Below are 454226 nucleotides of genomic sequence, written 5' to 3' on the forward strand. Positions count from 1 at the left end.
GAGCAGGAAGTCACGGTATTGCTCGCTGGGGTTGTGTGGCGCCACCCAGGGCGCGAACAGCGCGCAGAACACGATCAGGCTCATGAACATCAGGCCGGCGACCGCGCCTTTGTTGCGCGAAAAAGCCTGCCAGAACTCCTTGTAGGGCGAGGGGTAGAGCAGGCTCTGGTCGACAGCGGTGGCCGGGGTGGTGACAGATTTTGCAAGTGGGGTATTCATGACTTGGCCCTCAGCGCTGATGACGGATGCGTGGGTTGGCCAGGCCGTAGAGGATATCCACGACGAAGTTGACCAGAATCACCAGGCAGGCAATCAACAGGATGCCGTTCTGTACCACGGGGTAGTCACGGGCGCCGATGGCTTCGATCAGCCATTTGCCGATGCCCGGCCAGGAAAAGATGGTTTCGGTCAGTACCGCACCGGCGAGCAAAGTGCCGACCTGCAGGCCGAACACAGTGAGGACTGGAATCAGGGCATTGCGCAGGCCATGCACGAACACCACGCGGGCAGGCGACAGGCCTTTGGCCCGGGCGGTGCGGATGTAGTCTTCGCGCAGCACTTCGAGCATCGACGAGCGGGTCATCCGGGCGATCACCGCCAATGGAATGGTACCGAGGACGATAGCCGGCAGAATCAGGTGCATCAGGGCGTCCTTGAACGCGCCTTCTTCATCGCTGAGCAGGGTGTCGATGAGCATGAAGCCGGTTTTCGGCTCGATGTCGTAGAGCAGGTCGATGCGTCCGGAAACCGGGGTCCAGCCCAGGCTTACGGAGAAGAACATGATCAGGATCAGGCCCCACCAGAAGATTGGCATCGAGTAGCCTGCCAATGAAATGCCCATCACCCCGTGATCGAACAATGATCCGCGCTTGAGGGCGGCAATTACCCCGGCCAGCAGGCCGATCACCCCGGCGAAAAACAACGCCGCGATGGCCAGTTCCAGGGTCGCCGGGAACAGCGCGAGGAACTCGGTCCAGACGCTTTCGCGGGTACGCAGCGATTCGCCAAGGTCACCCTGGGCGAGCTTGCCGATATAGTCCAGGTACTGCGCTGGCAGTGGCTTGTTCAAGCCGAGGCGCTCCATGGCCTGGGCGTGCATCTCGGGATCCACCCGGCGCTCACCCATCATGACTTCCACCGGGTCACCGGGTATCAGCCGTATGAGTGCGAACGTCAGCAAGGTGATGCCGAAAAAGGTCGGGATCAGTAATCCCAGGCGCCGGGCAATAAAACTAAACATCTTCTGGTGTACCTCATCAGCCGGTCAGGCATGTCCGCCAGCACCCGGATAGGGCGCTGGCGGCCGTTCTTGTTCTACTTCACCTGGGTAGTGGCGAAGTTGTTATTGGTGAGGGGGTTGATGTGGTACCCCTCAACGTTGTTGCGCATGGCGGTGAACATCTTCGGATGCGCCATGCTGATCCACGGTTGGTCTTCATCGTACACCGCCAGCGCCTTTACATAGAGCGCTGCGCGCTCATCCGTGTCGGTTACTTTGCGGGCGTCGTCGATCAACGTCTGGAATTTCTGGTTGCACCAGCGGGCATAGTTCTCGCCACTTTTCACCGCATCGCAGCTGAGCAGCGGGGTGAGGAAGTTGTCCGGGTCGCCGTTGTCGCCTGCCCAGCCGGTAGACACCATGTCGGGCTCGCCCTTCTTGGCCCGGCGCAGCATTTCGGCCCATTCCATCACGCGGATGTCGACCTTCAGGCCGATCTTGGCCAGGTCGGCCTGAAGCATCTGGGCGCTCAACTGCGGGTTGGGGTTGGTCGGGCCGCCGCCATTGCGGGTGAACAGGGTCAGTACCGCACCCTCCGGTACCCCGGCTTCCTTGAGCAGGGCGCGGGCCTTGTCGAGGTCGCGGGGCGGGTTCTGGTTGGCGGTGTTGTAGCCCATCAGCGTTGGCGGATAAGGGTTGACGCCGACCAGCGCATTGCCTTTGCCAAACAGCTGGTCGACGTGGGTCTGGCGGTCGAAGGCCATGTTGATGGCTTTGCGTACACGTACGTCGCTCAGGTATTTGTGCTCGGTGTTGAGCGAGATGTAACCGGTGGTCAGGGCTTCCATCTCGGCGACTTTCAGCTTGGGGTCGTTCTTGATGCTGGGGATGTCGTCGGGCTTGGGATACAGCGCCACCTGGCATTCGTTGGCCTTGAGCTTCTGCAGGCGCACATTGTTGTCGCTGGCGATGGCGAAGATCAGCGCATCGGCCGGTGGCTTGCCGCGGAAGTAGTCGGGGTTGGGCTTGTAGCGGACCTGGGCGTCCTTGACGTAGCGCTGGAAAATGAACGGGCCGGTGCCGATCGGTTTGCTGTTGAGTTCGGCGGTCTTGTTGGCCTTGAGCAACTGGTCGCCGTACTCGGCGGAATAGATCGAGGTGAAGGCCATGGCCAGGTCAGGCAGGAACGGCGCTTCCGGGCGGGTGAGGGTGAAGACCACGGTGTGATCGTCGGTTTTCTCGATGCTCTTGAGCAGGTCCTTGAAACCCATGCTCTCGAAATACGGGAAGCCGATGCTGGTCTTGTTGTGCCACGGGTGGTTCGGGTCCAGCTGGCGTCGGAAACTCCACAGCACGTCGTCGGCATTCATCTCGCGGGTCGGCGTGAAGTAGTCGGTGGTGTGGAACTTCACCCCTTTGCGCAGATGGAAGGTGTAGGTCAGGCCGTCGTCGCTGATCTCCCAGCGTTCGGCCAGGGCCGGCTGGAGGGTAGTGGTGCCGGGCTTGAAGTCGACCAGGCGGTTGAACACGGTTTCGGCCGATGCGTCGGCGGTTACCGCAGTGGTGTACTGGACGATATCGAAGCCTTCCGGGCTGGCCTCGGTACACACCACCAGCGGCTTGGCCGCCAGGCCCGCCGCGGCGCTCAACAGGATGGCTGCGAGGGCAGCCTGAAGCGGTAGCAATTTCATGAAACCTCCCTGCTATCAATTAAGCCAGCGTAGTCGCCACGACCGGTTCGGCGAACCGGCCGCGACCACTGACGCTTAGAGAATGTTGAATGGAATGGTGGTCACGATACGCAGCTCGTCCAGGCTGCCGTCGCCCTGGTTCTTGCTGGCGCGGTGCGCGGTGTAGGTGGCGCGGATGGTGGTGTCCTTGAGTGAACCGCTTTGTACCGCGTAGGTGGTACCGATACCCCACTCATAGTGGTTCTCGTCGTCCAGCTTCTTCACGTCATAGCCGGTGCCGGTGTAGTGGGTGCCATCGATGCCCCAGCCTCGGGCGTTGTACAGGTTGAATTTGAGGCCGGGTACGCCGTACTGGGCCATGTTCAGTACATAGGCGATCTGCATCGATTTCTCGTTCGGGCCGTTGAAGTCCGAAAGCAGGGAGTTGGCCAGGTAGATCGCGTTGGTGTCGTGCAGGTAGTCGAAGTATTCGTTACCGTTGACCTGCTGGTAGGAGAAGCTCAGGTTGTGCGCCTGGTGCGTCAGGCCGAACGACAGACTGTAGGTGTCGTTGTCGATTTCGCCGAGTTGGCTTTTACCTTCATCTTTGGTCTTGTAGTAGTTCAGGCCGGTGGTAAGGCTCAGTACCGAACTGTCGCCCAGCTCGTGGTTGGCACCGAAGTAGTACTGGTTCCACAAGTCTTCGACGTTGGACACGTAGAAGCTGGTTTTCAGACTCTTCAGGGGCTGGTAGTTCACACCGGCGATATTGACGTGATCGGCCTCAAAGGCGCGATCACCGTACTCGGCGACAAATTTGCTGGTGCCTTGCTCGGTCCGCTGTGAAAGCCGGTCGAAGGTGCCGAAGTCGAAGGCCAGGTTGTCGAATTCTTCGCTGCGGATGGTCACGCCCTCGAAGCTCGACGGCAAGGCACGGTTGCCGATGTAGGCGATGACCGGGGTGTCGATGGACTGGCGACCGGCGGTCAAGGTGGTGTTGGAGACGCGGGCCTTGACGTTGGCCAGGCCCATCTTGCTCCATTGACCGATGACGTCACCGTCACTGTGGGTCAGGGTGCGGTTGTTCGGCCCGGCCACTGCTGCGCGGCCCTGCTCGAGGGCGATGGCGTTGTAGGCAGCGACTTCGGTGGCGAAACCGACGGCGCCCTCGGTGAAGCCCGAGCTGTAGTTGAGGATGGTGCCCTGCACCCAGTTGTCACGGCTGTGCGTGTCGTGGAGGCTGCCGTCACTTTTGCGGTACTTCCACAGCGGCGCGCGGGTGGCGCGTTCGCGGGCATACCAGTTGCGGGTCGAGCCGGACAGGCTCTGGCCTTCGATAAAGCCTTTGGCTTCACTCTGGGCGCTGGTGGATTTGACGCTGACCGGAACAAAGTCCTGGCTCACGGGTTCGGCCTGGGCCATGGCTGACAGGCCACTCAAGGACAATGCCAGTACTGCGGTTTTGGTTGGTCTCAAGGTAAAGCTCCCTTTCTTTTCTTTTTTTAGTTGCCGCCCGGCCTTGTGAGCTGGGCGTCTTTCTGGGTGGAACAAGGGTTGCAAACGTTTGCACGACGACAATCGGGCATATTCAGGCTGCAAGCGCCCGCGGGAGTGGGTTGCACTCCCTTGGGCGTTGCAGGGGTTAATCGAGGCTTACGCCAGAAAAGACGTTGCGCCCGAAGGGGCTTACCTTGAAGTCCTCGACCTTGGCACTGAGCGGCTGGTTGACCGTCGAGTGGGCGATCGGGGTAATCGGCACCTGCTGCTTGAGGCGCTGCTGGGCCTGTTGATAAAGCACGGTGCGCTGCTCACGGTCGGTGATGGTCTTGGCTTTCTTGACCAGCGCGTCGTATTGCGGGTCGCACCACATGGAGTAGTTGTTGCTGCCGATGGCGTCGCAGCTGTACAGCGTGCCCAGCCAGTTGTCCGGGTCGCCGTTGTCGCCGGTCCAGCCGATCAGCGAGATATCGTGTTCGCCGTCCTTGGTGCGCTTGAGGTATTCGCCCCATTCGTAGCTGACGATCTTCACCTTCAACCCGACCTTGCCCCAGTCGGCCTGAAGCATCTCGGCCATCAGCTTGGCGTTGGGGTTGTAGGGGCGTTGCACGGGCATGGCCCACAGGGTGATTTCAGTGCCTTCCTTGACCCCGGCAGCCTTGAGCAATTCGCGGGCCTTGTCCGGGTTGTAGCCGGCGTCCTTGATGCTTTCGTCATAGGACCACTGGGTCGGCGGCATACTGCCCACTGCCAGTTGTCCGGCCTGTTGGTACACCGCCTTGACGATGGCCGGTTTGTTCACCGCCATGTCCATCGCCTGGCGTACTTCAAGCTGGTCGAAGGGTTTGTGCCGGACGTTGTAAGCGATGTAGCCAAGGTTGAAACCGGGCTTTTCGATAACCTGCAACTGCGGGTCGTTCTTCAGTGCGTCAAGGTCAGCCGGGCGTGGATGCAGGGTGATCTGGCACTCGTTCTTGCGCAGCTTCTGGATACGCACCGAAGGATCGATGTTGATCGAGAAGATCAGTTGGTCGAGTTTGACCTGAGCCGGGTCCCAGTAGTCCTTGTTGCCGCGATAGCGGATCTGCGAGTCCTTCTGGTAACGCTGGAACACGAACGGGCCGGTACCGATCGGTTTCTGGTTGATGTCGCTGGGGCGTCCGGAGGTCATCAACTGGTGGGCGTACTCGGCTGAAAGGATGGCGGCGAAACTCATCGCCAGGTTCTGCACGAATGCGGCGTCAACGCTGTTGAGGGTGAACACCACGGTCATCGGCGCGCTCTTCTCGACCCGGGCAATGTTCTTGTCCAGGCTCATGCCGACGAAGTAGGGGAACTCGGTGGGGTAGGCTTTGCGAAACGGGTGCTCCCGGTCGAGCATTCGATTGAAGGTGAACAGCACGTCGTCGGCGTTCATCTCACGGCTGGGGGTGAACTCCTTGTTGCTGTGAAACTTGACCCCTTCGCGCAGGTGGAAGGTGTAGGTCAGGCCGTCATCGGACACCTCCCAGCTTTTTGCCAGGGCCGGTTTGACCGCAGTGGCGCCGCGTTCGAATTCGACCAGGCGGTTGTAGATCGGCTCGGCGGCGTCGTTGTCGGTGGCGCTGGTGTACTGAGCGGTGTCGAAACCACCGGGGCTGCCCTCGGAGCAGAACACCAGGTTCTTGGCCAGGCTGACGGGGGCCTGGGCGAGCAGGCCGAGGCCCAGCAATGCTGCAAAAATTGGCGTATGGCGCATGACTATCCTTGATTTCTTGTTGTTTTGAGCGGTCCATGGCGCACAGCGGTACGCATCGCGCCGACTACGACACTGCCTTGACGGTAGAGCCGTCACGGCGTTGTCGATAGGTGCGATTACGCAACGATGTGTAGGAGGTGTCCGAAAGGGCGTGCGACGTTTCCGTGTCGATGCACTAGCGGCTGACCTGCCAGGCCGTCAGGTTAAGGTCCCGGACGCCATGCGGCGTCCGGGGCCAGCGCTGGCGGCTGCTATTTGGTCACGCTTACCCCATAGAAGGAGTTCAAGCCGAACGGACTGATCTTGAAGTCCTGTACGGTGCTGCGCATGGGTTGATACACCGTCGAGTGGGCGATCGGTGTCATCGGCACCTGGTCTTTGAGGCGGTGCTGGGCCTGCTTGTACAGCTCGGTACGCTTGGCCTGGTCGGAGGTGGCCTTGGCCTGCTTGATCAGGTCGTCGTAGGGCTTGTCGCACCATTTGGAGAAGTTGTTGCCGGCGATAGCGTCGCAACCGAATAGGGTGCCGAGCCAGTTGTCCGGATCACCGTTGTCACCGCTCCAGCCAATCAGCATGGCGCCGTTCTCGCCACCTTTGGAGCGTTTGATGTACTCACCCCACTCGTAGCTGACGATCTTGGCGTTGATGCCGATCTTCTTCCAGTCGGACTGGAGCATCTCGGCCATCAGCTTGGCGTTGGGGTTGTACGGGCGTTGCACCGGCATGGCCCAGAGGGTGATCTCGGTACCTTCCTTGACCCCGGCTTCCTTGAGCAGTTGCTTGGCTTTTTCCGGGTCGAACGGGGCGTCCTTGATGGTGGTGTCGTAGGACCATTGGGTCGGCGGCATGGCGTTGACCGCCAGCTGACCGGCGCCCTGGTACACCGACTTGATGATTTCTTGCTTGTTCACCGCCATGTCCAGAGCCTGGCGGACCTTGAGCTGGGCCATCGGGTTGGCTTCGTTGCTGCCCTTGATCTTATCCATCACGTTGTAGGCGATGTAACCGAGGTTGAAGCCGGCCTGGTCGGGCATCTTCAGGTTCGGGTCCGCCTTGAGCGGCTCGATGTCGGCCGGTCGCGGGAAGAGGGTGACCTGGCACTCGTTTTTCTTCAGCTTCTGCATGCGCACCGAGGCGTCGGTGGTGATGGCGAAGATCAGGTTGTCGATCTTCACATCATCGGGCTGCCAGTAGTCCTTGTTGCCCTTGAAGCGGATCTGCGCGTCTTTCTGGTATTTGCTGAACACGAACGGCCCGGTGCCGATCGGCTTCTGGTTGATGTCGGCGGGCTTGCCTTGCTTGAGCAGATGGTCGGCGTATTCGGCCGACTGGATCGAAGCAAAGCTCATGGCCAGGTTCTGGATGAACGCGGCATCGACGCCGTTGAGGGTGAACTTGACGGTGTGGTCGTCGAGCTTCTCCACCTTGGCGATGTTCTTGTCCATGCCCATGTCGGTGAAGTACGGGAACTCGGTGGGGTAGGCCTTGCGGAACGGCATGTCCTTGTCGAGCATTCGATTGAAGGTGAACAGCACGTCGTCGGCGTTGAATTCGCGGGTCGGCTTGAAGAAGTCGGTGGTGTGGAACTTGACCCCTTCACGCAGGTGGAAGGTGTAGGTCAGGCCGTCATCGGAAATGTCCCAGCTGGTGGCCAGGCCCGGAATCACAGCAGTACCGCCGCGCTCGAACTGGCTCAGGCGGTTGAAGACAGTCTCGGCTGAGGCATCGAAGTCGGTTCCGGTGGTGTACTGGCCCGGGTCGAAGCCAGCGGGGCTGCCTTCGGAGCAGAACACCAGGTTAGTCGCCGCAAGGGCAGAAGGTGCGCCGGCAAGCAAGCCTGCGCCGACTAGAAACGGAATGACCGCGTGTTTGAGCATGGTGGCCTCATTGTTGTCATTTTTGATTTGAGGGGGGCCTTGTGAGCCGACCTGCGGATACTTATGCAGGGCCCATACCCAATGCAACACTCAAAGGGATGTGTGGCGGCAAACAGTGGGACGAACGTACAGGAATGTCGCATCCGTATAATTTTTTACGGAGTTGATCGTTTGCGAGGGGGTATTTCAGTATGTTTCGGGGACGTTGCGCTTCAATCTGGTCACGCCTGGCACCAAAATGGTGCGGCGAGTTGCTACGCGTAACAGGCGTCGTGGCAGCCGCAGCTGCCACGAATCTGCACACCAGTAACGTTACATCTGTACTTCGATGGTACCGTCGGCGCTGAGGCTGACCTGGCTGGTGCCGGCTTCGATATCCGGCGCAGGCGCAGCGTCTTCGGCCATGCCGGCTTTCATCATCATAGGTGCGCTTCGCGCGTAAGGGTGCGGGTAGCCGCTGCTGTTGAGATTGAGGTTGACCACTTTGTAGCTTTTGCCACCCAGGGCTTCAGTGGCCAGCTGGGCGCGGGTCTTGAAGGCATTGACAGCGTCCTTGAGCAGTTCGTCCTCGCTGGTTTTGCGTGTGGCCGGGGCAATGGAGAAGTCCATGCCGCCCATTTTCAGGTCCTGCAGCAAGCTCCCGGTGAGCTTCGACAAGGCCGGGAAGTCGGCACTTTCCAGGCGCAGTTCAGCGCGCTCGCGCCAACCGGTGATCTTCTGACCCTTGTTGTCGTAGATCGGGTAGCTGTTGCGGCTGCCCTGGCTGATTTTCACTTCCTTGACCTCGCGGGCCTGTTGCACCGCCTTGTTCATGGTCTCGGTGATTTCCTTGGCCAGTTTGCCCGGATCGGTGTTCTGCGCTTCGCTGTACAGGGTCACGGTCATCAGGTCGCGCGCGACTTCCTTGCTGACTTCGGCACGCAGCGAGATCTGGTTGTAGCGTGGTTCTTCTGCCAGCGCGGGCAGGCTGGCAAGCAGGCTGGTGGCCATGACGAGGGCGGCGCTGCGGCGGGTGTTAAGCATGTATGACTCCTTGAAAATGAGGCGTGGACGCTGTGAAATCCATTCCACGCAGGCCCATGTGACTCGCAGGAGTGTAGTGAGGTTCAAAAAGGCCATCATTGTTATGTAAAAAAGTGTGGCGCTTTGCCGCATGCCTGCAGAGCAGAGCACAGCTTCGGTATACTCGCCACGATTCGCCCTGGAGCACTCATCAGGAGAGCTCATGCTCGCCCCCGTACAACTGCTGTCCGCAACCCGTCAGAACCTCTGGCGCCTGACCTTCATCCGCATTCTGGTATTGGCCGCCCAGGCCGGCTCGGTGGGCGTTGCCTACTGGACCGAACTGCTGCCGCTGCCGTGGCTGTCACTGGTGATCACCCTGGGGCTGTCGAGCCTGCTGTGTGCCTTCACCGCCTTGCGCCTGCGCCTGTCGTTGCCGGTCACGGAGCTTGAATACGCGTTCCAGCTGGCCTGTGACCTGCTGATCCACAGTGCCTTGCTGTATTACTCCGGGGGCTCGACCAACCCTTTCGTTTCCTATTACCTGGTGCCGCTGGCGATTGCCGCGGTGACCTTGCCCTGGGTCTATTCACTGGTCCTCTCGGGCATCGCCCTGGCGGCTTACAGTTTGCTGCTGGTGCAGTTCTACCCGCTGGAGACCTTCCCCATGGCGCGGGAGAAGATGCAGGTCTACGGCATGTGGTTGAGTATTGCCCTGGCAGCGGCGGTGATCACCTTCTTTGCAGCGAAAATGGCCGAAGAACTGCGCCGTCAGGAGCAACTGCGTGCCGAACGGCGCGAAGAGGGGCTGCGTGACGAGCAGTTACTGGCGGTTGCGACCCAGGCCGCGGGTGCCGCCCATGAGCTGGGTACGCCGTTGGCAACCATGAGCGTGCTGATCAAGGAAATGCGCCAGGACCACCACGATCCGCTGCTGCAGGAAGACCTGGCGGTGCTGCAGGACCAGGTCAAGCTGTGCAAGGAAACCTTGCAGAATCTGGTGCGGGCTGCCGAGGCCAACCGGCGGATGGCGGTTGAAGATCAGGAAGTCACGGCCTGGCTGGATGAAGCCCTGAACCGCTGGCACCTGATGCGTCCTGAAGCCAGCTACCGTTTCCAGCGCCTGGGGCAGGGCAGCGTGCCGCGTCTGGCTCCACCCCCTGATCTGACCCAGGCCCTGCTGAACCTGTTGAACAATGCAGCCGATGCCTGTCCGGACGATCTGGAAGTGCGCCTGGACTGGGATGCACAAGATATGGTGATCAGCATCCGTGACCATGGTCCTGGTGTGCCGGCGGCCATTGCTGAATCGATTGGCAAACCCTTTTTTACCACCAAGGGCAAAGGTTTCGGCCTGGGCCTGTTCTTGAGCAAGGCCAGCGTGACCCGTGCTGGCGGCTCGGTAAAACTCTATAGTCATGAGGAAGGCGGTACGCTCACCGAGCTGCGCCTGCCGCGTGACGCGCGAGGAGATGTGTGATGAGTGATGAAATCCAGGTTGAAGGCGAAGAGCTCCCGCACCTGTTGCTGGTAGATGATGACGCCACCTTTACCCGCGTCATGGCCCGGGCCATGAGCCGCCGTGGTTTTCGCGTGAGCACGGCGGGGTCCGCTGAAGAGGGATTGTTGCTGGCTCAACAGGATGTGCCGGACTATGCCACCCTCGACCTGAAGATGGATGGTGACTCGGGCCTGGTGTTGTTGCCCAAGCTGCTCGAACTCGACCCGGAAATGCGCGTAGTGATCCTCACCGGTTACTCAAGCATCGCCACCGCCGTGGAAGCCATCAAGCGTGGTGCCTGCAACTACCTGTGCAAGCCGGCCGATGCCGATGACGTACTGGCCGCGTTGCTGTCCGAGCATGCTGACCTCGACAGCCTGGTACCGGAAAACCCGATGTCGGTCGACCGCCTGCAGTGGGAGCACATCCAGCGGGTGCTGACCGAGCACGAAGGCAATATCTCCGCTACAGCCCGTGCGCTGGGCATGCACCGGCGGACCTTGCAGCGCAAATTGCAGAAGCGCCCGGTTCGCCGCTGAGGGACTCGGTGGGAGCGGGCTTGACCCGCGTTGCGGTTTTTCAGTCACATCGCATCGCGGGGCAAGCCCGCTCCCACCGGGGATGGCAATTACAAGCAGCGGGATAGACCCATGATTGTCGTTGTCGGCGTATCATTAGCCCCCTAACGACAGCCAACGGGACCGCCCTGCATGCTCGCCCTTTTTCTTCAGACGCTGAACATCACGGCACCGGTGTTTGCCATGTTGTTCATGGGCGTGCTGCTCAAACGCATCAACGCGATCAACGACGGCTTCATCCATACCGCTTCGGCGCTGGTGTTCAACGTCTGCATGCCGGCGTTGTTGTTTCTGGGGATCTATCACGCCGATCTGACTGCGGCTGTAAAACCCGGGCTGCTGCTCTACTTTGCCATTGCCACCCTGATCGGCTTTGGCCTGGCCTGGGGCCTGGCGATCTGGCGCTGCCCCCGGCAAGACCGCGGGATCTATACCCAGGGCGCGTTTCGTGGCAACAACGGGGTGATCGGCCTGGCGCTGGCCGCCAGCATGTATGGCGATTACGGCATTTCGCTGGGTGCGGTCTTAGCCGGGCTGGTGATCCTGCTCTACAACTCGCTGTCGGTCATAGTGCTGGCGGTATACAGCCCCAGTGCCAAGTCCGACCCCTGGAGTATCTGCAAGAGCATTCTGCGCAACCCGCTGATCATCAGTGTGCTGGCGGCGGCGGTGCTGGCCTATGGGCAGGTGGCCTTGCCGAACTGGCTGCTGACTTCCGGCGACTATCTGGCGCAGATGACCCTGCCGCTGGCGCTGATCTGTATTGGTGGCACCCTGTCGCTGGCCTCGTTGCGCCAGAGTGGCGGCCTGGCCGTCAGTGTCAGCCTGCTGAAAATGGTCTGGCTGCCGTTGTTCGCCACCCTTGGCGCCTTTGTCTGTGGTTTTCGCGGGGCCGAGCTGGGTATCTTGTTCCTCTACTTCGGTAGCCCGACGGCGGCGGCCAGCTATGTCATGGCCAGGTCGAGCAATGGCAACCACGAGTTGGCGGCGGCAATCATCGTCATAACCACCCTGATGGCCGCCATTACCACCAATATCGGTATCTTTTTCTTGCAGTGGGGCGGCTGGATCTAGATTCTGTAAGAAAATAATTCCAACACTGCCTCTTACCTTCGAGGACACTTCATGCAAGACGAGATCACCCCAGAGCGGTTACACCGCGGGCTGAAAAATCGCCATATCCAGTTGATCGCGCTGGGTGGCGCGATTGGCACCGGTCTGTTCCTCGGTATTGCCCAGACCATCCAGCTGGCCGGCCCGTCCGTGCTGCTGGGTTACGCAATTGCCGGCCTGATTGCCTTCTTCATCATGCGCCAGTTGGGTGAGATGGTGGTCGAAGAGCCGGTGTCCGGCACTTTCAGTCATTTTGCCCACCGCTACTGGAGCGAATTCGCCGGGTTCATGTCCGGCTGGAACTACTGGGTGCTGTATGTACTGGTTGGCATGGCCGAACTGACGGCCGTGGGGATCTATATCCAGTACTGGTGGCCAGATTTTCCGACCTGGGCGACGGCGGCCATCTTCTTCGTCGTGATCAACCTGATCAACCTCAGTCAGGTGAAAGTCTACGGCGAGATGGAGTTCTGGTTTGCCCTGATCAAGGTAGTGGCCATCGTCAGCATGATCGCCTTTGGTGGCTACCTGCTGATCAGCGGTAACGGTGGGCCGGATGCCAGCGTGGCCAACCTGTGGCAATACGGCGGCTTCTTTCCCAATGGCATCAGCGGCCTGATGATGGCGCTGGCGGTGATCATGTTTTCCTTTGGCGGCCTGGAACTGGTGGGGATCACCGCCGCCGAAGCCGACAACCCCAAGTACAGCATTCCGCGCGCCACCAATCAGGTGATCTACCGCATCCTGATTTTCTACATCGGCGCCCTGGCAGTGTTGCTGTCGCTGTATCCGTGGCAGAAAGTAGTGCAGGGCGGTAGCCCGTTCGTGATGATCTTCCATGCCCTGGACAGCAATCTGGTCGCCACCATCCTCAACCTGGTGGTGCTGACGGCAGCGCTATCGGTCTACAACAGCTGCGTGTACTGCAACAGCCGCATGCTCTTCGGCCTGGCCGTACAGGGTGATGCGCCCAAGCGTCTGCTCAAGGTCAACGACCGCGGCGTGCCGTTGGCGGCGCTGGGGATCTCGGCGCTGGCGACCGGACTGTGCGTGCTGATCAACTATTTGATGCCGGCTGAAGCCTTTGGCTTGCTGATGGCGCTGGTGGTGTCGTCGCTGGTGATCAACTGGGGCATCATCAGCATCACCCACCTGAAATTCCGCCGTGCCAAGCAGGCTGCTGGCGAGACGACGTTCTACAAAAGCTGGGGCTATCCGCTGACCAACTATGTCTGCCTGGCCTTCCTCGCGCTGATCCTGGTGATCATGTACCTGACGCCGGGCATCCGCATTTCGGTGCTGTTGATTCCGGTGTGGCTGGCGGTGTTGGGCGTGGCCTTCTGGCTGAAGAAAAAAGGCCACAAGGCCGCCGTCGCTGCTGACTGACGGCCTTGTTTACGGGGTGGTCGATCAGTTCTGCTGGTAGCTGTCGATCACTTCCTGGGCCGCGCGGAATGCATCAATGGCCGCGGGGACCCCGGCGTACACTGCGCAATGCAGGAGCGCTTCGCGAATCTCTTCAACCGTACAGCCATTGTTCAAGGCGCCACGTACGTGGCCCTTGAGTTCCTGTGGGCACTTGAGCGCCGTCAGCGCAGCCAGGGTGATCAGGCTGCGGGTTTTCAGTGGCAAGCCTTCACGGCTCCAGACACTGCCCCAGGCATGTTCGTTGACGAAGTCCTGTAGCGGCTGAGTGAACTCAGTGGCATTGCCCAGTGCGCGATCGACAAACGCATCGCCCATGACCTGGCGGCGGACCTGTTCGCCGGTTTTGGTGGTGTCGCCCATATTGTTTTCCTTAGTGTTGGCGGCGCCAGGCGCGCAGGGTCGTATAAAGCAGTAACGCCCCGAGCACTGGCAGTGCATAGAACAGCATCAGTTTTTCCAGGCGGGTGGCCAGCGGCATGCCGGTGGTGAAGGCCACCACATGCAGACCATAAGCCAGGTACAAGCCAAGAAACACCAGACCTTCGGCGCGGGTTACCCGGTAGCCGGAGTAGAACACCGGCAGGCTCAAGGCGGCGACGCCAAGCATCACCGGCAGGTCAAAATCCAGGGCGTTGGGCGAGATCGACAGCGGCTCTGGCGCCACCAGCGCAGTCAGGCCGAGCACGGCCAGCAGGTTGAACAGATTGCTGCCGATGACGTTGCCCACGGCGATCTCGCGTTCGCCGCGCAGGGCGGCAATCAGCGAGGTGGCCAGTTCCGGCAACGAGGTACAGACCGCGACCACGGTCAGGCCGATGACCCGTTCAGACAGGCCCAGGTCAACCGCAACCTCGACTGCGGCCTCAAGTAACAGGTGTCCTGCCAGGCTCAACAAGCCCAGTCCGGACAGCATCAGCAGCAGGCTGGTGATCCAGAATCCGCTGCCTTGCTGCGGTCGTGGGCCGGGGGCCGGGAAGGTCCGGGCATAGTGACGGGACTGGTGCCAGAGGATTGCCAGGTAGGCGAGCAATCCAAGCAGCAGTAGTGCGCCTTCAAGGCGCCCGAGTAGCTCGTTGAATGCCAGCAGGTAAACCAGCAGGCTGGCGCCGATCATTACCGGGATGTCCAGGCGTACCAGCTGGCGTGAAACGCGCAAAGGAATGATCAGTGCAGCGAGGCCCAACGTGACCAGGATGTTGAAAATGTTGCTGCCTATCACGCTGCCGACCGCCACATCCGGAGCGCCGGTGTAGGCCGCTTGCAGGCTGACGGTCAGCTGCGGCGCACTGCTGCCGAAGGCCACCAGGCTCAAACCGATGATCAGCGGGCGGACCTGCAGGCTGGACGCTACGCGCAGGGCGGAGCGCACCAATAGCTCGGCGCCGCTGACGAGCAGCAGCAAGCCAAAAGCCAGTTGCAGCAGGCTGAAGGTGGGTAAGGCGGCCAGGTCGAAAATGGTCGTGCTCCGTTGCAGGGTCAGTCGCTGAGACTTTGTACCCGTACGCGCGCCGTTCCGCTACGGATCATGCCGAGTTTTTCTGCGGCGGCGCGGGACAGGTCAATCAACCGGCCGCGGGTGTGCGGGCCACGGTCGTTGATGCGCACCACCACGCTACGGTCATTGTTCAGGTTGGTGACTTTGACCCGGGTGCCGAAGGGCAGGCTGCGGTGGGCAGCGGTCATGGCATTTTGATTGAAGGGCTCGCCACTGGCAGTGCGTTTGCCGTGGTGACGGGAGCCGTAATAGGAGGCGGTGCCGGATTTGTCGTAGCCGCGAGGATCGATATCGTGACTGGCGCAGCCGGCCAGCAGGGTAAAGAGCGCGAGTGCGCTGAGGGGACGCCACATGGGGGTAGATGCTCCGTGGGGTGGCTATCGCTGGCAAGCCAGCTCCCACAGGGATAGCAAAAATCCTGTGGGAGCTGGCATTGCCAGCGATAAGCAGGCGACGCGAATTACCCTTCGAGCTTGCTCTTGAGCAATTGGTTCACTTGCTGCGGGTTGGCCTTGCCCTTGGAGGCTTTCATGGCCTGGCCGACGAAGAAGCCGAACATCTTGCCGCGCTTGGCTTCATCGGCGGCGCGGTACTGCTCGACCTGCTCGGCGTTGGCCGCGAGCATCTCATCCAGCACCTTCTCGATCGCACCGCTGTCAGTGACCTGTTTCAGGCCTTCGGCTTCGATGATCTGGTCGGCGTCGCCTTCGCCCGCTGCCATCTTCTCGAACACCACCTTGGCGATCTTGCCGCTGATGGTGTTGTCGAGGATGCGCTGCAGCATGCCGCCCAATTGCGCGGCGGTAACCGGCGCCTGGTCGATTTCCAGGCCGAGCTTGTTGAGCAGGCTGCCCAGCTCGACCATGACCCAGTTGGCGGCCAGTTTGGCATCGCCACACACCGCTACCACTTGTTCGAAGTAGTCGGCTTGTTCACGGCTCGAAGCCAGCACGTTGGCATCGTAGGCCGACAGGCCGAACTGGCTCTGGAAACGCTCGCGCTTCTGCGGCGGCAGCTCCGGCAGGGTGGCGCGGATGGTGTCGAGGTAAGCACCCTCGATCACCACCGGCAGCAGGTCCGGATCGGGGAAGTAACGGTAGTCGTTGGCTTCCTCTTTGCTGCGCATCGAGCGCGTCTCGTCCTTGTTCGGATCGTACAGGCGGGTTTCCTGAACAACCTTGCCGCCGTCTTCGATCAGCTCGATCTGACGCTGGATTTCGGTGTTGATCGCGCGCTCGATGAAGCGGAACGAGTTGACGTTCTTGATCTCGCAGCGGGTACCGAACTCGACCTGGCCTTTCGGCCGCACCGAGACGTTGCAGTCGCAACGCAGCGAGCCTTCGGCCATGTTGCCGTCGCAGATGCCCAGGTAACGCACCAGGGCGTGGATCGCCTTGACGTAGGCCACGGCTTCCTTGGCGTTGCGCATGTCCGGCTCGGAAACGATTTCCAGCAGCGGCGTGCCGGCACGGTTCAGGTCGATCCCGGTGGAACCGCTGAAGTCTTCGTGCAGGCTCTTGCCGGCATCTTCTTCCAGGTGCGCACGGGTGATGCCGACGCGTTTGACCGTGCCGTCCTCGAGGGCGATGTCCAGGTGGCCCTTGCCGACGATCGGCAGTTCCATCTGGCTGATCTGGTAGCCCTTGGGCAGGTCGGGGTAGAAGTAGTTCTTGCGCGCGAACACGTTGTGCTGGCCGATCTCGGCGTCAATCGCCAGACCGAACATGCAGGCCATGCGCACCGCTTCCTGGTTGAGCACCGGCAGCACGCCGGGCATGCCCAGGTCGATCAGGCTGGCCTGGGTGTTCGGCTCGGAACCGAACGTGGTGGCGCTGCCGGAGAAAATCTTCGACTGGGTGGCGAGCTGGGTGTGAATCTCCAGCCCGATGACAACTTCCCATTGCATGTGGTGATCCCTCAGAAGCCGGTAGGTGCGCGGGTGTGCCAATCAGTCACTTGCTGATAGCGGTGCGCGACGTTGAGCAGGCGGCCTTCCTGGAAATACGGGGCGAGCAGTTGCACGCCAACCGGCAGACCATCGACAAAACCGGCCGGCATCGACAGGCCTGGCAGGCCCGCGAGGTTGGCGGTGATGGTGTACACGTCTTCCAGGTATGCAGCGACCGGGTCGTTGTTCTTGGCGCCGATTTTCCAGGCCAGGTTTGGCGTGGTCGGGCCGAGAATCACGTCGACGTCGTTGAAGGCGGCCATGAAGTCGTTCTTGATCAGGCGGCGGATCTTCTGCGCCTGCAGGTAGTAGGCGTCGTAGTAACCGGCCGAGAGAGCGTAGGCACCGACCATGATCCGGCGCTGTACTTCGGCACCGAAACCTTCGCCACGGGAGCGCTTGTACAGGTCGGTGAGGTCAACCGGGTTCTCGCAGCGGTAGCCGAAACGCACACCGTCGAAACGCGACAGGTTCGACGAGGCTTCCGCCGGGGCGATCACGTAGTACGCCGGAATACCGTGCTGCATGTTCGGCAGGCTGATTTCCTTGACCACAGCGCCGAGCTTTTCCAGTTCCTTGACGCTGGCCTGGATCAGGTCGGCGATGCGCGGGTCGAGGCCGGCGCCGAAGTATTCCTTCGGCAAGCCGATGCGCAGGCCTTCGAGCGAGCCGTTCAGGCCGGCGCTGTAGTCCGGTACGGGTTCATCGATGCAGGTGGAGTCCTTGGCGTCGAAGCCGGCCATGCCTTGCAGCAGCAGCGCGCAGTCTTCGGCGGTACGTGCCAGTGGGCCACCCTGGTCCAGACTCGATGCGTAGGCAATCATGCCCCAGCGCGAAACACGACCGTACGTCGGTTTCAGGCCGGTGAGGTTGGTCAGCGCAGCCGGCTGTCGGATCGAGCCACCGGTGTCGGTACCGGTGCTCGCTGGCAGCAGGCGCGCAGCCACGGCCGCCGCCGAGCCACCGGACGAACCGCCCGGTACGTGCTCAAGATTCCACGGGTTCTTCACCGGGCCGTAGTGGCTGGATTCGTTGGCCGAACCCATGGCGAATTCGTCCATGTTGGTCTTGCCCAGGGTCACCGTGCCGGCTTCGGCCAGCTTGCTGACCACGGTCGCATCGTAAGGAGCCTTGAAGTTGTCGAGCATCTTCGAGCCGCAGCTGGTGCGGATGCCCTGGGTGCAGAACAGGTCCTTGTGGGCGATTGGCGCGCCGAGCAGGGGACCGTTCTCACCAGCGGCGCGACGGGCGTCGGCGGCGCGGGCCTGGCTGATGGCCAGCTCTTCGGTGACGCTGATGAAACTGTTGAGTTGCGGGTCGAGCTGGTTGATCCGCGCCAGCAGGGTGCGGGTCAGCTCTTCGGAAGAAAACTTTTTGTCGGCGAGTCCGCGGGCGATCTCGGCCAGGGTCAGTTGATGCATGGCAGGCTCTATTCCCTTACTCGATGACTTTCGGAACCAGGTACAGGCCGTTCTCCGTCGCCGGGGCGATGGCCTGGTAGCTGTCTCGATGGTTACTTTCTGTTACCACGTCGGCGCGCAGGCGCTGATTGGCTTCCAGCGGGTGCGCCAGTGGCTCGATGCCAGTGGTGTCGACGGCTTGCATCTGGTCGACCAGTCCCAGAATACTGTTCAGGGCATCGGTAGTGCGTGGCAGATCGGCTTCATTCAGGCCCAGTCGGGCCAGATGGGCGATCTTTTCCACGTCGCAGCGTTCAAGCGCCATGGGGATCTCCTGGGGAAACAAAAAACGGATTTGGTCCGCGATGAGGAACATGCTGGCAGATTTACGGTCATAAGGCCGCGATTGTGTGCTGGCTTGCTCGGAAAAACTGCCAATTTAACATATTGGCGCCTTGCCCAAAATCCCCGCCGTTGTTAGAGTTTGCCGCACTTTTTTACCCACGCGTTGCCTAGGGTCACTTTCCCATGTTCAAGAAACTGCGTGGCATGTTTTCCAGCGATCTTTCCATCGACCTGGGCACTGCCAACACCCTTATTTACGTGCGTGAGCGCGGTATCGTCCTGAATGAGCCCTCTGTTGTGGCCATTCGTACTCACGGCAACCAGAAAAGTGTCGTCGCGGTAGGTACCGAAGCCAAGCGCATGCTGGGCCGTACGCCCGGCAACATTGCTGCCATTCGTCCGATGAAGGACGGCGTGATCGCCGACTTCAGCGTTTGCGAAAAAATGCTGCAGTACTTCATCAACAAGGTTCACGAGAACAGCTTCCTGCAGCCAAGCCCGCGCGTGCTGATCTGTGTGCCGTGCAAATCGACCCAGGTCGAGCGTCGCGCCATCCGTGAGTCGGCCCTCGGCGCCGGTGCCCGCGAAGTGTTCCTGATCGAAGAGCCAATGGCTGCCGCTATCGGTGCCGGCCTGCCGGTCGAGGAAGCCCGTGGTTCGATGGTCGTCGATATCGGCGGCGGTACCACTGAAATTGCACTGATCTCCCTCAATGGTGTGGTCTATGCCGAATCCGTGCGTGTCGGTGGTGACCGCTTCGACGAAGCGATCGTGACCTACGTGCGCCGTAACTACGGCAGCCTGATCGGTGAATCCACCGCCGAGCGCATCAAGCAGGAAATCGGTACCGCCTACCCAGGTGGCGAAGTGCGTGAAGTCGATGTTCGCGGCCGTAACCTGGCCGAGGGCGTACCACGCGCCTTCACCCTCAATTCCAACGAAGTGCTCGAAGCCCTGCAGGAATCCCTGGCGACCATCGTTCAGGCGGTCAAGAGCGCCCTGGAGCAATCGCCTCCCGAGCTGGCTTCGGACATCGCCGAGCGTGGCCTGGTGCTGACCGGTGGTGGCGCCCTGCTGCGCGACCTCGACAAGCTGCTGGCGCAGGAAACCGGCCTGCCGGTGATCGTTGCCGAAGACCCGCTGACCTGTGTTGCCCGTGGCGGTGGCCGCGCCCTGGAAATGATGGACAAACACACCATGGACCTGCTCTCCAGCGAGTAAGCTGGCTGCAGCAATCATGCCGCCCGGTTTACAGGTAGTGCTCACAGTGCTACCTGTATGTGCTGGGCTGACGTCCGTGTGGGCGTCATTTTCCGTCAATCCACAAGCAGGCCGGTGCGTTGCCGTATGAATGACCTCTTGAATCGTCGTCCACGAGGAGCGGCTTATTAAACCGCTTTTCGCCAAGGGCCCTTCGCTGGGCGTGCGCCTGCTCGTGCTGGTTGTGCTGTCGATCACCCTGATGGTGGTCGATGCGCGCTTTACCCTGCTCAAACCGGTACGCAGCCAGATGGGGCTGGTGCTGATGGAGTCCTATCACATCACCGACTTGCCGCAGAGCCTGTGGCAGGGTGTCGCCAGCCAGTTCGGCAGTCGCACCGAGCTGATCGCCGAGAACGAAAAACTCAAGACCGAAGCTTTGCTGATGCAGGGGCGCGTACAGAAACTGGCGGCCCTGACTGAGCAGAACGTGCGCCTGCGCGAGCTGCTCAATTCGTCGGCATTGGTCAATGAGAAGGTCGAGGTCGCCGAGCTGATCGGCGTCGATCCCAACCCGTTCACCCACCGCATCCTGATCAACAAGGGCGAGCGCGATGGCGTGGTGCTTGGCCAGCCGGTGCTCGATGCCCGTGGCCTGATGGGCCAGGTGGTCGAGCTGATGCCTTATACCGCGCGGGTACTGTTGCTGACCGACACAACCCACAGCATTCCGGTGCAGGTCAACCGCAACGGCCTGCGGGCGATTGCCAGCGGTACCGGCAACCCGGAGCGCCTGGAACTGCGCCATGTCGCCGATACTGCGGACATCAAGGAAGGCGACCTGCTGGTCAGCTCGGGCCTGGGCCAGCGCTTCCCGGCCGGCTATCCGGTGGCCACGGTAAAAGAAGTGATTCACGACTCCGGTCAGCCGTTCGCCATTGTTCGCGCGGTTCCGACTGCGGCCCTCAATCGCAGCCGCTACCTGTTGCTGGTGTTTACCGACAGCCGTACCCCCGAACAGCGTGCCACCGATGCTGCCATGGCCCAGGAAGCTGCTGATCGTCAGGGCTTGCCTGGCAATGCTGAGGCCGCACAGCCTGGCGCGACTACTGTTACGCCAGCTCCAGCTCCAGCTCCAGCGCCCGGAACGGCTCCGGCAACGCCTGCCAACCCGGCTCCAGTCGCGTCGCCAGCAGCCGTACCCGCAGCCCCGGCGCCAGCTCCGGCTGCTGCCAGCGGCGCTGCCGCGACCCCTTCCCGGGAGAGACACTGATGGTGAGTACTCGCAGTCGAAACGGCTGGGTGGTCTGGCTGACGTTCGCGCTTGGCCTGCTGCTCAGCGTTTCACCGTTGCCGCAGTTCATGGAAGTCTTCCGACCCATGTGGCTGGCCTTGCTCCTGGCTTTCTGGACCCTGGCCCTGCCGCATAAGGTCGGCATGACCACGGCGTTTGTCCTGGGCCTTGCCGAGGATGTGTTGTACGGCACGCTATTGGGGCAGAACGCCCTGGTGCTGACCCTGATTACCTTCCTGGTGCTGACCTTGCAACAGCGCCTGCGGATGTTCCCGATGTGGCAGCAAAGCCTGGTGATCCTGGTGGTCTTTGGTCTGGCCCAGCTGGTGCAGCTATGGCTGAGTGCACTGACCGGCAACCGCCTGCCGACCCTGGCGCTGATCTGGTCGGCGGTCATCAGCGCCTTGCTCTGGCCGTGGATCAGCTTCGCCCTGCGTGGGCTGCGCTTGCGTCTGAGCATCAACTGAGCCCGCTTCCCGACGTTGACAGGGAGAAGTCACGATGACCCCGCTGTACCTGGCCTCTGGTTCACCCCGCCGCCGGGAATTGCTGACCCAGATCGGCATTCCCTTCACCACGCTCAGTGCTTCGGTCGACGAAAGCCCGCTGCCGAATGAGGCCGCGCCGGCTTACGTCGAGCGCCTGGCGCGGGCCAAGGCCAGCGCCGGACTGGCTGCGCTGCTGCCGTGTGAGGCGAATGCTGCCCTGGCGGTGCTTGGCGCCGACACCGCGGTGGTGCTCGATGGGCAGATCCTGGGCAAACCTGTTGATCGCGAAGATGCCCTGGCCATGCTCGCCGCGCTGTCGGGCCGCGAGCATCAGGTGCTGACGGCCGTTGCGGTCGCCGATCAGCAGCGTTGCCTGAGCGTATGTGTCACCAGCCAGGTCCGTTTTCGCCCGATTTCCAGCGAAGAAGCCCAAGCTTACTGGGCCAGCGGCGAGCCGCTGGACAAAGCCGGCGCCTATGCCATCCAGGGCCTGGGCGCGGTGTTCGTGCAACGCCTCGAAGGCAGCTATTCGGCAGTGGTGGGTTTGCCGCTGAGCGAGACTGCCGAGCTGCTCGGACAATTCGCCATTCCCTGTTGGCAACCGTTGTCGGCCCGTTGAGCGAGGACAGGACAAGACTGCTGCTAGCCAGTCGCCCACGAGCGATCCATCATTACTGAAGTCCTTTGACGAGAGCCTGCCATGAGTGAAGAGATTCTGATCAATATCACACCGATGGAATCACGCGTGGCGGTGGTGGAGAACGGTGTTCTTCAGGAAGTGCATGTTGAACGCACCCAGCGGCGTGGCATCGTCGGCAACATCTACAAGGGTAAAGTGGTTCGCGTGTTGCCGGGGATGCAGGCAGCCTTCGTCGACATCGGCCTGGATCGCGCCGCCTTTATCCACGCCTCGGAAATCTCCCTGCGCGAAGGCTCGTCGGTGGAAAGCATCAGCGCCCTGGTGCATGAAGGGCAGAGTCTGGTGGTGCAGGTCACCAAGGATCCGATCGGTTCCAAAGGCGCGCGGCTGACGACCCAGCTGTCGATCCCTTCGCGTTACCTGGTGTACATGCCGCGCACCAGTCATGTCGGCATTTCCCTGAAGATCGAAGACGAAGCCGAACGAGAGCGCCTGAAACAGGTGGTGACCGACTGCGTCGCCCAGGAAAACATCCAGGATGCCGGCGGCTTCATCCTGCGTACCGCCGCCGAAGGTGCCGGGGCTGATGAAATCCTCATGGACATCCGCTACCTGCGCAGGCTCTGGGATCAGATCGGTGCGCAGATCAAGACGGTCGGCGCGCCGACGGAAATCTATGAGGATCTGGGCCTGGCCTTGCGTACCCTGCGCGATCTGGTCAACCCGAAAATCGAGAAGATCCGCATCGACTCGCGGGAAACCTTCCAGAAAACCACGCAGTTCGTCGGCGAACTGATGCCGGAAATCGCCGACCGCCTCGAACACTACCCGGGCGAACGGCCGATCTTCGATTTGTATGGCGTCGAAGACGAGATCCAGCGGGCGCTGGACCGCAAGGTGCCGCTCAAATCCGGCGGCTACCTGGTGGTCGATCCGGCCGAAGCGATGACGACCATCGACGTCAACACCGGGGCATTCGTTGGTCACCGCAACCTGGAAGAGACGATCTTCAAGACCAACCTGGAGGCGGCCACCGCCATTGCCCGGCAACTGCGCCTGCGCAATATCGGCGGCATCATCATCATCGACTTCATCGACATGGAAGACGAGGAGCACCAGCGTCAGGTATTGCGCACCCTGGAAAAGCAGCTCGAACGCGACCACGCCAAGACCAACATCATCGGTATTACCGAACTCGGTCTGGTGCAGATGACGCGCAAGCGCACCCGCGAAAGCCTTGAGCAGGTGCTGTGCGAACCCTGCCTGTGCTGCCAGGGGCGCGGCAAGCTGAAAACCCCGGAGACAGTTTGTTACGAGATTTTCCGCGAAATTCTGCGCGAAGCCCGTGCCTACCAGGCCGAAGGCTATAGAGTGCTGGCCAATCAAAAGGTGGTCGACAGGCTGCTGGATGAAGAGTCGGGCAACGTCGCCGAGCTTGAGACGTTCATCGGCCGCACCATTCGTTTTCAGGTCGAGTCGATGTACTCCCAGGAGCAGTACGATGTGGTGCTGCTCTGAGGCTTGAACGCACCGGGCTGCTGCACGGGCTGGCAAAGCGCCCGGTTGCGGCCATAGTTAAGGCTCGAGTTGGAGGGCCATTGCCATGGAGCGTCTGATCCGCGTTCTGGGCGCGATGACCCGCTGGGGCCTGGGGATCTGTGCCTTGCTGGCTGTGCTGGTCGCGCTGTATGTCAGCCTGGGCCGGCAACTGGTGCCGCTGGTGGCCGAATACCGCGCCGAAGTCGAAGACAAAGCCGAGCAGGCTTTGGGCATACCTGTGCATATTGGCAGCCTGGAAGGGCACTGGAGCGGCCTGGCACCGGTGCTGGTGGTCAACGATATCCAGGTGGGCGAGGGTGTCACCGCGTTACGCCTGGACGGAGTCAAGGTGGTGCCGGATCTGTGGGCCAGCCTCAGCGAGCGTCAGTTGCGCCTGGCCAACCTGGAAGTGGGTGGCCTGCACCTGAGCCTGCATGAAGATGAACAGGGCGCCTGGACCCTCGACGGTCTGCCGAAAACCGACGACAAGCCGCTCGATCCACAGCAGTTGCTGGAGCAAATGCAAGCGGTGGCGAAGATCACTGTGCTCGACAGTCAGGTCACCCTCGAGCCGTTCCAGCGCGATCCGATGACTCTCACTTACGTCAACATTGGCTTGCAAACCGGCAGCGTTCGCCAGCGTCTGGATGCACGCCTGACCTTGCCTGATGGTCAGCCCGTGGCCATGAGCGTGCGCAGCCGCGTGCGTCCGGCGCACTGGCGTGATGGCCAGCTCGATGCCTACCTCAGCTTGCCCCAGAGTGACTGGGCGCGCTGGTTGCCGCCGCAGCTGCTCGGGCAATGGCAGGCCAAGGAGCTGAAAGCCGGGGGCGAGTTCTGGCTGAACTGGAGCAAGGGCCAGCTACAGAGCACTGTGGTTCGCCTGAATGCACCGCAGTTACGTGGCGCCTATGCCGGTCGTGAAGAGGCCAAGGTGGAAAACCTCGCGCTTAATGGCTGGTTCCAGCGCCGCGAACAAGGTTTTGATGTGCAACTCGATTCGCTGGCCATGAGCCTGGGCAAGACCCGTTGGGAATCGCACCTGCAACTGAATCAGAACGCTGCCAGTGAGAAGGGTGAAGAAACCTGGAAAATCCAGGCCGATCGCCTCGACCTGACCCCGCTCACGCCGCTGATCCAGTCGCTGGCACCGTTGCCGGACAAGGTCATGGCGGTGGTCGAGGGCCTGAAGGTCAAGGGCAGCCTGCGCAATGTCCTGTTGGATATCCGCCCGAAGGCAACCGGGGATCAGCGTCTGAGCTTTGCTGCCAATCTGGAGCGGGTGGGCTTCAGCGCCTATCACGGTGCTCCGGCGGCGGGCAACGTCAGCGGCAGCATCAGCGGCGACCTCGGTCATGGCGAATTGCACCTCGACACTGACGCTTTCATGCTTCATCTCTACCCGATCTTCGCCAAACCGTGGAATTACCAGAAGGCCAATGCGCGCCTGACCTGGCGCCTCGATGAGGAAGGTTTCACCCTCATCGCCCCCTACCTGAAGGTGTTGGGCGAAGAGGGCAAGATTGCCGGTGACTTCCTCATCCGTCTGCTATTCGATGAAACACGTGAAGACTACATGGACTTGCGTGTCGGCCTGGTCGATGGCGATGGTCGCTACACCGCCAAGTACCTTCCCGAAGTCCTCAGCCCAGCGCTGGATGAATGGCTGCGTACCGCCATTCTCAAGGGCGCGGTCGACGAAGGTTATTTCCAGTACCAGGGCTCGCTCAATCACGGTGCATCCGAACAGGCGCGCAGCATCAGCCTGTTTTTCAAGGTCCATGATGCCGCGCTCGACTTCCAGCCTGGCTGGCCGCAAGTGCAGCAGGTCGATGGTGATGTGTACATCGACGATGATGGTGTGCGCGTCAATGCCAAACGCGGACAATTGCTCGATACCAAGGTCAGCGATGTGCAGGTCAACATTCCCCACGTTGCCAGTGGTGAGCACACGCATATGTACCTGGATGGAGCATTCGATGGCGGCTTGGGCGATGGCCTGAAAATCCTCCAGGAAGCGCCGATCGGCACTGCTGCGCTGTTCGCAGGCTGGGAAGGTCAGGGTAGCCTCAAGGGCAAGCTCAAGCTGGATATCCCCTTGGCCAAGGGCCAGCAACCGCAGGTGGTGGTGGATTTCGACACCAGCGATGCAAGTCTGAAAATCGCCGCCCCGGTGATCGAGCTGAACCAGCTCAAGGGCGCGTTCCGCTTCGACTACGGCAAGGGCCTCAGCGGCCAGAACATCAGCGCACGGGTATTCGACAAGCCGATTACCGCGCAGATCTTTGCCGAGGGCAAACCCGGTGAGCTGCAAACGCGGGTCCAGGCCAAGGGCCAGGTGGCGCTCGGCGCCCTGACCCAATGGTTGCAGGTCAAGCAGGCCTTGCCATTATCCGGCGAGCTGCCCTATCAGTTGCAGCTCAATCTGGGTAGCCGAGACAATCAGCTCAAGGTTGACTCCAGTCTCAAGGGGCTGGCCATCAACCTGCCTGCACCCTTCGGCAAGACCGCCGAAGAAACCCGCGACAGTCAGTTCGGCATGACCCTGCAAGGGCCTGAACGGCGGTTCAGCGTCAGCTACGCCGATGTCGCCAACATGCTCTATGCCGCGCCCATGGACAGACTCGACCAGGGCCGTGGCGAACTGGTGCTTGGCGGTGGCAGCGCGCAATTGCCCAGCGCTCAAGGTGTGCAGGTACGCGGCAAGCTGGCGGAACTTGACCTCGCACCCTGGCAGCAACAAATGGACAGCCTGGCCGGCAATGACCCGGGCGGCAGTGCCCGCCAGCTATTGCGCGGTGTTGACTTGAGCATCGCCCGGCTCAAGGGGGGCGGCCTTGACCTGAACCAGGCAGTGGTGCGTCTGGATCGCAATCCGAACAACTGGGCGTTGCGCCTGGACAGCAAGGAAGTCATCGGCAACGCACGCCTGCCTGACGCCAAAGGCGCGCCGATGGTGGTGAACCTGCAGACCCTTCACCTGCCGCCGCAAGATCCGGCTGAGGTGATCGTGCCCAACGCGCCTGATCCGATGGCTAACATCGATCCGCGCAAGATTCCTTCCATCGATCTGAGTATCGACAAGTTGTACCGCGGCGATGATCTGCTCGGCAGCGCGGCGGTCAAGGTACGTTCGACCGCCAAGGGTATCGCCCTGAATGACCTGGACCTCAGCCTCAAAGGCCTGCAGATCGACGGCAATGGCGGTTGGGAAGGCGCTCCGGGCGCCAGCGGCAGTTGGTACAAGGGGCGCATCGAGGGCAAGAACCTGGCCGACGTGCTCAAAGCGTGGAATTTTGCCCCGACCGTCACCAGCCGCGATTTTCGCATGGATGTCGATGCGCGCTGGCCAGGATCACCGGCCTGGGTCAGCCTTGGCCGGCTCTCCGGCAGCCTCGATGCCGCCCTGCGTAAAGGCCAGTTTGTTGAAGTCGAGGGCGGCGCCCAGGCCCTGCGGGTGTTTGGCCTGCTCAACTTCAACTCGATTGGCCGGCGTTTGCGCCTGGACTTCTCCGACCTGTTCGACAAGGGCCTGAGTTACGACCGGGTCAAAGGTCTGCTGGTGGCCAGCGAAGGCGTTTATGTCACCCGCGAGCCGATCACCGTGACCGGTCCTTCGAGCAATTTCGAGCTTGATGGCACCCTGGACATGGTGCGTGACCGGGTTGATGCGAAACTGCAGGTGACCTTGCCGGTGACCAACAACCTGCCGCTGGCCGCCTTGATTGTCGGGGCGCCGGCGGTCGGTGGCGCGTTGTTCCTGGTTGATCGTCTGCTGGGTGATCGCGTGGCGCGTTATGCCAGTGTGCATTACCGCGTCGAAGGTCCGTGGAAAGAGCCTAAAATCAGCTTTATCAAACCGTTCGAGAAATAGTCTCGGGAGCGCCAATGAAGTCAGCAGTGATCCAGATGGTCAGCCAGAGCGATATTCCGGCCAACCTGGAGCAGGCTCGGCGTTTGCTTGAGCAGGCGGCTGCCGGCGGTGCGCGCCTGGCGGTGTTGCCGGAGAACTTCGCCGCCATGGGCCGCCGCGACAGCGCCGCCATCGGTCGCGCCGAGGCGCTGGGCGAGGGGCCGATACTGCCGTGGTTGAAACAGGCCGCCCGCGACCTCAAGTTATGGGTGGTGGCTGGCACCTTGCCTTTGCCGCCGGCCGGGCAGCCGGATGCCAAGTCCCATGCCTGTTCGTTGTTGATCGATGAGCATGGCGAAACCGTAGCGCGCTACGACAAGCTGCACCTGTTCGATGTCGATGTCGCCGACAACCGTGGCCGCTATCGGGAGTCTGATGACTATGCCCATGGCAGCCAGGTGGTGGTTGCCGATACCCCGGTCGGACGCCTGGGCTTGAGCGTATGCTATGACTTGCGCTTCCCTGAACTGTACAGCGCCTTGCGCGCTGCCGGGGCCGAACTGATCAGTGCTCCGGCAGCGTTCACCGCCGTAACCGGCGCGGCGCATTGGCAAGTGCTGATCCGCGCGCGGGCGATTGAAACCCAGTGTTATGTCCTGGCCGCCGCGCAGGGCGGTATCCACCCGGGGCCACGGGAAACTTACGGACATGCGGCGATCGTCGATCCCTGGGGGCGAATTATCGCCGAACAGGCCAGCGGCGAGGCCGTGCTGCTGGGCGAACGCGACAGCAGCGAACAGGCGTCCATCCGGGCGCGGATGCCGGTGGCCTTGCACCGGCGCTTTTTCTCGCAGGACGCTTTGCGGCCTGCGCACACCTCGGAGTGACTATGAGCGAGATGTTATCCACTGTCAGCGAGCATCTGCTGGCGCCGGGCGGGCTGACCCTCGACAGCCTGCAGTCAGTGCTGGGTGAGTTGGCCGGGCCGGGCATCGATGCCGCCGACCTGTATTTCCAGGGGCAGATTTCCGAATCCTGGGCGCTTGAAGACGGGATCGTCAAAGAAGGCAGTTTCAACCTCGACCAGGGCGTGGGCGTACGTGCCCAGTCTGGCGAGAAAACCGGTTTCGCCTACAGCAACGCCATCAACCTTGAAGCCCTGACTTCAGCTGCGCGTGCGGCCCGCTCGATTTCCCGCGCCGGGCAGAACGGCAGTGTCCAGGCGTTCAAAAGCCAGGATGTCGTTCAGCTGTATGGCACCGACAACCCGCTGGAAGTGCTCAGCCGTGCCGAGAAGGTCGAGCTGCTCAAACGTGTCGATGCCGCCACGCGCAAGCTAGACCCGCGAATTCAGCAGGTTACCGTGAGCATGGCCGGGGTCTGGGAGCGCATTCTGATCGCCGCAGCCGATGGCAGCCTGGCTGCGGATGTGCGTCCGCTGGTGCGTTTCAACGTCAGTGTGATCGTCGAGCAGAACGGCCGGCGTGAGCGCGGTGGCCATGGCGGTGGCGGGCGTACCGACTACCGCTATTTCACCGACGAGCGGGTCATGGGCTTTGCCCGAGAGGCCCTGCGTCAGGCTTTGGTCAACCTCGAAGCGATTCCGGCCCCGGCCGGCACCTTGCCGGTGGTCCTCGGTTCAGGTTGGTCCGGCGTGTTGCTGCATGAGGCAGTCGGCCATGGCCTGGAGGGTGACTTCAACCGCAAGGGCAGCTCGGCCTACAGCGGCCACATGGGCGAAAAGGTTGCCTCGAGCCTGTGCACCATCGTCGATGATGGCACCCTGGAAGGTCGCCGCGGTTCGTTGAGCGTGGATGACGAAGGCACGCCCACCGAGTGCACCACGCTGATCGAGAACGGCATTCTCAAGGGCTACATGCAGGACAAGCTCAACGCCCGGTTGATGGGCATGGCGGTCACCGGCAACGGGCGCCGCGAGTCTTACGCGCACCTGCCAATGCCACGCATGACCAACACCTACATGCGTGCCGGGGAAAGCGATCCGGAAGAAATCATCAAGTCGGTCAAGCGCGGCCTCTACTGCGCCAATCTGGGCGGCGGCCAGGTGGATATCACCAGCGGCAAGTTTGTCTTCTCCACCAGCGAAGCCTATCTGATCGAAGACGGCAAAATCACTGCACCGGTCAAAGGCGCGACGCTGATCGGCAACGGTCCGGAAGCCATGAGCCGGGTATCGATGGTCGGTAACGACCTGTCCCTGGACAGTGGTGTGGGCACCTGTGGCAAGGATGGTCAGTCGGTGCCGGTTGGCGTCGGCCAGCCGACCTTGAAGATCGATGCGATCACCGTGGGTGGCACGGGCGCATGAAGTTGAAACCGGGCGGGCAGGGCGCCTGCCCGGTCGCGGGGCTCAACGCAGACCGCGTTGAACCTCGTCGAGGGTGCGAATGTACTTGAAGATCTTGCGGCTGGCGCTAGGCGGCTTGTTGGTTTTCAGCTCGTGCTGGGCCTGGCGGATCAGCGAGCGCAGCTGCTGGCGGTCGGCCTCCGGGTATTCCTGGACGAATTTTTCCAGGACTTCGTCGGTGCCGTCGATCAGCCGGTCGCGCCAGCGTTCGAGGCCGTGGAAGCGCTCGTTGTACTGGCGCGACGAGGCGTCGAGCTGGTCAAGAAGGGCAGTGATCGCGTCGATGTCCTGGTCACGCATCAGCTTGCCGATGAACGACTTGTGACGCCTTTTGGCCTCGTTCGCCGTGTGGCGCTTGTGCTCTTCCAGAGCCGCGCGCAGTTCGTCGGTCAAGGGCAGTTTGGCCAGGATGTCGGGCTTGAGCAATGTGAGGCGCTCGCCCATATCGACCAGCGCCTGCATTTCGCGCTTGATCTGGGTTTTGCTTTTTTCGCCGTCGAAGGCGGTGTCGTAAGAATCAACCATGGGGGCAGTCCGCTGAGAATCGCCGCCATGATAACCAGTCGGGGGCCGCTTGTCCGGCCCGGTCGTAGATTGACCCGTGCCGAACGCAGAATTTGAGTGGAGAAAACCATGAATGCAGTCCAGAGCGTAGGTCCACAGGCCCTGCCGGCGTTGCAGGAGCAGGTTGAACAGATCATCGCCGAAGCCAAACGCCAAGGGGCCAGCGCCTGTGAAGTAGCGGTATCGCTGGAGCAGGGCTTGTCGACCTCGGTACGCCAGCGTGAAGTGGAAACCGTGGAGTTCAACCGCGACCAGGGTTTTGGTATCACCCTGTACGTTGGCCAGCGCAAAGGTTCGGCCAGCACCTCGGCCAGCGGCAGCGAGGCCATTCGCGAGACCGTCGCCGCGGCACTGGCGATTGCCAAGCACACTTCCGAGGATGATTGCGCAGGGCTTGCCGATCCGGCGTTGATGGCCCGTGATCTGCCTGACTTCGATCTGTATCACGCCTGGGACATCACCCCGGAACAGGCGATCGAAAAGGCGCTGGCTTGCGAAGCGGCGGCCTTTGACGCCGATGCGCGGATCAAGAACGCTGACGGCACCACGCTCAATACCCATCAGGGCTGCCGCGTGTATGGCAACAGCAACGGCTTTATCGGTGGCTACGCGTCGACCCGTCACAGCCTGAGCTGCGTGATGATCGCCGAAGCCGACGGGCAGATGCAGCGTGACTACTGGTACGACGTCAATCGCCAGGGCGAGTTGCTGGCCGATCCTCGCAGCATCGGCCAGCGCGCCGCGCAGCGGGCCGCCAGTCGCCTGGGCGCGCGACCGGTGCCGACCTGCGAGGTGCCGGTGCTGTTCTCGGCAGAGCTGGCCGGGGGGCTGTTCGGCAGTTTCCTGTCGGCGATCTCCGGCGGCAACCTGTACCGCAAGTCATCGTTCCTTGAGGGGACCATGGGGCAGCGCCTGTTCCCGAGCTGGTTGACCCTGGATGAGCGTCCACACCTGATGCGCGCGCTGGGCAGTGCGGCCTTCGATGGCGATGGTCTGGCCACCTATGCCAAACCGTTCGTCGAAAAAGGCGAGTTGGTCTCCTACGTACTGGGTACTTATTCCGGACGCAAACTTGGCCTGCCGAGCACCGCCAATGCCGGTGGCGTGCATAACCTGTACGTCACCCACGGGGTGGAGGATCAGGCCGCACTGATCCGGCGTATGGGACGTGGATTGTTGGTCACCGAGTTGATGGGGCATGGCCTGAACATGGTGACCGGCGACTATTCCCGTGGTGCCGCAGGCTATTGGGTCGAGAATGGCGAGATTCAGTTCGCTGTCCAGGAAGTGACCATCGCCGGCAATATGAAGGACATGTTCCAGCAGATTGTCGCGATCGGTAATGATCTTGAGACTCGTAGCAACATTCACACTGGCTCGGTACTGATCGAGCGGATGACTGTGGCGGGTAGCTGATTGTGGTAGGAGCGGGCTTGCCCCGCGATACAATGTGACTGACTAGACGCAATCGCGGGGCAAGCCCGCTCCTACCGAAAGAGTGCCCCCCTGAAGCCCGGCCATGTGTCGGGCTTTTTTGTTTTTCTACTTTCGCATCCTTGAATTGATTCTGATTATCACTTAATAATGAATATCATTATCTAGGCGATGATGTTCATGAAACCCGTCCTTCACGAATTGCCCTACCTCGAAAACTGGCGCTGGCTCAGCCGCCGTATCCGTTGTGCGATGGAGCCGGACGAACCGCGCTTGATCGACCACTACCTGGCCGAAGGCCGGTATCTGGTGTGCTGCACTGAAACCTCGGCCTGGACCGTCGCCCTGACCTCATTCCGCCTGCTCCTGGATACCGCTTGCGACCGCATGCTGCCCTGGCATTGGCGCTGCCTGTGCCTGGATCAGGCCTGGAAGCCGCTGTTGCAGCTGCGCAAGCTCGACGGTGGCGAGCACGGCCAGCGTTGGCAGCCTCTCGCCCTGCAACTGGCGAACTGCACGCTACTGCCTTCGATTTCTTTCGCTGAACTGATGCAAGGACTTGATGATGAGTAATACCCGTATCGAGCGTGACAGCATGGGTGAACTGCAGGTGCCGGCCGAGGCCCTGTATGGCGCTCAGACCCAGCGTGCGGTGAACAACTTCCCGATCAGCCAGCAGCGCATGCCGACCCAGTTCATTCGTGCACTGCTGCTGGCCAAGGCTGCCGCGGCCAAGGCCAACATCGAACTCAAGCAACTGGATGAGGGGCAGGGCACGGCCATTGTCAAAGCGGTCGAGCAACTGCTGGCTGGCGATTTCATTCAGCACTTTCCGGTGGATATCTTCCAGACCGGTTCCGGCACCAGCTCGAACATGAACGCCAACGAAGTGATTGCCACCCTGGCAAGCCGCATTCTCGGCGATACGGTCAATCCGAACGATCACGTCAACTGCGGGCAAAGCAGTAACGACATCATTCCTACCACTATTCATGTCAGTGCCGCGCTGGCCTTGCATGAGCAACTGCTGCCAGCACTCAAGCACCTGGTGCAGGTGATCGAGCGCAAGGCGCTCGAGGTACATCCCTTCATCAAGACTGGCCGAACCCACCTGATGGACGCCATGCCGGTGCGCATGAGCCAGGTGCTCGGCGGATGGGCGGCGCAGATCTCGGCTGCCATCGCACACATTGAGTCGACCTTGCCGGCGTTGCAGTCGCTGGCCCAGGGCGGTACAGCCGTAGGGACCGGAATCAATGCCCATCCCGAATTCGCCGGGCGATTCAGCCAGCAGCTGTCTGAACTCACCAAGGTGCCATTCACCCCTGGGCAGAATCTGTTCGCCCTGATCGGCTCACAGGACACTGCCGTTGCCTTGTCGGGTCAGCTCAAGACCACTGCCGTGGCCTTGATGAAGATCGCCAACGACCTGCGCTGGATGAACTCCGGTCCGCTGGCTGGCCTGGGTGAGATCGAACTGGAAGGCCTGCAGCCGGGCTCCTCGATCATGCCGGGCAAGGTCAACCCGGTGATTCCGGAAGCCACCGCCATGGTCGCCGCGCAGGTCATCGGCAACGACGCGACCATTGCCGTGGCCGGTCAGTCGGGCAATTTCGAACTCAACGTGATGTTGCCGATCATTGCTCAGAACCTGCTGAGCAGCATCGAGCTGATGGCCAATGTCAGCCGCTTGCTGGCCGACAAGGCGATCGCCAGCTTCAAGGTCAACGAAGCCAAGCTCAAGGAAGCACTGGCGCGTAACCCGATCCTGGTAACGGCGCTGAACCCGATCATCGGTTATCAGAAGGCCGCCGAGATTGCCAAGACCGCCTACAAGCAAGGGCGGCCGATCATTGAGGTAGCCCTGGAGCACACCGACTTGCCGCGCAGCCAGCTGGAAGTGCTGCTCGACCCGGAAAAGCTTACTGCCGGCGGTATCTGATAGCGCCCTGGAGGTTTGTCATGCAGCACTGGAAACGCACCACCGAAATCGCCAATCGCCTGTTCGACCAGGGCGAGCTGGTCGATGCCCGCGAGTTGTATCTGCAGGCCCTGGCCCTGGCCCAGGTGTTGTTCGAGCGCTGGCATGACGCCGATGAAGCGGTGGCCGTGTGCGTGATTGCTCACCACAACCTGGCCGACCTGCACCTGCGCTTGAATCAGCCTCAGGAGAGCGCGGAGTACCTCTGCGCCATCCATCAGCGGCTGTTGCAGGCCATGCAGGATCAACGCCTGACGCCAGCGCTGCGCGAAGCGGCGCTGCGTCACAGCGGCAAGACCTACACCGAGTTGCTCAATTTCATCAGTGAGTACGGCCAGTACCCACGAACCGAACGCCTGCTCCACAGCCATGGCCCGCAACCGGCGGTACTTGCCGGTCAGGAAAGCGCCGGGTCTTCTGCACATCAATACGGAATCCATTGAGAATGCCTTATACCTTGCCTGCATTGCCTTACGCCTACGATGCGCTGGAACCGCACATCGATACCCAGACCATGCAGATTCACCACAGCAAGCACCATCAGACCTACATCAACAACCTCAATGCTGCCGTCGAAGGCAGTGAATGGGCCGAATGGCCGGTCGAACAACTGGTGGCCGCGGTCAAGCAGTTGCCATCGAGCCTGCAGGCGGCAGTGATCAACCAGGGTGGCGGGCATGCCAACCACTCGCTGTTCTGGACGGTCATGTCGCCCCAGGGCGGTGGTCAGCCCCAGGGCACGGTTGGCAAGGCTATCGATGAGCAATTGGGCGGCTTCGACGCCTTCAAGGATGCCTTCACCAAGGCGGCGTTGACCCGTTTCGGCAGCGGTTGGGCCTGGCTCAGCGTGACGCCGGAGAAAAAGCTGGTGGTGGAAAGCAGTGGCAACCAGGACAGCCCGCTGATGCACGGCAACACGCCGATTCTGGGGCTGGATGTCTGGGAACATGCCTACTACCTGCTGTACCAGAACCGCCGTCCCGAATATATCAATGCCTTCTACAACGTGATCGATTGGTCCGAGGTAGAACGCCGTTATGTAGCCGCCCTGGTGTGAGTCGTCCCGGTATGCGTACGGATGTGATGTCCATCAGCAGCGTGCGTTTGTTTCGCCTGGCGCTGGGTACCCTGTTGCTGCTGGTCGGCTGCGCTTTGCTGGTAGCGCAGGGGTTGGCCTGGCTGGACCTTGAGCCGCGCATGATGCGTGCGCTCGAAGGGGGCGCCCTGTGTGCATTGGGGACCGCGCTGGGTGCAGTGCCGGTGCTGGTGATCCGCAGCATGCCGGTAGCCTTGGCCGATACGTTGCTGGGTTTTGGCGCCGGGGTGATGCTGGCGGCAACGGCGTTTTCCCTGATCATTCCCGGGCTTGATGCTGCCCAGGCTATTGGCCTGGGCAAATGGAGTGCCGGAGGGCTGGTCAGTTTCGGCTTGCTGTTCGGCGCTTTCTGCCTCTACCTGGTCGATCTCAAAGTGTCTGGCGCTTCGCCGGAGGCCTTGGTCGGCACTGCCCGGCAGCCGGTGATTGCCGCACGGATCTGGGTGTTTGTCATCGCCATCATCGCCCACAACATCCCGGAAGGCATGGCCATCGGTGTGTCGGCCGGTGGTGGAATGGCGGATGCCGACAGTCTGGCCATGGGCATCGCCTTGCAGGATGTGCCCGAAGGCCTGGTCATTGCGCTGGTGCTGGCCGGGGCCGGGATGGCGCGATTCAAGGCCTTTGCCATCGGTGCGGCGTCTGGTCTGGTCGAGCCGGTGGCGGCAGTGATTTGTGCCTGGCTGGTGACGGTGGCGGAGTTGTTGCTGCCACTGGGCCTGGCCTGTGCGGCCGGGGCGATGTTGCTGGTGGTCACCCAGGAGATCATTCCTGAATCACGCAGCAACGGTCATCATCGCTTGGCCAGCCTGGGTTTGTGCGTCGGCTTCTGCCTGATGATGGTGATGGATACGGCGTTGTCTTGAGCAGGAAGCAGAGGGCGGTTACTCGCCCTCGTCAAAGTAGTTGTTGATCAGCTCGATCAACGCTTCCAGGGCTTCGTCCTGTTGCTCGCCTTCAGTATGCAGGTGTACCTGAGTGCCTTTGCCCGCTGCCAGCATCATCACGGCCATGATGCTTTTGCCGTCGATCAGTTTGTCAGGCGCGCGACCTACGCGCACGGTGCAAGGGAAGCGTCCGGCCACGCCGACAAACTTTGCCGCAGCCCGGGCGTGTAGCCCCAGCTTGTTGATGATGGTGATTTCACGAGCGGGCATCGCGGCGGTAGTCCTGTGGGCTAGAGGTCGCGGTGGCGAACCTGGACATTCTTCAGGGATTGCTGCAGCAACTGGCCCAGGCGTTCGGTGAGGTAAACCGAACGGTGGTGTCCACCAGTACAGCCAATGGCAATGGTGACGTAAGCGCGGTTGCTGGCGGCAAAGCGCGGCAACCATTTGAGCAGGTAGCTGGAGATGTCCTGGAACATTTCTTCGACGTCAGGCTGGGTGGCCAGGTAATCGATGACCGGTTGTTCCAGGCCGGAGTGTTCACGTAGCTCCGGCTTCCAGTAAGGGTTGGGCAGGCAGCGCACGTCGAACACCAGGTCGGCATCCACCGGCATGCCTCGCTTGAAACCGAAGGATTCGACCAGGAACGCGGTACCGGGTTCCGGCTGGTTAAGCAGGCGCAGTTTGATCGAGTCCCGCAACTGGTAGAGGTTCAGTTTGGTGGTGTCGATCTTCAGGTCGGCGAGGTCGGCGATCGGCCCCAGCAGGTCGGTCTCGACCTTGATCGCTTCGGCCAGCGAACGATTGGCGTTGGTCAGCGGGTGACGCCTGCGGGTTTCCGAGAAACGCTTGAGCAGGGTCTCTTCGTCGGCGTCCAGGTACAGCACATCACACTGGATATGCTTGCTCCGGGCATCTTCGAGCAGCTCGGGGAAGCGGCTCAGATGGCTGGGCAGGTTGCGTGCATCGATTGATACCGCCACTTTGGGCTGCATCAGCTCGGTGTTGATCAGGGCATTTTCCGCCAGCTGCGGTAGCAGCCCGGCAGGCAGGTTATCGATGCAGTAGTAGCCGTTGTCCTCCAGGACTGCGAGGGCGGTGCTCTTGCCGGAGCCGGATCGGCCACTGACGATAATCAGGCGCATGTTCAGGACTCGTTCTGTACGTCCAGTACGACCTGGTACAAGGCTTCACTGCTACCGGCGGCACGCAACCTGTCACGCACTTCCTTACGGTCGAGCATGCTGGCAATTTGGCGCAACAGCTCAAGGTGCGCATCAGTGGCCGCTTCGGGAACCAGCAGGACAAACAGCAAATCGACCGGGGCGCCATCAATGGCGTCATAGTCAATCGGTGCATCCAGGTGTATCAGGGCGCTGATGGGGGATGAGCAGCCTTTCAGGCGGCAGTGTGGAATGGCAATGCCATTACCAAAACCGGTCGACCCGAGTTTCTCCCGGGCAAACAGGGCTTCAAAAACGTCTTGCATCTCCAGGTCCGGAACTTCCCGGTCGATCAGGGTGGCGATTTCCTGGAGTGCACGCTTTTTACTGCCTCCCGGCGCGTTCACCAGGGAACGGCCGGGGGTCAGGATGGTTTCAAGTCGGATCATGGATGAGGGGGATCAGCGGGCCGCTGCACCTTGCAGCAGGCTTTGCTGTTTTTCCTTGTGTTTTTTCAGTTGGCGGTCGAGCTTGTCGGTCAAGGCATCGATCGCTGCATACATGTCTGTGTGTTCGGCATTTGCAACCACTTCGCCGCCGGGAATAAACAGCGTCGCTTCAATTTTCTGCTGCAGCTTCTCGACCTTCATGATTACCGTCACATTGGTAATCTTGTCGAAGTGCCCTTCCAGCCGTTTCAGTTTCTGTTCGACGTACTCGCGCAGCGGCTGGGTGACTTCTACATGCTGTCCACTGATATTGACTTGCATACAGCTTCTCCTTTGTTGCCCGTGCATAAGAGGCAGGTATTGCGCCTGCCACTGAACTGCTATGGCTATCTCAGGGGCTACATCAGTCGCTTACGCTCACTCGACGGTGCAATGCCGAGGGACTCGCGGTACTTGGCGACGGTGCGACGGGCTACCTGGATACCTTGTGCCTCCAGTAAACCAGCGATCTTGCTGTCACTCAATGGCTTTTTCTGATTTTCCGCTGCAACCAGTTTTTTGATGATCGCGCGAATCGCTGTGGACGAGCATTCACCGCCTTCGGAGGTGCTGACGTGGCTGGAGAAAAAGTACTTCAGCTCGTAAATTCCACGCGGTGTATGCATGTATTTCTGGGTGGTGACCCGGGAAATGGTCGACTCGTGCATGCCCACCGCTTCGGCGATGTCGTGCAATACCAGCGGCTTCATTGCTTCGTCGCCGTGATCGAGGAAACCACGTTGGTGCTCGACGATCTGGGTGGCGACCTTCATCAGGGTTTCGTTACGGCTCTGCAGGCTCTTGATGAACCAGCGGGCTTCCTGCAACTGGTTGCGCATGAAGGTGTTGTCGGCGCTGGTGTCGGCACGGCGGACGAATCCGGCGTATTGCGGGTTGACCCGCAGACGCGGCACGGCTTCCTGGTTGAGCTCGACCAGCCAGCGTTCGTTGTCCTTGCGCACGATCACGTCAGGGACCACGTATTCGGCTTCGCTGGACTCGATCTGCGAGCCAGGGCGCGGGTTGAGGCTCTGGACCAGTTCGATGACCTGGCGCAGTTCGTCTTCTTTGAGCTTCATCCGCCGCATCAGCTGGCTGTAGTCACGGCTGCCGAGCAGGTCGATGTAATCGCGGACCAGGCGCTGGGCTTCGGCCATCCAGGGGGTGCTGGCGGGCAGTTGACGCAGCTGCAGCAGCAAGCACTCGCTGAGGTTGCGCGCGCCGATGCCGGCCGGTTCGAATTGCTGGATGCGGTGCAGCACGGCTTCGACTTCGTCGAGCTCGATATCCAGCTCCGGGTCGAAGGACTCGCAGACTTCTTCGAGGGTTTCGTCGAGGTAGCCCTGGTTGTTGATGCAGTCGATCAGGGTGACCGCGATCAGCCGGTCGGTGTCGGACATCGGCGCCAGGTTCAACTGCCAGAGCAGGTGGCTTTGCAGGCTTTCGCCAGCCGAGGTGCGGGTGGTGAAGTCCCACTCGTCATCGTCGTTGCTGGGCAGGCTGCTGGCGCTGGTCTGGTAGATGTCTTCCCAGGCCGTATCGACCGGTAGCTCGTTGGGGATGCGCTCGTTCCATTCGCCGTCTTCCAGGCTGTCCACGGTGGGCGTGGTTTCCTGGAAACTGGTGTCCTGGACTTCGGCGACCGGCTTGCTTTCGGCGTTGTCCGCCATCGGGTCGCTGTTGTCGAAGTCGTCGCCTTCTTCCTGGCGTTCGAGCATCGGGTTCGATTCCAGCGCTTCCTGGATTTCCTGCTGGAGGTCCAGGGTAGAAAGCTGGAGCAGACGGATGGCCTGTTGCAACTGCGGTGTCATCGTCAGTTGCTGGCCCATTCTTAGGACGAGCGATGGTTTCATGGCAGGGGCTTAACACCTTTTTCGCCGGCGCACATGCGCCATCCACTACAAGGGCACCGAAGCGCCAACTTTAAGCAAATTATATGCCTGAAATTGGAGCGTTTGCCTAGGGTGCTGTAACAATTAAGCCGGATTTCACCGGTACAGTTGCCCCTGGCAAGCGCTTTGTCGCCTCGAACTTACAAGCGGAACTCGTGGCCCAAGTACACCTCTTTGACCAGGTCGTTGGCCAGGATGGTCTCTGCATCGCCTTCGGCAATCAGTTGGCCATCGTTGACGATGTAAGCGGTTTCGCAGATATCCAGGGTCTCACGGACGTTGTGGTCGGTGATCAGTACACCGATGCCCTTGGCCTTGAGGTGATGGATGATCTGCTTGATGTCGCCGACCGAAATCGGGTCGACACCGGCAAAGGGTTCGTCGAGCAGGATGAATTTCGGTGCGGTGGCCAGGGCACGAGCGATCTCCACGCGGCGACGCTCGCCGCCGGACAGGCTCATGCCGAGGTTGTCGCGAATGTGGCTGATGTGAAATTCCTGCAGCAGGCTTTCCAGTTCCTTGCGACGTCCGGCGGTGTCGAGGTCCTTGCGGGTCTCGAGGATCGCCATGATGTTGTCGGCAACCGAAAGCTTGCGAAAGATCGAGGCTTCCTGGGGCAGGTAACCAATACCGGCACGGGCACGGCCGTGCATCGGCTGGTGGCTGACATCCAGATCGTCGATCAGGACACGGCCCTGATCGGCCTGGACCAGGCCGACGATCATGTAGAAGCAGGTGGTTTTGCCGGCGCCGTTAGGGCCGAGCAGGCCGACGATCTGGCCGCTGTCGATCGACAGGCTGACGTCGCGGACCACTTGTCGGCTCTTGTAGCTCTTGGCCAGGTGCTGGGCTTTGAGGGTCGCCATTTACTCGGCCTTCTTTTTAGGCTGGATCACCATGTCGATACGCTGGCGCGGTGAGGTCACATTGCCGCCACGACCGGCAGTCGCTACCTGGGACTTGGTGTTGTAGACGATCTTCTCGCCTTCGGTGGTATTGCCTTCGTTGACCACTTTGGCGCGGTCGGTCAGCACCACCAGGTCTTTTTGCGCCTGGTACTGGATGGTCACGGCGTAGCCCTGCATCTTGTCCGGCTTGGCAGCGCTCTGTTGCTGCTCGAAGTAGGCCAGGTTGCCCACCGAGGTCACCACATCGATGTCGCCGGAGTCGGCGCGGGTGATGGTCACGGTGTTGCCTTTGATCATCATCGAACCTTGGGTGATGATGACGTCGCCGGTGTAGGTGGCGACCCCTTTCTTGTCATCCAGGTGCGCGTTGTCGGCCTGAATGCGGATAGGCTGGTCACGGTCGTTCGGCAGGGCCCAGGCGCTCGCGCTTCCCAGTGCTGCGCTCAGGCTGAGCAAAAAGGGGAGGGTTTTAACGAGCCTCATACTGTCCTCTTACGTTGGACAGCAGGTCCATCCTGCCGTCTTTCAAATACGCTTTCATTCCATTGCCCGTAGTGACGCCACCGGCGCCGTCGATTTTAACGGCTTGTGCGGTTTGCGCATATTGCTTCTGCGGGAATACCGTCATGCGGCTGGTGGTAATGATCATGGTGCGGTTCTTTTCATCGGTGCGGGCAACCCGTACCGAGTCAATCAATTCCACTTCCGAGCCGTCCGGGTTGACCTCGCCCTTTTCGCTCTGCACATGCCAGGGGTAGGTGGTGCCGCGGTACAGCTGCAGGTCCGGCTTGGTCAGCAGGGTCACTTCACTGACCTTGAGGTGTTCGACCTTGTCGGCGGTCATCTCGTACTGCATCTTGCCGTCTGGCAGGAACTGTACGCTGTGGGCGTTGGTGGCGTAATAGTCGATAGCGTTGTTGTCGACGCTGACCACCGGCTTGTCGAGGAAGCTTTCGGGGCCGATGTTCCAGTAGCCGACTGCCGCCAGCAAGGCGGCAATCACACTGTACAGCGCAGCGGTGCGGAATTTTTTACTGAACATGTGGCGCTCTACAGGTAATGGGCATTGGCCGCGTCGAGATTGCCCTGGGCTTGCAGGATCAACTCGCAGAATTCGCGGGCTGCGCCTTCACCGCCACGGGCCTTGGTGATCCCGTGGGCGTGCTCGCGGACAAAGGCTGCGGCATTGGCCACGGCCATGCCCAGGCCGACGCGACGGATCACCGGCAGGTCAGGCAGGTCGTCGCCCAGATAGGCAACTTGTTCATAGCTTAGGTTGAGTTGGCTGAGTAGGCCGTCCAATACCACCAATTTATCTTCACGCCCCTGATACAGGTGCGGGATGCCGAGGTTCTTGGCCCGGCGCTCGACCACCGGGGTCTTGCGCCCGCTGATGATCGCCGTGGTCACGCCCGAGGCCATGAGCATCTTGATGCCCTGGCCGTCGAGGGTGTTGAAGGTCTTGAATTCGCTGCCATCTTCGAGGAAGTACAAGCGGCCGTCGGTCAGTACGCCGTCTACATCGAATACCGCAAGCTTGATCGCCTTGCCGCGCTGGAGCAGGTCCTGGCTCATTTACATCACTCCCGCACGCAACAGGTCGTGCATGTTCAGGGCGCCAACCGGGCGCTCGTCCTTGTCGATCACCACCAGGGCACTGATCTTGTGGTCTTCCATGATTTTCAGGGCTTCGGCGGCGAGCATTTCGGCGCGGGCGGTCTTGCCGTGAGCGGTCATGACCTCTTCGATCAGGGTGGTGTGTACATCGATGTTGCGATCCAGGCTGCGGCGCAAGTCACCGTCGGTGAAGATCCCGGCCAACCGCCCGTCGGCTTCAAGCACCACGGTCATGCCCAAACCTTTGCGAGACATTTCAAGGAGTGCGTCCTTGAGCAGGGTTCCGCGCTGCACCTGCGGCAGTTCTTCACCGGCGTGCATGACGTTCTCGACTTTCAGCAGCAGGCGGCGGCCGAGGGCGCCACCAGGGTGCGAGAAAGCGAAGTCTTCAGCGGTAAAACCGCGTGCTTCGAGCAAGGCAATGGCCAGGGCGTCGCCCAGGACCAGTGCGGCGGTAGTCGAGGAGGTCGGTGCCAGGTTCAGTGGGCAGGCTTCCTGGGCAACACGGGCATCGAGGTTGACTTCGGCGGCCTTGGCCAGCGGCGAGTCCGGGTTGCCGGTCAGGCTGATCAACTGGATGCCCAGGCGCTTGATCAACGGCAGCAGGGTAACGATCTCGGCGGTCGAACCGGAGTTGGACAGGGCGAGGATGACATCGTCGCGGGTGATCATGCCCATGTCGCCATGGCTGGCTTCGGCCGGATGAACGAAGAAGGCCGGCGTGCCGGTGCTGGCCAGGGTCGCGGCGATTTTGTTGCCGATATGCCCGGACTTGCCCATGCCGACCACCACCACGCGGCCCTTGCTGGCCAGGATCAGCTCGCACGCCTTGACGAAATCGGCGTCGATGTGGGCTAGCAAGCCCTCAACCGCCTCGAGTTCGAAACGGATGGTGCGTTGCGCGGATTGGATCAGGTCGCTGGATTGGCTCATGTCGAAAATCGGATTGCCTGATGAAAAGGCGGCGATTATAGCGGTAATGCGCAAAACCCTCACCTTGTGATTGTCATACAGTCGCTCGCCAACCTTAACCCTGGCTGAACAAGCACTGCTACGGCCTTGGGGCGCCGCTATCAGCGATGATATAGTTCGCCGCCTGTTCGGCCCGCTCAGGGCGTGCGTGCCTCCATGAAGGGGGCGCGCGTCTGAGTGAGATGGCTGCATCGCAAGGAGTCTAGATGAGCGTTGATAACGCCTACGCGGTCGAGTTGAAGGGTGTGTCCTTCAAGCGCGGTTCGCGCAGCATCTTCAATAATGTCGATATACGCATTCCCCGCGGCAAGGTCACCGGCATCATGGGGCCTTCCGGGTGCGGCAAGACCACACTGTTGCGTCTGATGGGCGCACAGCTGCGTCCGGCCAGCGGCGAGGTCTGGGTCGCCGGGCAGAACCTGCCGACGCTGTCGCGCAGCGATCTGTTCGATGCGCGCAAGCAGATGGGGGTGTTGTTCCAGAGTGGCGCACTGTTCACCGATCTCGACGTGTTCGAGAACGTGGCATTCCCGCTGCGGGTGCATACCCAGCTGTCCGACGAAATGATCCGTGACATTGTTCTGATGAAACTGCAGGCCGTCGGCCTGCGCGGTGCCATCGAACTGATGCCTGACGAGCTGTCCGGGGGCATGAAGCGTCGTGTGGCACTGGCACGGGCCATTGCCCTGGACCCACAGATCCTCATGTACGACGAGCCCTTCGTCGGTCAGGACCCGATCGCCATGGGCGTTCTGGTGCGGCTGATCCGCTTGCTCAACGATGCCCTGGGTATCACCAGCATCGTGGTCTCCCACGACCTGGCCGAAACCGCCAGTATTGCCGACTACATCTATGTCGTCGGCGACGGCCAGGTGCTTGGCCAGGGCACGCCGGACGAGCTGATGGGCTCCGACAATCCGCGCATTCGTCAATTCATGAAAGGCGACCCGGACGGACCGGTACCCTTTCACTTTCCTGCGCCGGATTACCGCGCCGATCTTCTGGGGAAGCGTTGATGCGCAGAAAATCCTTGCTCGAACGTATTCGTCGTTTTGGCCGTTCGGCCATCGACGTGCTGGCCGTGCTCGGCCGCTCGTTTCTGTTCCTGCTGCACTCGCTGGTCGGGCGCAGCGGCACTGGCGGCGGCTTTCAACTGCTGGTCAGGCAACTCTATTCGGTTGGCGTGCTGTCGCTGGCGATCATTGTCGTTTCCGGGGTCTTCATCGGTATGGTGCTGGCCCTGCAGGGTTTCAGCATCCTGACCAAGTACGGCTCGGAACAGGCAGTCGGGCAGATGGTTGCCTTGACCTTGCTGCGTGAGCTGGGGCCGGTGGTGACCGCATTGCTGTTCGCCGGGCGTGCAGGTTCGGCGCTGACCGCCGAAATCGGCAACATGAAGTCCACCGAGCAGCTTTCCAGCCTGGAAATGATCGGTGTCGATCCGCTCAAATACATCGTTGCCCCGCGTTTGTGGGCCGGTTTCATCTCGCTGCCGATGCTGGCGCTGATTTTCAGCGTGGTGGGCATCTGGGGTGGGTCCTGGGTGGCGGTGGACTGGCTGGGCGTCTATGAAGGCTCGTTCTGGGCCAACATGCAGAACAGTGTGTCGTTCACTGACGATGTGCTCAATGGCGTGATCAAGAGCCTGGTTTTTGCTTTTGTTGTTACCTGGATTGCCGTATTCCAAGGCTATGACTGCGAGCCCACTTCAGAGGGGATCAGCCGTGCCACCACCAAGACCGTGGTCTATGCCTCATTGGCAGTCCTGGGTCTGGACTTTATTCTGACCGCCTTGATGTTTGGAGATTTCTGATGCAAAACCGCACCCTGGAAATCGGTGTCGGCCTGTTCCTCCTGGCCGGGATCCTGGCGCTGATCCTGCTGGCCCTGCGCGTCAGCGGCCTGTCGGCGAGCCCGAGCAGCGATACCTATAAAATTTACGCATACTTCGACAATATCGCCGGTTTGACGGTCAGAGCTAAAGTGACCATGGCCGGTGTGACCATCGGCAAGGTCACGGCCATCGATCTGGACCGTGACACCTACACCGGTCGGGTGACGTTGCAGCTGGAAAAACGCGTAGACAACCTGCCTACCGACTCCACTGCATCTATCCTCACCGCTGGGTTGCTCGGCGAGAAGTACATCGGTATCAGCGTGGGCGGAGAAGAAGCGGTGCTCAAGGATGGTGCAACCATTCACGACACCCAGTCGGCGCTGGTGCTGGAAGATCTGATTGGCAAGTTCCTGCTCAATACCGTTGGCAAAGAAGCTAAATAAGGAGTTTCCATGATTTCTATCCTGCGACGCGGCTTGCTGGTACTGCTGGCTGCGCTGCCGTTGATGGCTGGCGCAGCTGCTCAGTCCCCCAAAGAGGTGATTCAGGGGACAACCACCCAGTTGCTGGCCGACCTGAAGGCCAACAAAGAGCAATACAAGGCCAACCCGAGTGCGTTCTACGATGCCTTGAACGCCAATCTGGGGCCGGTGGTCGATGCCGATGGCATCTCGAAAAGCATCATGACCGTCAAGTATTCGCGCAAGGCCACCCCGGAGCAGATGCAGCGCTTCCAGGAAAACTTCAAGCGCAGCCTGATGCAGTTCTACGGCAACGCCTTGCTCGAGTACAACAACCAGGGCATCACTGTCGGCGCCGAGAAAAAGGACGGTGATGACCGTGCCAGCGTCGACATGACCGTCAAGGGCAACAACGGCGCGATCTACCCGGTTCAGTACACCATGACCAAGCTGGGCGATGAATGGAAAGTACGTAACGTCATCGTCAACGGCATCAACATCGGCAAACTGTTCCGTGACCAGTTCGCTGACGCCATGAACCGTAATGGCAACGACCTGGACAAGACCATCGACGGCTGGGCCGGCGAAGTGGCCAAGGCCAAGGAAACTGCCGAGAAGCAAGAGCAATGAGTGATAGCGCCGTGACCATGAACGAGCCAGGTGTGTTGAGCCTGGCCGGGGTGCTGGACTACCGCAGCGGGCCCGCCTTGCGCAAGGAAGGTAAAGCCTTGATCACGGCGTGCAAGGCCGGCGCCCTGGTGCTCGATTGCTCGCAGGTGGAGAAATCCAGCAGCGTCGGCTTGTCCCTGTTGCTGGCATTCATGCGCGATGGCAAGGCGGCCGGCAAGGCTGTCGAGGTTCGCGCAATGCCTCAGGATATGCGTGAAATCGCCGAGGTTTATGACCTCGACGAGGTGCTGGCCGGTCAATGACCGCCAGCCAGCGACTGGCCCCTCTGTCAGAGTCTCCGTTTACGGGGTTCGCAGGCGAGGGGCTTTTTTGTATGATGGCCGACCCGCGCGCACAGGGCGCCGATTGAGGTTGAGCATGCAGGCCGTAGAAGTTAAGAACTTCCTTGAAGAAAAGTTGCCGGGAACCCGGGTCGAAGTTGAAGGCGAAGGCTGCAACTTCCAGTTGAACGTGATCAGTGACGAATTGGCGGCCCTGAGCCCGGTCAAGCGTCAACAGCAGATCTATGCTCACCTTAACCCGTGGATCACCGATGGCAGCATCCATGCGGTAACCATGAAATTTTTCAGCAGCGCAGCCTGGGCTGAGCGCAACTGAGCCTAAATTGGCGGCGAGACACAAATGGACAAACTGATTATTACTGGCGGCGTTCGTCTTGATGGCGAAATCCGCATTTCCGGTGCCAAGAACGCGGCCCTGCCGATTCTTGCCGCTACCCTGCTTTGCGATGGTCCGGTCACGGTCGGCAACCTGCCGCACCTGCACGACATCACCACCATGATCGAGCTGTTCGGCCGCATGGGCATTGAGCCGGTGATCGACGAGAAGCTCGCGGTAGAGATCGATCCGCGCACCATCAAGACCCTGGTCGCGCCGTACGAGCTGGTGAAAACCATGCGCGCCTCGATCCTGGTACTGGGCCCGATGGTTGCCCGCTTTGGCGAAGCCGAAGTGGCACTGCCTGGCGGTTGCGCCATTGGTTCGCGTCCGGTCGACCTGCACATCCGTGGTCTTGAAGCCATGGGCGCAAAGATCGAAGTCGAAGGTGGCTACATCAAAGCCAAGGCGCCTGAAGGCGGTCTGCGCGGTGCGCACTTCTTCTTCGACACCGTCAGTGTGACCGGTACCGAGAACATCATGATGGCCGCTGCCCTGGCCAAGGGCCGCAGCGTGCTGCAGAACGCCGCGCGTGAGCCGGAAGTGGTCGATCTGGCCAACTTCCTCAACGCCATGGGCGCCAAGGTTCAGGGCGCCGGCACCGACACCATCACCATCGATGGCGTCGAGCGTCTGGGTTCTGCGACCTACCGGGTCATGCCGGACCGTATCGAAACCGGTACCTACCTGGTTGCCGCTGCCGTCACCGGTGGCCGGGTCAAGGTCAAGGACACCGATCCGACCATCCTCGAAGCCGTCCTTGAAAAACTCAAGGAAGCGGGTGCCGAAGTCACCACCGGTGAAGACTGGATCGAGCTGGACATGCATGGCAAGCGGCCAAAAGCCGTGAACCTGCGTACCGCGCCGTATCCGGCATTCCCGACCGACATGCAGGCGCAGTTCATCTCGCTCAACGCCATTGCCGAAGGCACCGGTGCGGTGATCGAGACGATCTTCGAAAACCGTTTCATGCACGTTTACGAAATGCACCGCATGGGCGCGCATATCCAGGTGGAAGGCAACACCGCCATCGTCACCGGCACCAAAACCCTCAAGGGCGCGCCAGTCATGGCCACCGACCTGCGGGCTTCGGCGAGCCTGGTGCTGTCGGCCCTGGTGGCCGAAGGCGACACCCTGATCGACCGCATCTACCACATCGACCGTGGTTACGAGTGCATCGAAGAAAAACTGCAGATGCTGGGCGCGAAGATCCGTCGCGTACCGGGCTAGTCTGTGACCGGCGCAGGGACGCGCCAGCCAATTGCTGCACCGAATTGAATGCGGTCGGGCCACATCAGGCCCGGCCGGCTGTAGCCGCATAAGGACCGACGTTTCCCATGTTGACCATCGCGCTATCCAAAGGTCGGATTCTCGACGATACCCTGCCGCTGCTGGCGGAAGCCGGTATCGTGCCGACCGAGAACCCGGACAAGAGCCGCAAACTGATCATCCCGACGACTCAGGACGACGTACGTCTGCTGATCGTACGGGCTACCGACGTGCCGACCTATGTCGAGCATGGCGCCGCCGATCTGGGTGTGGCGGGCAAGGACGTGCTGATGGAGTACGGCGGCCAGGGCCTTTACGAGCCGCTGGACCTGCAGATTGCCCAGTGCAAGCTGATGACCGCCGGTGCCATTGGCGCCGCTGAGCCCAAGGGCCGTCTGCGCGTGGCGACCAAGTTCGTCAATGTCGCCAAGCGTTATTACGCCGAACAGGGCCGTCAGGTCGATATCATCAAGTTGTACGGTTCGATGGAGCTGGCGCCGCTGATCGGTCTGGCCGACAAGATCATCGACGTCGTCGACACCGGCAACACCCTGCGTGCCAATGGCCTGGAACCCCAGGAACTGATTGCCACCATCAGCTCCCGGCTGGTGGTCAACAAGGCTTCGATGAAGATGCAGCATGCGCGCATCCAGAGCCTGATCGACACCCTGCGCCAGGCTGTCGAATCGCGACACCGCGGCTGATTCCTGCGCGCGACCTTCGCTGTCGCGCCCATCTATCCGCGTCATAGCCAATTTTCTCGGGTGCCCGCGCGGATGGACTGGTAGCTTAGGGCGCCTGAGCATTCGCCATTTATTGAGGCCCTCGCTATGACCACGTCCACTGCAATTGCCCGACTCAATGCCGCTGACCCGGATTTCGCCCGACATCTGGATCATCTGTTGAGCTGGGAAAGTGTGTCTGACGATGCGGTCAACCAGCGTGTGCTCGACATCATCAAAGCCGTGCGCGAGCGCGGTGACGCGGCACTGGTGGAATTCACCCAGCGTTTCGATGGCGTTGCAGCCAAGTCGATCGACGACCTGATCCTCGGTCGTGAGCGCCTGGAACTGGCCCTGACCCGCATCACCGCAGCCCAGCGCGAAGCCCTGGAAAAGGCTGCCAGTCGCGTGCGCAGTTACCACGAGCGGCAGAAGCAGGACTCCTGGAGCTACACCGAGGCTGACGGTACGGTGCTGGGCCAGAAGGTCACCCCGCTGGATCGTGCCGGCCTGTATGTGCCGGGCGGCAAAGCGTCCTACCCTTCGTCGGTACTGATGAACGCGATTCCGGCCAAGGTTGCCGGCGTCGGTGAAGTGGTGATGGTGGTGCCAACCCCGCGTGGTGAGGTCAACGAACTGGTGCTCGCGGCCGCCTGCATTGCCGGTGTCGACCGGGTGTTCACCATCGGTGGCGCCCAGGCGGTAGCGGCGCTGGCCTATGGCACCGAGAGCGTGCCGCAGGTCGATAAGGTGGTCGGCCCCGGCAACATCTACGTCGCCACGGCCAAGCGCCACGTGTTCGGCCAGGTCGGTATCGACATGATTGCCGGTCCTTCGGAAATTCTCGTGGTCTGTGACGGCCAGACCGATCCGGACTGGATCGCCATGGACCTGTTCTCCCAGGCCGAGCACGACGAAGATGCCCAGGCGATCCTGGTCAGCCCGGATGCAGCGTTCCTCGACAAGGTGGCTGCCAGCATCGACAAGCTGCTGCCGACCATGGAGCGTGCCGAAATCATCAAGACTTCGATCAATGCTCGTGGTGCGCTGATCCAGGTGCGTGACATGCAGCAGGCCATGGAAGTCGCCAACCGTATCGCGCCTGAACACCTGGAGCTGTCGGTGGCTGATCCACAGGCCTGGCTGCCGCAGATTCGCCACGCCGGCGCGATCTTCATGGGACGCCACACCAGCGAAGCCCTGGGCGATTACTGCGCAGGTCCGAACCACGTGTTGCCAACCTCCGGTACCGCGCGCTTCTCCTCGCCGCTGGGGGTATATGACTTCCAGAAGCGTTCGTCGATCATCTTCTGCTCCGAGCAGGGCGCATCGGAACTGGGCCACACCGCCTCGATCCTCGCCCGTGGCGAATCGCTGACCGCCCACGCCCGTAGCGCCGAATACCGCATTGTTGCCGACAAGAAGGGGAACTGAGCATGAGTAAATTCTGGAGCCCCTTCGTCAAGGATCTGGTGCCTTACGTTCCGGGTGAGCAACCGAAGCTGGCCAGGCTGGTCAAGCTCAACACCAACGAGAACCCCTATGGCCCGTCGCCCAAGGCGCTGGAGGCCATGCGCGGCGAGTTGAACGACAATCTGCGTCTGTACCCGGACCCCAACAGTGACCTGCTCAAGCAGGCAGTGGCGGAGTATTACGGGGTCAACGGCAACCAGGTGTTCCTCGGCAATGGTTCGGACGAAGTGCTCGCGCACATTTTCCACGGCCTGTTCCAGCACGGCGCGCCGCTGTTGTTCCCGGATATCAGCTACAGCTTCTATCCGGTGTATTGCGGTCTGTATGGCATTCCTTGCGAAGCGGTAGCACTGGACGAGCAGTTCCAGATCCGCGTCGAGGACTACGCCAGGCCCAATGGCGGCATCATCTTCCCCAACCCCAATGCCCCGACCGGCTGCCTGTTGGCGCTGGAGGCTATCGAGCAACTGCTCAAGGCCAACCCGGAGACGGTGGTGGTGGTCGATGAAGCCTACATCGATTTCGGTGGGCAGACGGCAATCAGCCTGGTAGACCGCTACGACAACCTGCTGGTTACCCAGACCTTGTCCAAATCGCGCTCGCTGGCGGGCTTGCGGGTCGGTCTGGCGGTGGGTCACCCAGACCTGATCGAGGCGCTGGAGCGGATCAAGAACAGCTTCAACTCCTATCCGCTCGATCGCATGGCCATCGTCGGTGCGGCTGCAGCGTTTGCGGATCGGGCCTACTTCGACGAAACCTGCCGCAAGGTTATCGACAGTCGCGAGGAGCTGGTGGCCGAGCTTACTGCGCGTGGCTTCGAAGTACTGCCTTCGGCAGCCAACTTCATCTTTGCCCGTCATCCGCAGCAGGATGCCGGCGAACTGGCAGCCAGGTTGCGTGAGCAAGGGGTGATCGTGCGTCACTTCAAGCAACCACGCATTGCCCAGTTCCTGCGTATCACCATTGGTACTCCGGAGATGAATCAGGCATTGGTTGATGCTTTGAACTGATTCCGCGCTGCCCCTATCGCCGGCAAGGCCGGCTCCCACAAGGTTCGTATCAATCCTGTGGGAGCCGGCTTTGCCGGCGATTGCTTTTCCAGGAGGCAAAGCGTTAATCTTCCGTTTCTCTAATTCGTCCGATGATTGGATGTAAGCGCAAATGACCTTGCTAATCAAACGCTCGCTGGTCGAACAGGCTGTCGATCAACTGCGTCAGCGCATCGCCAATGGCGCCTGGGCGGTGGGCCAACGCCTGCCCACTGAGCCTGAGCTGGCGACAGAATTGGGCATCAGCCGAAATACCGTGCGTGAAGCCATGCGCGTGCTCGCCTTCAGTGGCCTGGTCGAAGTCCGCCAGGGTGACGGCAGCTATCTACGCACCGCGGTCGACCCGTTGCAGGCAGTCCAGGCATTGTCCCGCTGCAATCTTGAACAGGCACGGGAAACGCGGCACATCCTCGAAGCCGAGGCGATTGGCCTGGCAGCGCTACGTCGCACTGACGAGGACCTGCAAGGTCTGCGTGAAGCGCTGGCCCATAGCAGCGAGCATTTTCACGCTGACCTGGAGCGTTATGTCAGCTGCGACCTGATCTTCCACCAACGCCTGGTGGATGCCGCGCACAACCCGGCATTGAGCGAGTTGTACCGCTATTTCTCCGGGGTAGTGGCCGCTACCGTGCACCACAACCTGAGCCAAGCGCCGCGCTGCCAGATGGTTTTCGACCTGCATGGCCAGATTCTCGACGCTATCGAACAACGCGATTCGGACAAGGCCAAAGCCCTGAGCCGGACCCTGATCAACGAATCCTGACCTTGCGAGGCTGCCATGGCGCATGACACTGCTCGAAACACCCAGCCGGCCAACGGGCCGGAGCTGGAAGAACTGCTGATCGACGCCGAAGCCGACGACGAACAGGTGCAACAACAATCGGTGCTGCTCACGCGCCCTTGGTTGTTGCTGCTTGGCCTGGTGCTGGTGGCGCTGAACTTGCGCCCGGCGCTGTCGAGCATGGCGCCGTTGCTCAGCCAGGTCTCCGATAGCCTCGGCCTGACCGCCTCTCAGGCCGGCTTGCTGACGACACTGCCGGTACTTTGCCTGGGACTGTTTGCGCCCTTGGCACCAATCCTGGCACGGCGCTTTGGCAGCGAGCGGGTGATCCTCGGCATCCTCCTGACCCTGGCTGCCGGCATCGCCGTGCGTAGTGCTTTCGGCAGTACCGGGGTGTTTGTTGGCAGCATCATGGCTGGGGCCAGCATTGGCGTGATCGGGGTCTTGTTGCCGGGTATCGTAAAGCGCGACTTTCCCAAGCATGCGGGCACGTTGACCGGGGTTTACACCATGGCGCTGTGCCTGGGAGCTGCCATGGCCGCAGGTGCCACGGTACCGTTGAGCGAGCATTTTGGCGACAGCTGGTCGCTGGGCCTGGGCTTTTGGTTGATACCGGCGCTGCTGGCGGCGCTGATCTGGCTGCCGCAAGCGCGCCAGGGGCACGGAGCACATCATGTGGCTTATCGGGTACGCGGCCTGCTGCGCGATCCACTGGCCTGGCAGGTAACCCTGTACATGGGGCTGCAGTCGTCGCTGGCCTACATTGTCTTCGGTTGGTTGCCGTCGATTCTCATCGGTCGCGGCCTGTCCCCGACCCAGGCGGGTCTGGTGTTGTCGGGTTCGGTGATCGTGCAGTTGATCAGCTCGCTCAGCGCGCCATGGCTGGCAACGCGTGGCAAGGATCAGCGTCTGGCCATTGTCGTGGTCATGCTCCTGGCGCTGGCCGGTCTGTTCGGCTGCCTGTATGCGCCGCTCGATGGTCTGTGGGGCTGGGCAGTCGTGCTCGGGCTGGGGCAGGGCGGCACCTTTGCCCTGGCGCTGACCTTGATCGTGTTGCGCTCCAAAGATGCCCATGTGGCCGCCAACCTGTCGAGCATGGCCCAGGGCGTCGGCTACACCCTGGCATCCATGGGGCCGTTCGCCGTGGGTCTGGTGCACGACCTGACCGGAGGCTGGAATGCGGTCGGCTGGATTTTTGCGGTGCTGGGCGTCGGTGCCATCGGTTTTGGCTTGAAGGCCGGGCGCAATCTGCATGTGCAGGTGGTCAGCGAGCGAGTTTGAAGCCATCGGTATTCAGCAGGTAAATGCCCATAGCTTTTTGCCATATGAGCGGACTATCGTGCGGGTCTATTCCATCGGAAACGGACCCGCCTCATGAGCGATGCCCACAGTGCTTTGATCACCCGCTTCTACGAGGCTTTCCAGCGCCTGGACGCTGAAGCGATGGTTGCCTGCTACAGCGCAGATATCATCTTCAGCGACCCGGCCTTCGGCACCCTGCGCGGCAAGGACGCCGGCGACATGTGGCGAATGCTCAGCACCCGAGCCAAGGACTTTTCCCTGACCTTCGACAACGTGCACGCCGATGAGCGTAACGGCAGTGCGCACTGGGTTGCGACCTACCTGTTCAGCCAGACCGGGCGCACGGTGGTCAACGATATCCAGGCGCGCTTTGTTTTTCGCGACGGCAAGATCTGCGAGCATCACGACAGCTTCGATCTGTGGCGCTGGTCGCGGCAGGCGTTGGGCACGACAGGGCTGTTGCTGGGCTGGACACCGATGGTCCAGGGCAAGGTTCGCCAGCAGGCATTGAAAGGCCTGCGCGCGTTTCAGGCCGGTCGCTGAACGGGTAAGCTGTGGGCTTTGTCGTCGAATAGTCCGCACCGTGTCCGAAGCTGCCGTCGAAACTCCCGTGAAACCCTGGTATGTCTACCTGGTGCGTGCCGCCAACGGCTCGTTGTACTGCGGAATCAGTGATAACCCGCAACGGCGTTTCATCGCCCACCAGAAGGGCCAGGGCGCGCGCTATTTCAGTACCAGTCCGGCAGTGGCGCTGGTCTACGTCGAGGCCTGGCCGGACAAGGCCGAGGCGCTGCGCCAGGAGCGGCTGGTGAAGAAGCTGCGCAAAAGCGCCAAGGAGGCCCTGGTGGCCTCCTGGCAGGGACTCAGTCCTTGCGACGCTTGAGCTGATCGGTCAGTTGCGTCGGCAGGCCTTTGATGATCAGCGTGCCGGCTTCTTCGTCGTATTCGATCTTCGAGCCCAGCAGGTGCGCCTCGAAACTGATCGACAGTCCTTCAGCGCGGCCGGTGAAACGGCGGAACTGGTTCAGGGTGCGCTTGTCGGCAGGGATCTCCGGCGACAGGCCGTAGTCCTTGTTGCGGATGTGTTCGTAGAAGGCCCGTGGGCGGTCCTCGTCGATCAGCCCGGAAAGCTCCTCCAGGGTCACTGGCTCACCGGCCTTGGTCTGGCTGGTGGCGTAGTCGACCAGGGTCTGGGTTTTCTCGCGGGCGGCCTCTTCAGGCAGGTCCTCGCTTTCGACGAAATCGCTGAAGGCTTTGAGCAGGGTGCGGGTTTCGCCGGGGCCGTCGACGCCCTCCTGGCAGCCGATGAAGTCGCGGAAGTATTCCGAGACCTTCTTGCCGTTCTTGCCTTTGATGAACGAGATGTACTGTTTTGAGGTTTTGTTGTTCTGCCACTCGGAGAGGTTGATCCGCGCGGCCAGGTGCAGCTGGCCCAGGTCCAGGTGGCGGGACGGGGTAACGTCGAGTTCGGCGTTCACCGCCACGCCTTCACTGTGATGCAGCAGGGCGATGGCCAGGTAGTCGGTCATGCCTTGCTGGTAGTGGGCGAACAGGACGTGACCACCGACCGACAGGTTGGATTCTTCCATCAGTTTTTGCAGGTGCTCGACGGCGACCCGGCTGAAGGCGGTGAAGGTGCTGCCGTCTTCCAGGTACTCTTTCAGCCAGCCGCTGAACGGATGGGCACCGGATTCGGCGTGGAAGAACCCCCAGGCTTTGCCTTGTTTGGCGTTGTAGCTGTCGTTGAGGTCGGCCAGGAGGTTTTCGATGGCGCTGGACTCGGCCAGCTCGGAGTCGCGTGCGTGCAGCACAGCGGGGCTGCCATCGGGTTTCTTGTCGATCAGGTGGACGATGCAATGACGGATCGGCATGGGATTCTCGGTTGAAAATGGGCGGTGCTGGCCGCGTTGCAAAGTTGCCAAGTGTACCTCAGCCCAGAGGTGATTCAGCGGCCAGATGTTGGCAGAAATGTCGGTTGTTCGTTTTTTGTTCAGTTTTTTGCGTTTTTTCGCGCAAAGCCCCGAAAAACCTGCACATTTAGCCGGTCAGCTGCGGATATTTATCCATTCCTGTGGTAGTTTTGCCCGGTCTTGCGCCCCGTGTGTGGCGCATTGCTGGCAGACCGCTCGCGTCACGTCGAACCAAACGCCGTTTTACGTATCTACATACGCGAATGACGTGGCTGTAACACCGGACCGCCGGTTACCCCGCAGGTCTGGCTCGATGACTGACGTAGCACTCTGCATACTCACTGAATTTGATAGGGAAGGAACACCACCATGGCATTGACCAAAGACCAACTGATCGCCGACATCGCCGAAGCTATCGACGCGCCGAAAACCACCGCGCGTAACGCTCTGGAGCAACTGGGCCAGATCGTTGCTGATCAACTGGAAAATGGCAGCGAAATCACTCTGCCAGGCATTGGCAAACTGAAAATCACCGAGCGTCCTGCCCGTACCGGCCGCAACCCTTCGACTGGCGCTGCCATCGAAATCGCTGCCAAGAAAGTCGTCAAGTTCGTTCCAGCCAAAGTGCTGACCGACGCTGTAAACAAGTAATTGTAAGCAGTTTCGAAAAACCGCGTCCGGGTTGCCCGGACGCGGTTTTTTTATGCCTTGCTGCTGGCCCAGCGCTGTGCCCGCCAGGCCTGGCGGGCATTGGCGTCCTGGAAGGTCCAGGCGACCATGCGGCTTTGTTTCTGCCCTTGGCCCATCTCGACAATCCGTACGTCCTGCGCACCGGCTTTCTTCAGCGCCGCCTGGATGCCGGGCAGGTTGGAGGCTTTGGACACCAGTGAGGTGAACCACAGCACCTGCTGGCCGAGCGCGGCGCTTTCTGCCACCAGTTGGCTGACGAAGCGGATTTCGCCGCCTTCGCACCAGAGCTCGTTGTTCTGCCCGCCAAAGTTCAATACCGGCAATTTACGCTTGGGGTCGGCCTTGCCCAAGGCTCGCCACTTGCGCTGGCTGCCGCGGGTGGCTTCTTCCCGTGAGGCATGGAAGGGCGGGTTGCACAGGGTCAGGTCGTAACGCTCGTCGTCTTTGAGCAGGCCGAGCAGGATGTGCTTGCGGCTGCCTTGCTGGCGCAGGCTGATGGCTTTATCCAGGCCGTTGGCCTGAACAATGGCTTTGGCAGCGGCCAGGGCCGTGGTGTCGATGTCCGAGCCAAGAAAGCGCCAGCGGTAGTCGCTGTGGCCCAGCAGCGGATAGATGCAGTTGGCGCCGACGCCGATATCCAGGGCGCGCACCTGGGCACCGCGGGGAATCTCGCCGTTGTTGTCATCGGCGAGCAAGTCGGCCACGACGTGGATGTAGTCAGCGCGGCCGGGAATCGGCGGGCACAGGTAGTCGGCCGGGATGTCCCAGTGCTGGATGCCGTACTGGGCCTTGAGCAGCGCGCGGTTGAACACCCGGACGGCGTCGGGGTTGGCGAAGTCGATGCTCGGCTTGCCGTGGGGATTGGTGATCATGAACGTGCCCAGTTCGGGGCTGCTCTTGATCAGCTCGGGAAAGTTGTAGCGACCCTGGTGGCGGTTGCGCGGGTGCAGGGTCGGTTTGTTGGCTGTGGTCATTTTTGGGTCCGGTGAAAAGCATCGCGGGCAACGCCCGCTCCCACAATGTCATGTACCGACCTGTGGGAGCGGGCGTTGCCCGCGATAGCGTCACTGAGGTCAGCGATCGTTACAGTGCGGCAATCCGCGCATGCTGCTCGGTGAAGTTGGCCAGGGCCTGTTCGGCCTCGGCCAGCTTGGCGCGTTCCTTGTCGATCACCGCAGGCGGTGCCTTGTCGACGAAGGAGGCATTGGACAGCTTGCCGCCGACACGCTGGACTTCACCCTGCAGACGCTGGATTTCCTTGTTCAGGCGCGCCAGTTCCGCATCTTTATCGATCAGGCCGGCCATCGGTACCAGCACTTGCAAATCACCCACCAGCGCGGTGGCGCTCAGTGGTGCTTCGTCCTGCTCGCCCAGCACGGTGAAGGATTCGATCTTCGCCAGCTTCTTCAGCAGTGCTTCGTTTTCCTGCAGACGGCGCTGGTCTTCGGCGCTGGCGTTCTTGAGGAACAGTTGCAGCGGTTTGCCCGGGCCGATGTTCATCTCGCCGCGGATGTTGCGCACGCCGAGCATCAGCTCCTTGAGCCATTCGATATCGCCTTCGGCAGCGGCATCGATGCGGCTTTCGTTGGCCACCGGCCACGGCTGCAGCATGATGGTCTTGCCTTCGGCACCGGCCAGCGGCGCCAGGCGCTGCCAGATTTCTTCGGTGATGAACGGCATGAACGGATGAGCCAGGCGCAGCGCCACTTCCAGCACGCGTACCAGGGTGCGGCGGGTGCCACGGGCGCGTTCGACCGGAGCGTTTTCGTCCCACAGCACAGGCTTGGAGAGCTCCAGGTACCAGTCGCAGTACTGGTTCCAGATGAACTCGTAGAGCGCCTGGGCAGCCAGGTCGAAGCGGAACTGCTCGAGCTGGCGGGTCACTTCGGCTTCGGTGCGTTGCAGCTGCGAGATGATCCAGCGATCCGCCAGCGACAGCTCGTAGGCTTCGCCGTTCTGGCCGCAGTCTTCGCCCTTGTCCAGCACGTAGCGGGCGGCGTTCCAGATCTTGTTGCAGAAGTTGCGATAACCTTCGACGCGACCCATGTCGAACTTGATGTCGCGGCCGGTCGAAGCCAGCGAGCAGAAGGTAAAGCGCAGGGCGTCGGTACCGTAGCTGGCGATGCCTTCGGGGAACTCGGCCTTGGTCTGCTTGGCGATCTTCTCGGCCAGCTTTGGCTGCATCAGGCCGCTGGTGCGTTTCTCCAGCAGCTCGTCGAGAGTGATGCCGTCGACGATGTCCAGTGGGTCCAGAACGTTGCCTTTGGACTTGGACATCTTCTGGCCCTGGCCGTCGCGGACCAGACCGTGAACGTAGACGGTCTTGAACGGCACTTGCGGGGTGCCATCTTCGTTCTTCACCAGGTGCATGGTCAGCATGATCATCCGGGCAACCCAGAAGAAAATGATGTCGAAGCCGGTGACCAGCACGTCGGTGGAGTGGAATTTCTTCAGGAATTCGGTCTGCTGCGGCCAGCCCAGGGTCGAGAAGGTCCACAGGCCCGAGCTGAACCAGGTGTCGAGGACGTCGTTGTCCTGGTTCAGGACCACGTCGGCACCGAGGTTGTGCTTGGCGCGCACTTCTTCTTCGCTGCGGCCGACGTAGACCTTGCCGGACTCGTCGTACCAGGCCGGAATACGGTGGCCCCACCACAGCTGGCGGCTGATGCACCAGTCCTGGATGTCGCGCATCCAGGAGAAGTACATGTTCTCGTACTGCTTGGGTACGAACTGGATGCGGCCGTCTTCGACAGCGGCGATCGCCGGTTCAGCCAGCGGCTTGGTCGAAACGTACCACTGGTCGGTCAGCCACGGTTCGATGACGGTGCCGGAGCGGTCGCCTTTCGGCACTTTCAGGGCGTGGTCGTCGACGCTGACCAGCAGGCCGGCGGCGTCGAAGTCGGCAACGATCTGCTTGCGCGCGACGAAGCGGTCAAGACCGGCGTACTGGGCAGGCAGGGTGGCGTCGACACTTTCGTTGACGCTGCCGTCGAGGTTGAACACCTGGGCGGCCGGCAATACGAAGGCGTTCTTGTCGAAGATGTTCAGCAGCGGCAGGTTGTGACGCTTGCCGACTTCGTAGTCATTGAAGTCGTGGGCCGGGGTGATTTTCACACAGCCGGTGCCGAATTCAGGGTCGCAGTAGTCGTCACCGATGATCGGGATGCGGCGGCCAACCAGTGGCAGCTCGACGAACTTGCCGATCAGCGCCTTGTAGCGCTCGTCTTCGGGGTTCACGGCCACGGCGGCGTCGCCGAGCATGGTTTCCGGACGGGTGGTGGCAACGATCAGGTAGTCTTTGCCGTCGGCGGTCTTGGCGCCGTCAGCCAGCGGGTAGCGCAGGTTCCACAGGTGACCTTTCTCGTCGTGGTTTTCCACTTCAAGGTCGGAGATCGCCGTGTGCAGCTTGGTGTCCCAGTTGACCAGGCGCTTGCCGCGGTAGATCAGGCCGTCTTCATGCAGGCGCACGAAGGCTTCCTTGACCGCTTCGGACAGGCCGTCGTCCATGGTGAAGCGCTCGCGGCTCCAGTCGACCGAGGAGCCCAGGCGACGGATCTGGCGGCTGATGTTGCCACCGGACTGGTCTTTCCATTCCCAGACTTTTTCCAGGAATTTCTCGCGACCCAGGTCGTGGCGGCTCTGGCCTTTGGCCTCGAGCTGACGCTCGACCAGCATCTGCGTGGCGATACCAGCGTGGTCGGTTCCCGGCTGCCACAGGGTGTTGCGGCCCTGCATGCGGCGGAAACGGATCAGGGCATCCATGATCGCGTTATTGAAACCATGACCCATGTGCAGGCTGCCGGTGACGTTCGGCGGCGGAATCATGATGGTGTAGGAATCGCCCGCGCCTTGCGGAGCGAAGTAATTCTCGGACTCCCAGGTGTTGTACCAGGAAGTTTCAATAGCGTGCGGCTGGTAGGTCTTATCCATGCGCGGCGGGACCCTATGGCATTTATTCAGGAAAGCCGAGCAGTATAACGGGGATAAGTGCCGGGGCGTAGCATGAGGTGATGGCAGGAGGCAAAAACATCGCGGGGCAAGTCGAATCGTCCCGCGATGGGTTCAATTATGGGTTAAGCAGACGCTCAAGGCGGGCATCAAGACGGCGCTTGATCTCGTTCTCGATGTGCGGGGTAAAGTCGTTGATCACGTCCTGCATGATCAACTGAGCGGCAGCGCGCAGTTCGGCATCCAGATGCAGCAGGGTTTCCTGGCGTTTTGCCTGCGGGTCGAGCGGCGGTTCTGGCGTAGGCGCTGGAGCAACCACAGGTGCAGGCTCAGCCTCTTCGAGCAGCAGCGGAATCTGCTCTTCAACTGTGTCGGTCAGCAGCGGCGGTTCAAGGGATTCGTCGCCCAGCAGTTGGCGGATCGACTCGAGGTCGTCCAGCAGGTGTGCAGATTGGGGCAGGGGAGTGGGTTTATCCATCGTCTTCAGAGTCGCTGTAAGCGGTGATCCTGCAGAGCATAGCCCTGTTCGCGGTAGAAACGGAAACTCTCTCGGGCAGCCTGACGAATCGTTGGCTCCTCGACCACGATCTCGGCGATGCGGGCAAAGCGGGCGGCGAACGGCGCAACCTTGAGGTCGAGGTTGATCAGCAGGTCCTGGTGGCTACCGGGATCGTCTCCCAAACCCAGTACCACGCTGCCCTGAGGCTGTTCTTCGGCAGCATTGTGCGGCACGAAAGCTTCACCCTTGAAGGCCCACAGGCGGGCATCCAGCTCATCGCGCTGGGCGGCGTCGCTGCAGTGCAGGTAGACCTGATGACCCATGCGCCAAGCCTTTTCGCAGAGCTTGCAGGCGAAATCCAGGCGCGCCGAGGGCGCGTCGCTGGGCAGAATATAGAAGTCAACTTTGCTCATGGTCAGCTTGCCAGCCGTCTACATCCGGGAACGTAGACGGCCGGCACTCACTCAGGCGTTGGCGCGGTCGAGCAGGTACTGGGTCAGCAGCGGCACCGGGCGGCCAGTGGCGCCCTTGTCCTTGCCGCCACTGATCCAGGCGGTTCCGGCGATATCCAGATGGGCCCAGTTGTAGGCCTTGGCAAAGCGCGACAGGAAGCAACCGGCGGTGATGCTGCCGGCCTTCGGGCCGCCGATGTTGGCGATGTCGGCGAACGGGCTGTCCAACTGTTCCTGGTACTCGTCGAACAGCGGCAGTTGCCAGGCACGGTCGTCGGCACGCTTGCCGGCGTCGAGCAACTGGTTGACCAGCTCGTCGTTGTTACCCATCAGGCCCGAGGTGTGGCTGCCCAGGGCGACAATGCAGGCGCCGGTCAGGGTGGCGATGTCGACCACCGCCTGAGGCTTGAAGCGTTCGGCATAGGTCAGGGTATCGCACAGCACCAGGCGGCCTTCGGCGTCGGTGTTGAGGATTTCGACGGTCTGCCCGCTCATGGTGGTGACGATATCGCCCGGACGGGTGGCGCCGCCGCTTGGCATGTTTTCGGCACAGGCCAGCAGGCACACCAGGTTGATCGGCAGTTGCAGCTCAAGTACCGCGCGCAGGGTGCCGAAGACACTGGCTGCACCGCCCATGTCGAACTTCATTTCATCCATGCCGGCGCCAGGTTTGAGGCTGATGCCGCCGGTGTCGAAAGTGATGCCCTTGCCGACCAGCACGAACGGTTTCTCGCTCTTCTTGCCGCCCTGGTAGTTGAGCACGATCAGGCGTGGCGGCTGGTCGCTGCCCTGGCCAACGGCGTAGAACGCGCCCATGCCCAGATCCTTGATCTTTTTCTCGTCGAGCACTTCGACTTTCAGGCCCTTGAAGGCTTTGCCCATGCCCTTGGCCTGCTCGGCCAGGTAGCTTGGGTGGCAAACGTTGGGTGGCAGGTTGCCCAGGTCGCGGGCAAAGCTCATGCCGGCCGCAATCGCGCGGGCGTGCTTGACGGCGCGCTCGACGTCGGCGGCACCGGCCTTGTCGGCCAGCAGGGTGATTTTCTTCAGGGCGCGGGGTTCGGCCTTCTTGCTTTTGAACTGGTCGAAGACGTATTCACCGTCGAGCAGGGTTTCGGCCAGCAGGCGCGACTTGCCATAAAAGGCATCGCGGCCGCTGACGGCGACATCGTCCAGCGCCAGTACCGCGTCGCTGCCGTTGAGGCCCTTGAGCACTGCCAGCACGCTGGCAACCACTTTGCGCCAGCTGCGATCGCCCAGTTCGCTGTCTTTGCCGGTGCCGACCAGCAGCACGCGCTCGGCCTTGAGGTTGGGCAGGCTTTGCAGCAGCAGGGTCTGGCCCGGCTTGCCGGTCAGGTCGCCACGCTTGAGCACGGCACTGATGGCACCGCCGCAGGCTTCGTCGATGGCCTTGGCGCTGGCGCCGAGTTTGCGGCCTTCCGCGACTGCGAGCACCAGCGTGGCGGTTTTCAAGGATGCAGCGGCTACGCTTTTTACAACCAGTTCCATGTCAGGTTCCCCGAATGATCTGTCTTTGTGCGCTGTCTGTGCAGGCACTTTAAGCGAGCTGGCCGCGTGGTCGCGTGCCAGTGAGAAAGCCGCCAGTTTGAGCCTGCTCGGACCGACCTGACAACCCCGTTAATGAAGCATTGTGCATCGCCAGTGACAGGCACGGCCAATCACAGGATAATGCGCCAACTTTTGTGCGGGTTCGCTCTGGCGGGTCAGCAACTATCTTGGCTGTTATGGATTCTTTGTTTGGCTGTCCGAGCCTGACAACCCAGGAGTGTCTGGTTTGATCGTCTTCCGATATCTGTCCCGCGAGGTCCTGGTGACCTTGAGTGCCGTCAGCGCTGTGCTGCTGGTGATCATCATGAGCGGGCGCTTCATCAAATACCTGGCCCAGGCGGCCCAGGGCATACTCGACCCGGGTGTGCTGTTTCTGATCATGGGCTATCGCCTGCCGGGGTTCCTGCAGTTGATCCTGCCGCTGGGCTTGTTCCTGGGGATCCTGCTGGCCTACGGCCGGCTGTACCTGGAGAGCGAGATGACCGTGCTGTCGGCCACCGGCATGAGCCAGCAGCGTCTGCTGGGCATGACCATGGCACCGGCCGCCCTGGTGGCCTTGCTGGTCGCCTGGTTGAGCCTGGGCCTGGCGCCGCAGGGGGTCACCCAGGTAGCGCAGATCATCAACCAGCAGGACGCCCTGACCGAATTTGATACCCTGGTGCCAGGGCGATTCCAGACCCTGCGCGATGGCTCCCGGGTGACCTACACCGAGCAATTGTCCGAAGACCGCGGCAACCTGGCGGGTGTGTTCATTTCCGAGAAGCGTTTCTCCTCGGACAAGTCCAAGGAGCGTGCGCCTTCGGTGCTGGTCGCTGAAAAAGGTCGTCAGGAAGTCGGTGCCGACGGCAACCGCTACCTGATTCTGGAGAACGGTTACCGTTATGACGGTAATCCGGGGCAGGCCGATTACCGCGCGATCAAGTACGACACCTATGGCGTGCTGTTGCCCAAGCCTGAAGTCAGTGAGGAAGTCACTGATCGCGAGGCTATCCCGACCTCCGAACTGTTTGGCAGCGATGGCCGCCGTGAGCGTGCCGAGCTGCAATGGCGCCTGTCGTTGCCGTTGCTGGTATTCGTGGTAACCCTGCTGGCGGTGCCGCTGTCACGGGTCAATCCCCGTCAAGGCCGTTTCCTCAAGCTGCTGCCGGCCATTCTTCTGTATATGGCGTACTTGACCATGCTGATCGCTGTACGTGGCGCCCTGGAAAAAGGCAAGTTGCCGATCGGTCTGGGGATGTGGTGGGTGCACGGCCTGTTCCTGCTCATCGGCCTTGGGCTGATGTATTGGGAACCGCTACGCCTCAAGCGTGCCGCGCGTCGTGCGGAGGTGGCCCATGGTTAAGCTCGACCGTTACATCGGCAAGAGCGTACTGCTGGCCATTCTTGCCGTGCTCGGCATCATTCTGGGCCTGGCGTCGTTGTTTGCCTTCATCGACGAGATGGGCGATATCAGCGACAGCTATACCCTGATGGATGCGGGCAATTTCGTTTTGCTGACCGCGCCACGGCGTCTTTACGACATGCTGCCGATGGCCGCCCTGATCGGCTGCCTGATCGGTCTGGGCAGCCTTGCCAGCAGCAGTGAGCTGACCATCATGCGCGCTGCCGGGGTGTCGATCGGACGCATCGTCTGGGCGGTGATGAAGCCGATGCTGGTGCTGATGCTGGCCGGTATCCTGATTGGCGAATACCTGGCACCTGTGACCGAGAACAAGGCCCAAGCCGATCGTTCGCTGGCTCAGGGTAGCGGCGAGGCCCAGAGCTCCAAGCGCGGCATGTGGCATCGCCAGGGCGAAGAGTTCGTGCACATCAACTCGGTGCAGCCCAACGGCCTGTTGTATGGCGTGACCCGCTATCGTTTCGACAACGAGCGTCACCTGGTTACCTCCAGCTTTGCCCGTCGTGCCCAGTACCAGGAAGATCACTGGCAGCTGAGTGACGTGACCACCACGTATTTCCGTGGCGATCACACCGAAGTGGTCAAGGCGCCTGCAGAGCGCTGGGACGTCACCGTCACGCCGCAACTGCTCAATACCGTGGTGTTGGCACCTGATTCCCTGTCGATCAGCGGGCTGTGGCAGTACATCCACTACCTGTCTGACCAGGGTCTGAACAACGCCCGTTACTGGCTGGCATTCTGGACCAAGGTCCTGCAGCCGATGGTGACGGCGGCGTTGGTGCTGATGGCTATCTCGTTCATCTTTGGTCCGCTGCGTTCGGTGACCCTGGGGCAGCGGGTCTTTACCGGCGTACTGGTGGGCTTCGTGTTCCGTATCGCCCAGGATTTGCTCGGGCCATCGAGCCAGGTGTTCGGCTTCCCGCCATTGCTGGCGGTGGCGATACCGGCGGCGATCTGTGCCGGGGCTGGCTGGTGGATGTTGCGGCGCGCGGGTTAAACGTTGCGGGCATGAAAAAGCCGACCTTAGGGTCGGCTTTTTTTTTGGGGAGTTGAGGCTGCGAGCTTATCCAGTTTGTGTGGCGATGCTGCCGGCCCCTTCCGCCTTTACGGCGGCCTACTTTTTCTTGGAAAAAGTAGGCAAAACCGCTGGCTCCTGCATCCGGCCCTACGCTGCGCTTCGGGTCCCCTCGCTACGGTGTCTTCCAGGGGCATCGCGGCCTACGACTTGCTTCGCCAAGTCTACGGCTCGCGAACTTCGGCTAAGGCCGAAGGGTGCTGCGCACCAGCCCCCTCCAGACACCTCCACTCGGCCTCCTGAAGTCGCAAAGTTACGGGCGGCGCCTGCACTGGCGTATCTTCGAAATCAGACTCTGGCGCAGCCAGTCTGAGGCCATCGCGGGATAAGCCCGCGAGCAAAGTAAGTAACGATTCGCTCTCGCTCTCGTTCTTGATCTTCATTCGCGTAAGTTCAGGCGCTGCGGACTGCGACTTCAGGAGGCCGAGCGTAGGTACCTGTAGGGGCCGGTGCGCAGCACCTTCGGCGTAGCCGAAGAACGCGAGCCGTAGACTTGGCGAAGCAAGTCGTAGGCCGCGTGGCCCCGGAAGGTGCCGTAGCGAGGGGACCCGGAGCGCAGCGTAGGGCCGGATGCAGGAGCGAGCGGTTTTGCCTACTTTTTCCAAGAAAAAAGTAGGCCGCCGTAAGGGCGGAAGGGGCCGGCAGCGGCGCCACACAAAATGGATAAGCTCACAGCCACAACAACCTTCCAAGGATTCCGTGAAGAGTCTTTCTGTGTCGCTTATTTTTTCGCTTTGGGCAACTGCACCAACTGCGTATCGGAGTAGATGTCATGCCAGGCACGCTGGCGCTTGTCGAACAGCGACCAGATGAAACCCAGACCCAGGCACAGCCACGAGGCGATGGCGACGACAAAACGCAGCAGGGCCTGCCACAGACTGATAGCGCTGCCATCGGCATTCTGTACGCGAATGCGCCACACCTGCATGCCCAGGGTCTGTCCACCGTGGGTCCAGAACTTGGCGAAGAAGCCAAACAGAGCGAACAGCAGAATGGTCGATAACAGTGGGTCGCCGTCCAGGGCGCCGGCTTCGGTCAGCTGACGCATGCGCGCTTCACCGATGATCGCCATCTGGATCATCTTGTACACGCCAGCAGTAACGATCAGCAGCGCGGTGCACAACAGGAAATCGTAGAACATGGCGGCCAGGCGCCGACCGAAGCCGACAACCGGGAAATCGCCCTGGGGCTGCAACAACTGCTTGGGCATACACGGGCCCTCCTTGGGCAAAACGGCCATTCTACGGAATTACGCGCCCAAGTCGTTGCCCTGTGACACGGTTTGTCTTTCACGCCCTTATCGCGGGGCAAGCCCGCTCCCACAGGCACAAAAAAGCCCCTGCTGTTGCCAGCAGGGGCTTTTTATATCGGGAATCAGGCTTCCGCGATAACTTCGTCAGCCTGCATGCCTTTCTGGCCTTGCACGGCGATGAAGGTCACTTTCTGGCCTTCTTTCAGGCTCTTGAAGCCGTTGCCCTGAATAGCGCGGAAGTGTACGAACAGATCCGGACCGCTTTCTGGAGTGATGAAACCAAAACCTTTCTCGTCGTTAAACCACTTGACGGTACCGCTCTGACGTTGGGACATTGTCTTATTTCCTTTGAAACTTAGAATTAGTAACAGCTTCTTCCAAATGAAAGAGTACTGGGCTGGGTTGCAGGAAAGTAAGAGACGTCGAACGGGTTGTAGCAAATCTCAGCGCTACTGCCCAGGTCACGAACCATAGCGACCCATGCAAACACAGTGCAGTGACTCTACGCTAACTCTGTCGGCAAAAACAAGCCCTCAAAGCCGCTCCGGCTCTACCTTTTAGCAGCCGTTCGGTCGATTTTTTCCTGCTCATTCCAGCGCGTGCGGCGACGCTTTTCGAAAGTAATAAAACGCGTTCGAATTCGAAAATCCGAACGCGTTCATGACACAAAGTTTCAACTAACGATTCAGCCGCGGTAGTAGCGCTGTGCAACGAATGGCATCTTGCTGACTTTCATTGCAACACGCTTTCCGCGAACAATCGCCCAGACTGCTGTTTCCAGTGCAGTATGGGCTGCATCCAGGTAACCCATTGCCACCGGTGCATTCAGGCTCGGTCCGAAGCCACCGCTGCAAACAGTACCGATGACGGTGCCTGCTTCGTCGACGATCTCAGCGCCTTCACGTACCGGGGTACGCTCCTGCGGCAGCAGGCCTACGCGTTTACGCGCAACACCGGATTGCTGCTGGGCAAAGATCGCTGCGGCACCCGGGAAGCCACCGGCACGTTCGCCATCGGCACGACGCACTTTGGAGATGGCCCAGAGCAGGCTGGCTTCGATCGGTGTGGTCTGTGTGTTCATGTCGTGGCCGTACAGGCACAGGCCGGCTTCCAGGCGCAGCGAGTCGCGAGCGCCAAGGCCGATGGCGGCGACTTCCGGTTCGGCCAGCAGGCGGCGAGCGAGTTCTTCGGCTTTATCGGCTGGAACCGAGATCTCGAAGCCGTCTTCACCGGTGTAGCCCGAGCGGCTCACATAGCAGTCGGCACCCAGCAGTTGTACCGGTTGGAACTGCATGAAGGTCATCTGTGCAACGGCAGGTGCCAGACGCTCCAGCACCTTGACCGCTGCCGGGCCTTGCAGGGCCAGCAGGGCGCGCTCTTCGAACAGCGGTTGAATCTGGCACTGCTCGCCGATGTGCTTGCGCAGGTGGGCCAGGTCCTGGTCCTTGCAAGCGGCGTTGACCACCAGGAACAGTTCATCGTTACCCAGGTTGGCGACCATCAGGTCGTCGAGGATGCCGCCGTGTTCATTGGTGAACATCGCGTAGCGCTGCATGCCCACTGGCAAGTCGATGATGTCGACCGGCACCAGGGTTTCCAGGGCCTTGGCCGCATTGGCACCGCTCAGGCGGATCTGGCCCATGTGCGAGACGTCGAACAGGCCGGCCTGATCGCGGCTGTGCAGATGCTCTTTCATCACCCCCAGCGGGTACTGGACCGGCATGTCGTAGCCGGCGAACGGCACCATGCGCGCTCCCAGTTCCAGGTGCAGGGCGTGCAGCGGGGTCTTGAGCAGTGTTTCGGTGGACATTGATGACTCCTTGGGGCTTTAGAGGGTGTCAGCATTCGATGATGTTGACGGCCAGACCGCCGCGGGCGGTCTCCTTGTATTTGCTTTTCATGTCGGCGCCGGTCTGGCGCATGGTGCGAATCACCTTGTCGAGGGAGACGAAGTGCTGACCGTCGCCACGCAGGGCCATGCGCACCGCATTGATGGCCTTGACCGAGCCCATGGCGTTGCGCTCGATGCACGGCACCTGAACCAGCCCGCCGATCGGATCGCAGGTCAGGCCGAGGTTGTGTTCCATACCGATCTCGGCGGCGTTCTCGACCTGCTGCACGCTGCCGCCCATGACTTCACACAGGGCGCCGGCTGCCATCGAACACGCCACTCCCACCTCGCCCTGGCAGCCGACTTCGGCGCCGGAAATCGAGGCGTTTTCTTTATAGAGAATGCCGATTGCGGCCGCGGTCAGCAGAAAACGCACCACGCCGTCTTCGTTGGCGCCGGGGATGAAGCGCATGTAGTAGTGCAGCACAGCCGGGACGATGCCGGCGGCGCCATTGGTGGGGGCGGTGACCACCCGTCCGCCAAAGGCGTTTTCTTCATTCACGGCCAGGGCGTAGAGGTTGACCCAGTCCAGCACTGAAAGCGCGTCACGCAAACTCGCCTCCGGATTGCTGCACAGCTGGCGATAGAGTGCAGCGGCGCGGCGTCTGACCTTGAGCCCGCCCGGCAGGATGCCCTCATTGCGGCAACCGGCAGCGACGCAGTCCTGCATCACTTGCCAGATCCGCAGCAAGCCGCTGCGGGTTTCGCTTTCCGGGCGCCAGGCCGCTTCATTGGCCAGCATGATCTGGCTGATCGACTGGTTCTGCGCGGCGCAATGGCCGAGCAGTTCCTTGGCGGTCTTGAACGGGAAGGGCAGCACCGTACTGTCTTCGACGATACGGTCGGCACCGGCGGCATCTTCATCGACGACAAAACCACCGCCCACCGAGTAGTACTCACGGCTGCGGATCTGCAGACCGGCGTGGTCGAAGGCGCGGAAAATCATGCCGTTGGGGTGATAGGCCAAAGGCTTGCGAATCATCGTCAGGTGCTGTTTTTCGACGAAGCCGATGTCGTGCTCGCCCAGCAACTTTAGCCGTCCAGTGCTGCGGATGGTGTGCAGGCGGGCGGCAATGCTTTCGGTGTCGACGCTGTCGGGGTGCTCGCCCTCAAGGCCCAGAAGCACAGCCTTGTCGCTGCCATGCCCTTTGCCAGTGGCACCAAGCGAGCCATAAAGCTCGGCCTTGACGCTGACCGTGGCGGCCAGCAGACCGTCGCGACGCAGGCCTTCAGCAAAACGCGCAGCGGCGCGCATGGGGCCTACGGTATGGGAACTGGAGGGGCCGATGCCGATCTTGAACAGGTCGAAGACGCTTAGTGACATGGTCGTACCCTCATTGATGGTCAAGAGCATCGCCGGCTATGCCGGCTCCCACAGGGTCTGCAGTGTTCACAAAACCTGTGGGAGCTGGCCTTGCCAGCGATGAGGCCCTCAAGCCGGACTCAGACGTCCTGGTAGCTCTCGATCGACGGGCAGGCGCACACCAGGTTACGGTCGCCAAACACGTTGTCGACGCGACCGACCGGCGGCCAGTATTTGCCTTCCACCAGCGTCGCCAGCGGGTACACCGCCTGTTCGCGGCTGTAGGGATGGCTCCACTCACCGGCGATTTCAGCGGCCGTATGCGGCGCGTTTTTCAGCGGGTTGTCGTCCTTGTCCAGGCTGCCGTTTTCCACCGCGCGAATCTCTTCGCGGATGCGAATCATCGCCTCGCAGAAGCGATCCAGTTCTTCTTTGGACTCGCTTTCGGTCGGTTCGATCATCAACGTACCGGCCACCGGGAACGACATGGTCGGGGCGTGGAAACCGAAGTCGATCAGGCGTTTGGCCACGTCGTCGACGCTGATGCCGCTGCTGTCCTTGAGCGGGCGCAGGTCAAGGATGCACTCGTGTGCCACCAGGCCATTGCTGCCGGTGTACAACACAGGATAGTGCTCTTCCAGGCGGCGGGCGATGTAGTTGGCATTGAGGATCGCCATCTGCGAGGCACGCTTGAGACCGGCGCCACCCATCATACGAATGTACATCCAGGTGATCGGCAGGATGCTGGCGCTGCCGAACGGTGCGGCACAGACCGCGCCCTGTTTGTTTTCCATGTGCGCATGACCCGGCAGGAACGGCGCCAGGTGCGATTTGACACCGATCGGGCCGACGCCCGGGCCGCCACCGCCGTGCGGAATGCAGAAGGTCTTGTGCAGGTTCAGGTGCGAGACGTCGCCACCGAACTTGCCCGGGGCGCAGAGGCCGACCATGGCGTTCATGTTGGCGCCGTCGATGTACACCTGGCCGCCGTTGTCGTGGATGATCGCGCAGATTTCGCCGATGGCTTCTTCGAACACGCCATGGGTCGACGGGTAGGTAATCATCAGCGCCGCGAGGTGTTCGCGGTGCTCGATGGCCTTGGCGCGCAGGTCGTCGATATCGACGTTGCCACGGGCGTCGCAGGCGGTCACCACCACGCGCATACCGGCCATATGGGCGGTAGCCGGGTTGGTACCGTGGGCCGAGGACGGGATCAGGCAGATGTCGCGGCGGGCGTCGCCACGGCTCTGGTGGTAGGCGCGGATGGCCAGCAGACCTGCGTACTCGCCCTGGGAACCGGCGTTGGGCTGCAGCGACACGGCGTCATAGCCGGTGGCGGCGCAGAGCATGGCCTCCAGCTCGTCGGTCAGTTGCTGGTAGCCCTGGCTCTGTGCGGCAGGTGCGAACGGGTGCAGGTTGCCGAATTCGGCCCAGGTCACCGGAATCATTTCGCTGGCGGCGTTGAGCTTCATGGTGCACGAACCCAGCGGGATCATGGTGCGGTCCAGCGCCAGGTCCTTGTCGGCCAGACGGCGCAGGTAGCGCATCAGCTCGGTTTCGCTGTGGTAGCGGTTGAACACCGGGTGCTCGAGGATCGCCGACTGGCGCAGCAGGGCGGCAGGCAGCTGGACCTGAACGCTGGCAGCCAGGGTGCTGAATGCAGGCACGGCTTTACCGTCGGCAAACAGTTGCCACAGCGCTTCGACGTCAGCCTGGGTGCTGGTTTCATCCAGCGACAGACCCAGGCGCTGGGCGTCGATCTGGCGCAGGTTCAGGCGCTGGGACCGGGCCTTGTCGTGCAGGCTCGCGGTAGCGTCGCCGGTGGCCAGGGTCAGGGTGTCGAAGAACGCTGCGGTTTCGACGCTGACGCCGAGTTGCTTGAGGCCGGCAGCGAGGATCGCGGTCAGGGCGTGAGTGCGCTGGGCGATCTGCTTCAGGCCCTGCGGACCGTGGTAGACGGCGTACATGCTGGCGATGTTGGCCAGCAGTACTTGCGCGGTGCAGATGTTGCTGGTGGCTTTCTCGCGACGGATATGTTGCTCGCGGGTCTGCATGGCCAGGCGCAGGGCTGTCTTGCCGAAGCGGTCGATGGACACGCCGACCAGGCGGCCAGGCATGTCACGCTTGAACGCATCGCGGGTGGAGAAGTAGGCCGCGTGCGGGCCACCGAAGCCCAGCGGTACACCGAAGCGCTGGGCGCTACCGATGGCGACGTCGGCACCGAACTCGCCGGGCGGGGTCAGCAGGGTCAGGGCCAGCAGATCGGCGGCAACGGCGACCAGGGCGTTGGCAGCGTGCAAGCGCGCGACCAGTTCGCTGTAGTCGAACACTTCACCATTGCTGGCCGGGTATTGCAGCAGGGCGCCAAAGAAGGCGCTGACATCATCGAGTTCGCGCTCGTCACCGACCACCACTTCGATCCCCAGCGGCTCGGCACGGGTACGCAATACGTCGAGGGTTTGCGGGTGGCAATGCACGGAGGCGAAGAAGGCGTGGCTGCTCTTGTTCTTGCTCAGGCGTTTGCAGAAGGTCATGGCTTCGGCGGCGGCGGTGGCTTCGTCGAGCAGCGAGGCGTTGGCGATCGGCAGGCCGGTGAGGTCGCTGATCAGGGTCTGGAAGTTGAGCAGTGCTTCCAGGCGGCCCTGGGAAATCTCTGGCTGGTACGGGGTGTAGGCGGTGTACCAGGCCGGGTTTTCCAGCAGGTTGCGCAGGATCGGTGCCGGGGTATGGCAGTTGTAGTAACCCTGGCCGATGAAGCTCTTGAACAGCTGGTTGTTGCCGGCGATGGCCTTGAGCGACGCCAGGGCGTCGGCTTCGCTTTGCCCTTCGCCCAGTTCCAGCACGCTGGTGCCCTTGATGCTGTCAGGGATGACGGCGGCGCTCATGGCTTCCAGGGAGTCGAAACCCAGGGTGGCAAGCATTTGCTGCTCGTCAGCCTGGCGCGGGCCGATATGACGGGCGATGAATTCGTTGGCAGTGCCGAGGTTGATGGTCATGGCGAATCCTCAGGCGTCAGCGTTGGCTTTGATCAGGCGGTCGTAGGCATCCTGGTCGAGCAGTTGCGCAACGGCACCTGCATCGGCCGGGATGAAGCGGAAGAACCAGCCTTCGCCCAGCGGATCTTCGTTGACCAGTTCAGGGTTGCCTTCGAGTTTGTCGTTGACCGCGACCACTTCACCGGTCAGCGGCATGTAGACGCCGCTGGCAGCTTTTACCGATTCAACGGTCGACGCTTCGGCGCCCTTTTCGTAGCTCTGCAGCTCCGGCAGTTGCACATAAACCACGTCGCCCAGGGCGTTCTGAGCGAAGGCGGTAATCCCGACGGTGACGCTGCCGTCAGCTTCAGTACGCAGCCATTCGTGATCTTCGGTAAAACGCAACTCGCTCATGGAAACTCCTCAAGGGTAGGCGTGGCTCAGGTTCGGCACTGAGCACTGATAATGAGGAGTTCCTTAGCAATTTCGCGGCCATTTATAAAAAATTCATATAAATCAATAAGATAGATTTTGTGCGTGGCAATAAAAAATCATCGGTGTAGCGAAATCGATACACCTGAGGGCAAGAAAAAAACATCAAGGGGATCAAAACCTTGCAGCACAGCGCTCGCACTGGCCTGTACTGAAATCGTTACGCTGTATCGATTTCAGTACAGGTGTGGATCGCTTTCAGGACTTGGCCGGGATCCCGTATTTGCGCAGGCGGTGTGCGATGGCCGTGTGCGAAGTCTGCAGGCGGTTGGCCAATTGGCGGGTAGAGGGGTAGGTGATGTAAAGCTTTTCCAGCAGGGTACGTTCGAAATCTTCCACCGCCTGCTCCAGGCTATCCACATCGCCACTCTGTTCGCGGGCTACCGAGGTGCCGGCGATGTCCAGATCGCCGATGTCGACCAGGCTGCTTTCGCAAATGGCTGCCGCGCGGAAGATCACGTTCTGCAGCTGGCGCACATTGCCGGGCCAGCGGTTGCCGAGCAGCGCCGCATACGTGCCCGGGGCCAGGCGGCACAGCGGGCGCTGGATCTGGGTGCAGGCCTGCTGCATGAAGTAGCCGGCCAGCAGCAGGATGTCCTGGCCGCGTTCGCGTAGCGGCGGCACTTGCAGGTTGAGTACGTTCAGGCGGTAGAACAGATCTTCGCGAAAGCTGCCATCGGCGACCATTTTCTCCAGGTCGCGGTGCGTGGCGCTGAGGATCCGCACATTGACCTTTACTTCGCGATCGCCACCGACCCGGCGAAAGCTGCCGTCGTTGAGAAACCGCAGGAGCTTGGCCTGCAGGTACGGCGACATTTCACCGATCTCGTCGAGGAACACCGTGCCCTGGTTGGCCAGTTCCATCAGGCCTGGTTTACCGCCGCGCTGGGCGCCGGTGAAGGCGCCAGGGGCATAGCCGAACAGTTCGCTCTCGGCGAGGTTTTCCGGCAGCGCTGCGCAGTTCAGCGCCAGGAACGGCGCACTGTGACGGCTGCTGATGGCGTGGCAGGCGCGGGCTACCAGCTCTTTGCCGGTACCGGTTTCACCATGGATCAGCAACGGCGCATCGAGGGCCGCCACGCGCAGGGCGCGGGCCTTGAGGGTGCGGATCGGCGGCGAGTCGCCAAGCAGGGCATCGAAGCCTTCGGCGTGATCGTGGTGCAAGGCCGACAGCCGTTCACCGATGCGGTTGGGCTGGTACAGGGTCAACAGGGCACCGGCGTTGGTGATCGGGGTGGCATCGAGCAACAGGGTCTGGCCGTTGAGCACCACTTCGCGCATGGGCAGGCGGAAACCCTGTTCGATCAGCGCCTCGAGCAGACTGGGGTCGTCAAACAGATCGACCACCGAGCGATCCGAGGGCTCCTGACCGCACAGGGCCACCAGTGCCGGGTTGGCCAGCAGTACGTGACCGGCGCTGTCCAGGGCTAACACCGGGTCGCTCATGGCGGCGAGCAGGGCATCGAGCTGCAGGTGGCGGCGCTGGCCGGGAAGGATGTCGACGACCCGCACCGATTGCACCCCGTGCACGTTCAACAGGGCATCGTGCAGCTCTTCGAGGACGTGCGGGCTGAGGGTCGGGGCGTCGATGTAAACGTTGGGCGGCACCATCTCCACGGCGTCCAGGTTGAGGTTGCGGGCACCGAGCAGGGCCAGTACTTCCTGGGTGATACCGACGCGGTCGATGAAGCTGACGTGGATGCGCATGGGGAAACGGGTTCAAGGCTGCCGAAGACGGCAAGTATGCCTTAAATCGCGGGGCAAGCCCGCTCCCACTGTGGGAGCGGGTTTACCCCGCGATGAGGTCCGAGTGGTTACTCGAAATGTTCTGGCTTGATGGGGTCGCCGGATTTCATGTTCAGCTGTGTGCGGATGTCTTCGAACATCAGGTCGTAGTGCTTGTGCACAGAGCCGATGTTGCTCAGGTGTTTGGGAATACCGTACTTCTCAGCGATTTTTGTCACGTTGCTGGCGAAGTTATAGGCTTCCTCCTTGGGCAGGAAGAAGGGCTCCTTCAAGTCTTTGCCTTGAATCGAGCCATGCATCGTGAACTGAATGCCTTTGCCTTTGCTCGGATCCGTGGCGACTTCGTAATCGATATGGAGATTGTAACTGACGTCGTCCTTCGTCAGTGCATGGCGCTCAATGTGTAGATGACCGGGTTCGAACTGGGCCATGACGGGCTCCTCTAGGGGTTGAAAAGGGCGGACCTGACGTCCGCCCAACTGCATCAACGGTAGCTTATTCCAGGCTTGGCCGTAGTGACACGGGTGCCTTTGGTACCTTGGACGATTCCTTCGATATCAGCCAGTGAACCGATGACCGCGACCTTGCCGGTTTCCCGGGCAAATTCGCACGCGGCCTGAACCTTCGGTCCCATGGAGCCGGCGGCGAAACCGAGGCGTTCAAGTTCGTCAGGATGCGCTTCGGCGACGGCTTTCTGGGTAGGTTTGCCCCAGTCGATGTAAGCGCCGTCGACGTCAGTGGCAATGACCAGCAGATCTGCCTCCAGCTGCTGAGCGAGCAGGGACGAGCACAGGTCTTTGTCGATCACCGCCTCTACGCCACTGAGGACCTTGCCGCTCTGGTCGTAGATGGTCGGAATGCCACCGCCACCGGCGCAGATCACCACGGTGCCTTTTTCCAGCAGCCATTTGATCGGACGGATTTCGAAAATCCGCTTTGGTCGAGGGCTGGCTACCACGCGACGGAATTTGTCTCCGTCCGGGGCAATCGCCCAGCCTTTTTCTGCGGCCAGACGCTCGGCATCTTCTTTGGCGTAAACCGGCCCGATCGGCTTGCTCGGCTTCTGGAAAGCCGGGTCTTTGCCATCGACTTCAACCTGGGTCAGCAGGGTGGCGAACGGCACTTCGAAGGCCAGCAGGTTACCCAGCTCTTGCTCGATGATGTAGCCGATCATGCCTTCGGTTTCAGCCCCGAGGACGTCCAGCGGGTAGGCTTCATCCGGCTTGTAGGATTGCGCCTGCAGCGACAGCAGGCCGACTTGCGGGCCATTGCCGTGCGCGATGACCAGTTCGTTGCCCGGATGGATCTTGGCGATCTGCTCGGTGGCGATGCGGATATTGGCGCGCTGATTGTCCGCAGTCATGGGTTCGCCACGGCGCAGCAGGGCGTTACCGCCCAATGCAACAACGATACGCATGATGATGTCCTTTTAGCATTGGAAGCGAAGCTTGTGTGGGAGCTGGCCTTGCCAGCGATGCAGGCACCGCGCAGTAGTGGATACTGCGCCGATGCCATCGCCGGCAAGGCCGGCTCCCACAGAAGTGAGGGTGTGCTTCCTGAATGGATTACAGGTCGGCGAGGGTCGAAACCAGGATTGCCTTGATGGTGTGCATGCGGTTTTCCGCTTGCTCGAAGGCGATGCAGGCTGGTGATTCGAACACGTCGTCGGTGACTTCGATGCCGTTTTTCAGGTGTGGATACTGTTCAGCGATCTGTTTGCCGACCTTGGTGTCGGAGTTGTGGAACGCTGGCAGGCAGTGCATGAACTTGGTCCGTGGGTTGCCGGTGGCTTTCATCAGCTCGGCGTTGACCTGGTACGGCAGCAGTTGCTGGATACGTTCGGCCCAGGCTTCAACCGGTTCGCCCATCGACACCCAGACGTCGGTGTGGATGAAATCAACGCCCTTGACCGCTGCTTTAGGGTCTTCGGTCAGGGTGATGCGAGCGCCGCTTTCTTCGGCGTAGCCCTTGCAGCGGGCAACCAGGTCGTCGTGTGGCCACAGCGCTTTCGGCGCGCAGATACGCACGTCCATACCGAGTTTGGAGCCGACCAGCAGCAGCGAGTTGCCCATGTTGTTGCGCGCGTCGCCCAGGTAGGCGTAGCTGATCTCGTGGATCGGCTTGTCGGCGTGCTCACGCATGGTCAGTACGTCAGCGATCATCTGGGTCGGGTGGTATTCATCGGTCAGGCCGTTGAACACCGGGACGCCGGCGAACTTGGCCAGCTCTTCGACGATTTCCTGTTTGAAGCCACGGTACTCGATGGCGTCATACATACGGCCGAGGACCCGTGCGGTGTCCTTCATGCTTTCTTTGTGGCCGATCTGCGAGGAGTTAGGGTCGATGTAGGTGACGTTGGCGCCCTGGTCGTAGGCGGCTACTTCAAAAGCGCAACGGGTGCGGGTCGAGGTTTTCTCGAAAATCAGCGCAATGTTGTTGCCTTTGAGGTGCTGCTGCTCGGTGCCGGTGTACTTGGCACGTTTCAGGTCGCGGGACAGGTCCAGCAGGTAACGCAACTCGCGAGGGGTGTGGTGTTCCAGGCTCAGCAGGTTACGGTTGTGGATGTTGAACGCCATGATGATTCTCCTTGGATTCGGTGATCGGCCCGGCCGGCACCGGGTAGGTGCGGCCGGGTTGATGGTCGTTTTAGTAGTCGATAGGGTCGCGAACGATTGGGCAGGTCATGCAGTGACCGCCGCCGCGACCGCGGCCCAGTTCGCCGGCACTGATGGTGATGACTTCGACACCAGCCTTGCGCAGCAGGGTGTTGGTGTAGGTGTTGCGGTCATAACCGATGACCACACCAGGCTCCACGGCCACCACGTTGTTGCCGTCATCCCACTGCTCGCGTTCGGCAGCGAAGCTGTTGCCGCCGGTTTCGACGACGCGCAGTTTCTTCAGGTTGAGAGAGTCGGCGACCACTTCGATGAAGGTCTTGTTCTCGCGGCGCACGTCCATGCCATACGGCTTGCTGCTGTCTGGACGGATGACGAACGGCACGATTTCCTTGACCACTTCCGGGAAGACCGTGACCAGGTCGCGATCGCAGAAGCTGAACACGGTGTCCAGGTGCATCGCTGCACGGGATTTCGGCAGACCGGCGACTACGACTTTTTCCACCGCGCCTTTGGCGAACAGCGCTTGCGCCAGTTGGCCAATGGCCTGGCGCGAAGTGCGCTCACCCATACCGATCAGCACTACGCCGTTGCCGATTGGCATGACGTCGCCGCCTTCGAGGGTGGCTTTGCCGTGTTCTACATCCGGGTCGCCGTACCAGACTTCAAAGTCGGCGCCGGTGAACTCAGGGTGGAACTTGTAGATAGCGGTGGTCAGCAGGGTTTCCTGACGTCGCGCTGGCCAGTACATCGGGTTCAGCGTCACGCCGCCGTAGATCCAGCAGGTGGTGTCACGGGTGAACTGGGTGTTGGGCAGCGGGTCGAGCAGGAAGCTGGAGTGGCCCAGGTAGTCGCGGTACATCTTGATGACGCCGGAGCCTTCGCTTTCAGGCATGTCTTCACCGGCGACACCGCCGATCAGGAACTCGGCCAGATGGCGTGGCTCAAGCCCTTCGAGCCAGCTGCGCACTTCGTTTTGCAGGCCGATACCGACGGTATCCGGGGTGATCTTGCGGTCGAGGATCCATTTCAACGCTTCAGGGTTTGCGACGATATCGGTCAGCAGATTGTGCATTTCCAGCACTTCGATGCCGCGTTCACGCATTTTGGTGACGAAATCGAAGTGGTCGCGCTTGGCCTGATTGACCCAGATGACGTCGTCGAACAGCAGCTCGTCGCAGTTGCTCGGCGTCAGGCGCTGGTGCGCCAGGCCAGGGGAACAGACCATCACTTTGCGCAGTTTGCCGGCTTCGGAATGTACGCCGTACTTAACTTTTTCCGTGGACATGGTTATTTCCTCCAAGTTGCGAATACGGGGGTTACAGAGTCAGGAAGCCGTCGTAGAGGCCATAGGCAGCCACCAGGGCGCCAATAACCACGGCGGCGAAAAGCAGCTTCTCCACGTTGGTAAAAATCGGTTGGCCGACCTCGCGCTTGGCCTTGGCAAACAGGATCACGCCAGGGGCATAGAGCAGGGCCGAGAGCAGCAGGTATTTGACGCCACCGGCGTACAGCAGCCAGATCGCGTAGACCAGGGCGATACCGCCGATGATCAGGTCTTTCTTGCGTTCGGCCAGGGCTTGTTCATAAGTCTCGCTACGCCATGCCAGCAGGAAGGCATAGGCCGCCGACCACAGGTAAGGCACCAGGATCATCGAGGTGGCGAGGTAGATCAGTGACAGGTAGGTACTGGCCGAGAACAGGGTGATGACCAGGAAGATCTGCACCATGGCGTTGGTCAGCCACAAGGCATTGGCCGGCACATGGTTGGCGTTCTCGCGGCGCAGAAACTCCGGCATGGTGTGGTCTTTGGCGGCGGCGAACATGATCTCGGCGCACAGCAGTACCCAGGACAGCAGGGCACCGAGCAGCGAGATGATCAGGCCGACACTGATCAGCACCGCGCCCCAGTGACCGACTACGTGCTCAAGCACGGCGGCCATCGACGGGTTCTGCAGTTTGGCCAGCTCGGGTTGAGTCATGATGCCCAGCGACAGCACGTTGACCAGGACCAGGAACAGCAGCACGGTGATGAAGCCGATGACAGTGGCCTTACCCACGTCCGAACGCTTTTCCGCCCGGGCCGAGAAGATGCTCGCGCCCTCGATACCGATGAACACCCAGACGGTGACCAGCATCATGTTGCGCACCTGGTTCATCACGCTGCCCAGGTCCGGGTTCATGGTGCCCCAGATGTCAGCGGTGAAGATGTCCAGCTTGAACGCGAACACGGCGATCAGGATGAACAGCGCCAGTGGCACGACCTTGGCCACGGTGGTGACCAGGTTGATGAAGGCCGCTTCCTTGATCCCGCGCAGCACCAGAAAGTGCACGGCCCAGAGCAATACCGAGGCGCCGATGATGGCGGCCGGGGTGTTGCCCTCGCCAAAGATCGGGAAGAAGTAGCCCAGGGTACTGAACAGCAGGACGAAGTAACCGACGTTGCCCAGCCAGGCACTGATCCAGTACCCCCAGGCGGACGAGAAGCCCATGTAATCGCCGAATCCGGCCTTGGCGTAGGCATACACCCCGCCGTCCAGATCCGGCTTTCGGTTGGCCAGGGTCTGGAACACAAAGGCCAGGGTCAGCATACCGATGGCGGTGATTCCCCAACCGATCAGAACAGCGCCTACATCAGCACTGGCAGCCATGTTTTGTGGCAGCGAAAAGATCCCGCCGCCGATCATAGAGCCGACTACAAGTGCGACAAGGGCACCAAGTCGTAGTTTTCCGGGAGCGTCTGACATCGAATAACTCCGTATCAGGAGAAGAGATGACGCTAGAGTAAATCCAGCGACGTATTCATAAGCTGATTCAGGTCAGTTAATAGGGCAATCCGTTGCTGTCCTTGACTGAAAGAGCTCCCCCGGAGTATGCCGATGGCACTGCTGCAAGCCTCGTGCACAGGCACCTCCATGGTGTTTAGAGCATTCGCTCAGACAGCCTGCGAGATATGAAGCTAGCCCGTTTCACAGCTTTCGCAAATTTTTGACGAGATTTTCTCTTATTTACTTGTGGGGGCGGGAATAGTGCACAAAACTCACCATTTAGTATGTCTGGCATAGACGCCATAGTTATGATGGCTATAGTTTTAAAGACGGAATATCTATAAACGCCTAGACTGTGCATATATTTAACTCAGGGTGTGCCTCTGAGGTTACAAAGACAAGACAGAAAGGGGAATTTCATGTCCGAATCTGGACAAAAACTGCGCCTGGGGGCGTTGATCGCCCTGGTGGTCGGCTCGATGATCGGCGGCGGGATTTTCTCCTTGCCGCAGAACATGGCCGCCCGTGCCGACGTGGGTGCGGTGCTGATCGGCTGGGGAATCACGGCGGTGGGCATGCTGGCCCTGGCCTTCGTGTTCCAGACCCTGGCCAATCGCAAACCGGAGCTCGACTCGGGGGTGTATGCCTACGCCAAGGCCGGCTTCGGCGACTACATGGGTTTTTCGTCCGCCTGGGGCTACTGGATCAGTGCCTGGCTGGGCAACGTTGGCTACTTCGTGCTGTTGTTCAGCACCCTGGGCTTTTATTTTCCGGTGTTCGGCGAGGGCAACACGCCGATCGCCATTGCCTGCGCTTCGTTGCTGCTGTGGGCCGTGCACTTTCTGGTGCTGCGCGGAATCAAGGAGGCGGCGTTCATCAACCAGGTGACCACCGTGGCCAAGATCGTGCCGCTGGTGATGTTCATCGTCATTGCCGCGGTGGCGTTTCGCGCCGATATCTTCACCCGTGATATCTGGGGTTTGAGCAACCCGCAATTTGGCAGCGTGCTCGATCAGGTGCGCAACATGATGCTGGTGACCGTGTTCGTGTTCATCGGTATCGAAGGCGCCAGTGTCTACTCAGGCCGGGCGCAGCAGCGCTCGGACGTGGGTAAGGCCACGGTGATCGGCTTCATAGGTGTGCTGGCCTTGCTGGTGCTGGTCAATGTGCTGTCGCTGGGGGTCATGACCCAGCCGGAACTGGCGGCGCTGCAGAACCCGTCACTGGCCTCGGTGCTGGAACATATCGTCGGCCCCTGGGGCGCTTTGCTGATCAGCATCGGCCTGGCGATTTCGTTGCTCGGCGCCTTGTTGTCCTGGGCCTTGCTCTGCGCCGAGATCCTCTTTGCCACCGCCCGCGACCAGACCATGCCGCGTTTCCTGGCCAAGGAAAATGCCAACCACGTGCCAGCCAACGCGCTGTGGATGACCAACATCATGATTCAGCTGTTCTTGCTGATCACGTTGTTCTCGGCCGGCACTTATACCAGCCTGATCTATCTGGCTTCGTCGATGATCCTGGTGCCTTATTTGTGGTCGGCGGCGTATGCGGTGTTGCTGGCGGTGCGCGGCGAGACTTATGAAGGTCATGCCGGCCGGCGGCGCAAGGATTTTTTGATCGCCGGGGTTGCCCTGGTCTACGCGGTCTGGCTGCTGTATGCCGGCGGCTTGAAGTATCTGCTGCTTTCGGCCTTGTTGTATGCGCCGGGGGTGATCCTGTTTGCCCGGGCCAAGCATGAGCAGGGGCAGGCGCTGTTTACCCATTGGGAGAAGCTTATTTTTGTGGCCGTGCTGGTGGGCGCGGGAGTGGCGGCTTACGCCCTCTACAGCGGGCTGTTGAGCCTGTAGTAGCACATGTTTGGTCAATGGTTACCTAGCATTTTTGCCAGTTGTGAGAGTAGAAGCCGAACGCCTAACGTCGGGTCTCAGGCGGTCGCCATGTTGGGTGACCATTGCTAAACGACGATTTGCGAGAACGCTCATGACAATCGCTGAAAGGACACAAAAAAACGCCCCGGCCACCGGTAGTGTCACCGCGAAACTGACTCGGCCGGGCTTACCGGCCGGGGAATTCAACGCTACCTTTTTTGATGTTTACAAGTTGAACCATGAGCTTCACATTTGGGCGCAGCAAGGTGACGAAGAATCATTTGAAGCGATCTTCCTGAGAATCCCCTGTAATACCCCCGACGGCGAGCACCCCATTTTGCCTGGTGACCCTGGGTCGGAACGTATCCGAGTTCACTTCATCGACCAAAAGGCAGGTACTGCTAATGGAGGGCCTGCTGACAATGGGAAGCTGTCCGGTTTTAAGTGGGGTAATGACAAGCACTCTGTGACCTTTAACTTCGAGTTCAGCGGTATTTACAGAATAGAGGATAAGTACACGATCACGGGCGGGGGGTTGACGTTAGAGTTCGGCGAGCTGAGCGATCTGAAGGACATCAAGGCTGGAACAGGCACAGTGTCGGCCACCGTGGATCCACCAGTATTCCCGAACTACGGATTGTTTGAGGCCTCCAACATCTCCTTTGTGCCGGAAGGCGAGGGGGCCGGTTTTCACCAGCTGTTGGCCTGGCAAACCATTGAAGGCCCGGAACCCAGTGTACAAGGGGTTATGCTGCGTATTTCCAATACAACCCCTGAAAATTACATTGGGTTCTTCAAAAGAGGCCAAGAGCTTTTGTTGGCCAAACACGATGGCCTAAAGGCGGTCGAGTGGAACAAGGAGAGGCGAACATTCAAGGCTGAATTCAAGTTCACCTTCCTTGATGGCAAGCATACGGTGAAAGCCGGCAAGGTCGACCTGAGTTACTGATCGACCACCTTGAGCCAACCGCTCAAACCCTGAACTGATCCATCAGCGCCATCTGCTGCGACGACAGGGTATTGAGCTGGCTGCTCACCTGGGCCGATTCAGCGGCTTGCCCGGTCAACGTCTCGGTCACCCCACGGATCGCCGAGACGTTACGGTTGACCTCCTCGGCCACTGCGCTTTGCTGTTCGGCGGCGCTGGCGATCTGCAGGTTCATGTCGCTGATGACCGTGACCGCCTCGCTGATCCGGTCCAGGGCTTCGACCGCCTGGTGGATCTGTCCGGCGTTCTCCTGGGCCTTGCCGTGGCTTGAATGCATGGTCGCCACCACCTCGCGGGTGTTGCTCTGGATGCGCTCGATCACCTGACGGATTTCTTCGACCGAATCCTGGGTGCGCCGGGCCAGGTTGCGCACTTCGTCGGCAACCACGGCAAAGCCACGCCCGCTTTCACCGGCGCGGGCCGCTTCGATCGCCGCGTTGAGCGCCAGCAGGTTGGTCTGCTCGGCGATGCTGCGGATCACCTCCAGCACCGAGCCGATCTTTTCGCTGTTCTGCGCCAGCACTTCGACTTCGGTCACGGCTTTGCTCACCTCATCGGCCAGCAAGGTGATATCGCGGGTGCTGCGCTCGATGATTGCCATCCCGTCCTTGGCCGAGCGGTCGGCGCCGCGTGCGGCGTCGGCGGCACTGGCGGCGCTGTTGGCGACGTCGTGGGCAGTGGCGCTCATCTCGTTGGAAGCGGTGGCGACCTGATCGATTTCGCGGAACTGCACCTGCATACCCTCGCTGGTACGCTGGGCAATGGCCGAAGACTGGTCTGCAGTGCTGCGGGCCTGGGTGATGCTCTGCTTGATCTGGGCGATGGTCGGCTGCAGCTTGTCGAGGAAGCGGTTGAAGCCTGAGGTCAGGCGGCCCAGTTCGTCCTGGCGGGCGTAGCGCAGGCGCTGGGTGAGATCGCCGTCACCGCTGGCAATGTCTTCGAGCATGCTGGCCACGGTATTGAGCGGACGGGTCACGCCGGTTGCGGTCAGCCACATCAGCAGCAGGCCGCCAAGACCGGCCAGGGTGGCGAACAGCACCACTTTGAGGGTGCCACTGGTGCGGGCCTGCTCAAGGGTGTCTTGCAGGCTGATGGCATCCGCCAGCAGCACCTGCCTGGGCAAGTCGATGACGATGCCCCAGGCTTTGCTGTCGGCAGTCGGCTGCACAGGGGTAAGGGCGCGGATGGTTTCGCCCTGCTCAAGGATCAGCGGCTGGTTGGCGGCGAGTTTCTGCACGGCCTGCTGGCCTTCCAGACCGAGGGTCTGGCCGATGTTTTTGCCGACCTTGGCGGCATCGTCGCTATTGGCCGCCAGCAGTCCGCTAGGCGCGACGATCAGCAGATGTCCGGCGCCATTGAACAGTTCCTGCTGGGCCTTGGCGGCAGCGGCCTGGAGTGTATCGAGGGAGATGTCCACACCGGCAATGGCGATCACCTTGCCGTTTTGCAGCAGTGGCACGGTGATGCTGGTCATCAGCACCTGCTTGCCGCCGACGGTGTCGGAGTAGGGTTCGAGCAGGCAAGGGCGGGCACTGTTGCGTGAGCAGGTGTACCAGACGTTGTAGGGCGTGCCGCTGAGGTTGATGTCGGTCTTGTTCAGGTCGGTATCACTGATCACAGTGTTCAGCGACTCGCCTTGCGCCCGGCTCCAGTAGCTGGCGAACCGACCGCTTTCATTGCCCATGTGCTTGGCATCGTTGGCGAAGGCGCTGTCGTCACCTTCCAAGGCCTGGGGTTCGAACGCCAGCCAGATACCGAGCACCTTTGGGTTGCGTTTGAAACTGGTGGCCAGGTTCTGGTTGATCGCCTCGCGTAGATCGCCTGCGCTCAGGCCACGCTCGCGGGCCAGCTTTTGCAAGTCCTGGACCTGATCGGCGAGGGCGATGATGACGGTCTGGCTGTCGCTGAAGGTACGCCGCAGCAATTCGGCTTTTTCCCCGGCGCGGGCCTGCAGCAGCGCCTGGACGTTACGGGTAAGCATGGTGGTGCTGGCTTCGCCGACCAGCGCATCGCTCTGCTGTGATTGATAGAGGTTGATACCGACGACCAGTGCGACCACGCCGAGCAGGCAAAGGCCGGAGAGCAGGACGATTTTCAGGCGGATGGAGAGCGTGTCGAACATGGACGTACTCGCTAAAGACAGGCCAGAAGGGGACCGAACCGGGAGAAAGGTTCGATTCGCCACATCCATTTAGCGATATCAGGGCATCGGCTTTATAGCGTTAACCATGAGTGCTTGCCGATGAGCGGTCGGCGAGGCTCAAGGGCGCGGCTTCTGGTCGTGACCAGATCCACAGGTTGCCCAGCGCCATGCCGCCGATGGCAAGAAATACCGGCCAGCGGTGTTCAAGGAACACCAGCATCAGGCTGGCGCACAGCAGCATGCTGACGGTGGCGCTGAGTTTGGCGCGTCGCTGGATGACTTTGCCATTACGCCAGTTGTGCAGGATCGGGCCGAACAGTCGATGGTTTTCCAGCCAGGCGCTCAGGCGCGGTGAACTGCGGGTCGCGGCCCAGGCGGCGAGGAGAATGAACTCGGTGGTGGGCAAGCCGGGCACGACGATGGCGACCAGGCCGATGGCCAGGCTGACGTAGGCCAGAAGGCCAAACAACACGCGAGAGAGTTTCGAGGCAGAAGGGCGGGTCATGGCGTCGTCGGTAGCACGGGGAAGGCCCGGTTACCACGAGGGTAACCGGGTGCGGCGCATCAGGCCAGTTCGGCTTTAGGCGCAGTCGCGTAAGCGTGTTTGAGCAGTTCGGTGAAGCGCTCGAATGCAGCCACGGCGCCTTGCTCGGCCTTGGCCTCTTCTTCAGGGCTCAGCTCCAGGCTGTCGAGGATGCGGGTGAACTGCTTCCAGCCTTCGGCACGGCCACCGGCCGGTTCGCCCAGGTGGCGGGCGCCGAAGCTGTCGGACAGGCCCAGGCCCACCGCGCGCTTGATCAGGAACGCCGCGCCGAGCTTGGAACCTTCGGAAACGAAGATCCAGCCCATGGCCTCACCCAGGCTCGGGTTCTGCACGGCACCGGCGAAGTCGGCGGGGATCTCGGTGTTGAGGTCCGCCAGGTCGAGGCCGGCCTGTTCGGCGCGGCAGCGTTCGGCCAGGTCCGGAACGATGGCGATCAGCTCGGGGTTGGTGTACAGCGCCTTCAGTTCGTTCTGGAACAGGTACTGGGCAACGACGAAGCGAGCGAAGCTTTCGCGGGTTTCGAACGGTGCGTGGGATTTGACCAGGGCATCCAGCTCGGTATGCGGGGCATGGGTCAGCTGGTTCAGGCGTTGCGAACGCAGGCTGGCGCGTTCGGTGGTGGTTGCGGCGGTCATGGTGATTCCTTGCGAAATGGGCGTGTCTAGTGACTAGACGAACAAGGTGACGTGCGACAGTAAAAAATCCTCACCCCATCGCGGGGCAAGCCCGCTCCCACTGTAGGAGCGGGCTTGCCCCGCGATGCTTTTTAAATGTCCCAGATCAGGTTGATGGCGAAGTTTCGGCCAGGCATGGTCAGGCGGTCGAGGTTGGCGGGTGAGGTGACAGCCGCTTCACCGAGGCCGTCGTAGCCGCGTACGTCATCCCATTGCCAGTATTTCTTGTCGGTCAGGTTGTACAGGCCGGCGTTGACGGTGATGTCGTTGGTGACCTTGTAGTAACCGGTCAGATCAAGCACCCCGTAACCCGGCGTGCGGAATTGTTTGCTGGTGCCGTCGGGCGCGAAGAAGGTGGTGTCGTCGACCCGATCCTTGCGCTTGACCAGGGTCCAGCTCAGCAGACCGCCGTACTGTTCCTGCTCATAGCCCAGGCCCATCACTGCGGTCAGCGGGTTGACGCTGTTGAGCGGCTGGCCGGTGTCCTCGTTACGGCCGTAGGCATAGGCCAGCGAGCCCTGGGTGTACAGGCCATGTGGTGCGCCAAAGGCATCCAGGTTCAGGCGGCCCTTGAATTCGGCACCCTTGATGATGGCGTGCTTGATGTTGTTGGCCTCGAAGGTCTGGCCCAGGTTGCTGCCCTGTACGGCGTCTTCGTTGATGAAGTCGCGGTACTTGTTGTAGAACACCGCCACATCAAAGTTACCGGCATCGAAGTTGCCCCGCAGACCGGTTTCGTAGCTCTTGCTGGTTTCCGGCTCCAGGTTGGAGTTGCCACGGACGCTGTAGCCCAGGCCCGGGTTTTCGAAGCGGCCATAGAGTGCTTTGGCGGTCGGCGTACGGAAGCCTTCGGCGTATTGGCCATACCAGGTGTAGTTGTCGTTGAACGCATAGGTCAGGCCGAACTTGGGCGAAACCTGGTGCCACTTCTTCTCGCTATCGTCAACCGGGTCGGTGCTCGAGGCTTCGACCCCGCGCAGGTACTCGTCGGTCATGTGCGGCTTGAGCCGGGTGTAGTCGTAGCGAACACCCGGCAGGAAGGTCCACTGGTTCCAGCGGATCTCGTCCTGGGCGAACAGGCTGTAGGTGTTGACCGTCGGATCCGGGAAATCGCTGACCAGTACCTGGCCATCACGCGGGCTGTCGGCACCGATGGCTCTACAGGTGCCGCCGACGTTCAGGCAAGTACCGGTGCCGCTGCGCGAGCCGGTGACTTTCTGTTGCTTGAGGGTGGTGCCATAGGTCAGCAGGTGTTCGGTCTCACCGATGCTGAAGGCCTTGTCCAGCTGGGCATCGAAGACCCACTGGCGATCCTTGTAAGTGGTCTGGCGATCACGGAAGACCTGGCGGCCCCCGGCAACATAGAGCTCTTCGGTGCGCTGGTCAGTCTTGCCGATCTGATAGTTCAGGCTCCATTTCATGTTGTCGGCAAACAGGCTGCCCAAGGCGAACTCGTGGTTGATGCCGAAGCGCTCGCGGGTCACGGTGTCGTTGCCGGTACGATCGCGGTAGGAGTTCATGGCACCGAAGCCAGGGATGAAAGGCCCGCCCACCGAGCTCTTCTGATCCAGGTCGCGGTCGTCCTTGTAGTTCTCGTAGGTGAAGGCCAGGCGCGCGTCGTCGGCATAGTTCCAGCCGGCTTTGGCAAGGATGTTGGTGGTGCGCACGTCTTCAGGGTTCGCCTCGGTCCGCTCAAGGCCGGTGCCGCCGTGGCTGCCGTAGGACTCGGTCTCATGGCCATTGCGTTGGCTCAGGTGCAAAAGGCCGTCGAAATCACCCTGGCGCCCGGCAACGGTGGCCGAGTTCAGCCAGCTGTCATCTGCTGAGCTGTAACCGGTCTTCAGGCGCGCGCCGACGTCCTGGCCGGGCTTGATGATGTCGTCCGGGTCGAGGGTGAAGTAGCTGACCGCACCGCCGATGGCGTTGCTGCCGTACAGCACCGACGCCGGGCCGCGGAGGATTTCCACGCGCTTGACGATCTCTGGATCGACGTAGTTGCGTTGGGTCTGGGCATAGGGGCCGAAGAAGAAGCTGTCGGGAATCGACACGCCGTCGATCTGGGTCAGTACGCGCTCACCGTCGATACCGCGAATGTTGTAACCATTCAGGCCGCTGCGCTGGCCGGTGCCGCTCACCGATACGCCTGGCTCGTAACGCACCAGTTCCTTGATGTTGTTGACGTTCTGGCGGTCGAGCTGCTCACGGGTCTGTACCGAGACCGTGCTCGGCACCTGGCTGATGTCCTGGGCGCTGCGAGTGGCAGTAACAGTGATCTGCTGCAGGGCGATGGCGCTGGAGCTGCTGCGCTCGAGCACTACATTGCCAGCACTGAGCGTACGGTATTTCAGGCCGGTGCCAGCGAGCAGGCGCTGCAAGGCGGCCTCCGGTTTCAGCGAGCCCTGCACGCCTGGCGACGCGACGCCCTCTGCCAGCTCGGCCGACAGCCCGACCTGCCAGCCGGTCACCGCAGTAAAGGCGTTGAGCGCCGACACCAGCGGCTGCTGGCCAATTGCAAAGCGATAGTCACCCATGCGCGGGGCGCTGGCCTGGGCCGGCTCGGCGGCCAGTGCCGGCAGGCTGCAGGCGCCGCTGGCGAGCATGGCCAGGGTCAACAGGGAGAGCGTGCAGCGCTGCAGGCCAGGTGTACGTGGGGTGTCTGAAGACCGACGAGTGAAACCGGTTGGCATCGAAAGCGCTCCCTGTCGCGCGAATGTTATAGGTGCTGGTTGATTCAAAAATAAGAATCAGTTGCATTGGCTATAACGAGACGTATCGCCTCAGGGGATCGCGTAAAAAAACTTTCCAGTCAGTTAAGAATGACCACGGCGGGGAACTCGTGCAGCTGCGCCGAAGTAATGTGGGCAAGGGCTCGCAAGGTTTCCACGGGTTGGTCGAGGCGGTAGTTACCGGTGACCGCGACCTGCTCCAGGCGCTCGTTGCCGGAGATGATCAGGCCCGGGTAGTAGCGGCGCAGTTCGGCCAGCACCTGGTTCAGCGGGCAATTTTCAAAGATCAGGCGACCCTGGACCCAAGCCAGGTCTTTTTGCGGATCGACGCGTTCGCGATCACCGAAGCCATTGGGGCCGACCCGAATGCTGTCGCCACTGGACAGGCGAATGCGCTGATCGCTGCTGGCCTGCAGGTCGACATCCCCGCGTTGCACCCGCACCTGGGCTTCGCCATCGAGGTAACGCACGGCAAAATCGCTGTCGCGCACACTGGCGCGCAGCGGGCCTGCCTGCAATTCCAGCGGCTGGTTACGGCCGGCGGGCACCTCGAAGAACGCTTCGCCCTGGTAGAGACGGGCGACGCGCTGGCGGGTATCGATGTCGCTGGAGAATGCGCTGTTGGTGTTGAGCAGAACCCTGGAGCCGTCCTCAAGCTGCAGGCGCTGGCGCTCACCGACCACGGTCAGGTGATCAGCCTGCAGGCGCAGCGGCAGGTTACCGACGGTAAACACCCCGATCAGCAGCACCGCTGCCGCAGCCAGGGGCTTCCAGTGCGGGCGCAAGCGCGCCAGGCGCGAAGGGCGGTAAGTCTGGGCGATCTGGCTGGCGGCCTGGCGCACGGTGTCGCCTTGCCACAGCGCCTCGGCTTCGACATAGGCCTGGGCATTGGCTGGATCTGCTTCCAGCCAGGCTTCGAAGGCGCGGGTGTCTTCGGCGCTGGCGCATTGCAGACGGATCAACCAGTCCAGCGCCTGGTCCATGGCGCTGTCGCAGGCAGCCGGGTCTGGCGGCGAAGGGCGGTCAGGGGCGCTTTCGGTCACGGAAAATCCTGGGTGGTCTTGTAATGCTGCTAATGATCAAGCGTAACGGCGCAGGTGGCAAGCCAGGGTCAATCGCGGTTCAGACGATTGGCCACGCCAACACAGATCGCCATGATCAGTTTCAGTTCCTTCTGAACCGTGCTGGCCGAAACGTTGAGCTGTTCGGCAATTTCCAGGTAGCTGGCGCCGTGCAGGCGGCTGAGGATGAAGATCCGTTGTTGCCGCGAGGTCAACTGCCCGAGGCTGACGCTCAGGCGCTTGAGCAGTTGCTCGGCGTGGGTGGCGTCTTCGGCGCTGCTGCTGGGCGCGGCGACGTTGTGCAAAACCTGCTCGGGCACATCGTCAACCAGGTTGCGCGATTGCGCCCGGCGCGCGCGCAAGTGGTCGAGGGCCAGGTTGCGGGCGGTCTGGAAAACGAAAGGTTCAAGGTGCTCGACCGGCCGTTCGCCCAGTGCCCGGGAAACGCGCAGGTAGGTCTCCTGCAGCAGGTCTTCGGCGGTGCTGGGGTTGTCGACCATGCGCTGTAACGTGCGCAGCAGGCTGACCCGCTGAGCGAGGAATACAGTGTTGAACCGGGACTGACTCACAGCGATACCTGACCAATGCGAAGCGAATGATAATGCTTATCATAAGCGAATTGGTCAAGTATTGGTTCGCTCCTACTGCGCGTTACACAACGCCAGGCAGTTATCCAGCATGCGGTTGGAGAACCCCCACTCATTGTCATACCAGGCCAGCACTTTGAGCATTCGCCCGTTGGTGCGGGTATGGTTGGCATCGAAGATCGACGACAAGGGGTTGTGATTGAAGTCGCACGACACCAGCGGCAGGCTGTTGTAACCGAGGACCTTGGAGTGACGGCTGGCGTCCTTGAACAGGTTGTTGACCTCTTCGACGCTGGTGTCGCGCCTGAGGTTGACGGTCAGGTCGACCAGCGACACGTTGATCACCGGCACCCGCACCGCCATGCCGGTGAGTTTGCCCGCCAGCTCCGGCAGCACCAGGCCGACGGCTTCGGCCGCACCGGTCTTGCTCGGGATCATCGACTGGGTCGCCGAGCGGGCGCGGAACGGGTCGCTGTGGTGGATGTCGGTGAGGCTCTGGTCGTTGGTGTAGGCGTGGATGGTGGTCATCAAGCCCTGCTCGATGCCCAGCTCGCGATGCAGCACCTGGGCAATTGGCGCCAGGCAGTTGGTGGTGCACGAGGCGCTGGAGATGATCTGGTGCGAGGGGCGCAGAATGTCGTGGTTGACCCCATAGACAATCGTCGCGTCGGCGCCCTTGGCCGGTGCCGAGATGATGACTTTGCGCGCTCCGGCAGTAAGATGAGCAGTTGCCTTGGCGCGGTCGGTGAAGTGGCCGGTGCATTCGAACACTACATCGATGGCTTCGGCCTTCCACGGCAGCTCGGCCGGGTTGCGGATGGCACTGACGGCAATGCGGTCGCCATTGACGGTCAGGCTTTCGTGATCGAACTCGACATCGGCAGCAAAGATGCCATGAACACTGTCGTACTTGAGCAGGTGCGCATTGATCGCGCTGTCACCCAGATCGTTGATCGCGACGACCTGCAGGTCCTGACGGTAGCCTTGGGTATAGAGTGCGCGAAGGACGTTGCGGCCAATGCGGCCAAAGCCATTGATTGCGATACGAAGGGTCATAGAGCTACCTCTGGTAGACCGGGTGAAGCCCGTGGTACATGGGAAATCGCTTCACTGAATCTTATTTTGTTGTTGGAATTACAAGATTATTCGTAAAAAAATAGAAAACAAGCCTTTTTGCTGGCAGTATTTTATTCAATCTACAACGAGCGATCGGCCAAGCCGTTCCTCCCGCAACCGTTGCCCCTGCCTTTGAGCCTAGGTGGCGATTGTTGATAAGGGAAACTGCCGCAGAGGTCGCAACCACCGATAGCCTGGAGTCCAGTACATGCATCCGCGCATTCTTGAGGTCACCCAACGGCTGATCGACCGCAGCCGTGCCACCCGTGAACGCTACCTGCAGTTGATTCGCGGGGCGGCCAGTGACGGGCCGATGCGGGCCAAGCTGCAATGCGCCAACTTCGCCCACGGTGTGGCCGGCTGTGGCACCCAGGACAAGAACAGCCTGCGCATGATGAACGCGGCCAACGTCGCCATCGTGTCGGCCTACAACGATATGCTCTCGGCGCATCAGCCCTACGAGCATTACCCTGAACAGATCAAGCAGGCGCTGCGCGACATCGGCTCGGTGGGCCAGTTCGCTGGTGGCGTGCCGGCCATGTGCGATGGCGTCACCCAGGGCGAGCCGGGCATGGAGCTGGGGATTGCCAGCCGCGAAGTGATTGCCATGTCCACGGCCATCGCCCTGTCGCACAACATGTTCGACGCGGCGCTGATGCTCGGCATCTGTGACAAGATCGTTCCGGGGTTGTTGATGGGCGCGCTGCGCTTCGGTCACTTGCCGACCATTTTCGTCCCCGGCGGGCCGATGCCTTCAGGCATTTCCAACAAGGAAAAAGCCGACGTGCGTCAGCGCTATGCCGAGGGCAAGGCCAGCCGCGAAGAGCTGCTGGAGTCGGAAATGAAGTCCTACCACAGCCCCGGCACCTGCACCTTTTACGGCACCGCCAACACCAACCAGTTGCTGATGGAAGTGATGGGCCTGCACCTGCCGGGCGCGTCGTTCGTTAACCCCTACACGCCGCTGCGCGATGCCCTTACCGTCGAAGCCGCGCAACAGGTCACGCGCATGACCAAGGCCAGCGGCGACTTCATGCCCTTGGGCGAGATCGTCGACGAAAAATCCCTGGTCAACTCCATCGTTGCCCTGCACGCCACGGGCGGCTCGACCAACCATACCCTGCACATGCCGGCGATTGCCCAGGCGGCCGGCATCCAGCTGACCTGGCAGGACATGGCCGAGCTGTCCGAGGTGGTGCCGACCCTGTCGCACGTCTACCCGAACGGCAAAGCCGACATCAACCATTTCCAGGCGGCCGGTGGCATGGCCTTCCTGATCCGCGAGCTGCTCGATGCGGGGCTGCTGCACGAAGACGTCAACACCGTGGCCGGCCACGGCCTGCGTCGCTATACCCAGGAGCCGTTCCTGCAGGATGGCAAGCTGGTCTGGCGCGAAGGGCCGCAGACGAGCCTGGACGAAGCGATCCTGCGGCCGGTCGCGCGGCCGTTCTCCCCGGAAGGCGGGCTGCGGGTGATGGAAGGCAACCTAGGCCGCGGGGTCATGAAGGTCTCGGCTGTCGCGCCTGAGCATCAGGTGGTCGAAGCCCCGGCGCGGGTGTTCCATGACCAGCAGGCGCTGGCCGATGCTTTCCAGGCCGGCGAGCTGGAGCGCGATTTTGTTGCGGTGATGCGCTTCCAGGGCCCGCGTTGCAACGGCATGCCGGAGCTGCACAAGATGACGCCATTCCTGGGCGTGCTGCAGGACCGCGGCTTCAAGGTGGCATTGGTGACCGACGGGCGCATGTCCGGTGCGTCAGGGAAAATTCCGGCGGCCATTCATGTCTGTCCGGAAGCCTTTGATGGCGGCCCGCTGGCCCGCGTGCGCGATGGCGACATCGTGCGGGTCGACGGCGTTGCTGGCACCCTGACGGTCAAGCTCGATGCTGCTGAGATGGCCGACCGGGAAATCCCGCCGGCACCGACCGGCAACGATCTGGGCTGCGGGCGTGAACTGTTCGGCTTCCTGCGCATGGCCCTGAGCCCGGCAGAGCAGGGCGCCAGTGCCTTCACTTCAGCCCTGGAAACCCTCAAATGAAGCGTGCCCTGGTCGGTGATATCGGTGGCACCAACGCCCGCTTTGCCCTCTGGGAAAACAACCGGATGCACTCGGTCCAGGTGTTCGCCACCGCTGATTACACCAGCCCTGAGCAGGCCATCGGCGCCTACCTGCAGGCACAAGGGCTGAGCAAGGGCGACCTTGGCGCAGTCTGCCTGGCGGTGGCGGGACCGGTCAGCGGCGATGAGTTTCGCTTTACCAACAATCACTGGCGACTCAGTCGGCAGGCCTTCTGCAAGGCGCTGCAGATCGAGCGGCTGCTGCTGATCAATGACTTTACCGCGATGGCGCTGGGCATGACCCGGCTGCAGCCTGACGAGCGCCGCACGGTGTGTGCTGGCGAGCCTGAAACAGGGCGTCCGGCAGTGGTAATCGGCCCTGGAACCGGCTTGGGCGTGGGCACTTTGCTCGGTCTGGAGGATGGCCGCTGGATGGCATTGCCGGGTGAAGGTGGACATGTCGACCTGCCGGTGGGCAGCGCCCGCGAGGCGCAGATCCGTGAGCAGATCGCCAGCGAGACCGGTCATGTCAGTGCCGAAACCGTGCTCAGCGGCGGCGGCCTGTTGCGTTTGTACCAAGCCATTTGCGCGCTGGACGGGCAACCGGCAACCTTGCAAAGCCCTGCGGCGATTACCGATGCAGCACTGGCCGGTGAGCCGTTGGCGCTGGCGGTGATCGAGCAGTTTTGCCGCTTTCTTGGGCGGGTGGCCGGCAACAATGTGCTGACCTTGGGTGGGCGAGGTGGGGTATACATTGTCGGCGGCATCATTCCGCGCTTCGCCGAGCTGTTTTTGCGCAGTGGTTTTGCCGACAGTTTTGCCGAGAAAGGCTGCATGAGCGGCTACTTCAAGAATGTTCCGGTGTGGCTGGTGACTGCCGAATTCTCCGGTTTGCTCGGAGCTGGTGTGGCCTTGCAGCAAGCCGGTTGATTGCCCGCTTCCACCGAACAAGGAAGAGTACCGTGAGCAAGTCGATACTGCTGGTCGACGATGACCAGGACATCCGCGAACTGCTGCAAACCTACCTGAGCCGCGCGGGTTTCAGCGTGCAGGCGGTTGCCGACGGCCAGGGCTTTCGCCAGGCCCTGGACGACAGTGACTGCGACCTGGTGATCCTCGACGTGATGCTGCCCGATGAAGACGGTTTCAGCCTGTGCCGCTGGGTTCGTCAGCATCCACGCCTGGCCCAGGTGCCGATCATCATGCTCACGGCCAGCTCTGATGAAGCCGACCGGGTCATCGGCCTGGAGCTGGGCGCCGATGATTACCTGGGTAAACCCTTCAGTCCGCGTGAGTTGCAGGCACGAATCAAAGCCCTGCTGCGCCGCGCCGGTTTCGGCCAGGAGCGCAATGGCGGCGATGTACTGGCCTTCGATGACTGGCGCCTGGATACGGTCAGTCACCGCTTGTTTCACCGTGACGGTGAAGAGGTGATTCTTTCCGGTGCCGACTTCGCCTTGCTCAAGTTGTTCCTCGATCATCCGCAGCAAATCCTCGACCGCGACACCATCGGCAACGCCACCCGTGGACGTGAACCGATGCCCCTGGACCGCATTGTCGATATGGCGGTCAGCCGCCTGCGCCAACGCCTGCGCGACACGCACAAGCCGCCGCGGCTGATTCGTACCGTGCGTGGCAGCGGTTACCTGTTGGCGGCCAGTGTTGCGCCCGCGCACTGAGGGGCGCTGGCGTCTGCCGCTGCCGCGCTCGTTGCTCGGGCGCATGCTGCTGTTGACCCTGCTGGTGGTGTTGCTGGCCCAGGGCCTGTCGAGCCTGATCTGGCTGTCGCAACTGCGCGCCAGCCAGCTCGAAGGGCTGGTGGCCAGCGCCCGCAGCCTGGCCCATTCGATGAGCGCCAGCGTCAGTTACTTTCGCTCGCTGCCGGTGGCCTACCGGCCCATGGTCCTGGACCAGTTACGCAACATGGGCGGCACACGCTTCGTGGTCTCGCTCAACGACAAACCCCTGGACATGCAGGTGCTGCCGATTACCCCGCGCAAGCAGGCGGTGCTCAGCGCGGTGGGCGAAGTGCTGCGCCAGCGCCTCGGCGCACAGATGGATATTTCCCTCGAGTTCGTCAGCCCCCAGGACCTGCGGATCTTCAACAGCGGCCTGAAGCTCGATGAGCTGCCGCGCTCCTGGGCGCATTACGCGCTGACCCTGGAGCCGGTCAATCCACCGATATTGGTCACCCAGATCCGTCTTGGTGAAGGTGAATGGTTGTACATCGCCTCGTTGATGCCCGAACCCTACACCAGCCTTGAAGACGAAGGTCTGCCGCGTCAGCAGGTATGGTTTATCGGCCTGACCAGTTTCTTCTTGCTGCTGTTCATCGGTTTGCTGGTGCATTGGCAGAGCCGCCCGCTCAAGCGCCTGGCGCGGGCTGCACGGGAGATGTCGCTGGGGGCTGATGTCGAGCCGGTGGTGGAAGGGGGTGGCAGCGAGGTGGTCGAAGTCGGGCGGGCGTTCAATGCCATGCGTGAGCGCATCAGTCGCTACCTGACCGAACGCAGCCAGTTGTTCAGTGCCATCTCCCATGACCTGCGCACACCGATTACCCGTCTGCGCCTGCGTGTCGAGTTGCTTGAAGACGAACAGCAGCAGGCCAGGTTCAGCCGCGACCTGGACGAGCTGGAGATGTTGGTCAAAGGTGCGCTGCAGTGCGTGAAGGACACGGATATCCACGAGAACATCGAGCCGATCGACCTCAACCATGCTCTCGATTGCCTGGTCGAGCCTTATCTGGCCAGTGCCCGCGTTACCGTGCAGGGCAGGGCGCTAGCCCCGTACCCCGGCAAGCCGCTGGCGCTGCGCCGCTGCATGGGCAACCTGATCGACAATGCCCTGAAGTACGGCGAGCGTGCGCACCTGCGCGTGATCGACAGCGAGTCAGGGTTCGTCCTGCAGGTGGACGATGAAGGTCCGGGTGTGCCCGAGCAGCGTCTGGAGCAGGTTTTCGAACCGCATTTTCGCCTGGCCGGGCAGCAGCAGGGCTACGGCCTGGGCCTGGGAATCGCGCGCAACATTGCCCACAGCCACGGCGGCGAAGTGAGCTTGCGCAACCTGCAGGGCGGCGGTTTGCGGGTGACCTTGAGCCTGCCGCGCAGCAGCGACTGACGCCTTGGCCAGGCGAATGTCACCAGCTTGTGACATTCGCGCATCCCTTCGTTACCTCGGCCCCTCCAGCGCCTGGTTAGACTCCGATGCAAGCGCAAGCACCACGACTTGCACCTGCATAACAACAAGAAAAGGTTCCGCCCCATGAATGCGATCAATCGCCTCGCCGCTGTTGTTTCTCTTGCCTCCTTGTTGCCGCTGAGCGCCATGGCCGCCGATACCGGTACTGTCGAAGTCCTGCACTGGTGGACTTCCGGTGGCGAAGCCAAGGCTGTTGAAACCCTCAAGGCCCAGGTGCAGAAAGACGGATTCATCTGGAAAGACAATGCCGTGGCCGGTGGTGGCGGCGCCGCGGCCATGACCGTGCTCAAGACCCGCGCCATTTCCGGCAACCCGCCCGCCGCAGCGCAGATCAAGGGGCCGGACATTCAGGAGTGGGGTGCGCTGGGGTTGCTGACCGAGCTCGATGAGGTGTCCAAAGCCAACAACTGGGACAGCCTGCTGCCGCACAAAGTCGCCGAGATCATGAAGTACGACGGTCACTACGTGGCGGTGCCGGTTAACATCCACCGGGTCAACTGGCTATGGATCAACCCGCAAGTGTTCGACAAGGCCGGTGCCAAAGTACCGACCACCCTCGATGAACTCTTCGCCGCTGCCGACAAGCTCAAGGCCGCCGGCTTCATCCCCCTGGCCCATGGCGGCCAGCCGTGGCAGGACAGCACGGTGTTCGAGGACCTGGCCCTGAGCATCCTTGGCCCCAAGGGCTATCACGCCGCCTTCGTCGAGCTGGATGAACAGACCCTGACCGGCGCGCCAATGATCGAAGTGTTCAAAACCTTGCAACGTCTGGGCACCTACATGGACCCCAACCGTGCCGGGCGTGACTGGAACATCGCCGCTGCCGAAGTCATCAACGGCAAGGCCGGCATGCAGATCATGGGCGACTGGGCCAAGAGCGAATGGACGGCTGCCGGCAAGGTCGCCGGCAAGGATTACCAGTGCGTGGCGTTCCCCGGAACCCAGGGCAGCTTCGCCTACAACATCGACTCGCTGGCGATGTTCAAGCTCAAGAACGAAAACGATATCAAGGCCCAGAACGACCTGGCCAAGGTTGCCCTGGAGCCGCAGTTCCAGACGGTGTTCAACCAGAACAAAGGCTCGCTGCCGGTACGTCAGGACATGGACATGAGCCAGTTCGACGCCTGCACGCAGAAGTCGGCGGTGGACTTCAAAGACGCTGAGAAAGGCGATGGCCTGCAACCGAGCATGGCCCACAACATGGCGACGACCCTGGCGGTACAGGGGGCGATCTTCGATGTGGTGACCAACTTCCTCAATGACCCGAAAGCGGACCCCGCGACGGCGGTCAAACAGCTGAATTCGGCGATCAAGTCGGCCAAGTGATGGGCCAGGCACTGACTCCGTAGGGGCCGCATCGCCGGCAAGGCCGGCTCCCACAGGGTCGATGTGCACACGCCACTGTGGGAGCTGGCATTGCCAGCGATGCGGCGCATAGCGCCGCCCTCCAACCGAGATCAATCTGATGAGCACTGTTGCCACTCTCAACAAGGCCTCGCCCTTCGACGCCTTGCAACGCTGGCTACCGAAATTGGTACTGGCGCCGAGCATGCTGATTGTCCTGGTGGGCTTTTATGGCTACATCTTCTGGACCTTCATCCTCTCCTTTACCAACTCCAGCTTCATGCCCAGCTACAAGTGGGTGGGCCTGGCGCAATATGCACGGCTGATGGAAAACGACCGCTGGTGGGTAGCGAGCAAGAACCTGCTGGTGTTCGGTGGTCTGTTCATCGCCATCAGCCTGGTGATCGGCGTACTGCTGGCGGTCCTGCTCGACCAGCGCATTCGCCGCGAAGGCTTTATCCGCACGGTTTACCTGTACCCCATGGCACTGTCGATGATCGTCACCGGTACCGCCTGGAAGTGGCTGCTCAATCCCGGCCTGGGCCTGGACAAGATGCTTCGTGACTGGGGCTGGGAAGGCTTTCGCCTGGACTGGCTAGTGGACCCGGACCGGGTGGTCTACTGCCTGGTGATCGCGGCGGTGTGGCAGGCCTCGGGCTTTGTCATGGCGCTGTTCCTGGCGGGGCTGCGCAGTGTCGATCAGTCGATCATCCGCGCCGCGCAGGTCGATGGTGCCAGCCTGCCGAGTATCTACCTGCGCATCGTCCTGCCGAGCCTGCGCCCGGTGTTCTTCAGCGCACTGATGATCCTCGCCCACATCGCCATCAAGAGCTTCGACCTGGTCGCGGCGATGACCGCAGGCGGGCCGGGGTACGCCTCGGACTTGCCGGCAATGTTCATGTACTCCTTCACCTTCAGCCGCGGCCAGATGGGCATGGGCTCGGCCAGCGCGATCCTGATGCTCGGCGCGATCCTGTCGATCCTGGTGCCGTACCTGTATTCGGAACTAAGGAACAAGCGCCATGACTAGAACCCTGGCACCGCGTACTTTCAACTTCAGCCGGATCGCCATCTACGCCACCCTCTTGCTGGCCTGCGCGCTGTACCTGATTCCGCTGATCGTGATGCTGCTGACCAGCTTCAAATCGCCGGATGACATCCGCACCGGCAACCTGCTGAGCTGGCCTGAAGTGATTACCGGCATCGGCTGGATCAAGGCCTGGGACACGGTGGGTGGCTACTTCTGGAACTCGGTGAAAATCACTATTCCGGCGGTGCTGATCTCGACGTTGCTCGGGGCACTCAACGGCTATGTCCTGTCGATGTGGCGCTTTCGTGGCTCGCAGCTGTTCTTCGGGTTGTTGCTGTTCGGCTGCTTTCTGCCGTTCCAGACCGTGCTGCTCCCAGCCTCCTTCACCCTTGGCAAACTCGGCCTGGCCAGCACCACCACGGGCCTGGTGCTGGTGCATATCGTCTACGGCCTGGCGTTCACCACGCTGTTTTTCCGCAACTACTACTGCAGCGTGCCGGATGCCCTGGTGCGCGCGGCGCGGCTGGACGGGGCGGGGTTCTTCACCATCTTCGGGCGCATCCTGCTGCCGATGTCGGTGCCGATCATCATGGTCTGCCTGATCTGGCAGTTCACCCAGATCTGGAACGACTTTCTCTTCGGTGTGGTGTTCGCCAGTGGTGACGCGCAACCGATCACCGTGGCCCTGAACAACCTGGTCAACACCAGCACCGGGGTCAAGGAATACAACGTCGACATGGCGGCGGCGATGATCGCCGGGTTACCGACCCTGTTGGTCTATGTGCTGGCTGGCAAGTATTTCCTGCGCGGGCTTACGGCCGGCGCGGTCAAGGGGTGAAACAACATGGCAACGCTTGAACTGCGCAACGTCAACAAGACCTACGGCAGCGGTCTGCCGGATACCTTGAAGCATATCGACCTGTCGATCGACTCCGGGGAGTTCCTGATTCTTGTCGGCCCTTCCGGCTGCGGCAAGTCGACTTTGATGAACTGCATTGCCGGTCTCGAACAGATCAGCGGCGGGGCGATCCTGGTGGACGCTGCCGACATCAGCGGCATGAGCCCCAAGGACCGCGATATCGCCATGGTCTTTCAATCGTACGCGCTGTACCCGACCATGAACGTGCGCGACAACATCGCTTTCGGCCTGAAGATGCGCAAGATGCCTGCGGCGGCGATTGATGAGGAAGTGGCGCGGGTGGCCAAGCTGCTGCAGATCGAGCACCTGCTGACGCGCAAGCCCGGCCAGCTCTCCGGTGGCCAGCAGCAACGCGTGGCCATGGGCCGGGCGCTGGCGCGGCGGCCGAAGATCTACCTGTTCGACGAGCCGTTGTCCAACCTCGACGCCAAGTTGCGGGTGGAGATGCGCACCGAGATCAAGCTGATGCACCAGCGCCTGAAAACCACCACGGTGTACGTCACCCACGACCAGATCGAAGCCATGACCCTCGGTGACAAGGTGGCGGTGATGAAGGACGGCCTGATCCAGCAGTTCGGCACGCCGCAGCAGATCTACAACGATCCGGCCAATCTGTTTGTCGCCAGCTTCATCGGCTCGCCACCGATGAACTTCATTCCGCTGCGTCTGCAGCGCAAGGACGGGCGTTTGCACGCCTTGCTCGACAGTGGCCAGGCACGCTGCGAACTACCCTTGGGGATCAGTGATGCCGGCCTTGAGGAGCGTGAAGTGATCCTCGGCATTCGTCCTGAGCAGATCGCCCTGGCCCCGGCTCAGGCCAATGGCCTGCCGAGCATTCGCGCCGAAGTGCAGATCACCGAGCCGACCGGCCCCGACCTGCTGGTATTCGTCACCCTCAACCAGACCAAGGTCTGCTGCCGCCTGGCGCCGGATGTGGCGACCCAGGTCGGCGACACCCTCACCCTGCAATTCGATCCGGCGCGGGTGTTGCTGTTCGATGCTGCCAGCGGTGAACGCCTGGGGATCAACGTCACACCACGGCAAACCGGCACAGATAACGTGGCGCAATTTAAAGGCCGCTGAATGCATTGCCCGTCGTACAAGCCCATCAAGAACAATAAAATGAGGAAGCAAAGGATGGATCACTTCAAACGCATAAAGCCACTGGCGCCGCTGACCTTGCTGGCGGCGCTCGGGGTCAGCTGCGGGGCGCAGGCTGCCGATGCCTTTGCCCCGGAGTCGCAATGGATGACCGGCGACTGGGGCGGTACCCGTACCGAACTGCTGGAGAAGGGCGTCGACATCAAAATCGACTACGTGGGTGAAGTTGGCGCAAACCTCGATGGCGGCTTCAACGATGACAAGACTGCACGCTACAGCGACCAGTTCGGCCTGGGGGCCGCGCTGGATCTGCAAAAGCTGCTGGGTTGGGACAACACCCAGGCCAAGATTCAGCTGACCAACCGTAACGGCGAGAACATTTCCAATGACCGCATTGGCGACCCGCGTGCCGGCACCCTGAGCTCATCACAGGAAGTCTACGGCCGGGGGCATATGGTGCGTCTGACCCAGTTGTGGATTCAGCATCAGTTCTTCGACAACAAACTCGACATCAAGGCCGGTTACTTCGGCGAAGGCGAAGACTTCAACACCTTCCCGTGCGATTTCCAGAACCTGGCGTTCTGTGGCTCCCAGGTGGGTAACTGGGCCACTAACATCTGGTACAACTGGCCGGTCAGCCAGGCGGCGATCCGCTTCAAGTACAACATCAACGATGAGCTCTATGCGCAAGTCGGGGCGTACAACCAGAACCCCTCTCAGCTGGAGCACGGCAACGGCTTCAAGCTCAGCGGCAGTGGCACCGCCGGTACGGTTTTGCCGGTCGAGCTGGTCTGGTCACCGAAAATCAACAGCCTGCCGGGCGAATACCGTGTGGGGTACTACAAGAGTACGGCCGACGCCGATGATGTGCGTGAGGATGACAACGGCCAGGATGCGGCGACCACGGGTAACAGCTATCGCGTGCATGACAGCAAGCATGGCTACTGGTTTGTCGCGCAACAGCAACTCACCCGCCATAACGGCGATGCCAGCCGTGGCCTGAACATCGCGGCAAACGCCACCTTCCATGACAAGGACACCAACTTCATCGACAACTACCAGTCGTTGATGTTTGTCTACAAAGGCCCGTTCGATGCGCGTCCGAAGGATGACATCGGCATCGGTTTTGCCCGTATCCATGTCAACGACGACGTGAAGAAAAACGCCGAGTTGCTCAATGCCGCCAACGGTGTGGGCAATTACCAGGATCCGTTGTTCTCGCCGCTGCGCACCACCGAATACAACTACGAGCTCAACTACGGTTTCCACGTGACCAACTGGCTGACTGTTCGTCCGAACCTGCAATACATCACCCACCCGGGTGGGGTGGACGAAGTGGACAACGCGCTGGTCGCAGGTTTGAAGATTCAGTCGTCGTTCTGAGGCAATATGTTGTAAATTTACGCCATATTGCGACCGCGTTGCGGTCGACCGCCGGCAAGGCCGGCTCCCACAGGTTGCAAACACTGCCTTGTGGGAGCCGGCCTTGCCGGCGATGAAGTCCTCACTAACAACAAGAGTTTCCAACCATGCCCGAGCACCCGCTACAACGCTTCTTCACCTCGCAGAGGCCGCGACCGACCTTCGAGTGGGAGCGTTATCAGCAGCGCGATGTGCTGATCATCGATCATCCCCGGTGCCAGGCCGTATTCAGCCGCCAGGGTGCACAGTTGCTGCACTTCCAGCCCACGGGCGAACGCCCCTGGCTATGGTGCGCGGCGCAGTGGCCGCAGGTTGGCGCCATTCGTGGCGGTGTGCCGGTGTGCTGGCCCTGGTACGGTCGCCATCCCAGCGAAGACATGTGGCCAGCGCACGGCTGGGCGCGCTTGCTCGACTGGAAGCTGATCGACAGCAGTGAAGACGAAGAGGGCGTGACGCTCAAATGGCGTTTGCAACTGTGCGACTGGCAGGTCGACCTGTTGGCCAGGTTGGGCAAGCGCATGGAGCTGCAGCTCAGTACCGAACACCAGGACAGCCAGCCTTGTCAGTTGAGTCATGCTCTGCTGGCCTATTGGCGTATTAGTGACGTTTCTGAGATAGCGCTATCTGGGCTCGAAAACATTGAGGGTTACGACCGTTTGAACCGTCAGGCCTGCCGTCAGAAGGGCGCCTTGAAGGTGCATGGCGGCTGTCAGCGGGTGTTCCCCAATGCGGCGACCGTGCAACTGCACGATCCGGCCTGGCAGCGACAGCTGAGCATCGATACCGGTGACAGCGAGGACACCATTGTCTGGCACCCGGGCAGTCGCCCGTTGATGGGCGTCAGCAGCAGTGAAACCCTGGGCTTCGTCTGTGTCGAGGCGGCCAGTGGCAGCAGTGACAGCCTGAGCCTGGCGCCGGGTGAACAGGCACACCTGCGCTTGCAGGCACAGCTGCTTAGTTGAGTTCGTCGTCGATCGGGTAGCGGCTGGCGTTGAGGCTCTCCTTGATCTTGCGCAGGTGTGGCTGGAAGTCCACGCCGCGGCGCAAGGTCATGCCGGTGGCCAGCACGTCGAGCACCGTCAGCTGAATGATCCGTGAGGTCATCGGCATGTAAATATCGGTGTCTTCTGGCAGCGGTATGTTCAGGCTCAGGCTGCTGGCCTTGGCCAGGGGCGAATCGGCAGCGGTCAGGCCGAGTACCGAGGCACCGTTTTCCCGGGCCAGGCGCGCGACTTCGACCAGCTCGCGGGTACGCCCGGTGTAGGAGATGATGACGAACAGCTCGCCGGTGTGGGCGACCGAGGCCAGCATGCGCTGCATCAGCACATCGGCATGGGCCGAGACGGCCAGGTTGAAGCGGAAGAACTTGTGCTGGGCATCCAGCGCCACCGGTGCCGAGGCGCCGAGGCCGAAGAAGTGGATCTGCCGGGCCTGGATCAGCATGTCGACGGCGCGGCTGATCAGCTGTGGATCGAGTTGCTGGCAGGCACTGTCCAGCGAGGCGATGGCGCTGCCGAAGATCTTCTGGGTGTAGGAAGCCGGATCATCATCGGCTTCAACCGCCCGGCTGACGTACGCGGCGCCGCTGGCCAGGCTCTGCGCCAGCTGCAGTTTGAGCTCGGGGTAGCCACTGACGCCGAACGAACGGCAGAAGCGGTTCACCGTCGGTTCGCTGACCTTGGCCGCCTGGGCCAGGGCGGCAATGCTGAAGCGGGTGGCTTGCTGAGGATTGAGCAGGATGACTTCGGCGACTTTGCGCTCAGCCTTGTTCAGCTCTTCGAGGCGGCCCTGGATCTGCTCCAGGAGGTTTCGCACGCGGTCCATGGGTATGTGTCCTTGGGTCGATGAGGCAGCCCGCTGCCGATGGCAGAGGGCTTTTGACGCGGTGGCCTATCGTACTGATGGCATGGGAGGCACACCACTTGAATCTGTGTTTCGGATAAAATGTTGTGGTTTTTACTACATTATTCCTTGAAAACTGCGATTGAAAACGGTATTTCTACGTCAACTTGATAAAAGAACCAACATCATGGCATCGATCAGCGTTGAACCTTGCACCTTTGCCCTGTTTGGCGCCCTCGGCGACCTGGCCTTGCGCAAGCTGTTTCCGGCGCTTTACCAGCTCGATCGCGCCGACCTGCTGCACGCGGATACCCGTGTGCTGGCCCTGGCACGCGAGCCGGGCAGTGTCGAAGAGCACCTGGCATCGATCGAGGCGCATCTGCGCGAGTTTGTTCCGCAAGGGCAGATCGAGACCTTGGTGTTGCAGCGCTTTCTCGCGCGCTTGCGCTATCTGCATGTCGACTTCCTCAAGGTCGAGGACTACCAGGTGCTGGCCGAACAAGTCGGCGACGACAGCCAGTTGATCGCTTACTTCGCCACGCCTGCGGCAGTCTATGGCGGTATTTGCGAGAACCTCGACAAGGTCGGCCTCAGTGCGCGCACCCGGGTGGTGCTGGAAAAACCCATCGGCCATGACCTGGACTCTTCGCGGCGGGTCAATGACGCGGTGGCGCAGTATTTCCCGGAAAATCGCGTCTATCGTATCGACCACTACCTGGGCAAGGAAACCGTCCAGAACCTTATTGCCCTGCGCTTTGCCAACAGCCTGTTCGAAACCCAGTGGAACCAGAACTCGATCTCGCACGTGGAAATTACCGTAGCCGAAAAGGTCGGGATCGAGGGGCGCTGGGGCTACTTCGACAAGGCCGGGCAACTGCGCGACATGATCCAGAACCACTTGTTGCAGCTGCTTTGCCTGATCGCCATGGACCCGCCCAGCGACCTCTCTGCCGACAGCATTCGTAACGAGAAGGTCAAAGTGCTCAAGGCCCTGGCGCCGATCACTGGCGAAGGCCTGAGCACTCACGTGGTGCGCGGCCAGTACATTGCCGGCTACAGCGAAGGCAAACCGGTGCCGGGCTATCTGGAAGAAGACAACGCCAACGCCCAGAGCGACACCGAAACCTTTGTTGCCCTGCGCGCCGATATCCGCAACTGGCGCTGGGCCGGCGTGCCGTTCTACCTGCGTACCGGCAAGCGCATGCCGCAGAAACTGTCGCAGATCGTTATCCACTTCAAGGAAACCCCGCACTACATCTTCGCCCCGGAACAGCGTTTGCAGATCGGTAACAAACTGATCATCCGTCTGCAGCCGGACGAAGGCATTTCCTTGCGGGTGATGACCAAGGAGCAGGGCCTGGACAAGGGCATGCAACTGCGCAGCGGGCCATTGCAGCTGAATTTTTCCGACACCTGGCGCAGTGCACGGATTCCCGATGCCTATGAGCGCTTGTTGCTGGAAGTGATGCGCGGCAATCAGAACCTGTTTGTGCGCAAGGACGAAATCGAATACGCGTGGAAGTGGTGCGATCAGCTGATTGCCGGCTGGAAGAACAGCGGCGACGCGCCCAAGCCTTATGCCGCTGGCTCCTGGGGGCCAATGAGCTCGATTGCATTGATTACCCGTGATGGGAGGTCTTGGTATGGCGATATCTGAACTGCAACTGCCGGCTAACGTGACGGCCCATGATTTCAACGCTGCCGCGCAGCTGGCCGAAGGTTTGGCCAAGGATGTCGCCAGGCGCCTGAATGCCGCGATCGCGGCAAACGGCCAGGCTACCCTGGTGGTGTCGGGTGGGCGTAGCCCGGTGGCGTTTTTCCAGGCATTGGTCCAGCAGCCGCTGGACTGGTCGAAGGTCTTGGTGACCCTGGCCGATGAGCGCTGGGTGCCGGTCGAGCATGCCGACAGCAATGCTGGCTTGCTCAAGCGCCATTTGTTGACTGGCAAAGCGGCCAAGGCACGTTTCCTTGGCCTCTACCGCGCAGCGGCCAGCCTTGAAGCTGCTGCCCTGGAAGCCGATCAGGCCCTGGCCGAGCTGGCCGGCATCGACGTACTGGTCCTCGGCATGGGCGACGACGGGCATACCGCTTCGCTGTTCCCCGGCAGCCCGAACCTGAGCGAAGGCCTTGATCCGCAGGGCGCGCGTCGTTGCTTGCCGATGCTGGCGCCGAGTGTGCCGCATCAACGCCTGAGCATGACCCGCGCCTTGCTGGCCAGGGCCGCCTTCACCGCCTTGTCCGTGCAAGGTCCGGGCAAACTCGCTACCCTGCGCGCCGCGCTGGCTGGCGATGACTTGAGCGAAATGCCGATTCGCGCCTTCTTACAAGCCCCTCTGGATATTTACTGGTGCCCATGAGCCAAGGATCCGCCGTTATGACCACGCATGAACTGAAACAGCCGGGAGTTTCCATGGCCGACAAGATTGCCCGGATCGATCAGATCTGCACCCAGGCGCGCATTCTGCCGGTGATCACCATCGCCCGTGAAGAAGACATCCTGCCGTTGGCCGATGCGCTGGCTGCCGGTGGCATCAAGACCCTGGAAGTGACCCTGCGCTCGGCGCACGGCCTGAAAGCCATCCAGGTGCTGCGTGAACAGCGGCCGGAACTGTGCGTCGGCGCCGGCACCGTGCTGGATCGCAAGATGTTCGCTGCCGTGGAAGCGGCTGGTGCGCAGTTTGTGGTCACGCCAGGTGTTACCCAGGACATTCTTGAGGCAGGTGTGCAAAGCGACCTGCCGTTGCTGCCGGGGATCAGCACGCCATCGGAGTTGATGATGGGCTACGCCCTTGGCTATCGCCGCTTCAAGCTGTTTCCCGCGGAAATCAGCGGTGGTGTGGCGGCGATCAAGGCTTACGGCGGTCCGTTCGGTGAAGTGCGCTTTTGCCCGACCGGTGGGGTGAACCCAGGTAATGTGAAGAGCTACATGGCCTTGCCCAATGTCATGTGTGTGGGCGGAACCTGGATGCTCGACAGTGGCTGGATCAAGAACGGCGACTGGGGGCGGATTACCGATTGCAGCGCCGAGGCGTTGGCGTTGTTGGATTGAAAGGTTGTCGTCGCGTGTGGTTTGCAGGGCGCCTTGTCGGCGCCCTTTTTTGTGGGGCGGTGTTGCTCCCCGATAACGTGCAGGAAACGCGTCCTGATGCCTGCTGCAAGGAGAGCCCGTTAGGGTCTGTTGGGTAACAGCCAACCCCTAACGCAGTACTTTTTACGCAGGAGTGACAACATGAGCGACAAGACAAAACGGATTATTGCAGGCTTCGAGCATGTAGAGGGATCGTACGAAATCGAGAATTATCTGTTTGGCGATCAGATCGACAGCGTTACACCGGGCTGCTGGATCTACGGCGATACCGTTTATGGCGACATGCGGATCGGCTTCGAAAACTGGGGGACCTACAGTGTCCCGGTCATGGCCTACTTGGTGCACATGAACACTGTTCGCCTGCCGACCAAGGTCAAGCACCAGCAGGAGATCGCGGTAGTCAATGGCTATAGCAGCTCGGTCACCACTTCCATTGAAACTAACATCTCCTTGGGCACCGGATTTATTGCTGTTGCCGGCGGTGGTCTGAAGATCACCGATAGCTCCACAGAAGGTATCCACGGCTCCACCACGCGCAGCCAAAAGATAGAAATGGAAGGGCCGGGTACGTTCAATATCTATCAGGTGCACATCGCCTATGCCCACTGTGCTACCTCGGCCGGGCCGCTTGCGCATCTGTTCAAGTATGCCAAGACCTTCGCCAGGCCAAGCGCACGACAGCCTGACAGGGAAGACCTGTACTTCATGACCTCGATCGCGACCAGCACCATCGTTCCGGTGGCGTCGAAGAACTCCGCAGCCCCATTGAGCTGGGATGACATTCAGGAGGCGGCGCTGATGGAAGGTTACGACGCCGAGATCAACGGCGGTATGTGGTCGATAGACTACTCGGCGTTCGACACGCCAGGATCGCACTACTGATCGCCACGCATAAAAAACCGCATCCTGGATGCGGTTTTTTTTATGGCTTGGCTTTACGCCGCTTTCGCCTCTTGCTGGCACAGCGACCGATTCAGCGCACTGAACAATGCCTTGAAGCTGGCCGTGGTGATGTTTTCATCGATACCCACGCCGTGCACCGGACGCCCACCGGCCACACGCAGTTCGATATAGGCTGCGGCCTTGGCGTTGGTGCCGGCACCGATGGCGTGCTCGTTGTAGTCCATGATCTCCACGGCCACCGGCAAACCGGCCACCAGGGCTTCGAGGGCGCCATTGCCCTTGCCGCGCCAGTGCAGGGTGGTTTCGCCTTCGCCGGCGACTTCCACTTCCACCGCGCTGTGGCCGTTCTCTTCCTGCAGGCGATGGCTGACCAGCGCATACGGCGCGTTGGCTTGCAAGTATTCGCGGTGCAGCAGGTTGTAGATCTGCTGGGCAGTCATCTCCAGGCCCAGACGGTCGGTTTCACCCTGTACCACCTGGCTGAACTCGATCTGCATGCGGCGCGGCAAGCTGATGCCGTATTCCTGTTCGAGCAGGTAGGTGATGCCGCCTTTGCCCGACTGGCTGTTGACGCGGATCACCGCCTCGTAGCTGCGGCCGATGTCGGCCGGGTCGATCGGCAGGTACGGCACTTCCCACTTGGCGTCGTCTTTCTGTTGGGTGAAGCCTTTGCGGATCGCATCCTGGTGCGAACCGGAGAAGGCGGTATGAACCAGGTCACCGACATACGGATGACGTGGGTGCACCGGAATCTGGTTGCATTCCTCGACCACCTTGCGCACGCCGTCGATGTCGGAGAAGTCCAGTTGCGGGTCCAGGCCCTGGGTGTAGAGGTTCAACGCCAGAGTCACCAGGTCGACGTTACCGGTACGTTCACCGTTGCCGAACAGGCAGCCTTCGACGCGGTCGGCACCGGCCATCAGGCCCAGCTCGGTGGCGGCTACGCCAGTGCCACGGTCGTTGTGGGTGTGCAGGCTGATGATCACGCTGTCGCGACGGTTGACGTTGCGGCCGAACCATTCGATCTGGTCGGCATAAATGTTCGGCGTCGAGACTTCGACGGTGGCCGGCAGGTTGAGGATGATCTTGTTGTCCGGCGTCGGGTTCCACACCTCGATCACCGCGTCACAGACTTCCTTGGCAAACTCCAGCTCGGTGGCGCTGAAGGTCTCGGGCGAGTACTGGAAGGTCCACTGGGTTTCCGGCTGCTGCGCGGCGTATTTGACGAACAGCTTGGCCGCGTTCACCGCGATGTCTTTCACGCCTTGCTTGTCCTGGTTGAAGACGATGCGGCGGAACGACGGGCTGGTGGCGTTGTACAGGTGGACGATGGCCTTTTTCGCACCGCGCAGCGATTCGAAGGTACGGGCGATCAAGTCTTCACGGGCCTGGGTCAGCACCTGGATGGTGGTGTCGTCAGGAATGTGGCCGTCTTCGATCAAGGTGCGAACGAAGTCGAAATCGGTTTGCGAAGCCGAAGGGAAGGAGGCTTCGATCTCTTTCACACCGACGCTGACCAGGGTCTTCCAGAAACGCAGCTTCTTCACCGCATCCATAGGCTCGATCAACGACTGGTTGCCATCACGCAGGTCGGAGCTGCACCAGATCGGCGTCTGGGTGATGGTCTTCGATGGCCAGGTACGGTCAGGCAAGTTGACGGTAGGGAAGGCGCTGTATTTTTTCGAAGGGTCTTTGAGCATGGTCATGAAAAGCAATCCTTGAATGTGCGGCCTGGAAAGGTGGCCTGCCGAACGAAAACGAGATGAAAAGGCGAGGCGACGCGATTCAGCTTGGTAGTCGTGCACTGACCAGGCAGAGGCTGCGATGTTGACGAAGCAGGATGAGGGTCTGAAAGGTTTTCATGGCTTCAACCCTAACCAGTGGGGTTAAAGATGGCAAGCCTTGATAAAAAATTGAGAGGAATGCTTAAAAAGTTTAATTTATCGAGATTTTATAGCTGTTCGGAAACAAAAAGACCGCGCCAGTTGCGCGGTCTTTTTGAATGACGCAAGCGAGCGTCAGGGCTGGAACGCCCCGATGAAGATCGCCGGATCCACCCGCGCATCATTGAGGCTGACGTTCCAGTGCATATGCGGACCGGTAGCGCGACCCGTTGCGCCTACCCGGCCTACGACTGCGCCGCGACTGAGCTGCTGGCCTGGCTTCACATCGATTTTCGACATATGGCAGAACATGCTGATAAAGCCCTGGCCATGGTCGACGAACACGGTGTTGCCGTTGAAGAAGTAGTTACCCACCAGAATCACTTTGCCGTTGGCCGGGGTCTTGATCGGCGTTCCGGCAGGCACGGCGAAATCCAGGCCGGCATGTGGATTGCGCTCTTCGCCATTGAAGAAGCGACGCACGCCGAACTTGCTCGACAGCGGACCGTTGACCGGCTTGTCGAGGATCAGGTTGCTCGGCAGGTTGGGGCTGAAGCTGCGGTAGGCCTTGATCTGCTCGGCAAGTTCGGCATCGATGCGCTTGAGGTCGGCCGGGTCGGGGTTGACCTGACGCTTGTTCTTCAAGGTGATGCGTTGCTCCGGGTACTTCTTGCTGCCGACGTTGAAGGTCAGCGTGCGGGTGCCCTGGGTGAGCTGCGCCTGGCCAGGTTTCTGTGTCAGCGGCAGGCCGACGATGGCCAGCCAGTTGTCCTGTTCCTTGACCACCAGCACCGGTTTGCCGTCAAAGCGCGCGTTCGGTGCCTGGGCCGCGGGGCCGAGGTCAACGACCGCGACGCCACCGGGTACCGGTTTGTTCAATTGACGGGTGATGTAGCTGGCCTGGGCGCTGCTGGCGAACATCAGGCACAGCAGCAACAGCGGGGCAAACAGACGGGGCATGGTTCAGTCCAGTAGTGAAAGCGTGACCGGAGTCAGGTGGTTGTCTTCGACCCGCACTTGCAACTCGCCTTCGCCCAGGCGCGCGCTCAGGCGCTGGCCGTTGTGGGTCTGGGCGGCGCTGCGGATCGCCTGGCCGCGCTCATCGAGGAGAATGCTGTAGCCGCGCCCCAGGGTTGCCAGGGGGCTGACCACGTGAAGGGTCTGGACCTGCGCCTGCAAGCGCTGGCGGCGGTCTTTGAGGGTTTCGCGCATGGCGCGCGGCAAGCGTTCGGCGAGGCTGTCCAGGCGCTGTTTGAGCAGGGCCAGGGTGCGTCCCGGGTGTTGCGCGGCCAGGCGCGTGTCGAGCCGGGCGAGGCGTTCGCGACGCTGGTTCAGGCGCTGTTCGAAGGCGCGGCGCAGGCGCATGTCGAGGTCGTCCAGGCGCTGGGCCTGCTGGCGCAGACGCTCGCCAGGGTGGCGCAGGCGCCGGGTCAGGCTGTCCAGGCGCAGGCGGTCGTGCGTCAGGCGGCTCTGCATGCGCAGCAGCAGGCGTCGTTTCAGGCTGTCGATGCGTCGCTGCAGGTCGCTGCTGTCCGGGGCCAGCAACTCGGCGGCGGCCGAAGGCGTTGGCGCGCGAACGTCAGCGACAAAGTCACTGATCGAGACATCGGTTTCATGGCCGACGGCACTGACAATCGGCGTTACACAAGCAGCGATCGCCCGGGCTACCGCTTCTTCGTTGAAGCACCAGAGGTCTTCCAGCGAGCCACCGCCACGGGCCAGGATCAGCGCGTCGAAACCGCGGCTGTCGGCCAGTTGCAGGGCGCGCACGATCTGGTTGATTGCTTCGCGGCCTTGTACGGCGGTGGGGATCAGTGTCAATTCAACCTGCGGGGCACGACGGCGGAACACGCTGATGATGTCGCGGATCACCGCGCCGGTGGGCGAGCTGACAATGCCAATACGTTGCGGGTGGGCGGGCAGGGCAACCTTGTTTTCGGCGCTGAACAGGCCTTCGGCGCCGAGTTTTTCCTTGAGTGCTTCGAACGCCAGGCGCAGCGCGCCATCGCCGGCAGGTTCGACGGTGTCGAGGATCAGTTGATAGTCACCACGGCCCTCGAACAGCGAGACCTTGCCGCGCACCTTGACCGCCAGGCCGTCGCGCAGGGCCTGGCGAACCCGCAGGGCGTTCTGCCGGAACAGTGCGCAGCGCACCTGGGCACCGCTGTCCTTGAGGGTGAAATAGACATGACCGGAAGCCGGGCGGGCGAGGTTGGAAATCTCGCCTTCGACCCAGACATTGCGGAACACGTCTTCAAGCAGCACCCGGGCGCGGCCGTTGAGCTGGCTGACGGTCAGGACTTCGCGGTCCAGGCCGAGTCTTTCGAAGGGGTCTTTGATCATGGGCTGCATCATAAAGGATTGTGGCTATGGGGTGTCAGTGGCTCGGTGGTGCCTTCATCGCTGGCAAGGCCAGCTCCCACAGTGTTCAGTGAGATATCCCTGTGGGAGCCGGCCTTGCCGGCGATGGGCTGCGCAGCAGCCCCATATGCAAGACGAACTGTTGCACCAAAGGCCCGGCATCGTGACGGTATGCCAACGCCACCGTACTGCTGCACCCTTCATCCGTCAGGGCAATGAACCGCAGTGAAGGCGGGGCAATCTCCTGCATGCACTGCGGCAACAAAGCCACACCGAAACCTGCCTGGATCAACTGCAACTGAGTTGTCTTGCGCGATACGACCCGTGCAGCCTTCGGAAAGAATCCTGCCCCCATGCACAGCTCTGCAGACAGGTAGCTCAAGCCGCCGCGCTGGCGATGGGGGATGGAAATAAAGGCCTCGTCACGCAGCTGCGCCAGGCAAACGCTGGTTTCCCTGGCCAGCGGATGCTCTTCGGCAACCGCCAGCAACAAGGGCTCCTCAAACAGCGGTTGCACACAAAGCCCTTCATGCTGGCGTAGCACCGGCAAGCGCAGCAGGCCGATTTCCAGGCGATCTTCTGCCAGCTCTGCAAGCTGTGCCTCGGAAGACTGCTGGGCGATTTCCATGGCAACGCCCGGATACTCATGCAGATAGCCACTGAGCCGGGTCAACAGCTGACCGGTCAACGGCACCGTGCTCGAATGATTCAGGCGCAGACTGCCACGTACGCCCTGGCCGACATCCCGGGCCAGGCGTTGGGCTTTCTCCAGGTCCACCAGCAAGGTGCGGGCCCGCGGCAAGAAGGCCTGGCCGGCAGCCGTAAGGCGCGGCTGGCGAGCGGTACGTTCGAACAGCAAGGTCTCGAGCTGCGCCTCCAGTTCCTTGATCTGCCGGCTCAGGGCCGACTGGGCAATGAACAGGCGCTCGGCGGCGGCGCTGAAACTGCCGCTTTCGGCGATTTCGACGAAGTATCGCAACTGACGGGTGGAGATCATTGGTGATATGCCGTTTCAAGATGGCTAGTGGCGTAATTGCATATTAGTCGGCATGGCTTGGCGCTGGCTAAAGTTTCCACACATTCACTGTTGGCGACCGCCATGCTCTCGACTCTGTTTGCCCAAATACCGTTCACCTCTTTCGACTGGCTGCCGATCCTGCTCGGCGTCGGCGCCGCCTATATCGTCTTCGGCATCGCCGGCTTCGGCACAGCACTGGTCGCCGGGCCGGTGCTGATCAACTTCATGCCGTTGTCACGGATCATCCCGTTGCTGGTATTGCTGGATTTTGTCGCCGCTTTCGGCAACTGGCTGCCAGCGCGCAAGGCGGTGGCCCGCGCGGAATTGCTCCGCCTGCTGCCGTGTATGGCACTGGGCTGCACCCTCGGTGTGGTGTTTCTGCTCAACCTCAAGTCCGACCTGTTGTTGCTGCTGATGGGCCTGTTTATCAGCGCCTATGCCCTGTACAGCCTGGCGGTGAAGATCAGGCCGGCACAGCTCTCGGCCTCCTGGTCGGTACCGATGGGAACCGTGGGCGGTTTGTTCGGTGCCCTGTTCGGCAGCGGCGGCTTTCTCTATGCCATCTATCTCAACGCCCGGCTGCCCTCCAAGGAGCAGGCGCGGGCGACCCAAAGCGCGCTGATCAGCTGCAGTACCGTGGTGCGCCTGAGCCTGTTCCTGATTGCCGGGGTGTATGCCGACCTGCCGCTGTTGTTGCTGGCGCTGTGCTTGCTGCCGATGATGGCGATCGGGCTGTACCTGGGCCGGCGCCTGACCCTGAACATGTCTCGGGACGCTTTCGTGCGTCTGGTCACCTGGCTGGTGCTGGCCAGCGGCATTGCCCTGATCGGTCGCTACCTGAGTGCGGTAAACTGGCAGCTTTGAGCATGTTTGGCTGCCGTCATGATTACCCAGAGCATCATTGTCCCGAAAATCTCCACTGTTCCTGTGCATGAGCCGCGCGCGCGGGCAATCCTGCGCTGGCTGGTGCGCGAGAAGATCATCGAGGAACAACTGAGCACCTGCGGCAGCACCGGCAATCGTATGGCTTACGCCATCGCCGAAGGTGCGCGCAAAGTCGTCGAGCGGCCCGAGCTGTTGCCGTTCGGACAGGCGATCAATGGCCTGGAAGTGATTACCAAGCGTTGCATCTACACACCGCTCGACGATTTTCTCGAGGAGGCCGGCTGCGCCGAATGCCGCCGCGAGGTCGGCGTGGCGCTGTTTGAGAGCCTCGAGGAGTGGATGCCCGGGCAGACCGACAATTTCATTTGCCCACTGTGCGGCCATGAAGACGACATCAACGGCTTCCTGTTCCTGCAACCCTGCGCGTTTTCCAACCTGGGTTTCATCTTCAATAACTGGGGCGCGGCGGGATTCAAGCAGGCTTTTCTCGATGACTTTGCCGACTGGCTGGATCAGCCGGTGGCCGTGGTGCAGGTAAAGCGCAGCGGTAACTGACCGAAGGACCGATCTTTGCATTGAGTGAAGGGCTCTGGATGAGTATAATGGCGCGCTTCCATTTTTCCCGCCCGGGAGCCCCCGCGATGCTGCGTATCAGCCAAGAAGCCCTGACCTTCGACGACATTCTCCTAGTGCCTGGTTATTCAGAGGTGCTACCCAATGAAGTCAGTCTCAAGACCCGTTTGACCCGTGGCATCGAGCTGAATATTCCGTTGGTTTCCGCCGCCATGGATACCGTGACCGAAGCCCGTCTGGCCATTGCCATGGCCCAGGAAGGCGGCATCGGCATCATCCACAAGAACATGACCATCGAGCAGCAAGCTGCCGAAGTGCGCAAGGTCAAGAAGTTCGAGGCCGGCGTGGTCAAGGACCCGATCACCATCGAGGCCGATGCCACAGTACGTGATCTGCTCGACCTGACCCGCCTGAACAACATCTCCGGCGTTCCGGTGCTGCACAATGGCGACCTGGTCGGCATCGTCACCTCCCGCGACATCCGTTTTGAAAACCGTCTGGATGCCACTGTCCGTGAAGTGATGACGCCTAAAGAGCGCCTGGTCACGGTCATGGAAGGCGCCGACAAGAACGAAGCGCGCGAACTGCTGCATAAACACCGCATCGAGCGCGTGCTGATCGTCGACGACAAATTCGCCCTCAAAGGCATGATGACCGTCAACGACATCGAAAAAGCCAAGGCCTACCCGCTGGCCAGCAAGGACGATCAGGGTCGTCTGCGCGTTGGTGCTGCGGTCGGTACTGGCAAAGACACCGGTGATCGCGTTTCCGCACTGGTTGCTGCCGGCGTTGACGTGGTAGTGGTCGACACTGCTCACGGTCACTCCAAAGGCGTGATCGATCGCGTTCGCTGGGTCAAAGAGAACTTCCCGCAGGTTCAGGTCATCGGTGGCAACATTGCTACCGGCGCTGCTGCCAAGGCCCTGGCCGAAGCTGGCGCTGACGCGGTCAAGGTCGGTATCGGCCCTGGCTCGATCTGCACCACCCGTATCGTCGCCGGTGTCGGCGTGCCGCAGATCAGCGCCATCGCCAATGTCGCTGCGGCCCTTGAAGGCACCGGTATCCCGTTGATCGCCGACGGTGGCATCCGTTTCTCCGGTGACCTGTCCAAGGCCATCGTGGCCGGCGCTTCGGCGGTGATGATGGGCTCGATGTTCGCCGGTACCGAAGAGGCACCAGGCGAGATCGAACTGTTCCAGGGCCGTTCCTACAAGGCTTACCGCGGCATGGGCTCGCTGGGCGCCATGTCCCAGGCCCAGGGTTCCTCGGACCGCTACTTCCAGGACTCCTCGGCCGGTGCCGAGAAGCTGGTACCGGAAGGTATCGAAGGTCGCGTGCCGTACAAGGGCACCCTGACCGCGATCATCCACCAGCTGATGGGTGGCCTGCGCTCCTCGATGGGTTACACCGGCAGCGCCAACATCGAAGAGATGCGCACCAAGCCTGAGTTCGTGCGTATCACCGGTGCCGGCATGGCCGAGTCCCACGTGCATGACGTACAGATCACCAAAGAAGCGCCAAACTACCGCGTAGGTTGATGCTTCTGGCAACACTTGCAAGCGGGGCTGTTATCGACAGCCCCGCGTCGTTTCCGATTACCACTGACGAGATTGAGTCATGGCCCTCGACATTCACGCTCACCGCATCCTGATCCTCGACTTCGGTTCCCAGTACACCCAGCTGATCGCCCGCCGCGTTCGCGAAATCGGCGTGTACTGCGAACTGCACCCGTTCGACATGGACGACGAAGCGATTCGCGAATTCGCTCCGCGCGGTATCATCCTGGCCGGCGGCCCCGAGTCCGTGCATGAAGCCAACAGCCCGCGCGCGCCACAGGCCGTCTGGGACCTGGGTGTGCCGGTATTCGGCATCTGCTACGGCATGCAGACCATGGCCGAGCAACTGGGCGGCAAGGTTGAAGGTTCCGAGCTGCGCGAATTCGGTTATGCCCGCGTTGATGTAGTCGGCAAGAGCCGCCTGCTCGATGGCATCGAAGACCACGTCGATGCTGACGGCGTACTCGGCCTGGACGTATGGATGAGCCACGGTGACAAGGTCACCCGCATCCCGGAAGAATTCCACATCCTCGCCAGCACCCCGAGCTGCCCGATCGCCGGCATGGCCGACGACACCCGCGGCTACTACGGCGTGCAGTTCCACCCGGAAGTGACCCACACCAAGCAGGGCGGTCGCATCCTCTCGCGCTTCATCCTCGACGTTTGCGGCTGCGAAGCCCTGTGGACGCCGTCGAAAATCGCCGAAGACGCGATTGCCCAGGTGCGTGCCCAGGTCGGTACCGACAACGTCCTGCTCGGCCTGTCCGGCGGCGTCGACTCCTCGGTGGTTGCAGCCCTGCTGCACAAGGCCATCGGCGACCAGCTGACCTGCGTCTTCGTCGACAACGGCCTGCTGCGTCTGCACGAAGGTGAGCAAGTGATGGCCATGTTCGCCGAGAACATGGGCGTCAAGGTGATCCGTGCCAACGCTGAAGAACAGTTCCTGACCAACCTTGCCGGTGAGTCGGACCCTGAGAAGAAGCGCAAGATCATCGGCCGCACCTTCATCGACGTGTTCGATGCCGAGTCGAACAAGCTCGAGAACATCAAGTACCTGGCCCAGGGCACCATCTACCCTGACGTGATCGAGTCGGCTGGCGCCAAGAGCGGCAAGGCCCACGTGATCAAGTCGCACCACAACGTCGGTGGCCTGCCGGAAGAGATGAACCTCAAGCTGGTCGAGCCGCTGCGCGAACTGTTCAAGGACGAGGTCCGTCGCCTCGGTCTGGAGCTGGGCCTGCCGTACGACATGGTCTACCGTCACCCGTTCCCGGGCCCGGGCCTGGGTGTGCGCATCCTCGGTGAAGTGAAGAAGGAGTACGCCGACCTGCTGCGTCGTGCCGACCATATCTTCATCGAAGAACTGCGCAAGGCCGACTGGTACCACAAGGTCAGCCAGGCTTTCGTGGTGTTCCAGCCGGTGAAATCGGTGGGTGTGGTCGGTGACGGCCGTCGTTACGCCTGGGTCGTGGCCCTGCGTGCGGTAGAAACCATCGACTTCATGACCGCACGTTGGGCGCACCTGCCTTACGAGCTGCTGGAGACTGTCAGCGGCCGGATCATCAACGAGATCGAAGGCATTTCGCGCGTTACTTACGACGTGTCGAGCAAGCCGCCAGCAACGATCGAGTGGGAATGATCGGACGTCCGGCACTGACCGGCACTGAGTAGCAAGAAACACCTTGAAGCCCGCGTAATCGCGGGCTTCTTTTCATCTGCAGATTGACTCGATCCCATGCGCCGGGAACATTTCATCGCTACTGACGGTCATTGTCAGGCGTGTTTGTGCGCTCATTCACTTAAACAGGGTTATCCGATTGAACTCGAAATTTATTCCGTTCTCTCTGGCCATGCTGCTTGCCACATCCGTAATGCCTGCACAGGCGCAGCAAAAGGTTGCCCTCAATTCGCCTGAACCGGGCGTGCTGTGCGACCGTTACCTGTGTGTCGACGGCAAGGGTGGCGTTTCCCGCGAATTGACCGAGAAACACCTTGGCAAGAAAGCGGCGACCAAGCTGTTTTCACAAGGCGACTTCGACGCGACCCAGTTCACCTTTGCCAATGGCATTTTCTGCGACGTCAAAGAACGCTTGTGCCGAGAGGATCGCTATTACGGTGCGGATGGCAAGCGCAGCGGGAAAGTGTCTGAGAAATACACGAAGCTGTTATTTGTTCACTAGGCCGCAAGCAACACCTTGAAGCCCACGTGATGGTGGGCTTCAAGGTGCCAACCGAAATTACCAACCCAGCTGCTTGTTGAACGACAACGCATCATAGTAATCATGCTGCGACGCGATCTTGCCGTCCTTCAGCTTGATGAAGCTGACGCCCTTGAATGACAACGGCTTGTTGGTCGCTGGCGTCTCGGGCGCCCAGGCACCGGTGTTGTGCCCGTCGAACTGCCACTCGAAGGCGATGTTGTCGCCGTCGACAATCGGTTGGCCAACCATCTGCCATTTCAGGTCAGGCACGGCATCGATAAACAGCTTGATGACTTCAACCCTGGCGGCTTCCCGGCCGACTTTGGGCACCCCTACGGACGCGTCGAGAAACTCGCCGTTCTCGGCAAAGTACTGCGCCGCGGCATCGGGGTCGTGTTTGTTCCAGGCGCTCATGTAGGCGTTGATGACTTCCAGGGTCTTGTCTTTGTCCGCCGCCACCGAGAACTGGGCAAACAACAGAACGACCAGGATGCTGACAAGGCGAAGCGAGATTCGCTGCATGGTATTTCCTCTTCGATTATTGCTGTTGTTGGAAAGACGGAAATCGGTTTTGCCCAAGGATGCAACGGCTTATCGTGGCGTCGGCAGTTCCACCAGCGACCAGTCGATCGACAGCGGTTTGAGCTTGTGCACCTTGGCGGCGGCCGGGCGGCTGGCCATGTTGCCGACGAACCAGTTGGTGGAGTTGGCTGCGACGATACGGCCTTCACCGTTGATGATGAATGCCTCGTTCTGCATGCGCAGCAGGCAGCGGGTGAGCAGTTGATCGAATTCATGCATGGCTATATCCGCCGCGGCAACGCCGACAAATCGCCCGCCGGCGAGGATCGGCAACGAGAACGCCAGTATGTAGAGTTCGGTGCCGTAGAGGTCCACGAAGGGCCCTTCGACCGATGCTCGCAGCGTAAGCTTCGGCCGGGTGAACCAGGGCATGCCCTGGTAGTTGTAGAAGCTTTCGCTCTGGCGATTGAAGTTAAGCATCATCGGCGCGATTTTGCCGCTGGCGGGGCGGTAGAACCATTCGAGGAACAGCTCTTGATCGGCCAGTTCGCCTGGCTCCAGCACCACGCCAGTGCCGTGGATATAGGTGTCGTTGCTTGACAGCCGCTCTTCGATGGTCGCCTGCAGGAACGCCAGGTCTTTGGAGGTCGGTTTTCTGCCTTCGGCAGCCAGGGCGTCCCACACCGTCACCACCTGTTCGGCCAGCGTTTCGAGTTGCTCGAACACCTTGCTGAAAATCGCTTCCAGGCGCTGGGTGCACTGCTGAAGCTCGTCGTTTTGTTCTGTCGTGATCATGACAACCTGCTCTCTTGCTGCCCAAGCAACTGGAAACGCAAATCCATCAGGCGCTTGATGCCTTCTTTGATATGGGCTTCGGTCAGCGCGCTGGCCAGGTTGGATTCGCCGGCAATCACTGCCTGGAGTATGGCCCGGTGTTCGGCGATGGCGGTGTTTTTCTGTGCGTCGTCGGTGCAGATCCAGTGCAGCTCGCCAATTTCGGCTTGCAGGCGCATTTCTGCGTGGGTCAGGCGCACCGATTGGGCGGCGACGGCAACCTCGATGTGAAAGCGCGCATCGGCCCGGCGCAGCTCGCTGCGCGCCGTGGCGTCCTGCAGTGCGCTGACGAAATGCTCCAGTCGTTGGTGCTGAACGCTGGAGGCGCGGCTGGCCGCCAAGCCCGCGGCGGTAGCTGAAATCGCGATCTGTTCGTCGCAGAGGTCGCGAAGTGCCAGCGAGCTCATGGCGCTCAACCTGGCCTTGAGAAAGTCGTCGGAAACCTCCACCGGGGCGCAGACGAAGCTGCCGCCATTTCTGCCGCGCCTGGTTGCGACAACGCCGCGCTGACGCAGGATTGCCAGGGCATCGCGCAAGGTCACGGTGGCCACGCCGAAACGGCTCGCCAGCTCGCTTTCGCTGGGTAATTGCTCGCCCTCGCCAATCAGGCCCAGGTCAATGACCTCGATCAGCCGACGCGCCACCTCCTCGGGTTTGCCTTCCTGGCTCACCTGTAGCAAAGACAGGCGGTTCACTTTATTCGGTTCAGTCATCCGGGTCGCCGTAAAAATATGAAACTAGATTTCTTTTAGCCATCTGCCGCCTGGTGTGCAACAGAAAAGCCCATTTCAAGCGTGGAATATCTGAAAGCAGGTCGCTTTTAGATAAAAGCGACACGCGGATTGGCAGTTCTTCGAACATAAGATACGGTTTCATATGTTTAATAAAAAGCCTGGTTTCCGCAGCCACGGGAGCGTTGACAGGCACTGGCATCGACACAGAGGAATGGCACCGACATGACGAATCCAACGCTTAGCACTTGGGAAGCTCGCGCACAGGCCCTGAAAATTGAAGGGCGTGCGTTTATCGGTGGGGACTATACCCACGCCATCGACCGGGAAACCTTCGATTGTCTGAGCCCGATCGATGGCCGTCTGCTGGCCAAGGTCGCCAGTTGCTCGGCGGCAGACGCTGATCGCGCCGTAGAAGTGGCGCGCGCCACCTTCGATTCCGGCGTCTGGTCGCGCATGGCGCCGGCAGACAGAAAGCAGGTCATGATCCGTTTTGGCACCTTGCTCGAAGCCCATGCCGACGAACTGGCGCTGCTGGAAACCCTGGACATGGGCAAGCCGATCAGTGACTCGCTGGCTGTCGACGTGCCGGGTGCTGCGCAAGCGCTGAGCTGGAGCGGCGAGGCCATCGACAAGATCTATGACGAAGTGGCGGCGACCCCACATGATCAGCTGGGTCTGGTGACCCGCGAGCCGGTGGGTGTGGTTGCCGCCATCGTGCCGTGGAACTTCCCGCTGATGATGGCCTGCTGGAAACTCGGCCCGGCGCTGTCGACCGGTAACTCGGTGATCCTCAAGCCGTCAGAGAAATCGCCACTGACCGCCATCCGCATCGCCCAGCTGGCGATCGACGCCGGTATCCCGGCTGGCGTCCTCAACGTACTGCCAGGCTATGGCCACACGGTCGGCAAGGCTCTGGCCCTGCACATGGACGTCGATACCCTGGTGTTCACCGGCTCGACCAAAATCGCCAAACAGCTGCTGATCTACGCCGGTGAGTCGAACATGAAGCGCGTCTGGCTGGAAGCCGGTGGCAAGAGCCCGAACATTGTCTTCGCCGATGCTGCCGACCTGCAGGCTGCAGCCGAGTCGGCGGCTGGCGCCATTGCTTTCAACCAGGGTGAGGTTTGTACCGCCGGCTCGCGCCTGCTGGTGGAGCGTTCGATCAAGGACAAATTCCTGCCGCTGGTGGTCGAGGCGCTGAAGGCCTGGAAGCCCGGCAACCCGCTGGACCCGGAAACCAACGTCGGTGCCCTGGTCGATAGCCAGCAGATGAACACTGTGCTGTCCTACATCGAGTCCGGTCGCAATGACGGCGCCACGCTGCTGGTGGGCGGCAAGCGCACCCTGCAGGAAACCGGTGGCACTTATGTCGAGCCGACCATTTTCGATGGCGTCAGCAATGCCATGAAGATCGCCCAGGAAGAAATCTTTGGCCCCGTGCTGTCGGTGATCACCTTCGACAGCGTCGAAGAAGCCATCAATATCGCCAACGACACGCCTTATGGTCTTGCCGCTGCCGTATGGACCGCCGACATCTCCAAGGCGCACCTGACCGCCAAAGCGCTGCGGGCCGGTAGCGTGTGGATCAACCAGTACGATGGCGGCGACATGACCGCGCCGTTCGGTGGCTTCAAGCAATCGGGCAACGGCCGCGACAAGTCGCTGCATGCGTTCGACAAGTACACCGAACTGAAAGCGACCTGGATCAAGTTGTAAGTCTGCAAACAAAAACAATAACTGCCGACAGGACAATGTCCTCAGGATAACAGCATGAACAGTTCCGAACTCACTGCGGTGGACCGCGATGCCGCCCAGCTCAAGGCGCTTGGCTATACGTCGAACTTCGAAAGAAGCATGAGCCTGTGGGAAAACTTTGCGCTGGGCTTCACCTACCTTTCGCCGGTCGTCGGCGTTTATACGCTGTTCGGCCTGTGCCTGGCGGCAGGCGGGCCGCCGATGATCTGGTCGTACTTGCTGGTCGGTTTCGGGCAGATGCTGGTCTGCCTGATTTTCTGCGAAGTGGTTTCGCAGTTTCCGATTTCCGGCGGCGTCTATCCGTGGGCCCGCCGTCTGGTGGGCAAGCGCTGGGCGTGGATGGTCGGCTGGATCTACTCCGTATCGCTGTGCGTGACCATTGCTGCGGTTGCACTGGGCGCCGGTCCTTACATCGCGGCCATGCTCGGCTTCGAACCGAGCCCGGTGACTAATACATTCGTCGCGCTGGCCCTGACCGTGCTGGCAACCCTGTTGAACCTGAGCGGGACCAAGTTGCTGGCCAAGGTTGCGATGTTCGGTTTCATCTGTGAGCTGCTGGGGGCGATTGTGATCGGTGGCTACCTGCTGATCTTCGAGCGCCATCAGCCGTTTTCGGTGCTGTTCAATACCTTTGACATCAGTATCGACGGCAGTTACTGGCCGGCGTTCCTGACCGCTTCGCTGGCCGGCATGTTCCTCTATTACGGCTTCGAAGCATGCGGTGATGTGGCGGAAGAGACGCCAAACCCGAGCAAGCGCATTCCCAAAGCCATGCGCATGACCATCTACATCGGTGGTGGTGCCGCGATTTTCGCCGCATTGGCCTTGATCCTCGCGGTTCCGGACATTGCCAAGGTGCTGTCCGGCGAAGACAAAGACCCGATGTCGACCATCATGGCCAATGCCTTCGGGCCGACCGGCTGGAAGATTGTCACGGCGGTCATCACCGTGTCCTTCGTGTCCTGCGTGCTGAGCTTGCAGGCGGCGGCCAGCCGTTTGCTGTACTCCTTTGCCCGCGACGAAATGGTCATGGGCAGCAGCGTGCTCAAGCGTCTGTCGCCCAATACCCGGGTGCCCACGGCGGCATTGATCACCTGCGGCCTGATCCCGGCTGCGATCGTCTGTGCCGGGTTCTACCTGGAAAATGCCATTGCGATCATCGTCAGCTTCGCCGCCATCGGCATTTATCTGGCCTTCCAGATGATCGTCGGCGGGGCGCTGTTCGCCCGGCTGCGCGGCTGGAGGCCGGCAGGTCAGTTCACCCTGGGCGGCTGGGGCTGGATCGTGAACATCCTGGCGCTGGTCTATGGCTTGCTGGCAATCACCAACATGTCCTGGCCGCGTACGCCGGATGCCCCCTGGTACAGCAACTACGGCATCCTGCTGACCTCGGCGGTGGTGATTGGTATCGGCCTGGTCTACATGGTCCTGTTCAAGCCCTATGACAAAGGCACGGCGCCGTTTGCCGATGCGTGGAAGTTACACAACGACCAGAACGTGAGTGCGCCCAGCCGGGCGTGATGAAGAAGGGCGCTCAGGCGCCCTTTTTTTGTCGGCGTTTGCCTGCGGCAACACTTCACTTAATCTTTCGCAATTGCAGGTGTATCGTATTCGCCCTTCATCGCTGGTACCTGGCACGGTGCCGGCATGTTGTTCCTGGCATTACGAGGTACCTGCTGCATGTCCTTTACCCGGCGACAAATACTCGGTGGCCTGACCGGCCTGGTGGCAATCGGTCTGGGTGCCGGTGGCGCATCCCGTTACTGGCTGGGGCGCAGCGACCCGAACGCCGGGCATGACTACGAGTTGATTGCCGCGCCGCTGGATGTCGAGCTGGTTTCGGGTCACAAGACCGAAGCCTGGGCTTTCGGCCCCTCCGCGCCGGGTACCGAGCTGCGGGTGCGTCAGGGGGAGTGGCTGCGTGTGCGTTTCATCAACCACCTGCCGGTAGCCACCACCATTCACTGGCATGGCATCCGCCTGCCGCTGGAGATGGACGGTGTGCCTTACGTCTCGCAGTTGCCGGTGTTGCCGGGTGAGTATTTCGATTACAAGTTCCGCGTCCCGGATGCTGGCAGCTTCTGGTACCACCCGCATGTGAACAGCTCCGAAGAGCTCGGCAAAGGCCTGGTCGGGCCGCTGATCGTCGAGGAGCGCGAGCCCACCGGCTTCAAGCATGAGCGCACGCTGAGCCTGAAAAACTGGCATGTGGACGAGCAGGGCGCCTACCTGCCGTTCAGCATCCCGCGTGAGGCCGCCCGTGGGGGCACTGCCGGGCGTTTGATCACCATCAATGGCCAGGCCAACGCCGTCATCGACATGCCCGAAGGGCAGATCGTGCGGGTGCGCCTGCTCAATCTGGACAACACCCTGACCTACCGGATCAACCTCAAGGGTAACTTTGAGGCCAAGGTCTACGCCCTCGATGGCAACCCGATCACCCCGCGGCCGCTGGGCAAGGATTACTGGCTTGGCCCGGGCATGCGAATCTGCCTGGCAATCAAGATGCCGCCTGCCGGTGAAGAACTGTCGTTGCGCGATGGCTCGGTGCGCCTGGGCACCTTGCGTTCGGTGGCCAGCAGTGAGGCGCCCGGCGACTGGCCACCGGCGTTGCCGGCCAACCCGATTGCCGAGCCGGACCTGGCCAATGCCGAGAAGCTCAACTTCAATTTCGAGTGGGTGGGCTCGGTTTCGGTCAACACCGAGAACGGCAAGCCGCCAAGCCTGTGGCAGATCAATGGCCAGGCCTGGGACATCACCGACAAGACCTGTGCCGAGCGGCCGATCGCCACCTTGCAGAAGGGCAAGAGCTATATCTTCGAGCTCAAGAACATGACCCAGTACCAGCACCCGATCCATCTGCATGGCATGAGTTTCAAGGTGCTCAGCTCGAACCGCCACAAGTTCCCGGAGCAGTACTTCACCGACACTTACCTGCTGGGCAAGAACGAGAGTGCCCAGGTGGCGTTGGTCGCCGATAACCCGGGCACCTGGATGTTCCATTGCCATGTCATCGACCATATGGAAACCGGCCTGATGGCCGCGATCGAGGTCGCCTGATGCGTCAGCCGCAAATCATCGATCGCAGCCGCGACCAGGAATTCATGCGTCAGGCCCTGGAGCTGGCGGCGCAAGGGGCGGCCATGGGCGAGGTGCCGGTGGGCGCGGTGCTGGTGCAGCATGGTCAGGTCATTGGCCGGGGCTTCAACTGCCCGATCAGCGGCAGTGATCCCAGTGCCCATGCCGAAATGGTCGCCATCCGCGCTGCCGCCCAGGCCGCGAGCAACTACCGGCTGCCCGGCAGCACCCTGTATGTGACGCTGGAGCCCTGCAGCATGTGCGCCGGGCTGATCGTTCATTCGCGCATTGCGCGGGTGGTATACGGCGCGCTGGAGCCCAAGGCGGGCATCGTGCAGAGTCAGGGGCAGTTTTTCACCCAGGGCTTTCTCAATCATCGGGTGTTGTTCGAAGGTGGGGTGCTGGCGCAGGAGTGTGGGACGATTCTGTCCGAGTTCTTCAAAGCGCGTCGGGCCAAGGCCTGAAGTGGTGATTTGATCGCGGGGCAAGCCCGCTCCCACAGATACCTGGTGGGAGCGGGCTTGCCCCGCGATGCATTTCAGAGCGGCGGCGAGGGCTCAGGCGGTTTGGTCTTGTCGACACCCGGCACGTGCAGGCTGCCTTCGGCCACCTGGCTGCCCTCCAGCTGTGGCTGGGTCACCCAGGTGAGGATGTCGTAGTAACGGCGGATGTTGGCCACAAAATGCACTGGTTCGCCGCCGCGGGCATAACCGTAGCGGGTTTTGCTGTACCACTGTTTCTGCGACAGGCGCGGCAGCATTTTCTTCACGTCCAGCCATTTGTTCGGGTTCAACCCCTCGCGTTTGGCCAGTTTGCGCGCATCGTCCAGGTGACCGCCGCCGACGTTGTAGGCCGCCAGGGCGAACCAGGTGCGGTCCGGCTCCTTGATCGAGTCGTCCAGTTGTTCCTTCACGTGCATGAAGTACTTGGCCCCGCCACGAATGCTTTGCACCGGGTCCAGCCGGTTGGACACACCCATGGCCTGGGCGGTGCGCTGGGTCAGCATCATCAGGCCGCGCACGCCGGTCTTGGAGGTGACCTCAGCCTGCCACATGGACTCCTGGTAGCCGATGGCGGCCAGCAGGCGCCAGTCGACCTGCTCTTTCTTGGCCGATGCCTTGAAGTGTTTCTCATAGCGCGGCAAGCGTTGCTGCAAGTGCTGGGCGAAGGTGTAGGCGCCAACGTAGCCAAGCACATCGACATGCCCGTAATAACGGTCTTTCAGGCGTTGCAAGGTGCCGTTCTTCTGCACCTTGTCGAGAAATTCGTTGATCTCGTTGAGCAGGCTGTTGTCATCCCCGGCCGCCACCGCCCAGCGTTGGTCACGCGAATCACCGAGGTCGAACGCGACCCGCACGTTGGGAAAATAGACCTGGTTCATCGCCAGCTCATTGGAATCGACCAGGGTCAGATCGATCTGACCTTCATCAACCATGCGCAGCAGGTCAACCACCTCGACGGCGTCAGACTCTTCGTATTCGAGTGCCGGATACTGCTTTTTCAGTTCTGCCAGCTGTTCGGCATGGGTGCTGCCCTTGAGCACCATGATCTTCTTGCCGACCAGGTCTTTGGCATCGGTCGGCCGCGAGCGACCGTTGCGGTAGATAATCTGCGGGGTGACTTCCAGGTACGGATGGGAGAAGCGTACCTGTGACTTGCGCCGCTCGCTGCTGACCAGGCCGGCCGCCGCCACTACCGGCCCCGATGGTTTGCCGAGCTGGTCGTACAGCTCGTCGAGGTTGTCGGCGGTTTCGATTTTCAGCTCGACCCCGAGGTCATCGGCAAAACGCTTGACCAGCTCGTATTCGAAGCCGGTTTCACCGTTGCGGTCCTCGAAGTAGGTGGCCGGGCTGTTGCGGGTGATCACGCGCAGCACACCATCCTCCTTGACGCGCTCCAGAGTGCTGGGTTTTTCAACACAGGCACCGAGCATCAGGAAGAGTCCGGTTGCGATGAGCCATCTGGCGCAACGCTGGCGCAAAGCGGTTTGGGCAAACATAGGTTGCAGTATACGCAAAGGACTGGTCCCGCCATATCTCGACAACGGTTTGCTTGTCTGCTAGCGCGCTTTGCGCTAGGCCGGGGCGGGGGACGCGGGCAGGTCATTTTTTTGACCCCTGAGTCCGGTTTGTTTCGCCGACACGCGGCCGCGTCAGAATGCTGTGTTGCGGGTGCCGGAAGCGACGGATTTAGGCTAGAATGCACGGCCTCTAAGCACACCCCCTTCCTGAGGCTGTCCCGACGATGTTGATCCTGCGCGGCGCTCCTGCCCTTTCTGCCTTTCGCCACGGTAAATTACTCGAGCAATTGAGCCAGAAAGTCCCCGCTGTTAGTGGTTTGTACGCTGAATTCGCTCATTTCGCCGAGGTTGACGGCGATCTGACTGCCGACCAACAGCAAGTGCTCGCGCGCTTGCTCAAGTACGGCCCGAGCGTACCGGTACAGGAGCCGAGCGGTCGCCTGTTCCTGGTCCTGCCGCGCTTCGGCACCATCTCGCCCTGGTCGAGCAAGGCCAGCGACATCGCCCATAACTGCGGCCTGGAGAACGTCCAGCGCCTGGAACGCGGTATCGCCTACTACGTCGCCGGTGAGCTGAGCGAGGCCGACGCTGCGCTGGTCGCCCAGGTCCTGCACGACCGTATGACCCAGATTGTCCTGAGCAAGCTGGAAGAGGCCGCCGGCCTGTTCAGCCACGCCCAGCCCAAGCCGATGACCTCGGTGGACATCCTCGGCGGCGGCCGCGCGGCGCTGGTCCAGGCCAACATCGATCTGGGTCTGGCCTTGGCCGAAGACGAGATCGACTATCTGGTCACCAGCTTCCAGGGCCTGAAGCGCAACCCGAACGACATCGAACTGATGATGTTCGCCCAGGCCAACTCCGAGCACTGCCGTCACAAGATCTTCAACGCCAGTTGGGATATCGACGGCGAAAGCCAGGAAAAAAGCCTGTTCGGCATGATCAAGAACACCTACCAGATGCACAGCGAAGGCGTGCTGTCCGCTTACAAGGACAACGCCTCGGTGATCGTCGGTAACGTCGCCGGACGCTTCTTCCCGAACCCTGAGACCCGCCAGTACGGTGCGGTGCAGGAGCCGGTGCACATCCTGATGAAGGTCGAGACCCACAACCACCCGACCGCGATCTCGCCGTTCTCCGGCGCGTCCACCGGTTCCGGCGGCGAAATCCGCGATGAAGGCGCCACCGGTCGTGGTGCCAAGCCAAAAGCCGGCCTCACCGGTTTCACCGTTTCCAACCTGCAGATCCCGGGCTTTGAACAGCCATGGGAGAAAGCCTACGGCAAGCCTGAGCGCATCGTCACCGCGCTGGACATCATGATTGAAGGCCCGCTGGGTGGCGCGGCGTTCAACAACGAATTTGGCCGTCCGGCCCTGACCGGCTACTTCCGTACTTTCGAGCAGTCGATCAGCACCCCGCACGGCGAAGAAGTGCGCGGTTACCACAAGCCGATCATGCTCGCTGGCGGTATGGGCAACATCCGCGAAGATCACGTCCAGAAAGGCGAGATCACCGTCGGTGCCAAGCTGATCGTTCTCGGTGGCCCGGCCATGCTGATCGGCCTGGGCGGTGGTGCGGCTTCCTCGGTTGCCACCGGTGCCAGCTCTGCCGACCTGGACTTCGCCTCGGTACAGCGCGAGAACCCGGAAATGGAACGCCGCTGCCAGGAGGTCATCGACCGCTGCTGGCAGCTGGGCGACAACAACCCGATCGCCTTCATCCACGACGTCGGCGCGGGCGGCATTTCCAACGCCTTCCCGGAGCTGGTCAACGATGGCGGCCGCGGTGGCCGTTTCGAGCTGCGTAACGTGCCTAACGACGAGCCGGGCATGGCCCCGCACGAAATCTGGAGCAACGAATCCCAGGAACGTTATGTCCTGGCCGTCGATGCCGCCGATTTCGAGCGCTTCCAGGCCATCTGCGAGCGCGAGCGCTGCCCGTTCGCCGTGGTCGGCGAAGCCACCGCAGAGCCGCACCTGACTGTTACCGACAGCCACTTCGGCAACAGCCCGGTGGACATGCCGCTGGAAGTGCTGCTGGGCAAACCGCCGCGCATGCACCGTTCGGTTACCCGTGAAGCCGAGCAAGGCGATGATTTCGACCCGTCCAGCCTTGAGCTGAACGACTCGGTCGAGCGCGTGCTGCGTCACCCGGCCGTGGCCAGCAAGAGCTTCCTGATCACCATCGGCGACCGTACCATTACCGGTCTGGTTGCCCGCGACCAGATGGTCGGCCCGTGGCAGGTGCCAGTGGCTGACGTCGCCGTCACCGCCACCAGCTTCGACGTTTACACCGGTGAAGCCATGGCCATGGGCGAGCGCACACCGCTGGCCCTGCTCGATGCTCCGGCTTCGGGGCGCATGGCGATCGGCGAAACGCTGACCAACATGGCCGCCTCGCGCATTGAAAAACTCTCCGACATCAAACTGTCGGCCAACTGGATGTCCGCCGCCGGTCACCCGGGCGAAGACGCCCGTCTGTACGACACCGTCAAGGCTGTCGGCATGGAGCTGTGCCCTGAGCTGGGCCTGACCATTCCGGTCGGCAAGGACTCGATGTCGATGAAGACCAAGTGGAGCGAAGAAGGCGCGGAGAAATCCGTCACCTCGCCGCTGTCGCTGATCGTCACCGGTTTTGCACCGGTCACCGACATCCGCAAGACCCTGACCCCGCAACTGCGCATGGACAAGGGCGAAACCGACCTGATCCTGATCGACCTCGGTCGCGGCCAGAACCGTATGGGCGCCTCGATCCTTGCCCAGACCCACGGCAAGCTCGGCAGCCAGGCCCCGGACGTCGACGACGCCGAAGACCTCAAAGCCTTCTTCGCGGTGATCCAGGGCCTGAACGCCGATGGCCACCTGCTGGCTTACCACGACCGTTCCGACGGCGGCCTGATGACCACCGTGCTGGAAATGGCCTTCGCCGGCCATTGCGGCTTGAGCCTGGAACTGGACACCCTGACCAGCAAGCGGGAAAAAATTGCCGCCATCCTCTTCAACGAAGAGCTGGGTGCAGTGATTCAGGTGCATCAGGACGCCACTCCGGATGTGTTGGCCCAGTTCAGCGCTGCCGGCCTCGGTGAAGACTGCGTTGCAGTGATCGGTCAGCCGGTCAACAACAGCGAAGTGCTGATCCACCACATGGGCGAAGAGCTGTTCAAGGGCGACCGTCGTCTGCTGCAGCGCCAGTGGGCGGAAACCAGCTACCAGATCCAGCGTCTGCGTGACAACGCCGACTGTGCCGATCAGGAGTTTGACAGCCTGCTCGAAGAAGACAACCCGGGCCTGAGCGTCAAGCTCGGCTTCGACGTCAACCAGGACATCGCCGCACCGTACATCAAGAAGGGCATCCGTCCTCAGGTGGCAGTATTGCGTGAGCAGGGCGTCAACGGCCAGGTCGAGATGGCAGCTGCCTTCGACCGCGCCGGTTTCAACGCTATCGACGTGCACATGAGCGATATCCTCGCCGGTCGCATCGACCTGAACGAGTTCAAAGGTCTGGTCGCCTGTGGCGGCTTCTCCTACGGCGACGTTCTCGGTGCCGGTGAAGGCTGGGCCAAGTCGGCGCTGTTCAACAGCCGTGCCCGTGAGGCATTCCAGCAGTACTTCGAGCGTAGCGACAGCTTCACCCTGGGTGTGTGCAACGGTTGCCAGATGATGTCCAACCTGCACGAGCTGATTCCGGGTACCGAGTTCTGGCCGCACTTCGTGCGTAACCGCTCCGAACAGTTCGAAGCCCGTGTGGCCATGGTCCAGGTCCAGGAGTCGAACTCGATCTTCCTGCAGGGTATGGCCGGTTCGCGCATGCCGATCGCTATCGCTCACGGTGAAGGCCATGCCGAATTCGCCAGCGAAGAAGCCTTGCTCGAAGCCGATCTGTCCGGTTGCGTGGCCCTGCGCTTTGTCGACAACCACGGCAAGGTTACCGAAACCTACCCGGCCAACCCGAACGGTTCGCCGCGCGGGATCACCGGCCTGACCAGCCGCGACGGTCGCGTCACCATCATGATGCCGCACCCTGAGCGGGTCTTCCGTGCCGTACAGAACTCCTGGCGTCCGGATGACTGGAACGAAGACGCGGCGTGGATGCGCATGTTCCGTAACGCGCGGGCCTGGGTGAACTAAGGGTGTACAAACTCGCCTTCTTCGTCCCGCCCAGCCATGTGGACGTGGTCAAGACGGCTGTGTTCGCCGCTGGCGGCGGACGCATCGGCGACTATGACTGCTGTGCCTGGCAGGTGTTGGGCCAGGGCCAGTTCCGCCCGCTGGACGGCAGTCAGCCGTTCATCGGGCAGAGCGGTGTGGTCGAGCAGGTCGAAGAGTGGCGGGTAGAGCTGGTGGTAGCCGACGAGCTGATCAAGCCGGTGGTTGCTGCGCTCAAGCTCAGCCATCCTTACGAAACACCGGCTTATGAGGTCTGGCAACTCGCCGACTTCTGAGGGCTGTAAAAAAGCCGCGACCGATTTGCATCGGTCGCGGCTTTTTTGTGCCTGGTGGGAGCGCGCTCAGGGGCGAATTTCGATCATCGTGCCGTCGGGCACCAAGTCCCACACTTCGCGCATGTCGCGATTGGTCATGGCGATGCAGCCTTCGGTCCAGTCCAGGGTATGGAAGAATTCTTCAGGGTATTCTTCGTCCAGCGGCGTGCCGTGGATCATGATCATGCCGCCGGGCTCTACGCCTTCACGCCGGGCCCGCGCCGAATCGCTGATGTTCGGATAGGACACGTGCATGGCCAGGTTGTAGCGGTCACTCTCTTTGCGCCAGTCGAGCCAGTAGAGTCCCTCAGGGGTGCGCTTGTCGCCTTCACGCAACTTCGGCCCCTTGGGCTGCTTGCCCAGCGAGATGCGGTAGGTTTTCAGCGGCGAGCCGGCGCTGATCAGTTGCAGGCGCCGTTCCGACTTGAGTACCAGGACTTTGTCGATGAGCACCGAATGCTCGGGTTTGAGCTGGAGCGGCGAGGGCGCGACCTTTTCGATCGGCTTGGTCACGATCGTTTCGGTAAACGCTGCCTGGGACACCGATGTCACACTGAGGCAGAAAAGGGCAAACAACCAGCGCATGAAACGATATCCCTGAAAACTAGGTGTTGGGTGACGAGGCGAGCATTGGCGACAGGCATTCGCTGCCAATCGGGTAGGACTGCTCGATGCGGTCACGATAGTAGCATTTTAGGGTACGACTGACGGTGCGGAAAGCCAGCTCGTCCCATGGGATGTCACTTTCATCGAAAAGTCGCACTTCCAGGCTTTCGACGCCGACGGCAAAGTCCAGGTCGGCCAGTTCGGCGCGAAAGAACACGTGCACCTGGTTGATATGCGGCAAGTCGAACAGCTGGTACAGGCTCATCTGCCCGACACGGGCGCAGGCTTCCTCGACGGTTTCGCGGCGGGCGGCCTGCTCCAGGGTTTCACCGTTCTCCATGAAACCGGCGGGCAGGGTCCAGTAGCCGCGGCGTGGCTCGATGGCCCGGCGGCACAACAGCACCTGGCTGCCCCAGATCGGTAGCACGCCGGCGACGATATTGGGGTTCTGGTAATGGATGGTCTGGCAGTGATCGCAGACATAACGCAGGCGGGTATCGCCTTCGGGAATACGCTGAATCACCGGATTGCCGCACGCGCTGCAGAATTTCATGCTTTTATTCCTATAGGTTGTGCTTATCTTGGCGCGACTTTCACCGCGGCTGCAAGCCGGTTCACCTCGGGGCTTGGGCGGCTCGCGGCTTTGGTGCATCATGCAGGTCATGCTTTGGAATCGAGAGAGAGCAATGCTGGACGAGCTACTTCGCCGCGTGAGCAGTCATACGCCGGGCACCCTGGAAACCGATCGTCGTTTTCCCGAGGCCGCAGTGTTATTGCCGATTACCCGCAGCGAAGAGCCGGAACTGGTCTTGACCTTGCGCGCCAAGGGTTTGTCGACCCATGGGGGCGAAGTGGCTTTTCCCGGCGGGCGCCGCGACCCGGATGACCCCGATCTGGTGTTTACCGCCCTGCGCGAAGCCGAAGAAGAAATCGGTCTGCCGCCAGGCCTGGTGGAAATCATCGGCCCCTTGAGCCCGCTGATCTCGTTGCATGGCCTGAAGGTCACGCCTTTCGTCGGCCTGATCCCCGATTATGTCGAGTACCAGGCCAATGATGCTGAAATCGCCGCCGTGTTCACGGTGCCGCTGGAGTTCTTTCGCCAGGACCCGCGCGATCACACTCACCGTATCGATTACCAGGGGCGCAGTTGGTACGTGCCCAGTTACCGCTTTGGTGAGTACAAGATCTGGGGGTTGTCGGCGATCATGATCGTCGAACTGGTCAACTTGCTTTACGATGCCGACATCAATCTGCACAAGCCGCCTGAGCGCTTCATTCCAATTTGAGCGGGCTCACCCGCCACCACTGCCGCACCGTGAGGAACCACGCATGAAATACCGTCTGGGCGACCTGCGGGTCGAAACCCATCCACGCAGCTGGGCGGCGCCCACTGCCACGCTGATCGGTAAAGTACGCCTGCAGGCGGGGGCCAGTGTCTGGTTCGGCGCGGTACTGCGCGGCGACAACGAACTGATCGACATCGGCGAGAACAGCAATGTTCAGGACGGTACGGTGATGCACACCGACATGGGCTCGCCGCTGACCTTGGGTAAAGGCGTGACCATCGGTCACAACGCCATGTTGCATGGCTGCAGCGTCGGTGATTACAGCCTGGTCGGCATCAACGCGGTGATTCTCAACGGCGCGCGCATCGGCAAATACTGCATCATTGGCGCCAACGCGCTGATCCCAGAGGGCAAGGAAATTCCCGACGGCTCGCTGGTGATGGGCTCGCCAGGCAAGGTCGTGCGCGAACTGACCGAGGCGCAGAAGAAGATGCTTGAAGCCAGTGCCGCGCATTACGTGCATAACGCCGAGCGCTATGCCCGCGATCTGGCCGTGCAGGAGGATTGATGAGTAGCAGTGAACGTCCGGTCGCCTCACCCTGTGTGCAGATCTGCGCCCTGGATGAGGCCGATATCTGCACCGGCTGTCAGCGCAGCGCCGCAGAAATAACCCGCTGGGGGCGGATGGACAACAGCGAGCGCCGCCAGGTGCTGAAGCTGTGTCACGAGCGGGCAGTGGCGGCCGGGCTGATCTTCAGCGTCGGCAGTGCCAGGTGCTGATCCGGCACTTGGCCGCAGGCGGCCGCTCAAGTACCCTGTAGGGCTTGCCCAGCGGTCTATTCCATGCCTTTTCTGATTGCCTACATCAGCAGTGTCGTGCTGATCAACTACGCCTTCTCCAGTGCCCCGCACCTGGATGTCATCTGGTCCGCCTGGGGCGGGCTGGTGTTTATCCTCCGTGACATGGTGCAGACCCGCTACGGTCACGGTGCGCTGGTCGCCATGCTGGTCGCGCTGGTGCTGTCCTATGTCACCTCCGAGCCTGCCATTGCCCTGGCCAGTGCCAGCGCCTTCGCGGTCTCCGAACTGATCGACTGGCTGGTCTTCAGCATCACCAAACGGCCGCTGCACGACCGCCTGTGGCTGAGCTCGGCGCTGAGCATCCCGATCGACACCTTCATTTTCTTCGGCATGATCGGTGCCTTGACCCCGGCTGTGGCCGGCACCGCCCTGGCCTCGAAATTCGCCGGGGTCACCGCGGTGTGGCTGATCATGGCCTGGCGTCTGCGCAAGCCTGCCATCACTGGCTGAGGCCCTGCGCCGCGGTTGATGTAAAATGGCGCTCCTTTTCACCGGGCTGGCCTGATCATCGGGCAGCCCTGGAATCCTTCCCTCTGAGGACCTGAAATGACCCGTATCGGAACCCCATTGTCGCCGACCGCGACCCGCGTACTGCTCTGTGGCTGTGGCGAGCTGGGCAAGGAAGTGGTGATCGAGCTGCAACGCCTGGGCGTTGAAGTGATTGCCGTGGACCGTTACGCCAATGCCCCGGCCATGCAAGTGGCCCATCGCAGCCATGTCATCAACATGCTCGATGGCGCAGCACTGCGGGCGGTGATCGAGGCCGAGAAGCCGCACTACATCGTGCCGGAAATCGAAGCCATTGCCACCGCGACCCTGGTCGAGCTGGAAAACGAAGGCTTCAACGTGGTGCCGACCGCGCGTGCCACGCAGCTGACCATGAACCGCGAAGGCATTCGCCGTCTGGCGGCCGAAGAGCTGGATCTGCCAACCTCGCCTTACCACTTTGCCGATACCTTCGAGGACTACCGCAATGCGGTCGAAGACCTGGGTTTCCCGTGCGTGGTCAAACCGGTGATGAGTTCCTCGGGCAAGGGCCAGAGCCTGCTGCGCAGCGCTGATGATGTGCAGAAAGCCTGGGACTATGCCCAGGAAGGCGGGCGTGCCGGCAAGGGCCGGGTGATCATTGAAGGCTTCATCGACTTCGACTACGAAATTACCCTGCTGACCGTTCGTCACATCGGCGGTACTACGTTCTGCGCGCCGGTTGGTCATCGTCAGGAGAAGGGCGATTACCAGGAGTCCTGGCAGCCGCAAGCCATGAGCCCGGTGGCTCTGGCCGAGTCCGAGCGGGTGGCCAAGGCGGTCACTGAGGCGCTGGGCGGTCGTGGTCTGTTCGGTGTCGAGTTGTTCATCAAAGGTGATCAGGTGTGGTTCAGTGAAGTGTCGCCACGTCCGCACGATACCGGTCTGGTGACCCTGATTTCTCAAGACCTGTCGCAGTTCGCCCTGCATGCGCGGGCAATCCTTGGTCTGCCGATCCCGCTGATTCGTCAGTTCGGTCCGTCCGCCTCGGCGGTGATTCTGGTTGAGGGTCAATCGCAGCAGACGGCATTTGCCAACCTTGGCGCCGCGTTGAGCGAACCGGATACCGCCATTCGCCTGTTCGGCAAGCCTGAAGTCAACGGTCAACGTCGCATGGGCGTGTGCCTGGCGCGTGATGAGTCGATCGAGGCTGCGCGGGCCAAGGCGACCCGTGCTTCTCAGGCGGTCAAGGTAGAACTCTAAACCTTGAGGGCCTCATCGCCAGCAAAGCTGGCTCCCACAATAGTCCTGCTGAACCCTGTGGGAGCCGGCATTGCCGGCGATAGGGCTGCCTGCAGCCCTCGCTGTTAAAGCTCCGAATGCCGGGTCTCTTTCAGGCACAGCACGGCAATCAGGCTCAACACCGCCGCCGCCGACACATACCCGCCAACCCAGCTCAAGCCCCCCATCGCCACCAGCTTCTGGGCAAAGAACGGTGCCGCCGAAGCCCCGACGATACCGCCCAGGTTATATGCCGCCGAAGCGCCGGTATAACGCACATGGGTCGGAAACAGCTCAGGCAGCAGCGCGCCCATCGGCGCGAAGGTCACGCCCATCAAGAACAGCTCGATGGCCAGGAACAGCGCCACCCCCGCAGTGGAGCCCGAGGTCAGCAACGGCTGCATGGTAAAGCCCGAGAGAATCGCCAGCACTGCACCGACAATCAGTACCGGTTTACGCCCGTAGCGATCGCTGAGCCAGGCTGACAGCGGTGTGGCCAGGGCCATGAACAGCACGGCAAAGCACAACAGGCCGAGGAAGGTTTCGCGGCTGTAGCCCAGAGTCGATACGCCATAGCTGAGCGAGAATACCGTGGAGATGTAGAACAGCGCGTAGCACACCACCATGGCGGCAGCGCCTAGCAATACCGGCATCCAGTAGTGCGCGAAGAGTTCGATCACCGGCATTTTCACCCGCTCGTGACGCGCCACGGCCTTGGCGAAAATTGGCGTTTCTTCGAGTTTAAGGCGCACATACAGGCCAACGATCACCAGCGCCGCGCTGAGCAGGAAAGGAATCCGCCAGCCCCAGCTACGGAACTGCTCGTCCGTGAGGGTCATGGCCAGGGTCAGGAACAGACCATTGGCGGCCAGAAAACCGATCGAAGGGCCCAGCTGCGGGAACATGCCGAACCAGGCCCGTTTGCCTTTCGGTGCGTTCTCGGTGGCCAGCAGCGCCGCGCCGCCCCATTCGCCACCAAGACCCAGGCCCTGGCCGAAGCGCAGTACGCAGAGCAGGATCGGTGCCCAGGCACCAATGCTGTCGTAGCCCGGCAGCACGCCGATCAGCGTGGTACACACGCCCATCAGCAGCAGCGAGGCGACCAGGGTCGACTTGCGCCCGATACGGTCACCGAAATGGCCGAACAGGGCAGAGCCCAAGGGCCGGGCGAGGAAGGCGATGCCGAAGGTCAGGAACGCCGAGAGCATCTGCGCGGTGCCGGAGGTCTGCGGGAAGAACACCGGGCCGATCACCAGCGCTGCAGCGGTGGCGTAAACGTAGAAATCGTAGAACTCGATGGCGGTGCCGATAAAGCTGGCGGTGGCCACCCGTGCCGGCGAGTTGCCGGGGCTGGCCTGGGCCGTTTCGGAGTAGGTGCTGCTGGTCGTCATGCGATTATCCCTGACAGTCGAGTGCTCCATGGACGCCGTTGCCGGCCTGCATGGGCAGGCATCAGCACGCAAGCGCCGCAAGCGGGAGCCGAAGCGTATTGTTGTTGGTCGCGTGACTGAGCATACGCCCGTTGGGGATAGGGGCGGCGCAGGCAATGTTCGGGGTGTGAAGCAATGCCGGAAAAGCGCTATTCAGTTGTGCGGGCTGGCCGGGAGACGCTGGGAGCGGGTAGCAAGCGAGACGGCCAGGCTGGGTAAGCGTGACCGCAGTATAGCTAGCGAGTCACGGTCCAGACCAGTATGCGGCTGGCACAATTGTCTTCTGTTTCGAGGATTTCCAGGCGATAACGGCCGATCTTCAGGCATACCGCACTGGCCGGAATGCTTTCCAGCGCTTCGGTGACCAGGCCGTTGAGGGTCTTCGGCCCGTCGCTGGGCAGGTGCCAGCCGAGGCTGCGGTTAAGCTCGCGAATCGACACGGTGCCTTCGATGACAAAACGCCCGTCGCCCTGCGGGTGAATGTGCGGGTTGTCCTGGTGGTGCTCGTCTTCGAATTCGCCGACGATCTCCTCGAGAATGTCTTCGAGGGTGACGATGCCCAATACCTCGCCATATTCGTCGACCACCACGCCGAGGCGCCGCTGTTGCTTGTGGAAGTTGAGCAACTGCAATTGCAGGGGCGTGCTTTCCGGGACGAAGTAGGGGTCGTAGCAGGCCGCCTGCAGGGCCTCGCGGGTTAGTTCGGCCTTGGGCAGCAGGTGACTGATCAGCTTGGTGTTGAGGATGGCTTCGACCTGGTTGATGTCGCTGTGGTACACCGGCAGGCGGGTGTGGCGGCTGATGATCAGTTGCTCGATGATCGCCTCGATCGGGTCGTCGAGGTTGATACCGTCAACGTCGTTGCGTGGCACCAGGATGTCATTGACGGTGATCTTGTCCAGCGCCAGCAGGCTTTCGGGCAGATTCAGGCGATGGTCGGCGTGCAGGTGTTCTTCTGCGTCGGCATCGTCGTCCTGCTCGTGCAGGCTCACCGCATGCGGCTGGATGCGAAACGGGCGCAGCAGCAATCGCGCGCAGCCATCGAGCAGCCAGGCCAGGGGCTGGAGCAGCTTGAGCGGCGCTTTGAGCAGGCTGTTGCCCAGGGCAATGAAGGTGTGCGGATTGCGCCGGGCCAGTTGCCGTGGCAGGTATTCGGCCAGCACCAGCAGTACGACAGCGGCGCCCAGCCCGGCCAGCCAGAAACCGTGTTCACCGCTGTAGCGCTGACCCAGCAGACAGGCCAGGGCCAGCACCAGCAGTTTGCCCAGGGTCGAGCAGAGCACCAGGGCCTGTGGCGCGACTGCCAGTTCCGGGTGTTCGTCGGTCAGGCCGTTGCGCCGGGCGCTATTGAGTTGCTGCTGGGCGGCGTCCACCGCAGTGAACAGCGCCGACCAGAGCAGGGCCAGTACCAGTATGCCAAGCAAGGGTCCTAACGGCAGCGCGTCCATTAACTGTGCCCGTCAGATATGCAGGATGAATTCGCGTACCAGCTTGCTGCCGAAGTAGGCCAGCATCAGCAGGCAGAACCCGGCGAGGGTCCAGCGGATCGCCTTGTGACCGCGCCAGCCCAGGCGGGTGCGGCCCCACAGCAGCACACTGAAGACTATCCAGGCCACGCAGGCCAGCAAGGTCTTGTGTACCAAGTGCTGGGCAAACAGGTTGTCGAGGAACAGCCAGCCGGAAATCAGCGACAGCGACAGCAGCCCCCAGCCGGCCCAGAGAAAGCCGAACAGCAGGCTTTCCATGGTTTGCAGGGGCGGGAAGTTCTTGATCAGCCCCGAAGGGTGCTTGTGTTTGAGCTGGTGGTCCTGAAGCAGCAGCAACAGCGCCTGGAACACGGCGATGGTGAACATGCCGTAGGCCAGGATCGACAGCAGAATATGCGCCAGAATCCCCGGTTCTTCGTTGATCAGCGGCACCGTGCCCGGTGGCGCGAACTGTGACGTCAGCGCCGTCAGCATGCCCAGCGGGAACAACAGCAGCAGCAGGTTTTCCACCGGAATGCGCAGGCAGGCCAGCAAGGTCAGGGCAATCACCGCCGTGGCGATCAGACTGGCGGCACTGAAGAAGTCCAGGCTCAGGCCCAGGGGCGTGAGCAACTGCCAGAACAGTGCCGTGCCCTGGGCGACAACCGCCAGCGCGCCCAGCAGGCCGAGCAGGCGTTTGTCGGCCTTGGCGCCTTGCGCCAGGCGGGAGCCTTGATAGAGAGTCGCGGCGGCATACAGGCAGGCGGCGATCAGGTTGGGTAGCAAACTGGGTGACAAAGGGAGCATAAGTCCTGTTAGGCAAGCCCGAAAAGAATTGAGTTTGGCATAGAACGCGCCTGCCAAGGAAGACTGCCAGCCGACGGCGAGGTGTGCGCTTGCCCGAGTCTTCGTTATAATCGCCGATCTGCCCCTGCCCAAGGCCCGTCGAATACGCCAGAGGCAGCTGATAAACCTCGGTTCTACAGAGCCTGAAAGGATCACCATGTTTGAAAACCTGACCGACCGTCTGTCACAGACGCTGCGCCATGTCACTGGCAAGGCCAAGCTGACCGAAGACAACATCAAAGACACCCTGCGTGAAGTGCGTATGGCGTTGCTCGAGGCTGACGTCGCCCTGCCGGTGGTCAAGGATTTCGTCAACAAGATCAAGGAGCGCGCGGTCGGCACCGAGGTGTCGCGCAGCCTGACCCCGGGCCAGGCATTCGTGAAGATTGTCCAGGCCGAGCTCGAAGGCATGATGGGTGCGGCCAACGAAGAGCTGACGCTCAACGCCGCGCCGCCAGCGGTGGTCTTGATGGCCGGTTTGCAGGGTGCGGGTAAGACCACCACCGCCGGCAAGCTGGCGCGCTTCCTGAAAGAGCGCAAGAAGAAGTCGGTGATGGTGGTGTCGGCTGACGTCTACCGTCCGGCGGCGATCAAACAGCTGGAGACACTGGCGGGCGATATCGGCGTTACCTTCTTCCCGTCCGACATCAGCCAGAAGCCAGTGGCCATCGCTGAAGCGGCGATCCGTGAAGCCAAGCTGAAGTTCATCGACGTGGTCATCGTCGACACCGCCGGTCGTCTGCACATCGACGCCGAGATGATGACCGAGATCAAGGACCTGCACGCCGCGGTCAAGCCGATCGAGACCTTGTTCGTGGTCGACGCCATGACCGGTCAGGATGCTGCCAACACCGCCAAGGCGTTTGGTGATGCGCTGCCGCTGACCGGTGTGATCCTGACCAAGGTCGACGGTGACGCCCGTGGCGGTGCCGCGCTGTCGGTGCGGGCCATTACCGGCAAGCCGATCAAGTTCATCGGTATGGGCGAGAAGAGCGAAGCGCTCGAGCCGTTCCACCCCGACCGTATTGCTTCGCGCATCCTCGGCATGGGCGACGTACTCAGCCTGATCGAGCAGGCCGAACAGACCCTCGACAAGGAAAAGGCCGACAAACTGGCCAAGAAGCTGAAGAAGGGCAAGGGCTTCGATCTCGAAGACTTCCGTGACCAGCTGCAACAGATGAAGAACATGGGCGGCCTCGGCGGCCTCATGGACAAGCTGCCGAGCATCGGCGGGGTCAACCTGGCGCAGATGGGCAATGCCCAGGGCGCAGCCGAAAAGCAGTTCAAGCAGATGGAAGCGATCATCAACTCCATGACCCCGGCCGAGCGCCGCGACCCTGAGCTGATCAGCGGTTCGCGCAAGCGCCGGATCGCCATGGGCTCCGGCACCCAGGTGCAGGATATCGGTCGCCTGATCAAGCAGCACAAGCAGATGCAGAAGATGATGAAGAAGTTTTCTGCCAAAGGCGGCATGGCGAAAATGATGCGCGGCCTGGGCGGTATGATGCCCGGCGGCGGCATGCCCAAGCTGTAACCCTATTCAGGTCGTCGGCGCGAATGCGCGCCGATGATCGGAACCCCGCCCTCGGCGGGACACTGTTGCCTTATATAAGGCAGCGTTATTCGCAAATCAGCAGGCAGGCCTATTTGCCCCGGTAAAAAGGCATTTGCAAAAGTCCGGATATTCCTTGAGAATATGCGGCCTTTCGGGCACCCGTGTGCCCGCTGTGCATTATGATTTGCAGCACCGACTACAGGAACGATGTTCAATGCTAACCATCCGTCTTGCCCGTGGTGGCTCTAAAAAGCGCCCGTTTTACACCCTGACCGTGACCGACTCGCGTAACCCGGTTACCGGTTCGCACATCGAGCAGGTTGGTTTCTTCAACCCTATCGCTCGTGGTCAGGAAGTTCGTCTGTCCGTTAAAGAAGACCGCGTTGCTCACTGGCTGAGCGTTGGCGCACAGCCGTCCGAGCGCGTTGCTCAACTGCTGAAACAAGCTGCCAAGGCTGCTGCCTGAGCACGATGAGCGCGACGCCAGAAAAAGCTGATGACTTGATCGTTGTCGGCAAGATTTTTTCGGTTCACGGCGTTCGCGGCGAGGTGAAGGTCTTTTCCTTTACCGATCCGATTGAAAACCTGTTGGATTACCGTAACTGGACGCTTCGGCACGAAGGGAAGGTAAAACAGGTCGAGCTGGTCAGTGGCCGTTCCACTCAAAAGGACCTGGTCGCCAAGCTCAAAGGCCTCGACGATCGTGATGAAGCACGTCTTCTGAGCGGTTATGAGATTTGTATCTCGCGTAGCCTTTTGCCCAACCTGCCTAGCGACGAGTACTACTGGTACCAGTTGGTAGGTCTGAAAGTCATCAACCAGGACGAACAGCTGTTCGGCAAGGTTGATCACCTGTTGGAGACCGGCGCGAACGATGTAATGGTGGTCAAGCCCTGCGCGGGCAGCCTGGATGATCGTGAACGCCTGTTGCCCTATACAGAGCAATGCGTGTTGAAGATCGACCTGGTTGCAGGCGAGATGAGGGTGGAATGGGATGCGGACTTCTAAGCAATGGCCAGCCTGCGCGTAGATGTCATTACGTTGTTCCCCGAGATGTTCTCGGCCATCAGTGAGTACGGCATTACCAGCCGCGCGGTGAAACAGGGGTTGTTGCAACTGACCTGCTGGAATCCGCGGGACTACACCACAGATCGTCACCACACGGTGGATGATCGGCCGTTTGGCGGTGGTCCGGGCATGGTGATGAAGATCAAGCCTCTGGAAGACGCCCTGGTACATGCCAGGCAGGCAACCGGAGAGGCGGCGAAGGTGATTTACCTGAGTCCGCAAGGCCGCAAGCTGACTCAGTCGGCGGTCAAAGACCTGGCGAAGCACGAATCGTTGATTCTGATAGCCGGTCGTTACGAAGGCATTGACGAGCGTTTTATTGAAGCTCATGTCGATGAAGAGTGGTCGATTGGCGACTATGTCCTGTCTGGTGGCGAGCTACCGGCGATGGTCCTGATTGATGCGGTTACGCGACTGCTGCCCGGAGCTTTAGGGCATGCGGACTCGGCGGAGGAAGATTCCTTCACCGATGGTCTGCTTGATTGCCCGCACTACACCCGACCGGAGGTGTATGCGGATCAGCGTGTTCCCGACGTGTTGCTTAGTGGCAACCATGCACACATCCGGCGATGGCGTTTACAGCAGTCCCTTGGGCGGACCTATGAACGACGCGCCGATCTTCTGGAAAGTCGCTCACTTTCTGGAGAAGAGAAGAAGCTGCTCGAGGAGTATCTCCGAGAGCGGGACGATAGTTAACGTATCGATGGTAGATCCGACGATTTACCTTAGGAGCACAGCATGACCAACAAAATCATTCAGCAGATCGAAGCTGAGCAGATGTCCAAAGAGATCCCGACCTTTGCCCCGGGCGACACCATCGTCGTTCAGGTGAAAGTGAAGGAAGGCGATCGTTCGCGTCTGCAGGCTTTCGAAGGCGTTGTAATCGCCAAGCGTAACCGTGGTCTGAACAGCGCTTTCACTGTTCGCAAGATCTCCAACGGTGTTGGTGTAGAGCGTACTTTCCAGACCTACAGCCCGCAAATCGACAGCCTGGCCGTGAAACGTCGTGGTGACGTGCGTAAAGCCAAGCTGTACTACCTGCGCGACCTGTCCGGTAAAGCCGCTCGCATCAAGGAAAAACTGTCCTGATGACAGTTTGACCGGCGGCTGCGGCCGCCATGCGAAAAAAGCAGCCTTCGGGCTGCTTTTTTGTTGTCTGCAATTTGTCCCTGATGTGAAGTTTATGAGCCCCAGAGAGCAGGAAATCGAACGCCGCACCGAACTGTCGGTGACCCGTGTCACCAAAGCGGTGTTCCCGTCCACCACCAACCACCACAACACCCTGTTTGGCGGAACCGCCCTGGCCTGGATGGACGAAGTGTCGTTCATCGCCGCCACGCGTTTTTGCCGCTTGCCGTTGGTGACCGTGTCTACCGACCGGATCGACTTCAAGCACCCGATTGCCGCCGGCTCCATTGTCGAACTGGTTGGCCGGGTGGCCAGCGTCGGTAACACCAGCCTCAAGGTCGAGGTCGAGGTGTTTGTCGAAAGCATGAGCTGCGACAACCGCGAGAAGGCCATCCATGGCTTGTTCAGCTTTGTTGCCATCGATGACGACAAGCGGCCGGTACCGGTACTACCCGGCTTCTGAATCATTTGTCGCGGGTTGAATCAACGCCACCACCGTCCACCCGGCCCCCGGCTTGAGCACACTGTCCGGCCCGAACACATGCACCCAGCCACTGGCATCCCGGGCAAACAGCAAGGTCGCCCGCTCGCCATGCAGCACCTGATAATCCTCCCAGCCAAAGGTCTCGGTCAGGTGGGTGCTGTACAGCTCGGCGCCCTGATGTAGCTGGTTGGCCAGTTGCACGTATGTCAGGAGCTGGGTGCCGAGAACGTGACCACGATGTTCATCGCTGGCGCGATGCTTGTCACTGCGCCGTGCCTCCAGGCCGCTGGCCAGCACGAACAGGCGCGCGTGGCCAAAGTCATGACGAAAGCGTGCGCAGGCCAGGGTGTTCAGTTCTCCTGAAGGCGAAAGCCCGAGCAGGTGGCCCAGGCCAACCAGGTCCAGGTGGGCGTCGGCATGCTGTGACGCCGGATTGCCAAAGTAGGTCGGCAGCCCCTCCATGCGCGCGGCACGGATGTTTTCCCAGCTCGAATCGGTCAGCAGCACCCGGCAGTCGAGTTGTTGCAGCGCCTTGGCAATGACCCGGGCCGGTGGGTTGGCACCGACGATCAGAAAGCCGCTGGGGGCGGGCTCGGCCACTTTCAGCAGGCGCGCCAGCGGTCGCGCCGTGGCGCTTTGCAGCACCACGGTGCCGATGATCACCGCAAAGGTCAGCGGCACCAGCAGCAAGGCGCCCTGGTGGCCGGCCTCGTGCAGGCGAATGGCAAAGATCGCCGACACCGCTGCCGCGACAATCCCGCGCGGGGCGATCCAGCTCAGCAAGGCTCGCTCGCGCCAGTTCAGCTGCGAGCCCCAGGTCGACAGTGCGACGTTCAGTGGCCGGGCAATCAGCTGGATCACCAGCAACAGTGCCAGCACCGCTGGCCCTAGACCGATCAGGGCATGCAGGTCCAGGCGTGCGGCGAGGAGGATGAACAGCCCGGAAATCAGCAGCACGCTCAGGTTTTCCTTGAAGTGCAGGATCTGCCGGACATCCACGCCTTTCATGTTGGCCAGCCACATGCCCATGATGGTCACCGCCAGCAGGCCGGATTCGTGCATCATCTGATTGGCGGCAATGAAAATGCCCAGCACCGCAGCCAGCGACGCCAGGTTGTGCAGGTACTCGGGTAGCCACTGCTCGCGTATGACCTGGCCCAGTATCCAGCCGCCGGCGGCGCCGAAGGCACTGCCGCAGAGGATCACCCCGGCAAAGGTCATCAGGCTCTGGCTCAGGCCGTTGCCCGCCGCACTGGCAATGATGAAGCTGTACACCACTACCGCCAGCAGGGCGCCGATGGGGTCGATGACGATGCCTTCCCAGCGCAGGATGTTGGCAATCGCCGATTTCGGGCGAACCACGCGGAGCATGGGCACGATTACCGTAGGTCCGGTGACCAGGGTCAGGGTGCCGAACAAGGTCGCCAGCATCCAGTCGAAGTCGAGCAGCCAATGGGTGGCCAGGGTGATGATGAGCCAGGTTGACAGCGCGCCAAGGGTGACCATGCGCCGGACCACCGTACCGATCTCACGCCATTGCGACAGGTGCAGGGTCAGGCTGCCTTCGAACAGGATCAGCGCCACGGCCAGCGACACCAGGGGCATCAGTAGCGGGCCGAACATCGCTTGCGGGTCAAGCCAGCCGAGGATCGGTCCGGCGAGAATGCCGCTGAGCAGGAGAAAGAGGATGGCCGGCAGTTTCAGGCGCCAGGCCAGCCACTGGCAGGCAAGGGCAGCGCCTCCGATGCCACCGAAAGTCAGCAATATCTGTTGCTCGCTCATTCCAATTCCCTATGCCGTCCGTGTTGTGGAAGACTAGCGGCAATTTTTCGTTTCTGTCTTTTGCCTTCGAGTTGTCATGCCCGCACTAGAGCATCCCCTGATCGACCAGTTCCTCGATGCCCTGTGGCTGGAAAAAGGCCTGGCCGACAATACCCGCGAGTCGTACCGCAGTGATCTGGCGCTGTTCAATGGCTGGCTTCAGGAGCACGGCGTGGCATTGCCCGATGCCGGGCGCGAGCTGATTCTCGATCACCTGGCCTGGCGCCTGGATCAGGGCTACAAGCCGCGATCGACCGCACGCTTTCTCTCCGGTGTGCGTGGCTTCTATCGCTATTTGCTGCGGGAAAAACTGATTGGTGTCGATCCGACCTTGCAGGTCGACATGCCACAGTTGGGGCGGCCGCTGCCCAAATCCCTGTCGGAAGAGGACGTCGAGGCGTTGCTGCAGGCGCCAGACCTGGGCGAGCCGATCGGTCAGCGCGACCGGGCCATGCTCGAAGTCCTCTATGCCTGCGGCTTGCGGGTCACCGAGCTGGTGAGCCTGACCCTGGATCAGGTCAACCTGCGCCAGGGGGTGTTGCGGGTGATGGGCAAAGGCAGCAAGGAGCGCCTGGTGCCCATGGGCGAAGAAGCGGTGGTATGGATCGAGCGCTACCTGCGCGACGGGCGCAACGAGCTGCTCGGCGGGCGTCCGAGTGATGTGCTGTTTCCCAGCCTGCGCGGCGAGCAGATGACCCGGCAGACCTTCTGGCACCGGATCAAGCATCAGGCCCAGGTCGCTGGCATCAGTAAAAGCCTGTCGCCGCACACCTTGCGCCATGCGTTTGCAACGCACCTGCTCAATCACGGTGCCGACTTGCGGGTGGTACAGATGCTGCTGGGCCACAGTGATCTGTCGACCACGCAGATCTACACCCATGTTGCCCGGGCGCGTTTGCAGGAACTGCACGCCAGGCATCACCCGCGCGGCTGATCGCGCAGCGCTTGTATCGCCTGGGGGCGGTCTGGGCGGGCATGATGTGGTAGGCTTGGGCGGTTTGCATCAAGGGCCGTACGACCATCGTCCTTTCAGGACGTGCGTTGCTTGCCTGGCCCTTTGCCCGCCTTCAGGAGTTCCCATGCGCGTGACCCAGATTATCGCCACCGCCGCCCTGGCGCTGGTCAGCACTTTTGCCGCTGCCGCCGACAACGCCGAGCAGGCGATCCGCAAGACCCTGCAGTCCCTGGAAATCGGTGTACCGGTCGAGAGCGTTGCCTCAAGCCCGTTGAACGGTCTGTACGAAGTCAAGCTGGAAGGCGGCCGTGTACTGTACGCCAGCGCCGACGGCCAGTTCGTCGTGCAGGGCTACCTGTTCCAGATCCAGAACGGCAAGCCGGTCAACCTGACGGAAAAAACCGAGCGTCAGGCCATCGCCAAGAGCATCAATGCTATTCCAGCCGCGGAGATGGTGGTTTATCCTGCCAAGGGCGAAACCAAATCGCACATCACTGTGTTTACCGACACGACCTGCCCGTACTGCCACAAGCTGCACGCCGAAGTTCCTGAGTTAAACCGCCGCGGTATCGAAGTGCGCTACGTTGCCTTCCCGCGCCAGGGCCTCGGCTCCCCGGGCGACGAACAACTGCAAGCTGTCTGGTGCTCCAGCGACCGCAAGGCCGCGCTGGACAAGATGATCGACGGCAAAGAAATCAAGGCTGCCAAGTGTGCCAACCCGGTCGGCAAGCAATTCCAGCTGGGCCAGTCGATTGGTGTCAACGGGACCCCGGCCATCGTCCTTGAGGACGGTCAGGTGATCCCGGGTTATCAACCGGCGCCGCAGGTTGCCAAGCTGGCGTTGGCCGGCGGTAAATAATTCAACAAGCGAGCCGTCACCATGGGGAGGCGGCTGTTATCACGGACGGCTTCGCGTCGTTCGTTCAATGGGGAGTTCACAGTGAAACCGGTCAAAGTAGGCATCTGTGGGTTGGGGACCGTCGGTGGCGGTACCTTCAATGTACTTCAGCGTAACGCCGAGGAAATCGCCCGCCGCGCCGGGCGTGGTATCGAAGTGGCACAGATTGCCATGCGTTCGCCAAACCCGAATTGCCAGATTACCGGTACCCCCATTACCGCTGATGTATTCGAGGTCGCAACGAACCCGGAAATCGACATTGTCATCGAACTGATCGGCGGTTACACCGTGGCCCGCGACCTGGTGCTCAAGGCTATCGACAATGGCAAGCACGTGGTCACCGCCAACAAGGCGCTGATCGCCGTGCATGGCAACGAGATCTTTGCCAAGGCGCGCGAGAAGGGCGTGATCGTCGCCTTCGAAGCAGCTGTGGCAGGCGGTATTCCGGTGATCAAGGCGATCCGCGAAGGGCTGTCGGCCAACCGCATCAACTGGGTCGCCGGGATCATCAACGGTACCGGTAACTTCATCCTTACCGAAATGCGCGAAAAAGGCCGTGCGTTCCCTGACGTGCTGGCCGAAGCCCAGGCGCTGGGTTATGCCGAAGCCGATCCGACCTTCGACGTCGAAGGCATCGATGCTGCGCACAAACTGACCATCCTGGCCTCCATCGCCTTTGGTATTCCGCTGCAGTTCGACAAGGCTTACACCGAAGGCATCACCCAGCTGACCACCGCCGATGTGAACTACGCCGAAGCGCTGGGCTACCGTATCAAGCACCTAGGTGTGGCACGCAGCACCGCCAACGGCATCGAGCTGCGCGTGCACCCGACGCTGATCCCGGCCGACCGCCTGATCGCCAACGTCAACGGCGTGATGAACGCGGTCATGGTCAACGGTGATGCTGCAGGTTCGACCCTGTTCTACGGCGCTGGCGCCGGCATGGAGCCTACCGCGTCCTCGGTCGTCGCTGACCTGGTCGACGTGGTCCGCGCGATGACCTCCGATCCGGAGAACCGCGTACCGCACCTGGCCTTCCAGCCGGACTCGTTGTCGGCCCACCCGATTCTTCCGATCGAAGCCTGCGAATCGGCCTACTACCTGCGTATCCAGGCCAAGGATCACCCGGGCGTTCTGGCCCAGGTGGCAAGCATCCTTTCGGAGCGCGGTATCAACATCGAATCGATCATGCAGAAGGAAGTCGAGGAACAAGACGGCCTGGTGCCAATGATCCTGCTCACCCACAGTGTGCTCGAACAACGTATGAACGATGCCATTACCGCCCTGGAAGCCTTGCAGGATGTGGTCGGCAACGTCGTGCGTATCCGCGTCGAACAACTGAACTGAGCAGTCTTTGCGTTAGAGGATTAGGTCATGCGTTATATCAGTACCCGCGGCCAGGCACCGGCCCTGAATTTTGAAGACGTCCTGCTGGCCGGTCTGGCCAGCGATGGCGGCCTGTACGTGCCGGAAAACCTGCCGCGTTTCACCCAGGAAGAAATTGCTTCCTGGGCCGGCCTGCCATACCACGAGCTGGCCTTCCGGGTGATGCGCCCGTTCGTCACCGGCAGCATTGCCGATGCCGACTTCAAGAAGATTCTCGAAGAAACCTACGGCGAGTTCGCCCACGCCGCGGTCGCGCCGCTGCGTCAGCTGAACAGCAACGAATGGGTGCTGGAGCTGTTCCACGGCCCGACCCTGGCGTTCAAGGACTTCGCCCTGCAACTGCTGGGTCGTCTGCTTGACCATGTGCTGGCCAAGCGTGGCGAGCGCGTGGTGATCATCGGCGCCACCAGCGGAGACACCGGCTCAGCGGCGATCGAAGGCTGCCGTCGTTGCGACAACGTCGACATCTTCATCCTGCACCCGCACCAACGTGTCTCGGAAGTGCAACGCCGGCAGATGACGACCATCTTCGGCGAAAACATCCACAACATCGCCATCGAAGGCAACTTCGACGACTGCCAGGAAATGGTCAAGGCCAGCTTCGCTGACCAGGGCTTCCTCAAGGGCACGCGCCTGGTAGCGGTCAACTCGATCAACTGGGCGCGGATCATGGCCCAGATCGTCTACTACTTCCACGCTGCCCTGCAGCTGGGTGGTCCGGCGCGCTCGGTGGCGTTCTCGGTTCCGACCGGCAACTTCGGCGACATCTTCGCCGGTTACCTGGCACGCAACATGGGCCTGCCGATCAGCCAGCTGATCGTCGCCACCAACCGCAACGACATCCTGCACCGCTTCATGAGCGGTAACCAGTACGTCAAGGAAACCCTGCACGCGACCCTGTCGCCGTCGATGGACATCATGGTCTCGTCCAACTTCGAGCGCCTGCTGTTCGACCTGCACGGTCGCAACGGCGCGGCGATTGCCGGGCTGATGGACAACTTCAAGCAGGGCGGTGGTTTCAGCGTCGAACAGGATCGCTGGACCGAAGCGCGCAAGCTCTTCGATTCGCTGGCGGTAGATGATGCGCAAACCTGCGAGACCATCGCCGAAGTCTTCGCCCAGACTGGCGAAGTGCTTGATCCGCACACCGCAATTGGCGTCAAAGCCGCCCGCGAGTGCCGTCGCAGCCTGGACACGCCGATGGTGGTGCTGGGCACCGCGCATCCGGTCAAGTTCCCGGAAGCGGTGGAGAAGGCGGGTGTCGGCAAGGCGCTGGAGCTGCCGGCGCATCTGAGCGACCTGTTCGAACGCGAAGAACGATGCACGGTTCTGGCCAATGATCTGAAGGCGGTACAAGCCTTCGTCAGTCAGCATGGCAATCGCGGCAAGCCACTCTGAGCGATCACCAGGCTCACAAAAAAAGCCCGTCTTTGACGGGCTTTTCGTTTCTCAGCCGGCCAATGCCAGGCGCACCGATGGAGTACCGATGAGCAAACGACACCGCCGATCAGCGGGGTTCATGCTGGCTTGCCTGTTGTGGATTTTTGCCGGTAGCTGGGCGCAGGCCGCGCAGTTGCCCTTCACCCTGGTACCACCGTTCATCGACCTTGAGCCGATGCCGCTGAGTCAGGCGGAACAACAATGGCTCGGCCCTTCACGGGTGTTACGGGTGGGTATTTCCTTTGCCGATTATGAGCCGGTCGATATCACCATCGATCGCAACCGTTACCTGGGCATCAGCGCCGATTACCTGAGCCTGGTCACTCGCCGCCTGGGTGTCCGGACCCAGGTTCGGGCGTTCGCCAAACGCGAGGAAGCCATCGAGGCGCTGCATCAGGGCGAGATCGATGTGCTCACCAGCGCCAATGGATTCGAGCGCAGCGTGCCAGACCTGGTGTTTACCGAGGACTACATTCCAGACCGTTCCATGGTGGTGGTGCGCGGCGGCGCGTCGGTCCCGCACGAATCACTGGCCGGGAAGAAGATTGTATTGCTCGACGGCTATGCCGATATCAAGGTGATGCAGCGGGTCTACCCCGAGAGCCAGGTGATCCTGGCGCCCAATCTCAGTAGTGCTCTGGAAGCCCTCAACCAGGGCGAGGTCGATGCGTTCATCGGCAATGAGGTCATCGTCCGGGCCTACAATGCCTTGCGTCCTTATCTGGGATTGCAGGTTGTCGGTCCCAGCGCTTTGCCGCCAATAGGCTTCGCCTTTGCCATGCGCGACCAGGACCGGCCATTGCAGCAAATGTTCGACCGGGCCCTGGTCAGTCTTGATGATTCTGTACGTCGTGAAATTCTACGCCGCTGGACTTCCGGGCTCGGTTCGGATGTGGATCATCATCGGGTTACGTTGACCGTCCAGGAGCGTCAGTGGATTGCCCGTCATCCGACGGTGACCGTCGTCGGCAGCCAGTACCCGCCGTACCTGTTTCTCAATCGCCAAGGTGACTGGGTCGGCCTCAACAGCGATGTGCTGGCAACGATTGCCCAGTTGACTGGGCTGCAGTTCGTTTACACCCCCTCTACATCCATCGCCCAGAGTCTGGCGTTGCTCAAAAGTGCCCAGGCTGACATGAGCACTACCCTGAGCGACTCACCGGAGCGTCGGGAGTTCCTCTCCTTCACCCATTCCTTTGGTGGGCAGAGCTGGGTGTTCATTGTTCGCCAACCCCAGCTGGGCCTGGCCTCGCTGGATGAGCTGAAGGGACAGACGCTGGCATTACCTGCCCAGCATGTGCTGGAGGCCAGCATTCGCCAATCCCACCCTGACATCCACCTGTTGTTGGTGGACTCGCTGGAGCGCGCGCGCGAAATGGTGCGCAGCGGCGAGGCGGTGGCAACCATCGACAGTGAGGTCGGTGCCTACGGCGTGCTGAACAATGATCCAACCCTCAAGGTTGGACGGAGTGTCGAAGGCATGTGGGCGGCCGATCTGTTCTCCGTGCGACGTACTGCACCGGAGCTTGAAAGCATTCTGAACAAGGCCCTGGAAGCCTTCCCGGTCGCCGAGTTTCGTGCCCTGCGGATGAGATGGCTGGGCGCGCAATCACCGCCGGCACCCGCCTGGCAACGGATTGCCCCTTGGGTCTACTGGGCGGTGGCCGGCGCGGTGCTGTTCGGCCTGGTTTCACTGGTCTGGAGCAGTCGCCTGCGGGCACAGATCCGCCAGCGCGAGAAGGCCGAGGAAGCCCTCAACGATCAGCTGGCCTTCAAGCGCGCATTGCTCGACGGCATCCCCAATCCGATCTATGTCCGTGATCTGGAAGGGCGCCTGATTACCTGCAACAAAAGCTACGAGCAGGCGTTTGCGTTGCGCCTGGAGGATGTCAAAGGGCAGCGCCTGACCGATATCGCCATGATTCCGCCTGAGCTGGCAACGCAGCTGCATGCTGACTATGTGAGCCTCTTGCAAGACCCGAAGCCGTTGTTCGTCGACCGTCGTATCGAATTCGAAGGGCAGTGCACGGATGCCTACCAGTGGACCGTGCCGTTCTACCGCGCCGATGGGCAACTGCAAGGGCTGCTCGGTGGCTGGATCGACATCACCGAACGCAAACGCCTGGAAGCTGATCTGGTGGAAGCGCGCGAGCAGGCGGAGCAGGCCAACCAGGCCAAAAGCACGTTTCTGGCGACGATGAGCCACGAAATTCGCACGCCCATCGCGGTGATTATCGGCTTGTTGGAGCTGGAGCGCGAAACCGCGCTGGCGCAAGGCAAGGCGCCGTCGGCCGGGCTGGAGACAGCGCACCGCTCGGCCAGTGAGTTGATTGCCTTGATCGGTGACAGCCTGGACCTGGCCCGAATCGAGGCCGGTAGCCTGCAGCTGGCACCACAGGCCACCGCGCTGATGCCTTTTGTTGACGGTATTGTCAGCCAGTTCCGTAACCAGGCCCTGGCCCAAGGGCTGGACTTGCAATTGCAGGTAGCAGAAGACGCGCAAGGGGCCTATTGGTTTGATCCGTTACGACTGCGCCAGGTGCTGGTCAATTTGCTCGGCAACGCGCTCAAGTTCACTCATTTGGGGCAGGTCAGTGTTGAGGTCAGCCGAACCGGGCTGGAATCGCCATCGGGTGTCGGCTTGCTGCTGTGCGTGCGCGACACGGGTATTGGCATCAGCGAACAACAACAGGCGGAGCTGTTCACGCCGTTCACTCAGGCCAGTGCGCGGTCAGCTTCCGAATATGGCGGGTCTGGCCTGGGCCTGAGTATCTGTCGGCAACTGGTAGAGCTGATGGGCGGCACGATCAACCTGCAAAGTGTACCGGGTCACGGCACCGAGGTACGCGTGGCACTCACCCTGGAGCCGGTCACCCAGGCGCAAGATCAATCGGTGACCGTGGCCGCGCTTCGCCAGGTCAGCCCGGCACGACGTATTCTGGTGGTTGATGACCTGTCCGCCAGTCGCATGGTACTCAGCCAGCAATTGACGTTTCTCGGGCATCAGGTGGTGGCGGTGGGCAGTGCTCAGGCGGCAATCAACGCCTGGCAAGCCGAGCGCTTCGATTTGCTGCTGACCGATTGCAACATGCCAGTGATGAGCGGCTATGCCCTGGCCCGCAGCATCCGCCGTTTTGAACGCATGCATCTGCGGGCGGAAATTGCCATCGTTGGATGTACCGCCAATGCGATGAAAGAAGAACGTGAGCGTTGTCTGGCAGCGGGGATGGACGAGTTGCTGGTCAAACCGGTTTCCCTTGACCGTCTGGCTGCCGTGATCGAGGCACATGCACCACTGTTCAGCTTCAGGATGCAGGCGTTGCAGCAGATGACCCAGGCCAATCCCCAGGTAATGCGGCGCATGTTGGAGGAACTGCACAAGAACCTCGGCGAGGAGCAGGTGTTGCTCAGTGAGGCGGTATCGAGGCAGGCGCTGGAGGCTGTCCGCGCCTCTTTGCACCGGCTTGAAGGCGTTGCCTGTCTGATTGATGCCTTGCCGTTGGCACAGGCGTGTGCGGCATTGTCCCGGGTATGTCGCGATCCGTTACCCAATGCGCTGGAGGCTGCCTGGACTGCTCTGGAGCAGGTGATGTTGCACCTCAAGGTAGATATCGACAGGGAGTTGGTAAAGATTCCGCAGGAACTTTAGGACTTGTCCGATAGGTTGCAGGGATGCATTTGCCTAGAGTAGCGCCTGTGCTGTCGCACATGACTGCAACTGCGGGGTAATGCTCATGCACTCACTCAAGGTTCTGATTCTCGAGGACCATCCCTTTCAACTGATGGCGTTGCATCAAATGCTCAACGCCAATGGCGTGTTTGATGTACTGACCGCCGATTCTGTTGAGGCTGCCTGTCAGACCCTGTCGCGACGCGGCCGGGTCGATATCGCCATTTGCGACCTGCAGATGGACGGTGCGGACGGACTGGCATTGATTCGGCACCTGGCCGAGCATCAATTGGCGGCAGCGCTGGTGATCCTCAGCGGGGCCGAGTCCTGTGTGATCGACAGCGTGGGCGCGCTGGCCCGCAATTTGGGCCTGAACGTGCTGGGCTGTATCGAAAAGCCCGCCACCAGCCTGGTCCTGCATCAGCTGCTGCGCCGCTACCTGGAGCAAGACCATGCTGAGCTGCCGGCTGCCGGACCGCCGCAGTACCCGCAATTGCTCAGCCTGACAACGGCAGAGCTGGCCGCCAGCCAGGAGCAGTGGGTGGCGCACTATCAACCCAAGGTCTGTTTTGACGGCAAGCTGGTGGGTGTTGAAGCACTGGTACGCTGGCAGCATCCGAGCCTGGGTATTCTGTCGCCTGCGCAGTTTTTTCCGCTCATCGAGGGCGCCGAGCTGTTTGATGTTCTGAGTTGGCACGTCCTTGACCAGGCCCTGGCATTCAGCGCGCAGTTCCAGTCGCGCACAGGAAAAACCTTGCCGGTAGCGGTGAACATCGCCCCGCATCTACTCCAGCGCGATGACTTCCACTATCAGGTCAAGGCGGCACTGGAGCGCCATGCCGTAGCGGCCAGCGCCTTGACCCTGGAAATTGTCGAAACCGCCGGCAATACCCTCACCAACCAGCAACTCGAAGGCCTGCTGCACTTGCGCATTCTCGGTTGCCAGTTGTCCATCGACGATTTTGGAATGGGGGTTTCCAACGTGCAGCGCTTGCTGGAGCTACCGTTCAGCGAGTTGAAACTGCCCAGCGAGTTTGTCCGCGGCATGGCCCATGATGGCCGCAAGGCCGCGGTGGTGGCGGGGGCCCTGATGATGGCGCGACGCATGAGCCTGAACGTGGTGGTCGAAGGGGTGGAGACGGCTGACGATCTGTTGGCAATCAAGGATCTCGGGCATCCGGTCATGCAGGGCTATTTCATCGCCCGGCCAATGCCGGGGGGGGAGCTGATCGACTGGATCGACGCGCGCAACAGTGCTGGCTGCAAGCAACGGGCCTATGCCTGAGCATTCAATCAGCTCAGGCCGTGTTCCTGCAGGTAGAGAAAGAGCGCGGCATCATTGGCCACTCCCAGTTTGCGCATGGCACTGATTTTCTGGGTGCTGACCGTCTGTTTGCTGCGGTTGAGCAACGTTGCGATCTGGCTCACCGTGTGGCCGACGGCGAGCAGGCGGGTAACCTCAAGTTCCTTGGGTGAGAGGGGTTCCTGTACGCCAATCTGGTCTTCACGTACCGCGCCGTCTTGCAGCAGCAGGTGCTCAACCGAGGCTGCCAGGTAGGTTTTGCCTTGTGACAGGCAACTGATTGCCTGGGGCAGCTCATCAGCCAGGCTGCCTTTGCTCAGCAGGCCGCTTATACCCAGGGCGAGCATCGCCCGGAACAGCCCGGCGTTGTTGAGCATGGTCACGACCAGGATCGGCAGGTGCGGGAAGTGCCGGCGAATCTGCTCCAGCAGTTTCAGGCCATCGTTCTGCTGCCCGACCGGCATCATGAAATCAGTCACCAGCACATCACACTCCAGCCCTTGCAGATGGGCCAGCAGTTCATTCGGGCTACCGGCCTGGGCAACTACCGTCACTCCCGGTATCTGGTCGAGGACGGCCTGCAAGCCGATACGAAAGATCGGATGATCGTCAGCCAGGACGATACGCAATGGCGGCAAGGGGGAAGTACTCAAAACAGGCTCCGGTTATCCAGCGTCAGGGTTCTAATCGCCTGTTCAAGGTGGGTCAAGGAAAAACTGTCGACTGTCCTGTAGATAGAGTTCGCGCGATTGCGGATCCAGCCACTGCGCATACAGTTGTGGCAGGGTATCGCGGCGCAAGGATTTGAGCAGCTGGTCGATATGGCCGATGGCCTCGCGTCCCAGTGGCGTGTCGGCACAGCCGACGTGGATGAACTGGTAGCGCGCCACGCCCTGGATCGGATAGAACCTGTAGTCGTCTGTTGTCCATCCTTGCTGCTGGATCAGGTATCGGGCCTCCGGCCAGTAACCGAGCAGCAGCTGCAAACGCTGGCGTTTTTGCATCTGCAACAGGTTGCTGACCGCATCATTGCCATAGTGACGGCTGAGCGTTTCGTCCGACAGAGTCTTGAGCAAGGCGTCGACCGGCGGGCTGTAGCTGCGCTCGGCAACTACGCCCAGTTTGAGCGAGGTGCTGGTGAGCAATGTGCGCAGGTCGATTTCCTGGTTTTTCAGGTAAGGCGACAGTAACGCCTGGTCTTGTTGGCGTACCACCAGGCCGCTACTGAGAATGCCCAGGCTCGGTTGTGAAAAGTGCACATAGCGGGCGCGTTCGGGGGTCCAGAGCAGGGTGGGATCGCAAGTGAGGCGGCCTTCTTGCAGCATCTGATTGCCACGTGCGCGATTGACCCGCATGACGCTGTGGTCGTATTCGGGCATTTTCTCGATCAGCATGGGCAACAACTGATCCACGACACCCTGGCCTTTGCCGGTGCCTTCGAAGACGGTCAACGGCGGCAAGTCGCGCAGCACCCAGAGCAGTCGCTCCTTGGCCGCGGCAACCCCGGGCATGCTCGCACCCAGCAGGGTACACAACATCAAGGCCAGCAGCGTGCGGCAACGCGGACGCTTGCGATCGGTCATGTACGGGTCTCCGCTGTCGGGCCGGGAACAGGGTTAGAGGCGATGCTTTACACCGCGCCCTGCGCGCGCAGGCGGGCAATTTCCGGTGCGTCGTAGCCCAGCTCACCCAGCAATTGTTCGGTATGCGCGCCCAGTTCAGGGCCGACCCATTCGCTGGAGCCTGGCGTTTCCGACAACTTGGGCACGATCCCGGGCATCTTGAACGGCTTGCCGTCGGGGAGTTTGGCTTGCAGGAACATCTCGCGGGCCAGAAACTGCGGGTCGCTGAACATGTCTTCGGCACTGAAGATGCGGCTGGCCGGGACCTGGGCGTCGTTGAGCACCTGCATCAGCGTATCCAGCGGCTCGCTGCGGGCCCAGCGGTCGATGACCGCGTACAGTTCGTCGCGGCGCAGATCGCGGCCATCGTTACTGGCCAGCGCTGGATCATCGGCCAGGTCCTGGCGACCGATGGCCTGCATGAAGCGTTTGAAGATCGCATCGCCGTTGGCGCCGATCTGTACATGCTTGCCATCGGCGCTGGTGTGAATCGACGAAGGGGTGATGCCGGGCATGATGTTGCCGGTACGTTCACGAATGAAGCCGAACACGTCGAACTCGGGCACCATGCTTTCCATCATCGCGAAAATTGCCTCGTACAAGGCGACATCCACCACTTGGCCCGCACCGCCATTGACCTCGCGATGACGCAAAGCCATCAAGGCGCCGATCACACCCCAGAGCGCGGCAATGGAATCGCCGATGGAAATGCCGGTGCGTACCGGTGGGCGATCCTCGAAGCCGGTGATGTACCGCAGCCCGCCCATCGACTCACCGACTGCGCCAAAGCCCGGTTGATCCTTCATCGGCCCGGTCTGGCCAAAGCCGGACAGACGCACCATGACCAGCTTCGGGTTCAGGCTGTGCAAGGTGTCCCAGCCCAGGCCGAGTTTTTCCAGCACACCGGGACGGAAGTTCTCGATAAGAATGTCGGCATCGGCCAGCAGCTTTTTCAGGATCTCGATGCCTTCGGCATGCTTGAGGTTGAGGGTCAGCGACTGTTTGTTACGGGCCTGGACGAACCACCACAGCGACGTGCCCTCGTACAGCTTGCGCCATTTGCGCAGCGGGTCGCCGCCATCGGGCGACTCGACCTTGATCACCTGGGCACCGAATTCGGCGCAGATGCGCGAGGCAAACGGGCCGGCGATCAAGGTGCCGAGTTCGATGACTTTGAGGCCGGCGAGGGGTTTGCTGGGCGTAGGCATGAGGCATCCGTAGCAGCTGGGCAGAGCCCCCGTTTTTATCATAGCTGGGCGCGCCCAGATACTGCCGCGGCGCAAGGAACATGCGGATCGGTTAGACTGGGCGACTTTCCTTGCCGCAAGAAGCCCGTCCATGGCCCAGCCTTCCACCACCTACAAGTTTGAACTGAACCTCACCGATCTCGACCGCGGCGTGTACGAAAGCGTCAAGCAGACCATCGCCCGTCACCCGTCGGAAACCGAAGAGCGCATGGCCGTACGGCTGCTGGCCTACGCCCTGTGGTACAACGAGCAACTGAGCTTTGGTCGGGGTCTGTCGGATGTGGACGAAGCTGCCCTGTGGGAAAAAAGCCTGGACGACCGCATCCTGCACTGGATTGAAGTCGGTCAACCGGACGCCGAACGCCTGACCTGGTGCTCGCGCCGTACCGAGCGCACCAGCCTGCTTGCCTATGGCAGCCTGCGCGTATGGGAGAACAAGGTTGTCCCGGCGGTCAAGAACCTCAAGAACCTGAACATCGCTGCCGTACCGCAGGAAGTGCTCGAGACCCTGGCCACCGACATGCCGCGTGCGATCAAGTGGGACGTGATGATCAGTGAAGGCACGATCTTCGTCACTGATGACCGTGGTCAGCATGAAGTGCAGCTGCAGTGGCTGCTGGGCGAGCGCGGCTGACGTTATGCGCATCGAACCACGCCCCCTGCCGGACACCTTGCCGTTTCTTGGCGACCTGCCGCCGCTGCTGACCCGGCTGTACGCCGCCCGTGGCGTGCACAGTGCGGCGGAACTGGACAAAAGCCTGGCACGCCTGCTGCCTTACCAGCAGCTCAAAGGTATCGACGCAGCGGTAGACCTGCTGGTCGAGGCCCTGGCCCAGCGCCAGCGCATCCTGATCGTTGGCGACTTCGATGCCGATGGCGCGACCGCCAGCACTGTAGGGGTGTTGGGTCTGCGTCTGTTGGGGGCGGCGCATGTCGATTACCTGGTGCCCAATCGTTTCGAATACGGTTATGGCCTGACCCCGGAAATCGTTCAGGTTGCCCTGGAACGCCAGCCTCAGCTGTTGATTACCGTGGACAACGGTATTTCCAGCGTAGAGGGTGTGGCCGCAGCCAAGGCTGCCGGGCTGAAGGTGCTGGTCACCGATCACCACCTGCCAGGTCATGAACTGCCGGCAGCCGATGCCATCGTCAATCCCAACCAGCCCGGCTGCGAGTTCCCGAGCAAGGCGCTGGCCGGGGTCGGGGTGATTTTCTACGTGCTGATGGCCTTGCGCGCACGCTTGCGCAGCCTCGGGCATTACGACAACGCGCCACAACCGAATATCGGCGAACTGCTCGATCTGGTCGCCCTGGGCAGTGTTGCTGACGTCGTGCCCCTGGACGCCAACAACCGCATCCTCGTACATCAAGGCCTTGAGCGGATCAGGGCAGGGCGGGCCCGGCCCGGGCTCAAGGCCATCCTTGAGGTGGCGCGGCGTGATCATGCACGCATCACCTCCACTGACCTCGGCTTCATCCTCGGCCCGCGCCTGAACGCCGCCGGTCGTCTGGACGACATGAGCCTGGGTATCGAATGCCTGCTCAGTGACGACCCCAACCTGGCGCGGGAAATGGCCGGGCAACTGGATGAGCTGAACCAGGACCGCAAGTCGATCGAGCAGGGTATGCAGCGTGAAGCCCTGGCCCAGCTCAAGGATCTGCCACTGGAGTCGATGCCGTTCGGCCTATGCCTGTTCGAACCGGACTGGCACCAGGGGGTGATCGGTATCCTGGCCTCGCGCCTCAAGGAGCGTTACCACCGGCCGACCATCGCCTTTGCCGATGCCGGCGAAGGCATGCTCAAGGGCTCGGCCCGTTCGGTGCCGGGCTTTCACATCCGCGACGCCCTGGACGCCGTGGCGGCACAGCATCCGCAACTGATCAGCAAGTTCGGTGGCCATGCCATGGCTGCCGGCCTGTCCTTGCCTGCCGACAACTTCCCGGCGTTTGCCCAGGCTTTCGATGAAGAAGTGCGCAGGCAGTTGCGCGAAGATGACCTGACCGGTCGCCTGCTCTCCGATGGCAGTCTGGCCGTTGAAGAGTTTCACCTGGAACTGGCGCGTGCCCTGCGTCACGCCGGGCCGTGGGGCCAGCACTTCCCCGAGCCGCTGTTTCACGGGGTGTTCCAGCTGGTCGAACAACGGGTGGTGGGCGAGCGGCACCTGAAAGTGGTGCTCAAGAGCGAGTGCGGCTCGGTCAAACTCGATGGCATCGCCTTTGGCGTCGATCGTGAAGTCTGGCCCAACCCGACGGTGCGTTGGGTCGAACTGGCGTACAAGCTCGACGTCAACGAGTTCCGCGGTCAGGAAAGCGTGCAACTGATGATCGCGCATATCGAGCCGCGCTGAACTCAAGGGGCAAAGTGGTCTAGGCTCAGAATGATTGGTCGAAGAACCTGCGGGGAAGATTCTGTGGTCGGCCGGTCAACTATCTGGAGCCTTACCACTTGATTTGAGAGGTGCCCCATGAGTCTGCTGCTTGCACCCTATACCCTGCGCCACCTGACCCTGCCCAACCGTATTGCCGTTTCTCCCATGTGCCAATACTCCAGTGTCGATGGCCTGGCCAATGACTGGCACTTGGTCCACCTGGGCAGCCGCGCGGTGGGCGGTGCCGGGCTGATCTTCACCGAGGCCACAGCGGTTACCGCCGACGGGCGCATCACCGCCCAGGATCTCGGGCTGTGGGATGACGCGCAGATCCCGCCGCTGCAGCGTATTACCCGTTTCATTACTGCTCAGGGCGCGGTTCCCGGCATTCAACTGGCGCATGCCGGACGCAAGGCCAGTACCTATCGGCCGTGGCTGGGCAAGCAGGGGAGCGTCAAGCCCGCAGACGGCGGCTGGGTACCGGTCGGTCCGTCAAAAATTGCCTTCGATCCGCAGCACACCGCGCCTGTCGAGATGAGCAAAGCGCAGATCGATGAAGTGATTCAGGCCTTCGTCGACGCCGCGCAGCGTGCATTGACAGCAGGTTTCAAGGTGGTTGAAGTGCATGCGGCGCATGGCTATCTGCTGCATCAGTTTCTGTCGCCGTTGAGCAACCAGCGACGTGATGAATACGGCAGCAATTTCGAAAATCGCATTCGCCTGACCTTGCAGGTGACCGAGGCGGTGCGGGAAGTCTGGCCGGAGGAGTTGCCGGTGTTCGTGCGGCTATCGGCTACCGATTGGGTTGAAGATGGCTGGAACCCGGACGAGACCGTCGAGTTGGCCAAGCGCTTGCGCAAATTGGGTGTGGACCTGATCGATGTGTCCTCCGGCGGCACGTCGGTGAACGCCGAGATTCCTACCGGGCCTGGGTACCAGACACAGTTTGCCGCCAAAGTGCGCGAAGAGTCGGGGATTGCCACCGGAACGGTCGGGATGATTACTGACCCGATGCAGGCCGAAACCATTTTGCGCACGGCGCAGGCCGATATCATTTTCCTGGCGCGAGAGCTGTTGCGTGATCCGTATTGGCCGCTGCATGCCGACGATGACCTGGGCGGCAACAAGGCAACCTGGCCGGCTCAGTACCAGCGCGCGACCAGTCGTGAGCAACCGATTCATGAGTCGGATTTACGCGACTGACATCTGTGGGAGCCGGCTTTGCCGGCGATGCCCGGCGCCGCCGGGCCGGGGGTACTACGCAGCGAACGCGGACCGCCCCATCGCCGGCAAGGCCGGCTCCCACAATATGAGCTGGATCAGGTCAGTTCGCCGACAGCCCGCCATGCCTCATCGATCGCCGCATGCGCATACGCACTCCAGGCCGCATCGGAGTTGGCAATGCTGACCTTGCCCACAGGCTTGCGTGCCAGTTCCATCCACTGTTCGGTCTGATCAGGATCGTCGTACAGGGTGTTGGTAAAGCAGGCATAACCATGCGGCCAACGATTGACGGTGATCGCCAGGATGTCCTGGTTGTGGTCGAAACCGCCAGGCCCGAGCATGCGCTGCAGTTGTTCACGCAACTGGCTTTCCAGCGTTTCAAATGGCGTGCCATATAGTCGCCCGCGTCCGGCGCGCGCCTGGTCACGGCTGTTCATGCCGCTATCAGGGCTGGTCGGTACGTAGACCATGTGCAGGCCGATAGGCTGTGCCGGGTCGCGTGGATGTTCGTAGCCACCCATGCTTACCGGGTAGTCCAGTTTGATCCGGCTATAGGGTTGCGTGGCGGCGTAGATTTCATGCACGCCAAGCTTCTGGAAAGCCTGCCAGTTGCGCACGATGACCTTGGTGTACACCAGCGGAAACTTCACATTCTGGCTCAGGGCATACGCCTGCTCGGCCGACAGGTCGCGCAGCAGGTACGGGATCATCATGTTGTAGCAAGCCAGAACGCAGTGCTTGCCGCGTACCTGAGCCAGTTGACCGCCGCGGCTGTAGCTGACATTCACCGCGCCATCGGTATTGCGCACGCTGACTGCGGTGCTGTTCAAGCGCAGGCGCACCGGCTGCCCGCTGCGGTCGAGCTGGCTGTAGTCGAAGTCGGCCAGGACGATATCTTCCATGTCCTTGCCCCGTGCTACCGACGGAATCAGGCTGCGCACCAGCAAGCGTGCCAGCGAGGCGTTGCCATCGGGGAAGTGATAGATGTAGGGCTCTTCCATTTCCGCCTGGGCTTCTTCGCTGATCGGCTCCAGGTTCATCGCGCTAAAACCGGGAAAACCGACGTAGTAGGCATCTGCAGCGGCCACGGTATCGATGCTCAGGGCCATGAAGTCGTTGGTGCGGCCCTGAAAGTACTTCACCGCGGTGGGCGACAGGCCGACGTCCTTGAGCAGGAAGTCGCGGTAGCTGGTGCGTTCCAGGTAGGCGGTCTTGTCCTCCAGTGACTTGCCTGCCAGGTAATCCCTGGGCGCTTGGTGCAGGTCGATCAAGGCCTTGCGGTCGCTTTCGGGCAGGGGGAAATCGTTGATGAAATCGCGGATCGAACGGGCGTTGAGCTGCCCGGGGGCAATGTCGTCGGCGACCATGGGCGTCGGGTCGCCGGTCACCAGTTTGTCTTCGCCGAAGGTTTCTTTATCGAAGAACACGCCGCGCGACAGGCCCAGGCCTGGGTAGAAACTGCGATCGAAGGCCGTTTCAAAACGCTTGATATCCACCCCGAGTTTTTTCAGCAAGCCGTTGACCTCGGCGCTGTACAGGTGGTTGGGTGACTGGAAGGCCTCGCTACCGCCGTAGCCGATAATCATCCGCCCACCAGCACTGAACTCGTTGCGCTTGGCGTGACCGCCAAAGTCGTCGTGGTTTTCGAGGATGAGGATTTTCGCCTCCGGGTGCTTTTCCCGATAGAAAAACGCCGCCGCCAGCCCGCTGATGCCACCACCGACCACCACCAGGTCGTATTCCTCTTTGATCGGCAAGGTGTCGGTGGCGAAGCTTTTTTTCTCCCAGCCCATCTGGTGCGCGACTTCAAAGGCGCCGACATGGCTGCCACGCAGGCCGGTCAATGCCGGCGGGTAGTAGCGCCCGCTTTCGGCCGCTTGCAGCAGTTGCAGCGGGGTCAGGCCCGCTGCAATGCCGATAGCGACGCCATTGATGAAGTCGCGACGGGTTATTTCCATGGGTTTCCTTACCTTAGTGTTTGAACATCACATGCCGGATGCAGGTGTAGTCTTCCAGCCCGTACACGGACATATCCTTGCCATAGCCAGAGAGTTTCTGGCCGCCGTGGGGCATTTCGCTGACCAGCATAAAGTGCGTGTTGACCCAGGTACAGCCGTACTGCAGGCGCGCCGAGACGCGGTGGGCGCGGCCGACATCAGCGGTCCAGAGCGAGGAGGCCAGACCGTAGTCCGAGTCATTGGCCCAGGCCAGGGCCTGAGCCTCGTCGTCGAAACGGGTCACCGAAACCACCGGCCCGAACACTTCGCGGCGGACGATTTCGTCATCCTGTTGCGCATCGGCCAACACCGTGGGTTCAAAGAAGAAGCCATCACCGGCCACCGCCTTGCCGCCGGTGATCAGGCGAATATGCGGCTGGGCGATGGCCCGCTCGACCATGGCCGCCACCCGGTCGCGGTGCTGGGCAGTGATCAGCGGGCCCAGTTCGGTGTCCGGGTCGTTCTGCAGACCGTGCTTGATACTCGCTACAGCCTTGCCGAGTTTCTCCACGAACTGCTCGTAGATGCCGCTCTGGGCATAGATGCGGCAGGCGGCGGTGCAGTCCTGGCCTGCGTTGTAGAAGCCGAAGGTGCGGATGCCTTCGACGGCGGCATCGATATCGGCATCGTCGAAAATAATCACCGGAGCCTTGCCGCCCAACTCCATGTGCATGCGCTTCACGCTGTCGGCGGTGCTGGCGATGATGTTGGCACCGGTGGCGATGGAACCGGTCAGCGACACCATGCGCACTTTCGGGTGGGTAACCAGCGGCGTGCCGACACTCGGTCCCCGGCCAAAGAGGATATTCAGCACGCCGGCGGGAAACAGCTCGGCGGCCAGTTGCGCCAGGCGCAGGGCGGTGAGGGGTGTCTGTTCCGAAGGTTTGAGCACCACGGTGTTGCCAGCGGCCAGGGCCGGGGCGATCTTCCAGGCGACCATCATCAACGGGTAGTTCCACGGGGCGATGGAGGCGACTACACCAAGCGGGTCGCGGCGAATCATCGAGGTATGCCCCGGCAGGTATTCACCAGCGGCCGAGCCGCCCGGGCAACGGCTGGCACCGGCGAAGAAGCGAAACACATCGGCAATTGCCGGGATCTCGTCGTTGAGCGCCGCCGCATAGGGTTTGCCACAGTTGTCCGATTCCAGCCGGGCCAGTTCCTCGCCATGTGCTTCGATGCTGTCCGCCAGCTTCAGCAACAGCAGCGAACGTTCCTTGGGCGTGGTCTGCGACCAGCTTTCGAAGGCACGGTCGGCGGCACGCACGGCGGCATCGACCTGGGACTCGCTGGCTTCGTTGATCTCCACCAGCACGCTGCCCAGCGCCGGGTTGAGTACCGCCAGCGCGTTACCTTCGCCAGCAACCAGTTGGCCATTGATCAGCAGTCGGGTTTGCATGATTTACGTCCTCCTAATGTTATTTGCCGCTGCCGGCAACGCTTTCGCCGCCGCGGGTCAAGTAGTAGGCGCCGAGGATCGGCAGCATGGTCACCAGCATCACCAGCATGGCGACCACATTGGTCACCGGTACATCACGCGGCCGGCTGAGCTGGTTGAGCAACCAGATCGGCAGGGTGCGTTCGTGGCCGGCGGTAAAGGTGGTGACGATGATTTCATCGAACGACAGGGCGAAGGCCAGCATGCCGCCTGCCAACAGGGCCGAGCCGAGGTTGGGCAGGATGATGTAGCGGAAGGTCTGCCAGCCGTCGGCGCCGAGGTCCATCGAGGCCTCGATCAGGCTGTGGGAAGTGCGGCGCAGGCGGGCAATGACGTTGTTGTAGACGATTACCACGCAGAACGTCGCGTGACCAACGACGATGGTGAAAATCCCAGGCTCGATGCCCAGGGTCTTGAACGCCGACAGCAGGGCGATACCGGTGATGATCCCGGGCAGCGCAATCGGCAGGATCAGCATCAGCGAGATGCTTTCCTTGCCAAAGAAGCTGCGTCGGTACAGCGCTGCCGACGCCAGGGTGCCCAGCACCAGGGCGATCAGCGTGGCCAGGCAGGCGACCTGCGCCGACAGTTTGATCGCTTCAAGCACATCGGGCCGGGAAAACGCCACGCTGAACCACTTCAGGGTAAAGCCCTGGGGCGGGAAGCTGAACGCCGCATCCTGGGTGTTGAAGGCATACAGAAAGATGATCAGGATCGGGAAGTGCAGGAACACCAACCCACCCCAGGCCGCCAGGCGCAGGCCCCAGGACGCTTGTTCAGAGTGCATCGAAAGCCCCCAGGCGTTTGACCATGGACAGGTAGATGGCGATCAGCACGATCGGCACCAGGGTGAAGGCTGCGGCCATCGGTATGTTGCCGATCGCGCCTTGCTGGGCGTAGACCATGCTGCCAATGAAGTAGCCGGGAGGGCCGACCAGTTGCGGCACGATGAAGTCGCCCAGGGTCAGCGAGAAGGTGAAGATCGAGCCGGCGGCGATGCCTGGCACCGAGAGCGGCAGGATCACCTGCATGAAGGTTTGCCGGGGCTTGGCGCCGAGGTCAGCCGAGGCTTGCAGCAGCGATGGCGGCAAGCGCTCCAGCGCGGCCTGGATGGGCAGGATCATGAACGGCAGCCAGATGTAGACAAACACCAGAAAGCGCCCCAGGTGCGAGGTCGACAGGGTGCTGCCGCCGACCCCGGGAATGCCGAGAATGAACTGCAGCACAGGTTCCAGGTTGAGCTGCTGGACGAACCATTGAGCCACGCCGCCTTTGGCCAGCAGCAGGGTCCAGGCATAGGCTTTGACGATATAGCTGGCCCACATCGGCATCATCACCGCGATGTAGAAAAAGGCCTTGGTCTTGCCGCTGGTGTAGCGGGCCATGTAGTAGGCGATCGGAAACGCCAGGGTGGCGCTGGCGATCGATACGGCAATGGCCATGCCCAGCGTGCGCAGGATGATGTCGAAGTTCGACGGATTGAACAGGGCGGCGAAATTGGCCAGGGTCAATTCCGGGGTGACCGCCATGGTGAAATCGTCGAAGGTGTAGAAGCCCTGCCAGAGCAGGCTCAGCAACGAACCGAGGTAGATCGCCCCGAACCAGATCAGGGGTGGCACCAGCAGCAGCGCCAGATAAAGATTGGGGCGTCGGTAGAGCAGGTCGCAGAAGCGTCGCAGGGCCAGGTTCATCTTACTGGCCCCCGTTCAATACGGTTTCCTGCAGTGAGGTCATCGCTTCCCGTGCCCAGCGGGCCTGCAGGCGTTGGCCGGTCTGCCAGGGCGTGGCCTGCTGCTGCCATTGATTGTTGGCCTGGCTGACACACAGCAACTGGCCATTGTCGAGCTTCAGCTCGTAGCGGGTGGCGCTGCCCTGGTACTGGATATCGTGCAGCAGGCCGCTGACCTGGACTTCATCGCTGGCGGCAGGCTGCTCGCCCAGACGAATGTGTTCCGGACGAATCGAGAAGGGCAACTGGCTGCCGTTCAGCTGCGCCGCCAGTTCACCACGCAGCACGTTGGAGGTACCGACGAACTCGGCAACAAACGTGGTGGCCGGCTTCATGTAAAGATTGCGCGGCGTATCGACCTGCTCAATGCGGCCGCGATTGAACACTGCGACCCGATCGGACATCGACAGCGCTTCGGTCTGGTCATGGGTGACGAAAATGAAGGTGATGCCCAACTGGCGCTGCAGTTTTTTCAACTCGCTCTGCATCTGTTCGCGCAGCTTCAGATCCAGTGCGCCCAAGGGCTCGTCGAGCAGCAGCACACGCGGGCGGTTGACCAGAGCGCGGGCCAGGGCCACACGCTGGCGCTGACCGCCGGACAGTTGCGCCGGCTTGCGCTGCCCGTAACCGCCCAGGGCGACCATGCTCAGGGCTTCTTCGGCGCGGCTCAGGCGTTCCTGTTTGCCCACGCCTTTGACTTTCAGGCCATAAGCGACGTTATCGAGCACATTCATGTGCGGGAACAGGGCGTAGTCCTGGAATACCGTGTTGACGTCGCGCTGGTACGGCGGCAACCCGGCCGCCTCGGCACCGTGGATACGGATGGAGCCGGCGCTGGGCTGTTCGAAGCCGGCAATCAGGCGCAGGCAGGTGGTTTTGCCTGAACCCGAGGGGCCGAGCATGGAGAAAAATTCGCCGTCATGGATGTCGATGGACACCCGGTCTACGGCCTTGACCTCGGCAAAACTGCGGGAAACATCGGTGAACTGGACTGCAAGGGTCATGTGCGGTGCTCCGAGTCTCTAGACTGGATCGCGGGGCAAGCCCGCTCCTACAGTGTGGGAGCGGGCTTGCCCCGCGAAGAGGCCCTAACGGCCACCCATGATTGCGATGTAGTCCTGAGTCCAGCGGCTATAAGGCACGAACTTGCCACCCTCGGCCTGTGGGGTTTTCCAGAAGGCGATTTTGTCGAAGTTGTCGAAGCCATTGGTCTTGCAGCCTTCGGCGCCGAGCAATTCGCTGCCGGTACAGGCTGCCGGTACCGCCGGCAGCGAACCGAACCAGGCCGCCACGTCGCCTTGGACCTTGGGTTGCAGCGACCAGTCCATCCATTTATAGGCGCAGTTGGGGTGCTTGGCCTCGGCATGCAGCATGGTGGTATCGGCCCAGCCGGTGGCACCTTCCTTGGGAATGGTCGACGACACCGGCTGTTTGTCGGCCTTCAGGGTGTTGACCATATAGCCCCAGGAGCTGGAAGCGACCACGCCCTCGTTTTTCACATCGCTCATCTGCACAGTCGCGTCATGCCAGTAGCGATGGATCAGCGGCTGTTGCTGACGCAGCAGTTCGAGCACCGCCTTGTACTGGGTTTCGTTGAGTTCGTAGGGGTTCTGGATACCCAGCTCCGGCTTCGCCGATTTCAGGTACAGCGCCGCGTCGGCAATATAGATTGGCCCGTCGTAAGCCTGCACTCGTCCTTTGTTCGGCTTGCCGTCCGGCAGGTTCTGCGGTTCGAAGATCACCCCCCAACTGGTGGGCGCCTCCTTGAATACATTGGTGTTGTACAGCAATACGTTGGGGCCCCACTGGTAAGGGGTGCCGAACACCTGATTGTTCACCACATACCAGGCGCCATCCTTCAAACGCGGGTCAAGGTTCTTCCAGTTCGGGATCAGCGCGGTGTTGATCGGTTGAATGCGCTTGCCGGCAATCAGGCGCAGCGAGGCGTCGCCCGAGGCAGTGACCAGGTCGTAACCACCCTTGGTCATCAGACTGACCATTTCATCGGAGGTGGCGGCGGTCTTGACGCTGACCTTGCAACCGGTTTCCTTCTCGAAACCGCTGACCCAGTCGTAGGCCTTGTCACTTTCACCGCGCTCGATGTAGCCGGGCCAGGCAACGATATCCAGCTGGCCTTCGCCGTCACCCACCGCCTTGAGCGGCTCGGCGGCCTGCAAGCTGGCGCTGGCCAGCAAGGCGGTACTCAGAACGCTGAACAATGCGGTCTTGTGCGCTGACATGGTGTTCCCTCTTGTTTGAAATTATGGTCGGGGCAGTAACAAACAAAGGTACAAGCGTAGTGCGGTTATCGTCGGTTGGTTCCTGGTGATCGCCCTGGCGTGCAGGGGCATCATGAGGGGTGGCCTCACAATTGGTTTTATCGTTGGCTGTCAGTGTATATCCTTTTTTTCGATGAGGATGAGGCGCCCATATCGCGGGGCAAGCCCGCTCCCACAGCGATGCATTTTTAAGGTTTGCCTGATAGCCCGCCTTACTCCCCGTTCCCTAGACTCGTCCGCCAGATCAACCTCCTGGCAGGACATCACATGCAACTCAGGAACTTGCGGCTGGCCCAGCGTGCCACGCTGATTTTCGTCATCATCAACCTGCTGGTCGTAGCGCTTGGCGCGATTTCCCTCTGGCAGATGGGGCGGGTTCGTGCAGCGGCGGTGGAGATCGAGCGCAACTGGATGGAAAGTGTCCGGCAGGCCGGAACCATCGACGCGATGGTATTGCGCATGCGCCTGGAAAGTTTCCGGATGATCAACTCTGCCAGTCCCGAGGTGCGAAGGGCTTCGGCCGATACAGTGGCCGATATCCGGGTCAAACTGAAACAGATGGTGGAGGGCTACCAGAAGCAGGTCAGCAGCCCTGAAGAAGAGCAGATTTATCAGGCGGTCAAGCTGGGTATCGCTGTGTATGACAGCAAGCTTGATGCACTCCTGCAGATCGCCCTTTCGGGGGCAGCGCAGGACGCCATCGACTACATCGACAAGCACATCCGCCAACCCACCAACGAACTTCAGGCGACCATTGGCAAGCTTGTGGTGCTCAATCGTGAGGGCGGTCGGCAATCGGGCATCGAGTCGGAAGCGATTTATCAGCGCTCGATCATTACGGTGATCGGTATCGGTGCGTTGGTGATTGGCTTGAGTGTCATTCTCGGCATCCTCTTCGCTCGCAGCATCAGTGTGCCTCTGCTGTCGGTATTGAATGTCAACCGCAAGATCGCCGAAGGTGACCTGCGTACCGAGCTGGTAGTTACCGGCAAGGATGAACTGTCCGACCTGATGCGCTCGACCATCGCCATGCAGACGAGTCTGCGGGACACCATCCAGCACATGGGCAATTCGGCCACCCAGCTGGCCGCGGCGGCGGAAGAAATGCATTTGGTGACCGAGGATTCGAGCAACGGCCTGCAGCGCCAGAACGATGAGATCGAACAGGCGGCAACGGCTGTGAATGAAATGTCCGTTGCCGTCGAGGAGGTCGCCAGGAACGCGGCCTCGGCCTCGGAGTCTGCTCAGGCATCGGACGCTTCCAGCCAGATCGGCTCCGAGCGGGTGCTGGAAACCGTCGAGGCGATCCGCAGCCTTACCGGCATCGTCACCCGTACCAGTGGGGAAGTGGAAGGGCTGGCCAGCAAGGCCCAGAACATCACCAAGGTGCTGGACGTGATCCGTGCCATCGCCGAGCAGACCAATCTGCTGGCGCTCAATGCCGCGATCGAGGCGGCCCGGGCCGGCGACCAGGGGCGCGGCTTCGCCGTGGTGGCCGATGAGGTGAGGGCCTTGGCCCATCGCACTCAGGAGTCCACCAAGGAAATCGAAAGCATGATTGCCGATATCCAGACCGGGGCCGAGCAGGCCGTGCTGGCCATGGGACAGAGTTGTACCGACGCCCAGAGCACCCTGAGTATTGCCCAGGACGCTGGCGCTGCACTGGACGCGATTTCCCGTTCGATCACCGAGATCAACGAACGCAACTTCCTGATCGCCACCGCCTCGGAGGAGCAGGCGCAAGTGGCGCGCTCGGTGGATAGCAATCTGGTCAGCATCCGTGATCTGTCGATCCAGACTTCGGCGGGGGCCAACCAGACCGCTACGGCGAGCAACGAACTGGCGAAGCTGGCCATCGTCATGAGTGACCTGACCAAACGATTCCTGACCTGAGGAATAAAGCAATGCAACTGGCAGACCTGGATATTGGTGAGTTGATTGAGGTGATCGGCCTCGCCCTCATCCCGATCATTTTCGACGGTGTGGACAAGGACACGCCCGCCCACGCATTGCGTGCGCGGGCACGCCTGAACGCCGAGGTCATGGGGAGGGTGGCGGCGGTCTTGTATTGTGGTAACCGGGTTGGTCCGGACATCGGCGAACTGATCGAGCTGTTCACCCGGCACATGTGCAAGGAGCATCTGAATGCCTTCAATCGGGTGCTGGGCCCGGAGGGGCACCTGAGTCGGCTGGATTGAAATGCTATCGAGAATCACCCCCCGATTTTTAAGGATTTGCTGATGGTTTGCGTGTCGCTGGCACGCTTACTCTTCGGCGATGAAGCTTAAGCAGTTCCTCCAGCCCGCCGACGCCTTTTTTTCCACGCCCAAAGCGGCGCGCAGGTTGCTGCGTCTGTTCGCTCAGGTGATGGTGCTGGGCGCTGTGGTGGGGGCGATCATTGCGGTGGGGGCGGTCTTCAACAGAGAGATCTCCCGTCGCCAGGGTTATATGGGGGATGCCATTACCAATGCGCGGGTGTTCTTCACCCAGCGTGAGGCGTTTTTGCGTACCCTTGCTCTGTGCGCCGCCAACCTGCCCGGCGAATCGGCTGAACGCTCCCCAGGGCGCATACTGCTGTCAGAGCGGACACTCGATTTCCTGCGTCAGCACCGCGTCAATCTGCTGCAGATTACCGGGCAGGCTCAGATGCAGCTCGCTTACCTGAGCACGGGTATCCCGTTCAAACTGCCAGTGTCCGACGACATTCTCGCTCGCTTGCGTCTCTTCGATGTCGACTCGCCGGTCGTGGCCCAGGGCGTCTGGCTCACCGATAGCAGCAGCTCGCCCGCACGTCTGTATCTGTTCACCCTGGCTGATCGGCACCAGCCTGGCGCGGGCTGGATCGGCATGGAAATGGACGCCTCCGACGTTACCAACACGTTGCACGACGACAAGGCCGGGCAATTCATGATGGTCAACCCTGGCGGTGATGTGATGATGAGCAGCGCCGGCCATGCGCAGGATGTCCACCCGTTACTGGCCATGCCCGCCGGCAAGAGTTTCGGCTTTTCGGGGAGCGGGTGGCTGCCCGACCAGTTGGTGATGCGCAAGAAGCTCGGGTACTCGAACTGGACCATCTTCTATGTCCTGGACCTGTACTCGTTGCTCAAGGTGGTGTTCTGGCCCTTGGTGCTTTCCGTGCTGACAATCCTGGGCGTGGGGATGTCAGTCTGCCGCCTGGTATCGCGCATCGAACGTCGGCTGATCATCCCGGCGATCCGGCGCATCGACGCGCTGATCGAAAGCGAGACATTCAGCCGGGCAGTCATCCAGACTGCACCGGTTGCCCTTTGCGTGTTGCGCCGTGCCGACGGCCAGGTGGTGTTGGAGAACCGCCTGTCCGAGCAGTGGCTGGGTGAGTGTAACGAGCGCGAGCGCCTGCACCATCGCTGGATCGAGCAGGCTTTCGATGAAGCCCGGTCGATCCGCACCGACGAATTTCAGGCCGGCAATGGTCGCCACTTGTACCCGAGTTTCGTGAAAACCCGCTACAACGGTGAGGATGTGCTGTTCTGCGCCTTCAGCGATATCAGTTCGCGCAAGCAGATGGAGGCAGCGATGGCCGCCGCCAAGCGTAGCGCCGATGCCGCCAACGAAGCCAAGACGCTGTTCCTGGCGACCATGAGCCATGAGATCCGCACGCCACTCTATGGGGTACTCAGCACCCTCGAGCTGCTGGGCAAGACCGAGCTCAAGAGCCAGCAGAAGGCCTATCTCCAAGCCATCGAAAGTTCATCCAGTGCGTTGCTCAACCTGGTCTGCGATGTGCTCGACGTGGCCAAAATAGAAGCCGGGCAACTGGTGCTGGATGAGCGCGATTTCAAGCCACTGGAACTGGTCTACAGCGTGATCCAGAGCTATGCCTGCGCAGCGCGAGGCAAGGGGCTTCACCTCTACGCCTTTGTCGATCCGCAGATCCCGCAAGTACTTCACGGTGACGCGACACGTATCCGTCAGGTGCTGAACAACCTGCTCAGCAATGCCGTGAAATTCACCGACAGTGGCCAGGTGGTGCTGCGGGTATGTGCGGGAGCGGTTGAGGGTGAACAACTGAATGTGCACTGGCAGGTTTCTGACAGTGGCCGTGGCATCGACCCGCAGGACCAGGTCTTTCTCTTCGATCCGTTCTACCAGACGGGAGCCAGCGCCAACACCATCGCCGGCACCGGCCTGGGGCTGTCCATTTGCCAGCGTCTGGCAGGCTTGATGAAGGGGGCGATACGGGTGGTCAGCACGCCAGGTCTGGGCAGTAGTTTCACTTTGCTGGTCGGCTTGAGGTCCCTCCAGGCGCACATCAGGCTTGAACCCGGGCTCTGGCCGAAACGGGTCCATGTCTACTCTCCGGTACGGGAGATGGCCGAGTACATCTGCAGTTGGCTGGGTGCCTGGGGGGCGAAGGCGCAAATCGGTCTGCCCGAAACCGGGACACCAGCCAGCGAGGCTGTGCTCGTCGAAGTCTACCCGTACCGGCGAGGCGCACCGATCTGCGCATGGACCGGCGCCAGGATCGTGATCACTCCTGAGGACACGGAAGAAGAGCCTTGTGCCGGGCAGCACTGGCAGGTTCGGCTGAACGACCTCGACGGGTTGTTCGACACGCTCAGGCTGGCCCAAGGAAGCCTGGATCCGGATCTGGCGCAGGTTGCCGACGACCCTGAGGTGTCGAGAAAGCTCGACCTGAAACTGCTGGTCGTCGAGGACAACATGATCAATCAGCTGATTCTCAAGAACCAGTTGGAGGTGCTGGGCTGCCAGGTGGTGTTGGCCAGCGATGGTTCACAGGCACTGCTGCTGTGGGAGAAGGACTGTTATGACGTGGTGTTGACCGATATCAACATGCCAGGCATGAACGGCTACGAGCTGGCCAGGCAACTGCGCGACCAGGGTTGCCAGGCACCGATCATCGGCGCCACCGCCAATGCGATGCGCGATGAAAGTGACCGTTGCCTGGGCGCCGGGATGCAGGAACTGCTGGTAAAACCGTTTGGCCTGGGGGATTTGTACGACTGCTTGCAGCACTACGAAAAGGTGAGCGACTGTGGCGTATAGGGTTCTGCTGGTCGAGGATCATCCTGTTCAGCAACTCTATCTGCTGGACCTGTTCCGCGCGCTTGATGGCGTGACGGTGGACGCCGTACGAAACGGCGATCAAGCCCTGGGGTGGTTGAGTACGCATGCATTTGATCTGGTGCTCTGCGACCTGATGATGCCGGGCATGGATGGCATGCAACTGGTGCAGCGCCTGGCGGCACTCGGGCAAAGGCCCAGTCTGGCCTTCATGAGTGCATTGCCCGGGCGTATGCTCAGCAGTGCGAGTCTCGCAGCCAGTCATCTGGGATTCAATGTTCTCGGCCCGCTGGCCAAGCCGGTAAGCCTTGAGGCCCTGGCCAGGCTAATGCAGAAATTGGTGGTGCCGGACGCCGGGCAACGCGCGGCGTCAGCACCGGTGCGCATGCACAGTTTGGAAACCCTGAGCGAGGCTATCCGTTCGGGACAGATTCAGCCCTGGTTCCAGCCAAAATGGTCGCTGGCCAACGGGCACATTGTCGCCGCCGAAGCTCTGGTGAGATGGGTCGACGAAGGCAGTGACGTACTGTTGCCCAGGGACTTTCTGCCAGGGATCGTCAGCTTTCGCCTGGAGGAGGCGTTGCTGATACAGGTGGTGAGCCTGACCATCGCCGCACAGTCCCTATGGCACCGCAAGGGCTACCGGGTGCCCGTGTCGATCAATCTGCCGCCGCATTTGCTGGACGACGAGGACTTGCCGGATCGCTTGCATGCTCATGTCATCAGCAAGGGCGGGGTGCCGTCGGACATCGGCTTTGAAATCATGGAAAGCTCTGTGGCCAAAGACCCAGGACACTATTTCGCTGGCGTCTGCCGCCTGCGGCTCAAGGGCTTCGGCCTGGCCCAGGACGACTTCGGCAAAGGCTTCAGTTCGTACTTCAACCTGGTCTCCACGCCGTTCACGGAGCTAAAGATCGACCGCTCCCTGGTCAGTGGTTGCGTGGAAAATGCCAACCTTGCAGCGGCGCTTTCCAGCATCGTCGCGCTGGGCAAGCAGCTTGGGCTCAAGGTCGTCGCCGAAGGGGTGGAGACTACCCAGGAGCTGGCGTTGTTGAAGCAGGTCAATTGCGATCAGGTCCAGGGTTTCCTACTCTCCAAGGCAGTGAATCCAGGGAGTTTCCTCGACCTGCTGGCCAACGAGCGTCCGGCAGGCCGGTGATCGCACTGACATCGGATAAACGAGGCATGAAATGAACACAGACTCTCTCTTTGGCTCGCTGGTCAGCAGCGCGATGCGCCTGAGCAGTGGTCTGCTGGTGACCCTTGGCCTGGTGTTGATGTTGCTCATGACCAACATCTGGGCGATCGCGCTGCTGCTTGGCAGCCAGCAGGAAAAGGCTGTCTCGCACTTTGCCCGGGTGATGGAGAACATACGGGAGCAGGAAGTATTCCTGCAGGCAATCGCCGACCGCTTGGTGGCGCCAACGGACTCGTTGCAGGGCGCACCTCCTGTGCTCAAACAGGTACGCCGGTCCGGGGATGGCGTGAACGAACTCTATGAAGTCGCTGAAAGCGACTTCTCGATGCCGTTTACGGTCGCGCTGGCCCAGCAACACCAGAATGAGCGCAGCCTGAATGCGCTGTCTGCGCTGGGCTGGCATCTGACCAATTACTACAGCCGATTCTGGGCGCTGTCGCAGTTCCCCTCGCCCCAGCTGTTCGTGTTCAGCCCGCAAAACCCTTCAAGCATCGCAGTACCTGCTGTGGGCAGGTTTCGTAGCATAAACCTGCTGGAACAGCAGAACTATACATCGGTCGCCGCCGGGCTGATGGCCCGCACGCTGAGCGATCCTGACAAGTTGCTGGATTACCGGGTGCACTGGGCACCGATTGTGTCCGGGCTGCGGGATACTGGTGGCAGGCGTGAAATTGTCGCTTATGTGGCCGGCGAGCTGCCGATCAACCCGGTGCGGGTCGACAGTAGCATGGATCGGGTGGTGGTCACCGCGTTGCTCGAACTCGGGCACTCCGGCGATGCGGTCGGCGACCTGGAGTTGCCATTCCATGGCCAATTCACCCTGATCGACCCGCAAGGTAATGTACTGACCGGCCAGCGCGAGCCCGGCGGCGCAAGGGCAGGGTTCTCACTGACGACGAGCGGGTTGCTGATCAGCACGTTCGAAAGCGACTCCGCCCAGCCACGCTGGCAGGCCCAGTACTTCGTCGATTACCCCGGACTGTTTCGCTGGCTGGCGTTGCCGGTGTTACGCCTGCTGGCTGCCTCGCTGGTACTGATCCTGGGATTGCGCTGGCTGTACCGGCGCTATCAGGCTCGCGTCGTCGCTCCGGCGAAGGAGGCACAGGCACGCCTGCTGGAGAGCCAGGCCTTCAGCCATGCGGTGATCGAAGGGGCGCCCGCCGGCCTCGTGGTCATTGGCAAGGCCGATGGCCGGATGGTGATCGAAAACCTGCGGGCACAGCAGGGCAGGCCAGTGTCCCAGGCGGTGGTGGAGCTTTTGCGCACAACCGACGCGGTCCTCGACGGCGATGCCTGTATGGTGCTCGAGGGACGTTACTACCTGGTCAATTACTCATCGGCTCGCTACCAGGAGCAGGAGGTGCAACTGTGTGCGTTCTCGGATATCACCGAGCACCAGCAGCGCTCGCTTGCCCTGCACCAGGCCAAGCAGGAGGCCGAGCGGGCGAACGAGGCCAAAACCGTCTTCCTCACCACCATGAGCCACGAAATACGCACGCCGCTCTACGGTGTACTGGGCACCCTGGAGCTGCTGGGGCTGTCGAGACTGGACAAGCGCCAGCGCGACTATCTGCAAACGATTCAGTCGTCCTCGTCGACGGTCCTGCAAGTCATCAGTGATGTACTGGATGTTTCGAAGATAGAGTCCGGCCAGCTGGCGCTCGAGACCACCGCCTTCTCGCCACTGGAGGTGGTCGAGCAGGTCATCGCGGCGCATGTCGTCAGTGCCCGGGGCAAGGGCTTGCAGGTCTATGCCTGCACCGATCCATGGATACCGGACCAACTGCTCGGCGACATGGCCAAACTGCGCCAGGTGCTGCACAACCTGGTGGGCAATGCGATCAAGTTCACCAGCATTGGCCGTGTCGTACTGCGTTGCCAGGTGCTGGAAAGCACGGATGCACAGGTGTCGCTGCGGTTCCAGGTAGCCGATACCGGTATCGGGATCAACGAGCAACAGCAGTTGCATATCTTCGAACCGTTCTATCAAGCCAGCACCAGCAACCTGGTCAGTGGCACGGGGCTGGGCCTGTCGATCTGCCAGCGCTTCGTCGAACGCATGGGCGGGCACATCACTGTCGTAAGTGAGCAGGGGCTGGGTAGCAGCTTCACTGTGCAGCTGCCCTTCGAACGTACTGCCGCGACGGTGGAGTCGGCCCCGGCAATCGACCTCGGCGGACACCAGGTCCAGGTCCGCGCGCCTGCCTGTGAACTGGCCGAGCATCTCTGCGCCTGGCTGGTCCGTTGGGGCGCCCGGGCCACAGTGGTGTCGGCCAGTCCCCACGGCGCGTTGTCCGAGGCCTTGCTGGTGGATGTCCTGGCCGACCCCGAGCAGACATTCGCCTGGTCAGGCCGACGGCTGCTGTGCGAGCACGATGGGCCGCGGGTTCCCGAATACACGGGGGAGTGCTTCAGGGTCAGTGCGCACCACCTGCGGGCCATCGCCGAGGGCGTGCGTATGGCCACCGAAGAAGTGCCCGCAGGGGCCGATCCGCTGCCCGGCGCCACACCGGCGTCACTCGGTTTTCACGTATTGGTCGCCGAGGACAATCTGGTCAATCAGGCTATCTTGAAGGAGCAGCTTGAAGCGCTGGGCTGCCGGGTCAGCGTCGCCGGCGATGGCCGGCAGGCGCTGCAGGTGTGGCAGCAGGGTGGGATCGAGGTGGTGTTGAGCGACGTCAACATGCCGGTCATGAACGGTTATGAACTCGCCAGGGCGATCCGCGCTGATAGCCGGCAGGTTCCGATCATCGGCATTACGGCTAATGCATTGCGCGACGAAGGTGAGCGTTGCATCGCCGTGGGCATGAGTGCCTGGATGGTCAAGCCGCTGCTGCTGGAGGACCTGCTGGATGTGCTCGGCGGCCTGCCGAGCGGCGGTGTCGTCCAGGATCCGGGCGCTGGCGCCGGTGTGACCGCAGGCGTGCTCTCTGATTCCATGCGCAGTCTGTTCTGCCGTACCATGCGGGTAGATATCGACGCCCTTCATGCAGCCCTTGCCACAGGTGACCAGGCCGAGGTGGTACAGCTGGTGCACTCGGTCAGCGGTGCACTGGCCGTGGTGCGTGCCGACGAGCTGTCGCAAGTGTTCGGCGACCTGGAGCAGCGACTGCATGAGCAGGCCCTGGATGCCGCGTTGCAGGCCGATTTGAGCCGGGCGCTGGACAGGCTGTTCGGGTTGGTAATGTCGATATGAAGGCCGCCGCTTCTCACTTGGACCGTTCACACATGCACAAAACCACCGTTGTCATTGCCGATGACCATCCTATCGTGCTGCTTGGGGTGCGCCAGCTCATTGACGCGGATGAGCGCTTCGAGGTAGTCGCGGAGGCTTCGAACTCCACTGACCTGATTGCCAGATTGCACGCCTCCAGCCCTGACATCCTCATTACCGACTACAACATGCCGGGCGATGCGCAGTTCGGTGACGGCCTGAAGTTGATCGATTACATCGCGCGTAATTTCCCTGACCTGCAGGTCCTGGTGCTGACTATGGTCTCCAATGAACTGATTTTTTCCCGGCTGTACGATCTTGGGGTGGCCGGGGTGGTACAGAAGAACCAGCTGCATGCCGAGATCGAGCGGGCCCTGGAGGCGCTGGTGCACAAGCGCAAATACAAGGTCGCCGGTCTAGAGCGTGCCTGTGTGCGGGAAGTCGCGCGGTCGGTCGATGAACGCGTGGCCTCACTTTCCCCAAAGGAAATGGAAGTATTGCGGTTGTTCATCGCCGGTATGAGCCTGAACGACATCGCCAGGGCCCAGAACCGAAGCGCCAAAACCATCAGTACCCAGAAAGTGGCGGCCATGCACAAACTGGATGTCAGAACCGACCAGGAACTGATTACCTTCTGTATGGAGGAGCAGCTCTTTCAGTAAACCATCGCAGTCAGTCCCGCCGGTTTTCAGGATTGCCTGATAGAGCAGGGCAGGTACCCGGGGGTAAGGTTCACTCACGTGGATTTATGGCCTGCAGGGCTCGGCGGTGGCGCACATGTTTATCAGGAATGTAAAGCTGGTTCCCAGGACCGTAATGACGTTCGGCATTACCTGCGTCTTGCTGGTGTTGCTCGGCGGGCAGTCGCTGTGGCGCATGGAGAACGTCCAGTGGTCGATCACGGACCTGCAGGACAACTGCCTGCCGAGCGTTCGCCAGGCCAGCCTTATCGAAGCCGCCACTTACAGGTTGCGGGTGGCGAACCTGCTCTTCGCCATGGGTAATCCGCAAGCCGCCGATGCCGATGCCGCTGCCGAACAGATAAACCGCCGCAAGGATGCCCTGCTACAGGAAACCGCAGCCTATGTTCCGTTGATTTACGGCCCTGAGGAGCAGCACCTTTTCGATATCGTCAACGCCAACGTCAACACGTTCACCGGGCAGGTTGAGCAGTTACTGGCGCTGGGCCGCACTGCTAGCCAGGAAGAGCGGGTGAGGTTCATCAACAGTATTTCAGCACCTGCGGCCGAGGTGTTGTTGAAATCCACCGGGGAACTGCAGCGCCTGATGATGGAACGTGCCGAGCAGTCCGGTGCCAAGGCCCGTGAAGAAGCGCATGAGAGCACCCTGGCGACCATCGTGGTGGTCAGCATCGCGCTGCTGGTGACCTGCATCCTCACTCTGGTTTTCACCCGCAGCATTATCGTGCCCCTGCGCGAACTCCTTGGGGTCACGCAGAAGGTCGCCGGCGGCAACCTGGTGGGCGATATCGGTATTTCCGGCAAGGACGAGCTTACTGAGCTGCAGAATGCTACGGCGCAGATGCTGGGCAACCTGAAAGGCACTATTCATCACATCGCCGATTCTTCGTCGCAACTGGCGGCGGCAGCGGAAGAAATGAGCGCCGTTACCCACCAATCCAGCTCGGGCGTGCAGCGCCAGCGCATGGAAACGGAGCTTGCGGCGACCGCGGTGAACGAAATGACGGCGGCAGTGGATGAGGTAGCACGCAACGCGGTGGCGGCATCGGTCTCCACCCAACAGTCGGAGCAGTCGGCGCGCACCGGCATGCAACGGGTGACCGAGACCATCACCTCGATCGAGAACCTGAGCCTCGCGGTCCAGGGCACCAGTGTGGAGATCGAGCAACTGGCGGTGCGCACTGCCAGCATTGCCCAGGTCCTGGATGTGATCCGGGCCATCGCCGAACAGACCAACCTCCTGGCACTCAACGCAGCCATCGAAGCGGCCCGGGCCGGTGAGCAAGGGCGTGGTTTTGCAGTGGTAGCTGATGAGGTGCGCGCCCTGGCACACCGTACCCAGGCTTCCACGCAAGAGATAGAGGAGATGATCAAGAGCGTCCAGAGCGGTTCGCAGATGGCGGTGGCGTCGATGAAGCAGACCGACCAGGAGGCGATGGCGACGCTGAAGATCGCCCGCGAGGCGGGCACGGCGATTTCCGAGATCGCCCGGGCGGTTTCCGATATCAACGATCGCAATTGTCTGATCGCTACTGCTTCCGAAGAACAGGCACAGGTGGCCAAGTCCGTGGACATGAACCTGGTCAGTATCAACAACCTCTCGGTACAGAGCACCAGTGCTGCAGACCAGATTTTCCAGGCCAGTGGCGAACTTTCGGTGCTGGCGACGGACCTGAACAGGTTGGTCGCGCGTTTCATCATCTAGCGCTATGAGGAGTCGGACATGCTGCCGGAATTTACCAAACAGTATCCGCAAAGCTTGAACAGAATCTTCATTTCAGAGAGTGAAACCTGCGATATCCATGGTTTCGTCAGGCAATACATCGAAAGCCGCAACCTGCGTGGCAACTATCAGGCACAGCACGATGTGGTCACAGCGCTCCAGGATTATCCCGGCCTGGCCCCCGTCCGGCTGTACGAACTCAATGCATGGCTGGATAAAACCTTCAGGCGCAAGATATTTTGCCGTCCGGCAGCGCGGCTACTGAAGCGGATGAGCAACAACGACTACATCCCTCGGTGCGGATAAGTACAGGCAAGGCCTGGAAGAGCGTTAACGATGCGCGCGTATTTGAACAACAAGAACAGGGTAAAGCTTTATCCCGCTGTGTCCCTTGGCATCGCCAGCGCAGTCGCCGTCTTGCTCGGCGGGCTGATGATGATCAGCACGTTCGATAACTACATACACATGATGTACAACGGCAATTCGGCGCCTATCAGGCATCTTGCCAACATTCGTGCGTCACAGAGCGATATTCGTCAATTGCAATGGCAAGTGTTTGCTCATCGCCAGGCCAGTACGACCGCAGCCTATGCCAGGGCGGTCGCGTCCAGGCTCGATTCCATCGCCAGGGAATGGCAACTCTATTATCCCGAAGGCATCAGCAGCTCCCGGGAAAAGCAACTGGCAGAGCAGATCCGGATCGCACTGCCGCACGCCAGCACACTTGCGCACGAGTCTCTGGCGCGGCTTCAGTTCGAAGATTATGACGGCGTCATGCGCTGGTACGAACAAAACACCCCGTTTTTCGATCGGCTGGACCACCTGCTGGCCAGCGCCTTGCGGGTCAACGTCGAGCAGTCCGGGCAGTTGGCCAGCAACAGCAAGCAGCTCTTCGCCCGAATCTGCTGGGCGGCGCTGGGCCTGTCACTGGCACTGATTGCGCTGGGGGCGTTTGCTTTGCAATGGCGGCGGCAGCGGGACGATGCCCAGCGCAAATCCCTCGAGCACCTGTGGCTGGTGGACCAGGTATTCAACATCACCCTCAATGGTGTGATCATCACCGACCAGAGTGGCCGGATCACCAAGGTCAACCCTGCCTTCACCCGGATGACAGGGTATACGCAAGCAGAAGTACTGGGTCAGAAGCCGAGCCTGTGGAGTTCCGGCCGGCAATCCACGGCGTTCTATGCCGACATGTGGCAAAGCCTCATCGAACATGGGCAATGGCAGGGGCAACTGTGGAACCGCAAGAAGTGCGGCGACCTCTACCTGGAGTCGCTGTGCATCACGGCCATTCGCAGCCTTGATGAGTCGACCCTCAACTATGTGGCGGTGTGCAGTGATATCACCAGACAACAGGCAGAGCAGGAGTTGCAGGGTTACCTGGCCACCCATGACTCGCTGACCGATCTGCCGAACCGGGTGCTGTTTCGCGAGCGGCTGACCCAAGCCATTGCCCGTGGCCAACGTGCCGGCTTGAAGGTGGCGATTCTGTTCCTGGACCTTGACCACTTCAAGGAGATCAACGACCGCCTGGGGCACATGGTCGGTGACAGCACGCTGACCACCATTGCCAGCAGGCTCAAAGGCTGCCTGAGGGACGTCGATATCGTGGCGCGGTTGGGCGGCGATGAGTTCGCCATGGTGCTGGAAGATATCCATGACGTCAGTCAGATCGAGCCCATTGCCCGCAAACTGCTCGCTTCGGTGGGGCAGGCCATTATGGCGGACGGGCATGAAGTGTTTGTCACGCCCAGTATCGGGGTGAGTGTCTTCCCCGACGATGGCGAGGAGCCGGATACGCTGGTGAAGCTGGCGGACAAGTCCATGTATGAGGCCAAGGGTGCAGGCAAGAATGCGATCCGGTTCCACGCCAAAGAGCAGCCTCTGGAAATGTTGTGACAAGATTACGATGAGCCGGGAGTGTGGGGAGGGCTTATTCTTGGCCTTCATTTCCGCACTGTGGAGACGCGTGATGAATACCCGTGGTTTGCTTGACCAGTTGCTCAAGTCCGGCCAGGAGCTGTTGCAGAATCAGTCAGGCAAGACGTCCATTGGCAAGTCTGGGGGCGGTGGTGGTCTTGGCAGTCTGCTCTCCGGTGCCGGTGGCGGAGCCCTGGCTGCCGGGGCCATGGGCCTGCTGATGGGCAGTAAAAAAGCCCGCAAATACGGGGGTAAAGCCCTGACCTACGGCGGCCTGGCGGCGCTTGGAGTACTGGCGTACAAGGCCTATGGCAATTGGCAGGCCAAACAGGGCGCCACGGCGCCGGCTGAACTGCAGACCCTCGATCGTCTTCCACCTGCCCAGGTCGAACAGCACAGCCAGGCAATTCTCAAGGCTCTGGTGGCAGCGGCCAAGTCCGATGGCCACGTCGACGAGCGCGAACGGGCGTTGATCGAGGGCGAGTTCGTCAAGCTCTCCAACGATCAGGAACTGCAGCACTGGCTGCACGCCGAGCTCAACAAGCCGCTGGACCCGGCCGATGTGGCGCGCGCCGCCCGCACGCCGGAAATGGCTGCCGAGATGTACATCGCCAGCGTCATGCTGGTTGACGAGGAACATTTCATGGAACGGGCTTATCTGGACGAACTGGCCCGTCAGCTCAAGCTCGATCCGGCGTTGAAAGTCGAGCTGGAAAATCAGGTGAAACAAGCCATCGGTCAATGATTACGGGCCAGTGGCCAGGATGATGCCAATTTGCGTCGATCCAGCCTGAAAGTCAGCCGCAAAAGCCCATAGTGCCTGGGCTATACTCTGCCCATTTTTCTGCTCGCGTAGAACACTTGAGGGCTGACTGTGAAAAACTGGACCTTGCGCCAACGGATCCTGGCGAGCTTCGCCGTGATTATCGCCATCATGCTGTTGATGGTGGTGGCGGCCTATTCGCGCCTGGTGACCATCGAGTCCGATGAGGCAGCGGTGCGGACTGACAGCATCCCCGGGGTTTACTACAGTTCGATGATCCGCAGCGCCTGGGTCGACAGTTACGTGTTGACCCAGCAACTGGTGGGCTTGAGCGGGCAGCGTGAGCTCACTGCAACCGACAAGGCGCAGTACAAGGACTTCGACGATCGCCTCAAGCAGCACATGGCCAGTTATCAGGCGACTATCCAGGATCCCGACGACCAGGCCAACTTCGATGAGTTCGGCCGCCTCGAAGATGCCTACACCAAGGCTATCGATACGGTGCTTGAAGCCTATGTCCGCAAGGACTACGCCCAAGCCCAGCAATTGATTGGCGATGTGCTGACTCCGGCCTGGGTTACTGGCCGCAAACACCTGAACAGCGTGATCGAGCGCAACCGGCATTCGGCCGAAGAGGCGGCCGACTCGATCGTCGCAGCGGTGATCACGGCCAAGGTCAGCATGATCATTTCCCTGGTCCTGGCGATTATTGCCGCCGCTATTTGTGGCTTGCTGCTGATGCGTGCCATCACTGCGCCCATGCAACGTATCGTGCATGCCCTGGACAAACTCAGCAGCGGTGACCTCAGCGTGCGCATGAACCTCGATCGCAAGGACGAGTTTGGCGCGGTGGAAACCGGTTTCAACGACATGATGGGCGAGCTGACCAACCTGGTGTCCCAGGCCCAGCGCTCTTCGGTGCAGGTGACCACATCGGTGACCGAGATCGCCGCCACCTCCAAGCAACAGCAGGCGACTGCCACTGAAACCGCCGCCACCACCACGGAAATCGGCGCCACCTCGCGGGAAATCGCTGCTACCTCCCGTGATCTGGTACGGACCATGACCGAAGTTACCTCGGCCGCCGACCAGGCGTCGATCCTCGCCGGCTCCGGCCAGCAAGGTCTGGCGCGGATGGAAGAGACCATGCACCAGGTGATGGGCGCAGCCGACCTGGTCAACAACAAGCTGGCGATCCTCAACGAGAAGGCGGGCAACATCAATCAGGTGGTGGTGACGATCGTCAAGGTCGCCGACCAGACTAACCTGCTCTCGCTCAATGCCGCCATCGAGGCGGAAAAGGCCGGTGAATACGGCCGCGGCTTTGCCGTGGTGGCGACTGAAGTGCGGCGTCTGGCCGACCAGACAGCGGTGGCTACCTATGACATCGAACAGATGGTCCGCGAGATCCAGTCGGCAGTGTCGGCCGGGGTCATGGGTATGGACAAGTTCTCTGAAGAAGTGCGCCGTGGCATGTTCGAAGTGCAGCAGGTCGGTGAGCAACTGAGCCAGATCATCCATCAGGTCCAGGCCCTGGCGCCGCGGGTGCTGATGGTCAATGAGGGGATGCAGGCCCAGGCCACCGGTGCCGAGCAGATCAACCACGCCCTGGCGCAACTGGGCGATGCCAGCAGCCAGACCGTGGAATCGCTGCGCCAGGCCAGTTTTGCCATCGATGAGTTGAGTCAGGTGGCGAGCGGCCTGCGTGGCGGTGTATCGCGGTTCAAAGTCTGACCTGCCGATGAGCGACCTTCAGCCCCGCAGCAGCCAGGACGCAATCTCTCACGGGACCTTGCACCTGTTGTTCAGAATCGGTGAGCAGCGCTTTGCTCTCGACGCCCATGAGGTCGTCGAAGTGTTGCCGCGCCTGCCGCTCAAACCTATCGCGCAGACTCCGGACTGGGTGGCCGGAGTGCTGGCGCATCGCGGTGCGCTGGTGCCGGTGATCGACGTCGGCGCCTTGAGTTTCGGCCTGCCGGCACCGGTGCGCACCAGCACCCGTCTGGTGCTGGTGCACTACCGGGTTGAACCGCTACGGCCAGGACTGTTGCTGGGTTTGATCCTTGAACAGGCCACCGACACCTTGCGTTGCCTGCCCGATGAGTTTCAGCCCTACGGCCTGGACAATCAGCAGGCACCTTACCTTGGGCCAGTACGCGAGGATGCCCATGGGCTGGTGCAACGCATCAGTGTGCAGGACCTGCTCAGCGACACCGTACGGGCGCTGCTGTACCCCTTGCCTGAGCAACAGGCAAGTGAGCGTCAGGAGCCGCAATGAGCAACCAACAGCGTTTTTTCCGTTTCTTGCAGGAGCGCATCGGTCTGGACGTCGCCTCGGTCGGCGCGCCGATGGTCGAGCGTGCATTACGCCAGCGTTGCTCCGCACTGGGTGCCTACGACCTGGATGACTACTGGTTGCGCTTGCAGCAATCGACAGCGGAGCAACAGGCGCTTATCGAAGCGGTGATTGTTCCGGAGACCTGGTTCTTTCGATATCCAGAATCGTTCACGGCGCTGGCGGGCCTTGCCAGCAAACGCCTGGCCGAGCTGGCCGGGGCGCGGCCGCTGCGTATCCTCAGCCTGCCGTGCTCCACCGGTGAAGAGCCTTATTCCATCGCCATGACCTTGCTTGACGCCGGCATTGCCGGGAACTCGTTCCGGGTCGATGGCATGGACATCAGCCCCTTGTCGATCAACCGGGCCGAGCAGGGGCTGTATGGGCGCAATTCCTTTCGCGGCTCGCACCTCGAGTTTCGCCAGCGGCATTTTGACGAAGGTGACGACGGCCACCTCGTTCATGAGCGTGTGCGCCAGCAGGTCAAGTTGCAGGTGGGGAATGTGCTTGATCCGGCATTGAAGGCCCAGGCGGGCAGTTATGACTTTGTGTTCTGCCGCAATCTGCTGATCTATTTCGATCTGCCAACCCAGCAACGGGTGTTCGAAGTGCTCAAGCGCCTGATCCATGAGCAGGGTGTACTGTTCATCGGCCCGGCCGAGGGCAGTCTGCTGGCGCGGATGGGCATGCGCCCGTTGGGTATCGCTCAGTCCTTTGCCTATGTGCGCCAGGCTGAAAGCGAACCTGTGCTCAACAGCAAACCGCTGACAATGGCGCCACTCTCTGTCGCCCCCGGCACTTTATCGCGCCCATCGCCAGTGGCGGCGCCACCGCGCAAGTTCAATATCATTGCCGCGCCAACACCGGTCGGGCCCACGGTATCAGACAGCAATGCTGAATTGCTGGCGCAGATTGCCCGCTTGGCCAATGCCGGTAGCAGCGCTGAAGCCCAGGCGGCGTGTGCGCGTTATCTGCAGCATTATCCGCCGCATGCCCAGGTGTTCTACTGGCTGGGCTTGCTCAGTGATATCGCGGGCGACACCGGCGAAGCGCTCAGCCATTACCGCAAGGCGCTGTATCTCGATCCGCAGCATGCTGAAGCCTTGGCGCACCTGGCGGCCCTGCTGGCGTCCCAGGGTGATATCGCTGGCGCCCGTCGCCTGCAGGAGCGCGCGGCACGGCGGGCTGACCGGGAGTCTGAACAATGAGGGGAGAGCAACAGGTGCAAGTGGTTGCTGCGGATGCCGCCAGCATTGATGACTGCTGGAACCGGATCGGTGTGCGCGGTGATAAAAGCTGTCCGTTGCTGGTCGAACATATCCACTGTCGCAATTGCGCTGTCTATGCCAGCGCTGCAACTCGCCTGCTGGACCGTTACTCGCTGTCCCAGGATGCTCATGAGCAGGCGCAGGTGCAGGAAGAGGGCGGCGGTCGTTCGATGCTGCTGTTCCGTCTGGGGGAGGAGTGGCTGGCGCTGGCGACCCGTTGCCTGGTCGAGGTCGCGCCGTTGCAACCGGTACATTCGTTGCCTCATCAGCGCTCGCGGGCACTACAAGGCGTTGCCAACGTGCGTGGCGCACTGGTGCCCTGTCTGTCACTGGCCGACCTGCTGGATCTGGACGTACTCGGCACAGCCAGCACATCGGCGCGGGTCATGCCGCGCATGCTGATCATTGCTGCCACCGGTGGTTCGGTGGTGGTGCGGGTGGATGAAGTGGATGGTATTCACGGCCTGGACCCCGAGCGCCTGGTGCATGACCAGGGTGAAACGCGCTTTACCGCCGCAGTGCTGCAGTGGCGTGGGCGCAGTGTACGGGTGCTGGATGAAGAACAAGTGCTGTCTGCTGTGAACCGGAGCCTTTCATGACCCCAGAGCAAATGCGCGATGCTTCGTTGCTCGAACTGTTCAGCCTGGAGGCCGAGGCCCAGACCCAGGTGCTCAGTGCCGGCCTGCTGGCACTGGAGCGCAATCCGACCCAGGCCGATCAACTGGAAGCCTGCATGCGCGCGGCTCATTCGCTCAAGGGCGCAGCGCGGATTGTTGGCGTCGATGCCGGGGTCAGCGTTGCCCATGTCATGGAAGATTGCCTGGTCGGTGCCCAGGAAGGCCGGTTGCTGCTGCGGGCGGAGCATATCGATGCCTTGCTGCAAGGCACTGACCTGCTGATGCGTATCGCCACCCCAGGCGATGCGGCCATTGAACCTGCGGTGCAGGCTTTTCTCGTGCAGATGGCGGGACTGCTGGACCCGGCATCTACGCCGACGATTAATGCGCCCCCTGTGCCGATGCCAAGGGTTGAGCCTGAGCCGGTGATGGCTGAAGCGGTGATCGAGCCGGTACTGGCCGACGCCGAACCCGAGGCCCCTGTCCCGCGCAAGGGCAAGCGCGCCGCTGAAGGTGGCGAGCGGATCCTGCGGGTCACCGCCGAACGCTTGAACAGCCTGCTCGACCTGTCGAGCAAGGCGCTGGTCGAAACCCAGCGTTTCAAGCCGTATCTGGCCACCTTGCAGCGTCTCAAGCGCATGCACAGCCAAAGCGTTCGTGCCCTTGATGGCCTGAAAAACCAGCTGCAAGCCAGTGGCCAGAGCGCAGAAGTTCAGGAAGCGCTGGCTCAGGCCCAGCAACTGCTGGGACAAACCCAGCAGCTTCTGCTGCAACAGGCCGCCGACCTCGATGAGTTCGGCTGGCAGGCCAGTCAGCGCGCGCAATTGCTTTATGACACCGCCCTGGCCTGCCGCATGCGGCCCTTTGCCGATGTGCTCACCGGGCAAAGCCGGATGGTCCGCGATCTGGGGCGCTCGCTGGGCAAACAGGTACGCCTGGAGATCGAAGGCGAAAAGACCCAGGTAGATCGCGATGTCCTGGAAAAACTGGAAGCACCGCTGACCCACTTGCTGCGTAATGCTGTCGACCACGGCATCGAGCTGCCTGAGCGACGGTTGCTGGCCGGCAAGTCGCAGGAAGGGCATATCCGCTTGCGCGCATCGCATCAGGCTGGCCTGCTGGTGCTTGAGCTTAGCGATGACGGTGCTGGCGTGGATCTGCAGCGCTTGCGCCAGAGCATTATCGAGCGCCAGCTGTCGCCGGCCGAAACCGTGGCGCAGATGAGCGAAGCGGAGCTGCTGACCTTCCTGTTCCTGCCAGGCTTCAGCCTGCGCGACCAGGTCACCGAGGTTTCCGGGCGTGGCGTTGGTCTGGACGCTGTGCAGCATATGGTCCGTCAGCTGCGCGGCTCGATCGTGTTGAGCCAGACCAGTGGCCAGGGCAGCAGTTTTCACCTGGAAGTGCCGCTGACCCTGTCGGTGGTGCGCAGCCTGGTGGTGGAGGTCGCTGCCGAGGCTTATGCCTTCCCCCTGGCGCACATAGAACGGACCCTGGAGCTGCCGACCGAAGCCATCGTGCAGATTGAGGGACGCCAGCATTTCTGGCATGAAGGCCGGCACATCGGCCTGGTCGCAGCCAGTCAATTGCTCAATCGCCCGCCGAGCCAGACCGACGGACAATCAATCAAAGTGGTAGTCATCCGCGAGCGCGAGATGCTCTACGGCGTAGCGGTCGAGCGTCTGGTCGGTGAGCGGGTACTGGTGGTAATGCCGCTCGACGCGCGGCTGGGCAAGATTCAGGATATTTCGTCGGGTGCCCTGCTTGATGATGGCAGCGTTGTGCTGATCATCGACGTTGAAGACTTGTTGCGGTCGGTCGATAAGCTCTTGAGCACCGGTCGCCTTGAGCGAATCGAGCGTGGTCAGCGTACTACCCGCGAGGCGACGCGCAAGCGCATCCTGGTGGTCGATGACTCGCTGACCGTACGCGAGTTGCAGCGCAAGCTGCTGAGCAACCGTGGCTATGAGGTGGCGGTCGCAGTCGATGGCATGGACGGTTGGAACGCCTTGCGTAGCGAGGATTTCGACCTGCTGATCACCGACATCGACATGCCGCGAATGGATGGCATCGAGCTGGTCACCTTGTTGCGTCGTGACAGCCGTCTGCAGACGTTGCCGGTGATGGTGGTCTCCTACAAGGACCGGGAAGAAGATCGCCGCCGTGGACTGGACGCTGGAGCCGACTACTATTTGGCCAAGGCCAGTTTCCACGATGACGCCTTGCTTGATGCCGTGGTTGAGTTGATCGGGGGAGCCCAGGGATGAAGATCGCTATCGTCAACGATATGCCCATGGCCGTGGAGGCGTTGCGCCGGGCGTTGGCGTTCGAGCCTATGCACCAGGTGGTCTGGGTTGCCAGCAATGGCGCGGAGGCGGTGAAGCTGTGCGCCGAACAGACGCCGGACCTGATCCTGATGGATCTGATCATGCCGGTCATGGATGGCGTCGAGGCGACCCGGCGGATCATGGCCGAGACACCCTGCGCCATCGTGATTGTCACCGTGGACCGCCAGCAGAATGTCCACCGGGTGTTCGAAGCCATGGGCCATGGCGCGCTGGATGTGGTCGATACCCCGGCCCTGGGCGCAGGCGATCCCAAGGAAGCGGCTGCACCGCTGCTGCGCAAGATCCTCAATATCGGCTGGTTGATCGGCCAGCAGCGCAGCAACAGGCCGCAGCCAATGGCTGCGCCTCTGCGTGAGGTGGCGCAACGTCAGGGGCTGGTGGCCATCGGTTCGTCGGCGGGCGGCCCGGCAGCCCTGGAGGTCTTGCTCAAGGGCTTGCCGCAGGCGTTTCCCGCCGCCATCGTGCTGGTTCAGCACGTTGACCAGGTATTCGCTGCGGGTATGGCCGAATGGCTGAGCAGTGCTTCGGGTTTGCCGGTGCGCCTGGCCTGTGAAGGCGAGGCGCCGCAGCCCGGGCAGGTGTTGCTGGCAGGCACCAACCACCACATCCGCCTGCTCAAGAACGGCACCCTGGCCTACACCGCCGAGCCGGTAAACGAGATCTACCGGCCTTCGATCGACGTGTTTTTTGAAAGCGTGGCCCGCTTCTGGCGAGGTGACGCGGTTGGCGTGCTGCTGACCGGCATGGGGCGCGATGGCGCCCAGGGCCTGAAGCTGATGCGCCAGCAGAACTTCCTGACCATTGCTCAGGACCAACACAGCAGCGCCGTCTATGGCATGCCCAAGGCCGCAGTCGCGATCGACGCGGCGATGGAGATTCGCCCGCTGGAACGGATCGCTGCGCGATTAATGGAAATATTTCCAAAATGACGATATGTATTGTGCCACGCCGGCCAGTCGGCAGTGACCAGGTGACAGCGCATGAATGATTTACCGCTCGACGGTTTCCCGACCACCAATGAAAACTCGGCAATGGTCCTGTTGGTCGACGATCAAGCCATGATCGGTGAAGCGGTGCGCCGTGGCCTGGCTCATGAAGAGAACATCGACTTCCACTTCTGTGCCGACCCGCACCAGGCTGTGGCCCAGGCGGTGCGGATCAAGCCGACGGTGATCCTGCAAGACCTGATCATGCCCGGCCTCGATGGTTTGACGCTGGTGCGCGAATACCGTAACAACCCGGCAACCCGGGACATTCCGATCATCGTCCTGTCGACCAAGGAAGACCCGCTGGTCAAGAGCGCGGCCTTTGCAGCGGGCGCCAACGATTACCTGGTCAAGCTGCCGGACACCATCGAGCTGGTAGCACGTATTCGGTACCACTCGCGCTCCTACCTGACCCTGCTGCAACGCGATGAGGCCTACCGTGCCCTGCGCGTCAGTCAGCAGCAGCTGCTCGACACCAATCTGGTGTTGCAACGCCTGATGAACTCCGACGGCCTGACCGGGCTGTCGAACCGCCGTCATTTCGATGAGTATCTGGAACTGGAATGGCGTCGGGCGATGCGTGAGCAGGCCCAGCTATCGCTGCTGATGATCGATGTTGACTACTTTAAGGCATTCAACGATACCTTCGGACATCTGGCCGGCGACGAGGCGTTGCGCAAGGTCGCCGAAAGCATTCGTGGCTCCTGTGCCCGCCCCAGTGACCTGCCTGCCCGTTATGGCGGCGAAGAGTTCGCTCTGGTGCTCCCCAACACCTCGCCGGGCGGGGCGCGCCTGGTGGCGGAGAAGCTGCGCCAGAGCGTGGTTGCGATGAACATCGCCCACGATTTGCCGGTCGCCAACTCCTGGCTGACTGTGAGCATTGGCCTGGCCACTCTCACACCGGGCATCGGCAGTCATTGCCGGCAGCTGATCTCGGCAGCGGACAAAGGCCTGTACCTGGCCAAAAATAATGGCCGTAATCAGGTCGGCGTGGCGTGACTGGATTACGATCCAGCTGAAAGGCGGGAAATGATGGGCTTGGATCTCTGTGGGTCTGGGTTCTGTACGAAAAGAGACGTCGCAGACACCGCATAGCGCAAGCCAGCGAGACCATGGCAGCGTAATTTTTCGCAAGTTTATCGACGCGTGTCACGATTCGACAGTTCTCCTTCAGCCGGCCAAACATGCGCTTAATGATGTTGCACTGCCGGTATTTTGGTCGCTCGAACAGCCTGGGCAAATCGGGTTTGGGTTTGCGCTTCATTGAGCGCTACGGGATGACAGACCGCACGCGATATCGATCGCAGTAGCGGCGTAGTGCACCGGCGCTTCGGTCGGGTTTCACAGGATTTCGTACCGAGCCTAGGTGATCGTGAAAGTACAGGCAAAACGGCATTGGGGTGTGGCTATTTCCGCTATACCCTGTCGCCTTTTTGTTCGGGCGTACCTGATAATTCTGCTAGTAGCGGACTGGATCAGCGAGGTGTTCAATGCTCCGTACTGAGCCACCACACAGTAAGGAGCTGCACAATGTCGGACAAGGATCAGCTAAAAAGCGGAGTCGCCTCATCCAGCCCTCAGGGCGCCGAGTTGCCTGTGCCAAGCGTGACTTACGCGGAAGACGGTGTGCTCGACCCCGAGAAGGTGCCTGCGGCAGGCACCAAGCTGGTTGTGCAGTCGTATGCGCGTATCGCCGTGGACGACATCCTGCACTTCAGTTGGAGGGGCAAGGATGGCGCCTCGCTGGAAGACTCGATCACAATCACCAGTGCCAACCTTGGCCTGGATCGGTTCGAGCTGACCATCAGCAAGAAACTGGTGACCGATAACCGGGACGCCGTGGTCGTCGCTTCGTACCGGGTAGAACGGGCTGCGGGAGGGGTCAGCTATTCCGATCCGTTGATGTTGCGTATTGGCGAGGTCGAAGCGGAGGTGGCACCGGTCATTGAAGAGGTTACGGGCATTTCGGGCGTACCGATTCCTGACCAGGGCAGCACCTTAGACGACCGGATCATACTGTCGGGACAGGCCAGCCCGAACCAGCAGCTGCAACTCATCAAGAATGGCGCTGAATGGACGACCGTAGCCGTCGACGGAGACGGGCGCTGGTTCAAATCGCTGGAGGTGCCGGTCGGCCCGTATGCGATGAAAGCCAAAGCGTTGTATGGCGAACAGCCGGAGTCTGCGACCTGGAGGATTACCGTAGACGGGACGGTGCCTGTCATTCGAACGGTTAAGGATCTTTCGGGCAATTATCTTTATCTTTCAACCCTCGAAACCACTATCACCCTGGAGGGATTGGCCGCCCCGAACCAGCAGGTGCAGCTCCTCAAGGGTGGAGATGATTGCGGGACCGTAAAGGCCGACGGGGACGGACGCTGGAGCAAAACGCTGGAGGTGTCGGTCGGCATATACGCGATGAAGGCCAAAGCGTTGTATGGCAAACAGCTAATGTCTCGGACCGTGACTATTGAGGTTGTAGCGGAGGGTACGCCGACGATTTCTGAAATTCGGGATGCTTCGAACCAGCCGATTTATGACCAAAGAGCGACCTTCAGCACCGAGATCACACTGTATGGAAAGGCCCGTCCGAACCAGACGGTGCGGCTCCTTAGGAATGGAGGTGAGGCGACGAACGTAACTACCAACAGCGACGGGAGATGGAGCACTTCGCTAAAAGGGCTGCCGGTTGGTATGCACGTGATGAAAGCCAAAGCGTCGTATGGCGAGAAGTTGGAGTCTCTGACCTGGACTTTTGAGGTCTTGGCGGAGGGTAGGCCGATGATTCACCATATATCTGAAAACACGGGCGCTGATCTTCCTGACAAGGGCACCACTTACTACACCCAGGTAAGTCTTCAAGGGCGGGGCGCCCCGGACACGCAACTGCACATTTACAATTTTAGAGTAAAGGTGGCGAGCGTACAGACCGACCAACACGGAGTCTGGAACCTACACATGTCATCGCTGTCGGTTGGCATGCAAGAGATAGAGGTCAGAACGACGGGTAGCAACCCGCTGAAGTCTCCGATCTGGACTTTTGTGGTCTTAAGGACTTCCTGAAGAGGGCTTCCTGATTTTGGCAAAATGCCTGGTTTCATCCCGTTGAGGACATTGATGAAACAGATCACCTTTGTCGAGACCGAGTAATACATGCAAAACGGCATTGCGGGCCATGGCTTGCAATGCCGTTTTGCATTGGGGGTGGCTATTTCCAGCAAGGCCGATTCAAACGACGTCGGCCCAGCGGGACGACGGCGCACGATTAGGGGCAGGCCGATACTTACGGTCAGGTCAGCGCCCGTCCCTCTAGGCGCGCACCGAGGCGTAGCGATATGACAGGTGGGGCTGGGACCCGCGCCGCAGACTCGGTTATACTCCCCGGCTTTTCTACCGATTACGCACGAGAGCTGCCCGCCCATGGAAATCCAACCGATCCTGAACACCATCAAGGACCTGACCGAGCGCTCCGAGTCCATTCGGGGGTATCTTTGACTACGATCAAAAGCATGAGCGCCTGATCGAAGTCAACCGCGAACTCGAAGACCCGAACGTCTGGAACAAGCCCGAATACGCCCAGGAACTGGGCCGCGAGCGCTCGGCGCTGGCACAGATCGTCGAGACCCTGGACGAGATGTCCAGCGGTCTGACCGACTCGCGCGAGCTGCTCGACATGGCCGTTGAAGAGGGCGACGAAAGCGCCGTCAACGATGTCGTCGAGATGCTCGAAGGCCTGGAAGAATCCCTGGCCAAGCTCGAGTTCCGTCGCATGTTCAGCGGCGAGATGGACATGAACAACGCCTACCTGGACATCCAGGCCGGTTCCGGCGGCACCGAAGCCCAGGACTGGGCCAACATCCTCCTGCGCATGTACCTGCGCTGGGCCGCCAAGCGTGGCTTCGACGCCACCATCATGGAACTGTCCGAAGGTGAAGTCGCCGGCATCAAAGGCGCCACCGTGCACATCAAGGGCGAGTACGCCTTTGGCTGGCTGCGCACCGAGATCGGCGTGCACCGCCTGGTGCGCAAGAGCCCGTTTGACTCCGGCGCCCGTCGCCACACCTCGTTCTCGGCGGTGTTCGTGTCCCCTGAGATCGATGACAAAGTGGAAATCGAGATCAACCCGTCGGACCTGCGTATCGACACCTACCGCTCCTCGGGCGCCGGTGGTCAGCACGTAAACACCACCGACTCGGCCGTGCGTATCACCCACGTACCGACCAACACCGTGGTCAGTTGCCAGAACGAACGCTCCCAGCACGCCAACAAAGACACCGCGATGAAAATGCTGCGGGCCAAGTTGTACGAGCTGGAAATGCAGAAGCGCAACGCGGCGTCCCAGGCCCTGGAAGACAGCAAGTCGGACATCGGCTGGGGTCACCAGATCCGTTCGTACGTGCTCGACGCCTCGCGGATCAAGGACCTGCGCACCAACATCGAGCGCAGCGACTGCGACAAGGTGCTCGACGGCGATATCGACGAATACCTGGAAGCCAGCCTCAAGCAGGGGCTGTAAGTTTCCCGATCCGCTACAAGACCCTCGCCTGCGGGCGGGGGCAATGAACCCCTGATGGAAAATGTAACGACATGAGCGACCTCAAACTCGACCCGCAAGACCTGCAACAGGAAGAAAACACCCTGATCGCCCTGCGCAAGGAAAAGCTTGCCGCCGAGCGTGCCAAGGGTAATGCCTTCCCCAACGACTTCCGCCGTGACAGCTACTGCAACGACCTGCAGAAACAGTATGTCGACAAGACCAAGGAAGAGCTGGAAGCTGCAGCGATTCCGGTCAAGGTTGCCGGCCGCATCATGCTCAACCGTGGCTCGTTCATGGTGATCCAGGACATGACCGGACGCATCCAGGTCTATGTCAACCGCAAGACCCTGCCGGAAGAAACCCTGGCTGCGGTGAAAACCTGGGACCTGGGCGACATCATCGCCGCCGAAGGTACCCTGGCGCGTTCCGGCAAGGGCGACCTGTACGTCGAGATGACCAACGTGCGCCTGCTGACCAAGTCGCTGCGCCCGCTGCCCGACAAACACCACGGCCTGACCGACACCGAGCAGCGCTATCGCCAGCGTTACGTCGACCTGATGGTCAACGAAGAAGTGCGCGATACCTTCCGCGTGCGTTCGCAGGTCATCAACCATATCCGCAACTTCCTGATCAAGCGCGACTTCCTCGAAGTGGAAACGCCGATGCTGCAGACCATCCCCGGTGGTGCCGCAGCCAAGCCGTTCGAAACCCACCACAATGCCCTGGACATGGCCATGTTCCTGCGTATCGCGCCGGAGCTGTACCTCAAGCGTCTGGTGGTTGGTGGCTTTGAGAAAGTCTTCGAGATCAACCGCAACTTCCGTAACGAAGGCGTTTCGACCCGGCACAACCCCGAGTTCACCATGCTCGAGTTCTACCAGGCCTACGCTGACTACGAAGACAACATGGACCTCACCGAAGAGCTGTTCCGTGAACTGGCGCAGCTGGTCCTGGGCAGCACCGACGTGCCGTACGGCGACAAGGTGTTCCACTTCGGCGAGCCGTTCGTACGCCTGTCGGTGTTCGACTCGATCCTCAAGTACAACCCTGAGTTGACCGCCGACGACCTGAACGACATCGACAAGGCCCGCGCTATCGCCAGGAAAGCCGGCGCCAAGGTTCTTGGCTTCGAAGGCCTGGGCAAGCTGCAGGTGATGATTTTCGAAGAGCTGGTCGAGCACAAGCTGGAGCAGCCGCACTTCATTACCCAGTACCCGTTCGAAGTTTCGCCGCTGGCCCGTCGCAACGACGAGAACCCGAACGTCACCGACCGCTTCGAGCTGTTCATCGGTGGCCGCGAAATCGCCAACGCCTACTCCGAGCTCAATGACGCGGAAGACCAGGCCGAGCGTTTCATGGCCCAGGTGGCAGACAAGGACGCTGGCGACGACGAAGCCATGCACTACGACGCCGACTTCGTCCGCGCCCTGGAATACGGCATGCCGCCAACCGCCGGTGAAGGTATCGGTATCGACCGCCTGGTGATGCTGCTGACCAACTCGCCATCGATTCGCGATGTGATCCTGTTCCCGCACATGCGTCCACAGGCCTGAGTGTTCTGAACAAGCCGCCTTCCGGGGCGGCTTTTTCATGCCTGTAGAAAATTATTCTTTCGAATCCACTTCATGGGGGTAGGTCAGCAGTGACTCCTGCAATGGCTCAACAAGGTGCCGCTGGCGTTGCCACGACAGTCGCCGAAAGCGTTCAGTACCAGGGCCGCAAGGCCAGCCGCCAGGGCAGCGAGCAGCGCCGCCAGGACATTCTCGACGCGGCCATGCGCATTGTCGTTCGCGAGGGGGTGCGTGGCGTGCGTCACCGCGCGGTGGCGGCCGAGGCCGGGGTGCCGCTGTCGGCGACCACCTACTATTTCAAAGACATCGAAGACCTGCTCACCGATACCTTCGCCCAGTATGTGGAACGCAGTGCGGCCTACATGGCCAAATTGTGGGAGCACACCGAGGTGCTGCTGCGCCAGTTGCTCGCGCAGGGCGACCACAGCCCGCAGTGCCGGGCACGTCTGGCCGATGAAGTGGCGAAAATGATGGCCGACTATGTGCAGCGCCAGTTGCACAACCGTCGCGACTTCCTGATGGCCGAGCAGGCCTTTCGCCAGGAGGCGTTGCTGTGCCCGCGTCTGGCCGAACTGGTCAAGCTGCACGAGCAGATTCTGCTGCGCGGCGCCGGCCAGATGTTGCAGGTCGTGGGCTCGCGTCAGCCACAGCAGGATGCGCTGGTGTTGACGGCGATTATCGAGCAGATGGAATATCAGGGCCTGCTCGACGGCTCACGCGCCGATGCGCAAGCGCAGATGCTCGCTATCCTTACCCGGTACCTGCATCTGGTACTGGCCGCCGTGTGAGCCGCGACCCTATTCAAGGAGAACCCGATGAAAGCCAGAAGTCTGCTGTTGGCGCTGTCGTTTTTGCTGCTTGGCGGTTGTCTGGTGACCTTCAATGAACCGATGCCGGCCAATGCGGCGGCGCCCAAGGCCCTGCTGGGCAAATGGACCAGCAAGGACGCCTGGGGCGAACCACTGACCCTGCAGATCAGCCGCAGCGGTGGCGACGCCTACAAGGCGGTGGCCACCGGCAAGGACAAGAAGCGTGATGAGTATGTGTTCACGGTGTCCCGGCACGGCAACCGCTGGTACCTTTCGGCTGGTGTGCCCAAGCGTCTGGGTGGGAATTTCCTGATCGGTGGCTTCGAAATCATCGATCGCAAGGAACTGGTGGTCTACAACCTCGACGTCGAACAGGTCAGCCAGGCCGTAGACAAGAAAGAGCTCAGCGGGCGCACCTATGAAGTGTCGCAGGACCATGGCGAAGGCGTGCTGATCGACAGTCCGGCCGAGCGCGTCCTGGCTTACCTGGACGACCCGGCCAACTCCGACCTGTTCATCGAAGTGGCGCGGTTCCAGCGGGCTGGCAAGTAATAGAGTCAATTCAAGGAGTGTAGGGTGGACGAGTACCAGCAGACGATACGAGCCCTGTCTGATCGCATTGTCCTGGCGCAAACGCCCATTCGCGTGCTCGACGCGGTGAAGTGGGACGACAGCATCCGCCAGGGTTTTCTCAAGGCCAAAGGCAAAGAGCCGCCGGCAGTCGATCGCGCCTATTACCAGGGGCGGCCGTTGTCGTTCGACTCCGGTGCGGTGAAGCTCGAGTTCCAGAACATCGAGCGCGACATCACCCGCCAGCTGGGCCAGTTCAACCCGGTCGGGCAGATCATGCGGCGCATGTGCAAGGAGTACCGCATGGTGGTGCGCATGCTCGAAGCGCGCGGCACCGAAGATTTCGGTCTGATCTCCCAGGAACTGTATGGCGCGGCGTCCGATGCCTTCCATGCCGGTGATCCGACCCTGGCCGACCTCGGCCTGATGCTTTCCGACTACCTGAACAACATCGACGGCCGTGGCGACCTCAAGGACGAACCGAAGAACCTCACCGCCAAACAGGCCGTGGAGATGCTCCAGGGCCGTCTGAACAAAGTGTTCAATGAGGCCGAGGACACCATCCGGGTGTTCGAGTCCGATGGCATTGTCGCCGATGCCGCGGCCGGGGCCGACTACATCAAGATCCGCGCCGACGCCATGTTCAACAGCCGCGATGTGCGCGCGCTGGAGGTGCATGAGGGGCTGGTGCATGTGGGCACTACCCTCAACGGCCTGAACCAGCCGATCTGCACCTTTCTGGCCAAGGGCCCGCCCTCGTCGACGGTGACCCAGGAAGGCCTGGCGATCCTCATGGAGGTTATCGCATTCGCCTCTTACCCGAGTCGCCTGCGCAAGCTGACCAACCGCACCCGGGCCATTCACATGGTCGAGGAGGGCGCCGACTTCATGCAGGTCTATGAGTTCTTCCGCGCCCAGGGCTTCGGCATGCCCGAGAGTTATGGCAACGCCAGTCGGGTGTTCCGTGGTTCGGTACCCAATGGCTTGCCATTTACCAAGGACTTGTCCTACCTCAAGGGCTTCATCATGGTTTACAACTATATTCAGTTGGCCGTGCGCAAGGGCAAGCTCGAACAGATCCCCTTGCTGTTCTGCGGCAAGACCACCCTTGAGGACATGCGCACCTTGCGCCAACTGGTCGATGAAGGCCTGGTGGAACCACCCAAATACCTGCCGGAGCAGTTTCGCGACCTCAACGCGCTGTCGGCCTGGATGTGTTTCTCCAACTTCCTCAACCACCTGAGCCTGGACCGGATTGAAGCCGATTATTCGAACATTCTCTGAAGCAGGGCGCGGGTTTTTCGGCCTGCTGCTGGTGTTGCTGAGTCTGGGCGGTTGCAGTTCACTGCTGTTCTACCCCGAGCCTGGCCAGCCGTTCACCCCCGAGAAAGCCAAGCTTGAGTACCGCGACCTGACGCTCACCGCAGCGGACGGTACACGCCTGCACGGCTGGTGGTTACCGGCCAAGGCTGGCGTCGAGGTCAAGGGCACGGTGCTGCACCTGCATGGCAACGGCGGCAACCTGGCCTGGCATCTGGGTGGCAGCTGGTGGCTGCCGGAGCAGGGCTATCAGGTGCTGTTGCTGGACTACCGCGGCTATGGACTGTCCCAGGGCAAGCCGGCGTTGCCGGAGGTTTACCAGGACATTGCCGCGGCACTGGCGTGGCTGGATCAGGCGCCGGAGGTGCAGGGCAAGCCGCAAGTGCTGCTGGGGCAGAGCCTGGGTGGCGCCATGGCCATTCATTACCTGGCCCAGCACCCTGAGCAGGGCCAGCGCTTCAAGGCCCTGGTGTTCGATGGCGTACCGGCCAGTTACCGTCAGGTCGGGCGTTTTGCCCTGAGCAATTCATGGCTGACCTGGCCATTCCAGGTGCCGTTGTCGTGGCTGGTGCCCGATGGCGACAGCGCGATCCATTCGATTGCCCGGCTCAAGGCATCACCGAAGCTGTTTTTCCACAGCATCGACGACCCGATCGTGCCTTTGGTCAACGGCATCCAGCTGTACCAGGCGGCCCCGCCGCCACGCGTGCTGCAACTAACCCGCGGCGGTCATGTGCAGACCTTTGCCGACCACACCTGGCGCCAGGTGATGCTGCGCTTTCTCGATGACCCGGAACATTTCAATGGGCTGCGGCGTCTGGCCGAAGTCCCCAATTACCCTGACGAGACGTCACAATGAGTGAAGAACGCAACGCAATTCCCCTGATCATCACCGGTGTCTGCAGCATCATCGGTACGGTGGGCGCCCTCTGGTATTACGGCTATCTGCATTTCGCCAAACCTGAAGATGCGCTGCTGTTATCCGATTTCACCATGCTCAAGACGGTGCCGGGGGAGGATTACAAGATCTCGCTGAAGCCGGCCAACCAGGTGGCCCAGTGCGTTGATGGCGTGCTGGTGCTGTTCGATATGTCGCAGAAAGGGCTTACCGGGGTGCTGGTGGACAACAAGAAGCAGGCGGTGCGCTGCCTGGGCCAGGAAACGCCGCAGCAGGTTCAGGAGTAACAGCATCGCGGGGGCAAGCCCGCTCCCACCGGGTGATCACCTGTGGGAGCGGGCTTGCCCCGCGATGGCCGTCAATGGCTCGATTTGCTCATGTCCTGCAGATAGCGACGTGACAGGGCCAGGAAACGCGGAGTCGGGCCAATATCCTCATAGAGCGGATCGCCCTCTTCATCAGTGGCGATCACGTGCTGGCCCTGGATATAGGGAAAGCTCGCTTCCAGTTCTTCAAGGGCTGCCCCCAGCAGCTCGCCGAGCAGCTCTTCGGGGCGGCGCTTGGGGTACATTTCAGCCAGGGCGGCCAGACGCGCCGCCGACTCCACATCCAGATGCAGAACATGGCCGGTGGGGCTGAGGCGGCCTTTGGCGTTCTGTTCCCAGTGCCGGGCAAGTTCACGAATTTTCATGATCACCTCATCAATCCTCAGGGCTCTGATTTCAGCGTAGCTTCTGCGCCGCCTTTGGTCTGCCTTGAAAGCATGACCGGTAGTGGGGCACTCTGGGACCAGAGCGGTTTTCCAGGAATGCCGGAGACAAGGCTGATGACTGATATCGATGTGCGCTTGCGTGAAGATGTTCATTTGTTGGGCGAGTTGTTGGGGGACACCATTCGTGAGCAGCACGGCGAAGCGTTTCTGCAAACAATCGAAGACATCCGGCGCAGCGCCAAGGCTGATCGCAGTGGCGCTGCCGAACAGCTGAGCTCGACCCTCAACGACCTGGCTGAAGACGAACTGCTACCGGTGGCGCGGGCCTTTAACCAGTTCCTCAACCTGGCCAACATCGCCGAACAGTATCAGCTGATTCGCCGCCGCGACGCAGGCCAGCCCGACCCATTCGAAGCGCGGGTGCTGCCCGAACTCCTGGCCCGGCTCAAGGCGGCCGGGCACAGTGACGATGCGCTGGCGCGTCAGCTCGGCAAGCTGAGTATCGAGCTGGTGCTGACCGCCCACCCCACCGAAGTGGCACGCCGTACGTTGATCCAGAAGTACGATGCCATCGCCGCGCAATTGGCCGCTCAGGATCATCGCGACCTGATTCCCGCCGAACGCGAGCAGATCCGTGAACGTCTGCAGCGGCTGATCGCCGAAGCCTGGCACACCGAGGAGATCCGCCGCACCCGGCCAACGCCGGTGGATGAGGCCAAGTGGGGCTTTGCGGTGATCGAGCATTCGCTCTGGCACGCCATTCCCCATCATCTGCGCAAAGTCGACAAGGCCCTGCATGAGGCTACCGGCCTGCACCTGCCGCTGGAGGCCGCGCCCATCCGTTTTGCCTCGTGGATGGGCGGTGATCGCGATGGCAACCCCAATGTCACCGCCCCGGTCACCCGCGAAGTGCTGTTGCTGGCGCGCTGGATGGCCGCTGATCTGTTTCTGCGCGATATCGATGCCCTGGCCTCGGAATTGTCCATGCAGCAAGCCAGCGAGGCGCTGAGGGCCAAGGTGGGCGATTCTGCCGAACCTTACCGGGCAGTGCTCAAACAGCTGCGTGATCGCCTGCGCGAAACCCGTGCCTGGGCACACAGCGCCTTGCACGCGCCGCAAACACCTTCGCCTTTGGTGTTGCAGCATAACCATGACCTGTTCGAGCCCTTGCACCTGTGTTTCGAATCGCTGCACGCCTGTGGCATGGGGGTGATCGCCAATGGTCCGTTGCTTGACTGCCTGCGCCGGGCAGTGACGTTCGGCCTGTTTCTGGTGCGTCTGGACGTACGTCAGGATGCCGCCCGGCATACCGCAGCGCTGAGTGAGATCACCGAGTACCTGGGACTGGGACGTTACGCCGAGTGGGATGAGGACGCGCGCATCGCCTTCCTGCAGCAGGAACTCAACAGCCGGCGGCCGCTGCTGCCCGGCTACTTCAAACCACAGGCTGACACCGCCGAGGTGCTCGCCACCTGTCGCGAGATCGCTGCCGCGCCTGCCGCGTCCTTGGGCTCTTATGTGATTTCCATGGCCGGTGCCGCTTCCGATGTGCTCGCCGTGCAGCTGCTGCTCAAGGAAGCCGGTGTCCTGCGGCCAATGCGCGTGGTGCCGCTGTTCGAAACTCTCGCAGACCTTGATAACGCAGGCCCGGTGATGGAGCGCCTGCTGGGTTTGCCGGGCTACCGCAGCGCCTTGCACGGCCCGCAGGAAGTGATGATCGGCTACTCCGATTCGGCCAAGGACGCTGGCACCACGGCGGCCGCCTGGGCCCAGTACCGCGCGCAGGAGACCCTGGTGCGGATCTGTCGTGAACAGGAGGTCGAGTTGCTGCTGTTCCACGGTCGCGGCGGCACCGTCGGGCGTGGCGGCGGCCCGGCCCATGCGGCGATCCTGTCGCAACCACCGGGCTCGGTGGCGGGACGTTTCCGCACCACCGAACAGGGTGAGATGATCCGCTTCAAGTTCGGCCTGCCGGACATCGCCGAACAGAACCTCAACCTGTACCTGGCAGCGGTGCTGGAGGCGACCTTGCTGCCGCCACCGCCGCCGCAGCCGGCCTGGCGCGCGTTGATGGACGAGTTGGCCGCCGATGGGGTCAAGGCTTACCGTGGGGTGGTGCGCGACAACCCTGAATTTGTCGAATATTTCCGCCAGTCCACCCCGGAGCAGGAACTGGGGCGCTTGCCTCTGGGCAGCCGCCCGGCCAAACGCCGTGCCGGCGGTATTGAAAGCCTGCGGGCGATTCCGTGGATTTTCGGTTGGACCCAGACCCGGCTGATGCTCCCGGCCTGGCTCGGCTGGGAGGCGGCGTTGAACAACGCTTTGAGCCGCGGGCAGGGTGAATTGCTCGCCGAGATGCGCGAGCAGTGGCCATTCTTCCGTACCCGCATCGACATGCTGGAAATGGTGCTGGCCAAGGCCGATGCGGAAATCGCCCGCTCCTACGACGAACGTCTAGTGCAACCAGAACTGCGACCTTTGGGTGCACATTTGCGCGACCTATTGTCGCAGGCGTGCCAGGTGGTGCTGGGCCTGACCGGGCAGCCGGTGCTACTGGCGCACAGTCCGGAGACCCTGGAATTCATCCGTCTGCGCAACACCTACCTGGACCCGCTACATCTATTGCAGGCCGAGCTGCTGGCGCGTTCGCGCAAGCGCGAAGCCGCTCTGGACAGCCCGCTGGAGCAGGCTCTGCTGGTCACTGTCGCGGGCATTGCGGCCGGCTTGCGCAATACCGGTTGAGATAAATCGCCGCACCGCCGAGGGGCTGCAAAGAGAGGGGAGAATGCTTGCAAAGCAATAGGTTGCGCTCGGCGCAACCTGTGCTTTGCAACGCTGATGTGTGCGGTTTTTTCCGACTTTCGAGCGCTTGTGTGGCTTGAAGGCGCTGTGTATCTTGAGCAGCCTTCTGACCGATTTGTGGTCATGACCCAATTCCGGACTTGGCCCTCTGCGCCGACTCCATTGATTTGCTTACAAAAATGAGGAGCACAATATGCGCGTGATTCTGCTGGGAGCTCCCGGGGCCGGTAAAGGTACTCAGGCAAAGTTCATCACCGAAAAATTCGCCATTCCGCAGATCTCCACTGGCGACATGCTGCGCGCCGCTGTCAAGGCCGGCACCCCGCTGGGTCTGGAAGCCAAGGCGATCATGGACGCTGGCAAGCTGGTTTCCGACGAGCTGATCATCAACCTGGTCAAGGATCGCATCGCCCAGCCTGACTGCGCGAACGGCTTCCTGTTCGACGGTTTCCCGCGCACCATCCCTCAGGCTGAAGCCCTGGTGACTGCCGGTGTCGAGCTGGATGCCGTGGTTGAAATCGCCGTCGCCGACGAAGAAATCGTTCAGCGTATTGCCGGTCGCCGCGTTCACGAAGGTTCGGGCCGCGTCTACCACGTGGTCTACAATCCGCCGAAGGTTGAAGGCCAGGACGACGAAACCGGCGAGCCGCTGGTACAGCGTAAAGACGACACCGAAGAAACCGTGCGTCATCGCCTGTCGGTCTATCACGACCAGACCAAGCCACTGGTAGACTTCTACCAGAAGCTGTCGGCTGCCAATGGCGGCAAGCCGAAGTACGCGCATATCGAAGGCGTGGGCTCGGTTGACTCCATCACTACCAAGGTGCTGGCAGCTCTGAGCTGATTGCGACCCGATAGTGCAGACAACGGCCCGCTTGCGGGCCGTTGTTGTTTATAATGCCGCTCTTTTTTCTTTCGCCTGGATACACCGATGACCACCTTGCTGGCCCTGGATACCGCCACTGAAGCCTGCTCCGTTGCCTTGCTGCATGACGGCAAGGTTTCCAGCCATTACGAGGTGATCCCGCGCCTGCACGCCCAGAAGCTGCTGCCGATGATCCAGCAGCTGCTGGCCGACGCTGGCACCACCCTGGCGGCGGTTGATGCAATTGCCTTCGGACGTGGGCCGGGGGCCTTCACCGGCGTACGTATCGCCATCGGCGTGGTTCAGGGCCTGGCTTTTGCCCTGGAGCGCCCGGTGCTGCCGGTGTCCAACCTGGCGGTACTGGCCCAGCGTGCCTTGCGTGAGCAGGGCGTGAACCAGGTCGCGGCGGCCATCGATGCGCGCATGGATGAGGTGTACTGGGGCTGCTATCACAACGTCGACGGGGAAATGCGTCTGCTGGGCAGCGAAGCGGTGCTGCCACCCGAGCGCGCCGTTCTGCCTGAGGGCGCCAGCGGCGAATGGTATGGCGCCGGCACAGGTTGGGGCTACGCTGAGCGTATCCCGGTGGTGCTCAGCGGTCAGGATGCCAGCCTTCTGCCGCATGCCCAGGACCTGCTGAGCCTGGCTACTTTCGCCTGGCAACGCGGCGAGGCCATCGCTGCCGATCAGGCCCAGCCGGTGTACCTGCGCGACAATGTGGCGACCCCGAAAGCGCGCTGAGTGCTGTTCGTCGGTTATTCCCAGGTCAGATAAAACCTTTTGCCCGAACTGTGGTCCAGTTATCAATCGGGCATTAGCGCAGGCGCGCCGGTGCTGCTAAATTGCCATCATTGCTCCTGAGAAGATCGCCATGCGTATCGACGGTTTTTCCTCACAGTCCTATCCGATCAAACGGGCCCCGCGCAGAGCGCCGGTTCGCAGTGATGACGTGGACGAGGATCTGCCGGGCGAATTCGAAGTGCAGCCCCAGGCCAGCACTGGCCAGGCCCGTAGCGGCGGGTTGCCTGCGCGTCAGCAGGACATGATCTTTCCCCGGGCGCGCAACAAACGCACCGCCCAGGCCCTGACCAGCTACCTGACCACCGCAGGTTTTGTCGACTGGGAGATGGAAGTGCTGGGGTTGGACCTGTACATTTGATGGATGAGTCTGTCCACGCTTCCCTATTTTCTCGGTTGTCCCTCCTGGAGTGAAAACGCCTGGCGCGAATACCTGTACCCGGCGGATGCGAAAACCAGCGAGTTTCTCGGCCTCTACAGCCAGGTCTTCAATGCGGTAGAAGGCAACACCACCTTTTATGCCCGGCCGGCACCGGCGACTATCGAACGCTGGGCGCAGATCATGCCCGCGCACTTTCGATTCACCGCCAAGTTCCCCGGCGATATCAGCCACGGCGGTGACTTGCGTGAGCAACTGGCCGCGGCGCAGACCTTCGTTGACCTGCTCAAGCCGCTGGGGTCACGGGTGGCGCCCTATTGGCTGCAATTGCCGGCCACATTCGGCCCGGCGCGGATAGCAGAGCTGGTCGCCTTTCTGGACGAAATCGATGTGCCTGTCGCCGTCGAAGTGCGCAACCGTGCATTCTTCGCCAAGGGTGATGAAGAGCGCCTGCTCAATCGCTTGCTGCAGGGGCGTGGCGTCGAGCGCATCTGCCTGGATCCGCGCGCGCTGTTCAGCTGTACTGCGGATGATCCGGGCGTGCTCCATGCCCAGTCGAAAAAGCCGCGGGTACCGCCGCGCCCGACCGCCTTCAGTCAGCATCCGCAAGTGCGCTTTATCGGCCACCCGGAACTGGCGGCCAACGAACCCTTTCTGATGCCATGGATAGACAAAGTGGCGGCGTGGATCGAGGAAGGGCGCAGCCCCTACGTTTTCCTGCATACTGCCGATAATCGCCTGGCCGCTGCCCTGGCGCAGCGTTTCCATCGGGGACTGATGGAGCGCCTGCCGGGATTGCCGGCCTTGCCTGAACTGGACAGGACGCCGGAGGCCGAACAGCTCGGCCTGCTCTGAAGGCGTCCTGCCGCCTGCCCGGGAGTCGTGATCATGGATGTGCAAACCCTGCGTGCCGAAGCCTTCAAAGCCCTGCATGAGCGCGATCGTGCCTTTGTGATTCCCAACCCTTGGGATGCTGGCTCCGCCAAGCTGCTGGCCAGCCTCGGTTTCGAGGCGCTGGCCACCACCAGTGCCGGCCTGGCGTTCTCCCTGGGGCGGCCGGATGCCGAAGGCGCCATGACCCTGGCAGAAACCCTGGACAATGTCCGCGCCATTGTCGATGCCACGGCGCTGCCGGTGGCGGCCGATCTGGAGAACGGTTTCAGCGATGACCCCAAAGGTTGTGCCGAGGCGATTCTGTTGGGCGCGCAGGCAGGCCTGGTGGGCGGTTCCATCGAGGATGCCAGCGGCAATCCCGATGAGCCGATCTACAGCTTCCACCACGCCGTGGAGCGGGTCGAAGCGGCGGTGGCCGCTGCGCGCAGTCTGGACTTCCCCTTCATGCTCTGTGCCCGCGCGGAAAACCTGCTGCATGGGCGCATGGACCTGGATGACACCATCGCCCGCCTGCAGGCTTTTGCCGAAGCCGGGGCGGATGTCCTGTATGCCCCGGGATTGCGTACGGCAGATGAAATCCGCGCGGTGGTCCAGGCCGTGGCGCCGAAACCCGTGAACGTGCTGATGGGCATGAAAGGCGTGCAATTGGGTGTCAACCAGTTGCAGGACCTGGGCGTGCGGCGCATCAGTGTCGGCTCGTCGCTGATGCGTGCAGCCTATGGCGCGTTTTACCGGGGCGCCGAGGAAATCCTCGGCCAGGGCACGTTCACCTATGGTGAACAGGCAATGCCGTTCGATCAGTTGAACCAGCTGTTCAGGCGTTGAGCCGGTATGCGTAAGTGGTTAGTGCTGCTGTGCCTGGTATCGGTTGGTCTGTCGCTGTATGCCTGGCGTCAGGGCTGGCGCCTGCCGGATCCCTGGAATCCCTGGGCGGTGCTTGATGTGCGTGAACCGCCGAACCTGCTGACCGCTTATAAACTCGGGCGCTTGCAGGACAATCCGCAGCTCTGCGCGCAAGCCCTGGCGACTTCGGAGCTGCGCTACCGCCAACAGGCAGACAGCTCGCCTGAGGCACCCTGTCCGCTGGAAAATGTGTTGCGCATCGAAGGCTCGTCGGTGCGCCTGAGCAGCAGCTTCCTGGCCAGTTGCCCATTGGCGGTGGCCTACGCACTGTTCGAACGGCATGCCTTGCAGCCTGCGGCGCAGCGCGCATTTTCCCAGGCCGTGGTGCAAGTCGATCACCTAGGCAGCTATGCCTGTCGCAACATGTACAACCGCAAGGACGGCCGGCTCAGCCAGCATGCTTCGGCCAACGCCCTGGATATCGCCGGTTTTCGTCTGGCCGACGGTCAGCGCATCCAGTTGCTCAAGGACTGGCCGGGGGAGGGCGCCAAGGCCCGCTTTCTAAGGGATGTGCATGCCAGTGCCTGTGACAGTTTCAATACTGTGCTGGGACCGGACTACAACGCTGCCCATCGCAATCACTTCCATCTGGATATGGGCTTCTGGCAGATCTGCCGCTGAGGCTTCAGGCGGCGATGCGTACGTTGTTCAGCACCACTGGGCGGGCCCAGCGGGTGTCGAAGTCGAGTGCCGATTGCTGGGCGACCAGGGTCGGTTCGTCGAAGGGTTCAGGTGCCTTATCCAGCAGTTCTATCTCGAACTCGGCGATAGGCAGGTACAGTGCTTTTGGTGCAGGTCCTGGCCCGGGCTCCGGCAGCGGCTGGCCCTGGCTCATGACCACCGGGCGAACCCAGGTATTGCTGATATCCAGCTGGCGCTGTTGTTCGATCAGTTCGACGTCGCTGAAGGGTGGCGCGAGCTTTTCCAGCAGCTGCGGTTCGAACTCGGCGATCGGCAGGAACAAGGGTTCGGGTGGGGCGATCTCGGTGTCCTGGACGTTGCACAGGCGCTGTGTATGAATCTGCGCCAGGACCCGGCCAGCGCCCAGGGGCTCGCCAGTGGCCTTGTCGAATTGCTCGGCGACGACGCTGTCCGCTTGTGTTGCTTCAGCCTGTTGCTCGGCCAGGGCGCGGGCAAAAAAATCCTGCCACAGGTGGCTGACGCCGCCAAGTGCCTGGGTATTGTGCCGGCCATAATCGCCAACGGGCGATAAGTAACCTGAGCTGAGCTGAAGAATGTCGGTCATGGCAGTCGCGGGCCGTGAAGGTCTGGCAAAATAGCGAATACTTCGTATATCGGCCGTGGCCGGCGATCATTTAATTTTTTTGAGTACAGGATTTGAAGGTGGAGCAACTGGCGGACGGTGGTATCCGGGTCGAGGCACTGACAGCCGATTATCAGGCCAAGGCTCAAAAGTGGGCGCAGCGCCTGGACCTGCCTGTGGCGGACGATAATGCGGCTTTCGCCGTGCAGGTCGGTGAAAACGGCCTGCAGATCCAGCAGCTCGGACCACAGGCGCCCGGCCCGGTACGTGTCGACTTTGTCGAAGGCGCGGCAGCGCACCGACGGGTGTTCGGTGGCGGCAGCGGGCAGATGATTGCCAAGGCCGTGGGCATTGCCCAGGGTGTGCGCCCGCAGGTGCTCGATGCCACGGCGGGGTTGGGTAAGGATGCCTTCGTACTGGCCAGCCTGGGGTGCCAGATGACCCTGATCGAGCGCCAGCCGCTGGTTGCCGCGCTGCTGGAGGATGGTCTGGCACGGGCTGCGACTGACGCCGAGGTCGGCCCGATCGTCGCGCGCATGCAACTGCTCACCGGTAACGCCATCGAGCGCATGCGCAACTGGCAGGGCGAGCCGCCACAGGTGATCTACCTCGACCCGATGTTCCCGCATCGGGACAAGAGCGCCCTGGTGAAAAAGGAAATGCGCGTATTCCGCCCCCTGGTCGGCGATGACCTGGACGCGCCAGCGCTGCTTGAAGCAGCCTTGGCGCTGGCCAGCCACCGGGTGGTGGTCAAGCGCCCGCGCAAGGCGCCGATCATCGACGGGCCCAAGCCCAGCCACAGCCTGGAAGGCAAGTCGAGCCGCTACGACATCTACCCGAAGAAGGCCCTCAAGGCCTGATCAGGGCCGATAGGCGCGCATGAACATCGTCACCACTTCTTCGACATGGGCCTGGGCGGCTTCGGCGTCCAGGGCCGGGGCATAGCCGAGCAGCAGGCGATAGTTCGGCGCGCCCTTGAGCAGGCAGAAGAAGTGTTCTGCTGCCCTGTCGGGGTGCTCGATGCGCAACAGGCCGCGCTGGTCGACGCGCTGCAGCAACACCTCCATTTCGCGCAGCACCCGCAACGGGCCGGCTTCGAAGAAGATCTGGCTGAGCTTGGGGTCCTGGGTGCCGAGAGTCATGATCAGCCGGGTCAGTTGCACTGACTGGTCGCTGCTGATCAATGCCTGAAAACCACAACCGATATTGAGCAGCACCTGTTCCAGCGGCACGCCGTCGGGCAGCTCGAAGATCAGCTCCGGCAACTGCGCCGTACAGGTGGCCGAAATCGCCGCGGTGAACAGCGTTTCCTTGTCAGTGAAGTGGCTGTAGACCGTCAATTTTGAAACACCTGCCGCTGTCGCGACCGCATCCATGCTGGTGCTGGCATAGCCAAGGGTAAGAAACAGCTGCTTGGCCGCCTCGAGAATGGCCTGGCGCTTTGCCAGGTCCTTGGGCCGGCCGGGGCCGACGGGAGCGGTGAGATCGTTGGGCATGGGTAACTTGTACAGATTCCGGTAAGTGGACATGGTACATCGCCGACCCTTCCCGGGCTGGCAGATATCGTCATAACGAAAGCCTGTTAATGCGTTTTTTCTCTTGACCTGACGCTTCCCCGGGGGAGTACGCTGATTTAATATACTCGCCAGTATAAATATTCAAAGCGTCACTCGCGAAAGGTCATTCATCATGTTGCGCCATGCCTTGCCCCTCGCTCTGCCTGTCGGCCTCGCCTTGCTGCTCACTGCCTGCGGGCAGGAGAGCGCGCCACAGACTTCCCTGCGCCCCGCCATGGTGGTGCAGCCGCAACCGGCCAGCGCCGCTGCCGACAGCTATCCGGGCGAGGTGCGTGCGCGCTTCGAGCCGGAGCTGGCGTTCCGGATCGGCGGCAAGGTCAGCAAGCGTCTGGTGGAGGAGGGGCAGCGGGTCAAGGCCGAGCAACCGTTGGCCGAACTCGACCCGCAGGATGTGCGCCTGCAGCTGGAGGCCAGCCGCGCGCAACTGGCCGCCGCCGAAGCCAACCTGAACCTGGTCAAGGCCGAGCGTGACCGCTACAAGACCCTGCTCGACCGGCAGATGGTCAGCCGCTCCCAGTACGACAATAGCGAAAACCTCTACCGTGCCGGTCTTGCCCGCCTCAAACAGGTGCGGGCCGAATTCGACGTGGCCGGCAACCAGGCTGAATACGCCGTGCTGCGCGCCTCGCAGGACGGGGTGATCGCCAAGCGTCAGGTCGAAGTGGGCCAGGTGGTTGCCGCCGGTCAGACCGTGTTCACCCTGGCTGCCGATGGCGAGCGTGAGGTGTTGATCGGCCTGCCTGAGCAGCAATTCGGGCGCTTCAAGGTCGGTCAGCCGGTGGCGGTCGAGCTGTGGTCGCAACCGGATCAACGCTTCAACGGGCGCATTCGCGAACTGTCACCGTCGGCCGATCCGCGTTCACGGACCTACGCCGCGCGGATCGCCTTCAGTGCTGGCAAGGTACCGGCGGAGCTTGGCCAGAGCGCCCGGGTGTTCATCCAGCATGCCGAACAGGTGCCGCTGGCGGTACCGCTGTCGGCGCTGACCGCGGAGAACGGCCAGACCTACGTCTGGCGTGTGGATGCCAACAACACCCTCAAGCGTGTTCCAGTGCGCGTGGGGGCTTATGGCGAAAACAGTGTTCCAGTACTCGAAGGCCTCAATGCTTCGGACTGGATAGTGGCGGCCGGCGTACATGTGCTCCAGGAGGGGCAACAGGTGCGTCCGGTGGATCGTTCCAATCGTGTGGTGAATCTGGCGGCCAAGGAGTAAGTCCCGATGGGTTTCAACCTTTCCGCCTGGGCCTTGCGCAATCGGCAGATTGTGCTGTTCCTGATGATCCTGCTGGCTGTAGTCGGCGCCTTGTCCTACACCAAGCTGGGGCAGAGCGAAGACCCGCCCTTCACCTTCAAGGCCATGGTGATCCGCACCATCTGGCCGGGGGCCAGCGCCGAGGAGGTCTCGCGCCAGGTCACCGAACGCATCGAAAAGAAGCTGATGGAGACCGGAGAGTACGAGAAGATCGTTTCCTTCTCCCGCCCCGGCGAGTCGCAGGTCACCTTCATGGCCCGCGATTCGATGCACTCGGCCGATATCCCCGAATTGTGGTACCAGATCCGCAAGAAAGTCGCCGATATCCGGCATACCTTGCCGCCTGGCATCCAGGGGCCGTTTTTCAATGATGAATTCGGTACGACCTTCGGCAACATCTACGCATTGACCGGTGAAGGGTTCGACTATGCCGTGCTCAAGGACTACGCCGACCGCGTGCAGATCCAGCTGCAACGGGTCAAGGACGTGGGCAAGGTCGAGCTGCTCGGGCTGCAGGACGAGAAGATCTGGATCGAGCTGTCCAACCTCAAGCTGGCGACCCTGGGGTTGCCCCTGGCGGCCGTGCAGCAGGCGTTGGAAGAACAGAACGCCGTCAGCACCGCCGGTTTCTTCGAGACTCCCAGCGAGCGTTTGCAGCTACGGGTAAGCGGACGCTTCGACACGGTCGAGCAGATCGAGCAGTTCCCGATCCGGGTGGGTGACCGCACCTTCCGCATCGGTGATGTGGCTCAGGTGCGTCGCGGCTTCAATGATCCACCCGCACCGCGTATGCGTTTCATGGGCCAGGATGCGCTTGGCCTTGCGGTGTCGATGAAACCCGGCGGCGATATTCTGGTGCTGGGCAAGGCGCTGGAAGCCGAGTTTGCCCGTATTGCCCATAATCTCCCGGCCGGTATGGAGCTGCGTAAGGTCTCGGATCAGCCCGCTGCGGTAAAGACCGGGGTCGGCGAGTTCGTCCAGGTACTGGTTGAGGCCTTGGCGATTGTATTGCTGGTGAGCTTTTTCTCCCTCGGCATGCGTACCGGCCTGGTGGTGGCCCTGGCCATTCCACTGGTGCTGGCGATGACCTTCGCCACCATGTATTACCTGGGGATCGGTCTGCACAAGATTTCCCTTGGGGCGCTGGTACTGGCCCTGGGGCTGCTGGTGGACGATGCGATCATCGCCGTCGAGATGATGGCGATCAAGATGGAGCAGGGCTTCGACCGCATCAAGGCGGCGAGTTACGCCTGGACCAGCACGGCATTCCCGATGCTCACCGGCACCCTGATTACCGCCGCAGGCTTCCTGCCGATCGCCACGGCGCAGTCCAGTACCGGTGAATACACCCGTTCGATCTTCCAGGTGGTGACCATCGCCCTGATTGCCTCGTGGATTGCTGCGGTGGTGTTTGTGCCGTATCTGGGCCAGCGCCTGCTGCCGGATCTGGCCAAGCTGCACGCAGCCAAGCACGGTACTGCCGAGGGTGGTCCTGACCCCTACGGCACACCGTTCTACCAGCGTGTACGGCGCCTGGTGGGCTGGTGTGTGGAACGGCGCAAGACGGTGATCGTGGCGACCATCGCGCTGTTCATCGGCAGCATCCTGTTGTTCCGTTTCGTGCCCCAGCAGTTCTTCCCGGCGTCCGGACGCCTGGAGCTGATGGTTGACCTGAAACTGGCCGAAGGTGCGTCGCTGAGCAATACCGCCGAGCAGGTCAAACGCCTGGAAGCGATGCTCAAAGAACGTGCGGGTATCGATAACTACGTGGCCTATGTCGGTACCGGTTCGCCACGCTTCTATCTACCGCTGGATCAGCAATTGCCGGCGGCCAGCTTTGCCCAGTTCGTGGTGCTGGCCAAGACCATTGAAGAGCGTGAAGCCCTGCGCAGTTGGCTGATCGCCACGCTCGATGAGCAGTTCCCTGACCTGCGCTCGCGGGTTACCCGTCTGGAGAACGGCCCGCCTGTGGGTTATCCGGTGCAGTTCCGGGTCACCGGTGAGCACATCGAACAGGTGCGTGCGCTGGCGCGCAAGGTGGCGGCCAAGGTCCGCGAGAACCCGCATGTGGTCAACGTGCACCTGGACTGGGAAGAGCCGAGCAAGGTGGTCTACCTCAACATCGACCAGGACCGCGCCCGCGCCCTTGGGGTGAGCACGGCCAATCTTGCCAAGTTCCTGCAAAGCTCCCTGACCGGCTCCTCGGTCAGCCAGTTCCGCGAAGACAACGAACTGATCGAGATCCTCCTGCGCGGCACCCGCCAGGAGCGTACCGAACTTGCCAACCTGCCAAGCCTGGCGGTGCCGACCGACAACGGCCAAAGCGTGGCGCTGTCGCAGGTGGCAACGCTTGAGTACGGTTTCGAGGAGGGCATCATCTGGCACCGCAACCGCCTGCCTAACGTGACTGTCCGCGCTGATATCTACGGCAAGGAACAGCCGGTGACGCTGGTCAAGCAGATCCTGCCAACCCTGGATCCGGTACGTGCCGAACTGCCGGACGGTTACCTGCTGGAAGTCGGTGGCACGGTGGAAGACTCCACGCGCGGACAGAAGTCGGTGAACGCCGGCGTACCGCTGTTCATCGTGGTGGTGCTGACCTTGCTGATGCTGCAACTGCGCAGTTTCTCGCGCACGGTGATGGTGTTCCTCACCGCGCCATTGGGGTTGATCGGGGTGACCCTGTTCCTGCTGGTGTTCCGTCAGCCATTCGGCTTTGTGGCGATGCTCGGGACGATTGCGCTGTCGGGGATGATCATGCGTAACTCGGTGATCCTGGTCGATCAGATCGAGCAGGACATTGCTGCCGGACTGGACCGTTGGCAGGCGATTATCGAGGCGACGGTGCGGCGTTTCCGACCGATCGTGCTGACCGCGCTGGCGGCGGTACTGGCGATGATTCCACTGTCACGCAGCGTGTTCTTCGGACCGATGGCGGTGGCGATCATGGGCGGGCTGATTGTGGCAACGGCGTTGACGCTGTTGTTCCTGCCGGCGCTGTATGCGGCGTGGTTCAGGGTGAAGAAGGAGTGAATCGCGGGGCAAGCCCGCTCCCACCGAGGGTGTGATATCCCTGTGGGAGCGGGCTTGCCCCGCGATGCATTTCAGGTTTACAGCGCGCCAAACACCTTCTTGGCCAGCCCGGTCGCCGCCGCAGCCGGATTCTGGCGAATGCCTTCTTCCTGCTTGGCGATCATTTCGAACAAACCGTTGAGCGCCTGCTCGGTCACGTAGCCTTCGACATTGGCGTTCTTGGCATCCAGCACGCCCAAGGTCGCCGCTTGCCCGGCGAAGCTGTTGTACTGCTGGGCCAGCCCGACCTGGTCGGTGGCTTTCTTGACGATCGGCAGGAACTTGGCGCGTATCTGCTCGCGGCTGGTCTTGCTCAGGTACTGGGTGGCCGAGTCGTTGCCACCGGCGAGAATGCCCTTGGCATCGTCGACGGTCATTTTCTTCACGGCATCGACCAGCAGCGCCTGAGCCTGTGGCACGGCCGCCTCGGCGGCCTGGTTCATGCTGGCTTCCAGCTGATCGACCTGGGCCCCCATGCCGAACTGCTTCATTTTCTTCGCTACTTTGCCGAGGTTACCCGGCAGTTCGATGCGCACATCCGGGTTACTGCTGAAGCCGCCGGGGGTACCCAGTTGCTTCACGGCAACCTGGGCGCCTTGGGTCAGGGCATCTTTCAGCCCGCCAGTGGCGTCTTTCTGCGACAGGTCGCTGAGCGACAGCGCCAGTGCGCTGGCCGACAGCAGCAGGCCGGCGCACAGGCCGGTGAAGGTGAGAGCAGGGCGGAACATGGCAGCATCCTTATCAGTTGTCAGAACGGGCTATCAGCGAACAGCATCGACCTTGATGCGCAACGACTGCTGGTCGTTGCCATCAAGTGTTACGCCATGGTGTTCGGTATTGATGAACAGCAGCTTGCCGTCCAGCTCGATGCGCGCGCTGATTGCATAACGGTGGCCAGGCTTGACCTGGGCCGGGTCGTAGGTCAGGTGGAAGGGCAGCGGGACGTTGCCCTTGACCGGACCGTTCTGGCTGGCCAGGGTCACTGCCGGGGCATCCATGAGCGAAACGTCCTGCAGGCTGACGCTCAGGGTAGCGGCAGGTGGCAGGGCGATACGCTGCAGGTAGAAGACTTCGCCATCGAGGCTGGCCTTGGGCGCTGGCGGATTGCTGCTGCAGGCGGCGAGCAGGCTGCCAAGCAGGATCAGGGACAGTTTTTTCATCAGTAACTCCTTTAAACCGGGGATTCGGTGGTGTCTTCACTGCGGTGCAAGGCCACCTGGCGGATCGACAAACGTACCTCCGCCGACAGCACTCGCTTGGCCGCCCCTTCGGCCAGTTCGCTGAGTTTTTCATGGTAACCGAGCTTGCCATTGGCATCCGGGCGCAGTACGCCTTGCTCGATCTGGGTCTGGATAAAGTGGCGGAACAGGGTTTTGTCGAAGAACTCCGGGGCGTTGAGGCCATGCAGGATCGACAGGCGCTGGGCCATGATCACGCACAGGTCTTCCAGTTCTTCGGCGCTTAGCGTGTGCTGGCCGCTGTTGAGCAGCAACGCCGTGGCCATGTAGAAACGCTGCAGGGTCTGGGTGATGGCGCGGGCCAGCAGGGTCAGCAGCACGAACTGGCGCGAGCTCGGGGCCGGACGCAGGTACACGCCATTCTCGTAGCGCAGCAGGCCCTGCTCGACAAAGGCCTCCAGCCACTGGTCGATGACCGCGTCCAACTCTTCCAGCTCCCAGCGGATGAACAGCTCCGACTGCAGGTACGGGTACAGCGCCCGGGTGTACTGGAGGATCAAATCGCGGCTCATGCGCGAGCTGCTCTGGAAGAAGCTTGCCAGCAGCGCCGGCAGAGCGAAGATGTGCAGGACGTTGTTGCGGTAGTAGGTCATCAGCACCGCATTCTGTTCGTCCAGGTACAGAATACGGCCCAGCGCATCACTTTGTTCGGCCAGCAGGCCCATGCCTTTGACGTGGCTGATCAGCGCCAGGCCGTCACCTTCCGGCAAGGTGGTGTGCGGCGAGTAGGGCACCGTGCGCAGCAATGCCAGGTACAGGTCCAGGACCCGCGCCAGGGCGCGCTCGTCCAGGGCCAGGCGGCTGGTCGAGAGCAAGGCCAGGGCTACCAGATTGACCGGATTGATCGCTGCCGCTTCATTGAGATGGCGCGCGACCTTTTCACCCAGACGCGAAGTGGTCTCGTTGAGCCAGGCCGGACGGAACTGCGGGGCGTGGGTCTGTTCACGCCAGCCGGGCTGCTGCTGGTCGAGGAAGGCGCCGAGACGGATCGGTTCGCCGAAGTTCACCGCCACTTGGCCGAAGCGCTGTTTGAGCGCGCCGATGACTTTGAAGATGTCGAAGATCGACTCTTTCTTCTTGCTCGCGCCACGCAGCTCACCCAGGTAGGTGCGGCCTTCGAGCACGCGTTCGTAGCCGATGTACACCGGTACGAAGACGATCGGCGTGCGCGAAGAGCGCAAGTAGCTGCGCAGGGTGATGGCCAGCATCCCGGTTTTCGGTTGCAGCATGCGTCCGGTGCGCGAGCGGCCGCCCTCGACGAAGTACTCGACCGGGAAGCCCTTGGTGAACAGGGTGTGCAGGTATTCATTGAACACCGCGGTGTACAGCGGGTTGCCCTTGAAGGTGCGGCGCATGAAAAATGCCCCGCCGCGGCGCAACAGGCCGCCGATCACCGGCATGTTGAGGTTGATCCCGGCGGCGATGTGCGGCGGGGTCAGACCGTTGCGAAACAGCAGGTAGGAGAGCAACAGGTAGTCGATATGGCTGCGGTGGCAGGGCACGTAGATGACTTCGTGACCGGGGGCGATGCCCTGCACCTGCTCGATATGGTTGACCTTGATGCCGTCGTAGATCTTGTTCCAGAACCAGCTGAGCACCACTTCGAGAAAGCGGATGGCGGTATAGGTGTAGTCCGAGGCAATCTCGTTGCCATAGCGCAGGGCCTGGGCTTCAGCTTTGGCCAGGGGGATGTTCTCGCGCTCGGCCTCGTCGGCAATGGCCTGGCGCACCAGCGGGTCGTGGACCAGGCCCTTGACCAGGTTGCGCCGGTGCGAGATGTCCGGGCCGATGACCGCGGTCTTGAGGTTGCGAAAGTGCACGCGCAGCATGCGCTGGGCCATGCGTACGGTACGTTCGTGGCCCTTGTTGTGCTGGACCAGTTCACGCAGGTGAATCGGCGCCGAGAACTGCACACGGGTCTTGCGTCCCAGGATCAGCACGGTCAGCAGCCGGCGTAAACGCCCGGTGACCGCCCAGCTGTCGGCAAACAGCAGTTTCCACGGGCTGGACTCACTGGCCGGCGACTGGCCCCAGAACACGCTGACCGGAATGATCTGCGCGTCTTCCTCGGCATGCTGGCTGATCGCACTGACCAGCCGCGACAGGGTCGGCGGGGCACCGCGCTTGTCCTGGCGGCCAAGCCAGTCCGGCTCGGGGGTCAGGTAGAAGAATGCAGCTGGCTCTTGCAGGGTGCCCACCGCCACGGGTAGCACCGGACGTGGAAGCCCGGCTTTGCTGCATTCGCGGTCGAGTACCGCCAGATCGGTCAACGACGGCGACTGCAGGGCATAGAACACCGGTCGGCTGCGATCCAGGTTCAGGGTAAAGGACGACTGGTTGATGGTCTCGGAGCGAACCCACAGGTACAACAGGCGACGCAGGGCGCCAAAGATCAGGCGGCGCAGGGGGGAACGGGTCATACAGTGTGTGCTCTGGGTGAGTTTTTCGAGTAATTGCTCAGCCGGTTAGTGTGACGTATCTGCGCATGTTCAGCAAAATCTCGGGCAGTCATAAAAAATATTTCAAGCCTGACATATACTCGGTCCGCAGCTTGCAGGAGTAATCCTCAAGCTGCGTCGGCGGGGGAAGGTGATCCTCCGCTTGCAAGGCGATTCCAAAATAAAAACCCGGAGTAGTTCAGATGTCGTCTCGTGAGACTGGAAGTGTAAAGTGGTTCAATGACGCCAAAGGTTATGGCTTCATCCAGCGTGAAGGTGGTGCCGATGTGTTCGTTCACTACCGCGCCATTCGCGGTGAGGGGCATCGCACCCTGATCGAGGGGCAGCAGGTCGAATACAGTCTGACGCAAGGCCAGAAAGGCCTCCAGGCAGAAGATGTAATCGGCCTGTAAGCGCCGGGCCACGGGCCTTGAGCCTGGGTCCACAAGCGAAAAGGCCCGTCGCCGGACGACCGGGACGGGCCTTTTCGTAGAGCCGGCTTCAGCTGGTACGCCAGGTGATTTCCTCTTCACCGTCGGCGCTGATGCGGATCCAGCGATCGGCATCCTCTTCACCTTCTTCCTCGACCCAGCTGCCTGGTGCACAACGTACTTCGACGTTCAGTGCAGCGAAGGCGGCGCGCGCGCAGGCGATGTCGTCTGCCCACGGCGTCTGGTCGCTCTCCAGGTAGAGACTGTTCCATTTGCCTACAGCCTTCGGTAACCAGGTAACCGGAATGTTACCGGCCTTGCACTTGTAGGTCTGACCTTTCTGCTGCCAGTCGCTGCAAGGGCCGAGTGCCGCGCTGAGCCAGGCAGCGATCTGTTTGTGGTCGACGTCGGCGTCTTTGAGGTAAATCTCGATATCGGGTTGGCGCATGGGGGGGCTCCGGGTGTGCTCAGTCTTGGCGCACGAAGTAGTCGTAACGCATCGATACCGTCACCTCGAAAGGTTCGGCTTGTTCGATGACGCCAGCTCGTTTTTCCGCGCTGGCGCGCCAGCCATGAGGGGTCATGGCCAGCAAGTCGGCGCGGGACTTGCCATCGACAAGGCTCAGGCGGAATTTCAGGGTTTCGCTATGGGCGTGCTGCATGCCGGCCGGGACCAGCGCCAGGTGCTTGTCGTCGGCGTAGTCGCGCACTTCATCATAGAGCTTGTGACGCAGCTCGATCAGGTGCTCGTTGGTCGGGCCGACACGCATCAGGCCGCCACCCGGGGCGAGCAGGCGCAGGGCCTCCTGCCAGTCGAGGGGGCTGAACACGCTGGCCAGGAACTGACAGCTGGCATCGGCCAGCGGCACGCGCGCCATGCTCGCCACCAGCCAGGTCAGTGCCGGGTTGCGTTTGCAGGCGCGCTTGACCGCTTCACGGGAGATGTCCAGGGCATAACCGTCGGCCTCGGGCAGCGCCTCGGCGATCTGCGCGGTGTAGTAACCCTCGCCGCAACCGATATCCAGCCAGCGCACCGGGGCGCGCTCGGCGGCCAGTTCAGCCAGGCGACGGGCCACCGGGGCATAGTGCCCGGCATTGAGAAAGTCGCGGCGGGCTTCGACCATGGCCTGGTTGTCGCCCGGGTCGCGGCTGTTCTTGTGCTGCACCGGCAACAGGTTCAGGTAACCCTGGCGGGCTCGGTCGAAACGGTGCCCGGCCGGGCAGGCCACACCGTTGTCGAGGGTACTCAGCGCTGCGCTGCAGATAGGGCAGGTGAGCATCAGGCGAGCAACCGGGTCAGGGTCTGGTAGTAGATCTCGGTCAGCACGTCGAGGTCACTGGCGAGGATCCGCTCGTTGACCTGGTGAATGGTGGCGTTGACCGGCCCCAGTTCGACCACCTGGGTGCCGAGGGTGGCAATGAAGCGCCCGTCGGAGGTGCCGCCGCTGGTCGAGGCCTTGGTTTCGCGACCGGTGACCGCCTTGATGCTGGCCGACACCGCGTCGAGCAGGTCACCCGGCTCGGTCAGGAACGGCAGGCCGGACAGCGCCCAGTCGACGTGCCAATCCAGTTGGTGTTTGTCGAGGATCGCCGCGACACGGGCTTGCAGGCCTTCGACCGTCGACTCGGTGGAGAAACGGAAGTTGAACAGCGCCGTCAGTTCGCCCGGCACCACGTTGGTCGCGCCGGTGCCGGAGTTGAGGTTGGAGATCTGGAAGCTGGTCGGCGGGAAAAAGGCGTTGCCTTCGTCCCAGTGCTCGGCTGCCAGTTCTGCCAGCGCCGGGGCGGCCAGGTGGATCGGGTTCTTGGCCAGGTGCGGGTAGGCCACATGGCCCTGCACGCCGCGCACTGTCAGCTTGGCGCCGAGCGAGCCGCGACGGCCGTTCTTGACCACGTCGCCGACCAGGCTGGTGCTCGACGGTTCGCCGACGATGCACCAGTCCAGGCGCTCTTTGCGCGCGGCCAGGCGTTCGATGACCGCCTTGGTGCCGTGGTGGGCCGGGCCTTCTTCGTCACTGGTGATCAGGAAGGCGACCTTGCCGCGATGGTTCGGGTAATCGGCGACGAAGCGCTCGGTGGCCACAACCATGGCCGCCAGGCTGCCTTTCATGTCGGCGGCACCACGGCCACAGAGCATGCCGTCGGCATCGATCAGGGCATCGAACGGATCGTTCTGCCAGGCCTGCACGGGGCCGGTGGGCACTACGTCGGTGTGACCGGCAAAGCACAGCACCGGGCCGTCCTGGGTGCCATGGGTGGCCCAGAAGTTGTCGACATCTTCGATACGCATCGGCTCCAGCATGAAACCGGCATCGCCCAGGCGTTGCATCATCTGTTTCTGGCAGTCGGCATCGACCGGGGTCACCGAGGGGCGACGGATCAGGTCGCAGGCCAGTTCTAGGGTAGGCGAAAGGTCGGCTGGGGCCGTCATTGAAGGAACTCCGGGGGCAAGGCAGGGCACGAATTCGAGGGGCGTTATCTTATAGCAATTCGGCAGGAGTGAGGACCGTGGATCGATGCTGTCTGTCCGGGCCTCATCGCTGGCAAGGCCAGCTCCCACAGGTTGGGTACATGTCATTACATTAGGTTGGATGTATGACATTCCTGTAGGAGCCGGCCTTGCCGGCGAAAGGGCGGCAAGGCCGCCCCGAGATCAGGACGCCTGCGCTGGCTGGGCAGCATCCACAGGCTTGGGCAGCGACGACAGCATCGCCATGATCAGCGCCGCCAGGTACGGCAGCGACTGCACCAGCAGCATGGTCACCCAGAAGCGCATGTCATTGCTTGGCAACCCCTGAACCAGGTAGATACCGGCCGCAGCCCCCCACAGCAGCAACATGATGAACAGCTCTTCCCGGGCTTCGGAAAGCGCCACCAGCAAACCATGGCTGTCGGCGTTCTTCGGCGTGCGGAAGAACGGAATGCTGCTGGTGAAGAAACCGTACAGCACGGCTTTGGCGATGGTGTGCGACAGGGCAAGACCGGCCAGCGCTGCGGCAAAAGCGTCCTTCATGTTGACCCCGACCGCACGGCGGTAGAGGAAGACAATCTTGCCAACCTTGAACACGAACAGCGCCAATGGCGGAATGGCGAAGATCAGCAGCGGCGGATCGACCCGTTGCGGCACGATGATCATCGCCGCCGACCAGAGCAAGGCGCCAACGGTGAAGAAGATGTTCATGCCATCGGCAATCCACGGTAGCCAGCCCGCCAGGAAGTGATAACGCTGGCCGCGGGTGAGCTCCGAGTCTTTGCCGCGCAACAGGCTGGCGGCATGGCGCTTGATGATCTGGATGGCGCCATAGGCCCAGCGGAAGCGCTGCTTCTTGAAGTCGATGAAGGTATCGGGCATCAGACCCTTACCGTAGCTCTCGTGGGAGTACGCCGCCGAGTAGCCTCTCTCGAATACCCGCAGGCCGAGTTCGGCGTCTTCGCAGATACACCAGTCAGCCCAACCCAGCTCTTCGAGCACCGAACGCCGGGTCATGGTCATGGTGCCGTGCTGGATGATCGCGTCACGGTCGTTGCGGGTGACCATGCCGATATGGAAAAAGCCCTTGTACTCGCTGTAGCACAGCTTCTTGAAGGTGCTTTCGTTCTGGTCGCGATAGTCCTGCGGCGATTGCACCACGGCGATTTTCGGGTCGCTGAAGTGCGGGACCATGTGCTTGAGCCAGTTGCGGTCCACGCAGTAGTCCGAGTCGATCACCGCGATCACTTCGGCATCTTTGGCGGTGTGCGGGATCAGGTAGTTCAGCGCGCCACCCTTGAAACCGGCCAGCGGGGAGACGTGGAAGAACTTGAAGCGCTCGCCGAGCATCTCGCAATGCGCCTTGATCGGCTCCCAGACCGCCGGATCCTTGGTGTTGTTGTCGATGATCAACACTTCGTAGTCCGGATAATCCAGCGCAGCCAGGGCGTTGAGGGTCTGTTTGACCATCTCCGGTGGCTCGTTGTAGCACGGCACATGCACCGAGACTTTCGGCCGGTAGGCGCTGTCGGCCTGCACCGGCAGGAACTCGCGGCGGCGTTTGTGAATCCACACCGCCTCGGCCAGTTCATGGGCCTCGGTCAGCAGCACGATAAACACCCCGAGCGCGCCGAGGGCGAGCAAGAAGCCCACCGTCAGGCTGAACCAGGTGCTGTACTGCTGGCTATAGTCGTAGCCGATCCACACCAGCACCGAACCGCAGAGGAAGGCGATAAAGGTCAGGAAGGTGCGGCCGCGCTGACGCAGGGCCGAGCCATCGATCAGCAGCAAGGTCAGCGAGAGCATCGCCAATACCACCGAACCCACCGCCAGCACGCGCCACTGCGGAATGGCCACTACCGGCCCTTCGAAGTTGAACTTTTGCTGGCGGGCGGCGTTGAACACGCCCCAGTAGGCGCCGACCGAGCCTTCGTCGCTGGCCTTCCACGGTTGGTCATAGGCTTCGATGACGAAGTAGTTGTAGCCCTGGCGGTTGAGCTTGTTGACCAGGGTGCGCAGGTAAATGGCCTGGTCGGCCGGAGTGGCGTCGGCACCGCCACGCATGCGTCCGTTGCTTGGCCAGCCGACTTCGGAGAGCAGCAACGGTTTGCGCGGGAACAGCTGTTTCAGGTCGCGGGCACGGTCGAGGACGAACTGGCCGGCATCCTTCATCGGGATGAATTCCCAGTACGGCAGGATATGCGCCGCTACCAGGTCAACGTGTTTGGCCAGCTCCGGGTGTTCTTTCCAGATGTGCCACTGTTCACTGGTGGTTACCGGTACTTTCACCGCGGCGCGCACCCGGTCCAGGTACTGGATCAGCGCTTCGGGAGTGATTTCTTCACGGAACAGCGCTTCGTTGCCGACCATGACCCGCACGACACTGCGCGAGCTGTTGGCCAGTTCGATGGCTTTCTGAATTTCCCGCTCGTTACGCTCAAGGTCCGGGCTGATCCACACCCCGAGGGTCACCCGCAGGCCGAACTCTTCGGCCAGGCGCGGAATATCCGCCTGGGTGCCTTCGACGGTATAGATACGAATACTGTCGGTCAGCTTGCTCAGTTGTTCGAGGTCCTGGCGCAGTTCGTCCTCAGTCGGGTACTGGCCCTTTTGCGGGCTTTCTCCAAGGCGGAACGGCGAGTAGGAGAAGCCGGAAATCTGCTCCGGCCAGTCAGGGGCGGAAACCGGGCGGTTGATCAGCGCCCAGAACCCGGTGAATAGTGCGGCGATGGCCATGACTATCACCAGGTTGATACCAAATTTACGCGATGACATAGATAGTTCGGGTTCCGAAGGGTGGAACGGGCGAGCGCCACAGGGCGCGGATCCTGCTCTTTGACCGCCTATGCTGTGTAGGAACAGGCTGGCGGCAAGGGTTAGATTGTCTTCAGGTGTCGAAGTTCTGAGGCCCGTGCTGTTGTCGTCCAGGACTAGGTATTGCCTGGCACATTAAAGCAGGATTACAACCGACTTTACTAATTCGTACAGGGTGACTGGTCCGAAGCAGGATGGCAGCGGGCCTCAACAGGCCTATAATGCGCGCCGGTTTTTTCGGGGTATGGCCATGAGTACAGATGATCCACGCTTTGCCGGTGTTGCCCGGTTATACGGTGACAGCGGCCTGCAGCGCCTGCGCGAGGCCCATGTGGCGATCGTCGGCATTGGTGGTGTCGGCACGTGGGCGGCTGAAGCCATGGCGCGTAGTGGTGTCGGCGAAATCTCGCTGTTCGACCTCGATGACGTCTGCGTCAGCAACACCAACCGCCAGTTGCATGCCATGGAAGGGAATATCGGGCGTGCCAAGGCTGAGGTCATGGCCGAGCGTCTGCGGGCGATCAACCCGGCGTGCAAGGTGCATGCGGTGGTGGATTTCGTCACCAAGGAAACCCTGCCCGAATACATCGGCGAGCACATCGACTGTGTGATCGACTGTATCGACAGTGTCATGGCCAAAGCTGCGCTGATCGGCTGGTGCAAGCGGCACAAGGTCACCATCATCAGCACCGGGGGAGCCGGCGGACAGATCGACCCGACGCAGATCCGTGTGGCTGACCTGAACAAAACCTTCAACGACCCCCTGGCTTCGCGGGTGCGTTCGACCTTGCGCCGTGATTACGGCTTTTCCCGCACGGTCACCCGTAACTACAGCGTGCCTTGCGTGTTCTCTACCGAACAGTTGCGCTATCCCAAAGGCGACGGCAGTGTCTGCCTGCAGAAAAGCTTTGTCGGTGAGGGCGTCAAGCTCGACTGCTCGGGTGGCTTTGGCGCGGTGATGATGGTGACGGCGACCTTCGGTATGGTCGCCGCCAGCAAGGCGGTGGAAAAGCTGGTGGCTGGCGCCCGTCGGCCATCCGAGCGCAAAGCTCAGGTGCCAGCGGCCAGCTGAGCCATGCGCTGCAGCACGGCGTTCAAGCCGTTGCTGCGTGAGGGCGAAAGCTGGCGGCCGAGGCCCAGCTGGTTGAACCAGCCGGGCAGATCAAGCTGCTGGAGCTCGCTGCTGGACAAGCCCTCGACCCGAATCAGCAGCAGCGCCAGCAAGCCGCGAATGATCCGCGCATCGCTGGCGCCTTTGAAACGCCACTGACCGTCCTGCTGTTCTGCCACCAACCAGACCTGGCTTTCACAGCCATGCACACGGTTGGCTTCGGATTTTTCTGCCTCGCTCAGGGGCGCCAGGCGCTCCCCCCATTGCATCAACAGGCGTGCCCGTTGCTCCCAGCCCGCGGCCTGTTCGAAGCTGCTGAGCGCCTCCTGGGCGTTAACCGGCAGGTTCATCGCAGCAGCTCCAGGGCTTGATCCAGCGCCTCGAAGAAGCGTTGCAGGTCGTCGGAATCGTTGTACAGGGCCAGCGAAACCCGGATCGCCCCATCCAACCCGAAGCTTTTCAGCAGCGGCATGGCACAGTGGTGCCCGGCACGAACGGCGATCCCCTGTTCAGTCAGCATGTGGGCGAGGTCGGCATTGTGCACCCCTTCGACCACGAAGCTGGCCAGGGCCAGTTGCGGTTGGCCGAGCAGGCGAATGCCTTCGCGATCATTCAGGCCGCGCAACAGGCTGCGGTGCAGGCTGGCTTCATGTTCGGCGACAGCGGTCGGATCGAGCCCTGCAAGGTAGTTGAGGCTGGCGCCCAGGCCGATGACGCTGGCGATTGGCGGGGTGCCGGCTTCGAACCCCAACGGTGCCGGGCGGAAGCTGGCGTCGTGGTAGTCGGCCACCTGCACCATCTCGCCACCAAATTGCCAGTGGCGCAGGCGAGCGAGCGCTTCGCTGCGGCCGTAGAGCACGCCCACGCCGTCCGGACCGTACAGCTTGTGGCTGGAGAACACGTAGAAGTCGCAGCCCAGTTGCTGCATGTCCTGGCGGCCATGCACTACGCCCTGGGCGCCGTCGACCACGGTCAGGGCTCCTTGGGCATTTGCATGGGCCAGCAACGGCGCCAGCGGTTGCCAGGCCCCCAGCACGTTGGACAACTGGCTGACCGCCAGCAAGCGGGTGCGCGGGCCGATCAACTGCAGGGCAATCTCAAGGTCGATCAAGCCGCGGTTGTCCAGGGGCAGGATCACCAGCTTGAGCTGGCGGCGCTGGGCCAGTTGCTGCCAGGGCAGCAGGTTGGCATGGTGCTCCAGGGCGCTGATGGCGATTTCATCACCGGCTTCGAACATGCCTTCAAGGCCATAGGCCAGCAAGTTCAAGGCCGAGGTTGCGCCATGGGTGAAGATGATCTGTTGGGTGTCAGTGGCATTCAACCAACTGGCGACTTTTTCCCGGCTGCGTTCGAAGGCCTGGGTTGCCAGCGCGCCGGGAAGGTGTTGGGCACGGTGCACATTGGCGGCGCCGTGGCCGTAATAATGGCTCAAGGCATCGAGCAGAAGTTGCGGTTTTTGCGTGGTAGCAGCGTTGTCCAGGTAGGTCTGGTGCTGCCGTTGCAGAGCGGCGATGGCTGGAAAATCAGCGCGCCACGGAGAGGGCTGGAACATGATGATCGGACCTGAATATCGGGCCTGGCGTTAGGCCAGACCCGATGGTACCACTTAGTTGTGGGCGTGCAGCGCTTCGTTCAGCTCGATCGCCGACTTGTGGGTCTTGCACTCCACCGCGCCGTTCAGCGAGTTGCGACGGAACAGCAGATCGGTCTGACCGGCCAGGTCGCGGGCCTTGACGACTTTGACCAGCTGGTTGTTCTCGTCCAGCAGGTTCACCTTGGTGCCAGCGGTGATGTACAGGCCGGCTTCGACGGTGTTGCGGTCGCCCAGCGGAATGCCGATACCGGCGTTGGCGCCGATCAGGCAGCCTTCGCCGACCTTGATGACGATGTTGCCGCCACCGGACAGGGTGCCCATGGTCGAGCAACCGCCGCCCAGGTCCGAGCCCTTGCCGACGAACACGCCAGCCGAGACACGGCCTTCGATCATGCCAGGGCCTTCGGTGCCCGCGTTAAAGTTGACGAAGCCTTCGTGCATGATGGTGGTGCCTTCGCCGATGTAGGCACCCAGGCGCACGCGGGCGCTGTCGGCGATACGCACGCCGGCAGGTACGACGTAGTCGGTCATTTTCGGGAACTTGTCCACCGAGAACACTTCCAGCAGCTCGCCCTTCAGGCGCGCTTCCAGTTGCTGCTCGGCCAGTTCGGCCAGGTCGACTGCGCCCTGGCTGGTCCAGGCCACGTTTGGCAGCAGCGGGAAGATGCCGGCCAGGCTCAGGCCGTGCGGCTTGACCAGGCGATGCGAGAGCAGGTGCAGCTTCAGGTAGGCTTCCGGCGTGGAGCTCAGGGCGGCGTCTTCGGCCAGCAGGGTGGCGACCAGTGGCTTGTTGCTTTCGGCCAGGCGGGTCAGCAGGGCGGCCTGGGCGGCGTCGACCCCCTTGAGGGCGTCAGCCAGCTGCGCGGCTTGGGCATTGCTGAAAGCGATGGCCTGGTTGCCACCTTCATAACCCAGTACCGGGGTGATTGCCGCGACCAGTTCGGCGCTCGGGTTGATCAGCGGTTGTGCGTAGAAAACTTCCAGCCAGGCGCCTTGGCGGTTCTGGGTGCCGACACCGAAGGCCAGACTGAACAGGGTAGTGGACATGCAGTTACCTCTTGCGAATTTGAATGAAAGCGTGACGCCGCGTTATTGAAGGGCGGCTGCGTACAGGTCCGGCTTGAAGCCGACCAGGGTCCGCTCGCCGAGGTCGAGCACCGGGCGCTTGATCATCGACGGTTGGGCCAGCATCAGTTCGATGGCCTTGGCCTGGTCGAGATCGGCCTTCTGGGCGTCTTCGAGCTTGCGGAAAGTGGTGCCGGCACGATTGAGCACTGTTTCCCAGCCGTGCTCGTTGCACCAGCGGGTCAGGCTCGCACGGTCGATGCCTTGGGTCTTGTAGTCGTGAAAGTCGTAACCCAGGCCTTTGTCTTCCAGCCAGGTACGGGCTTTCTTCATGGTGTCACAAGCCTTGATTCCATAAAGGTGCAATGGCGTGTCGCGGTTGGTCATGTCTTGCCCCTCCTGGGAAAAAATGGTGAAGGATTATGCCACGGTCAACCGGTTAGGGTTGGCCTCGCCACGGCACTTTGTAGCATTGTGTTACAGGTTTCGGCAGCCTCTGCGACTTTTGTGCAGCGGTGCGTGAGCAGCCTGAACGGCTACTATGTCGTTTCAATGGCAATGTCCAGCATGGGCAGAAGGTGCGCCGTTGACTGTTTGAATTGATAGGAACACGCCGAATGCAATCAGCCTACACCGTTCTCATCCTGCTGATGCTGGTGAGTGTCTCCAAACTTGTCGGCCGGGTGGTCCCGTTGCCATTGCCGCTGGTGCAGATCGCCGCCGGGGCCTTGCTGGCCTGGCCGACACTGGGTCTGCATGTGGCGCTGGATCCGGAACTGTTTCTGTTTCTGTTCCTGCCGCCGCTGCTGTTTGCCGATGGCTGGCGCATGCCCAAACGCGACCTCTGGCGCTTGCGCGGTCCGATCCTGACCCTGGCGGTGGGGCTGGTGCTGTTTACCGTGGTCGGCGCTGGTTACTTCATTCACTGGATCCTGCCGAGCATCCCGTTGCCGGTGGCGTTTGCCCTGGCTGCGGTGCTGTCGCCAACTGACGCTGTGGCGGTGTCGGCGATTACCCAGGATCGTCTGCCAACGCCTCTGATGCATATGCTTCAGGGGGAAGCGTTGATGAACGACGCGACGGGTCTGGTGACCTTCAAGTTTGCCCTGGTCGCAGCCATTACCGGTGCGTTCTCGCTGGCTGAAGCGAGTGTCACCTTCGTTCTGGTGGCGCTTGGTGGCCTGGCCATCGGTGTGGCCCTGAGCTGGCTGGTGGGGCGCCTGCGGGCGTGGATGATCGCCCGCGGCTGGGACGATCCGGCCACCCATGTGGTGTTCATGTTGCTGCTGCCATTTGCCGCCTATGTAGTGGCCGAGCGCGTGGGGGCCTCAGGGATCCTCTCGGCAGTGGCTGCGGGCATGATGCAGAGCTGGCTCGACCTGCTGCCACGCCAGACCAGTACCCGCTTGCTCAACCGCAGTGTCTGGTCGTTGCTCGAGTTCAGCTTCAATGGCCTGATCTTCCTGCTGCTGGGCCTGCAACTGCCCGACATCATCAAGGCGGTCACCAGTCACGAAGCGTCGTTGTGGCCGACCCTGCTGTGGCGTTGCCTGGACGTAGTGGCGATTTTTGCGGTGCTGGTGATGTTGCGTTTTGTCTGGGTGCAGAGCATCTGGCGCTTGATCGGGGTGATCCGTCGCTGGCGCGGCAAGGAAGACCTGGTGCTGGTGCCCAACGCCCGTTCCTGCTGGCTGCTGACCATCGGCGGGGTGCGTGGTGCGGTAACCCTGGCCGGTGTCATGTCGGTGCCATTGTTGATTAGTGCGGGTACGGCCTTCCCGGAGCGTGATCTGCTGATTTTCATTGCCGCTGGAGTGATCCTGCTGTCATTGGTATCGGCCTGCATTGCCTTGCCGCTGTTGTTGCGCGGGGTGGCGAAAAGCCCCGACGACACCTTGCGCCAGGAGGCCAAGGAAGCCTGGCGGCGCACGGCGGAAGCGGCCATTCATGCCTTGGAAGCCGAAGACCTGGCTGAGCCGGGTATGCCCCAGGATGCAGCCCAGGCGGCGTTGGCGGCGGAGCTCAAGGCGCGGCTGATGGCCGAGTACCGGCATCAGCTGGACAGTTTCAACGACAGCGCAGAAGCCCAGGCCCTGGCCGAGCAGATGGACCAGCTGGAGCGACGCTTGCGTCTGCGTGCATTACGCGCCCAGCGCCTGGAACTGTACAAGCTGCACCGTCACCATCAGGTGGGCGATGATGTGGTGCGTCAGGTGCTGGGTGAGCTGGACATGAGCGAGGCGAACCTGGGGCAGGTCAGGTAGAACATTCAGTCATGCGGGTAGGCCAGGCGCATGAACGCCTTGTCCTTCTCGCTGATCTGGCTGTTGATACCCACTTCCCAGTCGCCCTGTGTCAGCGCCTGGAGTACGGGGTAGTGCATGATCGAGTGCCTGTCATAAGGTACTTTGCGCAGGCTGCTGTTTTCGATCCTGGCCAACACATTCTCGTCGACTGTGGCCTTGTCGATACCCTTGCTGGCGTAATGTTCGTAGACCTTGGGGATATCCCAGGGAATATTGGCATCAGGGTGCTGATGTTCGTGTTCTGCACCCAAAGCATGGCCAAATTCGTGGATGACCGTGCGTTCAAAACTCTCCATATCAGGCGTTACGCCCAGCACCATGGAGGCTCCGGCACTGGTAAGGGCGTCGGTTCCGTACACTGAATAATTCAGCTCAGGCGTGCCTCCGGTGTAGATCTTGATCTCGCTGTCGTCATCGTCGTCTGCGACCAGCTCGAAGCTCAGGTTGACGTAGGGCAGCCACTTGCATGCCGCAGCAAAGATGGCCTGCTTGAGGGACTCTTCGGCATCGTTGACGAAGGTAATGCGCAAGGTGCGGCCCGGCGACCAGAACTTGTCGAAGTAGCCGATGGAGCGTTTACGGCGATTGCCCTGCCCCTTGCTTGCAGCATTAGCGGGGTTTTCACGCACAGCCGCTGCGTGGGACAGGTGAGAATCGGGATGGTGTCGGCAATGGCAGATCATGAGCTCGGTCATGGGCAAACGCTCTTGAAGGATGGAAACCGGAGTATTCGCATCGGGAGGGTCTGCCGGGCACTAGATATTATGTAGTGTGCTGTACCGTTTGAACCAGCGGGCGACACCTTGATGATGTGGTGTCGCCGGTAATATGGTCATGACCAGATCAAGTAAACCGATTAGTCATGCGGATAGGCCAGGCGCATGAATTCCAAGTCTTTTTCACTGAGCTGCTGGGGCAGGGCAACTTCCCAGTCACCATGGGTAAATGCCTGGGGAACGGCGTAATGCATGATTGAAGTGCGATCGTAAGCTGTTTTTCTGAGTCCGACATCGTCAATTTTGCTCAGGATTTGTTGCCTGACGTCAGCCTCGGTCCAGCCGGCTGCCATGTGGCTCTGCAAAACCACCTGCTCGTTCCAGGGGATGTCTGCATCAGGGTGTCGATGTTCATGTTCGGCGCCGAGGGCATGACCGAACTCATGCAGTACGGTGTTTTCGAAAAAATCATGGCCTAGCGGAACGTTGATACACATTGTGTCCTCGCCATATGCCAAGGCATCGGTCCCGATGTCTGACAAGCTGTGCGGCAGATGCGGCCCGGTAAGGATTCTGATTGTGGCTTTCTTGTCATCGTCTTCAGCGAGGTCTATTTCCAGATTCGCACCGGAAAGATCGAGCCATTGAGAGGCTAATTCGAAGATGCTCATCTTCAATCGTCTGTCGGGGGCTCCGAGAAACGAAACCCACAGGGTTCGTCCTGGCTTCCAGAATTTGCTGGCGACACCTAGCGAACGTTTGCGTCGATTGCCTGAGCCGCCTGGGGCATTGAGCGGATTCTCGGCGACCGCCAATTCATAGGAGCGCAGCGGGTCGACGCGGTAACGGCAGCGGGGGATCATTGGGCTGATCATGGGAAACTCCTTTAGTGATGGAGTTCGGAGTCTCCCATTTGGCTAGGATTGTCTTGTGGTACTTAAATCTATGCGAGGCGACACCGTAGGATCGGTGTCGCCGTTCGCTTATCGCTCAAGAAACACTCGAATCCGCTGAGCCGCCTCGACGCACTCGGCCAACGGAGCCACCAGTGCCATGCGCACCCGCCCGGCGCCGGGGTTGACGCCATCCACTTCACGGGACAGGTAAGAGCCCGGCACGACGGTTACATGCTGTTTTTCGAACAGGCCGCGGCAGAACTCGGCGTCATCGCCGGGGACCTTGGCCCAGAGGTAGAAACCACCGTCCGGACGCTGTACATCAAGCACTGGCGCCAGAATCTCCAGCACGGCATCGAATTTCTCACGGTACAGGTCACGGTTGGCCAGCACGTGTTCTTCGTCGTTCCAGGCGGCAATGCTCGCCAGTTGGGTCTGCACCGGCATGGCGCAGCCGTGGTAGGTGCGATAGAGCAGGAACGGCTTGATGATTTCAGCATCACCAGCGACGAAGCCCGAACGCAGGCCCGGCAGGTTGGAGCGCTTGGACAGGCTATGGAACACCACACAACGCTTGAAGTCGCTGCGGCCCAGTTCTACGCAGGCGCTGAGCAGGCCCGGTGGCGGGCTTTGTTCGTCGAAATACAGCTCGCTGTAGCACTCGTCGGCGGCAATCACGAAATCGTATTGGTCAGCCAGGGCGATGAGCTTTTTCAAGGTTTCCATCGGCACCAGCGCGCCGGTGGGATTGCCCGGGGAGCAGATGAACAGGATCTGGCAACGCTGCCAGGTCTCGGCCGAGACGGCGTCGAAGTCCGGGTTGAAGCCGTTGCTGTCCAGGCACGGCAGGTAGTGCGGGGTGGCACCGGCCAGCAGGGCTGCGCCTTCATAGATCTGGTAGAACGGGTTGGGGCTGATGACCAGACCATCGGCGCTACGGTTGACCACGGCCTGGGTGAAGGCGAACAGTGCTTCACGGGTGCCATTGACCGGCAGTACGTGTTTGTCGGCATCCAGCCAGCCACCTGGCACGCCAAAACGACGCTCGCACCAGCGGGTGATGGCCTGACGCAGGGTTGGCAGGCCAACGGTGGTCGGATACACGGCCATCTGCTGGAGGTTGTCGGCCAGGGCCTTGGCGACGAACGCCGGCGATTCATGCTTGGGCTCACCGATCGACAGGGCAATGGCGCGTTTATCGGCGGCAGGCTGGACGCTGCCGAGCAAGGCGCGAAGTTTCTCGAACGGGTAGGGCTGAAGCTGAAGCAAATCGGTGTTCATCGGCGCTGGGTCTCGTCAAACGTTAAATGGTCAGGCGGGAAACGGTTGTCGCAGCGGCCTGGTCGACGCGCAATTGCTCGACGATGGCATCCTGCAGGCGGCTGCACAGCTGTGGGTCGGACAGCGGTTGGTTGTCGGCATCGGTGATGAAGAACACGTCTTCGACTCGCTCGCCGAGGGTGGCAATCTTGGCATTCTGCAGCGACAGGTCGAACTCCAGGAAGATCTTGCCGATCCGCGCCAGCAGGCCCGGGCGGTCGGGAGCGCTGAGTTCGAGGATGGTTACCGGTCGCTGGGCGTCGTTGTGGATGGTCACCTGCGGGGCAAAGGTGAAGTGCTTGAGCTGGCGCGGCACCCGGCGTTTGATGATGGTCGGGTAATCGTCCGGGTTGCGCAGGGCGTCAGTCAGACCGTCGCGGATCTCTTTGACCCGCTGCGGGTTGTCACCGATCGAGCCGCCGTCGTTATCGAGCACGATGTAGGTGTCGAGGGTGAACTGGCTGCTGGAGGTGATGATCCGGGCGTCATGGATGTTCAGGTTGAGCTGGTCCATGGCTGCCACGGTCACCGCGAAGAAGTCATGCTGGTCAGGCGCATAGATGAAGATCTGCGTGCCGCCTTCGAATTCGCGCTGGGTGGTTTCCTTGATCAGCACCAGCGGGCCGCCATCGGCCGGCTGCTGGAGGATCGCGTCGCTGTGCCAGGCCACGTCGGCGGCGGTATGGCGCAGGAAGTAGTCGTCACCCAGTTGCGCCCAGAGTTGCTCGACGTCGTCCGGGTCGGTGCCTTCGCGGATCAGGATGTCCAGTGCCGCGCCCTGGGTCTGGCGGATCTGCTCTTCGCGGTCCAGCGGGTTTTCCAGGCCACGGCGCAGGGCGCGCTTGGTTTCGGTGTAGAGCTGGCGTAACAGGCTGGCGCGCCAGGAGTTCCACAGGCTCGGGTTGGTGGCGTTGATGTCGGCTACGGTCAGTACGTAGAGGTAATCCAGACGGGTTTCGTCGCCCATCTGCTGGGCGAAGTCGTGGATCACCTGCGGGTCGGAAAGATCCTTGCGCTGGGCAGTGGTCGACATCACCAGATGATTCTGTACCAGCCAGACAACCAGGCGGCTGTCCCAGGTTGGCAACTGGTGACGCAGGCAAAAGGCCTGGGCATCCACGGCGCCGAGCTCCGAGTGGTCGCCCTGACGGCCTTTGCCGATGTCGTGGTAAAGGCCGGCCAGGTAGATCAGCTCGGGTTTGGGCAGGCGGCCCATGAGCTTGCTGGCCAGCGGGAATTTCTCTGAAACTGGCGTGTACTGCAGTTTGCGCAAGTGCTTGATCAGGTTCAGGGTGTGGGCATCGACGGTGTAGATATGGAACAGGTCGTGCTGCATTTGCCCGACGATCAGGCCGAATTCCGGCAGGTAGCGCCCCAGGATGCCGTAGCGGTTCATGCGCCGCAGGTTGCGATGGATACCGATTTCACACTTGAACAGCTCGATAAACAGGCTGGTGTTGCGGATATCGTTGCGAAAATCGTCGTCGATCAGGTGCCGGTGTTCACGCAGCAGGCGAATGGTGTCGGCGCGCACACCTTTGACTTCCGGGTGCTGGGCCATCAATACGAAGATTTCCAGCATGGCGAACGGGGTGCGTTTGAAGACGTTCGTGCGTACCGCTTCGATGTAGCCGTCATGCAGCTGGAAGCGTGCATTGAGTGGCTGGGTGCTGCCGCTGTCGTCGTCGAGAATGATTTCTTCGAAGTGCTGGATGATCAGGTCGCTGAGCTCGGCGATGCTCATCACAACCCGATAGTACTGCTGCATGAACTGTTCGATGGCCCGCTTGGGGTTGTCATCGCTGAAGCCGAGCAGGGCGGCAATACTGCGCTGATGATCGAACAGCAGGCGGTCTTCGGCGCGGCCGGCGAGCATGTGCAGGGCATAGCGGACCTTCCACAGGAATTCCTGGGAGGAGGCCAGCAGGGCGTTTTCGCTCTCCAGCAGGAAGCCTTCGCCCGCCAGGGCATGCAGGTTCAGGGTGCCGTACTGGCGACGGGCGATCCACAGTACCGTCTGGATGTCGCGCAGGCCGCCGGGTGAGCCTTTGACGTTGGGCTCGAGGTTGTATTCGGTGTCGTTGTACTTGTGGTGCCGGGCCTTTTGCTCGGCGCGTTTGGCCAGGAAGAATTCCTTGCTCGGCCACATGTGATCGGTGCTGGTGACCTCCAGCATGCGCTGGCGCAGGCGCTCGGGGCCGGCAATGGTGCGGCTTTCCATCAGGTTGGTGACTACCGTCAGGTCGGCACGCGCCTGTTCGGCGCACTCATCGATCGAGCGCACGCTCTGGCCCACTTCCAGGCCAATGTCCCAGAGCAGGGTCAGGAAGCGTTCGATGGAGTCGCGAAACACTTCGTGGTCGGCACTGTCGAGCAGGATCAGCAGGTCGATGTCGGAGTAGGGGTGCAGCTCGCCCCGGCCATAGCCGCCGGTCGCTACCAGCGCGATATCGGCTTCATCGCTCCAGTCGAACTGGTTCCAGGCCTGTTGCAGGATGTTGTCGACGAACCAGGCGCGGTCCTCGATCAGCCGGCGGATCTCGCGGCCGTCGCGAAAACGCTTGTCGAGCACTTCGCCAGCCTGGCGAATGGCCTTCTTGAAGGCCGCGATAGGGCTGGCCTTGAGGGCCCGTTCGGCCTGGAACTGGCCGCGATCGAACAGCTCGGGATCCACCTGGGGCATCGAGTCACTTTCCTGTGTGAATCAGGCTGACATACGGGGAATGGTGTCGTCTTTACGCAATGTGAAGATCTCGTAGCCGGTCGCGGTCACCACCAGGGTGTGTTCCCACTGCGCCGAGAGCTTGCGGTCCTTGGTGATGGCGGTCCAGCCGTCGCCCAGCACTTTGGTGTCGGCGCGGCCCTGGTTGATCATCGGCTCGATGGTGAAGGTCATGCCTTCCTTGAGCTCCATGCCGGTGCCAGCACGGCCGTAGTGCAGGATCTGCGGCTCTTCGTGGAACACTTTGCCGATGCCATGGCCGCAGAACTCACGGACCACCGAGAAACCATTTTTTTCTGCGTGTTTCTGGATCACTTCACCGATGTCGCCCAGGCGGCAGCCCGGCTTGACCAGCTCGATGGCCTTGTACATGCATTCCTGGGTGACCTGGGACAGGCGCTCGGCCCACACCGGTACATTGCCGACGTGGAACATGCGGCTGGTGTCGCCGTGGTAGCCGTCCTTGATGACGGTTACGTCGATGTTCAGGGTGTCGCCATCCTTGAGCGGCTTGTCGCCCGGGATGCCGTGGCAAACCACGTGGTTGACCGAGGTACAGATCGACTTGGGAAAACCCTTGTAGTTGAGCGGTGCCGGGATCGCCTTCTGGACGTTGACGATATAGTCGTGGCACAGGCGGTCGAGCTCTTCGGTGGTGACGCCGGGCTTGACGTGCTCTTCGATCATCTCCAGGACTTCGGCGGCCAGGCGGCCGGCGATGCGCATCTTTTCGATGTCTTCGGCGGTTTTGATGGTGACGGTCATTGCAGGCTCTCTACGGCGCATGGATGCGCAAATATTCTGAGGAAAGGCCGGATTCTACCAGAGCGGCGCCCGCTAAGGCGGCTATGGCTGTGATACAGCCTTTATATAGAGGCATTCTGGCGCGATTAGCGTTGCGGTGCAAAAGCCTGTGACGGACGATGCTATTTCGGGTTCCGTTTAGCGCGCTTGTGTGATATAAAATGCGCCGCTTTGCGGGGATAGCCCCGAGAGCTTAAACCCACACACGTGTCGACACGATGACCTGGGTGCCTTCGATCTACGGATCCTGGGTTGGTCATTGGGATACGTGGAGGCCCAACCCGACTTATCAAGGAACTATCATGTCCCAAGTCAACATGCGCGATATGCTGAAGGCCGGTGTGCACTTCGGTCACCAAACCCGTTACTGGAACCCGAAAATGGGTAAGTACATTTTCGGCGCGCGCAACAAGATTCACATCATCAACCTTGAAAAAACCCTGCCAATGTTCAACGACGCACTGACTTTCGTCGAGCGTCTGGCCCAGGGCAAAAACAAGATTCTGTTCGTCGGCACCAAGCGTTCCGCTGGCAAGATCGTTGCTGAAGAAGCAGCACGTTGCGGTTCGCCGTACGTCGATCACCGCTGGTTGGGCGGCATGCTGACCAACTACAAAACCATCCGTGCTTCGATCAAGCGTCTGCGCGACTTGGAAACCCAGGCCGAAGATGGCACCTTCGCCAAGCTGACCAAGAAAGAAGCCCTGATGCGCTCCCGTGATCTGGAAAAACTGGATCGCAGCCTGGGCGGCATCAAGGACATGGGCGGTCTGCCTGATGCCCTGTTCGTGATCGACGTTGACCACGAGCGCATCGCTATCACCGAAGCCAACAAGCTGGGCATCCCGGTCATCGGCGTTGTCGATACCAACAGCAGCCCAGAAGGCGTTGACTACATCATCCCAGGCAACGATGACGCCATCCGCGCTATCCAGCTGTACATGGGTTCGATGGCTGACGCGGTTATCCGTGGTCGCAACAACGTTGCTGGCGGCACCGAAGTTTACGCTGAAGAAGCAGCACCAGCTGCTGAGTAATTGACGCCTGGCGTCTACTCGGCACGCAAAAAGGGGGCTAGGCCCCCTTTTTGCCACCTTGAAATCCTCCTGTCAGCATCGCCGTTGCAAACTGCATGAGTGCTGGCACTGGATTTACAGATTTGAACGCCCGTCAAGTATCGGGTGGAATGGTTGAAAACCTATCCAAGAGGAATTTGAAATGGCAGAGATTACTGCAGCGCTGGTTAAAGAACTGCGCGAGCGTACCGGCGAAGGCATGATGGACTGCAAGAAAGCCTTGACCAAGGCTGGCGGCGACATCGAAAAAGCAATCGACGACATGCGTGCTTCGGGCGCCATCAAGGCCGCCAAGAAAGCTGGCAACGTTGCTGCTGAAGGCGCCATCGCCATCAAGGCTGACGACAAGTCCGCCGTCCTGCTGGAAGTGAACTCGCAGACCGACTTCCTGGCCCTGCAAGACGACTTCAAGAACTTCGTCGCTGAAAGCGTTGAACAGGCTTTCGCTGAAAAACTGACCGACGCCGCTCCGCTGATCGCTTCGCGCGAAGCAGCTCGTGAAGCGCTGGTTGCCAAGGTTGGTGAGAACGTCAACATCCGTCGCCTGGTGCGCGTTGAAGGTGACGTTGTCGGTACCTACCTGCACGGTAACAAGATCGGTGTTGCTGTTGTCCTGAAGGGCGGCGACGTCCAGCTGGCCAAAGAAATCGCCATGCACGTGGCTGCCAGCAACCCAGAGTTCCTGAATCCATCGGAAGTCTCGGCTGAAGCAATCGAGCGCGAGAAGGCTGTATTCATGCAGCTGAACGAAGAGAAGATGAAGGGCAAGCCTGAGAACATCGTCGCCAACATGATCGACGGTCGTATCAAGAAGTTCCTGGCCGAAGCCAGCCTGGTCGAGCAGGCGTTCGTCATGAACCCGGAAATCAAGGTCGGCGAACTGGCCAAGAAAGCCGGCGCTGAAATCGTTTCCTTCACCTACTTCAAAGTAGGCGAAGGCATCGAGAAGCCAGTTGACAACTTCGCTGAAGAAGTTGCCGCTCAGCTGGCTGCTGCCAAGCAATAAGACAGATTCACCTCTGTCGCCCCGAAGAGGCTGCCCGCTCACGCGCGCAGCCTCTTTGTCAAAGCGGGGGCGGTTTACGAGACCGTTGCTCGCTGGCGCAGTAGCTGCGCCACACTAGAGTTACGCGCAGACTGACAGCAGTCCGCCAGATTTTTTACAAACGCCGCAGGAGAGATTCGCAATGGCTCAGCAGGGCAGTGGTTATCAAGCTCGCTATAAACGCATTCTACTCAAGCTTAGCGGCGAGGCCCTGATGGGCTCGGAAGAGTTCGGGATCGACCCCAAGGTCCTGGATCGCATGGCACTGGAAGTTGGCCAACTGGTCGGGATCGGTGTTCAGGTAGGCTTGGTGATCGGTGGTGGCAACCTGTTCCGTGGTGCGGCGCTCAGTGCAGCCGGCATGGACCGCGTCACTGGCGACCACATGGGCATGCTGGCTACGGTGATGAACGGCCTGGCCATGCGCGATGCGCTGGAGCGGGCGAATATTACCGCTATCGTCATGTCGGCCATCTCCATGGTGGGTGTGACCGATCACTACGACCGTCGCAAAGCCATGCGCCACCTGAACTCGAAAGAAGTTGTAATCTTCGCTGCCGGTACCGGCAACCCGTTCTTCACCACCGACTCCGCTGCCTGCCTGCGCGCCATCGAAATCGATGCCGATGTGGTATTGAAGGCAACCAAGGTCGATGGTGTATACACTGCAGATCCATTCAAAGACCCGCATGCCGAGAAGTTCGATCATCTGACTTACGATGAAGTGCTGGATCGCAAGCTGGGCGTAATGGACCTGACGGCAATCTGCCTGTGCCGCGACCACAAGATGCCGTTGCGCGTCTTCAACATGAACAAGCCCGGCGCCCTGCTGAATATCGTACATGGTGGCGCTGAAGGAACTCTGATCGAGGAAGTTCAAAAATGATCAACGAAATCAAGAAAGACGCCCAAGCGCGCATGCAGAAATCCCTGGAGTCTCTGGCTTACGCGTTCGGCCAGATTCGTACCGGCAAGGCACACCCAAGCATCCTGGCAAGCGTGATGGTGCCTTACTACGGTACCGACACCCCGATCAGCGGCGTCGCCAACGTCACCGTGAAAGATTCGCGCACCCTGCAGGTCGTGGCTTTCGAGCGCAACATGCTCGCTGCCGTTGACAAGGCCATCCAGAGCGCCGGTTTGAATCTCAACCCGACCAACCTGGGTGAGTTGCTGCTGATCACCATGCCAGCCCTGACTGAAGAAACCCGCAAGGGCTTCACCAAGCAGGCACGCAGTGCGGCCGAAGACGCTCGCGTTGCTGTGCGCAACATTCGCCGCGATGCTCTGGGTGAACTGAAGAAGCTGGTCAAAGACAAGGAAATCAGTGAAGACGAAGAGCGTCGCGCCATCGCTGATATCGACAAGCTGACGAAAGATACCGAGGCCCAGATTACCAAGGCCACCGAAGAGAAAGAAAAGGACCTGATGGCCGTTTAAAGGTCGGGACTTTTTTAATGGAAAAGACCAAACAGGGTGGGTCCCCATCGGTGCCGCGCCATGTCGCGATCATCATGGATGGGAATAATCGCTGGGCGAAGAAGCGCCTGTTGCCCGGTGTCGCCGGGCACAAGGCAGGCGTCGATGCGGTGCGCGCGGTCATCGAGGTGTGCGCCGAGGCCAAGGTCGAGGTCTTGACCCTGTTCGCCTTCTCCAGCGAGAACTGGCAGCGACCGGCCGAAGAGGTCGGGGCGTTGATGGAGCTGTTCTTCTCGGCCTTGCGTCGGGAAGCCAGGCGCCTCAACGACAACAACATCAGTCTGCGCATCATCGGGGATCGCTCACGCTTTCACCCTGAGCTGCAGGCTGCCATGCGCGAAGCGGAAGCGCTGACTGCTGGCAGCAACCGCTTCATTCTGCAAATCGCCGCCAACTACGGCGGCCAGTGGGATATCGCCCAGGCCGCCCAGCGCCTGGCGCGCGAGGTTCAGGCCGGCCACCTGCGCCCGGACGACATCACGCCCGAGCTGCTGCAGACCTGCCTGGCAACAGGTGATCTGCCGCTGCCCGATCTGTGTATCCGTACCGGTGGCGAGCACCGCATCAGTAACTTCCTGTTGTGGCAGCTGGCGTACGCCGAACTGTACTTCTCCGACCTGTTCTGGCCGGACTTCAAACACGAGGCCATGCGCACAGCGTTGGCCGATTACGCTTCGCGCCAGCGCCGCTTCGGGAAAACCAGCGAGCAGGTCGAAGCTGGAGCCCGTGCTTAATGCTTAAACAACGCATCATCACTGCGCTGATCCTGTTGCCGATCGCTCTGGGTGGCTTCTTCTTGCTCGATGGTGGCGATTTCGCCCTGTTCATCGGTCTGGTGGTCACCCTGGGTGCCTGGGAGTGGGCGCGCCTGGCGGGCCTGGTGGCGCAAGCTGTACGTGTTGCCTTTGCCGCCGTGGTGGCCGGGCTGCTGATGCTGCTCTACCTCATGCCGGAGCTGGCGCCTTGGGTGCTGGGTGCGTCGGTCTTGTGGTGGGGTGTGGCGACCTGGTTGGTGCTGACGTATCCGCGTACCAACGAACTCTGGTCCAGCGTTGCCTGCCGGTTGCTGATCGGCCTGCTGATCCTGTTGCCGGCCTGGCAGGGCCTGGTGCTGCTCAAGCACTGGCCTTTGGGTAATTGGCTGATCATGGCGGTCATGGTGCTGGTCTGGGCTGCGGACATTGGGGCGTACTTCTCCGGGCGTGCCTTCGGCAAGCGCAAGCTGGCGCCGCAAGTGAGTCCGGGCAAAAGCTGGGAAGGTGTCTATGGCGGCCTGGCGTTGAGCCTGGTGATTACCCTGGTGGTCGGTCTTGAACGCGACTGGGGTATCGCCGAGTTGCTGCTGGGCCTGGTCGGCGCTGCCATTGTGGTGCTGGTGTCGGTGGTTGGTGACCTGACCGAAAGCATGTTCAAGCGCCGTTCTGGGATCAAGGACAGCAGTAATCTGCTGCCGGGCCACGGCGGCGTACTGGACCGCATCGACAGCCTGACCGCTGCCATTCCGCTGTTTGCCGTGCTGCTCTGGGCAGCCAACTGGGGCGTGATGTGAGTAGCGTGCAACGTATTACCGTGCTGGGGGCTACCGGCTCGATTGGCCTGAGCACCCTGGATGTCATCGCTCGTCATCCCGACCGCTACCAGGTGTTCGCCTTGAGTGGTTACTCTCGCTTGCCGGAGCTGCTCGCGCTGTGTCTGCGCCATGCCCCGGTGTTTGCCGTGGTGCCGTCGGCCGAGGCGGCGGGGCAGTTGCGTGCAGGGTTGGCGGCAGCCGGTTCGAGCACCGAAGTGCTGGAAGGCGAAGCTGGCTTGTGCCAGGTGGCGGCAGCCCCTGAGGTTGACGCGGTGATGGCGGCGATTGTCGGCGCGGCAGGATTGCGTCCTACCCTGGCGGCGGTCGAGGCGGGCAAGAAAGTCCTGCTGGCTAACAAGGAGGCGCTGGTGATGTCCGGCGCCTTGTTCATGCAGGCCGTGCAGCGCAGCGGTGCGGTGTTGCTGCCGATCGACAGCGAACACAACGCAATCTTCCAGTGCTTACCTGGTGACTATGCCCGTGGCCTGTCCCAGGTCGGTGTGCGGCGCATCCTGCTGACCGCCTCCGGTGGGCCGTTTCGCGAAACGCCGTTGGCCGAGCTGGCCGAGGTCAGCCCGGAGCAGGCCTGCGCCCATCCGAACTGGTCCATGGGGCGCAAGATCTCGGTCGACTCGGCCAGCATGATGAATAAAGGGCTCGAGCTGATCGAAGCGTGCTGGTTGTTCGATGCGCGGCCGAGTCAGGTCGAAGTGGTGGTGCATCCGCAGAGCGTGATTCACTCGCTGGTCGACTACGTCGATGGTTCGGTGCTGGCCCAACTGGGCAACCCGGACATGCGCACACCGATCGCCAATGCCCTGGCCTGGCCGCAGCGGATTGATTCCGGTGTCGCGCCGCTGGATCTGTTTGCGGTTGCGCGCCTGGATTTCCAGGCCCCCGACGAGCAGCGTTTCCCCTGTCTGCGCCTGGCGCGTGAGGCAGCCGAGGCGGGCAACAGTGCACCGGCGATGCTCAATGCAGCCAATGAAGTGGCGGTGGAGGCATTTCTCCAGCGGCGGATCCGCTTCCCGCAGATCGCGAGTATGATCGAACAAGTACTCGACCAGGAGCCGGTCGTCGCGGTGCCGACGCTTGAGGCGGTGTTCGCCGCCGATCAGCGCGCCCGCCAGCTGGCCGGTCAGTGGTTGAACCATCACGGGCGCTGAGGCCGGGCGCCTGGCTGGGCTGAACGTCATTCGGAGAAAGATATGAGTGCGCTCTACATGATTATCGGCACCCTGGTGGCATTGGGTGTGCTGGTCACCTTTCACGAATTCGGTCACTTCTGGGTGGCCCGGCGTTGTGGCGTCAAGGTTCTGCGTTTTTCCGTCGGTTTCGGTATGCCGCTGCTGCGCTGGCACGACCGCCATGGTACCGAGTTCGTGGTGGCAGCCATCCCGCTGGGTGGCTACGTCAAGATGCTCGATGAGCGCGAAGGTGAAGTGCCGGTTGATCAGCTCGATCAGTCCTTCAACCGCAAGTCGGTGCGCCAGCGTATTGCGATCGTTGCCGCCGGGCCTGTGGCCAACTTTCTGCTGGCCATCCTGTTTTTCTGGGTGCTGGCAATGCTTGGCACCCAGCAGGAACGTCCGGTCATTGGTGGGGTCGAAGCGGGCAGTGTTGCAGAGGCCGCAGGCCTGAAAGCTGGTCAGGAAATTGTTTCCATTGATGGCAAGGCGACCACTGGCTGGTCCGCCGTCAATTTGCAGTTGATTCGTCGCCTGGGCGAAAGCGGTCAGTTGCATATCAATGTGCGCGAAGAGGGCGCAACAGTCGACAGTGCTCATGTGCTGACCCTGGACAACTGGCTCAAAGGGGCTGACGAACCCGATCCTATTCGCTCGCTGGGATTGCGACTGTGGCGCCCGGCATTACCGCCAGTGCTGGCCGAACTTGACCCCAAGGGGCCGGCCAAGGCAGCTGGCCTGCAAACCGGTGATCGCCTGCTGAGCCTGGATGGCAAGGCGTTGAATGACTGGCAACAAGTCGTTGATATCGTGCGTTCGCGCGCGGGTAGCAAGATCGTGCTGCACGTCGAGCGCGATGATACAACCCTGGATATACCGGTTACCCTGGCCAGTCGCGGCGAGGGCAAGTCGGCCAGCGGTTATCTCGGAGCTGGCGTAAAGCCAGTGAAGTGGCCGGATGCCATGCTTCGGGAAGTCAGCTATGGACCCTTGGAGGCCGTAGGCGAGGGGCTTTCACGGACCTGGAACATGAGCGTCCTGACCCTCGAATCGTTGAAGAAAATGCTGTTCGGCGAGCTCTCGGTAAAAAACTTGAGTGGACCGATAACCATTGCTAAAGTGGCGGGCGCTTCAGCCCAGTCAGGCGTTGGGGATTTCCTGAATTTCCTCGCCTACCTGAGCATTAGCCTGGGGGTTCTTAATTTGCTGCCCATTCCAGTACTGGATGGGGGGCATTTGCTGTTCTACCTGATCGAATGGGCGCGTGGTCGTCCGCTTTCGGATCGGGTGCAAGGTTGGGGGATCCAGATCGGTATCAGTTTGGTAGTCGGGGTGATGTTGCTTGCCCTGATAAACGATTTGGGTCGACTGTAAAGCTTCGCTCAATTGCGAACCTGCCGCGTCCCGCGGCGGGTCGTTTATTGCCAGTTGGAATAAGAAAGGACTTCATGAAACGTCTGCTGCTAACTGCGGTTCTCGCCGTACTGATGATCGCTGAAGTTCACGCCGAGTCCTTCACCATCTCCGATATTCGTGTCAATGGTCTGCAGCGGGTTTCCGCGGGCAGCGTTTTCGGTGCTTTGCCATTGAACGTCGGCGATGAGGCCGATGACCGTCGCCTGGTGGACTCCACCCGTGCACTGTTCAAGACCGGTTTCTTTCAGGATATCCAACTGGGCCGTGACGGCAACGTCCTGATCATTACCGTGGTCGAGCGTCCTTCGGTGTCCAGCATCGAGATCGAAGGTAACAAGGCCATCAGCACTGAAGACCTGATGAAGGGTCTGAAACAGTCCGGCCTGTCCGAAGGCGAAATCTTCCAGCGCGCTACCCTTGAAGGTGTGCGTAACGAACTGCAGCGTCAGTACGTTGCCCAGGGCCGTTACTCGGCAGAGGTCGACACTGAAGTCGTGCCGCAGCCGCGCAACCGCGTCGGCCTGAAGATCAAGATCAACGAAGGCACCGTTGCTGCCATCCAGCATATCAACGTGGTCGGCAACACCGTCTTCCCTGAAGAAGACCTGGTTGGCCTGTTCGAGCTGAAGACCACCAACTGGCTGTCGTTCTTCAAGAACGATGACAAGTACGCCCGTGAAAAACTCTCCGGTGACCTGGAGCGTCTGCGTTCCTACTACCTGGACCGCGGCTACATCAACATGGACATCGCTTCCACCCAGGTGTCGATCACCCCGGACAAGAAGCACGTCTACATTACTGTCAACGTCAACGAAGGTGAGAAGTACACCGTTCGTGACGTGAAGCTCTCCGGCGACCTCAAGGTGCCGGAAGACCAGGTCAAGTCGCTGATGCTGGTGCAGCCGGGCCAGGTGTTCTCGCGTAAAGTGATGACCACCACCTCCGAGCTGATCACCCGTCGTCTGGGCAACGAAGGCTACACCTTCGCCAACGTCAACGGCGTGCCACAGCCAAACGACCAGGATCACACCGTCGACATCACCTTCGTGGTCGATCCGGGCAAGCGTGCCTACGTCAACCGTATCAACTTCCGTGGCAACACCAAGTCCGAAGACGAAGTGCTGCGCCGTGAAATGCGTCAGATGGAAGGTGGCTGGGCTTCGACTTACCTGATCGATCAGTCCAAGACCCGTCTTGAGCGCCTGGGCTTCTTCAAGGAAGTCAACGTCGAGACCCCGGCCGTTCCGGGCACCGATGACCAGGTCGACGTCAACTACAGCGTTGAAGAACAAGCGTCCGGTTCGATCACCGCCAGCGTCGGTTTCGCCCAGAGCGCCGGTCTGATCCTTGGTGGTTCGATCAGCCAGACCAACTTCCTGGGTACCGGTAACAAGGTCTCCATCGGTCTGACCCGCAGTGAATACCAGAGCCGCTACAACTTCGGCTTTGTTGACCCCTACTGGACTGCCGACGGCGTCAGCCTGGGCTATAACGCCTTCTATCGCACCACTGACTACGACGACCTCGACGTCGACGTTGCCAGCTACGCGGTTGATAGCCTGGGTGGGGGCGTCAGCGTCGGTTACCCGATCAGCGAAACTTCGCGCCTGACCTTCGGCCTGACCGTACAGCAGGACGAGATCAAGACCGGCCAGTACACCGTTGACGAGATCTTCGATTTCGTCAAAGAGGAAGGCGACAAGTACCTGAACTTCAAGGCTTCGGCCGGTTGGTCCGAGTCGACCCTGAACAAGGGCGTGCTCGCCACCCGTGGTCATTCCCAGAGTCTGGTGTTTGAAACCACTACGCCGGGCAGCGACCTGTCGTTCTTCAAACTCGATTACCGTGGTCAGCTGTTCAAGCCAATCACCAACGACTACACCCTGCGTCTGCACACCGAGCTGGGTTATGGTGATGGTTACGGCAGTACCTCGGGCCTGCCGTTCTATGAAAACTACTACGCTGGTGGTTTCAACTCGGTGCGCGGTTTCAAGGACAGCAGCCTGGGTCCACGCAGTACCCCGAGCCGTGGTTTCCCGGTGACGGGTAACGAAGGCACCATCGCCGACCCGGATCAGGACCCACTGCCGTTCGGTGGTAACGTCCTCATCCAGGGGGGTATGGAGCTGTTGTTCCCGCTGCCGTTTGTCAAGGACCAGCGTTCGCTGCGTACTTCGGTATTCTGGGATGTGGGTAACGTGTTCGATTCCAACTGCGGCTCTCAGCCGGATTGCGAGAAGCCTGGTCTGTCTGGACTGGCCAGCTCCGTTGGCCTGGGCGTGACCTGGATTACCGCGCTCGGTCCGTTGAGCTTCAGCCTGGCGATGCCGGTGAAGAAACCGGACGACGCCGATACCCAGGTGTTCCAATTCTCTCTGGGTCAGACCTTCTAAGGTCTGCCCCCTGCTAACGACAACGGATTCTGTAGGAGTGCATCGTGCGTAAGTTGACCCAACTGGCAGTACTGGCTGCGGCCCTGGTCGCAACCCCGGCTTTCGCCGAAATGAAAATTGCCGTTCTGAACTATCAGATGGCCCTGCTTGAGTCGGACGCGGCGAAGAAGTACGCCGTCGATGCCGAGAAGAAGTTCGGCCCGCAGCTGACCAAGCTGAAGAACCTGGAAAGCAGCGCCAAGGGCATTGCCGACCGGATTCGTGCCGGTGGCGACAAAATGGCCCAGCCAGAGCGCGAGCGTCTGGAGCTTGAATACAAGCAAAAAGCCCGCGACTTCCAGTTCCAGTCCAAGGAACTGAACGAGTCCAAGGCCGTGGCCGACCGTGAAATGCTCAAGCAACTGAAGCCCAAGCTCGATGGCGCGGTTGAAGAAGTGATCAAGAAGGGCGGTTTTGACCTGGTGCTCGAGCGTGGCGCGGTGATTGATGTCAAACCTCAGTACGACATCACTCGCCAAGTCATCGAGCGCATGAACCAGTCCCGTTGAACATGACTGTGACCATGAAACTCGGCCAGCTGGCCGAGTTCCTCGGCGCCACCCTAAGTGGCCCCGAGGAGCTGGAAATCTCTGGCCTGGCAACCCTTCAGGAAGCCGGGCCGGGGCAGTTGAGCTTTCTCGCCAATCCGCAGTACCGCAAGTACCTCGGTGACAGCCAGGCAGCTGCGATCCTGCTCAAGCCTGCTGATGCCGAAGGCTTTGCCGGCAATGCCCTGATCGTCCCCGATCCGTACCTCGCCTATGCGCGCATCTCCCACCTGTTCGATCCAAAGCCCAGGGCTGTAGCGGGAATTCATCCCAGCGCCGTGGTTGCCGCCGATGCTCAGGTCGATGCCAGCGCCAGTGTCGGCGCCTGTGCGGTGATCGAGAGCGGTGCGCAGATCGGCCCGGGAGTGACCATCGGTGCACAGTGCTTCATCGGCGCCCGTTGCGTGATCGGCGAGGGCGGCTGGCTGGCGCCGCGAGTGACCCTTTACCACGACGTGCGCATCGGTAAGCGTGTGGTGATTCAGTCTGGTGCAGTTATCGGGGGTGAGGGCTTCGGCTTTGCCAACGAGAAGGGTGTCTGGCAGAAGATCGCGCAGATCGGTGGTGTCAGTATTGGCGACGATGTCGAAATCGGAGTCAACACCGCGGTTGACCGTGGCGCCCTGGCAGACACGCGGATCGGCAATGGGGTCAAGCTCGACAACCAGATCCAGATCGCCCATAACGTACAGATTGGTGATCACACGGCAATGGCGGCTTGTGTCGGCATTTCCGGCAGTACCAAGATTGGCAAGCATTGCACCATCGCCGGCGGTGTCGGCATGGTGGGGCATATCGATGTCTGCGACGGCGTTTTCGTATCCGGCATGACCATGGTCACACGTTCGATCACCGAACCTGGGGCTTATTCTTCCGGTACGGCGATGCAGCCGCTGGGCGAGTGGCGTAAAAGTGCCGCACGGATTCGCCAGCTCGACGAGATGGCGAAACGCCTTCAACAGTTGGAAAAGCGTGTCGAGGTCGTGACCTCAGGCAGCCAGCCTTCATCAGAAGGCTGATACCATTTCCTGATCGAGAGTGAATAGCCACAGGCTGACTCTTTGATTTGCAAAAGGAGCGCCTGGCAAAAGCGGGCGCTCCCTATCTTTACTACAGGCTTCCCCCCGAAATGATGGACATCAACGAGATTCGCGAATACCTGCCTCACCGTTACCCGTTCCTGTTGGTGGACCGGGTGGTGGACCTGGACGTCGAGGCCCAGCGCATTCGTGCCTACAAGAATGTCAGCATCAACGAACCGTTCTTCAATGGTCACTTCCCGGCGCACCCGATCATGCCGGGCGTGCTGATCATCGAAGCCATGGCCCAGGCGGCCGGTATCCTTGGCTTCAAGATGCTCGACGTGAAACCTGCGGACGGTACGCTGTACTATTTCGTCGGTTCCGACAAACTGCGCTTCCGTCAGCCGGTGCTGCCGGGTGACCAGCTGATCCTCGAAGCCAAGTTCATCAGCTGCAAGCGTCAGATCTGGAAGTTCGAATGCCAGGCGTCGGTCGATGGCAAGCCAGTGTGCTCGGCCGAGATCATCTGCGCGGAACGTAAACTATGAGTTTGATTGACCCTCGGGCAATTATCGATCCCTCGGCGAAGATCGCCGACGGCGTCGAGGTTGGCCCTTGGTCTATCGTCGGTGCCGGGGTCGAGATCGGCGAGGGGACCGTTATCGGTCCGCACGTAATTCTCAAGGGTCCGACCCGTATCGGTCGACACAATCGCATCTACCAGTTTTCCTCGGTAGGTGAAGATACCCCTGACCTCAAGTACAAGGGTGAGCCTACACGCCTGGTAATCGGTGATCACAATGTCATCCGTGAAGGCGTGACCATCCACCGTGGCACCGTGCAGGACCGCTCGGAAACCACGCTGGGCGATCACAACCTGATCATGGCCTATGCCCACATCGGTCACGACAGCGTCATCGGCAACCACTGCATCCTGGTCAACAATACTGCGCTGGCCGGGCATGTCCATGTGGATGACTGGGCGATCCTCTCCGGATTCACCCTGGTGCATCAGTTCTGCCATATCGGCGCCCACAGCTTTTCCGGCATGGGCACCGCAATCGGCAAGGATGTACCGGCGTATGTGACGGTGTTCGGTAATCCGGCCGAGGCGCGCAGCATGAACTTCGAGGGCATGCGCCGTCGGGGCTTCAGTGAAGATGCCATTCACGCCCTGCGTCGTGCCTACAAGGTGGTTTATCGTCAGGGGCTGACGGTCGAGCAGGCTATCGCCGAACTGGCCGAACCTGCCGCGCAATTCCCTGAAGTCGACGTGTTCCTCAAGTCGATCCAGAACTCCACCCGCGGCATCACCCGCTGATCATGGCTGAGCTCTGTGTAGCGCTGGTGGCGGGTGAAGCCAGCGGCGACATCCTTGGCGCCGGCTTGATGCGGGCGCTCAAGGCGCGCCATCCGCAGGTACGTTTCATCGGGGTTGGCGGGCCGCTGATGCAGGCTGAGGGCCTGGTGTCCTACTTCCCCATGGAACGCCTGGCGGTCATGGGCCTGGTCGAGGTGCTGGGTCGCCTGCGCGAGCTACTCAAGCGGCGCAAGGCTCTGATCCAGACCTTGATCGAAGAACGCCCGGATGTGTTCATCGGTATCGATGCGCCTGACTTCACCCTCAATATCGAGCTGAACCTGCGCAAGGCCGGGATCAAGACCGTGCATTACGTCAGCCCCTCGGTCTGGGCCTGGCGGCAGAAGCGTGTGCTGAAGATTCGCGAAGGTTGTGACCTGATGCTGACGCTGTTTCCCTTCGAGGCCAGGTTCTACGAAGAGAAGGGTGTGCCGGTACGTTTCGTCGGTCACCCGCTGGCTGACAGTATTCCTCTCGAAGCTGATCGTCGTGCTGCCCGCGAGCAACTGGGGCTCGGCGAAGGGCCGCTGGTGGCCTTGATGCCCGGCAGCCGTGGCGGTGAAGTCGGACGCCTGGGGACGTTGTTTCTCGATACCGCTCAGCGTTTGCGCGAGCTGGTGCCGGGTGTGCGCTTCGTGTCGCCGTGTGCCAATGCCGAGCGCCGGGCCCAGCTGGAACAGATGCTGGAAGGTCGCGACCTGCCGCTGACCCTGCTCGACGGTCGTTCGCACCAAGCCCTGGCGGCCTGCGATGCGGTGCTGATCGCCTCGGGTACCGCCACCCTGGAAGCGCTGCTGTTCAAGCGGCCGATGGTGGTTGCCTACCGTTTGGCACCGCTGACTTACTGGATTCTCAAACGACTGGTCAAAAGCCCCTACGTTTCCCTGCCCAACCTGCTGGCCCAGCGCATGCTGGTGCCTGAGTTGCTGCAGGAAGCCGCCACCCCCGAAGCGCTGGCCCAGACCCTGGCGCCGCTGGTAGAGGGTGGTACACAGCAGACCGAAGGCTTTGACCAGATTCACCGTACCCTGCGCCGCGATGCCTCGAACCAGGCAGCCGAAGCGGTGCTGGCCCTGCTGGAAACCCGATAGATGCAAATGGGACTGGACTTCAACCTGGTCGAGGACCTGGTCGCCGGCGTCGACGAAGTTGGCCGCGGCCCGCTGTGCGGCGCGGTAGTGACGGCGGCGGTGATCCTCGATCCGCAGCGACCGATCCTTGGTCTGAACGATTCGAAGAAGCTCACCGAGGCACGTCGCGAAAAGCTGTTCGATGAAATCTGCGAAAAAGCCCTGAGCTTCTGCATTGCCCGCGCCGAAGTCGAAGAAATCGACGAACTGAACATCCTGCATGCCACCATGCTGGCCATGCAGCGCGCGGTCGAAGGGCTGAGCGTCACACCGAAACTGGCGCTGATCGATGGCAACCGCTGCCCCAAGCTGTCAGTGCCGTCGGCACCGGTGGTCAAGGGTGACAGCCAGGTGCCGGCGATCGCTGCCGCTTCGATTCTGGCCAAGGTTACCCGCGACCGGGAAATGGCCGCTTTCGAGCTGATGTATCCAGGTTACGGTATTGGCGGACACAAGGGCTATCCGACGCCGGTGCACCTTGAAGCCCTGGCGCGGCTCGGGCCGACGCCGATTCACCGGCGCTCTTTCGCACCGGTTCGTGCCGCTTACGAGGCGCGGGGCGCTTTGAGCAACGGTTTCGCCGAGGTCTGATGATTTCGGACAAGTGTCAGCAGTCAGGATCGACCTGCGCTGGCTGATGTTTTGATCAAGGCCCGGTACAATCCGGGCCTTGTTGTTTTGTGCTGCTATAGGATCATCATGTCGGCTTCTTTCGTTCATCTACGCCTGCACACCGAATTCTCCCTGGTCGATGGCCTGGTGCGGATCAAGCCGCTGGCCAAGGCATTGGCCTCGATGAACATGCCGGCCGTAGCGGTTACCGACCAGAGCAACATGTGCTCGCTGGTCAAGTTCTACAAGAACGCCATGGGCTCGGGGATCAAGCCGATCTGTGGCGCCGACCTGTGGCTGGCCAATCGCGACCCCGACGCACCGCTGTCGCGCATCTGCTTTCTGGCCATGGACGGCAAGGGTTATCGCAACCTCACCGAGTTGATCTCTCGCGGTTGGGTCGAAGGCCAGCGCAATGGCCTGGTGGTGATCGAGCGTGACTGGATCCCCGCGGCCAGCGAGGGGCTGATCGCCCTGTCGGCAGCCAAAGAAGGCGATATCGGCATGGCGTTGCTCAATGGCAACCCTGAAGAAGCCGAAGCCTTGCTGCAAGACTGGATGGCGATGTTCCCTGATCGCTTCTATGTCGAAGTGCAGCGCACCAACCGCGCTGGCGATGAAGAGTACCTGCATGCTGCGGTCGCCCTGGCCGACAAGCTCAATGCACCGCTGGTAGCGACCAACGATGTGCGTTTCATCAAGCAGTCGGACTACGACGCCCATGAAACCCGCGTATGCATTGGCGAAGGCCGCGCCCTCGACGACCCGCGGCGTTCACGCAACTACAGTGACCAGCAATATCTGAAAAGCCCGGAAGAAATGGCCGAGCTGTTCAGCGACCTGCCTGACGCAGTGGCCAACACCGTGGAGATTGCCAAGCGCTGCAACATCCAGGTGCAGCTGGGCAAACACTTCCTGCCTGATTTCCCGACGCCCAACGGCATGGGCATTGACGACTACCTGCGGCATGTCTCCCATGAAGGCCTGGAAGAGCGTCTGGCGGTGCTGTGGCCGAAAGAGACCACGCCCAACTACGAAGAAAAGCGTCAGGTCTACCTCGACCGCTTGAAATTCGAGCTGGATATCATCATCCAGATGGGCTTCCCCGGTTACTTCCTGATCGTTATGGACTTCATCAAGTGGGCCAAGAACAACGGCGTGCCAGTAGGCCCGGGCCGGGGTTCGGGCGCCGGCTCGCTGGTAGCCTACGTGCTGAAGATCACCGACCTCGATCCGCTGGCCTACGACTTGCTGTTCGAACGTTTCCTCAACCCGGAACGGGTTTCCATGCCCGACTTCGACGTCGACTTCTGCATGGATGGCCGCGACCGGGTGATCGAGTACGTGGCCGATGCCTATGGCCGCAACGCGGTGAGCCAGATCATCACCTTCGGTACCATGGCCGCCAAGGCGGTGGTGCGCGACGTGGCGCGGGTGCAGGGCAAGTCCTACGGCCTGGCCGATCGCCTGTCGAAGATGATCCCGTTCGAAGTGGGCATGACCCTGGAGAAAGCCTACGAGCAGGAAGAGATGCTCCGCGACTTCCTCAAGACCGATGAGGACGCCAAGGAAATCTGGGACATGGCCCTCAAGCTCGAGGGTGTCTGCCGCGGTACCGGTAAGCACGCCGGTGGTGTGGTCATCGCGCCGACCAAGCTCACCGACTTCTCGCCGATCGCCTGTGATGAAGAAGGCGGCGGCCTGGTTACCCAGTTCGACAAGGACGACGTCGAGGCGGCGGGTCTGGTGAAGTTCGACTTCCTCGGTCTGCGCACCCTGACCATCATCAAGTGGGCGATGGAAACCATCAACCGCGAGCAGGCCAAGAAAGGCCTGGATGACCTGAACATCGATTTCATCCCGCTGGATGACAAAAAAACCTACGAACTGCTGCAAAAGGCTGAGACCACTGCAGTGTTCCAGCTTGAATCGCGGGGCATGAAGGAGCTGATCAAGAAGCTCAAGCCCGACTGCCTGGAAGACCTGATCGCACTGGTGGCGTTGTTCCGTCCCGGCCCGCTGCAATCGGGCATGGTTGACGACTTCATCAACCGCAAGCACGGCCGCGCCGAACTGGCTTATCCGCACTCGGACTACCAGTACGAAGGCCTCAAGCCGGTGCTTGCGCCGACTTACGGCATCATCCTGTACCAGGAACAGGTGATGCAGATTGCCCAGGTGATGGCTGGCTACACCCTCGGTGGTGCAGACATGCTGCGTCGCGCCATGGGTAAGAAAAAGCCCGAGGAAATGGCCAAGCAGCGTGGCGGATTCATCGAAGGTTGCGCCACCAACAACATCGACCCGGACCTGGCAGGTAACATCTTCGACCTGGTAGAAAAGTTCGCAGGTTACGGCTTCAACAAATCCCACTCCGCCGCCTATGGCCTGGTGTCCTACCAGACCGCCTGGCTGAAAACCCACCACCCGGCGCCGTTCATGGCTGCGGTGCTGTCGGCGGATATGCACAACACCGACAAGGTCGTGACCCTGATCGAGGAAGTGCGCAGCATGAAGCTGCGCCTCGATGCGCCGGACGTGAACACCTCCGACTTCAAGTTCACGGTCAATGACGACGGTCGTATCGTCTACGGCCTGGGGGCGATCAAGGGCGTCGGCGAGGGGCCGGTAGAGGCCATCGTTGAAGCGCGCCGCGACGGTCCGTTCAAGGACCTGTTCGACTTCTGCGAGCGTGTCGACCTCAAGCGCATCAACAAGCGTACCCTCGACGCGCTGATTCGCAGCGGCGCCCTGGATCGACTGGGGCCGTACTTCCATGACGAGCTCAAGGCCTACCAGGCCAACATCGACCGCAACCGCGCGGTGTTGCTGTCGACCATGGAAGAGGCGATCAAGGCCGCCGAGCAGACCGCCCGTACCGCTGACAGCGGTCATGCCGACCTGTTCGGCGGGTTGTTCGTTGAAGAAGATGCCGATGTCTACGCCAACCACCGCAAGGCCCGCGAGCTGACCCTCAAGGAGCGTCTGCGTGGTGAAAAGGACACCCTGGGCCTGTATCTGACCGGTCACCCGATTGACGAATATGAAGGCGAGATTCGCCGCTTCGCGCGTCAACGCATCATTGACCTGAAGCCGGCCCGCGACACCCAGACGGTGGCCGGCATGATCATCGCCCTGCGGGTCATGAAGAACAAAAAAGGTGACAAAATGGGCTTTGTCACCCTCGACGACCGTTCCGGACGTATCGAGGCCTCGTTGTTCGCCGATGCCTTCATGGCCGCCCAGGCCCTGTTGCAGACCGACGCGATGGTGGTGGTCGAAGGTGAGGTCAGCAATGATGACTTCTCCGGCGGCCTGCGCCTGCGGGTCAAGCGGGTCATGAGCATGGAAGATGCGCGGACCAACCTGGCCGAGAGCCTGCGCCTGAAAGTCCACAGCGACGCCCTCAAGGGCGATCGCCTGACCTGGCTGGGCGAGCTGTTCAAGCGCCATCGCGGCGCTTGCCCGATCACCATGGAGTACACCGGCAGCGATGCCCGGGCGATGTTGCAGTTCGGCGAAAGCTGGCGAATCGACCCGGCCGATGGCCTGATTCAGGCACTGCGTGACCAGTTCGGGCGTGAGAACGTCTTTTTGCAATATCGATGAATTTTTAATCTCGACCTGAATGCGCCTGATCCCTTAAGGTAGGGCGCCAAACGGATCAACCGGCCGGCCGCCTGGCCGTAGACCCTAGACGGATGCCTATGAACCCGAATTTTCTGGATTTCGAACAGCCGATTGCTGACCTGCAAGCCAAGATCGAAGAGCTGCGCCTGGTCGGCAATGACAACTCGCTGAACATCGGCGATGAAATCGCCCGTCTGCAAGACAAGAGCAGCACCCTGACCGAAAGCATTTTCGGCAACCTGACCAGCTGGCAGATTGCCCGTCTGGCTCGTCATCCGCGTCGTCCGTATACCCTGGACTACATCGATCACCTGTTCACCGAGTTCGACGAGCTGCACGGCGACCGGCACTTTGCCGACGACGCGGCGATTGTCGGCGGTATCGCCCGTCTGGACGACAAGCCAGTGATGGTCATCGGTCACCAGAAAGGCCGCGAAGTGCGTGAGAAGGTGCGCCGCAACTTCGGTATGCCGCGTCCGGAAGGCTATCGCAAAGCCTGCCGCCTGATGGAAATGGCCGAACGCTTCAAGATGCCGATCCTGACCTTCATCGACACCCCGGGTGCCTACCCGGGCATCGACGCCGAAGAGCGCAACCAGAGTGAAGCGATTGCCTGGAACCTGCGGGTCATGGCGCGCCTGAAGACCCCGATCATCGCTACCGTTATCGGTGAAGGTGGTTCTGGTGGTGCACTGGCCATTGGCGTCTGCGATCAGCTGAACATGCTGCAGTACTCCACCTACTCGGTGATCTCGCCGGAAGGTTGTGCTTCGATTCTGTGGAAGACTGCCGAAAAGGCCTCGGACGCTGCCGAAGCCATGGGCATTACCGCCGAGCGTCTGAAGGGGCTGGGTATTGTTGACAAGGTCATCGCCGAACCACTGGGCGGCGCCCACCGTGACCCGGCGAAAATGTCGGCAACCATTCGTGGCGAGCTGATCGAACAACTGGACATGCTCAAGAAGTTCGACAACGATGCGCTGCTCAAGCGCCGTTATGACCGTCTGATGAGCTACGGGCTCTGATCTGAGGTCCATCGCCGGCAAGGCCGGCTCCCACAGGAATTGGGTTGACCACCGGACCTGTGGGAGCTGGCCTTGCCAGCGATCGAGCGCCAAGCGCTCGCAACCGGGCCAACGCCGATGATTGATCTTCAAAGCAAGCTCTCCCCCTGGCGACACGCCCCTTCCTGGTGCGTCGCTCTCTCCGGCGGCCTCGACTCCACCGTCCTTCTGCACCTGCTGGCAAGTCTGTCCCGTCAGCATCCGCTACCCCCCCTTCGTGCGATTCACATCCACCACGGCCTGCAAGCTGCGGCTGACGCCTGGCCCGCCCATTGCCAGCGCCTGTGTGACGATCTCGGCGTCGATTTGCAGATCATTCACGTCAAGGTCGCCCCTGGTGCCAGTCTTGAGCAGGGCGCCCGTGACGCGCGTTATGCAGCCCTCGCTGAGGCTCTGCGTCCCGGCGAAGTGCTGCTGACCGGGCAGCATCGTGAGGATCAGGCCGAGACCTTGCTGTTCAGGTTGTTACGCGGGGCTGGTGTTCGCGGTCTGGCGGCTATGCCCGCTCAGCGTGCGTTGGGGCAGGGGCTGTTGCTGCGGCCGTTGCTCGATGTATCGCGAGAGGCGCTGGAGCGCTACGCCCATGCGCAACAGCTGGTGTGGGTCGAGGACCCCTCCAATGGCGACACGCAGTATTCGCGTAATTACTTGCGTCACGCTGTGTTCCCGGTGTTGCGCCAGCGTTGGCCGCAAGCGGCGCAGAGTCTGGCACGCACCGCCGAGCACCTGAGCGAGGCCCAAGGGCTGCTGGATGAACTGGCGCTTGAGGATTTGCACCAGGCCTGCACGCCGTGCGGCTTTGACTGGCTGCCCCTGGCCTCGCTGGACCTGAGCGTGCTGCGTGGATTGTCCCCGGCGCGTCAGCGCAATGCCCTGCAATACTGGCTGGCGCAACGCACGCGCTTGCCAGACGCGCGCCACTGGGCCGGCTGGGAAGACTTGCGTGACGCATCAGGCGACGGACGGCCATGCTGGCGTCTGACCGACGGCGAGCTGCAGCGTGCCAACGAGCGTATCTGGTGGCTGGCCGACGACTGGCTCAAGGCCCCGGTGGGGCAGGACTGGGATGATCCGGCACAAGGTCTGACCTTGCCAGGTAATGGCACTCTGCACTTGAGCGGCATCATGCCGCAGGGGCCGTTGCGTGTCGCCTACCGCCAGGGCGGTGAAAGCCTGCAGGTTGCCGGGCGTGGCCGCCGTGACCTCAAGCGCCTGCTCAACGAGCTGCAGGTGCCGGCGTTCGTCCGTTGCCGCCTGCCGTTGCTCTATCGCGGCGAGCAGTTACTGGCCGTGGCCAACCTGCCGGAACTGAGTCAGGGGCCATGGCAATTACATTGGTGCATACCGACGAGCGCGCAAGGTTTGAGATGAAAGGCACATTCCGGTAGACTACGCTCCCTTCTTGATACAACTTCTGTGGCTTCCCTGAAATCACGGCAGTTGCCGATTACCAAGCAGTTTTTTGCTGGGCGATTCTAAAAATGTGTAGCGAGCTCCGTACCGGGTCGAAAACCCCCGGTCTGTCCAGACGCGGCAGTTTTTTAAGTAGCACTGTGATTGACGCAGGTGATCGGGGGCTTCGGCCTTCCTTCGCTTTCCCCGGCGGCGCAGACCGCTTTAACGCAGACTTCTAGGGTTTTTCATGACGCGCTACATATTCGTCACGGGCGGTGTTGTTTCTTCATTGGGGAAAGGCATTGCCTCGGCTTCATTGGCGGCCATCCTGGAGGCGCGGGGGCTCAAGGTCACCATGCTCAAGCTGGACCCGTACATCAACGTCGACCCGGGCACCATGAGCCCGTTCCAGCACGGTGAAGTGTTCGTCACCCACGACGGCGCCGAAACCGACCTGGACCTGGGCCACTACGAGCGGTTCATCCGCACGACCATGACCCAGAACAACAACTTCACCACCGGCCGTATCTACGAGCACGTGCTGCGCAAAGAGCGCCGTGGTGATTACCTGGGCGCGACCATCCAGGTCATTCCGCACATCACCGACGAGATCAAGCGCCGCATCATCAAGGGTGCTGGCGATGCCGACGTGGCCCTGGTGGAAATCGGCGGTACCGTGGGTGACATCGAGTCGCAACCGTTCCTTGAGGCTATCCGTCAGTTGCGCGTCGAAGTGGGCTCCAAGCGCGCCATGCTGATGCACCTGACCCTGGTACCGTACATCGCCACCGCTGGCGAGACCAAGACCAAGCCGACCCAGCACTCGGTCAAGGAGCTGCGCTCCATCGGCCTGCAGCCTGACGTGCTGATCTGCCGTTCCGACCATCCGGTTGATGTTTCCTCGCGTCGCAAGATCGCCCTGTTCACCAACGTTGAAGAGCGTGCGGTGATCTCCCTGGAAGACGTCGACACCATCTACAAGATCCCGGCCGTGCTGCACGCCCAGGGTCTGGATGACTTCGTCGTCGAGCGCTTTGGCCTGCAGTGCAATGGCGCCGACCTGTCCGAGTGGGAAAAGGTCGTCGATGCCAAGCTCAATCCAGAGCACGAAGTGACCATCGCCATGGTCGGCAAGTACATGGAGCTGCTGGACGCCTACAAGTCGCTGATCGAAGCGATGAGCCATGCCGGCATCCAGAACCGCACCAAGGTCAACCTGCGCTACATCGACTCCGAAGACATCGAGAACCAGGGCACCAGCCTGCTCGAAGGCGCGGATGCCATCCTGGTTCCGGGCGGCTTCGGTCTGCGCGGTGTCGAAGGCAAGATCACTGCCGTGCAGTACGCTCGCGAGAACAAGGTCCCGTACCTGGGTATCTGCCTGGGCATGCAGGTTGCGGTCATCGAATTCGCCCGTAACGTCATGGGCTGGAAAGATGCCAACTCCACCGAGTTCGATCGCAACAGCGCTCACCCGGTTGTCGGTCTGATCACCGAGTGGGAAGACGCCACCGGCGCGGTTGAAACCCGTACCGAAGCGTCCGACCTGGGCGGCACCATGCGTCTGGGTGCCCAGGAGTGCCAGCTGGAAAGCGGCTCCAAGGTCCATGACTGCTACGCCAAGGACGTGATCGTCGAGCGTCATCGTCATCGCTACGAAGTGAACAACAAGCTGCTGCCACAACTGGTAGACGCCGGCCTCAAGGTTTCCGGTCGTTCCGGTGACGGCGCGCTGGTCGAAGTGGTCGAGTCGCAGGATCATCCATGGTTCGTCGCTTGCCAGTTCCACCCTGAGTTCACCTCGACGCCGCGTGATGGCCATCCGCTGTTCAGCGGTTTCGTCAAGGCGGCATTGGCTCAAAAGAACAAGGCCTGATACATGACCCAGAAGATCATTCGCGTCGGTAACATCGAGATCGCCAACGACAAGCCGTTCGTCCTGTTCGGCGGCATGAACGTGCTGGAATCCCGTGACCTGGCCATGAAGGTCTGTGAAGAGTACGTACGGGTTACCGAGAAACTCGGTATCCCTTACGTGTTCAAGGCCAGCTTCGACAAAGCCAACCGTTCGTCGATCAACTCCTACCGTGGCCCAGGCCTGGAAGAGGGGATGAAGATCTTCGAAGAGATCAAGCGCACCTTCAATGTTCCGCTGATCACCGACGTTCACGAGCCGCATCAGGCGCAAGCCGTGGCAGAAGTCTGTGACATCATCCAGTTGCCGGCTTTCCTGTCGCGCCAGACCGACCTGGTGGTGGCCATGGCCAAGACCGGCGCGGTGATCAACATCAAGAAGGCCCAGTTCCTCGCGCCTCAGGAGATGAAACACATCCTGACCAAGTGCGAAGAAGCCGGTAACGATCAGTTGATCCTCTGCGAACGTGGTTCGAGCTTCGGTTACAACAACCTGGTGGTCGACATGCTCGGCTTCGGCATCATGAAGCAGTTCGAGTACCCGGTGTTCTTCGACGTGACTCACTCCCTGCAGATGCCGGGTGGTCGCGCCGATTCCGCCGGTGGCCGCCGTGCCCAGGTCACCGACCTGGCCAAGGCCGGTCTGAGCCAGGGCCTGGCCGGGCTGTTCCTTGAAGCCCACCCGGACCCGGACAACGCCAAATGCGACGGTCCATGCGCCCTGCGTCTGGACAAACTGGAGCCATTCCTGGCCCAGCTCAAGCAACTGGACGATCTGGTGAAGAGTTTTCCGACGGTAGAAACCGCGTAATCCTCAATTCTCCGGTAAAGTACCCCCCGTTCAACCCCTGACCCACGGGTCAGGGGCACGCCATCGTCAGGCCTGCCCGTTTCCAACAGCCAGGCGAACGGCAAAGATTTTTCTCAGCTGCGTTGTTTTCGTCAATTCTGGAGTGCTTACAACAATGGCAAAAATCGTCGACATCAAAGGTCGTGAAGTTCTCGATTCGCGTGGTAACCCCACCGTAGAAGCGGACGTACTGCTCGACAACGGCATCATCGGCAGCGCGTGCGCGCCGTCCGGTGCTTCCACTGGCTCGCGCGAAGCGCTGGAGCTGCGTGATGGCGACAAGAGCCGTTACATGGGCAAAGGCGTACTGAAAGCTGTTGCCAACATCAACGGCCCGATCCGCGATCTGCTGCTGGGCAAAGACCCGGTTGACCAGAAAGCCCTCGACCACGCCATGATCAAGCTGGACGGTACCGAGAACAAGGCCAATCTGGGCGCCAACGCTATCCTGGCTGTGTCCCTGGCCGCTGCCAAAGCCGCTGCCCAGGATCAGGACCTGCCGCTGTACGCGCACATCGCCAACCTCAACGGCACCCCGGGCCAGTACTCGATGCCGGTTCCGATGATGAACATCATCAACGGTGGCGAGCACGCCGATAACAACGTCGACATCCAGGAGTTCATGGTGCAGCCGGTTGGCGCCAAGACCTTCTCCGATGGCCTGCGCATGGGCACCGAAATTTTCCATCACCTCAAAGCTGTGCTCAAGGCCCGTGGCCTGAACACCGCTGTCGGTGACGAAGGCGGTTTCGCACCTAACCTGGCTTCCAACGAAGACGCCCTGGGCGCCATCGCTGAAGCTGTGGCCAACGCTGGCTACAAGCTGGGCACCGATGTGACCCTGGCCCTGGACTGCGCGGCCAGCGAATTCTACGAAGACGGCAAGTACAACCTGTCCGGCGAAGGCAAGTCGTTCGACGCTGAAGGTTTTGCCGAGTACCTGAAGGGCCTGACCGAGCGTTTCCCGATCATCTCGATCGAAGACGGTCTGGACGAGTCCGACTGGGCTGGCTGGAAGATCCTCACCGACAAGATCGGCGCCAAGGTACAACTGGTCGGTGACGACCTGTTCGTGACCAACACCAAGATCTTGAAAGAAGGCATCGACAAGCAGATCGGCAACTCGATCCTGATCAAGTTCAATCAGATCGGCTCGCTGACCGAAACCCTGGAAGCCATCCAGATGGCCAAGGCTGCCGGTTACACCGCAGTGATCTCGCACCGTTCGGGCGAAACCGAAGATTCGACCATTGCCGACCTGGCCGTGGGTACCGCTGCCGGCCAGATCAAGACCGGCTCGCTGTGCCGTTCCGACCGCGTTTCCAAGTACAACCAGCTGCTGCGTATCGAAGAGCAACTGGGCAGCAAGGCTGTGTACCGTGGTCGTGCCGAGTTTCGCGGCTAAGCAAGAGATGGTAAAAAGACAGCAGCCAAGGTTCGCTGAACAGCCATACTGACTGTTCAGCAACTTGTTGCAGCAGGTCTGAATACACAAAGCCTGGCTTCGGCCAGGCTTCGTGCCATCAGTGCCCTGCAGAGGTGGCGGTCTTTTTCCACTGGATACCCTGATGCGCAGTCCCTATTGGTTGTTCCTCGTTCTGCTCCTGCTGCTTGGTGGCCTGCAGTATCGCCTGTGGGTGGGCAATGGCAGCCTGGCCCATGTCACCGAGCTCAAGCAACAGATCGCCGACCAGCACGCCGAAAACGAGCGTCTGCTGGAACGTAACCGTGTGCTTGATGCTGAAGTACTGGAGTTGAAGAAAGGTATGGAAACCGTCGAAGAACGGGCTCGCCATGAACTGGGTATGGTCAAGGAGGGTGAAACCCTCTACCAGCTTGCCCAATGAACCAGACCTTGCCGGCTTTCTGGACCGTGATTCCCGCCGCGGGCGTTGGTGCCCGCATGGCTGCCGACCGCCCCAAGCAGTACCTGCAATTGGGCGGCAAGACCATTCTCGAGCATAGCCTCGACTGTTTCCTCGATCATCCCTGTGTCAAAGGGGTGGTGGTCAGCGTTGCCGTTGACGATCCTTACTGGCCCGGCTTGCGCTGCGCCAGTGACCCGCGTATCCAGCGCGCCGCGGGTGGCCAGGAGCGCGCCGACTCGGTGCTCAACGCCTTGTTGCTGTTGCACGCCCAGGGCGCGGCAGACACCGACTGGGTGCTGGTACACGATGCCGCCCGGCCGAACCTGGCACGCAGCGACCTCGACCGCCTGCTGTTCGAACTTGCCGACGATCCGGTAGGTGGCCTGTTGGCCGTGCCGGCCCGCGATACCCTCAAGCGCGCCGACGCCAAGGGGCGAGTCAGCGCCACCATCGACCGCAGTACCGTGTGGCAGGCTTATACCCCGCAGATGTTTCGTCTGGGCACCTTGCACCGGGCGCTGGCCGACAGCCTGGTGGCGGATGTGGCGATCACCGATGAGTCCTCGGCGATCGAGTGGGCCGGCCAGGCGCCGCGCTTGATTGAAGGGCGCAGTGACAACATCAAGGTGACCCGGCCGGAAGACCTGGAGTGGCTGCGTCAGCGCTGGGCCAAGCGCGGCTGATCGCGATACTCAGGCAACAACGCCAACCCCTCGCGCAAATAGTCCACCAGCTTGCGCACCTTCGGTGACAAATGCCGTTGCTGCGGGTACAGCGCCCACACCGCGGTGTTAGGCGGTTGCTGGGCCTCAAGCAACGAAACCAGCACCCCGGTCTTCAGGTGCTCAAGCACGTAGTAGTCTGGCAACTGACACAACCCCATCCCCTGCAACGCCGCATCCAGCACCGCCTGGCCACTGTTGCAGCGCCAGTTGCCTTGCACCCGGAGGCCTTGCTCACGACCATCCTGCTGCAGCGTCCAGATATCCGAGCTGCCGACCAGGCAATTGTGCCGAGCCAGTTCCGACACGCTGTGTGGCCGACCGTAACGTTCCAGATATGCCGGCGAGGCGCACAGGTACATGCGTCTTGGCGCCAGGCGCGTTGCAATCAGGCGTGAGTCCTGAAGACGGCCGAGGCGAATCGCCAGGTCCATGCCTTCGTGCAGCAGGTCGAGGGTGCGATTGCTCAGTTCGACATCGACCCGCAACTGTGGGTACAGCGCCATGAAACGCGTTACCAGCGGCACGATGAAGCGCTCGCCATAGGCCACCGCGCAGGTCATGCGCAGCAAGCCCTTGGGCTCGCTGGTGAGATCGCCCATGGCGCGCAAGGCTTCCTCGCGGCCATCCTGCAGGCGCTGGCAATGCTGCAGGAAGGTCTGCCCGGCTTCGCTCAAGGTCACCTTGCGCGTGCTGCGGTAGAGCAGGCGGGTTTGCAGGCGGTCTTCCAGCCGGGCGATCTGGCGGCTGATGTGCGAAGAGGAAACCCCCAGGCGTTCGGCCGCAGCGGTGAATTGGCCCGACTCGGCCACCGCGACGAACTCGTCGATGCCTTCCCAGCGGCTACTCATTGATTATCCCTGTGTGGCAATAATGTTTTGTCTTTGGCCTGATTATTAATCAAATGGTGATGAATTACACTTTGAGCCTGAACTGACCCCTTTGCTGGAGAAGATTGATGATCAAGTCCCGTGCCGCCGTTGCCTTCGAGGCCAAGAAACCGCTGGAGATCGTCGAAGTCGACGTGGCCATGCCTAAGGCAGGCGAAGTGCTGTTGCGCGTTGTCGCCAGCGGTGTCTGCCACACCGATGCCTACACCCTGTCCGGCGCGGACCCTGAAGGTATCTTTCCGTCGATCCTGGGGCACGAAGGCGGCGCCATCGTCGAGGCGGTGGGTGAAGGCGTCACTTCGGTTGCAGTGGGCGATCATGTGATCCCGCTGTATACCCCCGAGTGCGGCCAGTGCAAATTCTGCCGCTCCGGCAAGACCAACCTGTGCCAGGCCATTCGTGCCACTCAGGGCAAGGGTCTGATGCCTGATGGCACCACGCGTTTCTCCTACAAGGGTCAGCAACTGTTCCACTACATGGGGACTTCGACCTTTTCCGAGTACACCGTGCTGCCGGAAATCTCCGTGGCCAAGATCCAGAAAGAAGCGCCGCTGGAGAAGGTCTGCCTGCTGGGCTGTGGCGTCACCACCGGTATCGGTGCGGTGCTCAATACCGCCAAGGTCAAACCGGGCGATACCGTGGCCATCTTCGGTCTCGGTGGCATCGGCCTGTCGGCGATCATTGGTGCGGTCAAGGCCAAGGCTGCGCGGATCATCGCCGTGGACATCAACCCGGGCAAGTTCGAAATTGCCAAGCAACTGGGTGCCACCGATTGCGTCAATCCAAAGGACTACGACCGTCCGATCCAGGAAGTCATCGTTGATCTTACCGACGGCGGTGTGGATTTCTCCTTCGAATGCGTAGGCAACGTACAACTGATGCGCGCCGCGCTGGAATGCTGCCACAAGGGCTGGGGTGAGTCGGTGATCATTGGTGTCGCTGGTGCTGGCCAGGAAATTTCCACTCGTCCGTTCCAGCTGGTGACCGGCCGGGTCTGGCGCGGTTCGGCGTTCGGCGGGGTGCGTGGCCGCAGCGAGCTGCCGAGCTACGTGGAAATGTCGGAAAAAGGCGAGATCCCGCTGGATACCTTCATTACTCACACCATGGGCCTGGAAGACATCAACAAGGCTTTCGACCTGATGCACGAAGGCAAGAGCATTCGCAGCGTCATCCATTTCTGAGGTTTGCCATGAGCCTGGAAAACATTTCCTGCCAGAAGAGTTTCGGCGGCTGGCACAAGCGTTACCGCCACCGCTCCGAGGTGCTTGGTTGTGACATGGTGTTTGCCGTGTACCTGCCGCCGCAAGCGGAGCAGGGCGGCAAACTGCCGGTGCTGTACTGGCTCAGCGGCCTGACCTGCACCGACGAGAACTTCATGCAGAAGGCGGGAGCGCACAAGCTTGCCGCCGAGCTGGGGTTGATCATCGTCGCGCCTGACACCAGCCCGCGCGGGCCTCAGGTGCCAGGCGATCCCGATGGTGCCTGGGACTTTGGGCTGGGTGCTGGCTTCTACCTCAATGCCAGCGAGCAGCCTTGGGCCCAGCACTACCGCATGCATGACTATGTGGTGCAGGAGCTGCCGAAGCTGGTTGAAGCGCACTTCCCCGCGTCAGATCGTCGCGGCATCAGTGGGCACTCCATGGGGGGACATGGCGCGCTGGTCTGTGCGCTGCGCAATCCTGGGCGTTATCAGTCAGTGTCGGCGTTCGCCCCGATCAGCAACCCGATGGATTGCCCCTGGGGGCAGAAGGCGTTCTCCCGCTACCTCGGTGAAGACCGGGCGCGCTGGCGTGAATGGGATGCCAGTGTGCTGATCGCTGATGCTCAGGAGCGTTTGCCGTTACTGGTGGATCAAGGGGATCGCGACGACTTCCTCGAAAACCAGCTCAAGCCCCAGGTATTGGTCCAGGCGGCGAAGGCGGCGGGTCACCCCCTTGAGCTGCGCCTGCAGCCAGGTTATGACCACAGCTACTACTTCATCGCCAGCTTTATCGATGAACACCTGCGCCATCATGGTGTGGCCCTGGGTTTGTTGTAGGGGCAGTCCTACAAATGAGCCCAAGGCCCGGCAAAGCAGGTAGAATCACGCCCTGACTCAATCAGGGCGTTTTTTTATGCGTATTGGCCACGGCTACGATGTGCACCGCTTCGCGGAAGGCGATTTCATCACCTTGGGTGGGGTGCGCATTGCGCACAAGTTCGGGCTGCTGGCCCATTCCGATGGCGACGTATTGCTGCACGCCCTGAGCGATGCCCTGCTCGGCGCCGCGGCGCTGGGCGATATCGGCAAGCACTTCCCCGACACCGACCCGCAGTTCAAGGGCGCAGACAGTCGTGTGCTGTTGCGGCATGTGGTCAACATCGTCCAGGCCAAAGGCTGGAAGGTCGGCAATGTCGACGCCACCATCGTTGCCCAGGCGCCGAAGATGGCCCCGCATATCGATACCATGCGCCAGTTGATTGCCGAAGACCTGCAGGTCGAACTGGATCAGGTCAACGTCAAGGCCACCACCACCGAGAAGCTGGGCTTCACCGGTCGTGAAGAAGGCATTGCCGTCCACGCCGTTGCCTTGTTGCTGCCAGCATGACCGAACTGGAACTTCTCGGCCCGCGTGCATCGGGCCCGGCGCTGGGCAGCGCGATTCTCAAGGCCACCGCCGAAGACTTCCAGGTTGACGAAGTCCTCGACATTCCCTTGTCCGGCAATGGTGAGCACCTGTGGTTGTGGGTTGAAAAACGCGACCTTAATACCGAAGAAGCTGCGCGCCGTCTGGCCCGGGCTGCTGGTGTGCCGTTACGCAACATCAGCTATGCCGGTCTCAAGGACCGTCAGGCCCTGACCCGTCAGTGGTTCAGCCTGCACCTGCCGGGCAAGGCGGATCCGGACTTGAGCGCGGCGGAAAATGAAACCCTGAGCATCCTCAAGCAGACCCGGCACTCGCGCAAGCTGCAGCGTGGCGCCCATTCGGCCAACGGTTTCACCTTGCGCCTGACTGCTTTGAGTGCCGATCGCCCGGCACTGGATGCCCGCCTGGAGCAACTGCGCAGCCAGGGCGTTCCCAACTATTTTGGCACCCAGCGCTTTGGCCATGCCGGTGGCAATGTTCACGATGCCCGCGACTGGGCCGGGCGCCAGGCTCTGCCGGAACAGCGCAATGTACGTTCACGGCTGCTTTCCAGTGCACGCAGTTATCTGTTCAACCAGGTGCTGGCACAACGCGTAGCCGACGGCAGTTGGCAGCGCGCCCAGGTCGGCGACCTGTTGGCGTTTACCGACAGCCGCAGCTTTTTTCCGGCTGGCGAAGCGGAGTGTTCCGATCCGCGCCTGGCCATTCTTGACCTGCACCCCACCGGCCCGCTGTGGGGCGAGGGGCAGTCAGGCGCCAGCGGCGCCACTGGCGAACTCGAACAGCGCATCGGTGAGCAGCATGCGTCGTTGTGCCAGTGGTTGGCGCGGGCGGGCATGAGTCACGAACGCCGCATCCTGCGACTGCCCATTGGCGGTCTGACGTGGCATTATCCCGAGCCTGATATTCTGCAACTGGAATTCGTCCTTCCGGCCGGATGCTTTGCCACCGTGGTGGTGCGCGAGCTTGTTGATCTGGTGTCGGCAGGGCAGACGGACAGCCCATGCGTATTCTGATTTCGAACGACGACGGCGTTACCGCCCCCGGACTCGCCGCGCTGCATGCTGCGCTGGCGGATTATGCCGACTGTGTGGTGATTGCCCCGGATCAAGACAAGAGCGGCGCCAGCAGTTCGCTGACGCTCGACCGCCCCTTGTGCCCGCAGACCCTGGCCAATGGCTATATCAGCCTCAATGGCACGCCGACCGATTGCGTGCACCTGGGGCTCAACGGTCTGTTGGAACAGACACCGGACATGGTGGTGTCGGGGATCAACCTGGGGGCCAACCTGGGCGATGACGTGCTGTACTCCGGCACGGTGGCCGCCGCGCTGGAAGGACGCTTCCTCGGTGGTACTTCCTTCGCTTTCTCGTTGCTCTCGCGCCTGCCGGACAACCTGCCGACCGCCGCCTATATCGCACGCAAGCTGGTCGAGGCGCACAAGACGCTGGAATTACCGCCGCGAACAGTGCTCAATGTGAATATCCCCAACTTGCCGCTCGAGCATATCCGCGGCATCCAGTTGACACGCCTGGGGCATCGCGCCCGCGCTGCGGCGCCGACCAAGGTGGTCAACCCGAGGGGCAAGGAAGGCTACTGGATCGCGGTGGCCGGTGATGCCGAGGACGGCGGCCCGGGCACGGATTTTCATGCGGTGATGCAGGGTTATGTGTCGATCACCCCGTTGCAGCTCGACCGCACCTTCAACGACGCTTTCGAGCGTCTGGATGGTTGGCTGGAGGGGTTGCTCTGATGCGTGAACAGGAGGATCTGATGCGCCATGGTATCGGTTTTACCTCGCAACGAACCCGTGAGCGGCTCATTCAGCGGTTGATCGAAGAAGGCGTGTCCAACCCCAAAGTGATCGATGTGCTGCGGCGTACGCCGCGTCACCTGTTTGTCGACGAGGCGCTGGCACACCGCGCCTATGAAGACACGGCGCTGCCGATCGGCAACAACCAGACGATTTCCCAGCCCTTCATGGTCGCGCACATGAGTGAGCTGCTGCTGCAGGCGGGCCCTCTGGACAAGGTGCTGGAGATCGGCACCGGTTCGGGCTATCAGACCGCTATTCTCGCGCAACTGGTCGAGCGGGTGTTCTCCGTGGAGCGCATCAAGGTGCTGCAGGATCGCGCCAAGGAACGACTGACCGAGCTCAACCTGCGCAACGTGGTGTTTCGCTGGGGCGATGGCTGTGAAGGCTGGCCGGCGCTGGCGCCTTACAACGGCATCATCGTCACGGCGGTGGCTCAGGAAGTCCCGCAGGCCTTGCTTGACCAGCTCGCCCCGGGCGGGCGCATGGTCATTCCGGTGGGGCCAACAGGCGACACCCAGCATTTGATGCTGATCGTGCGTGAAGAGCATGGGTTTTCGCAGCAGGTGCTCGGCGCCGTGCGTTTCGTGCCGTTGCTGACCGGCCCGCTGGCCTGATCAGGACTTTTTTTCAGCACCAGCGAATTCCTCCGGTATTGCCCTGTCTATCTGGCGGGCTACCCTGATCTGTCAGGGTTCACATTTTGCGCAAGCCTGGCATCCGCAAGGCGCATGTGCTCGGTTATAATTGAAACAATATTGCATTTTCGCAACAGTCACCATGAGAGGGAGCGGCGGGTGGGGCACACAATCAATCAGCAGCGCAGGGGATTTTCGAGCTTCAAGCTTCTGGTGATTGCACTTGCCGCCGGTTCACTGCTTTCGGGTTGTTCCAGCACGTCGACCAACAGTGCGCGAGTGGTCGATCGCAACGCGCCGGTGGCCAAGCGTCCTGCTACCACCAGTGGCCAGTATGTGGTGCGCCCTGGTGACACCCTGTACTCCATCGCCTTTCGTTATGGCTGGGACTACAAGGCTCTGGCTGCCCGCAACGGCATCGCCGCGCCGTATACCATCCGCCCTGGCCAGGCGATCCGCTTCGATGGTCGCTCCAGTGGACCTGCCAGCGCGACCACCACCGTGGTCACCACTTCATCATCGCCTTCGAGTAAAACCACGATCACCACGCGCCCGGCCGGTACTCCTGCCAAGCCTGCGACAGCGCCTGTGACGACTCCCGTGACATCCACGCCAGCGCCTGTAGTAACCCCTACCGCGCCGGCTCAGGTGCCTGCTGCCGAGCGAGCCGTAGGCGGCTGGGCATGGCCGGCCACGGGTGTGCTGATTGGCAAATTTGCTTCAAACGGCAGTTTGAATAAAGGCATTGATATCGCCGGTGATTTGGGACAGCCTGTTTTTGCTGCGTCTGATGGTTCAGTTGTCTACGCCGGGAGTGGCTTGCGGGGCTACGGCGAGTTGGTCATCATCAAGCACAGCGACACCTACGTCAGTGCCTACGGTCACAACCGCAGGCTTTTGGTTCGGGAGGGACAGCAGGTCAAAGTTGGGCAGACAATTGCCGAAATGGGTTCCACGGGCACAGACCGGGTGAAGCTGCATTTTGAGATTCGCCGCCAGGGCAAACCTGTTGATCCGCTGCAATTCCTGCCACGTCGTTGATTGCTAGTACCCGGCCTGTTCCTCGCGTAGAGGGGACAGGCTCCAGCGTTGCCAGGGATATCGGCGCCGCTCGAGTCTGAGTTCGAACTCAGCAAAGGACTATAACAATGGCTCTCAGTAAAGAAGTGCCGGAGTTTGACATCGACGATGAAGTGCTCCTGATGGAGACGGGCATCGTTTTGGAAACGGATGTGGTGTCAGACGAACCTGCTGTATCTTCGGTTCGGACCAGGGCCAAACAAGGCTCTACGCTTAAGCAGCACAAGTACATCGATTATACCCGTGCGCTTGATGCAACCCAGTTATACCTCAATGAAATCGGCTTTTCGCCTTTGCTCTCGCCAGAGGAAGAGGTTCATTTTGCGCGCCTTTCGCAAAGTGGCGATCCTGCCGGGCGCAAGCGCATGATCGAGAGCAACCTGCGTCTGGTGGTGAAGATCGCCCGGCGTTATGTGAATCGTGGGCTTTCGCTGCTGGATCTGATCGAAGAGGGCAACCTGGGGTTGATTCGCGCGGTCGAGAAATTCGACCCTGAGCGTGGTTTCCGTTTCTCTACCTATGCCACCTGGTGGATCCGGCAAACCATCGAACGGGCGATCATGAACCAGACCCGCACGATTCGCCTGCCGATTCATGTGGTCAAGGAGCTCAACGTTTACCTGCGTGCGGCACGCGAACTGACCCAGAAGCTCGATCACGAACCGTCCCCGGAAGAGATCGCCAGCCTCCTGGAAAAACCCGTTGGAGAGGTCAAACGCATGCTCGGGCTCAACGAGCGTGTATCGTCGGTGGACGTGTCCCTGGGGCCGGACTCCGACAAGACCCTGCTCGATACCCTGACCGACGATCGCCCAACCGACCCTTGCGAGCTGCTCCAGGATGATGACCTGTCCCAGAGCATCGACCAATGGCTGAGCGAGCTGACGGACAAGCAGCGCGAAGTGGTGATTCGCCGTTTCGGCCTGCGCGGGCACGAAAGCAGCACCCTGGAAGATGTCGGGCTGGAGATCGGCCTGACCCGTGAACGGGTTCGCCAGATCCAGGTAGAGGGCCTCAAGCGCTTGCGTGAGATCCTCGAGAAGAATGGCCTGTCCAGTGAGTCGCTGTTCCAGTAAGCATTGCTTGCAGCAAAGAACGCCTCGATATGATCGAGGCGTTTTTGTTTGTGTACGAAACAGGCCACAGTGAGGCATTTCCTGTTGTTTCCAGGGAAACATCCGGGTTTAGTCGAAAGCCTCAATCGCTGTTGGCACTGTTGTTTTCCGTGTAAGCCTTCGCTTACCCGTTATGTAAGTCATCGCTATAGGTTTTAGTAAAACGTTGTCGTTTTCACTGTGGTTATTTTTGTAAGCTATTGATAAATAACAAATATATTGTTTTTTTCAGATACGTTTCTGCAGCATTTTGAGAGTTCTGACCTGTTGAAGGAAATGCTGCAAACGCTAGTATCTCAACTGTGTCTACGGACTGACACAGGCTATCAAGGATGATGGCAAAGGACATCGCAGGACGCGATTCATCAGGATGATGAAAGGGAACAAAGGGACTACGGAAAAAATGTGGGCGGGTTAAACCGCCCCTTTTTTTTGCCTGCAATAAACATAAAAAAAGGCCCTCCAAGGGCCTTTTTTAGTGAACCGGAGTGCTTAACGCTCCAGATCGGCGATCTTGCCTGGCTTGCCATCCCACTCTTCAGCGTCCGGCAGGGCATCCTTACGCTCGGTGATGTTTGGCCAGATCTCTGCCAGCTCGGCATTGAGCTCGATGAAGTTCTCCATGCCACTTGGCACTTCGTCTTCCGAGAAAATGGCTTGGGCAGGGCATTCAGGCTCGCACAGTGCACAGTCGATGCACTCATCCGGGTGAATGACCAGGAAGTTCGGGCCTTCGTAGAAGCAGTCCACCGGACAGACTTCTACGCAGTCGGTGTACTTGCACTTGATGCAGTTGTCGGTGACGACGAAGGTCATTTCTAATTCTCTCCTCAGGCGACGGCAGCGATACCCTTCCAGACAGGGTCGCTCGGTTTGGTCGTTCGGCTGCAAGCCAGGCTAGTAACCTGCAGCACCGCCAAACCGCGCGGGATTCTATCAGCTTGTGCGGGCTCGCGTTATAACAGAGTCTTCAGTGTATAGAGCATTTCGATAGCTTGACGCGGCGTCATGTTGTCCAGGTCGAGCTTCCCGAGCTTCTCGATGGCCGGGTGAGGCAGGCTGGCAAACAGGTCGCTCTGGTGCGGAACATCTGGCGCACCCTTGGGCACTGCAGGCATTTCATGCGGCAGGCTGGCGGTTTCCAGCCGGCCCAGGTGTTCGCGCGCACGCTGGATCACCGGCGTCGGTACGCCCGCCAGTTGCGCCACGGCCAGGCCGTAGCTCTGGCTGGCAGGGCCCGGCAGCACATGGTGCAGGAACACGATGCGCTCGTTGTGCTCGGTGGCGTTCAGGTGCACGTTGGCCACCAGAGGTTCGTTTTCCGGCAGCACCGTGAGTTCGAAGTAGTGAGTGGCAAACAGCGTGTAGGCGCGCAGTTGCGCCAGACGTTCGGCGGCGGCCCAGGCCAGGGACAGGCCGTCGAAGGTACTGGTACCACGGCCGACTTCGTCCATCAGCACCAGGCTGCGATCGGTGGCGTTGTGCAGGATGTTGGCGGTTTCGCTCATTTCGACCATGAAGGTCGAACGCCCGCCGGCCAGATCGTCGCTGGAGCCGATACGGGTGAAGATGCGGTCGACCAGCGACAGCTCGCAGCTGGCTGCCGGTACGAAGCTGCCAATATGCGCCATCAGCACAATCAGGGCCGTCTGGCGCATGTAGGTGGATTTACCGCCCATGTTCGGGCCGGTGATCACCAGCATGCGGGTGTTGTCGTCCAGTGCCAGGTCGTTGGCCACGAACGGCGTGGTCAGTACCTGCTCGACCACCGGGTGGCGACCCTGGCTGATGCGCATGCACGGCTCGTCGACGAAGGACGGGCAGTTCAGGTCCAGGTTCAGCGCACGCTCGGCGAGGTTGCTCAGCACATCCAGCTCGGCCAGGGCCGCGGAGGTGTCTTGCAGGGGCGCCAGATGACCAATCAGGGTTTCCAGCAGCGCGTCGTAGAGCATCTTCTCGCGGGCAAGGGCGCGACTCTTGGCCGACAGTGCCTTGTCTTCGAAGACTTTCAGTTCCGGGGTGATGAAGCGTTCGGCACCCTTGAGCGTCTGCCGCCGAATGTAGTCGGCAGGCGCCTGTTCGGCCTGCTTGCTTGGCAGCTCGATGAAGTAGCCATGCACACGGTTGTAGCCGACCTTGAGGTTGGCCAGGCCGGTGCGGGCTTTTTCCCGCGCTTCCAGATCGATAAGGAACTGGCCGGCGTTCTCGCTCATGGACAGCAATTCGTCCAGTTCGCTGTCGTAGCCGGTTTTCAGCACGCCTCCGTCACGGATGACTGCGGGCGGGTTGTCGATGATGGCTTTTTCCAGCAGGTCGGCCAGTTCCGGGTAGGTGCCGGTGATGGCCGCCAGGCGCGCCAGGTGCGGTGCTTCGAGCTCCGCCATAGCGTTCTGCAGTTCAGGCAGGGCGCCCAAGGCATCGCGTAGGCGCGCCAGGTCCCGCGGCCGGGCGTTGCGCAGGCCGATACGGGCAAGGATCCGTTCGAGGTCGCCGATTTCCTTGAGCTGCGGCTGCAGTTTTTCAAAGCGGTAGCTGTCGAGCAGGCAGCGAATCGAGCCCTGGCGTGCCTGCAGCACTTTCAGGTCGCGCAGCGGACGGTTCAGCCAGCGCGTCAGCAGACGGCTGCCCATGGCGGTCTGGCAACGGTCGATGACCGACTGCAAGGTATTGTCGCGGCCACCGGCCAGGTTTACGTCCAGTTCGAGGTTGCGGCGGCTGGCGCCGTCGAGCACCACGGTATCGTCCAGACGTTCATGCTTGAGGCTGCGCAAATGCGGCAGGGCAGTGCGCTGGGTTTCCTTGGCGTAGCCCAACAGGCAGCCGGCAGCGCCGATGGCAAGGGTCAGCTTCTCGCAGCCAAAGCCTTTGAGGTCCTGGGTTGCGAACTGCTGGCAGAGGCTCTTGCGTGCCGAGTCGCGGTCGAAGTCCCACGGCGCACGGCGGCGGGCGCCACGGCGTTTCTCGGCCGGCAGGCCTTGTGGCCAGTCATCCGGGATCAGCAACTCGACCGGATTGATGCGCTCAAGTTCGGCCAGCAGGTTTTCCCAGCCCTTGATCTCCAGCACGGTGAAGTTGCCGCTGGTGATATCCAGCACGGCCAGGCCGAACAGGCGCTCGTCACCCAGCACGGCCGCGATCAGGTTGTCGCGGCGCTCGTCGAGCAGCGCCTCGTCGCTGACCGTGCCCGGGGTGATGATGCGTACCACCTGGCGCTCGACCGGGCCCTTGCTGGTGGCCGGGTCGCCGATCTGTTCGCAGATCACCACCGATTCGCCCAGCTTCACCAGCTTGGCCAGGTAGCCCTCGGCCGCGTGGAAGGGGATACCGCACATGGGGATCGACTGGCCCGCCGATTGCCCGCGGGCAGTCAGGGTAATGTCCAGGAGTTTTGCGGCCTTCTTCGCATCTTCATAGAAGATTTCGTAGAAGTCGCCCATGCGGTAGAACATCAGTTGATCCGGATGCTGGTTTTTCAGCTTCCAGTACTGCTGCATCATCGGGGTGTGTGCGGAAAGATCGCTCATTACAGAAACTTGGCTCGCAGTGTCGTTTAGACCAAAGGCAAGCGGGCAATGGTACAGGGATTTTGCGCGCGATGCCGAGGCGAACAGCCGCGCGCGACCATTTGTCCATGCAGTTTCGTGCATATTGGCATTTGCATTTCGTATCAAGCGATTGCATTATGCAAATTATGCAAAAACGCAACGTAGCATCCGTCTTGAGAGCATTGCTCGACCGTCACGGTATCTCCCCCACGGAGCTGCACCGGCGTACCGGCGTGCCGCAATCCACCCTGTCGCGCATTCTTAGTGAGAAGATCGTCGATCCTTCCGATAAGCATGTGTCGAAGATCGCCGAGTATTTCGGGGTAAGTACCGATCAACTGCGTGGGCGCGTCGAGCTTGGAGAAAGCCGCGAGGCCGTGCCCGGGCGCAGTCATGCCGAGCTGCACGACATCAGCCTGTGGGATGACGACACGCCCGTCGAGGACGACGAGGTATCCATTCCGTTTCTTCGCGAGGTCGAGTTGGCAGCAGGATCAGGACGATTCGTCATCGAAGAAAGCGAGAAGGCCAGCCTGCGCTTCGGCAAGCGCAGCCTGCGTCACAACGGCGTGCAATTCGACCAGGCCAAATGCGTCACCGTGCGTGGCAACAGCATGTTGCCGGTGTTGCGCGATGGCGCCACGGTGGGCGTCAACGCCGGCAAGAGTGGCATCGGCGATATCGTCGATGGCGACCTGTACGCCATCAATCACAATGGTCAACTGCGGGTGAAACAGCTGTATCGCCTGCCTACCGGCATACGCCTGCGCAGCTTCAACCGCGATGAACACCCGGATGAAGACTACAGCTTCCAGCAGATGCAGGAAGAGCAGATCAGCATCCTCGGTCATGTGTTCTGGTGGGGCATGTACGCCCGCTGACTCACATCCCGACAATCAGAAAACCCGCTTCGGCGGGTTTTTTTTCGTCTGCTGAAAAGCACTCCAGGCCCCACGGCATAAGGCTTACATGCATATGTGCATTTTCCTATGCATAAATATTTCCACAAATGCATTGACTGCATATGCACCAATGCATAATCTTTGTCTCAAGCCGGTCGACACCGGCAGTGACAAAGGCAGCGATGAACAGGCCTGAACTGTTCAGAGGGTTGGCAACTGACCCGGGTGTGCAGCGTAAAGCACCACAAGCAGTTATCCGGCGGGCAGGCGGCCGCGGTCGGAAGAACAATTTGAAGCGGAGTTGCCCGGGCACCAGTCGTGGCGGGCGGTTCGACAACGCATTACTGAAAAGCCTGGGCGACCGGGCTTTTTGGAATGCCGAGTGATCGGTTCTACAACACACGCCGCAGGCAAGGTGCCGAGCGGAACTACTCAAGGAGACAGGACAGTGACAAACGAGCAACAGACGTTACTGGAAATGCCGATCTGGCTGGTGATCGTCCTGGCCTTGCTGGGCGGCATTTCCGGAGAAATGTGGCGCGCCGACAAGGCCGGCGCCCGAGGTTGGGCGCTGGTTCGGCGTCTGCTTTTGCGCTCAGGGGCCTGCATGGTCTGCGGGGTGTCCACGGTGATGCTGCTGTATGCCAGCGGCATGTCGATCTGGACTGCCAGTGCTTTTGGCTGTCTGACCGCGATGGCAGGAGCCGATGTGGCGATCGGTTTGTATGAGCGCTGGGCGGCGCGGCGGCTGGGGGTAGAGGCGCAGGACTTCAACAAACCGGCCAGCAAGGAGGAGCGATTGTGAACGAGCTGACGACTTTGCATGAGGCCATCACCGCCACCATCAAGCTCGCAATGCCTGTGCTCGAAACCGTTGAGGCCTATGTGCCGGCTAACCAAAGCACAACATTGCCAGCACTGCTGCATGCCATCACCGGCCTGAAACCAGGCATCGATCCTGGCGATGGCCGCTCCTGCATCGCGGCGACTTTCGAGGCGCGCATCCTGGTCGATAGCAACCTTCCACAGGCGTCATTGCAGGCCGTTACCCTGGCAACTCAGCTGGCTGTACTGCTGCGCAAGCAGTTCTGGGGGCTGGACTTCGTCGAAGAGACACAACAGGTGCAGGCCCTGCCTGTGCTCGCCGTCCCGGCTTCGCCCGTTGCGGTCGAGTGGCGGGTGCAATGGGAGCAGGTCTTGCGCCTGGGTATCGTGCAATGGCCGTGGCCTGATGAGCCGGGGCCGTTGGCTTTTGCCTTCAGCCCCGACACCGGCCTTGGTAATGAAGGCAGTTACCAATCACCGGAGGACCTGGCATGAGCTACGCCAGTGCAGCCCATGACCGCATGTTGGCGGCGTTGATCATTCCTTGCCGGGTGGTTGCGGTCGATCTTGCCGCAGCCAAGGTCCGGGTTTCCGACGGTGCCGGCTGGACCAGCACTTGGGTCCGTTGGCACAGCCTGTCCGCTGGCAAGACGCGGCATTGGCGCTCGCCCAGCCTTGATGAGCAAGGCGTGCTGGTCAGCCCGAGCGGTGAGCCCGCGCAAGGTACTTTCATACCCGGTCTGTACGGAAACGCCGGCGATCAACCGGACAACCGCGACCATGTCGAGGTCTGGCGCTTCGCCGACGGCGGCTCGCTGGTCTATGACTGGCAGGCCAGCAGCTACACCATCGAGCTGCCCGGCGGCACCCTGGCCTTAAAGGTCGGTGGCAGTTCGGCAGTGGTCACCGCCGACTCCATTGTTGCCCAAGCCACCAACATTTCCCTGACCGGTGAGGTGCAGGTCAACGGGATGCTACGGGTAACCGGCGACATCCTTGGCGGCGGCAAGATCATCGACACCGGCGGCAACACCGCCAACCACAAGCATTGAACCCAGCCCGCCGACGCGGGCTTTTTTACGCCTGGAGAAATCATGGCCACGCTAATAAAGGAGTAAGCCGATGATCGGAGTGAATCGCCGTACCGGTGCATCGCTGTCGGGCATCGAGCATGTGCGCCAATCCATTGAAGACATCCTGACCACACCGCTGGGCAGCCGGCGCATGCGTCCGGCCTATGGCAGCGCGCTACGACGCTTTGTCGATCTGCCGGTCAATGACGGCTGGAAAAGTGCGGTGCAGGCCGAAGTGGCGCGTTCCCTCGCACGCTGGGAGCCACGCCTGAAACTGGAGCGGGTCCGGGTGCTGGCGGTGACGGGCGGGCAGATCAGCCTGCAGCTCAGCGGACAGTACCTGGGCGATAGCCAGATGCTGGAGGTGACGGCATGAGCAGTCTGGATCTTTCGGCGCTGCCCGCGCCGCAGGTGCTGGAAGACCTCGATTTCGAGACCATTTTCCAGGAGGACCTGGCGACCTTCCGGTCGCACATGGGCGACAACTGGGACGCGTTGCTGGAGAGCGACCCGGTGACAAAACTGCTGGAAGTCGGTGCCTATCGCAAGCTGCTCAACCGGGCGCGGGTCAACGATGCCGCCAAGGCGCTGTTGCTGGCGTATGCGCAAGGCACAGACCTCGATCAACTCGCCGCCAATGTGCGTCTTGAGCGCCTGGTGGTGCAGGCCGGCAACCCGGACACGGTACCGCCGACGCCAGAGGTCCTCGAAGAGGACGATGCCCTGCGTGAGCGGGTCCAGTTGGTCTATGAAGGTTTGACCACTGCAGGGCCGCGCAACAGCTACATCCTGCATGCCCGCAATGCCTCCGGCCAGGTCGCCGATGCAACTGCGCAGAGCCCGTCGCCTGCGGTTGTGGTGGTCACGGTGCTGGCCCTGGAGGGCAATGGCATGGCGGCTGCCGACTTGCTGGAAACTGTCCGCGCCAGGCTCAACGACGACGATGTGCGCCCGGTGGCCGATCGCCTGACAGTGCAGAGCGCTGAAATTCTGCCGTACCGCATCGATGCCGTGGTGCACATGAGTGGTAGCGGTCCGGAGATCGAGGCAACCCTGGCCGAGTGCAAGCGCCGTCTGCAGGCCTGGGTCAATCCTCGTCGGCGACTGGGCGTTGAAGTGGCGCGCTCGGGGGTAGATGCCCAGTTGCATATCAATGGCGTCAGCCGGGTCGATCTGAACAACTGGACTGATATCCGTCCGAGCATGGCGCAAGCAGCCTGGTGCGAAGGCATCAGCGTGACACGGGGGAACTGAGATGAACAGCTTGCTCCCGCTCAACAGTACCGCGCTTGAACAGGCCATCGAGGCCGCTGGTGCTGAAGTTACCGAGATACCGCTACGCGCCCTGTACAACCCGGACACCTGCCCGGCGCACCTGCTGCACCAACTGGCCTGGGCCTGGTCGGTCGACCGCTGGGACGAAACCTGGCCGGAAGCAATCAAGCGCTCGGTGATTCGCTCGGCGTTCTACGTGCATGCGCACAAAGGCACCATCGGTGCGTTGCGCCGGGTGGTCGAGCCGCTGGGTTACCTGATCGAAGTTCGCGAGTGGTGGCAGAGCGTGCCCGAGGGCGTGCCAGGCAGTTTCGAGCTGCAGGTGGGCGTGCTGGAAACCGGTATCACCGAGGAAATGTATCAGGAGCTGACGCGGCTGATTGAAGACGCAAAGCCAGTCAGTCGCCATCTCATCGGTCTGGCCATTTCCTTGGCCAGCACTGGATACATGCGATTGGGCATGGGCCTGTATGAGGGCGAGGAAATCGATATTTACCCACCCATGTCATACGACATCGAGGTCAGTGGCAGTTTTGGCCATGTTGGCCGTGAACATCAAATTGAATATCTGGATGTGTACTCATGACTACTGCGAACAGTCAGTTCTTCGCCATCCTCACGGCGGTGGGGGAGGCCAAACAGGCCAACGCCAATGCCTTGGGCGTGCCCTGGACGTTTTCCCAACTGGGGGTTGGCGATGCCAACCTGACCGACCCGGTGCCTTCCCGCGAGCAGACCCGGCTCATCAATGAGCGGCGCCGGGCGCCGCTGAATCAGCTCAAGGTTGATCCGGCCAACCCGAACCTGATCGTCGCCGAGCAGGTAATTCCGCCTGACGTCGGTGGCTGGTGGATTCGCGAAATCGGCCTCTACGATGCAGATGGCGATCTGGTTGCGGTGGCCAACTGTGCGCCGAGCTTCAAACCGTTGCTCAACCAGGGCACCGGCAAGACCCAGGTTGTGCGCCTGAACATCATCGTCACCAGTACGGCCAATGTGCAACTGAAGATTGACCCGGCGGTGGTGCTGGCCACGCGATCTTATGTCGATGCGGCGATTCTGGAGGTGCTGCCGAAGAACAAAACGCCCGGTGAATATACGCGGATCAAGATCAATGATCGCGGGCTGGTGGTTTCAGGTGACAACCCGACGACGCTGGCAGGCAACGGCATCAGCGATGCCTACACGAAAGAGCAGGTCGACGCGATCATTGCCCAAGCGTCGGCGCTGCCGGTTGGTGCCATGGTCGCGTTCCCGGTAGACAAGGTCGCCCCAGGTTTTCTGGAGGTCGACGGCAGCGTCAAGAGTATTGCGGCCTATCCCGATCTGGCGGCTTTTCTGGGTACCACTTTCAACAAGGGTGACGAGGGACTAGGCAATTTCCGGCTGCCCGAATCACGAGCGGAGTTCTTCCGTGGCTGGGACCATGGGCGTGGAGTTGATGCAGGGCGCGGCATAGGCACCTGGCAGAAAGGGAGTTTGCAGTCCTTCGACCCATCCACCGCTGCGCCTGCTGTAACCGGCCTGTGGCACAGCGGTTCTGATATCAACATCGATGCGGCACATGGTCTCGATAAGCTGATATCCGCAGATTACCCGGTAAGCCAGGCCGTAGGAGTCGCAGCAGGCACCACAAATGCGGCTGGCATTGGTCTTGGCACAAGCCGACCACGTAACTTGGCGGTGATGTGGTGCATTAAGGCCTGGAACGCGCCGATCAATCAGGGGCAGATCGATATCGCCGCGCTGGCCGTTTTGGCCGGGCAGGCAACCGAGCAAAACCAAGGCACAGCCAAGATCGCAACTGATGCCCAGATGCTCGACAGTGCAAACAATCTTGTGATTGCCACTCCGAAAAAGCTCCGTAAAGGCTTTGCAACCAGCCTTTCTACGAATGGTTACATCGCTTTTCCTAGCTGGCTCGGCGGTCTCATTGTTCAGTGGGGGCACGTAGATGTCTCAAACACTGGGACAGTCGTCAATTGGCCGATGGCATTTCCTAGCGCAATAGTTTCGCTTCAGGCAATGCACTTCGGTGGCGTCCCTACTCAAGCTGGCGCGATTTCTGCCTCTCCACAGTCGGTAACTGGCGCAACTTTCGTCAATAGCGGGGCTGTGAGCCCAGTGCTTGCACGATACTTAGCCATCGGATTCTAAATAGAGACTGACCCATGAAGCGACTCTATAGCCCCAGCACACAGACGACGTATATCGATCGTATTCACTCATCAATTCCCGACGATGCGATACCAATTACGGAGGCGCTGTTTTTATCAGTCATTGCAAATCCAGAACCTGGGAAAGTTCGTGCACACGACAAGCAAGGTTTACCTTTTTTGATTGACGCCCCCTCTCCTGATGGTGTGTCGATTGAAAGAGCATGGCGTGATACCGAACTGTCAGCGTTGATCTGGTTGCGTGACCGTCACCGCGATCAACTGGAGATCGGCACCAAAACCACCCTGACGCCGGAGCAGTTCACCGAGCTTCTGACCCATATGCAAGCGCTGCGCGACTGGCCCCAGTCGGAGCAGTTCCCGGTGATCGAATACCGCCCAGTGGCGCTGCCCTGGATCACCGAGCAATCCCAATAAAGCCCCGCATCGACGGGGCTTTTTCTTATCCGCAACAAACCCTTGAAGGCCTCGCACTGCGGGGCCTTCGCCTTTCTGGAGACTTACCCATGAGTGGATTCTTCCACGGCGTCACCGTCACCAACGTCGACACCGGCGCGCGCACCATCGCGCTGCCTTCCTCCTCGATCATCGGCTTGGTCGACACCTTCACCGAAGGCCCGACCGCCACGGCCAAGGCCAACGACCTGGTGCTGATCACCAGCGAGCGTGAAGCCATTGCTGCCTTCGGCGCGAATGCGGCGATCACCAAGGCCTGTCAGGCCATTTACAGCCGCACCAAGGCGGTCATCGTCGCCTGTGGCGTGGCCAAGCTTGAGGATGCCGCCGAGCAGACTTCGGCAATCATCGGCGGTGTATTGGCCGACGGTAAACGCACCGGTCTGCAGGCGCTGCTCGACGGCAAAAGCCGCTTCAACGCCCAGCCGCGTCTGTTGGTGACCCCAAAACACAGCGCCACCCAGGCCGTCGGCACGGCGCTGGTGGCCCTGGCTGACAAGCTGCGTGGCCTAGCCATCCTCGATGGTCCGAACACCACCGACGAAGCCGCCATTGCCTATGCCGATAACTTCGGTGCCAAGCGCGCCTTCCTCGTCGATCCGGGCGTGCAGTACTGGGACACCACCGCAGACGCCACCGTCGATGCACCAGCCTCGGCCTGGGTCGCCGGTCTGTTCGCCTGGACCGATAGCGAGTACGGCTTCTGGGCCTCGCCGTCGAACAAGGAGTTCGTCGGTATTACCGGCACCGGTCGTCCGATCGAGTACCTCGATGGCGACGTAACCTGCCGCGCCAACCTGCTCAACAACGCCAACATCACCACGGTCATTCGCGATGACGGCTACCGCCTGTGGGGCAACCGCACCCTGAGCAGCGATCCGAAATGGGCTTTCGTCACCCGCGTGCGGACCATGGACATCGTCATGGACGCGATCCTCTATGGCCACAAGTGGGCGGTCGACCGCTCGATCACTGCCACCTACGTCAAGGACGTGACCGAAGGCCTGCAAGCCTTCATGCGCGATCTCAAGGCCCAGGGCGCAATCATCAATTTCGAAGTGTTCGCCGATCCCGAGCTGAACACCGCCAGCCAGCTGGAGCAGGGCAAGGTGTACTGGAACATCCGGTTCACCGACGTACCGCCAGCCGAGAACCCGAACTTCCGCGTCGAGGTCACCAACCAGTGGTTGACCGAAGTCCTCGACCAGGCCGCTTAATCAAGGAGCAATACACATGGCAATGATTCCCGAAACCCTGGCGAACCTGAACCTGTTCGTCGATGGCGTCAGCTTTCAAGGTGACGTCCCCAGCCTGACCCTGCCCAAGCTGACCCTGAAGATGGAGGAGCACCGTGCCGGTGGCATGGACATGCCGATCGAAATCGACCAGGGCATGGAGAAGCAGGAAGCCGGCTTCGTCACCACAGGCGTGCGCCGCGAGTCGCTGAAGTTCTTCGGCCTGACTGACGGTTCGGCATTCAACGGCACTTTCCGTGGTGCCTTCAAAGGCCTGAAAGGCCAAATCACACCGGTGATCGTTACCCTGCGTGGCGCGCTGAAAGAAGTCGACATGGGCGACTGGAAGCCGGGCGACAAGGCCGAGATCAAGCACAACGTGGCAGTGACCTACTACAAGCTGGAAGTGGACGGTCGTCTGGTCTACGAAATCGATCCGCTGGGGATGAAGCGCGTCATCGATGGCGTCGACCAGCTCGCCGCGCAACGTTCGGCCCTGGGCCTGTAAGGAGATCGCATGAATCAGGTAAACAAGACGCCGAGCTGGCTGACCGTGAGTGCCGAACGGGTGGTCGTGACCCTCACCAGGCCGTCCGAGGCCAATGGTGTGCAGGTTGACAGCCTGTCGCTACGCGCACCCTCTGTGCGCGACATCCGTAATGCGCAGTCCGCGACCGGCGGCGATGATGAGCAGCGCGAGCTGAATCTGTTCGCTTCCCTGGCTCAGGTCGGGGTCAAGGACCTCGAGGAGCTGTCACTGAAAGACTACGGTCGTTTGCAGGCTGGCTATTTTCGCCTGGTGCAAGACGACGAGCTTTGATCCCGAGCTGCAGAAGGCAGCGGCAAAGCGGCTTGCTAAAGAGCTGAACTTTGCCGCCACCGAGATCATGACCATGTCGTACGCCGACATGGTCTGGTGGCTCACGGACTGAGCCTAATGTGCATGCTAGGGGGATCAGATGGTGAGCAAGCTGGCGTTAGGGCTAGTGAACGGTGCCGCCGTCAACCCGACGATAGGTGCTGCTTTCAACGCGGTCGAAGACCGCATCAAAAGAATGGTGTTGCTAAGAGAATTCCCCCAACTGCTTAAGGGCAGTTTTGGTGGCGCGTTGTGGCTACAAAAGGAGTTGAGGAAGTCGTTTGAGCGCGATTCAACGTTAACTGACGGTGTTTCGCCAACAGCGCAAGCACTTGACGTTGTTAGGGTTGGCGCGCTCTTGCAAGGCATACGGGGCTTGAACCGTGGGTTGCATGCTGGCAAGCGCCAATCGGGGCTGAGCGATGAGGTTCCTGCCAAGGCGCAAACGAATCCGGAATCGGCAGGTGCACGGGGTAAGGGGGCGGGAGGTTCAGCGCCTGTACCCCCGGCGCAAGTTGACTCGGCCTCACGTCCATCCCGTCAATCAGATCCTCATGGATCTGGTGAACGATCAAGTGTTTTTGCTGACAAGTTGAGCTCGCGGCTCGAACTTTTTGAAGTTGGTGTCGATCTCGTTGGTATTTATCGCAGTGATCAGTCGGAGGAAGAAAAGGCCAACGGTTATGGTGAAGTGCTAGGCCGTTTCGTGGGTTCGCGTCTAGGTGCCGCCGTTGGAACCAGGTTCGGTGGGCCTGTTGGCAAAGTGCTAGGTGAAGTGTTTGGAGGTATGGCGGGTGAACACTTTGGTCCAGGGCTGGCCAAGCGCTTGTTGATTGATCAGAAGCCCGGAAAGCTTGAAGCCGGATTTAAATTTGAATGCACGTCAGTTGTCCAGGAACCAGGTGTGCTGGTGCTTGGCGGCGTGGCAGGCAAACCTCATGGCGAAAGCCTTAGCCGTTGGATGGCAAAAAACTGGTTTGCTCCCCAACAACCTTCCAAGCCTTCGACTGTTCTTGCTGACAAGTGTAAACCGTGCCCCTGTGTACTGGGGGAAACCGTGCGCTGTGTGGCTGACACCGCTTTCGCAGCACCTGCTGCCCAAGCGCAGTCTGCTCCCGGCACCGATAGCCTGTCTTTGCTTGGAGCTGCTGCAATCACCGCTACTTTGCCGAGGCTCACTGCTCAAGCAGGGCGGGGGGGGACCGGTAGTGCTTTTCAACGCCTTGGTTCGGGCGTGTTGGACAGAGTGAAGGGAGTATTCGGTTCGCGCTCGGCCAGAAAAGCTGGCCCGCGCGGAGCAACGCGTGTTCCGTTCCCGCTTGCCGATCCGCCAGCAGCGCTTCCTGGTCCAAGCGTTGCCAGCAGAATGTGGACTGGGGTCAAGTCGGTTGCTCGAATGTCAGTGCTTGAGGCAGGTATCAAAGCCCTCCTCACCGCGACGACGGCCGAGACAACGGAACAAAAGGCTGATGGTTATGGTGGTGCTGCTGGTGGACTCGTGGGTGCCCTCGCCGGGGCTGCAGCGGGATCGTTGGTTGTTCCCGTGATCGGCACAGCCGTCGGAGCATTGGTCGGCGGAATAATGGGGGACAAACTCGGTAGTAAACTTGCCAGGTATTGGTTTGTTCCTGATGCGGGTGTCAAACCTGCGGTCGAGTCTAACGAGCCAGCCAAACCCCTGGCTCCTCAACGGGTGGCCCCTGAGGGCTCCAAGGTTCTTGCTCCAGATGTACTCAAGTCAATACCGATGTTGGGCAGTGTTACCTGCACCCTGACACCTTCAGCCGCTCCACCCGAGTTGACGGCCACCCTGCCCAGGGCTGAGCTGGTGGTCGCTGCGTTGCCAGCGCAGATTAACCAACATTTCAATTTCTCGCCAAACATGCCTGTCACTGTTCAGGGCGGGTTCTGTGACCCCATGCTGCTCGCCCAGAACCTGCAAGCCATGGTCCGCCGCGAGTTCGAGGAGCTGATGCGTATGGCGACCGCGCGGCAACTATCCGACATCCCCCACGTTAACTAAGGAGCGCCCATGAACTACATACAACAGCTGCAGTCGTCGCTGCGCTACGTAGTGGCGGCAGGGCAGGTGGGGCAGCGCAGTGCCGATGAAATGCTGGCGCCCATGAATGGCGCGGTCAGTGACATCACCGGCGCTGTGGCCGAGCTTGAAGGCATTCCCTTTGTCGGCCCGCTGATCGGCGCCAAGCTGCAACGTACGATGCGCGCTATTAAAAGCGCGCAAGAGACGGTCAAACAGGTCTCGGACAAGTATGACCAGGCGCTGGCGGTGGTGGTCCAGGTTCAGGACCGGATTCAGGTCTTCGGCGAGCAGGTGGACAAGGCGGCGGCGAAGATCAACCAGATTGCCGGCAAGATCAGTCCGTCGCTGGGCAACATCCTGCCTACTGGCATTTTCTTGCCCGCGGTCACCCCGGCCGCGGAGGCGGTCAAACCGTTCCCTCATTTATTGATCCTGCAACCACTGGATGGCGTGTCACCGGGTTACTACTTCAACCTCGACACCGCCGCGTTCGAAGAGCTGCGGCGCCAGACCCGTTTTCGCTGGACCGGCCAGGAACGTTTGACGCGCAGTGTCGCGCAGCAGGCGGTGAGTCTGGGTGAGGAAAAAATCAATATCAGGGGGACGATCTTCCCGAGGCGCAAAGGCGACCTTGGCCATCTGCAGACGTTGCGCAGCATTGGCCGGTTGTTGCGCCCGCTGAGTCTGGTCAGCGGTTACGGCGAGGTGCTGGGCAACTGGTGCCTGACCGGCATCGACGAAGATCAGAGCAACCTGCTGGCTGGCGGTATCCCCCGTAAACAGGCCTTCACACTGGAGTTTGTGAGCTATGGCGACGACCTGCAGAACCTCTGAAGGGGACGTGCTCGACACCTTGTGTCAGCACTACTACGGGCACCTCAATGGCAGCGTGGAAGCTGTGCTCGATGCCAATCAGGGCCTGGCCGACGAACCCCAGCCGTTTCGTGCCGGAGTGCTTATCCAGTTGCCGGAACTGGCCGCAGCCAGCGATTCCACGGTCCAGCTATGGGATTGACGCTTCGGTCATTCGTGCAGCCACCAGACCCCGCCATGTGCGGGGTCTGCTTTTGCGGAGCATGAGTCATGCAACCTGTATTTCGCATTGTCGCTGATGGCAAGGACATCAGCGCCGTTATCAACGACCGCTTATTGCTGCTGCGCACCACGGACAAGCCAGGCATGGAGTCGGACGACTTCGAACTGCGTATTGACGACCGTGATGGCGCAGTGACGCTGCCTGCACGCGGTGCCGCCATCGAGATTCATCTGGGCTACGCCGGCCAGACGCTGACCCGTCTGGGGCGCTATACCGTGGATGAAGTCGAACTGTCCGGACCGCCCGACAGCGTGATCATTCGAGGCAAGGCGAGTGACATGCGCGGAAGTGGCAAAACCACGCGCAGCGGCAGCTGGGAGAACGTCGCGTTGCAACGGATCGTCGGTGATATCGCCGCGCGCAATGGCTGGCAGCCGGCGTGTCCGGTGCTGACCAAGGTGCTGCGGGTCGATCAGTTCAACGAGTCGGATTTCAACTTCATCACCCGTCTGGCCAAGCAGTACGACTGTACCGCCAAGATCGGCGACGGCACCTTGCTGGTGTTGCCGCGCCAGGGCGGGCAGAGCGCAAGCGGCAGGGCCCTGGGCGTTGTCAGCCTGCGCCGCGCCGATGTCACGCGCTGGCAGTTCCGCCTGGCTGACAAAGCGACCTATCAGGCAGTACAGACCCGGCATCAGGACCCGCGCAGCGGCCAGCTCAAGGTGGTCGACCTGGTGAACGAGGATGCGCCGCAGGGGATGGCGCCGGTTCACACCGACCGCCATCTCTACCCGGATCAGGCATCGGCACAGCAGGCGGCCAAGGCGCGGCTGGCGGCGCTCAACCGCAGCACGGCCAATGTCCGTCTGGACATGCCAGGACGCACGGATGTGTTCACCGAGCGCACGGTCGATCTGAAGGGGTTCAAGAGCGGACTCGATGGTGAGTACCTGGTGGAGTCGGTGGAACAGGTATTCAGCGCTTCCGGCTGGACAACCACGTTCGAGTGCAATGGCGGCAGGCAGGGCAAGGCCAGGGCCAAGGGCGCCAGGCCGCGCAAGCGTGACACTTCGCGTTGAATGGATTGGCGATACAAACGAGGTGCTTATGGAAATAACTGAAAAAACACTGTTGTCGATTTTCCCCAACGCCCGCCAGCAAGCGGGCGTTTTTGTGCCTGCCTTGAACGCCGCCATGCAGCGCTGGGAAATTGATTCCCCGCGACGCATGGCGGCTTTCCTGGCGCAGGTCGGGCACGAGTCCGGGCAGCTGCGTTATCTGAAAGAGCTGGGCGGTGAACGCTACCTGTCGCGTTATGACACCGGCAGCCTCGCCCTGCGTCTGGGCAATAGCCCGGAGGCCGATGGCGACGGCCAGCTGTATTGCGGCCGTGGCCTGATCCAGGTCACCGGCCGCAACAACTACCACGCCTGCAGCATGGCGCTGTTTGGCGACGAGCGCTTGCTGGACCTGCCGCAGCTTCTTGAGCAGCCGCGCTGGGCGAGCGAGTCGGCGGCCTGGTTCTGGCATTCGCGCGGGCTCAACCAACTGGCCGATCGCGGCGAGTTCAACCGTATTACCCGCCACATCAATGGCGGGCTCAATGGCCTTGAGGATCGCCTGAAGCTCTGGGCTCGGGCCCGCGAGGTACTGTGTTGAAGCGGTTGCGGGGTGTGCTGCCGATGGCGCTGTTACTGCTGGTTGCAGCGCTGACCTGGCAGGTGCAGGCATGGCGATATAGCGCGCAACTGGCGCAGCAGGCACGGGCCCACGCCCAGGAGCGCCAGCAACTGGCCGAAGCCCTGGCCAGCCAGGCGCTTGGCGAGCGTCAGCAGCGTCGGGCGCTGGAGCAGCAGATCCAGGCCAACGATCAATCCCATTATCAGGAGTTACTCGATGCGCAACAGACTCAAGCGCGCCTGCGTGACCGTCTTGCCACTGCTGATTTACGGCTGTCAGTCCTCCTTGGCGCCGACGCCGTCTCCGGTGTGCCTGCCGCCCCCGCCACCGGCGGCCTGGATCATGACCCCGTACGCGCCCGACTTGAGCCAGCGCATGCTCGACGAATTATCGCCATCACCGACCGCGGTGATCGGGGACTGATCGCCTTGCGTGCCTGTCAGGCCTATGTGCGCGCGCTACAGCGCTGAGGATTTGTGTCGGACGATAGCTGGTGTAGGGTAGGCGACAGTCTTTCAAGGAGCTTGCCATGGACCCGATCACTGCGCTTTCCGCCCGCCTGGGTGAACACCTGCGCCGCTTCAATGCCCAGGTGACCACTGCCGAGTCCTGCACCGGCGGCGGCATCGCCGAGGCCATTACGCGGATTCCGGGCAGTTCGGCCTGGTTCGAAGCCGGCTATGTGACTTACTCCAACCCCCAGAAGACCCGCCAGCTGGCGGTACCGCAAACCCTGTTCGCCGAGGTCGGGGCGGTCAGCCAGGAAGTGGTCGAGGCCATGGTCCGCGGCGCCCAGGCTGCCAGTGGTGCGCGATTCGCCGTGGCGGTCAGTGGTGTGGCCGGGCCGGACGGTGGCTCGCCGGCCAAACCGGTGGGTACCGTATGGCTGGCCTGGGCCGATGGCAGCCATGTCAGCAGCGAGCGCCGGCACTTCGACGGCGACCGCGACGAGGTACGCCGACAAACGGTAATCGCCGCGCTAGAGGGCTTGTTACAGCTTGGTGCAGAGTAAATCGCAATTCGGGGGTAGGCGGGAACAAAACCCTGTGGAATAATACTGGCTACTTATACAGGTGTTCTGGCCGTCAGGCCCTATCGATTACGTGAGGACTTCAATGGACGACAACAAGAAGCGCGCCTTGGCTGCGGCCCTGGGGCAAATCGAGCGTCAATTCGGTAAAGGCGCGGTCATGCGCATGGGCGACCACGAGCGTCAGGCGATTCCGGCCATTTCCACCGGCTCCCTGGGCCTGGACATTGCCCTGGGCATTGGCGGCCTGCCAAAAGGCCGTATCGTCGAGATCTACGGTCCTGAGTCGTCCGGTAAAACCACGCTGACCCTGTCGGTCATCGCCCAGGCCCAGAAAATGGGCGCTACCTGCGCATTCGTCGACGCCGAGCACGCCCTCGATCCCGAGTACGCCGGCAAGCTCGGCGTCAATGTCGACGACCTGCTGGTCTCGCAGCCTGACACTGGCGAACAGGCCCTGGAAATCACCGACATGCTGGTGCGCTCCAACGCCGTTGACGTGATCATCGTCGACTCCGTGGCGGCCCTGGTACCCAAGGCCGAGATCGAAGGCGAGATGGGCGACATGCACGTCGGCCTGCAAGCCCGCCTGATGTCCCAGGCGCTGCGTAAAATCACCGGTAACATCAAGAACGCCAACTGCCTGGTGATCTTCATCAACCAGATCCGCATGAAGATCGGCGTGATGTTCGGCAGCCCGGAAACCACCACTGGTGGTAACGCGCTGAAGTTCTACGCTTCGGTTCGTCTCGACATCCGCCGTACCGGCGCGGTGAAGGAAGGCGACGAAGTGGTCGGTAGCGAAACCCGCGTCAAGATCGTCAAGAACAAGGTGGCACCGCCATTCCGTCAGGCTGAATTCCAGATCCTCTACGGCAAGGGCATCTACCGCAACGGCGAGATCATTGACCTCGGCGTGCTGCACGGCTTCCTGGAAAAATCCGGTGCCTGGTACAGCTACCAGGGCAGCAAGATCGGTCAGGGCAAGGCCAACTCGGCCAAGTTCCTTCAGGACAACCCGGAAATCGCCGCCACCCTCGAGAAGCAGATCCGCGACAAACTGCTCAATGCCGGTGCTGTTGAGGCTGCTGGCAAGGCTGCCGCGGTTAACGCCGAGCCTGAAGACGAAACCGAAACTGAAGCTGGCTACTGATCGTCCCCATGTCCGTCGTACTCGACACTCCCGTCGCCGTAAGGCGGACAGCCATGGACCTGCTCGCACGCCGCGAGCATGGTCGAGTCGAGCTGACGCGCAAGTTGCGTCAGCGCGGCGCTCCCCCCGAATTGATTGACCAGGAGCTCGACCGCTTGACGGAAGAGGGCCTGCTCAGTGAAGCCCGTTACCTGGAAAGCTTTATCAGCTACCGCTCGCGTTCCGGCTACGGCCCGGCACGCATTCGCGAAGAGCTGAGCCAGCGCGGTCTGCAACGCGGCGATATCGACCAGGCCCTGCGCGAGAGCGGTGTGGATTGGGCGGGGCAGTTGCAGGATGTCTGGCAGCGCAAATTCTCCGGGCAGTTACCCATCGATTCGCGCAGCCGCGCACAGCAAACCCGTTTTCTGGTCTACCGTGGTTTTTCCATGGAAATGGTCGGCCGCCTGTTGAGCGGCCGAGGGCTGGACGACTAACTGAGGGTCAAGTGACTTTCAGTGCTTCGCGGGCCCGTTGCGTGGTGTGCATCGGCTCGGGCTTGGCCCAGTTTTCCGACAGGTTGATGAAGTCCACCAGTTCGCGCAGGCGCCCCTGGTCGCGGCCGTTGAAGGCGAAGGTTAGCCGTGTCAGGTGACTGAAGCGGGGCTCATCGTGGTGTTCGCCGGCATACGCGTGCTGGTGGTACTGACCACTCAGGCGCAAATCGGCAAACCCCTCCTGTAGATCAAGCAACGCGCCTTCGCTGAGCGGGTGGTGCATGCGAATCACGAACTGGTTTTTCAGCCAGCGGCTGGAGTGGTAGTTGCTGTAGAACTGGTTGATCTCCTCCACGGCGTCTTCGGCACTCTGCACCAGGCGTAGCAGCTTCAGGTCGCTGGGCAGGATGTAGCGGTTTTCTTCCAACTGCCGGGTAATGAAATTCAGTGCGTCCTGCCAGAAGGTGCCGCCCGGAGAATCCAGAAGCACCACCGGCACCAGCGGGCTCTTGCCGGTCTGGATCAGGGTGAGCACTTCCAGCGCTTCATCCAGTGTGCCGAAGCCACCTGGGCATAGCACCAGCGCATCCGCTTCCTTGACGAAGAACAGCTTGCGAATGAAGAAGAAGTGAAACGGTAGCAGCTTGTCGGTGCCGTCTACAGTGGGGTTGGCGTGCTGCTCGAAGGGCAGGGTGATGTTGAACCCCAGGCTGTGATCGACGCCTGCGCCTTCGTGTGCGGCGGCCATGATGCCACCGCCAGCGCCGGTGATGACCATCAGATTGGAACGAGCCAGGGTCGCGCCCAGTTCCCGGGCCAGTGCATACATGGGGTGTTCGACCGGGGTGCGGGCTGAACCGAACACGGTGACCTTGCGCCGGCCCTTGTACTGTTCAAGGGTACGGAAGGCATGGTCCAGCTCGCGCAAGGCTTGCAGGGTAATCTTGGCGTTCCAGCGGTTGCTGTCGTCATGGGCCATGCGCAGGACGGTCAGCATCATGTCACGGTACAGCGGCAGGTTGGGGCTGTCGGGGGCAACCAGTTTCAGTTGTTCATCCAGCTTGCTCAGATCGATTCCCTGGTTCTTGAAGTGACTCGATAGCAGTTCATTCGGTTGGTAAGGCATTCAACGTCTCCTTCTGCAGCAAAACCTCTGACCGGACCTGTAGGGTTTCCGGCCGCGACACTACGTGTGTCGCTGGCTGCCGTGGCTCGAGTGTGCGCCTCGAGCATTGCAGTAGACCTGCAAGGTCTTAGTGCAGTGATGATGGGCTCTTTGTTGTTGTCGCTCAGCAATGCTAATGCACGGCGTCGGCAGGCATCCCCCGGTGCGAGCCCTGAAACGGGCGGGCGCTTGCTATCAATCTAGACCCTGGCAGGTATTTGTGCCGGAAGGATCTTCGCTGGGGCAGCGTGATGGGGCAGGTTGGAAACAGACCGCTCGTCAGCCGGGAAGCGATCCTGGCATGGGTCTGGTTAACTGGAAGCCTGAGCGACTGTCGCGGTGCAGGGAGGCTGTCACATGCAACGGCTTAATCTGGAGCTCGATGCACAGCTGTTCGAGCTGCTCGAGCGCTCGGCCCAGGCCAACAACCTGAGCCTTGAAGAAGAGTGCCTGCGTCGCCTGGGGGCTGGGGTGCGGCACTCACGTTACGTCCAGGCCCTGGTGGCCGAACTGCGCGCCGATGAAAAGCAACGGCGCGACAGCGAGCAGGTGGCTTAACCTTACTTGCTTGGCTTCACACCACAACTCTTGGCATCGAACGCCTGTTCACTGACCGGGCGGTTGGTCTTGTACTCGGTGAAGCGGTAGGTCAGCACCGCACCTTTGGCCAGCAACTGACGGTAGCCGGTGTTCTTGCAGACGCTATCACCCAATTGGCTACGCACCCGGTTTGGGTCGGCCTTCATTTTTTCAGCATGGCTGGGAAGTACGCTGAGGTGGTTGATCAGTTGCTTGCCTTCGACGGTGTAACCCTGGTCGAGGATGTCTTCGTTGATCGCCCGCGGCGTGCCCACGCTGCTTTCAGTGGCAACTTTTTGCAGCATCTTGCTCAGCTCGTACTCCTGCTTGGAGGCCGCATTGGCAGCCAGGGGCAGGGCGAGCAGCAGGCTCAGGGACGGGGCGATGAAGCGCAACATGGGTTTCTCCTGGTTCGGTAACTGGCGATTGGACCGGCAACTGCGCACGGTGTTCCGTCACGCGCGAAGTCGTGGTGCCAGCGGGTAGCGACAGGTTGGAGATTATAGGGGAGTCGGCGCTATGGCTGCACGGCAAATACCGTCTGCCGGCAGACCGGGTCTGGTAAACTGCAGCGGTTTTCCTGTCTTGCCGAGTCCGCGCAGTGCCGTCCTTTCCTTGCCTATATAGTCTGCTGCCATGAGCCATGCCGTATCGCGCCTGCGCGCCGAGCGCCTGGCGCGCAGTGTCAAACCTTTCGTTGCGCGCGGATCACGGGCGCCACGCTGCCCGCAGTGCCGGGTGATTTTCAGCCATTGCCTGTGTGCCTGGCGTCCACAGGTGCCGTCCGATTCGGCAATGTGCCTGCTGATGCACGACACTGAGCCATTGAAACCGAGTAATACCGGCTGGCTGATTGCCGACCTGATTGCCGACACCTCGGCGTTCGGCTGGCAGCGTACTTCGGTCGATGAGGCTTTGCTGGCCTTGCTCGATCAGCCGCACTGGCAGCCTTACATCGTCTTTCCCGGCGAGTTCGTGGCGCCGCAAAGGGTGGTCAGTGAGGTGGTGCGTGAGCCCGGCAAACGCCCGTTGTTCATCCTCCTTGATGCGACCTGGACCGAGGCGCGCAAGATGTTTCGCAAAAGCCCCTATCTCGATCGCTTCCCGGTGCTCAGCCTGCAACCGGAGCAGCTGTCGCGCTACCGCTTGCGCCGCTCCAAGCGCGACGATCATTTCTGCACTGCCGAAGTGGCGGCCATGTGTCTGGAACTGGCGGGGGACCAGCGTGCTGCCGAAGCCCTGGATGCTTATCTGGATGTGTTCAGTACGCACTACCTGAGTGCCAAGCACCAGTGGTCAATTGATGAGCAGGATGCCGTCCACCAGCGTTTGCATACCTTCCTATAGTACAAGGGGCAGATATCGCACATTGGGTCATAATAGGCAGGCTGGCGACCATTGCGTGCCTGTCCGGACCGGGCAATCAACTTGACCACCCGGTTCTGGCTCGGCATCCTTGGCGCCGATTCGGGCATATACAAGGCTTGAAACACAGTTTTTCCTGGCCTTGAAGTGCCTTTTGGGTGTGCGGCACCGCCGTCAGCACCTTGAGTTGCCCGCCAGGCGCCTATTCTTCCTCCCTGCGCCTGCACAGAACAGGATCATTAGATCGATGGCCACGTACGAAATCCTGATTGCCGATGACCACCCGCTGTTTCGCAGTGCCCTGCGTCAGGCTGTAACCCTGGGCCTGGGGCCCGATGTCCGCCTGGTAGAAGTGGCGAGCATTGCCGAACTGGAAACCCGCCTCGCCGAGAAGTCCGATTGGGACCTGGTGCTGCTGGACCTCAACATGCCAGGTGCCTACGGTTTTTCCGGGCTGGTCCTGTTGCGCGGTCAGTACCCGCAGATTCCGGTGGTGATGGTCTCGGCTCAGGAAGAAGCCGCGGTGGTGGTGAAGTCGCGCGAATTCGGCGCCAGTGGCTTTATTCCCAAGTCCAGCTCCCTGGAAGTGATTCAGGAAGCGGTGAAAAAGGTCCTTGATGGTGACATCTGGTGGCCGCCACAAGCCTTTGAAAAAGTCGACGTATCGGCTGAAGCCAAGGCTGCCAGTGAAGGTCTGGCCAGTCTCACCCCCCAGCAGTTCCGGGTGTTGACCATGGTCTGCGAAGGCTTGTTGAACAAGCAGATCGCCTACGAGCTGAACGTTTCGGAAGCGACCATCAAGGCCCACGTCACGGCGATTTTCCGCAAGCTCGGCGTGCGTACCCGCACTCAGGCGGCACTGCTCCTGCAACAACTGGAATCGGTTTCGGCGAGCTGAGGCCGTGGCCTTCACGCTTTTTTGACCCGATCTGCACTAGGCTGCAGCGCATTTTTCAGTGGATGAAGTGACCTTCTATGTCATCGCCTTTCAAGGGCCAGACCGGCCTCAAACGTATTTTCAACGCTGCCGGCTATTCGTTTGACGGTCTGCGCGCAGCTTTCACCGGTGAAGCGGCTTTCCGCCAGCTGGTGCTGCTCAATGTGCTGCTGGTGCCGCTGGCGTTCTGGCTGGATGTCAGCCGTGCCGAACGGGCCATTCTGATCGCCGTGTGCCTGCTGGGCCTGATCGTTGAATTGCTCAATTCGGCGGTCGAAGCGGCGATCGACCGGATATCCCTTGACCGTCACCCGCTGTCGAAAAACGCCAAGGATATGGGCAGTGCCGCCCAACTCGTCGCCCTGACAATGGTGGCGGTGGTCTGGGCGGTGATCCTTATCTAGGCAATGTTGGGCAGGACGATTTCGTCGCTGCGTTGTACACCGGCGGTAAAGGTACGGCATAGCTCGAGAAACTCGCGCATGGCAGAGGTCTGGTACTTCTGCTTGTGCCAGATGAAGTAGAACTGTCGGGCCAGGTCCAGCTCCGGTGTTTCCACTGCGACCAGGCTGCCGCGACGAAATGCGTCGCGCAATGCCAGGCGTGAGATACATCCGATGCCCAGGCCCGATTCGACAGCGCGTTTGATCGCTTCGGTGTGTTCAAGCTCCAGGCGGATGTTCAGGTTGGAGCGGTGATGACGCATCGCCTGGTCGAAGGTCAGGCGGGTGCCGGAACCTTGCTCACGCAGAATCCACGCTTCGTGAGTCAGCTCTTCCAGGCTGGCCTGGCCGCGTTGGGCCAACGGGTGCTGCGGCGCGCAAAACACCACCAGTTCGTCTTCAACCCAAGGTTGCACTTCAAGATCAGGATGGTTGCAGTCGCCTTCGATTAGACCCAGATCAATTTCATAATGAGCAACCTGGTGCACGATATGCGCAGTGTTTTGCACATGGAGCTTGACCTGACTTTCCGGGTGGACCTGCATGAAACTGCCGATCAGCAGTGTGGCCAGGTAGTTGCCGATGGTCAGGGTGGCACCGACCGCCAGCGAGCCGAAACCGGACTTGCCGTTGAGCAGGTCTTCGATTTCCTTGGCCTGGTCGAGCAGCGCCACTGCCTGTGGCAGCAGTTGATGACCCAGGGCGTTGAGGCTCAGGCGTTTGCCGGCGCGATCGAACAGCTGGCAGCTGGACTGGCGTTCAAGTTCGGTGATCGAGGTACTGGCGGCCGACTGCGATAGCGCCAGTATTCCCGCGGCTCGCGAGACGCTTTGATGCTGGGCTACGGCGACGAAGACCTGAAGCTGACGAAGTGTAAATCGCATATCTATATAACCGATAAGACATATCTTGATAATTCATTTAACAGATATTGTCGCTCGCACTAAACTATCGCGCAATCGCGCTCTAGGTTAGCGCTGCGTTTTATTTCAGGAGCCCGTACATGAGCAACATGAACCACGAACGTGTCCTCAGTGTTCACCACTGGAATGACACCCTGTTCAGCTTCAAGTGCACCCGCGATCCGGGCCTGCGCTTCGAGAACGGTCAGTTCGTGATGATCGGCCTGCAACAGCCCAACGGCCGCCCGCTCATGCGTGCCTACTCGATCGCCAGCCCGAACTGGGAAGAGCATCTGGAGTTCTTCAGCATCAAGGTGCCGGACGGCCCGCTGACCTCGCAGCTGCAGCACCTGAAGGAAGGCGATGAGATCATCATCAGCAAGAAGCCTACTGGTACCCTGGTACTCGACGATCTGAACCCGGGCAAGCACCTGTACCTGCTGAGCACCGGTACTGGCCTGGCGCCGTTCATGAGCGTCATCCAGGATCCGGAAACCTACGAGCGCTTTGAAAAAGTGATCCTGGTGCACGGCGTCCGTTACGTCAACGAAGTCGCCTACCGCGAGTTCATCACCGAGCACCTGCCGCAGAACGAGTTCTTCGGCGAGGCGCTGCGTGACAAACTGATCTACTACCCGACCGTGACCCGCGAGCCGTTCGAGAACCAGGGCCGTCTGACCGACCTGATGCGCAGCGGCAAGCTGTTCAGCGACATCGGTCTGCCACCGATCAACCCGCAGGACGACCGTGCGATGATCTGCGGTAGCCCGAGCATGCTGGACGAAACCAGCGAAGTGCTCGACAGCTTCGGCCTGAAGATCTCGGCGCGTATGCGTGAGCCGGGCGACTACCTGATCGAGCGTGCATTCGTCGAGAAGTAAGCAGTACGCGGAACACAAAAAACGCAGGCCTTGGCCTGCGTTTTTTTTTCGAACGGGTAGTCGCTAGAGATCCATGACCACTTCCAGCACCCGGATCTGATCCGGCTGCGGATAGTGCCAGCGCACCTGCACATCCCAGAACTTCACGCCGTACACGCGCTCGGGCGGTGGGATCTGATAGGCCGGACGCGGGTCCTGGGCCAGGCATTGTTCGATCAGCTCTACCAGCGGCTCTGCAAGGCGCAAGGCGTGCTCGCGGGCCTGGGGCAGGGCCGTGTCACTCCAGGCAACCGAAATCGGCGCTGGCGGTGCGCTGGCCATCTGGTTGGTCGCGCTACTGACCGCATCGGCATAGGGCACATAGGGCTTGATGTCGAGTACCGGGGTGCCGTCGAGCAAGTCGATGCCCGACAGGAGCAGACGCCCGGCTTCCACCTTCTCCAGACGCACCACCGATTGGCCGATGCCGTTGGGCCGGTGCGTCGCCCGGGTGGCGAACACGCCCATCGAGGTGTTGCCGCCCAGCCGTGGCGGACGCACCTTGAGCCGTGGCTTGTCTTCCAGGGCCTGGTGGAACAGGAACAATAACCAGACATGGCTGACCTGTTCGAGCCCGGCCACCGCGTCGCCGTTGTCGAAGGGCGGCAGCAGTTCCAGCACACCGCGCGCAGCGGGCGCCAGCTGGGGCTGGCGCGGGATCGCGAACTTTTCCTTGAAGCAGGAGCGGACGAAACCGATCGGTGCGACGCTGTAGTTCATCGACGTCTCAGCCACGGACCCGCAGGGTCAGGCCCTTGAGGAAATTGCGCAGCAGCTGGTCGCCGCACGGACGGTAGTTGTTGTGCCCGACCTTGCGGAACAGGGCGCTGAGTTCTGGCTTGGATACCGGGAAATCAGCCGCCTTGAGGATCGCGTGCAGGTCGTCTTCCTTGAGCTCGAAGGCCACCCGCAGTTTTTTCATGATGATGTTGTTGGTCACCGGCAGCTCGACCGGCAGCGCAGGGCGGCTGTCGTCCTTGCCGCGCTTGAAGATCACCAGGCCATCGAGAAAGTGCGCGATGACTTCGTCAGGGCAGCGCACGAAGCCTTCTTCGTCTTCTTTCTTGAGGTAGGCGACGATGTCGTCGGTGGCTACGTCGAAGCCGCTGAGCTTGATGATGTCGGTCAGTTTGGCGTCGTTGACGTCCAGCAGGTAGCGCAGGCTGCGCAGTACATCGTTGTGAATCATGGTGACAATCCTGTTCGGGGCGTCGCCCGGGTGGCGGCGCCTTGTTGCTAGAATTTTTCGGTGTTCGCCAGATAGCGCCACTGGCCCAGGGGCAACTTGCTCATGGATACACCGCCCAGGCGAATCCGGCGCATGCTTACCGGGGTAACCCCAACGCTGCTGCACAGCAAGGCGATCAGGCCAGGCTGCGGGTTTTTCAGGACCATGCGCAGGCGCGTTTCGTTCTGCCAACTGGCCTTGATCTTCGGCAGCTCCTTGCCCTTCCAGGTGAAGCCGCGGTTCAGGCGTTCCAGGCCGTGAGCGATCATGTCGCCGCTGACTTCAACCACGTATTCCTGCTCGAGTTTGGCCAGGTCGGATTCGAGCTTGCGGGTGATCCGCCAGTCCTGGGTGAATACCTGCAGGCCGCTGGCGCCTTGTTGCAGAGGCGCCACGTTGTTGAGGCGGGCGAAGTGGCCTTTGAGCGGGCGGCGGCCCTGGCTGTGATCTGCGGACAGGCTGTCGACAGTGATGCTGTTGCAGGCGCTGTCGATGTCCAGGTCGGCCGGCTGGTGGAGCAGCAGGGTGACCGGCTCCAGGGCTTCGGCGCGAGCACCGGCGAGCAATTCGACCTTCTGCTCGGCTACCTTGAATTGCGGCTCGTCGACCACCGCACCGTCAACGGTGACCCAGCCGCCTTCGATGTACAGTTCGGCCTCCCGTCGGGAGCAACCGACCAGTTCAATGAGGCGTTTGGAAAGGCGAATGGGTTCAGACATGACGACAGCCGTAGGCATAGGGAAAGATGCCCATTGTAACCGTGCGGACGGGCCCAGGTCCGGCAACATTCGCCCGTCGGGCCATTTATCTGCGATTTCGCGGCATTTCAGAAAGGTATGACGTCTTCTGTCAGCCGGTTTGAGCGGCTTTTGTCTGAATCAGCCTCAGATGCAGTAAGGGGTAGGGTTGGCCCATGCCATCTGTTTCCGAACGGCCGACCACCTCGAATCCCTGGTGCAAGTAGAAGCCCAGAGCCTGCGGGTTTTGTTCGTTGACATCGAGTTGAACGGCGTTGAGTTCGTCGATGGCGTAGTGCAACAGGCGTTTGCCGAGCCCCTGGCCACGCACAGCCGGATCGATAAAGAGCATTTCCACGCGTCCGGCGGCAACCCCGGCAAAACCGGTAATCCGCTGCTTGGCGTCTTTGCAGCAGATCAGCATCACCGCGTCCAGATACTGGCTGACCAGCAGTTCGCGCAACAGACAGATATAGCTGTCAGGCAGGAAGTCATGGGTTGCCCGCACAGACGCCTCCCAGACACGCGCCAGCTCCGGGTAGTCGCTTAACCTGGGGGTGTGCACGCTGATATGCCGGTACATCGCTCTGTTCTCCTTGGGCAACAGAGACAACGATAGTTGCAAAAAAAAGCCCCGCCAGGGTCGGCAGGGCTATTTTCAGCAGGATGCGATCAGATCGGTTCAGCCCACATGTCGTACTCGTCGGCGTCGGTGACCCGGCAGCGTACGGTGTCACCCGGCTTGAAGCCGTGGTTGCCATCGATGAACACGTTGCCGTCGATCTCCGGGGCGTCGAAGTAGCTGCGGCCTACCGAGCCTTCTTCTTCCACTTCGTCGATCAGCACGTCGATTTCGCGGCCGATGCGCAGTTGCAGGCGGGCACTGCTGATTGCCTGCTGGTGGGCCATGAAGCGATCCCAGCGCTCTTGCTTGATCTCATCAGGGACGACTTCCAGGCCCAGGTCGTTGGCTGGCGCGCCTTCGACGGGCGAGTACTGGAAGCAGCCGACGCGGTCGAGCTGGGCTTCGGTCAGCCAGTCGAGCAGGTACTGGAAGTCTTCTTCGGTTTCGCCCGGGAAGCCGACGATGAAGGTGGAGCGGATGATCAGTTGCGGGCACTGTTCGCGCCACTTCTTGATGCGCGCCAGGGTCCGGTCTTCAAAGGCCGGACGCTTCATCGACTTGAGTACTTTCGGGCTGGCGTGCTGGAACGGAATGTCCAGGTACGGCAGGATCTTGCCGGCAGCCATCAGCGGGATGATGTCGTCGACGTTCGGGTACGGATAAACGTAGTGCAGGCGAACCCAGGCGCCCAGGCTGCTCAGTGCTTCGCACAGTTCGAGCATGCGGGTCTTGACCGGGCGACCGTTCCAGAAGTCGGTCTTGTATTTGACGTCGACGCCATAGGCGCTGGTGTCCTGGGAGATCACCAGGATCTCCTTGACCCCGGCCTTGACCAGGCGCTCGGCTTCGCTGAGGACTTCACCGACCGGACGGCTGACCAGCTTGCCGCGCATCGACGGGATGATGCAGAAGCTGCAGCTGTGGTTGCAGCCTTCGGAAATCTTCAGGTAAGCGTAGTGGCGTGGGGTGAGCTTGACGCCCTGTGGCGGCACCAGGTCGATCAGCGGGTTGTGATCCTGACGCGGCGGAACCACTTCGTGCACGGCGTTGACTACCTGCTCGTACTGCTGCGGGCCGGTCACGGCCAGTACGCTCGGGTGCACGTCACGGATGCTGCCTTCTTCGACACCCATGCAACCGGTGACGATGACCTTGCCGTTTTCCTTGATGGCTTCGCCGATCACTTCAAGGGACTCGGCCTTGGCGCTGTCGATGAAGCCACAGGTGTTGACCACCACCACATCGGCATCCTGATAGGTGGGCACGACTTCGTAGCCTTCCATGCGCAGCTGGGTCAGGATGCGCTCGGAATCGACCAGGGCTTTGGGGCAGCCTAGGGAGACGAAGCCGACCTTTGGCGTGGTTGGCGCAGGAGTGGTGGACATGACTAACCTCGGTGTAATGGGGACAGTCGTGCGCAAGCGCCGCTGTCCTGTTGGGCGCTAGCAGCGCCTCTGATCAAAAAGTGCGCAATTCTAGCGGTGCGCAACGGAGTTGACCAGCTTTAAACGGGGAAATACGACGAGTGCTTGGCGATGCCGGACTCTCGCAAAGCGGCTCGCTGTCGCCTTCTGGAGTGCATGGGGGTTACTGCGCCTTGAACGCCGCTTGCGCCTTCGGGCTGGTGAGGATCGCGTAACGTGTTGTGCGGGATACTTTTCCGGTGAGGAAACGCTCGAAAACAGGCATGAAGATACTGCGATCCAACGTTGGCTGTTCGACCTTCAGGTAGTTCTCGCAGCAAGTGCGGTAGTCGTCCATGGCAATGAAGCGCTTGATCCAGTAGTGGAAAAAATAACCCATCAAAAACCCCAGGCTGAAATCGTGATCAATCACCGAGTGTGCGCAACACTCGAAGTCGATCAAGCGCAGCTGGCCATCGGGGGCGATCAGGATGTTCTTCGGGTGAGGGTCCATGTGCACGAAGCCTTCATCGAGCATGCGCGCGAACAGATCAAAGACTTGTGGCAGCAAGGTTGAGGCCTGTTCAGGGTGAGCGATCAAGCGATCATCAACACTGCAATGATCGTCCAGAAAGCCGACCAGCAAGTACTCTTCCTTGAGAAATGGAAACCGCCCTTTATAGCCAAAAGCGGCAACACTGGGGGCGCAAGCAGATTTGGCGGACACCGCTGACAGGTTGATGAATTCGTTGGTCAGGTCATGCAGGCCGAAAGCTTTCTTCAGTCCCAGGTAGTTCTGCAGCTGCTTTTTCCAATGGATCAGGCGATTGTGCTTGAGCACCCATTTGCGCTCACCTTCGAGCAGGAAGACGCCGCGGGTCGCTTCTGGCGTGTCCAGCGGGGTGTGTTGTTCGGGTGTTGTGAAGAAGTGCCGAACTGCGGTGGAAAGTTCGTGCTGATGGTGCGGATCAAAATGAAAGGTAACGCCCTCAATGCGCTGTTTGTGCAGCGTTCGGGTAAGGCTCCTGAGGTGACGCATGTACCGCTCCCTGATCGAAAAATGCGCAATCCTAACGGCTGTAATGTCACTTGGCTAGCAACCATGCGCTGTACCCTGGGCTATGCTTCGCGGCTATATGCCTGTGTTTCTATCGGGTCCTGTTGGCGCCGGCGGTGCGGTCGCTAAAGTCTCAGCGTCTGGCGTGTATTTTTCCGGCCCCAAGGGTCTAGGCTGCGGGAGTAGCGGATGGTTCAGGCAAGCGATCAGGCTGATTCCGGGCATTCGGCAGCGAAGCCGCTGAGCCTGTTGGTGGCGGCGGTAGGGGTGGTGTACGGCGATATCGGCACCAGCCCCTTGTATACCCTCAAGGAGGTGTTTTCCGGCGACTATGGGGTGCCGGTCAACCATGACGGCGTGCTGGGTATCCTGGCGCTGATCCTCTGGTCGCTGATCTGGGTGGTCTCGATCAAGTACGTGCTGTTCATACTGCGCGCCGACAACCAGGGCGAGGGTGGCATCATGGCCCTGACCGCGCTGGCCCGCCGGGCCTCGGCGCCTTATCCCAAACTGCGTGCGCTGATGGTGGGCTGTGGCCTGATCGGTGCTGCGCTGTTTTATGGTGACAGCATGATCACCCCGGCCATTTCTGTGCTGTCGGCGGTGGAGGGCATGCAACTGGCCTTCGACGGTATCGATCACTGGGTGGTGCCAATAGCCCTGGTGGTGCTGGTGGCGCTGTTTCTGATCCAGAAGCATGGCACCGCGCGGATCGGCATTCTGTTCGGGCCGGTGATGGTTGCCTGGTTTGTAGTCCTGGCGGCGCTGGGCGTGCACGGCATTTCCCAGAGCCCTGAGGTGCTCAAGGCGTTCAATCCGGTCTGGGCGGTGCGCTTCTTCATTGTTCACCCGGGCATGGGCGTGGCCATTCTCGGCGCTGTGGTTCTGGCCCTGACCGGTGCCGAGGCGTTGTATGCCGACATGGGCCACTTCGGGCGCAAGCCGATTGCCCGGGCCTGGTTCGCCCTGGTACTGCCGGCGCTGGTACTGAACTACTTCGGCCAGGGTGCCATGCTGTTGCAGAACCCTGAGGCGGCGCGCAACCCCTTCTACCTGCTGGCTCCCGCCTGGGCGCTGATCCCCTTGGTCGGTCTGGCCACCCTGGCGACAGTGATTGCCTCCCAGGCGGTGATTTCCGGGGCCTTCTCCCTGACGCGCCAGGCGATCCAGCTGGGTTATGTACCGCGCATGCAGATCCAGCACACCTCAAGTCACGAACAGGGGCAGATCTACATCGGCGCGGTGAACTGGGCGCTGATGGTCGGGGTGATCCTGTTGGTGCTGGGTTTCGAGTCGTCCGATGCGCTGGCCTCGGCCTATGGCGTGGCGGTGACCGGGACCATGCTGATGACTACCCTGTTGGTGTCCACGGTCATGCTGCTGCTGTGGAAATGGCCGCCGGTGCTGGCGGTACCGGTATTGCTCGGTTTTCTGTTTGTCGACGGCCTGTTCTTTGCCGCCAACGTACCCAAGGTGGTGCAGGGCGGAGCGTTTCCGGTGCTGGCGGGTATTGCGCTGTTCGTGCTGATGACCACATGGAAGCGTGGCAAACAGATCCTCGTCGAGCGTCTGGATGAAGGCAGCCTGCCATTGCCACTGTTCATTGGCAGTATTCGCGTGCAGCCACCGCACCGGGTCGAAGGCACGGCGGTATTCCTGACGGCGCGAGCGGATGCCGTGCCTCATGCTTTGTTGCACAACATGTTGCATAACCAGGTGCTGCACAACCAGGTGGTGTTGTTGACGGTGGTCAGCGAGGACACGCCGCGGGTACCGGCACAGCAGCAGTTCGAGGTCGAAGCCTATGGTGAGGGCTTCTACCGGGTGTTACTGCATTTCGGTTTCATGGATGAACCCGATGTGCCGGCAGCGCTGAAGCTGTGCCATCTGGAAGGCCTGGACTTCAGTCCGATGCGCACCACCTATTTCCTGAGCCGGGAGACAGTGATTCCTTCGCGGTTGGTGGGGATGGCGCGTTGGCGGGCAATGTTGTTTGCGTTCCTGCTGAAGAATGCCAATGGCACTTTGCGTTTCTTCAACCTGCCGTTGAATCGGGTGATCGAACTGGGTACGCAGGTCGAAATCTGATGAGCCTGTGGGAGCTTGCTCCCACAGGCAAATAGTTGCTTGCACCAATCAGTGCTCGGCAACGCTGGTCTTGCCCTGGCGATTTTCGATATCACTGATCAAGCGCTTGGCCAGCGCCGGGTAGTTCTCGTCGAAATGATGCCCGCCCGGCAGCTTCAGGCGCTCGCCAACCGCGGTGTGATCGGTGCAGCCACTTTCATCGGCTTCTTCCTCGCCATAGATGCAGATCACTTTCGCTGCCGGTAGCTTGGCCATTTCCGGTCCGGTCGGCGCTTCCTTGCCGGCGTTGCCCAGCCAGCCCTCAACTTCGATCTCGAAACTGCCGCTGCGGGCGAAAGCCAGCAGGATGACGGCGTCAACACGTTGCTGGTCTTCAGCGGGAAGACGGTTGTAGATCGCAGGCAAGACGTCTGCGCCGAACGAGTAGCCGGTCAGTACGAAGCGCTTGGTGCCCCATTTCTGACGGTAGTGCTGCATCAGCTCCGACAGGTCAATGGCACTTTGTTCCGGTGTCTTGTGCTGCCAGTAGTAGCGCAGGGTGTCGATGCCGACCACTGGATAGCCAAGCTTGGCCATCTCTGCGGCCACGTCGCGGTCCAGGTCGCGCCAGCCGCCGTCGCCGGAGAGGAACAGGGTCACGGTGTCGGTGGCCTGGCCTGCCGGGACCTCGACCACCGGGATGCTCATGGCATTGCCTTCTTCACCCACCAGAGCCTGGGTCAGTTGTGCCTTGAGCACTTGCGGCAGGTGGATGTCGTAATCGCTGATGCTGGTTTCGGCGTTGGCTTGATCGCGTACGAAGGCGGCGCTGGCATCGTCCGGGTTGTCGTTCCAGGCGACGCTCCAGTGGCCGTGAGCCGCCGACTTGGGCAGCGGTGTGGCGCAGCCCGGGCGTTCGATGCTGAAATCTACCGAGATAGCCTGGGCTTTGTCATCGCTCTGGCCAGCCAGCCAGTCCCAGGCTTGCGCGGCACCGGGGCCGATGCCCGCTACCAGGGTTGCCGGGCCTTGCAATTGTTGCAGTGCCTGTTGCAAGGCGGCTCTTTGCAAGGTGCAGTCGGTTGGCGGCAGGATCACTTGAACCATCTGCGCCTCGCCGCTCTGGCTCAGGTTCAGCAGTTGCTTGTCGGTCAATGCCTGGTCCGGGAGTACGGCGATGGCCACGCGGGCTTTGGCGTGGGTGCCGGGGGTGACCCGGGTCAGGCTGCTGCCATCAGGCTGGGACAGGTGTTCCAGCTGTGGTTCAGGCGCTGGACGGGTCCACAGCCAGAAGCCCAGGGCTGCGGTCAGCAAGCCCAGAAGCAGTGTGGCCAGAAGGTGTAACCAATAGCGTCGAATCATCAGCGTTTCACCAATCCAGTCAGGCCGCCGGCGATCAGAGCGGCAGTGTCGGCCAGTGCCACCAGTGGATCGAGTCCGGCAGGCACGGCCATGTAACGGGGTTCCCAGTCAGGCTGGAACTTGTCCTTGAAGCGTCTCAGGCCCTGGAAGTTGTAGAGCTGCTCGCCACGCTGGAACACGATCGAGCCCAGGCGTTGGGTCAGCGGTGCGCCACGGCGCGGCTGCAGCCCGGAAAGAGGCACCATGCCCAGACTGAAGCGGGCGTAGGCCTGGTGCTTGTAGTGCTGGATCAGGCCGATCATCATGAACTCCATGGTCAACTTCGGCGCCTGTGGATGGGCGCGCATCAGGTCGAGGCTGGCCAGTTCGCGGCTGTGGGTTTCCAGCAAATTGGCAAAGGCCACCGGACGTCCCTCGAAGCGGATCAGGGCAATCCGGAAATGTTGCAGGTACTCGGGGCTGAATCGGCCCAGAGAAAAGCCTTTCTCGCGCACATTCTTGCCGCTCAGCCAGGCGTCGGAAATAACCTTCAGTTCCTCAAGCGGGGCTTGCCCCGGTTCATGCACTTCCAGGCTCAAGCCGTCGCGACCACCGCGGTTCCAGGTGTAGCGCAGGTCTTTCATCTCCTTGCCCTTGGCGTCCAGGTCAAAGCGCTTGAGATCGACCCGCGCCTCTTCGCCGAGCTTGATCGCAGTCAGGCCGATGTCCATGTAAAACGGCAGGTTCTCGGCACGCACCTGGTAGAACACCGGGCGAGCATGGTGCACATCACACAGATCGCGGAACTGCCAGATCATTTCGGCACGCTTGTGCGCCGGGCCGATCGGATCGTACAGGGCGACCAGGCTGCGGCCCCGGTGGGCGTACATAAGGAAGGCATCGTCATCGGGATGGAACAGCAGCGCCTTGTCGCCGGTCAGCGCCAGGCCGCCGTCGGGTTGATCCGAGGCCTGCAGAATGCGGTTGGCGCGCTGCAGCTCTTCGGTGTTTGGCAGGTGAATCACCGGGCGGGCGGTACGCAGCAACCAGGTCAGGGCGACCGCCACCAGCAGTACCGCGCTGCCCAGGGCCGAGCGCAGACCGCGCGGGGCGTCGGCGTCCAGGGTGAATTGCCACCACAGTTGGTGGCTATAGGGCACATCCTGATAGGCGAACAGCAGCAGCCAGATCGACGCGCCAATGACGCAGGCGCTGGCTGCCAGATAGACAGGTGAGAAGGGCAGTTCCAGCAAGCGGCTGGGGCGGTAGAAGGAGCGCCGGAACAGTGCCAGCAGGCAGGCGGTGAAAGTCAGGATACTGGCTTCTTCCCAGTCAAAGCCCTTGAGCAGCGAGAGCAGGGCACCGACCAGCAGCAGGATGGTAGTCAGCATCCAGGCGGCGGACAGGCGACGGCGCAGGCCCTGGGCCAGCAGCAGGCACAACACGCCAATCAGGCTGGCTCCGAAATGCGAGGCGTCGATCAGGCGATGGGGAATGAGGAAGCCCAGGTGTTCGAGACGTTCGTCGATTTCTGGAGTAGCGCCGGAAAACAGCAGCACCACTCCGGAGAGAAACACCAGCACTGCCAGCACCGGGGCAGCCAGTCCGGATGCTGCCTTGATGGCCTGGCGGGTAACCAGATACCGCCGTGCCTCGCTGGTCAGCAACAAGGCGCAGGCCAGCAGCAATGGCAGTACCACGTAGATCAGGCGATAGAGCAGCAGGGCGGCGGCCAGGGGCGCGGCGCCAAGTTGATCGGCGAAAGCGGCCAGCAGAATCGCCTCGAACACCCCGACGCCCCCGGGAACATGACTCAGCACTCCCGCAGCCAGGGCCAGCAGGTACACCAGCAGGAATGCGCCGAAGGGCGGTGCTTCGGGCAATAGCAGGTACAGCACCGTCGCCGCAGCGGCAACATCCAGGGCGGTGATCAGCAATTGCAGGAAGGTCAGGCGTGCGCCGGGCAGGCGCAGGGTGCGGCGGCCTATGCGCACCAGCAGGTTGTCTACCTGTGGCTGCTCCGGCAGACGCCGACGGTACAGTCCGTAGGCCAGCAGCGCAGCCAGGCCCAGTACAGCCAGCGCAATACCGGCCAGCAGTGCTGGTGGAAGATGCAAGGCAGCCGCCGCTGCCGGTAGATCGCTCAGGGTTGCCAGGGCTGCCAGCGGCGGTAGCGCACAACCGAGCGAGAGGCTGGCGAACAGGGTCATACGCGCGACCTCAGCGGCACCGATACCCTGGCGGGCATACAGTCGGTAACGCACTGATCCGCCGGAGAGCAGCGACAGGCCGATGGCGTTGCCTATGGCGAAGGCGCTGAAACCACCCATGACCAAGGTCCGCGGCGGCAATTGAACGCCGGCGTAGCGACTGGCAGACCACTCGTAACCCAACAGGATGATGAACCCTGCAACCGTTGCCAGGAATGCTCCGGCCAGGGCCGTGGGTGGCACGCTGAGCAGTGAATCATGCAGGGCATAGATGTCCAGCTCGCTGAGCAGATGACGGCACGCGATCAGGGCGATGGTGAACAACAGCAAGGTCACCACCAGGCCAATTGGCTGGCGATAACGGCTCAAGCGATCAAGCCAGCGTAAATGCTGGGCGGCATTGGGCAGCGCAGAGGTGACAGGTGCTTGTGTTTCGGGTGTCTGGCTGTGCATCAAGCACCTCGTGGAGGGTGCACGCCAGGAGGAACGTATCCAGCCAAGGTACCAATCCCTATGGAAAGTAGTGGCGACTATGATCGGGCCGCTGCCTGCCTGGAGGATAGTTAAAGAAATTTTATATTGCCGCAGGGGCTTGGGGGGAGGCTGAATCGCAGATGCAAAAAAGGCCACTTTTTTCAAAGTGGCCTTTTCTGTTGTTTGGTTGCGGGAGCCGGATTTGAACCGACGACCTTCGGGTTATGAGCCCGACGAGCTACCAGACTGCTCCATCCCGCGTCTGTGGGGCGGATTCTACAGCCTTTGACCAGGCTGTCAACGCTTAATTGTTGATTTACAATAAATTTATGCCTGAGCACTTTCTTCAGGCAAAGAAAAAGGCCACTCCGAAGAGTGGCCTTTCCTGAATCTGGTTGCGGGAGCCGGATTTGAACCGACGACCTTCGGGTTATGAGCCCGACGAGCTACCAGGCTGCTCCATCCCGCGCCTGTGAGATGAATTCTACAGTTATGCGCCGGGGTGTCAAGCGCTCATTTCAAGAAATCCTTTTTTGTTCAAATGCTTAGCGCTCTCTTTTAGTACTGCAAGGCAGCTGTGCTGGGGCTTGTAGGGTTTGAGTGTGTATGTTTATCCAGTACCTGTGGTGCGTACGGCGCAGTGGAGTGAGATACTGCCTACACGATTGTTCACCTTTAGCTACGGTTGCCGATGTCCCAGCGCAAGATCATCCATATTGATTGCGATTGCTTTTACGCCGCTATTGAAATGCGTGACGACCCGCGTCTGGCCGGGCGGCCGCTGGCTGTCGGTGGCTCGGCTGAGCGTCGCGGGGTAATTGCCACCTGTAACTACGAGGCGCGGGCCTATGGTGTGCGTTCGGCAATGTCGTCCCGGCATGCCCTCAATCTGTGCCCTGATCTGTTGATCGTAAAGCCGCGCATGGATGCCTATAAAGAAGCATCCAGGGAAATACACACGATCTTCCGCGACTACACCGATCTGATCGAGCCCTTGTCGCTGGACGAAGCCTACCTGGATGTCTCGGACAGCTCCTGGTTTGCCGGTAGCGCAACGCGGATTGCCGCGGATATTCGCCGCCGGGTTGCTCAGCAACTGCACATCACCGTGTCGGCCGGGGTGGCGCCGAACAAGTTCCTGGCCAAGATCGCCAGTGATTGGCGCAAGCCCAACGGCTTGTTTGTGATCACGCCCAACGAAGTCGAAGCGTTTGTTGCTGCGCTACCGGTCAGCAAATTGCATGGCGTGGGCAAGGTGACCGCAGACAAGCTCGGTCGCCTGGGTATCACTAATTGTCTGGAACTGCGCGACTGGAGTCGCCTGGCGCTGGCCCGTGAGTTCGGCAGTTTTGGCGAGCGTCTGTGGGGGCTGGCGCGAGGTATCGATGATCGTGCGGTGCATAACGACAGTCGTCGTCAGTCAGTCAGTGTCGAAAACACCTACGACACGGATCTACCCGATCTGGCCAGCTGCCTGGAGAAACTGCCGGAACTGATGGAGACCCTGGCCGGACGCATGGCGCGTATCGATGACAGTTACCGGCCGGGCAAACCCTTCGTCAAAGTGAAGTTCCACGATTTTACCCAGACCACCCTGGAGCAGGCCGGTGCCGGGCGTGATCTGGGCAGTTATCAGCAATTGCTCAGCCAGGCCTTCGCCCGTGGCGGCAAACCGGTGAGGCTGCTGGGTATCGGCGTGCGCTTGCAGGATTTGCGCGCGGGCCATGAGCAGCTGGAGCTGTTCAATCGCGACTGAATGAAAAAACGCCAGCAAGCTGGCGTTTTTTAGAGCAGGGCAGGGCTATCAATGCACGCCAGGGTCGGCGACCAGGCGGCCGGCATCCTTGGTCAGTGACTGGAGAAACTCCTGTTGCAGCTCCGGATCGTTGCGGGTGAGTTCGATCAGGCTCTGCTCCAGTTCGCTGGCTTCTTCTTCCAGGCCCAGTTCAGACAGGCGCTTGACCCGGTGCACCCACTGACTGACTTCATCGTCTTCAAGGTCGTCGAAGATCAGGTCGTGGGCTTCCGCCAGCTTGTTGCGCAAGGTGCTGCTGATCAGCAGGCTGGCATCGCCACGGACGTTGTTGTCTTCATCGGCGACCTGCAAGTGCAGGGTGCCGATGTGGGTCAGGTTCTGCTCGGAGAACGGGCTGTCGAGCAGATTCAGCAACAGCACCCCGTTACGATCGGTAGTCAGCGTATGGTTGACCTTGCCGGCCTTGACCTCAACCGGACGATCGTTCCACGGCAGGCTGGTGTACTCCTGGCGTTTGTCCTTCTGGACCTCGGTGATCCCGGCAAGGTTTTGCTGGGCGCGGCCATTGGACTGGGCGTTCATGAACGGGTTGAGGCCGTCGACACCGTAGCTGAACCAGTCGCGGGTAACACTATCGGGCAGGTTGCCCAGCGCGAAGAGATTGACCACATTGGCACCGACGCCGGCCACTACAGCCACCGCGCCCAGGGGAATCTCGTAGACTTCCCGCCAGGGTTGGTAGGGCGTGTAGCGATCATATCGACGGGTGACTTCGAACTCGGTGACTTCGAAGTTCTTCTGTTCGTGAATGCGCACACGCCGCTGGGGCAGTTCGAGTACCTTCGGGTCCCCGACATCGATCTGCAGGCTGTGTTCGAGCAGCTTGCGCTCGATGCGTTCCTCATGCTCGCTGCGCTGGGACATCTGGTTGGCGCAACCGCTGAGCAACAGGGCGCCGCTCAGTGCGGCGCCCCCCAGGGTAAAGGTACTTCGCTTGAACATGATTACTCTTGCGTTGGCTTAGCGGCGGATGCGGGCTTGCAGGAACGACAGCACCTCGGCCACTGGCAGCGGTTGCGCGTCACGTTCGGTGCGGTGCTTGTATTCCAGGTTGCCATCGGCCAGACCGCGGTCGCTGACGACAATGCGGTGCGGAATGCCGATCAGTTCCATGTCGGCAAACTTGATCCCCGGGCTGGTCTTCTTGTCGCGGTCGTCCAGCAGCACGTCGAAACCGGCGGCGGTCAGTTCGGCGTAGAGCTTGTCGGTGGCTTCGCGAACCTGTTCGGTTTCGTAGCGCAGCGGTACCAGGGCGATCTGGAACGGGGCCAGGGTGTCGCTCCAGATGATGCCGTTTTCGTCGTAGTTCTGCTCGATGGCCGCAGCCACCACGCGGGACACGCCGATACCGTAGCAACCCATGCTCAGGGTCACCGGCTTGCCGTTTTCGCCCAGTACCTGGCACTTGAGTGCCTCGCTGTACTTGGTGCCGAGCTGGAAGATGTGCCCGACTTCGATGCCGCGCTTGATCACCAGGGTGCCCTGGCCATCCGGGCTTGGGTCGCCTTCGACGACGTTACGCAGGTCGGCCACTTGTGGAACGGGCAGGTCACGCTCCCAGTTGACGCCGAAGTAGTGCTTGTCGTCGATGTTGGCACCCACGCCGAAGTCGCTCATCAACGCAACCGAACGGTCGATGATGCATGGCAGTGGCAGGTTCAGCGGGCCGAGCGAGCCAGCGCCAGCGCCGATGGCGTCACGCAGCTCTTCGTCGCTGGCCATGACCAGCGGGCTGGCGACTTCTGGCAGGTTGGCGGCCTTGATTTCGTTCAGTTCGTGATCGCCACGGACGATCAGGGCAATCAGCTTGCCTTCTTCGGCCGCGTGGACGATCAGGGTCTTGACGGTCTTTTCGATCGCCAGGCCGTAGTTTTCCACCAGTTGCGCGATGGTCTTGGCGTCCGGGGTGTCGACCAGGCGCAGCTCTTCGCTTGGCGCAAGGCGCACGGTTTCCCGTGGAATGGCCTCGGCCTTCTCGATGTTGGCGGCGTAGTCGGAGCTGTCGCTGAAGATCACATCGTCTTCACCGGACTCGGCCAGTACATGGAATTCGTGGGAGTAGCTACCGCCGATCGAGCCGGTGTCGGCTTGCACTGGACGGAAGTCCAGGCCCAGGCGGGTAAAGATGTTGCTGTAGGCCAGGTGCATGCGGTCGTAGGTTTCCTGCAGGGAAGCCTGGTCGGCATGGAAGGAGTAAGCGTCCTTCATGATGAATTCGCGGCCACGCATCAGGCCGAAGCGCGGACGGATTTCGTCACGGAACTTGGTCTGGATCTGGTACATGTTCAACGGCAGCTGTTTATAGCTGTTGAGCTCGTTGCGGGCCAGGTCGGTGATCACTTCTTCATGGGTCGGGCCCACGCAGAAATCGCGACCGTGACGGTCTTTCAGGCGCAGCAGCTCAGGGCCGTACTGTTCCCAGCGACCGGATTCCTGCCACAGCTCTGCAGGCTGGATGCTTGGCATCAGCACTTCGAGGGCGCCAGCGGCGTTCATTTCCTCGCGGACCACGGTCTCAACCTTGCGCATTACCCGAAGGCCCATCGGCAGCCAGGTATAAAGGCCGGATGCGAGCTTGCGGATCATGCCGGCACGCAGCATGAGCTGGTGGCTGATGACGACCGCGTCGGAAGGGGTTTCTTTCTGGGTAGCGAGCAAATATTGACTGGTGCGCATGGTAGGCCGTTGTCGGTTGCTTAAGACTTTAAATGACCCCGCATTGTACGGGGGCGATTCGGTGGCGTACAGGATGCCGGAGCACGAAGGCGTTGTCAGCCCGGATCGAGACAAGAAAAAGCCCGGCAATGCCGGGCTTTTTCGTACTGGGGATACTGAAAGCCCGGGGCTTACAGGATGCTCAGCGGGTACTCGACGATCAGACGCAGTTCGTCCAGCGAGGACGAACCGTAGTAAACGCCGTCGGCGGAACGGTAGGTGGCCTGACGCACGCGGAAGCTCAGGTCCTTGGCAGGGCCTTCTTGCAGGACGTACTTGGCTTCGATGTCGCGTTCCCACTCTTTACCGTTGGTGGTGCCTTCGACGTTGGCACCTTCACCGGTCACGTAACGGGTCATGAAGCTCAGGCCTGGTACGCCGTAGCTGGCCATGTTCAGGTCGTAGCGAGCCTGCCAGGAGCGCTCGTCTTCGGCGTTGAAGTCGGAACGGGCTACGGAGTTGGCCAGGAAGATCGTGCCGCCGCCGTCGATGCCATAGCCGTAGTCGCCTTCACCGGTGATACGCTGGTGAGCCAGGGTGAAGGTATGGGCGCCAATGTTGTAGGCCGCCGACAGGCTGAATGCCTGGTTGTCCAGCTTGTCGCCGTCATAGGCGGTATACAGGGCAGCGCCGTCGCTCTTGGTGTCATAGAAGTTGACATCGAACACCAGGCCTTGCTCATCATTGATTGGCAACGCCCAGTTGACGTTGGCGTAGTACTTGCGCCAGTAATCTTCAACTTTGGAGTAGTAGAGGCTGGTGCTCAGGTTGTCGGTGAAGGAGTAGCTACCACCGAGAACGTCGGCACTGGTCAGGCCAGGGCCCTTGATGCCTGTCTGGCGATCCTTGCCACCGATACTGTCGTGATACGACTGCGATTGAGCGTTGAGCGCGGTGAAGTGACCGGCGTTCAGCTCCAGACCGTTGATTTCCTTGCTGGTGAGCAGGAAGCCTTCAATGGTTTCTGGCAGCAGGCGGCTGTCGTCGGTGGCCAGAACCGGCAGGGCGGTGAACTGGGTGCCGTACTTGAGGACGGTGTCAGAGATGCGCATTTTGACTGCGCCGCCGCCTTCAGAGAACGAATCTTCGGAGCGACCGTCAGATCCGGTAGGGAACTGACCGGTACCGGCACGGCCCTTGCCGCTGTCCAGTTTGATCCCGAGCATGCCGATGGCGTCAACACCGAAGCCTACAGCGCCTTGGGTAAAGCCGGACTCGTAGGTGCCGAGAAAGCCCAGGCCGGTTTCTTCGGAGCGTCGTGGGCTACCATCTGTCGGAGCCGTGCTGTTGCGTGGGTCACGGCTGAAATACAGCATGCGGGTTTTGACGTTCAGCGAGCTGTCTTCAACAAAGCCCTTGGATTCACTTTGCGAAGAGGCGAATGCCATTTGCGAGGTGCCTGCTGCAACAGCCAGGGCGATTATGCTCCACTTCATCACGCGCATCGTGATTTGCTCCTTTGGTTTTTAGGAAGAGTACTGCCGTCGCCCATTGATTTTTTTATGTGGCGCGGCTCTTTCTTTTTGTGTCGGCGGAAATGTATATCACGCAGACTGTAGTTGGCGATATGGGGGCAAAGAACCTTTCGGTAACTTTACGGTCATGTCGCTAACGGTTAAGTCCCTGTCGCAAATCACGTCCCGATTTTACGGGGCGTACAACGCCAGCGCTGTTCCGGACGGCTTAAGGATAGGTAAAAACAATCTAGCCCCCCGGCCCCGGTACTCCCTGGTTTACCCATGCAACTGTTGTTATTTGTCGCGCTTCACCGCATCACTGCAGCTGTCGTGCCGACTGTGGCGGATGAGAATGCAACAAGCGTGCTCAAAAGCGCGAGTGGTTCACAAAAATTTCACATCCTCCCGTGAGAGGGCCGCCAAGTGCCGTAAATCCGGGGGGCTAAGATCGAAAGATTCGTTTGCGTGGGTTGTTCTGGAATAAGGGAAAAACTGTCCTTTAAGTCAAAGCGTTACCGTGGAAACGCTGTGCTGGGTAGTTTGCGGATACTTTGGGTGCCAGGCGCATGAGGTAAGCCTCATTTTGGTGCGAAAAGTAGCGTTTCCGGGGGCGGCGGGCTGTTACCGGTACGTTTGTCGAAAGCTGGAGGGAGAAAAGCGGCCAAACCGGTGCGTTTCCACTTTTACTGACTACCTGGCAATGCTCCGCTACGCGAACAGGGGTATCCTGCAGCATTCGGTCTGTGGCGCGGGGTTGGCTGTGCATGGGCCAGGTATTAAACAGTTGTAGGAGATACCCTGTGTTTGATCTGGATCCACGTCTTCAAGAAGACACCTATGTGCTTGGGGACTTTCCTCTTTGTCGGCTGTTGCTGAGCAAGGACGCCAACTATCCCTGGTTTATTCTGGTGCCGCGTCGCGCTGATATCAGTGAATTGTTTCAACTGGATGACAGCGATCAGGCGCAACTCTGGAAAGAAACCACGGCCTTGGCCGAAAATCTCAAGGACAGTTTTGCTGCCGATAAAATGAATGTCGCCACACTGGGCAATGTCGTCAGCCAACTTCATATGCATGTCATCGTGCGCCGATGTAACGACCCGGCCTGGCCTGCTCCGGTCTGGGGAAACAAACCGGCAACTAGTTATACAGCCGAGCAGCTTGCCGATGTTCGCAAGCGTCTGGCGACAGTGCTCGATGACAACTTCACATTCGCCGAGGTGTGAGAAATGACACTTGAAGCGCGGGTAACCGAGCTGGAAAGCCGTCTGGCCTTCCAGGACGATACAATCCAGGCCCTTAATGATGTACTGGTCGAGCAGCAGCGGGTGGTTGAGCGTCTGCAGTTGCAGATGGCGGCACTGCTCAAGCGTTACGAGGAAATGGTCGGCCAATACCAGAGCAGCGAAGAAGAGGCACCGCCACCGCATTATTGAACGGTGGCGTGCAGGCATAAAAAAACCGCGGTCGCCCAGGCGCCGCGGTTTTTTATTTGTCGCGGGATCAGCGCCGTGGGGCGGCGATCACGTCTTCGGCTTGCAGACCTTTGTCGCGGTTCATCACCGAGAACTCCACGCGCTGGCCTTCGACCAGGACACGGTGACCTTCGCCGCGAATAGCGCGGAAGTGGACAAAAATGTCATCACCCGAATCGCGGGAAATGAAGCCAAAGCCCTTGGACGTGTTGAACCACTTGACCGTGCCGGTATCGCGGTTGCTCATGTCGTACTGGGTGTGCTGGCTGCGCGCGCTGGCGGTTTTGAGGAAGCCGGCAACCAAGTGCAGTGCAACGGCCAGCAGGGTGACGCCCAGTGCTGGCAGGTTGCCCAGTTCCGGACGGGCCAGCAGGGTCAGGGTTTGCAGCACCACGGCCAGTACCAGCAAAACACTGGCCAGGCGCTGGATGTGCAGGCGTGCGCCCTTGTAGTGCTGGGGGACCACGGGGGCGAGGAGCAGGTTGAGCAGGCCGAACAGTGCCAGGTAAATGGCCTCCGGTTGCTGCAGCAGGGGCACTGCATCGGTTCTTAGACTGGGTATGAAGGACAGCAGCAAAGCTGCAGCGCCCGTCAACAGGTGGACGATCTTGAACATGTTGGTTGGCTCACATTGATAAGGCATATCACAGGAAGAGCTGGCATCACGGCGCGCATTGGCTTGAAAAGCGCAAAAACGTGAGAAAAGGCCAGCCTATGCGCCCCTGCACTGACAATCGTCAGGGGCGGCACGCCGCCTATTTAACAGCAAAGCCCAAGGCTTCTCAAATCATCGGCAAACCGTGTGTCGCTTGCTCCGGGCCAGAACCGTCGGCGCCTGCAGCGCTGTGTCGCAGGTGCAGCACTGCAGCCAGTGGCAAGTCTTGGTACAGTGGGGTGTACCTGCTTGATCATCAAACATCATGGAAAGGGGAATCGCATGGCTATTGATATCGGTATCAGCGAAGAAGACCGCAAGTCCATTGTTGATGGGTTGTCGCGGCTCTTGTCGGATACTTATGTACTCTATCTGAAGACCCATAACTTCCACTGGAACGTGACGGGCCCGGCCTTTCGCACATTGCACTTGATGTTTGAAGAGCAATATAACGAACTGGCCCTGGCCGTGGACTCCATTGCCGAACGTATTCGTGCCCTGGGTTTTCCGGCACCCGGTGCTTATTCGATCTATGCCCGTTTGTCTTCGATCAAGGAAGAAGAGGGTGTGCCGCCTGCCGAGGAAATGATCAAACAGCTGGTGGAGGGGCAGGAGGCCGTGACCCGCACGGCGCGCAGCATTTTCCCGCTGCTCGATAAGGTCAGCGACGAGCCGACTGCAGACCTGCTCACCCAGCGCATGCAAGTGCACGAAAAGACTGCCTGGATGTTGCGCTCGCTGCTGGAAGGTAAATAGTCCGGCAGGGCAGTAAACGCTTAGGCATAGATGCCCGGACCCCTCATGGGGCCGGGCATTGATCGTTAATAAGGAAGGCGTTCTATCGTGATGCGATCCTTGTTGTCTTGCCGAGCAATCCTACAGCGAGAGTAAGCAGGTCTGCTGGAAGCAAACCGCACCGCAGCGCTTTATTAGGGTATGTCTCTGGGTGATAACCATTGCTCAGGGTTATTTCCCTGTTAGTCAGATCGCGTGGTGCTTGTATGTCTTCATGGATGAATCGCGCAGGGCGTGGGGCGGGCGGGCCGGGCAAGGAAGGGGTCGATCCGTTCGAGGCGAACTTCAATATGGGCCTGGCCCAGCCGCTGTCCCGCTCGGTGCGCTTGAATGGATTTGCCACTTGTCTGCGACTGGAAGAGGTCTATTGGCGAATTCTTGAGCGGATCGCCGAGGTAAACCAGTGTTCGGTCAACGCCGTGCTGTCCTACGTGGACCGCGAGGTACACCTGCGTTATGGCGGGGTGAAAAATTTCAGTGGCCTGATCCGGGTGGTCTGTGTGGTCTTTCTGCTGGGCACGCAGGTGACACGCTAGTCGGTTGCCGGGCTGCACAGCACTCCTTAACCATATATAATCCCGCTCTTTACTGCCTGAACCAGCCTGCGCTGTGGTTAACGAGACACGCCTATGCCCCTGTACGACTATCAATGTGCTTCCTGTGATCACCAGATGGAAGTCCTCCAGAAGATCAGCGCCGAGCCGCTGACCGATTGCCCGGCGTGTCAGAAGCCCGAGCTGAAGAAGCTGATTTCTGCCCCGGGGTTCCGCCTGGGCGGTACAGGCTGGTATGAAACCGACTTCAAGACCGGTGCGAAAAAGAACCTTGCAGGCGGCGACAAGGCCGACTGAGTTGAATTGCACCGGCAGGGTCTTGCACTATTAGCCCTTTGTGGCGTCAAGACCTCCACTGAACACACGAATGACGAGAAGCGAAACCACCATCATGATGCGCAGCCATTATTGCGGCCAACTGAACGAGAGCCTGGAAGGTCAGGAAATTACCCTTTGCGGATGGGTCCATCGTCGCCGCGACCACGGCGGGGTGATTTTCCTCGATATCCGTGACCGCGAAGGCATGGCCCAGGTCGTGTTCGACCCGGATCGCGCAGACAGCTTCGCCGCCGCCGATCGCGTGCGCAGCGAATACGTGGTGCAGATCACCGGTAAGGTGCGTCCGCGTCCCGCTGGCGCTGTGAACGCCAACATGGCCTCTGGTGCCATCGAAGTGCTGGGTTACGAGCTGACCGTGCTCAACGAAGCCGAAACCCCGCCGTTCCCGCTGAACGAGTACTCCGACGTCGGCGAAGAAACCCGCCTGCGCTATCGCTTCATCGACCTGCGTCGTCCGGAAATGGCCGAGAAGCTGCGCCTGCGCTCGCGGATCACTTCCAGCATCCGTCGCTACCTCGACGAAAACGGCTTCCTCGACGTCGAAACGCCGATCCTCACCCGTGCCACCCCAGAGGGCGCGCGTGACTACCTGGTGCCGAGCCGCACCCACGCTGGCAGCTTCTTCGCCCTGCCGCAATCGCCGCAGCTGTTCAAGCAACTGCTGATGGTTGCCGGTTTCGACCGCTACTACCAGATCGCCAAGTGCTTCCGCGACGAAGACCTGCGTGCCGACCGTCAGCCGGAATTCACCCAGATCGACATTGAGACCAGCTTCCTCAATGAATCCGAGATCATGGGCCTGACCGAGAACATGATCCGCAAGCTGTTCAAGGAAGTCCTGGACCTGGAGTTCGGCGAATTCCCGCACATGACCTTCGAAGAGGCCATGCGCCGTTACGGTTCCGACAAGCCGGACCTGCGTATCCCGCTGGAACTGGTTGACGTTGCCGATCAGCTCAAGGACGTCGAGTTCAAGGTCTTCAGCGGCCCGGCAAACGATCCGAAATGCCGCGTCACCGCTCTGCGTCTGCCCGGCGGCGCCAGCATGCCACGCAGCAAGATCGACGAGTACACCAAGTTCGTCGGCATCTACGGTGCCAAGGGCCTGGCGTACATCAAGGTCAACGAGCGCGCCAAGGGCGTTGAAGGCCTGCAGTCGCCGATCGTCAAGAACATCCCGGAAGCCAACCTCAACGTGATCCTCGATCGCGTCGGTGCGGTCGACGGCGACATCGTGTTCTTCGGTGCCGACAAGGCCAAGATCGTCAGCGAGGCCCTGGGCGCGCTGCGTATCAAGCTGGGTGCCGATTTCAACCTGTACACCTGTGAGTGGGCACCTATGTGGGTTGTCGACTTCCCGATGTTCGAAGAGAACGACGACGGCAGCTTCACTGCGCTGCACCACCCGTTCACCGCGCCCAAGTGCAGTCCGCAAGAGCTGGAGGCCAACCCGGCCACCGCCCTGTCGCGTGCCTACGACATGGTCCTCAACGGTACCGAACTGGGTGGCGGTTCGATCCGTATCCACCGTAAGGAAATGCAACAGGCGGTGTTCCGTCTGCTGGGTATCGAGGCAGCCGAACAGGAAGAGAAATTCGGCTTCCTGCTCGACGCCCTGAAGTTTGGTGCACCGCCACACGGTGGTCTGGCCTTCGGTCTGGATCGTCTGGTCATGCTGATGACCGGCGCCCAGTCGATTCGTGAAGTCATTGCCTTCCCGAAAACCCAGAGCGCTGCGTGCGTCATGACCCAGGCGCCAGGCCTGGTCGATGCCAAGGCCCTGCGTGAGCTGCACATCCGTCTGCGCGAACAGCCCAAGGCTGAGTAAGCGGACCCCGGGCGCATCCAAATGGATGCGCCTTTGCGTTAAGCAGTACTGATTTTATGGTTCCTGCCCGGTTTGCGCCGGGCAGGTGCATGGCATTGTTACAAAGGATTCGGAGTCGTTATGGCTGGTCATTCCAAATGGGCAAACATCAAGCACCGTAAAGAGCGTCAAGACGCCAAGCGGGGCAAGATCTTCACCAAGTGGATTCGTGAACTGACCGTCGCCGCCAAGCAGGGCGGCGGCGATCCGGGCTCCAACCCGCGTCTGCGTCTGGCTCTGGACAAGGCCCTGGGTGCCAACATGAGTCGCGACATCATCGACCGGGCGATTGCCCGTGGCGCTGGCGCGACCGAAGCCGATAACGTTGAAGAGCTCAGCTACGAGGGCTACGGTCCGGGTGGCGTGGCGATCATGGTCGAGGCCATGACCGACAACCGCAACCGTACCGCTGCTGCCGTGCGTCACGCCTTCAGCAAGTGTGGCGGCAACCTCGGCACCGACGGGTCGGTGGCTTATCTGTTCGAGCGCAAGGGGCAGATCAGCTTTGCCGCGGGCGTCGATGAAGATGCGCTGATGGAAGCGGCGATGGAGGCCGATGCTGATGACGTGGTCAGCAATGAAGACGGCTCCTTTGACGTGTTCACCTCGTTTGCCAGCTTCTATGCCGTGCGTAACGCGCTGGAAGAAGCAGGCTTCAAGGCGGCGGATGCGGAAATCGTCATGCAGCCGACCACCAGTGCCGAACTGGACCTGGATGGCGCACAAAAGGTGCTCAAGCTGATCGATATGCTTGAGGATCTGGATGACGTGCAGAACGTCTATTCCAATGCCGAGATTCCCGACGAAGTCATGGAAAGTCTCGGCTGACCTACAGCCCTGGCTGGTTGGAAGCCGGATCCACCTGCAGTCGCATTGCGGCTGCAAGCGGGTCCGGCTTCTGTCTTTACAACGACGTGTAGATGCGTCATTGAATATGCAGGCGTTATGACTCTGATTCTTGGCATCGACCCTGGCTCGCGCATCACCGGCTACGGCGTGGTGCGCCAGGGGCCTCGGGGCTGCGAGTATGTGGCTTCCGGGTGTATTCGAACCGGTAGCGGTGAGTTGCCGGAACGCTTGCAGATCGTGTTTCGCGGTGTACGGGAGATCATCAGCCAGTACGGCCCGGTGACCATGGGCATCGAACGGGTGTTCATGGCGCGCAACGCCGATTCTGCACTGAAGCTGGGGCAGGCGCGTGGCGCGGCCATTGTCGCTGCCATTGAAGAAGGGCTGGAGATCGCCGAATACAGCGCCACCCAGGTCAAGCAGGCCGTCGCCGGTACAGGCGGGGCCAACAAGGAACAAGTGCAGATGATGGTCATGCATCTGCTCAAGCTGACCCAGAAGCCGCAGATCGATGCCTCCGATGCCCTGGCCATCGCCCTGTGCCATGCTCACACCCGCTCCAGCCTGTTGCCGCACGGCCTGGGTACCGCGCGCAGCCGCAGTGGACGCTTGCGGCTCTGATAGCATCATGCGTTGAAACAAATTTTGACCGGGCAATGCCATCGGCCATTGCATTTGCTGTTAGGGTTGACCGGTTGTTTGCCGGCGCCCATGAGGAAGGATTGCAACGTGATTGGACGTTTGCGCGGCACTCTGGCTGAAAAGCAGCCGCCGCACCTGATTGTTGATGTCAATGGCCTGGGTTACGAGCTCGAAGTGCCAATGACCACGCTGTATCGCCTGCCCAAGGTGGGCGAGGCGGTGACCTTGCACACCCACCTGGTGGTGCGTGAGGATGCTCATCTGCTCTACGGCTTCCATGAGAAGCGTGAGCGAGAGCTGTTTCGTGAGCTGATCCGGCTCAACGGCGTCGGCCCCAAGCTGGCCCTGGCGCTGATGTCGGGCCTGGATGTCGATGAGCTGGTGCGCTGCGTCCAGGCTCAGGATGCTTCGGCCCTGGTCAAAGTGCCTGGTGTCGGCAAGAAGACCGCCGAACGCCTGTTGGTTGAACTCAAGGACCGTTTCAAAGCCTGGGAAACCTCGCCGGCCATGTTCGCCCTGGTGCCCAATGGGCCGCTGCCGCTGGCCACCGTCTCCAGTGCCGAAGCTGATGCCGTCAGTGCCTTGATCTCCCTGGGTTACAAGCCCCAGGAAGCCAGCAAGGCAGTGGCTGCTGTCGATGCCAAGGGGCTGAGTAGTGAAGAATTGATCCGTCGCAGCCTGAAGGGAATGATCTAAGTGATAGAAGCCGATCGACTGATAGCCGCCACCGGGCGTGACCGTGAAGAGGTCCAGGACCGGGCGATCCGTCCGCTGCGCCTGGCCGAGTACATCGGTCAGCCAGTGGTGCGTGAGCAGATGGCCCTGTTCATCGAGGCGGCGCGCGGGCGCAGCGAGTCGCTGGATCACACCCTGATCTTCGGCCCGCCGGGGCTGGGTAAAACCACCTTGGCCAACATCATCGCTCAGGAGATGGGCGTGTCTATCAAGAGTACTTCAGGGCCCATTCTCGAGCGTCCGGGTGATTTGGCGGCGTTGTTGACCAACCTTGAGCCGCACGACGTGCTGTTCATCGACGAAATCCACCGTCTGTCGCCCATTGTCGAAGAAGTGCTGTACCCGGCCATGGAGGACTTTCAGCTCGACATCATGATCGGCGAGGGGCCGGCGGCGCGTTCGATCAAGCTCGACCTGCCGCCGTTCACCCTGGTCGGCGCCACCACCCGCGCCGGCATGCTGACCAATCCGTTGCGTGACCGCTTCGGTATCGTCCAGCGCCTGGAGTTCTACAACACCGAAGACCTGGCAACCATCGTCAGCCGTTCCGGTGGCATTCTCGGTCTGCCGATTGAGGATGAAGGTGCCTTCGAGATTGCCCGGCGGGCCCGCGGCACGCCGCGAATTGCCAACCGCCTGCTGCGCCGGGTGCGCGATTTTGCCGAGGTGCGGGGCAAGGGCCATATCACCAAGCCGATCGCCGACATGGCGTTGAACCTGCTGGATGTCGACGAGCGCGGTTTTGATCACCAGGACCGCCGCTTGCTGCTGACCATGATCGAGAAGTTCGACGGTGGTCCGGTCGGCGTCGACAGTCTGGCGGCGGCCATCAGTGAGGAGCGCCATACCATCGAAGATGTGCTCGAGCCCTACCTGATCCAGCAGGGCTATATCATGCGCACGCCGCGAGGGCGGGTGGTAACCCGGCATGCCTACCTGCACTTTGGTCTGAACATCCCCAATCGCCTCGGCGAGTCGGTCAATGGCGAAGGTTTTTCCGCTCCGACCGATGAATGACAGATTTATCTGCTGTTTTCGTGGTCCTATCGGCTGTCATGGAAGGACAACGCTGGCAATACGACATAATCGATGAAAAACAGTTGCCGGAGCGGATTGGCAAGCTGAGGAGTAAGCACTAGAGTATGCGCGCGCAAAATGGGCTTGAGCCGTTCGCACATCATTGTCGGGTCTATTACGAAGACACTGATGCGGGCGGCGTGGTGTATTACGTCAATTACCTGAAATTCATGGAGCGTGCCCGCACCGAGCGGTTACGCGCACTGGGCTTTGCCCAGTCGGCCTTGGCGCATGACAACCTGTTGTTCGTGGTCCATTCCAGCGAGGCGCGCTATCACGCGCCAGCGCGACTGGACGATGAATTGCGGGTTACCGCGCAAGTGCTTGAATTGAACCGCGCCAGCCTGCGCTTCGTGCAGCAGGTCTGGCGCGAAAAAGATGCGACGCTGCTCTGCGAAGGGCAGTTCCTGGTGGCCTGTGTGCGCGCCGATACTTTCAAACCCCGGGCCATTCCCCCAGCGCTGCGTACGGCCTTTGCCGAGGCTGGCGATCCGGGTACTCATTCAAATGCAGGAGATTAAGCGTGGAAGCTAACGTCGTCGACCATACCTCCATGTGGAGCCTGGTCAGCAATGCCAGCATCGTGGTACAGCTGGTCATGCTGGTTCTGGTTGCCGCATCGGTAACGTCATGGATCATGATTTTCCAGCGCAGCACCATGCTGCGCGCCGGTCGTCGAGCCCTGGACAGCTTCGAAGAACGCTTCTGGTCGGGGATCGACCTGTCCAAACTGTACCGTCAGGCGGGTAGCAACCCGGACCCGGATTCGGGCGTCGAGCAGGTTTTCCGTGCCGGCTTCAAGGAGTTCTCCCGCCTGCGCCAGCAGCCTGGCGTTGATCCTGATGCGGTCATGGAAGGTGTTGGCCGGGCCATGCGCGTAGCCATCTCCCGTGAGGAAGAGAAGCTCGAACAGAGCCTGCCGTTCCTGGCAACCGTCGGTTCCACCAGCCCGTACATCGGTCTGTTCGGTACCGTGTGGGGCATCATGAACTCCTTCCGCGGTCTGGCCAGCGCCCAGCAGGCAACCCTGGCTACTGTCGCCCCGGGTATCGCCGAGGCCCTGATCGCTACCGCGATCGGCCTGTTTGCCGCGATTCCAGCGGTTATTGCCTACAACCGTTTCGCTGCCCGCAGTGAAGTCTTGATCGGCCGTTACTACACGTTCGCCGACGAGTTCCAGGCCATCCTGCACCGTAAAGTGCACACCAGCGAAGAGTGATCAGGTAAAAGCCCATGGCCCGAGTTCGCCACAAACGCAAGCCGGTCGCCGAGATGAACGTGGTGCCATACATCGACGTGATGTTGGTACTGCTGGTCATTTTCATGGTGACCGCACCGATGCTCAACCAGGGCGTGAAGGTCGATCTGCCCAAGGTTTCCAGCGAAGCCTTGCCGCAGGACAACAACGTCCAGGTCCTGACCATTTCGATCAAGGCTGACAAGACCTACTTCTGGAACCTTGGCAGCGAAGTCGACACCGAAAAGCAGATGGACAAGGCTATGACCTTGCCGCAAATGACCGACGCGGTGACCAAAATCATCGCTGCCGGACGTGACCAGGGCAAACAGACCCAGGTCTTCATCCGTGGCGACAAGTCCGTCGACTACGGCGCGGTCATGGGTGCCATGGGCGGGTTGCAGAAGGCAGGTGTCGGTAACGTTGGCCTGATTACCGAGGCGCCCTGATGCAACAGCGAGAGCCATCCGCCTCGGAAAGCTATTTCTGGCCCAGCGTCTGGGCCATTGCGCTGCACGTTCTGGTGTTCGGCATGCTGTTCGTCAGTTTTGCCATGACCCCGGAGTTGCCGCCGTCCAAGCCTATTGTCCAGGCAACCCTGTACCAGCTGAAGTCGAAAAGTCAGGCCACCACCCAGACCAATCAGAAGATTGCGGGTGAAGCGAAGAAAACCGCTTCGCGCCAGACCGAAGAAGAACAGATGGAGCAGAAAAAGGTCGAGCAGCAAGCAGTGAAGGCTGCGGAACAAAAGAAGGAAGAAGCTGCTCAAAAGGCGGAAGAAGCGCGCGCCGAAGCCGAGGCCAAGAAGTCCGAGGAAGCCAAGAAGGCTGACGAAGCGAAGAAAACCGCCGAAGCCAAGAAAGCCGAAGAGGCCAAGAAGGCTGCCGAGAAGCAACAGGCTGATATCGCCAAGAAGAAGGCCGAAGAGGAAGCCAAGAAAAAGGCTGACGAAGAGGCCAAGAAAGTGGCGGCTGAAGAAGCCAAGAAAAAAGCAGCCGAGGACGCCAAGAAGAAGGCGGCCGAGGATGCCAAGAAGAAAGCCGTGGCCGAAGAAGCGAAGAAAAAGGCCGCTGAAGACGCCAAGAAGAAAGCTGCAGCTGATGCAGCCAAGAAGAAGGCCCAGGATGCAGCCCGCAAAGCGGCGGAAGACAAGAAAGCCCAGGCCCTGGCCGAGCTTCTGTCCGATACCACCGAGCGGCAACAGGCATTGGCAGACGAGCAGGGCGACCAGGTAGCCGGCGACTTCGACGACCTGATCCGTGCACGTGCGGCCGAGGGCTGGGCACGTCCACCTTCTGCGCGCAAGAACATGACGGTGGTTCTGCAGATCGGCATGCTGCCTGATGGCACCATTACCTCGGTGAGCGTAGCGCGCTCCAGTGGCGATGGTCCGTTTGACAGCTCGGCAGTTGCCGCGGTCAAGAACATTGGTCGTTTAACCGAGATGCAGGGCTTGAAACCGAGCGAATTCAATCCCTATCGTTCATTCAAGATGACATTCACACCTGAGGATCTAGCCTTGTGATTAAACTTCTTCGAGGACTGCTGGTCGTTCTCTGCTGCGCAGCAGGGATGGCCGTGGCAGAAGAAAAGAACATTCTGGTCACCAGCGGCAGTGACCGTGCCACGCCTATCGCAGTCGTGCCTTTCGGTCTGCAGGGCGGTAGCGTGCTGCCGGAAGACATGGCTGACATTATCGGTAATGACCTGCGCAACTCCGGTTATTACTCGCCGATCCCGCGGCAGAACATGATCAGCCAGCCGAGCCAGGCCAGCGAAGTGATCTTCCGTGACTGGAAAGCCCTGGGCGCCCAGTACGTCATGGTCGGTAGCATTGTGCCGGCCGGCGGTCGCCTGCAGGTGCAGTACGCATTGTTCAACGTCGCCACCGAACAGCAAGTGCTGACCGGCAGCGTCACCGGCGGTGTCGATCAGCTGCGCGACATGTCGCACTACATCGCCGACCAGTCGTTCGAGAAGCTCACCGGCATCAAGGGTGCGTTCTCTACCCGCATGCTCTACGTGACTGCCGAGCGTTTCTCCACCAACAACACGCGTTATACCCTGCAGCGTTCGGACTACGACGGCGCGCGCGCGGTGACCCTGCTGCAATCGCGTGAACCGATCCTGTCGCCGCGTTTTGCACCCGATGGCAAACGTATTGCCTATGTGTCGTTCGAGCAGAAGCGTCCGCGCATCTTCGTTCAGCACATCGATACCGGTCGTCGTGAGCAGATCACCAACTTCGAAGGTCTCAACGGTGCTCCGGCCTGGTCGCCGGACGGTTCGCGCCTGGCGTTCGTGCTGTCCAAGGACGGCAACCCGGACATCTACGTGATGAACATGGGTTCGCGTCAACTGTCGCGTGTAACTGCGGGCCCTGGTATCAACACCGAGCCGTTCTGGGGTAAAGATGGTTCGACCATCTATTTCACTTCCGACCGTGGCGGCAAACCACAGATCTATAAAACCAATGTTTCCGGTGGTGGTGCCGAGCGTGTAACTTTTGTAGGTAACTACAACGCCAACCCTAAACTTTCGGCGGATGAAAAGACCCTGGTGATGATTCATCGTCAACAAGGTTTCACCAACTTCAAGGTGGCTGCACAAGATTTGCAACGCGGTAGTGTAAAGATTCTCTCTGAAACAAGTCTTGATGAGTCTCCCACTGTTGCGCCCAACGGCACCATGCTAATCTACGCCACCCGCCAGCAGGGCCGGGGAGTCTTGATGCTCGTCTCTCTCAACGGACGCGTGAGGCTCCCGCTTCCTACCGCTCAAGGCGAAGTCAGAGAACCGTCCTGGTCCCCTTACCTGAACTGACGCGGCGCTTTACGCTTTACGCTTGACTTAACACATTGGGGTTGTTCATTAGGAGTTTCACGATGGAAATGCTGAAGTTTGGTAAGTTTGCTGCGCTGGCTCTGGCCATGGCCGTAGCTGTAGGTTGCTCTTCGAAAGGCGGCGACGACGCTGGTCAAGGCGCTGTTGACCCTAACGCTGGCTACGGTGCCAACACTGGCGCTGTTGACGGCAGCCTGAGCGAAGAAGCAGCTCTGCGCGCAATCACCACCTTCTACTTCGAATACGACAGCTCGGACCTGAAGCCAGAAGCCATGCGCGCTCTGGACGTTCATGCCAAGGACCTGAAAGGCAACGGCGCTCGCGTCGTGCTGGAAGGTAACACCGACGAGCGTGGTACTCGCGAATACAACATGGCTCTGGGCGAGCGTCGTGCGAAAGCCGTTCAACGCTACCTGGTTCTGCAAGGCGTCTCTCCTGCCCAGCTGGAACTGGTTTCCTACGGCGAAGAGCGTCCAGTTGCCACCGGCAACGACGAGCAGTCCTGGGCTCAGAACCGTCGCGTCGAACTGCGTAAGTAATTCGATATGCGAATGTGCCGTCGTGCTGTAACCGTCCTGGCGCTCAGCCTGCCACTCGTGGCTTGGGCTGAGGTTCCTGTTGTTGATGACAACGCTGGCTATAGCGGCGCAAGCAGCTACCCGCCATCGGGTTATGGTACGAACGGCGCCTACGCCGGGGGAGGGGTTACCGCCCCTGCCTCGGCGCAGGGTCAGTTGTTCCTGCAACTGCAGCAGATGCAGGATCAGCTGTCGCGTCAACAAGGCATCATCGAAGAGCTGCAAAACGATGTTGCGCGCATGAAACAGGAAAGCCTGGAACGTTACCAGGACCTGGATCGGCGTATTGGAACCGGCGCTCCTGCCGAAGCTCCCCAGAATTCTCCAGCGGGTGGCGAAGCCGCCGCTGGCGCCGCTGCAGGTGCTGCCGCCGCGCAAGCACCTGCGGCCAGTAGCGAACCTGGCGATCCGGCCAAAGAGAAGCTCTACTACGACGCTGCTTTTGACCTGATCAAAGCCAAGGATTTCGACAAGGCCAGCCAGGCGTTCAACGCCTTTCTGCGCAAATACCCCAACAGTCAGTACGCCGGCAACGCCCAGTACTGGCTGGGTGAAGTGAACCTGGCCAAAGGCGACCTGCAAGCTGCAGGGCAGGCTTTCGCCAAGGTCAGCCAGCTGTATCCCAAGCACAACAAGGTGCCGGATTCGCTGTACAAGCTGGCCGACGTAGAGCGCCGCCTGGGTCACACTGACCGGGTCAAAGGCATTCTGCAGCAAGTCATTACCCAGTACCCGGGTACTTCGGCTGCACAACTGGCCCAGCGCGACCTGCAGAAGCTCTGAGTCAGCCGTTTAGAAAGAAACCCGCGCTAGTCGCGGGTTTTTTCGTTAGAGGGATGGTGCACAAACTCCTTGCCGGATCACGGCGCAGGCCGCATTCTGCGGGCCTTTCAGCCCTGGATTGACCGGGGCACAACAGCCGTTTAGAGGGCCATTCCACCGAGGCGCATGCTCGGTGCACGTGACCCGGTGCCAGGAGTTGCGCCATGTCTGACCATCTCATGAAACGAGACGGAAGGTTCATCTACCGCCGCCGCTTTCCGGTCGAGGTTGCTAGCATTGTGGGTCGGGCCGAGTTCCGTAAAGCACTAGGAACTAGCGACCGCAAAGAGGCGTTACAACTGGCGCGTGTCGTGTCGGTGGACTTTGATCGGACCTGTGCCGAAGCAATGGGTCAGACCGTCCTGGCAGGCAGTGCAGGAGGGGGCTCGGCCGCTGGCGCGCCTTCTCCAAGGGTGACGGCAGACGCGATCCTAGAGCGCCTACAGGCTGTTGTAGAGCAGGCTACTCGCTCGGTCATTGAGGCCCTTGAGCCTAGCCAGCGGTTGACTCCTACCTGGGCCGCCGAACTGGAATGGCGAAAGGAAGCATGGTTGGCGGTTGCCAAGGGGCAACATCCAGGCGCAGCCGAGTACAGTCCTTTGGAAGCGATGGCCGTACATAGGGCGTTAGAAGCCCTTGAACGGGGGGAGATTCCCTCTTTTGGCAGCGCTGGTTCCTCAGTGGCAAGTGGCAGCGTAGGCATTGCCAAGACCCCTTCAGAGCCTGCCGAACCACCCCCTACTCCGGTGCAGCGGGCGCGCCAAGGCCAGACCACTGCCGCTGAGTTTCGGCGGACCTTGGACAAATACCTGGCCCATGCCACTCCACGACGTGGCCAGCAGGTGCAGACCCTATGCCGGGACGCCCTTCGTTGGCCAGCCACTCCAGCGGAGCAGGTGCAGAGCATCCTTGATTATGGTCAGCGCCGTCTTGTCGAGGGCATGAAGGCGTCGTCTCTCAATACCAGCACCAACGCCATTCTGGCCGTGCTTCGCTGCATGCCGGGTTGGGAGGGGATCAAACTGCCAAAGCTGGACGCCACTGCCAAGACCATTCGTTCCGGCGCTGGTGCCAGGAAGGAGGCCCGCCAGCCGATCCCTGTGGCGATGCTCCGGGCGTGCATCCAGAACATGCGCGATACCGCGCCGGAAGCGGACTACGCAGCGCTGCTCATCCTGGCTCGCTACGGTTTGCGCCCGTCCGAGTTGTTGCGCGAGGGGGCGGAGGCATTGGCGGTGCGAGAGGACATCATGGGTGGCAAGGAACTGGTGTTCCAGGCGGGGCTGTCCGGCAGGAAGACCGACGCTAGTCGACGTGACCTACCTGTGCATGAGGATGATGCTCGGCTATTCAGGCTGGTATTGGCCGAGAGGGGAGAGCCAGCCGACCTGGGCCGTAGGACGGAGCAGCGGGTGCGCCGATTGCATGATCTTCTCGGACGTCGTCTGCCTGCTGGTCACACCTTGTACGGTGTCCGGCACACCGTGGCTGACCTGATGCGTCATGCCGGGGCCACTGAGCAGCAGGCGGGGGCAATCCTTGGGCACGTTGGGAGGCAGAGCATGACCAGCATCTACGGTGGCAAGTCGGCTTTGACTGCTCAACGGGAACTGCTGGGCAAGGTGCGTCAGTTGCTTGAAAGTTCTCCGGCCTAAATTCGTTGCAATCGTGCGCGGCGGGAGTCTGACCCGATCAAGGCCAAACTCCCCCGTAGGGCATGTATAGCAAGGGTTTTGACAGCGCTATGGGCCATAAGCCCTCGCCGCTACTTGGCGCGGAGTCGTTTGAACTCCTCGTCTCCGACGACCGGGGCGGTAGGGCCTTGCCCCTTGAGCAAGCTGATGGAGTGCTCGCAGTCGGTTAGGTTGTGGTAGCTCTCAGAGCTAACGGCGATGGTCTTTGAGTTCTTTGCCACAAAGCGCCAGCGCCATTCTTTGGCTGTGTCCTTATAGATATAGAAATACGCAACCTCGGCCATCGGTGACTCTCCATTTGCGATTAGGAGTGTCGACGCTAGCAATTGGCCACGGCGGCTGTCTACTGCTTCCAGTCAACCAAAGAGCAGTTAACAAACTCTTGACGAACGACAACAGATTGTTATGCTCGACCCCAAGCCACCCAGCAAGGAGTCAGCAGCATGCAAGTCGTCGCCTATTACCGAGTATCGACCGAGAAGCAAGGGCGCTCTGGGCTGGGGCTGGAGGCTCAGCGGGAGTACATCCAGACCGCCGCGCAGCAGGCAGGGTGGGAAGTGGTAGCCGAGTATACCGAGGCAGGTGTCAGCGGCACCGTGCATCCCCTGGAGCGCCCGGAGGGGGCCAAGGCGTTTGGTCACGGTCTGCCGGTGGTGGTGGCCAAGCTGGACCGCCTGAGCCGCGACGTAGAGCATATCTCTGGGATGATGAAGCGGGCTGAGTTCCGTGTCGCCACCATGCCCAACGCAGATACCTTGCAACTCCATCTATACGCGGCCCTAGCCGAGCAAGAGCGCACGTTTATCAGTCAGCGTACCAAGGCCGCTCTGGCGTCCCTCAAGGCACGTGCCGAGGGCGGAGATACAGAGGCGCTGGCGAAAGTCGAACGACGCTCAAAGGGGCGCGCAGTAGGGCAGGTAGCGGGACAGGCCGCTGCTGTGGATGCAGTAAAGGCGAAGGCGGACCGTTGGGCCGATAGCATGGCCTCACATATCAAGGCCGGGATGTTCGATGGCTGCCGGACGCTGGCTGCTATGGCCTCGTGGCTCAACGATCAAGGGCATCGGACTGCGCGTGGCGCATCGTTCAACCCGATGCAGGTGAAGCGGCTGTTAGAGCGTCTGGGCATTGCCTTCCCCTGATCTAGCCTGGCTCTGCACTCCCGGCCTAATCTGTGCTGGCTCCGCGCTGAGAGCCGTTCCTGGCCTTGTCTGGGCTACCTGCCCGCTAGGCCTTGTAACCAAGGGGCTATTGGCCGGGATATGGAACCACTGTTTTTAATTGTCACATACAGTAGTAGAGCAAAGTAACCACCTGGCTGCGCTCTGCCGGTTCTGTTTGTTGCGTGTAACCCTACGTGTTCGCGGCGCCTGCCACCCTAAGTGGGCGCCGTGCTTTTTACCCTCCAGCACCGACCATCATCGCTACCCGAGCAGACCTGCAACAGCGTGGACTGCCTGCCCCGGTTTACCCGGCATCTGATACACCCCGTCCCACCTGATTACTTTCCGTACCCCTCGACACACTACCTGTCTGGAGACCTTGAATCTCTTGGCGGGAACGCTTTCGACTTCCCGCACACCGCTACTTGAAACTATTGGAGGCATCATGTCCAACAACACCCAGTTGCAAGGCCGTCCCGCGCTTTTGGCTGCCCGAATCGTCCGCTTTATGCGCCTTAACTTCACCCAATCTGCACCACAACCAATCACTACAACAGTCCTCCGCAAGGCCTTCCCCGATGTGCCGCGCAGCAGCCTGATGAACGCTATTGCCGCGCTCATCCGGCGTGCCGGATTACAAACCCGCTACCTGCCAGGAACGCACATCCGTGAATACTGCCCCGGCTCCCAAGCGTTCAACGTTTGGCGAATGCTGGACCGCGAACAGCAGGGGCGGCATGCCTGGACAGAGGCTCGGTTGCTCGACGCTTTGAACGAGCGCGGGGGTTACTAATGGCTCGACCACGCAAGATCAACCTTGATCGCCTTGGCCTGGAACTGCTTGCGGCAACTATCGACGGCACCCAACAGCGTTATAAGGACGCGAAGGAGCAGGGCTATCCCGTAGATGCCGCCACGATTTCGGCCAGCGTGTCGCTCCTCAAGTTGATTGAAGCCGCGAAGGCTGCCAGGCAGGAGGACAGCGCTGCCGAACTGGAGAAACTGCGCGAGCAATTCAAACGCCCGCCAACCACTCAATCCGCTGGCCCTGCATCACCGACCCAAAACGAACCCGCCAGCCGCGCAGCGCTTCTTGCTGAGTACGGCCTGGCCAATTCCGATTCCCCAACCTGATACAAGCCGATGTGACGGAGGGCTATTGCCTGAAACCTTCGGCTCCCGATATGCGAGGACCGATATGACCACCGCACAAATCCCGGCGCGCCTTGCTGCCGCCGTTGAAACGATCCATCTGCTGTATGCCGTGCACGATCTGCTGCCGCTCAAGAGCCAACGACAGGTTGCCGCCGAGCTGGGCATATCCCGTCGCCGAGTGGCTGCACTGGCGCAGTTAACCGCTCCGCTGGACATGAGCGCCACCGCCGATCAATCCGCTTTCTGGACTTCACACGAGGTAGCCCCCACCATGAAACGCACCGATGCAGTGGACGCACTCCTGGCTTTGGCTGCCCGCCCCGAGGGTGCCCGGTACCATGAATATGCAGATGTCCTGAAGGCACTGTTTGGCGTATCCGCTGACGGGTCGTTGAACATGCAGGAGCCCGAGCACCGCCGTCTGCGTGACGATGTGAAGCGCAAGGCCAAGGGCCAGGGGCGGGTAGCCCTATTTGTGCCAGCTTGGATTGCTGCGCACGACCCACGAGGTAGCCACCGCGCCATGCTGGACGCTGCTCAATCCGTCTTTGAAGCCATCGAACATGCTGCCCTTGAGTTCGCCCAGCGATTCCCAGGTGTACCCCATCAGACCGTCATGCACGAGCTGCGCTGCATAGCCATCCCCGGCTTCAGCAATGAGCCACTTGGTCAGCGCTTAGACCGCACCGCCGCTATCGTGGACCACCTGGCGAACCACCCTATTAACATAGTGCAGCAAATGGCCCGCCCAGTATCCGCGCGGGTTCCAGGGGTGGCAGTACCAGAAGTGGCTCACGATGATTCCGAGCTGGCCCGCCTCTGCATTTGATCGTTAGTTAACCGATCCCTACAGGCTCGCCCAGGTTCTTTTAGCGCGTCCTATCGCAACCTTACTAAATCCCATGCCCACGCCTTCCCAAAGCGCTAGACCTGCGCAGGCGAAGCCGTGGGCGGCATTCAAGGAGAACCCACATGACTACCCGTTATTCCCACATCGTCAGGGACGATCCGACCACCACACTAACCCTGGACCACAACGCCCTAGCGTTCGTCCTGCGCATGATGTCCCGCGACAAGGTGCGCGGCTTAACCCTGACCAAGCGCCTCAAGTGGGTTGCCCATGTACAGCGTGATGGCGTGCTCTATCAGCGCGAGTTTGCATATGGCGAGAAGGCCCAGGCCCTGGCGTGGCTGATCTGCACCCGTGCCCAGCTTCAAGCCACCGGCAAAGATGGTGACCGCCGAGGGAAGTGGAAGCGCTCGCCAGTCGAGGCGGCAGCATGATCCCGGCCAGCAATACGGGTGGCATCCACGAGCTGATTGGCATGATTCAGTCGGTGCAGGAAACGCCTGAGACTGAGGCCGCCAGGGCGGAGGCTATGGCCCGGCGACAACGTGGCCTGACTCATGCCGACCTTACCGAACTCTCTATGCAGGCGTATCAGTTTCGCCAAGCCCGAGAGGCGCAGCAGGCCGTCCAATCACAAGCAGCTATCAGCAGCGGCACAGTCGAGCAGTTCACCGCTGAGGTGATCGCAGGCGGCAATGCCGCAGGCACTCGCCGCCAGCGTCCAGGCTCCTCTCTCGGCATCAATACCTGACTGGCTGCATTCACGACCTCGATCCAAACCAATTACATGAGCACGCACCGGAGAACACAAATGTCTAAAATCAATAAGCAAGTTATCAACGCAATCGTATCGCCGCGCACCCAAGCCCTGTTAGGCGCCCTGCGCACCGCCATTACCTTGGGCCGCCTCGACGTGCCGGAACTCACCGCGCCCGCTGTCCCCCAGAACTACGCCGATGTGAAAGCCGGGCTGAGCCGTATGGCTGAGCGCTTCATTGACCCGGCCCGAGCCGAGGGCAAGCGCACTGGCGCTGATGATGTAGCGCGGGAGCTGGGCTCTGTACTTGCCCAGGCCGCACGATCCGGCATGCCACTGGCCGACCTTCCCTCGGCCATTCAGTACGACGATGAGGCGAGGCAGTACCGGGGGCAGCAGGCCGAGTACCTGCGCTCCAGCGATGCCCACGCTGCCCGCCAGGCTGAGGCAATCCAGACCTGGCTGGCCGACCTGCTGGCGGTTCTGCATGTGCGCGGCGTGTTGGGCGCTGACGTGGTGCGGGATGCCGCTGGCGCCGGTAACAAGACTATGGCCGCAACCGCGCTGGACCTCGTAGCCCGCGAGAAACTGAACACCGCCGGTGCCGCCGACCTGCCTGTCATGGCCGCTGGCCGTGGCCTGATGGTGCTTCTTGCCGCTGGCGTTGATCCCGCTGAACTGGTACTGACTGACCTTGAGGTGCTGGTGGCGCTGGCGGGTAGTGAGATCATTCCAGCCACTCTGCCTGGCGCTGGCCTATCGGCTGCTGACCTGTCATTCCGGGCTGGTGCGTCTCTGGTGAAGTTAAGTACCCGTGGCGCTGTCCTTTACCGTGAGGCCGATGCTCAAGGTGGCCGTGTAGTCCTGCCGCACAGTGTGCTGGTTGCCGTGAGCCAAGCCGCATTGGAGCAGTTACAGGCGGAAGTAGGCGAGCGCCTGGCCCGTACACCTCACCGATTCCAGGAGGCGGCGGTGGGCAATAGCTCTCTGGACCGGAGCCGCCGCGTCTTGCACGGCGGTGGTCTGGGCGGCTTCGCGGCGACTATTGGTTAATTGTTGGATGGCCCGCCTGCACGGCCTTGGCCTCTATGGTTGCTGGAATGGCCTTTCTAAGAACCGGCTCGAATCCTTGGCATCCAGGTATTGCCCGCGTGTCGAGAAGTGGCCCCCGGCGATGGCTTTAACTTCCCAGTCCTCCAGGTTACGACCTGCCAACTGCTCGGCATAGTAGACCCCGCACACGGCTTGCTGGCGTACGGCAATATCGCCATTGCGCGTGTATTGCCAGCGAGCCAAGAGGAAGCCGATACCGCCCCACAACAATACCTGCCACTGCTCCATGGGAATCTCCTCTTAATGGTGCTGGCAGTTTGATATGTGAATGCAGATTTCGCCAATCCGACTTGGCCTACATGTACCGTTCTAGTGGGGCACAAGCCCTGTGCACCGGACGTGACGCAACGAACCGACAAACGGCTCAAACCCAGTAAAATCAAGGCTTCTGGACTAATTGCCCGGTTCTTCGTTAGAATCTCTGCCCTTTTATTGAAATACGCTGCTGTGAACTACGCGATGACGGGTTTTCAGCGGTGCCTGACGGAGGCGGACAGCCTGTTTAGCTGTTACGCCCGTGGCGACTATGCAAGACACATTACGAATTACCGAAGTTTTTTACTCTTTGCAGGGTGAAACGCGTACCGCTGGCCTGCCCACGGTTTTTGTCCGTCTCACCGGCTGCCCGCTGCGCTGCCAGTATTGCGACAGCGAATACGCCTTCAGCGGCGGCACTGTCCGCACCCTTGATTCGATCCTCGAGCAGGTCGCAGGCTTCAAGCCGCGCTATGTCTGCGTCACCGGCGGCGAACCGCTGGCCCAGCCCAATGCCATTCCTTTGCTCACGCAGCTGTGTGACGCGGGCTATGAGGTTTCGCTGGAGACCAGCGGCGCCCTGGATATTTCCAGAGTGGACCCGCGTGTCAGCCGGGTCGTTGACCTGAAAACCCCAGGCTCCGAGGAAGCGCACCGTAACCGTTACGAGAACATCGAGCTGCTGACCGCCAATGATCAGGTCAAGTTCGTCATCTGTTCGCGTGAAGACTACGACTGGGCGGTGTCCAAACTCATTCAATACGGCCTGGAAAAACGTGCAGGTGAAGTGCTGTTCTCGCCAAGCCACCATCAGGTGAGCGCCACCGACCTCGCCGACTGGATTGTGGCCGATAATTTGCCGGTTCGTTTTCAGATGCAGTTGCACAAACTGCTCTGGAATGACGAACCGGGACGCTGACAGGAGCGCGATGCAATGACTGAGAAACGTGCGGTAATTCTGCTTTCCGGTGGCCTGGACTCGGCCACCGTGGTCGCCATGGCCAAGGCTGAGGGCTACAGCTGCTACACCATGAGCTTCGACTATGGCCAGCGCCATCGCGCGGAGCTGAACGCCGCCGCTCGGGTCGCCCGTGACCTGGGTGTGGTCGAGCACAAGGTCATTGGCCTGAACCTGGACGGCATCGGCGGCTCGGCCCTGACCGACAGCAGCATCGACGTGCCTGAGGCTCCGAGCGAGGGGATCCCGGTCACTTACGTCCCGGCGCGCAATACGGTGTTCCTGTCCCTGGCCCTGGGTTGGGCCGAGGTGCTTGAGGCGCGGGATATCTTTATCGGCGTCAACGCCGTGGACTATTCCGGTTATCCGGATTGCCGTCCGGAGTTTGTCGAGGCATTCGAGCGCATGGCCAACCTGGCCACCAAGGCTGGTGTCGAAGGCCAGGGATTCCGTATCCAGGCACCGCTGCAGAACCTGAGCAAGGCGCAGATCGTCCAGGCCGGTATGGCCCGCGGCGTGGACTATAGCCTGACGGTTTCCTGCTACCAGGCCGACGATGAAGGCCGTGCCTGCGGCAAATGCGACAGCTGCCGCCTGCGTGCTGACGGCTTCAAAGCAGCGGGTGTAGAAGACCCAACACGATATTTTTAAATTATTTTGCGATGGGGTGTTGATTTCCTGTTAGAAATCAGTATTATACGCGCCATCCAACGGGTCGTTAGCTCAGTTGGTAGAGCAGTTGGCTTTTAACCAATTGGTCGTAGGTTCGAATCCTACACGACCCACCATATGCTGTAAGTCAAAGCCCGCGTCCTGTAAAGGTCGCGGGCTTTTTCGTTTTGCCTGGCGAGCCCGGTGGCGGGGCTTGCCTTGGAACGCGGTGTGACTGACGCACCGCGATCGCAGGGCAAGCCGGCTCTTACCTTAGAACGCGTAGGTAGCCGAGAGGATCGCCGAGCGGGCATCGCCATACTCGATGGCCGACGAGCGTGCATCGGTACCGTTCTGCTGGCGCACACGTTCGACGTAGTCTTTGTCGAACAGGTTGTTGACGTTCAGCTGCAGGTCGAGGTTGTCGTTGACCCGATAGGCCACCATCGCATTGTGTAGCCAGTAGGCATCAAGCTTGGCACTGGTGCTGGAGGTTACGTTGCGCTCGCTGACGTAGCGTGCGCCATAGCCAAGGGTCCAGCCAGCGGGCAGCTCATAAGTGGTCCAGAGGTTGAACGAGCGCGGGGGCGTGTTGCCAAGCGCCTGGCCTTCCCGGGCGATGCCAGCGGCGGTGTCGGCGGCTTCCAGGGTTTCGCTGTCGAGGAAGGTGTAGTTGGCGAATACATCCCATTGTTCAGTGATGTGACCGGTCACGCCCACTTCCACGCCTTGCACGCGCTGTTTACCCGCCAGTTGGGTCGAACCGTCGGCCATGGTTTCGCGGGCGTTGCTCTTCTCTACACGGAACAACGCTGCATCCAGCTCCAGACGCTTATCCAGCAGCTCCCATTTGGTCCCCAGTTCCCAGGTCTCGTTTTTCTCTGGCGCCAGGTCTTCGGTCGCGGCAGTCAGGCCACCACCGGTGGAGGCCAGGCTTTCGGCGGAGGGGTTGAACGAGTTGCCCCAGGCGACGTAGATGCGTCCGTTCTCGGTCGGTTTGTAAACCAGGCCCGCGCGGCCGCTGAGCTTCTCGTCGGTGGACTCGAAGTCGGAGGTTTTGACATGAGCGGCGGAGTAGCCCTGAGCTTCACCTTTGAACTTGTCATAGCGCAGCCCCAGGTTCAGGTCCCATTGCTCATGCAGAGCGATGGTATCGAACACATAGAGCGCCTGGTTGGTCAGTTCAGTCTCGGTGTAGCCGCTGGTGGCCTTGTTGATCGGGCCAGACCAGTGACCGGGCGGATTGCTCAGGTCGTAACCGTCGCCTGGGTACAACGTAGTGCCAAGGCCATGGTTGTAGGTCTTCAGGTCCAGGGTTTCTCGTGAGATCTCCACGCCAGTGACTAGATCATGGCGCATGCCCAGCACATTGAAGTTGCTGATCAGGTTGGTCTGGTTGATCCACATTTCGGTGGTCGCATCGCGGCCATAGCCCTGTGGGCCTGCCGGACGGTAACGGCCCGGTGGGACGCCCTCGGTGTTTACGTGCGAGGCGGACACCGTGGTGTCACGGGCGATATGGCTGTAGCGGGTGAGGTTCTGCAGGCGCAGGTTATCGTTGAAGTCGTGCTCGAAGTTGGCTGTGAGGGAGCTTTGCTCGATCTCTTCTTTATCAAGGTTTTTCCAGCCGAAATAGTCTTCGCGATCGACACCACCCATTTTCTTGCCGTCGAGGGCCGGTACGCCATAGTCAGGCAGGTTGTCGTCCACCTGATGGAACGCACTCAGCGTCAGGCGCGTGGATTCGCTCAAACCCAGGCGCAGGGAGGGGGCGATCCCCCAGCGCTCACGGTCAATTTCTTCGCGACCGGCGACATCGTTCTGGTGGCCCATGAGGTTGATCCGCAAGGCGCTGTTATCACCCACGCCCTCCAGAGGCTGGTTGCTGTCCAGGGTCATGCGGTAGTAATTGTCGGTACCGACACTGCCACCCAGGCGGGTGAAGGCGCGATCCTGCGGCTGCTTGCTGATGATGTTGATGCTGCCGCCGGTTGTGCCGGCACCGCCGAACACCGAGTTCGGCCCTTTGATCACTTCGACTTGCTCGACATTGAAGGTGTCGGTGCGATTGGTCTGGGCGCTGTCGCGCAAACCGTCAATCTGGATGTTGCTGTTGGCCGAGAAGCCACGGATGTTGATGCTGTCGCCCGAGCCACCGCCGCCTTCGCCAGCGTTGAAGGTGATGCCAGAGACGTTGGACAGCACTTGGCGAAGGCTCAGGGCTTGCTGCTCCTGAATCACCTGGGCAGGCACTACAGTGATGGTCTGGGGCGTATCAAGCAGTGATGTGGCGATTTTGCTCGATGCCGAGTGCTCGGTTTTGTAGGGGCTGCCGGGCTTGGCATCTACGTTGATGTTGTCCAGTTGCAGGGGCTTTTGCTGCGATTGCTCGGCGAGCACGAGACTGCTTGAAGACGCAACGGCTAAGCCAAGGGCTGAAGCGATGAAGGAGCTGGAGGAACGAGTGGAGGAGAGCGAGCCTGCCATGTTGAGTGCGACCTAATGAGACAATAGATTATTTGTTATTGAGAATCATTGGCAATCGTATATGCACTCTGTCGCACTTGAGAAACATTTTCATATGTCTCGAATGTAAGTAAATGTTGCTATCTGCTGAGGGGCTGGAGGCGGGGGGGGGTTTGCATGGCTGAAGCTATCTGGCCATCAGATGGTCGTCAGGCCTTGCGGGCAATGTACTGGAAATGCTCAGACTGATTTATAGTGGCCGCCTCTCCAATGGTGCCTTCGGGATTAGGGAAGTCGTGTGTTTTTGAGGTTTGTTCTGATCGCCGTAATGCTGGCGATTTCGGCGTGTAGTTCCCACACCCCCAGTCCGCATGTCTCCGCCAACAAAGTCATGACCGGCAGCTACAAGGTCAAGCGCGGCGACACCTTGTATTCGATTGCCTCGCGCCATGGCTGGAGCTTCAAGGAGCTGGCGCGCTACAACGGCATCAGTGCGCCTTACGCGGTGAATGTGGGGCAGACCATTCGCTTTGGTGGCTCGAAAACCACGACGCGCACCACGACCACAACCGCCAGCAAGGGCAAGCCTGTTGCCCCGGCTACCAATGTCACCTTGCGCGGTTGGGCGTGGCCGCTGCAGGGCACGGTGATTGGTCGCTACTCGGCAGCCGATAAACTCAGCAAGGGCATTCGCATTGCCGCGACGCAGGGGCAGCCGGTGTTCGCCAGCCTTGGCGGCAAGGTGGCGTTCGCCACCAATATCCGCGGCTATGGCAACCTGATCATCCTCCAGCACGGCACGTCCCATGCCAGCGTTTACGGCCACAACAGCAAACTGCTGGTCAAAGAAGGGCAAACCGTCAGCAAGGGCCAGAAGATCGCCGAAGCGGGAGACCTGGATGCCGATCGCGTGCAGCTGTATTTCGAGATTCGCCAGAACGGCAAGCCGGTAAATCCGCTGAGCGTACTGCCAGCCGAAAGCTGAACTACTGGTACTTGATCACGATACCCTTGAGTTTGCGTCCTTCAACCGTGTGGATGTCACGGTCCCACAGCGGTCCGCTGACGTAGGCCGACTGCGGTTGGATGCGGTCGTAGACCACCACCACGGCGTCGCCGCCGATCTTGGCGGCTTCGTCACGCAGCTTCTGTTCGACATCACTGATCGGCGGTGCCGGCTCGACGCTGGCATCCACGAGGATCTCACCCAGTCGGGAATGCGGGCGCAGCGGTTCGCGGCGCAGCACCTCGACATTGGCGGCGTTGGTGGGGGCTGCATGGGCAACCCCGACATACTCGGTAGTGCGCGCATCAATGCTGCTGCAGCCGGCCAACACCAGCAGCAGCGCGCCTGACAAGCAGAGCTTGCTGACCGTTTTCATCGTTTCTCCCCTCCAGTGCCCGTTGCCATGCGCAACCGAACTTAACTGACAGTAGCTGCAATTGGGTCGCTGGCAAGGGCCTGGAGCAGGGCGCTATGCGCAAGGTTCAGCCCAGCACCTCACGCAGCCGGTACCACATCATGCCCAGCGCCAGCAGCGGCGAGCGCAGCGCCTTGCCGCCAGGGAAGGTCATGTGCGGCACGGCGCTGAACACATCCATGCCCTGGCTGTGGCCGGCATCGATTGCCTCGGCCAGCAGGCGCGCAGTCCAGTGGGTGACGTTCAGGCCATGCCCGGAATAGCCCATGGCGTAGTACACGTTGGGGTGCTGCGACAGGCGGCCAACCTGAGGGAAGCGGTTGGCAGTGATGCCGATCTTGCCGCCCCACTGGAACTCGATGCGGGTGTCGGCCAGTTGCGGGAACACTTTGAGCATCTTCGGCCGCATGTACCCGGCAATGTCCAGCGGGTCGCGCCCGGAGTAATGACAGGCGCCGCCGAACAGCAGGCGCCGGTCCGCAGTGAGCCGGTAGTAATCCAGGCCGACTTTCTGGTCGCACAACGCCAGGTTCTGCGGGATCAGTTCATTGGCCAGCGCTGGCGACAGAGGCTCGGTGGTGATGATGTAACTGCCAGCAGGCAGCACCTTGCCGCTCAGGCGCGGCTCGAGCTCTTCCAGGTGAGCGTTGCACGCCAGCACCAGGCTGCCGGCCCGCACGCTGCCGTGGGCACAGCGCACTTGTACAGTGGCACCGTGGTTGATCTCCAGCACCGGGCTGTGTTCGAAGATCCGTACGCCGAGGGCGGCCGCCACGCGCGCCTCGCCCAACACCAGGTTGAGCGGGTGCAGGTGGCCCGAGCCACGGTCGATCAAGCCGCCGGCATAAACCGAGGAGGCGACCACTTCGCGCATCCGCTCAGGGCCGACCAGTTGGGTTTCATGGCGGTAGTCCAGGGCTGCCAGGCTGTCCTGCTCGGCGCGGAAAGCGGCGAACTGGGCCGGGGTATTGGCCAGTTCGCAGAAACCCCAGCGCAGGTCGCAGTCGATGTTGTGCTCGTTGATGCGCTTGGCCACCACTTCGACCGATTCGATGCCGGCACGCTGCAGGTATTTCACCCCGTCCTGGCCGACGTAGCGGGCAAAGCCTTCGACCTCATGGCCGATGCCGCGAATCAGCTGGCCGCCGTTGCGGCCACTGGCACCCCAGCCGATGCGACGGGCTTCCAGGAGGATCACCGAGAGGCCGCGCTGGGCCAGTTCGATTGCGGTGTTGACGCCGGTAAAACCGCCGCCGATCACACACACGTCGGCACTGAGTTCAGCGCTCAGCACCGGGTGTTCAGGCATCGCAGCGACCGATGCCCGGTAGTAGGAGCTGGCATGTTGCGCAGCAGGATTCATAGAGGCTCCCTGGTTCATTTGTTCGACTTCACTTTGCTCCAGGAGCGGGTCATCACCCGCATGATCTGCGGGGTCGGGGTGTTGGAGACGTACAGTTTGTCCAGCACCGCCTGCGGCGGGTACACCTCGGGGTTCTTGACCAGATCGGCGTCCATGTACTGCTGGGACGGTGGCACGGCGTTGGCATAACCGACGGTGGCGCTGACCTTGGCGATCACTTGCGGGTCGAGCAGGTAGTTCACAAAGGCATAGGCTTCTTTCGGATTGCTGGCGTCGGCGGGAATGGCCAGCAGGTCGAACCACAGGTTGGCGCCTTCCTTGGGAATGGCGTAGGCAATGTTGACGCCATTGTTGGCTTCCTTGGCGCGGTTGGCCGCCTGGAACACATCGCCGGAGTAGCCGAAGGCCACGCAGATATCACCGTTGGCCAGGTCCGAGACGTACTTGGAGGAGTGGAAGTAGGTGATGTAGGGGCGCAGGCTCAGCAGCTTGGCCTCGGCCTTTTTGTAGTCCTCGACATTATTGCTGCGCGGGTCCATGCCCATGTAGTTGAGGACCGCCGGGAACAGTTCATCCGCGGAGTCCATGAAGGACACGCCGCATTTGCTGAGCTTCTTGAGGTTCTCCGGTTCGAACATCACCGCCCACGAGTCGATGTGATCGACCCCCAGCACCTGCTTGACCTTGTCGACGTTGTAGCCGATGCCATTGGTGCCCCACAGGTAGGGCACCGAATGCTGGTTGCCGCTGTCGTTCTCTTCCAGGGCCTTGAGCAGCACCGGGTCGAGGTTTTTCCAGTTCGGCAGTTGCTCGCGGTCGAGTTTCAGGAACGCGCCGGCTTTGACCTGGCGCGCGAGAAAGTGGTTGGAAGGCACGACCACGTCGTAACCGGTGCGACCGGCCAGCAACTTGCCTTCCAGGGTTTCGTTGGAGTCGAACACGTCATAGATGACCTTGATACCGGTGCTGCCCTGGAAATCCGCCAGGGTGGTTTCACCGATATAGTCGGTCCAGTTGTACACGCTGACACTGGGCTGGGCCTGGGCTGTGGCGCTGACCAGCAGCGCCAGGGTCGCACTTGCAACTGTTTTCAATGAACGCATATCGACACCTCTTGGAATTGTTTTATCGACGTTTGGTACCCGGCACGGCTCAGACGCTGAGCAGCAGGAACTCCCGCTCCCACGAACTGATCACGCGCTTGAAGTTTTCATGTTCGGCGCGCTTGACCGCGACATAGCCACGCACGAACTTGCTGCCCAGGTGCTGCTCGACGCTCGGGCAGTCTTCCATGTTGGCCAGGGCGTCTTCGATGGTGATCGGCAGGCGCAGGTTGCGCCGCTCATAGGCGCGGCCCTGCACCGGAGCGCTGGGGTTGATCTTCTCGACCATGCCCAGGTAGCCGCACAGCAGGCTCGCGGCGATCGCCAGGTAAGGGTTGGCGTCGGCGCCTGGCAGGCGGTTTTCCACACGCATGGCGTCGGGGCTCGAGGTCGGCACACGCAAGCCCACGGTGCGGTTCTCTTCACCCCACTCGACGTTCACCGGTGCCGAGGTATCGGGCAGGAAGCGGCGGAACGAGTTGACGTTGGGGGCGAACATCGGCAACACCTTGGGGATGTACTTCTGCAGGCCGCCGATGTGCTGCAGGAACAGCTCGCTCATCTGCCCGTCTTCGTTGACGAAGATCGGTTTGCCGGTGGCGATGTCGATCACGCTCTGGTGCAGGTGCATGGCGCTGCCGGGCTCGTCGCCCACTGGCTTGGCCATGAAGGTGGCGGTGACATTGTGCTTGAGCGCCGCCTCACGCATGGTGCGCTTGAACACGGTGATCTGGTCGGCCAGATCCAGAGCGTCGCCGTGACGGAAGTTGATCTCCATCTGTGCCGGGCCGTCTTCGTGGATCAGTGTGTCGAGGTCCAGGCCCTGGGCTTCGCACCAGTCGTAGACGTCTTCGAACAGCGGGTCGAATTCGTTGGCGGCGTCGATGGAGAACGACTGGCGACCGCTTTCGGCACGGCCCGAACGGCCCAGTGGCGCCTGCAGCGGCAAGTCAGGGTCTTCGCAGCGCTGGGTAAGATAGAACTCCATCTCGGGCGCGACGATTGGCTGCCAGCCCTTGTCGGCGTACAGCTTGAGTACTTTTTTCAGGACGTTGCGCGGCGACAGTTCGATCGGGTTGCCCTGCTTGTCGAAGGTGTCGTGGATGACGATGGCGGTCGGCTCGATAGCCCATGGCACCACGTATACCGCGGCTGAGTCCGGGCGGCAGACCATGTCGATGTCGGCCGGATCAAGCAGGTCGTAGTAGATGTCGTCGTCGACGAAATCCCCGGTTACCGTTTGCAACAACACACTTTCCGGCAGGCGCATGCCTCGCTCATGCAGGAACTTGTTGGTGGGTGCGATTTTGCCGCGGGCGATCCCGGTCAGGTCACTGACCACGCACTCGACTTCGGTAATCTTGTGTTCTTTCAGCCACGCAGACAGCTGATCGAAAGGGGCATTCATAAAGACCTCGTTATTGGTTTTATTCCGCGCCAGGACCAGCGATCAAGGCCGGTATGCCGTCTGGACGACTTCCCCTGCAGCGCGTTGAGGTCTATCTTGGGTGAGCCTTGAACATCCATCTATCCACTTTTCGCAGGATAAAATGCACCAACAGAGTGCATAAAGAGCCGCTCATGACAACGGAAAGTCCGTTTCAGGTACAAGCTTTCAGCACCGCCGACGTCGGCGAACAAGTGCGTGCCACACCCAGCTGGACCCAGCATTACCAGCAGATGTCGCCCGGGCATTTCGCCGGTCAAGTGCGTTGCCTGGACCTGCAGGGCGTGGAGATCTACGAAGAATTCATGAACACCCGGGTCGAGCAGAATTTCAGTGCACCGCCGGGTGCCCTGGCGTTCTGTTTCGATCGCACCGACAACACCCTGTACCTGCTCAACGGCGAGAGCCGCAACATCTGGATCACCCCGGAGAACTACCAGGAAGTGGCGGTGGTGTTCGGCCCCGAGTTCGTCCAGCGTCACAGCCTGGACATCGCCCGTCTCGAAGGGCTGTTCATGGCGCCGCTCAATTCGGGACAGAACGCGCTGTTCGGGCGCTGGTTGAGCAGCACCCTGACGCGTCTGGGCCAGGAGACCGACCTGCCGAACCGTGAAGCGCTGGCCGAGCAACTGCTTGAAGATTGCCTGTTCATTCTCGACAACGCCTGTGTCCGCCTGGATCGCGGCGCGCTGTGGCGGCGTACCGAGGAGCGCACGATCATGCGCCGGGTCGGCGAGTGGGCCGCCGATTGTCCGGAGGAGACCCTCAACCTGCTGGAGCTGGCGCAGGTCGCCGGGGTGTCGTTGCGTCAGCTGCAGCAGGCATTCAAGGCCTTTACCGGCATGACCCCGGCGCACTGGCTGCGCTTGCGCCGTCTGAACAGTGCGCGCCGCGAACTGCTGGGCGCGCGGGCGGGTGGCAGTACCGTGGCCGAAGTGGCGATGCATTGGTCGTTCTGGCACCTGGGACGGTTCTCCAGCAGCTACCAGCAATTGTTCAAGGAGTTGCCCAGCGAAACGCTGAAACGAGCACAGCAGCGCACTTGAGCTGCGAAACGCTACGTATCTGACTCTGTCGGCGAGAGGGCCTGCAGTGGTATGTTCTGTCGAATAAATGAAGTCGATAGATTGGAAAGACCATGCCAAGAGCCTCCCACCAAGACCTGCGTCGCGCGTTTCGTCAACTCCTTGCTTCCCCTGCCTGTTACCACACGGCTTCCGTGTTTGACCCGATGTCGGCGCGTATCGCCGCCGATCTGGGTTTCGAGGTAGGTATTCTGGGTGGTTCGGTCGCTTCCCTGCAGGTGCTGGCTGCACCTGATTTTGCCCTGATCACCCTCAGCGAGTTTGCCGAGCAGGCCACGCGTATTGGCCGGGTGGCGCAATTGCCGGTGATTGCCGACGCCGACCACGGCTATGGCAACGCCTTGAACGTCATGCGTACGGTCACCGAGCTGGAGCGTGCCGGTATCGCTGCGCTGACGATTGAAGACACCTTGCTGCCCGCCCAGTTCGGACGCAAGTCCACCGACCTGATCAGCATTGCCGAAGGCGTTGGCAAGATCCGTGCGGCCCTGGAGGCGCGCGTCGATCCGGAGCTGTCGATCATCGCCCGGACCAACGCCGCGTTGATCCCGGTCGAAGAAGTGATTGCCCGCACCGTGGCCTATCAGAATGCCGGCGCCGATGCGTTGTGCATGGTTGGCATCCGTGATTTCGACCACCTCGAACAGATCGCCAAGCACCTGAGCGTGCCGTTGATGCTGGTGACCTACGGCAACCCGCAACTGCATGACGATGCTCGCCTGGCGCAACTGGGTGTGCGCATTGCCGTAGACGGCCACGGCGCTTACTTTGCCGCGATCAAGGCGACCTACGACTGCCTGCGTGAGCAACGGCGGATCACCAGCAGCGCCTCGGACCTGAGCGCCACCGAACTGACCCATACCTACACCGTACCTGGCGACTACATCGTCTGGGCCCGTGAGTTCATGGACGTCAACGAATAGGCCACAGGCCTTGCTGCAACAACTCTCAACAAATGGACAAGCGGAACAATTCATGAAGAAGACAGTGGGTGTACTTTCAGGCCTGGTAGTTGCCGTGGCTGCAGCCTGCACGGCCGGCGCCTGGTACACCGGCAAGCAATTGCCTGAAGTGCTTGAGCAGGCCATGGCGCAAGCCAATGTGCAGCTCAAGCAATCGTCAGGGTTGAGCGGCAAAGTGACCCTGGAGCTGGCATCGCTGGAGTCACACCTGTTCTCCAGCACTGCGCGTTACCGGGTCAAGGTTACCGAGCTCAAGGGCGCTGACGGGGCGGAGAGTTTCGAGCTGGGCTTTGTCGATCATATCGAGCACGGCCCGTTGCCTTGGAGCCGGGTCAAGGCGTTGAAACTCATGCCAGTGATGGCGGCCAGTAACTATGCACTGGAGAAGGATGCGTTCACTGCCGAGTGGTTCACCGCCAGCGCTGAGGTGCCGCCGGTATACGGACAGAACAGCCTGGGCTACGACGGCTCGACAGACGGCACGCTGATCATGCCGCCGATGCAAGTGACCGAGGTAGGTGGGGCCACGACCAAGTTTTCCGGTCTGGCGATTCAGGCCAGCGGCACGCGTGATGGCGAGCAGATCAAATTCAGTGGTGCTGCGCCGAGCTTCAGCCTCAACAATGTTGACGAGCAAAGCGGGCGCTTGAAGCTGGAGCTGAAGAACCTGAGCCTTGTCGGTGACTTGAAAAAGACGCCCTATGGTTTCTATGTCGGCCGCACCGACATGATGCTTGATCAGCTCAGTGTGAGCGGGGGCGAAGAGCAGAAGGTTTTGTTGCTCAAGCAACTGGAGCAGAACAGCGAGTCCCGGGCGGATGGCGATCAGTTTGGCGGCAGCATCGTCTACAAGGTTGGCGACATCAACTTTGACGGCCAGCCGGTAGGTTCCAGTGCAATGGTCTGGAACCTGAAGAACATTGACATGCCATCCATGCAGACCCTGATTGCCTGGTACCAGAGCCGTCTGCCGGAGTTCGAGGCGGCCGCAGCACAAGGCCAGGTGTTGCCGACCTTGCCGATGACCGAGGCGGAAAAGGCCGAGGTCAGCGCCAGCGTCCAGCAACTACTGGCCGCGAAGCCGCAGATTGCCCTGGAGGACTTTTCGTTCAAGACTGCCAATGGCGAAAGCCACTTCAAGCTGAGTGTCGATCTGGGCAAGCCGTCTTCGCTGGAGCTGCCATCGGCTGAGCTGTACAAGCAGATGATCACCCAGGTGCAAAGTACGCTGCAGTTGTCCAAACCGATGATTGGCGACCTGGCTACCCTGCAGGCCCGTCTGCAGGGTCAGAGCGATGCGCAGGTGCTTGCCCAGCAAGCGGCGCAAACCGGGGAAATGCTCGGCATGATGGCGGTGCAGAGCCAGATGGCCACGGTGCAGGGCAACGACATCCTCGCCAATCTGCACTATGCCGACGGTATGGTCGACTTCAACGGCCAGAAAATGACTGTCGAGCAGTTTGCCAGCCTGATCATGGCCAACCTCGGTGCCATGCACCCGGCCGAGGGCTGATGTCTGGCCCCGGGGCGGCAAGTCAGTCGTTCCGGGGCTTGTTTCACTAAAAAAACCTTTTGAATTCATCCGATTATCTGTAGCCTTCGGCATCCCATAAAAACCCGAGGCCGCAGAAGGTCTTTGGTTCTGCCTGCTGCGCCGTTCAGCGCCTCGCATGCAGAGCCGGTAACCGATTTGCCAGGGCTCGGTGATACACTCGACTTACGCGCACAAGCGCCTGCAGGTCCAGCGATCATGACCCAGATTTCCGAACGCCTTTTGGTGCAAGCCCACCTCGATGCCAAGCAGCCCAAGCCGCTGACGCCCGAGCAAGAGGCCGACTACCGCGCCGCCATCGCCGCCGAACTCAAGGCGCAGAACGCGGTGCTGGTTGCCCATTACTACTGTGATCCGGTGATCCAGGCCCTGGCCGAGGAAACCGGCGGCTGCGTGTCCGACTCGCTTGAGATGGCCCGCTTCGGCAACAAGCACCCAGCCAGCACAGTGATCGTCGCCGGCGTACGCTTCATGGGCGAGACGGCAAAAATCCTCAACCCGGAAAAGCGCGTACTGATGCCGACCCTGGAAGCGACCTGTTCGCTTGACCTGGGTTGCCCGGTCGAAGAGTTTTCGGCGTTCTGCGACAAGCACCCGGAGCGCACCGTGGTGGTCTATGCCAATACCTCGGCGGCGGTCAAAGCCCGTGCCGACTGGGTGGTGACCTCCAGCTGCGCGCTGGAAATCGTCGAGAGCCTGATGGACAACGGCGAAACCATCATCTGGGGGCCGGACCAGCACCTGGGCCGCTATATCCAGAAACAGACCGGCGCTGACATGCTGCTCTGGGATGGCGCCTGCATCGTCCATGAAGAGTTCAAGTCGCGCCAGTTGGCCGATATGAAGGCCCTGTACCCTGATGCTGCGATCCTGGTGCACCCGGAGTCGCCGGAGGCGGTGATCGATTTGGCGGACGCTGTCGGTTCCACCAGCCAGCTGATTGCTGCGGCGCAAACGCTGCCGAACAAGACCTTCATCGTCGCTACCGACCGCGGCATCTTCTACAAGATGCAGCAGCTGTGCCCGGACAAGGTCTTCATCGAGGCCCCTACGGCCGGTAACGGCGCGGCCTGCCGTAGTTGCGCCCATTGCCCGTGGATGGCCATGAACACCCTGGAACGCACCCTGCAGTGCCTGCGTGAGGGCAGTAACGAGATATTCGTCGAACCTGCGCTGATTCCCCAGGCGATCAAGCCACTCAAGCGCATGCTCGATTTTACCCAGGCGGCGCGGATGAAGCTTTCAGGCAATGCCTGAGGTTCTCTTTCGTTAATGCCGGCCTCATCGCCGGCAAAGCCAGCTCCCACAGGGGCCGGGTGCGCCCGGTCATTGTGGGAGCCGGCCTTGCCGGCGATAGGGTGCCAAGCACCCTTTTTCAGCCTCAGCGCATCATGTCCTTGACCATCCGCTGCTGCTCCAGCAGCTCGCGCTGACGCGCATCGATCTTCGACGCCAGCACGAAGTTGTTGCCGGCCCGCTGCTTGGCATAGTCGAGCTGTTGCAGCGCCTGATCGAAGTCGCCGACCAGGGCAAAGTACTCGGCACGCGCCTGGTGCAAGCCAATGGTATTGCCGGACAAGCCGCGAACCTCAGCGACGTCATACCAGACATCCGGATCATCCGGGCGATTCTTGAGTAGCGCATCCAGGGCCTTTTCCGCTTCAGCCGGACGGTTTTGCTTAAGCAGCAGGTCAATCCGCGCCTGCTGTAACGGGTAATTCGCCGGGTACAACGTACGCATGCGCTCAACCCGCTGTTGGGCATCGGCCAGGCGATTGTTGGTAACGTCCAGGTCGATCTGCGCCAGGTTGTAGGTGACGTCGTTGGGCGCTTTGTCCAGCAGGGGCTTGAGGGTATCCCGCGCCTCGTTGAGGCGGCCACCTTTGATCAGCGCCAGGGCCAGGCCGTAGCGGGCCGAGTCGAGCTTCGGGTTCTCATCCAGCTGGGCGCGGAAGCGCTTGGCGGCAAGGCCAGGGGTCTCTTCGAATTGCAGTTGAACGCGGGCGCGGATCAGCTGATAACGCTGGCTGTCTTCTGTACCGCCCTTAGGCGCTTGTTCGGCGCGGTTGCGGGTGTCGGCGATACGCGATTCGGTAACCGGGTGAGTCAGGAGAAACTCCGGCGGCTTGGCGTCGTAGCGGTACTGACGCATCAGGCGTTCGAACATGCTCGGCATGTTGCGCGGGTCGTAGCCGGCTTTTTCCAGGTTCTGGATACCGATACGGTCGGCTTCCTGTTCATTTTGCCGGGAGAAGCGCCGCTGCTCCTGAATGGCTGCGGCCTGGGTGCCGGCAATCGCAGCGATACCGGCATCGCCGGCACCGGCGGCGGCCGCAACGATGCCGACCAGCAGCGCCCCCATCATCGGCAACTGCATGCGCTGCTGGGCCTCGACGCCACGGGCAAAGTGGCGTTGCGACAAGTGCGCAAGTTCGTGGGCCAGTACCGAGGCATATTCGCCTTCAGTCTTGGCATTGAGGAACAGACCGCCGTTGACCCCGACAATTCCGCCGGGGGCGGCAAAGGCGTTGAGTTGAGGGCTGTTGATGAGGATGAATTCCAGGCGCCGGTCCTGCAGCTGGCTGGTTTCGGCCAGGCGGTAGACGCTGGTTTCGACATAGTCCTTGAGCTGGGGATCGTTCAGTTGGCTGACATTGCCCCGCAGCAAACTGAGCCAGGCGCGGCCCAGCTGATGTTCCTGTTGCGGGGAAACAATGGCAGAACTGGCGTCGCCAAGTGACGGCAGGTCGTCGGCATGGCTGGGGAGCGCCATCAAACAGGCCAGCGTCAGCAGGGTAGGGCGCAGAAAATTCATGCACGAAGCTCTGGTCGACAAAGAGCCTTACTGTAGCTGGCTCACACGTTGGCGACCAGTGGCGGTATTCTACGAGGCTTGACTGATTCTGCCTGCCTGGAGCAACCGATGAGCGATACCCCGACGTTTGACGCTGAACTCGACGCCTGCGGCCTGAACTGCCCGCTGCCGCTGCTCAAGGCGAAGATGGAGCTGAATCGGCTGGCCAGTGGCGCGGTGCTCAAGGTGATCGCCACCGATGCCGGGTCGCAACGCGATTTTCGCACTTTTGCCAGATTGGCCGGTCATACGCTGCTGCTCGAAACAGCCGAGGCAGGTGTGTACACCTACTGGTTGCAGAAAGCCTGAGTTTTTCTCCCCTAAGGATCGTCAATGTTCAAAGTGCTTCGCGACTGGATGCAACGCTACTTCTCGGATGAAGAGGCGGTGGTATTGGCGGTCTTGCTGGTTCTGGCCTTCACTGCCGTCCTGACCCTGGGCGGTATGCTTGCGCCGGTGCTTGCCGGTATGGTCCTGGCGTTCCTCATGCAGGGGCTGGTCAACGCCCTGGAGCGTTTGCGGGTGCCGACCCGCTATGCCGTCGGCCTGGTCTTCACCCTGTTCATGGGCGCCCTGGCGGTGTTCTTGCTGGTCCTGGTGCCGTTGCTCTGGCATCAGCTGATCACCCTGTTCAACGAGCTGCCGGGCATGCTGGGCAAGTGGCAATCGCTGTTGCTGCTGTTGCCTGAGCGTTATCCGCACCTGGTCTCCGATGAGCAGGTGCTGCGCGCGATCGAAGCCATGCGCGGGGAGATCGGCAAGTTCGGGCAGTGGGCGTTGACCTTCTCGCTCTCCAGCCTGCCGCTGCTGGTCAACATCATGATCTACCTGGTGTTGGTGCCGATCCTGGTGTTCTTCTTCCTCAAGGACCGCGAGCTGATTGCCCGTTGGGTCAGCGGTTACCTGCCGCGTGAGCGGGCGTTGATGACCCGGGTGGCCGAGGAAATGAACCGGCAGATTGCCAACTACATTCGCGGCAAAGGCATCGAGATCCTGATCTGCGGCGTGGCGACCTACATCGCCTTCATCGCTCTGGGACTCAACTATGCGGCGCTGCTGGCGTTGCTGGTGGGTTTGTCGGTGGTGGTGCCGTATGTCGGCGCAGTGGTGGTGACGGTACCGGTCACCCTGATCGCGCTGTTCCAGTGGGGCTGGGGCGACCAGTTCATCTACCTGATGGCGGTGTACGCAATCATCCAGGCGCTGGATGGCAACGTGCTGGTGCCGTTGCTGTTCTCTGAGGCGGTGAGCCTGCACCCGGTGGCGATCATCTGCGCGGTATTGCTGTTTGGCGGGCTGTGGGGGTTCTGGGGGATCTTCTTTGCGATTCCGCTGGCGACCCTGTTCAAGGCGGTGCTTGATGCCTGGCCGCGGCAGGAGCCCGCAGTAGCGCCGCTGCTCTAATCCCTGGGGCGTGGCAACCGGCCCCTCGCTGGCAAGGCCAGCTCCCACAGATACTGCATGCACCTGCACCTGTGGGAGCCGGCCTTGCCGGCGATAGTGTCACCGCGATTTCAGGCCTTGTTCAGCGCCTGTGCTTCAGCCAGTACCGCTTCCACATGTCCTGGCACTTTCACGCCACGCCAGGCCTTGCGCAGCACACCGTTCTTGTCGATCAGGAAGGTGCTGCGATCAACGCCCATGTATTCCTTGCCATAAAGCTTCTTCAGCTTGATCACGTCGAACAGCTGGCACAGGGCTTCGTCCTTGTCGCTGATCAGCTCGAACGGGAACGCCTGCTTGGCCTTGAAGTTTTCGTGAGACTTGATGCCGTCCCGCGATACGCCGAAAACCACGGTGTTGGCCGCTTCGAAGGCGTCATGCAGGTCACGGAAACCCTGACCTTCAGTGGTGCAGCCCGGGGTGCTGTCCTTGGGATAGAAGTACAGCACCACTTGCTTGCCTTTCAGATCAGCCAGGCTGACGCTCTGGCCGCTGGTGGCCTGGGCCTGGAAATCGGCGACGGGTTGGTCGAGTTCAACGGCCATGGAAAGCTTCCTTACAGTGGGTTCTGTGGGCGCCAGGGTTCGATCAGCGCATCCAGGTTCAGGGCATCGGAGAAGTCCAGGAACTGGTCACGCAACCAGCTGATCTGGGTGCCGGCCGGCAGCGTCACGGTGAACGTGGCGTTGAGCATGGTGCCGCCGGTCTGAGGCGCCTGGTAGGTGTCGCAGGTGAGGTTTTCCAGCTCGACATGGTGGTCGATGAAAAACTGGCACAGCTCGTTGATGATGTCCGGGCGATAGGCGGCGCTGACATAGGCGACATACGGCAGGGCCAGCGGACGCACTTCAAGCTCGGCGCTACGCACCACATTCACGGTGAAGGTGTGCTTCTTGGCCAGGCCCGGCAGGGCTGCCTCGAAACGCGCCAGCGCGTCCCAGCTGCCGGCAACCTGCAGGACCAGTGCACTGCACTCGCCGTGGCGGGTCAGGCGCGAGGTCACGACCGAGCAGCGATTGTCGTTGCTGGCCCGGCACAGGATGTTGGTCAGTTCCATGGGATTGGCGCCCAGAGCACTGATGACAAGGAATTGTTCGCGAACGGTGGGGGTGGACATGCAGCATTCCTAAAGCGATGAGCGGTCGGTACCTGACGGGTCAGAATGGCGGGAGGGCGTGGTCCCGGGGCTCAGGATCGAGGCTTTGGGCACTGCCTGCGCAGGTTGTCGGCAGCCCGGCGGGCCACTGTGTACCGATCAAAGAGAGAAGGGTAGCGAAAATGGCCGCCGAGGGGAATGCTCCAGCCGCCTGCTTCGCTTGTGCAAGGCCGATGGCGCCAGTACCATTACCGCTCTCTTTTTCCGGCAGGAGCAGTTTCATGATTGCGGGCAGTATGGTGGCATTGGTCACACCCATGGATGCACAAGGGCGTCTTGATTGGGACAGCCTCGACAAACTTGTAGACTTCCACCTGGAAAACGGCACCCATGCGATCGTTGCAGTCGGCACCACCGGTGAGTCCGCGACCCTGGATGTCGAAGAGCACATTCTGGTTATCAAGCACGTGGTCGAGCGCGTCAAGCACAGCAAGCACCCTATTCCGGTGATCGCCGGCACCGGCGCGAACTCCACCGCTGAAGCCGTGCACCTGACCCGCAACGCCAAGAACGCTGGCGCCGACGCCTGCCTGCTGGTGGTGCCGTACTACAACAAGCCGACCCAGGAAGGCCTGTACCAGCACTTCAAGCACATTGCCGAATCCGTCGACATCCCGCAGATCCTCTACAACGTTCCTGGCCGCACCTCCTGCGACATGCAGGCCGAGACCGTGATCCGTCTGTCGAGCGTGCCGAACATCATCGGTATCAAGGAAGCCACCGGCGACCTGAAACGCGCCAAGGCCATCCTTGACGGCGTGAGCAAGGACTTCATCGTGCTGTCCGGCGATGATCCGACCGCGGTCGAGCTGATCCTGCTGGGCGGCAAAGGCAACATCTCCGTTACCGCCAACGTCGCCCCGCGCGAAATGGCTGATCTGTGCGAAGCCGCCCTTGCGGGCAATGCCGAGAAGGCTCGCGCGATCAACGAAAAACTCATGCCCCTGCACAAGGACCTGTTCATCGAAGCCAACCCGATTCCGGTGAAGTGGGCTTTGGTCGAAATGGGCCTGATGCACAAAGGCATCCGCCTGCCGCTGACCTGGCTGAGCGAATCCTGTCACGATACGGTACGCCAGGCCATGCGCCAGTGCGGCCTGCAGTTTTAATTGAGGACGTACACCGCATGAAGCGATTGGCTGGTCTTTCCGCCCTTGCCTTGATCATCTCCAGCACCAGTGGTTGTGGCTGGCTCTGGGGCGAAGAGGGTTACTTCCGTGACCGTGGCAGCGATTATCTGGAGGCCACGCAGAAGGCGCCGATGCAGATGCCACCGGACATCAGCAGCGCCAAGCGGCTTGATCCGCTGCTGCCGATCCCGCGCAACGTCGCCGACGACAACGTCAAGGGCGAGTTCGAAGTGCCGCGCCCACAACCATTGAGCGCGGCTGCCGATATCAGCGATTTCAGCCTGCAGAAGAGCGGCAGTTCCCGTTGGGTCCTGGCTCAGCGCGCCCCGGCCGAAGTCTGGCCGGTGGCTCGGCAGTTCTTTGAAGACAACGGCTTCCGTATCGCCGAAGAGCGCCCGCAGACCGGTGAGTTCAACACCACCTGGCAGCGTTTTGACGAGCTCTCCGGCGCCATGGCCAGCCGTCTGGCCAGTGCTTCGAGCAGCCGCGACAACGAAGTGCGTGCGCGTATCCGCATTGAGCCAGGCGTGCAGCGCAACACCAGTGAAGTGTACATCGTCAGCGTCGAGCGTCCAGCTGGCAGCACCGCCGAGCCTGGTTTCCCGGCCCGTTCGGAAAACACCGGGGTCGATGCCATGCTGGTCGACGAAATGCTCGCCAGCATGACCCGCAGCGCCGAGAAGGGCGGTTCGGTGTCGTTGCTCGCCGCACGTGATTTCGATGCGCCAAGCCGTGTCAGCCTCAGCGAAGACGGTAGCGGTAACCCGGTACTGAACCTGGGTGCCGACCTCGATCGCGCCTGGTCCAGCGTTGGCCGTGCCCTGGAACAGGGCGAATGGCGGGTTGAAGACATCAACCGCAGCCTGGGCCTGTACTACATCAACCTGGCGGAAAAGGCCGAGGCCAAGGACCAGGAGCCGGGCTTCTTCGGCAAGCTGTTCGGCAGCGCGCCGAGCAAGGAAGAGCGCGAAGCCCGTGCCGAGCGTTACCAGGTGCGCCTGAGCAAGGTTGGCGACAGCGTCCAGGTTACCGTCGAGAAGAACATCAACACCGTGGCCCCGGCTGATGTCGCCCGCCGCGTGCTGAGCGTGATTCAGGACAACCTGGGTTAAGTGCGCTTCGCCGTACTTGGAAGTGGAAGCCAGGGAAATGGCACGCTGATCGCCAGTGACAACACCCTTGTCCTGGTCGATTGCGGCTTCTCCCTGCGTGAAACCGAGCGGCGCCTGGCGCTGCTTGGCGTTTCTGCCCAGCAATTGAGTGCTGTGCTGGTCACCCACGAACATGCCGACCACGTGCATGGGGTCGGTTTGCTGGCGCGGCGCTACAATGTACCGGTCTACCTCAGCCGCGGCACCTTGCGCGGCATGCGCAAACCGGTCGAGGCGGCGGGATTCCTGGCGGCAAACGAGACCCTGCAGATCGGCGCCTTGAACATCCGCGCCGTGGGCGTGACCCACGACGCGCTGGAGCCGTTGCAGTATGTGTTTGACGACGGCAGCCGGCGTTTCGGCGTGCTGACCGACCTGGGCTCCTACGACGCCGCCCTGCTGGAAAGTTACCAGGGCCTGGATGCCTTGCTGATCGAGGCCAACCACTGTCGCGACCTGCTCGGACGCGGGCCTTACCCGATGTTTCTCAAACAGCGGGTGGGTGGCGACTACGGACATTTGAACAACCACCAGGCCGCGCGCCTGGTGTCGGAGCTGGACTGGCAGAACCTGCAGCATCTGGTGCTGGCCCATCTCAGTAGCAAGAACAACCAGCCACAGCTGGCCCGGCAATGTTTCGTCGACACCCTCGGGTGCGACCCGGACTGGCTGCAAGTGGCCAACCAGGATTGCGGGCTCGACTGGCGCGAAATCGCCTAGCCCATCTTATTTAGCAAGCGGAGCCCATCATGGAAAAACGTGAAGAACTCTACCGCGGCAAAGCCAAGTCGGTTTACAAAACCGACGACGCTGACCGCTTGATCCTGCTGTTTCGCAACGACACCTCGGCGTTCGACGGCAAGCGTATCGAACAGCTCGACCGCAAGGGCATGGTGAACAACAAGTTCAACGCCTTCATCATGCAGAAGCTTGAAGAAGCCGGCATCCCTACCCAGTTCGACAAACTGCTGGGCGACAACGAGTGCCTGGTCAAGAAGCTCGACATGATCCCGGTTGAATGCGTCGTGCGTAACTACGCCGCCGGCAGCCTGGTCAAACGCCTGGGCGTGGAAGAGGGCATCAAGCTTGAGCCTTCGACCTTCGAACTGTTCCTCAAGAACGACGAGAAGGGCGATCCGTTCATCAACGAATCCCACGTTGTCGCCTTCGGCTGGGGCACCGCCGAGCAACTGGTGAAGATGAAAGCCCTGTCGCTCAAGGTCAACGAAGTGCTGAACAAGCTGTTCGACGACGCCGGCCTCTTGCTGGTCGACTTCAAGCTGGAATTCGGCGTCTTCCACGGCGAGATCGTCCTGGGTGACGAGTTCAGCCCGGACGGCTGCCGCCTGTGGGACAAAGAAACCCGCAAGAAGATGGACAAGGACCGCTTCCGTCAGGGTCTGGGCGACGTTATCGAAGCCTACGAAGAAGTTGCCAAACGCCTGGGCGTGCCGCTGTAAGCGGCAAGTTCACGCAAGCGCCTGATACCACGCGAATTTTTTTCGCAAACAGGCTTTGCCTTTAGGCAAACTGCTGGTATCATGCGCGCCACTGGAGAGATGCCGGAGTGGCCGAACGGGACGGATTCGAAATCCGTTGTACTGGCGACAGTACCTAGGGTTCAAATCCCTATCTCTCCGCCATATATCGAAAAGCCCCTGAATCGCAAGATTCAGGGGCTTTTTGTTTTCCGCTCAGATTTACGTCCGGGTGAGCACCGCGGCATCGGGACGCTTGAATTTGATCCGCCGGCTCCAGGCAATAGCGGGGCGTTCGAACAGCACATAGGCAATGGCTGCGAATGCGATACAGATCGCAATGATCAGGACAGTCGCCAGCAGGTCTGAAGCAATGCCGCTCGGCATGAAGCGCCGGAACACCCGCATGAAAGAGCCCGTCACCGGTGAATGGAACAAATACAGGCTGTAGGAAATCAAGCCAATCTTCTGCACCGGGTAGCTGGACAAAAAGCCAAGCGAGGCGGACCGATTGACCAGCAAGCAAAAGCCCAGGCCTGTCAGCCCGGCAGCAATGGTAAATGAGCTGTTGCTGGCCACGCCGATCAACAGAACCAATGCGCTGTAGCCAATGGCGATATAGCGGCTTTGCTTGGTGCCGGAAAGGGTTTGAGCACACAGCACCCCAGCCATGAAGCTGAACCAGAACGCGATGAATCCACCTTGCCAGCCTATCGACTGAATCAGCCCGGTGGGCCACAGCAGCGCCAATACAGCACTGATCCAGATTGGAATGTTCCGGGCTTTGAACGCTTCGCCGCCGCTGAGGTGATCGGCCAGCCAGAGCAATACAGCGAACGCGATATAAAACTGCACCTCGATACACAGCGTCCAGAACACCGAAATGATGTTTTCGCTGCCAAGCACACCTTGCAGAAACGCCAGGTGGCCGAGAATGTCGGTGGCACTGGGAATGTTGACCCCGCTTTGCCCAAGCATGTGTTTTGTGGCGATCACCAGCAAGCCCAGGGCAACAGCGGCATAGTAGGGCGGGGCGAGGCGCACCAGACGGCGGGCGACAAAGTTTGCGGCGTTGACGGTGTTCATCGGTACGCGAGCGGTGGTCGTCGCCATGACGATGCCGCTCAAGACGAAAAATATCGGTACGCCCAAGTGACCGGCATCGAAGACTGCAGCTTTCACCCAGCCTGGTATGGCTGCAAGCAGGGTGGGAATGTGGTTGCCTTCGGATAAGTGAAAGAGCACCACCCAGAACGCTGCGAAACACCGTAGTGCGTCAATCAGGGCCAGGCGATGTTTGTCGTCGGTGGTGATTCCACTCATACCCGCTTCTCCTTTCGCCCGCACTGGGTGTCGCTCTTCGGCCACTGAGCGCAAGCTTAGCAGCTGGGGCAACCTGTCAAGGGCTGACGCGGGTTTGCACCTGTTGCAGTTTCAAGCGTTCGATGGGTTCGGCGACTCCCGGTAAGTCTGGCGAAATTCGCCCGGTGGCATCCCGCGCCGGCTTTTGAAGGTGCGGTGGAACGAGCGCGGTTCGGTGAAGCCCAGGTACTGGGCGATGTCCTGGATCGGCAAGGTGCTGTGCAGCAGGTAGTGCTCCGCCAGTTCCTGGCGCAGGTCATCGAGGATTTGCTGGTAGGAGGTGTTGGCCTGGTGCAACTGGCGTTGCAGGGTGCGCACCGAGACGGCGAACTGTTCGGCCACCTGTTCCTTGCGCGGCAGCCCTTCCTTGAGCAGCTGGCGCAGGATGTTCTTCACCCGTTGCTCAAGCGAGGCGTCTTCCAGCGTGGCCATCAAACCCAGGGCGTGCTCTTCCAGGGTGCGCAGCAACTGCGCATCGGCCTGGCGCAAAGGCAGTTGCAGGTACGGCAGCGGGACAACGAGTGCCGAGTAGGGCTGGTCGAACAGCACCGGGCAGTCGAAGAATTGTTCGTACTGCTCGCGTTCGGTGTCCGCTGGCAGGGGATGTTCGAGCCACACCGCGGCAGGCGACAGCTGGGCGTCGGCGATCCAGCGCGCATACTGCAGCCAGGAACCAAGGACGTTTTCCACCAGGTGGCGGCGGATGCGCGGGCGTTGGTGGCGGCAGGTCCAGATCAGGTGCACGTGCTCGCCCTGCGCTTCGGCGCGGCTGACGCCCATGTCACCCACCAGCTTCTCGAACGGCATGATGCGATTCATGGCATCGCCCAGGGTCGCGCAGTTCATGGTGATGTAGCCCAGCACGTTCCAGGAGTTGGGCAACACGAATCGCGCCGAGTTGAGGCCGAACAGCGGATCGCCGGAATGCTCGCAAAAGTGATCGAGCAAGCGTTCATGGGCTTCGCCTGGCACGCGCAGGCTGTTGTCGCTCAGCTGTTGGGCTTGCAACCCGGCTACCGCAAGCGCCGGTTCAATGGCCATGCCCAGTTGTTCGGCATGACGCACGTACTTGAGCAGCGGGGGAACCGAGCTGTAGCCGAGGGATTGCATGATCGGGTTCCTTTTGATCGAAGCAGACAGGCGCAGATGAAGACCCTGAAAGGTAATTTGAAACCACCGCTAAAGTAAATGGCGGCAGCCGCATGCGGGTTGGCTCAATCGGCTACTCGAGCTGGCCGGATGTGACCGTGACAGGCTCGGGTGGCTGGCTACTATAGGCGCCTGAACTGTTACCTGATAAGAACCATAAAAGGACACACGCATGCGACGCTGGAACGGCTGGGGGGATGCAACCACGGTGGTCGAACTGCCGGCCCAGGGCGCAGGGTTTCTCGCTGCCCGGGTAGGCGCCGGGGCCGCGTTGCCCGACGCCACGCTGGAGGCGGCACTGGCGCGGGTGCCGGCCTCGCGCCTGGCGGCGCATCCGCTGTACAGCCTGGAGGCCCATGATCGTCTGCTGCATGCGCGTGGCCAGAGCTTGCCGGACTGGCTGGCGTTACGTGAAGGCTCGCTGGGGACCTACCCCGATGGGGTGGCGTTCCCGCAGAGTGTCGAGCAGATCCGCCAGTTGCTGGCGCTTGCCCACGATAAAGACCTGTGTCTGATTCCTTATGGTGGCGGCACCTCGGTGGCCGGACACATCAACCCGCCATCTTCCCCGCGGCCGGTGCTGACCGTGTCGCTGGCGCACATGAACCGCCTGCTCGATCTCGACGAGCAGAGTCTGCTGGCCACCTTCGGCCCCGGTGCCACCGGGCCGCAAGTGGAAAGCCAGTTACGTGCCCGCGGTTATACCCTTGGGCATTTCCCGCAGTCGTGGGAGCTGTCGACCCTGGGCGGCTGGGTTGCCAGTCGTTCCAGTGGCCAGCAGTCGCTACGCTATGGGCGCATCGAGCAGCTGTTCGCTGGCGGTACGCTGGAAACTTTCGCCGGCCCGTTGGAAATCGCAACCTTCCCGGCCTCGGCCGCAGGCCCTGATCTGCGCGAAGTGGTGCTGGGCAGTGAAGGGCGCTTCGGGATCATTTCCGAGGTCAAGGTGCGGATCACTCCGCTGCCAGCGGACGAGCGTTTCTACGGGGTGTTTCTGCCCGACTGGAACCTGGCGCTGCAAGCCATCCGCCAGTTGGCCCAGGCGCGCGTGCCGCTGTCGATGCTGCGCCTGTCGAATGCCGTGGAAACCGAAACCCAGCTGGCCCTGGCCGGGCATCCGCAGCAGATCGCCTGGCTGGAAAAATACCTGGCCTTGCGCGGTGCGCGTGCCGGGAAATGTATGCTGACCTTCGGCGTGACCGGCAACCGGCAGCAGAACGCATTGTCGCTGAAGCAGGCCCGGCAACACCTGAAGGCGTTTGGCGGGGTGTTCACCGGCACGCTGCTGGGCAACAAGTGGGCGCAGAACCGCTTCCGTTTTCCCTACCTGCGCGAGAATCTGTGGAACGCCGGTTACGTGGTCGACACCCTGGAAACCGCCACCGACTGGAGCAATGTCGACAACCTGCTCAATCGCATCGAAAGCAGCCTGCGCGACGGCCTGGCAGCCGAGGGCGAGCGGGTGCATGTGTTTACCCACCTGTCCCACGTCTATGGCGAAGGGTCGAGCATCTACACCACCTATGTGTTCCGCCCGGCGGCGAGTTATCCGGCCACCCTGGCGCGCTGGCAGGCGCTCAAGCATGCGGCCAGCCAGACCATCGTCGACAACCACGGCACGGTCAGTCACCAGCATGGCGTCGGCAAGGATCATGCGCCTTACCTGTTGCGCGAGAAGGGTGCGCGGGCACTGGACACCTTGCAGGCACTGAGCCGGCATTTTGACCCGGCCGGGCGCCTCAACCCCGGCACCCTGTTGCAGGAGTGACGGCATGAGCCAGGACTGGAATGCCGCGTGGCGACAGCAGGTGCTGCCGACCCTGGCGGATGAAACCTGGGACCTGATCGTCATCGGTGGCGGCATCAGCGGTGCCGGGATCCTGCGCGAAGCGGCCCGCCGTGGCTGGCGCTGCCTGCTGCTGGAACAGCGCGATTTTGCCTGGGGCACCTCCAGCCGCTCTTCGAAGATGGTCCATGGCGGCTTGCGCTACATCGCCAAGGGCCAGTGGCGCCTGACCCGCGACTCGGTGCACGAACGCCAGCGTCTGCTCGACGAAGCGCCGGGGCTGGTGGAGTCTGCAAGTTTCATGATGCCGCACTACCGTGGCGATTTTCCCGGGCCGCGGGTGCTGGGTGGGCTGTTGACGGTGTACGACGCCCTGGCCGGGCGGCGCAGCCATCGCTTTTATGATGCGCAACAACTGCACTACCTGGCGCCGGGTTTGAAGGAGGACCAGCTGCTGGGGGGTACCTGCTTCGTCGATGCACTGACCGATGATGCACGCCTGGTGATGCGTGTGCTGGCTGAGGCGCGGGCGGATGGCGCGCTGGCGCTCAATGGTGCGCGAGTCCGGCAACTGTTGCGCGAAAATGGCCGGGTCTGCGGTGTGCAGGTTGAGAACACTGAGGATGGCGAGCTGTTGCAGCTGCGTTGCCGGGCGCTGGCGGTGGCGACCGGCGCCTGGGCCGAGCGTCTGCGCCCGAGCGACGCGCCCCGGCAATTGCGACCGTTGCGCGGCAGTCATCTGGTGTTGGCCGGCTGGCGTTTACCGGTCGCTCAAGCGATCACTTTTTTGCACGCCCGCGATCGCCGGCCGGTGTTTGTCTTCCCGTGGGAAGGCACCACGGTGGTGGGCACCACGGACCTTGACCATCAGGACGATCTGGACCACAGCGCGAGCATCAGCAGTGAGGAACTCGACTACCTGCTGGCTGCCTGTGCCCAGCAGTTTCCCCAGGCTAACGTGGTTGCTGACGATGTACTGTCGACCTGGTCGGGGGTGCGCCCGGTGGTGGGCAGTGCTCGCGGGGAGCAGCAGGGCAAGCCGTCCAATGAAACCCGTGAGCATGTGCTGTGGCTCGAACCCGGCTGTGTGACCCTGGCCGGCGGCAAGCTGACCACGTTCCGGCCTCAGGCGCTCGAAGTGCTCAAGGCCTGTGCGCCGATGCTCGGGTGCGAAGTCAGCGATGACGGCGCCCCGGTGTTTGCTGCGGTACCGGCGTTGCCGATTGCGGGGCTCAACAGCCGCCAGTGGCGTCGCCTGGCCGGACGTCACGGGCGCGACCTGCCACGCCTGGCGCTATTGCTGGAACAGCTGGGCTGCGCCAGCGTCGGTGCCAGCGACACCTTGTGGGCGGAGCTGGCGTTTGCCTGCGACGCGGAACTGGTCCTGCACCTCGACGACCTGCTGCTGCGCCGCACCCGTATCGGCCTGTTGCTGGAGCGCGGAGCGGAGGATCATCTACCGGCCATCCGCCAGTTATGCCAGCCACGGCTGGGCTGGGACGATCTGCGCTGGCAGACGGAAGAACAGCGTTACCGGGCGTTGTGGCAACGCCACCATGGTTTGCCGGACGCCACGCACTGAATGCCCATTGAAGAGAGCTCCATGGATAACGACAAGAACAAGCGCTACCTGCTGGCAATCGACAATGGCACCCAGAGTGTGCGCGCGTTGCTGTTCGACCTGCAGGGTAATCTGCTGGGCAAGGGCAAGATCGAGTTGCACGCCTACACCTCGGCCCAACCGGGCTGGGCCGAGCAGGATCCGGATTATTACTGGGCCAAACTGGGCGAGGCCTGCCAGCTGTTGTGGCAGCAGACCGGCATCGATCGTACGCAAATCGCTGGGGTATCACTGACCACCCAGCGCGGAACAGTGATCAACGTCGATGCCCAGGGCAAGGCCCTGCGTCCGGCGATTCTGTGGCTCGATCAACGCCAGGCCGAGGTCGAGGGCGGGATCAAGGGACCATGGGGTTGGCTGTTCAAACTGGTCGGCGCGCAGGCCACCGTGGATTATTTCCGTGCCCAGGCCGAGGCCAACTGGATTGCCCAACACCAACCCGAGGTGTGGGCGGCGACCGACAAGTTTCTGCTGCTTTCGGGTTTTCTCACCCATCGCCTGTGCGGGCGATTCGTCGACTCGGTGGGTTGCTGCGTGGGCTACCTGCCGTTCGACTTCAAACGCCTGCGCTGGGCTGCACCTGCCGACTGGAAATGGCAGGCGCTGGCGGTGCGCGCGGAACAATTGCCGACGCTGCTCAAACCCGGCGAAACCCTGGGCCATATCAGCGCCGAGGCGAGCCGGCATACCGGCATTCCCGAAGGCGTGCCGCTGATCGCTGCGGGTGCCGACAAGGCCTGTGAAGTGCTCGGCGCCGGCGTGGTCGATGCGTCCACGGTGTGCCTGTCCTATGGCACCACCGCAACCATCACCACGACGCGTTCGCGTTATCTCGAAGTTGTCCCGTTGATTCCGCCTTATCCGGCGGCGGTACCGGATCAATACAACTGCGAAGTGATGATTTACCGTGGCTACTGGATGGTCAGCTGGTTCAAGAACGAGTTCGGCCTGCGCGAAATGCAGCAGGCCAAGGAGCAGGGGCTGGAGCCAGAGCAACTGTTCGACGCCCTGGTCAATGCGGTGCCGCCCGGCTCCATGGGGCTGATGCTGCAACCTTACTGGTCGCCGGGGATTCGTGAGCCGGACATGGAAGCCAAGGGCGCGATGATCGGCTTTGGTGACGTGCATACCCGCGCACATATCTATCGGGCGATCCTCGAAGGGCTGGCCTACGCCTTGCGCCAGGGCAAAGAGAAGCTGGAAAAGCGCTCGAAACAGTCGATTGAGCGTCTGCGCGTTGCCGGTGGCGGGTCGCAGAGTGATGCCGCGATGCAGCTCACGGCGGATATTTTCGGTCTGCCGGCCGAACGCCCGCATGTCTATGAAGCGTCGGGCCTGGGGGCGGCGATTTGCTGCGCGGTGGGCCTTGGCCTGCATGCCGACTTTCCCTCGGCGATTGCAGCGATGACCCGGGTGGGTACGGTGTTCACGCCACAGCCGGAGGCGCAGCAGGTTTATGAGCGGTTGTACAAGGAGGTCTATCTGCGCATGTACCGCCAGCTCAAACCGCTGTACCAGAGTATCCGGCAGATCACTGGTTACCCAGCCTAGCAGTCCCTCTACCGGTGGGAGCGGGCTTGCCCCGCGATTGCGATTTGCCAGTCACACCGCATCGCGGGGCAAGCCCGCTCCCACTGAGAGTTCGTGGCGCAATTGGAGAATTTATTTGGCGACATCGGACAGTGTCAGGGGCGGGGTCGGTTGTTAGGCTCAGCCCTCAAGCACATCCAATAAGAACTAATAACAATGAAGCTGAAACTTCTGCTGATGCTGCTCTGTGGCATCGCTCCGGCGGCATGGGGCTGGTCCAACCATACGGTTGGCAGCTACCTGGCATTGCAGGATTTGCCGGCGCTGCACGAAGCACCTCTGGTTGAGGTCGAGCCGCTGGAACAGTTTCTCGCTCAGCAATATGGCGCCATCGCCGTGCTGCTGGACGAGCAGGAGCGCTTCGCCCGTCAGCACTTTGCCCAGTATCCGTCGCGTCCCGACAACCTGAAGCTGCCCGCGGTGCCAGGGGACAATTTGCGCCACGCCTTCCTCAGCGCCTTGCGCATCAATCCGCAGATTCACCTGGCCATGGTCATCCAGCCGTTACCGGGGCAAGACCAGCCGCAGCGTGAACACCTCAAGGCCGAGCAGGTGATGGTCGAGCAGACCCTTTCGCCCTGGAACCGCCAGCGTTTCATCCGCCTGACCGAAGGCGAAAAAGTCACGCCGCTGGCGGTGTTGGCCAGCGCCGCCGACGAGCCGGATTACGGTCACGACATCAACCTGTTCAGCGACAACGCTGGTGAAGTGGCGGCGCTCTACGGCTTTGGTCCGCAGCCGTTTGGCGATGAGCGCTTCCAGTACAGCTCGCAGGCACCCTTCCATATGGGCTTCTTCCATGAGAACCCGGTGGTGTATGCCGCGGCCGGGTTTCTTCAGCGCAGTTGGCCGCACTGGCGGGCTTATCAGTACCTAGGGCTGGCGCGGTTGGCCTTCGCCACCGGCCATCCCTACTGGGGCTACCGCTTTCTCGGCTGGGGCATGCACCACGTTCAAGACCTGACCCAGCCCTATCACGCCAAACCACTGCCCGGTGTCGGTCTGCTCAGCATGTTGCTGATGGAAGGCAAGGCCCTGGCCGGTTACGACAGCGACAAGCACGCCGCCATCGAGCGGGTCGCCACCCGGCACATGGAAGTGGAGAAATATCAGGCCGCCTGGCTCTCTCGCCTGCTGCGCAACGGGCAGCGGGTGCATCCGATGCTCCAGGCCTACGCCGACACCGCGCAAGACGCCAGCTATCCGCCGTATTCGGTGGACTACCTGCGCGACGTGGTCAGTGCCCAGTCCGCCGCCGCAGGTGCTGCGTTTGATGAGGCTATCGGCCAGTGGCTGGCCACGGCACCGGTCACCAGCAGTTTCAGCACCGGTAACCAGGTGCAGCGTGAACGTTACGACCACCCGCAGCTCAACCAGCAGTTGTTCCAGCTGCTGGGCAATTTTGGCGCGCACAGCCGCAGCTATGCCCGTGCGGGCCTGGCGCCATCAGAGCGAGTCAGTGTCGCGCCGTAACCGCTGTCAGGACACAAAAACAACAAGATCAGCAAAGGGAGAAGCACACCATGGGGAATCGATTACGCCAGTCTGGCGCAGTGATGTCCGGGGTAGGGTTGGCGGGGCTGTTGCAATTGTACGCGCTCGAGGGCGCGCAGGCCGTCGAGTTCAAGGTGCTGGACAACCAGGTCACCGGCTCGCTCGACACCACCTTGTCCTATGGCCGCTTGTGGCGGGTCCAGGGGCGGGACAAAAGCAACGATGACATCAACACCAACGACGGCAATCGCAACTTCGACACCGGGCTGGCTTCGGAGGTCTACAAGATCACCTCGGAGCTGGAAGCCAACTACCAGAACTACGGGGTGTTCATGCGCGGTACCGCGTTCTACGACACCCAGTTGATGGACAAGCGCAACGACTACTACGACAACAACAACCCGTCGCAACCGAGCCAGAACTTCCCCAACGACGACCGTTTCACCGACCAGACCCGCGACATCGCCGGTCACCACATCGAGATGCTCGACGCCTATGTCTATGGCAGCTGGGACGTGGCGCAGATGCCGCTGACCGCGCGCCTCGGGCGCCAGGTATTCAACTGGGGCGAGGGCATGTTCTATCGCGGCGGGATCAACACCACCAACCCGGTGGATGCGGCGAAGTTTCGTTTGCCGGGCGCTGAGGTGAAGGAAGTATTGATGCCGGTGGAAGCCGTCAGTTTCAACATCGGCCTGACCGACAACCTGACACTGGAGAGTTTCTACCAGACCAACTGGAAGGAAACCCGCATCGACCCGGTCGGCACTTTCTACTCCCAGACCGACCTGTTCGCCGACGGCGGCAACACCGCCTACAACAACTTCAGCGGCACCGCCCTGGACAGCCCGGTGCCCGGTTTTGGCAATGTCATCGGTCTGTACGAGGGGCTGGGCAATGACCCGCTGTTCAGACAGGTCCTGGGCAGCACCGGCCTGTACGCCAACGGCGTGACCCCGGCGTTCGGCAATACGCTGAAAGTGGCGACCATCGGCAAGGACTTCAACGCCCGTAACGACGGGCAGTTCGGTTTCGCTTTCCGTTACATCGCAGAAGAGCTCAACAGCACCGAGTTCGGCCTGTACATGGTCAACTATCACGCCAAGGAGCCGACCATCTCCGCCGACCTGGGTGGCTACCAGGGCATCGACATGAACGCCCTGACCAACCTGCTGTCGGGCCTTGCCGGCAGCCAGGCCGCGGCGCTGGCCGGTGGTCTGGCTACCGCCGACGTGATGGGCAATATCCAGGCGCATCGGCGTTATGCCGAAGACATCCGCATGTACGGCTTCAGCTTCAATACCACCCTGGGGCAGGCGTCGGTATTTGGCGAAGTGGCCTACAGACCCAACCTGCCCATCGGCATCGCCGCCACCAACGACCTGATCGGCGACCTGGCCAATGGCGCTGCGGCCGCCGCTGCCGGTCAGACTGTCAACATCGGCGGGCAAATGGTCCAGCTCGACAGCCAGATCAACAACGCTGAGCGGGTGGAGTCCTTCAATACCTCACTGGGCACTATCTACAACTTCGGCCCGGGGCTGTCGTTCGACTCGATGTTCGGGGTGTTCGAACTGGCCTCCGAGCACTTGCGCGGCAGCAGCCTGCACTACACCGCTTTTGACGGCAGCACTCGCTACTACGCCGGTAGCGGCAACACCTCCTATGTATCCGGCGGTGATCGTGGTGACCAGGTCAACCGCAATTCCTACAGCTACACGGCGATGCTCAACGCGACCTGGAACGACGTCTACGCCGGGATCAACGTTTCACCCTATGTCGTCTACAAGGACGACTTCGAGGGCAACAGCTACCAGGCAGGCAACACCATCGAGGGCCGCAAGGCCTACACCCTGGGGATCAAAGCCAACTACCAAAACAAGCTCGAAGCCGAGTTGCAGTACACCGAGTTCTACGGTGGTGGCCAGAACAACAGCATTCGCGACCGTGACAACGTCGGCTTCAACCTCAAGTACTTCCTGTGAGTGCTCAGACCCCAAGGCCTACGGCCCGGTTTTTAATTCGGAGAACGTCCATGCTTCACACACCACGACTGCTCAAGACCACCCTGGCGCTGGTCCTGAGCCTGGCGGCCGGCGGTACGCTGGCCGCCATTTCGCCTCAACAGGCCGAGCAACTGAAAACCACCCTGACGCCCATGGGCGCCGAGCGCGCGGGCAACGCTGCCGGGACCATCCCGGCCTGGGACGGCGGCATCACCCAGGCGCCGCAGGGCTACAAGCCGGGCCAGCATCACCTGGACCCGTACGCGGCAGACAAGCCGTTGTTCACCATTACCAAGGCCAATCTGGAGCAATACAAGGACCAGTTGAGTGCGGGCCAGATCGCGCTGTTCAACAGCTACCCCGAGACCTTCCAGATGCCGGTGTACCCCAGCCGCCGTTCCGGCTCGGCACCGCAGTGGCTGTACGACAACACCTTCAAGAACGCCACCTCGGCCAAGCTGCTCGAAGGCGGCAACGGTTTCAGCGACGCCTATGGCGGCGTGCCGTTTCCCGTTCCCAAGGATGGCGTCGAGGCAGTGTGGAACCACATCACCCGTTATCGTGGCATCTACGTGGTGCGGCGTGCTTCCGAAGCGCCGGTGCAACGCAACGGCAGCTACGCGCTGGTGACGGCGCAACAGGAAGGGATGTTCAACTACTACCGCCCCGGTGGGCAGTATGCCGATCTGAAAAATATCCTGTTCTATTACCTGGCCTTCGTGAAGAGCCCGGCCCGCCTGGCCGGTGGCGCGACACTCGTTCACGAAACCCTCGACCAGATCAAGGACCCGCGTCAGGCCTGGATCTACGACGCCGGCCAACGCCGTGTACGGCGCGCGCCGAGCCTGGCGTACGACACGCCAATCGCCTCGTCCGACGGTTTGCGCACGGCCGACGACACCGACCTGTTCAACGGCTCGCCGGACCGCTATGACTGGAAGCTGGTGGGCAAGAAAGAGGTCTACATTCCTTACAACAACTACAAGGTCTCAAGCCCCGAGGTGAAGTACGCCGACTTGCTCAAGCCCGGGCATCTCAACCCGCAGTACACCCGTTATGAGCTGCACCGGGTGTGGGTGGTGGAAGGCACGCTCAAGGCAGGCGCGCGGCATATCTATTCCAAGCGCGTGCTGTTTCTTGACGAAGACAGCTGGGGTGCGGCGCTGGTCGACCAGTACGACGGGCGCGGGCAGTTGTGGCGGGTGTCGATGGGCTACCTGAAGAACTTCTACGACCTGCCCACCACCTGGAGTTCGCTGGACGTGTTCCACGATCTGCAGGCGCGTCGTTACTACGTGCAGAACCTGGATAACGAAGAAGCGCAGACCGTGGACTTTGCCCAGCCGGTGCCCGAGGACGCCTACTTCATGCCGTCGGCATTGCGCCAGCGCGGTACGCGCTAAGCGTCCTTGTAGGAGCGGATAAATCCGCTCCTACAGGATGGGAGCGGGCAGTAGCAGGTTTGCACGACCTTGCTGGATAAACTTGCAATCTGTGACGCGCTTGGCGGTGCGCAAAATTTGCCATCAGACAGGTCTGAACATTCTCCTGAACATGCCGACACTCAAGGCAAAGACTTTTTCCTGAGGAGTGTCTGCATGAGTGGCAAGCTAAAGGTAGCCAGTGTGGCCGTGCTGTTCAGCCTTTGTGCCGTGTGCCAGGCTGCAACCCCGATGGCTCAGGGGACGATCAGGTTTACCGGCAGCATCGTTGAGTCATCCTGCCAGACATCATCCCAGCCGGGTGGTTGGCGAATGGACGGCTGCCCCGCACTGGCTCGGGATACTGCCATCGATGTGCGTCGGATAGACCCACAGGCTTCAGTCAGCGCCCTGGACAGCACTTCAGTACAGGTCAAGCTGGTGGCCGAGAATGTCCAGGACCGTTACTACGATCAACAATATGCGCTGGTCGATCACGCAGGTAAACCGGTTACCAGCGGAAACTACCTGATTACGCTTACCTCGCCGTAACCCATCTAAAGCTCGATGTTGCCACCCGTACCCGGGCTTAAAGTCCGGGTATCGGGCCCTTGGGGAAGGTAACAACAAGATCTGTTAATATGCCCGGCTTCAACATCAGATCAGCGCATTTGCTCCTGCATGCTGGTCAAGCCGGGCCCTCGCGCTCGACATCATCCATCACCCAAGCGGTGGTGCCGAAGTGATTACTGAAGCGGTGGGCGTTTCCCATTGTTCCAGGCCATTCATATTGAAAAGGCACGGGTCGTCCTCTGGCGCCGGTTGCTTTACAGACTGAGCAGGGCGCTTTACCGGCCCTGCGCTTTATTTGGGAACAGACAATGACAGCCGTGATCAACGCACTGAATACCTTTTTCTATGGGTATGTCCTGATCTATGGCCTGCTGGCTGCAGGTATCTACTTTACTGTCCGCTTGGGCTTTATCCAGTTTCGCCATTTGCCCGAGTTCTTCCGTTCGGTGCTGCGTGCCCCGGCGAATGATCCCGGTGGCATCACGCCGTTTCAGGCGTTGTGTACCAGCCTGGCCTCGCGGGTCGGTACCGGTAACCTTGCCGGTGTGGCGGTGGCCATTACCCTCGGCGGGCCGGGTGCGGTGTTCTGGATGTGGGTGGTGGCCTCGCTGGGCATGGCCACGGCCTACGCGGAAAGCACCCTGGCGCAGCTGTATAAAGTGCGTAACAGCAACGGTGAGTATCGCGGCGGTCCTGCGTTCTATATCGCCAGGGGTTTGAATGCGCCTTGGGCAGCAGCGATTTTTTCGGTCTGCCTGATTATCGCTTTCGGCCTGGTGTTCGGTGCGGTGCAGGCCAACTCCATTGCCGATGCAACCCTTGGCGCCTTTGGTGTGCCCAAGCTGACCACCGGTGTGGCGCTGGCCGTGCTGGCCGGATTGGTGATTTTCGGCGGCATCAAGAAAATCGCGCGCATTGCCGAATGGGTCGTGCCGTTCATGGCCGGTGCCTACCTGCTGGTGGCGGTCTATGTGATCGTGGTCAATCTGGATGAAGTACCGGGCGTGCTGATGCTGATCGTCAAGAGTGCCTTCGGCATCGAGTCGGCGGTCGGCGGCGTGGCCGGGGCCTTGCTCAATGGCGTCAAACGCGGCCTGTTCTCCAACGAAGCGGGCATGGGTTCGGCGCCGAACATTGCCGCGGTGGCGACCCCCAACCCTCATCATCCTTCCTCGCAAGGCTTTGTCCAGGCCCTGGGCGTGTTCATCGATACGTTGCTGATCTGTACCGCCACCGCCATCATGATCCTGCTGTCCGGCGTGGTGCCTGGCCCTGACATGACCGGCACACCGCTGACCCAGGCGGCGATGAACGAACACATCGGCTGGGCCGGGCAGTACTTCATTGCCATTGCGATCTTCTTCTTTGCCTTCACTTCGATCATCGGCAACTACACCTATGCCGAAAACGCCATGGTGTATCTGAAACTGAACACCCGTCTGGGCCTGACCGTGCTGCGCACAGCAGCGTTGTTGATGGTGGTCTGGGGCGCCTATGAAAGCGTTACCACGGTGTTCGATGCCGCCGATGCGGCGATGGGCCTGATGGCGACCATCAACCTGGTTGCGATCTGCTTGCTGTCCGGCGTGGTGGTCAAGCTGACCCGGGATTACTTCGCGCAGAAGGCAGTGGGCACGCCGGAGTTCAACGCCAAGGATTATCCGGAGCTGGCGGGTAAGATCGATGCAGAGATCTGGGGGAAGGCGGATAGCCCCGAGCAAGCGCCTGATGCGTTGAAGGAACGGTGACAGATCGCGGGGCAAGCCCGCTCCCACAGAGCTCAGCCGGTGGGAGCGGGCTTGCCCCGCGATGCATTCGCTGTTTCCCTGCCATAATGCCCCGACTGTCCAACCATCCGTCAGGGCCTTGTGATGATCGGCTTCACCTTGCGTCAGCTGGAATACTTTGTTGCCGCCGCCGAGCAGGGCAGTGTCAGCGCTGCCGCCCGGGCCAAGCATATCTCCCAGCCATCGGTGTCGTTGGCGTTGTCACAGCTGGAGGCGAGCCTGGGTGAAAAGCTCTTTCACCGTCAGGTCAGCCGCGGCCTGGAGCTGACGCCGGCGGGCCGCAAGCTACTGGAGCAGGCGCGGCAGATGCTCAACCTGGCGACGGTGATCAGTGGCAGAGGCGAAGAGCAGACCACGGTGCGCGGCGCCTTGAGCCTGATCTGTTTCCAGGACCTGGGCCCTTACTACGCACCGCGCTTGTTGAGCGGCTTTCGCCTGCGCCATCCCGAGGTCACCATCACCCTGTTCGAAGCCGACCTGGCCGAGGTCAATCGCCGCCTCAGTGATGGCAAGGCCGAACTGGCGCTGACCTATGATGTCGGGCTGGATTCGCCGATCGAGAAACGCGTGCTGGCGCAATTGGCGCCCTATGCCCTGTTGCCTGCCGATCATCCCTTGGCCCAGCAGGAAAAGGTCTCGCTGGTCGATCTGGCCGCCGAGTGCCTGATCCTCGAAGACATCGCCAGGACCCGGGAATACTTCCTGTCGTTGTTCTGGGCCCATGATCTGCAACCGGCGGCGACGCAATTGACCCAGACCTTCGAGATGCAGCGCGGGCTGGTTGCCCACGGTTACGGGGTGGCATTGTCCTGTACACGGCCGGTAGGCGACTGCAGCTATGATGGCAAACCACTGGCTTGTCGGCCGCTGCTCGAAAGCGTAAGCCCACAGCCAGTGGTGTTGGCCCAGTCCAGTGCCATGCGTCCGTCAGCGGCGGCGCAGGCGTTCCTGGACTGGGCAAGCCAGCAATTCCCCGCCTGACTCAGCTCGCCGGATCGGCCACTGCCACCAGCGGTTTAGCCTTGCGTGCCACGCACAGCCAGTAGCCCAGCGACAGCAGGACCAGCCAGCCGATGCCGACATACAAGGCCATGCGGGTGTCCGGGAACCAGGCAAGTACACCGAAGATGAACAGCATGAACACCGCTGCGCAGGCCGGGCCGACCGGCCAGAGAGGCACCGGGAAGTGCAGCTTGGCCACTTCTTCGGTGCTCATGCCGCGGCGCATGACCATCTGCGACAGCAGGATCATCAGCCATACCCAGACAATCGAGAAGGTCACCACGGCGGCGAGGATCAAGAACAGGTTTTCGGGTGCCAGGTAGTTGAGCAGCACCCCGAACAGCAGCGCCACCGCCATCACCACCACGGTCATCCACGGCACCCCGAAGCGCGACAGACGCGAGAAACTGGCCGGCGCCTGACCGTTCTGGGCCATGCCGTACATCATGCGCCCGGCGCTGAAAATATCGCTGTTGATCGCTGACACCGCCGCCGAGATCACCACAATGTTCAGCAAGGTTGCCGCCGAGCTGATGCCCAGGCCGCTGAATATCTGCACGAAGGGGCTGCCTTCGCTGCCGATCCGCGTCCATGGGTAGATCGACATCAGCACGAACAGGGTGAACACGTAGAACAGCAGGATGCGCAGTGGTACCGAGTTGATCGCCTTGGGGATGACCCGCTGCGGGTCGCGGGCCTCACCGGCGGTAATGCCGATCATCTCGACGCCGCCGAAGGCAAACATCACCACGGTGAACGAGGCGATCATGCCGCCCACGCCATTGGGGAAGAACCCCCCGTGGCTCCACAGGTTGCTGATGCTAGCCAGTTGCTCACCGGAACCACCCAGCTGGATGCCGAACATCAGTACCGCAGCGCCGGCCAGGATCATCGACACAATCGCGGTGACCTTCAGCAGTGACAACCAGAACTCCAGCTCGCCGAACACCTTGACGCTGCACAGGTTCAGGGCGCCGATAAAGAACACGATGCCCAACACCCAGATCCAGCGCGGCGTTTCCGGGAACCAGAAGCTCATGTACACGCCGAAGGCAGTCACGTCCGCCAGGCACACCACCAGCATCGAGAAGGCATAGCTCCAGCCGGTCAAAAAGCCCGGAAAGCGCCCCAGGTACTGGCTCGCATACTGGCCGAACGAACCCGACACCGGGTTGCGCACCGCCATTTCGCCCAGGGCGCGCATCATCATGTAAATGGCCGCGCCGCCAATCAGGTAGGCCAGCAGTACCGAGGGGCCGGCGAGTTTGATCGCCGAGGCGGAGCCATAGAACAGCCCGGTGCCAATGGCAGAACCGAGCGCCATGAAACGAATATGACGGGTGCTCAGACCCCGCCGCAGGACGGTGTTGTTATCGTTCATCCCAGGTAACTCCTCATTGTTCTTATTGTTCAATCGCAAGGCGTTGAAGGAGACAGGCAGGGCTATTAACCGGTCAATTGCCGGGGCTGACAATAAGCACGGTCATACAGAATGCTGATAGTGGTGAATAGGCAAAGTGTCGTTTACCGCTGGCAGTCGGCGGTCCAATACTTTTGCCCATTACAACAAGAGAGGACTGCCCCGATGAATGCCAATACCGAACAGTTCCAGCGTGACGGAGCCATCGTCTTGCGCGGCGTGTTTCGCGACTGGATCGAGCGCTTGCGTGAAGGTTTCGAGCAGAACCTGGCCGATCCCAGCGCCTTTGCCATCGAAAACGTTGGCAGTGGCGAAGGCGGGCGGTTCTTCGAGGACTACTGCAACTGGCAACGCATACCGGCATTCAAGGACTTCGTGCTGAACTCACCGGCTGCGGCGATTGCCGGTGATCTGATGCAATCGCGTGAAGTGCAGGTGTTCCATGAACATATCCTGGTCAAGGAGCCTGGCACTTCCAAGCCGACGCCCTGGCACCAGGACTTGCCTTACTACTGTGTCGACGGTCTGCAGACGGCCAGCTACTGGATTCCACTGGATCCGGTGACTCGCCATAACACGTTGAGCGTGGTCCTGGGGTCGCATCGCTGGCCCAAGCCGGTGCGCCCGAAAAGCTGGGCCAGCAACAAGGATTTCTACGGTGCAACCGATGCCGGCTCCGGTGAAAGTGTGTTCATGGATATGCCCGACGTGGAGAACGGTGAATATGAGATTCTCTCGCCCGAACTGGAGCCGGGTGATGCGGTGGTCTTTGATTTTCGTACCGTGCATGGCGCTGCCGGCAATACCGGCAGCAATCGTCGCCGGGCGTTTTCAACCCGCTTCATGGGCGATGATGTGCGTTATGTCCAGCGGCCGGGCCGTACCTCGCCGCCGTTTCCGGGGATCGACCTGAACACCGGTGACCGGATGCGCGAGGACTGGTTTCCGGTGGTCTGGGCCCGCCGTTGAGGCCAGAGGAAGGGTAATTGAAAGCCCCGCAGTGAACTGCGGGGCTTTTTGCTATTCCGCGGGGGCGTTACGGTTTCACGTGGGCGACGATTTCGTCCTTGATTTTCAGACGTTCCTTGCGCAGTCGGGTGACAGTGTCATCCGCGCTGCTGCTGCTCTCGGCCTCGACCACTTCGGCGTCTTTGCGGTTGTATTCCTCGTGCAACTGGCTCAGCCGCGGGTCGGTTTTTTTCTTCTCGATGAATTGCTCTTTGGTCAGACCGAGATCTGCGAGTAGATCGTGCTTTACCGGCATTTCTTCACCTCTCCGGGGGTTTGGGGTGGAAGTCATGAACTATGAGGATAGTCGGATTTGTCGGGTTCCGTGGTTGAGGTAGTCTGTTGCAACATTTCTGAGCTCAGGGCCCCTGCAATGCCTCATCTCCACGTTGAATACAGCGAAAGCCTGCGTGAACTGGACGTCGACCGTCTGCTGCTGCGTCTGAACCATGCGCTGGTTTGCAGCGGCCAGTTCGCCGATGAACTGGACATCAAGAGCCGTGCCGTGGCCCTGGCCAGTTTCCGCGTGGGCACTGCCCTGCAGGAGCGCGCTTTCGCCCATATCAAACTGGCGATTCTCAGCGGCCGTTCGCCAGAGGTGAAACGGCAATTGTCGGCAAGCCTGCTGGAGGTGCTCAAAGAAGAAATTCCGGGCACGCCAGGCGTGGACATCCAGCTGTGCGTCGAGGTGCTCGATATTGATCGCGACTCTTATTCCAAAACGCATTTGCCGGCTTAATGGTCTTGCATAATTAATGTGAAAAAATGAATGGGTTATTGTGAAAAAAATGTAATGTTAAAATTGACGCCATCGCACTAAACGTTGGCGTCTTTTTCACAAAAAATTGATCCTGTTGTAATTAACGTTCGCTTGGTCCCAAGGCCGTGCCGCAACGGCACGCTTACCGATCAATAGCCAAGCGAGCATCATGTTCAAGATCAAACCCCTGCGGGCCGAATGGGTCACCCTGATTGCCAGCCTGTACCTGCTGGTCGCCTTCAACTCGGTACTCTGGCAGCATTTGTCGAGTGTCGTAGAGCCTGGCGTTTCGGGTGTTTTCCTGCGACTGGCGTTTGCCGTGCTGATCTTCTGCGCGTTCAACCTGGTGCTGACCTTTGTTGCTTTTCGCGGGGTATTGAAACCGATACTGGTTGTACTGTTTGTGATGGGCGCCGGCGCGGCTTACTTCATGAATCAATATGGTGTATTGATTGATGTTGGCATGTTGCGTAATACCGCTGAAACCAATGCCACGGAAGTGCGTGACTTACTCTCTGTGAAACTTGGGCTTTATATCGTACTGCTGGGTATTGTGCCTTCGCTGCTGCTGTATAAAACCCCGATCAACTATCGGGTCTGGTATCGCGAACTGTTTGGCAAGTTGCTCGCCAGTGTTGCATGTGTGGCCTTGCTCGGCGTGGTGGCGTTGCTCAATTACCAGGGGCTGGCTTCGCTGTTTCGCAACCATCATGAGATTCGCCTGATGTTGGTGCCCAGTAATGTGGTGGGTGCCTCTTTCGGTTATGTCGGTGAACGGCTCGGTACGGCGGCCAAGCCTTTTGCCAAGATCGGTGAAGACGCCCAGCGCGATCCGGCCTGGCAATATCATGCCCGCAGGTCACTGACGGTGCTGGTGGTGGGGGAGAGCGCGCGGGCAGAGAATTTCGGGCTGTTGGGCTACGGTCGTGACACCACACCGCAACTGAGCAAGGAAGCTGGGCTTATCGCTTTCAGTGATGTGCATTCCTGTGGAACCGAGACGGCGGTATCGGTGCCTTGCATGTTCTCCGGCCTGACCCGCAAGGATTACCAGGCCAGCAAAGCAAAGAACCAGGAAGGCTTGCTGGATGTCCTTCAGCGCGCCGGTTTGAGTGTTCGCTGGCGCGACAATCAGTCCGGCTGCAAGGGCACCTGCGACCGGGTCCAGTTTGAAGATGTCAGCAATGCCAAGGATCCGGCGCTGTGCACCAACAGCGAATGCCATGACGAGATCCTGCTGCAAGGCCTGGCGTCGATGATCGACAACCTGCAGCAAGATACCGTGCTGGTCCTGCATCAGATGGGCAGCCATGGCCCGGAATACTTCAAGCGCTATCCTATGCAGTTCGAGCGTTTCACCCCGGTATGCCCCAGCAACGCGTTGAACCAGTGCAGCGAGCAAAGCATCATCAATGCCTATGACAACACCCTGGTTTATACCGATCATGTGCTGTCGTCGCTGATCGACATCCTGCGCAGCAAGCAGGACAAGGTCGACACGGCCATGCTCTACCTCTCCGACCATGGCGAATCGCTGGGCGAGTACAACCTGTTTCTGCACGGTACGCCTTACATGCTGGCGCCGGAGCAACAGAAACACGTGCCGATGCTGGCCTGGTTCTCCGACAGCTATCGCCAGGATTTCGCCGTCGATACCGACTGTCTGAACAAGCTACGCAACGAGCCGCTGAGTCAGGACAACCTGTTCCACTCCATGCTCGGCCTGTTGCAGGTGCGCACCAGCGTCTACGATCAACAACTGGACATGTTCGCCGGTTGCCAGCCGACTCTTGCACAACATTGAACCAACGCACAGGCCAGCCAGGGATAGCGGTCGAGCGGTTTCCCGGCAGTGGCCTGCGGCGTATATACTGCGCGCCATTGTTTGTGGGAGAGCCTTGTGGCCATCGAAATACACTGGATTTGCGACGACAGCAGTCTGGCTGAACACTGCCAGCAGTGGCGCCAGCTGCCCTTCGTGGCCGTCGACACCGAGTTCATGCGGGTTGATACCTTTTATCCGATTGCCGGGTTGATCCAGGTTGGCGACGGCGCGCGTGCTTATCTGATCGACCCGTTGCGGATCGGCAACTGGCAGCCGCTGGCCGAACTGCTGGAAGACACCCGGGTGATCAAGGTTCTGCACGCCTGCAGCGAAGACCTTGAAGTGCTGTCGCGTCTGACTGGCAGCCTGCCGACGCCGCTGTTCGACACCCAGTTGGCCGCCGGCTACCTGAACCTGGGTTTCTCCATGGGCTATTCGCGTCTGGTCCAGGAAGTCCTCGGCATCGAGCTGCCCAAGGGCGAGACCCGTTCCGACTGGCTGCAACGCCCGCTGTCGGAAACCCAGGTCAGTTACGCCGCCGAAGACGCGGTGCATCTGGCCGAGCTCTACGAGCGTCTGCGCCCGCAACTGTCCGACGAAAAAAATGCCTGGGTGCTGGAAGATGGTGCCGAGCTGGTCGCCCAGTTGCGCCGCGAAACCGACCCCAACGAGCTGTACCGCGACGCCAAGCTGGCCTGGAAACTGTCCCGTGCGCAATTGGCGGTGCTGCGTGAACTGTGCGCCTGGCGCGAGCGTGAAGCCCGCGCCCGCGACCTGCCGCGCAACCGTATCCTGCGCGAAAATGCCCTGTGGCCGATGGCCAAGACCCAGCCGGACTCGCTGTCGGCGCTGGCGAAGATCGAGGACATGCACCCGCGCACCATTCGTCAGGACGGTGAGTTCCTGCTCGACCTGATCAAGCGGGCGGCCAGCGTGCCGCCATCGGAGTGGCCACCGGCTGTCCCCGAGCCGCTGCCGATCGAAGCCTCGGCGTTGCTCAAGCAACTGCGCGCCATTGGCCAGGCCGAGGCCGAGCGCCTGAACATCGCCCCGGAGCTGATGTTGCGCAAGAAAATCCTCGAGTTGCTGCTCAAGAGCGGCTACCCCGCCGGACCTTATCAACTTCCCGATGCGTTGCGCGGCTGGCGCCGTGAGCGCATGGGGCAAGCGCTGCTCGATTGCCTGGCCAGCGCTGGAGAACCGCAATGAAACGCATCTGCTCGATCTACAAGAGCCCACGCAAGAACGAAATGTACCTGTACGTGCTCAAGGCCGATGGTCTGGAGCGCGTGCCAGAGGCCCTGCTGCCGTTTTTCGGCAAGCCGGTGCATGCCTTTGACCTGGTCCTGACCCCGGAGCGCCAGCTGGCCCGCGAAGATATCGCCAAGGTCCTGGAAAACCTCGAGCAGCAGGGTTACCACCTGCAGATGCCACCGGTCGAGGACGAGTACATCGAGCACTTGCCCGAAGAACTGTTGCGTCGTAACGACCCGGTCTGATCCCGGCCTGCCTGCTGTGATACCGCCAGGGCCCAAGGCCTGGCGGCTTCCGTTGTTTCTGCCAAGGTTGTAAAAAAACATGCGTGTTTTGATCGCTGAACAGGATCATGCCCTCTACGCCCGCCTGCTGCGCGAGGCCGCTCCGGACCTTGAAGTCCTGACCAGTGGCGATTCTGCCGAACTGGCCGATCAGGCTGCTCAATGCCCGGTGTGGCTGGGGCAACCGGACCTGCTGGCGACCCTGCTACGCCAGGGCCACCAGCCGCAATGGCTGCAGTCGACCTGGGCCGGGATCACCCCGCTGCTGGCCGACGGTTTGCAGCGCGACTATCGCCTGACCCGGGCGGTCGGCATCTTCGGCCAGGTCATGGCCGAGTACGTCCTGACCTACATGCTCGGTCACGAGCGGGAAGTGATGGCGCGTCTGGTCAGCCAGGTCGAACGCAAGTGGGACGACCGGCCCGGACGCAGCCTGGAAGGGCGCCGGGTGCTGATTGTCGGTACCGGTGACATTGGCCAGCGGGTTGCCGAGTTTCTCCTGCCCTTCGGCGTCAAACTCTACGGCATCGCCAGCCAGGCCCGTGAGCAGGCGCCTTTTATCGAAGTGGCGGCGATGAGCGAGCTGGGGCGTCTGGTAGGGGAGGTCGATTATGTCGTCAACCTGTTGCCGGACACCCCGGCAACCCATGACCTGTACGATGCCGCACTGTTTGCCCGCTTCAACCCCGAGGCGTTGTTCATCAACGCCGGGCGCGGCGTAGCGGTGGTTGACGGCGATCTGGTCGAGGCTTTGAAGCTGGGCCATCTGGCCGGGGCAGTGATTGATGTCTGCCGCCAGGAACCGCTGCCGGCCCGACACCCGTTCTGGACCGCCTGGGGCCTGTTGCTGACCGGGCACAGCTCGGCACCGACCTCGCCAACGGCGATGGTGCGCTTGTTTGTCGAGAATCTGCGGGCGTATCAGGTGGATGAGGAACTGCGCGGGGAAGTGGATTTCCAGCGCGGGTATTGATCGGGTCTGCAGTCATTGTGGGAGCCGGCTTTGCCGGCGATGGGATCGGCGCGGTTTCATTTACTGCGCAGCGCCGGCATCGCTGGCAAGGCCAGCTCCCACAAATACCGATCAATCTTACAAGGTGAAATCACCTTCAGCCGCCAGCTCGCTCAGCGGACGACGCGGGCTAGGAACTTCACGGGCTTGCAGGGCTTCAGCCAGGCTGGCCTTGTCGCCCAGTTTGCCGATCGCCACCGCGGCGTGCAGGGCATAGCCTTCAGGAATCTTCAGCTCCTTGCGGGTCAGTTCCTGGTCGAAACCGGCCATGCCATGGGTGTGCCAGCCGCTGAGGCTGGCCTGCAGGGCCAGATGACCCCAGGCGGAACCGGTGTCGAAGGTGTGCCACAAGGCCGGGGTTTCTTCGCTGGCGCCTGGCGCTGCGAAGGTGGTCTTGGACATCACGATCACCAGCGCCGAGGCGTGTTGTGCCCAGCTGCGGTTGAACTCATTGAGCAGGCCCAGGTAGCGCTCCCAGTTCGGCGTGTCGCGGCGCGCATAGAGGAACCGCCATGGTTGCGAGTTGTAGGCCGAAGGGGCCCAGCGGGCGGCTTCGAGGAAACTCAGCAGGGTGGCTTCGCTGATCGGTTCGGCGGTGAAGGCGCGTGGCGACCAGCGCTTGATGAACTGATCGTCGATGGCATGTTCGGCAACGCGAGGATTAGCACTCATGGCGAGTTCCTGAACGAATGGAAAAGGTGGGGAGCAACCGCCGCTCAAACTACTGTGTCGTACCAGCCCTGACAAGCGGTCTGGCAATGGCGCAAGACTCGCCCTAGACTGGCGCCGCCGCATTGCGGCGCCTCTTTTGAAACAGGACACCCGTTACATGATTGCCAGCGCCGATTCCTTCTGGAAGCGTAAAACCCTCGAACAGCTCGACCGCCAGGAATGGGAGTCGCTGTGTGACGGCTGTGGCCTGTGCTGCCTGCAAAAACTCGAAGACGAAGACGACAACAGCGTTTATTACACGCGTATCGCCTGCAAACTGCTGGATCTCAATAGCTGCCAGTGCAGCGACTACCCGAACCGCCTCAAGCTGGTGCCCGACTGCATCCAGCTGACGCCGGGCAAGGCCGACCAGTTCAAATGGCTGCCGACCACCTGCGGCTATCGTCTGATCAGCGAAGGCAAGGACCTGCCGAGCTGGCACCATCTGGTCTGTGGTGATCGTCAGCAGGTGCATGAACAGCGTATTTCCCAGTCCGGCCGTATGCTGAGCGAGAACAGCGTGGACGAGGATGACTGGGAAGATTATCTGATTTTCCGCTCTGGCTGAGCCGCTGAGGCTTGCCGGGTATCGCGTCAGGGGAACAAGGAGTTTCTGTATGCGTGTGCGTTGCCATTGGCTGTTGGCCCTGGGCCTGTTGGCCAGTTCGCCGGCCTGGGCGAAGAAGGTCAATCTGGATTATCACGTGCGTTTTATCCCGCAAAGTGAACAGGCCGAAGTGCGTGTGACCCTGGCCGAAGGTGCGGCCGTGCGTAGCCTGGACTTCGATCTGGGCAAGGCGGGCGCCTACAGCGACTTCAAAGCCGACGGCCAGTGGCAACTGCAAGGCGACGGCCTGCGCGGACGCTGGCAGCCAGCACCGGGCAAGAGTCAGCTGACCTACCGCGTGCGCCTGGCCCAGCGCCAGGGCAATGGCAGCTATGAAACCCGGGTGACACCTGACTGGGCGCTGTTTCGCGGTGATGATCTGGTGCCGCCGGCGCGCCTTGACCAGCAGGATGGCACCGAGCTGGTGGCACGCCTGAGTTTCGAGTTGCCCAGTGGCTGGAAGAGCGTTGAAACGCCCTGGCCACGTATCGGCAAACAGCGATTTCGCATCGACAATGTCTCGCGCCTGTTCGACCGCCCCACCGGCTGGATGATCGCCGGCACCATCGGCACCCGGCGTGCGCGTCTGGGCGAAACCGAAGTCAGCGTTGCCGCGCCTCAGGGCCAGGGTATGCGCCGGCTGGATAACCTGACCCTGTTGACCTTCGTCTGGCCACAGCTGCAGGCGGTGTTCCCGCGCAATCCGCCGAAACTGCTGCTGGTCGGCGCCCGCGATCAGCTGTGGCGCGGCACGCGGGCCGGGCACAATTCGATTTACCTGCACAGTAGCCGGCCGCTGGTCAGCGAAAATGGCTCAAGCCCTTTGCTGCGCGAGCTGGTGCATGCGTTTGCGCAGATCAATGACCGCCAGGCCAGCGACTGGATTGCCGAAAGCATCAATGAGTATTACGCCACCGAGCTGCTGCGCCGTGCGGGCGGGATCACCGAGGAGCGTTACCAGGCCCTGCAGGCCGGCCTTGAGCGTCGCGGCGCCAAGGTCAGCAGCCTGCGCGGCGAGCAGGCCGACAGCGCCATGACTGCGCGCGGTGTCCTGCTGTTGCAGGCGCTGGACCGGGAAATCCGCCTGCACACCCACAACCAGCGCTCGCTGGACGATGTCGCGCGCGCGCTGATGCGCCTGAACAGTGTCAGCACCCAGGAGTTCATCCAGCTCAGTGAAAGCGTGCTGGGCCGCGAGTCCGAAGTGCTGTCGAGCAAGCTGCTGCGCTAGTCCGGGTTATTTGAACTTCGGCCCGGAGCGGGTGTTGAGGCCTTTGGCCAGGCGGTCGTAAAGCACCACGTTGACGGTGGCGGCGAGGTTCATGCAGCCCTGGGTCGGGATGTAGATGGTTTCTTCGCACCAGGCCCGGACGCTCGGGTCAAGGGAGCCGTCTTCAGGGCCAAAGATGTAGATGGCGCGGTCCGGGTGGGTGTACTCGGGCAGCGGGCGAGCGCCGTCGACCAGTTCTACGGCCACGGGGGTACAGCCCAGGGGGATGATCTTCTGCAGATCGTCGATGCCGATCAGCGGGATGTCGTAGTGCACGCGCTTGGTGTCGGTGACGAAGTCGCGCGCGCGCTCGTACCGTTTGCCAGTGTAGAACACCGAGTTGACGCCGTAGCAACCCGCCGCGCGCATCACTGAACCGACGTTCTCCGCTGACTTGGGGTTGAACAGACCAATGCAGCTGTACCGTTTGTTCGCCACGTGCCGGGGCCCTTCGCAAAAAAGAACGCGATTATACGGGCTTGCCGGCTACCGTGGGTCAGGGGATTGCGATCAGTCTTTTTTCAGCAGGCCGGCAAGCCCGGCGAACGGGTTGTGGGTGGCCTTGGCGATGCTCGGGCTGCTGGTGGAGCCTTCGCTGAAGTACTGCTGGTCGGTGTAGCGCGAGTGCTCGTTGTCGTGGCAGTACAGGCACAGCAGCTCCCAGTTGGAGCCGTCCTGGGGGTTGTTGTCGTGGTTGTGGTCACGGTGGTGCACGGTCAGCTCGCTCAGGCGCTTGCCGGAGAACTCCCGGGCGCAACGGCCGCAGACGTGCGGGTACATTTTCAGGGCCTTGTCGCGATAGCCCATCTCCTTGTCGCGCTTGGCGTCGGCAAGGATGCGGTCGAGCCGTGCGGTGGCGGCGGCAGAGGATGAGGAACTCATGGGATTACCTTTTCTCGGGCTTGTTACGGTTATACCTGAAGTTTAGCGTGCTGGCGGTCCGTTCGGACAGGCAAACCGCTACGCTTGGGAGTAGGCTGTCAGAAGGTGTTTGAAGGAGCCTGCGCATGCGCTGCCTGACCATTGCCGCGTTGTTCTTCGCCAGCCTGCAAACGGTGCAGGCCGCCGACCTGCAGCCACGGCCCATTGCCCCGGTGCCGGGCGCACCGGGGACGGCGACCCCGACCCCTTATCCGCAGATCACCCCCAGCAGCATACCGCGCGCCGGTGATGCGCGACCGGGTTCGCCACTGCTGCCGTCGATCAAAGTGCCCGTGCCACCCAGGGATCAGCCCTTGCCCGGGCTGACGCCTGATGACAGCAAGGACAAGAAAGCCGACTAGACCTGTGACAGGCGCTGGCCGTCCTGCATGCGCAAGCGGCGCGAAAGTGCTACGGCCAGGGCGCGGATGATCTTGGCGGCAATTTTCGGCGCATCGTTGATCATCTTTTCCAGCGAGTCCTTGCCCAGGCTCAGCAGCTGGCAGTCACTGGCCGCCACGCAACTGGCCGAGCGCCGTTCGCCGTCGAGCACCGCCATTTCGCCAAAGGCCCGGCCCTTGCGCAGGGTGGCGATTTCCACCTGGCGCTGCTCGCTGTCGGTTTTGCGTACCGAGACCACGCCGTGATGGATGATGCACATGAACGTGCCGGCATCACCTTCGGCGAAGATTTCCTCACCGGTGCCGAGGGTGCTGATGCTGAAGTAACCGGCAGCGTGCTGGAAGTCGCCGGGTTGCAGCTGGTCGAACAGGCCGCAGTCCATGAGCATGTCGCGGATTTCATTATTCAGGTGGGTTGGTTCAGGCATTTGCAGTCGTTTCTTGTTGATTTGTGGTGTCTATCGCCGGCAACGCCGGCTCCCACAGGCTAAACCAATCCCTGTGGGAGCCGGCGTTGCCGGCGAATCGATGGATCAGACAACAAAAATTCCGATTTACACCAAACCCAGCACTTTAAAGACAAAAGCGTATTCCAGCGCCACATCCCGCAGCCCTTGATAGCGCCCGCTCATGCCGCCGTGTCCGGCATCCATCTCGGTCTTGAGCAGCAGCAGATTGTCGTCGGTCTTGGTCACCCGCAGCCTGGCCACCCACTTGGCCGCTTCCCAGTACTGCACGCGGCTGTCGTTGTAGCCGGCCACCACCAGCAGGGCCGGATAAGCCTGGGCTTTGACGTTCTCGTAAGGTGCATACGCCTTGATTCGCTCATACACCTCAGGCTCTTGCGGGTTGCCCCACTCGTCATATTCGGTGATGGTCAAAGGCAGGTCCGGGTCGAGCATGGTGTTGAGCACGTCGACGAACGGCACTTCGGCAATCGCCGCCTTGAACAGCTCGGGGCGCTGGTTGAGCACCGCGCCGATCAGCAGGCCGCCAGCACTGCCGCCGCTGATCGCCAGTTGCTCGGCAGAGGTCACACCCTGGGCGATCAGGTGCTCGGCACAGGCGATGAAATCGCTGAAGGTGTTGTGTTTGTGTTCCTGTTTGCCCGCCCGGTACCAGGCTTCGCCCAGTTCACCGCCGCCACGCACGTGGGCAATGGCGAAGGCTACGCCGCGATCGAGCAGGCTCAGGCGCGCATGCGAGAACCACGGGTCGAGGCTTTCGCCATAAGCGCCGTAGCCATACAGGTACAGCGGCACCGGCTTGCCCAGGTCGCTGCGGCGCTGGACCAGGCTGATCGGCACCTGGGTACCGTCACCGGCCGTGGCCCAGAGACGCTGGCTGACGTAGGCGTCGGGGTCGAAGGGGCCGAGCACCGGGGTTTCCTTGAGGACCTGCTGGGCGCCGTCGGCCAGTTCCAGCTGGCGCACCTGGGCCGGACGGTTCAGGGCCTGGTAGCGCAGACGGATGCGCGGGCTGGCAAATTCCAGGCTGTCCTGCACGTACAGGCTGTAGGCCGCATCCGGCAATTCGACCCGGTAAGGCGCAAGGCCTTGCGGGCGTACTTCGATGATCGGCAGGCCGCCTTCACGCAGGCTCAGGCTCAGGGCGCTGGCGTTCAGGCTCAGGCCTTCGAGCATCACCGTGTCACGGTGGGGCACCAGCAGTTGCCACTGCTCGCGGGCCGGTACCTGCTCACTGGCGGCCTGGTACAGGGCGAAGTTGATGCCATCCTGGTTGGTGCGGATGAACCAGCGCCACTGGCCGTCGAGCTGGCCGTGGTCGGGGAAGTATTCATGGCCTTCGACGCGTGGCGCCAGGCAGGTGAAGTCGCCGTCAGGCTGTTCGGCGTCGAGCACCCAGGCTTCACTGGTGGTCTTGCTGTTGAGCAGCAGGATCAGTTGGCGTTCGGAGCTGGAGCGGTAGCAATGCAGGAAGAAGCGCCCGTCGGTTTCTTCGAAAATCGCCTGGCAACCTTCGCGCCCGAGACGATGGCGCAGCAGCTTGTGCGGGCGGTGGGTGTCGTCCAGTTCGGCGAAGAACAGCGTCTGGTTATCGTTGGCCCAGGTCATGCTGCCGTCGCAATTGTCGAACGGCAGTTGTTCGATGGCGCCGCTGGTCAGGTCCTTGACGTACAGGGTATAGATTTCATCGCCGCTGGTATCGAGGCTGTAAGCCAGACGCTGGTGGTCGGGGCTGATGTTGAAGGCGCCGAGGGACAGGAAGCCGCCGTTGGCCAGCGGGTTGGGGTCCAGCAGCAGTTCTTCCCGGCTTTCGTCGACGGTATTGGAGTCGTCAGTCGGGCGCGGGCAGCGGTAATGGCGTGGATATTCCTCACCTGCCGAGGTGCGGCTGTAGTAGAGGTAAGGGCCCCAGGGCGAGGGTACCGACAGATCAGTCTCTTGAATCCGGCCCTTGATCTCTTCGAACAACTGTTCGCGCAATTGCGCCTGGTCGGCCAGTTGCGCCGCCTGGTAGGCATTCTCGTCGTTCAGGTACTCAATGACTTCAGGGCTGTCACGCTCCTGGAGCCAGGCATAGGGATCAGCGCCTTCGGCCTTGCGGGCAATCGGGGCGCGGGGAGCGGTGGCGTCTGCGGACATGCGGGGATCTCTTGGCTGGGGGGCGCCTGCGCGCTGAAATGTGTTTATCATAAGCGTCTATTTGCTTAGCTTGCCACGGACACCATGACCGAGAACGACTATCTGCTCGCCTGGGGCCTCTACGCCCTGGCCGCCCTGGGGTGCCTGGCGGTGGGCTTTCGCCTGACCCGCTGGATGTGGCGCTGGTTGCGCGAACCGCTGCGGGTGCTGATGGCAGTCTTGCTGCTGACCCCGACCATCATCGATCCGGTCAAGGACAAGTTCGCCCCAGCCATTGCCATTACCGCCCTCGACCTGCTGTTCAAGGTCGGCAACAACGCCTTGCGTGCCGCCGCCGACCTGGCCATGTACGGCATGATCGCCTTCGTGCTCTACGGGCTGTTCGTGGCGCTGCGCTGGCCGCTGGAAAAACGCGCCAAGGCCCGTCGCGAGCAGGCCGAAGCGGCCGCCAAGCGTGATGCCGAAGAAGCGTTGGTCGACGAGTCGTTTGCCGCCAACAGCAGTGATCGCTACCGCAACCCGCCTGAAGCACCACTGGGCGGCAATCGTTCGCGGGTCGAGCCGCGCTTGTAGGATTTGCCCGGGAGCAGTCAAGCATGTGTGAACTACTGGGCATGAGTGCCAATGTGCCGACCGACATCGTTTTCAGCTTCACCGGGCTGATGCAACGCGGTGGGCGCACGGGCCCGCACCGCGATGGCTGGGGTATCGGCTTCTACGAAGGCCGTGGCCTGCGCCTGTTCCAGGACCCGGCGGCGAGTTGCGAATCGGAAGTGGCCAACCTGGTGCAGCGTTATCCGATCAAGAGCGAGGTGGTGATCGGCCACATTCGCCAGGCCAATGTCGGTAAGGTCTGCCTGTCCAACACCCATCCGTTCGTCCGCGAGCTGTGGGGGCGCAACTGGTGTTTCGCCCATAACGGTCAGCTTGGCGAGTTTCAGGGCCAGGCCAGCTTCTATCGGCCGATTGGTGATACCGACAGCGAAGCGGCTTTCTGCGACCTGCTCAACCGCGTACGCGAGGCGTTCCCGGAGCCGGTACCGGTTGAAGTGCTGCTGCCGGTGCTGGTCGAGGCCTGCGCCGAGTACCGTAGCAAGGGCGTGTTCAACTGCCTGCTCAGCGATGGCGACTGGTTGTTCTGTTTCTGCTCGACCAAGCTTGTGCATATCACCCGCCGGGCACCGTTCGGGCCGGCGCGCCTCAAGGACGTCGACATGATCGTCGACTTCCAGGCCGAAACCACCCCCAATGACGTGGTCACGGTGATTGCCACCGAGGCGCTGACCGAGAACGAAACCTGGCAGCGCTACGAGCCCGGCCAGTGGGGCTTGTGGCGCCGTGGTGAATGTATCGCCCAGGGACAACGCTAAGGGATAGCCCATGTTCAGAAGTTATCTGCGGTTGCTGCTGTTCACCTTCGGGTTGCTGGTAGGGGTGCAGGTGCCTGGCCTGATCAATGACTACAGCCAGCGGGTCGAGGCGCACCTGCTGGAGTCTCGCGAAGGACTCAAGGGCTTCGAGGCCACCGCCAGGCGCTTCTTCAATGGCGATCTGCAGGCGCTGGTGCGTCACTATCGCAGCAGCGACGATCCGGTGTTCAACAGCGATGCCAACAGCATCGACAGTCTGCTGATCCGCAATCGCCAGTTCGAGCGCGAGTGGCAGATCCTCCAGGGCCCCTGGCTGGAGCGGACCTGGCATGTGCTGGTGCGCGCCGACAGCCAGCTGCGCGAAGAAACCCTCAACGGCTACAGCTACCAGATTCTCCTGGCCCCCGAGGCGCTGGCCTGGGGCCTGAGCTGTGCGTTGCTGCTGGCGCTGCTGGTGGAAAGCCTGTTGTTGTTGATCGGTTGGGTAGTGCTTGGCGGGCGGCGCAAACCGGTGGCGGAGAGCTGGCGCTAGACCAGCTTGATCCGCTCGGGTCCGGCATTGGCGGCGTAGCGTTCCAGCACATTGCGACACAGCGCCACCACCTCATCGACCAGCTCGACCCCGGTCTGCCAGGCCACTACCAGCTCCAGGCTCGGTGGCTGCTGCACCAGCGGCAGCAGGATCAGTTCACCCCTGGCCAGCTCTTCGCTGACCAGCGCAGGCGGCAGGGCGCCGATGCCGAAGCCGTCACGCAGCAAGCGGGTGATCGCCGCCACCGAGTTCACACAGTTCAGGCGCGGTGCGCTGACGCCTTCGGCCTGCAGCAGGCTGAGCACTTCCTGGTGCGGCCGGGAGTTTTTCGAAAAGGTCACGATGCGCTCACGGGCCAGCTCGGCGAGCGAGGCATAGTCGCGGTTGTAGATCGACTGGCTGGCGACAATCCAGCCCATCGGGTAGCGCGCCAGGTCCAGGCTGCGGATCGATTCCTGGCGTAGCAGGTCGGTTTGCAGGATCACATCGAGAAAGCCTTTTTGCAGCTGTTCGCGCAAATTGAGCGCAGTATCGGCGACCAGTTCGATTTCTACCTGCGGATAGCGCTCCATCAGTTCCGAGACCAGCGGGCTCATCCAGGTATGGATCACCGTGTCCATCACCCCCAGGCGTATCCGCCCAACCTTGGTCCGGTCGCTGTCCAGCGACTGCTTGAGCGCCTTGGCGGTGTCGAGCATCTGCTCGGCGTACTCGAGCACCTTGCTGCCCTCGGGCGTCAGACTGACCCCGCGTGAATCGCGCAGCAGCAGCTTGACCCCGAGGTCGGCCTCAAGCGCGGCGATGCGGCTGGAGATCGACGCCTGGGTGGTGAAAAGCTTTTCCGCGGTCAGGCGAAAGCTCTTGAGCCGGGCCACCCAGACAAAGGTTTCGAGGAACTTGAGGTTCATGCTGCGCTCACTGATCAAATTTTTCTTATGCCAGACCGCTGGTTTTTCTCGTTGGACGACAACCCAAGGCCATCGAAAAATGTCGGTCACGGTTGCGACAAAGATCGCCGCCTTTAAAACAATACCAACAAGCTGAGGCAACCATGAACCCATCGGGCGTGCAGCACCAGGCCAAATCCAGTTCAGTGGCCGGTCCCTTCGACTGGTACCGCAACATCAACAAACAGGAACGACGGACCTTCTGGAGCTGCAAGATCGGCTACGGCCTCGATGGCATGGACACCCAGATGCTCAGCTTCGTCATCCCCACCCTGATCATGCTGTGGGGCATCACCACCGCCGAAGCCGGGTTGATTCACACCAGCACCCTGATTGCCTCGGCGCTGGGTGGCTGGATCGCCGGCATCCTCTCCGATCGTATTGGCCGGGTCCGCACCCTGCAACTGACGGTGCTGTGGTTCGCCTTTTTCACCTTCCTCTGCGGCTTCGCCCAGAACTATGAGCAGCTGTTGATCGCCCGTACCCTGATGGGCTTCGGCTTCGGCGGGGAATGGACCGCCGGTGCAGTGCTGATCGGCGAAGTGATCCGTGCCAAGGATCGCGGCAAGGCGGTCGGCATGGTGCAGTCTGGCTGGGCCATTGGCTGGGGCCTGACGGCGATTCTCTACGCCGTGCTGTTCACCCTGCTGCCGCCTGAAGACGCCTGGCGCGCGCTGTTCCTGCTGGGTATCGTGCCTGCGGTATTCGTGATCTTCGTCCGCCGTCTGGTCAAGGACCCGGAAATCTACCGCCAGGCCAAGGCTGCGGAAAAAACCGAAGCACCGTCGCATTTCTATGAGATTTTTGCCCCCGGCATGCTCTTCACCACCATCCGTGCTTCGCTGCTGACCACTGGTGCACTCGGCGGTTACTACGCAATCACCTCCTGGCTGCCGACCTTCCTCAAGAACGAGCGCGGCCTGAGCGTGCTTGGCACCGGCGGCTACCTGGCGATGGTGATCTTCGGATCCTATGTCGGTTATGTGATCAGTGCTTATCTCACTGACCTTTTGGGGCGCAAAAAGAACTTCATCCTGTTCGCCGTGGGCTCGTTCATCATCGTCCTGCTGTATACCCAGATGCAGGTCAGCGATGGTGTGATGCTCTGGCTGGGCTTCCCGCTGGGCTTCTTCGCCTCGGGTATCTTCAGTGGCATGGGCGCTTTCCTCACCGAACTGTTTCCTACCCGCATCCGTGGCTCGGGGCAGGGCTTCTGCTACAACATCGGTCGTGCGCTGGCGGCGTTCTTCCCGCTGCTGATCGGTATGCTCAGCCAGAAGATCCCGCTGGGTCTGGGGATCGGCGCATTTGCAGCGGTGTCCTACGGGGTGGTAATCCTGGCGGCGCTGAGCCTGCCGGAAACCCGCGGCAAAGAACTTGCAGCCCAATAAGGTCGAGCCTGAAGGAGTGACAGACGTGAGCCGCCTGCTACTGAATTGCGATATGGGTGAGAGTTTCGGCAGCTGGACCATGGGCCTGGACGCCCAGGTCATGCCCTTTGTGGATTGCGCCAACATCGCCTGCGGTTTCCATGCCGGGGATCCGGGGATCATGCGCAAGACGGTGGCCCTGGCCATCGCCAGTAACGTGCGCATCGGTGCCCACCCGGCCTACCAGGACCTGGCCGGCTTCGGCCGCCGCTCCATGGCCTGCAGCGCCGAGGAAATCCGTGACCTGCTGCACTACCAGATCGGTGCGCTGGATGGCATCTGCCGTACCCAGGGCACGCGGGTTGCCTATGTAAAACCCCATGGAGCGCTGTACAACGACATGATGGCTGATCCGCTGAAACTGCGCGCTGTACTTGAGGCGGTGGCCAGCTATGACCGGCAGTTGCCGCTGATGCTCATGGCCACGGCCGACAACAGTGCGGCCCAAGCCCTGGGTGACGAGTACGGCGTTACCTTGTGGTTCGAAGCCTTTGCCGACCGCGCCTACGATGCCGCCGGTCATCTGGTCTCGCGGCGCTTGCCGGGCGCGGTGCATCACGATCCGGCGCGGATCGTCGACCAGGCCCTGCGCCTGGCCCGTGGCGAGCCATTGATTGCCGTGGACGGTAGCGAACTGCGCCTGCAGGCCCAGACCCTGTGCGTACATGGCGACAACGAAAGCTCGGTGGCGGCGGTGCAACAGATTCGCCAGGCCCTTGATGCCCTGGTGGCGTCATGAGCTACCGCATTGAAACGGTGGCCATCGACTGCCTGATGGTGCGTCTGTTCGACGCCATCGATGAAGCCAACATGCCCTGGATGCTGGCGGCCAGTCAGCGCTTGCGCGCGGTGTTCGCCGGGCAGCTGGTTGATCTGGTGCCGTCTTACACCACGCTGATGGTGCATTTCGACCTGCTGCAACTGTCGCCGGACCAGGCCCGCACCTTGATTCGAGAGGCGCTGGAAAACCTGCAGCCGGATAACGGCAGCGGCGGGCGCCAGCACGAGATTCCGGTGTGGTACGACCTGAGTGTCGGTCCGGAACTGAGCTTGCTGGCCGAGCGTTGTGCTACCTCGGTGGCTGACATCGTGCGTCGGCACAGTGAACGCGAATATCAGGTGTTCGCCCTTGGTTTCGCCCCCGGTTTTGCCTTCATGGGCCTGGTTGAAGAGGCGCTGGCCGCGCCGCGCCTGGCCACTCCGCGCAAGCGCGTGGCGGCAGGCAGTGTCGGTATCGCCGAGCGCCAGACCGCGGCCTACCCGGCGGTGTCGCCGGGTGGCTGGAACCTGATCGGCCGTACCCCGAGCAAACTCTTTGACCGTGCACGTGACGGCTACAGCCTGTTGCAACCGGGCGACCGGGTGCGCTTCGTCGCCGTAGACCGCGCTACCTTCATCAACCTGGGCGGCGACGATACCCCGCTGGAGGCCTTGGCATGAGCCGCTTGTCGATCGAGGCCAGCACACCGTTGTGCCTGTTGCAGGATGCCGGACGTTTTGGCGTGCGCCATCTGGGCGTGACCCAGGGCGGGGCGCTGGACTGGGTATCGATGCGCTGGGCCAACTGGCTGCTGGGCAACCCTGGCGAGGCTGCGGTGGTGGAAGTGACCCTGGGAGGCTTCAGTCTGGTCGCCGAGCAGGATTGCTGTCTGGCGCTGACCGGTGCCGATCTGGATGCGCGAATCGACGGTGAGCCGCTTAAACCCTGGTCCAGCTTTACCCTGAACCGAGGCCAGCGTCTGCGCCTTAACCAGCCATTGCAGGGCGCTCGCGCCTATCTGGCCGCGCCTGGAGGTTTTGTTGCGCCGCAGGTGCTGGGCAGTTGTGCCAGTGTTGTGCGTGAGGAACTGGGCGGGCTGGATGGACTGGGTTCAGCGCTGGCCAAGGGGCACCAGCTCGAATACCGCGGGACGGCGCCAGGGCTGAAAACAGTGCCTGAGGGATTGCGGCCAGACCTGACTGACAACAGCGCACTCGATCTGGTACTGGGTGCACAGATCGGCGATTTCAGCGGCATCAGCCTGTTTGAAGCGTTCAACCGTGACTGGACCCTGGACAGCCGCGCCGACCGCATGGGCATGCGTTTGCTGGGCCCTGCCTTGCAGTATCAAGGCGCGCCGATGATTTCCGAGGGGATTCCTCTGGGAGCGGTGCAGGTGCCACCGGATGGGCAGCCGATTGTGCTGCTCAATGATCGCCAGACCATTGGCGGTTATCCGCGGTTGGGGGCGTTGACGCCGTTGGCGCTGGCGCGGCTGGCGCAGTTGTTGCCGGGGAGTGTGGTCAGGTTCAAGCCAGTGGTTCAGGAGCTGGCCTGGCAGCAGCAGAGGGCATTTCTTCAGCGGTTTGTTGCCTGATCTGGCCCTATCGCCGGCAAGGCCGGCTCCCACAGTGTTTAATGCAACCTTGGACATTGTGGGAGCCGGCCTTGCCGGCGATGGGCAGCACAGCGGCCTCAAGGCCTACTTGGACAAAAACCGCATCCCTTCTTCCAACCCACGCAAGGTCAACGGATACATCCGGTCCTCGATCAACTCGCGCACGATGTTGGTCGAAGCGGTATATCCCCAGGTGTCCTTGGGGTAAGGGTTGATCCAGATAAGCTTCTTGTACTTCTCCATGAAGCGCTGCATCCACACGTAACCGGCTTCTTCGTTCCAGTGCTCGACGCTACCGCCCGGCTGGGTGATCTCGTAGGGCGCCATGGCCGCATCGCCAACGAACACCACTTTGTAGTCGGCGCCGTACTTGTGCAGCAGGTCCATGGTCGAAGTGCGCTCGGAGGTGCGGCGCATGTTGTTCTTCCACACCGACTCATAAACGAAGTTGTGGAAGTAGTAGTACTCCAGGTGCTTGAACTCGGTCTTGCAGGCCGAGAACAGCTCTTCGCAGATCTTCACGTGAGCGTCCATCGAACCGCCGATGTCGAACAGCAGCAACAACTTGACGCTGTTGCGCCGCTCCGGGCGCATCTGGATGTTGAGCAGGCCGGCATCGCGGGCGGTGTGGTCGATGGTGCCGTCGATATCCAGCTCCTCGGCCGCACCCTGGCGCGCGAACTTGCGCAAGCGGCGCAGGGCCAGCTTGATATTGCGCGTGCCCAGCTCGACCTGGTCATCGAGGTTCTTGTACTCGCGCTGGTCCCAGACCTTGACCGCCTTGCCCTGGCGCTTGCCGGCATCGCCGATGCGAATCCCTTCGGGGTTGTAGCCCCCCGAACCGAACGGGCTGGTACCGCCGGTGCCGATCCACTTGTTGCCACCGGCATGGCGTTCCTTCTGTTCTTCCAGGCGTTTCTTGAACTCTTCGATCAGCTTGTCCAGGCCACCCAGGGACTGGATCTGCGCGCGTTCCTCGTCGGTCAGCGAGCGCTCGAACTCCTTGCGCAACCAGTCTTCGGGAATCAGCGCTTCCAGGTGCCGGTCGAGGTTTTCCAGGCCCTTGAAGTAGGCGGAAAAGGCCCGGTCGAACTTGTCGAAATGGCGTTCGTCCTTGACCAGGATCGCCCGCGACAGGAAGTAGAACTCGTCCATGTCGGCAAAGGTCACCCGCTGCTTGAGGGCATTGAGCAGATCAAGCAGCTCACGCACCGATACGGGTACTTTGGCCGCGCGCATTTCATTGAACAGATTGAGCAGCATGGCAATTGCCCCCGGGCTCAGCGATTACCGCGACGGCTCATGAAGGCCAGGCGCTCGAGCAGTTGCACGTCCTGTTCGTTTTTCACCAGGGCACCGGCCAACGGCGGGATGGCCTTGGTCGGATCGCGCTCACGTAGCACGGCTTCGCCGATGTTGTCGGCCATCAGCAGCTTGAGCCAGTCGACCAGTTCCGAGGTCGACGGCTTTTTCTTCAGGCCCGGTACCTTGCGTACATCGAAGAACACGTCCAGCGCTTCGCTGACCAGGTCTTTCTTGATGTTCGGGTAGTGCACATCGACGATCTGCTGCAGGGTGTCACGGTCGGGGAAGGCGATGTAGTGGAAGAAGCAGCGGCGCAGGAAGGCGTCCGGCAGCTCTTTTTCGTTGTTCGAGGTAATGATGATGATCGGGCGCTGCTTGGCCTTGATCGTCTCGTCGATCTCGTAAACGTAGAACTCCATCCGGTCCAGTTCCTGCAACAGGTCGTTGGGGAACTCGATGTCGGCCTTGTCGATTTCGTCGATCAGCAGAATGACCCGCTCTTCGGATTCGAACGCTTCCCAGAGCTTGCCCTTCTTCAGGTAGTTGCGCACGTCGTGGACCTTGTCCACCCCCAGTTGCGAGTCACGCAGGCGGCTGACCGCATCGTACTCGTAGAGGCCCTGGTGAGCCTTGGTGGTCGACTTGATGTGCCAGGTAATCAGCTTGGCGCCAAAGGATTCGGCCAACTGTTCGGCGAGCATGGTCTTGCCGGTGCCGGGTTCGCCCTTGACCAGCAGTGGCCGTTCCAGGGTGATCGCCGCGTTGACTGCCAGTTTCAGGTCGTTGGTGGCGACGTAGGTGCTGGTGCCTTCGAACTTCATGAACCGATCCTCTAACGTAGTGCCGGGGTACATGGCCCCTGGCCGAAAAATTGTCATGCACGACTATAACGCGGGCTCTGGTCGACTGGGAACGCAGACGGCCCATTCAGTCTCTGAATGGCCCGTCACTCGGTGACTTAGTCAGACTTGGGCGGCGGCTGTTCATAACGTGCATTGAAGGCCTGAACGAAACCATTGCGCAGAATCTGCAAGAAGGCTTCGAAGGCGCTGATATCGCGCTGATGCACGCTGCCACGCAGTTCCACACGGGTGGCGAACTGGTTCTTGCGCTGATTTTTCAGCACGGTTTCCCCGCCGCCGACCAGTGCTTCCCAGATTGAGCGGAAAAAGCCTTTGTCTTCGTCTTTTACGTCCTGCTGCCAGTTGAACACATCGACGTCGCGCAATAGAGGCTTGATGTAACCGCTGAGCCGGCCTTTTTCGGCTTCGGCCTCGATCACCAGGTCACCATGGCCGGCATTGAAGTCGAACTTGCCGTAGGCACTGGCGAAGTCATTGAGCCGGCGCAGCTGGATGCCGGTGGCGCGCAGGCGGAACTGAAAGTTGTCGAAGTCGCTGAACGGATCGAAGGTGGCGCTGCTTTCCACCGCGGCATCGCCCAGCAGGCGAGCCTTGCCGGTGAAGCGGGCATCGCGGCGGCCCTTGAGGTCTTCGACGTTGGTCAGGTTGCGGATGCTGGCATCCAGTTGCGTGGCCTTGAGGTCGACCGGCGGCTTGGAGCTGAAGTTGCGAAAGGTCAGGGTGCCGTTGTCGATGCGCACTTCGTTGAGGGTGATGGGCAGCAGTTTTTCCAGCTGTTGGCGCCAGTCAGTACCTTGCCCCGTTTGGGTCGTCTGCTTGCTGGCGCCATCGACGAAGTTGAGCTCGGGGCGCACGAAGAGCACTTCGGCGACCACCGCGTGGTCATACCACAGCGCATGCCAGCTGACCGACAGGTCGATCAACGGCGCCTGGAGAAACGGCACGGGCACCTTGCCGTTGTTCTTGACGATGGTCAGGCCATTGATCTTGTACGCACCGCGCCACAACGCCAGATCGACATCTGCCAGCTGACCGCGGTAGTCGCCCATGTCGGCAAGCTTGTCGTTAAGGTAGTTGCGCACCAGCACTGGCAAGGCCAGGTGCAGGGCCAGCAGTAACAGACCAATGCTTAGCAGCCCCCACAAAGGCCAGCGGTAGCGACGTTTCATCGGTGGCAGTTCCCGGCAGGGTAGTAATCGGTTGACCCCCGTCAACGGCAGGGGTTCGCCGGATATGGACGCACTGGCGCTGCAGGCTTACCCTTGAAGTTTTCCTGCCGGTGTTTAAAAGGACGACCCCGCTATGAGCCGTATTTTTGCTGACAATGCGCATTCCATCGGCAATACGCCGCTGGTGCAGATCAACCGCATCGCCCCGCGCGGCGTGACTATCCTGGCCAAGACCGAAGGGCGTAACCCGGGTTATTCGGTCAAATGCCGGATCGGCGCGAACATGATCTGGGACGCGGAAAGCAGCGGCAGGCTCAAGCCGGGCATGACCATTGTCGAGCCGACCTCGGGCAATACCGGTATTGGCCTGGCCTTTGTTGCTGCTGCGCGTGGCTACAAACTGCTGCTGACCATGCCGGCATCGATGAGCATCGAGCGGCGCAAGGTACTCAAGGCGCTGGGCGCCGAACTGGTGTTGACCGATCCTGCCAAAGGGATGAAAGGGGCGATTGAGAAGGCCGGTGAAATCGTGGCCAGTGACACAGCCCAGTACTTCATGCCGGCCCAGTTCGATAACCCGGCCAACCCTGCGATTCACGAGAAAACCACCGGCCCGGAGATCTGGAACGATACCGACGGTGCGGTCGATGTGCTGGTTGCGGGTGTCGGCACCGGTGGCACCATCACCGGGGTGTCGCGCTACATCAAACAGACGCAGGGTAAGGCGATCCTTTCCGTGGCCGTCGAACCGCTGGCTTCGCCGGTGATCACCCAGACGATGACCGGCCAGGAGGTCAAGCCCAGCCCGCACAAGATCCAGGGCATTGGTGCCGGCTTCGTGCCAAACAACCTCGACCTGAAAATGGTCGATCAGGTCGAGCTGGTCAGTGACGAGGAGTCCAAGGTCATGGCCCTGCGCCTGATGCAGGAGGAGGGCATTCTCTGCGGGATTTCCTCCGGTGCGGCGATGGCAGCAGCGGTGCGCCTGGCGGAGAAGCCTGAAATGCAGGGCAAGACCATCGTCGTGATCCTGCCCGATTCCGGGGAGCGCTACCTCTCGAGCATGCTCTTCAGCGACCTGTTCACCGACCAGGAGAACCAGCAGTAAAGCGCTTTGGCGCTGATCAAGAGCAATAATCAGCGCCGGGCACTGTTGCACAATCCTTAATACTGAATGCTGGCAACGGTTATTTTTACCGTTGCCAGATCGGTTTATGATGTTTGATTAATCCGGCAGCAATGGCTTGATCGAAATTCCAAGGAGTGTTGCATGACTGTTTCTTTAGTCGCCAAGGCAGGTGTATTGCTGATGTTTTTCGGCAGCACGTTGTATGTGCACCTGCGCGGCAAGGCGCGCTTGCCGATGTTGCGCCAGTTCGTCAACCATTCGGCGCTGTTCGCCCCCTATAACGCCTTGATGTACCTGTTTTCCGGCGTGCCCTCCAAACCCTACCTGGACCGCAGCCGCTTTCCCGAGCTCGATGTACTCAAGGACAACTGGGAAGTTATCCGCGAAGAGGCCATGCACCTGTTCGACGAGGGTTACATCCGCGCCGCCGAGAAAGACAACGACGCCGGTTTCGGTTCGTTCTTCAAGAAGGGCTGGAAGCGTTTCTACCTGAAGTGGTACGACAAAGCGCTGCCATCGGCGCAAGCGCTGTGCCCGAAGACCGTCGAGCTGGTCAACAGCATCCCCAACGTCAAGGGCGCGATGTTTGCGTTGCTGCCGGGGGGGAGTCACCTCAACCCGCACCGTGACCCGTTCGCCGGCTCCCTGCGTTATCACCTCGGCCTGTCGACGCCAAACTCCGACAACTGCCGGATCTACGTCGATGGCCAGGCTTATGCGTGGCGCGACGGCGAAGACGTGATGTTCGATGAAACCTATGTGCACTGGGTGAAGAACGAAACCGAGACTACCCGGGTGATCCTCTTCTGTGATGTCGAGCGTCCGCTCAACAGTCCGCTGATGACCCGCATCAACCGCAAGGTCAGCGCCTTCCTTGGCCGCGCCACCGCGCCGCAGAACACTGATGACGAGCGCGTCGGCGGGATCAACCGGGCCTATGCCTGGAGCAAGCGCTTCAGCAATGTGATCAGCGGCCAGGTCAAACAGTTCAAGCGTGCCAATCCCAAGGCCTACCGGGTGTTGCGTCCGGTGCTGGCGGTGGTGGTGGCTTATCTGCTGTATCACTGGTTGTTTTGAACCTTGATCACCGGCAAGGCCAGCTCCCACAAGGACTGTAGGCACTGATCCATTGTGGGAGCCGGCCTTGCCGGCGATCAAGGCACCACTGACTTGCATGCCAGAATCACTCTGGCTATAGTCAGACCCACTTCACCTCACCGAAGACCTGCTCATGCCAGCTTCCCCACTCAGCACCGTATTCGCTACCGCGCCCGACGCGGTGGTAGTCGTGCGTGGGAATCAGCAGCCGGCCATGATCAGTCACTACCCACCACCTGTCAGTAGCGTGGTTGTGTGCGTTGTCGCACCACCAGGCGTGGTAGTGCTGGGCTAAGCGGCCAACCGCTGCGTCCCGACACACCTGCACCCTACTGAATACGGTTGGCTGCCCCCTGCGGGCAGCGCCGTTCGGCTTATCTGCCCGAATTACAGGTGGCATTCATGTTTGCTCTATCGAAAGAATCCGTGGCCTCGGCGGCCACCACCAGCCTGTTCGTCCTGCTCTGGAGTAGCGGGGCGATCGTCTCCAAACTGGGCCTGGCCCATGCCAGTCCCTTTGCTTTCCTGCTGATGCGTTCAGCCCTGGCCCTGTGCGGTCTGTTGCTGCTCGCACCGTTGCTCAAACTTCGCTGGCCGCGCGGGCGGGCGGCGGTGCTGCAAGCGCTGGCCACCGGTTGCGTGTTGCTCGGTGCCTACCAGATCTTCTACCTGCTGGCGCTGAACACCCAGGTCACCCCCGGCGTCATGGCCACGGTCATGGGCGTGCAGCCTATCCTCACGGTGGTGTTGATGGAGCGTCAGCGTTCCTGGAGCCGTTTGTTTGGTCTTGGCCTGGGCTTGAGCGGGCTGATCATGGTGGTCTATCAGGGGATCAATCTGGGAGGGATTTCCCTGATGGGGATGCTCTTTGCACTGCTGGCGCTGGCGAGCATGACCTTCGGCTCGATCATGCAGAAACGCATCACCAGCAACCCCATGGGCACCTTGCCGCTGCAGTACATCGCCGGGTTGCTGATGTGTGCGGTGTTTGCGCCGTTGCAGCCGCTGCATGTCGAGCTGACCGGCAGTTTCATCGGCGCTTTGCTGTGGATGGGGCTGGTGGTCTCGTTGCTGGCGACGCTGCTGCTGTACCGGCTGATTGCCAGGGGCAACCTGGTCAATGTCACCAGCCTGTTCTACCTGGTGCCCGCGGTGACGGCGGTCATGGACTACCTGATCTTCGGTAACCGTCTGGCGGCGTTGAGCCTGTTGGGTATGGGACTGATCGTGATCGGCCTGCTGTTTGTGTTCCGCAAGCCAGCGGCTGCAGCGGCGCAACTTCAGGCTGATTGAGATCCGCTACATCGCGGGGCAAGCCCGCTCCTACCGACCCGGTGGGAGCGGGCTTGCTCCGCGATCAGGCGCGAACCGAGGCGGGCTTGAGCACCAACCACAACGCCACAGCAATCAACACCCCGCCATACAGATGCGCCATCGACAGCGGCTCGTCCAGCAGCCAGGCACCCCAGAGCACCCCGAACGCCGGGATCATGAAGGTCACGGTGCTGGCCTTGACCGGGCCGATTTCGCTCAGCAGGCGAAAGTACAGAATGTAGGCAAACGCGGTACACACCAGGCCCAGGCCCAGCAGCGACAGCCACACCTCCCAGCCGCCCCAGCTCGCCAGTGGCTGGGTGACCACGCTGTAAGCAAACAACGGCAACAGCAGCAAGGTCGCCCCCATCATGCTGCCCAGGGCCGACAGCCGGCTGTCGAGGCCGCCCTGATGATCGAGCCAGCGGCGCGCAAGAAAGCCGGCAAAGCCGTAGCAGGTGGTCGCCGCCAGGCATGAAATGGCCCCTTGCAGCAGCTTGTGGTCAAACGCCACCGGGCCCGCACCGCTGAGAATGCCGACACCGAACAATCCAAGGAAAATGCCGCTGAGCTTGGCCAGGGTCATCGGTTCACGGAAGAACAACGCACCAATCAGCACGCCCATCAGTGGCGTGGTGGCATTGAAGATTGCCGAGTAACCGGCCGGCAGCACCTGGGCCGCCACCGAATACAGCGTGGCCGGAATCCCCGAGTTGATCATGCCCAGCACCAGGCAGGCCTTGAGCTTGCCGTTGAAATCCCAGCGCACCCGCAGTAGGGCGAGCATCACCAGCAGGCCAAGGCAGGCGATCGACACCCGGAAGAAGGCGGTGGGCAGGGTGCCGAGCACCGGCGCGATGATGCGCATGAACAGAAAGCTGGCCCCCCACACAGCGGCAAGAATCAACAGGCGGGTAATGGCGATGGGGCTCATGGGGCTCTCCGGGTCCTTTGGGGCGGGGCGCGAGTTTACGTTACAACGCAGGCTGCGCTCTCTCCCTTTCTTGCGTTGAAATTCGCCAGTCGGTGAGATTGGCCGATACAGCCGTGTCGCCAGGCTTTCCCTGCCATCGGCGACTGGCTAAGCTCAGGCTTCGACATTCCCGCAGAGGTCTGATGTATGCCCCAGCACTGGCCGGCCGCCGATATCGCCCGGATGATCCTCGATGGCTTCGACGATTACCGTGAGCATTTTCGCCAGATCACCATCGGTGCCCGCGCCCGCTTCGAGCAGGCTCAGTGGCAACAGACCCAGAGCGCCTCGGCGGCGCGGATCAACCTCTACGAGGAAAAGGTCAGCGAAGTCAGTGCCTGGTTGCATCAGGCATTCGACGCCGAGGTGTTGCTGGAGGTGGCGCAGTGGCCGCTGGTCAAAAGCGCGTACATCGGCCTGATCGACCCGCGTCTGGACGATGAGCTCTCCGAGACCTGGTACAACTCGATCTTCTGCAGCCTGTTCAGCCATGACCTGATCAGCGATGGCTGCATGTTCATCCATACCACCCGGCCTTCGTTGCGTAGCCACGAGCGCGCGGCCCAGACGCGGACCTACCGGCCACAGGGCGGCCTGGCCAGTGTGCTGGCGCAAGTCTTCGACGATTATTGCTTCGACGTGGCCTATGGCGACCTTGCCGGCGACCTGGCCCGGCTCGAAGGGCAACTGCGCGAAAACCTGCCGGACTGGGTGTGCAAGGATCCAGCGCTGGCGGTTGAGTTGTTTACGCCGGTGTTGTACCGCAACAAAGGTGCCTACCTGGTCGGGCGCCTGTACACCCAGGATGAGCAGTGGCCGTTGGTGATCCCCTTGCTGCACCGCGAAGGCCACGGCATCGAGATCGACGCGCTGATCACCGATGAGGCCGAGGTGTCGATCATCTTTTCCTTCACCCGTTCCTATTTCATGGTCGATGTGCCGGTGCCAGCCGACTTTGTCAGCTTTCTCAAGCGCATCCTGCCGGGCAAGCACATTGCCGAGCTGTACACTTCGATTGGCTTCTACAAACATGGCAAGTCGGAATTCTACCGGGCCCTGATCAATCACCTGGCCAGCACCGACGACCGCTTCATCATGGCGCCCGGCGTACGTGGCATGGTCATGAGCGTATTCACCCTGCCGGGCTTCAACACCGTGTTCAAGATCATCAAGGACCGTTTTTCGCCGTCCAAGAGCGTCGACCGTGCCACGGTGATCGAGAAGTACCGCCTGGTGAAAAGCGTTGACCGGGTCGGGCGCATGGCCGATACCCAGGAGTTTTCCGACTTTCGTTTCCCCTTGAGCAAATTCGAACCCGAGTGCCTGGCCGAGCTGCTGGAGGTGGCGCCTTCGACGGTGCAGGTGGAAGGCGACACCGTGCTGGTGCGCCACTGCTGGACCGAACGGAGGATGACCCCGCTCAACCTCTACCTGGATAACGCCAACGACGCTCAGGTGCGTGAAGCGCTGGAAGACTACGGTCTGGCCATCAAGCAGCTGGCGGCGGCGAATATCTTTCCTGGCGACATGTTGTTGAAGAACTTCGGCGTTACCCGGCATGGTCGTGTGGTGTTCTACGACTATGACGAAATCTGTTTTCTCACTGAGGTCAATTTTCGCTACATCCCGCCACCGCGTTATCCCGAGGACGAAATGTCCGGCGAGCCGTGGTATTCGATTGGTCCGCATGACGTGTTTCCCGAAGAGTTTCCGCCGTTCCTGTTTGCCGACAGCGGGCAGCGCCGGCTGTTCAGCCAGTTGCATGGTGAGTTGTACGATGCCGATTACTGGAAGAGCCTGCAGGAGGCGATTCGCGGCGGTAAGGTGATCGATGTGTTCCCTTACCGGCGCAAGGCTCGGGAGTGTTGAGCAGTATCGCGGGGCAAGCCCGCTCCCACTGGGCTAACCCTGCATGCACTTGAGCTGACTGAAGTCCTTGCGCACCTGGCTCAGCTTCTGTTCCAGGTGCTGGCGCTGCTGTTCACTGCTCTGGGCCATGATGTCGACCAGCAGACGCCGGGCTTCTCGTTCAGCGCGCTGGTTAACCTGACGATACTCCGGGGTCCACAGGCTTTCGCGGTTTTTCAGCAGTTGTTCAAGGCGTGGCTCGAAACTGGCGCTTTGGCGTTGTTCCATGGCCTCGCTGAAATGCGCCTGCCAGTTCGCCCGGTTGGCGATCGATTGACGGTTCTGTTCACCCAGACCTTGCGACCAGGTCATGATGCGCACCTGTTGCTGCGGGCTTAACTCGCCCAGCCAGGGGGTCAAACGCTTTTCCATGCGCTCGGCACGCGCCTGGATCTGCCGGGCCAGGGGTGTTTTGACGAACTTGGCCTGGCGCTCGCGAATGTCTTCAGTAAAGGCCTGGCGCATCTCGCGCACCTGCTCATCGTCCATGGCCCTGAGCAACTGCGCCGCGGAAGGGGTGATCTGATCCGCGACCTTGGCGATGGCCTGTTTGGCTTGCTGTGTGCGGACCTGCAGTTGCTGCTCGGTGACCTGGCCGCTGGCGACCATCTGTCGGACTTCATCGATCCAGGTCAGGTACCCCGGCAGTTGCGTACGGCAATGCCAGGCCAGGTGCTGTTTCAGGCGCTGGTTGAGCCAGGTCTTTTGCTGGCGGTTCATGTTCAGGTAGTCGTTCAGCGTCCAGGGCACCAGTACATCGAGGTTGCGGTAGGCCAGGTCGATGCGGCTGCAGGCCACGGCCAGCAGGGCAGGCACGAGCAGGAACAGGCAGGGGCGCAGGTACTTGCACAGGCAGGCGTACATGAGCGAATCCTTGCAGTGGCTTGCTTGTCTTTATAGATCAGCATGGCTCATTGCGGTTCCTTTTGCCGGTTGGGTGTAGAATGCCGACCTCGCAAAGAGGATTTCCGGAAATGGCTTTAGTTGGGCGTTACAACAGTTTGCAAATCGTGAAACACACGGACTTCGGCCTGTACCTGGACGGCGGCGCGGATGGCGAAATCCTCCTGCCTAACCGCTACATTCCCAAGGACACGCCCACTGAGGTCGAAGACTGGCTGAACGTCTTCGTCTACCTGGACAGCGAAGACAAGCTGATCGCAACCACCGAAAAGACCAAACTGCAGGTCGGTGAGTTCGCCAGCCTCAAGGTCAAGGAAATCAACAGCATCGGCATCTTCCTCGACTGGGGCCTGCCGAAGGACCTGTTGATGCCGTACTCCGAAGAAAAGCGCCAGATGAAAGCCGGCGAATACTGCGTGGTGCATGCTTACCTGGACAAGCGCACCCGCCGTATCACCGCGACCGCGCGCCTGGACCGTTACCTGGACAAGGTGCCGGCGACCTACAAGGTCGGCCAGGAAGTCGATCTGCTGGTGGCCGAAGAAACCCCGATGGGCTTCAAGGCGATCATCAACAACAAGCACTGGGGCTTGATCCACAAGAACGAGGTGTTCAAGTTCCTGCGTTCGGGCAAGCAGGAGAAGGGTTACATCAAGGAGCTGCGCAGCGACGGCAAGATTGCCCTGAGCCTGCAGCCGATTGGTCAGGACCTGGCCAACAGCCTCAATGACAAGATCCTGGCCAAGCTCAAGGACGCCAACGGTGTGCTGCCGGTCAGCGACAAGAGCGACCCGCAACTGATCAGCGATATGTTCGGGGTCAGCAAGGGCAACTTCAAGAAGGCCATCGGCGCCTTGTACAAGGATGGCCGCATCGTCATCCACGCTGACCGCATCGAACTGGTCTGATCAGGCCTGGCGAAAGCCTGCAAAGCTCAGGTTTTCGCCACCTGGGCGCAGGTCCTGGAGCAGTGAGTCGCGGTCGGCGCTCAGCGCCAGGCTGATGGTCGAGCGCCGCTTGCCGGGGTGGCGCACTTCCATCTTCTCCAGATGGGCCTTGAGGAAGTTCACCGGCACCTTCAAGTGCTGCAGCTCGTCGGTCTCGGGCGTGTGCAGCAGCAGGTTGACCCAGTCGGCTGCCCCTTTGCGCAGTACCAGCTTCACCGGCACATCGAACCACCACAGGCTGCGCTTGCTGTCGAGCACGGCGAACAGGGTGTTGTCGCTGGAGAGTACCGGTTTTCCCAGCTCCAGATTACGACGGGCGATGGCGGCGGGTTTGTCGAGTTTCATGCAGGTTCCTACGGGTGACGCTTGAAAGGTCGGCTATTGTGCTGGCAATGCGGCGAAACATAAAGCGGCGAGCGCTGGGGCTGGAACTTTCCTTTGGCTTTGATCTCAATTTGATGGCGCATTAAGGTGCCACCTTCGTTAACGATCAAACAGTGCCAGGGAAGAGGGTCCATGAAAATACTGATTGCCCTGCTGATGTTGCTCAGCAGCTATGCGTATGCCGGTTGCGGGAGTATCAGGGACGCTGATCAGCGCAACTATTGCTATGCCAGAGAAGGCGGTAGCGGCTGTGGTTCCATTCGCGATGCCGACCTTCGTAATGCCTGCTATGCAGAAACCCGCGGTAGCGGCTGTGGCTCCATTTCCGACAGTGATCAACGCAACTATTGCTATGCCAGGCAAGGCAGCAGTGGCTGTGGTTCCATCCGTGACTCCGACCTTCGCAATGCCTGCTATGCAGAAACCCGTGGGAGCGGCTGTGGCTCCATTTCTGACAGTGATCAACGCAATTATTGCTATGCCAAGCAAGGCACGGGCAGTTGCGGGAGTATCAGAGACAGTGACTTGCGCAACCAGTGCAATGCGTTGAAACCCTGACAGGCGGGTTTTCGACTGCTGTTACGATTTCGGGCAAATAATTGAAACTCTGCGCACAGGCCACCGGTCCACTGACTGTCGACGCCGACAGCCCGATTTTCCCTTTCAGGAGAACTCCCATGAGTGGCACCAAAGATAAAGTCAAAGGTATGGCCAACGAAGCGGTTGGCAACATCAAGCAAGGTGTTGGCAAAGCAACCGACAACGAGCGGCTGCGCGCCGAGGGTGAGTTGCAGGAGCGCAAAGGCGAAGCCCAGCAAGTGGTTGGAAAGGTCAAGGATGCATTGAAAAAGCCTTGATGGCTGTAGGTGTAGTTTCGCGACGGCCACCCTTGGTGGCCGTTGTGCTATCTGCCGCAAACAATAGCAACTTGGCGGCGATCGTCGTTTAGACTTCAGTGCAGACCTTAGTGAGGAGCCGAGCTCATGTCCCTCGAGCGGCGAAAGGAGACGCTATGATTTTCCCCGACCTGCGCGGCTTGCCGTTGCATCGCGTGCTGGTGCGCACCGTCAAGGAGTTTCTCGATGACGAGATGTCTACCTATGCCTCGGCATTGGCCTACCAGATGCTGTTCTCGCTGTTTCCCTTCCTGTTGTTCCTGATTGCGCTGATCGGCTTCCTGCACCTGCCGGACTTTTTCTCCTGGCTGCGCCTGCAGTCGGAACTGGTATTGCCGCCCCAGGCGCTGGAACAGGTCAATCCGGTGATCGACCAGTTGCAGCAGTCCAAGGGCGGCCTGCTTTCGGTCGGTATTGTTATCGCCTTGTGGACGGCGTCGGCGGGCGTGCGGCTGATGATGAGCGCGATGAACGCGGCCTACGATGTGGTCGAAGGCCGTCCGGTGTGGAAGCGCATTCCCTTGTCGGTGATCTATACCGTGGGCATCGCCGGCATGCTGCTGGCCACGGCCGCCTTGATGGTGCTCGGGCCGCAGGTCATGGAATGGATTGCCTCGCAGATCGGCATGCAGGAGTTCATTGTCACGGTGTGGACGATACTGCGCTGGCCGGCGATCATTATTCTGATGATGATGGCGGTGGCGTTGATCTATTACGTAATGCCGGATGTTAAACAGGAGTTTCGTTTTATTACCCCGGGCTCGGTGCTGGCGGTGGTGGTGTGGATCATCGCGTCGTTGGCGTTCGGTTATTACGTAAAGACCTTCGCCGACTATAATGCGATGTATGGCAGCATCGGTGCGATCATTGTCTTGCTACTGTATTTCTATATTTCTGCTGCCGTTTTGTTATTGGGAGCGGAAATGAATGCGGTGATTGAGCATATGTCTGCCGAGGGTAAGAATCCGGGTGAGAAACAAGCCGGTGACGCCCCCCACGAACATGATAAAAAGCATGTTTCCGGGTTGGGACGCGATCATTCGCTCGATCACCCGGCCACGCCGGAAGGTGAACCCTTGAGTCGTACATCCCATGATTCGTGACATTCTGAAAATGGGCGATGAGCGCTTGCTGCGCATCGCCCCGCCGGTACCGCAACAACTGATCGGCAGTGCCGAGCTTGAGCAGTTGATCGCCGACATGTTCGAGACCATGCATCACGTCGGCGGCGTTGGCCTGGCCGCGCCGCAGATTGGGGTCGACCTGCAACTGGTGATTTTCGGCTTCGAGCGTAGTGAGCGTTATCCGGATGCCGAGCCGGTGCCGCAGACCATACTGCTCAATCCGCTGATCACCCCCATAGGCACCGAAGTTGAAGATGGCTGGGAAGGGTGTCTGTCGGTACCGGGCCTGCGCGGTGTGGTCCCGCGTTTCCGGCGTATCCGCTATGAGGGGCTCGACCCGCAAGGGCAGGTGATCGACCGCTTGGCAGAGGGCTTTCATGCGCGTGTGGTGCAGCATGAATGCGATCACCTGATAGGGCGCTTGTACCCTTCGCGTATCCACGACTTCAACAAGTTCGGCTACACCGAGGTTTTGTTTCCCGGGCTGGATCCTGCCAGCGACGACTGAGGCCGGGCCATTGCCAGCAGTGGCTTGCTGCGCTGGTAACGCGCCAGGCGTTCGGCCAGCAGGGCGGGCAGGTCGGTGCAGGGGCTGAAGCCCAAGCGCTGGTAGAAGGAGCCGAGGTCGGGGTGGCAGAACAGCCAGGTCGTACCCTCGCTGCTGTGCATGGCTGTCTCGATCAAGTGCCGGGCAATCTCCCGGCCCCTCCAGTTTTGCGCCACCCATAACCCGGTCAGCCAGCTGCCACCGGGTACCGGGGTCAGGCACAGCGCTGCGACGATTTCCTCCGCTCGAGCGACCCAGAGCTGCCCCTGCGCGGCTGCGCGCATGGGCGAACCCTGGGTTTTGTAGAATTTATTCAGCAATGGCCGCTCGGGGCCGGTCAGCAGGCAGTAGCGTAAGGTGGTCACGGCGTTGGTCCGGCAAGGCTCTGGCCCGGGCTTTTACACTGACAGTTGCAAGCTGTCGAGGGTGAAAACCCTGTTCTATTGTTGCAGATCCGGTAACAGTGAATGTTCGGTTCAGGGATTTAACCCTGTCGGGCAACTTGTAAACTATGTTTGTCCCCACAAAAAAGTAACAGGGGGACCGGTACTTCGTGTTATGTCCTTAGTGTCTGATGTAACAACTTCTCCGCGCCGCTATTGGCCAATGAAGTCAATCGATTAGTTTGATTGCTTTGCAGGCTTATTATTATGAAAAGTTTACTTGTTCTTGCCCTTGTCGGTGTTTCTTCTTTTGCCCTGGCTGATGAAATTAACACTGCCAGTGCTCAGCCGGTCGTTCAACAGTATGATTATTCGACCAACCTGGATATTGCCAAGGTTATCAGTCTGTCGACTATTCCGAATGTCTGTGAAGTCGTGCCGGCGACCATGGTCTACGAAGATCATCAAGGTCAGCGTCATACCCTTGAGTACCGCGCCATGGGTAACGGTTGCACCAACGGTTGATCCCGCCTTATCGGCGCTCGCGCTCCAATAGCTGACGCTTGCGCTCAACGCCCCAACGGTAGCCCGAGAGGTTGCCGTCGCTGCGCACCACCCGGTGACAGGGGATGGCCACGGCCAGGGCGTTGGCTGCACAGGCCTGGGCCACGGCGCGCACCGCTTTGGGCGAGCCAATCCGTTGTGCGATCTCGGCATAGCTGGCCGTTGTTCCCGCCGGGATTGTCCGCAAGGCCTGCCAGACCCGCTCCTGAAAGGCCGTGCCGCGCAAGTCCAGCGGCAAGTCCAGGCCAATTCCCGGTACCTCGATCAATCCCACCACTCGGGCCACCAGGGTTTCGAAGGCGGCATCGCCACCGAGCAAGTCAGCCTTGGGAAACTTGTCCTGCAAGTCGTGCAGTAATGCCTGCGGATCATCGCCGAGGAGGATTGCGCAGATACCGCGTTCGCTTTGTGCCACCAGGATCGCGCCCAATGAACATTGACCGATGGCAAAGCGGATCGCCATGTTGGCGCCGCCATCCCGATAGGCTCCCGGGGTCATGCCCAGGCGGGCATTGCTGGACTCGTAAAAGCGGCTGTTGGAATTGAAACCGGCCTCATACAGGGCATCAGTGATGGTGCTGGCGTGCTGCAATTGATTGCGCACCTTACTTGCCCGATGGGCTGAGGCATACGCTTTGGGCGTTACCCCGGTAATGGTCTTGAACACCCGATGAAAGTGGAACGGGCTCATGTTCAATTGCTCGGCCAGTTGATTGAGGCTGGGCACTGACTCGGCGCTTTCAATCAATTGGCAGGCGCGGGTGACTTGCGCCCGATGCTGTTCGGCCATCAGCGTCTGGTCTGCCGCGCGCCGTTTGCTCGGGCGATAGCCGGCGGCTTCGGCTTGGGCCGGGGTATCAAAGAACTCGACGTTGTCGATACGCGGCAGACGCGAGGTGCTGCTGGGCCGGCAGTACACACCAGTGGTGCGTACGGCATAGACAAATTCCCGGTCGGCTGCCGGGTCGCGGGCCAGGATCGCTTGCCAGCGTGGGTCGTTTTCGCTGATGTGGGGCTTGTCTTGGCGCATGCCGGGAATCTCTTGTTGAGTAATGATGGGCTCAGGTTAAGGCGAGCATCAGCGAAGAAAACTCCGGGTCTTGCGTTCAAACTCGTGGATTCGGTACCCGCCACAGGTACCAGGCGGCAATGGTGCGGTAAGGGCTCCAGGCCTGACCGAGTTCAAGCATCTGGCGGCGGGTGGGCTGGGTGTCGAGGCCTTGCAGACGACGGTAGCCCTCACGCACGCCAAAGTCATCGACGGGCAGGATGTCCATACGCTCCAGGGTGTAGATCAGCAGCATTTCCACAGTCCAGCGACCAACGCCACGCAAACTCACCAGTCGCTCGATCAATTGCTCATCATCCAGTGCCAGCGCCTGTTCGTGGTCTGGCACCACACCGTCCTGACGCGCCTTGGCGATACCCAGGATGGTGGCCAGCTTGCTGGCGGAGAAACCGCAGGCGCGCAGTTGTTCGGGCGATGTGGCCAATACCTGCTCCGGGCTCGGAAAGGCACAGCCCGGATACAGCGCAAGGAAGCGCCCGAGGATCGCATCGCCGGCTTTCACATGCAGTTGCTGATAGGCAATGGCTCGCACCAGCGCCTGATACGGGTCGCGCTCGGGGCGCGGTTGATGCAGGCAGGGGCCGATGGCCTGAACATGTGCGGCCCATTGGGGATCAAGCGCGGCGAGAAATTGCTCGGCCTGGTTGAACAAACTACTCATGCTCTCTCCATGGCGTGGGCCACGCGCTCCAGCGCCTGCTTCAGTTGCGCACGGCTGCTGGCGGCGGACAGGCTGATACGAACAGCCGTCAGGTCGCCCTGTTTTACGGCAAATACTTCGGCCGGGACCACCTCTACCGCGTTGGCCCGACAACGTTGCACCAGCGTTTGTGCCGGTATTGCACAGCTTACCCAGATGTGCGGCGAGGGATGTAGGCCAAAGAGCCGCTCACTGCCGAGTATCTTGCGTGCCAGGCGCCAGCGCTGTTCGACCTCTGCGCGTTGCCAGGCCAGTCGCCGGCTGGCCGTACCCTCACTGATCCAGCGGCAGGCGATCTGCAGGTTCAGGGGCGATACCTGCCAATGGGTCGCCTGTGCGTGCGGGTCGATTTTAGCCAACAGCAGCGGGTCCGCGACGATCCAGCCCAGGCGTAAGCCTGCTGCAACGGTCTTCGACAGACTGCTGATCAGTATTCCCTGCTGGCCCAGCAACGGCCACAAGGGCGGCTGGTCGGTCAGCGCGCCGTAGACATCGTCTTCGATCAGCAGCAGGCCGTGGCGATGCACCACCTCGGCAACGGCCTGCTGGCGTTCGCGGCCCATGCAGGCCCCGGTGGGGTTTTGCAGGCTGGGCGTGAGCACCACCACCCGCGCGCCGGTTGCGCGGGCGACGCGGTCGAGGTCATCGGGAAGGATACCCTGGCGGTCCAGGGCAATGCCGTGCAGGGGCAGGCGTAGCTGGCGGCAGGCGGCCTTGATGCCGGGGGCCGTCAGGCTTTCGACCAGTACCGGATCGCCTGCCTGGCACAGCGACAGCAACAGACTGAACAGACCTTGCTGGGCACCGCCGCATAACAGGACCTGGCTGGCGCTCACCTGCAACCCCCGGTTGGCTAGCCAGGCAGCCCCTTGCACGCGGGCCAGGAGCAGTGCGTCGGCACTCAGGTAATGCTCCAGGCTGCGCACTTCGCCGTCCTGCAACAGGGTTTGCAGGGTGCGTTCGATGTCATGGTTGTCGGGCTCGATCACCGGCACGTTGGTCGACAAATCGATCAGGCTGGGCTGCGCGGTTTTTTGTTTCAGATGAAACAGCGTGGCTTCTTTGCTGCCAGCCAGTACATAGGTGCCACGTCCGACCTCGCCGCTGACCAGATGCCGGGCGGCAGCTTCACGGTAGGCCTGCTGGGTGGTGCTGGGGTTGAGCCCCAGCGCCCAGGCCAGACGCCGTTGCGGTGGCAGGCGCGCGCCGACCGGCAGCTCGCCACGCTCGATGGCTTCGGCAATGGCATCGACCAGCGCCAGGTAACGGGGTTGCCCGGTGTCAGGCAGGGTAGGGGTCCACATTTATTGTTGGCCATGCAATATAAACTTTTACCCATACAATGAACCGGCGCTAGGATCAGGTCAAACCCACTGCTGCCGAGGTGTTCCATGTTCGACCTGACTGCCCTGCGTGAAGCTGCCCGTCTGGTGCATGCCAGTGTGCCCGCCACTGCTCAATATGCCTGGCCACGGCTGGCCGAGCGGCTGGGTTGCGAGGTCTGGGTCAAGCATGAGAACCATGCACCGACCGGTGCGTTCAAGGTGCGCGGCGGTTTGCTTTACGTGCAATGGCTGCTGGGGCAAAAACCGCAGGTGCGTGGTCTGGTCACCGCCACCCGTGGCAACCACGGGCAGAGCATGGCCCTGGCGGCGCGTAGCGCCGGGCTGCCGATCATCATCGTGGTGCCGCAAGGTAACTCGCGGGAGAAGAACGCGGCGATGCGCGCCCAGGGTGCGGAGTTGATCGAATACGGCGCCGACTTCGACCAGGCCCGTGAAGAGGCCGCGCGTCAGGCGCAACGGCATGACTATGAGATGGTGCCGTCCTTCCACCCGCAACTGGTTCGCGGTGTGGCCACTTATGCCCTGGAGTTGTTCGAAGCGGTTGCGGACCTTGATTGCGTGTATGTGCCCATCGGTATGGGCTCGGGAATCTGCGGGCTGATCCAGGCCCGTAACCTGCTGGGCCTGCGCACCGAGATCGTTGGTGTGGTGTCGAGCGCCGCCGATGCCTTTGCCTTGAGCGTTGAACAAGGTCACATCGTCACCACCGCCACGGCCAATACCTTTGCCGATGGCATGGCCTGCCGCATGCCGGTGCCGGAAGCCTTCGAGATCGTCCGCCAGCATGCGGCACGGATCGTCAGGGTCAGTGACGAGGAGGTGGCCCAGGCGATTCGTATTTACCACGAAGACACCCACAACACCGCCGAAGGCGCCGGCGCGGCGGGGCTGGCGGCGCTGGTTCAGGAGCGCGAACGCCAGCGCGGGCGCAAGGTGGCCGTGGTGCTCAGTGGCGCCAATATCGATCGAGAGCGGTATGCGCTGGTGTTGGCAGGGTGATGGAAAAATCCTGAATTGATCGCTTGGAAAAAGTGCTATCTTATTTTGATAGCATTTTCCAATGAACAATCGATATCGCAGAACCCTCGAATGCATTTTTCGCACACCTACCAGTGCCAGTCTGGTGTTCACCGACATCGAAGCGCTGGTGGTGCATCTGGGTGGGCAGGTGCTGGAGCGTGAAGGGTCCAGGGTCAAACTGATTTTGGGGACGCAGCAATGGCGATGCCACAGGCCGCACCCAGGTAAAGAGGCCAAGCGTTATCAAGTTGAAGAAGCCCGCGAATTTCTCCTGCGGGCAGGAGTTCACCTATGAACACGATGACCTACAAGGGCTATAACGCTCGAATCGAATACGACCCGCGCGATGATATTTTTGTCGGTCGTGTATTGGGGGTGCGAGACATCATCAGTTTCCACGCCAGTTCTGTCAGCCAGTTGCATGAAGCATTTCACCTGGCATTGGACGATTACCTGGCCGATTGTGCCGAGCGAGGCGTGACGCCCGAGCGGCCTGCCTCCGGCAAGGTCATGTTGCGCATTCGCCCCGAAGTCCATGCCGCTGCGACCATCGCCGCACAGTCGGCGGGCAAGAGTCTGAACCAGTGGGCGGATGAAGTGTTCGAGCGCGCGGCTCAGGCATAACAGACTTGCCTCCGGGCCAGGGCAATTTCTTCCAATACAGCCGCGCTGATTCCCGCTTTAATAGCGCCTGCCTTCAACGCTGTCTATGGAATGCCCTATGCCTTTTTCCAACGGATTTCTTCTCAGTCTCTCCCTGTGCCTGGATATCGGCATCGCCAATATCGCCATGATCACCCTGGCCATGCAGCGCGGGTTTCTTCAAGGCTTCTGGCTGGGCCTGGGGACGTGTGTCGGTGATCTGTTGTATGCGGTGGCGGCCCTGGCCGGCATGACCGTGTTGCTGCAGTTCGAGACCGTGCGCTGGGTGTTGTGGCTGGGCGGTTCGGTGTTGCTGGTGTGGTTCGCAGTGAAAATGCTGCTGGCGGCGTGGCGCGGCGAAGGTCATGTGCAAGCTGGTGAAGTGGTGGTGGAGTCGTCCTGGCGCGAGTTTTTACGCGGGATCTTCCTGGCCATGTCTTCACCCAGTGCGATCCTCTGGTTCGCGGCGGTAGGCGGTGTGCTGATTTCGCGCTCCGGTGGTGGCAGCTTGATGGAGGCCGGGCTGTTCCTTTCTGGATTCTTTGCCGCAGGACTGCTCTGGTGCCTGTCGCTTTGCCTGATTGCCAGTCACGGTGGGCGGCTGCTCGGTGACCGGCTGCTGACCTGGTCTTATCTGCTTTCGGCAGGCATCTTCTGCTACTTCGCGGTCTATGTGATTGTCTCCGGATACCGCGAGTTCATCCTTGCCGTGCCAGCGGCCACAGCGGGTCTATAATCAGTCGGGGTACCCGTGTGCAGGTGCCATCAGGCCGGAGGATCTTCGAGATGAAAGGTCTTGATGCGAAAAAAATGGCCAAGAAAAAACCCCTGAAAACCGCTGATGAAAAACGCGCCGCCAAACGCGCCAAACGCTCGGCAGCCAGTGGTTTTCTCCCATGACAACGACCCGGAGCCCCGCAAGGGGCTCCTTGTTCATATAAGGCAAAGGATATGTCTACCCCGATTCAAGTTGCAGTCCAGCCCGTGCGCTTCGAGCAGGCCGATGGCTTCACCATCGCCGGTATCGGTGGTCGCTTCTCGCAGTCCAGCATCAGTCAGATTCCTCAACTGTGGCAACGCTTCGAACCGCACATCGGCAAGGTCCCGGGGCAAGTCGGCGAGCATACCTACGGCGTTTGCTGCAACGCCGACGCCAACGGCAATTTTGACTACATCGCTGGTGTGCAGGTGGAGGGGGTAGAGCTGCTGCCAGCCGGCTTCCAGGGCGTTGAACTCAAGCCCCAGCGTTATGCCGTGTTCGAGCACCACGGCAGCCTCGATAATCTCAAGGCTACGTTCCAGGCCATCTGGCACGACTGGTTACCGCAATCGGGCGAACAGGTTGCCCAGGCACCGGAGTTCGAACGCTATGGCAAGGATTTCGATCCTTTTGCCAGCCACAGTGTGATGGAAATCTGGCTGCCGCTGGACCGCAAAAAATAATCCACTGCGGCTGTCGAATCCCGGCGTCCTCATTCGACCATCTGTGAACGCGCCGATTAACTCGGCGCCTGACCGTTGTCGAATCGCAGAGGACACGACCATGAGCAGCGTCGCCGAAAACGAAGTCCGTCAACTTATCGAGCGCTGGATTCCAGCAGTCCGGGCTCGGGACATCCCCGCCATCACCGCCCCTTACGCCGACGATATCCTTGCCTTCGATGCCATCAAAGAACTGCAGTTCAAGGGCAAGGCCGCCTATCAGGCTCACTGGCAAGCCTGCATGGAGCTCTGCCCCGGTGAAATGATCTTCGAGATGGAGCAGTTGCAGATTCATGCCACGCCGGATCTGGCGCTGGCCCACTGGCTCAATCGCTGCGGTCCGCCCATCGAAGAGGGTGGTGAGGATAAAAGCTGTTACATGCGCGTCACTGCTGGCTACAAGCGCATCGATGGGCAATGGAAAGTAATTCATGAACATTGGTCGGCGCCATTCGACATGGAAACCGGTGCCGCCCTGTTCTCGCTCAAGCCTTGAGCTGAGAGCGTCGAGGATTATGCCGAATTGCACTTTGCATCCGCTGTGGAGATGACGATGAAATACCTTTGCCTGGTCTATTGTGAAGAGAGTCTGTTGCACAGCTTGCCCGACAGCCCTGCGGATGCCGAGTGCATGGCCTATGCCGAGTCGATCCAGGGCAGCGGCCGGATGCTCGCCGCCGAGGCACTCAAGCCGGTGCAGACCGCCACCACCGTGCGTGTTCGCGGTGGTCACATGAGCCTGACTGATGGACCTTTCGCCGAGACCAAGGAACAACTGGCCGGCTTCTATCTGGTTGATGCCCGCGACCTGAATGAAGCGCTGAACATTGCCAAGGGAATACCTGCCGCCAGGGTCGGCAGCATCGAGGTGAGGCCGATCCGCGAGCTCCAACCCTGAGACGCTGGAGACAATAAAATGAGCCTTCACCCCCCTGGTAATGCGCAGTACGAACTGTCCTTGACCCGTGTGATCGATGCACCGCGCAGCAAGGTGTTCCGGGCCTGGACCGAACCCGATCTGCTTGCGCAATGGTGGGGCCCCAACGGCATGACCACGCCCTTGTGCGAAATGCAGTTGTGGGTGGGAGGGTTGTTTCGCACGGTGATGCAGGCCCCGGATGGTACCGAATACCCGAACCAGGGGGTGTTCCTGGACATTGTCCCCCCTGAGCGGATTGTCTTCACCGATGCCTTCGGGCCGGGCTGGGTGCCGTCGAACAAGGCGTTCATGACCGTGGTGGTGACCTTCGAGGAGCATCAGGGCAAGACCAAGTACACCGCGCGCGCGTTGCACTGGAATGCCGCCGATTGTCTGGCACATGAAGAAATGGGCTTTCATCGCGGCTGGGGTGAAAGCCTGGATCGCCTGGTGGCGCTGGTGACCACCCAGATGCCGGGCTGATGGCGACGCTGGTTCAGGTGCGGGCCGAAGTCGAGTCGGTCTACAAGCGCGAGTCGCGCCGCATCCTGGCGACCCTGATTCGCTTGCTGGGGGATTTTGACCTGGCCGAAGAGGCCATGCACGAAGCGTTTTTCGTCGCGGTTGAGCGCTGGCAGCGCGATGGCATTCCTGCCAGTCCACGGGCCTGGCTGGTGTCCACCGGACGCTTCAAAGCCATTGACGGGTTGCGGCGAAGAGCCCGGTTCGACCGCTCGCAGACGCAGCTGATGATGGCGCTGGAGGCCCGGCAGGAGGATGAGGTGACAGACCAGGAGCTGGAAGATGATCGCCTGCGTCTGATCTTCACCTGCTGTCACCCGGCGCTGGCAGCCGATGCCCAGGTGCCGCTGACCCTGCGCGAAGTCTGTGACCTGACCACTGAGGAAATCGCCCGGGCTTTTTTGCAAAGCCCGGCGACCATTGCCCAGCGAATCGTGCGGGCCAAGGCCAAGATCCGCGATGCGCGGATTCCCTATCAGGTCCCGTCACTGGCGGAGCTGCCCGAGCGTCTGGACAGCGTGCTGCGGGTCATTTATCTGGTGTTCAACGAAGGCTATTCGGCGTCATCGGGTGACAACCTGATGCGCAATGACCTCAGTGATGAAGCGATCCGCCTGGGGCGACTGTTGCAGCAGTTGCTACCTGACCCGGAAGTGCTTGGCTTGCTGGCATTGATGCTGCTGCAGGCATCGCGACAGGCGGCTCGCAGTGATGAGAATGGCGATTTGATCCTGCTGGATCAGCAGGACCGCAGCTTGTGGAATCGCGCATTGATTGCTGAAGGTAGCCAGTTGGTGCAGCAGGCGCTGCGCAGTCAGCAGCTCGGGGTGTACAGCTTGCAGGCAGCGATTGCTGCGGTGCATGCCGAAGCGGCCAGTGCCGAGCAGACGGACTGGGAAGAAATCGTCGGTTTGTACGATGTGCTGCTGCGCGGTTGGCCTTCGCCGGTGGTCGAGCTCAATCGCGCCGCAGCCCTGGCGCGTCGCGACGGACCGCAGGCAGGGTTGCTCGCGGTGGAGGCGATTCTGGCGCGGGGACAGTTGCAGGATTATCACCTGGCCCACAGCGCCCGCGCCGAACTGTGTCGGCAACTGGGGCGCCTGGATCAGGCCCGTGATGCCTACCGCACCGCCCTGGGCCTGACCTCGCAAGGTGCCGAACGGCGCTTTATCGAGCGCCGCCTGAGCGAGTTGTGAGCTTCAGCCGATGGTGATCGGCGGCGGGCTGACCAGGTCGACAGTCTGCTGTTTGCGCGGGGCGAGGATTTCAGCCTCGCCATCGACCACCAGCTCATCGTTCTGGTTGAACACGCGGGTGGCGATGCGCACCTTGAATTTCGGCAGCTTCTCGAGGATTTCCAGGCGCACGGTCAGGGTGTCGCCGAACTTCACCGGCTTCTGGAAGCTCATGGTCTGACCCAGGTAGATGGTGCCCGGGCCAGGCAGCTCGCAGGCCACCGCGGCGCTGATCAGGGCACCGCTGAACATACCGTGGGCGATACGCTCCTTGAACATGCTCTTGGCGGCGAACTCGGCGTCCAGGTGCACGGGGTTGTGGTCACCGGACATGGCAGCGAACAGCTGGATGTCACGTTCTTCGACGGTCTTGCTGAAACTGGCGGTCTGGCCGACTTCAAGGGCTTCGTAAGGCGTGTTGGTGACCTGGGTCATCGATTCGGTTCCTGCTAGGGGCACGGGGGCGGCCGTCATTCGCTGCGGGCAGGGCGGCCAATGGCCAGGGCCTGTTCCAGCCAGTCGATGATCGCGGCCGTGACCTCGTCACGGTTGGTTTCATTGAGCAGTTCATGTCGCGCTTTGGGGTATAGCTGCAACTGCACATGCTGGTTGCCGGCCAGGCGCAAAGCACCAGCCAGATCCTTGAGACGCTTGCCGGCACTGACCGGATCACATTCACCGCCCATCACCAGGATCGGCAGGTTCGGATCGATCTGTTTGAGGTTGGCCGGCTGGCTGATCTGCTCAAGCCCCATCAGCAGGTCGATCCATAAGCGATTGGTGCAGCGGAAGCCGCACAACGGGTCGGCAACATAGCGGTCGACTTCGGCGTTGTCGCGGCTGAGCCAGTCGAAGGCCGTGCGCGTGGGTTTGAAGGCCTTGTTGAAGGAGCCAAAGGACAACCAGTCGATCAACGCACTGTGGCCCAGAGGGCCCTGGCGCCAGGCTTCGATACGGGCAATCACGCATGCCGTGCGGTACAGCGCCGGGGGCTGGAAGTTCGAGCCGCTGAGGATGGCGCCTTGCAGGCTGGCGCCATGGTGTATCAGGTACGCCTGGGCAATGTAGCTGCCCATGCTGTGGCCGAAGAGAAACACCGGGGTACCGGGAAACTGCTGGCCGATGTGCTGGCTGAGCACGCCCAGGTCGTTGACCACCGCGCTCCAGCCATCGTGGCGGGCGAACAGGCCCAGGGTGCCGAGCTCGGCGGTACGGCCATGACCGCGCTGGTCATGGGCAATCAGCGCATAGCCCGCTGCACTCAGGGCCTGGCCCAGGCGTTGATAGCGGCCGGCATGTTCGGCCATGCCATGGGCCAGCAGCACCACTGCCTTGATCGGTGTGCTGGGCAGCCATTGGTAGACATAAAGGCTGCAGTGATCGCTGGCCGCTAGCCAGAACGCATCGTGGTGCATGGCGAGTCCTTGTGCGCACAGGTGAGTAACTCAGCTCAGTGTATAACCCAAGCGTGCAATCGAAGGGCAGCGACAAACAAGATTCACAATGTAAATGACAGCGCTTGGCATATTTGCCACCTGCGACATACCTGCTAACGTCGGCACAGCACCTTCTTCGCCAAGCAGGCAAGGGGACCGGAACGGCTCAGGTATGAGGACAAGAATAAATGCAGGCTGATTTCTGGAATGACAAGCGCCCGGCAGGCGTTCCCTCGAACATTGACATGAATGCTTACAAGTCTGTGGTCGAAGTGTTCGAACGCTCGTGCAAGAAGTTTGCTGACCGCCCGGCGTTCAGCAATCTCGGGATGACGATGACCTACGCTGAGCTGGATCGTTACTCTGCGGCCTTTGCCGCCTATCTGCAGCAACACACCGATCTGGTGCCGGGCGACCGTATCGCGGTGCAGATGCCCAATGTGCTGCAGTACCCGATCGCAGTGTTTGGCGCCTTGCGCGCCGGGCTGATCGTGGTCAACACCAACCCGCTGTATACCGCTCGCGAGATGCGTCATCAGTTCAAGGATTCCGGAGCCCGGGCGCTGGTCTACCTGAACATGTTCGGCAAACTGGTGCAGGAGGTACTGCCCGATACCGGCATCGAGTTCCTGATTGAAGCGAAGATGGGCGACATGCTGCCGGCGGCCAAGGGCTGGCTGGTCAATACCATTGTCGCCAAGGTCAAGAAGATGGTCCCCGACTACCATCTGCCCCAGGCTGTGCCCTTCAAGAGCGCGTTGAGTCAGGGACGTGGCGCAGTACCCAAGCAGGTCCCGCTGAGCCTCGATGATATCGCTGTGCTGCAGTACACCGGCGGCACCACCGGTCTGGCCAAGGGCGCAATGCTCACTCACGGCAACCTGGTGGCCAACATGCTCCAGGTGCTGGCGTGCTTCTCCCAGCATGGCCCCGATGGCCAGCGGCTGATCAAAGAGGGCCAGGAGGTGATGATCGCACCGCTGCCGCTCTACCATATCTATGCCTTTACCGCGAATTGCATGTGCATGATGGTGACCGGCAACCACAACGTGCTGATCACCAATCCGCGAGACATTCCAGGCTTTATCAAAGAGCTGAAAAAGTGGAAGTTCTCCGGGCTTCTCGGCCTGAACACCTTGTTCGTGGCGCTGATGAATCACCCGGAGTTCAAGAACCTGGATTTCTCCGCGCTGAAAGTCACCAACTCCGGTGGCACCGCGCTGGTGACAGCTACCGCCGAGCGCTGGGAAAGCCTGACGGGCTGCCGCATTGTCGAAGGCTATGGCCTGACGGAAACCTCGCCGGTAGCCAGCACCAATCCGTACGGCAAGCTGGCGCGCCTGGGCACAGTGGGCATTCCAGTGCCGGGTACGGCATTCAAGGTCATCGACGATGCAGGCAACGAACAGCCGATGGGCGAGCGGGGCGAGTTGTGCATCAAGGGCCCGCAAGTGATGAAAGGCTACTGGCAGCACCCTGAGGCTACGGCCGAGGCGCTTGATAGCGAGGGCTGGTTCAAGACCGGTGATATCGCGGTGATCGATCCTGATGGTTTTACCCGGATTGTCGATCGCAAGAAGGACATGATCATCGTTTCCGGTTTCAACGTGTACCCGAACGAGATCGAAGAGGTGGTCATGAGCCACCCGCAAGTCGCCAACTGCGCGGTGATCGGCATTCCAGACGAACGCTCCGGCGAAGCCGTGAAGCTGTTTGTGGTGCCGCGTGAAGGCGGGGTGAGTCTTGAAGAGCTGAAGGCTTACTGCAAGGCCAACTTCACCGGCTACAAAGTGCCCAAGCACATCGTGCTGCGCGATTCGTTACCGATGACGGCGGTAGGCAAGATCCTGCGTCGGGAGCTGCGCGATATCGCCTGACGTCCAGAGTGGGCGCGGGCTTCTGTGGGAGCGGGCTTGTCCCGCGATGCGCTGTACCTGACACAGCGCATCGCGGGGCAAGCCCGCTCTCACTTTATATGCATAAACCGGTTGTTTAGGTTTTTTACTCTAAAAATGACCATTGCATAATCAAGAGTCATTTTTGTGACTGTTTGGGCTGCTTTAGCTCTAGGCGACCCTTTGCAAAGCTGCTACTCTCGGCCCGCTTCTGATGATCTGGTTTGCAATAAACCGTAATCTTATATCAATAATAATCGCATCGACTGCGGTGAAGAATTCGCTGGTGCTGGAGGAGTGGGCTTCCATGATCGAAAATTTTTGGAAGGATAAGTACCCAGCCGGGGTTGCGGCGCAAATCAACCCCGATGAGTACCCGAATATCCAGGCAGTATTGAAACAGTCCTGCCAACGCTTTGCTGACAAACCAGCCTTTAGCAACCTGGGCAAAACACTTACCTACGGCCAGCTGTACGAGTTGTCGGGGGCCTTCGCCGCCTACCTGCAGCAACATACTGACCTGCAGCCCGGCGATCGTATCGCCGTGCAACTGCCCAACGTGCTGCAGTATCCGGTTGCCGTATTCGGCGCTATGCGTGCCGGCCTGATCGTGGTGAACACCAACCCGCTGTATACCGCACGGGAGCTGGAGCACCAGTTCAATGACTCCGGCGCCAAAGCGCTGGTATGTCTGGCCAACATGGCGCACCTGGCAGAAAAGGTCGTGCCCAAGACCCAGATCAAGCACGTTATTGTCACCGAAGTGGCCGATATGCTGCCACCGGTAAAGCGCCTGTTGATCAACAGCGTGATCAAGTACGTGAAGAAAATGGTCCCGGCCTACCACTTGCCCAAGGCGCTGAAGTTCAATGATGTATTGAGCAAAGGTGCCGGCCAGCCGGTGAAAGAAGCGAGCCCCGACAGCAATGATGTGGCCGTGTTGCAGTACACCGGTGGCACCACCGGGGTGGCCAAGGGCGCGATGCTTACCCACCGTAACCTGGTGGCCAATATGCTGCAGTGCCGGGCGCTGATGGGCTCCAATCTCAATGAAGGTTGCGAGATCCTGATCACCCCGTTGCCGCTGTACCACATCTACGCCTTCACCTTTCATTGCATGGCAATGATGCTGATCGGCAACCACAACATCCTGATCAGCAACCCGCGCGACTTGCCGGCGATGGTCAAGGAGTTGTCGAAGTGGAAGTTCAGTGGCTTTGTCGGGCTGAACACTTTGTTCGTTGCCCTGTGCAACAACGAAACCTTCCGCAAGCTGGATTTTTCCGGATTGAAGATCACCCTGTCGGGCGGCATGGCCTTGCAGATGAGTGTCGCCGAACGCTGGAAAGCAGTGACCGGTTGCGCCATCTGCGAAGGTTACGGCATGACCGAAACCAGCCCGGTGGCGGCGGTCAACCCGGCCGAGCAGAACCAGATCGGTACCATCGGTATTCCGGTGCCTTCGACCCTGTGCAAGATCATCAATGATGAGGGTGTCGAACTGCCGCTGGGTGAGGTCGGTGAGTTGTGCGTCAAAGGCCCGCAAGTGATGAAGGGCTACTGGCAGCGCCAGGATGCGACCACCGAGATCCTCGACAGCGAAGGCTGGTTGAAGACCGGTGACATCGCCCTGATCCAGCCCGACGGCTACATGCGGATTGTCGATCGCAAGAAAGACATGATTCTGGTGTCCGGGTTCAACGTTTATCCCAACGAGCTTGAAGACGTGCTGGCTGCGCTGCCGGGCGTGTTGCAGTGTGCAGCCATCGGCGTGCCGGACGAGAAATCCGGTGAAGTGATCAAGCTGTTCATCGTTGCACGGCCTGGCGTGACCCTGACCAAAGAGCAGGTAATGGAGCACATGCGTGCCAATGTCACCGGCTACAAGGTGCCGCGTTTCATCGAGTTCCGTGATGCGCTGCCGACCACCAACGTCGGCAAGATCCTGCGTCGCGAGCTGCGTGATGAAGAGCTGAAAAAGTTGGGTCTGAAGAAGATCGCCTGACGGCAAACGACCGCTGAGCGGTCGATCGCCGGCAAGGCCGGCTCCCACAGTAGTAGAGGTCATCACTTGACTTGTGTGGGAGCCGGCCTTGCCGGCGATGGTCCGCTCAGCGCAACTTCTCAAGCATCTGGTAATACCACATCCCCGCCGCCAGCAACGGATTGCCCAGCACATCGCCCATCGGCACCTTGATGTGTTTGCAGCCTGCAAAGGTATCGAATTTCTCCAGCGTCCCGGTCAGCGCCTCGGCCATGATTTCGCCCATGATGTGGCTGGTGGCGATACCGTGCCCGGAGTAGCCCTGGCAGTACCAGACATTGTCGGAAAGCTTGCCCAGCTGCGGAATGCGGTTGACCACGATCCCCATGGCACAACTCCACTGGAATTCGATCGGCACACCCTTGAGTGCCGGGAAGGTGCGCTCGATGCACGGGCGCAACTCGCCAGCGATATCCCGCGAGTCCCGGCCTGAATAGTTGGCGCCACCGCCGAACAGCAGGCGACCGTCTGCCGTCAGGCGGTAGTAGTCGAGGACAAAGCGGCAGTCATACACCGCCAGGTCCTGAGGGTTGATCTGCGCGGCCAGTTCGCCCAGCGGCGCGGTAGTGACGATGCCGCCCATGGCCGGGAAAATCTTGCCCTTGAGCTGGCGCTTTTCCAGCTTGTGGTAGACGTCGCCCGCCAGCAGGATCTGCTTGGCTTCGACTCGCCCTTGCGCGGTGACCACTGCTGGCTGCTCGCCATGGACGATGTCCAGCACTTCGGAGTTCTCGAAGATCAGCGCGCCCAGGCTATGCGCTGCACGGGCTTCGCCCAGGCACAGGTTGAGCGGGTGCAGGTGCAGGTTGCGCAGGTTCTTCAGCGCGCCCAGGTACAACGGGCTTTGCAGGTGTTCGGCCATGGCGTTGCGATCGAGCAACTGCACCTGGTCGCCCATGCCGCGGCGCTGCGCTTCGGCTGCGAAAGCCTGCAGCTCATGCATGTGCGAGGCCTTCATCGCCGCATGCAGGTGACCGCGCTTGAGGTCGCAGTTGATGCCATAGCGTGCGACCCGCTGTTCGATGATCTGGTGCCCGCGCCAGCGCAGGTGCCAGATGAAGTCGTCGACGTCTTCGCCGAGCTTTTCGCGCATCTGCTTGCGCATCGCCTCGTCACCCGACAGGCTGCCAGTCACCTGGCCGCCGTTGCGACCGCTGGCGCCCCAACCAATGCGGTTGGTCTCGACAATGGCGACTTTCAGGCCGCGTTCGGCTAGCTCGACGGCGCTGGCCACGCCGGTAAAACCGCCACCGATGATTGCCACGTCGACCTTGACCGTGCCTTTGAGCGTCGGGTACTGGGTGCTGTCGTTGAGGCTGGCGGTGTAGTAGGAAGCACTGCGTTGAGCGGTGCCGGTATTCACGGCTGCGTTCATAAAAAATCCTTGGCGCAAAAATAAAGTGGATCAGGCCTGGGTCAGGTACCAGCGCCAGTCCTGTTCGCCGACTTCGGCCATGAACTGTCGGTACTCGGCACGTTTGACCGCCAGGTAGACACCGAGAAAGGCTTCACCAAATGCCTCGCGAGCCCAGTCCGAGGCCTCCAGGGCCTTGAGCGAAGTGAGCCAGTCGGTGGGCAGCAGTTCCTTGGCCTGGGCATAACCGTTGCCTTCGACCGGAGCACCCGGATCGAGCTGCTGACGGATGCCCTGGTGCAGGCTGGCGAGGATCGCGGCGGCGGCCAGGTAGGGGTTGGCGTCGGCGCCACAGATGCGATGTTCGATGTGCCGGCTGTTGGCCGGGCCGCCGGGTACGCGTAGGCTCACGGTGCGGTTGTCGACACCCCAGGTCGGCGCCAGCGGTGCATAGCTGTTGGCCTGGAAGCGGCGGTAGGAGTTGGCGTTGGGGCAGAACAGCAGCAACGAATCGAGCAGGTGCTTGAGCATGCCGGCCACTGATTGACGCAGCAGCGGTGTGCCGGCCTTGTCTTCACTGGCGAACAGGTTGTTGCCTTGGGCATCAGCCAGGCTTACATGCATGTGCATGCCGGTGCCGGCCAGGTGATCGAAAGGTTTGGCCATGAAGCAGGCCTGCATGCCGTGCTTGTGTGCCACGCCTTTGACCAGGCGCTTGTAGCGCACGGCCTGGTCCATGGCCAGCAGTGCATCGCCATGTTCCAGGGTGATTTCGACCTGGCCCGGGGCGTATTCGGAAATCGCCGTGCGTGCCGGGATGCCCTGGGCTTTGCAGGCACTATAAAGATCAGCGAGGAACGGCTCGATCTGTTCCAACTCGCGCAAGCCATAGACCTGGGTGCCACGCGGACGTCCGCCATCGCTGTCCAGTGCCGCTTGCGGGCGACCCTGGTGGTCGCGCTTCTGGTCGAGCAGGTAGAACTCCAGCTCGCAGGCCATGACCGGATGATAACCTTCGGCCTTCAGCGCATCGATGACCTTGACCAGCAGGTGGCGCGGATCGGCGATGGTGGCTGGCAGGCCTTCGCTGGGGTGCATGCTGACCTGCACTGCTGCGGTCGGAATCTGCCGCCAGGGCAAGCGCACCAGGCTGTTTTCCAGCGGATAGGCGCGGCAGTCGATATCACCGACGTCCCACACCAGCCCCGAGTTTTCCACATCATCGCCATTGAGGGTCAGGCCGAGAATGGTGCTGGGCAGGGGGCGACCGCTTTCATATACCGCCAGCAGTTCCTCGCGGTGCAACAGCTTGCCGCGGGGCACGCCGTTGGCATCGAGGATGAACAGCTCGATCATCTCGATATCAGGGTTGTCAGCCAGGAATGTTCGGGCCTGTTCGATGGGGGCAAATTGCATGCGGTTCTCGCTTGCGCCGTCAGGCGCACAGGACTGTCTTCGCCAGCAGGCGACAGTCATGGACGGGTAGGCCAAGGCTGGCCGATATATTCAGTCTAGGGCGAGAACAACATCTGGTGGGCGGGCATGGCGGCAATGCCACAACGCCCAGAAGGCGAGGATGATATGAACCAGCGGGTTTTCCCCGGAGCGAGCCCGCACCTTCGGGAACGAAGGGCGCAACAGCGGGTGGGGCAAGCTCAGGGGCGAAGTCATGCGCTGATACTCCCATGCCCTTGAAGGTTCATTAAATCAGCCTTTGTATACCTTCAGGTTGTCCATCACTAAACAATCATCCGGCTACCCGCAACCGTGCCGAGCGGGGGCAAATCTGCGACAATCGCAGCCCTTCCTATGCCGATCATGAAAAAGCAGGCTCACCTGCACGACTAAAAAGCCCCCATGACTGACCACGCTATCGATCAACTGCTGAAAAACCTCGACCACGCCATGATTGCCGAGCGCCATCGCTTGCGCCGGCAACTGCATGAATTGCGCAAGCGCCCGGACGAGGCGAAGCTGGCCCAGTGGGTCGACAAGGTCCAGGCGTCCTGTGCCCAGGTCATTGCGCGCAAGGCCAGCGTGCCGAGCATTCGTTACGACGACAGCCTGCCGATCGCCGCCAAGCGTGACGAAATCAAAAAAGTCCTCGCCGCGCATCAGGTGCTGATCATTGCCGGTGAAACCGGCTCGGGTAAAACCACCCAGTTGCCGAAAATCTGCCTGGAGCTGGGGCGTGGCCAGCATGGTCTGATTGCTCACACCCAGCCGCGGCGGATCGCGGCGCGCAGTGTTGCCACCCGGGTGGCCGAAGAACTGGGCACGCCACTGGGGGCGCTGGTCGGTTATCAAGTGCGTTTTGAAGACCAGAGCGATGCCAATACCCTGGTCAAGCTGATGACCGACGGTATTCTCCTGGCCGAAACCCAGCACGACCGTTTTCTCGAGCGCTACGACACCATCATCGTCGACGAAGCTCACGAGCGCAGCCTGAACATCGACTTCCTGCTCGGTTATCTGAAAACCCTGTTGCCGCGGCGCCCGGACCTCAAGGTCATCATTACCTCGGCGACGATTGATCTGGAGCGTTTCTCCAAGCACTTCAACGACGCGCCAATCATCGAAGTCTCTGGCCGCACCTATCCGGTGGAAACCTGGTACCGGCCATTGACCAGCGAACAGGACGAGGAGGGCAACCGCGTCGAGGACGACCTCACGGTTGACCAGGCGATTCTCGCCACCCTCGACGAGATTGCTGCCCATGAGCGCAGCCAGGGCAAAGGCCCGGGTGACGTGCTGGTGTTCCTGCCTGGCGAGCGCGAGATTCGTGACGCTGCGGAAATGCTGCGCAAGGCGCAGCTGCGGCACACCGAGATCCTGCCGTTGTATGCACGGCTGTCGCCAGCCGAGCAGCAGAAGATTTTCCAGTCCCACCCCGGTCGGCGTGTGGTGCTGGCGACCAACGTCGCCGAAACCTCGTTGACGGTGCCGGGTATCCGCTATGTGATCGACAGCGGTACCGCGCGGATCAGCCGTTACAGCTACCGCGCCAAGGTTCAGCGTTTGCCGATCGAAGCGGTATCACAGGCCAGTGCCAACCAGCGCAAGGGCCGCTGTGGCCGGGTCGAACCGGGTATCTGCGTGCGGCTGTACAGCGAAGAAGATTTCAATGCGCGGCCAGCGTTCACCGACCCGGAGATCCTGCGTACCAACCTCGCGGCGGTGATCCTGCAGATGCTGCACTTGCGCCTGGGTGAGATCGACGCCTTCCCGTTTATCGAACCGCCGGATGGCAAGGCGATCAGCGACGGCTTCAACCTGTTGCAGGAGCTCTCGGCGGTCAATCGCGAGAACCAGCTCACCCCGCTTGGGCGTCAGCTGGCGCGTCTGCCGGTCGACCCGCGGCTGGGGCGCATGCTGCTCGAAGGCGCCAAGCAGGGCAGTCTCAGTGAACTGCTGATCGTTGCCAGCGCCTTGTCGGTGCAAGACCCGCGCGAGCGTCCGCCGGAGCGTCAGCAAGCTGCTGACCAGGCGCATGCACAGTGGAAAGATGCCGACTCGGACTTTGCTGCGCTGGTCAGTCTGTGGCGTGGTTTCGAAGAACAGCGCCAGGCGCTGACCGCCAGCCCGCTGCGCAACTGGTGCCGGAAGAACTTCCTCAACTACCTGCGCCTGCGTGAATGGCGCGATGCCCATCGGCAGTTGAGCCTGATCTGCCGTGACCTGCAACTGAGCATCAACAAAGAGCCGGCCGACTACCCGAAACTGCACAAGGCAATTCTTTCCGGCCTGCTTAGCCAGATCGGCCAGAAGACCGAAGACGGCGACTACCTGGGCGCTCGTCAGCGGCGTTTCTGGGTGCATCCGTCGTCGGGACTGGGCAAGAAGCGTCCGCAGTGGGTCATGACCGCCGAGCTGGTCGAAACCACCAAGCTGTATGCGCGCATGGTGGCCAAGATCGAACCGGACTGGATCGAACCACTGGCCACTCACCTGATCAAGAAGAACCATTTCGAGCCGCACTGGGAGAAGAAGCGCGGCCAGGTGGTGGCTTACGAGCAGGTCACCCTGTATGGCCTGATTGTGGTCGGCCGCCGCCCGGTGCACTTCGGGCCGATTGATCCGCTGATGTCCCGCGAGCTGTTCATCCGCGAAGCGCTGGTAGGCGGCGAGATCCAGTCGAAGGCCAAGTGCCTGAGCGCCAACCGGCGTCTGCTTGAGCAGCTCGACGAGCTGGAGGCCAAGGCCCGGCGCCGGGATATTCTCGCCGATGACGAGACCCTGTACGGCTTCTATGAAGCACGTTTGCCGGCGGAGATCCATCAGACGGCGACCTTCGACAGCTGGTACCGGGTCAACAGCCAGAAAGACCCGCAACTGCTGATCATGCGCGAAGAAGATGTGTTGGCGCGCGAAGCCAGCGAAGTCACGGCGGCGCAGTATCCCGACACCTTGCGCCTGGGCGATTTGAGCCTGGCCTTGAGTTATCACTTCGAACCCAACCATCCGCGCGACGGCGTCACGGTGCGGGTGCCGGCGCCATTGCTGCCAAGCTTGCCGGGTGAGCGCCTGGAGTGGCTGGTACCAGGTCTGCTCGAAGCCAAGTGCATTGCCTTGGTGCGCAACCTGCCCAAGGCCTTGCGCAAGAACTTTGTGCCGGTGCCGGACTTCGTCAAAGCGGCGTTGCAGCGCATGACCTTCGCCGAAGGCTCGCTGCCGCAGGCCCTGGGGCGGGAATTGTTGCGCATGACCGGCGCACGGGTCAGCGATGAAGCCTGGGCCGAAGCGGCCGGGCAGGTGGACAACCATCTGAAGATGAACCTGGAAGTGGTCGATGGTCAGGGCAAGTTTCTTGGTGAAGGCCGCGACCTGACCGAGCTGACCGCACGCTTTGTCGCCGCCAGCCAGGCCGCACTGGCTGTGCCGCAAACCGAGAAAAGCCAGCAGCCAGTACAGGCCAAGGCCTTTGCCCAGGTTGCCGAGACCGCCCAGCAGAAGATCGCCGGGCTATCGATGACCGTGTACCCGGCCTTGGTGGAAGAAAACGGTACGGTCAAGGAAGGGCGTTTCTCGACCCAGGCCGAGGCCGAGTTCCAGCACCGCCGCGCCTTGCAGCGCCTGCTCCTGCAACAGCTGGCCGAGCCGGCCAAATTCTTGCGCGGCAAGCTCCCGGGGCTGACTGAACTGGGTTTGCTGTACCGCGAGCTGGGGCGTATCGAAGCCTTGGTCGAGGACATCCTCCTGGCCAGCCTCGATAGTTGCATTCTCGAAGGTGAAGAGCATCTGCCTCGCGATGGTGCCGGCCTGGCTTCCCTGGCCGAGCGCAAGCGCGGCAGCTGGACCGAACATGCCGAACGCCTGGCCCGCCTGACCCTGGAGATCCTCAAGCTCTGGCACGGCCTGCAAAAACGCTTCAAGGGCAAGATCGACCTGGCTCAGGCCGTGGCGCTCAATGACATCAAGCAGCAGCTCGGCAACCTCGTTTATCCGGGCTTTGTCCGTGAAACCCCGGGGCTGTGGCTCAAGGAGCTGCCACGCTACCTCAAGGCCGTCGAACTGCGCCTGGAGAAGCTCGGCTCCCAAGTGCAGAAGGACCGGGTCTGGAGCGGTGAGCTGGGCAATCTGTGGACCCAGTACAAGGCCCGCGCTGACAAACACGCCCAGGAGGGCAAACGTGACGAACAACTGACCCTGTACCGCTGGTGGCTGGAAGAATACCGGGTATCGCTGTTCGCTCAGCAGCTCGGCACCAAGGTGCCGGTTTCGGACAAACGACTGAGCAAGCAGTGGAGTCAGGTAGAAGCCTAAACGGCTGCAGTTGTGGCACACTTGACCGATATTCGCCGCTGCCGCGCCCATCCTGCCGGCAGCAGCGCTTACCGAATGAAGTGCCCGGCAGCGCTCCGCTGACGGGGTTATTGCGTGTAAAAGTTGGTACGTTCGTGCCAGCTGACCGAATCGAACAGGCCGTTGCCCGATCGGCATCGGCCCCTGAACAGAGGAACGACCGTGCATAACGTCGTCATCAGCGGCACCGGCCTGTACACCCCGGCCAACAGCATTTCCAACGAAGAGCTGGTGGAGTCCTTCAACGCCTATGTGCAGCAGTTCAACGCTGACAATGCCGAGGCCATCGAGCGTGGCGAAGTGCAGGCCCTGGCCGAATCCAGCGCCGCCTTCATCGAAAAGGCCTCGGGGATCAAGAGCCGCTTTGTCATGGACAAGGACGGTATCCTCGATCCGCAACGCATGAAGCCACGCTTGCCGGAGCGCGCCAACGACGAACCGTCGATTCTCTGCCAGATGGCCGTGGCGGCTGCCGAACAGGCCCTGCAACGCGCAGGCCGCACCGCTGCCGATGTCGATGCGGTGATCGTCGCCTGCTCCAACCTGCAGCGCCCGTACCCGGCGATTGCCATCGAAGTGCAACAGGCCCTGGGTATCAACGGCTTTGGCTTCGATATGAACGTCGCCTGTTCTTCGGCCACCTTCGGCATCCAGACGGCCTGCAACAGTGTGCAACTGGGTCAGGCCCGCGCGATTCTGGTGATCAGCCCGGAAATCTGCACCGGCCACCTGAACTTCCGTGACCGCGACAGCCACTTCATCTTCGGTGACGCCGCCACCGCAGTACTGGTCGAGCGTGCCGACCTGGCCACCTCGGCGCATCAGTTCGACATCGTCAGCACCAAGCTGCTGACCCAGTTCTCCAACAATATCCGCAACAACTTCGGTTTCCTCAACCGTGCGGCCGAAGAGGGCATCGGCGCCCCGGACAAGCTCTTCGTCCAGGAAGGCCGCAAGGTGTTCCGTGAGGTCTGCCCGATGGTGGCCGAGCTGATCGCTCAGCACCTGGCTGAAAACAACATCAGTGTCAGTGACGTCAAGCGCTTCTGGCTGCACCAGGCCAACCTGAGCATGAACCACCTGATCGTCAAGAAGCTGCTCGGTCGCGATGCCCTGGAAGAAGAGGCACCGGTGATTCTCGACAGCTACGCCAACACCAGCTCGGCGGGCTCGGTGATCGCCTTGCACAAACATCAGGACGATCTGGCAAAAGGCGCTCTGGGCGTACTGAGCTCCTTCGGTGCCGGCTATTCCATCGGTAGCGTGATTCTGCGCAAGCGCTGAAGCCTGCGACCCGTCTGACAACAGTAAGACGGGTCTGTCTTGAAACAAAAGGACGCGCCCCACAGCGGGCGTCCCTTTTGTTGCTGGCCGCATTTGTAACAAAACCGTCTAATCGAACTCTACCGACACAACGACGGATGGATGGCGATGATGGGCGAAGAACAAGGCCGCTTGCTCGAACGGCTGCTCGCAGGCGAGCAATCGGCTTTCAAGGAACTGGTAGACACCTATCAGGGCGCCATGCGCGCAGTGGCGTATGCCATTGTCGGCAGCCGCAATGCCGACGAGGTGGTGCAGGATGCCTGGCTGGCGGTGGTACGCAACCTGGCAGGGTTCCAGCAGCGCTCCAGTCTCAAGACCTGGCTGCTGACCATCACTGCCAACACGGCAAAAAACCGCTACAAACAGAACCGCCGGGAAGTACTGCTCGACGACTTGCCTGCGCCACATGGCAGCGTCGGCGATGAGCGATTCGCCGGCGATGGCCATTGGCTGTTAGCGCCTTCGGCCTGGCATGAAGACTCGCCCGAAGCCTTGCTCAGCCAGGATGAGTTGCGCGAGTGCCTTGAACATACTTTGCTCAGCCTATCCGAGCTGCAGAGCAGCGTCCTGGTGCTGCGCGAACGCCAGGGACTGGAGCTGGAACAAATCTGTAATCTTCTCGATATTTCGCTCTCCAATGTCCGCGTGCTGCTGCACCGGGCACGGCTGAAGGTCTTCGCGACCCTGGAACACTTCGAGGAAACCGGCCAATGCTGACCTGCAAGGAACTTGTCGCCCGCTCGAGCGATTACCTGGATGGAGAACTTCCCCTGGGTGAAAAACTGCTGGCTCGCCAGCACCTGTTGTTTTGCAAAAGCTGTCGACGGTTCATCAAGCAGATGCGTTTGACCCAGGCGACGATCAAGGCGCTGCCGGAGGCGCCGGTAGACGACATTGACGAAATCGTCCAGCGCATGACAGACGCCCAGCGAACTCAAGACAAACCCTGAAAATCGCGCCGGAAGGCCCTGCAACGGGGCTTTCCTGCTTATTCTTATTCGAAGTAAAAAGTTCCCCTGTAACAAAACATTTATATAAAAGCCACTGATCTGACATAACCCCCCGCCAAGATTCCTCCCCAGCACAAGTGGCTCAAGCCGCGTGTTTTTCCAACATTATCAAGACCATAAAGTAGGGGAGCTTCTTCGATGATCCGTAAGCACTTCGCAGGTTTCGCAGCCAGCGCCTTGGCCATGGCCGTTACCGCCCAGGCTTTTGCGGGTACCGTGACCACCGACGGCGCCGATATCGTAGTCAAGACCAAGGGTGGCCTCGAGGTCGCTACCACCGACAAGGAATTCAGCTTCAAGCTGGGCGGTCGTGTTCAGGCTGACTACAGCCGTTTTGACGGTTTCTACACCAAGAACGGCAACACTGCCGACGCCGGTTACTTCCGTCGTGCTTACCTGGAACTGGGCGGGGTGATGTACACCGACTGGGCCTACCAGATTGCTTACGACTTCTCGCACAACTCCGGCGGTGACAACCGTTCCGAAGATGGCTACTTCGACGAAGCCTCCCTGGCTTACAACGGCTTCAAGCCGGTGTCGATCAAGGTGGGCCGTTTCGACCCTGAGTTCGGTCTGGAGAAAGCCACCAGCTCCAAGTGGGTAACGGCTCAGGAACGTACCGCAGCTTACGATCTGGTCGACTGGACCAACTCGCACAACGGCGGCATGGGTCTGCAGGCATCCGGTAACGCCGGCGACTCGCTGTACGGTTCGGTGGGTGTATTTGCCAAAGACGCGACCAACCAGGACAAAGACGGCGACAGCACCAAGCAGTTCAACCTGCGCGGCGTCTTCGCACCTATGCACGAGGCGGGTAATGTCCTGCACTTTGGTATCAACTACGCCCAGCGCGACCTCTCCGACACGGCATTCGATGGCCGTATCCGCAGCCGTCTGGGCATGCGTGGCGTGAGCACCGACGGTGGCCAGGATGCCGGTGACAATGGCAACCGCCTGGTTCTCGGTGGCGCCAACAACACCCCGGCCGGTGCCTACGACACCGACAAGGCCTGGAACCTGGAAGCGGCCTGGGCCATGGGCCCGTTCTCGGTGCAGGGTGAGTACATCAAGCGTGACACCCAAGCTGACGATGATGCGTTCTCCGACATCAAGTCCGAAGGTTACTACGGTCAACTGGCCTACACCCTTACCGGTGAAGCGCGCGGCTACAAGCTGGGCAAATTCGACAGCATCAAACCGCAGAACAAGCAGATCGGTGCCTGGGAGCTCTTCTACCGTTACGACCACCTGAGCACTGACGATGACAATGGCGCATTTGCCGATATCGGTGACGTCGAGGCCAAAGTGCACAACGTCGGTGTGAACTGGTACGCCAACGAGTCGATCAAGCTCAGCGGTGTGTACGTCAAAACCAAGGTCGACAATGCCGAGAACGCTGCCGGCGACGACAGCGGCGACGGCTTCGTCATGCGCGCGCAGTACGTGTTCTAAGTAGCACCGCTCCTCATCCGTTAGATCTTCAGCCCCGCTTTGCGGGGCTTTTTTTCGTCTGCGCGACGAGGCAGACTGCGCCAATGCCTAACCTTATCCTGTCACACCTTGCCGAACTCACACCTGCTGCCTGGGATGCCCTGGTGCCGGGCGAGCAACCGTTTTTGCGTCACGCGTTTCTGAGCAGCCTGGAAGACAGCGGCAGTGTCAGTAAACGCACTGGCTGGACGCCTGCGCATCGCGCACTGACGGATGCTGACGGCCAGCTTCAGGCTGCCCTGCCGGCCTATGTGAAAACCCACTCCTTTGGTGAGTACGTCTTCGATCATGGTTGGGCCGACGCTTGCGAGCGTGCGGGAATTGCCTACTACCCGAAGCTGCTCTGCGCGGTGCCGTTTTCCCCGGTCTGTGGCCCACGGCTATTGGGTCAGCCCGAAGCTGCTGCGCAATTGATGGATTGGCTTACCGAGGACTTGGCGGAGCAGGGTTTGTCGGGGGCGCATGTCAATTTCACCGATGAGTTTGCTGACGCACAAATGCGCGCTCGCGAAGGCTGGATGGAACGCCTGGGGTGCCAGTTTCATTGGCGCAATCAGGGCTATCGGGACTTCCAGGACTTTCTCGACAACCTCAGCTCACGCAAGCGCAAGCAGATGCGCAAAGAACGTGAGCAGGTGGCGGGGCAGGGCATCGAATTTCGCTGGTACCGTGGTGATGAACTGAGCGAGGCGCAGTGGGATTTCGTTTTTGCCTGCTACGCCAACACCTATGCAGTACGTCGTCGGGCACCGTATCTGACCCGCTCGTTCTTCAGCCTGCTGGCCGAGCGCATGCCGACGGCGATCCGTGTGGTAATGGCGCGCCAGGCCGGGCGTGACGTGGCCATGGCCTTCAGCCTGGTAGGCGGTGACAGTCTGTATGGCCGCTACTGGGGATGCCTGGATGAGTTCGACCGGCTGCATTTCGAGACCTGTTTTTATCAGGGCATGGACTTTGCCATTACCGAGGGGCTGCAGCGTTTTGACGCCGGGGCGCAGGGCGAGCACAAATTGATTCGTGGCTTTGAACCGGTGATCACCCGGTCCTGGCATTACCTGCTGCATCCGGGACTGCGCCGGGCCGTGGTGGAGTTTTTGCAACAGGAGCGGGCGGGAGTGTTGGCCTATGCCGAGGAGGCGCGCACGGCATTGCCTTATCGGCAAGGCTGATGGCCTCATCGCCGGCAAGGCCGGCTCCCACAATAGAGCAGCCAGCAGAGAGCCCTGTGGGAGCCGGCCTTGCCGGCGATGAAGTCACCGCGAAATTCAGTCGATGCCGACAAACCCACCGGTCTGGTGATGCCACAAACGCGCATACAACCCCTGCTGCGCGAGCAGCTCGGCATGGCTGCCCATCTCGGCAATCCGGCCTTTTTCCAGCACCACCAGGCGGTCCATGCGCGCGATGGTCGACAGCCGGTGGGCGATGGCGATCACGGTCTTGCCCTGCATCAGGGTCTCGAGGCTTTCCTGAATTGCTGCTTCGACTTCCGAGTCCAGTGCTGAAGTGGCCTCGTCCATGATCAGAATCGGCGCGTTCTTGAGCAGCACCCGGGCAATGGCGATGCGCTGGCGCTGGCCACCGGAAAGCTTGACCCCGCGTTCACCGACATGGGCATCGAAACCGGTGCGCCCCTGGGCATCGGACAGCAGCGGGATGAACTCATCGGCGCGGGCCTGACGGACCGCTTCCCAGACCGCTTCGTCACTGGCGTCGGGACGCCCGTACAAGAGGTTTTCGCGAATCGAACGGTGTAGCAGCGAGGTGTCCTGGGTAATCATGCCGATCTGCGCGCGCAGGCTGGCCTGAGTGACCAGGGCAATGTCCTGGCCATCGATCAGGATGCGTCCGCTTTCCAGGTCATACAAACGTAGCAGCAGGTTGACCAGAGTTGATTTACCCGCGCCGGAGGGGCCGATCAGGCCGATTTTCTCGCCAGGACGAATGTCCAGGTTGAGGCCATCGATAATCCGGGCGCCTTTGCCGTAGTGAAAGCAGACATTCTCGAACTTCACCGCACCGCGATCGACTTTAAGCGCCGGGGCTTTCGGTGGGTCGGTGACGGTGACCGGCTGGGCGATGGTCTGCAGGCCGTCCTGAACCATGCCGATGTTCTCGAAGATGCCGTTGACCACCCACATGATCCAGCCGGACATGTTGACGATACGAATCACCAGGCCGGTCGCCAGGGCAATCGCTCCGACGCTGATCAGCGACTGGGTCCACAGCCACAGGGCCAGGCCCGTGGTGGTGACGATCAACAGGCCGTTGAGGCTGGTGATGACCACGTCCATGCTGGTGACCACGCGGGCGGCCAGTTGGGTTTTTTCAGTCTGTTCGCTGATCGCTTCGCGAGCGTACTGCTGCTCGAAGTCGGTGTGGGCGAAGAGTTTCAGGGTGGCGATGTTGGTGTAGCCATCGACGATGCGGCCCATGAGTTTGGAGCGGGCATCGGAAGAAATCACCGCACGGGCTTTGACCCGCGGCACGAAGTAGTAGAGCGCGCCGATGTAACAGAGGATCCAGCTGATCAGCGGCAGCATCAAGCGCCAGTCCGCCTCGGCAAACAGCACCAGTGAGCTGATCGCATAGATCAGCACGTGCCACAGGGCATCCACCGCCTGCACGGCCGAGTCGCGCAGCGAGTTGCCGGTTTGCATGATGCGCTGGGCAATGCGTCCGGCAAAATCGCTCTGGAAGAAATTCAGGCTCTGCTTGAGCACATAGGTGTGGTTTTGCCAGCGGATCATGCTGGTCATGCCGGGGCTGATGGTCTGGTGCACCAGCAGGTCGTGCAGGCCGACGAACACCGGGCGCAGCAACAGCGCTACCACCAGCATCCAGATCAGCTCACCGGCGTGTTCACTGAAAAAGTTGATGTTGGGGGTGCCCTGGGCCAGATCGATGATCCGGCTCAGGTAACTGAACAGTGCCACTTCGATCAGTGCGCCGATCAGGCCGACCACCAGCAGCGCAGCAAAGCTGGGCCAGACCTGGCGCAAGTAGTACAGATAAAACGGCAGTACCGTACTGGGCGGCGAGGCGCTGGGGGCTTCACGAAAGATATCGATCAGCTTTTCGAACCGGCGAAACAGCATGAAGAAGGTAACTCCTGTTCAGTCAGACCCTCAGGCCTCGGCTCACGTCCCTGTGAAGCCCGGGGTCAGTCGAGGCGCTTGGCCGACTTGATCAGTATCGGATCGACCGGCACGTCACGCATGCCGTTCTTGACGGTGGTTTGCGAGTTGACGATCTGATCGACAACGTCCATGCCCTTGACCACCTTGGCGAACACCGCGTAACCGGCATCACGACCCGGATCGAGGAAGGCGTTGTCGGCTACGTTGATGAAGAACTGGCTGGTGGCCGAGTTGGGGTTCGAGGTACGCGCCATCGACAGCGTGCCGCGGGTGTTGTGCAGGCCGTTGCTGGCTTCGTTGCGGATTGGATCCTTGGTCGGCTTCTGCTGCATTTGCGCAGTGAAGCCGCCACCTTGAACCATGAAACCAGGGATCACCCGGTGGAAAATGGTGTTGGTGTAGAAGCCGCTATCCACGTACTCCAGGAAATTCTTGCTACTGATCGGCGCCTTGACCGGGTCCAGTTCCACTTCGATCTGGCCGAAGCTGGTGTCGAGCAATACATGGGGCGCCTTCTCGGCAGCCATCAGGCTGGTGGCGAAGACAACCGAGCAAGTGGCGAGCAGGAGTTTTTTCAGCATGGGCTCAATGTTCCTTGAGAGGTGGTGGACGCCGCCAGAAACTGCAGCAGCGTCTGATTGAAAATGTGCGGTTGATCCAGGGGTGTAGCGTGCCGGGAATTTTCGATGACCGCCAGTCGCGCCTGGGGAATCAGGGCCACATAGCGTTCTTTCAGGGCTACCGGGGTGTAATCCTGATCGGCACTGATGACCAGCGTAGGACAGCGGATCTGCCCCAGGCGTTCGCTGACGCCCCAACCGACAATGGCATCGAAGCTGGCAAGATAAGCGCGCTTGTCGTTTTTCGCCCAGCGTTCGGCCATCTTGCGGCGCAGGTCGGCCTGTTGCGGCTCAGGGAACAGCCGTGCAGCCAGGCCCTTGCCGATGGCTTCCAGGCTCAGCGCGCGGGCCAGGGCCCAGCGCTTGGCCCACCAGATCCAGTCCTGGCGGGTGCGGCGCTTGACCTCCGGGGCGCTGTTGACGATGCACAGGCTGCGCAGCCACTGCGGGTGATCGACCGCGAACTGAAAGCCGACCATGCCGCCCATCGACAGGCCGACCAGGTGTACCGGGCCGGTCTGCAGCTGTTCGAGCAAGGCCAGCAGATCGGCGCTGAAACTCTGGATGCTGTAGCGCTCGCGCGGTTTGTCGGAGCGACCGTGGCCACGGATGTCCATCAGGATCACCCGGTAGTGACGGGCAAGTGCCGGCACTTGCATCTCCCAGTCCTGACAGCTGGAGCCCAGGCCATGGAGCAATACCAGCGGATCGCCCTGGCCGTATTCCTCGTAGTGCAGCGAACAACCTTCATGTTCGAAATAGGCCATGGGCATGATTCCTGTCAGGCTTGGGCGGGAGCGGCGAAGGGCACGTCCAGCGGCGCGGTATCGAAGTTGCGCAGCAATTCGATAAGAATTTGCGTGGCCGGGCCCAAGGGTTTGTCCTTGTTGGAGTAAAGGTAGAACAGTGGATGGCGACTGCCACCCTGATCCAGCGGCAAGGGCTTGAGCACGCCCTCGCGCAATTCCCGTTCGATCAGGTGACGTGGCAGCCAGGCAAAGCCCAGGCCGCTGCTGACGAAGGTCGACGCGGTGGCCAGGCTGCCCACGGTCCAGCGCTGTTCGGCGCCGAGCCAGCCGACATCGCGCGGTTGCGCACGGCCCGAGTCGCGGATCACCACTTGCAGCTGGCTTTCCAGATCCTGGAAGTTCAGCTCGCGACCCAGTCGGTGCAGGCTGTGATCGGGATGGGCCACGGCGACGAACTCCACCGAACTGAGCTCGGTACCCAGGTAGCCGGAAATGTTGAAGCCGCTGATCGCCAGGTCGGCGATGCCCTCATGCAGCACCTCTTCGACCCCGGAAAGCACTTCTTCACGCAGGCGCACGCGGCAACCGCGGCTTTGCGGCATGAAGGCGCTCAAGGCGCGGACCAGGCGGGCATTGGGGTAGGCGGCATCGACCACCAGGCGCACTTCGGCCTCCCAGCCCTGTTCCATATGGTGCGCCAGGTCTTCCAGCTGGCTGGCCTGCTTGACCAGTTGCCGGGAGCGGCGCAGCAGCACGTTGCCGGCTTCGGTCAGCACCGCCTTGCGTCCGTCGATGCGCAGCAGCGGCACCCCCAGTTGGTCCTGCATGCGCGCCACGGTGTAGCTCACCGAGGACTGCGAACGGTGCAGCGCTTCGGCCGCCTGGGCAAAACCACCGTGATCGACCACCGCTTGCAGGGTCCGCCACTGATCCAGGGTAACGCGCGGCGCTTTCATCTTCGGCTCCTGTTGTCCTAAGCTGGCGCTCTTTCATGGAGAGCGTCGTATGAAAAAATGTTGTGCTGTACTGCTGGCCCTGCTTCCGCTCACAGCTTTGGCTTATCCCATCGATGTGGAAAAAAACCTCGACGGCGTCAAGCTCGACTACACCACCTACGACACCGACCGTGACATCGGCTCGATCACCCTGAACAACTACGGCGAGGTGGCCGCCCAGTGCAAGGTGCTGTTCCGTAACGGCCCGGAAGCCCCCAGGGTGCGCCGGGTACAGGTGCCGGCCAGGCAGAGCAAGGATGTCACAGCCAAATTCAACCGCGAGATCATCAAGCTGCGCATCAGCCTGGACTGCAAGCCGCAATAACTGAGGCTAGCGCACCGGCACAATAAAACAAATAAACTGATAGATTGCACCCAAATTTTACGCTTTTTAATCGATCGGTCACTGTTTAGTCTTACCTCCATCGACTTACCACATTCGCCGATGGAGGCAACCCATGTCCCGTGTACTCGTAATCGAAAGCAGCGCCCGCCAGCAGGGTTCGATCTCCCGGCAGTTGACCAGTGACTTCGTCAGCCAGTGGCAAGCCGCCCATCCTGGCGACCAGGTCACCCTGCGCGACCTGGCCGTCAACCCGGTGCCGCACCTGGATGCCAACCTGCTCGGTGGCTGGATGAAGCCCGAAGAGCAGCGCAACAGCGACGAGCTGCAGGCGCTGGCCCGCTCCAACGAACTGACCGACGAAGTGCTGGCCGCCGATGTACTGGTGCTGGCTGCGCCGATGTACAACTTCACCATCCCAAGCACCTTGAAAGCCTGGCTGGACCACGTACTGCGTGCCGGCATCACCTTCAAGTACACCGAAACCGGTCCGCAGGGGCTGCTGACCGGCAAGAAGGCCTACATCCTCACGGCCCGCGGCGGCATCCATGCTGGCGCCTCGAGCGACCATCAGGAACCGTACCTGCGTCAGGTGATGGCCTTCATCGGTATCCACGATGTGACCTTCATTCACGCCGAAGGCCTGAACATGGGCGGTGACTTCCATGAGAAGGGCTTGAACCAGGCCAAGGCCCAGCTGGCCGCGGTGGCGTGATTGCACTGAATTTTCCCGCCTGACACCTGTTGCTCCTTTGGGTGTACCTGCCCGGTCATTGCCTTGTGCATGACCGGGCTTTTTTGTGCGCTTGCCCCGTGATCAGTGAAAAGCTAAGGTCGCCGCCTCTACAGCAAGGGGCAACCATGGGCTATTTATTGATCGTCGCACTGATCCAGGCGTTTTCCTTCAGCCTGATCGGCGAGTACCTGGCAGGTCATGTCGACAGCTATTTCGCCGTGCTGGCGCGGGTAGTGCTGGCCGGGCTGGTGTTCCTGCCGCTGACCCGCTGGCGTCAGGTCGAGCCGCGCTTCATGCGCTCGATGCTGCTGATCGGCGCCCTGCAATACGGCATTACCTATGTCTGTCTGTACCTGAGCTTCAGGGTGCTGACCGTGCCGGAAGTGCTGCTGTTCACCATCCTCACGCCCCTGCATGTGACCCTGATCGAAGATGCCCTGAACCGGCGCTTCAATCCCTGGGCGCTGGTGGCTGCCCTGGTGGCGGTGGCGGGCGCGGCAGTGATCCGCTTCGACAGCATCAGCCCGGACTTCTTCATCGGCTTCCTGCTGCTGCAACTGGCCAACTTCACCTATGCCGCCGGCCAGGTGCTGTACCGGCACCTGATCGCGCGCAACCCCAGCGACCTGCCGCATTACCGGCGCTTTGGCTATTTCTACCTGGGTGCCTTGCTGGTGGTGTTGCCGGCGTTCCTGGCGTTCGGCAACAGCCAGCACCTGCCCAGCACCGATGTGCAGTGGCTGGTGCTGCTGTTTCTCGGGCTGTGCCCGACGGCGTTGGGCTTGTACTGGTGGAACAAGGGCGCATGCCTGGTTTCCGGCGCGACCCTGGCGGTGATGAACAACCTGCACGTACCGGTGGGGCTGCTGCTCAACTTGCTGATCTGGAATCAGCACGAGCCCCTGGGCAGGTTGTTCATCGGCGGGGCGGTGATTCTGGCTTCGCTATGGCTCGGTCGTCTCGGCAGTCAGCGTCCGTTGCTGGTGGGGCAGGCCCGCCGGTAGCAGGCCTGCGCGCAGGTCATTGCCGCTGGGCTGCTGATACAGACTCAGGCCGAACTCGGGCATCACCGCCAGCAGGTAGTCGAAGATGTCGCCCTGGATACGCTCATAGTCGGCCCAGGCGGTGGTGCGGGTGAAGCAGTAGATCTCCAGCGGCACGCCCTGGGCGGTGGTCTGCATCTGGCGGACCATGCAGGTCATGTTCGGCTGGATCTCCGGGTGGCTCTTCAGGTAGGCCAGGGCATAGGCGCGGAAGGTGCCGATGTTGGTCATGCGCCGACGGTTGGCGGAAAGCTCGGCGACATTGCCCTGGGCTTCGTTCCAGGCCTTGAGCTCGCTGCGCTTGCGGGCGATGTAGTCGGTCAGCAGGCGCACTTCACCCAGGCGCTGTTCCTCATCGTTGCGCAGGAAGCGCACTCCGCCGGCATCGATGAACAGGCTGCGCTTGATCCGCCGCCCGCCCGACTGCTGCATGCCGCGCCAGTTTTTGAAGGACTCGGACATCAGCCTCCAGGTCGGAATGGAGACGATGGTCTTGTCGAAGTTCTGCACCTTGACCGTGTGCAGGGTGATATCCACCACATCGCCGTCGGCGCCGACCTGGGGCATCTCGATCCAGTCGCCAACCCGCAACATGTCGTTGCTGGTCAACTGCACGCTGGCCACGAATGACAGCAGGGTGTCCTTGTACACCAACAGGATCACCGCCGACATCGCACCCAGGCCCGACAGCAGCAACAGCGGCGAACGGTCGATCAGCGTGGCGACAATGATGATCGCGCCAAAGACGTAGAGCACCATCTTCGCCAGTTGCACATAACCCTTGATCGAGCGTGTGCGGGCGTGTTCGGTACGCGCGTAGATGTCCAGCAGGGCGTCGAGCAGGGCACTGATGGCCAGCATCAGGAACAGAATGGTGAAGGCCAGCGCGACGTTGCCGAGGAAATGCTGGCTGGGGGCATTGAGCTCCGGCACCAGTTTCAGGCCGAACTGCACCACCAGCGAGGGCGTCATCTGCGCCAGGCGGTGGAAAACCTTGTTTTGCAGCAGATCATTGACCCAGTGCAGTGCCGGCTGTCGGCCCAGCAGCTTGACGGCGTGAAGTATCAGAAAGCGTGCCACCCGGCCCAGCACCAGGGCGATGACCAGCAGCACACCCAGGCCGAGGCCCGCGTGTATCACGGGATGTTGATCAAGAGTGCCCCAAAGATCGAGGGCGTTTTGCCAGAACTGTTCAATAGCCATGCGGTAGTTGACGTGTCCGAAGTGAAAATGAGGGGTTATTAGAGCCCGGAACGGTGCATCAATGCCAAAAGAAATTCGGCGTAGGCGCTGGAAAACGTTACCCTATACGGCTGAATTTCTGCACATGCCCGAGGTACACCCGTGTTTTCCCAATTCGCCCTGCACGAACGCCTGCTCAAAGCCGTTGCTGCACTGAACTTCGAAGAGCCGACTCCGGTGCAGGCGGCCGCCATTCCCCTGGCTTTGCAGGGGCGTGACCTGCGGGTGACGGCGAAAACCGGTAGCGGCAAGACCGCAGCCTTCGTACTGCCGGTGCTCAACCGTCTGGTCGACCTCAAGCAAAAGCGTGTCGAGATCCGTGCCCTGGTACTGCTGCCAACCCGTGAGCTGGCCCAGCAGACCCTCAAGGAAATCGAGCGTTTCGCCCAGTTCACCTTCATCAAGGCCGGCATGATCACCGGTGGTGAAGACTTCAAGGAACAGGCCGCCATGCTGCGCAAGGTGCCGGATATCCTCGTCGGTACCCCGGGCCGTATGCTCGAGCAACTGAACGCCGGCAACCTCAAGCTTGAGCATGTGCAGGTCGTTGTTCTCGACGAAGCCGACCGCATGCTCGACATGGGCTTCTCCGAAGACGTCGAGCGCCTGTGCGGCGAGTGCCCGAACCGCGAACAGACCCTGCTGTTCTCCGCCACCACCGGCGGTGCCGGTCTGCGCGACATGATCGGCAAAGTGCTCAAAGACCCTGAGCACCTGATGCTCAACACCGTCAGCCAGCTCAACGACGGTACCCGTCAGCAGATCATCACCGCCGACCACAACCAGCATAAAGAGCAGATCGTTCAGTGGCTGCTGGCCAACGAGACGTATCAGAAGGCGATCATCTTCACCAACACCCGGGTCATGGCCGACCGCATCTATGGTCACTTGGTGGCCAAGGACGTCAAAGCCTTCGTCCTGCATGGCGACAAGGACCAGAAAGACCGCAAACTGGCCATCGAGCGCCTGAAGCAGGGCGGTGCCAAGGTGCTGGTGGCGACCGACGTCGCGGCCCGTGGCCTGGACGTTGACGGCCTGGACCTGGTGATCAACTTCGACATGCCGCGCAGCGGCGACGAGTACGTGCACCGTATCGGTCGTACCGGTCGTGCCGGTAACGAAGGCCTGGCGGTTTCGTTGATCTGCCATGGCGACTGGAACCTGATGTCGAGCATCGAGCGTTACCTGAAGCAGAGCTTCGAGCGCCGGGTCATCAAGGAAGTCAAAGGCACCTACAGCGGGCCGAAGAAGGTCAAGGCCTCGGGCAAGGCTGCTGGCGTGAAGAAGAAAAAGACTGACAAGAAGGGCGACAAGAAGGTAGTGGCCAAGCGCAAGCCGACCGCCAAGCCGAAGCCTAATGCACCGCTGGCCAGCGCCGACGGTCTGGCGCCGCTCAAGCGTCGCAAGCCGGCCCCGGCTGCCGAGTAAGTATCCGCTTTGAAGGCCAGCTCCCTGTGGGAGCCGGCCTTGCCGGCGATAGCTTCACCGCCTGATTCAGACCTTCTTCTCCGCCGTCTTCAACTCCTGCAACCGCTTGTCGATCAGCTGGCACTTGTCCGGCAGGTCCTTGCTGGCACTCTCAAGCTTCATACCTTTCAACTCGTCATTGATCTCCTTGGCCTTCTGCGGGTTCTGCTCCGTCAGTCGCGTTACCTCCTTGGCCAGCTCCTCACGTTTTTCCGTGGCTTCCTCAAGCGTGCACGCCCAACTCGGCAAGGCCAGTAGCAAGCTGGCGGCGGCAGCGATGTTCAACAGGCTTTTCATGGGCAGAGCTCCCTTGGCTTGGTCTTGCGGTTGAGCCGCAAGCGGTGTGCAAAGTTCAGTCGAAGCGCAACACAAGGCTGGCAATCAACGCCTGCAGCCGCTGATAATCGGCGCTGGATCCACAGCTGCCGAGACTCTGCCATGCCGTTCGCCGATAGCGGGTGCCCGCAATGAGCGCCACCCGTCGCAATACCGATGCCTTTGCCCTGCAAGTAATGCTGGTGCTGTGCCTGATCTGGGGCATCCAGCAGGTGATGATCAAGCTGGCCGCGCCAGACATTGCGCCAGTGATGCAACAGGCCCTGCGTTCGGGCATGGCGGCGGTGCTGGTCGGCCTGCTGATCTGTTTTCGCGGCGGCTGGGACCAGGTGGCGCACACCTGGCGCGGCGGGCTGCTGGCCGGTGCGCTGTTCGGGGTGGAGTTTTTGTTCATTGCCGAAGGCCTGAAGCTGACCTCGGCGGCGCACATGTCGGTGTTCCTCTACACCGCGCCGGTGTTCACTGCTCTTGGCCTGCACTGGCTGCTGCCGAGCGAGCGTCTGCGGCCCCTGCAGTGGTTGGGCATCGTCCTGGCCTTCGCCGGTATTGCCTATGCCTTTGCCGGTGGCGTGTCGCTGTCTGAGATGGACGGGCGCATGCTGTTGGGCGATGCCTTCGGCGTGCTGGCAGGTCTGGCCTGGGGCGCGACCACCGTGGTGGTGCGCGCTTCCCGGCTGTCGGAGGCACCGGCGACCCTGACCTTGTTCTATCAACTGGCGGTCGGTTTTGTCGGCTTGTTGCTGATCGCCGCCCTCAGCGGCCAGGTCACCCAGGTGCAATTCACGCCTCTGTCTATTGGCAGCCTGTTGTTCCAGGGGCTGATCGTGTCGTTCTTCAGCTACCTGACCTGGTTCTGGCTGCTGCGCCGCTACCTGGCGTCGAACCTGGCAGTGTTTTCCTTCATCACTCCGCTGTTCGGGGTGACCTTTGGTGTGCTGCTGCTGGGCGAACCCCTGAGTCTGAACTTCGTGCTCGGGGCCATCATGGTCCTGCTCGGCGTCACGCTGGTCAGTGCTGAGCAGTGGGTGCGCCGACGGTTGCGCAGCCTGCTCGGCTAGGCTGCGGCCGGCAGAGCAGTGCACCGCCCAGCAGTAGGCCGCAGCCGGCGATGACCAGTGCCGGTTGCAGGCTGGCGGCGAACTGATTGCTCAGTGCGGCCAGCAACGGCCCGCTGAGCTGGCCAAGGGCAAAGCAGGCGGTGAGCAAGCCTGCGTTGCGCTGGTAGGCATCGGGTGACAGTTCGCGCAGGCGCTGCATCATCAGTTGCATGCAGGCCAGGAACGGCGTGCCGCACAACAACACCCCCAGGGCCAGTCCCGGACCATTGCCCAGCAAGCAGGCGAACACCCCGGCAGCCTGCAACCAAAGCGTCGTCATCAACCAGCGCGAGGTGCTGCCCCAGTGTGGACGGCGATAGCTGGCCACTACCACACCCACTGCCGCTGCCAGGCCGAACCCCGGCCAGAACAGATCCGCCAGCCAGTGTCCGTGGAAGCGGGCGCTGGCCATCTGTGACATGAACGTGGCCGGGATGATGTAGCCGATGCCGTACAGGGCGTAGATCAAGCCCAAGCGTGCGATCCCTTGGGTTGGCCCTTGCATCGGTGAAGGGCCCCCGGCAGTGGCTGAGGCTTGTGGCCGGGGCAGAAAGGGCAGCACTGCCAGCAGCATCACCAGCGCGCCAGCGGCATAGATCAGCCACAGTGGAGCCGAGCCCAGGCCGTACAGGTTGGAGAACAACGCCAGCAGGCCGGTGAGCATGATACCGACGCCTGGCCCGGCGAACACCAGGGCCCCGAGCCGGGGCCGGTTGCTTGCTGCCGCCAGTTGCTGGCTGAGGCTGGTGAGCATCACCAGCACCCAGGCACTGGCCACGCCGGTACCGAAGCGCAGCAGCATGTGGCTCCAGAAGCCGTGGGCCCAGAACGAGGCCAGGGTCAGCCCTGCGCAGAGCCACAAGCCTGCGTGCAGACGCGCGCTGACCTGGCCCGGGCGACGGGCAAACATGGCGTCCAGCGCGCCGAGCAGGTAACCCAGATAGTTGGCGGCGGCGATCAGGCCGGCGGCGGTCAGGCTGACCTGGCCTTCAGCGATCAGGTGCGGCAGCTGCGGGGTGAGGGCAAAGCGGCCAATACCCATGGCCATCATCAGGGCCACGGCGCAGGCAAGCAGGCGAATGGACGGGGACATGCTCAAACTCCTGAAAGGGGATCGATGACCGTCAGGCTAAAGGCGATTGACTTTCAGTAAAATTGAATAATGATGAGAAAGTTATTCAGTTATGGAGAATATCTAATGGAGCTCAGTCAGCTGCGCATCTTTCAGGCGGTCGCCGAGGAAGGCTCGATCACTCGGGCCGCCGTGCGCTTGCACCGGGTACCGTCGAACCTGTCGACACGCCTGCGTCAGCTGGAAGAGCAGCTGGGCGTCGAGTTGTTTCGCCGCGAGCGTCAGCGTTTGCAGTTGTCGCCCGCAGGCAAGGTATTGCTCGATTACGCCGGGCGCATGCTGGCGCTTCGCGATGAAGCTTTCGCGGCGGTGCAGGGCGGGCAACCGGCGGGGGACTTTGCCCTTGGCACCATGTACAGCACTGCCGCCATTCACCTGCCGGCACTGCTGGCGCGCTATCACAAGGCTTATCCGGCGGTGAACCTGCAGGTGCAGGCGGCGCCCAGCGGTGAACTGCTCGAAGGCCTGCTCAGCGGTCGTCTGGACGCTGCCCTGGTGGATGGGCCACTGGCCCTGGCCGGGCTGGACGGTGTGCCGCTGTGCGATGAAACCCTGGTGTTGATCACCGAGCCCGATCATCCGCCGGTGCATAGCGCCCGGGACGTAGCCGGGCGGGCGGTGTTTACCTTCCGCCAGGGGTGTTCCTACCGCATGCGCCTGGAGGCCTGGTATGCCCATGACCATGCGGCCATGGGCCGGGTGATGGAAATCGAGTCGTACCCGAGCATGCTTGCCTGTGTGATTGCCGGGGCGGGGGTGGCGTTGATGGCGCAGTCGATGCTCGACAGCTTGCCTGGGCGTGAACGGGTAGCGGTGCATCGCTTGCAAGCACCCTTCGATCTGGCCACGACCTGGTTGATGTGGCGCAAAGGCATGCGCGGCGCGAATTTGAGTGCCTGGATCGATCTGCAACAAGGGGAAACAGTTGCTCAGACGGCCGAGGTGGCGGTCAGGGCTTGATTAAGATCAAACTTGACCCAACTTGTAGTCCTAGAGCATGCGCAATCCAAGACATAGGGCTATGATCTGTATGAAGCATCGCAGGATTGAAACGCCGTGCAGGCTGACCCGTGAGGGGGAGTTATGAGAAACAATCTGTTCAACTGGCTTCATGACCTGGCTGCGGCTCTGGGTTTGATTCCACCGCCGTTGCAGCCGGTGCCGATCCCTACCGACGAGGAGCAGCGCAAGCGCCAGCCGCGTCGCTAGACGCCTGACAGGGCCGCCGCATCAGGGTGATGCGACGGCCACCGTTGGCCTGGATCAGGCCAGGTTTACCGCACCCACCGGACGGCGGGACATCAAACTCACTACCACAAAGCTCACCAGCGCGATCGCCAGGCTGTAGTAGATCGGCGTGTTGGCATCCATCCCATCCTTGATCATGAACGCCAGGGCAGTGACAAAGCCCAGGGTCATGCTGGTGATTGCACCGGCAGTGGTTGCGCGTTTCCAGAAGATCGCACCGATCAGTGGCACCAGCATACCGCCGACCAACAGGTTGTAAGCCAGTGTCAGGGCACTGATCACGTCTTCGACTACCAGGGCGATACCCAGCACGGCAATGCCGGTGAGCAAGGTAAACAGGCGGTTGATGGCCAGGCTCGATTGCTTGCCACCGCGCAGCTTGGGCAGCAGGTCTTCGGTCAGTACGGTCGAGGCTGCCAGCAGGCCAGCACTGGCCGTGGACATCATCGCCGCCAGCGCTGCTGCAATCACCAGACCGCGGATGCCGTCAGGCAGGGCGGATTTGACGATGGCGGCAAAGGCGTTGTTGGCGTTGGCCAGGTCTGGCAGCAGCACATGGGCCGCCATGCCGATCACCGCACACACCAGGCCGTAGATCACGCAATAGACACCGGCAACGGTGCCGGCACGCTTGGCGACTTTCTCGTCACGGGCGGTGAACACCCGCTGCCAGATGTCCTGACCGATCAGGATGCCGAAGAAGTAGATCAGGAAGTAGGTGATGATGGTGTCCCAGCCGATGGTAGTCAGGCTGAAGCTGGCGCTAGGCAGCTTGGCGACCAGTTCGTCCCAACCGCCCACGCGGTACAGGCAGATCGGCAGCAGGACAAACATCAGACCAACGGTCTTGATCACGAACTGAACGATGTCGGTCAGGGTCAGCGACCACATGCCGCCGATGGTGGAATACACCACAACCACACCACCGCCGAGCAGAATCGCGGCCCAGAAATGCATATCGAACAGCACTTGCAGAACGGTGCCGATAGCCAGGGTTGAGGTCACGGCGATCATCAGCGCGTAGGCAAGCATGATCACGGCGCTGGCCTGACGGGCCATGGGGTTGTAGCGCTGTTCCAGCACCTGGGTCACGGTGAAGATCTTCAGGCGCAGCAGCGGTTTGGCCAGGAACAGGTTCAGGGCAATGATGCCCAGGCCCAGGGCCGCACACAGCCAGAAGCCCGAGATGCCGTGGACGTAACCGAGTTTCACGGTACCGACGGTCGAGGCGCCGCCCAGTACGGTGGCGGCCATGGTGCCCATGTACAGGCTAGGGCCGAGGTTACGTCCCGCCACCAGGTAATCTTCATGGGTTTTTGCTTTGCGCATGCCATACCAGCCAAGCCCGAGCATGCCGGCCGCATAGATCAAGACAACGAATAAGTCTAAGGCCATGGGTGTCTCCGATTATCTTTATTATGGTGAGATCGATCCTGGCGCCAGGCAAGCCCGGCACCGGTCATTCGTCTACTTCACCGGCCGCTGGTGCGATCCGGCGATCATGGCTCCTGCCTCGTTGTAGCTCCTGGTGCCTGTCGGTCAGCGGCGAGCAACGCCCGGCAAGACACAGAGCATTTCGTAGAGCAGGTTGGCGCCGAGCAACGAGGTGTTGCCGGTGGTGTCGTAAGGTGGCGAGACTTCCACCAGATCGCAGCCGATCAGGTCAAGGCCCTGGCAACCACGGATGATTTCCATGGCCTGGATGGTGGTCAGGCCACCGATTTCCGGGGTGCCGGTGCCTGGGGCCCAGGCCGGGTCGATGCCGTCGATGTCGAAGCTCAGGTACACCGGGCCGCCGCCGACTTTCTCGCGGACTTCAGCCATCAGTGGCGCCAGGGATTTGTGCCAGCACTCTTCGGCCTGGACCACGCGGAAGCCCTGTTTGCGGCTCCAGTTGAAGTCTTCGGCGGTATAGCCCTGGGCGCGCAGACCGATCTGCACCACGCGGTCGCAATCGAGCAGACCTTCTTCCACGGCGCGGCGGAAGGTGGTGCCGTGGGCGATCTTCTCGCCGAACATGTGATCGTTGACGTCAGCGTGGGCATCGATGTGCACCAGGCCTACCTTGCCGTGCTTCTTGTGGATCGCCCGCAGGATCGGCAGGGTGATGGTGTGGTCGCCACCCATGGTCATGGGGATGACATTGTGCTCAAGGATTTCGTCGTAGGCTTCTTCGATGATGCGCACAGCTTCAAGCAGGTTGAAGGTGTTGATCGCTACGTCACCGATATCGGCTACCGACATCGAATCGAAGGGAGCTGCGCCAGTGGCCATGTTGTAAGGACGGATCATCACCGACTCGGCGCGGATCTGCCGTGGGCCGAAACGGGTGCCGGAGCGCAGCGAAGTACCGATGTCCAGGGGAATGCCGATGAAGGCAGCATCAAGGCCTTCGGCGCTTTGCAGGTGAGGGAGACGGAGCATGGTGGCGATGCCGCCGAAGCGCGGCATTTCGTTGCCGCCCAGTGGTTGGTGCAGAATCTTGTCCACGGTCGGGCCTCATCGATTCGATTGTTTTAGTTGTTGGAACCTGTCTTGCGGGTCGGCTGGTAACCCTGAAGTGCTGGCAAGCAGGTGCATTGCGGCAGAGTCTGCAAAAGGTAGTGGGCAAAAAGAATCGCTACAGGCAAATACTTAGTTCAGGTTTTTCTAAACTATCGGCGGGAATCTGGTTAGACTTTTGCCAATCACCGCCTTTTCGGACCCCGTAAGCCATGGCT

The 454226-nt window shown here is 61.2% G+C and carries 433 protein-coding genes, 4 tRNA genes and 3 pseudogenes (2 of these 440 running past the window's edge); 282 read left to right on the forward strand and 158 right to left on the reverse strand.

The genetic code is table 11. From position 1 onward, the window contains the following. The 7 genes from AC07OF_RS03480 to AC07OF_RS03510 all read right to left on the reverse strand — a co-directional run. Positions 1–219, reverse strand: partial view of an ABC transporter permease subunit gene (locus AC07OF_RS03480; RefSeq protein ID WP_038614462.1) — the 5' portion only. 711 nt of this gene lie to the left of the window's left edge; the window shows 219 of its 930 coding nt (coding positions 1–219); it begins with the start codon at positions 217–219; its stop codon lies beyond the left edge, outside the window. A gap of 10 nt (positions 220–229) precedes the next feature. Further along, positions 230–1240: an ABC transporter permease subunit gene (locus AC07OF_RS03485; protein WP_038614460.1), complete on the reverse strand. Its 1011-nt coding sequence runs from the start codon at positions 1238–1240 to the stop codon at positions 230–232. A gap of 74 nt (positions 1241–1314) precedes the next feature. Further along, complete coding sequence (locus AC07OF_RS03490) at positions 1315–2910, reverse strand: ABC transporter substrate-binding protein (RefSeq protein WP_495072577.1); 1596 nt, start codon at positions 2908–2910, stop codon at positions 1315–1317. 75 nt (positions 2911–2985) lie between these two features. After that, positions 2986–4311 (reverse strand): OprD family porin, encoded by a 1326-nt coding sequence (locus AC07OF_RS03495; protein ID WP_157194803.1) that lies wholly within the window; start codon positions 4309–4311, stop codon positions 2986–2988. A gap of 220 nt (positions 4312–4531) precedes the next feature. Then, the gene (locus AC07OF_RS03500; RefSeq protein WP_157194015.1) at positions 4532–6124 is read right to left on the reverse strand and encodes an ABC transporter substrate-binding protein; all 1593 of its coding nucleotides are present in this window, start codon (positions 6122–6124) and stop codon (positions 4532–4534) included. Between the two features lie 251 nt (positions 6125–6375). Further along, complete coding sequence (locus tag AC07OF_RS03505) at positions 6376–8001, reverse strand: ABC transporter substrate-binding protein (protein ID WP_495072578.1); 1626 nt, start codon at positions 7999–8001, stop codon at positions 6376–6378. A 312-nt stretch (positions 8002–8313) separates the two neighbouring features. Continuing rightward, on the reverse strand, positions 8314–9024 hold the full coding sequence (locus AC07OF_RS03510) for an SIMPL domain-containing protein (protein ID WP_157194011.1): 711 nt from the start codon (positions 9022–9024) through the stop codon (positions 8314–8316). Positions 9025–9226: 202 nt separating this feature from the next. Here AC07OF_RS03510 and AC07OF_RS03515 point away from each other — a divergent pair, with 202 nt between their 5' ends. The 4 genes from AC07OF_RS03515 to AC07OF_RS03530 all read left to right on the forward strand — a co-directional run bounded on the left by AC07OF_RS03515 (position 9227) and on the right by AC07OF_RS03530 (position 13581). Next, complete coding sequence (locus AC07OF_RS03515; protein ID WP_157194009.1) at positions 9227–10483, forward strand: ATP-binding protein; 1257 nt, start codon at positions 9227–9229, stop codon at positions 10481–10483. After that, positions 10483–11043, forward strand: coding sequence for a response regulator transcription factor (locus AC07OF_RS03520; protein ID WP_038614443.1), 561 nt, complete (start codon positions 10483–10485; stop codon positions 11041–11043). The genes AC07OF_RS03515 and AC07OF_RS03520 overlap by 1 nt, the downstream gene beginning before the upstream one ends. A 171-nt stretch (positions 11044–11214) precedes the next feature. Then, positions 11215–12156 (forward strand): AEC family transporter, encoded by a 942-nt coding sequence (locus tag AC07OF_RS03525; protein WP_157194007.1) that lies wholly within the window; start codon positions 11215–11217, stop codon positions 12154–12156. A gap of 51 nt (positions 12157–12207) precedes the next feature. Further along, complete coding sequence (locus tag AC07OF_RS03530) at positions 12208–13581, forward strand: amino acid permease (protein ID WP_157194005.1); 1374 nt, start codon at positions 12208–12210, stop codon at positions 13579–13581. A gap of 24 nt (positions 13582–13605) precedes the next feature. Here AC07OF_RS03530 and AC07OF_RS03535 read toward each other — a convergent pair whose 3' ends face one another. The 6 genes from AC07OF_RS03535 to gatC all read right to left on the reverse strand — a co-directional run bounded on the left by AC07OF_RS03535 (position 13606) and on the right by gatC (position 18791). Continuing rightward, complete coding sequence (locus AC07OF_RS03535; RefSeq protein ID WP_157194003.1) at positions 13606–13983, reverse strand: carboxymuconolactone decarboxylase family protein; 378 nt, start codon at positions 13981–13983, stop codon at positions 13606–13608. A 10-nt stretch (positions 13984–13993) separates the two neighbouring features. Beyond that, positions 13994–15037, reverse strand: coding sequence for a calcium/sodium antiporter (locus AC07OF_RS03540; RefSeq protein ID WP_157194802.1), 1044 nt, complete (start codon positions 15035–15037; stop codon positions 13994–13996). A gap of 62 nt (positions 15038–15099) precedes the next feature. Next, the gene (locus AC07OF_RS03545; protein WP_038614435.1) at positions 15100–15471 is read right to left on the reverse strand and encodes a septal ring lytic transglycosylase RlpA family protein; all 372 of its coding nucleotides are present in this window, start codon (positions 15469–15471) and stop codon (positions 15100–15102) included. Between the two features lie 107 nt (positions 15472–15578). Further along, positions 15579–17024 (reverse strand): Asp-tRNA(Asn)/Glu-tRNA(Gln) amidotransferase subunit GatB, encoded by a 1446-nt coding sequence (gene gatB / locus AC07OF_RS03550; RefSeq protein ID WP_157194002.1) that lies wholly within the window; start codon positions 17022–17024, stop codon positions 15579–15581. An 11-nt stretch (positions 17025–17035) separates the two neighbouring features. Then, positions 17036–18487: an Asp-tRNA(Asn)/Glu-tRNA(Gln) amidotransferase subunit GatA gene (gatA, locus tag AC07OF_RS03555; protein WP_157194000.1), complete on the reverse strand. Its 1452-nt coding sequence runs from the start codon at positions 18485–18487 to the stop codon at positions 17036–17038. 16 nt (positions 18488–18503) lie between these two features. Then, entirely contained in the window at positions 18504–18791 is a 288-nt protein-coding gene (gene gatC / locus AC07OF_RS03560; protein WP_038614429.1) for an Asp-tRNA(Asn)/Glu-tRNA(Gln) amidotransferase subunit GatC, read from the reverse strand. A gap of 203 nt (positions 18792–18994) precedes the next feature. Between gatC and mreB the strand changes: the two genes are divergently transcribed. The 8 genes from mreB (at position 18995) to tldD (ending at position 30154) form a co-directional block, all read left to right on the forward strand. After that, positions 18995–20032, forward strand: coding sequence for a rod shape-determining protein MreB (gene mreB, locus AC07OF_RS03565; protein WP_008371426.1), 1038 nt, complete (start codon positions 18995–18997; stop codon positions 20030–20032). Between the two features lie 166 nt (positions 20033–20198). Next, a complete protein-coding gene (gene mreC / locus AC07OF_RS03570) occupies positions 20199–21284 on the forward strand; it encodes a rod shape-determining protein MreC (RefSeq protein WP_495072650.1) in 1086 nt (361 codons plus the stop codon). Further along, positions 21284–21772, forward strand: coding sequence for a rod shape-determining protein MreD (gene mreD / locus AC07OF_RS03575; RefSeq protein WP_038614423.1), 489 nt, complete (start codon positions 21284–21286; stop codon positions 21770–21772). The genes mreC and mreD overlap by 1 nt, the downstream gene beginning before the upstream one ends. A 34-nt stretch (positions 21773–21806) precedes the next feature. Continuing rightward, positions 21807–22412, forward strand: coding sequence for a Maf family protein (locus AC07OF_RS03580; RefSeq protein ID WP_476445967.1), 606 nt, complete (start codon positions 21807–21809; stop codon positions 22410–22412). Positions 22413–22493: 81 nt separating this feature from the next. Next, positions 22494–23951 (forward strand): ribonuclease G, encoded by a 1458-nt coding sequence (gene rng, locus AC07OF_RS03585; RefSeq protein WP_157193996.1) that lies wholly within the window; start codon positions 22494–22496, stop codon positions 23949–23951. Between the two features lie 85 nt (positions 23952–24036). Further along, positions 24037–27846, forward strand: coding sequence for a YhdP family protein (locus tag AC07OF_RS03590; protein WP_495072579.1), 3810 nt, complete (start codon positions 24037–24039; stop codon positions 27844–27846). Positions 27847–27860: 14 nt separating this feature from the next. Next, entirely contained in the window at positions 27861–28712 is an 852-nt protein-coding gene (locus AC07OF_RS03595) for a carbon-nitrogen hydrolase family protein (RefSeq protein WP_157193992.1), read from the forward strand. Positions 28713–28714: 2 nt separating this feature from the next. Beyond that, positions 28715–30154, forward strand: a complete 1440-nt coding sequence (gene tldD, locus AC07OF_RS03600; protein WP_157193991.1) for a metalloprotease TldD — start codon at positions 28715–28717, stop codon at positions 30152–30154. Positions 30155–30196: 42 nt separating this feature from the next. Here tldD and yjgA read toward each other — a convergent pair whose 3' ends face one another. Continuing rightward, complete coding sequence (gene yjgA, locus AC07OF_RS03605) at positions 30197–30718, reverse strand: ribosome biogenesis factor YjgA (RefSeq protein ID WP_157193989.1); 522 nt, start codon at positions 30716–30718, stop codon at positions 30197–30199. Between the two features lie 108 nt (positions 30719–30826). On the opposite strand from yjgA, the gene pmbA reads away from it, so the two are divergent. From pmbA to AC07OF_RS03635, 6 genes are all read left to right on the forward strand, one after another. After that, entirely contained in the window at positions 30827–32173 is a 1347-nt protein-coding gene (gene pmbA, locus AC07OF_RS03610; RefSeq protein WP_038614409.1) for a metalloprotease PmbA, read from the forward strand. A 189-nt stretch (positions 32174–32362) separates the two neighbouring features. Continuing rightward, complete coding sequence (locus AC07OF_RS03615; protein ID WP_038614407.1) at positions 32363–32764, forward strand: hypothetical protein; 402 nt, start codon at positions 32363–32365, stop codon at positions 32762–32764. Then, positions 32757–34133 carry a class II fumarate hydratase FumC gene (fumC, locus tag AC07OF_RS03620; protein ID WP_157193987.1) on the forward strand — a complete coding sequence of 459 codons (1377 nt, stop codon included), beginning with the start codon at positions 32757–32759 and terminating at the stop codon, positions 34131–34133. Before AC07OF_RS03615 ends, fumC begins: the two co-directional genes overlap by 8 nt. A gap of 20 nt (positions 34134–34153) precedes the next feature. After that, positions 34154–34615, forward strand: coding sequence for a DUF2753 family protein (locus AC07OF_RS03625; RefSeq protein ID WP_342623177.1), 462 nt, complete (start codon positions 34154–34156; stop codon positions 34613–34615). Between the two features lie 2 nt (positions 34616–34617). After that, positions 34618–35229 carry a superoxide dismutase gene (locus AC07OF_RS03630; RefSeq protein ID WP_495072580.1) on the forward strand — a complete coding sequence of 204 codons (612 nt, stop codon included), beginning with the start codon at positions 34618–34620 and terminating at the stop codon, positions 35227–35229. An 11-nt stretch (positions 35230–35240) separates the two neighbouring features. Next, the gene (locus AC07OF_RS03635; RefSeq protein ID WP_495072581.1) at positions 35241–36134 is read left to right on the forward strand and encodes a ZIP family metal transporter; all 894 of its coding nucleotides are present in this window, start codon (positions 35241–35243) and stop codon (positions 36132–36134) included. Between the two features lie 18 nt (positions 36135–36152). Here AC07OF_RS03635 and AC07OF_RS03640 read toward each other — a convergent pair whose 3' ends face one another. The 10 genes from AC07OF_RS03640 to AC07OF_RS03685 form a co-directional block, all read right to left on the reverse strand. Next, positions 36153–36425: an HPr family phosphocarrier protein gene (locus tag AC07OF_RS03640; protein WP_038614394.1), complete on the reverse strand. Its 273-nt coding sequence runs from the start codon at positions 36423–36425 to the stop codon at positions 36153–36155. A 20-nt stretch (positions 36426–36445) separates the two neighbouring features. Further along, positions 36446–37300 carry an RNase adapter RapZ gene (gene rapZ / locus AC07OF_RS03645; RefSeq protein ID WP_157193981.1) on the reverse strand — a complete coding sequence of 285 codons (855 nt, stop codon included), beginning with the start codon at positions 37298–37300 and terminating at the stop codon, positions 36446–36448. 2 nt (positions 37301–37302) lie between these two features. Beyond that, entirely contained in the window at positions 37303–37767 is a 465-nt protein-coding gene (gene ptsN / locus AC07OF_RS03650; RefSeq protein WP_157193978.1) for a PTS IIA-like nitrogen regulatory protein PtsN, read from the reverse strand. Positions 37768–37779: 12 nt separating this feature from the next. Continuing rightward, entirely contained in the window at positions 37780–38088 is a 309-nt protein-coding gene (gene hpf, locus AC07OF_RS03655; RefSeq protein WP_028942831.1) for a ribosome hibernation-promoting factor, HPF/YfiA family, read from the reverse strand. A 77-nt stretch (positions 38089–38165) separates the two neighbouring features. Beyond that, positions 38166–39659, reverse strand: coding sequence for an RNA polymerase factor sigma-54 (locus AC07OF_RS03660; RefSeq protein WP_157193977.1), 1494 nt, complete (start codon positions 39657–39659; stop codon positions 38166–38168). Between the two features lie 179 nt (positions 39660–39838). Further along, a complete protein-coding gene (gene lptB, locus AC07OF_RS03665) occupies positions 39839–40564 on the reverse strand; it encodes an LPS export ABC transporter ATP-binding protein (protein WP_038614382.1) in 726 nt (241 codons plus the stop codon). Further along, on the reverse strand, positions 40565–41089 hold the full coding sequence (gene lptA / locus AC07OF_RS03670) for a lipopolysaccharide transport periplasmic protein LptA (RefSeq protein WP_157193975.1): 525 nt from the start codon (positions 41087–41089) through the stop codon (positions 40565–40567). Continuing rightward, complete coding sequence (lptC, locus tag AC07OF_RS03675) at positions 41076–41648, reverse strand: LPS export ABC transporter periplasmic protein LptC (RefSeq protein WP_038614378.1); 573 nt, start codon at positions 41646–41648, stop codon at positions 41076–41078. The genes lptA and lptC overlap by 14 nt, the downstream gene beginning before the upstream one ends. Before the next feature lie 8 nt (positions 41649–41656). After that, positions 41657–42181 (reverse strand): KdsC family phosphatase, encoded by a 525-nt coding sequence (locus AC07OF_RS03680; protein ID WP_157193973.1) that lies wholly within the window; start codon positions 42179–42181, stop codon positions 41657–41659. Continuing rightward, positions 42182–43156 (reverse strand): KpsF/GutQ family sugar-phosphate isomerase, encoded by a 975-nt coding sequence (locus tag AC07OF_RS03685; RefSeq protein WP_038616920.1) that lies wholly within the window; start codon positions 43154–43156, stop codon positions 42182–42184. A 245-nt stretch (positions 43157–43401) separates the two neighbouring features. On the opposite strand from AC07OF_RS03685, the gene AC07OF_RS03690 reads away from it, so the two are divergent. From AC07OF_RS03690 to AC07OF_RS03755, 14 genes are all read left to right on the forward strand, one after another. Next, positions 43402–44211 carry an ATP-binding cassette domain-containing protein gene (locus tag AC07OF_RS03690; RefSeq protein WP_038614373.1) on the forward strand — a complete coding sequence of 270 codons (810 nt, stop codon included), beginning with the start codon at positions 43402–43404 and terminating at the stop codon, positions 44209–44211. Further along, complete coding sequence (gene mlaE, locus AC07OF_RS03695; RefSeq protein WP_038614371.1) at positions 44211–45008, forward strand: lipid asymmetry maintenance ABC transporter permease subunit MlaE; 798 nt, start codon at positions 44211–44213, stop codon at positions 45006–45008. The genes AC07OF_RS03690 and mlaE overlap by 1 nt, the downstream gene beginning before the upstream one ends. Then, positions 45008–45475: an outer membrane lipid asymmetry maintenance protein MlaD gene (gene mlaD, locus AC07OF_RS03700; RefSeq protein WP_157193971.1), complete on the forward strand. Its 468-nt coding sequence runs from the start codon at positions 45008–45010 to the stop codon at positions 45473–45475. Before mlaE ends, mlaD begins: the two co-directional genes overlap by 1 nt. A gap of 9 nt (positions 45476–45484) precedes the next feature. Continuing rightward, positions 45485–46123: an MlaC/ttg2D family ABC transporter substrate-binding protein gene (locus AC07OF_RS03705; protein ID WP_038614367.1), complete on the forward strand. Its 639-nt coding sequence runs from the start codon at positions 45485–45487 to the stop codon at positions 46121–46123. Further along, complete coding sequence (locus AC07OF_RS03710; protein WP_157193969.1) at positions 46120–46425, forward strand: STAS domain-containing protein; 306 nt, start codon at positions 46120–46122, stop codon at positions 46423–46425. The genes AC07OF_RS03705 and AC07OF_RS03710 overlap by 4 nt, the downstream gene beginning before the upstream one ends. A gap of 115 nt (positions 46426–46540) precedes the next feature. Next, positions 46541–46780, forward strand: coding sequence for a BolA family protein (locus AC07OF_RS03715; RefSeq protein WP_028942843.1), 240 nt, complete (start codon positions 46541–46543; stop codon positions 46778–46780). A 24-nt stretch (positions 46781–46804) separates the two neighbouring features. Next, on the forward strand, positions 46805–48070 hold the full coding sequence (murA, locus tag AC07OF_RS03720; RefSeq protein ID WP_157193967.1) for a UDP-N-acetylglucosamine 1-carboxyvinyltransferase: 1266 nt from the start codon (positions 46805–46807) through the stop codon (positions 48068–48070). 107 nt (positions 48071–48177) lie between these two features. Continuing rightward, positions 48178–48813 carry an ATP phosphoribosyltransferase gene (hisG, locus tag AC07OF_RS03725; RefSeq protein WP_028942845.1) on the forward strand — a complete coding sequence of 212 codons (636 nt, stop codon included), beginning with the start codon at positions 48178–48180 and terminating at the stop codon, positions 48811–48813. Between the two features lie 126 nt (positions 48814–48939). After that, complete coding sequence (gene hisD, locus AC07OF_RS03730; RefSeq protein ID WP_157193965.1) at positions 48940–50265, forward strand: histidinol dehydrogenase; 1326 nt, start codon at positions 48940–48942, stop codon at positions 50263–50265. Between the two features lie 2 nt (positions 50266–50267). Next, entirely contained in the window at positions 50268–51314 is a 1047-nt protein-coding gene (hisC, locus tag AC07OF_RS03735) for a histidinol-phosphate transaminase (protein WP_495072582.1), read from the forward strand. 151 nt (positions 51315–51465) lie between these two features. Beyond that, positions 51466–52116 (forward strand): FadR/GntR family transcriptional regulator, encoded by a 651-nt coding sequence (locus AC07OF_RS03740; RefSeq protein ID WP_038614356.1) that lies wholly within the window; start codon positions 51466–51468, stop codon positions 52114–52116. 15 nt (positions 52117–52131) lie between these two features. After that, a complete protein-coding gene (locus tag AC07OF_RS03745; protein ID WP_157193961.1) occupies positions 52132–53415 on the forward strand; it encodes a CynX/NimT family MFS transporter in 1284 nt (427 codons plus the stop codon). 93 nt (positions 53416–53508) lie between these two features. Continuing rightward, positions 53509–53979, forward strand: a complete 471-nt coding sequence (locus AC07OF_RS03750; protein ID WP_157193959.1) for a nuclear transport factor 2 family protein — start codon at positions 53509–53511, stop codon at positions 53977–53979. A gap of 67 nt (positions 53980–54046) precedes the next feature. Next, positions 54047–54319 carry a GIY-YIG nuclease family protein gene (locus AC07OF_RS03755; RefSeq protein WP_232478209.1) on the forward strand — a complete coding sequence of 91 codons (273 nt, stop codon included), beginning with the start codon at positions 54047–54049 and terminating at the stop codon, positions 54317–54319. Here AC07OF_RS03755 and yejK read toward each other — a convergent pair. After that, positions 54300–55307: a nucleoid-associated protein YejK gene (yejK, locus tag AC07OF_RS03760; RefSeq protein WP_038614347.1), complete on the reverse strand. Its 1008-nt coding sequence runs from the start codon at positions 55305–55307 to the stop codon at positions 54300–54302. The genes AC07OF_RS03755 and yejK overlap by 20 nt on opposite strands. 408 nt (positions 55308–55715) lie before the next feature. On the opposite strand from yejK, the gene AC07OF_RS03765 reads away from it, so the two are divergent. Further along, the gene (locus AC07OF_RS03765) at positions 55716–55997 is read left to right on the forward strand and encodes an HU family DNA-binding protein (RefSeq protein WP_009398256.1); all 282 of its coding nucleotides are present in this window, start codon (positions 55716–55718) and stop codon (positions 55995–55997) included. 50 nt (positions 55998–56047) lie between these two features. On the opposite strand, the gene rlmF is transcribed toward AC07OF_RS03765, so the two are convergent. The 5 genes from rlmF to AC07OF_RS03790 all read right to left on the reverse strand — a co-directional run bounded on the left by rlmF (position 56048) and on the right by AC07OF_RS03790 (position 62441). Beyond that, complete coding sequence (rlmF, locus tag AC07OF_RS03770) at positions 56048–57010, reverse strand: 23S rRNA (adenine(1618)-N(6))-methyltransferase RlmF (protein ID WP_157193955.1); 963 nt, start codon at positions 57008–57010, stop codon at positions 56048–56050. 109 nt (positions 57011–57119) lie between these two features. Beyond that, the gene (locus AC07OF_RS03775) at positions 57120–59966 is read right to left on the reverse strand and encodes a valine--tRNA ligase (protein ID WP_495072583.1); all 2847 of its coding nucleotides are present in this window, start codon (positions 59964–59966) and stop codon (positions 57120–57122) included. A gap of 136 nt (positions 59967–60102) precedes the next feature. Beyond that, on the reverse strand, positions 60103–60462 hold the full coding sequence (locus AC07OF_RS03780) for a DNA polymerase III subunit chi (protein ID WP_157193951.1): 360 nt from the start codon (positions 60460–60462) through the stop codon (positions 60103–60105). Positions 60463–60467: 5 nt separating this feature from the next. Further along, positions 60468–60896 carry a DNA polymerase III subunit chi gene (locus tag AC07OF_RS03785; RefSeq protein WP_038614340.1) on the reverse strand — a complete coding sequence of 143 codons (429 nt, stop codon included), beginning with the start codon at positions 60894–60896 and terminating at the stop codon, positions 60468–60470. Positions 60897–60947: 51 nt separating this feature from the next. Next, complete coding sequence (locus AC07OF_RS03790) at positions 60948–62441, reverse strand: leucyl aminopeptidase (RefSeq protein ID WP_157193950.1); 1494 nt, start codon at positions 62439–62441, stop codon at positions 60948–60950. A gap of 286 nt (positions 62442–62727) precedes the next feature. Between AC07OF_RS03790 and lptF the strand changes: the two genes are divergently transcribed. Both lptF and lptG read left to right on the forward strand, forming a co-directional pair. Then, on the forward strand, positions 62728–63843 hold the full coding sequence (lptF, locus tag AC07OF_RS03795) for an LPS export ABC transporter permease LptF (RefSeq protein ID WP_157193949.1): 1116 nt from the start codon (positions 62728–62730) through the stop codon (positions 63841–63843). Continuing rightward, a complete protein-coding gene (gene lptG / locus AC07OF_RS03800) occupies positions 63836–64897 on the forward strand; it encodes an LPS export ABC transporter permease LptG (protein ID WP_157193948.1) in 1062 nt (353 codons plus the stop codon). The genes lptF and lptG overlap by 8 nt, the downstream gene beginning before the upstream one ends. A 799-nt stretch (positions 64898–65696) precedes the next feature. On the opposite strand, the gene AC07OF_RS03805 is transcribed toward lptG, so the two are convergent. The 12 genes from AC07OF_RS03805 to arcD (AC07OF_RS03860) all read right to left on the reverse strand — a co-directional run bounded on the left by AC07OF_RS03805 (position 65697) and on the right by arcD (AC07OF_RS03860) (position 79996). After that, on the reverse strand, positions 65697–66185 hold the full coding sequence (locus tag AC07OF_RS03805; protein ID WP_157193947.1) for an RDD family protein: 489 nt from the start codon (positions 66183–66185) through the stop codon (positions 65697–65699). Positions 66186–66349: 164 nt separating this feature from the next. After that, positions 66350–66562: a cold-shock protein gene (locus AC07OF_RS03810; RefSeq protein WP_010220199.1), complete on the reverse strand. Its 213-nt coding sequence runs from the start codon at positions 66560–66562 to the stop codon at positions 66350–66352. A 350-nt stretch (positions 66563–66912) separates the two neighbouring features. Then, positions 66913–68037 (reverse strand): glycine cleavage system aminomethyltransferase GcvT, encoded by a 1125-nt coding sequence (gene gcvT, locus AC07OF_RS03815; RefSeq protein ID WP_157193946.1) that lies wholly within the window; start codon positions 68035–68037, stop codon positions 66913–66915. A 28-nt stretch (positions 68038–68065) separates the two neighbouring features. Beyond that, entirely contained in the window at positions 68066–69442 is a 1377-nt protein-coding gene (locus AC07OF_RS03820) for an L-serine ammonia-lyase (RefSeq protein ID WP_157193945.1), read from the reverse strand. Positions 69443–69561: 119 nt separating this feature from the next. Beyond that, complete coding sequence (gene gcvP / locus AC07OF_RS03825) at positions 69562–72417, reverse strand: aminomethyl-transferring glycine dehydrogenase (protein WP_495072584.1); 2856 nt, start codon at positions 72415–72417, stop codon at positions 69562–69564. Between the two features lie 9 nt (positions 72418–72426). Then, positions 72427–72810, reverse strand: coding sequence for a glycine cleavage system protein GcvH (gcvH, locus tag AC07OF_RS03830; protein ID WP_476445954.1), 384 nt, complete (start codon positions 72808–72810; stop codon positions 72427–72429). Between the two features lie 276 nt (positions 72811–73086). Continuing rightward, entirely contained in the window at positions 73087–74595 is a 1509-nt protein-coding gene (gcsR, locus tag AC07OF_RS03835; protein WP_157193940.1) for a transcriptional regulator GcsR, read from the reverse strand. Between the two features lie 107 nt (positions 74596–74702). Further along, positions 74703–75065 carry a DUF5064 family protein gene (locus AC07OF_RS03840; RefSeq protein ID WP_157193938.1) on the reverse strand — a complete coding sequence of 121 codons (363 nt, stop codon included), beginning with the start codon at positions 75063–75065 and terminating at the stop codon, positions 74703–74705. A 53-nt stretch (positions 75066–75118) separates the two neighbouring features. Next, a complete protein-coding gene (gene arcC / locus AC07OF_RS03845) occupies positions 75119–76051 on the reverse strand; it encodes a carbamate kinase (RefSeq protein WP_038614312.1) in 933 nt (310 codons plus the stop codon). A gap of 148 nt (positions 76052–76199) precedes the next feature. Further along, entirely contained in the window at positions 76200–77210 is a 1011-nt protein-coding gene (locus AC07OF_RS03850) for an ornithine carbamoyltransferase (RefSeq protein ID WP_038614310.1), read from the reverse strand. Between the two features lie 70 nt (positions 77211–77280). Continuing rightward, a complete protein-coding gene (gene arcA / locus AC07OF_RS03855) occupies positions 77281–78537 on the reverse strand; it encodes an arginine deiminase (protein WP_157193936.1) in 1257 nt (418 codons plus the stop codon). A gap of 31 nt (positions 78538–78568) precedes the next feature. Beyond that, a complete protein-coding gene (gene arcD / locus AC07OF_RS03860; protein WP_157193934.1) occupies positions 78569–79996 on the reverse strand; it encodes an arginine-ornithine antiporter in 1428 nt (475 codons plus the stop codon). A 440-nt stretch (positions 79997–80436) separates the two neighbouring features. Here arcD (AC07OF_RS03860) and arcD (AC07OF_RS03865) point away from each other — a divergent pair, with 440 nt between their 5' ends. After that, positions 80437–81864, forward strand: coding sequence for an arginine-ornithine antiporter (gene arcD, locus AC07OF_RS03865; RefSeq protein ID WP_495072585.1), 1428 nt, complete (start codon positions 80437–80439; stop codon positions 81862–81864). A 133-nt stretch (positions 81865–81997) separates the two neighbouring features. Beyond that, on the forward strand, positions 81998–82834 hold the full coding sequence (locus AC07OF_RS03870; RefSeq protein WP_476445952.1) for a hypothetical protein: 837 nt from the start codon (positions 81998–82000) through the stop codon (positions 82832–82834). 22 nt (positions 82835–82856) lie between these two features. Here the strand turns inward: AC07OF_RS03870 and AC07OF_RS03875 are convergent, their stop codons facing one another. The 8 genes and pseudogenes from AC07OF_RS03875 to gap all read right to left on the reverse strand — a co-directional run bounded on the left by AC07OF_RS03875 (position 82857) and on the right by gap (position 91664). Next, a complete protein-coding gene (locus AC07OF_RS03875; RefSeq protein WP_410457952.1) occupies positions 82857–83612 on the reverse strand; it encodes a methyl-accepting chemotaxis protein in 756 nt (251 codons plus the stop codon). 102 nt (positions 83613–83714) lie between these two features. Next, positions 83715–85064 (reverse strand): annotated as a pseudogene (locus AC07OF_RS03880) (methyl-accepting chemotaxis protein); the annotation flags it as partial. 31 nt (positions 85065–85095) lie between these two features. Continuing rightward, the gene (locus tag AC07OF_RS03885; protein WP_157193926.1) at positions 85096–85521 is read right to left on the reverse strand and encodes a YbaN family protein; all 426 of its coding nucleotides are present in this window, start codon (positions 85519–85521) and stop codon (positions 85096–85098) included. A gap of 59 nt (positions 85522–85580) precedes the next feature. Beyond that, positions 85581–86195 carry a biliverdin-producing heme oxygenase gene (locus AC07OF_RS03890; protein WP_038614293.1) on the reverse strand — a complete coding sequence of 205 codons (615 nt, stop codon included), beginning with the start codon at positions 86193–86195 and terminating at the stop codon, positions 85581–85583. Between the two features lie 131 nt (positions 86196–86326). Next, positions 86327–88921 (reverse strand): TonB-dependent receptor, encoded by a 2595-nt coding sequence (locus AC07OF_RS03895; RefSeq protein WP_476445950.1) that lies wholly within the window; start codon positions 88919–88921, stop codon positions 86327–86329. A gap of 119 nt (positions 88922–89040) precedes the next feature. Then, entirely contained in the window at positions 89041–90003 is a 963-nt protein-coding gene (locus AC07OF_RS03900; protein WP_422421373.1) for a FecR domain-containing protein, read from the reverse strand. 68 nt (positions 90004–90071) lie between these two features. Then, the gene (locus AC07OF_RS03905) at positions 90072–90590 is read right to left on the reverse strand and encodes an RNA polymerase sigma factor (RefSeq protein WP_157193920.1); all 519 of its coding nucleotides are present in this window, start codon (positions 90588–90590) and stop codon (positions 90072–90074) included. A gap of 72 nt (positions 90591–90662) precedes the next feature. Further along, positions 90663–91664, reverse strand: coding sequence for a type I glyceraldehyde-3-phosphate dehydrogenase (gap, locus tag AC07OF_RS03910; RefSeq protein WP_157193918.1), 1002 nt, complete (start codon positions 91662–91664; stop codon positions 90663–90665). 268 nt (positions 91665–91932) lie between these two features. Here gap and edd point away from each other — a divergent pair, with 268 nt between their 5' ends. The 11 genes from edd (at position 91933) to AC07OF_RS03965 (ending at position 103755) form a co-directional block, all read left to right on the forward strand. Beyond that, positions 91933–93759 carry a phosphogluconate dehydratase gene (edd, locus tag AC07OF_RS03915; RefSeq protein ID WP_476445949.1) on the forward strand — a complete coding sequence of 609 codons (1827 nt, stop codon included), beginning with the start codon at positions 91933–91935 and terminating at the stop codon, positions 93757–93759. Next, positions 93756–94709 (forward strand): glucokinase, encoded by a 954-nt coding sequence (locus AC07OF_RS03920; protein WP_157193914.1) that lies wholly within the window; start codon positions 93756–93758, stop codon positions 94707–94709. Before edd ends, AC07OF_RS03920 begins: the two co-directional genes overlap by 4 nt. Continuing rightward, on the forward strand, positions 94709–95458 hold the full coding sequence (locus AC07OF_RS03925) for a response regulator (RefSeq protein WP_157194799.1): 750 nt from the start codon (positions 94709–94711) through the stop codon (positions 95456–95458). The genes AC07OF_RS03920 and AC07OF_RS03925 overlap by 1 nt, the downstream gene beginning before the upstream one ends. A 43-nt stretch (positions 95459–95501) precedes the next feature. Next, on the forward strand, positions 95502–96896 hold the full coding sequence (locus AC07OF_RS03930; protein WP_191832263.1) for an ATP-binding protein: 1395 nt from the start codon (positions 95502–95504) through the stop codon (positions 96894–96896). Between the two features lie 144 nt (positions 96897–97040). Continuing rightward, on the forward strand, positions 97041–98303 hold the full coding sequence (locus tag AC07OF_RS03935) for an ABC transporter substrate-binding protein (protein WP_495072586.1): 1263 nt from the start codon (positions 97041–97043) through the stop codon (positions 98301–98303). Continuing rightward, the gene (locus AC07OF_RS03940; protein WP_495072651.1) at positions 98278–98415 is read left to right on the forward strand and encodes a hypothetical protein; all 138 of its coding nucleotides are present in this window, start codon (positions 98278–98280) and stop codon (positions 98413–98415) included. The genes AC07OF_RS03935 and AC07OF_RS03940 overlap by 26 nt, the downstream gene beginning before the upstream one ends. Before the next feature lie 27 nt (positions 98416–98442). Further along, positions 98443–99351 carry a carbohydrate ABC transporter permease gene (locus AC07OF_RS03945; protein WP_038614266.1) on the forward strand — a complete coding sequence of 303 codons (909 nt, stop codon included), beginning with the start codon at positions 98443–98445 and terminating at the stop codon, positions 99349–99351. Continuing rightward, the gene (locus AC07OF_RS03950) at positions 99344–100189 is read left to right on the forward strand and encodes a carbohydrate ABC transporter permease (protein WP_157193911.1); all 846 of its coding nucleotides are present in this window, start codon (positions 99344–99346) and stop codon (positions 100187–100189) included. The genes AC07OF_RS03945 and AC07OF_RS03950 overlap by 8 nt, the downstream gene beginning before the upstream one ends. 6 nt (positions 100190–100195) lie before the next feature. Beyond that, on the forward strand, positions 100196–101353 hold the full coding sequence (locus tag AC07OF_RS03955; RefSeq protein WP_495072587.1) for an ABC transporter ATP-binding protein: 1158 nt from the start codon (positions 100196–100198) through the stop codon (positions 101351–101353). 54 nt (positions 101354–101407) lie between these two features. Then, positions 101408–102754, forward strand: coding sequence for a carbohydrate porin (locus tag AC07OF_RS03960; protein ID WP_400173729.1), 1347 nt, complete (start codon positions 101408–101410; stop codon positions 102752–102754). A 146-nt stretch (positions 102755–102900) separates the two neighbouring features. Then, positions 102901–103755, forward strand: coding sequence for a D-hexose-6-phosphate mutarotase (locus AC07OF_RS03965; protein WP_157193905.1), 855 nt, complete (start codon positions 102901–102903; stop codon positions 103753–103755). Here AC07OF_RS03965 and hexR read toward each other — a convergent pair. Continuing rightward, complete coding sequence (hexR, locus tag AC07OF_RS03970) at positions 103748–104608, reverse strand: DNA-binding transcriptional regulator HexR (protein ID WP_174242320.1); 861 nt, start codon at positions 104606–104608, stop codon at positions 103748–103750. The genes AC07OF_RS03965 and hexR overlap by 8 nt on opposite strands. A gap of 214 nt (positions 104609–104822) precedes the next feature. Between hexR and zwf the strand changes: the two genes are divergently transcribed. The 4 genes from zwf (at position 104823) to AC07OF_RS03990 (ending at position 108605) form a co-directional block, all read left to right on the forward strand. After that, positions 104823–106292 carry a glucose-6-phosphate dehydrogenase gene (gene zwf / locus AC07OF_RS03975; RefSeq protein WP_157193903.1) on the forward strand — a complete coding sequence of 490 codons (1470 nt, stop codon included), beginning with the start codon at positions 104823–104825 and terminating at the stop codon, positions 106290–106292. After that, positions 106279–106992: a 6-phosphogluconolactonase gene (pgl, locus tag AC07OF_RS03980; protein ID WP_157193901.1), complete on the forward strand. Its 714-nt coding sequence runs from the start codon at positions 106279–106281 to the stop codon at positions 106990–106992. Before zwf ends, pgl begins: the two co-directional genes overlap by 14 nt. Before the next feature lie 17 nt (positions 106993–107009). Beyond that, positions 107010–107684 carry a bifunctional 4-hydroxy-2-oxoglutarate aldolase/2-dehydro-3-deoxy-phosphogluconate aldolase gene (locus AC07OF_RS03985; protein ID WP_157193899.1) on the forward strand — a complete coding sequence of 225 codons (675 nt, stop codon included), beginning with the start codon at positions 107010–107012 and terminating at the stop codon, positions 107682–107684. A 180-nt stretch (positions 107685–107864) separates the two neighbouring features. Next, complete coding sequence (locus tag AC07OF_RS03990; protein ID WP_157193897.1) at positions 107865–108605, forward strand: monalysin family beta-barrel pore-forming toxin; 741 nt, start codon at positions 107865–107867, stop codon at positions 108603–108605. Between the two features lie 53 nt (positions 108606–108658). Here AC07OF_RS03990 and leuA read toward each other — a convergent pair whose 3' ends face one another. The 4 genes from leuA to AC07OF_RS04010 all read right to left on the reverse strand — a co-directional run bounded on the left by leuA (position 108659) and on the right by AC07OF_RS04010 (position 113867). Then, positions 108659–110332: a 2-isopropylmalate synthase gene (gene leuA, locus AC07OF_RS03995; RefSeq protein WP_157193895.1), complete on the reverse strand. Its 1674-nt coding sequence runs from the start codon at positions 110330–110332 to the stop codon at positions 108659–108661. Positions 110333–110644: 312 nt separating this feature from the next. Beyond that, on the reverse strand, positions 110645–111469 hold the full coding sequence (locus tag AC07OF_RS04000; protein ID WP_157193893.1) for a peptidoglycan DD-metalloendopeptidase family protein: 825 nt from the start codon (positions 111467–111469) through the stop codon (positions 110645–110647). 3 nt (positions 111470–111472) lie between these two features. After that, positions 111473–112852, reverse strand: coding sequence for an exodeoxyribonuclease VII large subunit (xseA, locus tag AC07OF_RS04005; protein ID WP_157193890.1), 1380 nt, complete (start codon positions 112850–112852; stop codon positions 111473–111475). 85 nt (positions 112853–112937) lie between these two features. Continuing rightward, complete coding sequence (locus tag AC07OF_RS04010; protein ID WP_157193888.1) at positions 112938–113867, reverse strand: LysR family transcriptional regulator; 930 nt, start codon at positions 113865–113867, stop codon at positions 112938–112940. 102 nt (positions 113868–113969) lie between these two features. On the opposite strand from AC07OF_RS04010, the gene AC07OF_RS04015 reads away from it, so the two are divergent. The 5 genes from AC07OF_RS04015 to AC07OF_RS04035 all read left to right on the forward strand — a co-directional run bounded on the left by AC07OF_RS04015 (position 113970) and on the right by AC07OF_RS04035 (position 119082). Further along, positions 113970–114752 carry a sulfite exporter TauE/SafE family protein gene (locus AC07OF_RS04015; protein ID WP_157193887.1) on the forward strand — a complete coding sequence of 261 codons (783 nt, stop codon included), beginning with the start codon at positions 113970–113972 and terminating at the stop codon, positions 114750–114752. 18 nt (positions 114753–114770) lie between these two features. Next, positions 114771–115328 carry a sugar ABC transporter ATPase gene (locus AC07OF_RS04020; RefSeq protein ID WP_038614219.1) on the forward strand — a complete coding sequence of 186 codons (558 nt, stop codon included), beginning with the start codon at positions 114771–114773 and terminating at the stop codon, positions 115326–115328. A gap of 86 nt (positions 115329–115414) precedes the next feature. Continuing rightward, positions 115415–116884, forward strand: coding sequence for an IMP dehydrogenase (gene guaB, locus AC07OF_RS04025; protein ID WP_038614216.1), 1470 nt, complete (start codon positions 115415–115417; stop codon positions 116882–116884). 79 nt (positions 116885–116963) lie between these two features. Then, positions 116964–118541, forward strand: a complete 1578-nt coding sequence (gene guaA, locus AC07OF_RS04030) for a glutamine-hydrolyzing GMP synthase (protein WP_157193885.1) — start codon at positions 116964–116966, stop codon at positions 118539–118541. Positions 118542–118719: 178 nt separating this feature from the next. Further along, positions 118720–119082 (forward strand): YcgJ family protein, encoded by a 363-nt coding sequence (locus AC07OF_RS04035; RefSeq protein WP_232478208.1) that lies wholly within the window; start codon positions 118720–118722, stop codon positions 119080–119082. Between the two features lie 57 nt (positions 119083–119139). On the opposite strand, the gene AC07OF_RS04040 is transcribed toward AC07OF_RS04035, so the two are convergent. From AC07OF_RS04040 to AC07OF_RS04055, 4 genes are all read right to left on the reverse strand, one after another. After that, positions 119140–119625 carry an ester cyclase gene (locus AC07OF_RS04040; protein ID WP_038614209.1) on the reverse strand — a complete coding sequence of 162 codons (486 nt, stop codon included), beginning with the start codon at positions 119623–119625 and terminating at the stop codon, positions 119140–119142. A gap of 69 nt (positions 119626–119694) precedes the next feature. After that, on the reverse strand, positions 119695–120420 hold the full coding sequence (locus tag AC07OF_RS04045) for a cache domain-containing protein (protein ID WP_157193883.1): 726 nt from the start codon (positions 120418–120420) through the stop codon (positions 119695–119697). Continuing rightward, positions 120417–121172: a FadR/GntR family transcriptional regulator gene (locus tag AC07OF_RS04050; RefSeq protein WP_157193881.1), complete on the reverse strand. Its 756-nt coding sequence runs from the start codon at positions 121170–121172 to the stop codon at positions 120417–120419. Before AC07OF_RS04050 ends, AC07OF_RS04045 begins: the two co-directional genes overlap by 4 nt. Further along, positions 121165–121320, reverse strand: coding sequence for a hypothetical protein (locus tag AC07OF_RS04055; protein WP_495072588.1), 156 nt, complete (start codon positions 121318–121320; stop codon positions 121165–121167). The genes AC07OF_RS04050 and AC07OF_RS04055 overlap by 8 nt, the downstream gene beginning before the upstream one ends. A gap of 95 nt (positions 121321–121415) precedes the next feature. Here AC07OF_RS04055 and AC07OF_RS04060 point away from each other — a divergent pair, with 95 nt between their 5' ends. From AC07OF_RS04060 to tadA, 4 genes are all read left to right on the forward strand, one after another. Beyond that, positions 121416–122909 (forward strand): aldehyde dehydrogenase, encoded by a 1494-nt coding sequence (locus AC07OF_RS04060; RefSeq protein ID WP_157193879.1) that lies wholly within the window; start codon positions 121416–121418, stop codon positions 122907–122909. A gap of 54 nt (positions 122910–122963) precedes the next feature. Beyond that, complete coding sequence (locus AC07OF_RS04065; RefSeq protein ID WP_157193877.1) at positions 122964–124469, forward strand: APC family permease; 1506 nt, start codon at positions 122964–122966, stop codon at positions 124467–124469. Between the two features lie 159 nt (positions 124470–124628). Then, entirely contained in the window at positions 124629–126008 is a 1380-nt protein-coding gene (locus tag AC07OF_RS04070) for a multicopper oxidase family protein (protein WP_038614199.1), read from the forward strand. Beyond that, positions 126008–126490 carry a tRNA adenosine(34) deaminase TadA gene (tadA, locus tag AC07OF_RS04075; protein WP_157193875.1) on the forward strand — a complete coding sequence of 161 codons (483 nt, stop codon included), beginning with the start codon at positions 126008–126010 and terminating at the stop codon, positions 126488–126490. Before AC07OF_RS04070 ends, tadA begins: the two co-directional genes overlap by 1 nt. Before the next feature lie 74 nt (positions 126491–126564). On the opposite strand, the gene mltF is transcribed toward tadA, so the two are convergent. Further along, positions 126565–128025, reverse strand: a complete 1461-nt coding sequence (gene mltF, locus AC07OF_RS04080) for a membrane-bound lytic murein transglycosylase MltF (protein ID WP_038614195.1) — start codon at positions 128023–128025, stop codon at positions 126565–126567. A 245-nt stretch (positions 128026–128270) separates the two neighbouring features. Between mltF and purL the strand changes: the two genes are divergently transcribed. Both purL and AC07OF_RS04090 read left to right on the forward strand, forming a co-directional pair. Further along, the gene (gene purL / locus AC07OF_RS04085; RefSeq protein WP_495072589.1) at positions 128271–132170 is read left to right on the forward strand and encodes a phosphoribosylformylglycinamidine synthase; all 3900 of its coding nucleotides are present in this window, start codon (positions 128271–128273) and stop codon (positions 132168–132170) included. Positions 132171–132172: 2 nt separating this feature from the next. Continuing rightward, positions 132173–132484: a YqfO family protein gene (locus AC07OF_RS04090; RefSeq protein ID WP_157193871.1), complete on the forward strand. Its 312-nt coding sequence runs from the start codon at positions 132173–132175 to the stop codon at positions 132482–132484. 66 nt (positions 132485–132550) lie between these two features. On the opposite strand, the gene AC07OF_RS04095 is transcribed toward AC07OF_RS04090, so the two are convergent. Then, on the reverse strand, positions 132551–133108 hold the full coding sequence (locus AC07OF_RS04095) for a L,D-transpeptidase family protein (RefSeq protein ID WP_157193869.1): 558 nt from the start codon (positions 133106–133108) through the stop codon (positions 132551–132553). Between the two features lie 19 nt (positions 133109–133127). After that, the gene (locus tag AC07OF_RS04100) at positions 133128–133682 is read right to left on the reverse strand and encodes an NUDIX hydrolase (protein WP_157193867.1); all 555 of its coding nucleotides are present in this window, start codon (positions 133680–133682) and stop codon (positions 133128–133130) included. A gap of 133 nt (positions 133683–133815) precedes the next feature. Between AC07OF_RS04100 and AC07OF_RS04105 the strand changes: the two genes are divergently transcribed. From AC07OF_RS04105 to purT, 5 genes are all read left to right on the forward strand, one after another. Further along, the gene (locus AC07OF_RS04105) at positions 133816–134415 is read left to right on the forward strand and encodes a CoA pyrophosphatase (protein WP_157193865.1); all 600 of its coding nucleotides are present in this window, start codon (positions 133816–133818) and stop codon (positions 134413–134415) included. Positions 134416–134458: 43 nt separating this feature from the next. After that, positions 134459–134983: a gamma carbonic anhydrase family protein gene (locus AC07OF_RS04110; RefSeq protein ID WP_157193863.1), complete on the forward strand. Its 525-nt coding sequence runs from the start codon at positions 134459–134461 to the stop codon at positions 134981–134983. Continuing rightward, positions 134983–135195 carry a DUF1289 domain-containing protein gene (locus AC07OF_RS04115; protein ID WP_157193861.1) on the forward strand — a complete coding sequence of 71 codons (213 nt, stop codon included), beginning with the start codon at positions 134983–134985 and terminating at the stop codon, positions 135193–135195. The genes AC07OF_RS04110 and AC07OF_RS04115 overlap by 1 nt, the downstream gene beginning before the upstream one ends. 63 nt (positions 135196–135258) lie before the next feature. Then, entirely contained in the window at positions 135259–135726 is a 468-nt protein-coding gene (locus tag AC07OF_RS04120; RefSeq protein WP_191832198.1) for a VUT family protein, read from the forward strand. A gap of 96 nt (positions 135727–135822) precedes the next feature. Next, positions 135823–137004, forward strand: coding sequence for a formate-dependent phosphoribosylglycinamide formyltransferase (gene purT / locus AC07OF_RS04125; RefSeq protein WP_191832199.1), 1182 nt, complete (start codon positions 135823–135825; stop codon positions 137002–137004). A gap of 104 nt (positions 137005–137108) precedes the next feature. Here the strand turns inward: purT and AC07OF_RS04130 are convergent, their stop codons facing one another. From AC07OF_RS04130 to AC07OF_RS04140, 3 genes are all read right to left on the reverse strand, one after another. Beyond that, positions 137109–138413 (reverse strand): MFS transporter, encoded by a 1305-nt coding sequence (locus AC07OF_RS04130; RefSeq protein WP_157193856.1) that lies wholly within the window; start codon positions 138411–138413, stop codon positions 137109–137111. A gap of 275 nt (positions 138414–138688) precedes the next feature. Beyond that, positions 138689–139900: a transporter associated domain-containing protein gene (locus AC07OF_RS04135; RefSeq protein WP_476445936.1), complete on the reverse strand. Its 1212-nt coding sequence runs from the start codon at positions 139898–139900 to the stop codon at positions 138689–138691. 12 nt (positions 139901–139912) lie between these two features. Then, positions 139913–140725 carry a cytochrome C assembly family protein gene (locus tag AC07OF_RS04140; protein ID WP_157193852.1) on the reverse strand — a complete coding sequence of 271 codons (813 nt, stop codon included), beginning with the start codon at positions 140723–140725 and terminating at the stop codon, positions 139913–139915. Positions 140726–140921: 196 nt separating this feature from the next. Between AC07OF_RS04140 and ffh the strand changes: the two genes are divergently transcribed. The 6 genes from ffh to AC07OF_RS04170 all read left to right on the forward strand — a co-directional run bounded on the left by ffh (position 140922) and on the right by AC07OF_RS04170 (position 144978). Next, positions 140922–142298: a signal recognition particle protein gene (gene ffh / locus AC07OF_RS04145; RefSeq protein WP_038614165.1), complete on the forward strand. Its 1377-nt coding sequence runs from the start codon at positions 140922–140924 to the stop codon at positions 142296–142298. A gap of 235 nt (positions 142299–142533) precedes the next feature. Next, positions 142534–142785 carry a 30S ribosomal protein S16 gene (gene rpsP / locus AC07OF_RS04150; protein ID WP_038614163.1) on the forward strand — a complete coding sequence of 84 codons (252 nt, stop codon included), beginning with the start codon at positions 142534–142536 and terminating at the stop codon, positions 142783–142785. A gap of 5 nt (positions 142786–142790) precedes the next feature. Next, the gene (rimM, locus tag AC07OF_RS04155) at positions 142791–143327 is read left to right on the forward strand and encodes a ribosome maturation factor RimM (RefSeq protein WP_038614161.1); all 537 of its coding nucleotides are present in this window, start codon (positions 142791–142793) and stop codon (positions 143325–143327) included. A 3-nt stretch (positions 143328–143330) separates the two neighbouring features. Further along, entirely contained in the window at positions 143331–144083 is a 753-nt protein-coding gene (trmD, locus tag AC07OF_RS04160; RefSeq protein WP_038614159.1) for a tRNA (guanosine(37)-N1)-methyltransferase TrmD, read from the forward strand. Between the two features lie 42 nt (positions 144084–144125). After that, the gene (gene rplS / locus AC07OF_RS04165) at positions 144126–144476 is read left to right on the forward strand and encodes a 50S ribosomal protein L19 (protein WP_010220244.1); all 351 of its coding nucleotides are present in this window, start codon (positions 144126–144128) and stop codon (positions 144474–144476) included. A gap of 94 nt (positions 144477–144570) precedes the next feature. After that, on the forward strand, positions 144571–144978 hold the full coding sequence (locus AC07OF_RS04170) for an acyl-CoA thioesterase (RefSeq protein ID WP_495072590.1): 408 nt from the start codon (positions 144571–144573) through the stop codon (positions 144976–144978). On the opposite strand, the gene AC07OF_RS04175 is transcribed toward AC07OF_RS04170, so the two are convergent. After that, the gene (locus AC07OF_RS04175) at positions 144964–146781 is read right to left on the reverse strand and encodes a cation:proton antiporter (protein ID WP_495072591.1); all 1818 of its coding nucleotides are present in this window, start codon (positions 146779–146781) and stop codon (positions 144964–144966) included. The two genes, AC07OF_RS04170 and AC07OF_RS04175, sit on opposite strands and share 15 nt — an antisense overlap. A gap of 76 nt (positions 146782–146857) precedes the next feature. Here AC07OF_RS04175 and xerD point away from each other — a divergent pair, with 76 nt between their 5' ends. The 6 genes from xerD to AC07OF_RS04205 all read left to right on the forward strand — a co-directional run bounded on the left by xerD (position 146858) and on the right by AC07OF_RS04205 (position 156454). After that, entirely contained in the window at positions 146858–147754 is an 897-nt protein-coding gene (gene xerD, locus AC07OF_RS04180; protein WP_157193847.1) for a site-specific tyrosine recombinase XerD, read from the forward strand. 145 nt (positions 147755–147899) lie between these two features. Beyond that, on the forward strand, positions 147900–148634 hold the full coding sequence (gene dsbC, locus AC07OF_RS04185) for a bifunctional protein-disulfide isomerase/oxidoreductase DsbC (protein WP_495072592.1): 735 nt from the start codon (positions 147900–147902) through the stop codon (positions 148632–148634). Between the two features lie 81 nt (positions 148635–148715). Then, a complete protein-coding gene (locus AC07OF_RS04190; protein WP_157193843.1) occupies positions 148716–150020 on the forward strand; it encodes a homoserine dehydrogenase in 1305 nt (434 codons plus the stop codon). 27 nt (positions 150021–150047) lie between these two features. Further along, complete coding sequence (thrC, locus tag AC07OF_RS04195; protein ID WP_157193841.1) at positions 150048–151457, forward strand: threonine synthase; 1410 nt, start codon at positions 150048–150050, stop codon at positions 151455–151457. A gap of 88 nt (positions 151458–151545) precedes the next feature. Then, on the forward strand, positions 151546–155148 hold the full coding sequence (locus AC07OF_RS04200; RefSeq protein WP_476445933.1) for an ATP-binding protein: 3603 nt from the start codon (positions 151546–151548) through the stop codon (positions 155146–155148). An 85-nt stretch (positions 155149–155233) separates the two neighbouring features. Then, positions 155234–156454 carry an EAL domain-containing response regulator gene (locus AC07OF_RS04205; protein ID WP_495072593.1) on the forward strand — a complete coding sequence of 407 codons (1221 nt, stop codon included), beginning with the start codon at positions 155234–155236 and terminating at the stop codon, positions 156452–156454. 8 nt (positions 156455–156462) lie between these two features. On the opposite strand, the gene AC07OF_RS04210 is transcribed toward AC07OF_RS04205, so the two are convergent. Genes AC07OF_RS04210 through AC07OF_RS04220 form a run of 3 tightly spaced genes read right to left on the reverse strand, consistent with a single transcriptional unit; the run spans position 156463 to position 159302 of the window. Next, complete coding sequence (locus AC07OF_RS04210; protein ID WP_232478206.1) at positions 156463–157125, reverse strand: response regulator; 663 nt, start codon at positions 157123–157125, stop codon at positions 156463–156465. 42 nt (positions 157126–157167) lie between these two features. Continuing rightward, entirely contained in the window at positions 157168–158055 is an 888-nt protein-coding gene (locus AC07OF_RS04215) for a TIGR02285 family protein (RefSeq protein ID WP_157193837.1), read from the reverse strand. A gap of 47 nt (positions 158056–158102) precedes the next feature. Beyond that, a complete protein-coding gene (locus tag AC07OF_RS04220; protein WP_476445932.1) occupies positions 158103–159302 on the reverse strand; it encodes a CaiB/BaiF CoA transferase family protein in 1200 nt (399 codons plus the stop codon). A 130-nt stretch (positions 159303–159432) separates the two neighbouring features. Between AC07OF_RS04220 and AC07OF_RS04225 the strand changes: the two genes are divergently transcribed. From AC07OF_RS04225 to AC07OF_RS04235, 3 genes are all read left to right on the forward strand, one after another. Continuing rightward, positions 159433–159975, forward strand: coding sequence for a YaeQ family protein (locus AC07OF_RS04225; protein ID WP_038614134.1), 543 nt, complete (start codon positions 159433–159435; stop codon positions 159973–159975). Positions 159976–159979: 4 nt separating this feature from the next. Then, positions 159980–161689, forward strand: a complete 1710-nt coding sequence (gene recJ / locus AC07OF_RS04230) for a single-stranded-DNA-specific exonuclease RecJ (RefSeq protein ID WP_157193833.1) — start codon at positions 159980–159982, stop codon at positions 161687–161689. Positions 161690–161806: 117 nt separating this feature from the next. Further along, on the forward strand, positions 161807–162913 hold the full coding sequence (locus AC07OF_RS04235) for an NADH:flavin oxidoreductase/NADH oxidase (protein ID WP_495072594.1): 1107 nt from the start codon (positions 161807–161809) through the stop codon (positions 162911–162913). Positions 162914–163029: 116 nt separating this feature from the next. Here the strand turns inward: AC07OF_RS04235 and AC07OF_RS04240 are convergent, their stop codons facing one another. The 6 genes from AC07OF_RS04240 to ydcS all read right to left on the reverse strand — a co-directional run bounded on the left by AC07OF_RS04240 (position 163030) and on the right by ydcS (position 170338). Then, positions 163030–164892, reverse strand: a complete 1863-nt coding sequence (locus AC07OF_RS04240) for an NAD(P)-binding protein (RefSeq protein ID WP_157193829.1) — start codon at positions 164890–164892, stop codon at positions 163030–163032. 13 nt (positions 164893–164905) lie between these two features. Continuing rightward, entirely contained in the window at positions 164906–166330 is a 1425-nt protein-coding gene (locus AC07OF_RS04245) for a gamma-aminobutyraldehyde dehydrogenase (RefSeq protein WP_476445931.1), read from the reverse strand. Positions 166331–166349: 19 nt separating this feature from the next. Next, complete coding sequence (locus tag AC07OF_RS04250) at positions 166350–167156, reverse strand: ABC transporter permease (RefSeq protein ID WP_157193825.1); 807 nt, start codon at positions 167154–167156, stop codon at positions 166350–166352. Next, complete coding sequence (locus AC07OF_RS04255) at positions 167146–168060, reverse strand: ABC transporter permease (RefSeq protein WP_495072595.1); 915 nt, start codon at positions 168058–168060, stop codon at positions 167146–167148. Before AC07OF_RS04255 ends, AC07OF_RS04250 begins: the two co-directional genes overlap by 11 nt. A 1-nt stretch (position 168061) precedes the next feature. Then, entirely contained in the window at positions 168062–169102 is a 1041-nt protein-coding gene (locus AC07OF_RS04260; RefSeq protein WP_157193821.1) for an ABC transporter ATP-binding protein, read from the reverse strand. Between the two features lie 84 nt (positions 169103–169186). Beyond that, complete coding sequence (ydcS, locus tag AC07OF_RS04265) at positions 169187–170338, reverse strand: putative ABC transporter substrate-binding protein YdcS (protein ID WP_157193819.1); 1152 nt, start codon at positions 170336–170338, stop codon at positions 169187–169189. Between the two features lie 306 nt (positions 170339–170644). Between ydcS and AC07OF_RS04270 the strand changes: the two are divergent. The 18 genes and pseudogenes from AC07OF_RS04270 to AC07OF_RS04355 all read left to right on the forward strand — a co-directional run. Beyond that, positions 170645–171412, forward strand: a pseudogene (locus AC07OF_RS04270) (MCP four helix bundle domain-containing protein); the annotation flags it as partial. A 69-nt stretch (positions 171413–171481) separates the two neighbouring features. Then, a complete protein-coding gene (locus tag AC07OF_RS04275) occupies positions 171482–172270 on the forward strand; it encodes a methyl-accepting chemotaxis protein (RefSeq protein WP_495072652.1) in 789 nt (262 codons plus the stop codon). 11 nt (positions 172271–172281) lie between these two features. Continuing rightward, the gene (locus tag AC07OF_RS04280) at positions 172282–172575 is read left to right on the forward strand and encodes a hypothetical protein (RefSeq protein ID WP_157193815.1); all 294 of its coding nucleotides are present in this window, start codon (positions 172282–172284) and stop codon (positions 172573–172575) included. A 79-nt stretch (positions 172576–172654) separates the two neighbouring features. After that, a complete protein-coding gene (locus AC07OF_RS04285; RefSeq protein WP_157193813.1) occupies positions 172655–175426 on the forward strand; it encodes a response regulator in 2772 nt (923 codons plus the stop codon). After that, positions 175416–176603 (forward strand): response regulator cyclic di-GMP phosphodiesterase PvrR, encoded by a 1188-nt coding sequence (gene pvrR / locus AC07OF_RS04290; protein WP_476445928.1) that lies wholly within the window; start codon positions 175416–175418, stop codon positions 176601–176603. The genes AC07OF_RS04285 and pvrR overlap by 11 nt, the downstream gene beginning before the upstream one ends. A gap of 31 nt (positions 176604–176634) precedes the next feature. Next, positions 176635–179838, forward strand: coding sequence for a hybrid sensor histidine kinase/response regulator (locus AC07OF_RS04295; RefSeq protein ID WP_495072596.1), 3204 nt, complete (start codon positions 176635–176637; stop codon positions 179836–179838). Positions 179839–179870: 32 nt separating this feature from the next. Continuing rightward, positions 179871–180518, forward strand: coding sequence for a response regulator (locus AC07OF_RS04300; RefSeq protein ID WP_157193807.1), 648 nt, complete (start codon positions 179871–179873; stop codon positions 180516–180518). 115 nt (positions 180519–180633) lie between these two features. Further along, a complete protein-coding gene (locus AC07OF_RS04305) occupies positions 180634–182262 on the forward strand; it encodes a HAMP domain-containing methyl-accepting chemotaxis protein (RefSeq protein WP_157193805.1) in 1629 nt (542 codons plus the stop codon). 18 nt (positions 182263–182280) lie between these two features. After that, on the forward strand, positions 182281–182586 hold the full coding sequence (locus AC07OF_RS04310; protein WP_157193803.1) for a hypothetical protein: 306 nt from the start codon (positions 182281–182283) through the stop codon (positions 182584–182586). 30 nt (positions 182587–182616) lie between these two features. Then, a complete protein-coding gene (locus AC07OF_RS04315) occupies positions 182617–184182 on the forward strand; it encodes a diguanylate cyclase domain-containing protein (RefSeq protein ID WP_157193802.1) in 1566 nt (521 codons plus the stop codon). 73 nt (positions 184183–184255) lie between these two features. Further along, positions 184256–184948, forward strand: a complete 693-nt coding sequence (locus tag AC07OF_RS04320; protein WP_157193800.1) for a tellurite resistance TerB family protein — start codon at positions 184256–184258, stop codon at positions 184946–184948. Between the two features lie 129 nt (positions 184949–185077). Next, positions 185078–186700, forward strand: coding sequence for a methyl-accepting chemotaxis protein (locus tag AC07OF_RS04325; RefSeq protein ID WP_157193798.1), 1623 nt, complete (start codon positions 185078–185080; stop codon positions 186698–186700). Between the two features lie 7 nt (positions 186701–186707). Then, complete coding sequence (locus tag AC07OF_RS04330; RefSeq protein ID WP_157193796.1) at positions 186708–187244, forward strand: chemotaxis protein CheW; 537 nt, start codon at positions 186708–186710, stop codon at positions 187242–187244. Then, on the forward strand, positions 187241–188509 hold the full coding sequence (locus AC07OF_RS04335; protein WP_476445926.1) for a CheR family methyltransferase: 1269 nt from the start codon (positions 187241–187243) through the stop codon (positions 188507–188509). The genes AC07OF_RS04330 and AC07OF_RS04335 overlap by 4 nt, the downstream gene beginning before the upstream one ends. Beyond that, positions 188506–189168, forward strand: a complete 663-nt coding sequence (locus AC07OF_RS04340; protein WP_157193793.1) for a chemotaxis protein CheW — start codon at positions 188506–188508, stop codon at positions 189166–189168. The genes AC07OF_RS04335 and AC07OF_RS04340 overlap by 4 nt, the downstream gene beginning before the upstream one ends. Beyond that, positions 189165–191450 carry a hybrid sensor histidine kinase/response regulator gene (locus AC07OF_RS04345; RefSeq protein WP_157193791.1) on the forward strand — a complete coding sequence of 762 codons (2286 nt, stop codon included), beginning with the start codon at positions 189165–189167 and terminating at the stop codon, positions 191448–191450. The genes AC07OF_RS04340 and AC07OF_RS04345 overlap by 4 nt, the downstream gene beginning before the upstream one ends. Next, a complete protein-coding gene (locus tag AC07OF_RS04350; protein WP_476445924.1) occupies positions 191447–192460 on the forward strand; it encodes a chemotaxis response regulator protein-glutamate methylesterase in 1014 nt (337 codons plus the stop codon). The genes AC07OF_RS04345 and AC07OF_RS04350 overlap by 4 nt, the downstream gene beginning before the upstream one ends. A gap of 51 nt (positions 192461–192511) precedes the next feature. Next, positions 192512–193516, forward strand: a complete 1005-nt coding sequence (locus AC07OF_RS04355) for a diguanylate cyclase (RefSeq protein ID WP_495072597.1) — start codon at positions 192512–192514, stop codon at positions 193514–193516. 58 nt (positions 193517–193574) lie between these two features. On the opposite strand, the pseudogene AC07OF_RS04360 reads toward AC07OF_RS04355, so the two are convergent. Next, positions 193575–193844 (reverse strand): annotated as a pseudogene (locus AC07OF_RS04360) (IS5/IS1182 family transposase); the annotation flags it as partial. A 203-nt stretch (positions 193845–194047) separates the two neighbouring features. Here AC07OF_RS04360 and AC07OF_RS04365 point away from each other — a divergent pair. The 8 genes from AC07OF_RS04365 to AC07OF_RS04400 all read left to right on the forward strand — a co-directional run bounded on the left by AC07OF_RS04365 (position 194048) and on the right by AC07OF_RS04400 (position 202509). After that, positions 194048–195580, forward strand: coding sequence for a hypothetical protein (locus AC07OF_RS04365; RefSeq protein WP_157193785.1), 1533 nt, complete (start codon positions 194048–194050; stop codon positions 195578–195580). 357 nt (positions 195581–195937) lie between these two features. Beyond that, positions 195938–197033, forward strand: a protein-coding gene (gene prfB, locus AC07OF_RS04370) for a peptide chain release factor 2 (protein ID WP_157193783.1) whose coding sequence is annotated in 2 segments (ribosomal slippage) — positions 195938–196009 and positions 196011–197033 — 1095 coding nt in all. Because the reading frame shifts where the segments join, the coding sequence is not laid out codon by codon here. 71 nt (positions 197034–197104) lie between these two features. Beyond that, positions 197105–198607 carry a lysine--tRNA ligase gene (gene lysS / locus AC07OF_RS04375; protein ID WP_495072598.1) on the forward strand — a complete coding sequence of 501 codons (1503 nt, stop codon included), beginning with the start codon at positions 197105–197107 and terminating at the stop codon, positions 198605–198607. Between the two features lie 101 nt (positions 198608–198708). Beyond that, complete coding sequence (locus tag AC07OF_RS04380) at positions 198709–199413, forward strand: TetR/AcrR family transcriptional regulator (RefSeq protein ID WP_157193781.1); 705 nt, start codon at positions 198709–198711, stop codon at positions 199411–199413. A 27-nt stretch (positions 199414–199440) separates the two neighbouring features. Further along, positions 199441–199986 carry a hypothetical protein gene (locus AC07OF_RS04385; protein WP_157193779.1) on the forward strand — a complete coding sequence of 182 codons (546 nt, stop codon included), beginning with the start codon at positions 199441–199443 and terminating at the stop codon, positions 199984–199986. Between the two features lie 24 nt (positions 199987–200010). Next, entirely contained in the window at positions 200011–201288 is a 1278-nt protein-coding gene (locus tag AC07OF_RS04390; protein ID WP_038614088.1) for a flavohemoglobin expression-modulating QEGLA motif protein, read from the forward strand. Then, positions 201260–202183 (forward strand): alpha/beta hydrolase, encoded by a 924-nt coding sequence (locus tag AC07OF_RS04395; RefSeq protein WP_157193777.1) that lies wholly within the window; start codon positions 201260–201262, stop codon positions 202181–202183. Before AC07OF_RS04390 ends, AC07OF_RS04395 begins: the two co-directional genes overlap by 29 nt. Continuing rightward, on the forward strand, positions 202180–202509 hold the full coding sequence (locus tag AC07OF_RS04400) for a PA3694 family proteiin (protein WP_157193775.1): 330 nt from the start codon (positions 202180–202182) through the stop codon (positions 202507–202509). Before AC07OF_RS04395 ends, AC07OF_RS04400 begins: the two co-directional genes overlap by 4 nt. 71 nt (positions 202510–202580) lie before the next feature. Here AC07OF_RS04400 and AC07OF_RS04405 read toward each other — a convergent pair whose 3' ends face one another. After that, positions 202581–202913 (reverse strand): hypothetical protein, encoded by a 333-nt coding sequence (locus AC07OF_RS04405; protein WP_038614081.1) that lies wholly within the window; start codon positions 202911–202913, stop codon positions 202581–202583. A gap of 135 nt (positions 202914–203048) precedes the next feature. Here AC07OF_RS04405 and ppc point away from each other — a divergent pair, with 135 nt between their 5' ends. From ppc to AC07OF_RS04440, 7 genes are all read left to right on the forward strand, one after another. Continuing rightward, on the forward strand, positions 203049–205676 hold the full coding sequence (ppc, locus tag AC07OF_RS04410) for a phosphoenolpyruvate carboxylase (RefSeq protein ID WP_495072599.1): 2628 nt from the start codon (positions 203049–203051) through the stop codon (positions 205674–205676). Positions 205677–205929: 253 nt separating this feature from the next. Beyond that, positions 205930–206580, forward strand: a complete 651-nt coding sequence (gene adk, locus AC07OF_RS04415) for an adenylate kinase (protein WP_495072600.1) — start codon at positions 205930–205932, stop codon at positions 206578–206580. An 87-nt stretch (positions 206581–206667) separates the two neighbouring features. Next, positions 206668–207342, forward strand: a complete 675-nt coding sequence (gene tsaB, locus AC07OF_RS04420) for a tRNA (adenosine(37)-N6)-threonylcarbamoyltransferase complex dimerization subunit type 1 TsaB (protein WP_157193769.1) — start codon at positions 206668–206670, stop codon at positions 207340–207342. A gap of 130 nt (positions 207343–207472) precedes the next feature. After that, positions 207473–207760: a hypothetical protein gene (locus AC07OF_RS04425; RefSeq protein WP_038614070.1), complete on the forward strand. Its 288-nt coding sequence runs from the start codon at positions 207473–207475 to the stop codon at positions 207758–207760. 3 nt (positions 207761–207763) lie between these two features. Beyond that, positions 207764–208633 (forward strand): DUF72 domain-containing protein, encoded by an 870-nt coding sequence (locus AC07OF_RS04430; protein WP_495072601.1) that lies wholly within the window; start codon positions 207764–207766, stop codon positions 208631–208633. Positions 208634–208666: 33 nt separating this feature from the next. Beyond that, on the forward strand, positions 208667–209497 hold the full coding sequence (locus AC07OF_RS04435; RefSeq protein ID WP_342623080.1) for an isocitrate lyase/PEP mutase family protein: 831 nt from the start codon (positions 208667–208669) through the stop codon (positions 209495–209497). Between the two features lie 6 nt (positions 209498–209503). Further along, complete coding sequence (locus tag AC07OF_RS04440; protein WP_157193763.1) at positions 209504–210196, forward strand: extensin-like domain-containing protein; 693 nt, start codon at positions 209504–209506, stop codon at positions 210194–210196. A gap of 4 nt (positions 210197–210200) precedes the next feature. Here AC07OF_RS04440 and AC07OF_RS04445 read toward each other — a convergent pair whose 3' ends face one another. Next, positions 210201–210821, reverse strand: coding sequence for an energy transducer TonB (locus AC07OF_RS04445; protein ID WP_476445919.1), 621 nt, complete (start codon positions 210819–210821; stop codon positions 210201–210203). A gap of 98 nt (positions 210822–210919) precedes the next feature. Between AC07OF_RS04445 and AC07OF_RS04450 the strand changes: the two genes are divergently transcribed. Next, a complete protein-coding gene (locus tag AC07OF_RS04450) occupies positions 210920–211699 on the forward strand; it encodes a class I SAM-dependent methyltransferase (RefSeq protein WP_495072602.1) in 780 nt (259 codons plus the stop codon). Here AC07OF_RS04450 and AC07OF_RS04455 read toward each other — a convergent pair whose 3' ends face one another. Then, a complete protein-coding gene (locus tag AC07OF_RS04455; RefSeq protein ID WP_476447501.1) occupies positions 211700–212335 on the reverse strand; it encodes a TetR/AcrR family transcriptional regulator in 636 nt (211 codons plus the stop codon). 193 nt (positions 212336–212528) lie between these two features. On the opposite strand from AC07OF_RS04455, the gene AC07OF_RS04460 reads away from it, so the two are divergent. Beyond that, on the forward strand, positions 212529–213629 hold the full coding sequence (locus AC07OF_RS04460; protein ID WP_157193759.1) for an efflux RND transporter periplasmic adaptor subunit: 1101 nt from the start codon (positions 212529–212531) through the stop codon (positions 213627–213629). A 6-nt stretch (positions 213630–213635) separates the two neighbouring features. Continuing rightward, complete coding sequence (locus tag AC07OF_RS04465) at positions 213636–216701, forward strand: efflux RND transporter permease subunit (RefSeq protein WP_476445917.1); 3066 nt, start codon at positions 213636–213638, stop codon at positions 216699–216701. 77 nt (positions 216702–216778) lie between these two features. On the opposite strand, the gene AC07OF_RS04470 is transcribed toward AC07OF_RS04465, so the two are convergent. From AC07OF_RS04470 to plsB, 3 genes are read right to left on the reverse strand one after another with little or no spacing between them, the layout of a single operon-like run. Continuing rightward, the gene (locus tag AC07OF_RS04470; RefSeq protein WP_157193755.1) at positions 216779–217468 is read right to left on the reverse strand and encodes a DUF4197 domain-containing protein; all 690 of its coding nucleotides are present in this window, start codon (positions 217466–217468) and stop codon (positions 216779–216781) included. A gap of 33 nt (positions 217469–217501) precedes the next feature. Continuing rightward, the gene (locus AC07OF_RS04475) at positions 217502–217900 is read right to left on the reverse strand and encodes a YbaY family lipoprotein (RefSeq protein WP_157193753.1); all 399 of its coding nucleotides are present in this window, start codon (positions 217898–217900) and stop codon (positions 217502–217504) included. Between the two features lie 11 nt (positions 217901–217911). Then, a complete protein-coding gene (plsB, locus tag AC07OF_RS04480; RefSeq protein WP_157193751.1) occupies positions 217912–220398 on the reverse strand; it encodes a glycerol-3-phosphate 1-O-acyltransferase PlsB in 2487 nt (828 codons plus the stop codon). Positions 220399–220619: 221 nt separating this feature from the next. Here plsB and AC07OF_RS04485 point away from each other — a divergent pair, with 221 nt between their 5' ends. Then, positions 220620–220829, forward strand: coding sequence for a cold-shock protein (locus tag AC07OF_RS04485; RefSeq protein ID WP_028942973.1), 210 nt, complete (start codon positions 220620–220622; stop codon positions 220827–220829). Positions 220830–220917: 88 nt separating this feature from the next. Here the strand turns inward: AC07OF_RS04485 and AC07OF_RS04490 are convergent, their stop codons facing one another. The 4 genes from AC07OF_RS04490 to AC07OF_RS04505 all read right to left on the reverse strand — a co-directional run bounded on the left by AC07OF_RS04490 (position 220918) and on the right by AC07OF_RS04505 (position 226092). Then, positions 220918–221295, reverse strand: coding sequence for a hypothetical protein (locus AC07OF_RS04490; RefSeq protein ID WP_157193749.1), 378 nt, complete (start codon positions 221293–221295; stop codon positions 220918–220920). A gap of 19 nt (positions 221296–221314) precedes the next feature. Continuing rightward, positions 221315–222127 carry a putative RNA methyltransferase gene (locus tag AC07OF_RS04495; RefSeq protein ID WP_495072603.1) on the reverse strand — a complete coding sequence of 271 codons (813 nt, stop codon included), beginning with the start codon at positions 222125–222127 and terminating at the stop codon, positions 221315–221317. Next, positions 222127–223278, reverse strand: a complete 1152-nt coding sequence (gene dapE, locus AC07OF_RS04500; protein WP_038614037.1) for a succinyl-diaminopimelate desuccinylase — start codon at positions 223276–223278, stop codon at positions 222127–222129. Before dapE ends, AC07OF_RS04495 begins: the two co-directional genes overlap by 1 nt. Positions 223279–223500: 222 nt before the next feature. Beyond that, positions 223501–226092, reverse strand: a complete 2592-nt coding sequence (locus AC07OF_RS04505) for a glycosyltransferase (protein WP_476445915.1) — start codon at positions 226090–226092, stop codon at positions 223501–223503. A gap of 289 nt (positions 226093–226381) precedes the next feature. Between AC07OF_RS04505 and tcdA the strand changes: the two genes are divergently transcribed. Further along, a complete protein-coding gene (gene tcdA / locus AC07OF_RS04510) occupies positions 226382–227203 on the forward strand; it encodes a tRNA cyclic N6-threonylcarbamoyladenosine(37) synthase TcdA (protein ID WP_096335716.1) in 822 nt (273 codons plus the stop codon). On the opposite strand, the gene AC07OF_RS04515 is transcribed toward tcdA, so the two are convergent. The 4 genes from AC07OF_RS04515 to AC07OF_RS04530 are packed head-to-tail and all read right to left on the reverse strand — an operon-like array spanning position 227182 to position 230288. Further along, complete coding sequence (locus AC07OF_RS04515) at positions 227182–227592, reverse strand: SufE family protein (protein WP_157193743.1); 411 nt, start codon at positions 227590–227592, stop codon at positions 227182–227184. The genes tcdA and AC07OF_RS04515 overlap by 22 nt on opposite strands. Next, positions 227589–228794 carry an aminotransferase class V-fold PLP-dependent enzyme gene (locus tag AC07OF_RS04520; RefSeq protein ID WP_157193741.1) on the reverse strand — a complete coding sequence of 402 codons (1206 nt, stop codon included), beginning with the start codon at positions 228792–228794 and terminating at the stop codon, positions 227589–227591. Before AC07OF_RS04520 ends, AC07OF_RS04515 begins: the two co-directional genes overlap by 4 nt. Before the next feature lie 54 nt (positions 228795–228848). Further along, entirely contained in the window at positions 228849–229883 is a 1035-nt protein-coding gene (gene dapD, locus AC07OF_RS04525) for a 2,3,4,5-tetrahydropyridine-2,6-dicarboxylate N-succinyltransferase (RefSeq protein ID WP_476445914.1), read from the reverse strand. 42 nt (positions 229884–229925) lie between these two features. After that, a complete protein-coding gene (locus AC07OF_RS04530) occupies positions 229926–230288 on the reverse strand; it encodes an ArsC family reductase (RefSeq protein ID WP_038614024.1) in 363 nt (120 codons plus the stop codon). 230 nt (positions 230289–230518) lie between these two features. Between AC07OF_RS04530 and AC07OF_RS04535 the strand changes: the two genes are divergently transcribed. Next, a complete protein-coding gene (locus AC07OF_RS04535; protein ID WP_476445913.1) occupies positions 230519–232165 on the forward strand; it encodes a Na+/H+ antiporter in 1647 nt (548 codons plus the stop codon). Positions 232166–232170: 5 nt separating this feature from the next. Here the strand turns inward: AC07OF_RS04535 and AC07OF_RS04540 are convergent, their stop codons facing one another. From AC07OF_RS04540 to map, 5 genes are all read right to left on the reverse strand, one after another. Beyond that, on the reverse strand, positions 232171–232902 hold the full coding sequence (locus AC07OF_RS04540; protein ID WP_157193735.1) for a M12 family metallopeptidase: 732 nt from the start codon (positions 232900–232902) through the stop codon (positions 232171–232173). Positions 232903–233063: 161 nt separating this feature from the next. Continuing rightward, the gene (locus tag AC07OF_RS04545) at positions 233064–233798 is read right to left on the reverse strand and encodes a M12 family metallopeptidase (RefSeq protein ID WP_157193733.1); all 735 of its coding nucleotides are present in this window, start codon (positions 233796–233798) and stop codon (positions 233064–233066) included. A 108-nt stretch (positions 233799–233906) separates the two neighbouring features. After that, positions 233907–235100, reverse strand: a complete 1194-nt coding sequence (gene dapC / locus AC07OF_RS04550; protein WP_157193732.1) for a succinyldiaminopimelate transaminase — start codon at positions 235098–235100, stop codon at positions 233907–233909. A gap of 22 nt (positions 235101–235122) precedes the next feature. Further along, the gene (locus AC07OF_RS04555; protein WP_157193731.1) at positions 235123–237822 is read right to left on the reverse strand and encodes a [protein-PII] uridylyltransferase; all 2700 of its coding nucleotides are present in this window, start codon (positions 237820–237822) and stop codon (positions 235123–235125) included. Between the two features lie 21 nt (positions 237823–237843). Then, a complete protein-coding gene (gene map, locus AC07OF_RS04560) occupies positions 237844–238626 on the reverse strand; it encodes a type I methionyl aminopeptidase (protein ID WP_038614013.1) in 783 nt (260 codons plus the stop codon). Between the two features lie 341 nt (positions 238627–238967). Here map and rpsB point away from each other — a divergent pair, with 341 nt between their 5' ends. The 23 genes from rpsB (at position 238968) to ispD (ending at position 264946) form a co-directional block, all read left to right on the forward strand. Next, on the forward strand, positions 238968–239702 hold the full coding sequence (rpsB, locus tag AC07OF_RS04565; protein ID WP_038614011.1) for a 30S ribosomal protein S2: 735 nt from the start codon (positions 238968–238970) through the stop codon (positions 239700–239702). Between the two features lie 181 nt (positions 239703–239883). Next, a complete protein-coding gene (tsf, locus tag AC07OF_RS04570) occupies positions 239884–240747 on the forward strand; it encodes a translation elongation factor Ts (protein WP_038614008.1) in 864 nt (287 codons plus the stop codon). Between the two features lie 181 nt (positions 240748–240928). After that, positions 240929–241672, forward strand: a complete 744-nt coding sequence (pyrH, locus tag AC07OF_RS04575) for a UMP kinase (RefSeq protein ID WP_010224848.1) — start codon at positions 240929–240931, stop codon at positions 241670–241672. Then, a complete protein-coding gene (gene frr / locus AC07OF_RS04580; protein ID WP_045193626.1) occupies positions 241669–242226 on the forward strand; it encodes a ribosome recycling factor in 558 nt (185 codons plus the stop codon). Before pyrH ends, frr begins: the two co-directional genes overlap by 4 nt. Positions 242227–242243: 17 nt before the next feature. Continuing rightward, a complete protein-coding gene (uppS, locus tag AC07OF_RS04585; protein WP_157193730.1) occupies positions 242244–242999 on the forward strand; it encodes a polyprenyl diphosphate synthase in 756 nt (251 codons plus the stop codon). Then, a complete protein-coding gene (locus AC07OF_RS04590) occupies positions 242999–243814 on the forward strand; it encodes a phosphatidate cytidylyltransferase (protein ID WP_157193729.1) in 816 nt (271 codons plus the stop codon). The genes uppS and AC07OF_RS04590 overlap by 1 nt, the downstream gene beginning before the upstream one ends. After that, a complete protein-coding gene (gene ispC / locus AC07OF_RS04595) occupies positions 243811–245001 on the forward strand; it encodes a 1-deoxy-D-xylulose-5-phosphate reductoisomerase (protein ID WP_157193728.1) in 1191 nt (396 codons plus the stop codon). Before AC07OF_RS04590 ends, ispC begins: the two co-directional genes overlap by 4 nt. 42 nt (positions 245002–245043) lie before the next feature. Further along, positions 245044–246396 (forward strand): RIP metalloprotease RseP, encoded by a 1353-nt coding sequence (gene rseP, locus AC07OF_RS04600; RefSeq protein ID WP_476445912.1) that lies wholly within the window; start codon positions 245044–245046, stop codon positions 246394–246396. A 74-nt stretch (positions 246397–246470) separates the two neighbouring features. Then, on the forward strand, positions 246471–248831 hold the full coding sequence (gene bamA, locus AC07OF_RS04605; RefSeq protein ID WP_157193726.1) for an outer membrane protein assembly factor BamA: 2361 nt from the start codon (positions 246471–246473) through the stop codon (positions 248829–248831). Between the two features lie 44 nt (positions 248832–248875). Beyond that, a complete protein-coding gene (locus AC07OF_RS04610; protein WP_010224837.1) occupies positions 248876–249379 on the forward strand; it encodes an OmpH/Skp family outer membrane protein in 504 nt (167 codons plus the stop codon). Between the two features lie 2 nt (positions 249380–249381). Beyond that, positions 249382–250437: a UDP-3-O-(3-hydroxymyristoyl)glucosamine N-acyltransferase gene (lpxD, locus tag AC07OF_RS04615; RefSeq protein ID WP_157193725.1), complete on the forward strand. Its 1056-nt coding sequence runs from the start codon at positions 249382–249384 to the stop codon at positions 250435–250437. 110 nt (positions 250438–250547) lie between these two features. Continuing rightward, complete coding sequence (fabZ, locus tag AC07OF_RS04620; RefSeq protein WP_038613986.1) at positions 250548–250988, forward strand: 3-hydroxyacyl-ACP dehydratase FabZ; 441 nt, start codon at positions 250548–250550, stop codon at positions 250986–250988. Continuing rightward, complete coding sequence (gene lpxA, locus AC07OF_RS04625; RefSeq protein ID WP_038613984.1) at positions 250985–251761, forward strand: acyl-ACP--UDP-N-acetylglucosamine O-acyltransferase; 777 nt, start codon at positions 250985–250987, stop codon at positions 251759–251761. The genes fabZ and lpxA overlap by 4 nt, the downstream gene beginning before the upstream one ends. A 2-nt stretch (positions 251762–251763) precedes the next feature. Further along, a complete protein-coding gene (lpxB, locus tag AC07OF_RS04630; RefSeq protein ID WP_157193724.1) occupies positions 251764–252891 on the forward strand; it encodes a lipid-A-disaccharide synthase in 1128 nt (375 codons plus the stop codon). Next, the gene (rnhB, locus tag AC07OF_RS04635) at positions 252892–253521 is read left to right on the forward strand and encodes a ribonuclease HII (RefSeq protein WP_157193723.1); all 630 of its coding nucleotides are present in this window, start codon (positions 252892–252894) and stop codon (positions 253519–253521) included. It abuts the gene before it with no gap. 108 nt (positions 253522–253629) lie between these two features. Continuing rightward, complete coding sequence (dnaE, locus tag AC07OF_RS04640; protein ID WP_495072604.1) at positions 253630–257151, forward strand: DNA polymerase III subunit alpha; 3522 nt, start codon at positions 253630–253632, stop codon at positions 257149–257151. Positions 257152–257249: 98 nt separating this feature from the next. Continuing rightward, on the forward strand, positions 257250–258197 hold the full coding sequence (locus AC07OF_RS04645) for an acetyl-CoA carboxylase carboxyltransferase subunit alpha (protein ID WP_107026011.1): 948 nt from the start codon (positions 257250–257252) through the stop codon (positions 258195–258197). A 117-nt stretch (positions 258198–258314) separates the two neighbouring features. Then, positions 258315–259607 carry a tRNA lysidine(34) synthetase TilS gene (gene tilS, locus AC07OF_RS04650; protein WP_495072605.1) on the forward strand — a complete coding sequence of 431 codons (1293 nt, stop codon included), beginning with the start codon at positions 258315–258317 and terminating at the stop codon, positions 259605–259607. Positions 259608–259878: 271 nt separating this feature from the next. Further along, the gene (gene pyrG, locus AC07OF_RS04655) at positions 259879–261507 is read left to right on the forward strand and encodes a CTP synthase (protein WP_157193720.1); all 1629 of its coding nucleotides are present in this window, start codon (positions 259879–259881) and stop codon (positions 261505–261507) included. 3 nt (positions 261508–261510) lie between these two features. Further along, positions 261511–262356 (forward strand): 3-deoxy-8-phosphooctulonate synthase, encoded by an 846-nt coding sequence (gene kdsA / locus AC07OF_RS04660; protein ID WP_107026008.1) that lies wholly within the window; start codon positions 261511–261513, stop codon positions 262354–262356. A 154-nt stretch (positions 262357–262510) separates the two neighbouring features. Beyond that, on the forward strand, positions 262511–263800 hold the full coding sequence (gene eno, locus AC07OF_RS04665; RefSeq protein ID WP_157193719.1) for a phosphopyruvate hydratase: 1290 nt from the start codon (positions 262511–262513) through the stop codon (positions 263798–263800). A 163-nt stretch (positions 263801–263963) separates the two neighbouring features. After that, on the forward strand, positions 263964–264242 hold the full coding sequence (ftsB, locus tag AC07OF_RS04670; protein WP_038613966.1) for a cell division protein FtsB: 279 nt from the start codon (positions 263964–263966) through the stop codon (positions 264240–264242). Beyond that, positions 264239–264946 (forward strand): 2-C-methyl-D-erythritol 4-phosphate cytidylyltransferase, encoded by a 708-nt coding sequence (ispD, locus tag AC07OF_RS04675; protein WP_495072606.1) that lies wholly within the window; start codon positions 264239–264241, stop codon positions 264944–264946. Before ftsB ends, ispD begins: the two co-directional genes overlap by 4 nt. Here ispD and AC07OF_RS04680 read toward each other — a convergent pair. Continuing rightward, positions 264922–265836: a LysR substrate-binding domain-containing protein gene (locus AC07OF_RS04680; RefSeq protein ID WP_157193717.1), complete on the reverse strand. Its 915-nt coding sequence runs from the start codon at positions 265834–265836 to the stop codon at positions 264922–264924. The genes ispD and AC07OF_RS04680 overlap by 25 nt on opposite strands. A 107-nt stretch (positions 265837–265943) precedes the next feature. Here AC07OF_RS04680 and AC07OF_RS04685 point away from each other — a divergent pair, with 107 nt between their 5' ends. From AC07OF_RS04685 to rpoS, 8 genes are all read left to right on the forward strand, one after another. Continuing rightward, positions 265944–267056, forward strand: coding sequence for an S-(hydroxymethyl)glutathione dehydrogenase/class III alcohol dehydrogenase (locus AC07OF_RS04685; protein ID WP_157193716.1), 1113 nt, complete (start codon positions 265944–265946; stop codon positions 267054–267056). Positions 267057–267064: 8 nt separating this feature from the next. Next, positions 267065–267913 carry an S-formylglutathione hydrolase gene (gene fghA, locus AC07OF_RS04690; RefSeq protein WP_157193715.1) on the forward strand — a complete coding sequence of 283 codons (849 nt, stop codon included), beginning with the start codon at positions 267065–267067 and terminating at the stop codon, positions 267911–267913. A 76-nt stretch (positions 267914–267989) separates the two neighbouring features. After that, complete coding sequence (gene ispF, locus AC07OF_RS04695) at positions 267990–268463, forward strand: 2-C-methyl-D-erythritol 2,4-cyclodiphosphate synthase (RefSeq protein ID WP_157193714.1); 474 nt, start codon at positions 267990–267992, stop codon at positions 268461–268463. Next, positions 268460–269518, forward strand: a complete 1059-nt coding sequence (gene truD / locus AC07OF_RS04700) for a tRNA pseudouridine(13) synthase TruD (protein WP_157193713.1) — start codon at positions 268460–268462, stop codon at positions 269516–269518. Before ispF ends, truD begins: the two co-directional genes overlap by 4 nt. Continuing rightward, entirely contained in the window at positions 269506–270255 is a 750-nt protein-coding gene (surE, locus tag AC07OF_RS04705) for a 5'/3'-nucleotidase SurE (RefSeq protein WP_038613949.1), read from the forward strand. The genes truD and surE overlap by 13 nt, the downstream gene beginning before the upstream one ends. Next, positions 270255–270932, forward strand: a complete 678-nt coding sequence (locus tag AC07OF_RS04710; RefSeq protein WP_157193712.1) for a protein-L-isoaspartate(D-aspartate) O-methyltransferase — start codon at positions 270255–270257, stop codon at positions 270930–270932. The genes surE and AC07OF_RS04710 overlap by 1 nt, the downstream gene beginning before the upstream one ends. Positions 270933–271112: 180 nt before the next feature. Next, on the forward strand, positions 271113–271994 hold the full coding sequence (locus tag AC07OF_RS04715; RefSeq protein WP_157193711.1) for a peptidoglycan DD-metalloendopeptidase family protein: 882 nt from the start codon (positions 271113–271115) through the stop codon (positions 271992–271994). Positions 271995–272101: 107 nt separating this feature from the next. After that, on the forward strand, positions 272102–273109 hold the full coding sequence (gene rpoS / locus AC07OF_RS04720) for an RNA polymerase sigma factor RpoS (protein WP_038613944.1): 1008 nt from the start codon (positions 272102–272104) through the stop codon (positions 273107–273109). Between the two features lie 531 nt (positions 273110–273640). Here the strand turns inward: rpoS and fdxA are convergent. Both fdxA and mutS read right to left on the reverse strand, forming a co-directional pair. Next, positions 273641–273964 carry a ferredoxin FdxA gene (gene fdxA, locus AC07OF_RS04725; RefSeq protein ID WP_003252355.1) on the reverse strand — a complete coding sequence of 108 codons (324 nt, stop codon included), beginning with the start codon at positions 273962–273964 and terminating at the stop codon, positions 273641–273643. A 140-nt stretch (positions 273965–274104) separates the two neighbouring features. Beyond that, a complete protein-coding gene (gene mutS / locus AC07OF_RS04730; RefSeq protein WP_476445909.1) occupies positions 274105–276672 on the reverse strand; it encodes a DNA mismatch repair protein MutS in 2568 nt (855 codons plus the stop codon). 158 nt (positions 276673–276830) lie between these two features. Between mutS and AC07OF_RS04735 the strand changes: the two genes are divergently transcribed. From AC07OF_RS04735 to recX, 21 genes are all read left to right on the forward strand, one after another. Next, complete coding sequence (locus tag AC07OF_RS04735) at positions 276831–277574, forward strand: LexA family transcriptional regulator (protein WP_157193709.1); 744 nt, start codon at positions 276831–276833, stop codon at positions 277572–277574. Between the two features lie 469 nt (positions 277575–278043). Continuing rightward, entirely contained in the window at positions 278044–278400 is a 357-nt protein-coding gene (locus AC07OF_RS04740; RefSeq protein WP_157193708.1) for a phage holin family protein, read from the forward strand. Further along, positions 278397–278915 carry a hypothetical protein gene (locus AC07OF_RS04745; protein WP_476445908.1) on the forward strand — a complete coding sequence of 173 codons (519 nt, stop codon included), beginning with the start codon at positions 278397–278399 and terminating at the stop codon, positions 278913–278915. Before AC07OF_RS04740 ends, AC07OF_RS04745 begins: the two co-directional genes overlap by 4 nt. After that, a complete protein-coding gene (locus AC07OF_RS04750; RefSeq protein WP_157193706.1) occupies positions 278912–279472 on the forward strand; it encodes a phage baseplate assembly protein V in 561 nt (186 codons plus the stop codon). The genes AC07OF_RS04745 and AC07OF_RS04750 overlap by 4 nt, the downstream gene beginning before the upstream one ends. A gap of 70 nt (positions 279473–279542) precedes the next feature. Continuing rightward, positions 279543–279869, forward strand: a complete 327-nt coding sequence (locus tag AC07OF_RS04755) for a GPW/gp25 family protein (protein WP_157193705.1) — start codon at positions 279543–279545, stop codon at positions 279867–279869. Continuing rightward, a complete protein-coding gene (locus AC07OF_RS04760) occupies positions 279866–280747 on the forward strand; it encodes a baseplate J/gp47 family protein (RefSeq protein WP_495072607.1) in 882 nt (293 codons plus the stop codon). The genes AC07OF_RS04755 and AC07OF_RS04760 overlap by 4 nt, the downstream gene beginning before the upstream one ends. A 1-nt stretch (position 280748) precedes the next feature. Further along, on the forward strand, positions 280749–281354 hold the full coding sequence (locus AC07OF_RS04765; protein ID WP_495072608.1) for a phage tail protein I: 606 nt from the start codon (positions 280749–280751) through the stop codon (positions 281352–281354). After that, positions 281351–282925, forward strand: coding sequence for a phage tail protein (locus AC07OF_RS04770; RefSeq protein WP_495072609.1), 1575 nt, complete (start codon positions 281351–281353; stop codon positions 282923–282925). Before AC07OF_RS04765 ends, AC07OF_RS04770 begins: the two co-directional genes overlap by 4 nt. Positions 282926–282939: 14 nt before the next feature. Continuing rightward, on the forward strand, positions 282940–283362 hold the full coding sequence (locus tag AC07OF_RS04775) for a phage tail protein (protein ID WP_495072610.1): 423 nt from the start codon (positions 282940–282942) through the stop codon (positions 283360–283362). An 89-nt stretch (positions 283363–283451) separates the two neighbouring features. After that, positions 283452–284618, forward strand: coding sequence for a phage tail sheath subtilisin-like domain-containing protein (locus tag AC07OF_RS04780; protein WP_495072611.1), 1167 nt, complete (start codon positions 283452–283454; stop codon positions 284616–284618). A gap of 16 nt (positions 284619–284634) precedes the next feature. Next, complete coding sequence (locus AC07OF_RS04785) at positions 284635–285144, forward strand: phage major tail tube protein (RefSeq protein ID WP_495072612.1); 510 nt, start codon at positions 284635–284637, stop codon at positions 285142–285144. Between the two features lie 9 nt (positions 285145–285153). Continuing rightward, complete coding sequence (locus AC07OF_RS04790) at positions 285154–285456, forward strand: phage tail assembly protein (protein WP_495072613.1); 303 nt, start codon at positions 285154–285156, stop codon at positions 285454–285456. Between the two features lie 139 nt (positions 285457–285595). Then, the gene (locus AC07OF_RS04795) at positions 285596–287518 is read left to right on the forward strand and encodes a glycine zipper domain-containing protein (protein ID WP_495072614.1); all 1923 of its coding nucleotides are present in this window, start codon (positions 285596–285598) and stop codon (positions 287516–287518) included. 9 nt (positions 287519–287527) lie between these two features. Beyond that, on the forward strand, positions 287528–288373 hold the full coding sequence (locus AC07OF_RS04800; protein WP_495072615.1) for a phage tail protein: 846 nt from the start codon (positions 287528–287530) through the stop codon (positions 288371–288373). Then, positions 288348–288554, forward strand: coding sequence for a tail protein X (locus AC07OF_RS04805; protein ID WP_157193696.1), 207 nt, complete (start codon positions 288348–288350; stop codon positions 288552–288554). Before AC07OF_RS04800 ends, AC07OF_RS04805 begins: the two co-directional genes overlap by 26 nt. 68 nt (positions 288555–288622) lie before the next feature. Continuing rightward, the gene (locus AC07OF_RS04810; RefSeq protein ID WP_157193695.1) at positions 288623–289654 is read left to right on the forward strand and encodes a phage late control D family protein; all 1032 of its coding nucleotides are present in this window, start codon (positions 288623–288625) and stop codon (positions 289652–289654) included. A gap of 28 nt (positions 289655–289682) precedes the next feature. Next, positions 289683–290234, forward strand: a complete 552-nt coding sequence (locus AC07OF_RS04815) for a glycoside hydrolase family 19 protein (protein ID WP_476445906.1) — start codon at positions 289683–289685, stop codon at positions 290232–290234. 23 nt (positions 290235–290257) lie between these two features. Beyond that, positions 290258–290725, forward strand: coding sequence for a lysis system spanin subunit (locus AC07OF_RS04820; RefSeq protein WP_495072616.1), 468 nt, complete (start codon positions 290258–290260; stop codon positions 290723–290725). A gap of 59 nt (positions 290726–290784) precedes the next feature. Beyond that, a complete protein-coding gene (locus AC07OF_RS04825) occupies positions 290785–291267 on the forward strand; it encodes a CinA family protein (protein ID WP_157193692.1) in 483 nt (160 codons plus the stop codon). A gap of 103 nt (positions 291268–291370) precedes the next feature. Next, positions 291371–292438 carry a recombinase RecA gene (gene recA, locus AC07OF_RS04830; RefSeq protein ID WP_038613932.1) on the forward strand — a complete coding sequence of 356 codons (1068 nt, stop codon included), beginning with the start codon at positions 291371–291373 and terminating at the stop codon, positions 292436–292438. An 8-nt stretch (positions 292439–292446) separates the two neighbouring features. Continuing rightward, entirely contained in the window at positions 292447–292914 is a 468-nt protein-coding gene (recX, locus tag AC07OF_RS04835; RefSeq protein ID WP_157193691.1) for a recombination regulator RecX, read from the forward strand. Between the two features lie 7 nt (positions 292915–292921). Here the strand turns inward: recX and AC07OF_RS04840 are convergent, their stop codons facing one another. Continuing rightward, positions 292922–294040 carry an LOG family protein gene (locus AC07OF_RS04840; protein WP_157193690.1) on the reverse strand — a complete coding sequence of 373 codons (1119 nt, stop codon included), beginning with the start codon at positions 294038–294040 and terminating at the stop codon, positions 292922–292924. Between the two features lie 396 nt (positions 294041–294436). Here AC07OF_RS04840 and AC07OF_RS04845 point away from each other — a divergent pair, with 396 nt between their 5' ends. Continuing rightward, on the forward strand, positions 294437–294637 hold the full coding sequence (locus AC07OF_RS04845) for a hypothetical protein (protein WP_157193689.1): 201 nt from the start codon (positions 294437–294439) through the stop codon (positions 294635–294637). 2 nt (positions 294638–294639) lie between these two features. On the opposite strand, the gene AC07OF_RS04850 is transcribed toward AC07OF_RS04845, so the two are convergent. Continuing rightward, positions 294640–295056, reverse strand: a complete 417-nt coding sequence (locus AC07OF_RS04850) for a quorum-sensing-regulated virulence factor family protein (RefSeq protein ID WP_038613926.1) — start codon at positions 295054–295056, stop codon at positions 294640–294642. A 238-nt stretch (positions 295057–295294) separates the two neighbouring features. Here AC07OF_RS04850 and AC07OF_RS04855 point away from each other — a divergent pair, with 238 nt between their 5' ends. From AC07OF_RS04855 to AC07OF_RS04865, 3 genes are all read left to right on the forward strand, one after another. Continuing rightward, positions 295295–296005 carry a tRNA-uridine aminocarboxypropyltransferase gene (locus AC07OF_RS04855; protein ID WP_157193688.1) on the forward strand — a complete coding sequence of 237 codons (711 nt, stop codon included), beginning with the start codon at positions 295295–295297 and terminating at the stop codon, positions 296003–296005. A gap of 265 nt (positions 296006–296270) precedes the next feature. After that, the gene (erdR, locus tag AC07OF_RS04860) at positions 296271–296921 is read left to right on the forward strand and encodes a response regulator transcription factor ErdR (protein ID WP_038613921.1); all 651 of its coding nucleotides are present in this window, start codon (positions 296271–296273) and stop codon (positions 296919–296921) included. A 77-nt stretch (positions 296922–296998) separates the two neighbouring features. After that, the gene (locus AC07OF_RS04865; protein WP_157193687.1) at positions 296999–297364 is read left to right on the forward strand and encodes a diacylglycerol kinase; all 366 of its coding nucleotides are present in this window, start codon (positions 296999–297001) and stop codon (positions 297362–297364) included. Here the strand turns inward: AC07OF_RS04865 and AC07OF_RS04870 are convergent. Then, on the reverse strand, positions 297361–298287 hold the full coding sequence (locus AC07OF_RS04870; protein ID WP_038613917.1) for a LysR family transcriptional regulator: 927 nt from the start codon (positions 298285–298287) through the stop codon (positions 297361–297363). The two genes, AC07OF_RS04865 and AC07OF_RS04870, sit on opposite strands and share 4 nt — an antisense overlap. A gap of 119 nt (positions 298288–298406) precedes the next feature. Between AC07OF_RS04870 and fpr the strand changes: the two genes are divergently transcribed. Then, positions 298407–299186 carry a ferredoxin-NADP reductase gene (gene fpr / locus AC07OF_RS04875; RefSeq protein ID WP_003222277.1) on the forward strand — a complete coding sequence of 260 codons (780 nt, stop codon included), beginning with the start codon at positions 298407–298409 and terminating at the stop codon, positions 299184–299186. A gap of 63 nt (positions 299187–299249) precedes the next feature. Here the strand turns inward: fpr and tsaA are convergent, their stop codons facing one another. The 6 genes from tsaA to AC07OF_RS04905 form a co-directional block, all read right to left on the reverse strand. Next, complete coding sequence (tsaA, locus tag AC07OF_RS04880; protein ID WP_157193686.1) at positions 299250–299945, reverse strand: tRNA (N6-threonylcarbamoyladenosine(37)-N6)-methyltransferase TrmO; 696 nt, start codon at positions 299943–299945, stop codon at positions 299250–299252. Between the two features lie 7 nt (positions 299946–299952). Then, positions 299953–300414 carry a YehS family protein gene (locus AC07OF_RS04885; RefSeq protein ID WP_038613911.1) on the reverse strand — a complete coding sequence of 154 codons (462 nt, stop codon included), beginning with the start codon at positions 300412–300414 and terminating at the stop codon, positions 299953–299955. A gap of 47 nt (positions 300415–300461) precedes the next feature. Then, entirely contained in the window at positions 300462–301172 is a 711-nt protein-coding gene (locus tag AC07OF_RS04890) for an rRNA pseudouridine synthase (RefSeq protein ID WP_157193685.1), read from the reverse strand. Between the two features lie 130 nt (positions 301173–301302). Then, on the reverse strand, positions 301303–301773 hold the full coding sequence (locus AC07OF_RS04895; RefSeq protein WP_157193684.1) for a GNAT family N-acetyltransferase: 471 nt from the start codon (positions 301771–301773) through the stop codon (positions 301303–301305). Between the two features lie 89 nt (positions 301774–301862). Further along, positions 301863–303200, reverse strand: a complete 1338-nt coding sequence (gene rimO, locus AC07OF_RS04900) for a 30S ribosomal protein S12 methylthiotransferase RimO (protein ID WP_038613904.1) — start codon at positions 303198–303200, stop codon at positions 301863–301865. A 202-nt stretch (positions 303201–303402) separates the two neighbouring features. Continuing rightward, complete coding sequence (locus AC07OF_RS04905) at positions 303403–304257, reverse strand: phosphotransferase (protein ID WP_157193683.1); 855 nt, start codon at positions 304255–304257, stop codon at positions 303403–303405. A gap of 207 nt (positions 304258–304464) precedes the next feature. Between AC07OF_RS04905 and AC07OF_RS04910 the strand changes: the two genes are divergently transcribed. Continuing rightward, positions 304465–306363 (forward strand): potassium transporter Kup, encoded by a 1899-nt coding sequence (locus AC07OF_RS04910; protein ID WP_157193682.1) that lies wholly within the window; start codon positions 304465–304467, stop codon positions 306361–306363. A 48-nt stretch (positions 306364–306411) separates the two neighbouring features. On the opposite strand, the gene AC07OF_RS04915 is transcribed toward AC07OF_RS04910, so the two are convergent. From AC07OF_RS04915 to AC07OF_RS04930, 4 genes are all read right to left on the reverse strand, one after another. Beyond that, complete coding sequence (locus AC07OF_RS04915; RefSeq protein ID WP_157193681.1) at positions 306412–307704, reverse strand: virulence factor family protein; 1293 nt, start codon at positions 307702–307704, stop codon at positions 306412–306414. Further along, positions 307704–310346 carry a bifunctional lysylphosphatidylglycerol flippase/synthetase MprF gene (mprF, locus tag AC07OF_RS04920; RefSeq protein ID WP_157193680.1) on the reverse strand — a complete coding sequence of 881 codons (2643 nt, stop codon included), beginning with the start codon at positions 310344–310346 and terminating at the stop codon, positions 307704–307706. The genes AC07OF_RS04915 and mprF overlap by 1 nt, the downstream gene beginning before the upstream one ends. A 205-nt stretch (positions 310347–310551) precedes the next feature. Beyond that, positions 310552–310628: transfer RNA gene (locus AC07OF_RS04925), tRNA-Met, on the reverse strand. Between the two features lie 131 nt (positions 310629–310759). Next, positions 310760–310836, reverse strand: a tRNA-Met gene (locus AC07OF_RS04930). A 222-nt stretch (positions 310837–311058) separates the two neighbouring features. Here AC07OF_RS04930 and dinB point away from each other — a divergent pair. Beyond that, positions 311059–312123, forward strand: a complete 1065-nt coding sequence (gene dinB, locus AC07OF_RS04935; RefSeq protein ID WP_495072617.1) for a DNA polymerase IV — start codon at positions 311059–311061, stop codon at positions 312121–312123. 48 nt (positions 312124–312171) lie between these two features. Here dinB and AC07OF_RS04940 read toward each other — a convergent pair whose 3' ends face one another. The 3 genes from AC07OF_RS04940 to AC07OF_RS04950 all read right to left on the reverse strand — a co-directional run bounded on the left by AC07OF_RS04940 (position 312172) and on the right by AC07OF_RS04950 (position 316343). Then, positions 312172–313125: a hypothetical protein gene (locus tag AC07OF_RS04940; protein WP_157193678.1), complete on the reverse strand. Its 954-nt coding sequence runs from the start codon at positions 313123–313125 to the stop codon at positions 312172–312174. A gap of 18 nt (positions 313126–313143) precedes the next feature. Beyond that, positions 313144–314859: a proline--tRNA ligase gene (locus AC07OF_RS04945; protein WP_157193677.1), complete on the reverse strand. Its 1716-nt coding sequence runs from the start codon at positions 314857–314859 to the stop codon at positions 313144–313146. Between the two features lie 170 nt (positions 314860–315029). After that, a complete protein-coding gene (locus tag AC07OF_RS04950; protein ID WP_157193676.1) occupies positions 315030–316343 on the reverse strand; it encodes an OprD family porin in 1314 nt (437 codons plus the stop codon). Between the two features lie 812 nt (positions 316344–317155). Here AC07OF_RS04950 and AC07OF_RS04955 point away from each other — a divergent pair. Together AC07OF_RS04955 and AC07OF_RS04960 are read left to right on the forward strand one after the other, a co-directional pair. Continuing rightward, positions 317156–317581 (forward strand): HIT family protein, encoded by a 426-nt coding sequence (locus AC07OF_RS04955; protein ID WP_157193675.1) that lies wholly within the window; start codon positions 317156–317158, stop codon positions 317579–317581. Positions 317582–317584: 3 nt separating this feature from the next. Beyond that, on the forward strand, positions 317585–317791 hold the full coding sequence (locus tag AC07OF_RS04960; protein WP_157193674.1) for a SlyX family protein: 207 nt from the start codon (positions 317585–317587) through the stop codon (positions 317789–317791). 67 nt (positions 317792–317858) lie between these two features. Here the strand turns inward: AC07OF_RS04960 and AC07OF_RS04965 are convergent, their stop codons facing one another. Next, entirely contained in the window at positions 317859–318446 is a 588-nt protein-coding gene (locus AC07OF_RS04965; RefSeq protein ID WP_157193673.1) for a cold-shock protein, read from the reverse strand. A gap of 321 nt (positions 318447–318767) precedes the next feature. Between AC07OF_RS04965 and AC07OF_RS04970 the strand changes: the two genes are divergently transcribed. The 16 genes from AC07OF_RS04970 to AC07OF_RS05045 all read left to right on the forward strand — a co-directional run bounded on the left by AC07OF_RS04970 (position 318768) and on the right by AC07OF_RS05045 (position 332479). Beyond that, a complete protein-coding gene (locus AC07OF_RS04970) occupies positions 318768–319241 on the forward strand; it encodes a Dps family protein (RefSeq protein WP_157194793.1) in 474 nt (157 codons plus the stop codon). A 257-nt stretch (positions 319242–319498) separates the two neighbouring features. After that, the gene (locus AC07OF_RS04975) at positions 319499–319816 is read left to right on the forward strand and encodes a ribbon-helix-helix domain-containing protein (RefSeq protein WP_038613875.1); all 318 of its coding nucleotides are present in this window, start codon (positions 319499–319501) and stop codon (positions 319814–319816) included. A gap of 93 nt (positions 319817–319909) precedes the next feature. After that, the gene (locus AC07OF_RS04980) at positions 319910–320131 is read left to right on the forward strand and encodes an FmdB family zinc ribbon protein (protein ID WP_157193672.1); all 222 of its coding nucleotides are present in this window, start codon (positions 319910–319912) and stop codon (positions 320129–320131) included. A gap of 94 nt (positions 320132–320225) precedes the next feature. Further along, positions 320226–322001, forward strand: coding sequence for an aspartate--tRNA ligase (aspS, locus tag AC07OF_RS04985; RefSeq protein WP_157194792.1), 1776 nt, complete (start codon positions 320226–320228; stop codon positions 321999–322001). 120 nt (positions 322002–322121) lie between these two features. Next, positions 322122–322868, forward strand: coding sequence for a YebC/PmpR family DNA-binding transcriptional regulator (locus tag AC07OF_RS04990; RefSeq protein WP_038613870.1), 747 nt, complete (start codon positions 322122–322124; stop codon positions 322866–322868). 117 nt (positions 322869–322985) lie between these two features. Next, positions 322986–323510 (forward strand): crossover junction endodeoxyribonuclease RuvC, encoded by a 525-nt coding sequence (gene ruvC, locus AC07OF_RS04995; RefSeq protein WP_038613867.1) that lies wholly within the window; start codon positions 322986–322988, stop codon positions 323508–323510. A 108-nt stretch (positions 323511–323618) separates the two neighbouring features. After that, complete coding sequence (ruvA, locus tag AC07OF_RS05000; protein WP_038613864.1) at positions 323619–324227, forward strand: Holliday junction branch migration protein RuvA; 609 nt, start codon at positions 323619–323621, stop codon at positions 324225–324227. After that, positions 324228–325283 (forward strand): Holliday junction branch migration DNA helicase RuvB, encoded by a 1056-nt coding sequence (gene ruvB, locus AC07OF_RS05005; RefSeq protein ID WP_157193671.1) that lies wholly within the window; start codon positions 324228–324230, stop codon positions 325281–325283. A gap of 125 nt (positions 325284–325408) precedes the next feature. Next, positions 325409–325864 (forward strand): tol-pal system-associated acyl-CoA thioesterase, encoded by a 456-nt coding sequence (gene ybgC / locus AC07OF_RS05010; protein ID WP_157193670.1) that lies wholly within the window; start codon positions 325409–325411, stop codon positions 325862–325864. Between the two features lie 2 nt (positions 325865–325866). Continuing rightward, a complete protein-coding gene (gene tolQ / locus AC07OF_RS05015) occupies positions 325867–326562 on the forward strand; it encodes a protein TolQ (protein WP_128322363.1) in 696 nt (231 codons plus the stop codon). A gap of 14 nt (positions 326563–326576) precedes the next feature. Then, the gene (gene tolR / locus AC07OF_RS05020) at positions 326577–327029 is read left to right on the forward strand and encodes a protein TolR (protein WP_028943072.1); all 453 of its coding nucleotides are present in this window, start codon (positions 326577–326579) and stop codon (positions 327027–327029) included. Further along, positions 327029–328105, forward strand: coding sequence for a cell envelope integrity protein TolA (gene tolA, locus AC07OF_RS05025; protein WP_038613857.1), 1077 nt, complete (start codon positions 327029–327031; stop codon positions 328103–328105). The genes tolR and tolA overlap by 1 nt, the downstream gene beginning before the upstream one ends. A 47-nt stretch (positions 328106–328152) precedes the next feature. Further along, positions 328153–329403 (forward strand): Tol-Pal system beta propeller repeat protein TolB, encoded by a 1251-nt coding sequence (gene tolB, locus AC07OF_RS05030; protein WP_051939498.1) that lies wholly within the window; start codon positions 328153–328155, stop codon positions 329401–329403. A 62-nt stretch (positions 329404–329465) separates the two neighbouring features. After that, the gene (gene pal, locus AC07OF_RS05035; protein WP_028943075.1) at positions 329466–329963 is read left to right on the forward strand and encodes a peptidoglycan-associated lipoprotein Pal; all 498 of its coding nucleotides are present in this window, start codon (positions 329466–329468) and stop codon (positions 329961–329963) included. 6 nt (positions 329964–329969) lie between these two features. Further along, the gene (ybgF, locus tag AC07OF_RS05040) at positions 329970–330785 is read left to right on the forward strand and encodes a tol-pal system protein YbgF (protein WP_157193669.1); all 816 of its coding nucleotides are present in this window, start codon (positions 329970–329972) and stop codon (positions 330783–330785) included. 203 nt (positions 330786–330988) lie between these two features. Beyond that, positions 330989–332479 (forward strand): DUF6538 domain-containing protein, encoded by a 1491-nt coding sequence (locus AC07OF_RS05045; RefSeq protein ID WP_495072618.1) that lies wholly within the window; start codon positions 330989–330991, stop codon positions 332477–332479. Positions 332480–332589: 110 nt separating this feature from the next. On the opposite strand, the gene AC07OF_RS05050 is transcribed toward AC07OF_RS05045, so the two are convergent. Further along, positions 332590–332802, reverse strand: a complete 213-nt coding sequence (locus AC07OF_RS05050; protein WP_495072619.1) for a YegP family protein — start codon at positions 332800–332802, stop codon at positions 332590–332592. A 159-nt stretch (positions 332803–332961) separates the two neighbouring features. Between AC07OF_RS05050 and AC07OF_RS05055 the strand changes: the two genes are divergently transcribed. The 7 genes from AC07OF_RS05055 (at position 332962) to AC07OF_RS05085 (ending at position 337496) form a co-directional block, all read left to right on the forward strand. Next, the gene (locus AC07OF_RS05055) at positions 332962–333660 is read left to right on the forward strand and encodes a recombinase family protein (protein ID WP_495072620.1); all 699 of its coding nucleotides are present in this window, start codon (positions 332962–332964) and stop codon (positions 333658–333660) included. Between the two features lie 466 nt (positions 333661–334126). Continuing rightward, a complete protein-coding gene (locus AC07OF_RS05060) occupies positions 334127–334474 on the forward strand; it encodes a hypothetical protein (RefSeq protein ID WP_495072621.1) in 348 nt (115 codons plus the stop codon). Then, positions 334474–334815: a hypothetical protein gene (locus AC07OF_RS05065; RefSeq protein ID WP_495072622.1), complete on the forward strand. Its 342-nt coding sequence runs from the start codon at positions 334474–334476 to the stop codon at positions 334813–334815. Before AC07OF_RS05060 ends, AC07OF_RS05065 begins: the two co-directional genes overlap by 1 nt. Before the next feature lie 64 nt (positions 334816–334879). Continuing rightward, positions 334880–335665, forward strand: a complete 786-nt coding sequence (locus AC07OF_RS05070; protein ID WP_495072623.1) for a hypothetical protein — start codon at positions 334880–334882, stop codon at positions 335663–335665. A gap of 143 nt (positions 335666–335808) precedes the next feature. After that, entirely contained in the window at positions 335809–336120 is a 312-nt protein-coding gene (locus AC07OF_RS05075; protein WP_495072624.1) for a hypothetical protein, read from the forward strand. Further along, a complete protein-coding gene (locus tag AC07OF_RS05080) occupies positions 336117–336437 on the forward strand; it encodes a hypothetical protein (protein ID WP_495072625.1) in 321 nt (106 codons plus the stop codon). The genes AC07OF_RS05075 and AC07OF_RS05080 overlap by 4 nt, the downstream gene beginning before the upstream one ends. A 60-nt stretch (positions 336438–336497) precedes the next feature. Continuing rightward, positions 336498–337496, forward strand: a complete 999-nt coding sequence (locus tag AC07OF_RS05085) for a hypothetical protein (protein WP_422417031.1) — start codon at positions 336498–336500, stop codon at positions 337494–337496. Between the two features lie 33 nt (positions 337497–337529). Here the strand turns inward: AC07OF_RS05085 and AC07OF_RS05090 are convergent, their stop codons facing one another. After that, entirely contained in the window at positions 337530–337784 is a 255-nt protein-coding gene (locus AC07OF_RS05090; RefSeq protein WP_495072626.1) for a hypothetical protein, read from the reverse strand. A 298-nt stretch (positions 337785–338082) separates the two neighbouring features. Here AC07OF_RS05090 and queE point away from each other — a divergent pair, with 298 nt between their 5' ends. The 3 genes from queE (at position 338083) to AC07OF_RS05105 (ending at position 339557) form a co-directional block, all read left to right on the forward strand. Then, entirely contained in the window at positions 338083–338730 is a 648-nt protein-coding gene (gene queE, locus AC07OF_RS05095; RefSeq protein ID WP_038613850.1) for a 7-carboxy-7-deazaguanine synthase QueE, read from the forward strand. A gap of 15 nt (positions 338731–338745) precedes the next feature. Continuing rightward, positions 338746–339420, forward strand: coding sequence for a 7-cyano-7-deazaguanine synthase QueC (gene queC / locus AC07OF_RS05100; RefSeq protein ID WP_157193668.1), 675 nt, complete (start codon positions 338746–338748; stop codon positions 339418–339420). Positions 339421–339481: 61 nt separating this feature from the next. Continuing rightward, a tRNA-Lys gene (locus AC07OF_RS05105) sits at positions 339482–339557 on the forward strand. A gap of 136 nt (positions 339558–339693) precedes the next feature. Here the strand turns inward: AC07OF_RS05105 and AC07OF_RS05110 are convergent. Continuing rightward, the gene (locus tag AC07OF_RS05110) at positions 339694–341907 is read right to left on the reverse strand and encodes a TonB-dependent receptor (RefSeq protein WP_157193667.1); all 2214 of its coding nucleotides are present in this window, start codon (positions 341905–341907) and stop codon (positions 339694–339696) included. Positions 341908–342184: 277 nt separating this feature from the next. On the opposite strand from AC07OF_RS05110, the gene AC07OF_RS05115 reads away from it, so the two are divergent. Continuing rightward, positions 342185–342871, forward strand: a complete 687-nt coding sequence (locus AC07OF_RS05115; protein ID WP_157193666.1) for a peptidoglycan DD-metalloendopeptidase family protein — start codon at positions 342185–342187, stop codon at positions 342869–342871. A 1-nt stretch (position 342872) separates the two neighbouring features. Here the strand turns inward: AC07OF_RS05115 and AC07OF_RS05120 are convergent, their stop codons facing one another. From AC07OF_RS05120 to AC07OF_RS05135, 4 genes are all read right to left on the reverse strand, one after another. Then, a complete protein-coding gene (locus AC07OF_RS05120) occupies positions 342873–343268 on the reverse strand; it encodes a hypothetical protein (protein ID WP_157193665.1) in 396 nt (131 codons plus the stop codon). A 106-nt stretch (positions 343269–343374) separates the two neighbouring features. Next, entirely contained in the window at positions 343375–344670 is a 1296-nt protein-coding gene (locus AC07OF_RS05125; RefSeq protein WP_157193664.1) for an NAD(P)/FAD-dependent oxidoreductase, read from the reverse strand. Between the two features lie 14 nt (positions 344671–344684). Next, entirely contained in the window at positions 344685–345773 is a 1089-nt protein-coding gene (locus AC07OF_RS05130) for a polyamine ABC transporter substrate-binding protein (RefSeq protein ID WP_038613837.1), read from the reverse strand. 49 nt (positions 345774–345822) lie between these two features. Further along, a complete protein-coding gene (locus AC07OF_RS05135) occupies positions 345823–347181 on the reverse strand; it encodes a glutamine synthetase family protein (RefSeq protein WP_038613835.1) in 1359 nt (452 codons plus the stop codon). A 173-nt stretch (positions 347182–347354) separates the two neighbouring features. Between AC07OF_RS05135 and AC07OF_RS05140 the strand changes: the two genes are divergently transcribed. From AC07OF_RS05140 to nadA, 4 genes are all read left to right on the forward strand, one after another. Continuing rightward, entirely contained in the window at positions 347355–348266 is a 912-nt protein-coding gene (locus AC07OF_RS05140; protein ID WP_157193663.1) for a helix-turn-helix domain-containing protein, read from the forward strand. A gap of 92 nt (positions 348267–348358) precedes the next feature. After that, the gene (locus AC07OF_RS05145; RefSeq protein ID WP_157193662.1) at positions 348359–349228 is read left to right on the forward strand and encodes an isocitrate lyase/PEP mutase family protein; all 870 of its coding nucleotides are present in this window, start codon (positions 348359–348361) and stop codon (positions 349226–349228) included. Positions 349229–349280: 52 nt separating this feature from the next. Continuing rightward, a complete protein-coding gene (locus tag AC07OF_RS05150; RefSeq protein WP_495072627.1) occupies positions 349281–350780 on the forward strand; it encodes a YdgA family protein in 1500 nt (499 codons plus the stop codon). A gap of 237 nt (positions 350781–351017) precedes the next feature. Then, entirely contained in the window at positions 351018–352076 is a 1059-nt protein-coding gene (gene nadA, locus AC07OF_RS05155) for a quinolinate synthase NadA (protein ID WP_157193660.1), read from the forward strand. A 124-nt stretch (positions 352077–352200) separates the two neighbouring features. On the opposite strand, the gene AC07OF_RS05160 is transcribed toward nadA, so the two are convergent. Further along, positions 352201–353634, reverse strand: coding sequence for a M48 family metalloprotease (locus tag AC07OF_RS05160; protein WP_157193659.1), 1434 nt, complete (start codon positions 353632–353634; stop codon positions 352201–352203). A gap of 108 nt (positions 353635–353742) precedes the next feature. Between AC07OF_RS05160 and AC07OF_RS05165 the strand changes: the two genes are divergently transcribed. Together AC07OF_RS05165 and AC07OF_RS05170 are read left to right on the forward strand one after the other, a co-directional pair. Then, the gene (locus AC07OF_RS05165) at positions 353743–353982 is read left to right on the forward strand and encodes a sulfurtransferase TusA family protein (protein ID WP_157193658.1); all 240 of its coding nucleotides are present in this window, start codon (positions 353743–353745) and stop codon (positions 353980–353982) included. Between the two features lie 24 nt (positions 353983–354006). Continuing rightward, positions 354007–355077: an AI-2E family transporter gene (locus AC07OF_RS05170; protein WP_157193657.1), complete on the forward strand. Its 1071-nt coding sequence runs from the start codon at positions 354007–354009 to the stop codon at positions 355075–355077. Positions 355078–355187: 110 nt separating this feature from the next. Here the strand turns inward: AC07OF_RS05170 and AC07OF_RS05175 are convergent, their stop codons facing one another. Continuing rightward, on the reverse strand, positions 355188–355661 hold the full coding sequence (locus AC07OF_RS05175) for a peroxiredoxin (protein ID WP_495072628.1): 474 nt from the start codon (positions 355659–355661) through the stop codon (positions 355188–355190). Between the two features lie 11 nt (positions 355662–355672). Next, positions 355673–356233, reverse strand: a complete 561-nt coding sequence (locus AC07OF_RS05180; RefSeq protein WP_038613813.1) for a glycine cleavage system transcriptional repressor — start codon at positions 356231–356233, stop codon at positions 355673–355675. A 260-nt stretch (positions 356234–356493) separates the two neighbouring features. On the opposite strand from AC07OF_RS05180, the gene dapA reads away from it, so the two are divergent. From dapA to AC07OF_RS05205, 5 genes are all read left to right on the forward strand, one after another. Beyond that, positions 356494–357381, forward strand: coding sequence for a 4-hydroxy-tetrahydrodipicolinate synthase (gene dapA / locus AC07OF_RS05185; protein WP_038613811.1), 888 nt, complete (start codon positions 356494–356496; stop codon positions 357379–357381). A gap of 17 nt (positions 357382–357398) precedes the next feature. Next, the gene (gene bamC / locus AC07OF_RS05190; RefSeq protein WP_038613808.1) at positions 357399–358514 is read left to right on the forward strand and encodes an NlpB/DapX family lipoprotein; all 1116 of its coding nucleotides are present in this window, start codon (positions 357399–357401) and stop codon (positions 358512–358514) included. Continuing rightward, entirely contained in the window at positions 358515–359273 is a 759-nt protein-coding gene (locus AC07OF_RS05195) for an MBL fold metallo-hydrolase (RefSeq protein WP_342623009.1), read from the forward strand. A 29-nt stretch (positions 359274–359302) separates the two neighbouring features. Continuing rightward, positions 359303–360013: a phosphoribosylaminoimidazolesuccinocarboxamide synthase gene (gene purC / locus AC07OF_RS05200; protein ID WP_038613804.1), complete on the forward strand. Its 711-nt coding sequence runs from the start codon at positions 359303–359305 to the stop codon at positions 360011–360013. A 93-nt stretch (positions 360014–360106) separates the two neighbouring features. Then, positions 360107–360196 (forward strand) — tRNA-Ser (locus tag AC07OF_RS05205). Positions 360197–360253: 57 nt separating this feature from the next. Here AC07OF_RS05205 and AC07OF_RS05210 read toward each other — a convergent pair. Next, positions 360254–361399, reverse strand: a complete 1146-nt coding sequence (locus tag AC07OF_RS05210; RefSeq protein ID WP_495072629.1) for an acyltransferase family protein — start codon at positions 361397–361399, stop codon at positions 360254–360256. A gap of 66 nt (positions 361400–361465) precedes the next feature. Further along, positions 361466–362503 carry an AraC family transcriptional regulator GliR gene (gene gliR / locus AC07OF_RS05215; protein ID WP_476445891.1) on the reverse strand — a complete coding sequence of 346 codons (1038 nt, stop codon included), beginning with the start codon at positions 362501–362503 and terminating at the stop codon, positions 361466–361468. Between the two features lie 211 nt (positions 362504–362714). Here gliR and AC07OF_RS05220 point away from each other — a divergent pair, with 211 nt between their 5' ends. From AC07OF_RS05220 to AC07OF_RS05260, 9 genes are all read left to right on the forward strand, one after another. After that, complete coding sequence (locus AC07OF_RS05220; RefSeq protein ID WP_476445889.1) at positions 362715–364310, forward strand: FAD-binding oxidoreductase; 1596 nt, start codon at positions 362715–362717, stop codon at positions 364308–364310. Positions 364311–364314: 4 nt separating this feature from the next. Next, positions 364315–365910, forward strand: coding sequence for a glycerol-3-phosphate dehydrogenase/oxidase (locus AC07OF_RS05225; RefSeq protein ID WP_495072630.1), 1596 nt, complete (start codon positions 364315–364317; stop codon positions 365908–365910). A 21-nt stretch (positions 365911–365931) separates the two neighbouring features. Then, a complete protein-coding gene (locus AC07OF_RS05230) occupies positions 365932–367500 on the forward strand; it encodes an FGGY-family carbohydrate kinase (protein ID WP_495072631.1) in 1569 nt (522 codons plus the stop codon). Positions 367501–367695: 195 nt separating this feature from the next. Beyond that, a complete protein-coding gene (locus AC07OF_RS05235; RefSeq protein ID WP_495072632.1) occupies positions 367696–369012 on the forward strand; it encodes a phospholipase in 1317 nt (438 codons plus the stop codon). Positions 369013–369062: 50 nt separating this feature from the next. Next, positions 369063–371018, forward strand: coding sequence for a DUF1302 domain-containing protein (locus tag AC07OF_RS05240; protein ID WP_495072633.1), 1956 nt, complete (start codon positions 369063–369065; stop codon positions 371016–371018). A gap of 50 nt (positions 371019–371068) precedes the next feature. Then, on the forward strand, positions 371069–372442 hold the full coding sequence (locus AC07OF_RS05245) for a DUF1329 domain-containing protein (protein WP_495072634.1): 1374 nt from the start codon (positions 371069–371071) through the stop codon (positions 372440–372442). 195 nt (positions 372443–372637) lie between these two features. Further along, on the forward strand, positions 372638–373012 hold the full coding sequence (locus AC07OF_RS05250) for a type 1 fimbrial protein (protein WP_495072635.1): 375 nt from the start codon (positions 372638–372640) through the stop codon (positions 373010–373012). A gap of 329 nt (positions 373013–373341) precedes the next feature. Beyond that, complete coding sequence (locus AC07OF_RS05255; protein ID WP_495072636.1) at positions 373342–374781, forward strand: alanine/glycine:cation symporter family protein; 1440 nt, start codon at positions 373342–373344, stop codon at positions 374779–374781. A 123-nt stretch (positions 374782–374904) separates the two neighbouring features. Next, on the forward strand, positions 374905–375801 hold the full coding sequence (locus AC07OF_RS05260) for a LysR substrate-binding domain-containing protein (RefSeq protein WP_495072637.1): 897 nt from the start codon (positions 374905–374907) through the stop codon (positions 375799–375801). Between the two features lies 1 nt (position 375802). On the opposite strand, the gene AC07OF_RS05265 is transcribed toward AC07OF_RS05260, so the two are convergent. Further along, positions 375803–377203 carry an amino acid permease gene (locus AC07OF_RS05265; RefSeq protein ID WP_495072638.1) on the reverse strand — a complete coding sequence of 467 codons (1401 nt, stop codon included), beginning with the start codon at positions 377201–377203 and terminating at the stop codon, positions 375803–375805. Positions 377204–377407: 204 nt separating this feature from the next. Here AC07OF_RS05265 and AC07OF_RS05270 point away from each other — a divergent pair, with 204 nt between their 5' ends. Further along, entirely contained in the window at positions 377408–378211 is an 804-nt protein-coding gene (locus AC07OF_RS05270; protein WP_342622988.1) for a phytanoyl-CoA dioxygenase family protein, read from the forward strand. Between the two features lie 67 nt (positions 378212–378278). On the opposite strand, the gene AC07OF_RS05275 is transcribed toward AC07OF_RS05270, so the two are convergent. Further along, complete coding sequence (locus AC07OF_RS05275) at positions 378279–378506, reverse strand: HP1242/YdcH family protein (protein ID WP_157193641.1); 228 nt, start codon at positions 378504–378506, stop codon at positions 378279–378281. Between the two features lie 117 nt (positions 378507–378623). Between AC07OF_RS05275 and AC07OF_RS05280 the strand changes: the two genes are divergently transcribed. The 5 genes from AC07OF_RS05280 (at position 378624) to AC07OF_RS05300 (ending at position 383346) form a co-directional block, all read left to right on the forward strand. Next, positions 378624–378989 (forward strand): 5-carboxymethyl-2-hydroxymuconate Delta-isomerase, encoded by a 366-nt coding sequence (locus AC07OF_RS05280; protein WP_495072639.1) that lies wholly within the window; start codon positions 378624–378626, stop codon positions 378987–378989. Between the two features lie 190 nt (positions 378990–379179). After that, a complete protein-coding gene (locus AC07OF_RS05285) occupies positions 379180–380814 on the forward strand; it encodes a phosphoethanolamine transferase (RefSeq protein WP_157193639.1) in 1635 nt (544 codons plus the stop codon). Positions 380815–380910: 96 nt separating this feature from the next. Further along, positions 380911–382044, forward strand: a complete 1134-nt coding sequence (gene rnd / locus AC07OF_RS05290) for a ribonuclease D (protein ID WP_157193638.1) — start codon at positions 380911–380913, stop codon at positions 382042–382044. Next, complete coding sequence (locus tag AC07OF_RS05295; protein WP_045187650.1) at positions 382041–382334, forward strand: YcgL domain-containing protein; 294 nt, start codon at positions 382041–382043, stop codon at positions 382332–382334. Before rnd ends, AC07OF_RS05295 begins: the two co-directional genes overlap by 4 nt. Positions 382335–382413: 79 nt before the next feature. Next, positions 382414–383346 (forward strand): D-2-hydroxyacid dehydrogenase, encoded by a 933-nt coding sequence (locus AC07OF_RS05300; protein ID WP_157193637.1) that lies wholly within the window; start codon positions 382414–382416, stop codon positions 383344–383346. 117 nt (positions 383347–383463) lie between these two features. Here the strand turns inward: AC07OF_RS05300 and AC07OF_RS05305 are convergent, their stop codons facing one another. Then, the gene (locus tag AC07OF_RS05305) at positions 383464–384057 is read right to left on the reverse strand and encodes a nitroreductase family protein (protein ID WP_038613740.1); all 594 of its coding nucleotides are present in this window, start codon (positions 384055–384057) and stop codon (positions 383464–383466) included. A 157-nt stretch (positions 384058–384214) separates the two neighbouring features. Here AC07OF_RS05305 and AC07OF_RS05310 point away from each other — a divergent pair, with 157 nt between their 5' ends. Continuing rightward, on the forward strand, positions 384215–384664 hold the full coding sequence (locus AC07OF_RS05310) for a YcgN family cysteine cluster protein (RefSeq protein ID WP_157193636.1): 450 nt from the start codon (positions 384215–384217) through the stop codon (positions 384662–384664). A 55-nt stretch (positions 384665–384719) separates the two neighbouring features. Continuing rightward, on the forward strand, positions 384720–385934 hold the full coding sequence (locus AC07OF_RS05315; RefSeq protein WP_495072653.1) for a hypothetical protein: 1215 nt from the start codon (positions 384720–384722) through the stop codon (positions 385932–385934). A gap of 6 nt (positions 385935–385940) precedes the next feature. On the opposite strand, the gene AC07OF_RS05320 is transcribed toward AC07OF_RS05315, so the two are convergent. Together AC07OF_RS05320 and AC07OF_RS05325 are read right to left on the reverse strand one after the other, a co-directional pair. Beyond that, positions 385941–386411 (reverse strand): RNA methyltransferase, encoded by a 471-nt coding sequence (locus AC07OF_RS05320; protein WP_038613734.1) that lies wholly within the window; start codon positions 386409–386411, stop codon positions 385941–385943. Between the two features lie 72 nt (positions 386412–386483). Continuing rightward, positions 386484–386855 carry a YajD family HNH nuclease gene (locus AC07OF_RS05325; RefSeq protein ID WP_038613732.1) on the reverse strand — a complete coding sequence of 124 codons (372 nt, stop codon included), beginning with the start codon at positions 386853–386855 and terminating at the stop codon, positions 386484–386486. A gap of 125 nt (positions 386856–386980) precedes the next feature. Between AC07OF_RS05325 and AC07OF_RS05330 the strand changes: the two genes are divergently transcribed. Beyond that, complete coding sequence (locus AC07OF_RS05330) at positions 386981–387256, forward strand: hypothetical protein (protein ID WP_038613729.1); 276 nt, start codon at positions 386981–386983, stop codon at positions 387254–387256. Here AC07OF_RS05330 and AC07OF_RS05335 read toward each other — a convergent pair. Beyond that, complete coding sequence (locus AC07OF_RS05335) at positions 387253–387723, reverse strand: cyclic nucleotide-binding domain-containing protein (protein ID WP_038613727.1); 471 nt, start codon at positions 387721–387723, stop codon at positions 387253–387255. The two genes, AC07OF_RS05330 and AC07OF_RS05335, sit on opposite strands and share 4 nt — an antisense overlap. A 126-nt stretch (positions 387724–387849) precedes the next feature. Next, on the reverse strand, positions 387850–389901 hold the full coding sequence (locus AC07OF_RS05340) for a S9 family peptidase (protein WP_495072640.1): 2052 nt from the start codon (positions 389899–389901) through the stop codon (positions 387850–387852). An 84-nt stretch (positions 389902–389985) separates the two neighbouring features. Between AC07OF_RS05340 and AC07OF_RS05345 the strand changes: the two genes are divergently transcribed. Genes AC07OF_RS05345 through AC07OF_RS05355 form a run of 3 tightly spaced genes read left to right on the forward strand, consistent with a single transcriptional unit; the run spans position 389986 to position 391803 of the window. After that, positions 389986–390474, forward strand: coding sequence for an MFS transporter (locus tag AC07OF_RS05345; protein WP_157193633.1), 489 nt, complete (start codon positions 389986–389988; stop codon positions 390472–390474). A gap of 23 nt (positions 390475–390497) precedes the next feature. Further along, on the forward strand, positions 390498–391271 hold the full coding sequence (locus AC07OF_RS05350; RefSeq protein ID WP_157193632.1) for a class II glutamine amidotransferase: 774 nt from the start codon (positions 390498–390500) through the stop codon (positions 391269–391271). A gap of 10 nt (positions 391272–391281) precedes the next feature. Continuing rightward, complete coding sequence (locus AC07OF_RS05355; protein WP_038613718.1) at positions 391282–391803, forward strand: DUF2937 family protein; 522 nt, start codon at positions 391282–391284, stop codon at positions 391801–391803. Here AC07OF_RS05355 and AC07OF_RS05360 read toward each other — a convergent pair. Continuing rightward, positions 391800–392711, reverse strand: coding sequence for a LysR family transcriptional regulator (locus AC07OF_RS05360; protein ID WP_157193631.1), 912 nt, complete (start codon positions 392709–392711; stop codon positions 391800–391802). The two genes, AC07OF_RS05355 and AC07OF_RS05360, sit on opposite strands and share 4 nt — an antisense overlap. Positions 392712–392854: 143 nt before the next feature. Between AC07OF_RS05360 and AC07OF_RS05365 the strand changes: the two genes are divergently transcribed. The 4 genes from AC07OF_RS05365 to AC07OF_RS05380 are packed head-to-tail and all read left to right on the forward strand — an operon-like array spanning position 392855 to position 396537. Continuing rightward, positions 392855–394141: an MFS transporter gene (locus tag AC07OF_RS05365; protein WP_157193630.1), complete on the forward strand. Its 1287-nt coding sequence runs from the start codon at positions 392855–392857 to the stop codon at positions 394139–394141. 25 nt (positions 394142–394166) lie between these two features. Further along, positions 394167–394919 carry a 5-oxoprolinase subunit PxpA gene (locus tag AC07OF_RS05370; RefSeq protein ID WP_157193629.1) on the forward strand — a complete coding sequence of 251 codons (753 nt, stop codon included), beginning with the start codon at positions 394167–394169 and terminating at the stop codon, positions 394917–394919. Then, entirely contained in the window at positions 394916–395620 is a 705-nt protein-coding gene (gene pxpB / locus AC07OF_RS05375) for a 5-oxoprolinase subunit PxpB (protein WP_157193628.1), read from the forward strand. Before AC07OF_RS05370 ends, pxpB begins: the two co-directional genes overlap by 4 nt. Then, positions 395617–396537 (forward strand): 5-oxoprolinase subunit C family protein, encoded by a 921-nt coding sequence (locus AC07OF_RS05380; protein ID WP_476445878.1) that lies wholly within the window; start codon positions 395617–395619, stop codon positions 396535–396537. The genes pxpB and AC07OF_RS05380 overlap by 4 nt, the downstream gene beginning before the upstream one ends. Positions 396538–396642: 105 nt before the next feature. Here AC07OF_RS05380 and AC07OF_RS05385 read toward each other — a convergent pair whose 3' ends face one another. The 3 genes from AC07OF_RS05385 to AC07OF_RS05395 all read right to left on the reverse strand — a co-directional run bounded on the left by AC07OF_RS05385 (position 396643) and on the right by AC07OF_RS05395 (position 399895). Further along, positions 396643–397821 (reverse strand): vWA domain-containing protein, encoded by a 1179-nt coding sequence (locus AC07OF_RS05385; protein WP_157193626.1) that lies wholly within the window; start codon positions 397819–397821, stop codon positions 396643–396645. Between the two features lie 17 nt (positions 397822–397838). After that, on the reverse strand, positions 397839–398684 hold the full coding sequence (locus AC07OF_RS05390) for an AAA family ATPase (RefSeq protein WP_157193625.1): 846 nt from the start codon (positions 398682–398684) through the stop codon (positions 397839–397841). Positions 398685–398821: 137 nt separating this feature from the next. Then, on the reverse strand, positions 398822–399895 hold the full coding sequence (locus AC07OF_RS05395; RefSeq protein ID WP_157193624.1) for a DUF748 domain-containing protein: 1074 nt from the start codon (positions 399893–399895) through the stop codon (positions 398822–398824). Between the two features lie 133 nt (positions 399896–400028). Between AC07OF_RS05395 and cysK the strand changes: the two genes are divergently transcribed. From cysK to AC07OF_RS05415, 4 genes are all read left to right on the forward strand, one after another. Continuing rightward, positions 400029–401003, forward strand: a complete 975-nt coding sequence (gene cysK / locus AC07OF_RS05400; protein WP_157193623.1) for a cysteine synthase A — start codon at positions 400029–400031, stop codon at positions 401001–401003. Between the two features lie 162 nt (positions 401004–401165). Then, complete coding sequence (locus tag AC07OF_RS05405) at positions 401166–402101, forward strand: aspartyl/asparaginyl beta-hydroxylase domain-containing protein (protein WP_157193622.1); 936 nt, start codon at positions 401166–401168, stop codon at positions 402099–402101. 154 nt (positions 402102–402255) lie between these two features. Then, the gene (locus AC07OF_RS05410) at positions 402256–402417 is read left to right on the forward strand and encodes a hypothetical protein (RefSeq protein ID WP_198325376.1); all 162 of its coding nucleotides are present in this window, start codon (positions 402256–402258) and stop codon (positions 402415–402417) included. Positions 402418–402524: 107 nt separating this feature from the next. Beyond that, complete coding sequence (locus AC07OF_RS05415) at positions 402525–403415, forward strand: DMT family transporter (RefSeq protein ID WP_476445876.1); 891 nt, start codon at positions 402525–402527, stop codon at positions 403413–403415. Positions 403416–403479: 64 nt separating this feature from the next. Here AC07OF_RS05415 and AC07OF_RS05420 read toward each other — a convergent pair whose 3' ends face one another. Next, positions 403480–404370 (reverse strand): DMT family transporter, encoded by an 891-nt coding sequence (locus AC07OF_RS05420; protein WP_157193620.1) that lies wholly within the window; start codon positions 404368–404370, stop codon positions 403480–403482. A 186-nt stretch (positions 404371–404556) separates the two neighbouring features. Between AC07OF_RS05420 and aceK the strand changes: the two genes are divergently transcribed. Further along, entirely contained in the window at positions 404557–406278 is a 1722-nt protein-coding gene (gene aceK / locus AC07OF_RS05425; protein ID WP_495072641.1) for a bifunctional isocitrate dehydrogenase kinase/phosphatase, read from the forward strand. 33 nt (positions 406279–406311) lie between these two features. On the opposite strand, the gene AC07OF_RS05430 is transcribed toward aceK, so the two are convergent. Continuing rightward, positions 406312–407181, reverse strand: a complete 870-nt coding sequence (locus tag AC07OF_RS05430) for a DUF6279 family lipoprotein (RefSeq protein WP_157193618.1) — start codon at positions 407179–407181, stop codon at positions 406312–406314. 110 nt (positions 407182–407291) lie between these two features. Between AC07OF_RS05430 and AC07OF_RS05435 the strand changes: the two genes are divergently transcribed. Continuing rightward, positions 407292–408128: a CvfB family protein gene (locus AC07OF_RS05435; protein WP_157193617.1), complete on the forward strand. Its 837-nt coding sequence runs from the start codon at positions 407292–407294 to the stop codon at positions 408126–408128. Here the strand turns inward: AC07OF_RS05435 and AC07OF_RS05440 are convergent, their stop codons facing one another. Then, the gene (locus AC07OF_RS05440; protein WP_157193616.1) at positions 408129–408512 is read right to left on the reverse strand and encodes a hypothetical protein; all 384 of its coding nucleotides are present in this window, start codon (positions 408510–408512) and stop codon (positions 408129–408131) included. Between the two features lie 171 nt (positions 408513–408683). Between AC07OF_RS05440 and AC07OF_RS05445 the strand changes: the two genes are divergently transcribed. The 4 genes from AC07OF_RS05445 to def all read left to right on the forward strand — a co-directional run bounded on the left by AC07OF_RS05445 (position 408684) and on the right by def (position 411079). Next, the gene (locus tag AC07OF_RS05445; RefSeq protein ID WP_157193615.1) at positions 408684–409109 is read left to right on the forward strand and encodes a hypothetical protein; all 426 of its coding nucleotides are present in this window, start codon (positions 408684–408686) and stop codon (positions 409107–409109) included. A 119-nt stretch (positions 409110–409228) separates the two neighbouring features. Further along, a complete protein-coding gene (locus tag AC07OF_RS05450) occupies positions 409229–409408 on the forward strand; it encodes a CsbD family protein (RefSeq protein ID WP_045187592.1) in 180 nt (59 codons plus the stop codon). Between the two features lie 155 nt (positions 409409–409563). Beyond that, a complete protein-coding gene (locus AC07OF_RS05455; protein WP_157193614.1) occupies positions 409564–410550 on the forward strand; it encodes a YihY/virulence factor BrkB family protein in 987 nt (328 codons plus the stop codon). Continuing rightward, positions 410540–411079: a peptide deformylase gene (gene def / locus AC07OF_RS05460; RefSeq protein ID WP_157193613.1), complete on the forward strand. Its 540-nt coding sequence runs from the start codon at positions 410540–410542 to the stop codon at positions 411077–411079. The genes AC07OF_RS05455 and def overlap by 11 nt, the downstream gene beginning before the upstream one ends. Here def and AC07OF_RS05465 read toward each other — a convergent pair. Next, positions 411031–411483, reverse strand: coding sequence for a GNAT family N-acetyltransferase (locus tag AC07OF_RS05465; protein WP_495072642.1), 453 nt, complete (start codon positions 411481–411483; stop codon positions 411031–411033). The genes def and AC07OF_RS05465 overlap by 49 nt on opposite strands. Positions 411484–411768: 285 nt before the next feature. Between AC07OF_RS05465 and AC07OF_RS05470 the strand changes: the two genes are divergently transcribed. Further along, positions 411769–412026: a DUF2790 domain-containing protein gene (locus AC07OF_RS05470; RefSeq protein WP_038613628.1), complete on the forward strand. Its 258-nt coding sequence runs from the start codon at positions 411769–411771 to the stop codon at positions 412024–412026. Between the two features lie 7 nt (positions 412027–412033). Here the strand turns inward: AC07OF_RS05470 and ada are convergent, their stop codons facing one another. The 3 genes from ada to AC07OF_RS05485 form a co-directional block, all read right to left on the reverse strand. Then, the gene (gene ada, locus AC07OF_RS05475) at positions 412034–413095 is read right to left on the reverse strand and encodes a bifunctional DNA-binding transcriptional regulator/O6-methylguanine-DNA methyltransferase Ada (protein ID WP_157193612.1); all 1062 of its coding nucleotides are present in this window, start codon (positions 413093–413095) and stop codon (positions 412034–412036) included. A gap of 76 nt (positions 413096–413171) precedes the next feature. Beyond that, positions 413172–413795 carry a DNA-3-methyladenine glycosylase family protein gene (locus tag AC07OF_RS05480; protein WP_157193611.1) on the reverse strand — a complete coding sequence of 208 codons (624 nt, stop codon included), beginning with the start codon at positions 413793–413795 and terminating at the stop codon, positions 413172–413174. Beyond that, complete coding sequence (locus AC07OF_RS05485) at positions 413792–415138, reverse strand: aminotransferase-like domain-containing protein (RefSeq protein WP_157193610.1); 1347 nt, start codon at positions 415136–415138, stop codon at positions 413792–413794. Before AC07OF_RS05485 ends, AC07OF_RS05480 begins: the two co-directional genes overlap by 4 nt. Before the next feature lie 87 nt (positions 415139–415225). On the opposite strand from AC07OF_RS05485, the gene AC07OF_RS05490 reads away from it, so the two are divergent. The 9 genes from AC07OF_RS05490 to AC07OF_RS05530 all read left to right on the forward strand — a co-directional run bounded on the left by AC07OF_RS05490 (position 415226) and on the right by AC07OF_RS05530 (position 420961). Further along, positions 415226–416179 (forward strand): threonine dehydratase, encoded by a 954-nt coding sequence (locus AC07OF_RS05490; protein WP_157193609.1) that lies wholly within the window; start codon positions 415226–415228, stop codon positions 416177–416179. 61 nt (positions 416180–416240) lie between these two features. Further along, positions 416241–416495, forward strand: a complete 255-nt coding sequence (locus AC07OF_RS05495; protein ID WP_157193608.1) for a type II toxin-antitoxin system HicA family toxin — start codon at positions 416241–416243, stop codon at positions 416493–416495. Next, the gene (locus AC07OF_RS05500) at positions 416492–416824 is read left to right on the forward strand and encodes a type II toxin-antitoxin system HicB family antitoxin (protein WP_157193607.1); all 333 of its coding nucleotides are present in this window, start codon (positions 416492–416494) and stop codon (positions 416822–416824) included. The genes AC07OF_RS05495 and AC07OF_RS05500 overlap by 4 nt, the downstream gene beginning before the upstream one ends. 97 nt (positions 416825–416921) lie before the next feature. Further along, the gene (locus AC07OF_RS05505; protein WP_157193606.1) at positions 416922–417578 is read left to right on the forward strand and encodes a LysE family translocator; all 657 of its coding nucleotides are present in this window, start codon (positions 416922–416924) and stop codon (positions 417576–417578) included. A 215-nt stretch (positions 417579–417793) separates the two neighbouring features. After that, entirely contained in the window at positions 417794–418285 is a 492-nt protein-coding gene (locus tag AC07OF_RS05510; RefSeq protein WP_157193605.1) for a GyrI-like domain-containing protein, read from the forward strand. A gap of 100 nt (positions 418286–418385) precedes the next feature. After that, positions 418386–418820 carry a YybH family protein gene (locus AC07OF_RS05515; RefSeq protein ID WP_157193604.1) on the forward strand — a complete coding sequence of 145 codons (435 nt, stop codon included), beginning with the start codon at positions 418386–418388 and terminating at the stop codon, positions 418818–418820. A 57-nt stretch (positions 418821–418877) separates the two neighbouring features. Continuing rightward, positions 418878–419222, forward strand: coding sequence for a YciI family protein (locus tag AC07OF_RS05520; protein WP_038613614.1), 345 nt, complete (start codon positions 418878–418880; stop codon positions 419220–419222). Between the two features lie 18 nt (positions 419223–419240). Continuing rightward, positions 419241–419726: an SRPBCC family protein gene (locus tag AC07OF_RS05525; RefSeq protein ID WP_157193603.1), complete on the forward strand. Its 486-nt coding sequence runs from the start codon at positions 419241–419243 to the stop codon at positions 419724–419726. Continuing rightward, a complete protein-coding gene (locus AC07OF_RS05530) occupies positions 419726–420961 on the forward strand; it encodes an RNA polymerase sigma factor (RefSeq protein WP_157193602.1) in 1236 nt (411 codons plus the stop codon). Before AC07OF_RS05525 ends, AC07OF_RS05530 begins: the two co-directional genes overlap by 1 nt. 3 nt (positions 420962–420964) lie before the next feature. On the opposite strand, the gene AC07OF_RS05535 is transcribed toward AC07OF_RS05530, so the two are convergent. Both AC07OF_RS05535 and AC07OF_RS05540 read right to left on the reverse strand, forming a co-directional pair. Then, positions 420965–421435, reverse strand: a complete 471-nt coding sequence (locus tag AC07OF_RS05535; protein WP_010223082.1) for a MaoC family dehydratase — start codon at positions 421433–421435, stop codon at positions 420965–420967. Between the two features lie 35 nt (positions 421436–421470). Next, positions 421471–422415, reverse strand: a complete 945-nt coding sequence (locus tag AC07OF_RS05540; RefSeq protein ID WP_157193601.1) for an alpha/beta hydrolase — start codon at positions 422413–422415, stop codon at positions 421471–421473. A 209-nt stretch (positions 422416–422624) separates the two neighbouring features. On the opposite strand from AC07OF_RS05540, the gene fadD2 reads away from it, so the two are divergent. Both fadD2 and fadD1 read left to right on the forward strand, forming a co-directional pair. Continuing rightward, complete coding sequence (gene fadD2, locus AC07OF_RS05545; RefSeq protein WP_157193600.1) at positions 422625–424313, forward strand: long-chain-fatty-acid--CoA ligase FadD2; 1689 nt, start codon at positions 422625–422627, stop codon at positions 424311–424313. A 325-nt stretch (positions 424314–424638) separates the two neighbouring features. After that, entirely contained in the window at positions 424639–426336 is a 1698-nt protein-coding gene (gene fadD1, locus AC07OF_RS05550) for a long-chain-fatty-acid--CoA ligase FadD1 (RefSeq protein WP_157193599.1), read from the forward strand. Positions 426337–426442: 106 nt separating this feature from the next. Here fadD1 and AC07OF_RS05555 read toward each other — a convergent pair whose 3' ends face one another. Both AC07OF_RS05555 and AC07OF_RS05560 read right to left on the reverse strand, forming a co-directional pair. Further along, complete coding sequence (locus AC07OF_RS05555) at positions 426443–427750, reverse strand: NAD(P)/FAD-dependent oxidoreductase (RefSeq protein WP_157193598.1); 1308 nt, start codon at positions 427748–427750, stop codon at positions 426443–426445. 30 nt (positions 427751–427780) lie between these two features. Next, the gene (locus AC07OF_RS05560; protein ID WP_191833035.1) at positions 427781–429145 is read right to left on the reverse strand and encodes a glutamine synthetase family protein; all 1365 of its coding nucleotides are present in this window, start codon (positions 429143–429145) and stop codon (positions 427781–427783) included. Positions 429146–429586: 441 nt separating this feature from the next. Here AC07OF_RS05560 and hrpA point away from each other — a divergent pair, with 441 nt between their 5' ends. The 6 genes from hrpA (at position 429587) to AC07OF_RS05590 (ending at position 438527) form a co-directional block, all read left to right on the forward strand. Further along, entirely contained in the window at positions 429587–433492 is a 3906-nt protein-coding gene (gene hrpA / locus AC07OF_RS05565) for an ATP-dependent RNA helicase HrpA (RefSeq protein WP_495072643.1), read from the forward strand. 201 nt (positions 433493–433693) lie between these two features. Further along, on the forward strand, positions 433694–434815 hold the full coding sequence (locus AC07OF_RS05570; RefSeq protein WP_157193595.1) for a beta-ketoacyl-ACP synthase III: 1122 nt from the start codon (positions 433694–433696) through the stop codon (positions 434813–434815). Between the two features lie 147 nt (positions 434816–434962). Continuing rightward, entirely contained in the window at positions 434963–435574 is a 612-nt protein-coding gene (locus AC07OF_RS05575; RefSeq protein WP_157193594.1) for an RNA polymerase sigma factor, read from the forward strand. Continuing rightward, entirely contained in the window at positions 435568–435807 is a 240-nt protein-coding gene (locus AC07OF_RS05580) for an anti-sigma factor family protein (RefSeq protein WP_038613595.1), read from the forward strand. Before AC07OF_RS05575 ends, AC07OF_RS05580 begins: the two co-directional genes overlap by 7 nt. Positions 435808–436005: 198 nt before the next feature. Then, positions 436006–437319 (forward strand): OprO/OprP family phosphate-selective porin, encoded by a 1314-nt coding sequence (locus AC07OF_RS05585; protein ID WP_157193593.1) that lies wholly within the window; start codon positions 436006–436008, stop codon positions 437317–437319. A gap of 83 nt (positions 437320–437402) precedes the next feature. Beyond that, complete coding sequence (locus AC07OF_RS05590) at positions 437403–438527, forward strand: GNAT family N-acetyltransferase (protein ID WP_157193592.1); 1125 nt, start codon at positions 437403–437405, stop codon at positions 438525–438527. Positions 438528–438623: 96 nt separating this feature from the next. Here the strand turns inward: AC07OF_RS05590 and AC07OF_RS05595 are convergent, their stop codons facing one another. The 4 genes from AC07OF_RS05595 to AC07OF_RS05610 form a co-directional block, all read right to left on the reverse strand. After that, a complete protein-coding gene (locus tag AC07OF_RS05595; RefSeq protein ID WP_157193591.1) occupies positions 438624–440456 on the reverse strand; it encodes an ABC transporter ATP-binding protein in 1833 nt (610 codons plus the stop codon). A 65-nt stretch (positions 440457–440521) separates the two neighbouring features. After that, positions 440522–441079, reverse strand: coding sequence for a peptidylprolyl isomerase (locus AC07OF_RS05600; protein WP_157193590.1), 558 nt, complete (start codon positions 441077–441079; stop codon positions 440522–440524). After that, a complete protein-coding gene (locus AC07OF_RS05605) occupies positions 441073–441885 on the reverse strand; it encodes an alpha/beta fold hydrolase (RefSeq protein ID WP_038613585.1) in 813 nt (270 codons plus the stop codon). The genes AC07OF_RS05600 and AC07OF_RS05605 overlap by 7 nt, the downstream gene beginning before the upstream one ends. Positions 441886–441899: 14 nt before the next feature. Then, a complete protein-coding gene (locus AC07OF_RS05610) occupies positions 441900–442823 on the reverse strand; it encodes a PA3225 family LysR-type transcriptional regulator (protein WP_038613582.1) in 924 nt (307 codons plus the stop codon). A 49-nt stretch (positions 442824–442872) separates the two neighbouring features. Here AC07OF_RS05610 and AC07OF_RS05615 point away from each other — a divergent pair, with 49 nt between their 5' ends. The 3 genes from AC07OF_RS05615 (at position 442873) to AC07OF_RS05625 (ending at position 444945) form a co-directional block, all read left to right on the forward strand. Next, positions 442873–443187, forward strand: a complete 315-nt coding sequence (locus AC07OF_RS05615) for a 3-phosphoglycerate kinase (protein ID WP_157193589.1) — start codon at positions 442873–442875, stop codon at positions 443185–443187. A 133-nt stretch (positions 443188–443320) separates the two neighbouring features. Then, entirely contained in the window at positions 443321–443920 is a 600-nt protein-coding gene (locus tag AC07OF_RS05620) for an FMN-dependent NADH-azoreductase (RefSeq protein WP_038613578.1), read from the forward strand. A 146-nt stretch (positions 443921–444066) separates the two neighbouring features. Then, positions 444067–444945, forward strand: coding sequence for a carboxylate/amino acid/amine transporter (locus tag AC07OF_RS05625; RefSeq protein ID WP_038613576.1), 879 nt, complete (start codon positions 444067–444069; stop codon positions 444943–444945). On the opposite strand, the gene AC07OF_RS05630 is transcribed toward AC07OF_RS05625, so the two are convergent. Continuing rightward, complete coding sequence (locus AC07OF_RS05630) at positions 444886–446187, reverse strand: mechanosensitive ion channel family protein (protein WP_342622929.1); 1302 nt, start codon at positions 446185–446187, stop codon at positions 444886–444888. The genes AC07OF_RS05625 and AC07OF_RS05630 overlap by 60 nt on opposite strands. A gap of 141 nt (positions 446188–446328) precedes the next feature. Between AC07OF_RS05630 and AC07OF_RS05635 the strand changes: the two genes are divergently transcribed. Beyond that, positions 446329–447654, forward strand: a complete 1326-nt coding sequence (locus tag AC07OF_RS05635; protein ID WP_038613572.1) for a DEAD/DEAH box helicase — start codon at positions 446329–446331, stop codon at positions 447652–447654. Positions 447655–447720: 66 nt separating this feature from the next. On the opposite strand, the gene AC07OF_RS05640 is transcribed toward AC07OF_RS05635, so the two are convergent. Next, positions 447721–447990 (reverse strand): hypothetical protein, encoded by a 270-nt coding sequence (locus tag AC07OF_RS05640; protein WP_157193587.1) that lies wholly within the window; start codon positions 447988–447990, stop codon positions 447721–447723. Positions 447991–448160: 170 nt separating this feature from the next. On the opposite strand from AC07OF_RS05640, the gene AC07OF_RS05645 reads away from it, so the two are divergent. Then, positions 448161–449087: a DMT family transporter gene (locus AC07OF_RS05645; RefSeq protein WP_495072644.1), complete on the forward strand. Its 927-nt coding sequence runs from the start codon at positions 448161–448163 to the stop codon at positions 449085–449087. Here AC07OF_RS05645 and AC07OF_RS05650 read toward each other — a convergent pair. Further along, the gene (locus AC07OF_RS05650; RefSeq protein WP_495072645.1) at positions 449038–450219 is read right to left on the reverse strand and encodes an MFS transporter; all 1182 of its coding nucleotides are present in this window, start codon (positions 450217–450219) and stop codon (positions 449038–449040) included. The genes AC07OF_RS05645 and AC07OF_RS05650 overlap by 50 nt on opposite strands. A gap of 105 nt (positions 450220–450324) precedes the next feature. Between AC07OF_RS05650 and ptrR the strand changes: the two genes are divergently transcribed. Together ptrR and AC07OF_RS05660 are read left to right on the forward strand one after the other, a co-directional pair. Beyond that, the gene (gene ptrR / locus AC07OF_RS05655; RefSeq protein WP_495072646.1) at positions 450325–451218 is read left to right on the forward strand and encodes a putrescine utilization regulator PtrR; all 894 of its coding nucleotides are present in this window, start codon (positions 450325–450327) and stop codon (positions 451216–451218) included. 123 nt (positions 451219–451341) lie between these two features. After that, positions 451342–451467, forward strand: coding sequence for a PA1414 family protein (locus AC07OF_RS05660; protein ID WP_256205393.1), 126 nt, complete (start codon positions 451342–451344; stop codon positions 451465–451467). 54 nt (positions 451468–451521) lie between these two features. Here AC07OF_RS05660 and AC07OF_RS05665 read toward each other — a convergent pair whose 3' ends face one another. After that, complete coding sequence (locus AC07OF_RS05665; RefSeq protein WP_038613566.1) at positions 451522–452901, reverse strand: sodium:solute symporter family protein; 1380 nt, start codon at positions 452899–452901, stop codon at positions 451522–451524. 144 nt (positions 452902–453045) lie between these two features. Next, positions 453046–453996, reverse strand: a complete 951-nt coding sequence (speB, locus tag AC07OF_RS05670) for an agmatinase (protein ID WP_038613564.1) — start codon at positions 453994–453996, stop codon at positions 453046–453048. Between the two features lie 224 nt (positions 453997–454220). Between speB and AC07OF_RS05675 the strand changes: the two genes are divergently transcribed. Next, positions 454221–454226: the start of a LysR family transcriptional regulator gene (locus AC07OF_RS05675; protein WP_038613562.1), read on the forward strand. It continues 888 nt past the right edge of the window; only the first 6 of its 894 coding nucleotides appear in the window; its start codon is at positions 454221–454223; its stop codon lies beyond the right edge, outside the window.

The sequence above is a fragment of the Pseudomonas sp. GW821-FHT10B02 genome (assembly GCF_059415665.1).

What these genes read in the sequence shown, in the direction of transcription:
- AC07OF_RS04960 (WP_157193674.1), top strand. Translation starts at nt 317,585, where the DNA reads ATGACACTTGAAGCGCGGGTAACCGAGCTGGAAAGCCGTCTGGCCTTC.
- ftsB (WP_038613966.1), top strand. Translation starts at nt 263,964, where the DNA reads ATGCGCAGTCCCTATTGGTTGTTCCTCGTTCTGCTCCTGCTGCTTGGT.
- AC07OF_RS04350 (WP_476445924.1), top strand. Translation starts at nt 191,447, where the DNA reads ATGAAGATCGCTATCGTCAACGATATGCCCATGGCCGTGGAGGCGTTG.
- AC07OF_RS04380 (WP_157193781.1), top strand. Translation starts at nt 198,709, where the DNA reads ATGGCTCAACAAGGTGCCGCTGGCGTTGCCACGACAGTCGCCGAAAGC.
- AC07OF_RS05230 (WP_495072631.1), top strand. Translation starts at nt 365,932, where the DNA reads ATGGATAACGACAAGAACAAGCGCTACCTGCTGGCAATCGACAATGGC.
- AC07OF_RS04070 (WP_038614199.1), top strand. Translation starts at nt 124,629, where the DNA reads ATGTCCTTTACCCGGCGACAAATACTCGGTGGCCTGACCGGCCTGGTG.
- AC07OF_RS04455 (WP_476447501.1), bottom strand. Translation starts at nt 212,335, where the DNA reads ATGCCCAACGATCTCACCGCTCCCGTCGGCCCCGGCCGGCCCAAGGAC.
- AC07OF_RS03680 (WP_157193973.1), bottom strand. Translation starts at nt 42,181, where the DNA reads ATGAGCCAGGACCTGCTCCAGCGCGGCAAGGCGATCAAGCTTGCGGTA.
- arcA (WP_157193936.1), bottom strand. Translation starts at nt 78,537, where the DNA reads ATGTCCACGGAAAAAGTTAAGTACGGCGTACATTCCGAAGCCGGCAAA.
- tolA (WP_038613857.1), top strand. Translation starts at nt 327,029, where the DNA reads ATGCAACAGCGAGAGCCATCCGCCTCGGAAAGCTATTTCTGGCCCAGC.
- recJ (WP_157193833.1), top strand. Translation starts at nt 159,980, where the DNA reads ATGCGCATCGAACCACGCCCCCTGCCGGACACCTTGCCGTTTCTTGGC.
- AC07OF_RS04945 (WP_157193677.1), bottom strand. Translation starts at nt 314,859, where the DNA reads ATGCGCACCAGTCAATATTTGCTCGCTACCCAGAAAGAAACCCCTTCC.
- AC07OF_RS04200 (WP_476445933.1), top strand. Translation starts at nt 151,546, where the DNA reads ATGAGCAAACGACACCGCCGATCAGCGGGGTTCATGCTGGCTTGCCTG.
- AC07OF_RS04335 (WP_476445926.1), top strand. Translation starts at nt 187,241, where the DNA reads ATGAGCAACCAACAGCGTTTTTTCCGTTTCTTGCAGGAGCGCATCGGT.
- surE (WP_038613949.1), top strand. Translation starts at nt 269,506, where the DNA reads ATGCGTATTCTGATTTCGAACGACGACGGCGTTACCGCCCCCGGACTC.
- AC07OF_RS03490 (WP_495072577.1), bottom strand. Translation starts at nt 2,910, where the DNA reads ATGAAATTGCTACCGCTTCAGGCTGCCCTCGCAGCCATCCTGTTGAGC.
- AC07OF_RS04820 (WP_495072616.1), top strand. Translation starts at nt 290,258, where the DNA reads ATGGCGCTGTTACTGCTGGTTGCAGCGCTGACCTGGCAGGTGCAGGCA.
- AC07OF_RS05305 (WP_038613740.1), bottom strand. Translation starts at nt 384,057, where the DNA reads ATGAGTGCTAATCCTCGCGTTGCCGAACATGCCATCGACGATCAGTTC.
- AC07OF_RS04915 (WP_157193681.1), bottom strand. Translation starts at nt 307,704, where the DNA reads ATGATTCGACGCTATTGGTTACACCTTCTGGCCACACTGCTTCTGGGC.
- kdsA (WP_107026008.1), top strand. Translation starts at nt 261,511, where the DNA reads ATGACCCAGAAGATCATTCGCGTCGGTAACATCGAGATCGCCAACGAC.
- AC07OF_RS04865 (WP_157193687.1), top strand. Translation starts at nt 296,999, where the DNA reads ATGTCATCGCCTTTCAAGGGCCAGACCGGCCTCAAACGTATTTTCAAC.
- AC07OF_RS05325 (WP_038613732.1), bottom strand. Translation starts at nt 386,855, where the DNA reads ATGAGTTCCTCATCCTCTGCCGCCGCCACCGCACGGCTCGACCGCATC.
- AC07OF_RS03595 (WP_157193992.1), top strand. Translation starts at nt 27,861, where the DNA reads ATGAAGTCAGCAGTGATCCAGATGGTCAGCCAGAGCGATATTCCGGCC.
- AC07OF_RS05355 (WP_038613718.1), top strand. Translation starts at nt 391,282, where the DNA reads ATGTTCAGAAGTTATCTGCGGTTGCTGCTGTTCACCTTCGGGTTGCTG.
- dapC (WP_157193732.1), bottom strand. Translation starts at nt 235,100, where the DNA reads ATGAACACCGATTTGCTTCAGCTTCAGCCCTACCCGTTCGAGAAACTT.
- mlaD (WP_157193971.1), top strand. Translation starts at nt 45,008, where the DNA reads ATGCAAAACCGCACCCTGGAAATCGGTGTCGGCCTGTTCCTCCTGGCC.
- AC07OF_RS05415 (WP_476445876.1), top strand. Translation starts at nt 402,525, where the DNA reads ATGTTTGCTCTATCGAAAGAATCCGTGGCCTCGGCGGCCACCACCAGC.
- AC07OF_RS04515 (WP_157193743.1), bottom strand. Translation starts at nt 227,592, where the DNA reads ATGAACCTGCCGGTTAACGCCCAGGAGGCGCTCAGCAGCTTCGAACAG.
- AC07OF_RS03955 (WP_495072587.1), top strand. Translation starts at nt 100,196, where the DNA reads ATGGCAACGCTTGAACTGCGCAACGTCAACAAGACCTACGGCAGCGGT.
- arcD (WP_157193934.1), bottom strand. Translation starts at nt 79,996, where the DNA reads ATGTCAGACGCTCCCGGAAAACTACGACTTGGTGCCCTTGTCGCACTT.
- ruvC (WP_038613867.1), top strand. Translation starts at nt 322,986, where the DNA reads ATGACTCTGATTCTTGGCATCGACCCTGGCTCGCGCATCACCGGCTAC.
- AC07OF_RS04855 (WP_157193688.1), top strand. Translation starts at nt 295,295, where the DNA reads ATGAGCCATGCCGTATCGCGCCTGCGCGCCGAGCGCCTGGCGCGCAGT.
- fabZ (WP_038613986.1), top strand. Translation starts at nt 250,548, where the DNA reads ATGATGGACATCAACGAGATTCGCGAATACCTGCCTCACCGTTACCCG.
- AC07OF_RS04000 (WP_157193893.1), bottom strand. Translation starts at nt 111,469, where the DNA reads ATGCCCCGTCTGTTTGCCCCGCTGTTGCTGCTGTGCCTGATGTTCGCC.
- AC07OF_RS05310 (WP_157193636.1), top strand. Translation starts at nt 384,215, where the DNA reads ATGATTGCCAGCGCCGATTCCTTCTGGAAGCGTAAAACCCTCGAACAG.
- AC07OF_RS04255 (WP_495072595.1), bottom strand. Translation starts at nt 168,060, where the DNA reads ATGAACCTGGCCCTGCGACGCTTCTGCGACCTGCTCTACCGACGCCCC.
- AC07OF_RS05590 (WP_157193592.1), top strand. Translation starts at nt 437,403, where the DNA reads ATGCCTAACCTTATCCTGTCACACCTTGCCGAACTCACACCTGCTGCC.
- dapA (WP_038613811.1), top strand. Translation starts at nt 356,494, where the DNA reads ATGATTGCGGGCAGTATGGTGGCATTGGTCACACCCATGGATGCACAA.
- gatC (WP_038614429.1), bottom strand. Translation starts at nt 18,791, where the DNA reads ATGGCGCTTGAACGCTGCGACGTGGAAAAGATCGCCCATCTGGCCCGA.
- AC07OF_RS04400 (WP_157193775.1), top strand. Translation starts at nt 202,180, where the DNA reads ATGAGTGAAGAACGCAACGCAATTCCCCTGATCATCACCGGTGTCTGC.
- AC07OF_RS04430 (WP_495072601.1), top strand. Translation starts at nt 207,764, where the DNA reads ATGAGTCTGTCCACGCTTCCCTATTTTCTCGGTTGTCCCTCCTGGAGT.
- AC07OF_RS05650 (WP_495072645.1), bottom strand. Translation starts at nt 450,219, where the DNA reads ATGTCCCCGTCCATTCGCCTGCTTGCCTGCGCCGTGGCCCTGATGATG.
- AC07OF_RS04940 (WP_157193678.1), bottom strand. Translation starts at nt 313,125, where the DNA reads ATGTTCAAGCGAAGTACCTTTACCCTGGGGGGCGCCGCACTGAGCGGC.
- AC07OF_RS05070 (WP_495072623.1), top strand. Translation starts at nt 334,880, where the DNA reads ATGACCACCGCACAAATCCCGGCGCGCCTTGCTGCCGCCGTTGAAACG.
- AC07OF_RS03500 (WP_157194015.1), bottom strand. Translation starts at nt 6,124, where the DNA reads ATGCGCCATACGCCAATTTTTGCAGCATTGCTGGGCCTCGGCCTGCTC.
- AC07OF_RS04750 (WP_157193706.1), top strand. Translation starts at nt 278,912, where the DNA reads ATGAGCTACGCCAGTGCAGCCCATGACCGCATGTTGGCGGCGTTGATC.
- AC07OF_RS03690 (WP_038614373.1), top strand. Translation starts at nt 43,402, where the DNA reads ATGAGCGTTGATAACGCCTACGCGGTCGAGTTGAAGGGTGTGTCCTTC.
- AC07OF_RS05365 (WP_157193630.1), top strand. Translation starts at nt 392,855, where the DNA reads ATGAACCCATCGGGCGTGCAGCACCAGGCCAAATCCAGTTCAGTGGCC.
- fdxA (WP_003252355.1), bottom strand. Translation starts at nt 273,964, where the DNA reads ATGACCTTCGTCGTCACCGACAACTGCATCAAGTGCAAGTACACCGAC.
- rimO (WP_038613904.1), bottom strand. Translation starts at nt 303,200, where the DNA reads ATGTCCACCACTCCTGCGCCAACCACGCCAAAGGTCGGCTTCGTCTCC.
- AC07OF_RS03715 (WP_028942843.1), top strand. Translation starts at nt 46,541, where the DNA reads ATGCAGGCCGTAGAAGTTAAGAACTTCCTTGAAGAAAAGTTGCCGGGA.
- AC07OF_RS04285 (WP_157193813.1), top strand. Translation starts at nt 172,655, where the DNA reads ATGAAGCTTAAGCAGTTCCTCCAGCCCGCCGACGCCTTTTTTTCCACG.
- AC07OF_RS04850 (WP_038613926.1), bottom strand. Translation starts at nt 295,056, where the DNA reads ATGTTGCGCTTCATCGCCCCGTCCCTGAGCCTGCTGCTCGCCCTGCCC.
- AC07OF_RS04065 (WP_157193877.1), top strand. Translation starts at nt 122,964, where the DNA reads ATGAACAGTTCCGAACTCACTGCGGTGGACCGCGATGCCGCCCAGCTC.
- AC07OF_RS05525 (WP_157193603.1), top strand. Translation starts at nt 419,241, where the DNA reads ATGAGCCTTCACCCCCCTGGTAATGCGCAGTACGAACTGTCCTTGACC.
- xerD (WP_157193847.1), top strand. Translation starts at nt 146,858, where the DNA reads ATGCCCGCACTAGAGCATCCCCTGATCGACCAGTTCCTCGATGCCCTG.
- AC07OF_RS05595 (WP_157193591.1), bottom strand. Translation starts at nt 440,456, where the DNA reads ATGCTGTTTCGCCGGTTCGAAAAGCTGATCGATATCTTTCGTGAAGCC.
- AC07OF_RS05150 (WP_495072627.1), top strand. Translation starts at nt 349,281, where the DNA reads ATGAAGAAGACAGTGGGTGTACTTTCAGGCCTGGTAGTTGCCGTGGCT.
- AC07OF_RS04710 (WP_157193712.1), top strand. Translation starts at nt 270,255, where the DNA reads ATGCGTGAACAGGAGGATCTGATGCGCCATGGTATCGGTTTTACCTCG.
- AC07OF_RS05270 (WP_342622988.1), top strand. Translation starts at nt 377,408, where the DNA reads ATGAATGCCAATACCGAACAGTTCCAGCGTGACGGAGCCATCGTCTTG.
- AC07OF_RS04505 (WP_476445915.1), bottom strand. Translation starts at nt 226,092, where the DNA reads ATGTCATCGCGTAAATTTGGTATCAACCTGGTGATAGTCATGGCCATC.
- AC07OF_RS04790 (WP_495072613.1), top strand. Translation starts at nt 285,154, where the DNA reads ATGAATCAGGTAAACAAGACGCCGAGCTGGCTGACCGTGAGTGCCGAA.
- ada (WP_157193612.1), bottom strand. Translation starts at nt 413,095, where the DNA reads ATGCGCCAAGACAAGCCCCACATCAGCGAAAACGACCCACGCTGGCAA.
- AC07OF_RS04540 (WP_157193735.1), bottom strand. Translation starts at nt 232,902, where the DNA reads ATGACCGAGCTCATGATCTGCCATTGCCGACACCATCCCGATTCTCAC.
- AC07OF_RS05660 (WP_256205393.1), top strand. Translation starts at nt 451,342, where the DNA reads ATGAGAAACAATCTGTTCAACTGGCTTCATGACCTGGCTGCGGCTCTG.
- AC07OF_RS04910 (WP_157193682.1), top strand. Translation starts at nt 304,465, where the DNA reads ATGGTTCAGGCAAGCGATCAGGCTGATTCCGGGCATTCGGCAGCGAAG.
- AC07OF_RS05515 (WP_157193604.1), top strand. Translation starts at nt 418,386, where the DNA reads ATGAGCAGCGTCGCCGAAAACGAAGTCCGTCAACTTATCGAGCGCTGG.
- AC07OF_RS05140 (WP_157193663.1), top strand. Translation starts at nt 347,355, where the DNA reads ATGACAACGGAAAGTCCGTTTCAGGTACAAGCTTTCAGCACCGCCGAC.
- AC07OF_RS04765 (WP_495072608.1), top strand. Translation starts at nt 280,749, where the DNA reads ATGAACAGCTTGCTCCCGCTCAACAGTACCGCGCTTGAACAGGCCATC.
- queE (WP_038613850.1), top strand. Translation starts at nt 338,083, where the DNA reads ATGCAAGACACATTACGAATTACCGAAGTTTTTTACTCTTTGCAGGGT.
- truD (WP_157193713.1), top strand. Translation starts at nt 268,460, where the DNA reads ATGACCGAACTGGAACTTCTCGGCCCGCGTGCATCGGGCCCGGCGCTG.
- frr (WP_045193626.1), top strand. Translation starts at nt 241,669, where the DNA reads ATGATCAACGAAATCAAGAAAGACGCCCAAGCGCGCATGCAGAAATCC.
- AC07OF_RS04405 (WP_038614081.1), bottom strand. Translation starts at nt 202,913, where the DNA reads ATGAAAATTCGTGAACTTGCCCGGCACTGGGAACAGAACGCCAAAGGC.
- AC07OF_RS04470 (WP_157193755.1), bottom strand. Translation starts at nt 217,468, where the DNA reads ATGTTCCGCCCTGCTCTCACCTTCACCGGCCTGTGCGCCGGCCTGCTG.
- AC07OF_RS05085 (WP_422417031.1), top strand. Translation starts at nt 336,498, where the DNA reads ATGTCTAAAATCAATAAGCAAGTTATCAACGCAATCGTATCGCCGCGC.
- AC07OF_RS04840 (WP_157193690.1), bottom strand. Translation starts at nt 294,040, where the DNA reads ATGCCTTACCAACCGAATGAACTGCTATCGAGTCACTTCAAGAACCAG.
- AC07OF_RS04235 (WP_495072594.1), top strand. Translation starts at nt 161,807, where the DNA reads ATGAGTCTGCTGCTTGCACCCTATACCCTGCGCCACCTGACCCTGCCC.
- AC07OF_RS04435 (WP_342623080.1), top strand. Translation starts at nt 208,667, where the DNA reads ATGGATGTGCAAACCCTGCGTGCCGAAGCCTTCAAAGCCCTGCATGAG.
- AC07OF_RS04530 (WP_038614024.1), bottom strand. Translation starts at nt 230,288, where the DNA reads ATGACCAACCGCGACACGCCATTGCACCTTTATGGAATCAAGGCTTGT.
- tsaA (WP_157193686.1), bottom strand. Translation starts at nt 299,945, where the DNA reads ATGAACTACAGCGTCGCACCGATCGGTTTCGTCCGCTCCTGCTTCAAG.
- AC07OF_RS03785 (WP_038614340.1), bottom strand. Translation starts at nt 60,896, where the DNA reads ATGAGCAAAGTTGACTTCTATATTCTGCCCAGCGACGCGCCCTCGGCG.
- dnaE (WP_495072604.1), top strand. Translation starts at nt 253,630, where the DNA reads ATGTCGGCTTCTTTCGTTCATCTACGCCTGCACACCGAATTCTCCCTG.
- AC07OF_RS03510 (WP_157194011.1), bottom strand. Translation starts at nt 9,024, where the DNA reads ATGCTTAACACCCGCCGCAGCGCCGCCCTCGTCATGGCCACCAGCCTG.
- AC07OF_RS05510 (WP_157193605.1), top strand. Translation starts at nt 417,794, where the DNA reads ATGTCTACCCCGATTCAAGTTGCAGTCCAGCCCGTGCGCTTCGAGCAG.
- AC07OF_RS04135 (WP_476445936.1), bottom strand. Translation starts at nt 139,900, where the DNA reads ATGGACGCGCTGCCGTTAGGACCCTTGCTTGGCATACTGGTACTGGCC.
- pgl (WP_157193901.1), top strand. Translation starts at nt 106,279, where the DNA reads ATGGCGATATCTGAACTGCAACTGCCGGCTAACGTGACGGCCCATGAT.
- mlaE (WP_038614371.1), top strand. Translation starts at nt 44,211, where the DNA reads ATGCGCAGAAAATCCTTGCTCGAACGTATTCGTCGTTTTGGCCGTTCG.
- AC07OF_RS04970 (WP_157194793.1), top strand. Translation starts at nt 318,768, where the DNA reads ATGGCTATTGATATCGGTATCAGCGAAGAAGACCGCAAGTCCATTGTT.
- guaA (WP_157193885.1), top strand. Translation starts at nt 116,964, where the DNA reads ATGGCCCTCGACATTCACGCTCACCGCATCCTGATCCTCGACTTCGGT.
- mprF (WP_157193680.1), bottom strand. Translation starts at nt 310,346, where the DNA reads ATGCACAGCCAGACACCCGAAACACAAGCACCTGTCACCTCTGCGCTG.
- yejK (WP_038614347.1), bottom strand. Translation starts at nt 55,307, where the DNA reads ATGCCGATCCGTCATTGCATCGTCCACCTGATCGACAAGAAACCCGAT.
- AC07OF_RS05490 (WP_157193609.1), top strand. Translation starts at nt 415,226, where the DNA reads ATGTTCGACCTGACTGCCCTGCGTGAAGCTGCCCGTCTGGTGCATGCC.
- AC07OF_RS03615 (WP_038614407.1), top strand. Translation starts at nt 32,363, where the DNA reads ATGATGTTCATGAAACCCGTCCTTCACGAATTGCCCTACCTCGAAAAC.
- AC07OF_RS04140 (WP_157193852.1), bottom strand. Translation starts at nt 140,725, where the DNA reads ATGCTCCCTTTGTCACCCAGTTTGCTACCCAACCTGATCGCCGCCTGC.
- AC07OF_RS03520 (WP_038614443.1), top strand. Translation starts at nt 10,483, where the DNA reads ATGAGTGATGAAATCCAGGTTGAAGGCGAAGAGCTCCCGCACCTGTTG.
- fumC (WP_157193987.1), top strand. Translation starts at nt 32,757, where the DNA reads ATGAGTAATACCCGTATCGAGCGTGACAGCATGGGTGAACTGCAGGTG.
- gcvH (WP_476445954.1), bottom strand. Translation starts at nt 72,810, where the DNA reads ATGAGCGAGTTGCGTTTTACCGAAGATCACGAATGGCTGCGTACTGAA.
- AC07OF_RS04305 (WP_157193805.1), top strand. Translation starts at nt 180,634, where the DNA reads ATGTTTATCAGGAATGTAAAGCTGGTTCCCAGGACCGTAATGACGTTC.
- gatA (WP_157194000.1), bottom strand. Translation starts at nt 18,487, where the DNA reads ATGCATCAACTGACCCTGGCCGAGATCGCCCGCGGACTCGCCGACAAA.
- AC07OF_RS04810 (WP_157193695.1), top strand. Translation starts at nt 288,623, where the DNA reads ATGCAACCTGTATTTCGCATTGTCGCTGATGGCAAGGACATCAGCGCC.
- AC07OF_RS04490 (WP_157193749.1), bottom strand. Translation starts at nt 221,295, where the DNA reads ATGCGCCAACCCGATATCGAGATTTACCTCAAAGACGCCGACGTCGAC.
- AC07OF_RS04275 (WP_495072652.1), top strand. Translation starts at nt 171,482, where the DNA reads ATGCATTTGGTGACCGAGGATTCGAGCAACGGCCTGCAGCGCCAGAAC.
- AC07OF_RS03945 (WP_038614266.1), top strand. Translation starts at nt 98,443, where the DNA reads ATGAGCACTGTTGCCACTCTCAACAAGGCCTCGCCCTTCGACGCCTTG.
- fpr (WP_003222277.1), top strand. Translation starts at nt 298,407, where the DNA reads ATGAGCAACATGAACCACGAACGTGTCCTCAGTGTTCACCACTGGAAT.
- AC07OF_RS04775 (WP_495072610.1), top strand. Translation starts at nt 282,940, where the DNA reads ATGAAGCGACTCTATAGCCCCAGCACACAGACGACGTATATCGATCGT.
- AC07OF_RS04755 (WP_157193705.1), top strand. Translation starts at nt 279,543, where the DNA reads ATGATCGGAGTGAATCGCCGTACCGGTGCATCGCTGTCGGGCATCGAG.
- AC07OF_RS05175 (WP_495072628.1), bottom strand. Translation starts at nt 355,661, where the DNA reads ATGGCCGTTGAACTCGACCAACCCGTCGCCGATTTCCAGGCCCAGGCC.
- AC07OF_RS05630 (WP_342622929.1), bottom strand. Translation starts at nt 446,187, where the DNA reads ATGGCTATTGAACAGTTCTGGCAAAACGCCCTCGATCTTTGGGGCACT.
- AC07OF_RS03805 (WP_157193947.1), bottom strand. Translation starts at nt 66,185, where the DNA reads ATGCCCAAGCAGTTGTTGCAGCCCCAGGGCGATTTCCCGGTTGTCGGC.
- AC07OF_RS04115 (WP_157193861.1), top strand. Translation starts at nt 134,983, where the DNA reads ATGAGTAGCAGTGAACGTCCGGTCGCCTCACCCTGTGTGCAGATCTGC.
- gap (WP_157193918.1), bottom strand. Translation starts at nt 91,664, where the DNA reads ATGACCCTTCGTATCGCAATCAATGGCTTTGGCCGCATTGGCCGCAAC.
- AC07OF_RS04950 (WP_157193676.1), bottom strand. Translation starts at nt 316,343, where the DNA reads ATGCGCGTGATGAAGTGGAGCATAATCGCCCTGGCTGTTGCAGCAGGC.
- AC07OF_RS05450 (WP_045187592.1), top strand. Translation starts at nt 409,229, where the DNA reads ATGAGTGGCACCAAAGATAAAGTCAAAGGTATGGCCAACGAAGCGGTT.
- mltF (WP_038614195.1), bottom strand. Translation starts at nt 128,025, where the DNA reads ATGTTTGCCCAAACCGCTTTGCGCCAGCGTTGCGCCAGATGGCTCATC.
- AC07OF_RS05170 (WP_157193657.1), top strand. Translation starts at nt 354,007, where the DNA reads ATGTTCAAAGTGCTTCGCGACTGGATGCAACGCTACTTCTCGGATGAA.
- AC07OF_RS03495 (WP_157194803.1), bottom strand. Translation starts at nt 4,311, where the DNA reads ATGGCCCAGGCCGAACCCGTGAGCCAGGACTTTGTTCCGGTCAGCGTC.
- AC07OF_RS05345 (WP_157193633.1), top strand. Translation starts at nt 389,986, where the DNA reads ATGACCGAGAACGACTATCTGCTCGCCTGGGGCCTCTACGCCCTGGCC.
- hisD (WP_157193965.1), top strand. Translation starts at nt 48,940, where the DNA reads ATGACCACGTCCACTGCAATTGCCCGACTCAATGCCGCTGACCCGGAT.
- murA (WP_157193967.1), top strand. Translation starts at nt 46,805, where the DNA reads ATGGACAAACTGATTATTACTGGCGGCGTTCGTCTTGATGGCGAAATC.
- tldD (WP_157193991.1), top strand. Translation starts at nt 28,715, where the DNA reads ATGAGCGAGATGTTATCCACTGTCAGCGAGCATCTGCTGGCGCCGGGC.
- AC07OF_RS05180 (WP_038613813.1), bottom strand. Translation starts at nt 356,233, where the DNA reads ATGTCCACCCCCACCGTTCGCGAACAATTCCTTGTCATCAGTGCTCTG.
- tcdA (WP_096335716.1), top strand. Translation starts at nt 226,382, where the DNA reads ATGAGTACAGATGATCCACGCTTTGCCGGTGTTGCCCGGTTATACGGT.
- AC07OF_RS05395 (WP_157193624.1), bottom strand. Translation starts at nt 399,895, where the DNA reads ATGAAACGTCGCTACCGCTGGCCTTTGTGGGGGCTGCTAAGCATTGGT.
- AC07OF_RS04245 (WP_476445931.1), bottom strand. Translation starts at nt 166,330, where the DNA reads ATGCAAACCCGACTGCTGATCAATGGCCAACTGGTTGCTGGCGAAGGT.
- plsB (WP_157193751.1), bottom strand. Translation starts at nt 220,398, where the DNA reads ATGACCCGTTCCCCCCTGCGCCGCCTGATCTTTGGCGCCCTGCGTCGC.
- AC07OF_RS04320 (WP_157193800.1), top strand. Translation starts at nt 184,256, where the DNA reads ATGAATACCCGTGGTTTGCTTGACCAGTTGCTCAAGTCCGGCCAGGAG.
- AC07OF_RS04315 (WP_157193802.1), top strand. Translation starts at nt 182,617, where the DNA reads ATGCGCGCGTATTTGAACAACAAGAACAGGGTAAAGCTTTATCCCGCT.
- AC07OF_RS03765 (WP_009398256.1), top strand. Translation starts at nt 55,716, where the DNA reads ATGGCATTGACCAAAGACCAACTGATCGCCGACATCGCCGAAGCTATC.
- uppS (WP_157193730.1), top strand. Translation starts at nt 242,244, where the DNA reads ATGGAAAAGACCAAACAGGGTGGGTCCCCATCGGTGCCGCGCCATGTC.
- AC07OF_RS04990 (WP_038613870.1), top strand. Translation starts at nt 322,122, where the DNA reads ATGGCTGGTCATTCCAAATGGGCAAACATCAAGCACCGTAAAGAGCGT.
- AC07OF_RS05530 (WP_157193602.1), top strand. Translation starts at nt 419,726, where the DNA reads ATGGCGACGCTGGTTCAGGTGCGGGCCGAAGTCGAGTCGGTCTACAAG.
- gatB (WP_157194002.1), bottom strand. Translation starts at nt 17,024, where the DNA reads ATGCAATGGGAAGTTGTCATCGGGCTGGAGATTCACACCCAGCTCGCC.
- AC07OF_RS04060 (WP_157193879.1), top strand. Translation starts at nt 121,416, where the DNA reads ATGACGAATCCAACGCTTAGCACTTGGGAAGCTCGCGCACAGGCCCTG.
- AC07OF_RS03625 (WP_342623177.1), top strand. Translation starts at nt 34,154, where the DNA reads ATGCAGCACTGGAAACGCACCACCGAAATCGCCAATCGCCTGTTCGAC.
- AC07OF_RS05330 (WP_038613729.1), top strand. Translation starts at nt 386,981, where the DNA reads ATGCGCTGCCTGACCATTGCCGCGTTGTTCTTCGCCAGCCTGCAAACG.
- AC07OF_RS03960 (WP_400173729.1), top strand. Translation starts at nt 101,408, where the DNA reads ATGGATCACTTCAAACGCATAAAGCCACTGGCGCCGCTGACCTTGCTG.
- AC07OF_RS04220 (WP_476445932.1), bottom strand. Translation starts at nt 159,302, where the DNA reads ATGCCTACGCCCAGCAAACCCCTCGCCGGCCTCAAAGTCATCGAACTC.
- ybgC (WP_157193670.1), top strand. Translation starts at nt 325,409, where the DNA reads ATGCGCGCGCAAAATGGGCTTGAGCCGTTCGCACATCATTGTCGGGTC.
- AC07OF_RS05405 (WP_157193622.1), top strand. Translation starts at nt 401,166, where the DNA reads ATGACTGTTTCTTTAGTCGCCAAGGCAGGTGTATTGCTGATGTTTTTC.
- AC07OF_RS04975 (WP_038613875.1), top strand. Translation starts at nt 319,499, where the DNA reads ATGAATCGCGCAGGGCGTGGGGCGGGCGGGCCGGGCAAGGAAGGGGTC.
- fadD1 (WP_157193599.1), top strand. Translation starts at nt 424,639, where the DNA reads ATGATCGAAAATTTTTGGAAGGATAAGTACCCAGCCGGGGTTGCGGCG.
- AC07OF_RS03810 (WP_010220199.1), bottom strand. Translation starts at nt 66,562, where the DNA reads ATGTCCCAACGTCAGAGCGGTACCGTCAAGTGGTTTAACGACGAGAAA.
- AC07OF_RS03875 (WP_410457952.1), bottom strand. Translation starts at nt 83,612, where the DNA reads ATGCAGGTGCAGTTCCGCGAAATCGATCAGGTCGCCACCGCTTCCAAC.
- thrC (WP_157193841.1), top strand. Translation starts at nt 150,048, where the DNA reads ATGCGTTATATCAGTACCCGCGGCCAGGCACCGGCCCTGAATTTTGAA.
- AC07OF_RS04300 (WP_157193807.1), top strand. Translation starts at nt 179,871, where the DNA reads ATGCACAAAACCACCGTTGTCATTGCCGATGACCATCCTATCGTGCTG.
- tadA (WP_157193875.1), top strand. Translation starts at nt 126,008, where the DNA reads ATGCGTCAGCCGCAAATCATCGATCGCAGCCGCGACCAGGAATTCATG.
- ffh (WP_038614165.1), top strand. Translation starts at nt 140,922, where the DNA reads ATGTTTGAAAACCTGACCGACCGTCTGTCACAGACGCTGCGCCATGTC.
- AC07OF_RS04385 (WP_157193779.1), top strand. Translation starts at nt 199,441, where the DNA reads ATGAAAGCCAGAAGTCTGCTGTTGGCGCTGTCGTTTTTGCTGCTTGGC.
- guaB (WP_038614216.1), top strand. Translation starts at nt 115,415, where the DNA reads ATGCTGCGTATCAGCCAAGAAGCCCTGACCTTCGACGACATTCTCCTA.
- AC07OF_RS04445 (WP_476445919.1), bottom strand. Translation starts at nt 210,821, where the DNA reads ATGACCGACATTCTTCAGCTCAGCTCAGGTTACTTATCGCCCGTTGGC.
- AC07OF_RS04425 (WP_038614070.1), top strand. Translation starts at nt 207,473, where the DNA reads ATGCGTATCGACGGTTTTTCCTCACAGTCCTATCCGATCAAACGGGCC.
- AC07OF_RS03580 (WP_476445967.1), top strand. Translation starts at nt 21,807, where the DNA reads ATGACCCCGCTGTACCTGGCCTCTGGTTCACCCCGCCGCCGGGAATTG.
- rpoS (WP_038613944.1), top strand. Translation starts at nt 272,102, where the DNA reads ATGGCTCTCAGTAAAGAAGTGCCGGAGTTTGACATCGACGATGAAGTG.
- AC07OF_RS05615 (WP_157193589.1), top strand. Translation starts at nt 442,873, where the DNA reads ATGAAAAAATGTTGTGCTGTACTGCTGGCCCTGCTTCCGCTCACAGCT.
- AC07OF_RS04105 (WP_157193865.1), top strand. Translation starts at nt 133,816, where the DNA reads ATGCTGGACGAGCTACTTCGCCGCGTGAGCAGTCATACGCCGGGCACC.
- AC07OF_RS03535 (WP_157194003.1), bottom strand. Translation starts at nt 13,983, where the DNA reads ATGGGCGACACCACCAAAACCGGCGAACAGGTCCGCCGCCAGGTCATG.
- AC07OF_RS03545 (WP_038614435.1), bottom strand. Translation starts at nt 15,471, where the DNA reads ATGTGGCGTCCCCTCAGCGCACTCGCGCTCTTTACCCTGCTGGCCGGC.
- AC07OF_RS04520 (WP_157193741.1), bottom strand. Translation starts at nt 228,794, where the DNA reads ATGTTCCAGCCCTCTCCGTGGCGCGCTGATTTTCCAGCCATCGCCGCT.
- lpxB (WP_157193724.1), top strand. Translation starts at nt 251,764, where the DNA reads ATGGCTGAGCTCTGTGTAGCGCTGGTGGCGGGTGAAGCCAGCGGCGAC.
- lpxD (WP_157193725.1), top strand. Translation starts at nt 249,382, where the DNA reads ATGACTGTGACCATGAAACTCGGCCAGCTGGCCGAGTTCCTCGGCGCC.
- lysS (WP_495072598.1), top strand. Translation starts at nt 197,105, where the DNA reads ATGAGCGACCTCAAACTCGACCCGCAAGACCTGCAACAGGAAGAAAAC.
- AC07OF_RS03515 (WP_157194009.1), top strand. Translation starts at nt 9,227, where the DNA reads ATGCTCGCCCCCGTACAACTGCTGTCCGCAACCCGTCAGAACCTCTGG.
- rplS (WP_010220244.1), top strand. Translation starts at nt 144,126, where the DNA reads ATGACCAACAAAATCATTCAGCAGATCGAAGCTGAGCAGATGTCCAAA.
- AC07OF_RS04645 (WP_107026011.1), top strand. Translation starts at nt 257,250, where the DNA reads ATGAACCCGAATTTTCTGGATTTCGAACAGCCGATTGCTGACCTGCAA.
- tilS (WP_495072605.1), top strand. Translation starts at nt 258,315, where the DNA reads ATGATTGATCTTCAAAGCAAGCTCTCCCCCTGGCGACACGCCCCTTCC.
- bamC (WP_038613808.1), top strand. Translation starts at nt 357,399, where the DNA reads ATGAAGCGATTGGCTGGTCTTTCCGCCCTTGCCTTGATCATCTCCAGC.
- dsbC (WP_495072592.1), top strand. Translation starts at nt 147,900, where the DNA reads ATGCGCGTGACCCAGATTATCGCCACCGCCGCCCTGGCGCTGGTCAGC.
- rimM (WP_038614161.1), top strand. Translation starts at nt 142,791, where the DNA reads ATGAGCGCGACGCCAGAAAAAGCTGATGACTTGATCGTTGTCGGCAAG.
- AC07OF_RS04110 (WP_157193863.1), top strand. Translation starts at nt 134,459, where the DNA reads ATGAAATACCGTCTGGGCGACCTGCGGGTCGAAACCCATCCACGCAGC.
- AC07OF_RS04050 (WP_157193881.1), bottom strand. Translation starts at nt 121,172, where the DNA reads ATGACTGAACCGAATAAAGTGAACCGCCTGTCTTTGCTACAGGTGAGC.
- hrpA (WP_495072643.1), top strand. Translation starts at nt 429,587, where the DNA reads ATGACTGACCACGCTATCGATCAACTGCTGAAAAACCTCGACCACGCC.
- dapD (WP_476445914.1), bottom strand. Translation starts at nt 229,883, where the DNA reads ATGTCCACTACCCTGTTCAGTCTGGCCTTCGGTGTCGGCACCCAGAAC.
- AC07OF_RS05340 (WP_495072640.1), bottom strand. Translation starts at nt 389,901, where the DNA reads ATGTCCGCAGACGCCACCGCTCCCCGCGCCCCGATTGCCCGCAAGGCC.
- AC07OF_RS04170 (WP_495072590.1), top strand. Translation starts at nt 144,571, where the DNA reads ATGAGCCCCAGAGAGCAGGAAATCGAACGCCGCACCGAACTGTCGGTG.
- trmD (WP_038614159.1), top strand. Translation starts at nt 143,331, where the DNA reads ATGGCCAGCCTGCGCGTAGATGTCATTACGTTGTTCCCCGAGATGTTC.
- tolB (WP_051939498.1), top strand. Translation starts at nt 328,153, where the DNA reads ATGGCCGTGGCAGAAGAAAAGAACATTCTGGTCACCAGCGGCAGTGAC.
- AC07OF_RS05160 (WP_157193659.1), bottom strand. Translation starts at nt 353,634, where the DNA reads ATGAATTTTCTGCGCCCTACCCTGCTGACGCTGGCCTGTTTGATGGCG.
- AC07OF_RS05250 (WP_495072635.1), top strand. Translation starts at nt 372,638, where the DNA reads ATGAGTGGCAAGCTAAAGGTAGCCAGTGTGGCCGTGCTGTTCAGCCTT.
- AC07OF_RS05225 (WP_495072630.1), top strand. Translation starts at nt 364,315, where the DNA reads ATGAGCCAGGACTGGAATGCCGCGTGGCGACAGCAGGTGCTGCCGACC.
- edd (WP_476445949.1), top strand. Translation starts at nt 91,933, where the DNA reads ATGCATCCGCGCATTCTTGAGGTCACCCAACGGCTGATCGACCGCAGC.
- AC07OF_RS04055 (WP_495072588.1), bottom strand. Translation starts at nt 121,320, where the DNA reads ATGTTCGAAGAACTGCCAATCCGCGTGTCGCTTTTATCTAAAAGCGAC.
- AC07OF_RS03870 (WP_476445952.1), top strand. Translation starts at nt 81,998, where the DNA reads ATGACAATCGCTGAAAGGACACAAAAAAACGCCCCGGCCACCGGTAGT.
- AC07OF_RS03525 (WP_157194007.1), top strand. Translation starts at nt 11,215, where the DNA reads ATGCTCGCCCTTTTTCTTCAGACGCTGAACATCACGGCACCGGTGTTT.
- AC07OF_RS05280 (WP_495072639.1), top strand. Translation starts at nt 378,624, where the DNA reads ATGCCTCATCTCCACGTTGAATACAGCGAAAGCCTGCGTGAACTGGAC.
- AC07OF_RS04330 (WP_157193796.1), top strand. Translation starts at nt 186,708, where the DNA reads ATGAGCGACCTTCAGCCCCGCAGCAGCCAGGACGCAATCTCTCACGGG.
- AC07OF_RS05130 (WP_038613837.1), bottom strand. Translation starts at nt 345,773, where the DNA reads ATGCGTTCATTGAAAACAGTTGCAAGTGCGACCCTGGCGCTGCTGGTC.
- queC (WP_157193668.1), top strand. Translation starts at nt 338,746, where the DNA reads ATGACTGAGAAACGTGCGGTAATTCTGCTTTCCGGTGGCCTGGACTCG.
- AC07OF_RS05050 (WP_495072619.1), bottom strand. Translation starts at nt 332,802, where the DNA reads ATGGCCGAGGTTGCGTATTTCTATATCTATAAGGACACAGCCAAAGAA.
- hpf (WP_028942831.1), bottom strand. Translation starts at nt 38,088, where the DNA reads ATGCAAGTCAATATCAGTGGACAGCATGTAGAAGTCACCCAGCCGCTG.
- AC07OF_RS04340 (WP_157193793.1), top strand. Translation starts at nt 188,506, where the DNA reads ATGAGGGGAGAGCAACAGGTGCAAGTGGTTGCTGCGGATGCCGCCAGC.
- AC07OF_RS04795 (WP_495072614.1), top strand. Translation starts at nt 285,596, where the DNA reads ATGGTGAGCAAGCTGGCGTTAGGGCTAGTGAACGGTGCCGCCGTCAAC.
- rpsB (WP_038614011.1), top strand. Translation starts at nt 238,968, where the DNA reads ATGTCCCAAGTCAACATGCGCGATATGCTGAAGGCCGGTGTGCACTTC.
- AC07OF_RS04240 (WP_157193829.1), bottom strand. Translation starts at nt 164,892, where the DNA reads ATGGAAATAACCCGTCGCGACTTCATCAATGGCGTCGCTATCGGCATT.
- AC07OF_RS04020 (WP_038614219.1), top strand. Translation starts at nt 114,771, where the DNA reads ATGATTACCCAGAGCATCATTGTCCCGAAAATCTCCACTGTTCCTGTG.
- AC07OF_RS05075 (WP_495072624.1), top strand. Translation starts at nt 335,809, where the DNA reads ATGACTACCCGTTATTCCCACATCGTCAGGGACGATCCGACCACCACA.
- AC07OF_RS03930 (WP_191832263.1), top strand. Translation starts at nt 95,502, where the DNA reads ATGCTGCTGTTGACCCTGCTGGTGGTGTTGCTGGCCCAGGGCCTGTCG.
- rnhB (WP_157193723.1), top strand. Translation starts at nt 252,892, where the DNA reads ATGCAAATGGGACTGGACTTCAACCTGGTCGAGGACCTGGTCGCCGGC.
- AC07OF_RS03630 (WP_495072580.1), top strand. Translation starts at nt 34,618, where the DNA reads ATGCCTTATACCTTGCCTGCATTGCCTTACGCCTACGATGCGCTGGAA.
- AC07OF_RS05120 (WP_157193665.1), bottom strand. Translation starts at nt 343,268, where the DNA reads ATGAAAACGGTCAGCAAGCTCTGCTTGTCAGGCGCGCTGCTGCTGGTG.
- AC07OF_RS05540 (WP_157193601.1), bottom strand. Translation starts at nt 422,415, where the DNA reads ATGCACCACGATGCGTTCTGGCTAGCGGCCAGCGATCACTGCAGCCTT.
- AC07OF_RS05135 (WP_038613835.1), bottom strand. Translation starts at nt 347,181, where the DNA reads ATGAATGCCCCTTTCGATCAGCTGTCTGCGTGGCTGAAAGAACACAAG.
- xseA (WP_157193890.1), bottom strand. Translation starts at nt 112,852, where the DNA reads ATGATCAAAGACCCCTTCGAAAGACTCGGCCTGGACCGCGAAGTCCTG.
- pmbA (WP_038614409.1), top strand. Translation starts at nt 30,827, where the DNA reads ATGAATGCAGTCCAGAGCGTAGGTCCACAGGCCCTGCCGGCGTTGCAG.
- AC07OF_RS05580 (WP_038613595.1), top strand. Translation starts at nt 435,568, where the DNA reads ATGCTGACCTGCAAGGAACTTGTCGCCCGCTCGAGCGATTACCTGGAT.
- ybgF (WP_157193669.1), top strand. Translation starts at nt 329,970, where the DNA reads ATGCGAATGTGCCGTCGTGCTGTAACCGTCCTGGCGCTCAGCCTGCCA.
- AC07OF_RS05145 (WP_157193662.1), top strand. Translation starts at nt 348,359, where the DNA reads ATGCCAAGAGCCTCCCACCAAGACCTGCGTCGCGCGTTTCGTCAACTC.
- AC07OF_RS04100 (WP_157193867.1), bottom strand. Translation starts at nt 133,682, where the DNA reads ATGAAATTCTGCAGCGCGTGCGGCAATCCGGTGATTCAGCGTATTCCC.
- lptC (WP_038614378.1), bottom strand. Translation starts at nt 41,648, where the DNA reads ATGTTCAGTAAAAAATTCCGCACCGCTGCGCTGTACAGTGTGATTGCC.
- AC07OF_RS04965 (WP_157193673.1), bottom strand. Translation starts at nt 318,446, where the DNA reads ATGTTCAAGATCGTCCACCTGTTGACGGGCGCTGCAGCTTTGCTGCTG.
- AC07OF_RS04890 (WP_157193685.1), bottom strand. Translation starts at nt 301,172, where the DNA reads ATGTCTGAACCCATTCGCCTTTCCAAACGCCTCATTGAACTGGTCGGT.
- hisG (WP_028942845.1), top strand. Translation starts at nt 48,178, where the DNA reads ATGTTGACCATCGCGCTATCCAAAGGTCGGATTCTCGACGATACCCTG.
- AC07OF_RS03775 (WP_495072583.1), bottom strand. Translation starts at nt 59,966, where the DNA reads ATGGATAAGACCTACCAGCCGCACGCTATTGAAACTTCCTGGTACAAC.
- AC07OF_RS05110 (WP_157193667.1), bottom strand. Translation starts at nt 341,907, where the DNA reads ATGGCAGGCTCGCTCTCCTCCACTCGTTCCTCCAGCTCCTTCATCGCT.
- AC07OF_RS04010 (WP_157193888.1), bottom strand. Translation starts at nt 113,867, where the DNA reads ATGATCTCCACCCGTCAGTTGCGATACTTCGTCGAAATCGCCGAAAGC.
- AC07OF_RS05410 (WP_198325376.1), top strand. Translation starts at nt 402,256, where the DNA reads ATGCCAGCTTCCCCACTCAGCACCGTATTCGCTACCGCGCCCGACGCG.
- AC07OF_RS03790 (WP_157193950.1), bottom strand. Translation starts at nt 62,441, where the DNA reads ATGGAACTGGTTGTAAAAAGCGTAGCCGCTGCATCCTTGAAAACCGCC.
- AC07OF_RS03850 (WP_038614310.1), bottom strand. Translation starts at nt 77,210, where the DNA reads ATGGCGTTCAACATCCACAACCGTAACCTGCTGAGCCTGGAACACCAC.
- AC07OF_RS04825 (WP_157193692.1), top strand. Translation starts at nt 290,785, where the DNA reads ATGGACCCGATCACTGCGCTTTCCGCCCGCCTGGGTGAACACCTGCGC.
- AC07OF_RS05220 (WP_476445889.1), top strand. Translation starts at nt 362,715, where the DNA reads ATGCGACGCTGGAACGGCTGGGGGGATGCAACCACGGTGGTCGAACTG.
- AC07OF_RS03505 (WP_495072578.1), bottom strand. Translation starts at nt 8,001, where the DNA reads ATGCTCAAACACGCGGTCATTCCGTTTCTAGTCGGCGCAGGCTTGCTT.
- AC07OF_RS03685 (WP_038616920.1), bottom strand. Translation starts at nt 43,156, where the DNA reads ATGAGCCAATCCAGCGACCTGATCCAATCCGCGCAACGCACCATCCGT.
- AC07OF_RS05555 (WP_157193598.1), bottom strand. Translation starts at nt 427,750, where the DNA reads ATGAACGCAGCCGTGAATACCGGCACCGCTCAACGCAGTGCTTCCTAC.
- AC07OF_RS04805 (WP_157193696.1), top strand. Translation starts at nt 288,348, where the DNA reads ATGGCGACGACCTGCAGAACCTCTGAAGGGGACGTGCTCGACACCTTG.
- pxpB (WP_157193628.1), top strand. Translation starts at nt 394,916, where the DNA reads ATGAGCTACCGCATTGAAACGGTGGCCATCGACTGCCTGATGGTGCGT.
- arcC (WP_038614312.1), bottom strand. Translation starts at nt 76,051, where the DNA reads ATGCGTATCGTTGTTGCATTGGGCGGTAACGCCCTGCTGCGCCGTGGC.
- AC07OF_RS04250 (WP_157193825.1), bottom strand. Translation starts at nt 167,156, where the DNA reads ATGCACTCTGAACAAGCGTCCTGGGGCCTGCGCCTGGCGGCCTGGGGT.
- AC07OF_RS05055 (WP_495072620.1), top strand. Translation starts at nt 332,962, where the DNA reads ATGCAAGTCGTCGCCTATTACCGAGTATCGACCGAGAAGCAAGGGCGC.
- AC07OF_RS03935 (WP_495072586.1), top strand. Translation starts at nt 97,041, where the DNA reads ATGAATGCGATCAATCGCCTCGCCGCTGTTGTTTCTCTTGCCTCCTTG.
- AC07OF_RS05380 (WP_476445878.1), top strand. Translation starts at nt 395,617, where the DNA reads ATGAGCCGCTTGTCGATCGAGGCCAGCACACCGTTGTGCCTGTTGCAG.
- AC07OF_RS05625 (WP_038613576.1), top strand. Translation starts at nt 444,067, where the DNA reads ATGGGCTATTTATTGATCGTCGCACTGATCCAGGCGTTTTCCTTCAGC.
- AC07OF_RS04885 (WP_038613911.1), bottom strand. Translation starts at nt 300,414, where the DNA reads ATGATTCACAACGATGTACTGCGCAGCCTGCGCTACCTGCTGGACGTC.
- AC07OF_RS04295 (WP_495072596.1), top strand. Translation starts at nt 176,635, where the DNA reads ATGAACACAGACTCTCTCTTTGGCTCGCTGGTCAGCAGCGCGATGCGC.
- AC07OF_RS05620 (WP_038613578.1), top strand. Translation starts at nt 443,321, where the DNA reads ATGTCCCGTGTACTCGTAATCGAAAGCAGCGCCCGCCAGCAGGGTTCG.
- AC07OF_RS04475 (WP_157193753.1), bottom strand. Translation starts at nt 217,900, where the DNA reads ATGAAAAAACTGTCCCTGATCCTGCTTGGCAGCCTGCTCGCCGCCTGC.
- fadD2 (WP_157193600.1), top strand. Translation starts at nt 422,625, where the DNA reads ATGCAGGCTGATTTCTGGAATGACAAGCGCCCGGCAGGCGTTCCCTCG.
- erdR (WP_038613921.1), top strand. Translation starts at nt 296,271, where the DNA reads ATGGCCACGTACGAAATCCTGATTGCCGATGACCACCCGCTGTTTCGC.
- pyrH (WP_010224848.1), top strand. Translation starts at nt 240,929, where the DNA reads ATGGCTCAGCAGGGCAGTGGTTATCAAGCTCGCTATAAACGCATTCTA.
- AC07OF_RS04485 (WP_028942973.1), top strand. Translation starts at nt 220,620, where the DNA reads ATGTCGTCTCGTGAGACTGGAAGTGTAAAGTGGTTCAATGACGCCAAA.
- tolR (WP_028943072.1), top strand. Translation starts at nt 326,577, where the DNA reads ATGGCCCGAGTTCGCCACAAACGCAAGCCGGTCGCCGAGATGAACGTG.
- AC07OF_RS05245 (WP_495072634.1), top strand. Translation starts at nt 371,069, where the DNA reads ATGCTTCACACACCACGACTGCTCAAGACCACCCTGGCGCTGGTCCTG.
- AC07OF_RS03890 (WP_038614293.1), bottom strand. Translation starts at nt 86,195, where the DNA reads ATGACCGCCGCAACCACCACCGAACGCGCCAGCCTGCGTTCGCAACGC.
- AC07OF_RS04735 (WP_157193709.1), top strand. Translation starts at nt 276,831, where the DNA reads ATGCAAATTATGCAAAAACGCAACGTAGCATCCGTCTTGAGAGCATTG.
- AC07OF_RS04465 (WP_476445917.1), top strand. Translation starts at nt 213,636, where the DNA reads ATGGGTTTCAACCTTTCCGCCTGGGCCTTGCGCAATCGGCAGATTGTG.
- leuA (WP_157193895.1), bottom strand. Translation starts at nt 110,332, where the DNA reads ATGACCATGCTCAAAGACCCTTCGAAAAAATACAGCGCCTTCCCTACC.
- recA (WP_038613932.1), top strand. Translation starts at nt 291,371, where the DNA reads ATGGACGACAACAAGAAGCGCGCCTTGGCTGCGGCCCTGGGGCAAATC.
- ptrR (WP_495072646.1), top strand. Translation starts at nt 450,325, where the DNA reads ATGGAGCTCAGTCAGCTGCGCATCTTTCAGGCGGTCGCCGAGGAAGGC.
- AC07OF_RS04980 (WP_157193672.1), top strand. Translation starts at nt 319,910, where the DNA reads ATGCCCCTGTACGACTATCAATGTGCTTCCTGTGATCACCAGATGGAA.
- ptsN (WP_157193978.1), bottom strand. Translation starts at nt 37,767, where the DNA reads ATGATCCGACTTGAAACCATCCTGACCCCCGGCCGTTCCCTGGTGAAC.
- AC07OF_RS04760 (WP_495072607.1), top strand. Translation starts at nt 279,866, where the DNA reads ATGAGCAGTCTGGATCTTTCGGCGCTGCCCGCGCCGCAGGTGCTGGAA.
- gcvT (WP_157193946.1), bottom strand. Translation starts at nt 68,037, where the DNA reads ATGTCCACCGAAACACTGCTCAAGACCCCGCTGCACGCCCTGCACCTG.
- AC07OF_RS05360 (WP_157193631.1), bottom strand. Translation starts at nt 392,711, where the DNA reads ATGAACCTCAAGTTCCTCGAAACCTTTGTCTGGGTGGCCCGGCTCAAG.
- AC07OF_RS05535 (WP_010223082.1), bottom strand. Translation starts at nt 421,435, where the DNA reads ATGACCCAGGTCACCAACACGCCTTACGAAGCCCTTGAAGTCGGCCAG.
- AC07OF_RS04345 (WP_157193791.1), top strand. Translation starts at nt 189,165, where the DNA reads ATGACCCCAGAGCAAATGCGCGATGCTTCGTTGCTCGAACTGTTCAGC.
- AC07OF_RS04895 (WP_157193684.1), bottom strand. Translation starts at nt 301,773, where the DNA reads ATGTACCGGCATATCAGCGTGCACACCCCCAGGTTAAGCGACTACCCG.
- AC07OF_RS04845 (WP_157193689.1), top strand. Translation starts at nt 294,437, where the DNA reads ATGCAACGGCTTAATCTGGAGCTCGATGCACAGCTGTTCGAGCTGCTC.
- AC07OF_RS05080 (WP_495072625.1), top strand. Translation starts at nt 336,117, where the DNA reads ATGATCCCGGCCAGCAATACGGGTGGCATCCACGAGCTGATTGGCATG.
- AC07OF_RS04535 (WP_476445913.1), top strand. Translation starts at nt 230,519, where the DNA reads ATGCAATCAGCCTACACCGTTCTCATCCTGCTGATGCTGGTGAGTGTC.
- AC07OF_RS05090 (WP_495072626.1), bottom strand. Translation starts at nt 337,784, where the DNA reads ATGGAGCAGTGGCAGGTATTGTTGTGGGGCGGTATCGGCTTCCTCTTG.
- dapE (WP_038614037.1), bottom strand. Translation starts at nt 223,278, where the DNA reads ATGACGGCCCCAGCCGACCTTTCGCCTACCCTAGAACTGGCCTGCGAC.
- map (WP_038614013.1), bottom strand. Translation starts at nt 238,626, where the DNA reads ATGACCGTCACCATCAAAACCGCCGAAGACATCGAAAAGATGCGCATC.
- tsf (WP_038614008.1), top strand. Translation starts at nt 239,884, where the DNA reads ATGGCAGAGATTACTGCAGCGCTGGTTAAAGAACTGCGCGAGCGTACC.
- purL (WP_495072589.1), top strand. Translation starts at nt 128,271, where the DNA reads ATGTTGATCCTGCGCGGCGCTCCTGCCCTTTCTGCCTTTCGCCACGGT.
- AC07OF_RS03485 (WP_038614460.1), bottom strand. Translation starts at nt 1,240, where the DNA reads ATGTTTAGTTTTATTGCCCGGCGCCTGGGATTACTGATCCCGACCTTT.
- AC07OF_RS03705 (WP_038614367.1), top strand. Translation starts at nt 45,485, where the DNA reads ATGATTTCTATCCTGCGACGCGGCTTGCTGGTACTGCTGGCTGCGCTG.
- bamA (WP_157193726.1), top strand. Translation starts at nt 246,471, where the DNA reads ATGAAACGTCTGCTGCTAACTGCGGTTCTCGCCGTACTGATGATCGCT.
- AC07OF_RS04780 (WP_495072611.1), top strand. Translation starts at nt 283,452, where the DNA reads ATGAGTGGATTCTTCCACGGCGTCACCGTCACCAACGTCGACACCGGC.
- AC07OF_RS04870 (WP_038613917.1), bottom strand. Translation starts at nt 298,287, where the DNA reads ATGCGATTTACACTTCGTCAGCTTCAGGTCTTCGTCGCCGTAGCCCAG.
- AC07OF_RS05560 (WP_191833035.1), bottom strand. Translation starts at nt 429,145, where the DNA reads ATGCAATTTGCCCCCATCGAACAGGCCCGAACATTCCTGGCTGACAAC.
- AC07OF_RS03990 (WP_157193897.1), top strand. Translation starts at nt 107,865, where the DNA reads ATGAGCGACAAGACAAAACGGATTATTGCAGGCTTCGAGCATGTAGAG.
- fghA (WP_157193715.1), top strand. Translation starts at nt 267,065, where the DNA reads ATGAGCCTGGAAAACATTTCCTGCCAGAAGAGTTTCGGCGGCTGGCAC.
- AC07OF_RS04310 (WP_157193803.1), top strand. Translation starts at nt 182,281, where the DNA reads ATGCTGCCGGAATTTACCAAACAGTATCCGCAAAGCTTGAACAGAATC.
- AC07OF_RS03745 (WP_157193961.1), top strand. Translation starts at nt 52,132, where the DNA reads ATGGCGCATGACACTGCTCGAAACACCCAGCCGGCCAACGGGCCGGAG.
- purT (WP_191832199.1), top strand. Translation starts at nt 135,823, where the DNA reads ATGACCCGTATCGGAACCCCATTGTCGCCGACCGCGACCCGCGTACTG.
- AC07OF_RS05300 (WP_157193637.1), top strand. Translation starts at nt 382,414, where the DNA reads ATGCGTGTTTTGATCGCTGAACAGGATCATGCCCTCTACGCCCGCCTG.
- AC07OF_RS04045 (WP_157193883.1), bottom strand. Translation starts at nt 120,420, where the DNA reads ATGATCACGACAGAACAAAACGACGAGCTTCAGCAGTGCACCCAGCGC.
- AC07OF_RS03885 (WP_157193926.1), bottom strand. Translation starts at nt 85,521, where the DNA reads ATGACCCGCCCTTCTGCCTCGAAACTCTCTCGCGTGTTGTTTGGCCTT.
- AC07OF_RS04685 (WP_157193716.1), top strand. Translation starts at nt 265,944, where the DNA reads ATGATCAAGTCCCGTGCCGCCGTTGCCTTCGAGGCCAAGAAACCGCTG.
- AC07OF_RS04015 (WP_157193887.1), top strand. Translation starts at nt 113,970, where the DNA reads ATGCTCTCGACTCTGTTTGCCCAAATACCGTTCACCTCTTTCGACTGG.
- AC07OF_RS05275 (WP_157193641.1), bottom strand. Translation starts at nt 378,506, where the DNA reads ATGCCGGTAAAGCACGATCTACTCGCAGATCTCGGTCTGACCAAAGAG.
- AC07OF_RS03780 (WP_157193951.1), bottom strand. Translation starts at nt 60,462, where the DNA reads ATGGATAAACCCACTCCCCTGCCCCAATCTGCACACCTGCTGGACGAC.
- AC07OF_RS03740 (WP_038614356.1), top strand. Translation starts at nt 51,466, where the DNA reads ATGACCTTGCTAATCAAACGCTCGCTGGTCGAACAGGCTGTCGATCAA.
- lptG (WP_157193948.1), top strand. Translation starts at nt 63,836, where the DNA reads ATGGTTAAGCTCGACCGTTACATCGGCAAGAGCGTACTGCTGGCCATT.
- AC07OF_RS05470 (WP_038613628.1), top strand. Translation starts at nt 411,769, where the DNA reads ATGAAAAGTTTACTTGTTCTTGCCCTTGTCGGTGTTTCTTCTTTTGCC.
- ppc (WP_495072599.1), top strand. Translation starts at nt 203,049, where the DNA reads ATGACTGATATCGATGTGCGCTTGCGTGAAGATGTTCATTTGTTGGGC.
- AC07OF_RS04175 (WP_495072591.1), bottom strand. Translation starts at nt 146,781, where the DNA reads ATGAGCGAGCAACAGATATTGCTGACTTTCGGTGGCATCGGAGGCGCT.
- hisC (WP_495072582.1), top strand. Translation starts at nt 50,268, where the DNA reads ATGAGTAAATTCTGGAGCCCCTTCGTCAAGGATCTGGTGCCTTACGTT.
- AC07OF_RS05665 (WP_038613566.1), bottom strand. Translation starts at nt 452,901, where the DNA reads ATGGCCTTAGACTTATTCGTTGTCTTGATCTATGCGGCCGGCATGCTC.
- AC07OF_RS05645 (WP_495072644.1), top strand. Translation starts at nt 448,161, where the DNA reads ATGAGCGCCACCCGTCGCAATACCGATGCCTTTGCCCTGCAAGTAATG.
- def (WP_157193613.1), top strand. Translation starts at nt 410,540, where the DNA reads ATGATTCGTGACATTCTGAAAATGGGCGATGAGCGCTTGCTGCGCATC.
- AC07OF_RS05485 (WP_157193610.1), bottom strand. Translation starts at nt 415,138, where the DNA reads ATGTGGACCCCTACCCTGCCTGACACCGGGCAACCCCGTTACCTGGCG.
- AC07OF_RS05520 (WP_038613614.1), top strand. Translation starts at nt 418,878, where the DNA reads ATGAAATACCTTTGCCTGGTCTATTGTGAAGAGAGTCTGTTGCACAGC.
- AC07OF_RS03750 (WP_157193959.1), top strand. Translation starts at nt 53,509, where the DNA reads ATGAGCGATGCCCACAGTGCTTTGATCACCCGCTTCTACGAGGCTTTC.
- aceK (WP_495072641.1), top strand. Translation starts at nt 404,557, where the DNA reads ATGCCCCAGCACTGGCCGGCCGCCGATATCGCCCGGATGATCCTCGAT.
- AC07OF_RS04770 (WP_495072609.1), top strand. Translation starts at nt 281,351, where the DNA reads ATGACTACTGCGAACAGTCAGTTCTTCGCCATCCTCACGGCGGTGGGG.
- AC07OF_RS05350 (WP_157193632.1), top strand. Translation starts at nt 390,498, where the DNA reads ATGTGTGAACTACTGGGCATGAGTGCCAATGTGCCGACCGACATCGTT.
- AC07OF_RS04205 (WP_495072593.1), top strand. Translation starts at nt 155,234, where the DNA reads ATGCACTCACTCAAGGTTCTGATTCTCGAGGACCATCCCTTTCAACTG.
- AC07OF_RS03920 (WP_157193914.1), top strand. Translation starts at nt 93,756, where the DNA reads ATGAAGCGTGCCCTGGTCGGTGATATCGGTGGCACCAACGCCCGCTTT.
- AC07OF_RS05440 (WP_157193616.1), bottom strand. Translation starts at nt 408,512, where the DNA reads ATGAAACTCGACAAACCCGCCGCCATCGCCCGTCGTAATCTGGAGCTG.
- AC07OF_RS05420 (WP_157193620.1), bottom strand. Translation starts at nt 404,370, where the DNA reads ATGAGCCCCATCGCCATTACCCGCCTGTTGATTCTTGCCGCTGTGTGG.
- AC07OF_RS04815 (WP_476445906.1), top strand. Translation starts at nt 289,683, where the DNA reads ATGGAAATAACTGAAAAAACACTGTTGTCGATTTTCCCCAACGCCCGC.
- AC07OF_RS05235 (WP_495072632.1), top strand. Translation starts at nt 367,696, where the DNA reads ATGAAGCTGAAACTTCTGCTGATGCTGCTCTGTGGCATCGCTCCGGCG.
- AC07OF_RS05480 (WP_157193611.1), bottom strand. Translation starts at nt 413,795, where the DNA reads ATGAGTAGTTTGTTCAACCAGGCCGAGCAATTTCTCGCCGCGCTTGAT.
- ispD (WP_495072606.1), top strand. Translation starts at nt 264,239, where the DNA reads ATGAACCAGACCTTGCCGGCTTTCTGGACCGTGATTCCCGCCGCGGGC.
- dinB (WP_495072617.1), top strand. Translation starts at nt 311,059, where the DNA reads ATGTCCCAGCGCAAGATCATCCATATTGATTGCGATTGCTTTTACGCC.
- mutS (WP_476445909.1), bottom strand. Translation starts at nt 276,672, where the DNA reads ATGAGCGATCTTTCCGCACACACCCCGATGATGCAGCAGTACTGGAAG.
- AC07OF_RS05435 (WP_157193617.1), top strand. Translation starts at nt 407,292, where the DNA reads ATGGCTTTAGTTGGGCGTTACAACAGTTTGCAAATCGTGAAACACACG.
- recX (WP_157193691.1), top strand. Translation starts at nt 292,447, where the DNA reads ATGTCCGTCGTACTCGACACTCCCGTCGCCGTAAGGCGGACAGCCATG.
- gcvP (WP_495072584.1), bottom strand. Translation starts at nt 72,417, where the DNA reads ATGACCATCAACCTCGGCACTGCCAACGAATTCATCGCCCGTCATATC.
- AC07OF_RS03710 (WP_157193969.1), top strand. Translation starts at nt 46,120, where the DNA reads ATGAGTGATAGCGCCGTGACCATGAACGAGCCAGGTGTGTTGAGCCTG.
- rng (WP_157193996.1), top strand. Translation starts at nt 22,494, where the DNA reads ATGAGTGAAGAGATTCTGATCAATATCACACCGATGGAATCACGCGTG.
- aspS (WP_157194792.1), top strand. Translation starts at nt 320,226, where the DNA reads ATGATGCGCAGCCATTATTGCGGCCAACTGAACGAGAGCCTGGAAGGT.
- pal (WP_028943075.1), top strand. Translation starts at nt 329,466, where the DNA reads ATGGAAATGCTGAAGTTTGGTAAGTTTGCTGCGCTGGCTCTGGCCATG.
- AC07OF_RS05045 (WP_495072618.1), top strand. Translation starts at nt 330,989, where the DNA reads ATGTCTGACCATCTCATGAAACGAGACGGAAGGTTCATCTACCGCCGC.
- AC07OF_RS04545 (WP_157193733.1), bottom strand. Translation starts at nt 233,798, where the DNA reads ATGATCAGCCCAATGATCCCCCGCTGCCGTTACCGCGTCGACCCGCTG.
- AC07OF_RS04785 (WP_495072612.1), top strand. Translation starts at nt 284,635, where the DNA reads ATGGCAATGATTCCCGAAACCCTGGCGAACCTGAACCTGTTCGTCGAT.
- pyrG (WP_157193720.1), top strand. Translation starts at nt 259,879, where the DNA reads ATGACGCGCTACATATTCGTCACGGGCGGTGTTGTTTCTTCATTGGGG.
- nadA (WP_157193660.1), top strand. Translation starts at nt 351,018, where the DNA reads ATGACCCAGATTTCCGAACGCCTTTTGGTGCAAGCCCACCTCGATGCC.
- AC07OF_RS04680 (WP_157193717.1), bottom strand. Translation starts at nt 265,836, where the DNA reads ATGAGTAGCCGCTGGGAAGGCATCGACGAGTTCGTCGCGGTGGCCGAG.
- AC07OF_RS04260 (WP_157193821.1), bottom strand. Translation starts at nt 169,102, where the DNA reads ATGACCCTTGCAGTCCAGTTCACCGATGTTTCCCGCAGTTTTGCCGAG.
- AC07OF_RS03985 (WP_157193899.1), top strand. Translation starts at nt 107,010, where the DNA reads ATGACCACGCATGAACTGAAACAGCCGGGAGTTTCCATGGCCGACAAG.
- AC07OF_RS05065 (WP_495072622.1), top strand. Translation starts at nt 334,474, where the DNA reads ATGGCTCGACCACGCAAGATCAACCTTGATCGCCTTGGCCTGGAACTG.
- AC07OF_RS03950 (WP_157193911.1), top strand. Translation starts at nt 99,344, where the DNA reads ATGACTAGAACCCTGGCACCGCGTACTTTCAACTTCAGCCGGATCGCC.
- rlmF (WP_157193955.1), bottom strand. Translation starts at nt 57,010, where the DNA reads ATGACCACAGCCAACAAACCGACCCTGCACCCGCGCAACCGCCACCAG.
- gcsR (WP_157193940.1), bottom strand. Translation starts at nt 74,595, where the DNA reads ATGCGCATCCACGTCAGCTTCATCGACCGCGTCGGTATCACCCAGGAA.
- lptA (WP_157193975.1), bottom strand. Translation starts at nt 41,089, where the DNA reads ATGAGGCTCGTTAAAACCCTCCCCTTTTTGCTCAGCCTGAGCGCAGCA.
- AC07OF_RS05125 (WP_157193664.1), bottom strand. Translation starts at nt 344,670, where the DNA reads ATGAATCCTGCTGCGCAACATGCCAGCTCCTACTACCGGGCATCGGTC.
- AC07OF_RS04440 (WP_157193763.1), top strand. Translation starts at nt 209,504, where the DNA reads ATGCGTAAGTGGTTAGTGCTGCTGTGCCTGGTATCGGTTGGTCTGTCG.
- AC07OF_RS03895 (WP_476445950.1), bottom strand. Translation starts at nt 88,921, where the DNA reads ATGCCAACCGGTTTCACTCGTCGGTCTTCAGACACCCCACGTACACCT.
- AC07OF_RS03530 (WP_157194005.1), top strand. Translation starts at nt 12,208, where the DNA reads ATGCAAGACGAGATCACCCCAGAGCGGTTACACCGCGGGCTGAAAAAT.
- AC07OF_RS03590 (WP_495072579.1), top strand. Translation starts at nt 24,037, where the DNA reads ATGGAGCGTCTGATCCGCGTTCTGGGCGCGATGACCCGCTGGGGCCTG.
- mreD (WP_038614423.1), top strand. Translation starts at nt 21,284, where the DNA reads ATGGTGAGTACTCGCAGTCGAAACGGCTGGGTGGTCTGGCTGACGTTC.
- AC07OF_RS04040 (WP_038614209.1), bottom strand. Translation starts at nt 119,625, where the DNA reads ATGCAGCGAATCTCGCTTCGCCTTGTCAGCATCCTGGTCGTTCTGTTG.
- AC07OF_RS04460 (WP_157193759.1), top strand. Translation starts at nt 212,529, where the DNA reads ATGTTGCGCCATGCCTTGCCCCTCGCTCTGCCTGTCGGCCTCGCCTTG.
- AC07OF_RS05600 (WP_157193590.1), bottom strand. Translation starts at nt 441,079, where the DNA reads ATGCTGAAAAAACTCCTGCTCGCCACTTGCTCGGTTGTCTTCGCCACC.
- AC07OF_RS03820 (WP_157193945.1), bottom strand. Translation starts at nt 69,442, where the DNA reads ATGTCACTAAGCGTCTTCGACCTGTTCAAGATCGGCATCGGCCCCTCC.
- AC07OF_RS04800 (WP_495072615.1), top strand. Translation starts at nt 287,528, where the DNA reads ATGAACTACATACAACAGCTGCAGTCGTCGCTGCGCTACGTAGTGGCG.
- mreB (WP_008371426.1), top strand. Translation starts at nt 18,995, where the DNA reads ATGTTCAAGAAACTGCGTGGCATGTTTTCCAGCGATCTTTCCATCGAC.
- AC07OF_RS05500 (WP_157193607.1), top strand. Translation starts at nt 416,492, where the DNA reads ATGAACACGATGACCTACAAGGGCTATAACGCTCGAATCGAATACGAC.
- AC07OF_RS05390 (WP_157193625.1), bottom strand. Translation starts at nt 398,684, where the DNA reads ATGAAGTTCGAAGGCACCAGCACCTACGTCGCCACCAACGACCTGAAA.
- ispF (WP_157193714.1), top strand. Translation starts at nt 267,990, where the DNA reads ATGCGTATTGGCCACGGCTACGATGTGCACCGCTTCGCGGAAGGCGAT.
- AC07OF_RS04365 (WP_157193785.1), top strand. Translation starts at nt 194,048, where the DNA reads ATGTCGGACAAGGATCAGCTAAAAAGCGGAGTCGCCTCATCCAGCCCT.
- gliR (WP_476445891.1), bottom strand. Translation starts at nt 362,503, where the DNA reads ATGCAATCCCTCGGCTACAGCTCGGTTCCCCCGCTGCTCAAGTACGTG.
- AC07OF_RS05605 (WP_038613585.1), bottom strand. Translation starts at nt 441,885, where the DNA reads ATGGCCTATTTCGAACATGAAGGTTGTTCGCTGCACTACGAGGAATAC.
- AC07OF_RS03640 (WP_038614394.1), bottom strand. Translation starts at nt 36,425, where the DNA reads ATGCCCGCTCGTGAAATCACCATCATCAACAAGCTGGGGCTACACGCC.
- AC07OF_RS03965 (WP_157193905.1), top strand. Translation starts at nt 102,901, where the DNA reads ATGCCCGAGCACCCGCTACAACGCTTCTTCACCTCGCAGAGGCCGCGA.
- AC07OF_RS03635 (WP_495072581.1), top strand. Translation starts at nt 35,241, where the DNA reads ATGCGTACGGATGTGATGTCCATCAGCAGCGTGCGTTTGTTTCGCCTG.
- lpxA (WP_038613984.1), top strand. Translation starts at nt 250,985, where the DNA reads ATGAGTTTGATTGACCCTCGGGCAATTATCGATCCCTCGGCGAAGATC.
- AC07OF_RS05295 (WP_045187650.1), top strand. Translation starts at nt 382,041, where the DNA reads ATGAAACGCATCTGCTCGATCTACAAGAGCCCACGCAAGAACGAAATG.
- AC07OF_RS05255 (WP_495072636.1), top strand. Translation starts at nt 373,342, where the DNA reads ATGACAGCCGTGATCAACGCACTGAATACCTTTTTCTATGGGTATGTC.
- AC07OF_RS04120 (WP_191832198.1), top strand. Translation starts at nt 135,259, where the DNA reads ATGCCTTTTCTGATTGCCTACATCAGCAGTGTCGTGCTGATCAACTAC.
- arcD (WP_495072585.1), top strand. Translation starts at nt 80,437, where the DNA reads ATGTCCGAATCTGGACAAAAACTGCGCCTGGGGGCGTTGATCGCCCTG.
- AC07OF_RS05260 (WP_495072637.1), top strand. Translation starts at nt 374,905, where the DNA reads ATGATCGGCTTCACCTTGCGTCAGCTGGAATACTTTGTTGCCGCCGCC.
- AC07OF_RS05060 (WP_495072621.1), top strand. Translation starts at nt 334,127, where the DNA reads ATGTCCAACAACACCCAGTTGCAAGGCCGTCCCGCGCTTTTGGCTGCC.
- AC07OF_RS05385 (WP_157193626.1), bottom strand. Translation starts at nt 397,821, where the DNA reads ATGCTGCTCAATCTGTTCAATGAAATGCGCGCGGCCAAAGTACCCGTA.
- AC07OF_RS05445 (WP_157193615.1), top strand. Translation starts at nt 408,684, where the DNA reads ATGAAAATACTGATTGCCCTGCTGATGTTGCTCAGCAGCTATGCGTAT.
- rseP (WP_476445912.1), top strand. Translation starts at nt 245,044, where the DNA reads ATGAGTGCGCTCTACATGATTATCGGCACCCTGGTGGCATTGGGTGTG.
- zwf (WP_157193903.1), top strand. Translation starts at nt 104,823, where the DNA reads ATGGCATCGATCAGCGTTGAACCTTGCACCTTTGCCCTGTTTGGCGCC.
- rpsP (WP_038614163.1), top strand. Translation starts at nt 142,534, where the DNA reads ATGCTAACCATCCGTCTTGCCCGTGGTGGCTCTAAAAAGCGCCCGTTT.
- AC07OF_RS04225 (WP_038614134.1), top strand. Translation starts at nt 159,433, where the DNA reads ATGGCCCAGCCTTCCACCACCTACAAGTTTGAACTGAACCTCACCGAT.
- yjgA (WP_157193989.1), bottom strand. Translation starts at nt 30,718, where the DNA reads ATGGTTGATTCTTACGACACCGCCTTCGACGGCGAAAAAAGCAAAACC.
- AC07OF_RS03840 (WP_157193938.1), bottom strand. Translation starts at nt 75,065, where the DNA reads ATGGCCCAGTTCGAACCCGGTCATCTACACATTGAGCGCCATGCACTG.
- lptB (WP_038614382.1), bottom strand. Translation starts at nt 40,564, where the DNA reads ATGGCGACCCTCAAAGCCCAGCACCTGGCCAAGAGCTACAAGAGCCGA.
- AC07OF_RS05240 (WP_495072633.1), top strand. Translation starts at nt 369,063, where the DNA reads ATGGGGAATCGATTACGCCAGTCTGGCGCAGTGATGTCCGGGGTAGGG.
- AC07OF_RS04905 (WP_157193683.1), bottom strand. Translation starts at nt 304,257, where the DNA reads ATGCGTCACCTCAGGAGCCTTACCCGAACGCTGCACAAACAGCGCATT.
- purC (WP_038613804.1), top strand. Translation starts at nt 359,303, where the DNA reads ATGGAAAAACGTGAAGAACTCTACCGCGGCAAAGCCAAGTCGGTTTAC.
- AC07OF_RS04130 (WP_157193856.1), bottom strand. Translation starts at nt 138,413, where the DNA reads ATGACGACCAGCAGCACCTACTCCGAAACGGCCCAGGCCAGCCCCGGC.
- ydcS (WP_157193819.1), bottom strand. Translation starts at nt 170,338, where the DNA reads ATGTCAGCGCACAAGACCGCATTGTTCAGCGTTCTGAGTACCGCCTTG.
- AC07OF_RS04590 (WP_157193729.1), top strand. Translation starts at nt 242,999, where the DNA reads ATGCTTAAACAACGCATCATCACTGCGCTGATCCTGTTGCCGATCGCT.
- AC07OF_RS04095 (WP_157193869.1), bottom strand. Translation starts at nt 133,108, where the DNA reads ATGCGCTGGTTGTTTGCCCTTTTCTGCCTCAGTGTGACATCGGTGTCC.
- AC07OF_RS05265 (WP_495072638.1), bottom strand. Translation starts at nt 377,203, where the DNA reads ATGAACGATAACAACACCGTCCTGCGGCGGGGTCTGAGCACCCGTCAT.
- adk (WP_495072600.1), top strand. Translation starts at nt 205,930, where the DNA reads ATGCGCGTGATTCTGCTGGGAGCTCCCGGGGCCGGTAAAGGTACTCAG.
- AC07OF_RS04495 (WP_495072603.1), bottom strand. Translation starts at nt 222,127, where the DNA reads ATGCTCACCTGCCCTATCTGCAGCGCAGCGCTGAGTACCCTCGACAAC.
- AC07OF_RS05505 (WP_157193606.1), top strand. Translation starts at nt 416,922, where the DNA reads ATGCCTTTTTCCAACGGATTTCTTCTCAGTCTCTCCCTGTGCCTGGAT.
- cysK (WP_157193623.1), top strand. Translation starts at nt 400,029, where the DNA reads ATGAGCCGTATTTTTGCTGACAATGCGCATTCCATCGGCAATACGCCG.
- AC07OF_RS04280 (WP_157193815.1), top strand. Translation starts at nt 172,282, where the DNA reads ATGCAACTGGCAGACCTGGATATTGGTGAGTTGATTGAGGTGATCGGC.
- AC07OF_RS05165 (WP_157193658.1), top strand. Translation starts at nt 353,743, where the DNA reads ATGAGCGATACCCCGACGTTTGACGCTGAACTCGACGCCTGCGGCCTG.
- AC07OF_RS05430 (WP_157193618.1), bottom strand. Translation starts at nt 407,181, where the DNA reads ATGTACGCCTGCCTGTGCAAGTACCTGCGCCCCTGCCTGTTCCTGCTC.
- AC07OF_RS03660 (WP_157193977.1), bottom strand. Translation starts at nt 39,659, where the DNA reads ATGAAACCATCGCTCGTCCTAAGAATGGGCCAGCAACTGACGATGACA.
- AC07OF_RS05285 (WP_157193639.1), top strand. Translation starts at nt 379,180, where the DNA reads ATGTTCAAGATCAAACCCCTGCGGGCCGAATGGGTCACCCTGATTGCC.
- AC07OF_RS05610 (WP_038613582.1), bottom strand. Translation starts at nt 442,823, where the DNA reads ATGAAAGCGCCGCGCGTTACCCTGGATCAGTGGCGGACCCTGCAAGCG.
- rapZ (WP_157193981.1), bottom strand. Translation starts at nt 37,300, where the DNA reads ATGCGCCTGATTATCGTCAGTGGCCGATCCGGCTCCGGCAAGAGCACC.
- AC07OF_RS04555 (WP_157193731.1), bottom strand. Translation starts at nt 237,822, where the DNA reads ATGCCCCAGGTGGATCCCGAGCTGTTCGATCGCGGCCAGTTCCAGGCC.
- AC07OF_RS05640 (WP_157193587.1), bottom strand. Translation starts at nt 447,990, where the DNA reads ATGAAAAGCCTGTTGAACATCGCTGCCGCCGCCAGCTTGCTACTGGCC.
- AC07OF_RS04215 (WP_157193837.1), bottom strand. Translation starts at nt 158,055, where the DNA reads ATGACCGATCGCAAGCGTCCGCGTTGCCGCACGCTGCTGGCCTTGATG.
- AC07OF_RS05575 (WP_157193594.1), top strand. Translation starts at nt 434,963, where the DNA reads ATGATGGGCGAAGAACAAGGCCGCTTGCTCGAACGGCTGCTCGCAGGC.
- AC07OF_RS05335 (WP_038613727.1), bottom strand. Translation starts at nt 387,723, where the DNA reads ATGCCTGAACCAACCCACCTGAATAATGAAATCCGCGACATGCTCATG.
- tsaB (WP_157193769.1), top strand. Translation starts at nt 206,668, where the DNA reads ATGACCACCTTGCTGGCCCTGGATACCGCCACTGAAGCCTGCTCCGTT.
- AC07OF_RS05495 (WP_157193608.1), top strand. Translation starts at nt 416,241, where the DNA reads ATGAACAATCGATATCGCAGAACCCTCGAATGCATTTTTCGCACACCT.
- AC07OF_RS05455 (WP_157193614.1), top strand. Translation starts at nt 409,564, where the DNA reads ATGATTTTCCCCGACCTGCGCGGCTTGCCGTTGCATCGCGTGCTGGTG.
- AC07OF_RS04355 (WP_495072597.1), top strand. Translation starts at nt 192,512, where the DNA reads ATGAATGATTTACCGCTCGACGGTTTCCCGACCACCAATGAAAACTCG.
- eno (WP_157193719.1), top strand. Translation starts at nt 262,511, where the DNA reads ATGGCAAAAATCGTCGACATCAAAGGTCGTGAAGTTCTCGATTCGCGT.
- AC07OF_RS05585 (WP_157193593.1), top strand. Translation starts at nt 436,006, where the DNA reads ATGATCCGTAAGCACTTCGCAGGTTTCGCAGCCAGCGCCTTGGCCATG.